The sequence below is a fragment of the Pseudomonas vlassakiae genome (genome assembly GCF_014269035.2).
GTDB lineage: Bacteria > Pseudomonadota > Gammaproteobacteria > Pseudomonadales > Pseudomonadaceae > Aquipseudomonas > Aquipseudomonas vlassakiae.
In genome coordinates this window covers 1-450,713 of record NZ_JABWRP020000002.1, presented here as the reverse complement: position 1 = coordinate 450,713, position 450,713 = coordinate 1, and the positions used below count along the sequence as shown (strand labels likewise).

At 62.2% G+C, this 450,713-nt stretch carries 406 protein-coding genes, 7 tRNA genes, 11 pseudogenes and 2 riboswitches; of the genes and pseudogenes, 203 read left to right on the top strand and 221 right to left on the bottom strand.

Annotated features, from left to right (window positions below; genetic code table 11):
• Both HU738_RS04245 and calA read right to left on the bottom strand, forming a co-directional pair.
• Window positions 1–1,169, bottom strand: a 1,169-nt coding sequence (locus HU738_RS04245) for a sugar transporter (protein WP_217871425.1), incomplete at its 3' end; no start/stop codon positions are given.
• Between the two features lie 212 nt (window positions 1,170–1,381).
• A complete protein-coding gene (gene calA / locus HU738_RS04240) occupies window positions 1,382–2,434 on the bottom strand; it encodes a vanillin reductase (RefSeq protein ID WP_186601090.1) in 1,053 nt (350 codons plus the stop codon).
• Window positions 2,435–2,615: 181 nt separating this feature from the next.
• On the opposite strand from calA, the gene HU738_RS04235 reads away from it, so the two are divergent.
• Entirely contained in the window at window positions 2,616–3,521 is a 906-nt protein-coding gene (locus tag HU738_RS04235; RefSeq protein ID WP_176508943.1) for an AraC family transcriptional regulator, read from the top strand.
• Between the two features lie 12 nt (window positions 3,522–3,533).
• On the opposite strand, the gene HU738_RS04230 is transcribed toward HU738_RS04235, so the two are convergent.
• Complete coding sequence (locus tag HU738_RS04230) at window positions 3,534–4,130, bottom strand: TetR/AcrR family transcriptional regulator (protein WP_176508944.1); 597 nt, start codon at window positions 4,128–4,130, stop codon at window positions 3,534–3,536.
• 93 nt (window positions 4,131–4,223) lie between these two features.
• Between HU738_RS04230 and HU738_RS04225 the strand changes: the two genes are divergently transcribed.
• On the top strand, window positions 4,224–4,823 hold the full coding sequence (locus HU738_RS04225) for an NAD(P)H-dependent oxidoreductase (protein ID WP_176508945.1): 600 nt from the start codon (window positions 4,224–4,226) through the stop codon (window positions 4,821–4,823).
• Between the two features lie 6 nt (window positions 4,824–4,829).
• On the opposite strand, the gene thpR is transcribed toward HU738_RS04225, so the two are convergent.
• The gene (gene thpR, locus HU738_RS04220) at window positions 4,830–5,375 is read right to left on the bottom strand and encodes an RNA 2',3'-cyclic phosphodiesterase (protein ID WP_186601089.1); all 546 of its coding nucleotides are present in this window, start codon (window positions 5,373–5,375) and stop codon (window positions 4,830–4,832) included.
• Window positions 5,376–5,533: 158 nt separating this feature from the next.
• On the opposite strand from thpR, the gene lpxO reads away from it, so the two are divergent.
• The 14 genes from lpxO to HU738_RS04150 all read left to right on the top strand — a co-directional run bounded on the left by lpxO (window position 5,534) and on the right by HU738_RS04150 (window position 21,190).
• Window positions 5,534–6,433 (top strand): lipid A hydroxylase LpxO, encoded by a 900-nt coding sequence (gene lpxO / locus HU738_RS04215; protein WP_085674219.1) that lies wholly within the window; start codon window positions 5,534–5,536, stop codon window positions 6,431–6,433.
• Window positions 6,434–6,566: 133 nt separating this feature from the next.
• Window positions 6,567–6,911 (top strand): carboxymuconolactone decarboxylase family protein, encoded by a 345-nt coding sequence (locus HU738_RS04210; protein ID WP_176508947.1) that lies wholly within the window; start codon window positions 6,567–6,569, stop codon window positions 6,909–6,911.
• Between the two features lie 78 nt (window positions 6,912–6,989).
• A complete protein-coding gene (locus HU738_RS04205; protein ID WP_176508948.1) occupies window positions 6,990–7,559 on the top strand; it encodes a GNAT family N-acetyltransferase in 570 nt (189 codons plus the stop codon).
• A gap of 34 nt (window positions 7,560–7,593) precedes the next feature.
• Window positions 7,594–7,799, top strand: a riboswitch (cobalamin riboswitch).
• 107 nt (window positions 7,800–7,906) lie between these two features.
• The gene (locus tag HU738_RS04200) at window positions 7,907–10,024 is read left to right on the top strand and encodes a TonB-dependent receptor (RefSeq protein ID WP_186601088.1); all 2,118 of its coding nucleotides are present in this window, start codon (window positions 7,907–7,909) and stop codon (window positions 10,022–10,024) included.
• 133 nt (window positions 10,025–10,157) lie between these two features.
• Window positions 10,158–11,324, top strand: a complete 1,167-nt coding sequence (locus tag HU738_RS04195; RefSeq protein ID WP_186601087.1) for an acetyltransferase domain-containing protein — start codon at window positions 10,158–10,160, stop codon at window positions 11,322–11,324.
• Window positions 11,325–11,352: 28 nt separating this feature from the next.
• A riboswitch (cobalamin riboswitch) is annotated at window positions 11,353–11,552 on the top strand.
• A gap of 109 nt (window positions 11,553–11,661) precedes the next feature.
• Window positions 11,662–12,672: an ABC transporter substrate-binding protein gene (locus tag HU738_RS04190; RefSeq protein ID WP_186601086.1), complete on the top strand. Its 1,011-nt coding sequence runs from the start codon at window positions 11,662–11,664 to the stop codon at window positions 12,670–12,672.
• On the top strand, window positions 12,669–13,685 hold the full coding sequence (locus HU738_RS04185) for a FecCD family ABC transporter permease (protein ID WP_186601085.1): 1,017 nt from the start codon (window positions 12,669–12,671) through the stop codon (window positions 13,683–13,685). Before HU738_RS04190 ends, HU738_RS04185 begins: the two co-directional genes overlap by 4 nt.
• Window positions 13,682–14,470: an ABC transporter ATP-binding protein gene (locus HU738_RS04180; RefSeq protein ID WP_186601084.1), complete on the top strand. Its 789-nt coding sequence runs from the start codon at window positions 13,682–13,684 to the stop codon at window positions 14,468–14,470. Before HU738_RS04185 ends, HU738_RS04180 begins: the two co-directional genes overlap by 4 nt.
• A gap of 17 nt (window positions 14,471–14,487) precedes the next feature.
• Window positions 14,488–15,837 (top strand): OprD family porin, encoded by a 1,350-nt coding sequence (locus tag HU738_RS04175; protein WP_186601083.1) that lies wholly within the window; start codon window positions 14,488–14,490, stop codon window positions 15,835–15,837.
• 58 nt (window positions 15,838–15,895) lie between these two features.
• Window positions 15,896–16,375: a hypothetical protein gene (locus tag HU738_RS04170; protein ID WP_186601082.1), complete on the top strand. Its 480-nt coding sequence runs from the start codon at window positions 15,896–15,898 to the stop codon at window positions 16,373–16,375.
• A gap of 183 nt (window positions 16,376–16,558) precedes the next feature.
• Window positions 16,559–17,578 (top strand): UV DNA damage repair endonuclease UvsE, encoded by a 1,020-nt coding sequence (gene uvsE / locus HU738_RS04165; protein WP_186601081.1) that lies wholly within the window; start codon window positions 16,559–16,561, stop codon window positions 17,576–17,578.
• Between the two features lie 141 nt (window positions 17,579–17,719).
• Entirely contained in the window at window positions 17,720–18,496 is a 777-nt protein-coding gene (locus HU738_RS04160; RefSeq protein WP_186601080.1) for a ParA family protein, read from the top strand.
• Window positions 18,497–18,560: 64 nt separating this feature from the next.
• Entirely contained in the window at window positions 18,561–18,971 is a 411-nt protein-coding gene (locus HU738_RS04155) for a DUF2946 family protein (RefSeq protein ID WP_176508958.1), read from the top strand.
• Between the two features lie 68 nt (window positions 18,972–19,039).
• Complete coding sequence (locus HU738_RS04150; protein ID WP_186601079.1) at window positions 19,040–21,190, top strand: TonB-dependent receptor; 2,151 nt, start codon at window positions 19,040–19,042, stop codon at window positions 21,188–21,190.
• 44 nt (window positions 21,191–21,234) lie between these two features.
• Here HU738_RS04150 and HU738_RS04145 read toward each other — a convergent pair whose 3' ends face one another.
• From HU738_RS04145 to HU738_RS04130, 4 genes are read right to left on the bottom strand one after another with little or no spacing between them, the layout of a single operon-like run.
• On the bottom strand, window positions 21,235–21,969 hold the full coding sequence (locus tag HU738_RS04145) for an amino acid ABC transporter ATP-binding protein (RefSeq protein ID WP_054886390.1): 735 nt from the start codon (window positions 21,967–21,969) through the stop codon (window positions 21,235–21,237).
• A complete protein-coding gene (locus HU738_RS04140) occupies window positions 21,956–22,606 on the bottom strand; it encodes an amino acid ABC transporter permease (RefSeq protein WP_176509028.1) in 651 nt (216 codons plus the stop codon). The genes HU738_RS04145 and HU738_RS04140 overlap by 14 nt, the downstream gene beginning before the upstream one ends.
• Window positions 22,603–23,268 carry an amino acid ABC transporter permease gene (locus tag HU738_RS04135; RefSeq protein ID WP_054886392.1) on the bottom strand — a complete coding sequence of 222 codons (666 nt, stop codon included), beginning with the start codon at window positions 23,266–23,268 and terminating at the stop codon, window positions 22,603–22,605. The genes HU738_RS04140 and HU738_RS04135 overlap by 4 nt, the downstream gene beginning before the upstream one ends.
• A 22-nt stretch (window positions 23,269–23,290) precedes the next feature.
• Entirely contained in the window at window positions 23,291–24,076 is a 786-nt protein-coding gene (locus HU738_RS04130; protein ID WP_176508961.1) for a transporter substrate-binding domain-containing protein, read from the bottom strand.
• 277 nt (window positions 24,077–24,353) lie between these two features.
• Here HU738_RS04130 and HU738_RS04125 point away from each other — a divergent pair, with 277 nt between their 5' ends.
• From HU738_RS04125 to HU738_RS04115, 3 genes and pseudogenes are all read left to right on the top strand, one after another.
• Window positions 24,354–25,043 carry a FadR/GntR family transcriptional regulator gene (locus HU738_RS04125; RefSeq protein WP_186601078.1) on the top strand — a complete coding sequence of 230 codons (690 nt, stop codon included), beginning with the start codon at window positions 24,354–24,356 and terminating at the stop codon, window positions 25,041–25,043.
• Window positions 25,044–25,199: 156 nt separating this feature from the next.
• Entirely contained in the window at window positions 25,200–26,534 is a 1,335-nt protein-coding gene (locus tag HU738_RS04120; protein WP_186601077.1) for an MFS transporter, read from the top strand.
• Window positions 26,535–26,775: 241 nt separating this feature from the next.
• Window positions 26,776–27,231: pseudogene (locus tag HU738_RS04115) on the top strand (REP-associated tyrosine transposase).
• Between the two features lie 205 nt (window positions 27,232–27,436).
• On the opposite strand, the gene HU738_RS04110 reads toward HU738_RS04115, so the two are convergent.
• The 3 genes from HU738_RS04110 to HU738_RS04100 are packed head-to-tail and all read right to left on the bottom strand — an operon-like array spanning window position 27,437 to window position 33,048.
• The gene (locus HU738_RS04110) at window positions 27,437–30,574 is read right to left on the bottom strand and encodes a CusA/CzcA family heavy metal efflux RND transporter (protein ID WP_186601076.1); all 3,138 of its coding nucleotides are present in this window, start codon (window positions 30,572–30,574) and stop codon (window positions 27,437–27,439) included.
• 16 nt (window positions 30,575–30,590) lie between these two features.
• Complete coding sequence (locus HU738_RS04105) at window positions 30,591–31,802, bottom strand: efflux RND transporter periplasmic adaptor subunit (RefSeq protein ID WP_186601075.1); 1,212 nt, start codon at window positions 31,800–31,802, stop codon at window positions 30,591–30,593.
• A complete protein-coding gene (locus tag HU738_RS04100; RefSeq protein ID WP_186601074.1) occupies window positions 31,795–33,048 on the bottom strand; it encodes a TolC family protein in 1,254 nt (417 codons plus the stop codon). Before HU738_RS04100 ends, HU738_RS04105 begins: the two co-directional genes overlap by 8 nt.
• Before the next feature lie 216 nt (window positions 33,049–33,264).
• Here HU738_RS04100 and aroQ point away from each other — a divergent pair, with 216 nt between their 5' ends.
• Together aroQ and HU738_RS04090 are read left to right on the top strand one after the other, a co-directional pair.
• Window positions 33,265–33,714: a type II 3-dehydroquinate dehydratase gene (gene aroQ, locus HU738_RS04095; RefSeq protein ID WP_176508967.1), complete on the top strand. Its 450-nt coding sequence runs from the start codon at window positions 33,265–33,267 to the stop codon at window positions 33,712–33,714.
• Window positions 33,711–34,559 (top strand): shikimate dehydrogenase, encoded by an 849-nt coding sequence (locus HU738_RS04090; protein WP_186601073.1) that lies wholly within the window; start codon window positions 33,711–33,713, stop codon window positions 34,557–34,559. Before aroQ ends, HU738_RS04090 begins: the two co-directional genes overlap by 4 nt.
• A 114-nt stretch (window positions 34,560–34,673) precedes the next feature.
• On the opposite strand, the gene HU738_RS04085 is transcribed toward HU738_RS04090, so the two are convergent.
• Window positions 34,674–35,213, bottom strand: coding sequence for a thioredoxin family protein (locus tag HU738_RS04085; protein WP_186601072.1), 540 nt, complete (start codon window positions 35,211–35,213; stop codon window positions 34,674–34,676).
• A complete protein-coding gene (locus HU738_RS04080) occupies window positions 35,203–35,478 on the bottom strand; it encodes a DUF2790 domain-containing protein (protein ID WP_186601071.1) in 276 nt (91 codons plus the stop codon). The genes HU738_RS04085 and HU738_RS04080 overlap by 11 nt, the downstream gene beginning before the upstream one ends.
• A 221-nt stretch (window positions 35,479–35,699) precedes the next feature.
• On the opposite strand from HU738_RS04080, the gene HU738_RS04075 reads away from it, so the two are divergent.
• The 4 genes from HU738_RS04075 (at window position 35,700) to HU738_RS04060 (ending at window position 38,986) form a co-directional block, all read left to right on the top strand.
• Window positions 35,700–36,440, top strand: coding sequence for a response regulator (locus HU738_RS04075; RefSeq protein WP_176508971.1), 741 nt, complete (start codon window positions 35,700–35,702; stop codon window positions 36,438–36,440).
• On the top strand, window positions 36,437–37,720 hold the full coding sequence (locus HU738_RS04070) for a sensor histidine kinase (protein WP_186601070.1): 1,284 nt from the start codon (window positions 36,437–36,439) through the stop codon (window positions 37,718–37,720). Before HU738_RS04075 ends, HU738_RS04070 begins: the two co-directional genes overlap by 4 nt.
• A gap of 141 nt (window positions 37,721–37,861) precedes the next feature.
• Complete coding sequence (locus tag HU738_RS04065; protein WP_186601069.1) at window positions 37,862–38,482, top strand: ferric reductase-like transmembrane domain-containing protein; 621 nt, start codon at window positions 37,862–37,864, stop codon at window positions 38,480–38,482.
• Window positions 38,483–38,497: 15 nt separating this feature from the next.
• The gene (locus tag HU738_RS04060; protein WP_186601068.1) at window positions 38,498–38,986 is read left to right on the top strand and encodes an HvfX family Cu-binding RiPP maturation protein; all 489 of its coding nucleotides are present in this window, start codon (window positions 38,498–38,500) and stop codon (window positions 38,984–38,986) included.
• A 38-nt stretch (window positions 38,987–39,024) separates the two neighbouring features.
• Here the strand turns inward: HU738_RS04060 and HU738_RS26100 are convergent, their stop codons facing one another.
• The 8 genes and pseudogenes from HU738_RS26100 to HU738_RS04020 form a co-directional block, all read right to left on the bottom strand.
• Window positions 39,025–39,723 (bottom strand): HvfC family RiPP maturation protein, encoded by a 699-nt coding sequence (locus HU738_RS26100; RefSeq protein WP_186601067.1) that lies wholly within the window; start codon window positions 39,721–39,723, stop codon window positions 39,025–39,027.
• A complete protein-coding gene (locus HU738_RS04050) occupies window positions 39,704–40,540 on the bottom strand; it encodes an HvfB family MNIO-type RiPP peptide maturase (RefSeq protein ID WP_186601066.1) in 837 nt (278 codons plus the stop codon). The genes HU738_RS26100 and HU738_RS04050 overlap by 20 nt, the downstream gene beginning before the upstream one ends.
• An 86-nt stretch (window positions 40,541–40,626) precedes the next feature.
• Window positions 40,627–40,920, bottom strand: a pseudogene (locus tag HU738_RS04045) (HvfA family oxazolone/thioamide-modified RiPP metallophore); the annotation flags it as partial.
• 121 nt (window positions 40,921–41,041) lie between these two features.
• On the bottom strand, window positions 41,042–41,602 hold the full coding sequence (locus HU738_RS04040) for a DUF4174 domain-containing protein (protein WP_186601065.1): 561 nt from the start codon (window positions 41,600–41,602) through the stop codon (window positions 41,042–41,044).
• Window positions 41,603–41,837: 235 nt separating this feature from the next.
• Window positions 41,838–46,325, bottom strand: a complete 4,488-nt coding sequence (locus HU738_RS04035; RefSeq protein ID WP_186601064.1) for an NEL-type E3 ubiquitin ligase domain-containing protein — start codon at window positions 46,323–46,325, stop codon at window positions 41,838–41,840.
• Between the two features lie 113 nt (window positions 46,326–46,438).
• Window positions 46,439–50,896: an NEL-type E3 ubiquitin ligase domain-containing protein gene (locus HU738_RS04030; protein WP_186601063.1), complete on the bottom strand. Its 4,458-nt coding sequence runs from the start codon at window positions 50,894–50,896 to the stop codon at window positions 46,439–46,441.
• A 76-nt stretch (window positions 50,897–50,972) separates the two neighbouring features.
• On the bottom strand, window positions 50,973–53,333 hold the full coding sequence (locus HU738_RS04025) for a DNA polymerase II (RefSeq protein WP_186601062.1): 2,361 nt from the start codon (window positions 53,331–53,333) through the stop codon (window positions 50,973–50,975).
• A gap of 62 nt (window positions 53,334–53,395) precedes the next feature.
• Window positions 53,396–54,316 (bottom strand): LysR substrate-binding domain-containing protein, encoded by a 921-nt coding sequence (locus tag HU738_RS04020; RefSeq protein WP_186601061.1) that lies wholly within the window; start codon window positions 54,314–54,316, stop codon window positions 53,396–53,398.
• Window positions 54,317–54,477: 161 nt separating this feature from the next.
• Here HU738_RS04020 and HU738_RS04015 point away from each other — a divergent pair, with 161 nt between their 5' ends.
• The 8 genes from HU738_RS04015 (at window position 54,478) to HU738_RS03980 (ending at window position 60,180) form a co-directional block, all read left to right on the top strand.
• On the top strand, window positions 54,478–55,260 hold the full coding sequence (locus tag HU738_RS04015; RefSeq protein WP_186601060.1) for a YqcI/YcgG family protein: 783 nt from the start codon (window positions 54,478–54,480) through the stop codon (window positions 55,258–55,260).
• Between the two features lie 2 nt (window positions 55,261–55,262).
• Window positions 55,263–55,892 carry a LysE family translocator gene (locus tag HU738_RS04010; RefSeq protein WP_186601059.1) on the top strand — a complete coding sequence of 210 codons (630 nt, stop codon included), beginning with the start codon at window positions 55,263–55,265 and terminating at the stop codon, window positions 55,890–55,892.
• A gap of 35 nt (window positions 55,893–55,927) precedes the next feature.
• Window positions 55,928–57,013 carry a hypothetical protein gene (locus HU738_RS04005; RefSeq protein ID WP_186601058.1) on the top strand — a complete coding sequence of 362 codons (1,086 nt, stop codon included), beginning with the start codon at window positions 55,928–55,930 and terminating at the stop codon, window positions 57,011–57,013.
• Window positions 57,014–57,217: 204 nt separating this feature from the next.
• Window positions 57,218–57,859: a sel1 repeat family protein gene (locus HU738_RS04000; protein ID WP_186601162.1), complete on the top strand. Its 642-nt coding sequence runs from the start codon at window positions 57,218–57,220 to the stop codon at window positions 57,857–57,859.
• Window positions 57,860–58,035: 176 nt separating this feature from the next.
• Window positions 58,036–58,737 carry an AzlC family ABC transporter permease gene (locus tag HU738_RS03995; RefSeq protein WP_176508985.1) on the top strand — a complete coding sequence of 234 codons (702 nt, stop codon included), beginning with the start codon at window positions 58,036–58,038 and terminating at the stop codon, window positions 58,735–58,737.
• Entirely contained in the window at window positions 58,734–59,048 is a 315-nt protein-coding gene (locus HU738_RS03990) for an AzlD domain-containing protein (protein WP_176508986.1), read from the top strand. Before HU738_RS03995 ends, HU738_RS03990 begins: the two co-directional genes overlap by 4 nt.
• Window positions 59,045–59,878 (top strand): AraC family transcriptional regulator, encoded by an 834-nt coding sequence (locus HU738_RS03985; RefSeq protein ID WP_186601057.1) that lies wholly within the window; start codon window positions 59,045–59,047, stop codon window positions 59,876–59,878. The genes HU738_RS03990 and HU738_RS03985 overlap by 4 nt, the downstream gene beginning before the upstream one ends.
• 74 nt (window positions 59,879–59,952) lie before the next feature.
• A complete protein-coding gene (locus HU738_RS03980) occupies window positions 59,953–60,180 on the top strand; it encodes a hypothetical protein (RefSeq protein ID WP_027593874.1) in 228 nt (75 codons plus the stop codon).
• A gap of 49 nt (window positions 60,181–60,229) precedes the next feature.
• Here HU738_RS03980 and HU738_RS03975 read toward each other — a convergent pair whose 3' ends face one another.
• From HU738_RS03975 to HU738_RS03955, 5 genes are all read right to left on the bottom strand, one after another.
• Complete coding sequence (locus HU738_RS03975) at window positions 60,230–60,718, bottom strand: copper chaperone PCu(A)C (protein WP_186601056.1); 489 nt, start codon at window positions 60,716–60,718, stop codon at window positions 60,230–60,232.
• On the bottom strand, window positions 60,718–61,326 hold the full coding sequence (locus HU738_RS03970; protein ID WP_152956029.1) for an SCO family protein: 609 nt from the start codon (window positions 61,324–61,326) through the stop codon (window positions 60,718–60,720). Before HU738_RS03970 ends, HU738_RS03975 begins: the two co-directional genes overlap by 1 nt.
• A gap of 210 nt (window positions 61,327–61,536) precedes the next feature.
• The gene (gene nfuA / locus HU738_RS03965; RefSeq protein WP_016393607.1) at window positions 61,537–62,121 is read right to left on the bottom strand and encodes a Fe-S biogenesis protein NfuA; all 585 of its coding nucleotides are present in this window, start codon (window positions 62,119–62,121) and stop codon (window positions 61,537–61,539) included.
• 58 nt (window positions 62,122–62,179) lie between these two features.
• Window positions 62,180–63,214, bottom strand: a complete 1,035-nt coding sequence (locus HU738_RS03960; RefSeq protein WP_186601055.1) for an acyltransferase family protein — start codon at window positions 63,212–63,214, stop codon at window positions 62,180–62,182.
• 232 nt (window positions 63,215–63,446) lie between these two features.
• Window positions 63,447–65,747, bottom strand: a complete 2,301-nt coding sequence (locus HU738_RS03955; protein ID WP_186601054.1) for a fatty acid cis/trans isomerase — start codon at window positions 65,745–65,747, stop codon at window positions 63,447–63,449.
• 169 nt (window positions 65,748–65,916) lie between these two features.
• Between HU738_RS03955 and metH the strand changes: the two genes are divergently transcribed.
• Entirely contained in the window at window positions 65,917–69,624 is a 3,708-nt protein-coding gene (gene metH, locus HU738_RS03950; RefSeq protein ID WP_186601053.1) for a methionine synthase, read from the top strand.
• A 57-nt stretch (window positions 69,625–69,681) separates the two neighbouring features.
• On the opposite strand, the gene HU738_RS03945 is transcribed toward metH, so the two are convergent.
• Entirely contained in the window at window positions 69,682–70,221 is a 540-nt protein-coding gene (locus HU738_RS03945; RefSeq protein WP_176508992.1) for an RrF2 family transcriptional regulator, read from the bottom strand.
• Window positions 70,222–70,488: 267 nt separating this feature from the next.
• Between HU738_RS03945 and HU738_RS03940 the strand changes: the two genes are divergently transcribed.
• Together HU738_RS03940 and HU738_RS03935 are read left to right on the top strand one after the other, a co-directional pair.
• Complete coding sequence (locus HU738_RS03940) at window positions 70,489–71,691, top strand: NAD(P)/FAD-dependent oxidoreductase (protein WP_186601052.1); 1,203 nt, start codon at window positions 70,489–70,491, stop codon at window positions 71,689–71,691.
• Window positions 71,692–71,922: 231 nt separating this feature from the next.
• Entirely contained in the window at window positions 71,923–73,548 is a 1,626-nt protein-coding gene (locus tag HU738_RS03935; protein WP_186601051.1) for a methyl-accepting chemotaxis protein, read from the top strand.
• A gap of 51 nt (window positions 73,549–73,599) precedes the next feature.
• On the opposite strand, the gene HU738_RS03930 is transcribed toward HU738_RS03935, so the two are convergent.
• Entirely contained in the window at window positions 73,600–75,006 is a 1,407-nt protein-coding gene (locus HU738_RS03930) for a purine-cytosine permease family protein (protein ID WP_186601050.1), read from the bottom strand.
• A 316-nt stretch (window positions 75,007–75,322) separates the two neighbouring features.
• On the opposite strand from HU738_RS03930, the gene HU738_RS03925 reads away from it, so the two are divergent.
• The 9 genes from HU738_RS03925 to HU738_RS03885 all read left to right on the top strand — a co-directional run bounded on the left by HU738_RS03925 (window position 75,323) and on the right by HU738_RS03885 (window position 82,561).
• A complete protein-coding gene (locus HU738_RS03925; RefSeq protein ID WP_176508996.1) occupies window positions 75,323–75,808 on the top strand; it encodes a flavin reductase family protein in 486 nt (161 codons plus the stop codon).
• 75 nt (window positions 75,809–75,883) lie between these two features.
• Window positions 75,884–76,924, top strand: a complete 1,041-nt coding sequence (locus HU738_RS03920; RefSeq protein ID WP_054885123.1) for an LLM class flavin-dependent oxidoreductase — start codon at window positions 75,884–75,886, stop codon at window positions 76,922–76,924.
• A gap of 260 nt (window positions 76,925–77,184) precedes the next feature.
• Window positions 77,185–77,781 (top strand): amino acid synthesis family protein, encoded by a 597-nt coding sequence (locus tag HU738_RS03915; RefSeq protein WP_016715710.1) that lies wholly within the window; start codon window positions 77,185–77,187, stop codon window positions 77,779–77,781.
• Between the two features lie 68 nt (window positions 77,782–77,849).
• The gene (locus tag HU738_RS03910) at window positions 77,850–78,683 is read left to right on the top strand and encodes an alpha/beta fold hydrolase (RefSeq protein ID WP_176508997.1); all 834 of its coding nucleotides are present in this window, start codon (window positions 77,850–77,852) and stop codon (window positions 78,681–78,683) included.
• Window positions 78,680–80,161, top strand: coding sequence for an aldehyde dehydrogenase (locus HU738_RS03905; protein ID WP_186601049.1), 1,482 nt, complete (start codon window positions 78,680–78,682; stop codon window positions 80,159–80,161). The genes HU738_RS03910 and HU738_RS03905 overlap by 4 nt, the downstream gene beginning before the upstream one ends.
• 12 nt (window positions 80,162–80,173) lie before the next feature.
• Window positions 80,174–80,659, top strand: coding sequence for a flavin reductase family protein (locus HU738_RS03900; protein ID WP_176508999.1), 486 nt, complete (start codon window positions 80,174–80,176; stop codon window positions 80,657–80,659).
• 90 nt (window positions 80,660–80,749) lie between these two features.
• Complete coding sequence (locus HU738_RS03895; RefSeq protein ID WP_186601048.1) at window positions 80,750–81,139, top strand: carboxymuconolactone decarboxylase family protein; 390 nt, start codon at window positions 80,750–80,752, stop codon at window positions 81,137–81,139.
• 90 nt (window positions 81,140–81,229) lie between these two features.
• Window positions 81,230–81,976: a GntR family transcriptional regulator gene (locus HU738_RS03890; protein WP_054885128.1), complete on the top strand. Its 747-nt coding sequence runs from the start codon at window positions 81,230–81,232 to the stop codon at window positions 81,974–81,976.
• 21 nt (window positions 81,977–81,997) lie between these two features.
• Entirely contained in the window at window positions 81,998–82,561 is a 564-nt protein-coding gene (locus HU738_RS03885; protein WP_186601047.1) for an NUDIX hydrolase, read from the top strand.
• Between the two features lie 31 nt (window positions 82,562–82,592).
• Here the strand turns inward: HU738_RS03885 and HU738_RS03880 are convergent, their stop codons facing one another.
• A complete protein-coding gene (locus HU738_RS03880) occupies window positions 82,593–84,755 on the bottom strand; it encodes a hybrid sensor histidine kinase/response regulator (protein WP_186601046.1) in 2,163 nt (720 codons plus the stop codon).
• A gap of 102 nt (window positions 84,756–84,857) precedes the next feature.
• Window positions 84,858–85,472, bottom strand: coding sequence for a LysE family translocator (locus tag HU738_RS03875; protein ID WP_186601045.1), 615 nt, complete (start codon window positions 85,470–85,472; stop codon window positions 84,858–84,860).
• A gap of 111 nt (window positions 85,473–85,583) precedes the next feature.
• Between HU738_RS03875 and HU738_RS03870 the strand changes: the two genes are divergently transcribed.
• Window positions 85,584–86,036, top strand: a complete 453-nt coding sequence (locus HU738_RS03870; protein WP_015270735.1) for an Lrp/AsnC family transcriptional regulator — start codon at window positions 85,584–85,586, stop codon at window positions 86,034–86,036.
• Window positions 86,037–86,329: 293 nt separating this feature from the next.
• Window positions 86,330–87,742 carry a purine-cytosine permease family protein gene (locus HU738_RS03865; RefSeq protein WP_186601044.1) on the top strand — a complete coding sequence of 471 codons (1,413 nt, stop codon included), beginning with the start codon at window positions 86,330–86,332 and terminating at the stop codon, window positions 87,740–87,742.
• Between the two features lie 236 nt (window positions 87,743–87,978).
• Here HU738_RS03865 and HU738_RS03860 read toward each other — a convergent pair whose 3' ends face one another.
• The 4 genes from HU738_RS03860 to glnT form a co-directional block, all read right to left on the bottom strand.
• On the bottom strand, window positions 87,979–89,304 hold the full coding sequence (locus HU738_RS03860; protein WP_186601043.1) for an FMN-binding glutamate synthase family protein: 1,326 nt from the start codon (window positions 89,302–89,304) through the stop codon (window positions 87,979–87,981).
• A gap of 15 nt (window positions 89,305–89,319) precedes the next feature.
• Complete coding sequence (locus tag HU738_RS03855; protein ID WP_186601042.1) at window positions 89,320–89,994, bottom strand: GltB/FmdC/FwdC-like GXGXG domain-containing protein; 675 nt, start codon at window positions 89,992–89,994, stop codon at window positions 89,320–89,322.
• Between the two features lie 23 nt (window positions 89,995–90,017).
• Window positions 90,018–90,923 carry a class II glutamine amidotransferase gene (locus HU738_RS03850; RefSeq protein WP_186601041.1) on the bottom strand — a complete coding sequence of 302 codons (906 nt, stop codon included), beginning with the start codon at window positions 90,921–90,923 and terminating at the stop codon, window positions 90,018–90,020.
• A 66-nt stretch (window positions 90,924–90,989) separates the two neighbouring features.
• The gene (glnT, locus tag HU738_RS03845) at window positions 90,990–92,324 is read right to left on the bottom strand and encodes a type III glutamate--ammonia ligase (protein WP_176509008.1); all 1,335 of its coding nucleotides are present in this window, start codon (window positions 92,322–92,324) and stop codon (window positions 90,990–90,992) included.
• Between the two features lie 279 nt (window positions 92,325–92,603).
• Between glnT and HU738_RS03840 the strand changes: the two genes are divergently transcribed.
• Window positions 92,604–93,197, top strand: a complete 594-nt coding sequence (locus HU738_RS03840; protein WP_186601040.1) for a helix-turn-helix domain-containing protein — start codon at window positions 92,604–92,606, stop codon at window positions 93,195–93,197.
• Between the two features lie 21 nt (window positions 93,198–93,218).
• On the opposite strand, the gene HU738_RS03835 is transcribed toward HU738_RS03840, so the two are convergent.
• Window positions 93,219–93,923 carry an NUDIX hydrolase gene (locus HU738_RS03835; protein ID WP_186601039.1) on the bottom strand — a complete coding sequence of 235 codons (705 nt, stop codon included), beginning with the start codon at window positions 93,921–93,923 and terminating at the stop codon, window positions 93,219–93,221.
• Window positions 93,924–94,060: 137 nt separating this feature from the next.
• On the opposite strand from HU738_RS03835, the gene HU738_RS03830 reads away from it, so the two are divergent.
• The 3 genes from HU738_RS03830 (at window position 94,061) to HU738_RS03820 (ending at window position 96,966) form a co-directional block, all read left to right on the top strand.
• On the top strand, window positions 94,061–94,711 hold the full coding sequence (locus HU738_RS03830) for a nicotinamidase (protein WP_176509011.1): 651 nt from the start codon (window positions 94,061–94,063) through the stop codon (window positions 94,709–94,711).
• Complete coding sequence (gene pncB / locus HU738_RS03825; protein ID WP_186601038.1) at window positions 94,708–95,910, top strand: nicotinate phosphoribosyltransferase; 1,203 nt, start codon at window positions 94,708–94,710, stop codon at window positions 95,908–95,910. Before HU738_RS03830 ends, pncB begins: the two co-directional genes overlap by 4 nt.
• A 72-nt stretch (window positions 95,911–95,982) precedes the next feature.
• Window positions 95,983–96,966, top strand: coding sequence for a LysR family transcriptional regulator (locus HU738_RS03820; protein ID WP_186601037.1), 984 nt, complete (start codon window positions 95,983–95,985; stop codon window positions 96,964–96,966).
• A gap of 23 nt (window positions 96,967–96,989) precedes the next feature.
• On the opposite strand, the gene HU738_RS03815 is transcribed toward HU738_RS03820, so the two are convergent.
• Entirely contained in the window at window positions 96,990–97,451 is a 462-nt protein-coding gene (locus HU738_RS03815) for a RidA family protein (RefSeq protein ID WP_176509014.1), read from the bottom strand.
• Between the two features lie 205 nt (window positions 97,452–97,656).
• Here HU738_RS03815 and HU738_RS03810 point away from each other — a divergent pair, with 205 nt between their 5' ends.
• Together HU738_RS03810 and HU738_RS03805 are read left to right on the top strand one after the other, a co-directional pair.
• Window positions 97,657–98,343: a hydrolase gene (locus HU738_RS03810; RefSeq protein WP_186601036.1), complete on the top strand. Its 687-nt coding sequence runs from the start codon at window positions 97,657–97,659 to the stop codon at window positions 98,341–98,343.
• Window positions 98,344–98,417: 74 nt separating this feature from the next.
• Window positions 98,418–98,792: pseudogene (locus HU738_RS03805) on the top strand (helix-turn-helix domain-containing protein); the annotation flags it as partial.
• 2 nt (window positions 98,793–98,794) lie between these two features.
• On the opposite strand, the gene HU738_RS03800 reads toward HU738_RS03805, so the two are convergent.
• Complete coding sequence (locus HU738_RS03800; RefSeq protein ID WP_186601035.1) at window positions 98,795–99,688, bottom strand: LysR family transcriptional regulator; 894 nt, start codon at window positions 99,686–99,688, stop codon at window positions 98,795–98,797.
• 109 nt (window positions 99,689–99,797) lie between these two features.
• Between HU738_RS03800 and HU738_RS03795 the strand changes: the two genes are divergently transcribed.
• Together HU738_RS03795 and ppnN are read left to right on the top strand one after the other, a co-directional pair.
• Window positions 99,798–100,859 (top strand): YeiH family protein, encoded by a 1,062-nt coding sequence (locus HU738_RS03795; RefSeq protein ID WP_186601034.1) that lies wholly within the window; start codon window positions 99,798–99,800, stop codon window positions 100,857–100,859.
• A 63-nt stretch (window positions 100,860–100,922) separates the two neighbouring features.
• Window positions 100,923–102,296, top strand: coding sequence for a nucleotide 5'-monophosphate nucleosidase PpnN (gene ppnN / locus HU738_RS03790; protein ID WP_176509018.1), 1,374 nt, complete (start codon window positions 100,923–100,925; stop codon window positions 102,294–102,296).
• A gap of 30 nt (window positions 102,297–102,326) precedes the next feature.
• Here the strand turns inward: ppnN and HU738_RS03785 are convergent, their stop codons facing one another.
• The 3 genes from HU738_RS03785 to pssA form a co-directional block, all read right to left on the bottom strand.
• Window positions 102,327–103,493, bottom strand: a complete 1,167-nt coding sequence (locus HU738_RS03785; protein ID WP_186601033.1) for a GGDEF domain-containing protein — start codon at window positions 103,491–103,493, stop codon at window positions 102,327–102,329.
• A gap of 107 nt (window positions 103,494–103,600) precedes the next feature.
• Window positions 103,601–106,147 carry a bifunctional diguanylate cyclase/phosphodiesterase gene (locus tag HU738_RS03780; protein ID WP_186601032.1) on the bottom strand — a complete coding sequence of 849 codons (2,547 nt, stop codon included), beginning with the start codon at window positions 106,145–106,147 and terminating at the stop codon, window positions 103,601–103,603.
• 79 nt (window positions 106,148–106,226) lie between these two features.
• Window positions 106,227–107,555: a CDP-diacylglycerol--serine O-phosphatidyltransferase gene (gene pssA / locus HU738_RS03775; protein WP_225923391.1), complete on the bottom strand. Its 1,329-nt coding sequence runs from the start codon at window positions 107,553–107,555 to the stop codon at window positions 106,227–106,229.
• Window positions 107,556–107,734: 179 nt separating this feature from the next.
• Here pssA and HU738_RS03770 point away from each other — a divergent pair, with 179 nt between their 5' ends.
• Window positions 107,735–107,953: a DUF2970 domain-containing protein gene (locus HU738_RS03770; protein ID WP_176509021.1), complete on the top strand. Its 219-nt coding sequence runs from the start codon at window positions 107,735–107,737 to the stop codon at window positions 107,951–107,953.
• A gap of 277 nt (window positions 107,954–108,230) precedes the next feature.
• On the opposite strand, the gene HU738_RS03765 is transcribed toward HU738_RS03770, so the two are convergent.
• The gene (locus tag HU738_RS03765) at window positions 108,231–109,307 is read right to left on the bottom strand and encodes an ABC transporter substrate-binding protein (RefSeq protein WP_186601031.1); all 1,077 of its coding nucleotides are present in this window, start codon (window positions 109,305–109,307) and stop codon (window positions 108,231–108,233) included.
• A 214-nt stretch (window positions 109,308–109,521) separates the two neighbouring features.
• On the opposite strand from HU738_RS03765, the gene HU738_RS03760 reads away from it, so the two are divergent.
• The 5 genes from HU738_RS03760 to HU738_RS03740 all read left to right on the top strand — a co-directional run bounded on the left by HU738_RS03760 (window position 109,522) and on the right by HU738_RS03740 (window position 115,571).
• A complete protein-coding gene (locus HU738_RS03760; protein ID WP_054885150.1) occupies window positions 109,522–111,174 on the top strand; it encodes a nitrite/sulfite reductase in 1,653 nt (550 codons plus the stop codon).
• The gene (locus tag HU738_RS03755) at window positions 111,158–111,652 is read left to right on the top strand and encodes a DUF934 domain-containing protein (protein ID WP_176509023.1); all 495 of its coding nucleotides are present in this window, start codon (window positions 111,158–111,160) and stop codon (window positions 111,650–111,652) included. The genes HU738_RS03760 and HU738_RS03755 overlap by 17 nt, the downstream gene beginning before the upstream one ends.
• A gap of 123 nt (window positions 111,653–111,775) precedes the next feature.
• Window positions 111,776–113,350 carry a hypothetical protein gene (locus HU738_RS03750; RefSeq protein WP_186601030.1) on the top strand — a complete coding sequence of 525 codons (1,575 nt, stop codon included), beginning with the start codon at window positions 111,776–111,778 and terminating at the stop codon, window positions 113,348–113,350.
• A 184-nt stretch (window positions 113,351–113,534) separates the two neighbouring features.
• Complete coding sequence (gene dkgB, locus HU738_RS03745; RefSeq protein WP_186601029.1) at window positions 113,535–114,338, top strand: 2,5-didehydrogluconate reductase DkgB; 804 nt, start codon at window positions 113,535–113,537, stop codon at window positions 114,336–114,338.
• 63 nt (window positions 114,339–114,401) lie between these two features.
• On the top strand, window positions 114,402–115,571 hold the full coding sequence (locus HU738_RS03740) for an MFS transporter (RefSeq protein WP_186601028.1): 1,170 nt from the start codon (window positions 114,402–114,404) through the stop codon (window positions 115,569–115,571).
• A gap of 41 nt (window positions 115,572–115,612) precedes the next feature.
• Here the strand turns inward: HU738_RS03740 and HU738_RS03735 are convergent, their stop codons facing one another.
• Entirely contained in the window at window positions 115,613–116,086 is a 474-nt protein-coding gene (locus HU738_RS03735) for a sn-glycerol-3-phosphate transporter (protein WP_186601027.1), read from the bottom strand.
• An 80-nt stretch (window positions 116,087–116,166) separates the two neighbouring features.
• Here HU738_RS03735 and HU738_RS03730 point away from each other — a divergent pair, with 80 nt between their 5' ends.
• On the top strand, window positions 116,167–117,618 hold the full coding sequence (locus HU738_RS03730; RefSeq protein ID WP_186601026.1) for an alpha/beta hydrolase: 1,452 nt from the start codon (window positions 116,167–116,169) through the stop codon (window positions 117,616–117,618).
• Between the two features lie 84 nt (window positions 117,619–117,702).
• Here HU738_RS03730 and HU738_RS03725 read toward each other — a convergent pair whose 3' ends face one another.
• Window positions 117,703–119,058, bottom strand: coding sequence for a sensor histidine kinase (locus tag HU738_RS03725; RefSeq protein WP_186601025.1), 1,356 nt, complete (start codon window positions 119,056–119,058; stop codon window positions 117,703–117,705).
• Window positions 119,055–119,765 (bottom strand): response regulator, encoded by a 711-nt coding sequence (locus HU738_RS03720; RefSeq protein ID WP_186601024.1) that lies wholly within the window; start codon window positions 119,763–119,765, stop codon window positions 119,055–119,057. The genes HU738_RS03725 and HU738_RS03720 overlap by 4 nt, the downstream gene beginning before the upstream one ends.
• Before the next feature lie 167 nt (window positions 119,766–119,932).
• On the opposite strand from HU738_RS03720, the gene HU738_RS03715 reads away from it, so the two are divergent.
• From HU738_RS03715 to HU738_RS03690, 6 genes are all read left to right on the top strand, one after another.
• Window positions 119,933–120,712, top strand: a complete 780-nt coding sequence (locus HU738_RS03715; protein ID WP_186601023.1) for an MlaA family lipoprotein — start codon at window positions 119,933–119,935, stop codon at window positions 120,710–120,712.
• Entirely contained in the window at window positions 120,705–120,929 is a 225-nt protein-coding gene (locus tag HU738_RS03710) for a hypothetical protein (protein ID WP_186601022.1), read from the top strand. Before HU738_RS03715 ends, HU738_RS03710 begins: the two co-directional genes overlap by 8 nt.
• 128 nt (window positions 120,930–121,057) lie before the next feature.
• Entirely contained in the window at window positions 121,058–122,290 is a 1,233-nt protein-coding gene (locus HU738_RS03705) for an MFS transporter (RefSeq protein ID WP_186601021.1), read from the top strand.
• Between the two features lie 31 nt (window positions 122,291–122,321).
• Window positions 122,322–123,095 (top strand): AraC family transcriptional regulator, encoded by a 774-nt coding sequence (locus HU738_RS03700; RefSeq protein WP_176508783.1) that lies wholly within the window; start codon window positions 122,322–122,324, stop codon window positions 123,093–123,095.
• Window positions 123,096–123,429: 334 nt separating this feature from the next.
• Complete coding sequence (locus HU738_RS03695) at window positions 123,430–123,615, top strand: hypothetical protein (protein ID WP_186601020.1); 186 nt, start codon at window positions 123,430–123,432, stop codon at window positions 123,613–123,615.
• A gap of 127 nt (window positions 123,616–123,742) precedes the next feature.
• Complete coding sequence (locus tag HU738_RS03690) at window positions 123,743–124,960, top strand: amidohydrolase family protein (protein WP_176508785.1); 1,218 nt, start codon at window positions 123,743–123,745, stop codon at window positions 124,958–124,960.
• A 22-nt stretch (window positions 124,961–124,982) separates the two neighbouring features.
• Here the strand turns inward: HU738_RS03690 and HU738_RS03685 are convergent, their stop codons facing one another.
• The 6 genes from HU738_RS03685 to HU738_RS03660 all read right to left on the bottom strand — a co-directional run bounded on the left by HU738_RS03685 (window position 124,983) and on the right by HU738_RS03660 (window position 128,905).
• Window positions 124,983–125,492 (bottom strand): hypothetical protein, encoded by a 510-nt coding sequence (locus tag HU738_RS03685; protein WP_186601019.1) that lies wholly within the window; start codon window positions 125,490–125,492, stop codon window positions 124,983–124,985.
• Between the two features lie 76 nt (window positions 125,493–125,568).
• Window positions 125,569–126,294 carry a DUF72 domain-containing protein gene (locus HU738_RS03680; RefSeq protein ID WP_186601018.1) on the bottom strand — a complete coding sequence of 242 codons (726 nt, stop codon included), beginning with the start codon at window positions 126,292–126,294 and terminating at the stop codon, window positions 125,569–125,571.
• A gap of 142 nt (window positions 126,295–126,436) precedes the next feature.
• A complete protein-coding gene (locus HU738_RS03675) occupies window positions 126,437–127,243 on the bottom strand; it encodes a DUF3618 domain-containing protein (RefSeq protein WP_186601017.1) in 807 nt (268 codons plus the stop codon).
• The gene (locus HU738_RS03670) at window positions 127,240–127,665 is read right to left on the bottom strand and encodes a phage holin family protein (RefSeq protein WP_186601016.1); all 426 of its coding nucleotides are present in this window, start codon (window positions 127,663–127,665) and stop codon (window positions 127,240–127,242) included. Before HU738_RS03670 ends, HU738_RS03675 begins: the two co-directional genes overlap by 4 nt.
• Window positions 127,665–128,309 (bottom strand): hypothetical protein, encoded by a 645-nt coding sequence (locus HU738_RS03665; protein WP_225923390.1) that lies wholly within the window; start codon window positions 128,307–128,309, stop codon window positions 127,665–127,667. The genes HU738_RS03670 and HU738_RS03665 overlap by 1 nt, the downstream gene beginning before the upstream one ends.
• Before the next feature lie 134 nt (window positions 128,310–128,443).
• On the bottom strand, window positions 128,444–128,905 hold the full coding sequence (locus HU738_RS03660) for a DUF6196 family protein (protein ID WP_186601015.1): 462 nt from the start codon (window positions 128,903–128,905) through the stop codon (window positions 128,444–128,446).
• A 124-nt stretch (window positions 128,906–129,029) separates the two neighbouring features.
• Between HU738_RS03660 and HU738_RS03655 the strand changes: the two genes are divergently transcribed.
• Window positions 129,030–129,938, top strand: coding sequence for a LysR substrate-binding domain-containing protein (locus HU738_RS03655; protein WP_186601014.1), 909 nt, complete (start codon window positions 129,030–129,032; stop codon window positions 129,936–129,938).
• A gap of 215 nt (window positions 129,939–130,153) precedes the next feature.
• On the opposite strand, the gene HU738_RS03650 is transcribed toward HU738_RS03655, so the two are convergent.
• Window positions 130,154–130,588 (bottom strand): anti-virulence regulator CigR family protein, encoded by a 435-nt coding sequence (locus HU738_RS03650; protein ID WP_186601013.1) that lies wholly within the window; start codon window positions 130,586–130,588, stop codon window positions 130,154–130,156.
• Between the two features lie 159 nt (window positions 130,589–130,747).
• Here HU738_RS03650 and HU738_RS25940 point away from each other — a divergent pair, with 159 nt between their 5' ends.
• Window positions 130,748–131,182, top strand: coding sequence for a hypothetical protein (locus HU738_RS25940; RefSeq protein WP_225923389.1), 435 nt, complete (start codon window positions 130,748–130,750; stop codon window positions 131,180–131,182).
• Window positions 131,183–131,239: 57 nt separating this feature from the next.
• On the opposite strand, the pseudogene HU738_RS25935 reads toward HU738_RS25940, so the two are convergent.
• Window positions 131,240–131,323 (bottom strand): annotated as a pseudogene (locus HU738_RS25935) (integrase); the annotation flags it as partial.
• An 81-nt stretch (window positions 131,324–131,404) separates the two neighbouring features.
• Window positions 131,405–131,653 carry a 3-isopropylmalate dehydratase small subunit gene (locus HU738_RS26470; protein WP_496198492.1) on the bottom strand — a complete coding sequence of 83 codons (249 nt, stop codon included), beginning with the start codon at window positions 131,651–131,653 and terminating at the stop codon, window positions 131,405–131,407.
• 157 nt (window positions 131,654–131,810) lie between these two features.
• Here HU738_RS26470 and HU738_RS03640 point away from each other — a divergent pair, with 157 nt between their 5' ends.
• Window positions 131,811–132,503 (top strand): DUF421 domain-containing protein, encoded by a 693-nt coding sequence (locus HU738_RS03640; RefSeq protein WP_186601011.1) that lies wholly within the window; start codon window positions 131,811–131,813, stop codon window positions 132,501–132,503.
• A gap of 470 nt (window positions 132,504–132,973) precedes the next feature.
• On the opposite strand, the gene HU738_RS03635 is transcribed toward HU738_RS03640, so the two are convergent.
• The 7 genes and pseudogenes from HU738_RS03635 to HU738_RS03605 form a co-directional block, all read right to left on the bottom strand.
• Entirely contained in the window at window positions 132,974–133,198 is a 225-nt protein-coding gene (locus tag HU738_RS03635) for a DUF2188 domain-containing protein (RefSeq protein WP_186601010.1), read from the bottom strand.
• Window positions 133,199–133,320: 122 nt separating this feature from the next.
• Window positions 133,321–133,641 (bottom strand): hypothetical protein, encoded by a 321-nt coding sequence (locus HU738_RS25925; RefSeq protein ID WP_225923388.1) that lies wholly within the window; start codon window positions 133,639–133,641, stop codon window positions 133,321–133,323.
• Between the two features lie 197 nt (window positions 133,642–133,838).
• Complete coding sequence (locus HU738_RS03625; protein ID WP_186601009.1) at window positions 133,839–134,297, bottom strand: DUF3429 domain-containing protein; 459 nt, start codon at window positions 134,295–134,297, stop codon at window positions 133,839–133,841.
• Window positions 134,298–134,332: 35 nt separating this feature from the next.
• Window positions 134,333–134,893, bottom strand: coding sequence for a GTP cyclohydrolase I FolE (gene folE, locus HU738_RS03620; RefSeq protein ID WP_176508797.1), 561 nt, complete (start codon window positions 134,891–134,893; stop codon window positions 134,333–134,335).
• Window positions 134,878–135,291 carry a thiol-disulfide oxidoreductase DCC family protein gene (locus HU738_RS03615; RefSeq protein ID WP_186601008.1) on the bottom strand — a complete coding sequence of 138 codons (414 nt, stop codon included), beginning with the start codon at window positions 135,289–135,291 and terminating at the stop codon, window positions 134,878–134,880. Before HU738_RS03615 ends, folE begins: the two co-directional genes overlap by 16 nt.
• Window positions 135,292–135,551: 260 nt before the next feature.
• Window positions 135,552–135,740 (bottom strand): annotated as a pseudogene (locus tag HU738_RS25920) (DUF2514 family protein); the annotation flags it as partial.
• Complete coding sequence (locus HU738_RS03605; RefSeq protein ID WP_186601007.1) at window positions 135,728–136,195, bottom strand: structural protein P5; 468 nt, start codon at window positions 136,193–136,195, stop codon at window positions 135,728–135,730. The gene HU738_RS03605 and the pseudogene HU738_RS25920, both read right to left, overlap by 13 nt.
• A gap of 154 nt (window positions 136,196–136,349) precedes the next feature.
• On the opposite strand from HU738_RS03605, the gene HU738_RS03600 reads away from it, so the two are divergent.
• Window positions 136,350–137,369 (top strand): acyltransferase family protein, encoded by a 1,020-nt coding sequence (locus HU738_RS03600; RefSeq protein ID WP_186601006.1) that lies wholly within the window; start codon window positions 136,350–136,352, stop codon window positions 137,367–137,369.
• Here HU738_RS03600 and HU738_RS03595 read toward each other — a convergent pair.
• The 3 genes from HU738_RS03595 to HU738_RS03585 all read right to left on the bottom strand — a co-directional run bounded on the left by HU738_RS03595 (window position 137,353) and on the right by HU738_RS03585 (window position 139,616).
• On the bottom strand, window positions 137,353–137,904 hold the full coding sequence (locus HU738_RS03595) for a tail fiber assembly protein (RefSeq protein WP_186601005.1): 552 nt from the start codon (window positions 137,902–137,904) through the stop codon (window positions 137,353–137,355). The genes HU738_RS03600 and HU738_RS03595 overlap by 17 nt on opposite strands.
• Window positions 137,905–139,102: 1,198 nt before the next feature.
• Window positions 139,103–139,279 carry a hypothetical protein gene (locus HU738_RS03590; RefSeq protein WP_176508802.1) on the bottom strand — a complete coding sequence of 59 codons (177 nt, stop codon included), beginning with the start codon at window positions 139,277–139,279 and terminating at the stop codon, window positions 139,103–139,105.
• 115 nt (window positions 139,280–139,394) lie between these two features.
• Window positions 139,395–139,616, bottom strand: a complete 222-nt coding sequence (locus tag HU738_RS03585; RefSeq protein WP_176508803.1) for a hypothetical protein — start codon at window positions 139,614–139,616, stop codon at window positions 139,395–139,397.
• A gap of 113 nt (window positions 139,617–139,729) precedes the next feature.
• Here HU738_RS03585 and HU738_RS03580 point away from each other — a divergent pair, with 113 nt between their 5' ends.
• Window positions 139,730–140,113: a hypothetical protein gene (locus tag HU738_RS03580; RefSeq protein WP_186601004.1), complete on the top strand. Its 384-nt coding sequence runs from the start codon at window positions 139,730–139,732 to the stop codon at window positions 140,111–140,113.
• A 15-nt stretch (window positions 140,114–140,128) separates the two neighbouring features.
• On the opposite strand, the gene HU738_RS03575 is transcribed toward HU738_RS03580, so the two are convergent.
• Window positions 140,129–140,377, bottom strand: a complete 249-nt coding sequence (locus HU738_RS03575) for a hypothetical protein (protein WP_186601003.1) — start codon at window positions 140,375–140,377, stop codon at window positions 140,129–140,131.
• A 128-nt stretch (window positions 140,378–140,505) separates the two neighbouring features.
• A complete protein-coding gene (locus HU738_RS03570; RefSeq protein ID WP_186601166.1) occupies window positions 140,506–140,682 on the bottom strand; it encodes a hypothetical protein in 177 nt (58 codons plus the stop codon).
• A 27-nt stretch (window positions 140,683–140,709) separates the two neighbouring features.
• On the opposite strand from HU738_RS03570, the pseudogene HU738_RS03565 reads away from it, so the two are divergent.
• Window positions 140,710–141,276 (top strand): annotated as a pseudogene (locus tag HU738_RS03565) (tyrosine-type recombinase/integrase); the annotation flags it as partial.
• A gap of 1,486 nt (window positions 141,277–142,762) precedes the next feature.
• On the opposite strand, the gene HU738_RS03560 reads toward HU738_RS03565, so the two are convergent.
• The gene (locus tag HU738_RS03560; RefSeq protein ID WP_217871422.1) at window positions 142,763–143,122 is read right to left on the bottom strand and encodes a hypothetical protein; all 360 of its coding nucleotides are present in this window, start codon (window positions 143,120–143,122) and stop codon (window positions 142,763–142,765) included.
• 108 nt (window positions 143,123–143,230) lie between these two features.
• On the opposite strand from HU738_RS03560, the gene HU738_RS03555 reads away from it, so the two are divergent.
• Entirely contained in the window at window positions 143,231–144,313 is a 1,083-nt protein-coding gene (locus HU738_RS03555; protein ID WP_186601000.1) for a protein kinase domain-containing protein, read from the top strand.
• A 459-nt stretch (window positions 144,314–144,772) separates the two neighbouring features.
• On the opposite strand, the gene HU738_RS03550 is transcribed toward HU738_RS03555, so the two are convergent.
• The 11 genes from HU738_RS03550 to HU738_RS03500 all read right to left on the bottom strand — a co-directional run bounded on the left by HU738_RS03550 (window position 144,773) and on the right by HU738_RS03500 (window position 158,766).
• Complete coding sequence (locus HU738_RS03550; RefSeq protein WP_186600999.1) at window positions 144,773–145,732, bottom strand: hypothetical protein; 960 nt, start codon at window positions 145,730–145,732, stop codon at window positions 144,773–144,775.
• Between the two features lie 117 nt (window positions 145,733–145,849).
• Entirely contained in the window at window positions 145,850–146,047 is a 198-nt protein-coding gene (locus HU738_RS03545) for a hypothetical protein (protein ID WP_186600998.1), read from the bottom strand.
• A 223-nt stretch (window positions 146,048–146,270) separates the two neighbouring features.
• A complete protein-coding gene (locus tag HU738_RS03540) occupies window positions 146,271–146,633 on the bottom strand; it encodes a histone-like nucleoid-structuring protein, MvaT/MvaU family (protein ID WP_186601159.1) in 363 nt (120 codons plus the stop codon).
• A gap of 150 nt (window positions 146,634–146,783) precedes the next feature.
• Window positions 146,784–149,687 carry an AAA family ATPase gene (locus HU738_RS03535; RefSeq protein ID WP_186600997.1) on the bottom strand — a complete coding sequence of 968 codons (2,904 nt, stop codon included), beginning with the start codon at window positions 149,685–149,687 and terminating at the stop codon, window positions 146,784–146,786.
• Between the two features lie 100 nt (window positions 149,688–149,787).
• Window positions 149,788–149,997: a hypothetical protein gene (locus HU738_RS03530; RefSeq protein WP_186601165.1), complete on the bottom strand. Its 210-nt coding sequence runs from the start codon at window positions 149,995–149,997 to the stop codon at window positions 149,788–149,790.
• A 58-nt stretch (window positions 149,998–150,055) separates the two neighbouring features.
• On the bottom strand, window positions 150,056–150,517 hold the full coding sequence (locus HU738_RS03525) for an NUDIX hydrolase (protein ID WP_225923387.1): 462 nt from the start codon (window positions 150,515–150,517) through the stop codon (window positions 150,056–150,058).
• A gap of 15 nt (window positions 150,518–150,532) precedes the next feature.
• Window positions 150,533–151,183: a DUF7002 family protein gene (locus HU738_RS03520; protein WP_186600995.1), complete on the bottom strand. Its 651-nt coding sequence runs from the start codon at window positions 151,181–151,183 to the stop codon at window positions 150,533–150,535.
• A 3-nt stretch (window positions 151,184–151,186) separates the two neighbouring features.
• On the bottom strand, window positions 151,187–152,866 hold the full coding sequence (locus HU738_RS03515) for an adenylosuccinate synthetase (RefSeq protein ID WP_186600994.1): 1,680 nt from the start codon (window positions 152,864–152,866) through the stop codon (window positions 151,187–151,189).
• A gap of 3 nt (window positions 152,867–152,869) precedes the next feature.
• Window positions 152,870–153,409 carry an AAA family ATPase gene (locus tag HU738_RS03510; RefSeq protein ID WP_186600993.1) on the bottom strand — a complete coding sequence of 180 codons (540 nt, stop codon included), beginning with the start codon at window positions 153,407–153,409 and terminating at the stop codon, window positions 152,870–152,872.
• A gap of 305 nt (window positions 153,410–153,714) precedes the next feature.
• Entirely contained in the window at window positions 153,715–155,865 is a 2,151-nt protein-coding gene (locus HU738_RS03505; protein ID WP_186600992.1) for a nuclease-related domain-containing protein, read from the bottom strand.
• Between the two features lie 144 nt (window positions 155,866–156,009).
• Entirely contained in the window at window positions 156,010–158,766 is a 2,757-nt protein-coding gene (locus HU738_RS03500; protein WP_186600991.1) for a UvrD-helicase domain-containing protein, read from the bottom strand.
• A gap of 551 nt (window positions 158,767–159,317) precedes the next feature.
• Here HU738_RS03500 and HU738_RS03495 point away from each other — a divergent pair.
• Window positions 159,318–159,758, top strand: coding sequence for a hypothetical protein (locus HU738_RS03495; RefSeq protein ID WP_186600990.1), 441 nt, complete (start codon window positions 159,318–159,320; stop codon window positions 159,756–159,758).
• A 388-nt stretch (window positions 159,759–160,146) separates the two neighbouring features.
• On the opposite strand, the gene HU738_RS03490 is transcribed toward HU738_RS03495, so the two are convergent.
• Window positions 160,147–160,335, bottom strand: coding sequence for an antitoxin Xre/MbcA/ParS toxin-binding domain-containing protein (locus HU738_RS03490; RefSeq protein WP_186600989.1), 189 nt, complete (start codon window positions 160,333–160,335; stop codon window positions 160,147–160,149).
• A gap of 439 nt (window positions 160,336–160,774) precedes the next feature.
• Between HU738_RS03490 and HU738_RS26280 the strand changes: the two genes are divergently transcribed.
• On the top strand, window positions 160,775–160,873 hold the full coding sequence (locus tag HU738_RS26280) for a DUF7706 family protein (RefSeq protein WP_437182020.1): 99 nt from the start codon (window positions 160,775–160,777) through the stop codon (window positions 160,871–160,873).
• Window positions 160,874–160,972: 99 nt separating this feature from the next.
• Here the strand turns inward: HU738_RS26280 and HU738_RS03485 are convergent, their stop codons facing one another.
• The 3 genes from HU738_RS03485 to HU738_RS25915 form a co-directional block, all read right to left on the bottom strand.
• Window positions 160,973–161,338 (bottom strand): histone-like nucleoid-structuring protein, MvaT/MvaU family, encoded by a 366-nt coding sequence (locus HU738_RS03485; RefSeq protein WP_186600988.1) that lies wholly within the window; start codon window positions 161,336–161,338, stop codon window positions 160,973–160,975.
• 73 nt (window positions 161,339–161,411) lie between these two features.
• A complete protein-coding gene (locus tag HU738_RS03480) occupies window positions 161,412–162,590 on the bottom strand; it encodes a hypothetical protein (protein ID WP_186600987.1) in 1,179 nt (392 codons plus the stop codon).
• Window positions 162,590–162,916 carry a hypothetical protein gene (locus HU738_RS25915; RefSeq protein WP_225923386.1) on the bottom strand — a complete coding sequence of 109 codons (327 nt, stop codon included), beginning with the start codon at window positions 162,914–162,916 and terminating at the stop codon, window positions 162,590–162,592. The genes HU738_RS03480 and HU738_RS25915 overlap by 1 nt, the downstream gene beginning before the upstream one ends.
• Window positions 162,917–163,211: 295 nt before the next feature.
• On the opposite strand from HU738_RS25915, the gene HU738_RS03475 reads away from it, so the two are divergent.
• Complete coding sequence (locus HU738_RS03475) at window positions 163,212–163,544, top strand: DUF7693 family protein (RefSeq protein WP_186600986.1); 333 nt, start codon at window positions 163,212–163,214, stop codon at window positions 163,542–163,544.
• A 213-nt stretch (window positions 163,545–163,757) separates the two neighbouring features.
• Here the strand turns inward: HU738_RS03475 and HU738_RS03470 are convergent, their stop codons facing one another.
• A complete protein-coding gene (locus HU738_RS03470) occupies window positions 163,758–163,967 on the bottom strand; it encodes a hypothetical protein (protein WP_186601158.1) in 210 nt (69 codons plus the stop codon).
• Between the two features lie 172 nt (window positions 163,968–164,139).
• The gene (locus HU738_RS03465; RefSeq protein ID WP_186600985.1) at window positions 164,140–164,349 is read right to left on the bottom strand and encodes a hypothetical protein; all 210 of its coding nucleotides are present in this window, start codon (window positions 164,347–164,349) and stop codon (window positions 164,140–164,142) included.
• Between the two features lie 255 nt (window positions 164,350–164,604).
• Here HU738_RS03465 and HU738_RS03460 point away from each other — a divergent pair, with 255 nt between their 5' ends.
• Together HU738_RS03460 and HU738_RS03455 are read left to right on the top strand one after the other, a co-directional pair.
• The gene (locus HU738_RS03460; RefSeq protein WP_186601157.1) at window positions 164,605–164,994 is read left to right on the top strand and encodes an NUDIX domain-containing protein; all 390 of its coding nucleotides are present in this window, start codon (window positions 164,605–164,607) and stop codon (window positions 164,992–164,994) included.
• 97 nt (window positions 164,995–165,091) lie between these two features.
• On the top strand, window positions 165,092–165,784 hold the full coding sequence (locus tag HU738_RS03455; RefSeq protein ID WP_186600984.1) for a DUF421 domain-containing protein: 693 nt from the start codon (window positions 165,092–165,094) through the stop codon (window positions 165,782–165,784).
• A 59-nt stretch (window positions 165,785–165,843) separates the two neighbouring features.
• Here the strand turns inward: HU738_RS03455 and HU738_RS25910 are convergent, their stop codons facing one another.
• Window positions 165,844–166,203: a hypothetical protein gene (locus tag HU738_RS25910; protein WP_225923385.1), complete on the bottom strand. Its 360-nt coding sequence runs from the start codon at window positions 166,201–166,203 to the stop codon at window positions 165,844–165,846.
• 261 nt (window positions 166,204–166,464) lie between these two features.
• Between HU738_RS25910 and HU738_RS03445 the strand changes: the two genes are divergently transcribed.
• Window positions 166,465–167,259 carry an OBAP family protein gene (locus HU738_RS03445; RefSeq protein WP_186600983.1) on the top strand — a complete coding sequence of 265 codons (795 nt, stop codon included), beginning with the start codon at window positions 166,465–166,467 and terminating at the stop codon, window positions 167,257–167,259.
• A 177-nt stretch (window positions 167,260–167,436) separates the two neighbouring features.
• On the opposite strand, the gene HU738_RS03440 is transcribed toward HU738_RS03445, so the two are convergent.
• Window positions 167,437–167,628, bottom strand: a complete 192-nt coding sequence (locus HU738_RS03440) for a hypothetical protein (RefSeq protein WP_186600982.1) — start codon at window positions 167,626–167,628, stop codon at window positions 167,437–167,439.
• A gap of 98 nt (window positions 167,629–167,726) precedes the next feature.
• On the bottom strand, window positions 167,727–168,635 hold the full coding sequence (locus HU738_RS03435; RefSeq protein WP_186600981.1) for an alpha/beta fold hydrolase: 909 nt from the start codon (window positions 168,633–168,635) through the stop codon (window positions 167,727–167,729).
• A 349-nt stretch (window positions 168,636–168,984) separates the two neighbouring features.
• On the opposite strand from HU738_RS03435, the gene HU738_RS03430 reads away from it, so the two are divergent.
• Window positions 168,985–169,356: an isochorismatase family protein gene (locus tag HU738_RS03430; RefSeq protein ID WP_225923384.1), complete on the top strand. Its 372-nt coding sequence runs from the start codon at window positions 168,985–168,987 to the stop codon at window positions 169,354–169,356.
• Window positions 169,357–169,400: 44 nt separating this feature from the next.
• Here the strand turns inward: HU738_RS03430 and HU738_RS03425 are convergent, their stop codons facing one another.
• A complete protein-coding gene (locus tag HU738_RS03425) occupies window positions 169,401–170,948 on the bottom strand; it encodes a sensor histidine kinase (RefSeq protein ID WP_186600980.1) in 1,548 nt (515 codons plus the stop codon).
• 182 nt (window positions 170,949–171,130) lie between these two features.
• Between HU738_RS03425 and HU738_RS03420 the strand changes: the two genes are divergently transcribed.
• Entirely contained in the window at window positions 171,131–171,469 is a 339-nt protein-coding gene (locus HU738_RS03420) for a response regulator (protein ID WP_186600979.1), read from the top strand.
• A gap of 69 nt (window positions 171,470–171,538) precedes the next feature.
• On the opposite strand, the gene HU738_RS03415 is transcribed toward HU738_RS03420, so the two are convergent.
• The 3 genes and pseudogenes from HU738_RS03415 to HU738_RS03405 all read right to left on the bottom strand — a co-directional run.
• Entirely contained in the window at window positions 171,539–171,949 is a 411-nt protein-coding gene (locus HU738_RS03415; RefSeq protein WP_186600978.1) for a response regulator, read from the bottom strand.
• A gap of 83 nt (window positions 171,950–172,032) precedes the next feature.
• A complete protein-coding gene (locus HU738_RS03410; RefSeq protein ID WP_225923383.1) occupies window positions 172,033–172,383 on the bottom strand; it encodes an HhH-GDP family DNA glycosylase in 351 nt (116 codons plus the stop codon).
• A 473-nt stretch (window positions 172,384–172,856) separates the two neighbouring features.
• Window positions 172,857–173,180: pseudogene (locus HU738_RS03405) on the bottom strand (TIM barrel protein); the annotation flags it as partial.
• Between the two features lie 1,473 nt (window positions 173,181–174,653).
• On the opposite strand from HU738_RS03405, the gene HU738_RS03400 reads away from it, so the two are divergent.
• From HU738_RS03400 to HU738_RS03390, 3 genes are all read left to right on the top strand, one after another.
• On the top strand, window positions 174,654–175,244 hold the full coding sequence (locus tag HU738_RS03400) for a DUF6338 family protein (protein WP_186600977.1): 591 nt from the start codon (window positions 174,654–174,656) through the stop codon (window positions 175,242–175,244).
• Between the two features lie 331 nt (window positions 175,245–175,575).
• Window positions 175,576–175,998, top strand: a complete 423-nt coding sequence (locus HU738_RS03395) for a hypothetical protein (RefSeq protein ID WP_186600976.1) — start codon at window positions 175,576–175,578, stop codon at window positions 175,996–175,998.
• 107 nt (window positions 175,999–176,105) lie between these two features.
• Window positions 176,106–176,462 carry an antitoxin Xre/MbcA/ParS toxin-binding domain-containing protein gene (locus HU738_RS03390; protein WP_186600975.1) on the top strand — a complete coding sequence of 119 codons (357 nt, stop codon included), beginning with the start codon at window positions 176,106–176,108 and terminating at the stop codon, window positions 176,460–176,462.
• A gap of 97 nt (window positions 176,463–176,559) precedes the next feature.
• Here HU738_RS03390 and HU738_RS03385 read toward each other — a convergent pair whose 3' ends face one another.
• Together HU738_RS03385 and HU738_RS03380 are read right to left on the bottom strand one after the other, a co-directional pair.
• A complete protein-coding gene (locus tag HU738_RS03385; protein ID WP_186600974.1) occupies window positions 176,560–177,039 on the bottom strand; it encodes a hypothetical protein in 480 nt (159 codons plus the stop codon).
• Window positions 177,040–177,232: 193 nt separating this feature from the next.
• Window positions 177,233–177,478 carry a hypothetical protein gene (locus HU738_RS03380; protein WP_186600973.1) on the bottom strand — a complete coding sequence of 82 codons (246 nt, stop codon included), beginning with the start codon at window positions 177,476–177,478 and terminating at the stop codon, window positions 177,233–177,235.
• Window positions 177,479–177,648: 170 nt separating this feature from the next.
• Here HU738_RS03380 and HU738_RS03375 point away from each other — a divergent pair, with 170 nt between their 5' ends.
• A complete protein-coding gene (locus HU738_RS03375; protein WP_225923382.1) occupies window positions 177,649–178,368 on the top strand; it encodes a hypothetical protein in 720 nt (239 codons plus the stop codon).
• 15 nt (window positions 178,369–178,383) lie between these two features.
• Here the strand turns inward: HU738_RS03375 and HU738_RS03370 are convergent, their stop codons facing one another.
• The 3 genes from HU738_RS03370 to HU738_RS03360 all read right to left on the bottom strand — a co-directional run bounded on the left by HU738_RS03370 (window position 178,384) and on the right by HU738_RS03360 (window position 182,498).
• The gene (locus HU738_RS03370; RefSeq protein ID WP_186600972.1) at window positions 178,384–180,630 is read right to left on the bottom strand and encodes a DUF2254 domain-containing protein; all 2,247 of its coding nucleotides are present in this window, start codon (window positions 180,628–180,630) and stop codon (window positions 178,384–178,386) included.
• Between the two features lie 221 nt (window positions 180,631–180,851).
• Window positions 180,852–181,349, bottom strand: a complete 498-nt coding sequence (locus HU738_RS03365) for a hypothetical protein (RefSeq protein WP_186600971.1) — start codon at window positions 181,347–181,349, stop codon at window positions 180,852–180,854.
• A gap of 402 nt (window positions 181,350–181,751) precedes the next feature.
• On the bottom strand, window positions 181,752–182,498 hold the full coding sequence (locus tag HU738_RS03360; RefSeq protein ID WP_186601153.1) for a metallophosphoesterase family protein: 747 nt from the start codon (window positions 182,496–182,498) through the stop codon (window positions 181,752–181,754).
• A 216-nt stretch (window positions 182,499–182,714) separates the two neighbouring features.
• On the opposite strand from HU738_RS03360, the gene HU738_RS03355 reads away from it, so the two are divergent.
• Window positions 182,715–183,179: a helix-turn-helix domain-containing protein gene (locus HU738_RS03355; protein ID WP_186600970.1), complete on the top strand. Its 465-nt coding sequence runs from the start codon at window positions 182,715–182,717 to the stop codon at window positions 183,177–183,179.
• A gap of 253 nt (window positions 183,180–183,432) precedes the next feature.
• On the opposite strand, the gene HU738_RS03350 is transcribed toward HU738_RS03355, so the two are convergent.
• From HU738_RS03350 to HU738_RS03325, 6 genes are all read right to left on the bottom strand, one after another.
• Window positions 183,433–185,061 (bottom strand): hypothetical protein, encoded by a 1,629-nt coding sequence (locus tag HU738_RS03350; protein WP_186600969.1) that lies wholly within the window; start codon window positions 185,059–185,061, stop codon window positions 183,433–183,435.
• Window positions 185,030–186,082: a nucleoid-associated protein gene (locus HU738_RS03345; protein WP_186600968.1), complete on the bottom strand. Its 1,053-nt coding sequence runs from the start codon at window positions 186,080–186,082 to the stop codon at window positions 185,030–185,032. The genes HU738_RS03350 and HU738_RS03345 overlap by 32 nt, the downstream gene beginning before the upstream one ends.
• An 845-nt stretch (window positions 186,083–186,927) precedes the next feature.
• Window positions 186,928–187,584 carry a hypothetical protein gene (locus tag HU738_RS03340; RefSeq protein WP_186600967.1) on the bottom strand — a complete coding sequence of 219 codons (657 nt, stop codon included), beginning with the start codon at window positions 187,582–187,584 and terminating at the stop codon, window positions 186,928–186,930.
• Complete coding sequence (locus HU738_RS03335) at window positions 187,553–190,987, bottom strand: hypothetical protein (RefSeq protein WP_186600966.1); 3,435 nt, start codon at window positions 190,985–190,987, stop codon at window positions 187,553–187,555. Before HU738_RS03335 ends, HU738_RS03340 begins: the two co-directional genes overlap by 32 nt.
• A 93-nt stretch (window positions 190,988–191,080) precedes the next feature.
• Window positions 191,081–192,508 (bottom strand): tyrosine-type recombinase/integrase, encoded by a 1,428-nt coding sequence (locus HU738_RS03330; protein ID WP_186600965.1) that lies wholly within the window; start codon window positions 192,506–192,508, stop codon window positions 191,081–191,083.
• A 218-nt stretch (window positions 192,509–192,726) separates the two neighbouring features.
• Window positions 192,727–192,816 (bottom strand) — tRNA-Ser (locus HU738_RS03325).
• Between the two features lie 264 nt (window positions 192,817–193,080).
• On the opposite strand from HU738_RS03325, the gene HU738_RS03320 reads away from it, so the two are divergent.
• The 8 genes from HU738_RS03320 (at window position 193,081) to HU738_RS03285 (ending at window position 198,852) form a co-directional block, all read left to right on the top strand.
• A complete protein-coding gene (locus HU738_RS03320) occupies window positions 193,081–193,752 on the top strand; it encodes a Bax inhibitor-1/YccA family protein (RefSeq protein ID WP_186600964.1) in 672 nt (223 codons plus the stop codon).
• A gap of 197 nt (window positions 193,753–193,949) precedes the next feature.
• Window positions 193,950–195,329, top strand: a complete 1,380-nt coding sequence (locus HU738_RS03315; RefSeq protein ID WP_186600963.1) for a nucleobase:cation symporter-2 family protein — start codon at window positions 193,950–193,952, stop codon at window positions 195,327–195,329.
• Window positions 195,330–195,416: 87 nt separating this feature from the next.
• Complete coding sequence (tusD, locus tag HU738_RS03310; protein ID WP_176508839.1) at window positions 195,417–195,809, top strand: sulfurtransferase complex subunit TusD; 393 nt, start codon at window positions 195,417–195,419, stop codon at window positions 195,807–195,809.
• A 1-nt stretch (window position 195,810) separates the two neighbouring features.
• Window positions 195,811–196,170: a sulfurtransferase complex subunit TusC gene (gene tusC, locus HU738_RS03305; protein WP_054886805.1), complete on the top strand. Its 360-nt coding sequence runs from the start codon at window positions 195,811–195,813 to the stop codon at window positions 196,168–196,170.
• Complete coding sequence (gene tusB / locus HU738_RS03300) at window positions 196,170–196,466, top strand: sulfurtransferase complex subunit TusB (RefSeq protein ID WP_176508840.1); 297 nt, start codon at window positions 196,170–196,172, stop codon at window positions 196,464–196,466. Before tusC ends, tusB begins: the two co-directional genes overlap by 1 nt.
• Window positions 196,463–196,798 carry a TusE/DsrC/DsvC family sulfur relay protein gene (locus tag HU738_RS03295; protein WP_176508841.1) on the top strand — a complete coding sequence of 112 codons (336 nt, stop codon included), beginning with the start codon at window positions 196,463–196,465 and terminating at the stop codon, window positions 196,796–196,798. Before tusB ends, HU738_RS03295 begins: the two co-directional genes overlap by 4 nt.
• Window positions 196,795–197,799, top strand: coding sequence for a glycosyl transferase family protein (locus tag HU738_RS03290; RefSeq protein ID WP_186600962.1), 1,005 nt, complete (start codon window positions 196,795–196,797; stop codon window positions 197,797–197,799). Before HU738_RS03295 ends, HU738_RS03290 begins: the two co-directional genes overlap by 4 nt.
• A gap of 93 nt (window positions 197,800–197,892) precedes the next feature.
• Window positions 197,893–198,852: a glutathione S-transferase family protein gene (locus HU738_RS03285; protein ID WP_176508843.1), complete on the top strand. Its 960-nt coding sequence runs from the start codon at window positions 197,893–197,895 to the stop codon at window positions 198,850–198,852.
• Between the two features lie 34 nt (window positions 198,853–198,886).
• Here HU738_RS03285 and cysG read toward each other — a convergent pair whose 3' ends face one another.
• The 6 genes from cysG to HU738_RS03255 form a co-directional block, all read right to left on the bottom strand.
• Window positions 198,887–200,278 carry a siroheme synthase CysG gene (cysG, locus tag HU738_RS03280; protein ID WP_186600961.1) on the bottom strand — a complete coding sequence of 464 codons (1,392 nt, stop codon included), beginning with the start codon at window positions 200,276–200,278 and terminating at the stop codon, window positions 198,887–198,889.
• On the bottom strand, window positions 200,279–201,559 hold the full coding sequence (serS, locus tag HU738_RS03275) for a serine--tRNA ligase (protein ID WP_176508845.1): 1,281 nt from the start codon (window positions 201,557–201,559) through the stop codon (window positions 200,279–200,281).
• Window positions 201,560–201,589: 30 nt separating this feature from the next.
• Window positions 201,590–201,964, bottom strand: a complete 375-nt coding sequence (crcB, locus tag HU738_RS03270; protein ID WP_176508846.1) for a fluoride efflux transporter CrcB — start codon at window positions 201,962–201,964, stop codon at window positions 201,590–201,592.
• Window positions 201,961–203,286: a replication-associated recombination protein A gene (locus HU738_RS03265; protein WP_186600960.1), complete on the bottom strand. Its 1,326-nt coding sequence runs from the start codon at window positions 203,284–203,286 to the stop codon at window positions 201,961–201,963. Before HU738_RS03265 ends, crcB begins: the two co-directional genes overlap by 4 nt.
• A 12-nt stretch (window positions 203,287–203,298) precedes the next feature.
• The gene (gene lolA / locus HU738_RS03260) at window positions 203,299–203,922 is read right to left on the bottom strand and encodes an outer membrane lipoprotein periplasmic chaperone LolA (RefSeq protein WP_060511141.1); all 624 of its coding nucleotides are present in this window, start codon (window positions 203,920–203,922) and stop codon (window positions 203,299–203,301) included.
• Window positions 203,923–203,984: 62 nt separating this feature from the next.
• The gene (locus HU738_RS03255) at window positions 203,985–206,513 is read right to left on the bottom strand and encodes a DNA translocase FtsK (protein ID WP_186600959.1); all 2,529 of its coding nucleotides are present in this window, start codon (window positions 206,511–206,513) and stop codon (window positions 203,985–203,987) included.
• Window positions 206,514–206,875: 362 nt separating this feature from the next.
• Between HU738_RS03255 and aat the strand changes: the two genes are divergently transcribed.
• The 3 genes from aat to infA all read left to right on the top strand — a co-directional run bounded on the left by aat (window position 206,876) and on the right by infA (window position 208,639).
• Window positions 206,876–207,556 carry a leucyl/phenylalanyl-tRNA--protein transferase gene (aat, locus tag HU738_RS03250; RefSeq protein WP_054886816.1) on the top strand — a complete coding sequence of 227 codons (681 nt, stop codon included), beginning with the start codon at window positions 206,876–206,878 and terminating at the stop codon, window positions 207,554–207,556.
• A 56-nt stretch (window positions 207,557–207,612) separates the two neighbouring features.
• Complete coding sequence (locus HU738_RS03245; RefSeq protein WP_186600958.1) at window positions 207,613–208,320, top strand: arginyltransferase; 708 nt, start codon at window positions 207,613–207,615, stop codon at window positions 208,318–208,320.
• A 100-nt stretch (window positions 208,321–208,420) separates the two neighbouring features.
• Complete coding sequence (gene infA / locus HU738_RS03240) at window positions 208,421–208,639, top strand: translation initiation factor IF-1 (RefSeq protein WP_002553999.1); 219 nt, start codon at window positions 208,421–208,423, stop codon at window positions 208,637–208,639.
• Between the two features lie 148 nt (window positions 208,640–208,787).
• On the opposite strand, the gene clpA is transcribed toward infA, so the two are convergent.
• Window positions 208,788–211,058, bottom strand: a complete 2,271-nt coding sequence (gene clpA / locus HU738_RS03235) for an ATP-dependent Clp protease ATP-binding subunit ClpA (RefSeq protein ID WP_054886818.1) — start codon at window positions 211,056–211,058, stop codon at window positions 208,788–208,790.
• 30 nt (window positions 211,059–211,088) lie between these two features.
• Window positions 211,089–211,451: an ATP-dependent Clp protease adapter ClpS gene (clpS, locus tag HU738_RS03230; RefSeq protein ID WP_016488124.1), complete on the bottom strand. Its 363-nt coding sequence runs from the start codon at window positions 211,449–211,451 to the stop codon at window positions 211,089–211,091.
• Between the two features lie 230 nt (window positions 211,452–211,681).
• Between clpS and cspD the strand changes: the two genes are divergently transcribed.
• Window positions 211,682–211,933, top strand: a complete 252-nt coding sequence (gene cspD, locus HU738_RS03225; protein ID WP_176508849.1) for a cold shock domain-containing protein CspD — start codon at window positions 211,682–211,684, stop codon at window positions 211,931–211,933.
• A 67-nt stretch (window positions 211,934–212,000) separates the two neighbouring features.
• On the opposite strand, the gene icd is transcribed toward cspD, so the two are convergent.
• A complete protein-coding gene (gene icd, locus HU738_RS03220) occupies window positions 212,001–213,257 on the bottom strand; it encodes an NADP-dependent isocitrate dehydrogenase (RefSeq protein ID WP_176508850.1) in 1,257 nt (418 codons plus the stop codon).
• A gap of 427 nt (window positions 213,258–213,684) precedes the next feature.
• Here icd and HU738_RS03215 point away from each other — a divergent pair, with 427 nt between their 5' ends.
• The 8 genes from HU738_RS03215 (at window position 213,685) to HU738_RS03180 (ending at window position 223,600) form a co-directional block, all read left to right on the top strand.
• Window positions 213,685–215,910, top strand: a complete 2,226-nt coding sequence (locus tag HU738_RS03215) for an NADP-dependent isocitrate dehydrogenase (protein WP_176508851.1) — start codon at window positions 213,685–213,687, stop codon at window positions 215,908–215,910.
• Between the two features lie 74 nt (window positions 215,911–215,984).
• A complete protein-coding gene (locus HU738_RS03210) occupies window positions 215,985–216,425 on the top strand; it encodes an NUDIX hydrolase (RefSeq protein WP_186600957.1) in 441 nt (146 codons plus the stop codon).
• Between the two features lie 59 nt (window positions 216,426–216,484).
• Window positions 216,485–217,609, top strand: a complete 1,125-nt coding sequence (gene mnmA, locus HU738_RS03205) for a tRNA 2-thiouridine(34) synthase MnmA (RefSeq protein ID WP_186600956.1) — start codon at window positions 216,485–216,487, stop codon at window positions 217,607–217,609.
• Entirely contained in the window at window positions 217,606–218,232 is a 627-nt protein-coding gene (gene hflD / locus HU738_RS03200) for a high frequency lysogenization protein HflD (protein WP_176508854.1), read from the top strand. The genes mnmA and hflD overlap by 4 nt, the downstream gene beginning before the upstream one ends.
• A 234-nt stretch (window positions 218,233–218,466) precedes the next feature.
• The gene (purB, locus tag HU738_RS03195; RefSeq protein ID WP_103448071.1) at window positions 218,467–219,837 is read left to right on the top strand and encodes an adenylosuccinate lyase; all 1,371 of its coding nucleotides are present in this window, start codon (window positions 218,467–218,469) and stop codon (window positions 219,835–219,837) included.
• 81 nt (window positions 219,838–219,918) lie between these two features.
• The gene (locus HU738_RS03190) at window positions 219,919–221,085 is read left to right on the top strand and encodes a ribosomal protein uL16 3-hydroxylase (RefSeq protein ID WP_186600955.1); all 1,167 of its coding nucleotides are present in this window, start codon (window positions 219,919–219,921) and stop codon (window positions 221,083–221,085) included.
• Window positions 221,078–221,506, top strand: a complete 429-nt coding sequence (locus tag HU738_RS03185) for a GNAT family N-acetyltransferase (RefSeq protein WP_054886827.1) — start codon at window positions 221,078–221,080, stop codon at window positions 221,504–221,506. The genes HU738_RS03190 and HU738_RS03185 overlap by 8 nt, the downstream gene beginning before the upstream one ends.
• Before the next feature lie 141 nt (window positions 221,507–221,647).
• The gene (locus HU738_RS03180; RefSeq protein WP_186600954.1) at window positions 221,648–223,600 is read left to right on the top strand and encodes a DNA topoisomerase III; all 1,953 of its coding nucleotides are present in this window, start codon (window positions 221,648–221,650) and stop codon (window positions 223,598–223,600) included.
• A gap of 45 nt (window positions 223,601–223,645) precedes the next feature.
• Here the strand turns inward: HU738_RS03180 and HU738_RS03175 are convergent, their stop codons facing one another.
• The 3 genes from HU738_RS03175 to HU738_RS03165 form a co-directional block, all read right to left on the bottom strand.
• Window positions 223,646–224,743 carry an extracellular solute-binding protein gene (locus tag HU738_RS03175; protein ID WP_176510086.1) on the bottom strand — a complete coding sequence of 366 codons (1,098 nt, stop codon included), beginning with the start codon at window positions 224,741–224,743 and terminating at the stop codon, window positions 223,646–223,648.
• On the bottom strand, window positions 224,743–225,852 hold the full coding sequence (aguA, locus tag HU738_RS03170) for an agmatine deiminase (protein WP_186600953.1): 1,110 nt from the start codon (window positions 225,850–225,852) through the stop codon (window positions 224,743–224,745). The genes HU738_RS03175 and aguA overlap by 1 nt, the downstream gene beginning before the upstream one ends.
• A gap of 93 nt (window positions 225,853–225,945) precedes the next feature.
• A complete protein-coding gene (locus HU738_RS03165) occupies window positions 225,946–226,833 on the bottom strand; it encodes a LysR substrate-binding domain-containing protein (RefSeq protein WP_176510088.1) in 888 nt (295 codons plus the stop codon).
• Between the two features lie 240 nt (window positions 226,834–227,073).
• Here HU738_RS03165 and HU738_RS03160 point away from each other — a divergent pair, with 240 nt between their 5' ends.
• The 7 genes and pseudogenes from HU738_RS03160 to HU738_RS03135 all read left to right on the top strand — a co-directional run bounded on the left by HU738_RS03160 (window position 227,074) and on the right by HU738_RS03135 (window position 233,027).
• Entirely contained in the window at window positions 227,074–228,363 is a 1,290-nt protein-coding gene (locus tag HU738_RS03160) for an NAD(P)/FAD-dependent oxidoreductase (RefSeq protein ID WP_186600952.1), read from the top strand.
• Complete coding sequence (locus tag HU738_RS03155) at window positions 228,356–228,907, top strand: helix-turn-helix domain-containing protein (protein ID WP_186600951.1); 552 nt, start codon at window positions 228,356–228,358, stop codon at window positions 228,905–228,907. The genes HU738_RS03160 and HU738_RS03155 overlap by 8 nt, the downstream gene beginning before the upstream one ends.
• Window positions 228,908–228,916: 9 nt before the next feature.
• A complete protein-coding gene (locus HU738_RS03150; protein WP_186600950.1) occupies window positions 228,917–230,269 on the top strand; it encodes a glutamine synthetase family protein in 1,353 nt (450 codons plus the stop codon).
• Window positions 230,270–230,399: 130 nt separating this feature from the next.
• On the top strand, window positions 230,400–231,230 hold the full coding sequence (locus HU738_RS03145; RefSeq protein WP_186600949.1) for an alpha/beta fold hydrolase: 831 nt from the start codon (window positions 230,400–230,402) through the stop codon (window positions 231,228–231,230).
• A 242-nt stretch (window positions 231,231–231,472) separates the two neighbouring features.
• A pseudogene (locus HU738_RS25905) lies at window positions 231,473–231,718 on the top strand (RHS repeat-associated core domain-containing protein); the annotation flags it as partial.
• 39 nt (window positions 231,719–231,757) lie between these two features.
• Window positions 231,758–232,129 (top strand): hypothetical protein, encoded by a 372-nt coding sequence (locus HU738_RS25900; RefSeq protein WP_225923400.1) that lies wholly within the window; start codon window positions 231,758–231,760, stop codon window positions 232,127–232,129.
• Between the two features lie 118 nt (window positions 232,130–232,247).
• Window positions 232,248–233,027, top strand: a complete 780-nt coding sequence (locus HU738_RS03135; protein ID WP_176510093.1) for a TSUP family transporter — start codon at window positions 232,248–232,250, stop codon at window positions 233,025–233,027.
• On the opposite strand, the gene nudC is transcribed toward HU738_RS03135, so the two are convergent.
• Entirely contained in the window at window positions 232,995–233,825 is an 831-nt protein-coding gene (gene nudC, locus HU738_RS03130; protein ID WP_186600947.1) for an NAD(+) diphosphatase, read from the bottom strand. The genes HU738_RS03135 and nudC overlap by 33 nt on opposite strands.
• 36 nt (window positions 233,826–233,861) lie before the next feature.
• Window positions 233,862–234,674 (bottom strand): crotonase/enoyl-CoA hydratase family protein, encoded by an 813-nt coding sequence (locus tag HU738_RS03125; RefSeq protein ID WP_176510095.1) that lies wholly within the window; start codon window positions 234,672–234,674, stop codon window positions 233,862–233,864.
• A gap of 162 nt (window positions 234,675–234,836) precedes the next feature.
• Between HU738_RS03125 and HU738_RS03120 the strand changes: the two genes are divergently transcribed.
• From HU738_RS03120 to HU738_RS03110, 3 genes are all read left to right on the top strand, one after another.
• The gene (locus HU738_RS03120) at window positions 234,837–235,472 is read left to right on the top strand and encodes a dihydrofolate reductase family protein (RefSeq protein WP_186600946.1); all 636 of its coding nucleotides are present in this window, start codon (window positions 234,837–234,839) and stop codon (window positions 235,470–235,472) included.
• A gap of 171 nt (window positions 235,473–235,643) precedes the next feature.
• On the top strand, window positions 235,644–236,207 hold the full coding sequence (locus tag HU738_RS03115; protein WP_176507514.1) for a lipocalin family protein: 564 nt from the start codon (window positions 235,644–235,646) through the stop codon (window positions 236,205–236,207).
• 60 nt (window positions 236,208–236,267) lie between these two features.
• A complete protein-coding gene (locus tag HU738_RS03110) occupies window positions 236,268–237,230 on the top strand; it encodes a ribonuclease Z (RefSeq protein WP_186600945.1) in 963 nt (320 codons plus the stop codon).
• Window positions 237,231–237,269: 39 nt separating this feature from the next.
• Here HU738_RS03110 and HU738_RS03105 read toward each other — a convergent pair whose 3' ends face one another.
• Window positions 237,270–238,553: a Zn-dependent hydrolase gene (locus tag HU738_RS03105; protein ID WP_186600944.1), complete on the bottom strand. Its 1,284-nt coding sequence runs from the start codon at window positions 238,551–238,553 to the stop codon at window positions 237,270–237,272.
• Between the two features lie 11 nt (window positions 238,554–238,564).
• Window positions 238,565–240,064 (bottom strand): NCS1 family nucleobase:cation symporter-1, encoded by a 1,500-nt coding sequence (locus HU738_RS03100; protein WP_186600943.1) that lies wholly within the window; start codon window positions 240,062–240,064, stop codon window positions 238,565–238,567.
• Between the two features lie 618 nt (window positions 240,065–240,682).
• On the opposite strand from HU738_RS03100, the gene hydA reads away from it, so the two are divergent.
• The 3 genes from hydA to preA all read left to right on the top strand — a co-directional run bounded on the left by hydA (window position 240,683) and on the right by preA (window position 244,859).
• A complete protein-coding gene (hydA, locus tag HU738_RS03095) occupies window positions 240,683–242,122 on the top strand; it encodes a dihydropyrimidinase (protein WP_176507510.1) in 1,440 nt (479 codons plus the stop codon).
• 94 nt (window positions 242,123–242,216) lie between these two features.
• Window positions 242,217–243,584: an NAD(P)-dependent oxidoreductase gene (locus HU738_RS03090; RefSeq protein ID WP_186600942.1), complete on the top strand. Its 1,368-nt coding sequence runs from the start codon at window positions 242,217–242,219 to the stop codon at window positions 243,582–243,584.
• Window positions 243,585–244,859 carry an NAD-dependent dihydropyrimidine dehydrogenase subunit PreA gene (gene preA, locus HU738_RS03085; RefSeq protein ID WP_186600941.1) on the top strand — a complete coding sequence of 425 codons (1,275 nt, stop codon included), beginning with the start codon at window positions 243,585–243,587 and terminating at the stop codon, window positions 244,857–244,859.
• Between the two features lie 164 nt (window positions 244,860–245,023).
• Here the strand turns inward: preA and HU738_RS03080 are convergent, their stop codons facing one another.
• The 4 genes from HU738_RS03080 to gnd form a co-directional block, all read right to left on the bottom strand.
• A complete protein-coding gene (locus HU738_RS03080) occupies window positions 245,024–245,644 on the bottom strand; it encodes a TetR/AcrR family transcriptional regulator (protein WP_176507507.1) in 621 nt (206 codons plus the stop codon).
• Between the two features lie 94 nt (window positions 245,645–245,738).
• Window positions 245,739–247,535 (bottom strand): glycoside hydrolase family 15 protein, encoded by a 1,797-nt coding sequence (locus HU738_RS03075; protein WP_186600940.1) that lies wholly within the window; start codon window positions 247,533–247,535, stop codon window positions 245,739–245,741.
• A gap of 81 nt (window positions 247,536–247,616) precedes the next feature.
• Entirely contained in the window at window positions 247,617–249,122 is a 1,506-nt protein-coding gene (gene zwf, locus HU738_RS03070; protein ID WP_176507505.1) for a glucose-6-phosphate dehydrogenase, read from the bottom strand.
• Entirely contained in the window at window positions 249,122–250,102 is a 981-nt protein-coding gene (gene gnd, locus HU738_RS03065; RefSeq protein WP_176507504.1) for a phosphogluconate dehydrogenase (NAD(+)-dependent, decarboxylating), read from the bottom strand. Before gnd ends, zwf begins: the two co-directional genes overlap by 1 nt.
• Window positions 250,103–250,305: 203 nt before the next feature.
• Here gnd and HU738_RS03060 point away from each other — a divergent pair, with 203 nt between their 5' ends.
• The 9 genes from HU738_RS03060 to HU738_RS03020 all read left to right on the top strand — a co-directional run bounded on the left by HU738_RS03060 (window position 250,306) and on the right by HU738_RS03020 (window position 263,926).
• Window positions 250,306–250,476 (top strand): DUF6026 family protein, encoded by a 171-nt coding sequence (locus tag HU738_RS03060; RefSeq protein WP_219824750.1) that lies wholly within the window; start codon window positions 250,306–250,308, stop codon window positions 250,474–250,476.
• 520 nt (window positions 250,477–250,996) lie between these two features.
• A complete protein-coding gene (glgA, locus tag HU738_RS03055) occupies window positions 250,997–252,556 on the top strand; it encodes a glycogen synthase GlgA (protein ID WP_176507503.1) in 1,560 nt (519 codons plus the stop codon).
• 13 nt (window positions 252,557–252,569) lie between these two features.
• Complete coding sequence (gene treZ / locus HU738_RS03050; RefSeq protein WP_186600939.1) at window positions 252,570–254,312, top strand: malto-oligosyltrehalose trehalohydrolase; 1,743 nt, start codon at window positions 252,570–252,572, stop codon at window positions 254,310–254,312.
• Window positions 254,309–256,378 carry a 4-alpha-glucanotransferase gene (malQ, locus tag HU738_RS03045; protein WP_186600938.1) on the top strand — a complete coding sequence of 690 codons (2,070 nt, stop codon included), beginning with the start codon at window positions 254,309–254,311 and terminating at the stop codon, window positions 256,376–256,378. The genes treZ and malQ overlap by 4 nt, the downstream gene beginning before the upstream one ends.
• Entirely contained in the window at window positions 256,375–259,149 is a 2,775-nt protein-coding gene (locus HU738_RS03040; RefSeq protein WP_186600937.1) for a malto-oligosyltrehalose synthase, read from the top strand. The genes malQ and HU738_RS03040 overlap by 4 nt, the downstream gene beginning before the upstream one ends.
• Window positions 259,150–259,166: 17 nt before the next feature.
• A complete protein-coding gene (locus HU738_RS03035; RefSeq protein WP_189660435.1) occupies window positions 259,167–259,433 on the top strand; it encodes a DUF2934 domain-containing protein in 267 nt (88 codons plus the stop codon).
• A 92-nt stretch (window positions 259,434–259,525) separates the two neighbouring features.
• Window positions 259,526–261,679 (top strand): glycogen debranching protein GlgX, encoded by a 2,154-nt coding sequence (gene glgX / locus HU738_RS03030; protein ID WP_186600935.1) that lies wholly within the window; start codon window positions 259,526–259,528, stop codon window positions 261,677–261,679.
• A gap of 53 nt (window positions 261,680–261,732) precedes the next feature.
• On the top strand, window positions 261,733–262,527 hold the full coding sequence (locus HU738_RS03025; RefSeq protein ID WP_186600934.1) for an endonuclease/exonuclease/phosphatase family protein: 795 nt from the start codon (window positions 261,733–261,735) through the stop codon (window positions 262,525–262,527).
• Window positions 262,528–262,846: 319 nt separating this feature from the next.
• The gene (locus HU738_RS03020) at window positions 262,847–263,926 is read left to right on the top strand and encodes an autotransporter domain-containing protein (RefSeq protein ID WP_176507497.1); all 1,080 of its coding nucleotides are present in this window, start codon (window positions 262,847–262,849) and stop codon (window positions 263,924–263,926) included.
• A 297-nt stretch (window positions 263,927–264,223) separates the two neighbouring features.
• Here the strand turns inward: HU738_RS03020 and glgB are convergent, their stop codons facing one another.
• From glgB to HU738_RS03005, 3 genes are read right to left on the bottom strand one after another with little or no spacing between them, the layout of a single operon-like run.
• The gene (gene glgB / locus HU738_RS03015) at window positions 264,224–266,434 is read right to left on the bottom strand and encodes a 1,4-alpha-glucan branching protein GlgB (RefSeq protein ID WP_186600933.1); all 2,211 of its coding nucleotides are present in this window, start codon (window positions 266,432–266,434) and stop codon (window positions 264,224–264,226) included.
• Complete coding sequence (gene treS / locus HU738_RS03010; RefSeq protein ID WP_186600932.1) at window positions 266,435–269,752, bottom strand: maltose alpha-D-glucosyltransferase; 3,318 nt, start codon at window positions 269,750–269,752, stop codon at window positions 266,435–266,437. It abuts the gene before it with no gap.
• Window positions 269,753–269,767: 15 nt separating this feature from the next.
• A complete protein-coding gene (locus HU738_RS03005; protein WP_099815380.1) occupies window positions 269,768–271,786 on the bottom strand; it encodes an alpha-1,4-glucan--maltose-1-phosphate maltosyltransferase in 2,019 nt (672 codons plus the stop codon).
• Window positions 271,787–271,937: 151 nt separating this feature from the next.
• On the opposite strand from HU738_RS03005, the gene HU738_RS03000 reads away from it, so the two are divergent.
• Together HU738_RS03000 and HU738_RS02995 are read left to right on the top strand one after the other, a co-directional pair.
• On the top strand, window positions 271,938–272,099 hold the full coding sequence (locus HU738_RS03000) for a hypothetical protein (RefSeq protein WP_176507494.1): 162 nt from the start codon (window positions 271,938–271,940) through the stop codon (window positions 272,097–272,099).
• Between the two features lie 97 nt (window positions 272,100–272,196).
• Window positions 272,197–272,433 carry a hypothetical protein gene (locus tag HU738_RS02995; protein ID WP_236192339.1) on the top strand — a complete coding sequence of 79 codons (237 nt, stop codon included), beginning with the start codon at window positions 272,197–272,199 and terminating at the stop codon, window positions 272,431–272,433.
• Window positions 272,434–272,505: 72 nt separating this feature from the next.
• On the opposite strand, the gene HU738_RS02990 is transcribed toward HU738_RS02995, so the two are convergent.
• Window positions 272,506–274,182 (bottom strand): AMP-binding protein, encoded by a 1,677-nt coding sequence (locus HU738_RS02990; protein ID WP_176507492.1) that lies wholly within the window; start codon window positions 274,180–274,182, stop codon window positions 272,506–272,508.
• A 321-nt stretch (window positions 274,183–274,503) separates the two neighbouring features.
• Between HU738_RS02990 and HU738_RS02985 the strand changes: the two genes are divergently transcribed.
• The 4 genes from HU738_RS02985 to HU738_RS02970 are packed head-to-tail and all read left to right on the top strand — an operon-like array spanning window position 274,504 to window position 280,062.
• On the top strand, window positions 274,504–275,667 hold the full coding sequence (locus HU738_RS02985; protein ID WP_186600931.1) for an isovaleryl-CoA dehydrogenase: 1,164 nt from the start codon (window positions 274,504–274,506) through the stop codon (window positions 275,665–275,667).
• Window positions 275,668–275,686: 19 nt separating this feature from the next.
• Window positions 275,687–277,294 (top strand): carboxyl transferase domain-containing protein, encoded by a 1,608-nt coding sequence (locus HU738_RS02980; RefSeq protein WP_054886279.1) that lies wholly within the window; start codon window positions 275,687–275,689, stop codon window positions 277,292–277,294.
• 3 nt (window positions 277,295–277,297) lie between these two features.
• The gene (locus tag HU738_RS02975; protein ID WP_186600930.1) at window positions 277,298–278,113 is read left to right on the top strand and encodes a gamma-carboxygeranoyl-CoA hydratase; all 816 of its coding nucleotides are present in this window, start codon (window positions 277,298–277,300) and stop codon (window positions 278,111–278,113) included.
• Complete coding sequence (locus tag HU738_RS02970) at window positions 278,110–280,062, top strand: acetyl/propionyl/methylcrotonyl-CoA carboxylase subunit alpha (RefSeq protein WP_186600929.1); 1,953 nt, start codon at window positions 278,110–278,112, stop codon at window positions 280,060–280,062. Before HU738_RS02975 ends, HU738_RS02970 begins: the two co-directional genes overlap by 4 nt.
• Window positions 280,063–280,095: 33 nt before the next feature.
• On the opposite strand, the gene HU738_RS02965 is transcribed toward HU738_RS02970, so the two are convergent.
• The gene (locus tag HU738_RS02965; protein ID WP_186600928.1) at window positions 280,096–280,803 is read right to left on the bottom strand and encodes a LexA family transcriptional regulator; all 708 of its coding nucleotides are present in this window, start codon (window positions 280,801–280,803) and stop codon (window positions 280,096–280,098) included.
• Window positions 280,804–280,890: 87 nt separating this feature from the next.
• On the opposite strand from HU738_RS02965, the gene HU738_RS02960 reads away from it, so the two are divergent.
• Together HU738_RS02960 and HU738_RS02955 are read left to right on the top strand one after the other, a co-directional pair.
• Complete coding sequence (locus tag HU738_RS02960; protein ID WP_186600927.1) at window positions 280,891–281,202, top strand: DUF6124 family protein; 312 nt, start codon at window positions 280,891–280,893, stop codon at window positions 281,200–281,202.
• 430 nt (window positions 281,203–281,632) lie between these two features.
• Window positions 281,633–282,148, top strand: coding sequence for a DUF4880 domain-containing protein (locus tag HU738_RS02955; protein ID WP_186600926.1), 516 nt, complete (start codon window positions 281,633–281,635; stop codon window positions 282,146–282,148).
• A gap of 1 nt (window position 282,149) precedes the next feature.
• Here HU738_RS02955 and HU738_RS02950 read toward each other — a convergent pair whose 3' ends face one another.
• From HU738_RS02950 to HU738_RS02940, 3 genes are read right to left on the bottom strand one after another with little or no spacing between them, the layout of a single operon-like run.
• A complete protein-coding gene (locus HU738_RS02950) occupies window positions 282,150–283,361 on the bottom strand; it encodes an MFS transporter (protein ID WP_186600925.1) in 1,212 nt (403 codons plus the stop codon).
• A complete protein-coding gene (locus tag HU738_RS02945; protein WP_186600924.1) occupies window positions 283,354–284,289 on the bottom strand; it encodes a diiron oxygenase in 936 nt (311 codons plus the stop codon). Before HU738_RS02945 ends, HU738_RS02950 begins: the two co-directional genes overlap by 8 nt.
• 13 nt (window positions 284,290–284,302) lie before the next feature.
• Window positions 284,303–285,349: a SagB family peptide dehydrogenase gene (locus HU738_RS02940; RefSeq protein ID WP_186600923.1), complete on the bottom strand. Its 1,047-nt coding sequence runs from the start codon at window positions 285,347–285,349 to the stop codon at window positions 284,303–284,305.
• 506 nt (window positions 285,350–285,855) lie between these two features.
• On the opposite strand from HU738_RS02940, the gene HU738_RS02935 reads away from it, so the two are divergent.
• The gene (locus HU738_RS02935; protein ID WP_186600922.1) at window positions 285,856–287,004 is read left to right on the top strand and encodes a M14 family metallopeptidase; all 1,149 of its coding nucleotides are present in this window, start codon (window positions 285,856–285,858) and stop codon (window positions 287,002–287,004) included.
• A 57-nt stretch (window positions 287,005–287,061) separates the two neighbouring features.
• Here HU738_RS02935 and HU738_RS02930 read toward each other — a convergent pair whose 3' ends face one another.
• The 7 genes from HU738_RS02930 to HU738_RS02900 form a co-directional block, all read right to left on the bottom strand.
• Window positions 287,062–288,021 (bottom strand): Csu type fimbrial protein, encoded by a 960-nt coding sequence (locus HU738_RS02930; RefSeq protein WP_186600921.1) that lies wholly within the window; start codon window positions 288,019–288,021, stop codon window positions 287,062–287,064.
• Window positions 288,018–290,258 (bottom strand): fimbria/pilus outer membrane usher protein, encoded by a 2,241-nt coding sequence (locus HU738_RS02925; protein ID WP_225923393.1) that lies wholly within the window; start codon window positions 290,256–290,258, stop codon window positions 288,018–288,020. The genes HU738_RS02930 and HU738_RS02925 overlap by 4 nt, the downstream gene beginning before the upstream one ends.
• A gap of 162 nt (window positions 290,259–290,420) precedes the next feature.
• Window positions 290,421–291,197, bottom strand: a complete 777-nt coding sequence (locus HU738_RS02920; protein ID WP_186600919.1) for a fimbrial biogenesis chaperone — start codon at window positions 291,195–291,197, stop codon at window positions 290,421–290,423.
• Window positions 291,198–291,236: 39 nt separating this feature from the next.
• A complete protein-coding gene (locus HU738_RS02915) occupies window positions 291,237–291,740 on the bottom strand; it encodes a Csu type fimbrial protein (RefSeq protein ID WP_186600918.1) in 504 nt (167 codons plus the stop codon).
• A 15-nt stretch (window positions 291,741–291,755) separates the two neighbouring features.
• Window positions 291,756–292,289 (bottom strand): Csu type fimbrial protein, encoded by a 534-nt coding sequence (locus HU738_RS02910; RefSeq protein ID WP_054886267.1) that lies wholly within the window; start codon window positions 292,287–292,289, stop codon window positions 291,756–291,758.
• A 19-nt stretch (window positions 292,290–292,308) separates the two neighbouring features.
• The gene (locus tag HU738_RS02905) at window positions 292,309–292,845 is read right to left on the bottom strand and encodes a Csu type fimbrial protein (protein ID WP_186601152.1); all 537 of its coding nucleotides are present in this window, start codon (window positions 292,843–292,845) and stop codon (window positions 292,309–292,311) included.
• Window positions 292,846–292,862: 17 nt separating this feature from the next.
• A complete protein-coding gene (locus HU738_RS02900; protein ID WP_054886266.1) occupies window positions 292,863–293,390 on the bottom strand; it encodes a Csu type fimbrial protein in 528 nt (175 codons plus the stop codon).
• Window positions 293,391–293,660: 270 nt separating this feature from the next.
• Here HU738_RS02900 and HU738_RS02895 point away from each other — a divergent pair, with 270 nt between their 5' ends.
• From HU738_RS02895 to HU738_RS02885, 3 genes are read left to right on the top strand one after another with little or no spacing between them, the layout of a single operon-like run.
• Window positions 293,661–295,910, top strand: a complete 2,250-nt coding sequence (locus HU738_RS02895) for an ATP-binding protein (protein ID WP_186600917.1) — start codon at window positions 293,661–293,663, stop codon at window positions 295,908–295,910.
• Window positions 295,911–295,925: 15 nt separating this feature from the next.
• Window positions 295,926–296,387 (top strand): response regulator, encoded by a 462-nt coding sequence (locus tag HU738_RS02890; protein ID WP_186600916.1) that lies wholly within the window; start codon window positions 295,926–295,928, stop codon window positions 296,385–296,387.
• A 13-nt stretch (window positions 296,388–296,400) separates the two neighbouring features.
• Window positions 296,401–298,788: a hybrid sensor histidine kinase/response regulator gene (locus tag HU738_RS02885; RefSeq protein ID WP_186600915.1), complete on the top strand. Its 2,388-nt coding sequence runs from the start codon at window positions 296,401–296,403 to the stop codon at window positions 298,786–298,788.
• A gap of 219 nt (window positions 298,789–299,007) precedes the next feature.
• On the opposite strand, the gene HU738_RS02880 is transcribed toward HU738_RS02885, so the two are convergent.
• Window positions 299,008–299,082 (bottom strand) — tRNA-Gln (locus tag HU738_RS02880).
• 270 nt (window positions 299,083–299,352) lie between these two features.
• Between HU738_RS02880 and HU738_RS02875 the strand changes: the two genes are divergently transcribed.
• On the top strand, window positions 299,353–299,595 hold the full coding sequence (locus HU738_RS02875) for a hypothetical protein (protein ID WP_176507476.1): 243 nt from the start codon (window positions 299,353–299,355) through the stop codon (window positions 299,593–299,595).
• A gap of 106 nt (window positions 299,596–299,701) precedes the next feature.
• Window positions 299,702–300,790, top strand: a complete 1,089-nt coding sequence (gene zapE / locus HU738_RS02870) for a cell division protein ZapE (RefSeq protein ID WP_186600914.1) — start codon at window positions 299,702–299,704, stop codon at window positions 300,788–300,790.
• Between the two features lie 50 nt (window positions 300,791–300,840).
• On the opposite strand, the gene HU738_RS02865 is transcribed toward zapE, so the two are convergent.
• Entirely contained in the window at window positions 300,841–302,730 is a 1,890-nt protein-coding gene (locus tag HU738_RS02865) for a propionyl-CoA synthetase (RefSeq protein WP_186601151.1), read from the bottom strand.
• 180 nt (window positions 302,731–302,910) lie between these two features.
• On the opposite strand from HU738_RS02865, the gene HU738_RS02860 reads away from it, so the two are divergent.
• Window positions 302,911–303,777 carry a LysR family transcriptional regulator gene (locus tag HU738_RS02860; protein WP_186600913.1) on the top strand — a complete coding sequence of 289 codons (867 nt, stop codon included), beginning with the start codon at window positions 302,911–302,913 and terminating at the stop codon, window positions 303,775–303,777.
• On the opposite strand, the gene HU738_RS02855 is transcribed toward HU738_RS02860, so the two are convergent.
• From HU738_RS02855 to HU738_RS02835, 5 genes are all read right to left on the bottom strand, one after another.
• Window positions 303,751–304,908: an HPP family protein gene (locus HU738_RS02855; protein WP_186600912.1), complete on the bottom strand. Its 1,158-nt coding sequence runs from the start codon at window positions 304,906–304,908 to the stop codon at window positions 303,751–303,753. The genes HU738_RS02860 and HU738_RS02855 overlap by 27 nt on opposite strands.
• 149 nt (window positions 304,909–305,057) lie before the next feature.
• A complete protein-coding gene (locus tag HU738_RS02850) occupies window positions 305,058–306,377 on the bottom strand; it encodes an ATP-binding protein (RefSeq protein WP_186600911.1) in 1,320 nt (439 codons plus the stop codon).
• A complete protein-coding gene (locus HU738_RS02845; RefSeq protein ID WP_054883650.1) occupies window positions 306,374–307,042 on the bottom strand; it encodes a response regulator transcription factor in 669 nt (222 codons plus the stop codon). Before HU738_RS02845 ends, HU738_RS02850 begins: the two co-directional genes overlap by 4 nt.
• 1 nt (window position 307,043) lies before the next feature.
• Window positions 307,044–307,358 (bottom strand): PepSY domain-containing protein, encoded by a 315-nt coding sequence (locus HU738_RS02840; RefSeq protein WP_186600910.1) that lies wholly within the window; start codon window positions 307,356–307,358, stop codon window positions 307,044–307,046.
• A complete protein-coding gene (locus HU738_RS02835; RefSeq protein WP_176507469.1) occupies window positions 307,358–307,666 on the bottom strand; it encodes a PepSY domain-containing protein in 309 nt (102 codons plus the stop codon). Before HU738_RS02835 ends, HU738_RS02840 begins: the two co-directional genes overlap by 1 nt.
• A gap of 152 nt (window positions 307,667–307,818) precedes the next feature.
• On the opposite strand from HU738_RS02835, the gene HU738_RS02830 reads away from it, so the two are divergent.
• Window positions 307,819–308,898, top strand: a complete 1,080-nt coding sequence (locus HU738_RS02830) for a patatin-like phospholipase domain-containing protein (RefSeq protein ID WP_186600909.1) — start codon at window positions 307,819–307,821, stop codon at window positions 308,896–308,898.
• Window positions 308,899–308,951: 53 nt separating this feature from the next.
• Entirely contained in the window at window positions 308,952–309,308 is a 357-nt protein-coding gene (queD, locus tag HU738_RS02825; protein WP_176507467.1) for a 6-carboxytetrahydropterin synthase QueD, read from the top strand.
• Window positions 309,309–309,359: 51 nt separating this feature from the next.
• Here the strand turns inward: queD and HU738_RS02820 are convergent, their stop codons facing one another.
• Window positions 309,360–310,007: a hypothetical protein gene (locus HU738_RS02820; RefSeq protein ID WP_186600908.1), complete on the bottom strand. Its 648-nt coding sequence runs from the start codon at window positions 310,005–310,007 to the stop codon at window positions 309,360–309,362.
• A 74-nt stretch (window positions 310,008–310,081) separates the two neighbouring features.
• Window positions 310,082–310,549 (bottom strand): DUF1289 domain-containing protein, encoded by a 468-nt coding sequence (locus tag HU738_RS02815; protein WP_186601150.1) that lies wholly within the window; start codon window positions 310,547–310,549, stop codon window positions 310,082–310,084.
• A gap of 403 nt (window positions 310,550–310,952) precedes the next feature.
• Here HU738_RS02815 and acnB point away from each other — a divergent pair, with 403 nt between their 5' ends.
• Window positions 310,953–313,562: a bifunctional aconitate hydratase 2/2-methylisocitrate dehydratase gene (gene acnB / locus HU738_RS02810; protein ID WP_054883583.1), complete on the top strand. Its 2,610-nt coding sequence runs from the start codon at window positions 310,953–310,955 to the stop codon at window positions 313,560–313,562.
• Window positions 313,563–313,633: 71 nt separating this feature from the next.
• On the opposite strand, the gene prpD is transcribed toward acnB, so the two are convergent.
• The 6 genes from prpD to HU738_RS02780 all read right to left on the bottom strand — a co-directional run bounded on the left by prpD (window position 313,634) and on the right by HU738_RS02780 (window position 321,937).
• A complete protein-coding gene (prpD, locus tag HU738_RS02805; protein WP_176507465.1) occupies window positions 313,634–315,118 on the bottom strand; it encodes a 2-methylcitrate dehydratase in 1,485 nt (494 codons plus the stop codon).
• 68 nt (window positions 315,119–315,186) lie between these two features.
• On the bottom strand, window positions 315,187–316,377 hold the full coding sequence (gene prpF, locus HU738_RS02800; protein ID WP_186600907.1) for a 2-methylaconitate cis-trans isomerase PrpF: 1,191 nt from the start codon (window positions 316,375–316,377) through the stop codon (window positions 315,187–315,189).
• A gap of 13 nt (window positions 316,378–316,390) precedes the next feature.
• On the bottom strand, window positions 316,391–318,979 hold the full coding sequence (gene acnD, locus HU738_RS02795; RefSeq protein WP_186600906.1) for a Fe/S-dependent 2-methylisocitrate dehydratase AcnD: 2,589 nt from the start codon (window positions 318,977–318,979) through the stop codon (window positions 316,391–316,393).
• Between the two features lie 165 nt (window positions 318,980–319,144).
• Window positions 319,145–320,272 carry a bifunctional 2-methylcitrate synthase/citrate synthase gene (gene prpC, locus HU738_RS02790; RefSeq protein ID WP_060483892.1) on the bottom strand — a complete coding sequence of 376 codons (1,128 nt, stop codon included), beginning with the start codon at window positions 320,270–320,272 and terminating at the stop codon, window positions 319,145–319,147.
• Between the two features lie 61 nt (window positions 320,273–320,333).
• Window positions 320,334–321,224 carry a methylisocitrate lyase gene (gene prpB, locus HU738_RS02785; protein ID WP_186600905.1) on the bottom strand — a complete coding sequence of 297 codons (891 nt, stop codon included), beginning with the start codon at window positions 321,222–321,224 and terminating at the stop codon, window positions 320,334–320,336.
• Window positions 321,221–321,937, bottom strand: coding sequence for a GntR family transcriptional regulator (locus HU738_RS02780; RefSeq protein WP_054883577.1), 717 nt, complete (start codon window positions 321,935–321,937; stop codon window positions 321,221–321,223). The genes prpB and HU738_RS02780 overlap by 4 nt, the downstream gene beginning before the upstream one ends.
• Window positions 321,938–322,236: 299 nt before the next feature.
• On the opposite strand from HU738_RS02780, the gene rloA reads away from it, so the two are divergent.
• From rloA to HU738_RS02755, 5 genes are all read left to right on the top strand, one after another.
• A complete protein-coding gene (rloA, locus tag HU738_RS02775; RefSeq protein ID WP_054883576.1) occupies window positions 322,237–322,773 on the top strand; it encodes a retropepsin-like aspartic peptidase RloA in 537 nt (178 codons plus the stop codon).
• Between the two features lie 5 nt (window positions 322,774–322,778).
• A complete protein-coding gene (rloB, locus tag HU738_RS02770; RefSeq protein ID WP_186600904.1) occupies window positions 322,779–324,314 on the top strand; it encodes an osmotic stress tolerance membrane protein RloB in 1,536 nt (511 codons plus the stop codon).
• Window positions 324,314–325,294: an alpha-L-glutamate ligase-like protein gene (locus HU738_RS02765; protein ID WP_176507459.1), complete on the top strand. Its 981-nt coding sequence runs from the start codon at window positions 324,314–324,316 to the stop codon at window positions 325,292–325,294. Before rloB ends, HU738_RS02765 begins: the two co-directional genes overlap by 1 nt.
• 222 nt (window positions 325,295–325,516) lie before the next feature.
• Entirely contained in the window at window positions 325,517–326,860 is a 1,344-nt protein-coding gene (gene pabB, locus HU738_RS02760; protein ID WP_186600903.1) for an aminodeoxychorismate synthase component I, read from the top strand.
• Window positions 326,861–326,949: 89 nt separating this feature from the next.
• Entirely contained in the window at window positions 326,950–327,684 is a 735-nt protein-coding gene (locus tag HU738_RS02755) for a phosphoadenylyl-sulfate reductase (protein WP_186600902.1), read from the top strand.
• Window positions 327,685–327,738: 54 nt separating this feature from the next.
• Here HU738_RS02755 and cysB read toward each other — a convergent pair whose 3' ends face one another.
• From cysB to HU738_RS02740, 3 genes are all read right to left on the bottom strand, one after another.
• Window positions 327,739–328,713 carry an HTH-type transcriptional regulator CysB gene (cysB, locus tag HU738_RS02750; protein ID WP_176507456.1) on the bottom strand — a complete coding sequence of 325 codons (975 nt, stop codon included), beginning with the start codon at window positions 328,711–328,713 and terminating at the stop codon, window positions 327,739–327,741.
• 129 nt (window positions 328,714–328,842) lie between these two features.
• Window positions 328,843–329,340 carry a universal stress protein gene (locus tag HU738_RS02745; protein ID WP_054883571.1) on the bottom strand — a complete coding sequence of 166 codons (498 nt, stop codon included), beginning with the start codon at window positions 329,338–329,340 and terminating at the stop codon, window positions 328,843–328,845.
• Window positions 329,341–329,443: 103 nt separating this feature from the next.
• A complete protein-coding gene (locus tag HU738_RS02740; protein ID WP_186600901.1) occupies window positions 329,444–330,391 on the bottom strand; it encodes a putative 2-dehydropantoate 2-reductase in 948 nt (315 codons plus the stop codon).
• 202 nt (window positions 330,392–330,593) lie between these two features.
• Between HU738_RS02740 and HU738_RS02735 the strand changes: the two genes are divergently transcribed.
• The gene (locus HU738_RS02735; protein WP_054883569.1) at window positions 330,594–331,670 is read left to right on the top strand and encodes a 3-deoxy-7-phosphoheptulonate synthase; all 1,077 of its coding nucleotides are present in this window, start codon (window positions 330,594–330,596) and stop codon (window positions 331,668–331,670) included.
• Between the two features lie 64 nt (window positions 331,671–331,734).
• Here HU738_RS02735 and HU738_RS02730 read toward each other — a convergent pair whose 3' ends face one another.
• A complete protein-coding gene (locus tag HU738_RS02730; RefSeq protein WP_008095521.1) occupies window positions 331,735–332,016 on the bottom strand; it encodes a GNAT family N-acetyltransferase in 282 nt (93 codons plus the stop codon).
• 520 nt (window positions 332,017–332,536) lie between these two features.
• Between HU738_RS02730 and oprI the strand changes: the two genes are divergently transcribed.
• Window positions 332,537–332,788 carry an outer membrane lipoprotei OprI gene (gene oprI / locus HU738_RS02725; RefSeq protein ID WP_003259780.1) on the top strand — a complete coding sequence of 84 codons (252 nt, stop codon included), beginning with the start codon at window positions 332,537–332,539 and terminating at the stop codon, window positions 332,786–332,788.
• Between the two features lie 138 nt (window positions 332,789–332,926).
• On the opposite strand, the gene HU738_RS02720 is transcribed toward oprI, so the two are convergent.
• The 3 genes from HU738_RS02720 to HU738_RS02710 form a co-directional block, all read right to left on the bottom strand.
• Window positions 332,927–333,904, bottom strand: a complete 978-nt coding sequence (locus HU738_RS02720; protein ID WP_054883568.1) for a L,D-transpeptidase family protein — start codon at window positions 333,902–333,904, stop codon at window positions 332,927–332,929.
• Between the two features lie 131 nt (window positions 333,905–334,035).
• A complete protein-coding gene (locus tag HU738_RS02715; protein ID WP_054883567.1) occupies window positions 334,036–334,317 on the bottom strand; it encodes a hypothetical protein in 282 nt (93 codons plus the stop codon).
• 58 nt (window positions 334,318–334,375) lie between these two features.
• On the bottom strand, window positions 334,376–334,981 hold the full coding sequence (locus tag HU738_RS02710; protein WP_176507453.1) for an arylesterase: 606 nt from the start codon (window positions 334,979–334,981) through the stop codon (window positions 334,376–334,378).
• Between the two features lie 10 nt (window positions 334,982–334,991).
• Between HU738_RS02710 and HU738_RS02705 the strand changes: the two genes are divergently transcribed.
• Both HU738_RS02705 and HU738_RS02700 read left to right on the top strand, forming a co-directional pair.
• The gene (locus HU738_RS02705; RefSeq protein ID WP_103448154.1) at window positions 334,992–335,675 is read left to right on the top strand and encodes an ABC transporter ATP-binding protein; all 684 of its coding nucleotides are present in this window, start codon (window positions 334,992–334,994) and stop codon (window positions 335,673–335,675) included.
• The gene (locus HU738_RS02700) at window positions 335,675–338,182 is read left to right on the top strand and encodes an ABC transporter permease (RefSeq protein ID WP_186600900.1); all 2,508 of its coding nucleotides are present in this window, start codon (window positions 335,675–335,677) and stop codon (window positions 338,180–338,182) included. The genes HU738_RS02705 and HU738_RS02700 overlap by 1 nt, the downstream gene beginning before the upstream one ends.
• 67 nt (window positions 338,183–338,249) lie before the next feature.
• Here HU738_RS02700 and greB read toward each other — a convergent pair whose 3' ends face one another.
• From greB to HU738_RS02685, 3 genes are all read right to left on the bottom strand, one after another.
• Window positions 338,250–338,723: a transcription elongation factor GreB gene (greB, locus tag HU738_RS02695; RefSeq protein WP_054883563.1), complete on the bottom strand. Its 474-nt coding sequence runs from the start codon at window positions 338,721–338,723 to the stop codon at window positions 338,250–338,252.
• An 11-nt stretch (window positions 338,724–338,734) separates the two neighbouring features.
• Entirely contained in the window at window positions 338,735–339,043 is a 309-nt protein-coding gene (locus HU738_RS02690) for a hypothetical protein (RefSeq protein ID WP_054883562.1), read from the bottom strand.
• Between the two features lie 205 nt (window positions 339,044–339,248).
• Window positions 339,249–340,655: an MltF family protein gene (locus tag HU738_RS02685; protein ID WP_186600899.1), complete on the bottom strand. Its 1,407-nt coding sequence runs from the start codon at window positions 340,653–340,655 to the stop codon at window positions 339,249–339,251.
• A 158-nt stretch (window positions 340,656–340,813) separates the two neighbouring features.
• Between HU738_RS02685 and HU738_RS02680 the strand changes: the two genes are divergently transcribed.
• From HU738_RS02680 to HU738_RS02670, 3 genes are all read left to right on the top strand, one after another.
• Window positions 340,814–341,611 carry a TatD family hydrolase gene (locus HU738_RS02680; RefSeq protein ID WP_186600898.1) on the top strand — a complete coding sequence of 266 codons (798 nt, stop codon included), beginning with the start codon at window positions 340,814–340,816 and terminating at the stop codon, window positions 341,609–341,611.
• An 88-nt stretch (window positions 341,612–341,699) separates the two neighbouring features.
• Window positions 341,700–343,178, top strand: coding sequence for a methyl-accepting chemotaxis protein (locus tag HU738_RS02675; protein WP_186600897.1), 1,479 nt, complete (start codon window positions 341,700–341,702; stop codon window positions 343,176–343,178).
• Window positions 343,179–343,265: 87 nt separating this feature from the next.
• The gene (locus HU738_RS02670) at window positions 343,266–343,634 is read left to right on the top strand and encodes an Mpo1-like protein (protein ID WP_176507445.1); all 369 of its coding nucleotides are present in this window, start codon (window positions 343,266–343,268) and stop codon (window positions 343,632–343,634) included.
• 3 nt (window positions 343,635–343,637) lie between these two features.
• Here HU738_RS02670 and HU738_RS02665 read toward each other — a convergent pair whose 3' ends face one another.
• The 3 genes from HU738_RS02665 to HU738_RS02655 form a co-directional block, all read right to left on the bottom strand.
• Window positions 343,638–344,435, bottom strand: a complete 798-nt coding sequence (locus HU738_RS02665; protein ID WP_186600896.1) for an acyl-CoA thioesterase — start codon at window positions 344,433–344,435, stop codon at window positions 343,638–343,640.
• Between the two features lie 87 nt (window positions 344,436–344,522).
• Window positions 344,523–345,290: a CHAD domain-containing protein gene (locus tag HU738_RS02660; protein WP_186600895.1), complete on the bottom strand. Its 768-nt coding sequence runs from the start codon at window positions 345,288–345,290 to the stop codon at window positions 344,523–344,525.
• A gap of 14 nt (window positions 345,291–345,304) precedes the next feature.
• Window positions 345,305–345,583 carry a hypothetical protein gene (locus HU738_RS02655; protein WP_054883555.1) on the bottom strand — a complete coding sequence of 93 codons (279 nt, stop codon included), beginning with the start codon at window positions 345,581–345,583 and terminating at the stop codon, window positions 345,305–345,307.
• Between the two features lie 167 nt (window positions 345,584–345,750).
• Between HU738_RS02655 and HU738_RS02650 the strand changes: the two genes are divergently transcribed.
• Entirely contained in the window at window positions 345,751–346,791 is a 1,041-nt protein-coding gene (locus HU738_RS02650) for a patatin-like phospholipase family protein (protein ID WP_176507442.1), read from the top strand.
• 74 nt (window positions 346,792–346,865) lie between these two features.
• Here HU738_RS02650 and HU738_RS02645 read toward each other — a convergent pair whose 3' ends face one another.
• The 11 genes from HU738_RS02645 to HU738_RS02595 form a co-directional block, all read right to left on the bottom strand.
• Window positions 346,866–348,737, bottom strand: a complete 1,872-nt coding sequence (locus tag HU738_RS02645; protein WP_176507441.1) for a SurA N-terminal domain-containing protein — start codon at window positions 348,735–348,737, stop codon at window positions 346,866–346,868.
• A gap of 181 nt (window positions 348,738–348,918) precedes the next feature.
• Window positions 348,919–349,191 carry a nucleoid-associated protein HU-beta gene (hupB, locus tag HU738_RS02640; RefSeq protein ID WP_003250246.1) on the bottom strand — a complete coding sequence of 91 codons (273 nt, stop codon included), beginning with the start codon at window positions 349,189–349,191 and terminating at the stop codon, window positions 348,919–348,921.
• A gap of 152 nt (window positions 349,192–349,343) precedes the next feature.
• Entirely contained in the window at window positions 349,344–351,740 is a 2,397-nt protein-coding gene (gene lon / locus HU738_RS02635) for an endopeptidase La (protein WP_176507440.1), read from the bottom strand.
• Between the two features lie 166 nt (window positions 351,741–351,906).
• Entirely contained in the window at window positions 351,907–353,190 is a 1,284-nt protein-coding gene (gene clpX, locus HU738_RS02630) for an ATP-dependent Clp protease ATP-binding subunit ClpX (RefSeq protein ID WP_054883550.1), read from the bottom strand.
• 108 nt (window positions 353,191–353,298) lie between these two features.
• Entirely contained in the window at window positions 353,299–353,940 is a 642-nt protein-coding gene (gene clpP, locus HU738_RS02625; RefSeq protein WP_003259400.1) for an ATP-dependent Clp endopeptidase proteolytic subunit ClpP, read from the bottom strand.
• A gap of 91 nt (window positions 353,941–354,031) precedes the next feature.
• Complete coding sequence (tig, locus tag HU738_RS02620) at window positions 354,032–355,345, bottom strand: trigger factor (protein WP_176507439.1); 1,314 nt, start codon at window positions 355,343–355,345, stop codon at window positions 354,032–354,034.
• A 248-nt stretch (window positions 355,346–355,593) separates the two neighbouring features.
• Window positions 355,594–355,893: a DUF6388 family protein gene (locus HU738_RS02615; protein WP_176507438.1), complete on the bottom strand. Its 300-nt coding sequence runs from the start codon at window positions 355,891–355,893 to the stop codon at window positions 355,594–355,596.
• Between the two features lie 258 nt (window positions 355,894–356,151).
• Window positions 356,152–356,227 (bottom strand) — tRNA-His (locus tag HU738_RS02610).
• Between the two features lie 36 nt (window positions 356,228–356,263).
• Window positions 356,264–356,348, bottom strand: a tRNA-Leu gene (locus HU738_RS02605).
• A 57-nt stretch (window positions 356,349–356,405) separates the two neighbouring features.
• A tRNA-His gene (locus HU738_RS02600) sits at window positions 356,406–356,481 on the bottom strand.
• Window positions 356,482–356,524: 43 nt separating this feature from the next.
• A tRNA-Arg gene (locus tag HU738_RS02595) sits at window positions 356,525–356,601 on the bottom strand.
• Between the two features lie 270 nt (window positions 356,602–356,871).
• On the opposite strand from HU738_RS02595, the gene folD reads away from it, so the two are divergent.
• The 7 genes from folD to HU738_RS02560 all read left to right on the top strand — a co-directional run bounded on the left by folD (window position 356,872) and on the right by HU738_RS02560 (window position 363,980).
• On the top strand, window positions 356,872–357,726 hold the full coding sequence (folD, locus tag HU738_RS02590; RefSeq protein WP_054883547.1) for a bifunctional methylenetetrahydrofolate dehydrogenase/methenyltetrahydrofolate cyclohydrolase FolD: 855 nt from the start codon (window positions 356,872–356,874) through the stop codon (window positions 357,724–357,726).
• A gap of 204 nt (window positions 357,727–357,930) precedes the next feature.
• A complete protein-coding gene (ocd, locus tag HU738_RS02585; RefSeq protein ID WP_186600894.1) occupies window positions 357,931–358,995 on the top strand; it encodes an ornithine cyclodeaminase in 1,065 nt (354 codons plus the stop codon).
• A 75-nt stretch (window positions 358,996–359,070) separates the two neighbouring features.
• Window positions 359,071–359,562 (top strand): Lrp/AsnC family transcriptional regulator, encoded by a 492-nt coding sequence (locus HU738_RS02580; protein ID WP_186600893.1) that lies wholly within the window; start codon window positions 359,071–359,073, stop codon window positions 359,560–359,562.
• Between the two features lie 509 nt (window positions 359,563–360,071).
• The gene (locus tag HU738_RS02575) at window positions 360,072–361,382 is read left to right on the top strand and encodes a C4-dicarboxylate transporter DctA (RefSeq protein WP_099815308.1); all 1,311 of its coding nucleotides are present in this window, start codon (window positions 360,072–360,074) and stop codon (window positions 361,380–361,382) included.
• A gap of 44 nt (window positions 361,383–361,426) precedes the next feature.
• Complete coding sequence (locus HU738_RS02570) at window positions 361,427–362,131, top strand: FadR/GntR family transcriptional regulator (protein WP_176507434.1); 705 nt, start codon at window positions 361,427–361,429, stop codon at window positions 362,129–362,131.
• Window positions 362,132–362,147: 16 nt separating this feature from the next.
• Window positions 362,148–362,828 carry a GntR family transcriptional regulator gene (locus tag HU738_RS02565; protein ID WP_186600892.1) on the top strand — a complete coding sequence of 227 codons (681 nt, stop codon included), beginning with the start codon at window positions 362,148–362,150 and terminating at the stop codon, window positions 362,826–362,828.
• An 87-nt stretch (window positions 362,829–362,915) separates the two neighbouring features.
• Window positions 362,916–363,980, top strand: coding sequence for a hypothetical protein (locus tag HU738_RS02560; protein ID WP_186600891.1), 1,065 nt, complete (start codon window positions 362,916–362,918; stop codon window positions 363,978–363,980).
• Between the two features lie 19 nt (window positions 363,981–363,999).
• Here HU738_RS02560 and HU738_RS02555 read toward each other — a convergent pair whose 3' ends face one another.
• On the bottom strand, window positions 364,000–364,428 hold the full coding sequence (locus HU738_RS02555; RefSeq protein WP_186600890.1) for a PACE efflux transporter: 429 nt from the start codon (window positions 364,426–364,428) through the stop codon (window positions 364,000–364,002).
• Between the two features lie 97 nt (window positions 364,429–364,525).
• On the opposite strand from HU738_RS02555, the gene HU738_RS02550 reads away from it, so the two are divergent.
• The 4 genes and pseudogenes from HU738_RS02550 (at window position 364,526) to HU738_RS02540 (ending at window position 368,437) form a co-directional block, all read left to right on the top strand.
• Window positions 364,526–365,404, top strand: coding sequence for a LysR family transcriptional regulator (locus HU738_RS02550; protein ID WP_186600889.1), 879 nt, complete (start codon window positions 364,526–364,528; stop codon window positions 365,402–365,404).
• 144 nt (window positions 365,405–365,548) lie between these two features.
• Window positions 365,549–366,577, top strand: a pseudogene (mcpA, locus tag HU738_RS26275) (methyl-accepting chemotaxis protein McpA); the annotation flags it as partial.
• Window positions 366,578–366,694: 117 nt separating this feature from the next.
• Complete coding sequence (locus HU738_RS26270; RefSeq protein WP_371263233.1) at window positions 366,695–367,435, top strand: methyl-accepting chemotaxis protein; 741 nt, start codon at window positions 366,695–366,697, stop codon at window positions 367,433–367,435.
• A 216-nt stretch (window positions 367,436–367,651) separates the two neighbouring features.
• A complete protein-coding gene (locus HU738_RS02540) occupies window positions 367,652–368,437 on the top strand; it encodes a sulfite exporter TauE/SafE family protein (protein WP_176506190.1) in 786 nt (261 codons plus the stop codon).
• A 19-nt stretch (window positions 368,438–368,456) separates the two neighbouring features.
• Here HU738_RS02540 and HU738_RS02535 read toward each other — a convergent pair whose 3' ends face one another.
• Window positions 368,457–368,996 carry a histidine phosphatase family protein gene (locus HU738_RS02535; protein ID WP_186601149.1) on the bottom strand — a complete coding sequence of 180 codons (540 nt, stop codon included), beginning with the start codon at window positions 368,994–368,996 and terminating at the stop codon, window positions 368,457–368,459.
• Between the two features lie 140 nt (window positions 368,997–369,136).
• On the opposite strand from HU738_RS02535, the gene HU738_RS02530 reads away from it, so the two are divergent.
• The 3 genes and pseudogenes from HU738_RS02530 to HU738_RS26180 form a co-directional block, all read left to right on the top strand.
• The gene (locus HU738_RS02530) at window positions 369,137–369,712 is read left to right on the top strand and encodes a biliverdin-producing heme oxygenase (protein ID WP_186600888.1); all 576 of its coding nucleotides are present in this window, start codon (window positions 369,137–369,139) and stop codon (window positions 369,710–369,712) included.
• Between the two features lie 152 nt (window positions 369,713–369,864).
• Entirely contained in the window at window positions 369,865–371,148 is a 1,284-nt protein-coding gene (locus HU738_RS02525) for an arsenic transporter (protein ID WP_186600887.1), read from the top strand.
• A 241-nt stretch (window positions 371,149–371,389) separates the two neighbouring features.
• A pseudogene (locus tag HU738_RS26180) lies at window positions 371,390–371,476 on the top strand (helix-turn-helix domain-containing protein); the annotation flags it as partial.
• 174 nt (window positions 371,477–371,650) lie between these two features.
• Here HU738_RS26180 and HU738_RS02520 read toward each other — a convergent pair.
• The gene (locus HU738_RS02520) at window positions 371,651–372,937 is read right to left on the bottom strand and encodes a Y-family DNA polymerase (protein WP_371870287.1); all 1,287 of its coding nucleotides are present in this window, start codon (window positions 372,935–372,937) and stop codon (window positions 371,651–371,653) included.
• A 127-nt stretch (window positions 372,938–373,064) separates the two neighbouring features.
• On the opposite strand from HU738_RS02520, the gene HU738_RS02515 reads away from it, so the two are divergent.
• The gene (locus HU738_RS02515; RefSeq protein WP_186600886.1) at window positions 373,065–374,267 is read left to right on the top strand and encodes an MFS transporter; all 1,203 of its coding nucleotides are present in this window, start codon (window positions 373,065–373,067) and stop codon (window positions 374,265–374,267) included.
• Here the strand turns inward: HU738_RS02515 and HU738_RS02510 are convergent.
• A complete protein-coding gene (locus HU738_RS02510) occupies window positions 374,264–374,692 on the bottom strand; it encodes a LexA family protein (protein WP_186600885.1) in 429 nt (142 codons plus the stop codon). The genes HU738_RS02515 and HU738_RS02510 overlap by 4 nt on opposite strands.
• Before the next feature lie 102 nt (window positions 374,693–374,794).
• Between HU738_RS02510 and HU738_RS02505 the strand changes: the two genes are divergently transcribed.
• Complete coding sequence (locus tag HU738_RS02505; RefSeq protein ID WP_186600884.1) at window positions 374,795–375,499, top strand: SOS response-associated peptidase family protein; 705 nt, start codon at window positions 374,795–374,797, stop codon at window positions 375,497–375,499.
• A 75-nt stretch (window positions 375,500–375,574) separates the two neighbouring features.
• Here the strand turns inward: HU738_RS02505 and HU738_RS02500 are convergent, their stop codons facing one another.
• From HU738_RS02500 to HU738_RS02460, 9 genes are all read right to left on the bottom strand, one after another.
• A complete protein-coding gene (locus tag HU738_RS02500) occupies window positions 375,575–377,380 on the bottom strand; it encodes an ABC transporter ATP-binding protein/permease (RefSeq protein WP_186600883.1) in 1,806 nt (601 codons plus the stop codon).
• Between the two features lie 135 nt (window positions 377,381–377,515).
• Window positions 377,516–377,719, bottom strand: a complete 204-nt coding sequence (locus HU738_RS02495; RefSeq protein WP_186600882.1) for a formate dehydrogenase subunit delta — start codon at window positions 377,717–377,719, stop codon at window positions 377,516–377,518.
• Window positions 377,716–380,586: a formate dehydrogenase subunit alpha gene (gene fdhF, locus HU738_RS02490; protein WP_186600881.1), complete on the bottom strand. Its 2,871-nt coding sequence runs from the start codon at window positions 380,584–380,586 to the stop codon at window positions 377,716–377,718. Before fdhF ends, HU738_RS02495 begins: the two co-directional genes overlap by 4 nt.
• A complete protein-coding gene (locus tag HU738_RS02485) occupies window positions 380,583–382,142 on the bottom strand; it encodes a formate dehydrogenase beta subunit (RefSeq protein WP_186600880.1) in 1,560 nt (519 codons plus the stop codon). Before HU738_RS02485 ends, fdhF begins: the two co-directional genes overlap by 4 nt.
• Window positions 382,136–382,618, bottom strand: coding sequence for a formate dehydrogenase subunit gamma (locus tag HU738_RS02480; protein WP_176506179.1), 483 nt, complete (start codon window positions 382,616–382,618; stop codon window positions 382,136–382,138). Before HU738_RS02480 ends, HU738_RS02485 begins: the two co-directional genes overlap by 7 nt.
• A 256-nt stretch (window positions 382,619–382,874) precedes the next feature.
• The gene (locus tag HU738_RS02475; RefSeq protein WP_186600879.1) at window positions 382,875–384,032 is read right to left on the bottom strand and encodes a glutathionylspermidine synthase family protein; all 1,158 of its coding nucleotides are present in this window, start codon (window positions 384,030–384,032) and stop codon (window positions 382,875–382,877) included.
• A 2-nt stretch (window positions 384,033–384,034) separates the two neighbouring features.
• Window positions 384,035–384,769: a DUF1190 domain-containing protein gene (locus HU738_RS02470; protein ID WP_186600878.1), complete on the bottom strand. Its 735-nt coding sequence runs from the start codon at window positions 384,767–384,769 to the stop codon at window positions 384,035–384,037.
• A gap of 16 nt (window positions 384,770–384,785) precedes the next feature.
• Window positions 384,786–385,211 (bottom strand): DUF350 domain-containing protein, encoded by a 426-nt coding sequence (locus HU738_RS02465; protein ID WP_054883523.1) that lies wholly within the window; start codon window positions 385,209–385,211, stop codon window positions 384,786–384,788.
• Between the two features lie 12 nt (window positions 385,212–385,223).
• Complete coding sequence (locus HU738_RS02460) at window positions 385,224–385,823, bottom strand: DUF2491 family protein (RefSeq protein ID WP_186600877.1); 600 nt, start codon at window positions 385,821–385,823, stop codon at window positions 385,224–385,226.
• Between the two features lie 358 nt (window positions 385,824–386,181).
• On the opposite strand from HU738_RS02460, the gene HU738_RS02455 reads away from it, so the two are divergent.
• The gene (locus tag HU738_RS02455) at window positions 386,182–387,936 is read left to right on the top strand and encodes a phosphoethanolamine transferase CptA (RefSeq protein WP_186600876.1); all 1,755 of its coding nucleotides are present in this window, start codon (window positions 386,182–386,184) and stop codon (window positions 387,934–387,936) included.
• A gap of 68 nt (window positions 387,937–388,004) precedes the next feature.
• On the opposite strand, the gene HU738_RS02450 is transcribed toward HU738_RS02455, so the two are convergent.
• Window positions 388,005–388,664 (bottom strand): hypothetical protein, encoded by a 660-nt coding sequence (locus HU738_RS02450; protein WP_186600875.1) that lies wholly within the window; start codon window positions 388,662–388,664, stop codon window positions 388,005–388,007.
• 169 nt (window positions 388,665–388,833) lie between these two features.
• On the opposite strand from HU738_RS02450, the gene dusA reads away from it, so the two are divergent.
• From dusA to HU738_RS02435, 3 genes are all read left to right on the top strand, one after another.
• Window positions 388,834–389,829, top strand: a complete 996-nt coding sequence (gene dusA, locus HU738_RS02445) for a tRNA dihydrouridine(20/20a) synthase DusA (protein ID WP_186600874.1) — start codon at window positions 388,834–388,836, stop codon at window positions 389,827–389,829.
• 295 nt (window positions 389,830–390,124) lie between these two features.
• Complete coding sequence (tal, locus tag HU738_RS02440; protein ID WP_186600873.1) at window positions 390,125–391,051, top strand: transaldolase; 927 nt, start codon at window positions 390,125–390,127, stop codon at window positions 391,049–391,051.
• A gap of 96 nt (window positions 391,052–391,147) precedes the next feature.
• The gene (locus HU738_RS02435; protein ID WP_186601148.1) at window positions 391,148–392,989 is read left to right on the top strand and encodes an alkaline phosphatase D family protein; all 1,842 of its coding nucleotides are present in this window, start codon (window positions 391,148–391,150) and stop codon (window positions 392,987–392,989) included.
• Window positions 392,990–393,081: 92 nt separating this feature from the next.
• Here the strand turns inward: HU738_RS02435 and rssC are convergent, their stop codons facing one another.
• The gene (rssC, locus tag HU738_RS02430; protein ID WP_027919583.1) at window positions 393,082–393,564 is read right to left on the bottom strand and encodes an anti-sigma factor antagonist RssC; all 483 of its coding nucleotides are present in this window, start codon (window positions 393,562–393,564) and stop codon (window positions 393,082–393,084) included.
• Complete coding sequence (rssB, locus tag HU738_RS02425) at window positions 393,561–394,745, bottom strand: two-component system response regulator RssB (protein ID WP_176506193.1); 1,185 nt, start codon at window positions 394,743–394,745, stop codon at window positions 393,561–393,563. Before rssB ends, rssC begins: the two co-directional genes overlap by 4 nt.
• Before the next feature lie 269 nt (window positions 394,746–395,014).
• On the opposite strand from rssB, the gene HU738_RS02420 reads away from it, so the two are divergent.
• Entirely contained in the window at window positions 395,015–395,314 is a 300-nt protein-coding gene (locus tag HU738_RS02420; protein ID WP_186600872.1) for a PilZ domain-containing protein, read from the top strand.
• A gap of 51 nt (window positions 395,315–395,365) precedes the next feature.
• On the opposite strand, the gene HU738_RS02415 is transcribed toward HU738_RS02420, so the two are convergent.
• A complete protein-coding gene (locus HU738_RS02415) occupies window positions 395,366–396,073 on the bottom strand; it encodes an MlaA family lipoprotein (RefSeq protein ID WP_054883510.1) in 708 nt (235 codons plus the stop codon).
• 189 nt (window positions 396,074–396,262) lie between these two features.
• Here HU738_RS02415 and pcrP point away from each other — a divergent pair, with 189 nt between their 5' ends.
• Together pcrP and HU738_RS02405 are read left to right on the top strand one after the other, a co-directional pair.
• A complete protein-coding gene (gene pcrP, locus HU738_RS02410) occupies window positions 396,263–396,826 on the top strand; it encodes an HAD superfamily inactivated hydrolase PcrP (RefSeq protein WP_176506141.1) in 564 nt (187 codons plus the stop codon).
• Window positions 396,827–396,949: 123 nt separating this feature from the next.
• Window positions 396,950–397,213 (top strand): DUF4404 family protein, encoded by a 264-nt coding sequence (locus HU738_RS02405; RefSeq protein WP_054883508.1) that lies wholly within the window; start codon window positions 396,950–396,952, stop codon window positions 397,211–397,213.
• Window positions 397,214–397,252: 39 nt separating this feature from the next.
• Here the strand turns inward: HU738_RS02405 and queF are convergent, their stop codons facing one another.
• Window positions 397,253–398,083: an NADPH-dependent 7-cyano-7-deazaguanine reductase QueF gene (gene queF / locus HU738_RS02400; protein ID WP_186600871.1), complete on the bottom strand. Its 831-nt coding sequence runs from the start codon at window positions 398,081–398,083 to the stop codon at window positions 397,253–397,255.
• A 68-nt stretch (window positions 398,084–398,151) separates the two neighbouring features.
• Window positions 398,152–398,679, bottom strand: a complete 528-nt coding sequence (locus tag HU738_RS02395) for a cupredoxin domain-containing protein (RefSeq protein ID WP_186600870.1) — start codon at window positions 398,677–398,679, stop codon at window positions 398,152–398,154.
• Window positions 398,680–398,830: 151 nt separating this feature from the next.
• Between HU738_RS02395 and cinR the strand changes: the two genes are divergently transcribed.
• Window positions 398,831–399,511, top strand: coding sequence for a two-component system response regulator CinR (gene cinR, locus HU738_RS02390; protein WP_186600869.1), 681 nt, complete (start codon window positions 398,831–398,833; stop codon window positions 399,509–399,511).
• The gene (locus HU738_RS02385; protein ID WP_186600868.1) at window positions 399,511–400,854 is read left to right on the top strand and encodes a heavy metal sensor histidine kinase; all 1,344 of its coding nucleotides are present in this window, start codon (window positions 399,511–399,513) and stop codon (window positions 400,852–400,854) included. Before cinR ends, HU738_RS02385 begins: the two co-directional genes overlap by 1 nt.
• A gap of 40 nt (window positions 400,855–400,894) precedes the next feature.
• Here HU738_RS02385 and HU738_RS02380 read toward each other — a convergent pair whose 3' ends face one another.
• Genes HU738_RS02380 through HU738_RS02370 form a run of 3 tightly spaced genes read right to left on the bottom strand, consistent with a single transcriptional unit; the run spans window position 400,895 to window position 404,137 of the window.
• Window positions 400,895–402,136, bottom strand: a complete 1,242-nt coding sequence (locus HU738_RS02380) for a lipoprotein-releasing ABC transporter permease subunit (RefSeq protein WP_186600867.1) — start codon at window positions 402,134–402,136, stop codon at window positions 400,895–400,897.
• Between the two features lie 59 nt (window positions 402,137–402,195).
• Entirely contained in the window at window positions 402,196–402,879 is a 684-nt protein-coding gene (gene lolD / locus HU738_RS02375; protein ID WP_176506135.1) for a lipoprotein-releasing ABC transporter ATP-binding protein LolD, read from the bottom strand.
• 7 nt (window positions 402,880–402,886) lie between these two features.
• Window positions 402,887–404,137, bottom strand: coding sequence for a lipoprotein-releasing ABC transporter permease subunit (locus tag HU738_RS02370; RefSeq protein WP_054883502.1), 1,251 nt, complete (start codon window positions 404,135–404,137; stop codon window positions 402,887–402,889).
• Window positions 404,138–404,230: 93 nt separating this feature from the next.
• Here HU738_RS02370 and HU738_RS02365 point away from each other — a divergent pair, with 93 nt between their 5' ends.
• On the top strand, window positions 404,231–404,815 hold the full coding sequence (locus HU738_RS02365) for a PilZ domain-containing protein (protein ID WP_176506134.1): 585 nt from the start codon (window positions 404,231–404,233) through the stop codon (window positions 404,813–404,815).
• A gap of 30 nt (window positions 404,816–404,845) precedes the next feature.
• Window positions 404,846–405,562 (top strand): glycerophosphodiester phosphodiesterase, encoded by a 717-nt coding sequence (locus HU738_RS02360; protein ID WP_176506133.1) that lies wholly within the window; start codon window positions 404,846–404,848, stop codon window positions 405,560–405,562.
• Window positions 405,563–405,610: 48 nt separating this feature from the next.
• Here the strand turns inward: HU738_RS02360 and sthA are convergent, their stop codons facing one another.
• From sthA to HU738_RS02345, 3 genes are all read right to left on the bottom strand, one after another.
• Window positions 405,611–407,005 (bottom strand): Si-specific NAD(P)(+) transhydrogenase, encoded by a 1,395-nt coding sequence (gene sthA / locus HU738_RS02355; RefSeq protein ID WP_054883499.1) that lies wholly within the window; start codon window positions 407,003–407,005, stop codon window positions 405,611–405,613.
• Window positions 407,006–407,207: 202 nt separating this feature from the next.
• Window positions 407,208–408,206, bottom strand: coding sequence for an FAD:protein FMN transferase (locus HU738_RS02350; protein WP_186600866.1), 999 nt, complete (start codon window positions 408,204–408,206; stop codon window positions 407,208–407,210).
• Window positions 408,207–408,383: 177 nt separating this feature from the next.
• On the bottom strand, window positions 408,384–409,847 hold the full coding sequence (locus HU738_RS02345; RefSeq protein WP_099815453.1) for a glyceraldehyde-3-phosphate dehydrogenase: 1,464 nt from the start codon (window positions 409,845–409,847) through the stop codon (window positions 408,384–408,386).
• Between the two features lie 168 nt (window positions 409,848–410,015).
• On the opposite strand from HU738_RS02345, the gene mfd reads away from it, so the two are divergent.
• Genes mfd through HU738_RS02330 form a run of 3 tightly spaced genes read left to right on the top strand, consistent with a single transcriptional unit; the run spans window position 410,016 to window position 417,360 of the window.
• Entirely contained in the window at window positions 410,016–413,465 is a 3,450-nt protein-coding gene (mfd, locus tag HU738_RS02340) for a transcription-repair coupling factor (protein ID WP_176506131.1), read from the top strand.
• A 9-nt stretch (window positions 413,466–413,474) separates the two neighbouring features.
• Window positions 413,475–414,047, top strand: a complete 573-nt coding sequence (locus HU738_RS02335; protein WP_186600865.1) for a CsiV family protein — start codon at window positions 413,475–413,477, stop codon at window positions 414,045–414,047.
• 4 nt (window positions 414,048–414,051) lie between these two features.
• A complete protein-coding gene (locus tag HU738_RS02330; RefSeq protein ID WP_186600864.1) occupies window positions 414,052–417,360 on the top strand; it encodes a DEAD/DEAH box helicase in 3,309 nt (1,102 codons plus the stop codon).
• A 9-nt stretch (window positions 417,361–417,369) separates the two neighbouring features.
• Here the strand turns inward: HU738_RS02330 and nagZ are convergent, their stop codons facing one another.
• From nagZ to HU738_RS02315, 3 genes are read right to left on the bottom strand one after another with little or no spacing between them, the layout of a single operon-like run.
• Complete coding sequence (gene nagZ, locus HU738_RS02325; protein ID WP_186601147.1) at window positions 417,370–418,368, bottom strand: beta-N-acetylhexosaminidase; 999 nt, start codon at window positions 418,366–418,368, stop codon at window positions 417,370–417,372.
• A gap of 25 nt (window positions 418,369–418,393) precedes the next feature.
• Window positions 418,394–418,915, bottom strand: coding sequence for a L,D-transpeptidase (locus HU738_RS02320; RefSeq protein WP_186600863.1), 522 nt, complete (start codon window positions 418,913–418,915; stop codon window positions 418,394–418,396).
• 40 nt (window positions 418,916–418,955) lie between these two features.
• Entirely contained in the window at window positions 418,956–419,663 is a 708-nt protein-coding gene (locus HU738_RS02315) for a TetR/AcrR family transcriptional regulator (RefSeq protein ID WP_176506127.1), read from the bottom strand.
• A 212-nt stretch (window positions 419,664–419,875) separates the two neighbouring features.
• Here HU738_RS02315 and lexA point away from each other — a divergent pair, with 212 nt between their 5' ends.
• Window positions 419,876–420,484, top strand: coding sequence for a transcriptional repressor LexA (lexA, locus tag HU738_RS02310; RefSeq protein WP_176506126.1), 609 nt, complete (start codon window positions 419,876–419,878; stop codon window positions 420,482–420,484).
• Between the two features lie 13 nt (window positions 420,485–420,497).
• On the top strand, window positions 420,498–420,974 hold the full coding sequence (gene sulA / locus HU738_RS02305) for an SOS-induced cell division inhibitor SulA (RefSeq protein WP_186600862.1): 477 nt from the start codon (window positions 420,498–420,500) through the stop codon (window positions 420,972–420,974).
• Window positions 420,975–421,013: 39 nt separating this feature from the next.
• Here the strand turns inward: sulA and HU738_RS02300 are convergent, their stop codons facing one another.
• The 7 genes from HU738_RS02300 to HU738_RS02270 form a co-directional block, all read right to left on the bottom strand.
• Window positions 421,014–421,247 carry a hypothetical protein gene (locus tag HU738_RS02300; protein ID WP_054883489.1) on the bottom strand — a complete coding sequence of 78 codons (234 nt, stop codon included), beginning with the start codon at window positions 421,245–421,247 and terminating at the stop codon, window positions 421,014–421,016.
• 50 nt (window positions 421,248–421,297) lie between these two features.
• Window positions 421,298–421,813 carry a DUF6586 family protein gene (locus tag HU738_RS02295; protein WP_186600861.1) on the bottom strand — a complete coding sequence of 172 codons (516 nt, stop codon included), beginning with the start codon at window positions 421,811–421,813 and terminating at the stop codon, window positions 421,298–421,300.
• 53 nt (window positions 421,814–421,866) lie between these two features.
• Window positions 421,867–424,479: a type I DNA topoisomerase gene (topA, locus tag HU738_RS02290; RefSeq protein ID WP_186600860.1), complete on the bottom strand. Its 2,613-nt coding sequence runs from the start codon at window positions 424,477–424,479 to the stop codon at window positions 421,867–421,869.
• A 100-nt stretch (window positions 424,480–424,579) separates the two neighbouring features.
• Window positions 424,580–424,831, bottom strand: coding sequence for a DUF1653 domain-containing protein (locus tag HU738_RS02285; RefSeq protein WP_054883486.1), 252 nt, complete (start codon window positions 424,829–424,831; stop codon window positions 424,580–424,582).
• A 79-nt stretch (window positions 424,832–424,910) separates the two neighbouring features.
• A complete protein-coding gene (gene fadA, locus HU738_RS02280; RefSeq protein ID WP_186600859.1) occupies window positions 424,911–426,086 on the bottom strand; it encodes an acetyl-CoA C-acyltransferase FadA in 1,176 nt (391 codons plus the stop codon).
• Window positions 426,087–426,117: 31 nt separating this feature from the next.
• Window positions 426,118–428,265, bottom strand: a complete 2,148-nt coding sequence (fadB, locus tag HU738_RS02275) for a fatty acid oxidation complex subunit alpha FadB (RefSeq protein ID WP_186600858.1) — start codon at window positions 428,263–428,265, stop codon at window positions 426,118–426,120.
• A 471-nt stretch (window positions 428,266–428,736) separates the two neighbouring features.
• Window positions 428,737–429,174: a hypothetical protein gene (locus tag HU738_RS02270; protein WP_186600857.1), complete on the bottom strand. Its 438-nt coding sequence runs from the start codon at window positions 429,172–429,174 to the stop codon at window positions 428,737–428,739.
• Window positions 429,175–429,284: 110 nt separating this feature from the next.
• Between HU738_RS02270 and HU738_RS02265 the strand changes: the two genes are divergently transcribed.
• Window positions 429,285–429,725 carry a universal stress protein gene (locus HU738_RS02265; protein WP_110631251.1) on the top strand — a complete coding sequence of 147 codons (441 nt, stop codon included), beginning with the start codon at window positions 429,285–429,287 and terminating at the stop codon, window positions 429,723–429,725.
• A 57-nt stretch (window positions 429,726–429,782) separates the two neighbouring features.
• On the opposite strand, the gene HU738_RS02260 is transcribed toward HU738_RS02265, so the two are convergent.
• Window positions 429,783–431,711 (bottom strand): ATP-binding cassette domain-containing protein, encoded by a 1,929-nt coding sequence (locus tag HU738_RS02260; protein WP_176506121.1) that lies wholly within the window; start codon window positions 431,709–431,711, stop codon window positions 429,783–429,785.
• Between the two features lie 222 nt (window positions 431,712–431,933).
• On the opposite strand from HU738_RS02260, the gene HU738_RS02255 reads away from it, so the two are divergent.
• Entirely contained in the window at window positions 431,934–433,862 is a 1,929-nt protein-coding gene (locus HU738_RS02255) for a transglycosylase SLT domain-containing protein (RefSeq protein WP_186600856.1), read from the top strand.
• Window positions 433,863–433,983: 121 nt separating this feature from the next.
• Here HU738_RS02255 and HU738_RS02250 read toward each other — a convergent pair whose 3' ends face one another.
• Window positions 433,984–434,787, bottom strand: a complete 804-nt coding sequence (locus HU738_RS02250; RefSeq protein ID WP_176506119.1) for an MOSC domain-containing protein — start codon at window positions 434,785–434,787, stop codon at window positions 433,984–433,986.
• Window positions 434,788–434,843: 56 nt separating this feature from the next.
• Window positions 434,844–435,779, bottom strand: a complete 936-nt coding sequence (locus HU738_RS02245; RefSeq protein ID WP_186600855.1) for a chemotaxis protein CheV — start codon at window positions 435,777–435,779, stop codon at window positions 434,844–434,846.
• A gap of 349 nt (window positions 435,780–436,128) precedes the next feature.
• Here HU738_RS02245 and HU738_RS02240 point away from each other — a divergent pair, with 349 nt between their 5' ends.
• The 3 genes from HU738_RS02240 to HU738_RS02230 all read left to right on the top strand — a co-directional run bounded on the left by HU738_RS02240 (window position 436,129) and on the right by HU738_RS02230 (window position 438,552).
• On the top strand, window positions 436,129–436,638 hold the full coding sequence (locus tag HU738_RS02240; RefSeq protein WP_186600854.1) for a histidine kinase: 510 nt from the start codon (window positions 436,129–436,131) through the stop codon (window positions 436,636–436,638).
• A gap of 367 nt (window positions 436,639–437,005) precedes the next feature.
• Window positions 437,006–437,896, top strand: coding sequence for a sensor histidine kinase (locus HU738_RS02235; RefSeq protein WP_186600853.1), 891 nt, complete (start codon window positions 437,006–437,008; stop codon window positions 437,894–437,896).
• Complete coding sequence (locus tag HU738_RS02230) at window positions 437,893–438,552, top strand: response regulator (protein WP_054883475.1); 660 nt, start codon at window positions 437,893–437,895, stop codon at window positions 438,550–438,552. The genes HU738_RS02235 and HU738_RS02230 overlap by 4 nt, the downstream gene beginning before the upstream one ends.
• On the opposite strand, the gene yegS is transcribed toward HU738_RS02230, so the two are convergent.
• Window positions 438,536–439,423, bottom strand: coding sequence for a lipid kinase YegS (gene yegS / locus HU738_RS02225; protein ID WP_186600852.1), 888 nt, complete (start codon window positions 439,421–439,423; stop codon window positions 438,536–438,538). The genes HU738_RS02230 and yegS overlap by 17 nt on opposite strands.
• A gap of 308 nt (window positions 439,424–439,731) precedes the next feature.
• Between yegS and HU738_RS02220 the strand changes: the two genes are divergently transcribed.
• The gene (locus HU738_RS02220) at window positions 439,732–441,186 is read left to right on the top strand and encodes a mannose-1-phosphate guanylyltransferase/mannose-6-phosphate isomerase (protein ID WP_186600851.1); all 1,455 of its coding nucleotides are present in this window, start codon (window positions 439,732–439,734) and stop codon (window positions 441,184–441,186) included.
• 51 nt (window positions 441,187–441,237) lie between these two features.
• Window positions 441,238–442,485: a glycosyltransferase family 4 protein gene (locus HU738_RS02215; RefSeq protein ID WP_186600850.1), complete on the top strand. Its 1,248-nt coding sequence runs from the start codon at window positions 441,238–441,240 to the stop codon at window positions 442,483–442,485.
• Here the strand turns inward: HU738_RS02215 and HU738_RS02210 are convergent.
• Entirely contained in the window at window positions 442,474–443,700 is a 1,227-nt protein-coding gene (locus tag HU738_RS02210) for a molybdopterin molybdotransferase MoeA (RefSeq protein ID WP_176506111.1), read from the bottom strand. The genes HU738_RS02215 and HU738_RS02210 overlap by 12 nt on opposite strands.
• A complete protein-coding gene (gene moaB / locus HU738_RS02205) occupies window positions 443,684–444,223 on the bottom strand; it encodes a molybdenum cofactor biosynthesis protein B (protein ID WP_054883470.1) in 540 nt (179 codons plus the stop codon). The genes HU738_RS02210 and moaB overlap by 17 nt, the downstream gene beginning before the upstream one ends.
• Window positions 444,224–444,391: 168 nt before the next feature.
• Here moaB and HU738_RS02200 point away from each other — a divergent pair, with 168 nt between their 5' ends.
• A complete protein-coding gene (locus tag HU738_RS02200) occupies window positions 444,392–444,613 on the top strand; it encodes a YgdI/YgdR family lipoprotein (protein ID WP_027596642.1) in 222 nt (73 codons plus the stop codon).
• A gap of 81 nt (window positions 444,614–444,694) precedes the next feature.
• Window positions 444,695–444,771, top strand: a tRNA-Pro gene (locus HU738_RS02195).
• Window positions 444,772–444,891: 120 nt separating this feature from the next.
• Here HU738_RS02195 and HU738_RS26265 read toward each other — a convergent pair.
• The 3 genes and pseudogenes from HU738_RS26265 to HU738_RS02185 all read right to left on the bottom strand — a co-directional run bounded on the left by HU738_RS26265 (window position 444,892) and on the right by HU738_RS02185 (window position 448,461).
• A complete protein-coding gene (locus tag HU738_RS26265; RefSeq protein ID WP_371263232.1) occupies window positions 444,892–445,596 on the bottom strand; it encodes a methyl-accepting chemotaxis protein in 705 nt (234 codons plus the stop codon).
• Between the two features lie 228 nt (window positions 445,597–445,824).
• Window positions 445,825–445,935 (bottom strand): annotated as a pseudogene (locus tag HU738_RS26260) (hypothetical protein); the annotation flags it as partial.
• Between the two features lie 762 nt (window positions 445,936–446,697).
• Window positions 446,698–448,461, bottom strand: coding sequence for an ABC transporter transmembrane domain-containing protein (locus HU738_RS02185; RefSeq protein WP_186600848.1), 1,764 nt, complete (start codon window positions 448,459–448,461; stop codon window positions 446,698–446,700).
• Window positions 448,462–448,664: 203 nt separating this feature from the next.
• On the opposite strand from HU738_RS02185, the gene HU738_RS02180 reads away from it, so the two are divergent.
• Window positions 448,665–448,838: a PA1571 family protein gene (locus HU738_RS02180; RefSeq protein WP_176506107.1), complete on the top strand. Its 174-nt coding sequence runs from the start codon at window positions 448,665–448,667 to the stop codon at window positions 448,836–448,838.
• Window positions 448,839–448,894: 56 nt separating this feature from the next.
• Here HU738_RS02180 and pdxB read toward each other — a convergent pair whose 3' ends face one another.
• Both pdxB and tusA read right to left on the bottom strand, forming a co-directional pair.
• Complete coding sequence (gene pdxB, locus HU738_RS02175) at window positions 448,895–450,037, bottom strand: 4-phosphoerythronate dehydrogenase PdxB (protein WP_186600847.1); 1,143 nt, start codon at window positions 450,035–450,037, stop codon at window positions 448,895–448,897.
• Between the two features lie 60 nt (window positions 450,038–450,097).
• Window positions 450,098–450,340 (bottom strand): sulfurtransferase TusA, encoded by a 243-nt coding sequence (tusA, locus tag HU738_RS02170; RefSeq protein WP_054883466.1) that lies wholly within the window; start codon window positions 450,338–450,340, stop codon window positions 450,098–450,100.
• Window positions 450,341–450,713 lie beyond the last annotated feature (373 nt).

Sequence of the window (450,713 nt, the reverse complement as noted above, 5' to 3'; positions counted from 1 at the left end):
GTACTGGCCACCGCCAGCAGCAACCCCACCACCGCCACACTGCCGCCAACCATGCCGATATCAGCCACGCCCATCTGGCTGCTGACGATACTGCCCAGCAACGCTCCGCCACCGATGCCGATGTTGTAGATGCCGGAGAACAGCGCCATGGCCACGTCGGTGGCATCGGACGCCAGCTTCAGGGTCTTGGATTGCAGCGCCAGGCTGAAGCTGAGAATCGCCACGCCCCAGAACATGCTCAACGCCGCGAACACATAGAAGTTGCCCGACAGCGGCAGCAGCAACACCAGGCAAGCCGCCAGCACCCCGATCGAACCCACCAGGAAGCCATGCGGGTAACGGTCGCTGTAGCGGCTGAACAACAGCGAACCGAACACGCCAGCGCCACCGAACAACAGCAGCAACAGCGTGGTGCGCTCGCCACCGATCTGCGCCACGTGCAAGGCAAAGGGCTCGATGTAGCTATAGGCGGTGAACTGCGCGGTGATCACCAGCGTCACCAGCAGGTAGGTAATCACCAGCGCCGGGCGCCTGAACAGGATCGGCAGGCTACGCAGCGAACCGGAGTTCTGGCTCGGCAGCAATGGCAGCGACTTCATCAGGCACAGCATGGTCACCAGCGCTACGCCGGCAATGCTGAGGAAGGTGATGCGCCAGCCCAGCGCCTCGCCCACCACGCGCCCCAACGGGATGCCCAGCACCATGGCCAGGGTCGTGCCTGTCGCCAGCAACCCCAGGGCCTTGGCCTGCTGGCCCGGCGGCGCCACGCGCACGGCCAGCGAGGCGGTGATGGCCCAGAACACGGCGTGGGCCAGGGCGATACCGATGCGGCTGACCAGCAGCATGGCAAAGCTCTGCGACAACCACGACAGCAGGTGGCTGATGATGAACACCAGGAACACCAACAGCAGCAGGCGCCGGCGCTCGATGTTGCGGGTAAGCAGCATCATCGGCAGCGAAGCCAGTGCCACCACCCAGGCATAGATGGTCAGCATCAGGCCGACCTGCGCGGTGGTCATGTCGAAGCTGCGGCCAATGTCGCTGAGCAGCGCTACCGGGACGAACTCGGTGGTATTGAAGATGAAGGCCGCCAGGGCCAGGGCAATCACGCTCAGCCAGCTGCCAGCACCCGCGGTCGGTGGCAGGTTGGTGGGGATGGGTCCGTTCATGGGCTGGAATCTGTTCTCCGCAGGCAAGGCGAAAGGACGCGCGTCAGGGGCCAAGTATCGGCCGCGCTGAGGCACGGGTTTGTTATTGGAAGGAATGCCCGCATGGTACGCGTCACGCCGGGGCCCCACAACCTTGACAGCCGGGGGAGCCCCTGACGGCCGAGGCGCAAGGCCCTGCCTGTACCGGCGCAGGTGGCCGGTACAGGCCACCATCAGCCCTGCAGGGTGGCCATGTCGATGACGAAGCGGTACTTCACATCACCGGCGATCATGCGCTCATAGGCCTGGTTGATGTTGCGAATGTCGAGCATCTCGATATCGCAACGAATGTCGTGGGCGGCACAGAAATCCAGCACTTCCTGGGTTTCGGCGATACCGCCAATCAGCGAACCGGCCAGTACCCTGCGCTTCATCACCAGGTTGGCGGCATGCACGGCCGGGGCGATCGGTTCGATCAGGCCGACCAGGATGTGCACGCCATCGAACTTCAGGGTCTCCAGGTACGGATTGAGGTCGTGCTGCACGGGAATGGTGTCGAGCAGGAAGTCGAAACGGCCCGCCGCCGCGTGCATCTGTTCGGCATCGGTGGAGACGATCACATGGTCGGCACCCTGGCGGCGGGCCTCCTCGGCCTTGGCCTGGGAGCGGGTGAACAGGGTCACTTCGGCGCCGAGGGCCTTGGCCAGCTTGATGCCCATATGGCCCAGGCCACCCATGCCGAGGATGCCGATCTTGTGGCCAGGACCGACGCCATGGTGCTTGAGCGGCGAGTAGGTGGTGATACCTGCGCAGAGGATCGGCGCCGCGCTGGGCAGGTCCATGCCGGCCGGGATGCGCACCACGAAGTGCTCGCTGACCACGATGCTGCTGGAGTAGCCGCCCAGGGTGTTGCTGCCGTCGACCCGGTCCGGGGTGGCGTAGGTCATGGTCGGGCCTTCGAGGCAGTATTGCTCCAGGTCCTTGGCGCAGGCCTCGCAGTGGCGGCAGGAGTCGACCATGCAACCGACGCCGACCAGGTCGCCGACCTTGTGCGAAGTGACCTGATCACCCACCGCGGTGACCCGGCCAATGATCTCGTGGCCAGGCATCAGCGGGTACACGGCGATGCCCCATTCGTTGCGCGCCTGGTGGATGTCGGAATGGCAAACGCCACAGTAGAGGATCTCGATGGCGACGTCGTCCGGGCGCGGGGCGCGGCGCTCGAAGGTCATGGGGGCCAAGGGGCTGGTCGGGGTTTGGGCGGCGTAACCGATGGCGGTGTACATGCGGGACCTCACAGGGAAGTGAAACGATTCAGGCTGCGTATTCTGCTCGCCCTCGCCCTGCCCCGCACACGGCTGATCCTCCGGCATCCATGCCTGATTCTCCGAACCTGCCAGCGACCATCTGGCGCTGGCCTGCCGATCTGCGATGATGCCACTGTCTGATCCTCTGCCCTGGTTACTCATGCAACTGACCCGCCACGTCGACGCCAACGCCCCGCTGTGCTCGCTGATCCGCAGCCTGGCCACCCGCCCGGGGTTCGTGCCCACGCACCTGCCCCAAGTACAGGTGCTGAGCTGGGACCACTATGTGGCCAGCAGCCCGCAGATCTACGAGCCGAGCCTGATGATCCTGGCCCAGGGCAGCAAGCTGGCGCGCCTCGGCCCGCGCACCCTGGAATACGGCGCCGGCCATTACCTGGTGCAGGCGCTGTCGGTGCCGTTCATGTGCGAAACCTTTGCCACCACCGACGAGCCGCTGCTGGGCGTGGCGGTGGACATCGACCGCGCTGTGCTGGGTGAACTGGTGCAGAGCATGGCCCTGGCACCTGACCCTGCAGTGCAGGCGCAAACCCCACAGTCGATGACCTCGGCGGCGCTCGATGCACCGATGCGTGAGTCGGTGGAGCGCCTGCTGCAATGCCTGCAGGACCCCGTGGACGCCAAGGTGCTGGGCCCGGCGAGAGTCCGCGAGGTGTTGTACACCGCGCTACGCGGCCCCCAGGCCGGGGTGCTGCGCGCACTGGTCGAACAGCAGGGGCACTTCGCCCGGATCGGCGCAGCGCTCACCCACCTGCGCGAACATTACACCGAGCCGCTGAGTGTCGAGGCACTGGCCGCCTGCGCCAACATGAGCGTGTCGACCTTCCATGAGCACTTCAAACGCTGCACCGACATGGCGCCGATGCAGTACCTCAAGCGCCTGCGCCTGCTCAAGGCGCAGCAGATGCTGATCGGTGAAGGGCTCGGGGTGGCGCAGACGGCGCACCGCGTGGGGTACCAGAGCACCTCGCAGTTCAGCCGCGAGTACAAGCGCCAGTTTGCCCGCAGCCCTGGGGAGGAAATGCCTTACCAGAGCCTGCCGGTCTGACACCGGCGCGAATCACTGGCGCTCGACCATGGCAACGATGGCCGCCGCCAACTCGGCCTTGGCGTGCACCGCCTCAAGCTCCCCTGCCGCTGCCGCCTGCGACAAGGCCTCGGCCGCTCCCACCAGCAGGCGCATGCCCGCCGCAGCGATCGCACCACTGGGTGCAAACTCGGCCAGTGCCGCGCGGCACTTATCGAGAAACGGCTGTTCATAGGCGCGTTTCAAGGCTTCCAGTTCCGGCGACCCTGCAAGTGCTGCCGACACACCGGGCATTTCGCGCCCCTGGCTGATTACGCAATCCACATACGCAGCCGCAATCACCCCGGCACGCCCGGCCAAGGTCGCCTCGCCTCCTTCCAGCGCCTGCGCAAGCATCATCGACTGGCGCGCATCGTAATCCTGGAACAACGCCGCCAGCAGCCCGGTGCGGGTTTCGAAATGGTCATACACCACCGGCTTGGTGACCCCCGACTGCTCGGCCAGACGGCCAAGGCTGAGGGCTTCAGTGCCTTCCTCGCGTACCAGCTGCCAAGCCACATCGAGCAGTTGGCGCCGACGCTCATCGCGGGAAAGGCGCTTGCGTGGCTGTGCCTTGTCATCGCTTGACATTGCTTACCTACCAAAAGTAACTTACCAATCGTAACTTACCTTGAGTATATAGCGCTCAAGGCAGCCGCGCACTTTCCCACTGGAGACAACACCATGCAAGCGTTGATCGTTATTGGCCATCACGACCCGGACTCACTCACCCACGCCCTCGCCCGGCAAGTTGCCGAAGGCCTGGCCAGCGCCGGTCACAGCAGTGAAATCGCCGACCTGGCCAGCGAGGGCTTCGACCCACGCTTTGGTCCCGCTGACCACGCCGTGCATCGCGGCCTGGCAGAACCGCCGGCCGACGTGCTGCTGGAACAGGCCCGCATCGACCGCGCCGATGCCCTGGTGCTGGTCTACCCGATTTACTGGTGGTCGCTGCCAGCCCTGCTCAAAGGCTGGGTCGAGCGGGTGTTCAGCAATGGCTGGGCATTCGACTACCAGTCTGGAGCGTTGATCAAGAAGCTGCGTGGCATGAAGGTACACCTGATCGGCGTTGCCGGTGGAGATACCGCCCTGTTCGAGCGACATGGTTACGACGAGGCCATGCGCGTGCAGATAGAACACGGCATCTTCGACTATTGCGGCGCCACGGTGCTTGGCTCGAGCTTGCTGGAAAACAGCGAAGGACCGGATGCCGCACTGCACCTGCGTACCGCCCGCGCTCTGGGCGAGCAGCTGTTCATGCCCGCTCGCAGCCAGATCGCCTGACCGGCGCTAACCCGCCAGAGGCCACTGCGCCAGCGGCCAGTAACGGCCCTTGCGCGACTCGTACAAGGTGAAGTGTCGGGCGCTGAGATGAAACTCAGGCGCCACGGCCGCCTCCGGGGCCTGGCCGCGAAAGTCCCGGGACAGGGTCAGGTGCGGGCGGTAATCACGGGCCTGCTCTTCGAAGCCCATCGGCAACAACGCCTGCTGCAGGGCATAGGCCAGCTGGCGCAAGGCGATGGGTGTTTCCTGCGGCTCCAGCACCAGCACGTTGGCGCGCTGCCAGGTTGTCAGCTGGTTCAGCAGCAAGCGCAAGGGCGCGCCCGGCAGCGCCAGGCTGTCCACCGCCGCGCAGATGGCCGGCACCTGGGCCACAGCCACATCGCCAAGAAACAGCAAGGTCAGGTGGAAGTTTTCGCTGGGCACCGGCTTGCCGCTGCGCAGGTTCAGGCCGCGCCGCCACTGGCTGATCGCACGGCGTTGGGCGTCGCTGACGGGCAAGGCGAAGAACAACCGCTTGAAGGGGGTGCCACTCGGGCGAAGGTCCGGGACCATGTGCTCTCCATCACGTGAAACGTTTTTGCGCACTTCAGGCGCCTTACACCAATGTCGGGCCGCATCAACGTAACAATAAGTACAAACTACCCCCATGATTGTTTATGCTGGCGAGCTTATGCCATGGCGCATGGCCATTTTTCGACAAGTAACCGTCCATGAAAATTGCACTCGTACTGATCTTCGTTCTCTCGATCGCCTATGTTCACCTGCGCGGTCGGGTACGCCACAAGCTGACCCGTCAGCTGGGCGACCATTCCAGCTTCCTGGCGCCGGTCAACAGCTTCCTGTACCTGTTCTCCAAGCACCCGGCCAAGCCTTACCTGCCGGTCGAGGCGTTTCCCGAGCTGCAGCCGCTCAAGGACCACTGGCAGGAAATCCGCGCCGAAGCCCAGCAACTGCTGCACGTGGGCGAGATCAAGAAGTCCGATAATTATGACGACGTCGGTTTCAATTCGTTCTTCAAGACCGGCTGGAAGCGCTTCTACCTGAAGTGGTACGGCGAAAGCCACCCTTCGGCGATGACCCTGTGCCCGCGCACCACCGAGCTGCTGCAAGGCATCGGCACGGTCAAGGCGGCGATGTTCGCCACCCTGCCACCGGGTGCCAAGCTGGTCCGTCACCGTGACCCGTATGCCGGCTCGTACCGCTTCCATCTCGGCCTGGACACGCCGAACGATGACGGTTGCTACATCGATGTGGACGGCGAGAAATACTCCTGGCGCGATGGCGAGGGCGTGGTTTTCGACGAAACGTACATCCACTACGCCGCCAATACCACCGAGCACAACCGCATCATCCTGTTCTGCGACATCGAGCGCCCGCTGAAATACCGCTGGGCCACCGCGTTCAACCGCTGGTTCAGCCGCAACGTCATGGCCGCCGCGGCCGCCCCCAACGACGCCGGCGACAAGACCGGTGGCATCAACCGCCTGTTCACCCGCATCTACAAGATCCGCGAGCGTGGCAAGGCGCTGAAGAAGCGCAACCGCATGCGCTACTACCTGGAGAAGTGGCTGGTGGTCGCGGCCCTGGTGCTGGTGTTCGTCTACATCTGACCGGCACGTTGGCCATTGCAGAAGCGGCCTTGCCTGGCCGCTTCAATGCTGGCCAGCACTAAAGTACAAGTCTCGCTTCCCAGGCTTCGACTAGCATGAAAGCTCCACTCGCAACCTTACCAAGGTGAAGACGATGAGCATGATGGACTGGGACGCCTACCGTAAGCAGTTGATGGCCGGCATCGGCGATCTCAAGCAATTGTCCCCCGACACCGTGGCCGGCTACATGACCGCCAGCGGCGCGGGCGCCAAGACCAACCACCTGGACGCCAAGACCCGCGAGCTGATCTCCCTGGCCGTGGCGGTCACCACCCGCTGCGACGGCTGCATCGCCGTGCACTCGCAACAGGCCGTCAAGCACGGCGCCACCCGTGAGGAAATCGCCGAGGCGCTGGGTGTGGCCGTGGCGATGAACGCCGGGGCCGCGCTGGTCTACTCGGCCCGCGCCCTGGATGCGCTGGGCAAGGCCAACGGCTGAAGCCAAACGGCGCCGCCGCCCTTGCGCGACGGCGCCGCGCCACCCAGACTTGGCGGCCTAGCCATTGCAGGAACCGCCATGATCCACATTCGCCCCATGACGCCCGACGATTTCGAGCGTTTCTGGCCGACCTTCCAGGCCATCGTTCAGGCCCGCGAAACCTACGCCTTCGACCCCGAGCTGAACGTCGAGCAGGCCCGCCAGCTGTGGCTGCAACTGCCGCTGCACACGCTGGTGGCCGAAGAGGATGGCGAGCTGCTCGGTTCCTACTACCTCAAGGCCAACGCCGCCGGCCCCGGCGCCCATGTCGGCAACTGCGGCTACATGGTCTGCGACGCTGCCCGTGGCCGTGGTGTGGCGCGGCTGATGTGCGAGCACTCGCAGAAGCTGGCGCGCCAGGAGGGCTTCCTGGCGTTGCAGTTCAATTCGGTGGTGGCGAGCAACGAGGTGGCGGTGGCGCTGTGGACCCGGCTGGGCTTCGAGACAGTGGGCCGCCTGCCCAAGGCCTATCGCCACGCCCGCCTGGGGTTGGTCGACTGCCTGGTGATGTACAAGTGGCTGGCCGATGAGCCAGTGGTGGAGAAGCCTCCCCTGCTCATCGGGCGCAAGAACATCGAGGCACGGGTGTCACGCCGCCGCGGGCGCTGACACGCGCATTTGACGCGCTGGCCATTCGATGGTCAGATGCGCGCCAGTTTCAGGTGTCCTGCGCCGCCGTGCGCAGGGTGAAACGGGAAGCCGGTGCGTCGTGGTTCACGACAAGTCCGGCGCTGCCCCCGCAACGGTAAGCGAGCGATGCCTTCGACACACCACTGTGCGCCAGCATGGGAAGGTGAAGGCCTCACGACCCTCGCAAGCCCGGAGACCGGCCTGAAGCTTCACTTGGCAACCCGCGGTGGGCGGGCGCAGGCCGGTATCCGCGTGCGCCTGCGTGCGGGGTGCGCCTTTGCGTGTTTTCCACCGGGATCCATTCATTCCTGCAGCAGTGGAACGACATGTCCCGACTCATCAAGCTTCATCCCCTGGCGGCCTGCCTGGCCGTTACCCTGCCGGCCCTGGCCGACGAACCTGTGCTGAGCCTCCCCTCCACGGCCATCACCGATACCCGTGACCCAAAGCACGTCGACCTGGCCACGCCGACCGAGGCCGGTTCACGGCTGCACCTCAGTGCCCTGGAAACCCCGGCCAGCACCAGCAGCATCACGGCCGAACAGATCGAACAACGCAACAACCTCACCGTGCAGGACGCCGTGACCCGCTCCCCCGGCATCACCTTCATCGGCAACCCCGGCGATGGCGGCACCGGCCTGTCGGCGCGCGGCTTCACCGGCCATGGTTCGGTGATGACCCTGTTCGACGGTGCGCGCCTGTATACCGGGGCCGGCACCCAGACCTTCCCGGTCGACCCGTGGATGGTCGAGCAGGTCGACGTGATCCGCGGCCCGGCTTCGGTGCTGTATGGCGAAGGCGCGACCGGCGCGGTGATCAACGTGATCCCGAAAAAGCCGTTCACCGGCGACATCCACAACCGCCTGCGCCTGGGCTACGGCTCATGGGACCGCCAGCAGCTTGGCCTGGACAGCGGCGGCAGCCTCAGCGAACGCCTGAGCTACCGCCTGACCCTGAACCAGCAGGCCGGCAACGGTTGGGTCGACCGCACCGATTCGCGCAGCCTGGCCCTCAGTGCCGCGCTGCGCTTCGATGCCAACGACGACCTGAGCTTCACCCTCGCCCACGAGCGTGGCGACGCCCAGCCGGCCAACTACTACGGCACGCCACTGATCGACGGCCATTACCGCAGCAGCCTGCGCAAGAAGAACTACAACGTCCAGAACGATGTGCAGCGCTACCACGACGAGTGGACCCGTTTCACCACCGACTGGGCGATCAACGACCAGCTCAGCGCCAGCAACCAGCTCTACTCCATCAAGAGCCGCCGCCACTGGCGCAATGCCGAGAACTACCGCTGGGACGCCGACCGCGAGCAGCTGGAGCGCCAGAGCTACCTGCAGATCAGGCACAACCAGGAGCAGATCGGCGACCGCCAGACCTTCACCTTCGATCACAGCCTGTTCGGCCTGGCCAGCAAGACCCTGGTCGGTGTCGAGTACAACAAGGTGCGCTTCAACGTCGACAGCAACCGGCCGTACAACGACGTGGGCGGCGACTACATCGACCCGTGGCAGCCGACCCCGGGCGGGTTCCACAGCGACTCGCCAACCCGCCCGCAGACGCTGTCCACCACCCACACCTTCGCCCTGTTCGCCGAGAACCGCCTGCAGCTGACCGAGCGCCTGTCGCTGGTGACCGGCGTGCGCCGCGACCAGAACCACATTGATCGCGACAACCTGGTCGATGGCAGCCGTAGCGACCGCAGCCTGCAAGGCGGCAACTGGCGGGCCGGGCTGGTGTTTGCGCTCACCGACGATCTGTCGTTGTACGGCCAGTTCTCCACCAGCGAGGATGGCGTGGATAACCTGGTCAGCCTCAGCCCGACGCAGATGGATTACGACCTGACCGAAGCGAAGCAGACTGAGTTGGGGCTCAAGCAACGCTTCTGGGAAGGCCGTGGCGAGTGGACGCTCGCCGCGTTCCACATCGTCAAGAAAAAGCTGCTGGTGGACGACCCGATCTCCCACGAGGCGCAGCAGGCCGGGCAACAGACTTCCGATGGCCTTGAGGCATCGCTGGAGCTGGCCCTGGGGCAGCAGTGGCAGGTGTCGGCCAATGCGTCACTGGTTAGGGCGAAATACGATGATTTCGACGAGGTAGTCGATGGCGTGGCCCAGGACCGCGCCGGCAATCGCCCGGCCAATGTGCCGCGGCGTACCGCCAATCTGTGGTTGAGCAAGGGCTTTGGCCAGCGAGTGGAAGCCGGGATTGGCGCGCGATATGTGGATGAGCGTTATGCCGATTCCGCCAATAGCCAGAGTGCGCCGGGGTACACCGTGGTCGATGCCAATATCGGCTGGCAGGTGCTGCCCGATGTGCGCCTGGGGTTGCAGGTGAACAACTTGTTCGACCGGGAATATGTGGCGTCGGTGTTCAGTGGCGAGCAGTGGGTGATGGGGGCGCCGCGATCATATTTCGCTACCGTGGATTACACCTTCTGAGCTGATGGCCTCTTCGCGGGTAAACCCTCGAAGAGGCCGGTACAGGTAATACAAAAACCGCTTTCAGAAGCAAATGAAATAGTTATAAGATAACGTTTCATTTGACATTCATTCCTGACTGCGACCCCTTTCCATGACCAGCGCCTCAGCCACCCCCACCCTGCTCACCCAGCGCCTGCAGAGCATCGATGCCCTGCGCGGCCTGGTGATCCTGTTCATGCTCCTCGACCACGTGCGTGAAACCTTTTTCCTGCACCGCCAGGTCAGCGACCCGATGGCCATCGATGCCACCGACCCGTCGCTGTTCGCCAGCCGCACCCTGGCTCACCTGTGCGCGCCGGTGTTCGTCCTGCTCACCGGCCTGTCGGCCTGGCTGTATGGCGAGAAATACAAGGGTTGTAGCGATGTCTCGGCGTTCCTGTTCAAGCGTGGGCTGTTCCTGGTGGTGCTGGAATTCACCCTGGTCAACTTCGCCTGGACCTTCCAGCTGCCGCCGAACGTGGTCTACATGCAGGTGATCTGGGCCATCGGCGTGAGCATGATCGCCCTGTCGCTGCTGGTGTGGCTGCCGCGTCCGGCCCTGCTCGCCGTGGGCGCGCTGATCATCGCCGGCCACAACCTGCTCGATGGCCTGCACTTCGACGCGCAATCAGCCCTGCATGTACCGTGGGCGATCCTGCATGACCGCGGCTGGCTGGAGGTCTCGGAGAACCTGCGCCTGCGCACCTCCTACCCGGTGCTGCCGTGGATCGGAGTGATCGCGCTGGGCTACGGCCTCGGCCCGTGGTTCGCCCGTGGCAGCGACGCCGACGAGCGCCAGCACCGTCTGCTGATGGCTGGCGCCATCGCCCTGCTCGGCTTCATGGTGCTGCGCCTCTACAACGGCTACGGCGAGGCGCCGTGGAGCGGCTACCCGACCATCACCCAGACGCTGATGAGCTTCTTCAACATCACCAAATACCCGCCCTCGCTGCTGTTCCTGGCCTTGACCCTGGGTTGCGGCCTACTGTTGCTGCGCGCCTTCGAGCGCGCCGGGCTCGCCCGCTGGATCAGCGCCCTGGCGGTGTTCGGCGCAGCGCCGATGTTCTTCTACCTGCTGCACCTGTACGTGCTCAAGCTGCTGTACCTGGCCTGCGTGGCGCTGTTCGGCCTCAACCAGGGCGACTACTTCGGCTTCGACGCCATCGGCGCGGTGTGGCTGGCCTCGCTGCTGCTGGCGGCGGCGCTGTACCTGCCGGTGCGCTGGTTTGCCCGGCTCAAGGCGCGCCGGCGCGACATCCACTGGCTGAAGTACTTCTGATTTGGCGTTTCACCTGGCGGCCGGATGGTCTACCATGCCGCCCGCCGGTTTCCACCACGGAATTAATAGGGAATCCCGGGCCCGCCCAACCCGGCGTGCCAATCGGAACTGCCCCCGCAACTGTAGGTGCCGAGCCTGCTCCATCGATGCCACTGGACCTGATCCGGGAAGGCCGGAGCCAGGCGAGGACGCACCAGTCAGGAGACCTGCCGGCATACATTCACCAACCGGCGGGGTGTCCGGGATGGCCATCCGTGTTGCCCCTGCACGTGCAGGGCTGCGGCGATGCCTGTCCGTGCGTTCCTCACCAGAACTGTCCGACAGGAGATCGCCCAGCATGCTGCCCCGTATCGCCACCTTGCTCGCCGGCCTGAGCCTCACCGGCCTGGCTCAGGCCGCGGCCACCCTTTACCCGCTGACCGTCGACAACTGCGGCGCGCCGCAGACCTTCGCCCAGGCGCCTGAGCGTGCGGTCACCATCGGCCAGGCCGGCACCGAGATGCTTTACGCCCTGGGCCTGGGCGACACGCTGGCCGGCACCTCTTTGTGGTTCAACAACGTGTTGCCCGAATACCAGGCACTGAACGACAAGGTGCCGCGCCTGGCCGACAACGAGCCCAGCTTCGAAGCCGTGGTCGGCAAGCGCCCGCAACTGGTGGCGGTGCAGTTCGAGTGGATGGTCGGCGCCCAGGGCGCGGTCGCCACCCGTGAACAGTTCCGCGAACTGAACATCGCCACCTACCTGCTGCCCTCGGACTGTGAAGGCAAGGACAACCTGGTCGGCGCCGACGGCACCCGCCTGCAGGCATTCCAGGTCGACAGCCTCTACAAGAGCATCAGCCAGCTGGCCGAGATCTTCGACGTACAGGACCGCGGTGCCGCGCTCAATGCCGACCTCAAGGCACGCCTGGAGGGTGCCCGGCAGCAACTGGCCGGCAAGGACCTGTCGCAGACTTCGGCGCTGTTCTGGTTCTCCAGCGCCGACCTCGGCATCGACCCTTATGTTGCGGGCCGCCAGGGCGTAGCCGACTTCATGCTGCGCACCCTGGGCGTGCGCAACGTGGTCGAGTCGACCGAGGAATGGCCGACCGTAGGCTGGGAAACCCTGGCCAAGGCCAACCCGACCTGGCTGATCATCGCGCGCATGGACCGCCGCCGCTACCCCGCCGACGATTACCGGAAAAAGCTCGAATTCCTCCGCCACGACCCGGTGACGAAGCAGATGGATGCGGTAAAGAACAACCGCATCATCATCCTTGACGCCGATGCCATGCAGGCCGGCATCCGCCTGTTCCGAGGCCTGCAGACCTTGTCCGCAGCCTTCGCCAGCGGTAAAGCGGCACCATGATGAAAGCTCTGCCCTACAGCGCCCTGGCCCTGCTGGCCTTGCTCGCGGCCGTGCTGGCCGGCACGGCCATCGGCGAAACCAACCTGCCGCCACAGGTGGTCTACCAGGTGCTGGCCAACCACCTGTGGCAGGCCGGCTATCCGGTCGACCCGATCGACGCCGGCATCGTCTGGAACTACCGCCTGACCCGCGCCCTGGTCGCCGCCGCTTGCGGGGCGGGGCTGGCGACCTGTGGGGTGATCCTCCAGGCGCTGCTGCGCAACCCGCTGGCCGAGCCCTACCTGCTCGGGCTGTCGGCCGGCGCATCGACGGGTGCGGTGCTGGTTGGCCTGCTGGGCCTGGGCAGCGTCGCCCTGAGCATGTCCGGCGGCGCCTTCATCGGTGCCCTGGCGGCCTTTTTGCTGGTGCTGGTGCTGGCCCGTGCGGCCGGGCCGAGCAACAACCACGCGCAAGTCATCCTCGCCGGTATCGCCGGCTCCCAGCTGTTCACCGCCGTCACCGCTTTGCTCATAACCAAGTCGGCCACCGCCGAACAGGCACGCGGCATCCTGTTCTGGCTGCTGGGCAACCTCAGTGGCGTGCGCTGGCCGGCGGTGTGGCAGGCATTGCCCGTGGCGCTGTTCGGCCTGGCGGTGTGCCTGTGGCACCGCCGGGCGCTGGATGCCTTCACCTTCGGCGCCGACTCGGCAGCTTCGCTGGGCATCGCCGTGCGCCGCACGCAATGGCTGCTGATCAGCTGCGCGGCGCTGGTAACGGCGGTGATGGTGTCGATCGTCGGCGCCATCGGTTTCGTCGGCCTGGTCATCCCCCACGCCCTGCGCCTGCTGCTCGGCCCCGGCCATAGCCGCCTGCTGCCGGCCAGCGCGCTGGGCGGCGCCTTGTTCCTGATTGCCGCCGATGTGCTGTCGCGCACGCTGATCGGCGGCCAGGTGATCCCGGTCGGCGTGGTCACCGCATTGATCGGCGCGCCCGTGTTCGCCCTGATCCTGGTCAGCCGCCGGGGGCGCCCATGAACGTCATGAACAGCGCGCACGTCGCGCCACTCGCCTGCCGCGGGCTGGGCCTGCAACTGTCAGGCAACCACGTGCTGAGCAACATCGACCTCAGCGTGGCGGCCGGTGAAACCCTGGGCATCGTCGGCCCCAACGGTTCAGGCAAATCGTCCCTGCTCAAATTGCTGGCCGGGCTGCGCACGCCGAGCAGCGGCACCGTGCAGCTGCTCGGCGAGCCCCTGGCGCGCCTGCCGCGCCGGCGCGTCGCCCAGGCGTTGGCGCTGGTCGAACAACAGGCCGACACCCTCGACGCGATCAGCGTGTTCGACGCCGTCGCCCTGGGGCGCACGCCCTGGCTGTCGGCGCTGGCGCCGTTTTCCCGCGAAGACCGGGCCCTGGTCGAACAGGCCCTGGCCGACCTCGACGCCACTCACCTGCGTGAACGGGCCTGGAGTTCGCTGTCCGGCGGCGAGCGCCAGCGCGTGCACATCGCCCGCGCCCTGGCCCAGCGCCCGCAGGTACTGCTGCTCGACGAGCCGACCAACCACCTCGACATCCAGCACCAGTTGAGCCTGCTGCAACAGGTGCAGGCGTTGCCGGTGACCACCCTGGTGGCCCTGCACGACCTCAACCAGGCGCTGACCTGCGACCGTGTGGCAGTGCTCGACCAAGGCCGCCTGGTGGCCCTTGGCAAGCCGCTGCAGGTGCTGACCCCCGAGCGCCTGCTGAGCACCTTTGGCGTGCACGCCCACTACCTCACCGACCCCTTCGACGGCGCACGCATCCTGCGTTTCCGCGCCCCCTGAACCAGGACGTTCCCGCCATGTTGTTGCGCCCCGCCGCTGTGCTTTTGTCCCTGCCACTGGCAGGCCTGGCGCCATTTGCCTTCGCGGACTCGGCGCAGTCGCACAGCAGCGGTTTCGTCGAAGACAGCAGCTGGAGCATCCTCAACCGGACGGTCTACGACCAGCGTGACTACAAGCACGGCGGGCGTAACAGCGGCGCGCGCAATGCCTACAAGCCACGCAGCGAACGTAACGGCCTGGCCGAGGAATGGGCCTACGGCCTGATGGGCACGTACCAGTCCGGTTTCACCCAGGGCCTGATCGGCGTCGGCGTCGATGCCCACGCCTATCAGGGCGTGCAGCTCGACAGCGGTGGCGGCCGTGCCGGCAAGGCACGCCTGCTGGGCCTGGACAACGACGGCCATCCCAAGAGTGAGTACAGCCGGGGTGGCGCGGCGCTGAAACTGCGGGCATCCAACACCGTGTTGTCCTGGGGCGAACAGCGAGTGAAGACGCCAGTGTTCAGCTCCTCCGACAGCCGCCTGCTGCCCGAAACCGCCACGGGCCTGTTCCTGACCAGCAGCGAGATCGACACCCTCAAGCTGGTCGCCGGCCACTTCAACGAAAGCACCGACCGCAACGCCTCCAGCCACGACCAGGGCTTCGTGGTGAACTACTCCGACGGCCGCCAGGGCAACAGCTTCGACCTCGCCGGCCTGGTGTGGAACCCCGGCGCTGCCTTCAGTGGTAGCCTGTACACCTCACGCTATGCAGACACCTGGAACCAGCACTACCTTGGCAGCACCTTCACCCAGGCCCTGGGCGACCGCCGCAGCCTGAGCCTGGACCTCAACCTGTACCGCACCACCGACGCCGGCAAGGCGCTGTCCGGTCGCATCGACAACACCACCTGGAGCCTGGTCTCACGCTACAACCAGGGCCCGCACAGTTACAGCCTCGGCTGGCAGCAAGTGGATGGCAACACGCCGTTCGACTACGTCACGCGTGGGGCAATCTACATCGCCAATGCCGTGCAGATGTCCGACTTCAACGCACCGAACGAAAAGTCATGGCAGGCGCGCTATGACTTGAACATGGGTGGCTACGGCATGCCGGGGCTGAACCTGACTGCCCTGTATGTACGCGGTTTCGATATCGACGGCAGCCATGTCGACCCCAACGGCGGCTATGCGTACCTGGGTTATGGCAAGGGTGGCAAGCACTGGGAACGTGACCTCGAGGCACGCTATGTGGTGCAGAGCGGCAAGGCCAAGGGCACCACCTTCTCGCTGCGGCACAACGTGCACCGCGGCAACACGGCGCAGGCGGAGCTCGATGGCAATCAGATCCGCCTGGCAGTGGAATGGCCGTTGTCAGGCGGCTTCTGACAGCCACTGCGACACCGCTATAATCCCCCTCTCGGAAACACCCGCCCAAGGCCGCCCCATGCCCCGCATCCAGAAGTTGCTGCTCCCCCTGCTGCTCACTGCCGCCCTCGCCGGCTGCGACCAGAAGCCCACCCGCGAACAGCAGATCCTGGCCAACCTGCCGTTGCAGGAGGCCTACGACCACAATATCGAGCGCATGGCGGCACTGCTCACGCGCACCCACCCGCAGCTGGATGCGGCCACCATCAGCAACGTCCTGCGCAAACACCTCACCGTCGAGGACCAGCGCCAGGACCTGTACAAGCTGTATGGTGAAAAGAACTTCAGCGACGCTGAGTTCGCGACCATCGTCGCCGCCACCCGCGACCCGGCCAAGGCCAAGGCGCTGGAAGAGACCGAGGAAGGCAAGCGTTTGAGCGACAAGCTCACCGGCCTGATGCGCGAAACGGCGCGGGATGCAAAGGTCCAGGCGCTGGCCGAGCAGCGCATGCAGCAGGTCGAGGATGAACTGCAAGCCCTGGAAAAATCGGGCTCCTGAACCTGGATTGATACTTCGCCTGTTCCGGCCTCTTCGCGGGTAAACCCGCTCACACAGGCATCGCAAAAATCTTCAGAGCAACGCTATCCCTGTGGGTTTACCCGCGAAGAGGCCGGACAGGCTTGAAGTGATCGTTCTCGCAGCCACCGGGTCCAACGAACATTCCTCCTCGGGAGACCGACCATGCCCCGCCTGGGCTTCGCCTGCATGTACCGCCACCCGCACCGCAGCCTGTCGGTGAAAGCGCTGGAAGCCATCGAGCGCACCTTCAACCCGCGCACCACCACACTGCGCTGGCTCACCAGTGCCAGCGAAGCAACGGCCCGGGCCAAACTGCTGGAGCTGGTGCAGCACAACCTCGATGCCCAACTGCGCCTGCTGGCCTATGTCAGCGAATTGCCGCCGATGCTGCGCATGGTGCGCCTGAGTAGCGACCTGCTGCCGCTCTACAGCCACCCCAGTGTCGCGCCGCTGTATCGCGATAGCGAGTTCCAGGCCTTGATGGCCGAAGGCTTCGCCGCCATCGGCAAGCTGGCTCGGGACCAGGATTTGCGCCTGTCATTTCACCCCGGCCAGTACTGTGTGCTCGGCTCGGACCGCCCCGAGGTGGTGGAAAACAGCCTGGCCGAATTCGAATACCACGCCGACATGATCCGCCTGATGGGCTTCGGCCAACGCTTCCAGGACTTCAAGTGCAATGTGCATATCGCCGGGCGCCTCGGCGCGGCAGGTGTGCGCCAGGTATGGCCCAGGTTGTCGCAGGTGGCACGCAACGTGATCACCTTCGAGAACGACGAGAAGACCTATGGCGTCGACGACTGCCTGGCACTGGCCGACCTTGCGCCCGTCGTGCTGGACATCCACCACTGCTGGATCCACGAGGGTGACTACATCGACCCGCACGACCCACGCGTGGCACGGATCATCGACAGTTGGCGCGGTGTGCGGCCGACCATGCACTACTCGCAACCGCCCGAGCACCTGCAAGCACTCGGTTTCGCGGCAGACGGCAAGCTGACCATCCCGCAGCTGCTGGAAAAGGTCAACAAACGCGACCTGTATGTGCACAGTGCGCAGATGTGGAACGACTGGACCAACCGCTACGCCCTGCAGTTCCTCGACCGCTTCGACATCATGTTCGAAGCCAAGGACAAGAACCTGGCGACCCTGGATTTCTACCGGCGCCATGTCGAGCGGGCTTGACCACCAGAACAGCGCAGTAGACCGCTTGCGGTTCGACAAAGATGAACTTAACTGATGTTTCAACACTTGTCATAAATCTGTCGTGTTTCAGTCATAGGATTGACCCCAACCTGACATTTTCACTTCATGGATGAGCGTCTCATGCGTCGTGTGGTTTTCAATCAGAAAGGTGGCGTGGGCAAGTCGAGCATCGCCTGCAACCTCGCCGCGGCCAGCGCCGCCGAGGGCTATCGCACATTGCTGGTCGACCTCGACCCGCAGGCCAACGCCACCTATTACCTCACCGGGCTGACCGACGACGCCATCCCTGCCGGTATCGCCGACTTCTTCCGCCAGACCCTCTCGCCGGCCACCGCCGCTGGCAAGAAGCACCGCGTGGCGATCACCGAAACCCGCTACGACAACCTGCACCTGGTGACCGCCAGCCCCGACCTCAGCAACCTGCAGAGCAAGCTGGAAAGCAAGTTCAAGATCAACAAGCTGCGCAAGCTGCTGGCCGAGCTGGGCGAGGACTACGAGCGGATCTACATCGACACCCCACCTGCGCTGAACTTCTACACCTTCAGTGCCCTGGTGGCCGCCGAGCGCCTGCTGATCCCGTTCGACTGCGACAGCTTCTCGCGCCAGGCGCTGCTCAGCGTCATGGCCGAGGTCGAAGAGCTGCGCCAGGACCACAACCCGGCGCTGCAGGTGGAGGGCGTGGTGGTCAACCAGTTCGCCGGGCGCACCGCGCTGCACCAGACCTTGGTCGATCAGTTACGCGCCGAAGGCATGCCGGTGCTGCCGGTGTACCTGAGCAGTTCCATCAAGATGCGCGAGTCGCACCAGGTTTCGGTACCGTTGGTGCACATGGCGCCACGCCACAAGCTCGCGCAGGAATTCGTCGAACTGCTGGACGTGCTCGAACGCGCCGCCTGAGCTGCGACAACCTGTCACGGCCAGGCACTACCCCGCCATTCGTCCGGGTGATAGATTCGCCGCCATGAAAATCACCCGGCACACCCGCACCCTGACTGCCTGGACGCTCTATGCCAGCGTCCTGTTCAGCCTGTTGCTGTGTGGCCTGCACCACGGCCAGATGGGCGGCCTGCGCCTGGCCGGCCTGGAAGGCGGGTTCTGCTCGATCAACAGCGAGCACGGCGTGGCCATCGACCTCGACGGCGCCGGTAGCGACCCACACATGGCCCAGCTCGATTGCCCGGTGTGCTCCTCGTTCGGCCTGGCCGTGCCACTCGCCAGCGGTGGCTGGTCGTTCAGCCCGGCACAGGCCAAAGCCACTTCGCCCATCGTCGTGCGCAGCTGGGCGCAACCGCCGCCCCGTTACCAACGCCCTGCCCTCACACCCCGCGCTCCACCCGTCGTCCTCCCCGCAGCCGTTATTCAATTCGCCTGACTTCAGCCGGGCGCGCTTGCCTGCGCGCTCGCCGTCAGCCATGACCTTTGCGTGGACGACCTAACAACATGCTTCGCAATACCTCCCTGGTGCTCCTCATGGGCACCTGCACCTTCGCCTGGGCGGACGATGCCGCCGTCGAACTCAACGCCACCACCATCGACGGCGAGCGCGATGCGCCCTCCGGCGTGCAACTCGACCAGCCGATCAGCACCGGCTCGCGGCTGGGCCTGACGGCGCGGGAAACACCCGCCTCGGTGAGCGTCTCGGACCGGCGCATCATCGAGGAACGCGGCGCCAAGGACAGCCAGGACGTGATCAACGCCATGACCGGCGTCAACGCGTCGGCCAACCCGGGCTACGGCGGTTTCGTCAGCTACCGCGGCTTTACCCAGAACCAGGTGACCCAGCTGTTCAACGGCATCAACCTTGGCTACAGCAGCGCCACCCGGCCTGTGGACGCCTGGGTGCTGGACCGCGTCGAGCTGCTCGGCGGCCCGTCGTCGTTCCTGCATGGCGCAGGCGCAGTGGGCGGCTCGATCAACTACATCACCAAGACCGCCAGCCGCGACCAACAGATCATCGATGGCCGCGTGCGCTATGGCAGTTACGACGACTCGGAAGTGGCTTTCGGCATCAACCAGGCCCTGGCCAGCAACCCGGCCGATGCCCGCCATTTCATGCGCCTGGACTTCAGCCACACCGGCAGCAATGGCTACATCGACCGTAACCCGCGCAAGACCGACAGCCTGGCGGTTTCCCTGCTCAGCGACCTGACGCCCGACCTGACCCACACCCTGGCGCTGGAATATCAGGAGGACCGCGAAGACAGCCCCTACTGGGGCGCGCCGATCCTGCCGGGGCGCAGCACCCTGAAAATCGACAACAGCCGTCGCTTCGAGAACTACAACGTCGCCGATGGCCGCTACGAGCAGCGCGTGCGCTGGCTGCGTTCGCTGCTCGACTACCAGGTCAACGACAGCACCAGCCTGCACAACACCCTCTACCACTACAGCGCCCAGCGCGATTACCGCAACGTCGAGCGCTACAGTTACACCCGCGACGGCAATGTGCAGCGTGCCAGCCCCTACCTGCAGCGCCATGAACAGAGCGTGCTGGGCGAGCGCATGGAACTTCGCCACGACCACCCGCTGTTCGGCCTGGCCAGCCAGTGGTCGCTGGGGCTGGATTACTCGCACATGCGCCAGACCGTCTACCCGCAATCCGGGAGCTGGACCGATGTGGTCGACCCGGACCACTTCGACCCCGGCAGTTTCTACGACATCCCCGGGGTCAACGCCGGCTTGACCAAGCAGCGCCGGCATGTCACCAGCAACCGCGCCGTGTTCGCCGAGAACCGCCTGCAACTGACCGAGCGCCTCGCTCTGCTCACGGCCCTGCGCTACGACTACCTGGACATGGAAGTGACCAACCATGGCGCAGTGACACCGACCTCGCCGGCGTACTTCGAGCGGCGCTGGGAACCGCTGTCCGGGCGCATCGGCCTGACCTACGAACTGACGCCGGCGGCCAGCCTCTACGCCCAATACAGCACCGCCGCCGACCTGCCAGCCGGTTCGCTGGCGGCAGCCACCTACGCCAACGTCGGCACCTTCGACCTGTCCAAGGGCGAGCAGTGGGAAGTCGGCAGCAAATTCGACTTCCTCGAAGGGCGAGGTGCGGCGACCGTGGCCCTGTACCAGATCGTGCGCAAGGACTTTGCCGTGCGCGATTCGAGCAACCCCAACCTGACGGTCCAGGCCGGGCAGCAGACCTCACGCGGCATCGAGTTGTCCGGGCGGCTGCAAGTCACGCCGAAGCTGCTGGCCGAGGGCAACTACGCCTATGTCGACGCGCAGTACGACGCGTTCAACGAAGCGGTCAACGGCGTATCGGTGTCGCGCAAGGGCAATGCCCCGGTCAACGTGCCGGCCAATGTCGCCAACCTGTGGCTGACCTACAGCTTCACCTCGGCCTGGTCGGCGGGGGTGGATGCCCGCTATGTCGGCTCGGTGTACGCCGACAACGCCAACACCCTCAAGGCGCCGGCCTATACCTTGTTCGGCAGCTTTGCCCGCTACCGGCTGGATGAACACACCACCATTACCGGGCGGGTGCGCAACCTGACCGATGAGGTGTATGCCAAGCAGGCCTATGGACTGCAGTACTACATGGGGGCGCCGCGGACCTTCGAGGTAGTGGTGGACGTGCGCTTCTGACACTGGCTGTGCGCCAAGGCAGTGGGGCTGCATCGCCCCTGCTGCTAAGCCGAGGCCACCGCGCCAATGAAATTGGCCAGTTCGGCCGTCTGCGGAGCGGCGAATACCTCGCGAGGGTTGCCCACCTCATGCACCTTGCCGTGGTGCATGAACACCAGCTTGTCGCCCACTTCCCGGGCGAAACGCATTTCGTGAGTGACCATGATCAGGGTCATGCCCTCGCTGGCCAGTTGACGCACCACGCCCAGCACCTCGTTGACCAGTTCAGGGTCGAGCGCCGAGGTGATCTCGTCGCACAGCAGCACCTTGGGTGACATTGCCAGGGCCCTGGCAATGGCCACGCGCTGCTGCTGGCCGCCAGAAAGCCGGTCGGGGAAGGCATCGAACTTCTCCGCCAGGCCCACCCGTGCCAGCATCTGTTCGGCCAGTTGGCGTGCTTCGCTGCGGCTGGCCTTCTTCACCACCTGCGGCGCAAGCATCACATTCTCGCCGACGCTCAGGTGCGGAAACAGATTGAACTGCTGGAACACCATGCCCACCTTCTGGCGCAAGGCGCGCAGGTCGGCGCGGCTGGCGTCGAGGTATTCGCCATCGACTTCGATGACGCCGTCGCTGATCGACTCCAGGCCATTGAGGGTGCGCAGCAAGGTGCTCTTGCCCGAGCCGCTGCGGCCGATGATGGCCACCACCTCGCCCTCCTCGATGCTCAGGTCGACGCCCTTGAGCACGTGATTGTCGCCATAGTACTTGTGCAATGCAGACACTCTAAGCAGGGGCATGCAGCCTCCTTTCCAGGTAACGGGCGCTCAGCGAGAGCGGATAGCAGAGAACGAAGTAACCCAGCGCGACCAGGCCGTAGACCATGAACGGCTCGAAGGTGGCGTTGGCCAACATGCCGCCGGTCTTGGTCAGCTCGGTAAAGCCGATGATCGAGGTCACCGCCGTGCCCTTGACCACCTGCACCGAGAAGCCCACGGTCGGGGCGACGGCAATGCGCAGTGCCTGGGGCAGGATGACGTGGCGCAGTTGCTCCAGGCGGCTCAGCGCCAGGCTGCCGGAGGCCTCCCACTGGCCACGCGGGATGGCTTCGACGCAACCGCGCCAGATTTCAGCGAGAAAGGCGCTGGTGAACAGGGTCAAGGCAATGGCCGCTGCCATCCAGGCCGACACATCGAGGCCGAACAGGGCAATGCCGAAGAACACCATGAACAGCTGCATCAACAGCGGGGTGCCCTGGAACAGCTCGATGTAGCCCCGCGCCAGGCCGCGCCACAGCGGCTGCTCGGAGAGCCGCCCGACCAGCACCAACAGCCCGGCCAGGCCACCGCAGACGAAGGCCACCAACGACAGCAGCAAGGTCCACTGCAGGCCGACCAGCAGGTTGCGCAGGATGTCCCAGAAGGTGAAGTCCATCAGCGTCTCCCCATCAGCAGGCGCTGCCCCAGCCAGGCCAGCGACTGGCGCAGGAGAATGGCCATCAGCAGGTACAACGCGGTGGTTAGCAAGTACGTTTCGAACGCGCGGAAGTTGCGCGACTGGATGAAGTTGGCAGCGAACGACAGCTCCTCGGTGGCGATCTGCGAACAAACCGCCGAGCCGAGCATGACGATCACGATCTGGCTGGACAGTGCCGGCCAGACCTTGGCCAGCGCTGGCCGCAGCACCACATGGCGGAACGCCTCGAAGCGGTTCATGGCCAAGGCCGCCGCAGCCTCCAGCTGCCCCTTGGGGATGGCCTGGATACCTGCGCGGATGATCTCCGTGGAATAGGCGCCCAGGTTGACCACCATGGCCAGCACCGCCGCCTGCCATTCGCTCAGGCGAATGCCCAGCGCGGGCAGGCCGAAGAAAATGAAGAACAGCTGGACGATGAAGGGCGTGTTGCGGATCAGCTCCACATAGAGGCCGAACAGCGTGTCGAACGGCCGCACGTGCCAGGCGCGCACACCGGCACCCAGTACGCCGATGGCCACGCCCAGCAAGGTGCCGACCGCCGTCAGCTGCAGGGTGAACCAGGCGCCCTTGAGCAGCAGGTCGGCCTGGGCCAACACAGGAGCGAAATCGAATTCATAGGCCATGGTGACAGGCTCCAGGCGCCGCTCAGAGGTCAGCCGGCAGCGGCTGTTTCAACCATTTTTCCGCGTTGCGGTTCAGGCTGCCGTCCGCCTTGGCGGCCTCCAGCGTGGCGTTGACCTTGTCCATCAGCGCTGGCTCGTTCTTGGCCATCCCCACGTAGACCGGCGAATCCTTGAGCTTGACCTTGACCACCGGCACCTTGGCCGGGTTTTTCTCGGCGATCGCCGCCATCACCACGCTGCCACTGGCGATCAGCTCGACCTGCCCGGAGAGGTAGGCGGCGATGGTCGAGTTGTTGTCCTCGAAGCGCTTGATCACCGCGCCCTTGGGCGCCACGGCGCTGAGTTCCATGTCTTCGATCGAGCCGCGGGTGACGCTGATGGTTTTGCCGGCGATCGCGTCGATCCCGGCGATGGCCACGTCGGCCGGGCCGAACACGGCCAGGTAGAACGGTGCGTAGGGGCGGGAGAAATCGATGACGGCGGCACGCTCGGGGTTCTTGCCCAGGCTGGAGATCACCAGGTCGACCTTGCCGGTGGTCAGAAACGGAATGCGGTTGGTGCTATTGACCGGCGTCAGCGCCAGTTTCACCCCGAGCTTGTCGGCCAGCAGCTGGGCGGTGTCGATGTCCAGGCCTCGAGGCTTGAGGTCGGGGCCGACCGAACCGAAAGGCGGGAAGTCTTGCGGCACCGCCACTTTGAGCACGCCACGGGCGCTGATGTCGGCCAGCGCATCGGCCTGCGCGCCTGGCAACGCCAGGGCGCCGCCGCAGAACAGAGTGGCCAGGAACAGGGGGCGGAATATCTTCATCGGATGGCCTCGCAAGCATTCAGGAAGTGGACTGCCGCCAGGGCAGTGCACGGGCCATGCCAGAGTGCGCCCGGGCACATCACGAAGCGGTGGAAAGCGCGCACTGAACGGTCTTACTGGTCTGAACAGTTGCCCGTCGGCCGCCCGCGTTGCCGAGGGCACGCCCCGCTTTCGTGCAGCCGGGCACTACGCTGCGCCAGGGCGGAGCAGCACTTGCCAGCGCAAGGCAATCGCCGTAAAAAGCCAAAGTCATCGCCCTCCGACCGGTCTGAACAGCATGCTCGATACCCTCCCCCGCGCCGTCCCCGAACAGGCCCTGCAAGGCATTCGCAAGCTGATCGACGAAGGCACCTATCAACCCGGCGATGCCCTGCCCTCGCAACGTGACCTTGCCGAGCAACTGGGGGTGAGCCGGGCATCGCTGCGTGAAGCGCTGTCGTCGCTCAGTGCCCTGGGGCTGGTCAGCGTGCAACCGGGCAAGGGTGTGTTCGTGCAAGCGCCGGTGCCTGCAGCCTCGACGTTTGCCTGGCCTTATGCCGAGCAGGTGTCCGCCAGTGACACCTTCCAGTTGCGTTACGCCCTGGAAGGCTTCGCCGCCGGGCAGGCGGCACTGGCCCTGACCGCAGATGACATCGATCGCCTGGAGGAAAATGTCGAGGCGATGCACCGGGAGTTGCGCGCGGGCCGCTTCGAAGCCGCGGCCCGGCTGGACTTCGCGTTCCACCAGCGGTTGCTGCAAGCCTGCGGCAACCAGGCGATGCTGCAGGTGATCACGGCGAGCCAGGAGATCTTCCTCGAGAGCCAGAAGCTGCCCTTCATTCGCCCGGAACGCGCCCTGGAAACCTGGCAGGAGCACCGCAAGATCCTCCGCGCCCTGAGCCGCCGCTCGCAGGCGGCCGCGCAGAAGGCGATGCAGGAGCACATCCGCAACGCGGCCTCGCGCACCGGCGTGGTGTTTACGGTGTAGCGCCGGCCCGTTGCGGTCGTAACAGGCATCCCGATGTCGCCCTGAACGATGCGCCCGCCCCCGCTGACCCGGTCTACTGGCCCTTGATAACAACGATGGCGCGCCTGAGCGCGCCACATTCATCCAGGCTGCCTATGGAAACCGGAGAGCTTCCGTATGTCTGCATCGCATGAGGTATCCCCCGCCACCCTGCGCAGGGTCATCGCCGCTTCGGCCATCGGCAACTTCGTCGAATGGTTCGACTTCGCCGTCTATGGCTTCCTCGCCACGCTGATTGCCGGGCAGTTCTTCGCCAGCGAAGATGCCAGCGTCGCCTTGCTCAAGACCTTCGCCGTGTTTGCCGTGGCCTTCGCCTTGCGCCCGCTGGGCGGTATCGTGTTCGGCGCACTGGGCGACCGCCTGGGGCGCAAGCGCATCCTGTCGCTGACCATCCTGCTGATGGCCGGCTCCACCACCTTGATCGGCCTGCTGCCGACCTATGCCAGCATCGGCCTTGCCGCGCCGGCACTGCTGACCCTGGCGCGCTGCCTGCAAGGCTTCTCGGCCGGCGGCGAATATGCCGGCGCCTGCGCCTACCTGATGGAACATGCGCCACGCAACAGGCGTGCGTTCTACGGCAGCTTCGTGCCTGTGTCGACCTTCTCGGCCTTTGCCTGCGCGGCGGTCATCGCCTATGGTCTGGAGGCCAGCCTGTCGGCCGAAGCCATGACCGCCTGGGGCTGGCGCATCCCGTTCCTGGTGGCCGCGCCGCTGGGCCTGGTGGGCTTGTACCTGCGCTGGCGCATGGAGGAAACCCCGGCGTTTCGCGAGGCCGTCGCCCAAGGCAAGGAACATGAACATTCACCGCTCAAGGAAACCCTGCGCAACCACGGCCGGGCGATCCGGAACCTGGGCATGTTCATTTCGCTGACAGCGCTGTCGTTCTACATGTTCACCACCTACTTCGCCACCTACCTGCAGCTGGTCGGCAACCTGACCCGTGCCCAGTCGCTGCTGGTGACCACCGTGGCGCTGCTGTTCGCTGCGGTCGGTTGCCCGCTGGCCGGGGCCTTCTCGGACCGGGTCGGGCGGCGCAAGACCATCGGCTTTACCTGCCTGTGGGTGATGGTCTGCGTATTCCCCGCTTACTGGCTGGCCAGTTCCGGTTCGATGTCGGGGGCGCTGCTGGGGGTGATCCTTCTGGCGGTGGGAGCGCTGTGCAGTGGTGTGGTGACCGCGGCGCTGCTGTCGGAGAGCTTCCCTACGCGGACCCGCTACACCGCTTCGGCGATTACCTACAACGTGGCCTACACCGTGTTTGGCGGTACTGCGCCGCTGGTGGCGACCTGGTTGATCGGGCAGACCGGCAGCAGCCTGGCGCCGGCGTTCTACCTGGTGGTGATCGCGCTGGTGGCGCTGGTGGGGGGGCTGGCGTTGCCGGAGACATCGCGGATCTCGTTGCATGATGAAGCCGCAAATGATCTGAGCACTCAGGTCCGCACTTCGGCCTGAGTCACTCTGGGCCGCTTTGCGGCCCTTTCCGACAGGTCCGGCAAGGCCGCACAGGGGGTACGCGATCTCTCTGGGAGCAACTGTATTGCTCAGTTTCCAAAAATCGGCGCGATCCCTGTGGGAGCGGGCTTGCCCCGCGAAAGGGCCGGTGATGGCACCAATATTTTGCAAACAGTTCGCCAAATGCCCAACCGGCACATCACCTAGTGTTGCCCTTGAAACTTCTTCAAGGGAACAACACATGGAATGTGCCCACTCCCATCTCCTGCGCCGTGGTCGTTTCTCTCAACCCGGTGGCTTGTATTTACTGACAACAGTCACTCACCAGCGAAAGCGCATCTTCACCCATATGCGTTTCGCCCGCGCAGTGATACTTCAGATGCGCCAGGCAGAAAGAGACGGCTTGTGCCAGTCCCTGGCCTGAGTGGTCATGCCCGACCATATACATTGGCTGATTGAACTGCGGACTGACACCTTGAGTTGCTTGATGCGGCAGTTCAAATCACGCAGCAGCCATGCGCTGTATCAAGCAGGTATGCCGCGCAAAAAGATCTGGCAGCCAGGCTATCAAGACCGGGCGTTGCGCCGGGAAGAGAGTGTGCTGCAAGTAGCGAGGTACATCATTGCCAATCCGATCAGAGCAGGTTTGGTCAGGCATGCTAGGGATTACCCGAATTGGGATGCGATCTGGGTATGACGCACCGGCCTGTTCGCGGGACAAGCCCGCTCCCACAGGTTCATAACCGATCTTCAGACTGTGATCAGCCTGCAGCAGCTCAGCTCCATCACCCAACTTCAGGCTGTGGTCAGCCTGAAAGAGCTCAGATCCATCATTCAACTCAGGCTATGGTAAGCCTGTGGGCCTTGTGTCGCGAAAGGGCCGCAAAGCGGCCCTGGCGATTTCAATCCTCTTCGCGTCTGTATGCCCATTGATACAAGGCCGGCAACACCAGCAAGGTCAACGCCGTCGACGACAGAATCCCGCCTATCACCACCGTCGCCAGCGGGCGCTGGACCTCGGCGCCGGTCCCGGTAGCCAAGGCCATCGGAATGAACCCCAGCGACGCCACCAAGGCGGTCATCAGCACCGGCCGCAAGCGCGTCAACGCCCCCTCCTCGACCGCCGCACGCACACCACGCCCTTGCTCGCGCAGGTTGCGGATGAAGGCAATCATTACCAGGCCATTGAGCACCGCTACACCCGACAAGGCAATGAAACCCACCCCGGCAGAAATCGACAGCGGAATCTCGCGAAGCCACAGCGCCAGCACCCCGCCGGTCAAGGCAAACGGAATCCCGGTGAACACCAGCAGGCCGTCCTTGAGGTTGTTGAACATCATCAGCAGCAAAGCCATCACCAGCAACAGCGCTACCGGCACCACCACCCGCAAGCGCTCGGCCGCCGACTGCAGCTGCTCGAACTGGCCGCCCCAGCGGGTCCAGTAACCCGGCGGGATCTGTACCTGCGCAAGCAATGTCTGTTCGGCCTGTTCGACGAACGAACCCAGGTCGCGCCCACGCACGTTGGCGCTGACCACCACCACGCGCTTGCCATCTTCGCGACTGACCTGATTCGGCCCCAACTGCAGGTTCAACGTGGCCACCTGCGCCAGCGCGATGAAGCCGATCCGCGCCGCGCCGGCCGCCGCGCTGGCGGGCACCGGAATCAGCAGGCTGCCCAGGCCATCGACATCGGTCCGCAGGGTTTCGGGCAGGCGCACCACCATCTCGAAGCGGCGATCGCCCTGGTACACCGTGCCCGCCGTGCGCCCGCCGACGGCAATGGCGATGGCGTCCTGCACGTCGCCCACATTCAGGCCATGGCGGGCAGCCTTGTCGCGATCGATATCAATGGTCAGTACCGGCAGGCCGGTGGTCTGCTCGACCTTCACCTCCGAGGCGCCCGGTACCTGTTGCAGGCTGCTGGCGATCTGCGCGGCGGTACGGTTGAGCACGTCCATGTCATCCCCGAACACCTTCACCGCCACATCGCTGCGCACGCCGGAGATCAGCTCGTTGAAGCGCAACTGGATCGGCTGCGACAGCTCGTAGTTGCTGCCCGGCACGCTGGCAGCAGCGCGCTGCACCTCGGCAATCAGTTCCGCGCGGGGCTTGCCGGGGTCCGCCCACTGCTCGCGCGGGCGCAGCATCACGTAGGCATCGGAGATGTTCGGCGGCATCGGGTCGGAGGCGATCTCGGCAGTGCCGGTGCGGGCAAACACCCGCTGCACTTCCGGCACCTGGGCGATGATGGCCTGCTCCAGGCGCTGCTGCATGTCCACCGACTGCGACAGGCTGGTACCTGGCACACGCAGCGCCTGCAAGGCAAAATCACCTTCGCTGAGGCTGGGGATGAACTCGCTGCCCAGGCGGCTGGCCATGACCCCGGACAGCAGCACCAGCCCGGCGACGGTGGTGAACGCCAGCTTGCGCCGGCCCAGCACCCAGTTGAGCACCGGTGCGTAGCGCAGGCGGGCGGTGCGCATGAGCACGCCCTCTTCCTCCTTGACCTTGCCGGTGACGAACAGCGCGATAGCGGCCGGCACGAAGGTCACCGAAAGGATCATGGCACCCAGCAGCGCCATCACCACGGTGAAGGCCATCGGGTGGAACATCTTGCCCTCGACCCCGGTCAGGGCAAAGATCGGCAGGTACACCACCATGATGATCAACTGCCCGTAGATCAGCGGCCGGCGCGCCTCACGGGCGGCGGCGAACACCTCGTGGAAGCGTTCGGCACGGGTCAGCATGCGGCCATGGCGCTGCTGCGCATGGGCCAGGCGGCGGATGGCGTTTTCAACGATCACCACCGCACCATCGACGATGATGCCGAAGTCCAGGGCGCCGAGGCTCATCAGGTTGGCACTGACCTTGTTGCTGAACATGCCGGTGAAGGTGAACAGCATCGACAGCGGGATGACCATGGCAGTGATCAACGCAGCGCGGATGTTGCCCAGGAACAGGAACAGCACGGCAATCACCAGGATCGCGCCTTCGACCAGGTTCTTCTTCACCGTGGCGATGGCCTTTTCGACCAGGTGGGTGCGGTCATAGACCGGGACCGCGACCACGCCCTTGGGCAGGTTGCGGTTGATCTCGGCAAGCTTGTCCGCCACCGCCTGGGACACCGTGCGGCTGTTCTCGCCGATCAGCATGAACACCGTGCCCAGCACCACTTCGCGGCCGTTTTCGGTGGCCGCGCCGGCGCGCAGCTCCTCGCCCAGGCCGACCTGGGCAACATGGCTGACGCGGATGGGCGTGCCATCGACAGTGGAAATGACGATGTTGGCGATGTCTTCGGCCGAGGCCACTTGCCCCGGCGCACGAATCAGCAGCTGCTCACCGTTGCGCTCGATGTAGCCGGCACCCACGTTGGCGTTGTTTCGCTCCAGCGCCCCGATCAGGTCGTTGAGGGTGAGCGTGTAGGCTGCCAGGCGCTTCGGGTCGGGGGCGATCAGGTACTGCTTGGCGTGGCCGCCGATGCTGTTGACCTCGGCGACGCCGGGCACGTTGCGCAACTGCGGCTTGATGATCCAGTCCTGGATCACCCGCAGGTCAGTCGCCGTGTAAGGCGTGCCATCGTCCTTGAGCGCACCCTGCTCGGCCTCCACCGTCCACAGGAAGATTTCCCCCAGCCCCGTGGAGATCGGCCCCATGCCGGCCTCGATGCCTTCGGGCAACTGCTCGCGAGCGACCTGCAGGCGCTCGTTGACCAGTTGCCGGGCGAAGAACAGATCGGTGCCATCGTCAAAGATCACCGTTACCTGCGACAACCCCGAGCGCGACAGCGAGCGGGTCTGTTTCAGGCCCGGCAGGCCTGCCATGGCGGTCTCGATGGCGAAGGTGATGCGCTGCTCGGTCTCCAGCGGCGAATAGCCCGGCGCGGCAGTGTTGACCTGCACCTGGACGTTGGTGATATCCGGCACCGCATCGATCGGCAGTTTCTGATAGCTGTGGATACCCACGGCAGCCATCAGCACCACGGCGAGCATCACCACCAGGCGCTGCTCGATGGCGAATTGGATCAGGCGTTCGAACATGCAAGCATCCCCGCAATCAATGGCTGTGCTCGGCAGAGGCTTTGCCGAGCTCGGACTTGAGGACGAAGCTGCCGGCAGCAGCCACCTGGGTCCCGGCGGCCAGGCCTGAGGTGATCTCTACCTGGCCGGCGTCGCGGCGGCCGGTGGTCACCGGGCGGGCCTCGAAACCTTCGTCGGTGCGGGCGAACACCACGGTCTGCTGCTCCCAGCTCTGCAATGCGCTTTCGGGCACGACGACGGCCGCCTTGAAGCGCTCGACATTGACCCCGATGTTGACCAACAACCCCGGGCGCCAGGCACCACTGGGGTTGGCCAGGGTGACGCGCACGGTGGCGGCGCGGTTCTGCTCGCCGAGCAGGCTGCCGACATAGTTGACCGTGCCTTCGACTTCGGCACCGAGGTCCGGCGCGCTGACGGTCACGCTGCGCCCAGTGGTGACCCTCGCCAGTTCGCGGGGTGCGACAGCGAAGGTCGCCCACACGCGGCTGAGGTCGGACAGGGTGAAGGCGTTGCTGGTCTCGTCGACCACTTCGCCTACGGTCAGGTGCTTCTCCACCACCACCGCGTCGAACGGGGCACGCAACTCGTAGCGGTTACCGGCTCCGGCCGGGCCGACCGCGGCCACCTTCTGCCGGGCATTGGCCAGGGCAATCTCGGCCTCTTGCAAGGCCTGGCGCGCCTGCAGGTAATCCTGCTCGGCGCTGATGCGCTCCTGCCACAGCTGCTGCTCGCGCTGGAAAGTCAGGCGCGCCAGTTCAAGGCGGCGCTGTGCGGCCTGCTGCTCGCTGCGCAAGTCGGAGATCTGCTGGCTGGCGATCACCGCCAGCACCTGGCCGCGCCTGACCGACTGGCCGAGCTCGGCCTGCACCGCTTCGACCACGCCCGGCACCCGTGGCACCACATGGGCCGTGCGGTCTTCATCAAAACGGATCTCGCCGGGGAAGCTGATGGCGCTACCCAGTTCGCGGGGGCCGGCGGTGGTCAGCTGGATGCCGGCTGACGCGATCTGGGCAGTCGACAGGTGCAGTGCGCCTTCCTTTTCCTGATGCGCTTCACCCGCTTCATCAGCGTGACCGTGGCTGTCTTCGCCATGGTCGTCGTGGCGGGGCTCTGCTGGACTGGTTTGGCCTATGCTGGCCTGGCCAAGGTGGCCGGTCCAGGCCAAGCCAACCATGCCGAGAATGGCAATGGCAGCGGCCAGGAGGGCGAATTTGCGGGGGTTAGTCATTGTTGCTCCTGCTGCTCGAAATGTTGCTCAAACCGTCCAGATCGCCGTAGATCCGTTCGACCTGTGCCCGTGCATCGGTTGCCGCGGCCAAGGCCTCGAGGTACAGCCCGCGCGCGTCGATCAAGGTGCGCTGGGCGTCGAGCACGTCGAGGAAAGCGAACTTGCCCATTTCGAAACCACGGGTAGCGGTGTCCACAGCCTGCTGCGCCGACGGCAGGATGGTGTGGTCGTAGGCCTGCACCTCCTGCATCGCCGTGCGCCACTGATCAACGGCGCTGCGGGTTTCGCTGCGCAGGCGCAGTTCAACCGCGTTGCGCAGATCGCGTGCCTGGTCGGCGCGGCGGGCGGCGGCCAGCACGTTGCCCTGGTTACGGTCGAACAACGGCAAGGGCATCGACAGGCCGACCACGTTGACCCGCTCGCGGTCCTCGCGGCTGTACTGGCTGCCGACGCTGACGGTGAGGTTGGGAATTCGCAGGGCCTTTTCCGAGCCCAACGATGCTTCGCCGCGCTCGACCTGGGCCGCGGCCAGGCGCCATTCGGCGGTCCGCTCGAGCTGGCCGAGCAAGGCATCGGCGGAAGGTGCAGCGCCGGGCGACAGGTTGGCCGTCGACAACGTATCGAAAGTCGCCAGCGGGCTGCCGGTCAACCGCGCCAGGGCCTGATATGCCACCGTGCGCTGGGTTTCGGCGCGACGCACCTCGGCCTCGGCCTGGGCCAGTTGAACCTGGGCACGGGTGACCTCCACCGGTGACGACTGGCCGGCCGTGACCCGGCCCTGGACTACCCGCAGGCCACGCTCGGTCAGCGCTTGCGACTGCCGCGCCAGTTCCACCCCGGTCTGCGCACGCAGGGCAGCGTGATACGCCTGGACCACATCGGCGCGCAGGCTATTGCGCTGGCGTTCGAGGTCAAGCTGGGCAATGGCCTGGCCGGCACCGGCCACAGCGATGCGCGCACCGCGCTTGCCGCCCAGTTCCAGTGGCTGGCTGAGCGTGACGGTGCTGGTGCGGGTATCGCGCCGGGTGTCTTCCATTTCCCAGGCCAGTTCAGGGTTGGGGATCAACCCGGCCTGGCGCCGCTCGCCCTCGGCAATGCCGATTTCGCGACCGGCTGCAGCCAGCTCAGGGTTGTTGGCAAAAGCGGCGCTCAACGCCTCGGGCAGGCTCATGCCTGGCCCGGCCTGGGCGCTGGCGGTGGCCGTCAGCAACAGGCCGAGCAAGGCGATCTTGCGGGGGGTGGGCACTTCGAGAGTCCTCGTCGACAAGCGTTGGCGATGGACTGTAAAGAGGGCTGGTTATCGAGGCGGTGGCGCGAACATTACAATTCTGTCACCCGCTGGCTGTGCAGACGGTTCGATAATCGCCCACTTTGCCCCCCCTGCGACACCTGAGCGGATTGACGGAATTAACCACCCGGTACAAACATAGCGGCATTCAACAACAACAAAGCGATGCCCGTCATGAAGCCCCTTATCCTCGTGCTCAATGGCCCCAACCTGAACATGCTGGGAACCCGCGAACCCGCCCAGTATGGCCATGAAACCCTGGCCGACCTGGCCCAGGGTTGCGCCGACACTGCCCACGCCCACGGCCTGGAAATCGAATTTCGCCAGACCAACCATGAAGGCGAACTGATCGACTGGATCCACGCCGCCCGCGGCCGCTGTGCCGGTATCGTGATCAACCCCGGCGCCTGGACCCACACTTCGGTAGCGATTCGCGATGCCCTGGTCGCCAGCGAACTCCCGGTCATCGAGGTACACCTGTCCAACGTGCACAAGCGCGAGCCGTTCCGCCACCTGTCGTTCGTCTCGTCGATTGCCGTGGGGGTTATCTGCGGCCTGGGCAGCCATGGCTACCGCATGGCCCTGAGCCACTTTGCCGAGATGTTCCAGGAGCGCCACGCATGAGCCAGCCCGCCATCCTCGCCGGCCTGATCGGCCGCGGCATCCAGCTTTCGCGCACCCCTGCGCTGCACGAACACGAAGGCGACGCCCAGCACCTGCGTTACCTCTATCGCCTGATCGACGCCGACCAGCTCCAGCTGGAAGACAGCGCCCTGGCGCAGCTGCTCGATGCCGCCCAGCACACCGGCTTCACCGGGCTCAACATCACCTACCCGTTCAAGCAGGCCATCCTGCCGCTGCTCGATGAGCTGTCGGACGAGGCACGTGGCATTGGTGCGGTGAACACCGTTGTGCTCAAGGACGGCAAGCGGGTCGGCCACAACACCGACTGCCTGGGCTTCGCCGAAGGCCTGCGCCGTGGCCTGCCGGATGTGTCACGCCGGCGCGTGGTGCAGATGGGCGCTGGTGGCGCCGGTTCGGCGGTGGCCCATGCGCTGCTGAGCGAAGGGGTCGAGCAACTGGTGCTGTTCGAAGTGGATGCGGCGCGTGCCCAGGCGTTGGTGGATAACCTCAACGGCCATTTCGGCGCGGGTCGCGCGGTGCTTGGCACGGACACCGCGATCGAGGTGGGCGGAGCCGATGGCCTGGTCAATACCACGCCAGTGGGCATGGCCAAGTTGCCAGGCACCCCACTCCCGGTGGAGCTGTTGCACCCGCGCCTGTGGGTGGCTGAAATCATCTATTTCCCGTTGGAGACCGAACTGCTGAAAGCCGCACGGGCACTGGGTTGCCGCACGCTCGATGGCAGCAACATGGCGGTGTTCCAGGCGGTCAAGGCGTTCGAGCTGTTCAGTGGCAAGCAGGCAGATGCCGAGCGGATGCAGGCGCATTTCGCCAGTTTCTCCTGACACACCGTATCAGCCTCTTCGCGGGTAAACCCGCTCCTACAGGTACAGCACCGCCTGTGAAAGGCAGGTGATCCTGTGGGAGCGGGCGCGCCCGCGAAGGGGGCCGCTACCGCTCTACCCTTTCTCATCCAGCAACGCCTTTATCACCTTCTCCTGCCCGGCATAGTCACCCTCGCCAAAGTGCACATGGCGCACCTGCCCCTGCCGGTCGACAAAGTAATGCGCTGGCCAGAACTGGTTACCCCAGGCATTCCACACCTGGTAGTCATTGTCCACCGCGACCGGATACGCGATACCCAGGCTGGCCACCTTGCTCTTCAGCTGGCCGACATCATGCTCGTAGTCATACTCCGGCGTATGCACGCCCACCACCACCAGGCCCTGGTCGGCATAGCGCCGTGCCCAGTCGTTGACGTGCGGCAGGCTGCGCTGGCAGTTGATGCAGTCCCAGGTCCAGAAGTCCACCAGCACCACCTTGCCCTTGAGCGCCGGGGCGTCCAATGGTGGTGAGTTGAGCCATCGGCTGGCGCCCGCCAGCGATGGCATGGCGCCGTAGTTGTCACGAGCCATCAGCTGCCCTCCAGCGAGGCCCAGGCCAACCAGCGCCAAGGCCACACTCGCCACGTTCAGCAGCCGTCGGCGATCAGTTGTCATGGCAACCGCTCGTGGCGTAGCTGCGGTACTCGACGCTCTGATACTGGCCTTGGGAGTCGAGGTAGTCCATGCGTGTCTTGACCGGGCCGCAGGCATTGCGCTGGTCGTCCTTCAGCGACAGCACTTTCTTTACATCCAGATGATCGCCGTAGCGGTACTGCATGACGCTGGCGTCGTTCATGGCTGTGGAACTGGCATGGGCGGCAACGGCACCGAGGCTGAGGACGGCGAACACGCTGGCGCTGGCGATAGTCTTGAAGTTCATGGCATGGTTCCTTGCAACAGTTTGAGAGATGGGGATCAGTGCTCCCCGGTCGAGAGCCATTTCACCGCTGCCAGGTATCTCGTATGTGTCGCGTCAGCCTGTGATCTGCTTCCGCCTGTATCTGTAGCCAGGACAGATACACTGCAATACAAAACCCCACAGGCAAGCCCGCGCGCGCTCGGTACACTGCGCCCACTCCCTCTTGAACAGGAACGCTGCGAATGGAACATGTCGATCACATCCTGATCGTCGACGATGACCGTGAGATCCGCGAGCTGGTCGGCAATTACTTGAAAAAGAGTGGTTTGCGCACCAGCATCGTCGCCGACGGCCGGCAGATGCGCGCCTTCCTGGAGGCCAACAGCGTCGACCTGATCGTCCTCGACATCATGATGCCCGGTGACGACGGCCTGCTGCTGTGCCGCGAACTGCGTGCCGGCAAGCACCGCAACACGCCGGTGTTGATGCTCACCGCGCGCAACGACGAGACCGACCGCATCATCGGCCTGGAGATGGGCGCCGACGACTACCTGACCAAACCGTTCTCCGCCCGCGAACTGCTGGCGCGCATCAATGCCGTGCTGCGCCGCACGCGCATGCTGCCGCCGAACCTGACCATCAGCGAAAGCAGCCGCCTGCTGGCCTTCGGCCAATGGCGCCTGGACACCACCGCCCGCCACCTGCTCGACAGCGAAGGCACCATGGTGGCGCTGAGCGGCGCCGAATACCGCCTGTTGCGGGTGTTCCTCGACCACCCGCAACGGGTGCTCAGCCGCGAGCAGTTGCTGAACCTGACCCAAGGCCGCGAGGCGGACATTTTCGACCGCTCCATCGACCTGCTGGTCAGCCGCCTGCGCCAGCGCCTGGGCGACGACGCCCGGGAGCCAAGCTGCATCAAGACCGTGCGCAGCGAGGGCTATGTGTTCTCGCTGGCTGTGCAACTGCTCGAGTCACCGGCATGAAATGGCCGCGTACCCTCGCCTCGCGCCTGGCACTGATCTTCTTCACCGGGCTGGTGCTCGCCTACGGGCTGTCATTCAGCCTCCAGGCGTACGAGCGCTATATCAGCAGCCGCTCGATGATGCTCAGCAACCTCGAGCAGGATGTGGTCACCTCGGTGGCCATCCTCGACCGCCTGCCCGCTGCTGAGCGCGCAGCCTGGCTGCCGCGGCTGGAGCGCCGCACCTATCGCTACCGACTGGATGAAGGCTTGCCGGGCTCAGCGATGCCAAGCACCGATCCCCCCATGGCTGCCGAATCGATCGTCAAGGCCATCGGTGCCCAGTACCCGCTGACTTTCCAGGACATTCCCGGCCCCAACGCCCACTTCCAGGCCCACCTGCGCCTGGCCGATGGGGCGCCACTGACCATCGATGTCACGCCGGCACCCGTCCCGGTAGCGCGCTGGTTGCCGCTGGTATTGTTGATCCAGCTGGCGGTGCTGCTGTTTTGTACCTGGCTCGCCGTGCGCCTGGCCATCGGGCCTCTTACCCGCCTGGTCCAGGCATTGGACACCCTCGACCCGGACAAGCCCGGCGTGCTGCTGGATGAAAGCGGCCCACGCGAGGTCAAGTACGCCGCCGTGGCGTTCAATGCCCTGCAGGCGCGCATCGCCGCCTACCTCAAAGAGCGCATGCAATTGCTGGCTGCCATTTCCCACGACCTGCAGACACCGATCACGCGCATGAAACTGCGGGTCGAGGTGATGGACGAGGGCGTCGAGAAAGACAAGCTCTGGCATGATCTGGATGCCATGGAGCACCTGGTCCGCGAAGGTGTGGCCTATGCCCGCAGCATGGACATCAACACCGAGGCGCCCTGCCGGATCAACCTCGACGCCTTCCTCGACAGCGTGGTGTTCGACTACCAGGACAGCGGCGCCCAGGTGGAGCGCAACGGCAATACCGGCAGCCTGCTGGAAACCCGCCCGCATGCGTTGCGCCGCGTACTGGTGAACCTGGTGGACAACGCCCTGAAGTTTGCCGGCAAGGCGCAGCTGGAGGTCAGCTGCAATCACGGCAAGACAGTGATCCGGGTGCTCGATGACGGCCCGGGGATACCGCAGGCAGAGCTGGATGAAGTGCTCAAGCCGTTCTACCGCGTGGAAAGCTCGCGCAACCGCAGCACGGGCGGTACCGGCCTGGGGCTGGCCATCGCCCAGCAACTGACCCAGGCCATGGGCGGCAGGCTGACCTTGAGCAACCGAAAAAGCGGCGGGCTATGCGCCCAGATCGAGCTGTAACGACAAACGCGGCGGCCCGCGCGGGCCGTCCTACAGCTTCGGTAACTACAGTCCGATACACAAAGCCGCTTTCACCGACACACTGCAGATACCCATTCCCTACACACTCCCGGTCACACAACGATACTCCGGGAGTCACCCATGAAGCCGCTCACCCTGCCCTCCGGCTGGAAACTGTTCACCGCCCTTGCTGGCCTGACCGTGTTCATGACCGCCGTGGTACTGCTCAGCTACCCGCCCGGTGCGGATGGCCTGCGCAGTGCCATCCGCGCCACTGCACGCAGCTCTTTCGCACTGTTCCTGCTGGCCTTCCTGGCCTCGTCAATGGTCACCTTGCTGCCTGGCATTGGCAGCCGCTGGTTGCTCCGCGAGCGGCGCTACGTGGGCCTGGCCTTCGCCTTTTCGCATACCGTGCATGGCCTGCTGATCTACCGCTACGCCCAGCAATTCCCTGAGCTGTTCTGGGCCGGGCGCACGGTCACCTCGAGCCTGCCCGGCAGCATCGGTTACCTGTTCCTGCTATTGCTCAGCGTGACCTCGTTCAAGGCACCGATGCGCCTGCTCGGCGGTCGCGCCTGGAAAGCCCTGCACAGCACCGGCATGTGGGTATTGGCCGGGGTGTTCTGCCTGTCCTTCTACAAGCGCATCCCCATGGGCGGCTGGTACCCGCTGGCCTTCGCCCTGATGTTCAGCGCCATCGCTTTCAAACTCACCGCCAAGCTGGCCCGGCAGCAACGCCGCAGCGCCTGCGCCCTTTCCTGAAACGAGATGACTACCATGACCACACTGACCCGCACCCTCACGACCTTCGACCGCTTTGGCAGCTGGAGCGCCGACCTGCCTTTGCGGCTGTTCCTGGCCTGGGAGTTTTTCGAGTCCGGCTGGGAGAAATTCAACGGCAGCAACTGGTTCGGCGATTTGCAGGCGAACTTCCCGTTCCCGTTCAATGTACTGCCGGCAGAATTCAACTGGCAGTTGTCGATGTGGGCGGAGCTGCTGCTACCCCTGCTGTTGTTGCTCGGCCTGGGCACGCGTCTGGCATCGGCCGGGCTGATGGTGGTGACCGTGGTGGCGATCGCTGCAGTGCACTGGCCAGCACACTGGTCGAGCCTGGCAGAACTGGCGCAGGGGTACGCCATCACCGACCAGGGCTTTGGCAACTTCAAGCTGCCACTGATCTATCTGGTCGCGCTGCTACCGCTGCTGCTCAAAGGCGCTGGGCGCCTGAGCCTGGACCATTGGCTCAGCAAACGTGTGTTGGGCTGACGGACAAAGGGGCTGCCAAGGCAGCCCCCTTGCAACCCTCATCGCGTGCCGATGACGATACCTTGATCACGCAGTTTTTCGAGTAGTGCCAGCCCCTCCGGCAGGTCTGCAGCAAGTGCCTGCAAACGCTCTCGTCCCGTGCCACGAACCTCCGCCAGCAAGCGGTAGGCCATGGGTGAAAGGCGGGCGAAGCGCACCTGCAGCGCGGCATCGCGATAGACCAGCAGCAACGTGGGCACTGCCGGTGCCCGAGTCGGCTGGTACGCCGGGCCAATCTGCTCCACAGGCCACTGATAGGCCAGCACCCTTGCCGTGCTCGACAACACCGGCTCGCCTTCGAGCAGGTCACCTTGCCGATCGTGCTCGGGCTCCTCGGCATCGCTCAGGTACAACTGAGATTCGACCAGTTCATAGTGGGCCAGCTCCAGCTGCCAGGGGGTGTCAGGTTCGATGCCCTGAAGGTAATCGACGAAAGCGGCGGCGATCTGACTGAACAGCGGCGTATGGCAGCGATAATCGGCATAGAACTCATGCACTCGCGCATGCCAGGCCTGATCGCCCAACGTCGCGCGCAGCACCGGGAAGCTTCCCGCCAACAGGCCCTCGATGCCACTGTAGAGCAGTTCCCGGTACAGCCTCAGACGCCGCGCTTCGATACCGGCAGGTGGTGCATGGCGAACCGGGTCACGCAGGTGGCGAGCCAGGCAGAACTGCTGTTCACGCAATGCACCGTGCATATGCGACCTCCTGCTGCACGCTGCGAATCCGGGCCACTTCTGCAAGCAGCTCGGCCATGGGCGGGTAGTTGAAATCGCGCTCGAGCACGGTCGGCTGGATGCCAAAACGCTCGCAGGCGCTGGCGAACAGCGTCCAGACCTGCGGCCTGACCGCCGCTCCATGGGTGTCGACCTTGATATCGCCTGGCTGGTCATGATGCCCGGCCAGGTGCATGGCCTTGACCCGCGGCAACGGAAGCCCCTGGAGAAACGCCTGTGCATCGTAGCCGTGGTTACAGGCATTGACATAGACATTGTTGACGTCCAGCAGCAGGTCACAGTCTGCCTCGTCGAGCACTGCCTCGATGAACTCCAGCTCGCTCATCGCCTGGTAGGGTGCCGCGTAATAACTGATGTTCTCGACAGCAATACGCCGCTGTAACGTGTCCTGCACCTGGCGAATACGCGCACTGACCTGGCGTACGGCGGCCTCGGTGAAAGGCAGCGGCAGCAGGTCGTACAGGTAACCGTCGTCCGTGCAATAGCTCAGGTGCTCACTGTAGTGGCGCACCTGGTAGCGGTCGAGAAACTGGCCGACCTGCGCGAGCAGCTCTCGGTCCAGCGGCAAGCTGCCGCCCAGGGAAAGGGAAAGGCCGTGACAAGCCAGCGGGAAGCGTTCGGCCAACTGCGCCAAGCCCTGCCCCAGGGCACCGCCGACACCTATCCAGTTTTCCGGAGCACACTCCAGGAAATCCACCGCGCCAGCGTCGAGCGCCAGCATTTGCGTCATCAGGCTACGGCGCAGACCAAGGCCGGCATACATGGGCATGGTGTTCATCGTTGAGTCTCCACAACAAGCACAACGCCCCGCCTGGGCCGCAGACGGGGCGTTGTCACCGTTCTCAAGGATCCGCTTCAGGCCTGGCTTTTGTCGCGCTTGGCACTGCCGCCACACTTGCCTTCACCACACTTGCCTTCGCTGGTGCCGGCCTTTTCGTGGCCGCCACATTTGCCTTCTCCGCATTTGCCTTCACTCTGGGCAGCCTTGTCACTGCCACCGCATTTGCCTTCGCCGCACTTGCCCTCGCCATGGGTCTTGGCCGAAGCCAATTGGTAACCCCCAGAAAGCGGTTCGACAGCGAACGCCTGGCTACCCAGGGTCATGCTGCCGATAAGCGCCGCACCAAACAGCCCGAGTTTGTTGAATGTTTGCGTCATCATGTAGCTCCACTCTGGTCAGGAAGTGGAGCTATTCAACCGCGCAGAAGGATCAACCGAAATCACCGAATTCGGCTGTGCACGTAGGATACGACCCATCGTCTGGACAGGTTGCCAGCGCTCAGTCGTCGAGAGGCTTGGGGGGCGCGGCGGGCTTGGCGGGTTTCGCCGGCTTGCTGTCCTTGCCCTTGGCCTTGGGCTCAGGTACGGCAGCCGCTACGGGTTCCGGTGCAGTCGCGGCCTTTTCGCTCGCCGGCAGCTCATCGACGGCTTTGAAGATTGCCTGCGGATCTATCTTCTCGCCTGACTCATCGTCCTTGAGAACATGACGCTCGCCATCCAGGCCCACCAGGATCACCTTGGTCCCTTTGCTGGCGCCCAGCTTGAGTTCACGGATAAGGGCCATCGTGGTCTGCTGTTCGAGGTTCTTGTCCTCACGCTTGCCCATCATCTGGGCAACGCTGAACAGCACCAGGTTGCGCTCCTTGAAACCCGCCTGGGTCGCGGGGTCCTTGAGTGCCTCGTTCAACCCGCGCAGGGTGGGGTCGGCACTGCTCGGAGCGATGACGACCAATGGCCTGGCCTTGCCCAGTTCCTTGGCCAGCGGCGCATCACTGTCGGCCGCTAGCAGCGGGCCGGCGACAGCGAGCAAGGTGGCGAGGGTCAGTGACCGGACGAGCATGCAAATCTCCTTATTCTCTCGATAAAACAAAGACTACAGATCATGGAGAAAGATCCGACGTGCGAGCCTAAACCAACTGGCCTGCCAGAGGGTTGACGCAAAAGTAACTTCACGTGTCTCGGCAGGGGCGCCTGGTATCGCGAAAAATGCCGGCACCCGAACCTGAGCATAGTCCATCGAGACGTTCGCGCCCGCCGCCGACCCCTGCAGCAGGCTGCTGACGCCCAGGACTGGATCAGCGAACGTAGATGACCTCCTGTTCACTCTCCGCATCCAGCGCATCGAGCGTCAGGGCATGCATCAGTTCGCGCTCGGCGCGCCGCTGCTCGCTGGCGAGGCGATTGATTTGCGCTTCACGCTGCGGCTCTGGCGCCGTGTTGTCTGCCTGCAACACCTCCAGGCGCTCGTGGAACGGCGCATTGAGGGCATCGAAACGTGCCGGATAGGCATTACGCAAATGGGTTTGCCAGAACGCCCGGTCGATCAGCGAGCTGGCCAGTCGTTCACCGGTCTCATGGCGCAGCACCAGGTTGCGTGCCCGCGCTATCCGCCGCGCATCGACGCCTGCAATGGGCCGGAACGACATGCCCTGGGTCTGCAGGGGCAGCTCCAACGCTTCGCGCAAAGCCACCCGATAGGCCAGGACCACCTCAATCTGGTCCGGGTCGCTGCCACCGAGCTGACGCTCCTGAATGTCGCGCAAGGCAATCCGGTCAACCTCCTCGAGCCGCCACAGCTGCCGCCCCAGGCGCAGCAGCCTGCGCTCCTGGCTACCGGTTGCCGCCTGTCCTTGGGCACGCCACACCAACAGCCGGGTTTCAAGGTCGTCGAAACGCAGGGCGACGCTGTCCTGGCAGGTCAATTGCGCGGCATTGCTGAACAGCTCCTGGCACAGCTCGGTGGAGTGGGCCATGGCACGCATCATTGCCAGTACCCGGCCAGCCAGGAAGCGCGCACCGGTCACATGCTGAAAATCGGCGGTTTCCATGAGGCGCTCGATCAGGGTGAAGAAATCAAGCGCATCGGGCATCGCTTCCAGCGCTCGCCAATACCTGTCCAGCTCGGCGCGCTGCTGCGCGCCGCCGGCATCCATCCAGCGTACCCGGGCGGAGACTGGCGCCGCCTCGTCATCCTCAGGCGGCACAGCCGCTGCCTGCAGAGCATTACGCAGGCGCAAGGACTCCGATTCGGAAAGCGGATTACCGCTCAACTGCACATTGCCTTCGATCCACAAGCGGCTTTGGTAGAAACCTTCCGGCACGCTGGTGAGCAGGTTGTCGCGCAGGTCGACGACCCTCAGCGAGGTGCTTTGCATCAAGCCATAGGGCAATTCGCTGATGCCCGTGGCGGCCAGGTGCAGTTCGCGCAACTGAGGTAGCCCGGTCAGCGAAAATCCCCGCCCCAGCGGGTTGTGCGAAAGGTTCACCTGCCTCAGATACGGGCAACTGGCGAGTATCGTCGCCTGGCCAGGGTCCAGGCTGATACGGTTGGCGCGCAGGTCCAGCGACTGCAGGCTGGACATGCCCAGCAGCGCCTGCGGAACGCGCTCCAGGCGGTTATAGGGCATCTCGACCGCGCGGATATTGGGGAAGGCACGCAGGAAACTCTCGGGCAGGTGCTCGATCTGCATGTTGCGCAGGGTCAGCACACGGACGTGGTCGAAGACGATAGGTTCAGGGAACTCGGGGAGACTGCGAGAGCTGGCAACCTCCCAGCGGTAGACCGTGTTGGTACCTTCAGCCTGCATGCCCTCATCGTAAGCGCGTTGCCAACAGCCGCGCAGCGCCCGTCGCAACCTGCGCCGGTCCTCTCGCTCGCGGCCAGCGGGCGCCTCATGCACCCACCTGCGCAACTGCCTGTTGAGCGCCTCGAACTCACGCTCGAACTGCTGCAGCGTGCGCTCCAGGCCAATAGCGCTACTCCGTGCCTGCTCGATCCAGGCGAATACTTCCTCATCGCTGAAGGCCGGGTACAGGTAGCGGACACGCCGCAGGAATGGCCCGGGTTGGTAGCTGGATGACGCTGAGCCCGGGTTGCGGCCGCTCAAGGGGTAGCCGATGCGGCCGTCGTCCAGCCGTGACGGCAGGCGCAAGCTACCTGGGCGCGCAGGGCTCAATAGCTGCTCGACTTCCGCACGCCTTGCTTGCGCCAGCCGCGTGACGGTCACGCGAAGGTTATGGGCAAAGGGTTCACCCACCTGCAAAGCACGCCGTTGATCGTCGGTATAGCCACCGGCCATGACTTCGAACAATTCGCCCGCCTCGCCAACGGCCTCGCCCTGGGCATCGGTGCGCTGGAAGATGCCGTTGCGGTGAACCAGCCCGCAGGCATGCGTTCCCTCCTCTGATTTGGCCAGGGCCCGCGTCCCGGCATCACCGTCGAACACGCTCCAGCGCACACCCCGCTCCGCGGCTGGCAGATGCTTGAGCATGCCCAGCGTGACCCGGGCCAGGTCGAGGTTCTGGGGGGTGTCCCAGAGCAGGGACTCGAACACCCGCGCCACGCGAACCGGCACAAGCATACGCCTGGCGGCCTCGGCCAGGCCCAGCGGTACCCGGCCGCTGGCAAGCAGCCGGGTACGCTCCGCACTGCTGGCCTGAGCGAGCAGCGCCCGTGCGGCATGCCCATGCAGGCCGGGAAACTGGCGCTGCAGCGCTTGCACAGCGGGGTCGTCCTGAAAAGCCTCGACGGCGTACAGGCGCTGGAACAGCGTCCTTCGCCGCTTCCAGGCCAGCTCGGCCAGCGCCGGATCACTGAGCGTCTGGCCCCCTTCCAGTTGACGTGCCTGTTCGAGCGCGGCACGGTCGTCCGCCGGCAAACCTGAGCGCAAGCGGTTGACCAACCGGCGGATACGCTGATCGAGCAATACCCGCTGGACACTGTCGAGCAGCCCAGGTTCAGGGGCCTGCCCCAGCACGTGAAGGGCTCGCAGGTGCTCATCCTCCAGGCGATGTACGGCCAATACCTCTTCGATCTGCTCATCGTCGAGCGTGGCCATCTGCCCGCCCAGCCGCCTGAACAGATAGCCGGAGCCTTGCCACTGCATCGGTTGTTCACTCCACAAGCGCCATGCACCGGCACCGTTGTGCAGCAACAACGGGCCATGGCCAGCATGCGGCAATAGCTGCCAGTGCCCGTCGATCGATCGCTGCACAACCCGGTAATGATGCCCGCCCATGGCTATCCAGGCCTGCCCGCCGTAGCGCCAGATGCCCTGTTCATCGCTGGTCGCCGCAGGCGGCAGTTCGCTGCGAAATACCGACAGGTCAGCGTTCCACAAGCGTTGCGTCCCGTCTTCCAGGCGTGCCTGCGACAGGCCATCGACCAGCGCCGAACGCGTCCATGCCTGCTGCGCCGCGCTGCCGGCCGCCGCCGTGGCCGCAACCAGAGTGGCCTCGATCACAACCTGGGTCACATGCTCCAACGCTTCGCGTGTCTCGCCCTCACGCCAGGACTCGACGGCCTCGAAGACCTCACCCAGCCAGCGCCAGGCGATCATGGCCAGCAACGTCAGGCCCAGTGCCGGGACGTAAAGGCTGGCTGCACTCAACAGTGTCACGCCCAGTGTGGCCAGGTAGCGCTCATGTGCCGCCTGGACCTCACGGTCGAGCTTTGCCACAGGTGTGGCGATCAATGCCGCATCGTCCTTGATCTGAGCCGTGCGCAAGGCCGCAAAGTCCTTGAACAGATAGCCGCCGACCCGATGCGCGCGCTCGTGCAGATCGATGTTGGCCCAGATCGGCAAGCCTGCATAACCGGTGATGACCTGGGAGAAAAACGCCTGGCTGTCGCGACGGCGCACGAAGCGCGCGAAGAACGCCTGGTAGTCGGCATTGCGCAGCCGTTGCCCCAGAATCCTTCGGGCGAACCGGTGCAGATCTTCATGCGCGCTCCACGGGCCATGCGGGTCGCCCGGAATGTACACCAGCACACGTTGGCTCGAGGTATGGATCGGGGCAAAGGTTTCATCACGCACATCGAGCACGACTATCTGCTGCAACGGGCAGCCCAGGACCTCCAGGCGCTTGCCAATGACACGCTTGTCATCCAGTTGAGGCAACCAGCCCTGGCGCCACAAACCGATCACCAGTTCCAGCTCGGCCTCGCTCAACACGCTGTCGTGACGCGCCCTGAAGGCATCGAGCAGCAAGGCATGGCGCATGTTGTCGGCAAGCAGGGCCTGGGCCTCAGCGCTGCCAAGCCGGGCCTGCACATGCGCCTGATAACGTTCCCCCAGGTCCAGCTCACGCACCAGGGCAGCAAATCGTATTGCATCGAGCTGAGCAAGGCTGGCACCTGCATCGTCGAACAGACCGTTGCCAGGGGCTTGTCCACCTGCCTGGCTTTCGTCCCGAGTGAAGTTCCTCAGTGCTGCTTCGAGCAGCGGTATCTGGTAGTAGACTTTTTCACTCAGGGGCACGCGGATCGGGGCATAGGTACTCAGGGGGCGTTCATAGGCCGTGCGAAACCACAGCTGGCCCAGTTCATGCCCGATGTTGCAACGATCGCGCAGCGCCTTTTGCAGGATCGGCGCCGTGAATTGCTCGATCCCGTCGATGCGCTGCAGCAGCGCAGCGAGGCGGTACCGGCAGTCCAGGCTGCCCTTGAGTGCCTCCCGCAGCACCGCTGCGTGCCCGGCACTGACGGCCCGAATCCAGCCTGGCAGGCGCGCGGCGATGATCCGGTCCTGCTCGGCCTGCTCCAGGCGCTGGTGTGTGTGCAAAGTGGTCCCCATGATGTGATAGCCCCCAGTGATGAAACCTTGAGGCTATCGCTGGACGCAGCCCTGTAGCGCCTATGTGGCTACCACCTCGCCACCGGTCGTGGCACGTCCTTTCAATGCCATGGCAAGACCGGAACCAGCAACACGGCCATCAGGTGCCTGTCCACCGCTTCACGGGTGAGCTGCCTGTACACGTTGATCTCACGCTGGTGCACCCGGTCCTGCAGGCCTTTGATTTGGGCAGGCGACGCGTTGGCTGCGACCAGCGCTTCGAGTTCATCATGCAACGACTGTGGAACCTCGAGCCGTCGCGGATGCCTGCTGGCCAGGTATTCGCGCCAGAAGCGTGTGGTGGACAGGTAATCGACCAGCACATCCCTGGACTGGACTGCCCTGACAGCACGCACGGCCGCATGCAGGTCCACCGCCGACAGGTTGGCCACACCAGGGTTGAGCATCTCGTCATGCTCGATGGGCAGGTCGAGTTCATCGATCAGGCTCAGGCGATACGCCAGTGCGAATTCCAGTGACTCGTCGGGCCGGCCCACGCGTATGGCATGCCAGCCCCCTACATCGTCGAGCATGTCCAGGCGCCAGCACTGCGCCCCCAGATGCAACAGCACCCGCTCCTGATCATCGAAGACGTCGTTGTGCAACGCTTTCCACTGGCTGACTCGCACCTCCAGATCACTGAATCGCAGCGTGGCATTATCCTGGCAGTGCTCGGTCAACGCGTGCGTGTAGAGCTCGGTTTGCAATGCCGGCCGCTCTGCCATGTAATCCAGCATGCGCTGCACACGCAAGGCCAGGTAGCGAGACAGGAACTCACTCTGGAAATCTGCCGAGGTGGTCAGCCTTTCCAGCAAGTGGAAGAAACCTTTCGAGGCGCTGTCGCCGTACAGCCGGCCCCAGGTATTGGCCATGCGGTCACGCTGGTCCGTCGCCACCAGATCAATCCAGCGCTGTTTCACCGGTACCTGGTCATCCACGGCTTCCCCCCAGACATCCTGCGCACCCAGCAACGGATTATCGCTGAGCCTGACCCGCCCGGAGCGCCACAGCCGCGACCGATAGAATGCAAATGGCAGGGTGCGGATATTGTTGTCACCCACATCAAGCGTATGCAGGGCGCTCGATTCCATCACGCCTGCCGGCATTTGCGTGAGCTGCGTGTTGCGCAACATCAAGGCATTGAGGTCGGGCATCCCGGTCATGGAAAACGTACGCTGCAACGGGTTATGCGAGAGGTTCAGATAGACCAGCTGCCTGCAACCGGCGAGCAGGTCGATGTCCGCGGTTTGCAGCTGGATCTGGTTGCCAGACACATCGAGCATTTTCAACTGCGCGGCCAGTGCCGGGGTCAACGGCAGGCTGCGCAAGCGACAATTGGTAATGCTCAATGACCTCAGTCCATCGAATGCGCGCAGAAAGGTCTCCGGCGCACGGCGTATCTGCAATGCGCGCAGCGCGATATCCGTTACATGGGAAAAGCTGACGTCCGCCGGAATGGGTGGCAGCTCATCCAGATCGCTGCCGAAACTGCTGAGCAGATAGCCTCTGGCTTCTTCAGTTTCCAAGGCCTGACGGGGTACCAGGTAGCGCCAACAATCGATCAGCCCCCGGGCAAACTGGCGGCGGGCGGGCCAACACCAGAGTTTGAGGGTCGCGGTCTGCCAGCTGGCCAGCCGTTTGCGCAATGCCTTGAGTTGCCCCTTGAGAAGAAGCAGTTCGACAGCGGGGTCACGCTGAAGTCCACGCAGGTGCGCCAACCATTGCTCGACCTGCTCATCATCGAAGCCGGGATACAGGTCGCGTACCTGCGCATGCAGGTTCCTGCCCCCGCTGCTGCCGCCGGGCGTCCGTTGCCGCCAGCCACTCAGCGGATAGCCGACGCGGCCATTGGCCAAGCGTTGTGGTGCCAGAAAGGCATCACCCGAGCGCACGATACCCAGCAACTCGCCGATCAGTTCCCGCCGCTGAGCGACGCGCCGTGTCATGTATGCTCGCAGCTGCAACGCGAACGGCTGGCCGATACCCAGGGCGCTTTGCTGCGCCGCAGAATATGCGCCAGCCGACTGCTGGAACAACTCGCCCGGTTCGCCAAGGTCATTGCCTTGTTCATCGCTGCACTGGAACCTGCCGGCCTGAAAACGGATGCGCCGTATCGCGCCCATACCGGTACTGCTCGACAACGGCTCGGTGACGTCGCCATCGAACAGTTGCCAACGTGGGCCACTGGCTGCCCCGGGCATTTGTTCAAGCAGCTTCAGCACGACACGGGCCAGGTCGAGATCTTGTGGGGTATCGAACAGTAACGCCTCGTACACCCGAATACAGCGGATGCGCTTGACCATGGACGCTGCGGCGACGTTCAGCCCAGCGCTGTCCACCGTCCGTAGCAGCGCTTCGGCCGCCAGGCGATGAAGGCTGGCGAAGTCTCGCTGCAAGACGTGCGTGGCGGCCGTCGCGGGGTACTGCTCATAGTAGAGCTGCTGGAACAATGAGCGCCGACGACGCCAGACCCGCTCGGCCAACTGCGCGTCCGTCAGCGCCTGCGTACCCGCCCACTGGCGGACCTTGGCGAGCAGTGCCGTATCTTGCGCCGCGTCGCCCGAACGCAACTGCGAGACCAGGCCGAGGATGCGGTTCAGCACCGCGACCCGGCTTACGGTATCGACCAGGCAGGCATCAGGCGCCTGGCCACAGATATGCACGCCACGCAAATGACTGGCATCCAGGCCATGGATGGCAAGCACCTGGTCGATCTGCTCATCCTCGAGATCGCTGAAGCCACTGCCCAGGCGACGGAACAGCACGCGCGCCGTCTCCCACTCGATCGGTTGCTCGCACCAGACTCGCCAGGCGCCGGCACCGTTATGCCTGAGCGCTGGGCCATGCCCTTGCTTCGGCACGAGCTGCCACTGCTCGTCGGGCTGCTGCACCACCTCGTAGAAGTGGCCGTCCATGTTCACCCAGCAGCGCCCCTGCGAACGGTAGATGCCTTCGCCATCGGCCACTGCCTGCACGGGGGGCGCCGCACTACGAAAAGGGCTGAGGTCGAACCGCCAGAGCTTCTCGCTACCGTCTTCCAGGCGCGCGGTCGCCAAGGCATCGACCTGGTGCCATTCACGCGCCACCGCCGCAGCCCCCACTGTGGTGAGACCGACCGTGACCATGGTTTCAGCAACGCTCAGCAGATGCTCCAGCGCCGCATCGATGTCGCCCTGGCGCCACTGCTCCACGGCATGGAAAACCTCCTTGAGCATGTCCCAGACCATCACCCCGCCGAGGATGACAGCGAGGCCCGGTACGAACAGTCCCGCCACGTTGGCGAGGTTCCACGCGGCGGACATCAGGCGATCATGCCTTGCCTGGCGGACCGCGCTGTCGATGTCACTGACCGGCACGGCGATGACGGCCGCATCATCCTTGATCTGGTCGACCCGCGCCTGAGCCAGGTGATCGAACAGCGGCAAGCGGTAGGCCGCCATGTGCTGGTCCATGTCCCGGGAGGCCCACACGGCGACATCGGTCAGTTCGCTGGCCACCCTGGCAAAGAACGCATCGCTGTCACGGCGCCGGATGAAACGGGCGAAGAAGCGCTGATAGGGCTCCTTACCCAGGCGCTTGCCCAACGTTCGTCGAATGAAGGTGTCGAGGTCGGCTGCCGCATTCCAGGCGCTGACCGGGTCACCGGGGATGTACACCAACACGCGCTGGCTGGACAGGAAGCCTAACGTGGAAGTGATCTGGTCAAGCACGATCACCTGTTCGACCTTGCAACCATAAATGTTCAGTTGCTTGGCGATCACCGGGTTGCCCCCAAGCATGCCTGGCCTGGCTTCGCGGCACAGGTCGAGGATCAATACCAGCTCTTGCGCCGTCAGGACCCCTTCCGTCCTGGCCTTGCAGGCGTCGAGCAGCATCGAGGCGACGTACAAGGCCTTGCAGGAGGCCTTGAATCCCGAGGCCGCCGTGACCGGGCTGTCCAGGATCGTGGCCAGATGCTCCTGATAACGCCTGCCCAGGTCCAGCTGCCGGCAACGCTTGGCGAACGCCGAGGCCGACAACGCAGTGAACGTGCTGCCGTCGCTTTGCACGAGCCGATTGTCACGCGGCATACCGCCAACCAGCGACTCCTCCTCGGTGAAATTGGCCAGCGCCGCATCCAGCAATGGGATGTCGTAGCTGTCCTTGTCCTGTTCAGGTGTACGCCCGCTGGTCCACTCAGGCTTTGGCGAAACGGCGAAGTAGAAGTGTCGATAGAACAGCGTGTCGAGGTCTGGCGAGACATTCAGCGCACGCTGCAGAAGGGGCCTGCAATACGAGTGGACAGGTTCGATTCGTGCCAGCTCGTGGCGCAGGCGCTGACGGCTGGCATGGCTTGATCTCAATGCCTCGAACACGCTCTTCAGTTGTTCGGCCGTCAGCGTTCGGTCCACGGGCGTCTCGGACAGCCTCAGCTTGCGCAGCCAGGCGGGCAAGCGGCGGGCGATCATGGCATCCTGAAACGCTTGCTCGACGGCCACTTGGGCATTGTGCGTTGGTACCGGGTTTGCGCGGGGTTGCATGAAGCACCTCCTGGGTCGGGAAGTGCGAAGCTAATATCCGCTATCGCGCAGCACGGGCTAGATAACTACCCCGGGTTCAGAAAAGCAGCAGCTGGCGGTCGGTCAGCGCACTGAAATCATCGCCGACGAAGGGCAGGATGGCATCCGCCACCGGCTGCAGCTGGCGGCTCAGGTAATGCTCATAATCGACAGGCGCCTGCAGGTTCTCCAGCGGCTCGGGGCCGGCGGTGGTGATCAGGTAGCTGATCCAGCCACCACGCTGGTATTGCCGCGGGCGGCCGACCCGAACGTTGAACTCGTCTGCCAGCCGCGCGGCCCGTACGTGCGGTGGCACATTGCGCTGATAGTCGGCCAGCGGCCGGCGCAGGCGCTTGCGATAGACCAGCAGCTCATCCAGTTCACCGGCGAGGGTCTGGCGCACGTACTCGCGCAGGTAGTCGCGATAAGGCTGGCCACGGAAAATCCGCCCGTACAGTTCCTGCTGAAAACGCCGAGCCAGTGGCGACCAGTCGGTGCGTACCGACTCCAGGCCCTTGTAGACCATCTCTTCGCTGCCATCGGCCCGCTGCACCAGGCCGGCATAACGCTTTTTGCTGCCTTCGTCGGTGCCGCGGATGGTGGGCATCAGAAAGCGCCGGTAATGCACCTCGAACTGCAACTCCAGCGCGCTTTCAAGGTTCAGGGTGGTGCGCAGGTACTCGCGCCACCACTGGTTGACCTGGTCGACCAGATCGCGCCCGATGCGCGCAGCAGCATCCTCGGCGTGCGCGCCCTTGAGCCAGACGAAGGTGGAATCGGTATCGCCGTAGATGACTTCGAAGCCCTGAGCTTCGATCAGTGCGCGCGTCTGGCGCATGATCTGGTGACCGCGCATGGTGATCGACGATGCCAGGCGCGGGTCGAAGAAGCGGCAGCCGCTGGAACCCAGCACGCCGTAGAAGGCGTTCATGATGATCTTGAGTGCCTGCGACAACGGCGCGTTGCCCTCGCGCTTGGCCGCCTCCCTCCCTTGCCACACACGCTCGACGATGGCGGGCAGGCAATGCTGTGTGCGCGAGAAACGCCCACCGCGAAAGCCCTCCACCGAGTGCTCGTCATCGGGCAGGCGCAAGCCTTCCACCAGGCCGACCGGGTCGATCAGAAAGGTGCGGATAATCGACGGGTACAAGCTCTTGTAATCCAGCACCAGCACCGAGTCGTACAACCCCGGGCGTGAATCCATGACAAAACCACCGAGGCTGGCCTCGTCCGGACGGCTGCCAAGGCTCGGCGCGACAAACCCCATACGATGCATGTGCGGGATATACAGGTGACAGAATGCGGCAACCGAGCCGCCACTGCGGTCCACCGCCAAGCCGGTGACCGCCGAACGCTCCAGCAGGAAGTCGAGCAGCCGGGTATGGGCAAAAATGCGCGTGACCAGTTCGCAGTCCTTGAGGTTGTAGCGGGCGAGCGCCGGTTTGTCTTCGGCGAAAAGGCGGTTGATCTCGTCCATGCGCTGGTAAGGCGTGTCGATGGCCTTGCCCTCGCCGAGCAGGGTCTGCGCGACACTTTCGAGGCTGAACGAAGGGAAGCTCCAGGTCGCCGAGCGCAGCGCCTCGATGCCATCGATCAGCAGGCGCCCCGGGGCATCGGCAAATACATGGCCGCCGCCGGCATGGCTGCGCAAGGTCATCGGCGCGCCGTTGCGCCCCAGCGCCAGTGGCACTTGCAGCAGCTTGGCGTGCTCATGCAGCAGGCGCAGGTCGAACTGGATCAAGTTCCAACCGATGATTGCATCCGGGTCATGCTCGGCCATCCACTGGTTGAGGCAACTCAGCAGCTCGGCGCGGTCAGCGCAATAGCGCAAGTCAAAATCCACGCCACCAGCATCACCGTTGGCCGGGCCGAGCATGTACACCTGGCGCTGGCCGCAGCCTTCCAGGGCGATGCTGTACAGCTCGCCGCGCTCGCTGGTCTCGATGTCCAGCGAGGCCAGGCGCAAGGTCGGGCGGTAGCCTGGCAGCGGCTTGAGCTGGGCCTTGCAGTACACGCCCTGCTCGTCCCGCTGGCCAGTGAACTGCACGGGCGCGGTGATGAAGCGCTCCATCAGGTAACGCTCCGGCGGGCGGATATCGGCCTCGAAGACGTCGATGCCAGCCGTACGCAGGCGTTGCTCCAGTTGCATCAGCTGGCGGTGCTGACGAGTGTAGAGGCCGAGCATCGGACGCTGGTCGAAATCCTTCAGGCGCAACGGCTTGAGCGCTGCGCCCTGCTCCTTGGCCAGCAACACCCGAGCGTGTTCGGCCTGCGCTTGCGGGATGAACGCCACCGACTCTTGCGGTGCCAGACGCAACAGCCGCGGCCCGGCATCGGTGGCCAGCCAGAATTCCACGCAGGTGCCTTCGGGCGTGTCATGCCAATGCCGGGTCAGGACAAAGCCCTGTTGCAACTCCACCGCGTCGACCTCTGTTCAAAAACACGATTCTACGCGATTGCGGCCGTGCCACGTCGCCACGTTCAGCCGTACAGGTAGTTGATGTCCTTGTAGCCCAGCGGCGGCACCTGGCTGAGCAGGAAGTCGCGCAGCTTGTGCATCTGCCGCGCCTTGGGGCTGCTCTTGAGCCAGGTCATGTAGTAACCGTCACCGGTCGACACCGCATGCTTGAACGGCGTCACTAGGCGCCCGGCCGTGAGGTCGGCACTGGCCAGTACCAGGTCGACCACCGAAATGCCGAGGCCCTGCTGCGCCGCCGAGATGCCCTGGTCGAGGGTATCGAACACCTGGCCCTGGTCGATGCTGATGTCCAGCGCATCCATGCGCGCCAGCCAGCGCCGCCAGTCGCGGCGATCTGGCGATGGGTGGAGGAATTCACACTGGCGCAGGTCGACCAGCTCCGGTTGCGCTTGCGCCATGTAGTCCGGGTGGCACACCGGGATCAGCCATTCATCGAACAGCTTGACGCTTTCGACATCGGCCGGGAAACGACCGTTGGCCAGGAGAATGGCGCAGTCGTAGGGCTCGGAGTAGAAGTCCACCGAGTCAATGTCCATCCACACGCTCGACAGCTGCACGCTGCAGTTGTCTTCGAGCTTCTTGAACCCGTCCAGCGCCCGCAGCAGCCAGCGCACGGTCAGCGTCGAAGGGGCCTTCAAGCGCAACCCATAACGGTCCTGGCGCAGCAGCGCGCAGGCGTTTTCGATGATCTTGAAGCCCACCTTCAGCTCTTGAGCCAGCAGCCGTCCATGCTCGGTGAGGCTCAACTTGGGGCCGCGGCGCTCGAACAGGTCGCAGCCGAACATGGATTCGAGGGTCTTGATGTGATGGCTGACCGCCCCTTGGGTAAGGGCCAGCTCCTCAGCGGCCCGGGTAAACGAGCCGTAGCGCGAGGCCACCTCGAAAGCACGCAGGGCGTGCAAAGCTTGAATCCGTTCCGACATGATGCCCTCGAATCATGAGTGAGACTAATAGTAGGTCATAGTTCCACGCGTTTTACAACGTGAAGAGCGTCTCAGAAAATGCAGGTAAATAACACAGATAAGTCTCCAACCTGCCTGCATGTGTGTGGAACTCTCTCTTACTTAAATCTCCTGGGGAAATCATGTTTACGGGTTATGGAAACTGCTATCGCCTGGACGCGCTAGAGCTGGCCGATGAACATGTACGGAACACTCAGCACTGGACGCATCAAACCCTACACCATTTTCGCAGCGTGCTCGCCAACCCCGACTTCCCGTGCCTGTTCGGGCGCAAGGCGGTAGCCGGCGCATCCTGCCACATCCTCTTCGCCCGCGCCGAACAACTGGCCGATGATATCGCCCAGGGCCTGGCCGAATATGTACGCACCATAACCCCTGTGCCGATCAAGCAACGCATCGGCAGCCCACTGGTGGTGTTTCTGCAAACAGCCGCCGACAGCACCCTGGCCGAGCAACAGGCACTGGCCTGGAAAGTACTGCGCGGAGTCCATGCCCGTGACCCGCACCCGTGGCCGCAAGCGGTTCCCACCGACCCGCACGACAACGCCTGGTCGTTCTGCTACGCCGGTATGCCGCTGTTCATCAACATGAACTTCCCCGGCCACCAGCAGATGAAAAGCCGCAACCTCGGCCCGCACATCACCTTCGTCATCAACCCGCGGGAAAACTTCGACGAAGTGGCCAACGCCAGCACCGAAAGCGGGCAACGCATTCGTGCCCGCATTCGTGATCGCGTGCGCCACTACAACGACGGGGTCATGCCCGAAACCCTCGGCTTCTTTGGCCAGGACGACAACTTCGAATGGAAGCAGTACCAACTGCAGGAAGCCGGCTCGCTCAATCCGTCGCGCTGCCCGTTTCATGCCCACACCCACGCGACAACCGACATTCTGATCGAGAACTGACCGTGAATACCGCACTGACACTGACTTACGCACTCACCGTGCTGCTGCTGATCGCCACCCCCGGCCCGGTGGTGGCGCTGATCGTCAACACCGCCGCAGCCTCTGGCTCGCGCAAGGCCATGTTCACCGCCGTCGGCACCAACTGGGCGTCACTGGTGCTGATCGGCGCCGCTGCCTGGGTCATCCTCACCAGTGCGGCCATCGACAAGGCCTGGCTCAGTGGCATGAGCCTGCTGGGCTGCCTGTTCATTGGCTACATTGCCGTGGGCACCCTGCGCGAGTGCCTGCAGGCGCCTGCCGTCGACGAAGCCGAGCTGCAACCGGCCAAAGCCGGGCGCGGCGGTTTGTGGCAAGGCTTCATGGTCGGTATTTCCAACCCGAAGGACATCATCTTCTTCATCGCCTTCTTTCCCCAGTTCATCCAGATCACCGAATCGTTCGGCAAGAGCATGGTGGTGCTGTCGCTGCTGTGGGTACTGATCGATTTCGCCGTGCTCAGCCTGTACATCTTTGCCATCGGCAAGATCACCTCGCAGCGCAGCAACCGCCTTATATCCCTGGCCTCGGGCGTCGTCCTGCTGCTGATCGCCGCCGGTGGCCTGGCTTACAACCTCAAGGAACTGGCGGGCTGAACGCCCGCCACCACGCCTGCCGAGAAGGAGCGCCCATGACACCCAGCACGCATGTCCAGGGTCTCGCTTCGCCACTGCATCATGATTACCAGCGCTTTCTGCTGCTGGGTAATCGCCGCGCCCCACACACCCTGCATGTGCACGAGAGCGGCTACCGCTCCTGCACCATCAACACCGACGCCCTTGGCCTGCGCTACAGCCATTGCGCCGGCAAGCGCTTCTCGGTTGCCGAGCGCGGTGCCGCCTCGCGCATCAACCTGCTGGTCGGCGGCTCGACCGCCCTGGGCATCGGCGCCAGCTGCGACGAACATACGGTAGCCTCGCACCTGTCGATGCTGACCGGCGAGGTATGGCTGAGCCTGGCCGGCTGCGGGCTCAACGCCAGCCAGGAGCTGTTGCTGTTCCTGACCCACCAGCATCGCTTCGGCGAAGTGGGCCATGTGGTACTGCTCAGCGGCCTGAACACCTTGGCCCATGAAGCCCTCGGCGAGGTCCTGGCCGGCCCGTATGACCCGCAGCAGGCCAAGGCTCACCAGGCTTACCTGAACAGTTTCAACGAGGGCATGCCACCCGCGGGCCCAGCGCGCCATGAGTCGCTGTGGCAGCGCCTGGGCCAGGCATTGGCACCACGGCGCAACGACCCTGCCCCCAACTGGTCGCTGTCCGCCCCGGAAAAGCGCCTGGCACGCGCGGCCGACAGCATCGCCCGCACCTTGCGCCAATGGGAACGGATGCTGGCTGACAGTCACGCCACCCTGACCTTCATCCTCCAGCCCCTGCTGCCCTGGTGCCGAGAAACCCTGCCGGCGGGGGAACTGGCGATGCTGGCCGCCCTCGAGCAACAACCGGGGAATTTCGACCGCCTGCTCGACGGTGCCTTCGACAGCAAGCTGCACATGGCTTTCTTCCGTCGCATCAAAAGCCAGGCAGACCCCGTGCCCTGCTACGACATGAACAGCATGCTCAGCAGCTCGCCGGTATTCGGTGCCGATCTGTTCGTCGACCGCCTGCACTTGAACGATCTGGGCAACAATGCTTTGGCCAAGGTGATTACCGCCAAGTTGGGGCTGGCCCAGGAACGACACGGCCAGCGCAAGGTCACACCGATCAAGCTCGTCTGACTGACGAGTCACGGGGTTTCGGTTTTGACCCTCGCTTCGATAGAATACCCCGTCGTTCCGATTCGCCCGAGGTGTACGCGCAGTTGTGATCACTCATCAAGCCGTTTCCCCCTGCCTGGCAGCCAGCCGGCCTCGTTCATTGAACGGGGCACGCCTGTGAACCCCGTCTTTGTGGCGTCGGCACTGTTCATCGTGCTGACACCGATGGCTGCGCACGCGCTCGAAGTCCGTATCGACCCGCACGCCGACCTGCTTTACCGCCAGGCGCTACCGCTGCTGGAGCAAGCCGACAGCCCGGACGACAACAGCACCCTGCGCACTGCCATCGGCGTCGACCCGGAACTTAACCGCCAGGGCCGGGCGATGGCACAAACCCTGCCGACGGCAGTGGCCCTGCTGAAAAAGTCGGTCGAGCTTGGCCACCCGGTGGCGCAGTATCGCCTGGCGCTGTACTACACCACCTACCTGCCCGCAGCACAGATCGCCGATGCCGCCTGCCCGCTGCTGCAGGCCAGCCTGAAACAAGGCTTTGCACCACCAGCGGTTGCAATTGCAACCTGGTGCCAACCCTACAATGCCAGCCCGGCCTACCGCGAAGCCCTCGAGGCGATCCCGGGCATGGCGACCCTGTATGCACCGTACTTCCCGCAACCCACCGCACGCCTGGCCTGCAGCCGCAGCCGCCCGCAAGGGTTGCAGATGCAGTGGGGGCGCCAGCGCGACTACCAGGCCGAGGTCTACCGATTGCTGAGTGACCTCGATCCACAGCATCGCCAGGCACTGCTGCAAAAGGCTGTGGAGATCAATGGCTGCGTGGCGGCGCAGCAGCGGCTGACCAAGCGGTAATCACCTACCCCCGGCCCTTTGCAGCTAAAATCGCTGCTACAGATTGACGCTGCCCCTGTAGGAGCGGCTTCAGCCGCGAGGGGCCAGCACAGGCGACAAACAAGCAAGATCGTTCAAGCCACCCACCCCACCGCTCTGGCATGCTGCCCTACCTTGCAAAATGTGCCGCAGCCATCATGCCCAGCAGTCCTCCCATTGCCCGCCAAGCTTTCCTGCACGGCGCCATCGCCATCCTGCCGCTGTCCCTGGCCGTCGCCCCCTGGGGCCTGCTCGCCGGCTCCATGGCCATCGAGGCCAACCTCAGTGCCTGGCAAGGCCAAGGGCTGTCGGCGATTGTGTTCGCCGGTGCCGCGCAGCTGGTCGCGATCGGCATGCTCAAGGGCGGCGCCAACCTGCTGTCGATCCTGCTCACCACCCTGCTGCTGACGTCCCAGCATCTGCTTTATGGCTTGTCCATGCGCCCAGTGTTGTCAAACCAGCCGTTGCGCTGGCGGCTGGGCCTGGGCTTCCTGCTCACCGACGAATTCTTCGCCCTTACCAGCCACTACGACCAGCAGCAGTTCAACCGCTGGTATGCGCTCGGTGTAGGCCTGACCTTCTACGTCGCCTGGAACCTGTTTACCCTGGCCGGCATCGTGCTGGGCCAGAACATCCCGCACCTCGACCAGCTCGGCCTGGACTTTTCCATCGTCGCCACCTTCGTCGCGCTGATCGCGCCGCTGGTGCGCAACCTCGCCACCGTGGTGTGCGTGGCGGTGTCGCTGTTCTGCTCGGTGCTGTTCAGTTACTGGCATTGGGAGACCGCACTGGTCGCCGCTGGCCTGCTGGGCATGGCCGCCGGTTTCGTCTGTCAGAAATTTTCCGGAGGCCGCCCATGATCTGGCTGCTGATCTTCGCCATGGGCGCCGTGGTGTTCCTCAACCGCTACGCCTTCCTGGAGCCACGCCTGCCGCTGCGCCTGAGCTCCAACGCCCGGCAGTTCCTGGGCTTTGCCGTGCCCGGCATGCTCACCGCGATCTGCGGGCCGATCATCTTCCTGCCCGGCCACCAGCTCGACCTGAGCCCACTCAACCCCTACCTGCTCGGTGCACTGGTGGCCGTTGCGCTGGTGCTGTTGACCCGCAGCGTGTTGCTGAGCATGCTGGCGAGCATGTTGATCTTCTTCCTGCTACGCGGCTGGCTGGCATGAGCATGCCCCTGCGTGAACAGACCCACCTCTGGCAGGCGCCGGCCCTCGGCGACGTCGAGATGCTGCATGCGCGCTACTTCCAGCAGCGCTTCGCCCCGCATGTGCATGGAGGCTACGTGTTCACCGTGATCGAATCGGGCGCGCAGCGCTTCTGGCACCGTGGCAGCGAACACCTGGCGCCGGTCGGCAGCATGGTGCTGATCAACCCGGACGAACTGCACACCGGCGCCACCGCCCACGAAGCCGGCTGGCGCTACCGGGGCTTCTACCCCGAGCACGAACGGGTGACCGGCGTGCTGGACGAGCTGGAACTGGGCCGGCACGGCATGCCGCGTTTCAAAGACAGCGTGATCCAGGACCCGAGCCTGGCGCGGGCCTTCAGCCAGTTGCACCAGCTGTCGGAAGCCGGTGCCAGCGCCCTGGAACAACAGACCGCCTGGCGCCAGGCGGTGCTGGCGCTGGTGCAACGCCACGGCCATTGCCCGGAGCCCACGGCCCCCGGCAACGAACCGCTGGCGGTGGCCCGTGCGCGGGAACTGCTGGAAACCCAGTTGGCAGACCCGCCATCGCTGGAGGCCCTGGCGGCTGCAGTCAATCTCTCGCCGTTCCATTTCGCCCGGGTGTTCCGCCAGGCCACCGGTTTGCCGCCGCATGCCTGGCTGAAACAACGGCGCCTGGCGCGGGCACGGGAGTTTCTGAAAAGCGGCCTGGCGGCTTCAGAGGTCGCGTTTACCTTGGGCTTTGCCGACCAGAGTCACTTGAGCCGGCAGTTCAAGCAGGCGTTTGGCGTGACGCCAGGCGCCTATCGCAGCGCCTGCCTGCACAGTTAGCGCCCGCGACGCCAGGCCTCAGGCAAGCTGGCCAGCCACTGCTACACTGACAGAGCTGAACGGAGGATCCTGCCATGTCCGAAAGAGAGCTCACCACCCTGATATCGCTGATGAACCAGCGCCAAGCCTGCCTGAGCAGTGCCTGCAAGGAAATTGCCGACTGGATCGACCGCCAGGGCGATGTGCCCGCTGCGGGCAAGATCCGCGCCAGCCTGAAAGCGCTGGAGGCCGACGAAGCACAGGTGCGCAAGACCCTGACCTCGCTCACCCTCGACAGGCCGCTGCCACGCTTCCGTAGCTGAGGCGCGCAGCACAACGAAGAAGGGCCGCTCAAGCGGCCCTTTTTGTCGGTCAGTGGTTCATGTGCATGTGGTCATGCCCACCGCCGGCCTCGGCGTTGAGCGGGCGTACTTCTGCCTGCACTTCCACGGTTTCCTTGGTGCCCTTGGCATCTTCGATGGTCAGGGTCAGCGGTACCTTCTCGCCCTCCTTCACCTGCTGGGTCAGGCCCATCAGCATCACGTGGTAGCCGTTGGGGTCGAGGCTCACCGGCTTGCCCGCAGGCAGCTCCACGGCCTTGACTTCCTTCATGCCCATCACGTCGCCGTTCATGGTCATCTCGTGCACCTGCACGGTCTTGGCCACTGGCGATGCCACGCCGACCAGCTTGCTGTCGGTGCTGGCGGTCAGGGTCATGAAGGCGCCCGTGGACGGCTGATGCGGCACGCTGGCGCGTACCCAGGCGTCGCTCACGGTGGTTTGCGCCAGGGCCGGCAGGGCCAGGCCCAGCAGGGCGATGGCGGCCAGGCCGCGCTTGATCGGTTGCAGGGATACTGCCATTAGCAAATCTCCATCAGGGTTGCCAGGTCTTCAGCGCATTCCTTGGCATTCAGCGAATGGCCCAGGCTCAGGCGCAGGGTGCCACGTGTATCGTAGACGTAGCTGGTGGACGAGTGAGAAATGGTGTAGGTGTCACCGGCCGGGACCTTCTCGTAGAACACCTTGAACTCCTTGGCCACCGCGGCGATTTCTTCCGGGGTGCCGGTCAGGGCGGTGAACGACGGGTCGAAGGCCTTGACGTAGGCATCGAGCACTTCCGGGGTGTCGCGCTCCGGGTCCAGGGTGATGAACACCACCTGGAAGATTTCGCGGTCGCGGCCCCTCAGCAGCTTCTTGATCTGTGCCGCGCGTGCCAGGGTGGTCGGGCAGACAGCCGGGCACTGGGTGAAACCGAAGAAGATCATCGGCATGCTGCCGTAGAAGCTCGACAGGGTACGGACATTGCCCTGGGGGTCCTTGAGGCTGAACTTGCGCCCCAGGATTTCATTGCTCATGTTCTTGCCGTACTTGAACTCGAGCCCCCGGGCCGGGTTGCAGCCTGCCAGCAGGCCGAGCCCGAGAACGCCCATGCCGGCGACAACCGCGCGCCGGGTAAACAGATCAGTCATTAAACTATCCTTTACAGGCTACCTTTACAGGGAAGGTGCCGACCCTCGGGACGGGCCGGCCGAAAAACCGGGGCATTCTGGCATGACACCCAGTGGGCTTCTACCCGACCAAGGCGCTGATGGCCCGCAGCCCTTTAAACACGGGCTGCGGCCTGTTGTCGCAGGGGTTGAAACCGTAACACTTTGTTGCTAAGCCTTGACCTCTGAAGATCAGTAGTAGGCGTTCTCTTTCTGACTGTGGTCAGTCACGTCACGCACGCCCTTGAGCTCTGGAATGCGCTCGAGCAGGGTGCGCTCGATGCCTTCCTTGAGTGTCACGTCGGCCTGGCCGCAGCCCTGGCAACCGCCACCGAACTGCAGCACGGCGATGCCGTCGTCGACCACATCCACCAGGCTCACCTGGCCGCCATGGCTGGCCAGGCCGGGATTGATCTCGGTCTGCAGGTAGTAGTTGATGCGCTCGTTGATCGGGCTGTCTTCGTTGACCATCGGCACCTTGGCGTTCGGCGCCTTGATGGTCAACTGGCCGCCCATGCGATCGGTAGCGTAGTCGACCAGCGCGTCTTCCAGGAACGGCACGCTGACCGCGTCGAGGTAGGCAGTAAAGCTCTTCAGGCCCACCGGCTCGTCGTCGGGTTTCTCTTCGCCCGGCTTGCAGTAGGCGATGCAGGTCTCGGCGTACTGGGTGCCCGGCTGGGTGATGAAAATACGGATGCCAATGCCAGGCGTGTTCTGCTTGGAAAGCAGATCGGCCAGGTAATCATGGGCGGCGTCAGTAATGGTTATAGCGCTCATGGAAGTTCCTCACAGACTTGCGCCCAAGTGTACGCCAACCTGGCCTTTGAACAAAGTCCTAGTATTTGACTCGGGAAAGCACAAATGCCGGGCTTTGCTCCCGTGGCGCGGCCAGCCACGCCTGCATCCGCCGGTACAGGCCGCGCTCCAGCCACAGATAGCTGAACCACGACATTAGTCCAATGGACGGCACGCACAAGGCGAACACCAGGTACGGGTTCAGGCGCAGGCGCTGGCAGGCGAACCAGCCGGCGTACAGCACCAGCACGTGGATCAGGTACACCGAGTAGGAGCAGTCACCCAGCGCCTTGAGCAGGCGGTTGCCCCTGAAGTACGGCTCCAGGGCGATGAACGCCAGCACGATCATCGCGCTTGGCACGCCCCAGTGCAGCAGGCGCTGCGCAGCGTCCAGGTGATAGATCGCATAACCCGCCACGCCCAGCACCGCCAGCGGCAACCACAGCCCTTCGCGGATCAGGCCGCGACGATGGATCACGCCCAGGCCGATGCCCAGCAGGAATTCATAGATGATGTCGTTGTTGTAGAACCGGCTGAGCACGCCCACGCGTCCGAGTACTTCACTGACCAGCAGCAGCGCAGCGGTCACCAGCACCAGGTGATGACGCTGGCGCACCAGGAAGGCCAGGCCGAACAACAGGTAGAAGAACATCTCGAAATTCAGCGTCCAGCCTACGTTCAGGGTCGGGTACAAACCGTAGCCGCCGGGGTTTTCCGCCGGGATGAACAGCAGCGACAGCAGCAGGTGATGCCAGTCGAAGGCCTGGTGCGGCATCCATTGGCTGAAGGCCAGCAACAGTAACGCCATCAGCGCGGTGTAGAACCAGTAGGCCGGGACAATGCGCAAGGCCCGGTTGAGCAGGAACTGGCGAGGTTCGATGGGTTTGTCGCGGGTCGACAGGTAGATCACCAGCCCGCTGATGACGAAGAAAATGTCGACGCCTACCGCGCCACGGTCGGTGAGCAATTGGCCGATGGGGCCGGTGGCATGGAAGTCGAAGAAGATTTGCATGAAGTGGTGGCAGACCACCACCCAGGCGGCGAACGCCCGCAGTGCCTGAAGCGAATACAGCATGGAATACCTGCGATTGCCGGTGCATTGAGGCCCACATCGAGTGCCGAGGCGAGCGCTGCGCACTCGTTCGCGGGTAAACCCACTCCTACAAGGACAGTGCTGACTTCAAGACCAGCGCACTACCTGTAGGAGCGGGTTTACCCGCGAAGGGCTGCAAAGCAGCCCCCTGCAATCGATCAGGACCACCCACCAGTTCCGACCGCAGCGTATTCGGAAAGGTCAGCCCAACCGATCAGAGGTTCTCGTAGCGGTTCATGTCCAGCACGCCGGCCTCCACCGGCTGGGTTTCCTTGATATAGGTATTGAGGTCATGGAAGTAGCGCCAGAACTCCGGATGGCTGCGGCGCACCCCCCAACGCATGACGATGCGCTCGAACCTCGCCGGGTCATCCTTGGCGTACTCCATGTCCTCGACGAACTCCGGCACATCCCTGGCCGGAATGTTGAAGATGAAGTTCGGGTAACTGCTGAGCACGCCCGGGTACAGGGTCAGGGTATCCAGCCCGGGCACGTAGCGGTAAGCCTCACCGAGCAGGAACGCCACGTTGCTGTGCGCGCGGTTGCGCAGCAGGCTGTAGACCTGGCGCTGGCCGCCCTCGCCTTCGATGCGCAGCATGGTCGCTTCAGGCAGTTGGCCGATCACCTTCAGGCCGGCGGCCGGGCGTGACACCAAGCGGCTGAGCGACTGCTCGACGTTGCGGAACTCCTCGCTCATCTGCGGCCGCGAGCAGTACGCGCCGGTGCAGCGGTTGATCGGGTCGGGGGCAGCGTTGAGGCTGGCGGTACGTTGCAGCAGCTTCAGGCCGAAGTCGCGCTTGGGGTCGCGCGGGTCGAGCTTGATGCCGCTCGGCGTGTCGGTGTCGATGTCCTCGTAGTCCAGCCACATCTTCACCTTGCCGCTGTTCTGGTACCAACTGCCAAGGATGTCGCTGCGCTGGTCGGCCGGCATCAGGCGCAGGAAGTTGACCTCGGCGCCGTTGCGGATCAGGTCGAAATACAGGCGTGTCTGCAGCTGGTGCGAGACGTTGCCGAACACATCGAAGTTGACCGCCAGCTGGTAGTAGGTGCGCTCGAACAGCGGGTAGTCGAACAACCAGACGGTCAACGGCACGTCGCCGATCAGGCCCTTGGTCACCGAAGCGCTGTCGAAGTGGCGGAAGATGCTCAACAGCGCATTGTCGTTGCCGGCCCACAGGGTTGCCCAGCCCGGAGCCGGCATTTCGGCATAGGCCTCACGCCGCAATTTCTCGTAATCGTTGCGTTTGTCGCGGTAGGCATGCCACAGGTTCAGCACGCTGCCAACATCGTCGATCTGCCCCGGCATGGCCAGCAGCGGCGTGGCTTCGCCGCGGTACTTGGCATCGGTGATGTAACGGTCGTGGGCCGGCTCCTGGAACAACGCCCAGAAGTTGTCGCGAATCACGTCGGTGGCGATCTGCCCGCGGCACACCGGGCCACGGATGAAGGTGCGCACGAAATATTCGGCGTTATCCAGCATGAACTGGTAACGCGCCACGGCCGGTATCGCCTCGAAGGTTTCGAACGGGTTGGCCCGGTGGCGTGGGCCATAGCCCGGTAGCGCCGTGGCGTGCCAGTCGCCGGCGTAGAACAGCTGCTTGACGCGCTTGAGCTTCTGCGGCCCCATCGGGTAGGTGATGTGGGTCTTGTGTACGATCACGCCCTGTACCGGGATCAGCCGGTAATAGAAGTCGGTGCCCGGCGGGTCATTGGGGCGGCGCGTGGCAATGATGTCGACCGGCTTGCCGCTTGGCGTGCGCGAACGCACCCACTGGAAGAAGTGGCCCTGCTCGCCGCCGACGAAGTAGATATGCGCCAGGAACAGGTGCTCGTACAGCCAGCGGCCGACCAGCGCCTCGGTGGAGCCCGGGCGGTTGAGCAACTCCTCCCAGTCGGCGATCTGCCTGGCCTCGGCTGCGCTTGGCTGGATCGGCTGGTACTCGACCGGCGCGCCGGCCGCCAGCCAGCGCTGCAGGGTCTGGTATTCCTTGTCGGTCAGGCCGGTGACCGCCAGCGGCATGCCCTCCTTGGGGTGGGCGCCGGCATAGCCATCGAACTCTTCCGGCAGCGGGCACATGTTGTTGCGGTTGAGCCCCAGGACGATCTCGTCAGGCAGCTTGGCATTGGGCGTGAGCGGGGTCTTGTGCCCCAGCTCGAGCATGCGTGCCATCAGCGCCGCCTGGCTACCCTGGTTGTCGAGTACCGAATAGAAGCCCTTCTTGCGCCATTCATCTTCACTGTGGGCGTCGTAGAACAACCGCGTGGGGGCCACCGCCTTGCTGCGTTCGCCTTGGTACACCGGCACCTTGGTGGCACCACGCACCGCACCTTCGGGGCTTTCCAGCTTGAGCTGGCAGGCAGCGTCGTTGCAGGCGTGGCAGGCCACGCATTTTTCGGTGAAGATCGGCTGGATGTCCCGGGTGTAGGAAATCACCGGGCTCGACTGGGGAGCTTGCCCTGACGCCACGCCACTGATGAGCAGCGCGAAGACGCTGGCAAGGATACGATGCACCATGTGCGAAAAGTCCTGGGTAGTGAAGCCATCACGATTGTCTGGTCGTCCTTGGGTGCCTTGATGTCACTCAACATGAACAAAATTCATGCAAAAGGGCGATGCGCCTAAAAACCGCGCAGCTTTGTTATGATTCGGCACCTTCTGATATTTGCCCGACCAGGTAGTTCCTATGTCCGACCGCAGCGCTCGTCTCCAAGCACTCCAGCACGCACTCAAAGAGCGCATTCTGATCCTCGACGGCGGCATGGGTACTATGATCCAAAGCTATCGCCTCGAGGAACACGACTATCGTGGCACGCGCTTCGCCGATTGGCCAAGCGACGTGAAAGGCAACAACGACCTGTTGCTGCTCAGCCGCCCGGATGTGATCGCGGCGATCGAGAAAGCCTACCTGGATGCCGGCGCCGATATCCTCGAAACCAACACCTTCAACGCCACGCAGATTTCCCAGGCCGACTACGGCATGGAATCGCTGGTGTACGAGCTGAACGTCGAGGGCGCGCGCATCGCCCGCCAGGTCGCCGATGCCAAGACCCTGGAAACCCCCGACAAACCGCGCTTCGTCGCCGGCGTGCTCGGCCCGACCAGCCGGACCTGCTCGATCTCCCCGGACGTCAACGACCCCGGCTACCGCAACGTCACCTTCGACGAGCTGGTGGAAAACTACATCGAGGCCACCCGTGGCCTGATCGAGGGCGGCGCCGACCTGATCCTGATCGAGACCATCTTCGACACGCTCAATGCCAAGGCGGCGATCTTCGCCGTGCAACAGGTGTTCGAGGACGATGGCATCGAACTGCCGATCATGATCTCCGGCACCATCACCGATGCCTCCGGCCGCACCCTGTCGGGCCAGACCACCGAAGCGTTCTGGAACTCGGTGCGCCATGCCAAGCCGATTTCCGTGGGCCTCAACTGCGCCCTCGGCGCCAAGGACCTGCGCCCGTACCTGGAAGAGCTGGCGACCAAGGCCGACACCCATGTGTCTGCCCACCCCAACGCCGGCCTGCCGAACGCCTTCGGTGAATATGACGAAACCCCGGCAGAGATGGCGGCGGTGGTCGAAGAGTTCGCCGCCAGCGGCTTCCTCAACATCATCGGTGGCTGCTGCGGCACCACCCCGGGCCATATCCAGGCGATCGCCGAGGCCGTGGCCAAGTACAAGCCACGCGAAATCCCGGAAATCGCCAAGGCCTGCCGCCTGTCGGGTCTGGAACCGTTCACCATCGACCGCCAGTCGCTGTTCGTCAACGTCGGCGAGCGCACCAACATCACCGGCTCTGCCAAGTTCGCCCGGCTGATCCGCGAAGAGAACTACACCGAAGCCCTGGAAGTCGCCCTGCAGCAGGTCGAAGCCGGCGCCCAGGTGATCGACATCAACATGGACGAAGGGATGCTCGACTCCCAGGCCGCCATGGTCCGCTTCCTCAACCTGATCGCCGGTGAGCCGGACATCTCCCGCGTGCCGATCATGATCGACTCGTCCAAGTGGGAAGTGATCGAAGCGGGCCTGAAGTGCATCCAGGGCAAGGGCATCGTCAACTCGATCTCCATGAAAGAAGGCGTCGAGCAGTTCAAGCACCATGCCCGCCTGTGCAAGCGCTACGGCGCGGCCGTGGTGGTGATGGCCTTCGACGAGGTCGGCCAGGCCGACACCGCCGCGCGCAAGAAGGAAATCTGCCAGCGCAGCTACGACATCCTGGTCAACGAAGTCGGCTTCCCGCCGGAAGACATCATCTTCGACCCGAACATCTTCGCCGTCGCCACCGGCATCGAAGAGCACAACAACTACGCCGTCGACTTCATCGAGGCCTGCGCCTACATCCGTGATCACCTGCCCCACGCGCTGAGTTCGGGTGGCGTGTCCAACGTGTCGTTCTCGTTCCGCGGCAACAACCCGGTGCGTGAGGCGATCCACTCGGTATTCCTGTACCACGCGATCCAGAACGGCCTGACCATGGGTATCGTCAACGCCGGCCAGCTGGAGATTTACGACGAGATCCCGGCTGCGCTGCGCGAAAAGGTCGAGGACGTGGTGCTCAACCGCACGCCGCACGGCACCGACGCCCTGCTGGCGATTGCCGACGATTACAAGGGCGGCGGCGCGACCAAGGAAGTGGAAAACGAAGAGTGGCGTTCGCTGCCCGTCGAGAAGCGCCTGGAGCACGCGCTGGTCAAAGGCATCACCGCTTTCATCGTCGAAGATACCGAGGAGTGCCGGCAGCAGTGTGCACGCCCGATCGAGGTCATCGAAGGCCCGCTGATGAGTGGCATGAACGTGGTCGGTGACCTGTTCGGCGCCGGCAAGATGTTCCTGCCGCAGGTGGTCAAGTCGGCCCGTGTCATGAAGCAGGCCGTGGCGCACCTGATCCCGTTCATCGAAGCCGAGAAAGGCGACAAGCCGGAAGCCAAGGGCAAGATCCTCATGGCCACCGTCAAGGGCGACGTGCACGACATCGGCAAGAACATTGTCGGCGTGGTGCTGGGCTGCAACGGCTACGACATCGTCGACCTCGGGGTCATGGTGCCGGCCGAGAAGATCCTGCAGACCGCCCGCGAACAGAAGTGCGACATCATCGGCCTGTCCGGCCTGATCACCCCGTCGCTGGACGAGATGGTCCACGTCGCCCGCGAAATGCAGCGCCAGGGCTTCCACCTGCCGCTGATGATCGGCGGCGCCACCACGTCCAAGGCCCACACTGCGGTCAAGATCGAACCCAAGTACAGCAACGACGCCGTGGTCTACGTCACCGACGCCTCGCGTGCGGTGGGTGTGGCCACCCAGCTGCTGTCCAAGGAACTCAAGCCCGGCTTCGTCGAGAAGACCCGCCAGGAATACGTGGAAGTGCGCGAGCGCACCGCCAACCGCAGCGCCCGCACCGAGCGCCTGAGCTACGCCCAGGCCATCGCCGCCAAGCCGCAGTACGACTGGGCCGGCTACCAGCCAGCAGTGCCCTCCTTCACCGGCGTCAAGGTGCTGGAAGACATCGACCTGCGGACCCTGGCCGAGTACATCGACTGGACGCCGTTCTTCATTTCCTGGGACCTGGCCGGCAAGTTCCCGCGCATCCTCACCGACGAAGTGGTCGGCGAAGCCGCCACCGCGCTGTACAAGGATGCCCGCGAGATGCTCGACAAGCTGATCGACGAGAAGCTGATCAGCGCCCGCGCGGTGTTCGGCTTCTGGCCGGCCAACCAGGTTGCCGATGACGACATCGAAGTCTACGGCGCAGACGGCCAGGCCCTGGCCACCCTGCACCACCTGCGCCAGCAGACCATCAAGCCCGATGGCAAGCCGAACCTGTCCCTGGCCGACTTCGTCGCGCCGAAGGCCAGCGGCGTCACCGACTACGTCGGCGGCTTCATCACCACCGCCGGCATCGGCGCCGAGGAAGTGGCCAAGGCGTACCAGGACAAGGGCGACGACTACAGCTCGATCATGGTCAAGGCCCTGGCCGACCGCCTGGCCGAGGCCTGTGCCGAGTGGCTGCACGAGCAGGTACGTAAAGAGCACTGGGGCTATGCCCGCGACGAGCAGCTGGACAACGAGGCGCTGATCAAGGAGCAATACAGCGGTATCCGCCCTGCCCCCGGCTACCCGGCGTGCCCGGACCACACCGAGAAGGCAACCCTGTTCCGCCTGCTCGATGGCACCGCCATCGGCGAAACCGGCCCGAGTGGCGTGTTCCTCACCGAGCACTTCGCGATGTTCCCGGCGGCGGCGGTCAGCGGCTGGTATTTCGCCCACCCGCAGGCGCAGTACTTTGCCGTGGGCAAGGTCGACAAGGACCAGATCGAGCGTTACAGCGCGCGCAAAGGCCAGGAGGTGAGCGTGAGCGAGCGCTGGCTGGCGCCTAACCTCGGCTACGACAGCTGAAATCGCATCGGTTCTTTCGCGGGGAAGCCCGCGAAAGAACCGATGCGGACGCTGGATTCAGACCTCGCTGACCGGGATATCCCCCGCCCGCCTGCCATCACGTCGTTCGCCCATCCACTCATTGACCTTCTGCCCGAATTCGGTCGGCGCCTTGCGTCCAAAGCGCCGCGCCAGGTCGAGGATGGTCTGCTGCGCCAACGCCTCTTCCATGCGCTTCTGCGCCCCCAGCATCACCGCGTGAATCGCGCAGGTGCCCTCGGTCGCCCAACCCGGCGCTGCACCTTCGAACAAGCTGCAACGCTCGCGGATCTCGCGGCAATCAAAGATCTTCTTCGGCCCGTCGATGGCATTGACGATATCCAGCACGGTGATTTCGTCCGACGGCCGCGCCAGGCGAAAACCGCCACGCACACCTTCCGTTGCCACCACCAGCCTGGCCCGGGCGAGCTTGGTGAAGACCTTGGCCAGGTATTCCTGCGGCACGCCCTGTAGTTCCGCCAGGTCGCGCACGCTGCATTCACGGGTATCACCCCGCTCATCCACCAGAAACAGCAGGCAATGGATACCGTATTCGACGCCAGCGCTGTAGAGCGACATATCAATCTCCGACCAATATTGTCGCAAATAGTACGCTGATCATTGGGCCAGCGCAAAGCTTCCCTGCACCAGTCGTCGCCATTCCAAGGCCATGGTTAGCCCTTATAAGCTCGATATAGAGCCATTCGCCCGATTTTTACCACGGGTCGGCTACGAGCCGCTTACAAAAAACACTTGTCGATTTTAACTACGATCAATACAGTCGTAGTTATTCGAGCAGCACAGGCAGTGCGCTCGAAGCCTTTTTCACTCTTGCGGAGCACTTCCATGAAATCGAACATCCTGATCATCGGTGCCGGCTTTGCCGGTGTCTGGAGCGCCCTGAGCGCCGCCCGCCTGCTCGACCAGGCCCAGCGCGACGACCTGAGCATCAGCGTGCTCGCCCCGCAACCTGAACTGCACATCCGCCCGCGCTTTTACGAGGCCGATGTGCACAGCCTCAAGGCACCGGTAGGTGGTCTGTTCGATGCGGTCGGCGTGCGCTTCATTGCTGGTATTGCCGACGCCATCGATACCTTGGACCGCAGCGTCAGCTACATCGACGCCAACGGCGAGCACCGGCAGATCGGCTACGACCGCCTGGTCCTCGCCGCTGGCAGCCAGGTGGCACGGCCGGCGGTCCCAGGCCTGGCCGAACATGCCTTCGATGTCGACCAGATGGCGTCGGCCATGCACCTTGAGCAGCATCTGCTGGGGCTGCCCGCCCTGCCCGCGTCGCCGGCACGCAACACCGTGGTGGTCTGTGGCGGTGGCTTCACCGGTATCGAAACGGCTACCGAAATGCCGGCTCGCCTGCGCACCATTCTCGGTAGCGAGGCCGCGGTGCGGGTGCTGTTGGTCGACCGTGGCGCCAGTGTCGGTGCAGCATTGGGCGCGGGCATCACGCCGTCGATCGTCGCAGCGTCCGAGCAGGCCGGCGTGCAATGGCTGACAGGCACCTCGGTGGTGGCCGTCGATGCTGGTGGCGTGACCCTGGACAATGGCGAGTACATTGCGAGCAAGACCGTGATCTGGACCGTTGGCGTCAACGCCAGCCCTCTGACCGCCCAGATCGCCGGCGAACGCGACAACTTCGGCCGGCTCAAGGTCGACGACCACCTCAAGGTGGTTGGCCAGGCGCATATCTACGCAACCGGCGACACCGCCTGGGCCGCCGTCGACAACCTTGGCAACCATGCCCTGATGACCTGCCAGCACGCGATCCCCATGGGCCGACACTCCGGCAACAACGCCATGGCCGACCTGCTTGGGGTGGCACCCGTGGTCTACCGCCAGCCCAAGTACGTCACCTGCCTGGACCTCGGCGAGTGGGGCGCGGCGTTCAGTGAAGGCTGGGAGCGCGAGCTGAAGCTGCAGGGTCAGGAAGGCAAGGACATGAAGCGCCAGATCAACAGGGTGTGGATCTACCCACCGGCTGCTGATCGCGCCTTGGCGCTGGCCGCGGCCGACCCGAACATCGCGATCGTTTAACGGCAGATTCCTGACAGATCCATCAAAAAATGACGGATCTGTCAGAAGATGTCGTTACATTGAATGACTGGTCAATATTGATGGCCATATGGCATCATTGAAATCAAAAAGCATTGCAAAGGGTGAGGCACACACTTAAATCGCAGCGCATCGAGAGCCTGGCGCCATCCCGGTGAGCCGGCCATCCGACCATGCTCTTGACGCCTGCACGCCAACGTCAAGGAGCATTCCATGCAGTTACGGAATATGAAGATCGGCACTCGCGCTAGCAGCGTTTTCGCCCTGTTGGGCGCATTGGTCCTGGTCATGGGCCTCATTGCAATCCATGAAACCCGGCAGATGGACTCCGCCACGGACGAAATCCGTGTCACCTGGATGCCTGCCGTGGTTGCCCTCGGTGAAATCAGCACCAACCTCGGCCGCGCCCGCGCCGTCACCTTGCGCGCCGCGCTGGACGACAACCCCGGCGAGCGTGCGCGCAACATCGACATGCTCAAGGGCGTCAACGAACAGCTCGGCAGTGGCCTCAAGGACTACCAGGACACCATCATCGCCGCGGATGATCGCGCCCTGTTCAATGCCTTCAATGCGGCCTATACGCAATACCTCGACCTGCAGTCGCGGGTAGTGCAGGACATCGCTGCCGGTCGCATGGACCAGGCCAAGCAGCAGATCAGCGGCCCGCTGACCCAGTACGCCGATACCATGATGAAGGCCATGGCCGCGCTCATTGCCTATAACGGCAAAGGTGCCGAGGATGCCTCGCAGCGCAGCAGCGATGTAGCCGACGAGGCCTTCACCGCAATCATCGCCTCACTGGTGGTCATCATGCTTGCACTGGCCGCCATTGCCACGCTGCTCACGCGCAGCATCGTGGTGCCGCTGGCCGATGCAGTGGCGGTGGCCGAGCGCGTGGCCACCGGCGACCTGACCCAGGACATCCGTGTCATCGGCCGTGACGAACCGGCTCTGCTGCTGCGCGCCTTGAGCCGCATGCAGAACAGCCTGCGCGACACCCTCCGCAAGATCGCCGCCTCCTCCGACCAGCTGGCCTCGGCCTCGGAAGAGCTGCACACCGTCACCGAAGACACCAGCCGCGGCCTGCACCAGCAGAGCGCGGAAATCGACCAGGCCGCCACCGCCGTCAACCAGATGACCGCAGCAGTGGAAGAAGTGGCCAACAACGCGGTGAGCACCGCCGATGCCTCCAAAGGAGCCGACCAGACCACTCGCGATGGTCGTGAGCAGGTCAACCAGGCGCTGGCCTCGATCCAGCACCTGGTCAACGACGTGGCGGGCACCTCCACCGAGATCGAACAACTGGCCAGCAATGCCAACGAGATCAGCCGCGTGCTGGATGTGATCGGCGCGATTGCCGGCCAGACCAACCTGCTGGCACTCAACGCCGCCATCGAAGCCGCACGCGCAGGTGAAGCAGGCCGCGGCTTTGCCGTCGTGGCCGATGAGGTGCGCGCCCTCGCCCATCGGACCCAGCAGTCGACGGCAGAGATCGAGCAGATGATCGCCGGGATCCAGAACGGTACCGAGCGTGCGGTGGCGGCGATGCACAGCAGCCGCGGCCGGGCGAACGGCACGCTGGAGGTGGCGCAAGGTGCCGGTGAGGCGCTGGAAGTGATTGCCGAGGCGATCGCCTCGATCAACCAGCGCAACCTGGTGATTGCCAGCGCTTCCGAGGAGCAGGCACAGGTGGCACGGGAGGTGGACCGCAACCTGGTGAACATTCGGGATCTGGCAATGCAGACGTCGGCGGGGGCCAACCAGACCAGCGCGGCGGCGCAGGACCTGTCGCGCCTTGCGGTGGACTTGAATGGCATGGTCGCGCAGTTCAAGGTCTGATCTGAAACAGCGGGGGCCGCTTTGCGGCCCCTTTACATCAGCAACGGCCTGTCAATCGTTGACGCTGACAACCCGCCCCGCCTGCTCAGCGGCCTTGCCACGGGTTGCCAGGCAGTAGTACAGCGGCACCGTCACCAGCAGGCCGAACAGCCACGACAGGTCGGCCCCTTCGACAATGTTCGAATACGGCCCTACATACAGCGACGTGTTGGCAAACGGCAGCTGCACCAGGATGCCGCAGGCATAGGCAATGATCGCGTGGTGATTGAAGCGGCCATAGATGCCGCCATCAGCACGGAAGATCGAAGCGATGTCGTACCGGCCCTTCTTGATCAGGTAGAAGTCGATCAGGTTGATCGATGCCCACGGCACCAGCACCAGCAGCAGCGCCAGGATCAGGCCGATGAACTGGCCGATGAAACCCGCCGACGCGTTCAGCGCCACCATCGCGCAGCCCACCAGGATCACCGCGGCCAGGATCACTCGCACCTTGATGCTCGGCGTCCATTCGGCAATGAAGGTCTGGATCGCTGTGACGATCGACAGCACTGCGCCGTACAGGTTGAGGGCGTTGTGGCTGATGATGTTGAGCAGGAACAGCACCATCAGGATCGGGCCCAGCCAGCCGGTGGCCTGCTTGACCGCATCCATCGCGTCGGTGCCTTCGGGCACGCACAGCACGGCGATCGTCCCGAAGCTGAAGCACAGGATGGTGCCCAAGGTCGCGCCGAAATAGGTCGCCCAGAACGGCTTGGCGATGCCCACTTCACGCGGCAGGTAGCGCGAGTAGTCGGAGGTGTACGGCGAGAAACTGATCTGCCAGATGATGCCCAGCGACACAGTGGCGATGAAGCCCGACAGGTTGAATGCGCCGCGGCTGAAGAAGTCCGCCGGCAGTTGCTGGACGAACATCATGATGAAACCGGCCAGCAGTGCCGAGCCCATCACCCAGGTACCGATGCGGTTGAGGATATGGATGAAACGATAGCCGATCACGCCGATGGCCGTCGCGCTCAAGGCGCCGATCACGATCGCGCCTGGCATCGGCACGCTTGGGGCGATGCCGTGGATGGTCTTGCCCGCCAGGACGATGTTGGAAATGAAGAAGCCGACATAGATCAGCGCGGTGAAGAACACGATCAGCAGCGCGCCATAACGGCCGAACTGGCCACGGCTCTGGACCATCTGTGGAATGCCCAGCTGCGGTCCCTGCGCAGAGGCCAGGGCGATGAACACGCCCCCGATCAGGTGACCCAGCACGATTGCGATCAGCCCCCACAGCAGGTTCAGGTGAAACACCTGGACCACCATGGCACCGGTGACGATTGGCAGTGGCGCGATGTTGGTACTGAACCAGAGGGTGAACAGGTCGCGCGCCTTCCCGTGGCGCTCGGCAGGTGGAACGTAATCGACCGTGTGATTCTCGACAAACTGGTGCTGCGACGACGGTTGGGACATAGGATTCAGCTCGAAAGGTCGTTTTTATCGTTGTAAGGAAACCGCATCTAGGCGGCCTCTCAGCTGCGGACCATATTATGGTATTCCAAACTTTTGACAACACTGATCCGCAGGAAAAAACGCCCACTGATCTGCTCGCACACCCCCTGCGACAAACCGCCTCACGGCTCAATCCCACGGTTTACGTGGGCTTGAGCCATTCATCGTGAAAAAACAGTGCTGAAAATTCCGCTTGCAAAATAGGTATTACGGTATACCATCAGACACATCAACGATAAAAACCGCGGACCACCGCAGCCGTATAGAGGTACACCCGATGATCGATGCAACCCTCTACAAGAACGTCCTGGGCTCCTTCCCGTCCGGCGTTACCGTCATCACCACCCTGGACGACGACGGCTCGGTCGTCGGCCTGACTGCCAGCGCCTTCTCCTCGCTGTCGATGGACCCACCGCTGGTGCTGTTCTGCCCTAACTATACCTCCGACTCCTACCCTGTCCTGATCAAGAACAAGCGCTTTGCCATTCACCTGCTCTCCGGTGAACAGCAAGCCGAAGCCTACGCGTTCGCCAAGAAGGGCAAGGACAAGGCCGCTGGCATCGAATGGACCCTGAGCGAGCTGGGCAACCCGATCCTGGCCGGCGCCACCGCCGTCATCGAGTGCGAACTGTGGCGCGAATATGAAGGTGGCGACCACGCCATCATGGTCGGCAAGGTGCACAACCTGATCGTCCCCGAGCAAGCCCCTCGGCCGATGGTCTACTGCCGCGGCAAGATGGCCAGCCTGCCGGCCTTTGCCTGAAGCCTGTTCTGAATCGAGACACCTGGCGCCTCCCCTGCCCGGCGCCAGACACTTTCAAGCGTTGAGGAAAGCCCCATGAAATTTTCGTTGTTCGTGCACATGGAACGTTGGGATGAACAGGTCAGCCACCGCCAGTTGTTCGAAGACCTGACCGAACTGACCCTGATGGCCGAGCGCGGCGGTTTCAGCACCGTGTGGATCGGCGAACACCACGCCATGGAATACACCATCTCGCCAAGCCCGATGCCGCTGCTGGCCTACCTGGCCGCGCGTACCGAGAAGATCCGCCTGGGTGCCGGCACCATCATCGCGCCGTTCTGGAACCCGATCCGCGTGGCTGGCGAATGCGCCCTGCTCGACGTGATCAGTAACGGCCGCATGGAAGTGGGCCTTGCCCGTGGTGCCTACCAGTTCGAGTTCGACCGCATGGCAGGTGGCATGCCGGCCACCGACGGCGGCAAGGCCCTGCGCGAAATGGTCCCGGTGGTGCGCAAGCTGTGGGAAGGCGACTACGCCCATGATGGCGAAGTGTACAAGTTCCCCACCTCCACCAGCGTGCCAAAGCCGTTCAACGCCACCCCGCCGATGTGGATCGCCGCCCGCGACCCGGACTCGCACAACTTCGCCGTTGCCAACGGCTGCAACGTCATGGTCACCCCGCTGATGAAGGGCGACGAAGAAGTGCTGGACCTGAAGAACAAGTTCCAGGCCGCCCTCGACAACAACCCGGACGTACCGCGCCCGCAACTGATGGTGTTGCGCCACACCCATGTGCATAGCCCGTCCGAGCCCGAAGGCTGGAAAATCGGCGCCCAGGCCATCTCGCGCTTCTACCGCACCTTCGATGCCTGGTTCGGCAACAAGACCACCCCGGTCAACGGCTTCCTCGAGCCGAGCCCCGAGTCGAAGTTTGCCGAAGTGCCGGCGTTCCAACTGGAGAACATCCGCAAGAACACCATGATCGGCACCCCCGAAGAGATCATCGCCCGCATCAAGTACTACCAGGAGCTCGGTGTCGACGAGTTCAGCTTCTGGTGCGACAACAGCCTGCCCCATGCCGAGAAGAAGAAGTCGCTCGAGCTGTTCATCAAGGAAGTGGTGCCGGCATTCGCCTGAATTCCCATTGCCTGAGCCATTGCGGGACGCGCCCGCTCCCGTGGGCCCCCGAAGCCCGCGCGAGCGGGTTTTTTTTAACGCCTGTACTGGCCTTCTCGCGCGTTCACCCGCGAAGAGGCCAGTACAGACAGCACAGAAATCAAGGCATCAGGCCACCTTTCGTCCCCAGGCAAGAGAAATTTCAAGCCACCTCTTGCGCAACAAATATTATGGTATACCATCAGACAACAAGAGCTGATAACCCTCACCAGGAGCCACCCATGAGTTTCGAAATCCGCAAGATCGTCACCTACTCCGAAGAGACCCGCATCGAAGGCGGCAAGGCCACCGACAAGCCGGTGACCATGGTCGGCCTGGCCGTCGTGATCAAGAACCCATGGGCCGGTCGCGGTTTCGTTGAAGATCTGAAGCCGGAAATCCGCGCCAACTGCTCGGACCTGGGTGCCCTGATGGTCGAGCGCCTGACCGCTGCCATCGGCGGTGCCGACAAGATCGAAGCCTACGGCAAGGCCGCAGTGGTCGGCGCCGATGGTGAGATCGAGCACGCCTCGGCGGTGATCCACACCCTGCGCTTCGGCAACCACTACCGCGAAGCGGTACAGGCCAAGAGCTACCTGAGCTTCACCAACAAGCGCGGCGGCCCAGGCACTTCGATCCAGATCCCGATGATGCAGAAGGACGACGAAGGCCTGCGTTCGCACTACATCACCCTGGAAATGCAGATCGAAGACGCGCCGCGCGCCGATGAAATCGTCGTGGTCCTGGGCGCCGCCGACGGTGGCCGCCTGCACCCGCGCATCGGCAACCGCTACATCGACCTGGAAGAACTGGCTGCCGAAAAAGCCAACGCTCAATAACAACAACCAAGACGGGCCGGGGCGTGGCGTGCTTACCCGCCGCGCCCGACCTTCAAGGAGCGCCCTCCATGATTCAGCCTGTCGCTGAACGTACACCCGCCGGCACCAGCTACCTGTCCGTCGGCCAGGGCCAACCTGTGGTACTGATCCACGGCGTGGGCCTGAACAAGGAAATGTGGGGCGGGCAGATCGTTGGCCTGGCCAATGATTACCGCGTCATCACCTACGACATGCTCGGCCACGGCCAGAGCGCGCTGCCGGCCGCCGACATCGGCCTGGAAGGCTATGCCGCCCAGCTGGCCGAACTGCTCGACCACCTGCAGATTCAACAAGCCACCGTGATCGGCTTCTCCATGGGTGGCCTGGTCGCCCGTGCATTCGCCCTCCACTACCCGCAGCGCCTGGCTGCGCTGGTAGTGCTCAACAGCGTGTTCAACCGCACCCCTGAACAGAGTGCCGGCGTTATCGCCCGCGCCGCCCAGGCTGCGGAGCTCGGCCCCGACGCCAACGTCGACGCCGCGCTCGACCGCTGGTTCAGCCGTGAATACAAGGCTGCCAACCCGGCGCAGGTCGCGGCCATTCGCCAAGTACTGGCGAACAACGACCCGCAGGGTTACCACACCACTTATTCGCTGTTCGCCACCCAGGACATGTACCGCGCCGGCGACCTGGGCAGCATTCAGGTACCGACCCTGATCGCCACCGGCGAACTCGACTCGGGCTCCACTCCGGCCATGACCCGCCAGCTCGCCGCCAGCATTCCTGGCGCACAAAGCGTGGTCCTCGCCGAGCAACGGCATATGATGCCAGTGGAAGCACCCCGGGAAGTCAACAAGATGCTGCTGGACTTCCTCGCCCAAGCCCGCACCCTCACCGAATCCGCCAAGGGGATTGTTGCATGACCCTCGTTCGTTTCCAGATGTGCATCGACGGCCAATGGCTTGATGCCCAGAGCGGCAAGACCTTCGACAGCCTCAACCCTGCCACTGCCCAGGCCTGGGCGCAACTGCCCGACGCCGACGAAGCCGATGTCGAGCTGGCCGTCCAGGCCGCCCAGCGTGCCTTCGACAGCCAACAATGGCGCAGCATCACCGCCACTGCGCGCGGCAAGCTGCTGCGTCGCCTGGGCGACCTGATCGCCAAGAACAAGGAGCACCTGGCCCAGCTGGAAAGCCGTGACAACGGCAAGCTGATCCGCGAAACCCGTGGCCAGGTCGGTTATCTGCCAGAGTTCTTCCATTACACCGCCGGCCTGGCCGACAAGCTCGAAGGCGGCACCCTGCCGCTGGACAAGCCAGACCTGTTCGCCTACACCGTGCATGAGCCGATCGGCGTGGTGGCCGGGATCATCCCGTGGAACAGCCCGCTGTACCTGACCGCGATCAAGCTGGCACCGGCCCTGGCCGCCGGCAACACCATCGTGCTCAAGCCGTCCGAGCACGCCTCGGCGACCATCCTCGAACTGGCTCGTCTGGCCCTCGAAGCCGGCTTCCCGGCCGGCGTGGTCAACGTGGTCACCGGCTACGGTCCAAGCACCGGCGCAGCCCTGACCCGTCACCCGCTGGTGCGCAAGATCGCCTTCACCGGCGGCGCCGCCACTGCTCGCCATGTGGTGCGCAGCAGCGCCGAGAACTTTGCCAAGTTGTCGCTGGAACTGGGCGGCAAGTCGCCCAACATCATCTTCGCCGACGCTGACCTGGACAGCGCCATCAACGGCGCCGTGGCCGGCATCTATGCGGCCTCCGGCCAGAGCTGCGTGGCCGGTTCGCGCCTGCTGGTACAGGACGAGATCTTCGACGAATTCGTCGAGCGCCTGATTGCCCGCGCCAAGCGCATCCGCATCGGCAACCCGCAGGACGACGCCAGCGAAATGGGCCCGATGGCCACCGCACAGCAGCTGGCCGTGGTCGAAGGCCTGGTCGCCGCGGCCAAGGCCGAAGGCGCCAAGCTGCACATGGGCGGCAAACGGGCCGAGGTCGAGGGTGACGGCTGGTTCTACGAGCCGACCCTGTTCGAGTGCGACAGCAACTCGATGACCATCATGCAGGAAGAGGTGTTCGGCCCGGTCGCTGCGGTGATCCGCTTCAAGACCGAAGAAGAGGCGCTGGCCATCGCCAACGATTCGCAGTTCGGCCTCGCTGCCGGCATCTGGACCCGCGACCTGGGGCGTGCCCACCGTCTGGCCCGCGATGTGCGTTCGGGGATCATCTGGGTCAACACCTACCGCGCCGTGTCGGCCATGGCGCCGATCGGCGGGTTCAAGAACAGCGGCTACGGCCGCGAGAGCGGCATCGATTCGGTGCTGGCCTATACCGAGCTGAAGACCGTGTGGATCAACCTGTCCACCGCGCCGATGCCCGACCCGTTCGTGATGCGCTAGGAGAAACACGAGATGATCGAACCAGGCATCTACAAAGACGTGATGGGCTCGTTCCCGTCCGGCGTCACCGTGGTCACCACCCTGGACGCCGACGGCGGCATCGTCGGCATCACCGCCAGCGCGTTCAGCGCGTTGTCGATCGAGCCGGCGCTGGTGCTGTTCTGCCCCAATTACGCTTCGGACACCTACCCGATCCTGCGTGACAGCAAGCAGTTCGCCATTCACCTGCTGTCCGCCGACCAGACCGCCGAGGCCTACGCCTTCGCCGGCAAGGGCAAGGACAAGGCCAAAGGCATCGAGTGGCAGCTGAGCGAACTGGGCAACCCGCTGCTGACCAGGGCCACCGCGATCATCGAGTGCGAACTGTGGCGCGAGTACGACGGCGGCGACCACGCGATCATCGTCGGCGCGGTGAAGAACCTGGTGCTGCCGGCCGAGCCGGTGACGCCGATGGTCTACCACAAAGGCAAGCTGGGCGCCCTGCCGCCGCTGGGCTGATTGACCAGCACCGATGACCCTGTTTTTCAGGGGCCGCGCCAATCGTCTCACCCTCGGTTGCGGCCCCTGTTTTAATCCGGAGTACTGCGCATGAGTAACGAAAAGTACGAGAAAGGCCTGCAGATCCGCACCCAGGTGCTGGGCGAAGAGTACGTCAACCGCTCGATCCAGAATGCCGATGAGTTCACCCAGCCGTTGCAGGAGCTGGTCACCGAGTATTGCTGGGGCCACGTCTGGGGCCGCGAAGGCCTCTCGCTGAAAGAGCGCAGCATGATAAACTTGGCCATGATTTCCGCGCTCAACCGGCCCCACGAGCTCAAGCTGCATATTCGCGGCGCATTGCGTAATGGCCTGAGCCGTGAACAGATTCGCGAGATCCTGCTCCAGGTCGGCATTTATTGCGGCGTGCCCGCGGCGGTGGACAGCTTCCGCCTGGCCCGCGAAGCGTTCGCAGAAGCCGATGCGGAGTCAACCCGTTAACCGCGGGCTGTTCGAACCCACGCAAGGAGCACCGATGGTTCGGGGTGCTATTGCGGTTGCGGACGTGCAGCCTCATTCAGAGCGCACTTGATGAAACGCCAGCCCCTCGACGACAGCTTCAAGGTCAATCGCAACCCCGTTACCCTGCGCGAAATCGTGCTCGACAAGCTGCGCGGCGCGATCATGAACTTCCACCTGCTGCCGGGCGACCGCCTGGTCGAGCGCGACCTCTGCGACCGCCTCGGCGTCAGCCGCACCTCGGTGCGCGAAGCGCTGCGCCACCTGGAGTCCGAAGGCCTGGTGGAATTCGCCGATGCCAAGGGCCCGCGCGTGGCCATCATTACCCTGGAAGACGCCCGCGACATCTACGAGCTGCGCTGCGTGCTCGAAGGCCTGATCGTGCAGCTGTTTACCCTCAACGCCAAGGCCAAGGACATCCGTGCCCTGGAGCGCGCGCTCGAAGTCAACCGCGAAGCCCTGGAAGAAGGCGAGCTGCAGCAGGTGCTGGACTCGGTACAAGGCTTCTACGACGTGCTTCTGGAAGGCTCCGGCAACCAGGTTGCAGCGCAGCAGCTGCGCCAGCTGCAGGCACGCATCAGCTACCTGCGGGCTACCTCGGTGTCGCAGGAGAACCGCCGCGGTGCCAGTAACCGTGAAATGGAGAAGATCGTCGAGGCGATCAAGAGCGGCGACCCGCTGGTGGCCCACCAAGCCTCGGTCGATCACGTGCGCGCCGCCGCCAAAGTGGCCCTGGAATACCTGCGCCAGAAGCAGGACGACAACCCCAAGGTGCGCGACATGGTCGAGCCCCTGGCCCTGAAGGATCCACGTATATAAGCCCCGTACAGGCCGCTGACCATGCCCAACGCCCCGCGCTACTGCCCACACTGCACCACGGAGCTGGCCCGGGGCGTTCCCACCGGCGACAGCCACGAACGCCTGCACTGCAACCGCTGCGGCTATATCCATTACATCAACCCGAAGATCATCGCCGGCTGCATTATCGAGCGTGACGGCAAGTACCTGCTGTGCCAGCGCGCCATCCCGCCGCGCCCGGGCACCTGGACCTTGCCGGCCGGGTTCATGGAAGCCGGCGAGACCACCGAGCAGGCAGCCTTGCGCGAGGTCTGGGAAGAAAGCGGCGTGCGCGCCGATATCGTCTCGCCCTACTCGATCTTCAGCGTGCCTACAATCTCCGAGGTGTACATCATCTTCCGCGCCATCGCCACCGAGGAGACCGGGCAGTATGGGCCGGAGACGCTGGCGTACCAGTTCTTCGCCCCTGACGAGATTCCCTGGGACGACATCTATTACCCGGCGATCCGACAGATTCTCGAGCGCTACATCCTCGAGCGCCAGGCCGGGGTGTACGGCATCTACATGGGCAATGACGACACCGGCAAGGTGCATTTCATGCGCTGAGGCGTGCCGGCCTCAGCGCCGGCACCGCCCGTTAACGCGGGTTGGCCAGCAAACGCGCGACACTCTGCGCCAGTTCCGCCTGCCGGTAAGGCTTGCGCAGCACTTCGAAACCCTTGAGTTCACGCGGCGTGAGGTTGGCATAACCGGTGATGATCAGCACCGGTAGATCCACCCGCCGCTCGCGCATCTGTTGGGCAAAACGCACACCGGTCATGTCGGCCATGACATGGTCGGTGACCAGCACGTCCGGTAGCCAGCCCCGCTCCAGCAGATGCAGTGCCGCCGCCGCATTGCCAGCCTCGGTCACGTCATAACCCAGGTCGCGCAACTGCGCGGCGGTGGCATGGCGCACGATTTCCTCATCATCCACCAGCAGTACACGGTAGGGCCGGTCAGCCTGCGGCGCCTCGGGCATTTCGCTGTCCTTGCAAGGCGCCGCCACATCGCTGAGCGGCAACCACAACGTGGCCGTCGTGCCCTGCCCCACCTGCGAATCGATGGCGAAGCCCCCACCCGACTGCAACGCCAGGCCCTGAACCATCGGCAGCCCCAGGCCGGTGCCCTTACCCACGCCCTTGGTCGAGTAGAACGGCTCGATGCAGCGGCGCAACTGCTCTTCATCCATGCCGCAGCCGTTGTCACGTACCTGCAACCAGAGCAGGCGCGACGCAGCCAGGCCCGATGGCCGGGGCGGGCCGTCGGCATCCAGGCCGGCCCTGATCTGCAGCGCTCCGCCGTCGGGCATGGCGTCCCGGGCATTGACCACCAGGTTGAGCAAAGCCAGTTCCAATTGGTGGGGGTCAGCCACCACCGAGGGCAGTGCCGGGTCTATCTGCACCTGAACGGCGATGGTCGGCCCTAGCGAACGGGCCATCAGCTCGCGCATGTCCACCACCAGGTCCGCCAGCGACACCGGCCGCGGCTTGAGCGTCTGGCGCCGGGCGAAACTGAGCAGGCGCCCCACCAGGTTGCGCGCCCGCTCGGCCGCCTGCAGGCCGCCTTCGATCAGGCGCGGGGCACGTTCGGATTGCGGGTGCCGGCGCAGCAGTTCGAACGAGGCGATGATCGGCGTGAGCATGTTGTTGAGGTCGTGGGCGATGCCACCGGTCAACTGCCCGATCATTTCCAGCTTGTGAGCCTCGTGCAACTGCAACATGGCCGCCTCGCGCTCGGCCAGCACCGCCGCGACGCGGTCCTCCAGGCTTTCGTTGAGCAGGTGCAGCGCCCGCTCGGCACGCGCGTGGGTGATGGCGGCCCAGGTCTGCTTGGCCGCTTCCTCGACCAACTGACAATCGTCTTCAAAACACTGGCGCGGGGTATGGAAGTGCACGCCCAGCATCGCCTCCAGGCGCCCGGCGCGCAGCACGGGGACATGCAGCGTGGCGCACAAGCCGTCGCGGTGTGCCTGGTAGACCTGCTGCACCGCCTGGCCCGCCGCCAACTGCTCTCGCAGCGTCGCGCCAAAGGTGGCGTAGTCATGCTGACCGACCATGGAGGGCAAGCCGTCGGCCCAGTCGTGGGCCACCCGGAAACCACGGCCGTCGCCCTGATCCTCACCGAAGCACACCCGTGCAGCACCCAGCTCCTGTGCCAGGCGCTTGACCGCATAGGCCTCGATGCGCTCGGCCTCGCCCAGCCCTGGCAAGGTCCGGCCCAATTCCAGCAAGAATGCCTGGCGCTGCTGGAAGCGCACCCGCTCGGTGGTGTCGGCGACCAGGCACAATACGCCGCCGACGCTGCCATCGGCTTCGCGCACAGCCGAATAGGACACGTCGAAATAGACGGTTTCGCCAAGGCCCCGGCGTTCTATATAGAAGGGGCGATCCTTGGCCCAGAAGGTCTGACCGGTTTCACGCACGCCGCGCAACAGCGGCTCGAGGTCGTCCCACAGTTCGCTCCAGTACTCGTGCGCTGGCCGCCCGAGCGCATCAGGGTGCTTGGTGCCGATCGTCGGGGCGTAGGCATCGTTGTACAGGGCCACATAGGCCTCGCCCCAGAACAGTACGAACTGTGCTTGTGCCGGTAGCAGCATGGCCATCACCGCCTGCAGGTGCGGCGACCAGGTATGTGGCGGGCCCAGCGGCGAGCTACTCCAGTCCATTGTCTGCAGCAAGTTGCCAATGCTGCCGCCGTTGAGCAAGAAATTCGTCGGCGGTTTCAGGGTGTCCGTGTTGTGTTGCTGAAGCGATCTCATGTCTGGGAGGTCCCGGGCACATTGCCATCCATCTGTGGATAGGAGACCTGCAACCAGCCGTTCGTTCCGCTGAATTTTACCGGGCGATCAGCGGTGCGGCGTTCAGCGCAGCTGGCCGGCAATCAACCCCAGCGCCACCGCCACCATCGCGATGCCGGACACGCGCCCCACCCACCTGGCTGCGCCGGGTCGGCTGCTCAACACCGCCTTGGCGCCGTAACCCACCAGCGAATAGATGACCAGCGAACTGCACAGGTGCACCAGCCCCAGCAGCAGGATCTGCAATGGCACCGGCCAGCTGGAGTGCGGGTCGGTGAACTGCGGCAACAAGGCCAGGAACAACAGAAACACCTTCGGGTTGAGCCCGCTGACGCAAAAGCCCTTGAATGCCCAGCGCGATCCCGACTCGCCCACGCTGGCCTGCGCGGCTTCTGGCGCAGCCGGGCTCAGCAGCAGGTTGCCGCCCAACCACAACAGGTAGGCGCAGCCAGCCAGGGTCAGCAGGGTCATCGCCAGCGGGTGGCCAGCCAGCAGGCTGCCCACCCCTGCCGCCACCACCAGGGTGGCGAGCAAATGCCCTGACAACATGCCCGCCACCGCAGGCATTACCCAGCGCCCGCGCATCCCGGCGGAGATGGCATAGGCCCAGTCGGCACCGGGGGTAATCACGAACAACAACGACACGGCCCAGAACGCGGTCAGCAAGCTGATTGCCACTTGAGTCTTCCTTTTACACAGTTTGCGGGTGAAGAAAGCCTACGGATTCCGCCAGGGGATTTTCTTTCGTATATTTGCCCTCTAGTCATTTTTTCTGGAAGATTCTTCCAAGTGGACAGAACAGACCGAAAGATCCTTGCTGAACTGCAAAAAGACGGTCGCCTCTCGGTGACTGAGCTGGCCGACCGTGTCGGCCTCAGCCTGTCCCCTTGCCATCGGCGATTGAAGGCGCTGGAGGAGTCTGGCGCCATCCTCGGCTACCACGCGCGCCTGGCGCCCAGCGCGTTGGGGCTGAACTTTGCCGCGCTGGTGTTCGTCACCCTGCGCGAGGTCACCCGCCAGCCGGTGGCGGATTTCGAGGCGGCGCTGGCGGAGATTCCGCAGATCGTCGAGGCCCAGCGGCTGTTCGGCGACCCGGACTACCTGCTGCATGTGGTGGCCAAGGACTTGCCGGCTTTCCAGAAGCTGTATGACGAGCAGTTGACCAGCATTCCCAATGTGAAGCGCCTGAGTTCGACCTTGGTGATGAAAGAGGTCATTCAGGATCGGCTGCTGCCGATGTAGCGCCTCAAGCTGCACCGTTAACGCGCACAACGCACCCGTGCAGTTCACGCGCCCTATCCCCTGCAAGCAGCAACCCCCTCTAGCCCAAGTCCTCCAGCCAACTGGCACTCTGCTTGCTAGCGTCCTGCGCTTAACCTTTTGTCAGCCTTAGGTTTTTTAAGGTTTATGGGCACATATTTACTAATTTCTCGTTATCCCCGCGCCCCGCATCATCGCTCCAACAAGAACGCGTCGCCCTTCGCCGGCACGCATCCGGGCAGCACCCGATGCCCCACCTTGCCTTGGAGTCAGTCATGACCAGTGCAGCCAATTCGGCACCCCTCATTGAAAAACACACGATCGGCTATGTACCGCCGCAAGACCGCCATGGAAAGGTAAGGGATCTGTTCACACTGTGGTTCGGCGGCAACATTGCACCGCTGCCCATCGTCACCGGCGCGCTGGGCGTGCAGCTGTTTCACCTGAACCTGGTCTGGGGCATCGTCGCCATCCTGGTCGGCCACCTGGTCGGCGGCGTGCTGATGGCGCTGCACTCGGCCCAGGGCCCGCAGATGGGTATCCCGCAGATGATCCAGAGCCGCGCTCAGTTCGGCACCCTCGGCGCCTTGCTGGTGGTGGTGATCGCCGGGGTGATGTACATCGGCTTCTTCGCCTCCAACATCGTTTTGGCTGGCAAGTCGCTGCATGGGGTGGTCGAGGCCGTACCGGTGCCGGTGGGTATCGTCATCGGTGCGTTGGGGTCGGGCATCATCGGCATCATCGGCTACCGCTTCATCCACGTGCTCAACCGCATCGGCACCTGGGTGCTGGGCATCGGCATCGTGGTCGGCTTCGGCTACATTTTCAGCCATGTGCAAAGTGACGACTTCCTCACCCGTGGCGGCTTCAACCTGGCCGGCTGGCTGGCGACCGTGTCGCTGGCAGCGCTGTGGCAGATCGCCTTCGCCCCTTACGTGTCGGACTACTCGCGCTACCTGCCGGCAAACGTGAAAGTCAGCTCGACCTTCTGGACCACCTACCTGGGTTCGGCGCTGGGTTCGAGCCTGTCGTTCATCTTCGGCGCCGTGGCGGTGCTGGCGATCCCGGCAGGTGTGGACACCATGGATGCAGTCAAGCTCGCCACCGGCACCCTGGGCCCGGTGATGCTGGTGCTGTTCCTGCTCAGCGTGATCAGCCACAACGCCCTCAACCTGTATGGCGCGGTGCTGTCGATCATCACCCTGGTGCAGACCTTCGCCTACCGCTGGATCCCCACCGCCAAGAGCCGTGCGGTGCTGTCGCTGATCGTGCTGGCCGCCTGCTGCGTGGTCGCGGTGTTCGCCTCGGCCGACTTCATTGGCCACTTCGTCGACATGGTGCTGGTGCTGTTGGTGGTGCTGGTGCCGTGGACGGCGATCAACCTGATCGACTTCTATGCGATCCACAAGGGCGAGTACGACATCCAGTCGATCTTCAAAGTCGATGGCGGCATCTACGGCCGTTACAACCCCCAGGCGCTGATTGCCTATGTGGTGGGTATCGTGGTGCAGATTCCGTTCATGAACACGCCGCTGTACGTCGGGCCGATCTCCGAGCACATCAACGGGGCTGACCTGTCGTGGCTGGTGGGCCTGGCAGTGACCTCGCCGCTGTACGGGTGGCTGGCCAGTCGTGACAGTGCCTACCGTCGTCGGCAGGCCAGTGCCAAGCTCGCCATGGGGCACTGATTGAACCTGTGCTGGCCTCTCGCGGATAAATCCGCTCCTACAGGGACAGGCGAAACACAGGTTATAAGCCCGCTCACCGTGCTCAGCCAGGTCCAGCCCCTGCTCTTCCTCTTCAAACGCCGACGCGGCAAACACACCGGTCAGCAACCAGCTGACGATCCCGGCACAGTCCACGCCCACCAGGGTGAAACCGAGGTTGAACACCGCCTGCGCGCAGGCCGGCGGTGTCGGGGGGATCAGTACGGGGCCTGGCCCGGCACCCAGGCGGTGCCGGCCAGCGGCACCCGGGCCATGGCGGCGGCTTCGACGGTGAGCGCCACCAGGTCTTCGGGGTCGAGGTTGTGCAGGTGCGACTTGCCGCAGGCGCGAGCCATGGTCTGCGCTTCCAGCACCAGCACCCTCAGGTAGTTGGCCAGGCGCCGGCCGGCCTCCTCCGGGTCGAGGCGCTTGGCCAGGTCCGGCTCCTGGGTGGTGATGCCGGCCGGGTCGCGGCCGTTCTGCCAGTCATCATAAAACCCGGCGGCCGAGCCGATCTTCTTCAGCTCAGCGTCCAGCCGCGGGTGGTTGTCGCCCAAGGCGATCAGCGCCGCCGTACCGATGGCCACGGCATCGGCACCCAACGCCATCGCCTTGGCCACGTCGGCACCGTTGCGGATGCCACCGGAGACGATCAGCTGCACCTTGCGGTGCATGCCCATCTCCTGCAGCGCCTGCACCGCCTGTGGAATGGCCGGCAGGATCGGGATGCCGACATGCTCGATGAACACTTCCTGGGTCGCCGCAGTGCCGCCCTGCATGCCGTCGAGCACAATCACGTCGGCGCCGGCCTTCACCGCCAGCTTGACGTCGTAGTACGGGCGGCTGGCGCCGATCTTGACGTAGATCGGTTTTTCCCAGTCGGTGATTTCACGGATCTCGGCAATCTTGATCGCCAGGTCGTCCGGACCGGTCCAGTCCGGGTGGCGGCAGGCGCTGCGCTGGTCGACGCCGATCGGCAAGGTGCGCATGCCGGCCACGCGCTCGGTCACCTTCATGCCCAGCAGCATGCCGCCACCGCCCGGTTTGGCGCCCTGGCCGAGGACGATCTCGATGGCATCGGCCTTGCGCAAGTCATCGGGGTTCATGCCATAGCGTGAAGGCAGGTACTGATAGACCAGGTGCTGCGACTGACCACGCTCTTCCGGGGTCATGCCGCCGTCGCCGGTGGTGGTGCTGGTACCGGCGAGGGTCGCGCCACGGCCCAAGGCCTCCTTGGCGTTGGCCGACAGCGCGCCGAAGCTCATGCCGGCGATGGTCACCGGGATCTTCAGGTGGATCGGCTTCTTGGCGAAGCGGTTGCCCAGCACCACGTCGGTGCCGCATTTTTCGCGATAGCCTTCCAGCGGGTAGCGCGACACGCTGGCGCCGAGCAGCAGCAGGTCGTCGAAGTGCGGCACGCGGCGCTTGGTGCCACCGCCGCGAATGTCGTAGATGCCGGTTTCGGCGGCACGCTGGATTTCCTGGATGGTCAGGCGATCGAAAGTGGCCGACTCACGCAGTACCGGGGGGAATTGCTCGCTCATGGGAATGCTCCTGGATCAGTACGCGCTGGCGTTGTCGACTTTGAAGTTGTACAGCTGGCGGGCCGAGCCGTAGCGTTTGAAATCGGCGGCCTTGTACGCAAGGCCCGCCTTGTTCAGCAGTTCCTGCAGCTCCTTCAGGTGCTCGGCGCGCATCTCTTTCTCGATGCAATCCGAGCCCAGCGATTGCACCGAGCCCTTGACGTAGATGCGCACCTCATAGAGCGAATCGCCCAGGGCATCGCCGGCATCGCCACAGACGACCAAACGCCCGGCCTGGCCCATGAAGCAGCTCATGTGGCCGATGCTGCCGCCGACCACGATGTCCACGCCTTTCATGGAAATGCCGCAACGCGCGCCGGCATCGCCCTCGATCACCAGCAACCCACCATGGGCGGTGGCGCCGGCGGCCTGGGAGGCGCTGCCCTTGACCCGCACCGAGCCGGACATCATGTTCTCGGCCACGCCGACGCCAACGTTGCCGTGCACGGTGACGCTGGCCTGCTGGTTCATGCCTGCGCAGTAGTAGCCGGCATGGCCTTCGATATCCACCGACACGGCCGCGTTGATGCCCACCGCCAGGTTGTGCTTGCCGTCGGGGTGGGTCACCCGCCATTCGCGGTCCTGCACCTGGCCATGCAGGGACTGGTTGAGTACGCGCACCGAGGCGCTGGAAAGGTCGATCGTCTTCATGAATGTCTCCAGTAGTTCGAGGGTCAGGCGCTCTCGCGCTCCCAGACGTAGAGGGTGGCGGGCGCGGGCTCCCAGACCTTGGCCTTGTCGATGCCCGGCAGGCTGGCCAGGGCCTGGTACTCGGAGGCCATGGCCACGTAGTCGTCGGTTTCGGCCAGCACGGCCGGCTTGCAGGCGATCGGGTCGCGGATCACGGCAAAGCCATTGCGGGTGCCGATGGCGAAGGTGAAGAAGCCATCCAGGTCTGCCAGCGCGCCATCCAGGGCCTGGGCCAGGGTGTCGCCCTGTTGCAGGCGCCAGGTCAGGTAGCCGGCCGCCACCTCGCTGTCGTTGTCGGTCTCGAAGCTGATGCCTTCGCGCTTGAGTGCCTGGCGCAGGCGGAAGTGGTTGGACAGCGAGCCGTTGTGCACCAGGCACAGGTCGGCGCCGGTGGAGAACGGGTGGCTGCCCTCCAGGGTCACGGCGCTTTCGGTGGCCATGCGGGTATGGCCGATGATGTGGCTGCCCTGCATGCCGGCCAGGCCGAAGCGGCTGGAGATGTCCGCTGGCAGGCCCATGCCCTTGAGGATCTCGATGCTCTGCCCGGCGCTCATGATGCGCACGTCAGGGGCCAATTCGCCCAGGGCCTGGCGGGCGGCGGTTTCGCTGGTGTGTACCTTGAGCACTGCCGCGCTGGCGTTCTGCAGCCAGTCCAGCGAGCACCCCAGGCGCCCTTCCAGCTGGCCCATCAGGGCCGCCCACGGGTAGTGGATGTCCGTCGCCTGCAGGGTCAGCTTGACCCAGCCATCGGCCACTTCGTCACCGTAGATGGCGAAGCCGGCGCTGTCGGGGCCACGGTCGGTCATGGCTTCGAGCATGGGCTCGAAGAGCTTGCCGAGCTGGGCTTCCAGCTCCGGTCGTTTCAGGTACAGACCTACGATTCCACACATGGTGATACTCCTTCTAGGCAGTGGGTAGCCGCTGCTGTTGCCGCTACCCAGGGACAGGGTTGGCGGTCAGAAGAACTCGGTGTAACGCTGGATTTCCCAGTCGGAGACGTGGCGGCTGTACTCCACCCACTCCATGCGCTTGAGCCGGATGAACTCGTCGACGATCTCGGCGCCGAGCACCTCGCGAAACAGCGGGTCGGCCTCCAGCGCATCGGCGGCCTCCTTGAGCGACTGCGGCAACGTCTTGATGCCACGTGCAGCGATCTCTTCCAGGCTCAGGGTGTAGAGGTTCTCGTTGCACATCTCGCCCGGTTCCAGCTGGCGATCGATGCCGTCTAGGCCGGCGGCGATGATCGCCGCGGTGACCAGGTAGGGGTTGCAACCGGCGTCTGGCAGGCGGAACTCCAGGCGGCCATAGGGGATGCGCACCATCGCCGAACGGTTGTTGGCGCCGTAGGCAACGAAGGCCGGGGCCCAGGTGGCACCGGACAGCGAACGGCCGACGACAAGACGCTTGTACGAGTTGACCGTGGGTGCGGCGAAGGCGCACAGCGCCGGGCCGTGGGCCAGCAGGCCGGCGGCGAAGTGGTAGGCCAGTTTCGACAGGCCCATGCCGCTGCTGTCAGACGGGTCGTGGAACAGGTTGTTGTTGCTGCTGCTGGCCAGCGACAGGTGGAAGTGCATGCCATTGCCGGCGCGCTTGGGGTCTGGCTTGGGCATGAACGAGCAGATCATGCCCAGGTCATTGGCGATCTCGCCGGCGGCCATGCGGAAGAAGGTGAAGCGGTCGGCCGACTCCAGGGCGTCGCTGTAGGTGTAGTTGATCTCGAACTGGCCGTTGGCGTCTTCGTGGTCGATCTGGTAGATGTCGAAGCCGACCGGCTGCAGGGCCTCGGTCAGGCGTTCGAGGAACAGCCGCGAACGCGACAGGCCCTTGTAGTCGTAGCAAGGCTTGTCGAGGTTGTCGGAGGCGTCCACCAGTTGCAGCTTGCCGCCTTCGTCACGGCGGAACAGGCTGAACTCGGGTTCAAGGCCGGTGTTCAGGGTCCAGCCCTTGTCGGCCAGGCGCTGTACCTGCTGCTGTAATACGTGGCGGCTGTCGTAGGGCCAGGGCTGGCCGTTGACGTGGCCCACGCACACCACCCGCCCATAGCCCGGCTGCCATGGCACCGGAATCAGCGTGGACAAGTCGCCACGGGCCATGAAATCCGGGCCATGGGGCTCCATGCCCATGCCGCAGATGGCGAACCCGGCAAAGCCGGCACCCTCTTCAGCCACCATCTTGAGGCCCGATACCGGCACCGACTTGGTCTTCGCCGCACCGTGGATATCGACGAACTGCGCCAACACATACTTGATGCCGTACTGGTCGAGGGTGCGCTGGGTTTCTGCTGGCAACATGGGTTGATCACTCCTGGGTGAGGGGCACTAATTCCGCATGAGAAACTTAATTTCTCTACAGGAATGCAATGTGCTTGCCAGCTCTGTTCAGAGTGAGAACCTTGTGTAGCTTCAGCCGCGATGAGGCCGGACCAGACAGCACAAAACCTTGCAGGTTTTTATGCGCTACTTATGGGAAACTTGTTTTCATCCGAGGAAAGATGCCGCCAAAGCGGCTACCCTTCGCACTTTCTCAGTGCGAAATATTTATTCTTGAACTGAAAACGTGCAGGACAGTCGATGTCAACCGAAACCGAACCCCGCCTTCGCCTCGAGCAGTACCTGGGCCTGCAGATCAAGCGCCAGCGCCAGGCCCAGTCACTCAAGCTCGCCGATGTGGCGCGCATCGCCGGCATCAGCCAGGGCATGCTGAGCAAGATCGAGAACGCCCAGGTGTCCACCAGCCTCGATACCCTGAGCCGCCTGTGCGATGTGCTGGGCATGCCGATGGCCAAGCTGTTCAGCCAATATGACCAGCCCGATGGCAATGCCTTGCTGGTCAAGGCCGGTGAAGGGCTGGAGGTGGTGCGCCGCGGCACCGAGAAGGGCCATACCTACCATTTGCTCAATCACGCCAGGGGGCCGAAGAAGCACTTCGAGGCGTACATGGTGACCATGGACGACGCCAGCGAGGAATTCCCCACCTTCGCCCACCCCGGTACCGAGTTCCTGCATTTGCTGGAAGGGGAACTGGTCTACCGCCACGGCAACCAGCTCTACCGCATGCAAGCCGGCGACAGCCTGACCTTCGATGGCGAAACCCCGCATGGCCCGGAGCAACTGGTGCAGGTGCCGATCCGCCTGCTGTCGATCATGAATTACGGCGAAGAATGAGAACAGCGCATCCTGCGCCGCTCAGGCGCCTTCCGGCAACAGGCTGCGATCGAACATGAACACCCCATCGCCCTGCGGCGTGTACTGATACAACTGCTGCGGCCGGCCCAGCCTGGGCTGGTTCTTCTCCCCGGTATCGCGCACCCAACCCAGCTCACGCAGGCGCTCCAGGCGCTTGCGCAGCGAGGTGTTGTTCACCGCCTGCCCGAGGCATGCCTGCACCGCCCCCAGCGCATCGAGCACGGTGAACTTCTGCGCCAGCAGATACAGCGGCAAACTGCTGTACACCGTCTTGGAAGCCAACCGCTCGCGCGCGCGCTCGACCAGCAGGTTGTGGTCGAACGGCAGCAACACCTTGCGGTCAATCACGCTGTCCAGGTCGAAAAACGCCAACTGGTCACCCTCGACCTGCTGATGCGTGTCGAGCAAGGCCAGGTAGTAGGTACTCAACGACCAGCCCCGCGGGTCGCGGAAAGCATTGCCTTCGGTACCCACCTGTTCCAGGTGGCGCGGCAGCACCTGGGCTTTCTCCCGCAAGGCGCGTTCGGCAGCGCCCTCCAGGCTGGTGTCCGGGATGCGACCATTGACGATCACGCCAGGCAACGCCCACTGGCCGACATGGGGCTCGCGCTCACGTCGGTGCAACAACACTTGCAGATGCTGGGCCTCTGGGGCCAGGCGCAGGGCGACGATATCGACACTGGCCAGGACTTCGACTGTACTCACCGGGGGCTCCTCTTTCATCCGCGCAATAATCCACCAGAGATTCTAAGTATGGCAACCCTAAAGCCCGAATGAATTGTCACTTGACACACTTATTACACCAGGTGAATTATATAGCCATTCCAGCGAGGAGACCCGCCATGAAGATCGCCAGTTTCGATGTCGACGCGCAGAACGGCTTCACCGCCAACGCCCCTCAGGAGCTGCCGGTACCGGAAGGCAACGAGATCGCCCCGGACCTCAACGCCATGGCGTTGCGCGCCGACCTGCGCCTGGGCAGCAAGGACGCCCACCCGGCCAACGCCGCCTGGGTGGTGGCCGAACCCGGCCAGATGCTGCAACCGCTTGCCCTGGCCAATGCCGACCTGACCTGGGTCAGCCACTGCGTTCCCGGCACCCCCGGCTTCGAGCTGCTGCCTGGCCTGCCCGCCCCGATCGATTACGACTACTTTGTCTGGAAAGGCGTCGAACCCGACCTGCACCCTTACGGCGCCTGCTACCACGACCTCGCCGAGCGCCGCTCCACCGGGGTCATCGAATACCTCAAGGTGCAGCAGGTCGGCGCGGTGATCGTCGGCGGCCTGGCCCTGGACTACTGCGTCAAGACCACTGCCCGGCAATTGCGCCAGGCTGGCTTCCAGGTGCTGCTGTACCTGCCGGCCTGTCGCGCCTTGACCCAGGAAGGCGCCATCACTGCCTGCGGTGCACTGGCCGCAGAGGGCGTTATCCTCTGCGGCGATGAAGCCGCGCTCGACTACCAGCTCTCACTGATCAAGGAAGACCGCCCATGAGCGAAAGCGTTTTCGGCCCACGGATCATCCAGAACCTGCTGGACACCGACTTCTACAAGATCACCATGATGCAGGCGGTGCTGCACAATTACCCCAACGCCGAGGTGGAATGGGAGTTTCGCTGCCGCAACAACGAAGACCTCTCCCCATACCTGGCAGAAATCCGTTACCAGATAGAGTTGCTGAGCGAAGTCACCGTCACCCACGACCAACTGGCCTATCTGGAAAAGATCCCGTTCCTCAAGCCGGACTTCATCCGCTTCCTCAGCCTGTTCCGCTTCAACCTGCGCTATGTGCAGGTCGGCCTGGATGCAGCCGGGCAATTGGCGATCCGTGTGCGCGGGCCATGGCTGCACGTGATCCTCTACGAAATCCCCTTGCTGGCGATCATCAGCGAAGTACGCAATCGCTACCGCTATCGCGATGTCACGATCGAACAGGTGGGCGAGCGCCTGTACCAGAAAATGGACTGGCTCAAGGCCGAGGCCAGTGCCGATGAGCTGGCCGGCTTCCAGCTCGCCGACTTCGGGACGCGGCGGCGCTTTTCCTACCGGGTGCAGGAAGAGGTGGTATACCTGCTCAAGCACGACTTCCCCGGCCGCTTCGTCGGCACCAGCAACGTGCACCTGGCTCGCGAGCTCGAACTCAAGCCGCTCGGCACCATGGCCCACGAATGGTTCATGGCCCACCAGCAGCTCGGCCCACGGCTGGTCGACAGCCAGGCCGCCGCACTGGAAGCCTGGGTGCGCGAGTACCGGGGCTTGCTCGGCATCGCCTTGACCGACTGCATCACCATGGACGCCTTCCTGGACGATTTCGACCTGTACTTCGCCAAGCTGTTCGACGGCCTGCGCCACGACTCTGGGGACCCGCTGGTGTGGGCGGAGAAAGCCATCGCCCACTATGAGCGGCTGGGGATCGACCCGAAAGGCAAGACGCTGATCTTTTCCGACGGCCTGGATTTCGCCAAGGCGCTGGGCCTGTACCGGGCGTTGCACACGCGGATCAACGTGAGCTTCGGCATTGGTACCCGGCTGACCTGCGATATCCCCGGGGTAGAACCGATGAACATCGTGATCAAGATGACCGACTGCAATGGCGCACCAGTGGCGAAGATCTCCGACAGCCCGGGCAAGACCCAGTGCCGGGATGCGAACTTCGTGGCCTACATGAAGCATGTGTTCAAGGTGAGTGGATAGCGCCTGGACGAGCGGGTGCGTCATCTTGGTTGCCCCCGCCCCTTCTCGTATCATCTGCACACCGTACCTGGAATGAACGCCGTGAAGCCGTCACCTGGAAGTGCCCTGCCGACCCCTGTCAACGCCACCGGGCCCAAATGGGATGCAGGTGAGGCGGTCAACCAGCTGTCCTGGGACGACCTGCGAATCATCAAGACCTTGAGTGATTGCGGCAATCGCTCCGCCACCGCCAAGAAACTTGGCATCAACGTTTCCACGGTATCGCGCCGGGTCTCCCAGGTCGAAAAAGCCCTCGGGGTGGCGCTGTTCGATCACCGTAAAGCCGGGTACTTGCTGACGGCCGAAGGTGCGGAATTGCATGCCCTGGCCGAGCGCGTCGAACTCGACATCGTGAGCGTGACGCGGCGTGTCTCCCGAGCCGGCCAAGGCCCCCTCGGCAAACTGCGGATCACCACAAGCGACTCATTGCTGCTGTACTTCCTCACCCCGATCATCGCGGACTTCAAAGCGCTCAATGAAGGCATAACCATCGAAGTGCTGGTCGGCAACGAGACGCTGAGCCTTGCCCGCGATGAGTCCGATATCGCCGTCCGTGCGACCCGCAAGCCAGCGGAAAGCCTGGTCGGCCGAAAGCTGGCCAACATCGCCTGGGCCCCCTATGCCAGCATCAAGCAGCCTCTACCTGCCAACCCCTTTGCCGAAGGCCACGGATGGGTTTCCTATTCCGCGGCGCTGTGCGGTTTGAAAGCGACAAGCTATGTCGAATCCAGGGTTGCGCCCGAGTCCATTGCCTATCGCACCGACTCAGTGGCCGCAGCCAGTGCAGCCATTGCGGCGGGCCTGGGTTACGGGTTCCTGCCCTGCATGCTGGGCGACATTACGCCAGGCCTGGTTCGCGTCGGCCCGGTAGTGCCGCAACTGCAGGATGAACTGTGGTTGCTGACCCACCAGGACATACGCAAGTCCTGGCGGGTCAAAGCCTTCATGACCTTCTGCGCGGCTGCCGTTGCCGACCTGAAACCACTGGTCGAAGGGCAGCAGGCGGTCCCGGCCTGACAGGCTGATGGCGGGAACGCAGGTCAGCGGGTTCTGGCACCAATCACCGCCCGGCAGGCGATTTCGATCAGTTGAGGGCGTTGGGCGAGCCTCGACACGCCAATGATGTTGCTCGCCGCCTGCGGGCGTTCCGAACCATAGGCCGCCTTGCGTACCTTGCCGACCACGGCGAAGGCTGCGTCCATGTCCAGCACGTAAAGGGTTTCTTCGACGACATCATCAAGGCTGGCGCCATAGAGGGCGAGCAACGATGAGACGTTGTCATAGGCCACACGCATCTGTTCCCCCATCGATGAGAAATCGCTCGGTCTGCCGTCGGCATCCAGAGGCGCCGGAGCAACCAGATTGCCGTCCTGGTCATGATTGAACTGGCCCGATACGAAAATCTCGTTACCTACCCGCCGGGCTTGCGGATAGCCGTAGCTTGCTTCCCAGGGGACGCCCCAGTAGGCGGTGTCGTCGTTGAAAGGTCGTGATGCAGCCACTGCATTCTCCAGGTGAATGACGGATCGTAGTGATCCGGGTAGCGCAGAGGCTAGCACCGTACCCAGCGCAACCGGTGGCGCATTAATGCGCCTTTAGCGACGCAAAAGTGCGCCACCGTATCGCTGATGGTTTGGTTATCGTTTGCTGGCACTCGGCGACAACCGCTGAGCAAACCGTCACCACAAACCAGCACAGGGAATAGCAATGAGCACGCCAAACACTGAAGTCCTGACCCCGTTCAACAGCCAGCTGATCTTCATCGATCACCAACCGCAGATGGCTTTCGGCGTCCAGAGCATCGATCGACAAACGCTGAAGAACAACACCGTTGGCCTGGCCAAGGCGGCCAGGATCTTCAACGTGCCGACCCTCTTCACCACGGTCGAGACCGAGAGCTTCTCCGGGCATACCTACCCCGAGCTGCTAGCGGTATTCCCTGAGGCGCCGCTGCTGGAACGGACTTCGATGAACTCCTGGGACGATCAGAAGGTTCGTGATGCCCTGAAGAAAAACAGCCGCAACAAGATCATCGTTTCCGGCCTGTGGACCGAGGTCTGCAACACCACATTCGCGCTGTCCGCCATGCACGATGCCGGCTACGAGATCTACATGGTTGCCGATGCCTCCGGCGGCACGACCAAGGAGGCCCACGACTACGCCATGCAGCGCATGATCCAGGCAGGCGTCGTGCCGGTGACCTGGCAACAGGTGCTCCTGGAGTGGCAGCGCGACTGGAACAACCGCGCAACCTACGACGCCGTGATGGAGCTGGTCAAAGAGCACTCCGGCGCGTACGGCATGGGCGTGGACTACGCCTACACCATGGTCCACAAGGCGCCTGAGCGCGTTAAGCATGGCCCCACCTTGGCGCCGGTTGCCGCGCCTCTCTGATCCCGCATCAGCCTCCCTCAGCGGGCACAGCTGCCCGCTGAGCGTTCTTCCCTCGCGAACAGGAATGGACCTTCATGAACAGTGGCGATTGCACTGTGCTGGCGACGCTCGCCTTGAAATCGACCAGGCAGCTCAAACCTTGGCAATTGCGAACCGCCAAGCAGATGATGCTGGCGCATCTGGACGTGGGCATATCGGTGACCGAGCTCGCCGAGGCATGCGCCCTGTCGCGCAGCCACTTCAGCAGAATGTTCAAGGAAAGCACCCGGGTGCCGCCACAGCAATGGATGCGCGAGCAACGGATCAGGAAAAGCAAGCAACTGCTGCTCGACGCGACGATGCTGCTGGCAGACATTGCGCTCGACTGTGGGTTCTACGATCAAGCGCACTTTTGCCGAGCCTTCATGAAGGCTGAAGGCCTGACACCTTTGGCCTGGCAAAGGCTGGCCCATCATCGCGCGGCATCATCGAGCCGCCCCACGCACAATTCCATGAACCGCGCCGCCGCCCGCGAAGGCGTGGCAGCATGGGGCAACAGAATGGAAAAGCGCCTGACCAGTGGCGCTGGCGCAATCCGCACCTGCCGCAGTGCTCCGTCCTCATGGCGGATCGACATGGCAGAGACGAACCCAACGCCCATCCCGGCCCGCACCGCCTCCTTCACGCCCTCCACCCCGGCAATTTCCAATGCCACGCGCATCGCTACGCCATAGCGGGCAAACGCCCGCTCGACAATCTGCCTGACCCCCGAGCCGCTTTCGCGCAGTACCAGTGGGTAGGCGCCGAGTGACGCCAAGGTATGCTCCTCGGCCTCGGCAAGCGGATGATCACTCGGCACGATGGCCACGATCTCGTCCTCGCGCCACGCCGTCACCTGCGTGCCCAAGGGCAGATCCTGCCCGGGCGGCCCCTCGATCAAGGCGATATCGACACTGTCCAACGCCGCGACGATCTCCGCGGTATTGCCGTGGGAGGTGCTGACCAGCACGTCGGGGTAGCGCTTGTGAAAATCGGCAATCAGGTACGGCAGCAGGTAGCTGGCCGGCGTGGTGCTGGCGCCGACGCGCAAGGTGCCGCGCTCCAGCCCGCGCATGGCCTCACACAAGGCCTGGGCCTGGCGGAAGGTGTCACGCAGGCGCTGGGCATGGGCCAGCAGTTGCTCGCCGGCAGCGGTCAGGCGCACGCCACGGCCGGCGCGCTGGTACAGGGGTTCGCCAAAGTCTTCCTGCAGCAACTTGAGCTGACCGGACACCGCCGGTTGCGACAGATGCAGGGCCAGGGCCGCATGGCTGATGTTGCCGTGCTCGGCTACGGTGGCGAAGGTTATCAGCTGTTCTGGGGTCATCTTGCAAAAATATCAGCTAAGCGGATATTTTCCATCCTAAATTACGATTTTTTATAAGCTTATAACCAGATTAACGTAGGCCATGTCGAAACACTTCCGGAGGACTCACATGGCCACGGCAACTTCCAACCCCGCGTTGGCGCCTACCCTCACCACCCGGGGGCGGCTCAACGGCATCCTGTTCGTCGCGCTGTTCGCGCTCGCCGTCACCCAGTTGGCAGCCCTGCCGGCCATCGCCAGCCTGGGCATCAGCCCGCTGATCGTCGGCATCGTCGCCGGCGCCCTCTATGGCAATGCCCTGCGCGATGGCGTGCCGGCCAGCTGGGCAGCCGGTATCAACTTCTCGGCCCGTGGGTTGCTGCGCATCGCCGTGGCCTTCTTCGGCCTGCGCGTGAGCCTGCAGGAGATCGCCGAAGTCGGCTGGTCCGGCTTGACGGTATCGTTGCTGGTCGTGACCAGCACCTTGCTGATCGGCCTGTGGTGCGGCACCCGACTGTTCAAGCTGGACCGCGATACCGCCCTGCTCACCGCAGCGGGCAGTGCGATCTGTGGTGCTGCCGCCGTGCTGGCGTTCGAATCGGCGCTGCGCAGCGCCCCGCACAAGAGCGCCATGGCGGTTGGCAGCGTGGTGCTGTTCGGTACCCTGTCGATGTTCCTCTATCCACTGGCGATCAACGCCGGCTGGCTGCACCTGGACACCCTGGGCGCCGGCCTGTTCCTCGGCGGGACCCTTCACGAAGTGGCGCAGGTGGTGGGCGCGGCCAGCAACATCAGCCCCGAAGCCACGCACATCGCCACCATCGTCAAGATGACCCGGGTGATGCTGCTGGTGCCGGTGCTGCTGGTGGTCGGCCTGTGGATCAGCCGTTCGCGCCAGCCCGGCCAGGCACAAGGCAACGGCCGCATCGCCATGCCCTGGTTCGCCTTCGGCTTCCTCGCCCTGGTGCTGGTGAACTCGCTGAACCTGCTGCCGGGCAGCCTCACCCAGGTGGTCAACAGCCTGGACACCTTCGCCCTGACCATGGCCATGACCGCGCTGGGCATGGAAACCCGCTGGAGCCAGATCCGCCAGGCCGGGCCCAAGGCACTGATCACCGGGGCAGTCCTCAACCTGTGGCTGGTGGCGGGCGGCCTGGCAATCACCCTCGGTGTGCAACGCCTTTTAGGTTGACGTGCCTTGATCGGTATGGTGTTGTCTTGCAAGGATGTTTTTACCTGCACAGGAACGACTTAGATGCCTCAACGCCATGTCATCAATGCATCCGTCAGCCCCAAAGGCAGCCTGGAGACGCTGTCGCAACGTGAAGTCCAGCAACTCAGTGAAGTCGGTACCGGCAGCCTCTACACTTTGTTCCGCCAGTGCGCCCTGGCCATTCTCAACACCGGCGCCCATGTCGACAACGCCAAGACCATTCTCGAGGCGTACAAGGACTTCGAAGTCCGCATCCACCAGCAAGACCGCGGCGTGCGCCTGGAGCTGCTGAACGCTCCAGCCGACGCCTTCGTCGATGGCGAAATGATTGCCAGCACCCGCGAAATGCTGTTCAGCGCCCTGCGCGACATCGTCTACACCGAAAGCGAGCTGGCCAGTCAGCGCATCGACCTGGAAAGCTCCCAGGGCATCACCGACTATGTCTTCCACCTGCTGCGCAACGCCCGCACCCTGCGCCCTGGCGTGGAGCCGAAGATGGTGGTGTGCTGGGGTGGCCACTCGATCAGCAGCGAGGAGTACCAGTACACCAAGAAGGTCGGCCACGAACTGGGCCTGCGCAAACTGGACATCTGCACCGGCTGCGGCCCGGGCGTGATGAAGGGCCCGATGAAGGGCGCGACCATTGCCCATGCCAAGCAACGCATGCACGGCAGCCGTTACCTGGGCCTGACCGAGCCGGGGATCATTGCCGCCGAGGCGCCGAACCCGATCGTCAACGAGCTGGTGATCCTGCCGGACATCGAGAAGCGCCTGGAAGCCTTCGTCCGCGTCGGCCACGGCATCATCATCTTCCCCGGCGGCGCCGGCACTGCCGAGGAGTTCCTCTACCTGCTCGGCATCCTCATGCACCCCGACAACCAGGCCCTGCCCTTCCCGGTGGTGCTCACCGGGCCGCGCAGTGCCGAACCCTTCCTGCAGCAGCTGCATGCCTTCGTCGGTGCCACCCTCGGCGAGGCCGCGCAACGCCACTACCAGATCATCATCGATGACCCGGCCGAAGTGGCCCGGCGCATGGTCGAGGGGCTCAAGGAGGTCAAGCAGTTCCGCCGCGAGCGCAATGACGCCTTCCACTTCAACTGGCTGCTGAGGATCGACGGTGGCTTCCAGCACCCGTTCGACCCGACCCACGCCAACATGGCCGAACTGGCCCTGCGCCGTGACCTGCCAGCCCACGAGCTGGCGGCCAATCTGCGCCGGGCGTTTTCCGGGATCGTCGCGGGCAACGTGAAAGACAAAGGGATCCGGCTGATCGAGGAGCACGGGCCGTATCAGATCCGCGGTGATGCGGCGGTGCTGGAACCGTTGGGGCGCCTGTTGCAGGCGTTTGTCGACCAGCACCGGATGAAGCTGCCCGGTGGCGCCGCCTATGTGCCGTGCTACCAGGTAGTGACCTGAGGTCGCCGGGGGCCGCTGCGCTGTCCCCGGCTACTTGATGGAACTGACCAAGGTCCGGTCAACCAGGCGGATGCTGTCACGCCCGCCCCGCTTGGACTGGTACAACGCCACATCCCCCTGCTCGATCAACGCCGCCAGGCTGGCCGGCGGCTGATCGAACAGGTTGGCGCCGATACTCAAGGTCACCGCCTGCGGGGTCGGCATCGCCTCCCTGGCAAACTGCTGGAACTGGTCGCGCAGCTGGCTGCCCAGTGCCACTACCTGCTCGCTGCTGGCATCATTGAGCAGGATGACGAACTCATCGCCGCCCAATCGTGCGGCCAACGAACGCTCCGGCAACATCGCACGAATCATCTCGCTCAAGGCAATCAGCAGGCGGTCACCCGCCGCATGGCCATGCAGGTCATTGACCAGCTTGAAGTTGTCGATGTCGATCAGCAGCAACGCCCCCGGCTGAGCCGGGCTGACCGCCTTGAACAGGTGCGTCGCCCGCACTTCCAGGGCCCGACGGTTGTACAAAGCCGTCAGCGGATCGCGGGCAGCCAGCCGGGCGATGCGTTCTTCACGGCGATAGCGCTCGGTGCCGGTCATCGACAGCGCGATCAGCATGATCGCCATCGCCCCTTCGACCAGCGAAACCTGGATGATCAGGCCGCCAAAGGTCGCCAGGTCGATCAACGTGCCCGGTATCACCGCCACGACCGCCTTGGCTACGTAGAACAGGCCATGGATCAACAGCACGTAACGCAGCTGCACCGCCCCCACGCTCAGCGACTTGCCATGCGGGCGCAGCAGGTAGCTGGCCTTGAGCGTGAGCAACGCCACCAGCAGCGAATTGACCATCAGCATCAGTTTCGACCACTGCGGCCCCACGGGCAGGAGCAACAAGCCGAACCAGATCAACACGATCAGCAGCCATGCCCGCGACAGCCGGGCCTGGGTGAAACGCACCACGCCCAGCAGAAAGCACGCGTGGGCAACCACCAACAAGCCATTGGCGAACCAGATACCGATCAGCAGCAGGCCGATCCCGCGTAACAATGCCAGGGTCGAACCGACGGTGATCGTGGCGAAACCGGCGCTCCAGAACAGCAACGACGATTCGCGGACACTGCGCCACTCGATCGCCAGGTACAGCGCAGCCGCAGCGGCCAGGGCGATGGTGATCGTCAGCATCGTGGGTGGATCAAGCGCCATATACGGTTTGGCCTGTCTGGTTAATGTGGAAAAGGCCGATTGTATGCGCTTGGCATGACTTTTCAGAGGGGCGAACGGTCACGCTCCATGCAAATGAGTGTAGCCGTTCAAGGTACGACACGTCCGGTGGCGATCCCAGCCTCCATCAAACGCACCAACGCCTGGTTTTCCACCGGTTTGCTGAGCAAGAAACCCTGCACCTCGTGGCATTGGTCATCGCTGAGCAGCGCCAGTTGTTGTGGGGTCTCGACCCCCTCGGCAGTGACGGTCATGCCCATGGCATTGCCCAGGTTGATGATGGCCTGAACCACGCTGCGGTCACTGTCGCTCTTGCCCAGCGACTGCACGAAACGCTTGTCGATCTTGATGCTGTCGAACGGGTAGGTACGCAGGTAGCCGAGCGACGAATAGCCAGTGCCGAAATCGTCCATGTTCAGGCGCACGCCCAGTTCCTTGAGCGCATTCATGGTATGTAGCGCGCCCTCGACATCGTTGAGCATCACGTTCTCGGTGATTTCCAGCTCCAGGCGATGCGCCGGCAGGCCGGTGTGCCTGAGCGCCTCAGCCACGTCACGCACCACATCGCTGCGGCGAAACTGCGCCGGCGACATGTTCACCGAGACCAGCACGTCAAGCGGCCAGTTGCGCGCACGGCTGCAGGCTTCGTGCAGTACCCAACTGCCCAGTTGCACGATCAGGTCCGACTCTTCGGCCAACGGGATGAAACGGTCCGGGTGCAGCAGCCCCAGGCGCGGGTGATGCCAGCGCACCAGCGCCTCGACGGAAGCCACCGTGTTGCCATCGACCTTGAAGCGTGGCTGATAATGCAACAGCAACTCGCCACGCGGGATGCCCGCGCGCAGCTCGCCTTCGAGCGTGCGTTTTTCCAGCAGCGCCGCGTTCATCTGCGTCGAAAAATAGCGCCAGGTGTTTTTGCCGGACTGCTTGGCGCTATAGAGGGCGACGTCGGCATAGCGGATCAGGTCGCCGGGGGCGCCGGGGTACTCGGCCGAAAGCACCACGCCCAGGCTCGCGCCGACCTGCACGGCATGGCCACCCAGCGTGATCGGCTGACGCAAGGTGTCGATCAGCCGCGCACAGAAGCGGTCCATTTCCTCTCGCTGACCAGGCCGCACCAGCACGACGATGAATTCATCCCCACCCAGGCGCGCCACCAGGTCACTGTCGCGGGTCACCTCGCCGAGGCGCCGGGCCACCTCGATCAGCACCGTATCGCCAGCCGGGTGGCCGAGACTGTCGTTGATCGGCTTGAAATTGTCCAGGTCGAGCATCAGCACCGCCACGGGCACGGGCTGGTCTTGTTCGAGAAAACGGAACAGTTTGTTTCGATTGGGCAGGCCGGTAAGGGCATCGTGCAAGGAAAGGTGCTGGATCTGGGCGTGGGCGGCCACTTCGTCGGTAATATCACTGCAGGTACCACGAAAGCCTTTGCAGATGCCCTGCTCGATGATCGCCCGCGCCGCGATGCGGCACTCGCGCTGCTGGCCCAGGCGGTCGCGGTACTGGCAGCGCAGGCTGGCGGTCGATTCGGTGGCTGCCAGGTTGTGCAGCCAGGTCTCGACAGGGCTGGTGTCGCAGGCCAGCAGTTGCGTGAGGGGGCGCTGCAGCCATTGCTCGACAGGGTGGCCGGTCAGCTCGGCGAACCGTGCGGACAGGTAGGTCAGGTGCTGCTGGGCATCGGTTTCCCAGATCCAGTCCGAGGCCGCCTCGGCGACGGCCTTGAAACGCGCCTCACTGGTTTGCAGGGCGTTCTTGGATGCCGCCAACTGGCGGTGGCTGCGGTCGATACGGGCGCTGGCGCGGATGGCATAGCGGGTGAGCAATGCCGTCAGCAGGCCAAACACCAACAGCACCAGGCTCAAGGGGGCGACCACCGTCCGCAACAAAGTGGTGCCGGGGCGCTCGATTTCCCAGGTCAGGGCCTGCCCGCTGCCTTCCAGCGGCAAGTAACCGAAGCCCGCTTGCCGGACTTCGCTCGCGGTGGTGGCGAAGCCACTCAAACCGACCGCCTTGGCCAGTTCTGCAAGCATGACCGCGTCCAGCGCACGCACGAACACCAGCACCGCGCTCGGCGCTGCCACATGGTGCGGTGTCGAGGGGGAGCGAATGACGGCAGCAGTAAACAATGCCGGTTGCCCGGCGAACATGACAAACCCGGACGCGGCCTGATCCTGCTTGGCCGCGGCACGCGCCAATTGCACGACCCGGCTGCCACTGGCACTGAAATCGGCAAACGTGCGGGTGCTGAGTTCGCCTTTGATCACCGCATAGTGGGTACCGTCATCGTCCAGGACAAACACGCCCTCGTAGCCATTGTCGCTATAAAGGGTCTGGCCGACATTATCCTCGTCATACGCCCAGTGGCTGTCCACCGGCCCTGCCAGGTGATCGTAAGCGGCCTGCCAGAAGGCGTAGCTGAGCAGGTAGGCACGCTCGTTTTTCTGTAGCTGCTCAAGGGATGACTGCGTGTGGAAACTGCTTTGGCTACGTTCGCGCTCATCGAGCGACTGGGCGATCCGGTACAGCGAGACCATGCCCAGCACCAACGCCACCAGCAACAGCGCCGAGAAGGCCAGGACCAGCTGCCGGACCACGAGGCTGCGCGGCGAGCCGTTGCCAACAAGTGATTCCATTCGCAGAGCCTTTTACCAGGGTTCGTCAAAGTGGACCCCGACCGATTGGCAAGGATCGATCCAGCTGACGACTGGCGGCCTACAGCACCCTTTTGATCAACGGCTCCAGCCGGCTGTAGCGCAGGCGGCGCAGGAACTTGCGCACTTCCTTGGGATGCTCGGCTTTCTCGCCCAGCTCATCCACCGTGCCGATCTGCGGCGCATGCCGGCGGATGCCTTCCAGCTCAACCGCCCGCGGCACCAGCCACTGCCCCTGCGGGTCGTCGATCAGCAACCCGTTCTCAAGGTCCAGGTTGAACCCGCGTGGGTTGAGGTTGTTGCCAGTCAGCAGCGAATAGCGCTGGTCGACCCACACCCCCTTGGCATGGAAGGTGTGGCCCGGGTCGTTCCATATCCGTATCAGCAACTGGCCGCTGGCAATCGCGGCCTGACGGCGCCGGGCAAAGGCCCGCAGGTTGTCCTCGTACAGGTACGGCAAGGCACCACTGGCACTGAACGGCTCGCCCGGGGCAATGTAGAAGTCGTTGGCGGTGCGGTGGCCGACGATCAGTTCGATGCGCACGCCCCTGCCCAGAGCATGGTCGATCTCGCGCATCACCACCCGTGGCGGGTTGAAATACGGTGTGCTGATGATGATCTGCGCACGTGCCGCCGCCAGCAGTGCGCACAGCGTGCGGTTGAGCGGGTTGCCACGGCCCACGCCCAGCAGCGGGATGACCCGCAGCCCCTGCCCCGCCGTGGCGGGCGGTGCGTCATAGGCCATACGCCGCAGGCGCGCCCGCAGGCGCCGGATATCGCCGCGCAGGCTGCGGGTTGCAGGGGCAGCAGGCAGGTCCAGACGCGGCGTCGCGGTGTGGTGCAACAAGCGTCGAACCAAGCCGACCATGGCATCGGCCAGGGCCGGCGACTGGAACAGGTGGTAACGGTCGAGCCGGTAGCGGTCGAACCGGTGGAGATAGACATTATTGAGGCTGGCGCCGGTGTAGATCACGCAATCGTCGATCACGCTGCCTTTCAGGTGCAGCACGCCGAACAGCTCGCGGGTCTGCACCGGCACACCATGAATCACCACATCCAGCCCACGCAACTGGCGCTGGGCCTGATACCAGGCGGCATTGCCCGGCTGGCGCCCGGCCCCCAGCAGGCCACGGCGGGCACGGAACCAGTCGACCACGATGACGATCTCCAGGCCCGGCCGCTGGGCCTTGGCCTGGTACAGGGCATCGAGCACCTCCTGGCCGGCCTCGTCCTCTTGCAAGTACAAGGCAACGATCACGATTCGCCGGCTCGCCGTGGCGATGCGTTCCAGCAGGCAGGTGCGGTAGGCTGCGGCATCCGGCAACACCTGGATCGCTTCGGGGGCGATGGCGAAGCCTGGCAACGCCGCCAGCATGGAGTCAGGGTTCAAATGGAGTCACCTTTCGTGTGCAATCAGGTCCGTGCTGCCGGACACGTTTATTGTTCGGCGCGCCACCGCGTCAAGCCGAAAACCTTAACGTGAGGAACCGCCCGTGGCAATGCAGCCAGCCAAGCTCATGCGCATTGCCTACACTGTTGCTGATTGCCGCTGATTCTTCAGGAGCCACCATGGACGATTCCAGCCAGGGCAAGCCCCCGACCTTCTGGCAGATGCTGCACAGCATTCTCGCCGCCGCCTTTGGTGTGCAGAGCGGCAAGAACCGCGCCCGCGACTTCACCCACGGCAAGGCCAGCCACTTCATCGTGCTGGGCACGCTGTTCACCCTGGTGTTCATTGCCGTGCTGATCGGCCTGGTGCAACTGGCGCTGCACCTCGCTGCCCGCTGAGCACGCTGGAAACAACGCAAACGCCTGCGGGATTCCCTCCCGCAGGCGTTATGCCTGGATCACGGTCTTGAGTTCAGGTCACTGGTGGCTGACCCAATACACGGCGGTGACCACCACCAGGACGATCAGGCAGAGGATCGCCCAGGCATCGACACTGCTGTCAGCTTTGCGGACCTTGGTAGAGTTTCCCATTGCATTGCCTCTTGTAGTGGTTATGGGAATGCACTTCACCACCAGCAGTTAAGACGAGCTATGCCCTTCACTCAAGCAAGGTCTTTCAATAGTCGACGGGTGACGCGAGAAACGGGTACTGGTAGCTGGGCGGCTGCCCTTGGGCGCTGTAATGCAGGAAATCGACACCGTAGTCGTCGCGTTCCAACAGTTTCAGCCAACGCCGTGCCTTGGCCTGGTCGATCGACTGCAGCACGGGCAGCACGTGCTCTTGCTTACCGTCGCGGTTGACCTGCAGGCCTTGGGCATCGTCGTGCAGCAATACCATGGCCCAGCCCCCCAGCGTGGTGTGCCCGCCCATCAGCACACCCAGGCGCCCATCGATACGGGCGCGCAAGGCTTGCGGCGAGCTGTTGACGGCGGCAAACACCACGTCGCGCCCAGGCTTGCGCCCGGCTTCCTCGAACGCCTGCATGGCACCGAAGGCCATCTCGTCGTTGGCTGCCCACACCAGCCGGGTCTGCGGATAGCGCTGCAATAACTGTTTGGCTTGCTCGTAGGCGCGCTCGCGGCTCCAGCCGCCATACACCACCTGGCGCAGCCGCACCTGCGGAAAGTCGGCCAACGCCTGGCGCATGCCTTCTTCGCGCAACTGCGAAGCCGGGGTGGTCTTGACCCCGGCAAAGGCCACCAGGTCGATCGGCTCGTTGTCCCGGGGCACCAACGCGACCATCTCGTGCAGCATGCGAAAGCCTGCCTGCTGATCGTTGCCGGTCAAGGTGCCCAGCACCTGTCCATATCTGTCGGGCTGGGCCTGGATGCTCCGGGCCTGGTTGGCGGTGAGGCCGTTGTTGACCAGGAACAGCTTGACCCCGGTCCCACGGGACAAGCGGATGATTTCTGGCGCCAGGTACTGTTCGTTGACCAGCACCAGGTAGTCCGGCCGCTGCGGGCCATCGAGCGTCGCCCGGGCCTGGCTCATCGCCCGCGCGGCATCACGCTCGCTGTATTCGACCCGCAGGGTCATGCCCAGCTCATCGGCGGCAGCCTGCATGAAACGCGAGTAATTGACCCAGAACGTCTCGTTGGAGTGGCCAGGATTCAGGAAGACCACCGAAGCGGCCTGAGCGCAAGCTGCCAAAGGCAGGCTCAGGCACAAGCTTTGGCAAAGCGCCTTGAGCATGCGGATACACCCTTTGAAACAAACCATTGAGTATAAACCCCTCGCCTGATGGGGTAACAAATGCCAGTCAGTCTCACTTAGTTCGTTTGGTTCTTTTCATATGCAAAAACATCACTTTAGCGCATAAACCCAACCTGCTATCGTTCCCCGGCTCCGAACCGGAGTGCGCGGCCGTGCGCGCGAATAGCTGCATGCAGCCTGAGACAGGACTTTTATGTACGTATACGACGAGTACGATCAGCGGATCATCGAGGACCGCGTCAAGCAGTTCCGTGATCAGACCCGCCGCTACCTGGCCGGTGAGCTGAGCGAAGAAGAATTCCGCCCTCTGCGCCTGCAGAACGGCCTCTACATCCAACGTTTCGCGCCGATGCTGCGCGTCGCCGTGCCGTACGGCCAGCTGAACGCCAAGCAGGTTCGCACCCTGGCCAAGATCGCCCGCGACTACGACAAGGGCTACGCCCACATTTCCACCCGCCAGAACGTGCAGTTCAACTGGCCAGCGCTGGAAGACATCCCGGATATTCTCGCCGAACTGGCCACCGTGCAGATGCACGCGATCCAGACCAGCGGCAACTGCCTGCGCAACACCACCACCGACCAGTTCGCCGGTGTGGCGGCGGATGAAATCGTCGACCCGCGCCCCTGGTGCGAAATCGTCCGCCAGTGGACCACCTTCCACCCGGAATTCGCCTACCTGCCGCGCAAGTTCAAGATTGCCATCAACGGCTCGAAAGAAGACCGCGCCGCCATCGAAGTGCACGACATCGGCCTGGAGCCGGTGCGCAACGCCGCTGGCGAGCTGGGCTTCCGCGTGCTGGTCGGTGGTGGCCTGGGCCGTACCCCGGTGGTCGGTTCGTTCATCAACGAGTTCCTGCCGTGGCAGGACCTGATCAGCTACCTCGACGCCATCCTGCGCGTGTACAACCGTTACGGTCGTCGTGACAACAAGTACAAGGCGCGGATCAAGATCCTGGTCAAGGCTCTGACCCCGGAAGTGTTCGCCGAGAAGGTCGAGGCCGAAATGGCCTACCTGCGTGGCGGCAGCACCACCCTGACCGAGGAAGAAGTCCAGCGCGTCTCGCGCCACTTCGTCGATCCGGATTACCTGGCCCTCGACAACGTCGACTACAGCGCCCAGGATGCCGAGTTCCCGGGCTTCGCCCGCTGGCGCTCGCGTAACACCCGCGCCCACAAGCGCCCTGGCTACGTGGCAGTGACCCTGTCGCTCAAGCCGACCGGCGTTGCCCCCGGCGACCTGACCGACAAGCAGCTGGACGCCGTGGCCGACCTCGCCGAGCGCTATAGCTTCGGCTTCCTGCGTACCTCCCACGAGCAGAACATCATCCTCGCCGACGTCGAGCAGCGCCAGCTGCACGCGCTGTGGATGGAACTGCGCGAAAACGGCTTCGCCACGCCGAACATCGGCCTGCTGACCGACATCATCTGCTGCCCCGGCGGCGACTACTGCTCGCTGGCCAACGCCAAGTCGATCCCGATCGCCGAATCGATCCAGCGCCGTTTCGACGACCTGGACTACCTGTTCGACATCGGCGAGATCGACCTGAACATCTCTGGCTGCATGAACGCCTGCGGCCACCACCACGTCGGCCACATCGGCATCCTCGGGGTGGACAAGAAGGGCGAGGAGTTCTACCAGGTATCGCTGGGCGGCAACGCCGCGCGCGACGCCAGCCTGGGCAAGATCCTCGGCCCGTCCTTCGCCCAGGATGACATGGCCGATGTGATCGAGAAGCTGATCGCCGTGTACGTCGAACAACGTACCGAGGAAGAGCGTTTCATCGACACCTACCAGCGTATCGGCATCGACCCCTTCAAGGAACGCGTCTATGCAGCGAATCATTAAGAACAACCAGATCGTCGACGAAACCTGGCACCTGTTGCCCAAGGACTTCTCGTTCGACGAGCTGACCAACTGCGACGACTACATCGTCCCGCTGCAGATGTGGCGCGACCATGCCCACGTGCTCAAGGCCCGCGACGGCGGCCTGGGCGTTTGGCTGGACAGCGACCAGGAAGCGGAAGAAATCGGCGAAGACGTGCAGCACTTCCAGGTCATCGCCCTGAACTTCCCGGCATTCACCGACGGGCGCAGCTATTCCAACGCGCGCCTGCTGCGTGACCGCTACGGCTACAAGGGCGAGCTGCGCGCCATCGGCGACGTACTGCGCGACCAGCTGTTCTTCATGGCCCGCTGCGGCTTCGACGCGTTCGCTATCCGTGCCGACAAGGACCCGGAGGACGCGCTGCAGGGCCTGAAGGACTTCTCGGTGACCTACCAGGGCGCCACCGACGAGCCGCTGCCGCTGTTCCGCCGCCGCTGATCGTCACCTGCAATGCCCTACGGCCCGCCTTTTGGCGGGCCGTTTCGTTTGTGCGCAATACACTCAGGTTTTCTGATGGCACGCCGATAGCATGCATACCCACAGCATTCGCAAGGAAAGCCGATGATGAACCTGATTGCTGCCGTTCGCACGCTCCCCTTACAGATAGCGCCTGCAGCGACGCCCCAGATCAACACAGCCAGCCAAGCCCCCGGCACGGTGACTCGCGCCAGTACGCACGTGGTCCTCGGCCAGCCATCGGTCGGCACGGACAGCGACATCTACTCCGCCAATGGCAACTTGGGCAACACCTCGAACCGCTATATCTGGGAAACCCCGGGTGTCGACAAGCTCAGCCGCTACATGGCCAGCGTCGTGCAATCGGGTTCAACCAGCACACGCTTCCAGGGCCTGGGGGCGGCGCTGCTGGCGCAGCTGGCCGCCAATGGCGGTGAGACCATCGCCCAATCCGGCTTACTGGTGAACGATACATCTACGCCCAACGAGCTGATCCTGGGCCTGCAGCAGTCACGCCTGCGCGAATACGCCAGCAACAGCATCACGTTCAACCTCACCACCGCCTCCGGCGCCACCGTGACCTTGGGCCTGTACAGCAGCGAGCAAGGCCTGGCCGTGGATGCGCAGGTACAGGGCGGCACGCTCAGCGCCAAGGAGCTCGATGGCCTGGCAGCGCTCGCCAACGGCTTCCAGTCGGCCATCAACGGCCTGATCCAGGAGCCGCCGAGCCTCCAGCTGGGCGCACTGGTCAAGCTCGACCCAGACCTGTTCACCGGCCTGCAACTGGACGCGCGACTGGTCACCAGCAGCGGTGAACAGCAAACCTTCGAACTGCGCCTGAACGACCAGACCCGTAGCCTGAAACTGCTGGGGCCCGGTGGCGAAGTGAAGATGAACTTCGACACCCAGGGCGGCGCTTTGCTGGGTAACCAGGCCATGCGTCAGGCTGCGGTGGCCAACTACCTGACGCAATTTGACGCCGCGCAACAACGCGGCCATGGCGACGAACACCTGATGGGCCTGTTCAAGGATGCCTTCAGCCAGCTCAACAGCGTCGATGACGACAGCCCGCGCCTGGCCGGCGCGGCAGCGGCCCCGAACCGCAACAGCCGCCTGCTGCTCAGCGGCCTGGCCGACTTCAACGCATCTGTCAGTCAGCCCACGCAGCAGCCCAATCCGGTAAAGCCGGAAGAGGCAGACTACTTCAGCTTCCAGGTTTCACAGGCAACCCAGATCAAGGGCGGCACCAACCTGTCCGTGGAGCAGCAGCAACAGGCCACGCTTAAGGCCGCCTGGCACCAAGGGCTCAATCCACTGGTGGCCCTGCAGCTGACCCGTGACAGTGAATCGCAGAACTACCGCTATCACCAGGTCGACGACCAGTCGAGCAGCACGACCCGCCTCGGCTTCAGCAACGGCGTTCTGACTGAAGCTCGCGTGTCGCAACAGGCTAGCCAGACGGAGCGGGTCCGCTCCTACCAGAATGGCATCGAGATCTCGGATGTCGACAAGCACTTCTCCAACAGCAAGGATCGCGACCTGCTGGGCGTCCTCGACACTCTGCTGCGCCAGGACCGTGAAGCACAGCGCATCGGCGCGCAGTCAACCTTGCAACAACAACTGCTGGGACTGAGCCAACTGTGGTTGCTGCAATCCAATCCGGCGCTGATCAAAAGCTGATTGCAACACCTTGCCTGAGCGGCATGAGCCATGGGTCATTCGTGACTTCAAGTCAAATGACCTTGGCCCTGCCCTGCCTTAATCAATCGCCCGCAAACCCGCACACTGCTCCCCATTCGAGATCGACCGTACCCGAGCGCCCAGGCTCGGTCCGGCCCACCTTTCTCTCACCAGGAGCAAATCCATGAGCATTCCATCCTTCGGCCTCGGCACCTTCCGCCTTACCGGCCAAGCCGTCATCGACTCGGTCAAGTCAGCCCTGGAACTGGGCTACCGAGTCATCGACACTGCGCAGATCTACAAGAACGAAGCCGACGTCGGCCAGGCGATCGCTGAAAGTGCAGTGCCGCGCAGCGAGCTGTTCATCACCACCAAGATCTGGGTTGAAAACTACGCCGCCGACAAGCTGATCCCCAGCCTGCGCGACAGCCTGCAGAAACTGCGCACCGACTATGTCGACCTGCTGCTGATCCACTGGCCGGCCCCGGGCAACGGCGTTGAACTGGCCGAATACATGGGAGCCTTGGCCGAAGCCAAGAAGCTGGGCCTGACCCGCCAGATCGGCGTCTCCAACTTCAACATCGAGCTGACCCGCCACGCCATTGCCGTGGTCGGCAAAGGTGAAATCGCCACCAACCAGATCGAGCTCAGCCCGTACCTGCAGAACAGCAAGCTGACGGCGTTCCTCAAGGAACAAGGCATCACCGTCACGTCGTACATGACCCTGGCCTACGGCAAGGTGCTGAAAGACCCGGTACTGGCCGAGATCGCCAACAAGCACAAGGCCACCGTCGCCCAGGTTGCGCTGGCCTGGGCCCTGCAGCTTGGTTACGCGGTAATCCCGTCTTCGACCAAGCGCGAGAACCTGGCCAGCAACCTGCTCGCCCGCGGCCTGCACCTGGATGACGAGGACATGGCCCGCATCGCCAAGCTCGAGCGCAATGGCCGCGAAGTCAGCCCTGAAGGCCTGGCGCCTATCTGGGACTGATGCCATGACTCTCGCCGAATACCGATTGCAGCACGTTCATCAAACCGCGCAGGAGCCTGCACCATGAAAGCCGGACGTGTCCTGTTCGCCCTGGCCATCGGTGCCTTTGGCATCGGCACCACCGAATTCACGCCAATGGGCCTGCTGCCGGTGATCGCCCAGGGCGTGGACGTCAGCATCCCCAGCGCTGGCATGCTGATTACCGCCTATGCCATTGGCGTCATGGTCGGTGCGCCGATCATGACGTTGCTGTTCAGCCGCTTCGGCAAACGCGCGGCGCTGATGGCATTGATGGCGATTTTCACCCTGGGCAACCTGCTCTCGGCGCTGTCGCCAGACTATTACACCCTGCTCGCCTCACGCCTGGTCACCAGCCTCAACCACGGCGCTTTCTTCGGCCTGGGCGCCGTGGTGGCCGCCAGTGTCGTGCCCAAGGAAAAACAGGCCAGCGCCGTGGCGACCATGTTCATGGGCCTGACCATCGCCAACATCGGCGGTGTGCCGGCGGCCACCTGGGTAGGCCAGCAGGTCGGCTGGCGCATGGCCTTCGCGGGCACCGCGCTGCTCGGCCTTTTGGCCATGGCGGCCCTGTGGTATGCCCTGCCCAAGGGTGAGCGCGGCAGCGTGCCGCATGTACGCAAGGAACTGGCAGTGATCGCCCGCCCCAGCGTGCTGCTGGCGATGGCCACCACGGTGCTGGGGGCTGGCGCCATGTTCACCTTGTATACTTACGTGGCACCGGTGCTGGCGGAGCTGACCGGCGCCTCGGACAGCTTCGTCACCCTTGGCCTGGTGCTGATCGGCGTTGGCTTCACCTTGGGCAACAGCCTGGGTGGGCGCCTGGCCGACTGGTCGCTGGACGGCTCGGCGCGGATCTTTCTCGGCGTGCTGGCGGTGATCATGCTGTTGATGCCGCTGGTGCTGGCCAGCCATATCGGTGCCGCCATCGCCTTGCTGGTGTGGGGCATGTTCACCTTCGCCGTGGTGCCGCCACTGCAGATGCGGGTGATGATCGCCGCTATCGAGGCACCTGGGCTGGCGTCGTCGATCAACGTCGGTGCGTTCAATCTGGGTAACGCGCTTGGCGCAGCCTTGGGCGGCGCGGTAATCAGCCTGAACCTTGGTTATGCCGCAGTGCCGATGGCGGGTGGCGTGCTGGCTGCTGCCGGGTTGCTGCTGGTATGGCTCGGTGGGCGCAGCAAGGCTGCGGATAAAACCCTGGGCACCGCCTGACCTGAAGGATAGCGCCGAACCTGAGGGAGCGGCGCTATCTGTCAGAATCTCAACCCCACGTTGATCATCCCCGCAGCCCCTCCCAGCACCACGAACTCGGCCCCCACCGGCCCCCAGTGCACGCCGAACGACGGAATGATCACCGGCGCAACGCCAAAGTGGTTCAACGGGATCTTGTCGTCATATTCGCCCTTGTAGCCCTCGATCAGGCCGGCGCTCAGCTTGGCGTACACGGGATAGCGCTCGTGCTCCCAGACCTTGCCCAGGTAGGCGTAGTAAGAGCGCTGGGAGAACGAGTTCTTGAAGGTCGCCGCGCCCCACAGCAGGCCGTCAGTGTAGATGCGCTCGATACCGATCAGTTCCTGGTGGTTGTTGTGCTCCGGGTCGTGGGTCCAGTGCCTGGTGTAAGCGCTGGTCTGCACATACCAGTAATCCCCTTCGCGCTCGCCATCTTCGGCAATTGCGGCCAGACTCACTGCCAGCAGCCCGATCGCTGCCATGGACGTCCTGTTCATGCTCGATGCCTCGCTGGAGATTCCAGTGACACTAGCCGGGCCCGCCCGATCGCGCCATGTGAAAGGTCCATGGAGGAACCATGCCGATACGCCGTTTGCTGGTGGCTGTAGTACTGGTGGTACTGGCTCTGCTGGTCACTGCGCTGTTCGCCTTGCGTATCACCGCAATTGCGGATTTTCAGCTGGAGCCGTGGCACACCTATGTGCCGGACGAGATGCCAGCCAGCGACATCGACCACGCCAGCTGGGGCGACTACCTCGCTGCCGAGCAACGCGTGCTCAACCAGGTCAACCGGGCAATGCGCGAGCAGCTGGCCAGCGAGCCAGCCTCCGCCTACAACCGCTTCGTGGCCAGCAGCCGCGTGTTCCCAGGCAATCTCAGCCATGACTGGAACCGCTCCTATATCGCCGAGCCCAGGCAGACAGCCAAGGGCGCGGTGGTGCTGCTGCACGGCCTGACCGACTCGCCGTACAGCCTGCGCCACTTCGCTCGGCATTTTCAGGACCTGGGCTATGTGGTGGTCGCCCCGCGCTTGCCCGGGCATGGCACAGTTCCGGCAGGCCTCACTGCAGCCCACTGGGAAGACTGGATGGCCACTACCCGCCTGGCCGTACGCGAAGCTACCCGCCTCGCGCCCGCAGGCACCCCGCTGTACATCGTCGGGTTCTCCAATGGCGGCGCACTCGCCGTCAAATACAGCCTCGACACCCTGCAGGACCCGCACCTGGCCAGGCCTGCCCACCTGGTGCTGATCTCACCCATGATTGGCGTCAGCCGCTTTGCCCGCTTTGCCGGCATCGCAGGCCTGCCAGCACTGTTCCCGGCGTTCGCCAAGGCCGCCTGGCTGAGCGTGCTGCCCGAATTCAACCCGTTCAAGTACAACTCGTTTCCGGTCAATGCCGCGCGCCAGTCCTACGAGCTGACCGAAGCCGTGCGCCAGCAGCTGGCCGCTGAAGCCCTCGAACCGCAGCGCCTGGCCACGCTGCCAGCGGTTCTCACCTATCAATCACTGGTCGATGGCACGGTCAGCACCGAAGCCATCCAGACCGACCTGTACGACCGCCTGCCCGCCAATGGCAGTGAGCTGGTGGTGTTCGATACCAATGCTTCGCTGGGTATCGACGAGATGCTCAGGCCGTCGGTGGCGGCCCTGCGTGACAGGATGTTCGCCCCTCGGGCCCGCCCCTACGCACGAACCTTGATAGCAACCCGAGGGCCGGGCGATGCGCAGCTCAAGTCGACACGCTTCGCGGCCCAGGCGACCACGGCCAGCGAGCAGATGCTGGATGCGCTGTATCCGTCCAGCCTGATCTCGCTGTCCCATGTGGCACTGCCCTTTCCCATGGATGATCCGCTGTATGGGCAGCAGCCGGGTGGCCAGGAACATTACGGGGTGAACCTGGGCAATTTGAACATGCGCGGGGAACGCGGGGCGTTGATCGTGGATGCCGGAAGCTTTTCGCGGGCCACTTCCAATCCGTTTTTCAAGGTGATGATGGAGGGGGTGGATGAGGGATTGCGGTTGCGCTGAGGTGCCTGACTTGAGGCTTTTTGCGCCTGTGAGATCGAGCGCCGCCCGGACGATCACCCAGGCCTGAGCGACCTGGGGCTCTGATCAGCCCACTGGCAAGCTGACCTTCACCTCCAGCCCGCCACCCGGGCGGTTGGCCAGAGTCACGCTGCCGCCTTGCTCCAGCACGATCGCGCGTACCGCCGGCAAGCCGAGCCCGACACCCCCGGTGTCACGATTGCGTGAGCCTTCGATGCGGAAAAACGGCGCGAACACGCGCTCCTGCAACTCTGGCGCGATGCCCGGCCCGCGATCCAGCACAGTGATTTCCAGTTGCTCGGCAGTGACCGCCAGCCGCATCTCAGGCGCCAGGCCATATTTGACCGCGTTGTCCACCAGGTTCACCAGCACCCGCTTGATACCCACCGGCCGCCCGACGTAGACGCAGCGCCGCGGCGCATCGAGGGCAACCTTGATACCCGCGTCCTTGAAGTCATCCACCACCGTCTGCAGCATCTCGGCCAGGTCGAACGCCGTGGTCTGCTCAAGCCGCGCATCGTCGCGGAAGAATTCCAGGGCAGCATCGACCATGGCCTGCATTTCGTCGACATCCTTGAACAGCTTGGCCTGCACTTCATCGTCCTCGATGAATTCGCCGCGCAGGCGCATGCGCGTCAAGGGCGCGCGCAGATCGTGGGAAATCGCAGCCAGCATCTGCGTGCGATCATTCACGAAATGCTTGAGCTGCGCCTGGGTGGCATTGAAGGCGAGAATGGCCTGGCGCAGGTCATGCGGGCCAACCACCGGAATGGGCGGAGCATTCAGATCCTTGCCGAAACGCCGCGCGCCTTCAGCGAAGCGTTCCAGAGGATGGGCCAGATAACGCGTGGCGAACAGCGCCACCACCAGGCTGGCAACCAGCATCAAGGCAAGGATGATCAAGTTGCGCGGCAGCTCGTCCAGGCCCCAGCTGCGCTGCGTGGCGCGGTACAGCACCCAGCTCTTGTCACTCAGCTCGATCATCAGGGCGTAGCCGCGCGCGGGTTCAAACTCCCACAGTTCGGACGCTTCAAAGGCCTGAATCCGAGCATCAGGCCGTTTCAACAAGGCCCGCAGGGTTGGCGCGCCCTGGCGAAACTCGGCATCGACCAGATCCGGTATACCGGCCTGGTCACGGCTGCGCAGCCATTGCACGGAGTAAGAACCATCGCCTGCTGCGCTGGCGATGCCGGGGCGCTGTGCGACGGGCGCTGAATCGAGGATGCGAGTGACCGCGGCGACCTTCTCGATCACGCCGCTCTCCAGCAGCGGCGGCTGCGCCCACACGCTCAGCAGCAGGCTGAACAGCCCCTTGAGCAACAGCAGGATGAACATCGCCGTCAGGGTGGTCAGGGCAATCCAGCGGGCGATGGTGATGCGTGGCCGCGGCATGGCCTTGCGCAGCCTGCTCAACAGCGTCATCGCCTGACCACGCTGGCAGTGAACAGGTAACCGACATTGCGCAATGTGCGGATCAACGGTTCGGCACCCGCGTCGCTCTCCAGCTTGCGCCGCAACCGGCTGACTTGCACGTCGATGCTGCGGTCATAGGCCTCATACGACTCACCCCGGGCCAGGTCGAGCAACTGCTGGCGGCTGAGCACACGCCGGGGGTGCTCGGCAAACACCAGCAGCAACTCGAATTCACCGTTGGAAAGCGGGATCATCACCTGCTCTGGCGAGCGCAGCTCACGGCGCACCACATCCAGTTGCCAGCCGGAAAACTCCAGCAGCGTGCGCGGGTTGTCCAGCGCGCCGTCAGCCGCTTCGCCGGCCCGGCGCAACACCGCCCGCACCCGCGCCAGCAACTCGCGGGCGGCAAAAGGCTTGGTCAGGTAATCGTCGGCGCCCAGTTCCAGGCCGACCACGCGATCGCTCAGCTCGGCCATGGCGGTGAGCATGATCACCGCCACCTTGTGCTCGGCACGCAAGCGCTGGCACAGCACCAGGCCACTGTCGCCGGGCAGCATCACATCGAGGATGACCAGGTCCGGCACCCGTCGCTCCAGGGCCTGCCAAAGCCCTTTGCCATCACGGGCCACGTCGACTTCGTAGCCATGCTGGCGGAGAAACTTCTGCAGCAGATCGAGTACTTCGACATCATCGTCGACTATCAGCAAATGACTCAAAACAGGCACCGAAAACAAAGGCAATGAGCGCGTACTCTAAGGCCATCCGCAGGCTGCCGTCATATATTTCAACCCGGAAACAAAGTGTCAGATTCGAGACAATCCGGACATTCCCAGGCAATCAATCTGCTGCAGCATCGGCGCCCCTTCTGCTCAGGAATGTGCCTATGCCTACCCCTTCTGCTGCTTGGTGCTCTGCCCGCAACACGGTCCTGGCCTTGTCCCTGGTCGTCGCCAGTGGCTGCAGTCAGCGCCCGCCGGCCACGGCTTGCGGACCGATGGCCTATCAGCTCAGCGACCCGGCCGAACCTGCCAACCGCGCCGTGTTCGCCTTCAACCGCAGCATCGACGATTACCTGCTGGCGCCGGTTGCCCGTGGCTATACCGCCTTGCCGAACGTTGCCCAGCAAGGCGTACACAACTTTGCGGCCAACTTCGGCGAGCCCAAGGTGTTCGCCAACGACCTGCTGCAAGGCAACAGCGAACGGGCGATGACCAGCCTGAGCCGCTTCATCTTCAACACCACCCTCGGCGTGGCCGGCCTGTTCGATGTCTCCGGCAAGATGGGGCTGGCCCGCCATGAATCGGACTTCGGCCAGACTTTCGGCGTGTGGAACATCGCCGATGGCCCGGTCGTCGAATTGCCGCTGCTGGGCTCACACAACCTGCGCGATGCAACTGGCCGGGTACTGAGCCTGGCGGTGGACCCGTTCGGCGACAACAGCGATACGGTCGAGACCCTGGGCACCGTGGCCATGGCCGGTGGCATGGTGGATGGCCGGGCGCAGGCGTTACCGCTGACCGACCAACTGCGTACTCAGCCGGATGACTACCAGGCCCTGCGCGATTTCACCGCACAACAGCGCGCCAACCGGGTGGCCGAGGGCAGGCTCGGCGCGCCAGGCAAGCGCCCCGACCACTGCCAGGGAGGGCCTGCCGGTGAATGATGCCGTGTCACTGTTCCGCCGCGTGGAGTGCGGGGCCGAGCAGCCGGTGCTGTTGCACGAACTCGAAGCCCGCGTCTCGGAGGATGGGCGCGAACTGATCGTCAGCCGTTATCGGGAACGTTACGCCGACGGTGGCGATACCCAGCGCCACGAAGTGCATCGCCGCATACCGATCGCCATGCTGTTGAAGTGGATGGCCAAGGCAGGCACGTCATAACGCGACACTCGCCGACTGAATGTCCGAATCGCGACAGTGAGTGCCTGTTCGGCGTGAGACAGGCATTGCCCGGCTGGATAACCTTCGTCGGGCAATGCCTTGCCATCATTCGAAAAAGAGCCTCGCCCATGACGACTCCTGCCGCCACCTTGGCCCCACCCACCACCGCCGACCAACCCCAGGGCTTTCTGGTCCGCATCGTCGGTGCCGCCGCCTTCGCCCACCTGCTCAACGACCTGATCCAGGCCGTGCTGCCGTCGATCTACCCAATGCTCAAGAGCGACTTCTCGCTGAGCTTCGCCCAGATCGGCTGGATCGCCCTGATCTACCAGGTCACCGCCTCGCTGCTGCAGCCGTGGGTCGGCATGTACACCGACAAGCGCCCCATGCCTTACCTGCTGCCCACCGGCATGCTGTTCACCCTGGTGGGTATCGCCCTGCTCGCCTTCGCCAACAGCTACCCGATGTTGCTGTTCGCCGCTGCCGTGGTGGGTATCGGCTCGGCGACCTTCCATCCCGAAGCCTCACGGGTGGCGCGCATGGCCTCCGGCGGGCGCTTCGGCACCGCGCAGTCAACCTTCCAGGTCGGCGGCAACACCGGTTCCGCCATCGGCCCGCTGCTGACCGCCGCCATCGTCATCCCCCACGGTCAGCCTGCCATCGCCTGGTTCATGCTGGCGGCCGCCCTGGCGATCGTCGTGCTGCTGCGCGTCACTGGCTGGACCATCCGCCACGGCCAGACCCAGCTCAAGGGCCTGGCCGGGCAACAGGCGCCGGGGCTGTCCACAGCTGCCATGTGGCGCGCAGTGGGCGTGATTGCCGTACTGATGTTCGCCAAGTTCGTCTACATCGCGTCGTTCACCAACTACTTCACCTTCTACCTGATCGAACACTTCGGCCTGAGCGTGCAGCAAAGCCAGCTGTATCTGTTCGTGTTCCTTGCTGCCGTGGCCCTGGGCACCTTTGCCGGCGGGCCGGTGGGTGACCGCATCGGGCGCAAGGCGGTGATCTGGATTTCGTTCCTCGGTGTGGCCCCGTTCGCCCTCGCCCTGCCCTACGCCAACCTGGCCTGGACTGCGGTGCTGGCGGTGGCCATCGGCCTGGTGATGTCGTCGGCCTTCGCCGCGCTGGTGGTGTACGCCCAGGAGGCAGTGCCTGGCCGCGTCGGCATGGTCTCGGGGGTGATGTTCGGCCTGATGTTCGGCATCAGTGGCATCGGCGCTGCAGGCCTCGGCGAACTGGCCGATCTGCATGGCATCGAGTGGGTCTACCAGGTGATCTCGTTCCTGCCGCTGCTGGGCCTGGCCACCGCGCTGCTGCCGGCCACCCGCTCGAAAGCACGGCCTGCCCGCTGCTGCTAAGATGGCCGCGCCTGTTGGACTGGACACGATCATGGTCAAACCCCAGCACGAACTGCTGATGGAGGTCGATGAATGGACCTGGGAGGTGGGCAGCCGGGCAACCGACTACCCGCCAGACTGGTACATCGCCCCTCACTCGCACGCCAAGCACCAACTGATCTACGCCATCAAGGGGCTGATGCTGGTCGAGTCCGAGGCCGAGCGCTGGACTGTGCCACCCAGCCGCGGCATCTGGATGCCCAGCGGGCAGGTGCACGCCATCCGCTGCGTGGGTGACGTGAAGATGCGCAGCGTGTTCGTGCGCCCTGATACGGCGCTCGAACTGCCGCTGCAAAGCAAGGCCATCAGCATCTCGCCGCTGCTCAGCGAGCTGATCAAGGCGTCGGTCGACTTCGCTGGCCCTTTTGCCGAGGACTCTCGCGAGGCGCGGATCATGCGCCTGATCCTCGACGAAATCTGCGTGCTGCCGACCTTGCCGCTGAAACTGTTGCAACCCAGCGACAAACGCCTGCGCACGCTCTGCTCAGCCTTGCAGGCACGCCCCCACGACACGTCGACCCTTGCCGACTGGGGCGTGCACCTGGGCGTTGACGAGAAGACCATCCAGCGCCTGTTCCGCAAGGAAACCGGCATGACATTCGGCCAGTGGCGCCAACAGGCGCGCCTGATGCAGGCGCTGGAGCGCATCGCGTTGGGCGAACGTATCGTCGATGTCGCCGCCACGCTGGGCTATGACAGCCCCAGTGCATTCGCCAGCATGTTCAAGCGCCAGTTCGGTATCACGCCCAGTCAGTTCTTCAAGTAACCGCCGCCAACTGCAGTCACCTAGGCGATGGTGCCGCCCGGCAATTGCTACATAAAGTTGCAGCCAGGGTGAAAATGCCTTGCCTGCGCTCGCCACGCTCATGGCGACGGCGGCCTGCCGCGAAGCTCAGCAAATACGGGCATTTGGCTGACATTCAATGCACATGAATTGAAACAGCTAGCAGGCGGATTTGTAGGACGTTTCCTCCGAGCACGGTAGGCAGAATCGCCGCAGCACCCGTTTCCTGTATGAAACCCCAGTTTCTGCAAGATTTTGTCACTGATACGGTCCATTTTTCCTACAACGGCACGGACGCCAATGCCGCGAGAACAACATGGATCAATACGACAAATCTGGCCTGGCCTTGCAGAAAAACCTGCTCAATCTGCGTCGTGAACGGGATCGCTTGAGAACCGAAGGCAAGCACCAGGACGCTGAACGACTGGCGCAGGAAATTTCGCGCATCGAAGCGGTGGTGGCTGCATTGCCCGCAGAGGCCAAACCACCCACGTTGCAGTAGATAAGCCAACGGCCCTTGCCTGTATCAAGAAATGCACTGTGGTCGATCCTGATAATTAATTTGTGAGGGGGCCGGATCATCCCTACCGTATGACGCTAATCAAGCGTGGGAAGCAAAGGCCCCTTTCATGAACGACCGTGAGTTCATCAATGCCATCGACGCCGATGGGCTACCCCTGAACATCGCCGTGCGCGGAGGCTGCATCAGCCACCTTGGCCCGCACCGCGCCCGCACATCCGCCATCGAGACCATCGACCTGGAAGGCCTGCTGGTGCTGCCCGGCTTCGTTGACGGCCACATCCATCTGGACAAGAGCTTCGTCGGTGACCGCTGGCGCCCGCACCAGCCGGTCGCCAGCCTGCGCGAGCGCCTGGCCGTGGAAAAACGCGAACTTGCCAGCGCCCCACCGATCGTCGAGCGCGCCGACGCGCTGATCCGCCAGGCCGCCTCGTTCGGCACCCTGGCCATGCGCTGCCATGTCGATGTCGATGCCACCACTGGCCTGGCCAACTTGCGCGCCATCCTGGAAGCCCGCGACAAGTGGAAAGACCTGATCGATATCGAACTGGTGGCGTTCCCGCAGGCCGGTGTAGTGACCTGCCCTGGCACCGCACAGGTGATGGAAACCGCCGTGCGTGAAGGTGTGCAGGTGGTTGGCGGCATCGACCCGACCACCCTGGACGGCGATGCCGACGCCCAGCTTGATATCGTTTTCGGTATTGCCGACCGCCATGGCGTGAAGGTGGACATCCACCTGCACGAACCCGGCGACAGCTGCATCGCCCAGCTCGAGCGTATCGCCGCCCGTACCCAGGCACTGGGCATGCAAGGCCTGGTGGCGGTCAGCCATGCCTATGGCCTGGGTGATGTCAGCGACGCCGTGGTTGACCGCACCGCCGAAGTGCTGGCCCTTGCCGGCGTTTCGATCATGACCAATGCCCCCGGTGACCACGCCTTCCCGCCTGTGCTGCGCCTGCGTGCCGGTGGCGTGCGGGTGTTCACGGGCAACGACAATATCCAGGACGCCTGGTGGCCCTATGGCAACGGCGACATGCTGCAGCGGGCGATGCTGGTCAGTTACCGCTCTGGTTTCAACACCGACGAGGAGCTGCGCGTAGCGCTGGAAATGGCGACCGTGGCCAGCGCCGGGGTGATCGGCAAGCAGGATTACGGGTTGAAGGTGGGCAATGAAGCCAGCTTCATTCTGTTCAAGGCACCGAATGCAGCAGCGGCGGTGGCAGCAGCCATTCATGAACGGGTGATCGTGCGCCACGGCGCGTTCTGGGGTGGGCCTGCGCAGCTACAGCTGAAGGCTGCGCAGTTCGCCACCGAACTGCGTCGCTAGCGAGACCCATGGCAAAGCGCGCTTACTGAATGTGCTTGAGCTTTTCGAGCATGGCGGCGCTGCCCTTGAGGTAACCGGTGACCTCGCCATCTTCCCGTTTGAATTTGATACCCATCACCTTGTTGTCCAGCTTGACCAGCTCGACCGATGCCCGGATGACTTCGTGGGGATGAGTGACCTCTGCTGGCGCCTTGCCTTTCTGCACGGAAACTTCGCTGACGGTCTGCTCGAACCTGTTGCGTTCAGCATCATACGACCAGGACGACTGCTGCACGATCTTCTGCATTGAGTTGTTCTCGCTGAGGATCAGGAAGTCGGTGGCCGAACCGTCTGCCCTGAGCAGCAACAACGCCAGCGCCTGGGACGTGCCATCGTCGGCGTTGGAGTACCAGACGCCATACAGGTCGCTTTTCAGGTATCTGGGCGTTGTGCCTGGCGTTTCGCTGGGTGGGATTGCCGTGCCGGGTGTGGAGCAAGCGCAGAGCACCAGCGGGGCCAGCAGTGCGATTGCTACGGTGAGGTACTTTCTCATTACATTCCTGGGGCTTTTCAGTATCCGATGCGCAGCGTCCCTCTTTTGACTGGCTGCGGGTTTGCGTTGAACAGGCTCAACCTGCTTGCATCGACAAACAGCGCTGCAATTGCAGCGCATTGGCGGTCGCTGCGCCTGAGGCAGTATTGTCAAAAATACACCAGGTGCGGTGTCCGGCTGCGCAACTGCGTTGCAACTGTTCAGCCAAACCATTGAGGTAGTCAAGCGAATACTCGCTGTGGTAGATCCGCGGTTCGCCGTGCAAGCGCCAATAGACCAGGCCCGGCCATCCAGCCGGCGATGCATCGGTGCCGAATCGCGCAGGGTTGGCCGCAACCTGAGCTACCTGCTGATCCATCAACAACGCCTGTGCGTCATGCCAACTGCTGTGCCTCGGCTCCAAAGCTAGCGGGCCCTCATAGCGCTCACGCACCCTTTCGAAAAAACGCCGCGCAACGGCGTACTCATAGATCAGCGACGGTGGTAGCTGTATCAACAGGCATCCCAGGCGGCTACCCAGTTGCCCACATTGGGCCAGGAATTCGGCAAGCGGGCTCTCGCAGCCCTGCAAGCGCAGCTCGTGGGTGATCCTTTTGGGTACTTTCACTGCGAAGAGAAAATCCTCAGGCACAGACGAAGCCCAGCGAGCGTAGGTTTCTGGCCGATGGGGCCGGTAGAACGAACTGTTGATCTCCACTGCGTTCAACTGGCCAGCGTAGCGTTGCAGGTGGGACCCTGACTGTGGAAAGTGATTGGCAGAGTGACTTGGCAGGCTCCAACCCGCACACCCCAGATGAATCATGCTGGTCCTCCTGCTGGATAATGACCCCGACACGCCCGGCGGTGGACGCATTGGCCTGAACGGTAATCCACAAAACCCTTCGGTCAGGATGAACACCAGCCCTTTGCGTACTGAAAGGGCTGGCGAGGCATGGGCTTGCCATTCATGGAGTGAAACCCAGCCCGGCAGAAAGGTCAGAGCCTTCAGGTTGGCGGCCCGCCTTTGATGACCCGGCATCACCCGTCTGATGGACGGACTGCTCGACCGACGTCTTCACCTCGCTGCCCTTGGCCTTGAGGGTATCGGTCAACCGGTCGCTGCGGGCGCCCATCAGTTGATCTTCTTTATGCGTGCTCGGCAGCGCCGCCCCCAATGCCGCCCCCAGCGCGATGCCCAAGGCTGCCAGCACCATCGGCTGTTCCTGCAGCAGATGATCGAATTGCCCCTTCAATGCCGTGGTCTGGTCCGCGACCCTGTGTGCGGTACTGCGCACGGTATCAGCTGAAGCACCTACGGAATCGCGCGCACCGCTGCCCAGCTCACTGGCCCGATCGCGTACATCATGGGCCTTCATGCGTGCTTTCTGGCTTGCATCGTGCATCGCTGCTCCAGCATGGGCGAAGGCATCTTTCACCGTGTCTACGGCATCGCCGATTTTCTCGCCCAATCCGGGACCGTCATGCGCCGGCCCAGGGTTGAACGGGCGGTTCTGGTTCAGGCCCAGCCAAGCCAGGCCCAGCACCGTCAAGGTCGCGGGTACCGGATTATTTTTAAGCGTGGTGCCGAGGTTGTGGAAAAACTCGCCGCCATGGCCTTTGGAATAGGCCAACACCCGGTCAAGCATCTGGCCTGGGCTCAGGCGCTGTTCGAGGGCATCCACCAAGTCGCTGATATGCTCGCGCTTGGCGTTGATTTCCTGTTCCAGCAGCTGCGGGTCTTTTTGCGCATCAGTCTCGAAAGGAGTGGTCATGGCAATTTCCTCTTCAGCGTGTCCTTGTCCTGTTGCATGGCATGCAAGGTGCGATCAGGTGCCAAGTGGCCGGGCTCGAATTGCTTCTTGCCAGACTGCAGCATGATGAAGCCAATCACTACCGTGACTGCGCCGACGATCAACGCTGCCAACCACGGCGCGACCACCAGCGCCAACGCGTAGACCGCCGCCATCAGGAGGATGACAAAGCCCGCCAGCACCACGATCGCCCCGGCTGCCACCGCCGCCGTACCCGCCTTCAGGGTGGCCAGGTTGTGCTGCAATTCAGCCTTGGCCAGCGCCAGTTCCTTGGTGAACAGCTCGGGCACTTCGCGCATCAATTGGCGCAGCAGCCCACCCACGCCGACCGCATCGTTTTCCGAGGTGTGTACGCCTGTGTCATGCAAAGGATCGTTGTTCATCATTCACCTCCTTTGAGCGGGTCGCGCTCGAACGGGCTGCCACTGACCGGCGTACCGGCACCTGTACCAACGGGATCGTTCGGGGTGTAAAGAGTGCTGGTGGATATGTCGCTGCCTCTGTCAGGCGTTTCTGGCTGCGCAGGATGCGGCGGGCTGAAAGCCTCAGCCGCAGGACGGCTTGGTTCCTGGGTGGCACTGGCTCGGAGGAAACGTGACACGGCAAAGCCGACTGCAACGCTGCCGGCCAGAAACAGTGCCGGGTTGCTGCGGGCAAGCTGTGCACCGCGTTGCAGCAGGCTCTCGGCGCTTTCATGACGGACCTGTTCGGCGAACTCGCCGACACATTCAGCCGCCTGGCTCAGATAGTGCGAGAGCCCCAGGCTGTCATTGCCCTCCAGCGCCGACGCCGCTGATCGCGCGCCCTCCTTCAGCGAATCGAGCTGGTCGGCTGCAGTATCGCGATAATGCTCAAATTGCTCGCTGCCCTGGTGCTTGGCTTCACCCAGTACCGCTGCGGCCTCTTGGTGGATGGCATGCACGTGGTCCTGGAGGTTGCCGGGTGGAGATGTCGAGCTTTGGTCGGTCTTTTCCATCGTTGTACCCTCGAAGCTGATTGGAAGTGAATGCCCTTTTTTGGCGGGCATTCTTGCGAGGGACGTCTTCCAATCGACGGGAGTTCAGCGCGTATGACCTGTGACATTTGCTTAAGAATCCAAAGGTAATCGTGCCATCAACCAGCCTCCTGATAACCGCCGCGCAGGCTTTGACGGCGTATGCGCTAGTGTGAAACGCCCCCCTCGCCGTCCGCTTGGCCATCTACCAAAGTCTGGATCTCTGCAAAGACTTCTGAAGCCAGGCTGGCCGGGACGCCCCAGTAATCAAAGATCCCACCCTCATCTCGATTCTGGCCACAGGTCACGAATACGCCGGTGCCGAACTTCTGCTTGAGGAGCATTGCCAACCAGCCAACGAAACCGCTGTTGTCGGCGCCTTGCGGAAAATGGAAGCGGAACACACCGAACAGCTCTTGCTCGACATCTGCACAAGGGACCAGTTGACTCCAAACCTGGTCATCCCGTACGAGCGCCAGCGCATCGGGGCGGACGGCAGCAGGAAACGATGGCAACGGAAACTCCAGAAAGGCGTAAGTGCCCGGGAGGAACCGCACATGGGCTTGGGTAATGACGCGCAACAAGCGACGCGCCGTAGCGTCGACCGTTTCAAGGGAAATGTTCACCATTTCAGACTCTCCGTTCAGTAAGGCGCGCAGCGCTTCTTTTGATTGACCGAGCGGATGCTAAGCAGGAAGATCTTCAAGATAAATGCTCAAATTCAAATAACATTAACAACTAACGTTTGAAGATATGGATAAGCTGAAAAGCATGGCGGCGTTCGTAGCAGCCGCTGAATCAGATTCCTTCTCTGCAGCCGCTGCCGTGTTAGGCGTGACGCCACAGCTGATAGCCAAGCAGGTCAGCAATCTGGAATCTCAGCTAGGCCTTAAACTGATCACCCGCACCACTCGCCGACAAAGCCTGACTGCCGTGGGCAGGGAGTATTATGTGCGCTGCAAGGCTATCCTGAGCGACGTTGCAGATGCCGATGAGCTGGCGCTGTCGGCAAACTCGACGCCGCGCGGAAAAATCCGCATCAGTGCGCCCTATAACTATGGCTCTCATCGACTCATTCCCTTCCTGACCCAGTACCTGACGCGTTACCCAGAAACGGAAATCGAGTTGGAGTTGACGGACAGGTTCGTGAATATCGTAGAAGAGGGATTCGAAGTCGTGTTTCGGCTGGGCAAACCCCAGTTGGCCGACAGCGCGGCATTGGTCCAGCGCGGCTTGAGACCTTTCAGGATGTTTGCTTGCGCATCTCCCGCTTATCTATCACGCAAAGGGACCCCGCTCCATCCCGAACAACTGGTGGGCCATGATTGCCTGGGCTATCTGTTTTCCGATCGAATGACGGACAAACTCTGGCGCTTCAGCAAAAACGGGCAGACGTTCACGATTCCCATTGCGAGTCGATTGAACGTCAATAACACCCTGGCCAAAGTGAACGCTGCATTAGCGGATTTCGGCATCACGCTGTGCGTCGAGGATGTACTGAGGCCTTACGTGCAACGGGGTGAACTGGTCGTACTCTTCGAGGATTTCGAAGGGCCCACGTATCCCGTCAACCTGATCTACCCCTTGGACCGCCGCCCCTCCGCGAAGCTCAGGCACTTCATAGACGAAGTAGTTACTGCATTAGGTTCGCCGACGGCATGACTGAATCGCTCATGGTTTCGTAGACACCTCGAACGGCTGCACTGGGTCGGAAGCGGTCACCTATGACCGGCAGCTAACGACCCATAGTTGACGTTCACGGGGCCTGTCTCAGCCATGCCCCACAGAATCACCTGATACTTCTTGAACATTTTCTCGGCACCAGGTGTGCTCAAGCTTTTCCTGGTCACAAGATCCAGTTCATGGGTCCACGGGACTTAGTCAAGCACATCGTGTAGTACTTCATAGATGACACCTGAAGTAATAGCCACAAGCAGCAGGTCAGTTCCAGCTTGCTGCCACTCATAACCATTGTAATGAGGAAGTCGCCCGATCAGTCGGCTATCCAGCTTCTTCGCAATCCCGGGCGGGAGAGGCTTGCCACGCGCCAGATTCTTCTGGATACCCGGCGGTAAGGGAGAGCCTGGATTCCAGTAATTGCGGTTGTCATTGAGGATGACTCGCACCCCTCCTAAATCGACGGAAGGCCCTTCGTGCCAGTCATTGCTGTTGCCCTGATGACCTTGGCTTGCGTGTTGTCCTCCCTTGTCGTGGCTTTTCCCTTTCCCGGGATCTGCCAGCAAGATCGGGCTTACAACCAGAGCCAGGGAGAAAGCTACGGCGATACTGAATTTCCTTCTCACGGTTAGCATTCCTTGGGACCTTATCCAACCACAGAGTAGCTAATCTACTGGTAGAGGCAATGCCAGTCAGGGTGCGAGCATTCCGTCGGGATTCAAGAACTTAAGCCGCTAATGTCGGTCTGATTGGCACCTTCAGCTCTACCACACGCCTCTGGAGGCGAATAAAAAATGAGAAAACCCGTGCTTGCTGTCTTTGCTTGTGCATTGGCACTCGGGATGATTCCATTCGTACCCGCAGATATCTCACCTATTGGTTCCGCCTATGCCAAAGGTGGAGGTGGTGGTCATGGCGGTGGAGGCGGTAATGGCGGCGGACATGGAGGTGGGCATTCAGGCGGTATGGGAGGGAACAGCGGAAATGGCAAAAGCGCTGGAAGCGATCACGCTGGCAAGGCCACACGCGATCACGGTGTAAGCGGCAACCATTACGGGAGCTCCCGCAACACTGATAATGGTCACGGAACCACTACCTCGGGTATCGCTCACTCCAAAGACACTCGCGGTTTGGCCAAATCCACTGCCATCTCACAAACGACTCCAGGTGACCACAATTCAAGAGGTCTATCCAACGCCGTCAGATCTTCTTCAAAGAATGATCGATGATTTGGCAACTCCGATGCGGATAGACCTAGCGTTTTCAAAAGCCCAGCGTGTGCTGGGCTTTTGGCTTCGGGCATAGTGCCGGGTGGAAAGATGCGCTGAGGCGTGTAGCCGGCTTGGAAAAAGACAATCCTCGCGGTGGAGAAGCAGCCGTTCGACGTGTCTACGGAACCACCGGCGATTCAGAAAGCCATAAGCTGTTTGCGGTTGGGGCGCAGTTCAAAGCTAAAACCGCTCGTAAAGCCATGGTTCCAAGTCTATTCGCGTTTTCTCGAATTGCCGAATAGCATCCGCCTTGCGTAACGTCATACCGACTTCGTCCAATCCATTCAGCAAGCAGTGTTTTCGGAACGGATCGACATCAAACGGAACGCGGCTGCCTTGGTCGTCTAGGATCTCTTGTTTTTCAAGGCCAATGCTAAGTTGATAACCTGGTAGGTGTTCCACTGCGACGAATAAATTTTCGACGGTCAAACCGCCGCCTCTAGAGCTGCTCAGGCGCGAATGCTTCGTTGCCGATCGCGACCGGAATTGAATTCTTCGTTGGTTTCAAGACTCTCTATAACGATCAGCAAGCGCTAGAGGAGCGGCCTGCCCGCTGCTTGAACAACATTGAAAAACGGGATAGAGAATGGTCACATTCGATCTGCAACGGATGCTGATTGGCGAGCTTCCGCTAACCTTCCTTCTCGAGGTTGCCCTGCGGGTTTCTGTAGCATTCCTGGCCGTATTCTTCTTCTTGAAGTTCAGTGGCCGACGTGGGATCAGACAGCTCTCCCGATTCGAACTCGTCGTCATTCTTACCCTTGGTTCTGCAGCAGGCGATGTGACCTTTTACGAAGATGTGCCCCTGCTTCCGGTCGCGCTCGTCTTCCTCACGCTATTGCTGCTCTATCGCGGCACCCTTTACCTCATGAGGCGAAGCAAAACCTGTGAGGCGTGGATCGATGGCTTACCCATCACGGTGGTGAAGGATGGGATGTATGAAATCCATTCTCTACAAAACCTGAACATATCCTCCAATGAACTGTTCATGGAGCTTCGTCAACAAGGTGTGGAACACTTGGGCCAGGTACGTCTTGGCCTGTTGGAAACCGATGGGGATCTCAGCCTTTATTTTTACGCTGCTGAAGACACTCGCCCTGGCCTATCGGTGCTCCCTGAAGAACACCGGTCAGAGTTTGCATCACCCCCGACTGCAGGCCTCTACTGCTGCGTGAACTGCGGATTCCCGACTTACCACGAGGCGCAGGACTCAGTCTCTTGCACCCGATGTGGCCATACCATCTGGTCTCCTGCTCTAGATACCCTACGCAACCGCTAATGAGCCATATGGCACCCGATCCGATCAACGCATCGGGGATTGCGGTGATCCCTGGTGCAGAAGTGGCCCAGCTTCGCACAGGAAAATCTCCAAGGTTTTCGGCCCGATTCCGTCGAAGCTCAAAAGCCATACTTTTAATTTATCGACATCCATCGGCTGACCAGGCGTGTGGAACTGATGCAACTCAGACTCAAGGCGCACACCCAGCGTCTTGAGCCGCCTCGCCGTGGATTCGTCATACCGTGCATAGCCAGCCTGCCCCAGCAATCGCACCAAGTCTCGGTGAGCGCACCGGGCTAGCCTTCCGGGGCAGTTCAGGCCATGTCGATCCACTAGATTGCGGTATGCCTCGAGCGCCACTGTCGAGCGAATCCTCTTCCCAACGAGGAAGCTGGCGAGCAACCACTTGTAGAGTCCCCGGCTCTGAGCTTCCTGCAAGTCAATGCCCAGGCCCGTAGGCGTGACGGGAGTCACCCCTGGGTTCGCCTCGGATCAGCGGAGCGAGGATATGTGCGTTCTTCTTCAATGCTGCCATCTGCCTTATGGATTTTCACCGAGGCCGTCTTGCCTTCGAAGAACTCGGAAAGGGAACCTACCAGCTCCTGCTTCGTGCTGCTGCGTTTCGACGCCCGCTCAGCACCGGCCTTTTTTAGCTCCCAGCCGTCTGCAGTGGGGCTGACGTGGTAGTTGTCCATCGCTCTACTCCTTCTGTTTCATGCCGATTCGCTGTCTCGATCAGCTGCCCAGTGCTCGTCATGTCTGCGTGGGGATCATCACCGGTAAGCTCATCCAGGCGTTCCTGGGTATTGGTGATGGTTCACCGGGCTGCGGACTTGAGCTCAATGATCTCCTGCCGGCAAATTGATACCGATACGGTTAGATCCTCCCGGGCGCTGGCTGCATAAACATTGACCGCCGCAGCGCCTTTAGCGTTCGTAAATGTCGATGAAGATCTTGCCGATATGCCCTGCATGAGCTGACAGGTCACCCTGGATCTGGCGTATTGACGGGCCAGCGTATTGCGGACGTGCTGAATCAGGCGATCGCTCAGTCGCGGCCGCCCCCGAACATGGGTTTCGATGAAGAGATCGGAGGCCACACCCCAGGCCTCGTCCGAGAGTCCGTAACGCTTTGCCATCACCGAATCCCTTTACGTTGATGGCGAGGGACTCTACAAATCTCAGCAATCTTGTGGCCGCGATTGGGTTTCTCGGAATTGCGTACAGAGCCTGGAGAGCCAGCTTCCCGAGCCAGCACTTCCGAACGATAGGGCTGGTATGGCCTGGATGGTGACACTTCAATTATTACTTTGGTGCTGACATCGGAACAGTAGTTTCAATTCTTGAAAAACACTACCAGCGCACCAACAATCAAACACAAGCTCGCCACAATCGTTAAACTCATTCGCATAGGAAAATACCACTCAGGCAAAATATTCATCAATTTACGATCTTGCCAAAGGTGTCCAATAAAGCCAAAGCATAAAAGCAAGCAGCCCCATGGCACAGGTAACAACATGCCAACCCAACCGATAAGGGCTGGAATCACACTCCACACGAGCCTCTCTTGTCGCTCAGCCGCAGGCAAGCCCTGTAGCATCATAGCGAACCCCCAATGCAGAGCGCCCACAAAACTCAGTATCACAGCCCCATAGCCAACCAACGCAATAGATAGAAACTCTCGAGACTCAGCCGCCAAACAAATCAGCAGTGTCAAACCAACGAATGGCAGCAATCCACTGTAACCCAAGACGGTAAAGCGACGTGGAGATAACGAATCGAAAACAGTACGCATTGGTACGTCACTCCTCTAAGGCTCAGGATGAATTTTCAGGTGTGTCGCCCAATGAGCTTCAGGAATTCGTGCCGGGTAGTCGGGGACTCTCGAAACTCACCAAGCATTACCGATGAAATCATCACCGAGTTCTGCTTTTCTACACCTCGCATCATCATGCACATGTGCTTCGCCTCGATCACTACCCCAACCCCTGCAGCGTCAGTCACTTCTTGTATGGCACATGCAATCTGTCTAGTTAAATTCTCTTGAATCTGCAAACGGCGGGCGAACATATCAACTAAGCGCGCCACTTTGGAAAGACCTAATACACGCCCTGTTGGCAGGTAAGCAACATGCGCCTTTCCAATAAACGGCAACATGTGATGCTCACATAATGAGTACAGTTCAATATCACGAACCACGACCATCTCATCGTTTTGACTTTCGAACAAGGCACCATTAACTATCTCATCCAGGCTCCGGGTGTAGCCATTGCAGAGGTATTGCATCGCTTTAGCAGCACGTTGGGGCGTATCCAAGAGGCCTTCTCGCTGCGGGTTTTCACCCACGCCGACAAGGATTTCACGATAATTCTCGGCTAGCGAACGTGACATTTGGATTCCTCACCTTTGCAACGTTGCCCACCCTTGGGATGAGGTAGCCAGGCCAGACTAGGCCTCAAAAGACAGAACAATCTGTAAAAAACCGAAAGCACAGGACGTAGCGGACGCCAGGCCAGTGGAGCTGCCCAGATTCCCACACCGGCAGCACGCCAACTCCACAGGGTTGCGTCCAAGCCTGTGACCCACTGATCGTTCGCGAACCTTGCGTGCAAGCACGATCTCAATTGTTCGATCGTCAGGCCCAAAGGGCCGGGATCGAAGTTATCGCCATCGATATCGATCAGGATGAGCTTTGCTGCGGTGGAGCGCCTGCGCAGGAAGGCCACCTCCCTGGAGCACAATGGGCACGCGCCATCGAAGTACAGGGTCAAAGGCCACTGGCAATACATGTACAATACCTCGTATTTGTACAGGTCTTGTATAAGTTAGCGGAACCCAAGAAATTAGCAATGGCCGTGATGACAAATCACCTCGCAAAGCGCCCATTAGCCTGAGGCTGGCGGTATCAGGCGCCGTGCAGATAGCGGTAGGCGACTGGAGTCAGCAGGTGACAGTCGAGATCGGAAGGGGTCTGCGCCGTGCGATAGATGCATCGATTTTGAAACTGCAAGTCTTGCTCGGAGCATCTGGACGCTGCTGTGCTCGGGATCTCCTCCTGCGCCTGGGCGCGTCGTTGTTCTTCTTGGCGGGCGCCGCGCTCACCGATCACCTCGGCCAGGCGGTCGCCACTGTCACGTTCGGCTGAAGCCTGGACGGCTTCGGCGCGCTCCACTGCCCTGCCGTGCTGGTACACGCCCCAATAGGACGCGAGCAGCGCCAGCAGGATCAACGATCTGATTGCCCACGACTTCTTGCCAAGGCCCTCCGCACGCCCTCGTCAATGACCGCCGGCGGGTATGGGTTGCCACCGTTCTCGTGGATGATGATGCTGATCACCATTCCCTTCAGCGTGGCCGGGTTTCGGATGTCGATCGGGGCGGTGGTGCGCACGCCAATGCGCTTTGCCACGGCGGCTGCATATGCCTGGGTGTCGTTCTCGTTGCTCGGTGCCCAGCGGTTGATGGTTTCGAGCACCGTGTCGATACCCTTCCCGCCCACGCCGGGCATGCTGTCCTTGCCCCGGTAGTTGATGAGCAACTTGCCCAGGGCGCGAATGCCATTCTCGGGCGTATCGAAGATTGCGAAGCGGCCACCAGGCTCCTTGCCGATCTGGCCCTGCCAGTCGTTGCGCGGGTTGAAATCGATGTTGCCGGGGTTCCGATTACGGACGCCTCGGGGCTGGGATTGGGTCATGGCTTTTTTCTCCAGGCAAAAAAATGCCCGCTACTGCGCGGGCTTTGAGAATGATTTACATCAGTCCTATTCATGCGATTTTTTCGTATAGCCCCTTGTGGATTGGTTAATCCAAAAAACGGCTGTAGAATGCGTTTCTTTTGAACTCAGAAAAATGCTTAACTCCATTCAAATACTGAGAGCTCTGGCTGCGTGGCTAGTAGTTGGGCATCATATAATTCAGCTTTACTATAAGTCCTCCACACCGGGAATCGCGTCGGAAATTCTCCACAAATATGGCGCTATTGGAGTTGATCTTTTCTTTATAATAAGTGGCTTCGTGATCTACGCTTCAGCCTCTAAAAAACCCACCTCGCCAGCCGACTTCGCAAAAAACCGACTTATTAGGATAGTCCCGGCATACTGGGTATTCACCCTGATCACGACAGCCATCTTGATCTATGCGCCCAACTCAATACCGCTTACATCTCTTGAGCCAATTTTCCTGATAAAAAGCCTTTTCTTCATTCCAGCACAAAACCCGTCAGGCATAGGTCTTTATCCTTTAATGACTGTTGGATGGACACTAAATTATGAAATGTCCTTCTACGCAGTATTTTTCATTTCTCTATTTCTTCCCCAAAAGATGCGAATAGCCTCTCTATTCGTAGGCGTATCACTCATCCAATTCGCTGCAAGCAAAGCCGGCGAACCGTTCTCCTTCTATAAGAACGCTATTGTTTGGGAATTCTTGCTAGGAGTTGCAATTCAGATCGCCTATCAACGAGGACTAATATCCCGCATAACTCCAGCTCTAGCCGTTTCGGCCGTTCTCTTGGCAGTTTGCACCATCGCGTACGCAGGACCAGTTTCACATGACCTATATAAAAGCGGGCTGCCCAGCGCGATCATTCTGTGTGCAGCCGTTTCCCAAGAGCGGCTTTTCCCTAAACATAACTTCCTTGTAAAACTTGGTGATTGGTCGTACTCCACATACCTTTCTCACATACTTGTGATCTGCTTAGCAATTTATATATCAGAACAATTCCAGGTGAATGACTTCGCCGTCATGCTCTGCGTATGCGCTTTGACGCTAGGAATTTCAATGGTCAGCTTCTCGATTATCGAGAGGCCACTATGTGACGCTTTCAAAAGATATCAAACATCTCGCACAACCATCAAAGAGGCTGTGTAGGCCACGTTATGATGTCGGGATACTCAGACTGTTCGGGTAACCGGTTGAGGGCAACGCGGTACCGCTTCCATGCCTCCAGAAGGGCCGCCTCTTGGTCAGTCGCTATGTCGAGGTCGACGGCATCCTGCAACGGCGCAATTGCAGCATCGGCAACAGCGCGGCGCTGTGCAATCTCGGCATGAGCCAGGACTAGGGCGTCGGCAGGATCGGGCTCCTGAACAGGAGGCAGGGCGGGCGGCGCCAGCTCATCGACGGACACATGCAAGGTGATGCTGTGCAGCAAGTCGGCTGGCTCGCCCTCCTTGGCCACGCTCACCAGCAGCACACCATCGGCATACGAGGTGGCCACGGATGCGCCAGCGTCCATCTGATTGATCACATAACCCCAGCCCTCTGGCGGAGGGCACATGCCGAGAGTGCCAAATACCAAGTATTGCCCCGGGCCAGGGTGTTCGACAGTCAGGTCAGCCCGCCCAAGCGAAGTGACGTCGATGATCGAGCCATTGCCTAAGATATTGATTGCTGCTCGGGCCATAGTCAGATCGCCTTCAGGGTCCCGTCGGCGGCACGGGTTGTATTGCCATCGTGGTAAATCTTGCGCCAAGCGCTGAAGCTGGACGGCCCCATGAGTGAACGGAACCCCCTCTCGCTGGTGGCATAGTCAACAGCTATTTGCCCACCGTAGTTTGCTCTGGAACTCAATGCCGATAATTCAATCAACGAACCATAACCAGATCCGAACGTAGGCCGGTTCGCGGTGTTTGCGTCGTAACGGTAGAAACCAGTCGAAAAGATCTCGGATCCGCTGGCATCTGAGATCCTCGTTAAACCTGGTGAGAACTGCTGTCCGAGCCCGAATGCACCGCACGGCATTAGCTCACCGTCGCCCGTGCCTACCGATCTCGTGGCAGTAGTGCCTAGGCCAAGATTGGTTCGAGCTGCTGCTGGTGTCGTGGCACCTGATTCGGAACCCCGTCCAATTGCCGGGAGAGCCGGTGACAAAGAAATTCCCAATCATCATGTAGTCGTCGGCATTCAAGAAGATCAAAGGGCGCTCATAGGTGGTCACCGGCTGAGGAAATGTCACAGTGCCGTACCGGATCTGGTTCGCGCTGCCCGGCCCTTGAAAACCTATATTCATACGCCCGTTATTCCTCAGCGCTATCGGCGAGGAAGAGGTTCTACGTTGGCTCAACAACGAGTAGGCACCACGTCAGCCTGAAGTTAACTGCCCGGTGCCCTGCTCCCCATCGCAGGGCGCATCGGAGTGTGATCTGAATCCTTCCACCAAGCAGCACAGCTTCTTTCCGGCGAGATCGGGAGGAACGAACACTGATCGATGCAGGGATTGGCTCCTGCCAGATCGCACCCCGATGCATCTTCAAAGCAGTCAAAAAAATTGAATCAGCTAATTGCCTGCTCGGTCAGGAATTATGAACGCAGTAAATCTGACGAGGTAACAGCAATGACTATCCAGGCAGAGACACTCGCTCAACTGACCAAAGCACTCCAAGAGCGCGGCATGGAACTCGTAACAGACGTTGCATTTACCAGAGCGCCATACCGGCGAAATCATCGCTGGATCTGCATCGTCGAGTAGCAATTCTATGGGCGGCGCGCTGCCGTTGCTGACACCTCCGCGTCACGAAATCACGGTGTCACCGGCTGTGGCGCGGCAGCTTGAGAATTTTCGTGCGCGAGAGGCCTTACGGCTCACCTCAGATAGCTGATGCTCACTTTGCTAACGCGACAAACAGGCCGATTACAAATAGGACCAGAATGATTGGCGAAATCCACTTCATCGCCTCCTTGTCTGCTTCGTCCTGTGCCGCTTTACGGCGCTCATATGCGATTTTCCCAGCCATTACCCGGCGCGGATTCTTAACCCCGGTTAAATTGCGCTTACCCACTGCTCACTCCCTGTTCCGGCCCCATGTCGGTCACCCGTAATACCCCATCCCAAACCAAATTGCCATCACGCCGAATCCTGCCACGGAGGGCGGCGCGTACCATTTGACATGGGCGTCAGTCCGAACCGGGGAGATACAGCACTTCATTGAACGCTTCATCGATTTCCCTAATCGACATTGCTACATGGGGACGCCCCGCAAGCAGCACCACGCTCTCTCCTCTGAGTAACCCGGCTGCTCGATCTACGAGCTTCCTACCATTGCAGTTCTGTTCCATCGCCGCTGCAATTACAGCAATGAGAGCTTGCTCCAGCGCAACCTCACGGTCACTTGCCATATATACCTCTTTAGTGCACGACACGTACCGGAAAGCCGTAATACCCAATCCAACTCCCAATAGCCACCATGCCGCATCCGGCCACGGAGGGCGGCGCATGTTTGGAGAAAGCCATGAGCAACTACAACTGCGACTACGTTCGCCGCCACTACGACGTGCCGGCCGAGATCGGGCGGCGCGTGATCGCCAACGGTGAACCAGGCGTGATCATGGCCGACCGTGGCCACTACATCGGCGTAATCCTCGACAGCGACCCGAAGAAGCGCATCCGCAACTACCACCCCACCTGGGAAATGCAGTACGGCGAGATGGCCGAGAAGCTTCCCCTGAAGCGCTACCAGGTGCTGGTCACTGGCTGGGACTGGTGGGACATCACCAACCGCACCATCGTCGATGTTTTCGCTAGCACCCCGTCGCAGGCCAAGTACAAGGCCTATGAGCGCTGTGAGTACCACGACATCGAGTGCATGTTCGGCTTCAAGGTTCGCCGGGCCTGACCCTCCGGTCATGGATCAGCTCTTGGGCTTGTTCTTCTTGCAATGGTACTCGTGGCAGTACCAGTCATGGCACTCCCCTGGGCAGGTCAGGTAGCTGTCAAAGGTTCTGCTGATGAAAAACATCCCGAGCGTTGCGCCTAGGACTGGGGGAATCCACCACCCATGCGGTAGAAATTCGGCACCATATCCGCTGCCAGCAATCACCGCTGCGCCGATTAGCCGCCAGTATTTAGGCCATAACCAGCTCTTCTGTTCTTCGCTCAAGTCCGTTCTCCCTGAATGGTTTGCAGCGAAGCATACCACCCCTCTCAAACGATGAACGCCTCGCCGGCGAGGACCACCCATGTCTACATTTCAGAAAAAGAATCTGCTCGACTTCAAAACCCAGTACCTCACCTTTGAAAAATCTGGCGTCCAAGCAGGTACGGGTGGGGCGGCGGTGCCAGCGGCACCACCTCGAGGGTCACGCCCAATTTCATGCGGGCGTATTGGCGTCCCACCACCGGGCGGCCCAGGCCCATTTCCAACCCGGTACCGGCACCGCCGCCACCGCAGAAGAAGTCGACCACGATCTCGTCATCTTGAGGATCGAAGCCAAGGCCGTGCCCAGAGACTTCTACGCGAACCATGCGATCTGGAAAGCGGTTTATGCAAAGGCGGTGGGTGAGCTGAAGGACGCCATGGACTTGGCGTATTTGACGGGCCAGCGTCCGGCGGACGTGCTAGTGATGAGAAGGGATGACATCGAGGACAAAGCCCTCGGCGTGAAGCAGAAGAAGACCCACAAGAAGCTGAGGATCATGCTTGAGGTGGATGGAGTCGAAAGCGGCCCTGGGCGCCTTGATCCGGAAGATGCTGGAGCGGAACGCGTCGCACGGCTCGCCGTATCTCCTGCTGACCGAGTCGGGAAAACGCGTCACGGCCGCCATGCTTCGCCATCGCTGGGACGATGCGAGGGAAGAGGCAGTTAAGGCAGCAGTTGCCGCCGGTGACCAGGTCCTGCCTGGCCGTATTAGCCAATTCCAGTTCCGTGATATCCGCCCGAAAGCAGCATCGAAATCGTCGATGTCGACCATGCCAGCCTGCTGCTGGGTCACACCAAGGGCGACATTACCGAGCGGGTTTATCGCCGAGTTGGAGCGCTGGCGAAACCGACCAAGTAGGAAAGTATCGGAAGCGCGTCCGAAATAAACCCTTCCAAGGATGTTGCCACGGGTCGTTTTTCTATGCCCCAAAAACGCAAAAAGCCCTGAATAATCAGGGCTTTGAATATGGCGGAAGCGTAGAGATTCGAACCCTTCTCTAAGGAGAACCCCCTTATAACGATGGTGCGATCTCGTCACTGCTCATCTTGAAACCTAGTTTAACCCAGTAAAATCGGGCCCTTCAAGCTTTATCATCTTTTCACCCATAAAGATGCAATTAGTTGCACCTTATGCTGATGCATCTTATCGGAGGGCCAAGGGCTTGACAGCGCACCCCGGTCTTATCGTAGCGCGAGGTGATGGTAAGGGCATTTGCCCTTCCCATCACCTCGTTACCTGCCCCCTGCAAACCTCTATAAGGATCTGTGCCCAATCCAGAATCAGTGGCGCTCCATCGCGATGATGCGTCTGGATTTCGGCTGCTACACCTAATTGGCCGAGGCCGCAATCCGTTGGGGCAAATTCCAACCAGGCAAGCCACCACCCTGAAACGCTCATTACCCATCCCTACTCCCGCCAGCAAATGAGAGGGCCTGTCACGGCTTTCTCCTAGATCCTCTCTTATAGGGCTCATCAAGCTCGGCAAACTCTCTAGAAAGCTGCGCCAGGACACTTGCCGCGTGATCAAGCTTCGACCGATACGCAGCGCTTAGCCGCTTGGTGTCATTTAGGCTCGCCTCTATTGACGTTGAGTATGAGTCGTAACTTGATCCTCGTGCCTGTCTAGAGCCATAGGAGAAACTAGAGGAAACACCCGGTATGAGTTCTACAACCACCTCATTCAAGTGCCCGAAGTTCCTGACTATGCTTTCAAGCCCTATGCGTTCGAACACTTTTATCTCGTCATACGATATATCGGCTGACGGAAATGAGAATAAATCGTCTACGGAGGTGAGCTCCCGATAAATCTTGAAGCCCAGCCCGGACTGCTCCACCGCTATGAGTCATTCCGCTCTTGATTGTGCGCGCGCCCTCAGGCCCGAGCAGCAGTAGTGCCTTACTGCTCTTCGCTCAGACGTCGATCGCTGTCTTCCTTCCAGTAGATCCAGGTGAAGTATGGTTTCTTGATAGCGTGCAAGCGAACCACATACTCCAGCAGCCCTAGTACCATAAATGGTATAGCCGAAGGCATTACTTACTAGTATTACCGCTAGTACGCAATGAGTGATCACACTGAGTTACCTTTGCCCGCTGTGTACAACAATCTCTGACGTCAGCCACCTTGGCCCTGTCTGCGAGCACCATAGCCAACCGCTCGATACTTTGGTTGAAGACGGCCTTCACCTGATCATTCTGCCGAGCAGCGTCAGCACCTGAAATGGCAAACGCAGAGGCTTGACCTAGTGCACCGAGACTCTATTATGACAAATATCTTCCCCTTGGAGCGCACACGAAAAAGCCTAAACCACCGAAACGCCGACCAACTTATTGAAAGCTATGAATCTCATGATCTTGAAATCGCTCGATAGTTTTTACAAAAGACCATAACCTCGCCCCAGAAATCCTTAGGTATTTCAGAGGCTTCATAAACCAGATTGAAGCATTTACTTTCCAACCAAGCCCTCATACTTTCTTCAGTCAATACATCCAAGTCGCTCTCATGCTCTAAAAAGTCCTTCAGAGATGCGCTATAAATCATCGGCGACGAGGGCTCTGGCATTATTTGGTAGGTAATTCCGTAAGAATTCGCCTGAGAGAAATCTGTGGTACAGATCAATGAACTACTTCTAGCGTAGATTCCAAATTTTTCAAAAAACCATCGATCAGCAGCCTCATGCATTTCTATGCTGGTGTCCTTCGGCACTCGAGACTTGTGATAGAATATGTTAACCTGCTCTGGCGCGGTTAGTCTTGTCGAAAAGCCTCGATACAAACTTGACATCTCACCCCTACTGGTAAATTAATAATTTTAATGAACATTGAAAAAAGTGTCAACAAGGAAGATTTTTTTGACGTTACGGGCATCCGCTACATAGAGAACCGTTTTCGGTTACTGGAAGAGGTATCAGGAGGGAAAAGCTCAACTAGCTTTTTTGGTATCGACGAGCTAACCGGAAATAGTGTTTTTGTCAAACTCTCAATTTTTCCCCGCTCCGAACTTGAGGCAGCAAGATTTCGGAATGAAGCTAGATTTCTAAAAGAGCAAGAGTGGGCTAATCGCATAATAAAAAAGACACCAAGCTATATCAGTCACGGCGAGCTCTTCCAAGGTAAAATTTTATATTTGGTAACTGAGAAAATCGAAGGGCAATTGCTATCAGACTGGCTGGCCAAAAATTTTCACAAGGCTAATTTAGCGGAGCGATTACTACTAGCTTATCGCGTATTTGGTGCTGCCGAGCATTTTGGCCAGTTCACCACCCATCACGACCTTCACCCGGGAAACATTATGCTTCTGGATGAAGATATTGATTTACACACAGAAGTTCCAGACTATAAGGTCATTATTCTTGACTGGGGGCAGTCACATTCAAAACTTGAGGCAGCGTATGCTGGAGAAAATGACGACATTGCAATTATCCATAATGGCATGGGACGAGAAATAACCGCCTCGTTCTACAACCTACCACCAGAAACCTTTATGGATCGCAACAGGGACGGATCAGAATATAATAAGTATGACTCCTGGGCCATGGGTCTACTTTTATACAAACTCATAACTGGAGACAACCTTTTTAACTTTGATAACATCGGTCAATTTGCAGAAGCAATGAGACACATTGAAATGGATATTGAACACAAGGTTAAGACTATTGAGAAATACACTGGAAAGAAAACCTTAATTCTTCAGGGATTGCTCTACCATCTCCTCGTAAAGGAGCCTCGCGAAAGGATGTTCATTCAAATTGCTCGGAATGTTTTGTGGCATATCATAGTTGAAGAATTCGAACCTGATAACGTTGCCATGGTCGCACGCTATCTTCGCGACCCTTTAGGCTTTAAAGAAGTCAAGTGGAAACACTTCGAAAGCGACCCGCTCGCCCGATTCTATTGATATCACAATAATGAGGCGTGAACGCCAGAGGAAGCACGGATGCGGTCGTTCGCGGCTCATCGAGCGCTTGAAGCTCATCAATTGCATCAAGTGTAGGACTGGGAGATTGTTCCAGCATTTGAGGAATCCCGGCGTACCTAATTTTTTATCCAGCATCGTCAGGGCTTCCAACCCCATTAAACGTGGCGAAACGTGGGGCGCATGCCCTCACGCATGAAGTAGAAGACTCAAGTATTCACTACTTGTACCCTAGGCCCAACCACCAAGCCATACTTCTCTTTCCCACAGATCCTTGACCGTTTGCACATCCATCCGCAGCATGCGCTGAGGACATCAAGAAATTAGGCAGCATAAATGTCGCGCATACATTTAGCCTATCTAGAGAAAATGGATGAGACGTACTAATACCCCTATCCAATATGCCTACCCTGGCCATCAAGGAGTTTCAAAAAAAACATGCTAATCTACGGGAGTTGATTGTATGTCCTTAGCCGACCGTTTTGCGGACGGATTTATTATTTCGCCATAATTATGCAGAGAGGCAGATGCCTCATGGCGCCGCCCTCGAAGTGCAGTAAGAAAAATCGCCTGCAACGATTGACGCTGGTTTGGCTCAAAGTCTTCCCTGATTGGATACCCCTTGGGGTTCCTGATCCGTTTGAACCAGAGGGAAGCGAAGTAGTATGCTGCTAGCGAATGCGTCACTGCGCCGACGCCAAATAGTGCCATCAGCGTTCTTGGTAGCTGCTCAGGATGGTAAAAAATGTCTGATATTGAATAGGCTTTATAGGCCCACCATAACGACCCCGCAAGCGCAAATGGGCTACCCGCAATAAGCGCGAAGACTGTCAACGCGACTAGACGTTCTAACATCCCTATTCTTGAATCATCGGTAGTAATATCGAAATCCAAGTGCTGTCCAAATACTCGCCCCGAGCCTTTAATTATTGCCCTGGGGTCTCCCGTGATGTAAAAGCCTAGCTGCACCCACTCATCTTGGTTGAGACAGTCGAAAGAAATTCTGAATCTATTTGGATCTGGTGATTCTATTGAGAATCGCATCGCGTCATGAGGTTTAAGAATTTGAGGATCGGCTAAGACCCTAGCTTCTTCACCAACTTCAATCGTAAGTGGTGCATCGGGTGATATTTCATCACCTCTTACAGCCTCGCGCCCTCTGTTCCAAACCCGCACCACAAAAAAATAGACGTTGTCGATCTGCGCACCATTTTGATCACTGATTCGAAATGGACAATGCACTGATCGCTCTACTACAATCTGTCTTCCGAGCACTTCCAGAACCAAGTCTTTTTTCTTTTCAGTTTGCCTCGCTACGATTAAGCTTATTATGTAACCCAACGCTGCGCCCAAAATGAGCAGGATAAAATCTTTCGTTTCAAGTAAGTCGAATGCAGTCATGAACTGGTGATTGATCCGCTGTGAAGGTTAGTGAGACTACTGGCTAAACTGCGCATGTTTCTTTGAGCTAATCATTTCATGCCAATACCATCAGGCGCTTCGATGCTCAATGTCGGGTCAGTGGCTGATACACATGGCGGCAAGTTGATATTCATTTATTTTCTCAAAGTGCTGCTCAGCGATCAATTTCAGCTTCTCGATCTCCGCCAGCGGTCTGCCTTGGGCTTGCGCCGTGTGATAGCGCTTCAGGCACTCAATAGCTTCGAGCATGACTGGATCGTCCGGCATTAGCATCTTGCTAAGGTCACGCGCCATATTACCGCTCCAAAATAGGTAGCCTTGCTAGTAAAGCTTAGCGCTTCCTGCCGCTGGCCTCTATGCGATACGCTGCAGTAGGCTATATCAGCCCAAACGCCAGAGGCCACCTGCCCCGAAACCAGCTATGTGAGCGCTCTGCCAATGTCCGCCCGATTGACATTACCCTACCCACGGGTAGAAAAAAACGGCCACCGAAGGCCGTTCTTGAGCGGCTAAAAGATCACGAGAGCCAGCCTTCTACTTCATCAGCCCCGTACTGCGCTTTCCACTCCTTCAGCAGCTTGTGGTTGCCGCCCTTCGTTTCAATGATTTCGCCATTGTGCGGGTTTTTGTACTGTTTCACCTGACGCGCACGGCGAGCTGGCTTTTCAGCGACAGGTGCTACCAAACGACGCCCAGACTGAGGATCCAGCAGATTGATAATGTCGCGCAGGCTGAAACCATACTCGCCCAAAAGCGTACGCAATTTGGTCTCAAACTCGATTTCTTTCTGCAGCTCAGAGGAGCCTTTCAGGGCCTCCAGCTCAGCCAGCTGGGCGGCCAATTTCTGCTCAAGTTGACGAAACTCTGCTAACCGGGACATTAAAAATTCTCCAACAGACTCAAGAATTAAAACATTGTATATCATACCCAAACGCAAGCGCATTTTTATTTCAACGCACTCGCTTAGGTATAGAACACTTCATCGTTGGTCATACGGGACATGGTTCACCACCCAGCTAAGAGCGAAGAGTTAGCTGCCATCACCCAAAGCGCCCTCCTCTTCAGTTACAGGCGATTGCTCAGCAGGACGACCCTCAATCTGGTCTTGTTCCGCGATGCTTTCAAGGCACCGCTCAATGAACTTTAGCTCCTCCTCCAATTCAGCGGCACGCTTTTCCATTACACCCAAGGCGGCCTGCCGCTCTTGTTGCACCGCTGCGGGGGCCCGCGCAAGTCCCGGCATTTTCTTGCGGTTCCACTCTATTTTGGCAGAAAGGTCAGCGAGAAACTTTTCCCCGGAAGCCTTCTTTCTCAGGGTGAACAACTGACACTCAAGCAAACGGATGGCATCGTAGATTTTGACGATTTCCTTGCTTGTCTTGGAATGGACAAAATTGAGGCTTCCCTCGTCGAAGGCATGGTGTTCCTGATTCTGGCCCCGCCAGTTCACAAGGTCGTTCTTGATGGTATCAAAGTGGGTCAGGTCATACTTGATGTACGGCTCAATCAGCGCAAACGTCTTTTCAAGGCTGAGCTGAAGAAACATGTTGTTCTTCACGCTCTGCTTGGCAAACTGGGCCGTGATTGATAGCCCCTTCTCGATACAAAATTCCAAAACCATGGACTCAAACCAGATACGACAATATACGAGCGCCTGGCGTATATCGTAGACCGACAGCGCCATGTGAACTTTCTTCTGAAAACCACCGGCGTAATTAATCGCAACGATCCCTTTATTCGTGTACGTCAAGACATTGCTGGTAAATTGATCTGCTTGCGAATGACGATCGACAATGATGCAAAAACGCTCCCAAAAGAGGCGATCATGAGTCGTTACCACCATCTGAATTTGGCTCAGATACTCATCATCAAAGAACAAATCGATGATATTGGAGCGGTGGTCACTGTCGATGGCATTAACAACGTCATCGAACACGATCAAAGGGTATTTGTTTTTTTGAGCCATCGCGAGCAGCAACGACAACCCCAAAGCCCTCAGGTGACCCTCGCTCAAGGTTGTGAAGGCATCCAGGGAGGATCCATTGACGTTGGTTATCTTGATCCTATAGCCGCTACCATCGTTCTCGAAGCTCAGCGACTGAATCTGCTCGTGCTCATCATCATGGTTGTTGATGGCCCTGTAATACTCAGCGGCCTTGGCCTCGATGCCCGTAATACGCGCCTTCTCCAGGCTAAGCTTGTAGTCTTGGAGATCACGATGGAGATTGCCGTACTCGGCCTCCAGGTTACGCAGCAGTTGATTGAAATGACTGTTATCACTGGCGTCGTTGAGCAGCGTTTCCCTTCTTTTCGAGAGATCCGCCATCTTCGTGTTCGTGACCTGGATGCTGCTTTCGAGCGCTTTTTTCTCATCAAAGCGCTGTCTAAGTGTTTCGCAGAGCTGTTTCAAATCTCCAGCTTCGCGCTCAAGTCGTTCTGCGTGGGCTTCGGCCATCCCCACCTCGCCATGTTTGACATGACAAGCTTGAAGGTAGGACTCGATAGCTGGGTACTGACTCGCATACAGCGTGACAAAAAGTTCGATGACTCCAGAGGCGACCTCCGTTCGATCGGTAGCGGAATGAAAATCGCCAAGCTCGCTGAGTAACTCCTCCATATGCACTTCACACGGGACGCCGGCTTGCTCATTCGATCGGATGGTGGCCACCGCAGTGGCGATTATCGAGGCCAAGCGAGCCATGCGATGCTCGTTTTGGCGCTTCGACTGCTTGAGTTGCTCCAAGACACTCAGCTCTTGAAGCTCACGCCTGGCGTGCTCAAAGGGGTTTTCGACGACTCGATCCAGCGGAGTGTTGCAAGCCGGACAGGTGTCTCCTGCACAGTCATGCTCTACAGCTTGCAGTGCTAGGTAGATAGCTTGGTAATTGACTTCACTGGCGCGCTTGAGAAGCTCGGCCTCGATTGAAATCTTCCGCGCGAGCAAGCGCTTGCCAACTCCACAGGTTCTAGCGATCTGCTTGAGGGTGAACACCACAGGCGCTTGAGCAGAACGTAGACGCTCGGCTTTACGGATCATGGTCTCAATTCGCTTCGGGAGCCGACGCGATCTGAAAGGTACGTAGTAGTCCTGGTCTACCCGCAACCCCAACAACTGACACACGTTGGCGACGAGTGACTGGAGCTGCGCAAGGTGCGCTCGGCGCTGCCCACCAAGATCTGATCGGTCGCGAGCCAGCGCTGCAAGCTCATCAGCCCTGTCAGGCCTCATGTAGTCTTTGAGCACGAAGCTCTCAGGGCGAACGAAGCGAGAAATGACCTCCTGCAGTTCCTCCAGGCCGAACAACGTTGCGATCACATCGCCCTCAGCACTCCCGGTGTCCTTGGAACCCAGCAACGAGAATTCTTGAAGGCGGTTGCGGTCAATGAAGCAGCTCGACCAGGTGAGGCTTTGTATGACTTTCGCTTTGTTCGTATCGCGGAGCTCAAGCATGGGCCGGCTTGAACCACGAGCAATGTATTGCTTGACCTTAGTTTTACGCCTGAGCGCCTCTTTGATCGCTCCGGTGGTGCCAATCTCAAGCGCTTCGCACAGGGAGGATTTTCCTCCGCCATTAGGGGCGTAGAAGATATTCTTGAGCTTGCTGAATCGAAGCGTCGTGCCTTGGTCATCAGCTCCGAACTCACCAAATCCCCGGAAGTTCTTGACCCTAAGAGAATCCAGAGGACTAAGGCCCGAGGGCGCGATCCAGTCGAGTTCCGGCCTGTTATCGAGCACCCTTTTGAAACGTACCGCTGCTCGCTGGTAATCACGACCAAGCAGCGCATGTGAGGCTGTCGATATGTGAGACTTGATATGGTCGGAGTAGCGCCCCTTACCCTGATGCGCCTGGTACATACACCACAGCAACACCAGGTAAGCGTCTGAACGCCCTTCAAGATTCTGCCTCGCAAAACTCAAAAGGTACTGGCTCATTGCACCTCCTCCTTGGTGCGTACCAGCGTATCCGGACTGAAATCAGAAAGCCATCACTCCTGGCGTGGATACTCGGGGGAGCCAGTGCGAAGGAAGGAGCTTATTGAAGTGTTGCTGAAGGGCATCCCATGACGCGCAGCTGATACTCGGACATCGCTTTCCACAGCGACTCGGCCTCAAGCCTCAAGCGTTCAATCTCCTCATCGGGAAGCTTCGCCGTCATCGCTTCATGGTAGAGCTTGAGGGCTTCTACAGCGCTGGTCATAAGTGGGTTGCCGGGTTTCAGAATTGAGAACACATCTTTGTTCACGTGCCCATCCTCCAGATGCTGGTGCCTTTCACCTAAGTCACCGCAGGTGATCGGGATATCACTTGACCGAAAGCTTATGCGCCAGGTCAAACAGGGTCGGTAAATCGTGCGGGTAGATCTGCTCCCGAGAGACTGCCAATTCGCTCGCTGTCCACCACTTCACATCACGTACAACCTCGCGCTCCTGATCACTCCATAGCGCTCTCGAACACAGCTCATCCTTCACGCGAACCACGTAGTAGTGCTCAACGGCGAGCACCTGCTCACCATCTGGCATCTGCCAGGGGAATTTCCTCTGTGCCATACAGCGCCCAACAGACGGTGTCACGACGCCAGTCTCTTCATGAAGCTCACGAATGGCTGCGTCCTCAAAAGACTCGCCGTCTCGCAGCTTTCCACCGGGAGTAGCCCAATAGCTCATGCCCGCCAAGAAACCACTGTGATAACGTATGTTGAAGAGCAGCAACCGTTGCCTCTCACTGATCAGCAAAATGCGGGCAGATAACCGACGTCGCTGCATTTCCCCTTCCATCTTCTATGCGATCACATCCAGCACTTCACTACCCCGCATCCGCCGGACTTCAAGCACAAAATCAGCAATGTCCGGGACGGCATAATCGACCACGAGCTCCACGACGTTTTTCACCGGTCTCCCAGACTGCTTCACCGGGTAATCAGGCACTCGACGAAAGACATCAGTACCACGCCGATGTGGCATGGGCCATGTATTGCCAGAGTTCATGTGGCACAGCCAGATGCTATCCGCATAGGCTGGGATGAATTTCGCTGAGTCCAGCGTCAGAACATCGTGTTCGAGCCTACGGTAATCGCGAGCGCCGAGCAGGCGATGCAATCTTGCTTCTTCAGCCCAGAAGAAGACCTTATTGTTGATCAGCTCATACCATTGGCGGGGCGTCGTTCCATCCGTGAGGGCCTGCAGCAAACGCCCTTCAGGCATAGGTTTTTGATCTCGGAGAACAATATCGGCAGGATCACCCAACCTCACATTCATCTTCTCATTTCGGTGCTCACTCTCGAACGAAGCACGGTCGTCACCCTCAACTGAGAGATGGTCGAGGACTGCGGTCGTGCTCATTAACCCACGCGTGCGAATGCTATCCCAGGCTCCGCGCTCTGCCATGTGGTAGACCCGAGGATAAAGCTCAATCAACATGTCGACATCCATGCCTCATCTCCTTCCTGAACGCGCAGTCCAATTCCGTCGATCGATCAAGGAACGTAAATCGCTGGGATCTGGGTCTCGTGTGAACCTTGTGTTTATCAGGGACACGGGAGCTTGCGATACCCGCTCAAGCTCCTCCACAAATTTAATCGTTTCAGGATCTAGCTGCTCGAATCGCCTGGCATTACGGTTAGTCGCCTTAAGGTAGTCCGCAAAGGTCAGAACAATGTCGGTAGGCGCATTGAGCGCGCACGCTTTTCTGAATTGATCCCACTCAAACCAACCCACTCGCCGATTGCGGCGAGTTGTCGAAGTCTTCTCGGCGGTGTTCAACGCTTGAGCATCCAGCCCCGCCTTGCCTGCAATTTCATCGAAAGTCGTTGCATGCTTGAGTTTGCCTGACGTGTGCCCCTGGTCTCCATCTGGATCACCAACACGGATGGGCATCGGTCGTATAACCATTAGAATTTTCCGGATCCGGCTGGGTGAGATGCCGGCCTCCGCAATGCAGCCTGCGACGTTCGTATCTCTGGACGTGACGTGCGGATAATCACCATGGAAAATGCTCAATCCACTACCTTGGGTACCTTCCAACAAAATGGAGTGACCGCTGCGATAGGCCTCCTCCAAGCGATCGGAGGTGCATCCATGATAGTTACCCGAGACACCCACATAAGGACGGAGCTCTTCAACATCCCGTGCGAGCCTGACCCCTTTGCCCCTGTTCAAGATACGCCTAGCAGCCGCAGCCCCGCTTCCACTGCCTGTCGAGGCAATGGTTGATACCAAATGCCCCTTCCTCTCAGTAGCAATGTCCTCCTCCTCAATGACGAGGGCTTGAGGATCGATGAAGAGCCGGTCTTCGCGGATGCCGCAATCCTTTATTTCCTGTAGGAGCCCCGGCAAGTGGATAGTCATGCCTGGGCCCAAGAGCAACCGGGCAGTTACGTCACGCGATCCGGAAGGCAAGTGATGGTAGGTATAGGTGCCGGCAGAGTTGACCACTGTATGCCCAGCGTTGGGGCCGCCTACACGAATCATAACGTCGTACTCACGGGCCAAGTATGAAACAATATTGCCCTTACCCTCACTCCCATACTGACCACCAATCAGCACATCCACGCACCTGATATCTGGCGGCGTATACAGATGCAGACGTGCAGCCACCCGCACTAACGTGTCGTTCGAGTCCGAACGCTCGGTGTAGATTCGGACATCCGCATCTTTCTTCAGCGCATCGATCTCATCCGCATCATTGAGCTGGTTGACCTGGTCATAGGTGGCTGACGACTTTCCAGACTCAGATCGCTCTGCGTAACGTGCCCTGAGTGTGGGCTCACTCGCATAAAGGTGGACATGCACCAGATTTGCGCCAAAGGTCAGTCGAAACTGCTGTACCTCGGAGAGCGAGTTCAAATGATCGACGACCAAGGGAGGGCGATCCCCTTCTTCCGAGCAGATTGCCTGGGTGGCATCCAGCATCCATGGCGCACCTTCGGCATCTGTCAGCTCTCGCCGCCGATCGATGAGTGCCGTCTGAGGCATGTTGAGATTCCACTGAGCATCCTGAGACACTCGACGGTCGCGAACCACTCTGAAGCCGTATTCTTTTTCGAGTTGGTGAGCTAGCCCACTTTTGCCGCTACAAGCCTTACCAGTGATCACGACGATCTGCCGACTTTCCATGCGCTACCTCTCCCAGGCCTTCAAGAACTGATTTGCGATTTCAACCAATGTGAGCTCGTCGGTATCCACAACCTTGTCAGCACAGATCGCGAGCGAACGCGCACTTTGCTCGTTTGGGTGCGAAACACTGGCGTGGTACTGCGCAAGTAGTCCTACGCCGCGTTCAGCGTATCGACGTTGAAGCACTGACTCTGGTGCGACAACGTGAACATGCCTAATCGATTCACCGTAATTTAGCCTGAACAGCTCTATCTGACGGGGCTTGCGTACGGCATCCAAGATCCAGCTTTCAATGTGAGGCTGGGCATCGATACTTGGCCGTGCGACCGACTCTATGATCCAAGAAAAATCTGTAGCTGCATCCAAGGCATCACCAAGTTCTTGAAGGTGATGGCGGTCAATGGGCTTGCCTCGGACAAGCAACTGCTCGCGAAGAAACGTTCCGCTGCTGATAGCCGCGAACCCGTGATTCTCTTGCAGAAATTGAGAGATCGAGGACTTGCCACTGGCCATGGGGCCACTCAAAAGGAGGATGCGCTTCACCGTGAGGACAGTCCCAGTCTATGAGATGCAATATCACGTTAAAGCGTAGCTGGTTTGCCAGCAAAGGATGGCTTTTTGACATGCGCCTTGTGACGCCACCAATAGAGACTGGCCAGCCGTACCCGGGAGCCTAAGGCCGGGCAGTCTACACAGACTGCAGGTTCTATCAGTTCGCTTACGCGCCCCGCCCCCAACCCGGCCAGAGCAATACGTCATGGAGCCCCAGCCGCTCCGTGCACTGCAGTAGGGCTGCGCCCCGAAGACATTGCCCTACTGATGCATAGCGCTAAGCGGGCGCAATCAACTCACGAGCGACAGCACTTCTTATATTTTTTTCCACTACCGCAAGGGCATGCTTCATTGCGACCCGGCTCCACGTGCCTCATACCTCTCTCCAGGATTTTCATCGCCGCGTTCATGGCTACAGGCTTTTGCATTCCCTTAGTCAGCTCGTCCATGACGTCGGATTGAACCCAGGGTAGGTTGTACATCATGCCGAACTGAATTTTTCCCTGCGTATTGACGGAAACACCGAACCATGCGGCAGCTCGCTCCACGTACTTGCGTTTTTCACAATGCAGCTTCAGGTGTTCAATCGCGTAAGGATCTGGAGCTGGGTAGCAATGGAACGTAATCCCCGCCTCCCCTCCATCAATGGCAAAGGTGAAATCGTGAGGGCGTCCATCTCTGATGGCCATGAGCGTGATACCGGCTATGCCCTGGTGGATGTGCTGACACGCCCTGCTATCCAGCGACAGCAGCACAAAACCGAGTTCAAGCATTGCAGGATCTGGTGCTCGCTCAATCTGGGTAATCAACTGCTCATACTGAGTATCTAGCATGTGCGTCAGAATACCTGGCGGTGTCCTTTTCCCTGGGAACCCCTCCCTACGCACCGTCATCGCAACATCCACGTCACCCGCGAACGAGTCGTCCACCGATGCCATGCTGTAGGTTGGATCAAGCCAGAGATTTTGATTCAGGTGATAGCCCAGCGCTGTCAGCTCATGACTAACTCTGAGCCTGTCGCGTGCGATCGCCCGCAAGCGTATGTAGCTGAGAAGGCGAAGCGGGGAGTCCAACATTTCCGCCAGGACGTCCAGTAGAAAAACGTCCATCACCAAGGGGGCTCGAACGATCTCCGTGGTTTCGAACTCAAGGTAATGGCTCGCCTGAAGCGCTAGCGCAGGATAGTGGTCAGATACCACGCAAAAAGGGAAGATCTCTTTGATCGAATCGGGAGTGGCAATCTCGCGGCCTGCGTTGTCGATCATCCGGCACCTACCCGAGAGAATCGCCTCAGCGCAGTCCCACGCTTGATCAGAGGCCTTCTGAATAGCTGCAGCGAAGTCAGCCTTGAGCTGACCATCATTCCCCTTCCGTGCGGCCAGTGTTAGCTTCTTCGCTTTAGCTTGAACGATGATCATGCGGTCACCGAAAATCACCAGCACGTCAGCCTCTCCAGCCCTGTTCTTCCCGTCAAGAATGTTGACGTTTGTGAAAACGTTGGCTCTTCCAAATACCGCAGCTAATCGTTTGTGAGCAAAACGCTCAACGAAAGCGCCACGGTTGTCAGAGGCCTGTCGGCGATAGACAGGGTCGTCCTTCATCCAAAAGAACGGTGACTCGTAGAGTGCTTCGTAGATTGCGTAGTGCATGAAGAGAAGCACCGACCCGCGATTAGTCGGCAACAGCGGCGACCCGACCACGCGGTTGTAATCTCCCAGCTCCCGGAACTCCGCGTTCTGACCGGTGAACGTCAATGCCTCAAACACTGCCTGTACGACGCCAATGTCCAGCCCAGTTTTCCGAGCGACTTCCTCCGTGGTGAACTCGAAGTGAGTCAGCGGTGAACCGACGGCATACAGACCTTTCTTGCCATTTTGATGCAGCTGGGTTGCACGTAAGTCCATGAGCGAACACATCGCACGGGCAACTGTTCGTGCCTGACGACTCGTGAAGCCCTTATTCTGCTGAAGCCAAGCGTCATCGTCCTCGTGCTTGTCGACGAAAAAGTCTCGGTATTGGAAACTGTAAGCGGACTCCGGGCCGTAAAAGATTGGCTCCCTCAGCGCCGCCCCTTCCCAAATAGACATGCGATCTATGGCGCTCGATTTGCGTTTCAGCGCTTCAAAGATGACGCTGTTCATTGAGCCATGGAGTTCAGCCATGAGCTCATCGGTTTGCTCTACATAAGCTTGGATTTGAACAGGCTCCGGAAGCGTCAGATCCAAAGGCTGGCGCACCATCAGCCCTAGCAGGGTGTTGATTTCCGTTCTGAGAAGTCGATTGGGATCGTAGAGCTCACTCAGATCAGAAGTTGTGTACTCTTCTCGAAACGCGACCATGTTATCGCGATGGCATATGTACGCGATCGCATGAACATAACCCGGTTTAGCCGTAAGCACGCCAAGGTCAGCGAACACCTCGGACTCACTACGTCCTGTAATACGCATGAGTCACTCCCTCAGGGTTAAGTTAGCCCCAGACGACGCCAAGCAGCAGTGTGCCGCACGGTGGTGCAACTAATCGCTGGGCTAGGGTTTTCGATCATAGCCTGCGCGATGCGATCGCACCCTAGATCAAGGCCGACAACGGAATCAATACGGACGATGGGTCAGTTTTGGCTGCCGGGCTCCCTGGCGTTTCGGCTTACTGGGTTTGTATTTGCAGCGGGGAAAACCTGAGCAGGATTTGAAATCACCGAATTTACCCGTGCGGTGAAGCACGACACCATGCTGGCAGACAGGGCATCGCTCCTCCTGGATCGGTTCTCCCTTCATATCCGTAACCATGACCACACCGTCCTTTGCCAGCTCGGCCAAGAACGGCGAATTTCTGGCTGTCACGGTGAACATGGCGACCGACCTGCGCGCCCGAGTCAACGCAACGTAGAAAAGCCGGCGCTCTTCCCCATGCAGATAGGTGTCACCTTCTGGCATCACCAGACCGAAGACAGGATCATCCCCTTTCAGGCTAGGGAACCCTCCAACCATCATCCCTGGCAACAGCACGTAGTCGGCCTGGTCGCCTTTTGAGGTATGGATGGTTTTGAATCGGATTTCAAGCTTATCGCCGTAGCGCTGCTCCCATCCCTGGGGAATGAACTGGGCATCGGATTTGTAGCGCCCAAGGATGAAGACTGATATCAACCTACCATTGGCTCCTGGGGTGACTCCGGTCGACAACTGCTGGTAAAGGTCATCCAAATACTGTCTCAAGCCATCCCGAACGTGATCCCTACTGGACAGTTGAAACGCCTGGAATGCGGGGCCGATGGGCTCAGTCACAGAGATCACGGTCTTCTCCAATTGAGCCGGGTTTTTAGCTACAAACTGGCTGGAGGCATCACAGATGGCCTGTGGGCACCGGTAAGTTTTCTCAAGTCGGAATACCTCACCGTGGCCATACCATTTCACGAAGCCTGTCATGATACTCACATCGGCGCCGGCGAATCTATTGATCGACTGCCAATCATCGCCTACAGCGAACAGGTGACTGTGGGGCTCTTGAACCAACGCCCGACATAGCCTTGCACGTGCGCGCGAGGCATCTTGGTACTCGTCAGCCATGACCAAGCGATAAGGCGACTGGTAGCCCCGCTCAAGGCAATCTGCGGCCAGGTTGATCATGTCCTCAAAATCGATCCCACGGTCTTCTTTCAGGGCGGCATCCCAGCCTTCGATCACTGGAATCGCGAGCTCCAGGAACATTTTGTACCGGAACTTGAAGACGCTGATCGGAAGAGCGTCGTACCGTTCGTACAGCATCGCCGCCGACAGGCTATTACTTTTGTAGTGAGAGATGAACGATCGGAGCACCTTCACCAAGTCAATATGTTCCAGTGGTACTAGGCCGGAGTCCGGGATCGGACGGTCGGGGTTTGGATCAAGCTCCATGCCCCGCGACGTCAGCTCTTGGGAAAGATGAGCGAAGATTTCACCTGTCCGCAATTGGTGCGAAGTCGACTCGATCAGCTGCGTGCCATAGCTGGCATGAGTCTTCCGCTTCCAATCGGCCCCTTCCGCATAATTCACGAAATGCGCGGGTGCTTGGCCCTCTGCATCAAAGGCAAAGTGCTCGTGATAGAGCTTCAGCTGTGGGTAATAAAAGTCGGGCACATATTGGCGGTGATCGGCGGTTGCAGTGTCGTGTTCGTAGGGCCGCTCATAGGCGTACTCGACACCGTTGTAGAAAAGCCAATTGGCAATCAAGCGCTCTTCCTGACTCGCGACATGCTCGCCATTGAGTGTGATTAGCCGAGCCTCCCCTTCCCTGTCGAAAGCTTCCGCCACATCTCTCAACGGCGCAGTGGAGTGATCCCGCCCGAATACAAGGCGGAAAAGATCCCACTTGGTGCGGAACTCATCTGAACTGTCCTTGAGCGTGTCGACGATCACCCCAAGTTTCTCCAGCCCGAGATCCGCCTTGGTAGCCCACTTGGGAACGCTTGGCTTTTTGCCCGTAGCGCCGCCAATGATTTTCAGGCCCAGGGAGTGGAAAGTCAGTGCGTTGATCGTAACGCCGGCCATGCCAAGCCTCGCGAGCGACTGAGCCCCCCTTTCCTGCAGCTCCTGTGCAGCATCTTTGTTAAAGGCCAGCATGATGATCTCGGATGGGGCCACGAAACCGCGATGAACTGCGTAAATCGCTTTGGCAACCATCGTAGAAGTCTTGCCGGAGCCGGCGGAGGCAATAAGCTGAACCCGATTGTCGAAGCAAACCACGGCTTTTGCTTGCTCATCATTGAGCTCACGGGACTCGACGTTATTCAGAAGATCTGAGCAAGCATCAAGCTCCCGGATCATGTGTACATGGTTACGGGCTTTCCAATGCTCAGTCCAGTCCTGAGACCATTGACGCAACCGTCCCTGCACGCGCGGCTTGTTATCTCCCATCGCTGCCTGGATGACTGGAGAATCAAACAACGCCTTGAGCTTTGCAGCGTCGATCCCCAGGGCATCCTTTTTGGAGAGAAGCTCCTGCTGCATGTCGTGAGTGAGCCAGCGATGCTCTGCATCTGCTGTAGCCGCGACCTGGTCGACCTCTTTCAGCCAGCCCGTGATCTTGGCGTAATAAGCCCGGAAATGCTGCTTGCTCGTTACTGCTCGAAGCTGGTGATCTAAGGTACTGCGCGCTGCGTGAGCCAAGCCAACGAGCTGAACCTCGTGGCCGATCCAGACCGTGACGTTCGTCCAGAATAACCGGTGATGAAAGCGCAGTGAGGAGAACGCTTCGAGAGGTATCGAATACGTTTGGTCGTCCAGCGTGACGCTCAGCTCATCATTCTCGATCGCAAGACGCCAAGAAGCCGCCCTTCTGAACAAACGCGATAGGAAAGAAGGTTGCCACTCCATTGTCATCCGCCAACCACACCGAAAAACCGGGAGTTTACCAGAGGGCGAGTGCCATCAGGCTACGCCAGACCGCTCTAGACTCTGTACGAAATGCATCCGAACTCTCCCATGCTGCGTTGAAAACGGGCGTGGAAGCTTGCCCGACTGTTTTGCCTAGCTTGGCCTTCGCTCGAATACATTTCGTACAGCGCTAAGCCCGCACTCACGACGTGGTTGTGCGTATGGAGACGACCGACAGGAACACGCTGTGTTCCACTGGACAGCGATAATGGGACTGGGCTAGGTTGCAGGGCGAGACAGCTGCCAGGGCTCCAAACCTGTTTCGAGGGAACGAAAGAATAGGTTTTTTGTGCGAGTAAGAACTTTCATTTCTGCGTATCACAACATAAAAATTTCAAACAAAGACCCCCTGACCAATGCCAAAAGTAAATCGTAGTTTTACAATCTGGATGAGACGACACTTGATAGCTTGCATCATAGATCTGATAGACCGTGGAGTAGGGTTAACGCAACATCATCACTCGCGACTTAATAGCGAAGCAAATCGCATAATGGGTTGCGAAGTTTTGTTTGACTGCGACTCGCCGCTGGAAATGAAAGCATCGCACCACGAACAAAAAATTGCAGCAAATTGGAGGTTTCACCGTAACAAATCAATCGAACTTGCCTTCAAGCTCAAAATAATAAAAAACGCCCAATACCCGGTAAATCTTTACGGACGTAATTCTTACTACAGCTGCTATAAAGTAACAAAATTCGGAAGAATATTTCGAAAGATACCAAATAGCTTACAATCAAGCCTCATCGCTAGTTTTATGGTTATCGGTCGTGTATCTGAAGTCGCAACACGTTTTAAGTGGGTCGCAGGGATTGCCAGCTTCGGCATGCTGGCAGCCAAAGTTTGGCACTCAGGTCTGATCAGTAGCTGGTGGATTGCGGCAAGTGCTGCTACCGGACTAGTGGTTGGATTTCTAGCTACGCTTTGGCGTTGACTGAGAAAAAATGAGTTCGGCGCTAGGCATCTGACCCTTGCTCAAACTGCTATCACCCCGATGCATATCCGAAAACAGATTCGCGACACTCTTGCATTGCCGGATTTTGTTCATAAATGGCAGAGGCATTTGCCCCCCGAGGCTCAGTTAGACGCATTCCTACATTACCGACCTCTACACCATTTTCCGTTAAGCCTATCCGGCCATACCTTGACTCTACCTACAGCCGCAAGCATCACCATCGCGGTGTGAATCCGATGGAAAGGCAATCGCCGCGAGGTGTTACTTTCAACATTGTCAGAAAAACCAAACAATACTTTAGGTTTTTCAGATCATGAGCGAGGGAAGACGAATATCTAAGCTATAGCTTAGTTTTTCGGACGCGTTTTCAAGCATATCCATGCTCGATTTGGGTCAGCACCTCCATCACCCGCTCCAAGCTTTTCTGGTCTTTCACAAAATCAATTGCTGTCATGCCGTTGAATGAGTGCTTTGGCGTCGACAACCACACAGCTGCCTTGGCTTTGTCGCCAAACACCTGCTCCGCCTTTTGCCACAACAGATCAAAACCTTGCACATCCCACCCCCGTTGATGCCAGGCCTTCGAAGACTAGTTTAGGCACACGTTCAGGTGCGGCATACCGAAAAGCGTCGGCTCAGCGCCCCAGCCAGGTAGATGCACCATCATCGGACGCCGAAGCGGCCAATAGCGGAAATCAGACTGGGTGCTCAAACACCCTGCGATGAGCCGATAAATTGATGTCTGCAGTCGGTCGAACACCATCACCACCCCCATGTGGCAAAGCGAGTCTACCCCCCTACTAAGACTTTTGGTCTACGCGCTTCGGAAGCGGCCACCATACTACCGATAGCCCAGAATGGAGCCACCCCATGACTAGGCCGACTCAGCCGTCACCGTGACTTTTGAAATAGATGGCCGCCAGGCGGATGCCGAGTTGAACCATGGGGAAACCTTGGCACTTGCTCAATGCTTTAAACGGCTAGATTGAAGTGAGGTGCGCGGGTGCGCAGTAAATGATGAAGCCTATGTAATCCGAACCGCCGTTGGAAAGAGGCAGGATGTCCTAGCACGTGGTGGGTATGCACCCCGCTAAATCCTTTCGGGATCGCACAAAACTAGGGCTGCTGCAGTGGGGGTCACACGCAAAAAACGGCCTATCAGGCCGTTTTTTCATTCAAACTTCGATCGAATCTTAGGAAACCCACGACTCGACAACATCAGAACCGTACTGCGCTTTCCACTCCTTCAGCAGCTTGTGGTTGCCGCCCTTGGTTTCGATGATTTGGCCATCATGCGGGTTCTTATACTGCTTTACCTGCCGTTCACGGCGCGGTGCTTTTTCTGTAGCAGCAGGAGCGGCTGCGCGGCGGCCCGCTTGGGGATCCAAGATGTTAATGATGTCCCGGAGGCTGTAGCCATACTTGGCCAACAGGTCGCGCAGTTTGGTCTCAAACTCAATTTCTTTTTGCAGCTCGCTGGAGCCTTTCAGGGCTTCCAGTTCAGCCAACTGGGCTGCCAACTTTTGCTCAAGCTGACGGAACTCTGCCAAGCGCGACATGCGAATACTCCTAAATGGGGTGAATGACCTGTAGAGAATCCTAACGCAGTTTTAGTTCACACCCTAATGAAAATCAGGGCCACCAGTCCTCGACTTGCTTGCTACTGCTCCAGTAACCGTATTCTGAGCTCGGTAAGTCCACAGATAGGTCAATAACTTTCGGGATATCAACTTTTAATGGATCAAGCAGCTCAACTTGTTGGGCAGCCCAGCTAACCCACATCGCCAATGAAATTTGAGTTGCTTCATCCTTATGCGAAGCTTCGACTGTCGCCTGGATGAACGCTCGCAGCCGCTGAGCGCGCTCCCAGCTTTCCAGATTTTTCATCAGATTCTGACGCAGCTTGTCCAACCGACGCTGCTGGTCAATGCCCTCTTTACGCACCCGCTCCTCTTCTGCCCTTCGGCGGCGACTAGCTTCATCGCATAATCGTTGGGCTTTCACGGAAGCGGCAATACGAACGAAACCTGTCACGATCTGACCAAGCTTCGACTCAAGCTTTCCTGTCTTGCTGTCAGTCCAAGTTTTTTGAATGAGTACCTCGGATCGCGCATCGACCATAAGGGAAAACACACCAGTGGGTTCCCATCCAAAGCGAGCGGCCCTCATCGCGGCAAAATCAGGCTCCCATCGCTGGCCAGGCTTGATAGGTTTAGGAGCAGGCGGTGGAATATCGAAGCGCTTTATGCGCTCTTGGATCGTGATCAGTAGCTCTTCCCCGTCAACTCGTACGAAACTACCTTTACTACCTACACCCCAGCTGTACCCCAACGACTCACTGGCTTTGATCAAGCTGTCGTAGAGAAGCGCGCAGCGATCCACCTCATTCCGGGATATGTGCGAGCTCAATACCTTGGTTTTGTCAAATACCAGTGCACTGTTGAGCTCTTTGGCCTTGCTCGCTGCACTAAGCCATTTTTTTACCAACGGATGGGGATCAGATAACTCCGTTGGCACGATCAACATCTTTGGGTCTTTGACCAAATTTTCTGGTCTCAGCTTGGCAGCCTTCTCGACATTGAGAACGTGAAACGTGACAGGCGTGGTAGAGGCTGGAGGCTTCGGACGACGCGGGCGCTCCGAGACCGGCTTGGCCCAGTGACCCCGGGTAGGCAGCGTAATGCCCGCTTTGCGGCAGGCCTTCGACAAGCCCACATCCGAGACACCTATTTCCTTTGCGATGATGAGAACAGGTCGCTCCCACACCATTTCAAATAGCTGTTGAGGTGTGAAGGTCTTTTCGACGTACATTACTCACCCTTTGTGGCATCCAAAGCGTTGTACCAATCAGCGTATGGCGAATGGTCTATCCGACAGCGATTGTAGTCCGGGCTGCCGTCGTCCCACCAAACGGGCCCCCGCTCGCCCAGTTCTACCTTGGCAGCATTCACTCGCGCACGCGCAGAACTGAGCATCCTCAAATCGTCAGCGCGCTTGGCCTCTTTGACATCTCGTCGAGCATCCATCAGGTCATGCACAAGGCGTTGCCGCTCTTGCTCAGTCAGCGAAGGGTTCGTGCAGCGCCAGAGCTGACCTTTGACAACAAAATAGCGTCCGTCTGGTGTCGTTGGATGCATAGCGCAGATCTCGTGGGCGATACATGAAGGACACCGGATATGACTTAAAGGCTTCATACCGGAAGAAGACGGATCGCCACATTGCCTGAACTGTCGTTCGTGGGAGGCAGCGCAACCTGCCGGCTGCATGCACGAGACGGAGCAAGCCAGCTTTCACTAGCGCCATGGAGCACATTTGTACTCCTGCCTCTTCCTGTCGCTACATCCACCAAACTCCCCTACCCTGCGTGTTTTCCGGAGCCTCTTTGACACAGGGTATTATCGATGGCTGATCACTGAGAGTCACAGGCAGCGTATGACTGAACATAACCAGCACGACGTACCGTCAGGCGCTTTGACGGCGCGGGACGTCAGCCAGGTGTTGCGAGAGGCGGTGTTCGGGCGCCGGACAATGACCAAGATTGGCAGCCAGTCCTGGGAGCAGGTTAACGCCTGCCACTTCGAAGTGGATATAGAGGGATGGCGGATCACGATCTACAACGACTGTGATGAGCTGGACTATTGCGAGCGGTGCGTTAGCCCGGATGGGCAGCGCTGGGATTTCGATCCTGGTGACCGGACAGATCCGGTTGCTCTGTTATCGACTTGGGAGCATCAGACACTGGAGCGTATGTTGAAAGCCCTGTAGAGCAATGAGGGGGTGCCCTCCCTGGCCCGGCTGTCGTGAACCGAGCCAGCGCCTAGCGACGTCTCGGCCCTTCGGGCTTCCATCCGTCACGCCGCCGCGCTACGCCCACGATTTCTCACTTTTTCTCCTCTCAAATTACCCCATGCCGCTAGAACGACTTGGCCTTCCAAGCGGCACCCCTTGACCAAGTGTTACGGCGTTAGGTGGCTTTTACTAGTGACTAGTCTCGGATGGGCCGCCAAGTGCGCGCAGCTGATAGTCAGTAACGGCCTGAAACCTATGCTCAGCCAACAGCCGCAGGCGCTCAAGCTCCGCCCCGCTGACACCGTTGGCTTGCGCCTGGTGATAACGTTTCATAGCCTCCACGGCATCGGTGTACATCGGATGATCAGGAGGCAGAACGTTGTTGGGTTCCTTCGCCATCATGATAGTCCTCTGGGTCAATGGGATTAGCTGAACCATAGCCTCTAGGTTAGCTTCTGCTGTACCGTTTTCGGACGCTATGCCGGAGGGCAGATTTGTTTAGCGCAGCCTTGCTATCAGAATTGCTATCAGAATTGCTATGTTTAGTGGTCTGATGACGGCACATGTCGGATTAGTGCACTGGCTCGCCGAGAGCACCGACTTTGTGCAGTTGGTAGTCAATCACGGTCTGGTACAGGTGATCCGCCTGGACGCGAAGGCGCTCGAGATCAGCTTCTGGTCGTCCCTGTGCTATTGCCTCGTTGTGGGCTCGGATAGCCTCCAGCGCTTGCTTCAGAAGAGGCTCACCTGCTTCCGCCATTCCCAGCAGTGTTCGCTTCATTTGGTTACCTCTGCGTAGTTAATCATTCAATGTCGCGTTCTATGGTATGGCTCTTAGCCCCTTCCGGGGATATGCAATGTGACGCAGCCGCATGGCCAGGTTCCATCGACCTGGGCATTTGCTAGTCCTAGGCATACTGAAGGCCCAAGGCAGTACAGATATTGGCACTGCCGAGGTCACCAGTGAAACCGTTCAACGCCTCGCATGAACTTTGGCGTGCTCGCAAGGCCTTCCCTGCATAGCGGAGGAGCCATGATGAACCAAGCACGAGAAATGCACGCCACTGTCATCTGCCTGCAGGAGAGCAAAATTCTCCTTGTACGAAAAGAGGCACCTGAGTGGTCGTTACCAGGCGGGAAGATTGATCCAGGGGAAACCCAGTTCGAGGCTGCGAGCCGCGAATTGCAAGAAGAGACATGCCTGCAACTGACCGGCGCTCAGTTTCTGGGTCACCATATCCTCACCAACGAAGAGCACTGGCTCTACCGAATGACTGTCAGCCAGTCAGCGGCGCCCACTCCTTCGCATGAGATCGTCGAGTGTCGTTGGTTCGAAGTTGATGATCTGACGCACCTATCCCTTAAACCGACCAATCTAGAGCTACTCAGACGCGAAGGCTTCGTGGTCGAACGCGACCGGAATTGATCTTCTTTTGATCTCAAGGCTCTCTACAACGAACGAGTAAGCGCTAGGGAAGCGGCCTACCCGATGCTCGATCAATAACTAAAAAAAGGAACAGAGAATGGTCACATTCGATCTGCAACGGATGCTGATAGGCGAATTTCCAATGACCTTCCTCCTAGAGGTTGCCTTGCGGGTTTCTGCAGCATTCCTAGCCGTGTTCTTCTTCTTGAAGTTCAGTGGTCGACGCGGAATCAGGCAGCTCTCCCGATTCGAGCTCGTGGTGATCCTCACCTTGGGCTCAGCCGCAGGCGATGTGACTTTCTACGAAGATGTACCCCTCCTTCCGGTTGCATTGGTTTTCCTCACGCTTTTGCTGCTCTATCGCGGAACCGTCTATATGATGAGACGCAGCAGAACATGCGAGGCCTGGATCGATGGATTACCCATCACGGTCGTAAAGGACGGCATGTACGAGATCCATTCCCTGCGAAATTTGAACATTTCGTCGAACGAGCTCTTCATGGAGCTGCGCCAACAAGGCGTGGAGCATCTCGGCCAGGTTCGACTGGGCCTATTGGAAACTGATGGCGATCTTAGTTTGTATTTCTATGGGCCAGATGACACCCGGCCAGGGTTATCAGTGCTGCCAGTCGAACATCGTCCAGAGTACCTAGCGCCGCCGAACGCTGGCCTACATTGCTGCGTCAGCTGCGGCTTCCCAGTCTTCCATGAGCCTCAGGATTCAGTCGTCTGTGAACGCTGCGGACATAACGTCTGGTCACCTGCACTGGATACCTTACGCAACCGCTAGACCACATTTTCGCCCTTGCTCTCCCACACGACGCCATCCCACCCGGGCGGGTTTTTAGCCTACCAATGCTGATCAGCTTGGACGGAGTGGGCGTACATCAGTGCTTCGTCCGCGAGCTCCAACATATCGGCCAGGGTTCCTGAGTCCACGGCATGCGTATCACGTAATGCATATGCTTGATGCAGAAGCTCTCCGTGATGTTTCTTAGGTGCAAGGAGCAGGGCCTCGGTGTCGTTGAGCAGCTGCCGCCACTCTTGGATCGACATTACCGGCAGATTGGTGCCTGTCATGGCGGTATTCTCTATTGCTGTATAGGCATACAGTATTCGGAAAATGCCTGGCTGCATAGGCAGTGCGGACGAAATGCGCCTGCGATGGGAGTCAAGGTTGGCCGAAATTGAGCAGGGCTTGCCCAGCATCCCACAAAGCCTGGTTTCGGCTTACACAGCTTGGGTTCACGCAAGCGGTTTGCGATAGCCCGTTCCCGATACTATTCACGTCCTTTTCACATAACGTGTGGGAACGTTAGCTATCCCTACGTGTGTTAGAGCTCCCTTGCCCGCCTAGCAGCGGGCTTTCTTTTGCTCGCAATTCTTCATCGACTCGGGCCATTCGTCCGTTGGGCTGTCAGCTTCATCTGCCAAGACTGTCCTCTAAGGACACCAGCCAGAGCCTTTCTCATGCGACAGCTATTCCAAACGATAACCCTTCCCCTCGCCTGCACTCTGCTGTGGGCCTGTTCCGCTCCCGAAACGAAGTCTCCTGTGGAAACACCAGGCAGGCCCGAGTCTGCTAAAACCCAGTTGCTGGAGGCCGGCGCTGCAACCCTGCAATCCAAGCCGCCCATTGAGGCCATCAACGCCTACCTGGATGGCTTTCACTTTTACAACGGCCATCCGGACGTGCAAATGGAAGCGCACCACTACTGCTCGATCCTCAATGAGGATGTCATTCAGTGTGTGATATTCGACGGCAATACCAAGGGTGCGAAGATAATGGGCGTCGAGTACATCATCGACGAGAAGCTTTTTGCCGGATTACCACCCAAGGAGAAGGCGATGTGGCACAGCCATGGTTACGAGGTCTCCTCTGGGCAATTGGTCGCCCCTGGCATTCCTGCACCTGCTGAGCATGCTCTGATGGAGCGCTTGGCGCATACCTATGGGAAGACATGGCATACCTGGCACACCGATCAGGACAAGGCGCTACCTGTGGGTGTGCCGCAGTTGATGATGGGCTTTACCGCAGATGGGCAGGCTGACCCGGCGATGGTCGAACAGCGCAACCGGCGCCTGGGTGTGGATGCTGCGAAAACCAAAGCCGAGCGGGCTGACATTCGTATTCCTGATGCAGATTCACAGGCGGATGGCTGGCAGCACGGTAATGTCATTCAAATCACCGATCCAACCGGTGCCCATGTACATCGCTCTTCAACTGCTACCCCAGCCCCTACAAATAGCCGATCCAGCCAATAGCGCCTGCATCAGCTTTAAGTGAATGGGGCCTTGGGCGAGTCCCCCTTCGGGAGAGCGGCTGTCGTGTACCGCACCCCTGGCGCTGCCAGGGTCACGGCCCTACCGGGCTTCCATCCTCTCGCCTCCGCCCCTCCATGGGCTGCGCGCTCCGCTTGCGGTGGTAAGTCGGAACGATTGTCATCGCGCAATATCCTGCTTGTAGCGTTCCGCGTATTCCTGCATGACCATGAAAACGACGTTCGGGATCATCATGATGGTGATCATCCCCCAAAATCCGACTATCCCCCAGCCATGTAAGGCAGCGCCCAAAGCGATACCCAGCATTGAGAGCAGTACCTGCGACCACACGACCTTCCTTTGTCCCTTCATTCGAGTTCCTTGAGTTGACTCGTACAGCATTTTTTTCGGTTACAGCCTACATATCGACCCAAGCGCAACAGCTAATCGCGGGTTAGGCCAAATGGGATTCACTTGCTGAGAAATGTCAGAACGGTGCGGGCAAAGTTCTCCGGCTGGTCAAGCATTACGAAGTGAAAACTGCCGTCAATGCGCTTTAACCGGATGTCCCGTGCTGAGGTATACGCCTGATGGAACATCGCATCCACGCTGGATGAAGGCACGCCATACATTGGGTCATATGCGTACACGACCTCCACCGGCACGGTGATGCGGCTGAGTTCAGGTCGCAAATCGGTGATCATCAATTCATAGAAAGCATCTGCCACCGTTCTGCGATCCGAGCGGATACTCTCAGCGACCAAACCTGGCCTAAACGCTTCATTTTTAACAAGCCGAGCGATGGATGCAGTTTGCATGGCTTCGTTTTGATCAGCAGATGCAGCCATCAGCGAATCACGGATCACAGCAGCAGGCGCTGTAGCAGTTTCGGTGGTGGCCGAAGGGTCGACTAACAAGCTGTAAAAGGGAAGCGCATCAACGATCAGCAATCGGCCCACCTGATCGGGATGGCGAGCTCCAAGCATCAAAGCTGCCTCTCCTCCCAGAGAGTGACCGATGATCACCGGTGCCTTGATCCGCTGAGAGTGGATGTAGTCAGCGATCTCTTCGACCGCTGGAGCAATGACTTTCCCCTTGGTTTCGGATACGGCAGGAGACCCGGCGAAACCTGCCAGCTCAACTAGGTGAAGGCGATAGCTTTGCCTTAATTTGGGGACTAGGTCATCCCATACCTTTCGAGACGATGCCAGGCCTGGGATCAATATGACGTCCTTGCCGGAACCTTCGATCTGCACAGAAATTCGCTGCAGGGTGGAATGCTCTGCTGGCTGGGACGATAGGCCTGCTGATGCCATTACCGGCCCTGTCATCAACGAAAGCGTGGTTCCAATCAGCGCCATGATTCTTCCAACGCCCATCAGACCCGCCCTTCTACGCAAAGCACTGCAAATTTTGCAGAATATTCACCTGTGAAAATAGTCGGCGTCATAGTCTCTCCTTGACCGCTGGCAAACGGACAGTATAAGGGCTTCAAAGCGCGGTGAAACCGATAATCCGAGGTTCAGCTTGAGCCAAGGGGTTAGCTGTGACAGAAAAGTAGGCGTCCACCCAACGCACCTTGCGTGAGCTGGTCGGAGTCCACTGACTGGTAGCACCCCGTCCTTAGTGGCCTCTTTGTCAGCACCGGCACCCTAGCGCGACTGCGCTACTTGTTGATGGGAATACGTTGCAGCACACTAAGCCTCCATCGTAAGGAGACGACCCCGCATGAAGGACACGCCTAGCATCCCCCTCATTATCCTCGATGTTCAGGATGCTATCGATCAGCCTGTATGGAATGGTAAAAGCCACCCTGGCTATTTATCCGTTATCCAACGCCTTCTTCGGCACTGGCGATCAAATGGCTGGCCTATCCTTCATGTGAAGCATGATGAAGAAAATCCCACCTCCAGCTATTACGTTCATGGCCCTTGGAATGGGATCAAGAAAGAAGTGGCTCCGGTAGAGGGCGAGATTGTCATCATCAAGCATGAGAACTGCGCATTCATAGGAACCCAATTGGATGCCATTCTCAAAAGCATGCAAGTAAAACGCATTGTTTTGACGGGCGTTGTGGTTCACAACAAACGGTCTCGTTAATCTGTCTGGGCTAGGCCATTGGGACGCATTCAATCGCCTGGTTTCTAAAGTTTGAAGCGGACGTGGATACAGCTTTTACGATCTGACCGATCCACCTCAACCGCCCCGCTGCCGTAGCCGGAATAGCTTTTGACCAAGCGCATGCCGAGGCCAGTGCCCGTCGGCTTAGGGTAATTATCAGGGAATCCATCGCCCTCATCCCTGACGGTGAGCAGGGCATGGTCGCCGGCATGCTTGACGCTCACCTCGATGTCGCCCTTGCCATACTTAAGGGCATTCGTTATCAGTTCAGAAATCACCAGCCCCAAGGGCGCCATTCTTTCTGGGGGGAGTACGAAGTCGTCAGCCTCTAGCGCAATTTTCCGGTCGGCTAAGGCTCTACCCAGATCCCCCAGCAGAGCAGTGAGGTAATCACGAGCAGGAAGTTCTTGTTCTTCGGCAGCTTGGTACAGCCGCTCGTGAACCGTTGCAATGGTCACCACTCGGCCTGCGGCGGTTTCAAGTTGCAATTTGACCGCTGCATCAGGCGTGAGATTGGCCTGCAGCAACAGCAGTGTGTTTACCAGGTGAAGGCTGTTCTTGACGCGATGGTGGATCTCTTCGAGATAGAGGTCGCTTCGGTTTTGCTTGCTATTCTGGGCCTCGATGAGCGACAGCAATTGAGCTTCATATTGATGACGCTCGGTGATATCTCGCGATACGGCAATCATTCGCTCGACCTTGCCGTCCGCTCCGAGGATCGGCGCCACCGTCACGTCCCACCATTTTGGATCATCTGCAGATACGGGGTGATATGCCTCGAATCGAGCGGTTTCCCCGCCGCTTACTTTTCCCATAGCGTCGCAGACAAGTGAGCGAGATTCCTCGGGCCACAAGTCTTGCCACCGCTGGCCTTTCACGTCCGCCAGCTGGGTAGCCAGGAAGAGTAGCCCCGTTTCGTTCATGAACTCTAACTCGCCACTTGAAGTCAGGATCTCGACCCAGTCAGGACTCGCGTTCAGAAGGGTTTCCGAATACGGATCGGGAAGAGGGATATCTGCTCCCGCAGATATTCGCTCAAGGGCCATGGAAATGACGTTCGAGATACCCTCCAAAAATACGAGATCGCTCTCTACAAAATCGTCCCCGTCACTGCTATCGGCTTCGAGAACGCCAAAGGGGCTAAGTACGCCCCGGATCGGGACGTTGATAGCCCTTTCGATTCCGTATTTCTTCAGCAGCTCTGGTGTTCGGAACCGGTGCTCCATGCCCAGATGGTTAGAGAGCACTGGCCTGTAGGTTGCCAATGCATAGCCTGCCGGGCTTGCTTCATCGGCACCCACGGTAGCCTGACCGATGTCAGAAGCGTCCCAGCCCACACCGTGTGACAAGATGAAGCCTTCCCCCTCCTCAGCCGGCTGCAGCACCTTGGCGAAGCGAGTGCTCATCCCTTCAGCGACGACTTCACAGGCATGGGTCAACAACACATCCAGGTCAGTCACTTTCAAGGACATCACGCCGAACTCCACCACCAGTTCATGTTGGCGGTGCAGGCGAATGTGGGTCTTCTTCAAGGCCGCTCGTATGGTTTCGTCAGCTGGCAGCTGCTGCATAGTCTTCCCTTCAGATTGACGGTATACGCCCCGGAACCGTACATACCGCGAAGGCGGCTCGCTTGTCGCCTTTCTACGATAGCCGCTAATCCCAAGCGACGCTTGGCGCACCACTCATCGCTTCGGAGCAACGTCGTATGGCCGGGAGGCCCTAACGCATACCAGAAGCGAGCTAACGACGCATGACCAAAACCATTTTGATCGTAGAAGACGACGAGCTACTCAGAGATCTCACCGCAGAGAGTCTCTCGTCACTTTACGCGGTAACCATTACGTCCACGGCAAATGCTGACGAGGCGCTTCACCACCTTTCGCATGAAGAAACCCCTGCATTGGTAATGAGCGATATCCACATGCCTGGCAGCATGGACGGATTAGGTCTGGCGCACGTTATTTGGCGTAGGTGGCCTACCCTACCCGTGATTTTGACGTCAGGACACGCAATCATCGATACCCATTTACTTCCGGTGAGGGCGGCATTCCTGCCCAAACCGTGGGGATTACCGATCTGGCCTCGCTGATTAACAAGCTGGTAACCCTGCCGGCCAGCGAGGCTTAAGCAAACCATGGGGGGCGCAGATGACTAACAATCACTCGCCTGTATCTAGGGTATCAGCGCTGAGTGCCTTACCTATTGCGTCTGCTAGCTGATCAATCGACCATGGCTTGAACAGGTAGATCACAGGAGGGGTCACCTGCGACGCGTCCAGCTGATAGCCCGAGGTCAGGATCGCGGGCAGCCCAGGCCACCTCTCATGGGCCAAGGAGATGAATTCCATTCCCTGAATGCTTCCAGGTACACCGTGATCCACAACGATCAGCGAGCATTCATTTTTGAGGCCCAACATGTTGATCAATGCATCTTCTGCGTTATAGAACGCAGCGCAGGCGGCGCCCAATTCGCTAAGAATTTCCACCAGCAGGGCTCGAAGCGTCGGATCGTCTTCTATGACGATCACTGTCTTCCCTAACAGCGACAAACCCTTGATGTCGAGCCTCATCACCCACTCCAGTCCATAGTCCAATCACTGAGTGTTTCACTCATATGTCCGCACGTCGATGGGGGCTATGGGCCACCCGCTGCTCAGCGGCCTACCAACGTCGTCAATTGGGCCCGGCCTTCGCGCAGGAATATCTCCACCGTCTTAGGGCCTATACCCTCAAACTCCATTAGCCAGCGTTTAAAACCCTCAATGCCTGTGGCTCCTTGCAGTGCCTCAAGTTGGGCAGCCAGTTCCACCTCAAACTTGTTGGCAAGGGCATGTAACCGTCGGGCGGTGGATTCGTCGTATCGTGTATACCCGGCCTGACCGAGTAATCTGACAAGTACCGAATGAGAGATTTGGACAAGCTTCAGCGGCGTATCCAGGCCTTGCTCATGGACGAGGGCTTGGTATGCCTTCACGGCCACGGTTGAGCGGATGGGCTTGCCCATGAGAAAACTGGCCAGCAACCATTTGAACAGGCCAAGGTCACGGATGCGACATCCAGGAGCATTAATTTTGAGCTCGCGCAGATCCAGCCCTGCAACACCAATCCCACAAGCAAGAACTAGATGATGTAGCCAAGCTCGATATTCAGATTCGGCTCTCCCTCACTGGGGACACGCAGTTTTTCAACGAGATCTATGAGTAATCAGGCTTGGTCAGCATTGAAGACGCCTATGGAAACGCCCAAGTGAATCAGTCACTCCTAATCATCTTTCGGGGGGTGTGGCCGGATCGAACCCTGGCATTAGGCTCACTTTATGCAACGAGTACACTCTTCTGATAACAGAGACACTGCGGCAGAACTAGCGGCTGCGCCGCTCAGCCGCTAGCGCTTAAAATCATAACCCTCAGGATGCGGGCACGGTTTCTATATGTGCCTCAAGCGCTTTGGTTGCTCGATCCCCCATCGGAGTGTCTGGTCAGCCACACTCACACCAGACATGAGGTGCACGTTGGCGCAACCGAGTGCTTTGGCATACTGCACGGCTACCTTCAATCCATGACGAAACTCTTCTTCTTTCCCCGGAACGGCTGCAAGGCCCTTGGTCTCACCAGCAGGGGCGGCGAACTGAACAAGCGTCAATTGGTACTCTTGAAGCAGATCTGCCAACACCGAAGCGTCGTGGTCATAAGGCGAAGGAAACTCTACGGCTTTGAAGCCTACCCGAGAGGCTGCAGCGAAGCGCTGGAGAAATGGAACCTCAGTGAACTGGAAACCTAGGTGCGCGTTGAAGTTGAGCATTGGGTCGTTCCGTCATTTGAAAAGATTTGTCCGTTTGGTTGCACCAAGGATGCGTGAGCCATCGTAAGGGGCCGCCATGCTCCTGAGAATTGTCGAGTGGCGAACAGATCTTTCTCCTGACACGAAGCCTGCAAGACTCCAAACGTACGAGGCTATTACCCGCCTCGGCTGCACCCGATCAACCGGTAAGCCCTTCACAACCCCAAGTCTCCTGCGAATAGAACATCGCGAAGAACGGTCGCGCCCTGCTGCTCAAGCACGATCCTGCGAAGCAGGTACTCACAGAGGTATGAGCGAAGGCGAGAGCGCAGTTCAACGCAGGCATCCGATTGTCCAAAGTTGTTCCTGGGCCAGCGCAGGCTCAGCTCTCGCTTCAACGTCAGTAGTGCTCCCCTACCCGTTGTACTCTCGTAGACCCTGGTGAGGTCATCGAAGCCGGCTGCGCGCTTATAGGTAGCCAGCGCCTCTCTCAAGATTGCGCTCAGCGAATCACCGTATAGCTCCCACGCATGCGTCCAGATCTGCTTTTCTGCATCACTATCCAACGGTAACCTCTCTGCCAACCGCATCGTGATCATCAACGGCAAACGGCATGATCACATCCACACACCTCACGAACGAACAGACACATGCTCATCCAACTTGACTTAAACCAGAACGATCTGGAGGCCCTGTTGCGCCACTGCCAGACTCACCAGCCAGGCACCGGTGACGCGCGTGAAGACCAACGCTTGGCGGACGCGCTAGAAACCTTGGAAGAGGCGTTGGAAGTGGCTAACACTGCTCGATAGTCTCCGATCGCCAATACGGGCATCAATATATCGGTTAGCCGAGGAAAGGCTATCTCTGCAGCCGATGGCCTTGCCAACCGACTCCACAGGTGTTGTCTGACACGGGTACGCTTGAAGACGCAGTTGTCCCCCTCAAAATTTTGGAGACCGTGCAGTAGGTTTGAAGCCAAAGCGAAAGCAGCGGCCTGAAGGCCGAAGAGACGATCTCCCTGGGAACCCAGCCTTGCCTTCCGGCAAGGCCATCCAGGCTAAAATCTTTCGAAGATCAAAAGCGGCAAGCTGGGCCAACAACAAGGCTTTGCTCGGACATTTGCAGTGAAGCTTCAACTGCAGCTTTTCCTTTTGCTCTCAAATATAAGAACTCCGTCTCGCTTTAAAATTTTCAAGAGGGGGGGGTGTCAAATCCGTCGCGACTCAACAAATATTGTCGCGTTTAGACATCTTTTGGGTTTGCCCTACGATCTAGAGTCTCACCGTTACTCAGGCCTCATCACGTGTGGCTGACTGGCAACCCTACATCCCGATCGACCTCACTATGGGCTTCCTGGGTTAATGGTCAACACGACGTTTGAGCTTAACCTGGGTGCAGCCCAAGACAAGGTGGGAGATCCGAAACCTCGCCCCTCGGTGGGCAGTTTGATGGCACACTGTCCCACTATCAACAGCGGTTACTGGGGAAGTTATGGATATTTGGGCAGCCGATAAGCTGATCCTGTTTATCGCCTTTGTCATTCCGGGTTTTATCAGCATCAAGTGCTATCAGCTCTTCCACCCTGGGGTGATACGCAATGCAGCAGACCAGGTAGTCGATGCCATCGCATACAGCTGCATCAACTACGCGTTGTTCCTGTGGTTGATTTTCGCGGTAGAGGACAGCGCGCTGCGTACTGCACACCCGATCCTATACGGGCTGTTCTACGTAGTGGTTCTGCTGATAGGCCCCGTCATCTGGGCGGTCATGTGGCGATGGATGCGATCCTGGGAGGTGTTTCAGAGGAATGCCCCCCACCCTACTGCCAAGCCTTGGGATTTTGTGTTCCAACAGCGCAAACCCTACTGGGTGATAGTGCATCTCAAGGGCGGAGGTATGATCGGCGGGCTTTACGGTGGACGGTCGTTTGCATCCAGCGCCCCGGCTACAGAGCAGATTTACCTTGAGCAAGAATGGATAGTTGAGGATGGTGGCCTGACCCGTGCTGTAGAGTCCAGCGCAGGTGTACTGGTCAGTGGTTCAGAGATAGCTCACATCGAGTTTCGCCAATTCCGAGGGTAATTGCATGAGCGATAAGGGACAGATCATTGGTAATGGGTATCAGCCTGAACTCCTGAAAAAGGGGTACCAGCCTATAGAGCATGTGCCGCTCAACCGCCCAGAGCCAGGCGCGGGGTACCAGCCGACCAGCCAAGGCGATAGCCCTTCGAATCCTCCCACTCCGCCCAAAGGGCGGTGAGAGCTAAATCTGTTGAGTGAAGCTGTCGCTTTCGATTCAAGGCCCATGGATGGGCATACGCTTGCTGGAAACTAAGCTAAAGCTTAGATTTCCCCGCGCCTCGCCTCATCAATCGCCAAAACTAAGCTCTAGTTTAGATTTCACAGGTGAATCATGGAAAAGACTGGACTACCGAAGATCGATTGCGATGGGCGTCATCAATCGTCTGAGTCCCTCCCACGAGCAGCTCAACATGATTTGCCGTTGTGTCCCAATCGAATGATCATTGCAGTCGAAGCTGTCCGGGGTATTGGCTTCGCCTTAGAGTTACTGCGTGAGCATCTGCATCTTCGTGCCTCTGCTGGGCTCGTCTACTCTCAGGACGCGAATTGCTATTTCCTGCAGCTAGACGACCTGGATCGTTTTGAGAACAAAAGAGTTGGAATGATCGATGCGGTGTCGACGATGCCAATTCGCTCTGGTGAGATTTTTCGGCAAGAGATCTCGACCTGGACGTCATTGGAAATCTCTCGCGTAATAGAGCCAGACCAAGTGAAAGCACTGACTGAGCTCGGGCTTGTTTCGACATCAGCATGAGTGTCCCCATGTCTGGGTCGAGACGGGGAAGCAGACAGCCCCGACCAGGGTCGGCCTGTCACTGGACTGGCTGGTTTGAGCGTTGATTTTTGCTTGAAGGAATTGACATGCTGATTGTGCTCGATCTGAACGTAAACGACGCAGAGGCTCTCTTGCGCCACTGTAAAGAGCACCAACCAAACAGTGACGATTTTCGAGAGGACGCCCGTGTCAGAGAAGCGTTGGAGACGCTCGAAACCGCGCTGGACAATGCGATGCGCTCGTCGCCGGGAAACGGCGAGTCAAAAGAGGCGATCGCCCCCCGGCTGCTTGAGGCAGCAGCTGAATTATTTGGTGATGAGGCCCTCGCGATAAATTGGCTATCGCTACCTTTGCGAATCCTAGGCCAGAAACGCCCAGTTGATCTGCCCGTCCAGGATGCCATCGCGCTGATCAGGCGCTTGGAAAATGGTTATGGCGCCTGAGAAACCTTCGCTCTCAGTTGATGCAGCAGAGAGAGACACCGATGGCCGATCAACCAGCTGAGCCGAATCCAGCTTTACGCCCTCCCCAAGGCTCTAGTCATACATAGTTGGCCTGGCCCCCCCTTGATCGCTTGAGATCGATCAGGGCATCAAAAGCCTCTCTGCTCGACAGGCCATCTTTCAGCCGCGTTGCTATAAATTCTGCATCCAGCGCAGCGGGGTCAAATTTTTCACGGGCGTACCTTACAAGGTCAAGCCAAAGTCTCTGCGGTAGAGCTGTTCGCTGACTGTCACGGCACCCATAAGCAGGGAGATTGATCAGACGAGGCTCTAGGTTAATTATCTGGTCACAGGCGCGACTTAAGACGCAGAAGAGTACATCGCTCATCTCGACCGGGGGATGATGCGGGCAGCGCATGATGATTTGCATGGGCGCATCAATATCGACCTTTTGAAGAGCGGTCAGGCGCTTCACTTCAACCTCAAAAGCCTCAGCCCCAATGGTTGCTACCAGCCGTTCAACAACTTCCAACTGGGACTGCTCACGATGCTCAAAGCCACTGATGTGCTGTTCCATCAATGTTAGCTCCTGCCTTTACGATGCATATTGACCTACTCACTGCTAATGGAAGACAGCCGTCATCAGGGTAGGCTTACGTCTCACGCGGCTTGAATCGCAGCCCTTCGCTTTCAGATCAAGAACAGGCGATTGAATCAGCCATACCTGCTGACGTTCAAGCGCCTGGCCCGTCAGTGACCTGGAAGCACTTTCAGTCATCACGGTAGCCATCATGTGCTTGGATATCATCATTGCAGACACCTATGGCAGTGCTAACTTCTGTTGCTGATGGATGTGCAAGCGACTCCACCAGAGGGAGCGGCGAAACGGTCGTACTTGCGTTTGCACGCCTCAGCTTCAACTGCTCAAGCATCCACTGACCAGCCACATCGAATTCCAGCATCATGGTCGTGAATTCTTCTTCAGTCAGGGCACCTAATGATTTGCCACCCTTCATAAAGCCTCCTTTGGTGAGTCGGCCTATCACCACCGGTTCGCTGGCCTGCCTCAGTTCGACACACGATTCCTCACCTCCTTCTGTAGCATTCAAAGTCAGCATCAGCAATGCTAGCGAGATAGCGAAAAATCTTTGCCCTTGCATATCCTGCCGGGCAAAACGGACGCTGGATGGGTGAGCGCCAAGCAACACTCCAGGCGCTGATCCATCCAATTCACAAACCCTATATGGACATTTCCTCAGGCATGGCTAATCAACGTAACTCACTCCCTCCAGGGCGAGAAACCTTCGCCCAAGACCCTTTCGCACACAGCGCACTAGGTGCGATGAAGTGGGAAACCGCGAGCTTGTGTGCTGGCTATCCTATCGATCCATCCATCACACCCTTGAGCGAGCAATTGAAGAACCCTGTGCTTTGGATGACCCAAGCGCATGCTATGTCTGAGGCGGCATCAGCAGTGCTTCTCAAGGAACAGAAATTCTCAGAGATGCCCCTTTCTGTCCGAGAGGTCTGTGAGAGCCAGTACTGCGCGATCGCCATGATGCTCATTGGCTACAGTCTTGAAGTCAGTCTCAAGGCGATGATCATCGTCGAGAAGGGGATCGAGGGTTACACCCAGATGGGCAAGAAAACTTTGCATCATCGGCTTGATGACCTTGCCTCGTTCCTGCCCGACCTCTCAAAGAAAGACAGAGCCATTCTGCGAGGGCTCAGCCACTTCATCAGCTGGGCTGGTCGATATCCAGATCCAGGTACTGGGAAGGAGCACAAGCTTGAGGAAATTTTCGACTTGGGCGAAAAGCACCAAGTGACAGCTTTCGACCTCTTCAACGTGTGCAGTCGAGTGATGAGGCACGCGCAGACAGTTGTGAATCAAGCCCAGGACTAAGACTTGTGGGAGTCATCACATGGCTCCCGGCTGCGGCTCACCGACTAGAATCTGTGCCATCTCAAGCAACGCTTCACGCACGCGGTTTGGCGCTTGCTGGCCAAGAACGTGGTCGATGGAACGGAATACGCGATTGCCAAAGGGGTTATGGGCACGTTCGGTTAATCGATCAGCCGCTCGTTGACGGATTTCCTGAGAAGGAGCTCCGTCGCTGGCGAGCATCACCCGCAGGTCGGCCTTGAGGTTCATCAAGCTGTCCTCGTCTCCTTTGGCGAGCGCCAAAGCTGTCAGCCCTTGCACAGCGCTATTTAGAATGTCCCAACCAGTTTCCTGACTCCCACCTTTCTTCCCCCACTCTATCAACATCTTTCGGGATTGAATGTAGAGCCCCTCACCACCACGCCTAAAGCTGCGCCACGCGGACTCAAACAAACATTCGGTAAGCGCAAAGTTTTCAACGAAGGTCACCGTCTCCCTGTCATCTGGGATCCATGAAAGCGTGGCCAGTAGCCAATCAGCGTGACGGATTAGTCTGTCTTGCAGATGTTCCGGGCAGGCAGGGGCTTCGGACAGAGCACTCAAGAGTGCCGAAATGTCGAGAGCCCAGCCGATAGCATCAAAGGTAAACTGAGATCGCCTCTGCACAGCTAACAGCAGGAGCTCCTTCTGCGTAATGAAGATTTGGTGGGCCCAGGTCTCGACATTGCTAATGATCCTCGCCGCCTGATCGTGTTCCTGAGGCGCTGCTAATAACTCGTTTACAAGAGCAGTAAGCCGACCTCTAAACGAGTCGACGCTGGTGCCCGAAAAATATGGCCCGAGCGTCATGCTGTGAATGGATGCAAGCCCCACATCCACAGTGCCTAGATAGTTCTTCGAGACTGTCGCCACTGCAGAACGCAGCTTACTGACAAGCGCGCTCACATCACGGTCGCCCTTGACTAGAAGCTCAAGGGTTATGGTAGCGAGCTGCTCGACGCCGGTCAGCGTGACAGGTTGGTGGCTCGCCTTCACCACCCCCACCAGCGAGAAGGTGCCGATTTTCTCCACTAAAGTACCGATGTCGCTGGAGGGCATGTGTTCGAGAGCCACGACTGATGCCTTACCCATTATTCGAATGCCTTGCATCATCAGATCAGGCATGTCGTGAGCTGCGACAGATTCAACCGCCGAAGCCAAATAGGTTGAGGCAAGCAGGGCGTGATGCTTTCTGCGCTCGCGCCCGGAATAGTCGATCCCCAGATACACCCCATAAAGCCCACCAAACGCGCGGATCGTGCTCTCTGCAAGTCGCTCATCACCCCTGGATAGCGCGTCTTGCATTGTCTGCCTCAATTGCTCAAGCGTAGTGTTGATGGTGTGGTCGCTCTCTCCTGGAACGGCAAAAAAACCTTTGCCGCCAACAAATGTGCCATTTTTGGCAGCACAGTAAGCGGCATTGATCAGCACTAGGTGATGGAAAGCAGAGTCGGTGACTTCGTAATCGCCTTGGCCGGCGAAGCGCTTCGCATATGAAATTCCATAGTGGATCGCTTGGTGCGCGGCGGTGACCCATTGAGGATTGGCTTGGTAAAAGGCTGCTTTCGTTTCGTTGAACTGGAACCGCTCACCTTCCCCATTGGCCTCAGGAGCCGCCCCCTTTCTCATGAGGATGGCAGCGTTGTCCGCTAGCCGGCTCCATCTCCGCAAATCGCGACTCAACATGTTCGACATGATGTTGAGCTGCTCCATTGGATTGATAAGCTGGAGCGCTCGACGGTAGGCGTAAAGAAAAAAGAGCACGATCGCAGCGATACCCCAGATAGCGGTGAGCATCGCTGGGATCGCCCAACTCGCATCCGGGATCAACGATGTGCCTGAAATTGCGATGGCGGTGAGGAACGATCCGACGAACGAGCAGAGCAACCGCCGATCAGAACTGAACTGCTTGAAAAGCCCATGGGGCATCCGCTCAACGTTCGTCTGCATCGCGAAGACGATGATGGAGAATGCTATCGCTGCAGCTCCAATCAATGCCGACCCCATCCCTCCGAGAAGACTTCTGAGCGCACCCAGGTTCTCTTGCCTACTGAAGACGTCGCCTACCAAAGACTGTAAAAAGGGAATCATCAGGATGCTTACAGCCACTCCACCGAGAACGGGGATGGCAATCAATCTCATGCCGTGACGCGACCGCCAGAACCCGAATTTTGTCTTAGCTTGAAAGATCCGCATGACAGTGAGCGCATAGGTTCTATGCAGGCGTGCCTTGATGGCTGACATGTCCAATCGGTAAAACGCTCCAATCACGCGGGCTGCCTCGCGACCACCAAGGTGCAAAGCCACAGGGGCCAAACCTGATTATCTTAACGTTTGGGCCCATGAGATTCATCACCCGAGTTGGGGCTGATCCGCATCCATTGTGACCGAGTGGGCCAGAAGCCCATGCAGTGATGATTACGCATGAGCAGACTGGGTAGCGCCCAGTCACTTTGACACTTCCTCTATTTAACAGTGACCCCGTAAGCCGCAAACTCGCCCACCAATTTCTTCCGACTCAACAGGCCTGGCAGCTTGAAAATGTTTCTGTAGCTGTACCAAAACGCCATAGGAATCAAAATTAGCCCGAGACCAAACGTGGCTGTCGCAGCAATCACTCCCATTGGAATTGCCGCCACAGACATCAAAATGCCTTTCAACAAAGTCGACCGAGCGATAATTCGAAGATCGTCAAAATCATACTCGACCTTGCCATCAGATTTCTCGACGGCCACGATAATGATCGACTTTTTGGAGGAATGTTTATAATACCAAGTGCGTGGTGAGTCCGTAACGAGCGCACCATGTCGCCGCAGATACGTTGGAACAACTACTTGTTTATAGTAGAACGCCTTGCCCTGCTCATCCTCTACCCTGACTCGCGTGTAAAGCGCATCAATTTCAGAACTATCCTGAGCATCGTAATTTTTTACTATGATTTTGGCCTTCTTCAATTCAGACATGCACTTCCCTTACCTATGTCCATCTTAGTAACTTTTTATGACGCCGGGATCAACTGAGCAACCATCATCTACACCCATTTAACTGGCGCGCAGTATGACCGTCTGCGAAATACCGCCGAAGCTTTCCTCTACGAAGAGCAGATGAGTGACAGCTACATAGCACGACCCTGAGACAGTCAAAAACAGTGTGTAGCCATGCTCCTGACGTGTCTCCTGGATAGCACTCGTCGTGATGCTATCGCCATCCTGGTATCTATTGAGAGAGTCACTGAATATCGCACCTCTGACACCACTCTCTTTGAGCCGCGCGTCCAGCAAGTAGCCGGTTACAGCGCGACTGAATTTTTGATGGGCTGCCGCCGCCAACTTCTCTACATAATTTGGCATTACAATCCAACTATCTCAAATAATTTCAAGGACAAACCCTTGATCGAACCCGCACTTTTCATTGGGATAGCCTCTAGGGTTACTAATTAAGCGACACCCGGCAACCATCGCATCTACTCGATGGTGAGTGTGCCCAAAAACCCAGTAATCAGCTTGGCCTACTAGCTCTGGCCATTCATTGGAATACGCAGGCATCAACTCCGAATCTTTCTCAGCCCCTGAGAATTCAACAAGAGGACAATGGTGAGTAACTACCAACGTCTTGCCGTCAAAATCCTTGGCTAGTTCTTGACTTAGATAGTCATAGGTCTGGTGATTTCGCCGAATGATATCGTCGACTCTTAATTTCCGGTATTCATTACCTGCCCTGATCAAGCGGAAGTCGTTCATGACACTGCGAGCTTCCTGGGAAGACTGGTAGACGCTTCCCTTCGAAGAAAAATCTGTCCAAGCGCAGGCACCCATAATGCGAAGATCGCCAATGGTCATCGACTCATTTTCGAGCACGTGGACATTAGTGCCAGCAGCGGACTTCTTCATCGACTGAAGCGTGCGATCAATATGGCCCTTATAAAATTCGTGGTTGCCGCAGACGTACACAGTCGGGACTGGAAAGGCGTTCTGTGCCCAGGTAACGCCGCGCCCCTTGGTATGAATGTCACCCGCCAAGATCACCAGGTCGTCATCAACGGCGCCCTCGAAATCGAGCTTCGGTTGGGCGGCGAACTCGACGTGAAGGTCAGAGTAGATTCGGACGCGCAAGAAGTTCTCCAGCATTTGGCCAGCCGCTAGGGGCCTGGTGGTAAAAGTCGAATTAGTCTTATATTGAAACTGCCTTCTCTTTGAGGCGGCGGGGCTCAGGTAAGGCAAATGGTGAGGCAGCGACATGCGCACGACCTGATCCATACGATTCAACTATATAGATTTGTTTGGATCATCGCAAACACGGCATACCGTTCCTTTTTTGGAAGCCGTGAAATGTCGATTCCCAAGGGCTTCGCGTCCGCGCTGCGCCTAGTCCGCGTCAGCCGCCAATTGAACCAAAAAGACCTTGGCGACCAGATTGCTTCGTCACACATCAGCCAGTTGGAGGCCGGGAAAACGAGCCCGACGCTGAAGCTCAGTGTGGAGCTTGCAGGGGCTCTGGGCGTGGAGCCGGTCGCTCTTCTCGCTATTGCGCTCGCAGCCGAGCGAGGCGTCACTCCAAGTCAACTGCTGGCTCTAGCAACTGCCGATCTGGAGAAGCTGCAACTGCTCGACGCTGTCCCTCCCGCTGAGCCTGGTGCCATTGACGCCCCTCACCCCACCACTGCGCGTGCCATGAAGGCAAATGCCGAAGTGCAAAGGCTGAAGGCTCAGGGGCTAAGTCGGATGGAGGTTGCGCAGACGTTGGGGCTTTCTAAGACAACGGTGCAGCGGTACTGGATGACCACTAGTGATTAACGCAGTTGGGCGCCCTATGAGCTAACAGTCATGAAAAGTCTGCTGAAATTATAGCTGACACAAATACTGTATGCATATACAGTTAAATCATCGACCCCCGGTTCCCTCTTCAACTAGCGAGCAACACAGCTTTGCAATGTGCCTGGGTAGGATCACGCTACAAACAGGATGTTTGTAGCGTATTGAGAAAGCCCCTTTCGCGGCGCTTTTTTTCGTTTTTGTGCCAAGCCAATGGCCTGGAGCTGTGCGGCTTTCACGCTGTCATTTTTGGGCTGTAGCTCACCGAACGCGCAGCAAATATCCGCTGCTCAAAGCTGACAGGGCTCTCCTTTTTTTCTGAAGGTTTCGACGGGACGTTTTCTTTCGGATCCGGGTATGGCTGTGGCCTAATCTTAGGCAGAGCCGCCGGGTCGCTGACAGACGGCTGCGGGGCTGCTGGGGCTGCTGGAGCTGCTGGAGCTGCTGGAGTTGCTGGAGTTGCTGGAGTTGCTGGAGTTGCTGGAGCTGGAGCTTGGGGTGTGGGAACGACAGCCGTCGACGATGACGGTGCACGGGCGCTGTAGGTAAAGGCGTAAATAGAGATACCTAGGGCCGCGACTCCAAGCATTGCAACACCCCGGCAACTTACTTTGTAGAAGAGCCCTTCGGCTTGCTCAATGGGATCCCCCACCATTTGCTTAAATTCGGCTTCAGAAAGAAAGCGATAGAGCTTTGGCTGCCAGTCCTTGCGGAGCTTTCGCTGGATGTTGATGAACTTACGGCCCGACATCACGTTCAGCACCGTGTAGCCAAATGCGACCGCCATTACGATCGAGATCAGGTACGGGTTGATCTGCAACGTGAGCCTCGCGGCGATGAGGCCCAGGCCAACAGTCAGCGCGGTGGAGATCGCTGCGATCGCTTGGCGGGTCGCGTCTGTGGCCTTCGACGTTTCCTCCGTCACCGCCTTGCGAAGATCTGTCAGGGATTTCAGGGTGTCCTTGGTGATTTCCGAGACCGCCATCTGATAAGCGATTCTCGCGCAATCCAAGGCAGCGGCCAGGTTCTCCCTGTAGTAATCCTGTACCTCCCCGTCCGCCCGACCGGAACGCGCGATTTCGGCGGACAACAGGATGTGCTTCACCTCTGCTTCCCGCGCGTTATCAAACACCCATGACGCTGCTTCCTGAACAACCTCGAAGTCCTTCAGTGAGATGGGAGCATGGCCCTCTACCGCCTCTGGGATCGTCAGGTTGAGCTTGGGCGGCCCTTTGAAGGTAAGCTTGCTACCACTGGTGTCGATTTCATTCGCAAAGCAACGGCTCAGCGCACCGAATGCCTGCCCTGCCCAGAGCATGTGTAAAGGATCAGCCTCATCGAGACGTTGTCCTTCTGCGAGCAACCAATGCCGCACATCCTCCGGGACTTTTCGGAGGGTCGCTGATTCTTTCACTAGGAGCCGGGGTGATTTAGTCGCCTGTGATTCGATGTAGTCGTTCCCTTCACCCCAACCACAATATGTCCTCGCTCTGGTATTGAAAGGCTGAGTGAGGCCAAGCAGGTGCCAACGTGCAGCAGCGTGCCCATTGACCAGAAACGCCTTGAAGCCTACTTCCGTTGCCACATAGAGGGTCTGTTCCTGGACATGGTCTTCCGGAAGTGGCTTCTCCAGCTCAACGCGGAAAGGCCCGAAATCTTCATCCTCGTCGTCGACGTCAGTTTCGCTGTTCGCGCAGTCGTAGATCGTGAATGACCAGGCAGCAGCGACAGCGGCTTTCTTGATCGACCGAGCAGTCTCCGCAGATAGGTCGGAAACGATGAGGGTCAGGTTGCCCTCTGTGATTAGCGCCTGACGCTTGCGCGATAGCTCGTTAAGCAGGCTGGCCAGGCTTTGGTGTGACAACGCTGTCCTCCTTGACTCGGTCTGTGTCGACGATGATTTGTTTCTTATCTCCGTCGAGCGGTATCACATGGACGTTGGGGTTTTCCTTCCGGTCGGGGAAGAGAATCGTGACGCCCTCAGCCGTGACGATCTTGCGCATATAGGGCTGACGGAGGATCCGGCGATCGGGCTTGAAGCTCAGCTCATGCAGCTTGCTCTTCCTGACACGACTCCGGGTTTCACGCTCAAGGCGGTTGGCGATTTTCTCATCCTCAGGATGACCCGCTGCCAGCATCACTGCTTCAACGATTGCCTCCTCATCAATGCGCCGGCGAGTGCCAAGGTTGGCCTGGGCTCTTTGCAGTGCTTTGGCTATATCTTGGCCGGGGAGGTGCTCAATGCAGGTCTGCAGTGCCGCCTTGAGGACTTTGCGGGTTATCTCGCTCAACTCGGTGTCCGAGACCGCCCTGCTCACGGCCAAGAAGTCGGCGAAATAATCAGCAAGATCCACCCCTTGCTTGGTGCGATCGGTGGCCGAAATGTTCTGGTCGGCAACCCCGCTGATCACCCGAATCAGCGCCGTTTTTTGAATCGCCTTCTTCTCGTCCACCAAGGCATTCACGATACGCCGCAGCTTCGTACCTGGAGCACCATCATTCTGCTCCAACGCAAGCTTGTAGTCGTACTTGATCAGGCTATAGATCTTCACATCCGGGTCTGCGACCGACAGCTCGAACATCAACAGAACGCCATCAGCACTGCCACCCACGTGCGCACGGTTGAAACTGGCGGCTAGGGCCTGAGCGCCGTCCACGAAGGACGTGTCCTCACTTGCGATCGCCTCGACCTCGTTACGGGTCACCGATACCGCTTTGAACATGAACACCGGCGCGGTGGCCATGTCCACGATCTTGCCGATGAAGAACGCTTCCTCCTCCAGAGCCCGCTCTGGCATGGCCGCGAAGTCTTTAGTACCCACGACATGCAAGATCATCCGTGTGATCTTGAGTGAATCAATCTCTTCGTCCGAAAAAAAGCTCATGCCATCTCCATGGAATCTGCCCCCCTCCTGAGCAGGAAGAGGAAGCACCTGCCTCGGCATGCGCCCAGGCGACAATTACGCATCAATTGCAGCCTGCCGGGCCGGTGGCCACTTTCGCGGAGGGCTGGATGTAATGCAGTGGCCGGAGCATATCCGGAAAGGATGGCCAGCGGCCAGTACGACAGCGCTGCTTGATGCGTTAGTCAACTTAGTAGCCCAAGGCCATCCCACAGTGGCAACGCCGATCAACTTTTGCTGCCAGGAAACCCCACGACCGCCTGGCTACACCCAAAGAGTACATTTGTACTCAAACGCTATGACCTTATGCGTTGGCTTGTTTCTCAAGGATGAATCTCTGCTCGTACACCTGATCCGGCATGGATGATCGAGTGAGCGATGAGGGAATGTTGCGTCTCAACGGAAAATAGTTGGAGAGGGCATTGATAAATATCATGGGTACCGATGATATATCGCCAACTAGCCAAGACCAGACAAATAAACGGATAGCGTGAAGAATTAGATAGTGAGTGAAGCGACCACATTTTAACAAAGGTCGAACCTAAAACGCCTAATTCGTCCTGACAATACGCTATTTATGAATAGCGATGTAGCTCAGTCGAACAACCGGCAAGGCGACTATACCAGCGGAGCGATTTTATAAAGTCAAAGACTCTACCTCCGTAGTCGAGTTTACCCACGCCATCTACTCTCGGAAAACCGCTTGATATCTGGCAGCACAAAACTTAAAGCAAAAAACTTACTTTGACTTCATTGATTTATAGCGGGCACACTAAAACCCGGAAAATTCCGAGCCAAATTCAAAAAGGGAAAATATCGAATGCTTTCTACCCAAATCGTTTTCTAATTCTATCTAGCTCTCTAAGCTCATCCAATGTCGATATTTTAGCCCACGGCCCATAAAATCCTGGCTCTGGGAAATTGTCGGACTCCTCGCCCTCTAGAACCGTTTTGTATATATCTGCAGCTTGCTCTACCATGCCATCAATCATCTTCAAGAATGTAACCAAAGCATGCCTTAACGTCTCAAACTCATCCTCCACAACTTGATCTATTTTTCCCTGCGCTGGCAAAGCCACTAAATCAATACCTCTAATCTTTTCTTTAAGCAATAAATTCTGCGACTCAAGACTCGCATTGCGTATCCTTAAAGCTTCTATATCGGTTATTATACTACCTGAAATTGCCTCTACTGCAGCCTCCGCCCCCAGGAAGTCTTCAAGTAGCTTACGGTAACTTGTATTCCTGAGCAGCGTAACGTGGCTCACAGGCTTACAAAGCTCCTCACGCTCTGACTCGGCCTGAGCGAAGAACGCTTTCAACTCAAACTCTGTTACCAGCTTAGCCACATCCTTGGCTAACCTGGTAACATTACTATACTTAGCATTAGAAAGAACAATCAGTGCCTTTCTAATAAACTCTATACGCTGTTGCCTATGATTTTCCCTATACTCATCGAACGTGTCCTTTTTCGGGTTCAGCATCGTGTTTCTCCACTTGGCTGTGCCCGATCCTCTTGGTTATCAGCAAATCGGGTTTCACGGGCACTGGCGGGTTGGCTGCCGCCTGACTGATCTTGAAGACGTCCATAACGTCTAGTGCCTGTGAATTTACCATACTGCCAATTTGCGAAGCTAACGCTACGCCTGGTGGATGCTCACTGATATTGAGGACGCTATCTAGATCCCCCTGCTTCATCAGCAACATTGCTCGAAGATAGGCGAATTTAGTATCCAGATCGGCGCTAGATGCGTCCGGAAAATTCTGGACGTCGATGAGCCGCTTGACCAAATGCTCCCCCCCGGTGAGCTCCACCCGCTTGAAGTGAATCACCAGATCATCCTTTCTGGGCACGAACAGCTTATTCGCCTGTCCATTGAGTGCCATTTGGTACAGCTGCTGCTCAATAGCCTCGTACGCAAAGACTTCACGAGCATACCTATCGTGATCCTCACTCAGCGTCTCGATCACCTGCCGATCAGCTGCGGTGCGTTTGAGATTCCGATAATGTTTCAGCTTGCGGAGCACCTCTACCATTAACTCCTTGCTTTTGTCCTTTTCGGCACTGATCGCCGGCAGGTGACAAACTCCGCGAATGGCGTAATAACACATATCACAGGGCCTGCCAGCCCCCAGCAGTTCCAGGATCTCTTTGGGACACCTATTGTTGAATGGACAGATGTGAGTCGGGTTGTAGGCAAATGCCGTACCTTTACGAGCCCTTAGAATTTCAATTCCGCTTTGATCTTCCTTCACTCCCACCAAGCTGATCAGCCCATGCGTTTTAATAGCTTGAGCAGGATCAGTTTTGATATCAGCAGCTAATCGTGCATTGAGCTTGATGACCGCAGCCGCCAGCTCCGGAGCCTCTGCATCATTGAGTTTTTCTGTATTTTTCAGCAAATAATTCGCAAGTAGTTTCTGATGACTCGGAAGGTCATCCTCTTCAAACACAGAGTAATACCATACATGTGGCTCGGACTGACCTGTCATATATTGACCGACAACCCATGCAGGGAGGAACCTCACTGCTTCCGATACGAAGCCAGCGCGTAGCCCGTGAGGCGTATAATCACTGACCATAGAGTCAACAGTGATCCCCGCAAAAAACTCTTCAGTGTACTCAATAGGAATTTCACCCCCACCTTTCCTCCCTCTTACGAAGACCAGGTCAGGGACTTTCAGATCTTTGAGTTGATTATGGATAAAGCACTGCAAAATCGACAGCATCACAGGATAATATCGATAGTTCGCCCAACTATTTTGCCCTTCCAGCGGCATCCTGAACAATGGCATGAATTTCCCAAATTTAGAGCCCTCCTTATTGCCATACCACAAAGGCACGCTATAACTTTGCGCACTGCACTGTCCGTACCATTTCCTTTGCCTATCAAGGATGGCCATCACCGGACGAGCAACAATCGCAGTCCACTCGCCATGAGACTTATCACTACTAACAAACAGCGGTGACAGCTGGCTACTACTACTGCGATCCAGCATGCAATCGTATCGATCCTTATCAAGCCAGATGAGATGCTTCTGACGAAGTCCGGTCTCACACATAAGCTGCGTCAGGCGAACGTGATTAGGCACGATCCTCGGCACAACTTGCCCTCCAATCTCATAATCGATCGTACGATAAAAACGGGGAAGAAAATCAAACTTATGGATTTTTCCATCGCAGTAGAAAATAGGACAATAGTTCAATTTGCTCTGATCAATGACCGTGACCCGAGCCTCCCCCCTACCCCAAATCGACTCCCACTCAGAAGATTCTTGCAGCTCAGCCAGGCTAGGCTGATAGAGGGAACCCCGAACGACTCCTGGCATTTGACCCTCAGCCATCATATTCAGATGCATAACCAAGTATTCCATGGAATAAAGCATACTCACAAAGGCACCAAAGTACGCTCGGGGAATTGGTCGTTTGACGGTACCGCTCCGCCGCCTCACCGGTGGATAGCAGGCTGACGAAAAATTGTTCGTAAAACGATCAGCATTTGGGATGGTGAACCGGTGCTCTTGCACCCAATCACAATACTCGTCCGCACAAAGCACGCGCGAATACCACGACTCATTCCCCCAATTATTAAACTTGGCGTAGCACTCAAGAAACTTCAGAAATGTCATGGGAGGTTCTTTCTCATATACAAGAACCCCATCTACAAAATTAGCCTCACGAGTAAAATACAACACACAGTCGTAATCATTGAAAGTAGCCGGGTAATCTCGCAAATCCCCATCGCGAGCCAGGAAGAAATTAGGTAGATAGGTCGACAAGTATGCCAACTGCAAATTCAGCAAAAAAATCTGAGTTTTTTCGCTTTGCAAACGCTTCGATTTCACAAATGATCGGAAGGTGGCATCCACTCCGGCACAGAAGACCCTAACCTTCTCAGGCAACTTGGCATAAAACTTCGCACCACCCTCTTGCATATCAAACACAGGCTTAAGCATATACGACTTGACGCAATGAGTGAAAAGAGCGTTAAGATCCACCGGCTTAACGCCGTTCCCATACTCGACGCCCTCGTCAAACGCGATGTCTGCAGCCGTCTTTTTTGCAGGTTTCTTTCTATTCTCCCGAGCAATCTTATTGACGTCGTCGATTTCTCTCCTGACTTCTGCGACTACCTCTTCCACCATTTCCCGAGTTGCAACATTATCCCCAGCCAAAATATACAGGAACTGCAACACACGATATTGACCAAGAGGCTTTTTTCGCCCAATACTATCTTTATAAACCGCAACACAATATTCCCGAGTCAAATCACCCGAACAGTAAACCTGACCACTTAGCAACAGCTTAGTCCAGCGAGTGTAAGCGCTCTTATCAAAATGACTATCGTTCTTGCTGGCGTACAACTTATCATGATTCATTTTTTTTCGAATCTGTTGGAGTGCAGGCGCCCCACCCAATTCGATTACTTTTCCAAGGACGCTATCCAGATGGGTTACGGCCCTCATCGAAAGAGGCAGGATGACCTGCCTCCTCGACCACATGAGAATAAACACTAGCCTGAAAAAATTTGCGAGCGCCTGTTCTTGCCTTGGCGTGCACGAACTCAGTTGGGGATGAACATCCCCGAAGCTCGCATCAGGATCATCAGTGCAGCAATTCACCAGCGCACGATAATGACTTTTCTCCCACAAGGAGAAGTTAATCATCGCCCCCTGAAAATAACTCTCAACTTGAAAGGTTGCATCGGGAGTCACCCCTAATGAGTACTCCTGATAGAAAGCTCTCACCTCTTTGCAAGCTCCTTGAATCGCAGAGGCGATCTCCGACCCAGGAATCAACCACATCATGGAGTTTTTGTATAAAATCTTCATACCATTACTTTTTAAGTAGAACGAAATAGCGAATTTTGGACGAAAGAAGGCCACAGGAGCGCACTTTCTAATTGAGCGCACCCGGATACTCCGCGCGTTTTTTGACTAGAAGTTATTTACAGGGGCCAAATAGCACAAAAAAGTAGATCAGGCTTCGCTGTTTACAAACTGTTCAAGATGAGCAATTTGCTGCCTCAGATGCTCAATCTGTACCTTAGCTACATTGAAGGTACCATCTCGCATTCTCATAAGGTTCATCGCAGCCATGGACGCTCGAAGCATGTGGCTATCTTTGCGCGCATACCGCTGGACTGCCGTAGCGGAGGAGTGCCCAAGCAATTTCTGGACAACTCCAAGCTCGAAGCCAAACGCACCAGGTCTGAAAGGGTTTGGGCAGTGGTTGTGCAAGTAGTATGCGTACATATGGCGAAGAGAGTGAAACCCATAGCTCTCACCCGTCAACGCTTTAGCAGCGGCGTTGAAGCGCTCCCATACGGCTTGATAGGAGGATGGTATGCCCTCTCCGTTGATGAGGTTTCTAAACAGAAACCGGTGCGATACAGGCCTGTGGCGCTTCTTTTCCAGGGCACGCTGCTCGGCAATGTAAAGATCCAGATTCACCCAAAAATGAGAAGCAAACGGCTCTATCATGAAGGTTTCGGGATGCACACGCCCTTTGTGGCTCAGCTTGCTGATAGCCACATCGGTCATGAAGCGCGACAGCTCTTTGATTCGACTGTTCGGATCGATGATCTGAACGTAGTTGTCGACTGGCTTCTCAGGATGAATACAAACATCAGACGTAAACATCGTGAGCGCTTCTGAGATACGGCAACCGCATGCCGCTAGCAATGACCATAGCGTCTTGTCCCTGAGGCACGTCGCGCTCTCGATAAGCCTCACACATAGGTCTATCGGAAAGACTTTTTCGTCGCCACCATAGCTATCAGTATGTGCCATGGTTGACGGCTTGGAGGTGGCGACGAGCCCCACCTGCCGGATCCGCTTTGCCCCACCCGCTATGCATCCTGCCAACCAGCTGCTATTGCCGATTGCGATGCTGATCTTCGTAGGCGCAGCTACGTACTGAGAGGTGATTGCCGGCAGCGCTGAAACGAGGTCTTTTCCTACGTATCCGCTCTCCTGAAGCTGAAGGATTGCCTTTCTGAAAGTTTCACTCGCATCAATGAAATTGTTGACGGCAGTAAGTTGCTTCCGGATCGAGCTCCCCCCCATTTTCCGGTCACCCAAAATCCTCGCGACGGATCGGCTCAGCTCCACACTGCTACCCGAGCCATAAGCCAGGAAATTCTCGTACCCCTCGATCGCTTCAGTCAGAAGCAAAGGCGTTAGGCCTCCATTCAGATCGGCGACCACCTGGATGTATTGGATGAACAGCAGCACTGCTGGCCCATAGGCTTTCACTGTGTTCCAGGCCTTCCGCTTCGAGAGCTCGAAGACCCAGGTGTCAAAGAACTCGCTGGTCACTACGTCAGCACAAAGCATGCGGTACGTTGGCCTACCGGCGCGAAACGTTTCCATGATGCTGATCGACACATCTACCACTGCAGCCATTAAGCCCCCGTCTTGGATGTAGGTTTGCTGGAATGGGCAAACCCCTAAGGTGCAACTGCCAGTTGCAACGGAGGGCGATACTGCAACAAGATGCAACAACACGCAACTAAAAGGTTGCACGTTTTCGCTCTTTGGGGGGCTTGGTCAGGTTGGGGTTAAGAAAATCGGGACGAAAAAAAAGGGCCTAGATCGCTCTAGGCCCTTAATTCATTGATGTTTGGCGGGAAACCAGGGATTCGAACCCTGGGAACGCTCTCACGTTCGCCGGTTTTCAAGACCGGTGCATTCAACCACTCTGCCAATTTCCCGGGGTGTTCGTAGCGCCAGTGGACACCAGCACTATAAGATGCAACTAGAAGGGGCTTTAGATAAGAACTCTAGGATAGTTGCCCATCGACGGTTTTCAAGACCGTTGCCTTAAACCACTCGGCCACGCTTCCAGCTCGTTTTGCGGCCGCCATAATACCGTAATGAAACAAGCTGTCAAACTCTCTGTGTCGCGGGTTGCGGTGCGTCTGTTAGACTGCCTGCATCTGAACGTCCAAAACCATGGATTCATAAGGAGTGTCGCCATGCGCGAACAGGATTATGCCGTACACCACGGCCAGCAAGCCGAGCAGCAGGAGGTCAGCAAGGTCCTGCGCAACACGTACAGCCTGCTGGCACTCACCCTCGCCTTCAGCGGTGTCATGGCCTTCGTTGCCCAGCAGATGCGTGTCGGCTACCCGAACGTGTTCGTCGTGCTGATCGGCTTCTACGGCCTCTTCTTCCTCACCAAAAAACTGCGTGATTCGGCCTGGGGCCTGGTGTCTACCTTCGCCCTTACCGGTTTCATGGGCTTCATCCTCGGCCCGATCCTCAACCGCTACCTGGGCATGGCCGGTGGCGCTGAAGTGGTCAGCTCGGCGTTTGCCATGACGGCGCTGGTGTTTGGTGGCCTGTCGGCCTACGTGCTGATCACCCGCAAGGACATGAGCTTCCTCAGCGGTTTCATCACCGCTGGTTTCTTTGTGCTGCTGGGTGCCGTGGTCGCGAGCTTCTTCTTCCAGATCAGCGGTCTGCAACTTGCGATCAGTGCCGGCTTCGTGCTGTTCTCGTCGGTCTGCATTCTGTTCCAGACCAGCGCGATCATTCATGGCGGTGAGCGGAACTACATCATGGCCACCATCAGCCTGTATGTGTCGATCTACAACCTGTTTATCAGCTTGCTGCAGCTGTTTGGCATCATGGGTCGTGATGACTGATTGATTGCTGATTGGGAAAGCCCGCTTCGGCGGGCTTTTCTTTGTGCGTTGGAAATGTTGTGGGCCTGCACGCTGACTTAAAAGTCAGGAAATAGGACAAATGGTCGCCGATCATGCCGCCATCGTGCATTGCCCTACCGCAATCGCACTTCAGCCCGTAGAATGCGCTCCTTTTTTCTTCCGGGGCAGCTTCACTGATGAGCTCACACGAACACAGCCCAGGCGCGGCGGCGCCTGCCAACGAACTGGTACTTGGCCTTGAGGACAAGCCACGGCTGTTGATCGGCCTGCTGGCAGCCCTGCAGCATCTGCTGGCGATCATCGTACCGATCGTTACCCCCGGCCTGCTGATCTGCCAGGCGCTGGGCGTTTCGGCTCGCGATACCAACCTCATCGTCTCCATGTCGCTGGTGATCTCCGGTATCGCCACCTTCGTGCAGTGCAAGCGCTTCGGCCCGTTCGGTGCCGGGCTGCTGATCGTGCAGGGCACCAGCTTCAACTTCGTTGGGCCACTGATTGCCGGCGGCGCGTTGATGGTCAAGCAAGGTACGCCGGTGGAAAGCGTAATGGCGGCGATCTTCGGTGTGGTGATTGCCGGCTCGTTCGTCGAAATGGGCGTGTCGCGCATCCTGCCGTTCGTCAAACGCCTGATCACCCCACTGGTGACCGGCATCGTGGTGCTGATGATCGGCCTGACCCTGATCAAGGTCGGCCTGATCAGCATGGGTGGCGGCTTCGGCGCCATGGCCAATGGCACCTTCGCCAACGGCGAAAACCTGATGCTGTCGGGTGCCGTGCTGGCGGTGATCGTGATCCTCAACCGCATCCCGGTGGTCTGGATGCGCAGCTGCGCGATCGTCATTGCCCTGGCAGTCGGCTATGCCCTGGCCGGTTACCTCGGCCGCCTGGACTTCACCGGCATGCACGAAGCCGCGCTGTTCCAGGTGCCGATGCCGCTGCATTTCGGCCTGGGCTTCTCCTGGGCGCTGTTCATTCCGATGCTGGTGATCTACCTGGTGACTTCGCTGGAAGCCATCGGTGATGTCACCGCGACCAGCAAGGTTTCGCGCCAACCGGTCGAAGGCCCGCTGTGGATGTCGCGCATCAAGGGCGGGGTGCTGGTCAACGGCGCCAACTCGCTGTTGGCTGGCCTGTTCAACACCTTCCCCAGCTCGATCTTTGCCCAGAACAACGGCGTGATTCAGCTGACCGGCATTGCCAGCCGCCATATCGGCATCTGGATTGCCGTGATGCTGGTGCTGCTGGGGCTGTTCCCGAGCGTGGCCGGCGTGATCCAGGCGGTACCTGAGCCGGTGCTGGGTGGTGCGGCCATGGTCATGTTCGGCGCGGTGGCCGCGTCGGGCATCAATATTCTGGCCAGTACTCGCCTGGACCGTCGCGCCCTGCTGATCATCGCCGTGTCGCTGGCGCTGGGCCTGGGCGTGGCGCAGGTGCCGGAGTTCCTCGCACACATGCCTGCTGCGATCCGCAATGTGCTGGAGTCGGGTGTGGCCACCGGGGGTATCTGCGCCCTGGTGCTCAACTGGTTCCTGCCGGAAAGCAAGGAAAACACCTGACCCGCGCCTGCCGCGCCGACAAAGCCCGCGCCCACTTGCGCGGGCTTTTTGCTTTATCATGGCGCCATTCCTTTGCACGAGTTGTCCATGAAATTCGCTATCGCGGTTTTTTCCCCGGCCCATGCGCCCTCTTCGCGCCGCGCCTTGCGCTTCGCCGAGGCAGCGCTGGCTGGCGGGCATGAGATTGCCCGGCTGTTCTTCTACCAGGACGGGGTGCACAGCGCCTCGGCCAACGTGGTCGCGCCCCAGGATGAACAGGACATCGCCGCCCAATGGCGGACCTTCATCGAAATGAACCGCCTCGACGCAGTGGTGTGTATCGCCGCCGCGCTGCGCCGCGGCGTGCTCGATGACGCCGAAGCCAACCGCTACCAGCGCCCGGCGGTCAACCTGCCCAAGCCGTGGGAGCTGTCTGGCCTCGGCCAACTGCACGAAGCCGCACAAACTGCCGACCGCCTGGTCTGCTTCGGAGGCGACTGAAATGGCCAAATCCATGTTGATCATCAGCCGCCAGGCCCCCTGGAACGGCCCGGCTGCCCGCGAAGCGCTGGACATCGCCCTGGCCGGCGGCGCCTTCGATCTGCCGCTGGCCATGCTGTTCCTCGATGACGGCGTGTTCCAGTTGGCACCCGGTCAGCAACCTGCCGCCGTGGAGCAGAAGAACCTCGCAGCCAATCTGCAGGCGCTGCCGATGTTTGGCGTCGAGGAGCTGTTTGCCTGCCAGCACAGCCTGGCGCGCCGCGGCCTGGCCGCCGATGGCCTGGAGCTGCCGGTGGAGGTGCTGGACAACGCAGCCCTGCAAGCCCTGATTGCCCGTTTCGACCAAGTGGTGACGCTCTGATGCCAACCCTGCACGTGTTATCCCACTCGCCGTTCGGCGACGAACGCCTGGACAGCTGCCTGCGCCTGTTGGGCGCTGACGATGGCGTGCTGCTGTGTGGCGATGCGGTCTATGCGCTGCGCGACGGCAGTGACAGCCAGCGCCAACTGCAGGCTGCCAACCTGGCACAGCGCCTGTTCGCCCTCGACGAAGACCTGCTCGCCCGTGGCATCAGCAGCGCGCTGGCCGAGGCCGTGAACTACCAGGCCTTCGTCGAGCTGTCACTGCACTACGACAAGGTCAACAGCTGGCTATGAGTACGCTGAACATTGGCGATCGCGCCATTGCGCTGGACAAGGACGGCTTCCTGGTCGACTTGCAAGACTGGTCGCGCCCCGTCGCCGAAGCCCTGGCCGAGCGCGAAAGCATCGCCCTGACCGCCGACCACTGGGAAATCCTCGAACTGCTGCGCCAGTTCTACAACGAATATCAGCTGTCGCCGGCCACTCGCCCACTGATCAAGTACGCCGCGCTCAAGCTGGGCACGGAAAAAGGCAACAGCCCGCACCTTAACCGCCTGTTCAATGGCACCCCTGCCAAACTCGCCGCCAAGCTGGCGGGCCTGCCCAAGCCGACCAATTGCATATGACCGACGCCCGCCCGCTGACCCTGGAAACACCGGCCGAACACCCGTTCGCCGAATTCGTGCGCATCCTTGGCAAAGGCAAACGCGGCGCCCGCGGCCTGACCCGCGAGGAAGCCCGCGCCGCTATGACCCTGCTGCTCGAAGGCAAGGTCGAAGACACTCAGCTCGGTGCCTTCCTGATGCTGCTGCGGCACAAGGAAGAGAGCGCAGAAGAACTCGCCGGCTTCACCGAAGCCCTGCGCGCGCACCTGCAAGCGCCGAGTATCGCCGTGGATATCGACTGGCCGACCTACGCCGGCAAGAAGCGCCACCTGCCCTGGTACCTGCTGAGCGCCAAGTGCCTGGCCGCCAACGGTGTGCGCATCCTCATGCACGGCGGCGGCGCACATACCGCCGGGCGCCTGTACACCGAACAGCTGCTGGTGCTGCTGGAGATCCCGCTGTGCCGCGACTGGGCGGCGGTCAGCCAGGCCCTCGATCAGCAGCGCCTGGCCTTCGCCCCGCTGCATGACTGGGCGCCACAGCTGCAGCGGATGATCGACCTGCGCAACACGCTGGGCCTGCGCTCGCCCATCCATTCCCTGGCCCGAGTGCTGAATCCACTGGCTGCGCGCTGCGGCCTGCAGAGCATCTTCCACCCTGGTTACCAGGCGGTGCACCGTGAAGCCAGCCGCCTGCTCGGCGACCATGCCGTGGTGATAAAGGGTGATGGCGGCGAAATCGAGATCAACCCCGATGTCATCAGCCACCTTTACGGCACCCGCGCAGGCGAAGCCTGGGACGAGGAATGGCCGGCGCTGAGCGAACGCCGCCATGTGAAACCACCAAGCTTGCAACCCGAGCATTTACTCGCGGTCTGGCGCGGCGAGGCCGAGGACAGCTACGGCGAAATGGCCGTCGTGGCAACCATGGCCCTGGCGCTACGGGGCCTGGGCCAGGGCCGCGAACAGGCCTTCGCATCCGCACAGGGCTACTGGGCTGCACGCAACCAATCGAATAACTAGATAATCAAGGGGCGTTCTTTGCGCTAGTTATTCGAACGTTTTCCCCTAGACTGGGCTCCAACGCTTAACAACTTTGTTTCCGAGGAGCTCAACATGGGCCTTTTGATCGACGGCCGCTGGCACGACCAGTGGTATGAAAACGGCAAGGACGGCACCTTCAAACGCGAAAACGCCCAGCGTCGCAATCAGCTGCCCGCCGCGGAAGCCGGCCGCTACCACTTGTACGTTTCGCTGGCCTGCCCATGGGCCCACCGCACCCTGATCGTGCGCGCACTAAAGGGCCTGGAGCCATTGATCGACGTATCGGTGGTGAGTTGGCTGATGCAGGATCACGGCTGGACCTTCGACCAGCAGCAAGGCTCCACTGGCGACCACCTCGACGCCCTGCAATACCTGCACCAGCGCTACACCCAGGACGACCCGCACTACACCGGCCGCGTAACCGTGCCCGTGCTGTGGGACAAGAAAGAAAAGCGCATCGTCAACAACGAATCGTCGGAGATCATCCGGATCTTCAACAGCGCGTTCAACGAACTGACCGGTAACACCCTGGACCTGTACCCCGAGCCGCTGCGCCCGACCATCGAAGCGCTGAACGAGCGCATTTACCCGGCCGTCAACAACGGCGTGTACCGGGCAGGCTTCGCCACTACCCAGGACGCCTACGAGGCTGCCTTCGATGACGTATTCAACGAACTGGACCATCTGGAACAGCTGCTGGGCCGCAATCGCTACCTGGCCGGCGAATACCTGACCGAGGCCGATGTGCGCCTGTTCACCACCTTGGTACGCTTCGATGCGGTGTACCACGGGCACTTCAAGTGCAACCTGCGCCGCCTGAGCGACTACCACAACCTGTCCAACTGGCTACGCGAGTTGTACCAGTGGCCGGGCATCGCAGGCACTGTGGATATGGAGCATATCCAGAAGCATTACTACATGAGCCACAAGACCATCAACCCGAACGGCATCGTGCCCAAGGGCCCGCTTCAGGACTTCAATCAGCCCCATGATCGGGAGCGGTTGGCGGGCAAAGGGATTTATCAGGCTTGAGATAGCCGGGGCCGCTTTTGCGGCCCCAACGATTTCAGCTGTTTTGCGCGCCTTCGAACCAGGCCAGCTTTTCGCGCAGTTGCACCACTTCCCCAACGATCACCAAGGTCGGCGCATGTACTTCGTGCCGTGCCACCAGCTCCGGCAAATCTGCCAAGGTGCCGGTAAACACCCGCTGATTGCGCGTAGTCCCCTGCTGCACCAGGGCCGCTGGCGTGCTGGCCGCCCGCCCATGGCGGATCAGCTCGGCACAGATGGTCGGCAACCCCACCAGCCCCATGTAGAACACCAAGGTCTGAGCCGGCGCCACCAGGTCATGCCAAGGCAGGTTGCTGGTGCCATCCTTGAGGTGACCGGTGACGAAGCGCACCGATTGCGCATAGTCACGGTGTGTCAGCGGAATGCCGCCGTAGGCCGAACATCCGCTCGCTGCAGTAATCCCCGGTACCACCTGGAACGGGATACCGTGCTCGGCCAGCTCCTCGATCTCTTCGCCACCCCGGCCGAAGATGAACGGGTCGCCGCCTTTGAGGCGCAACACACGCTTGCCCTGCTGGGCGAGGTCGACCAACAGGCGGTTGATCTGGTCCTGGGGCACGGAGTGGTCGGCGCGGCGCTTGCCAACATAGATACGTTCGGCATCACGCCGGCACATCTCGATGATGGCCGGTGCCACCAGGCGGTCGTACAGCACCACGTCGGCCTGCTGCATCAGGCGCAAGGCACGGAAGGTCAGCAAGTCCGGATCACCCGGCCCCGCCCCCACCAGATACACCTCACCGCCCTGCTGCACCGGGGCACCTTCGACCATCGCCTGCAACAGGCGCTCGGCCTCGGCGCCCTGCCCGGCAAGCTGGCGCTCGGCAATCGGACCCTGGAACACGGTTTCCCAGAAGCCTCGGCGCTGATTGACATCCGGGTACAGGGATTTGACCTTGTGCCGGAACCGCGCTGCCAGCCCGGCCAGCTCACCGTAAGCCGACGGAATCCAGGCCTCCAGCTTGGCGCGGATCAAGCGCGCCAACACCGGGGCGTCACCGCCACTGGACACCGCGATCACCAACGGGGAACGGTCGACGATGGCCGGGAAGATCACCGTGCACAAGGCCGGCGCATCCACCACGTTGACCGGCAGGCTCAGCGCCTGTGCGTCAGCCGACACCTGGGCGTTGAGCCCAGGGTCGTCGGTGGCTGCGATCACCAAACGGCAACCGACCAGGTCGGCCGCCTGATAGCCACGCACCAGCACCTCACCGCCACCTTCCCGGGCCAACGCGGCCAGCTGACCGTCGATGTCCGGCGCCACCACGCGCAGCGCAGCGCCGGCATCCGCCAGCAGGCGCGCCTTGCGCAAGGCGATCTCACCGCCGCCGACGACCAGCACCCGGCCGCCCTGCAGCTTGTGGAACAGCGGCAGGTAATCCATTTAGCGGATGACCTCGACGCCGCCCATGTACGGCTTCAGCACGTCCGGTACGCGAATCGAACCGTCGGCCTGCTGGTAGTTCTCGAGCACGGCCACCAAGGTACGGCCTACGGCCAGGCCGGAACCGTTGAGGGTGTGCACCAGCTCTGGCTTGCCGGTTTCCGGGTTGCGCCAGCGAGCCTGCATGCGGCGTGCCTGGAAGTCACCGCAGTTGGAGCAGGAGCTGATCTCGCGGTACTTGTCCTGGCTCGGCACCCACACTTCGAGGTCGTAGGTCTTCACAGCGCCGAAGCCCATGTCGCCGGTGCACAGGGCCAGCACGCGGTAGGGCAGCTGCAGCAGCTGCAGGACGCGCTCGGCGTTGGCGGTCAGGCTTTCCAGGGCTTCCATCGACTTGGACGGTTCGACGACCTGAACCATCTCGACCTTGTCGAACTGGTGTTGGCGGATCATGCCACGGGTGTCACGGCCCGACGCACCGGCTTCACTGCGGAAGCAAGGGGTGTGGGCAACCAGTTTCAACGGCAGCTGCCTGGCGTCGAGGATCTGGCCGGCAACCAGGTTGGTCAGCGACACTTCGGCGGTCGGGATCAGGTAGAAGTCAGCTTCGCCTTCGCGGGTGATCTTGAACAGGTCTTCCTCGAACTTCGGCAACTGGCCAGTGCCCTGCAGGGCCGGGGCCTGCACCAGGTACGGGGTGTAGTGTTCCTCGTAGCCGTGCTCGCCGGTATGCAGGTTGATCATGAACTGCGCCAGGGCGCGGTGCAGGCGGGCAATCGGCCCGCGCAGCACGGCAAAGCGCGCTCCAGACAGCTTGGCCGCGGCTTCGAAGTCCAGGCCACCGCTGACTTCACCCAAGGCGACGTGGTCCTTGATCTCGAAATCGAAGGCGGTCGGCGTGCCCCAGCGGCGCACTTCGACGTTGTCGTCTTCGCTGGCACCGACCGGTACGCTGGCGTCCGGCAGGTTGGGGATGGTCAGCAGGATGCTGTCCAGTTCGGCCTGGATAGCATCCAGCTCTACCTTGCCAGCGGCCAGTTCATTGGCCATGCGCTCGACGTCCGCCATCAGCGGGGCAATGTCCTCGCCCTTGGCCTTGGCCTGGCCGATCGACTTGGAACGGGCGTTACGCTCGGCTTGCAGCTGCTCGGTGCGGGTCTGCACCGCCTTGCGGCGCTCTTCCAGTGATTCGATGCGCGCGACATCCAGGCTGAAGCCACGGGAGGCCAGGCGATCCGCCACTTCCTGAAGTTGGCCGCGTAACAGTTTGGAATCGAGCATATCGTTCTCTCGTTATGGATAAGTGTTGGTTCAGAATCGGGTCAGGGACAGGCCGGCCCAGGTGGCCAGGAGCCCGCCCACCACGCTGATACTGGTATAGCCCAAGGCGAGGGGCACTTGCCCACTTTCGATCAGGCGCACGGTATCGAGCGAGAAGGAGGAAAAGGTCGTCAGGCCACCGAGGAAGCCGACGATCAGGCCGGCGCGCAGTTCGACCGGCGCCAGCGGCTTGTGCAGGAACAGGCCGTAAAGCAGGCCGATCAGCAGGCAACCCACCAGGTTGACCGCCAGCGTACCGAGATAGAAGTGCCGTGGCCAGTTGGCCGCGACCCAATTGGCGGTGGCGAAGCGTAGCAAGGTCCCGGCAATACCACCGGCGCTGACTGCAGCGATCAGGGCAATCATGGTTTTCTCCGCTGCCGCGGGCTGTTGCGGTCAAGCTCGGCCAGGTGGCGCAGTTTCTCGCCGATCTTCAGCTCCAGGCCTCGCGGCACGGGCTGGTAGTACTGGCGTGGCTCAAGCGCCTCGGGGAAGTAATCCTCACCAGCGGCATAGGCATCGGGCTCGTCGTGGGCGTAGCGGTATTCTTCGCCATAGCCCAGTTGCTTCATCAGCTTGGTCGGCGCGTTGCGCAGGTGCAGCGGCACTTCCAGCGAGCCATGTTCGGCCGCCTCGCGCAAGGCGGTCTTGAAGCCCACGTAGACGGCATTGCTCTTCGGTGCGCAGGCGATGTAGGTGATGGCCTGGGCCACTGCCAGCTCGCCTTCCGGGCTGCCCAGGCGTTCCTGCACGTCCCAGGCGGCCAGGCACAGGCTCAGGGCCCGCGGGTCGGCGTTGCCGATGTCCTCGCTGGCCATGCGCACGACGCGACGGGCGATGTACAGCGGGTCGCAGCCGCCGTCGAGCATGCGCGCGAACCAGTACAGGGCGCCATCGGGGTTGGAGCCGCGCACCGACTTGTGCAGCGCGGAAATCTGGTCGTAGAACGCCTCGCCGCCCTTGTCGAAACGCCGCCGGCTGTCACCGAGCAGGCTTTGCAGCATCTCGACGTCGATCTCGCTGCCATCTTCGGCAAGATCGGCGGCGTTCTCCAGGAAGTTGAGCATGCGCCGGCCATCGCCATCGGCGGCAGCCATGAGCATCTTGAAGGCGTCGTCACCGACGCGCAGGTTGCGTTTGCCCAGCCCGCGCTCTTCCGTCAGCGCACGGTTGACCAGCTTGCGCAGCGCCGCTTCGTCCAGGCTCTTGAGCACATAGACCCGCGCCCGCGACAGCAAGGCGTTGTTCAGTTCGAACGACGGGTTCTCGGTGGTGGCTCCGATGAACAGCAGCGTGCCGTCTTCCACGTAGGGCAGAAAGGCATCCTGCTGGGACTTGTTGAAGCGGTGCACTTCGTCGACGAACAGGATGGTGCGCCGGCCATACTGGCCGGCCTGCTGCTTGGCCACTTCGACGGCCTGGCGGATTTCCTTGACCCCCGCCAACACCGCCGAGACCGTCTCGAAGTGCGCATCGCAGAAGTGCGCCAGCAGCCGCGCCAGGGTGGTCTTGCCCACCCCCGGCGGCCCCCAGAAGATCATCGAGTGCAGCGCCCCCTGCTCCAGCGCCTCGCGCAGCGGTTTACCGCGCGCCAGCAGGTGCTCCTGGCCGACGTATTCGTCCAGGTTGGCCGGGCGCAGGCGGGCCGCCAGAGGCTGGGCGACGGGTTCGCTTCGAAACAGGTCCATGGCGAGCTCTGCTTACTCCTTGATGACGTCGGCGCCTTTGGGGATGTCGAACTTGAACTGGCTGTCCGGCACCGCCTGGTTGGCCTTGACGCCATTGAACAGGATGTTGGTGCGCTGGCCGACGCTGTCGATCAGCTGCATGTCATTGATCAGGCCCTTGCGGAACGACACGCGCAGCGAGTCGAACAAGGTGTCCTTGGTCTTCGGCTTGAGGGTGAAGTCCATCACGTCGCCCTGCTCCTTGGAGGTGATGTCGAAGCTCTGGCTGATCTTCGACACGTCACCAGACAGCAGCAGTGCCGGGGTCTGGTTCAGGCGCTGGTCGAGCTTCTTGATGGTCGCCTGCTCCAGGTCCGGGTCCCACAAGGTGACGTTCTTGCCGTCGGAAACCACTACCTGCTCCTGCGGCGCATTGGTGTGCCAGTAGAACAGGCCCGGGCGCTTCACCGTCATCTTGCCGGACGTTTCCTGCAGGCTGGTACCGCCTGCGTCCAGGGTCAGCTGGGAGAAGTTGGCCTCGATGGTCTGGGATTTTTCCAGCAACTGGGTCAGGCGTTGTACGTCTTGCTCACCGGCATAAGCAGTAACCGAGCCCAGGGTCAGGGCAGAAACCAACAGCATGCGAATCGCGCGCATGGGAATCCTCATTGAGCATTGAAAAGGCCGGGCGCCACCGTTGGCGCCCGACAGGGTGTTCATCAGTCGCGCGGGCCACCCGGGGCAATCACTTCCCGCGAGCCGTTGCTGTTCATCGGGGTGACCACGCCGGCCATCTCCATCGACTCGATCATCCGCGCGGCGCGGTTGTAGCCGATCTTGAGCTTGCGCTGTACGGCCGAGATGGAAGCGCGGCGGCTTTCCAGCACGAACTGCACGGCCTCATCATACAGGGCATCGGTTTCGGCATCGTCACCATCGCCACCGCCGCCGCCGCCATCGAAGCCGCTGCCGGCCTCTTCGACGCCATTGAGGATGTCGTCGTTGTAGTCCGGCGCGCCACGCAGCTTCCACGCCTCGACCGTGCGGTGCACTTCATCGTCGGAGACGAACGCACCGTGCACACGGATTGGCAGGCTGGTGCCCGGCGGCATGTACAGCATGTCACCGTGGCCGAGCAACTGTTCCGCGCCACCCTGGTCGATGATGGTCCGCGAGTCGATCTTGCTCGACACCTGGAACGCCATGCGGGTCGGGATGTTGGCCTTGATCAGGCCGGTGATCACGTCCACCGACGGGCGCTGGGTGGCGAGGATCAGGTGGATACCGGCCGCCCGCGCCTTCTGGGCGATACGGGCGATCAGCTCTTCGACCTTCTTGCCGACGATCATCATCATGTCGGCAAATTCGTCGACCACCACGACGATGGTCGGCAAGGTCTTCAGCGCCGGCGGCTCGTCGTCCATGCTCTCGCGGCGGTACAGCGGGTCGTGGATGATCTCGCCGGCTTCCTGGGCGTCCTTGATCTTGCGGTTGAAGCCGGCCAGGTTACGCACGCCCATGGCCGCCATCAGCTTGTAGCGCCGCTCCATCTCGGCCACGCTCCAGCGCAGGGCGTTGGCGGCGTCCTTCATGTCGGTGACCACCGGGCACAGCAGGTGCGGAATGCCCTCGTAGATCGACAGCTCGAGCATTTTCGGGTCGATCATGATCAGCCGCGCGTCTTCCGGGCTGGACTTGAACAGGATCGACAGGATCATCGCGTTGACACCCACCGACTTACCGGAACCGGTAGTACCGGCCACCAGCAGGTGCGGCATCTTGGCCAGGTCGGTGATCACCGGCTTGCCGCCGATGTCGTGGCCCAGGGCCAGGGTGACCGGCGATTTCTGCTCGTCGTACTCCGGCGTTGCGAGCACTTCCGAGAAGCGCACCATCTGCCGGTTTTCGTTGGGGATCTCGATACCCACGGTGGTCTTGCCGGGAATGACCTCGACCACCCGCACGCTGGTCACCGCCAGGGAACGCGCCAGGTCCTTGGCCAGGTTGGCAATGCGGCTGACTTTCACGCCAGCGGCCGGCTGGATTTCGTAACGGGTAATCACCGGGCCCGGGTGGATGGAGTCCACCGAGACTTCGACGCCGAACTCCTTGAGCTTGATTTCCAGCAACTGGCCGACACCGGCCAGGGACTCTGGCGAGTACTCGATCTTCTTCTGTTCGGCCGGGTCGAGGATGGAAATCGACGGCAAGGTCCCCTCCACGGCGCTGTCGACGAACAGCGGCGCCTGTTTTTCCTTCATGACCCGCTTGCTCGGCTCCGGCGCCTTGGCCGCGGCCGGGGGCACGATGGTCGGGGCCGCTGCTGGCTGCTCGCGGGGGACCACGGGCTCACGCGGCACGACAGGCTCGCGGGCGAGGGTTGGTTCGCGAGGCACTACAGGCTCGCGGGCGAGCGTCGGCTCACGGGACAGGGTCGGTTCACGCGGTTCGACGGGCTGGGCCGGGGCTTCCTCACCCTTGAAGATGCGCTCGCGCAGCGCCGGTTTGGCTGGCTCACGCTTGTCGCTGGCCTTTGCCCCCAGATCGAACACCGGGTCGTCCACTTCACGCAGTTGCGCCTCCAGGCGCTTGCGCTCGTTGCGTGCCTCCCACCAGCGGCTGGCCGCGCCCTGTACCAGTTCGAACAGGTCGAGGGTGATCTTGCCGGTCATGTCCATCACCTTGAACCATGACAGGTCGGTGAACACGGTCAGGCCGAACAGGAACAGGGCAATGAACATCAGGGTGCTGCCCTGCACGTTCAGCAGGTTGCGCGCCAGGTCACCGAGGCTTTCGCCCAGCGCACCGCCCGCGGAAAACGGCAGGCTCGCCGGCGGATGGAAATGGATATGCGCCAGCGCCGCGCCCGACAGCACCAGGAACACCAGGCCGATCAGCCGCCAGGAGAACAGCCAGCCGCTCCATTGCCACGGCTGGTGCCGCTCGCGGAAGATCTGCCAGGTCTTGATCGCCAGCAGCAGCGGGAAGATGTAGGCGAAGTAGCCGAGCACCATGAACAGGATGTCGGCAAAGTACGCGCCGGCACGCCCGGCGGCATTCTGCACCTGGTCGACGTTGCTGGTGTGGCTGAAGCCCGGGTCCGACGTGTCGTAGGTCAGCAGTGCCATCCACAGGTACAGGCACAGGGCGCCGACAGCGATCAACGCACCTTCCTTGAGGCGGTAATGCAGCTGCTGCCGCCACAGGGGCACGGGCAAGGGAGCTGGAGTTGCGGTGGATTTCTTCAAAACGCGTCTATTCCTGCGCGTGCTGCGCGTCCAGTAGTGATCAGCCGGTGTCTGGCCAATTAACCACTACTTTTAACATTACTGCCCGCCAGCCGCCATGACGGCACGCCGTATGGAGCTCGAGTGGGGGCGACTTTCGTATAGGTGCAATTTGAGCATGCATTGCCTTCTGTGACAAAGGCTTATGCTGTGTTTTTGCACAGGTGTGACAGCAAATGTAGCGGATGGTGCCTATGCCTTCATGAATGTGTAAGAAATTGCCTATTCTGCTGCCAGCCAATCACTGTTGAGCCTGCCAGCATTGACCCCGCAAGCCCTGCAAGCCATGCTGCCCTCTCCCCTCCCCCACCGCACGATAGACCATGCTCACCTGGCTGACCCGCGACTCGCTGACCTTCCCGCCCCTGGAAAAGGCCCTGCACGACCCCAACGGTTTGCTCGCCGCTGGCGGCGACCTGAGCCCCGAGCGCCTGGAGCAGGCCTACCGGCATGGCTGCTTTCCCTGGTATCAGGACGGCCAGCCGATTCTCTGGTGGTCACCTGACCCGCGCACCGTGCTGTTCCCTGACGAGCTGCACGTCTCGCGCTCGCTGGCCAAACTGATGCGCCAGGGCCGCTACCAGGTCAGCTTCGACACCGACTTCCCTGCGGTGATCGCCGCCTGCGCTGCCCCGCGCGACTACGCCGACGGCACCTGGATCACCGACACCATGCGCAATGCCTACTGCGAACTGCACCGGCGCGGTATTGCCCATTCGGTAGAAGTACGCGCAGACGGCGTGCTGGTCGGCGGCCTGTATGGCCTGGCCATCGGTCAGCTGTTCTTCGGCGAGTCGATGTTCAGCCGCGCCGACAATGCCTCCAAGGTCGGCTTCGTGACGCTGGTCGAACACCTGCGCCAGGCCGGCTTCGTGCTGATCGACTGCCAGATGCCCACCAACCACCTGCATAGCCTGGGCGCCCGGGCCATCAGCCGTAGCCGCTTCGCCGACTACCTGGCGCGCCACCTCGACCAGCCCAACAGTGCTACCTGGGTTTGCTAGGCGAGTTTTGCCAGCTGGCTTACACTTAAAGCAAAGTCTCACCGAGGGGGTTGATCATGACAGAGTTGGCGCGGTTGAAGTTCTATGCCACTCAACCCCACTCCTGCAGCTACCTGCCGGACGAACAGGCCACCACGCTGTTCCTCGACCCCAGCCAGCCGATGGACGTGCATGTGTATGCCGATCTCTCGGAAATGGGCTTTCGCCGCAGCGGTGACCACCTGTACCGCCCGCATTGCCAGAACTGCAATGCCTGCGTGCCAGCGCGCATCCCCGCCGCGCGCTTCATCCCCAACCGCCAGCAGCGGCGCATCCTCAAGCGTAATGCCGACCTGACCGTGACGGCGGCGCGCCCGGCGTTCAAGGAAGAATATTTCGACCTGTACCGGCGCTACATCGAGACCCGTCACGCCGATGGTGACATGTACCCGCCGAGCCGCGACCAGTTTTCCACCTTCCTGGTCCGCGACCTGCCGTTCTGCTGGTTCTACGAGTTCCGCCTCGAAGGCCGCCTGCTGGCAGTGGCCGTCTGCGACCTGCTGCCCAATGGCCTGTCGGCGGTATACACCTTCTACGAGCCGGCAGAAGAACGCCGCAGCCTCGGTCGCTTTGCCATCCTCTGGCAGATCACCGAAGCCTTGCGCCAGGATCTGGAAGCGGTGTACCTGGGTTACTGGATCAAGAACTGCAAGAAAATGAACTACAAGACGCAGTATCGGCCTATCGAGTTGTTGATAAACCAGCGCTGGGTCACCCTCAACTGAAAGCATTGGCTTGACACACAGTTTTCGGGCATAATCCACGCCACTTTTTTGCCCGGTGCGGTATGCGTCGGGCCAACACTGGATCCGAGGGCTCTACTGCATGTCGAAAGAAGACAGCTTCGAAATGGAAGGTACTGTCGTCGACACCCTGCCCAACACCATGTTCCGCGTGGAGTTGGAAAACGGGCACGTCGTAACCGCGCACATCTCCGGAAAGATGCGCAAGAACTACATCCGCATTCTCACTGGCGACAAGGTCCGCGTCGAACTGACGCCCTACGACCTGAGCAAGGGCCGCATCACTTACCGTGCGCGCTAAGCTCCAGCCATGAAAAAGCCCGGCCATGTGCCGGGCTTTTTTGTGTCTGCTTAAACCGCCTCGCGGCTCAAGCCGCTCCTGCAGGATATCGCAATCCCCTGTAGGAGCGGCTTGGGCCGCGATGGGCCGCATAGCGGCCCCATACGATTTACGCAACCTCAGCCGTAGTCTCGAAGTCGAACACCAGTTCGCCATCGCGCAGGTCGACGTGCACCACGCCGCCATGCTCGGCCAGCTCACCAAACAGGATCTCCTCAGCCAGCGGCCGCTTGATCTTGTCCTGGATAAGCCGCGCCATCGGCCGTGCACCCATCTGCACGTCGTAGCCGGAAGCAGCCAGCCAGCCGCGGGCGGCATCACTGACTTCCAGCAGCACCCGCTTGTCTTCCAGCTGCGCCTGCAACTCGATGAGGAACTTGTCGACGATGCTCTTGATCGTCTCGGTGCTGAGGCGGCCAAACTGGATGATGGTGTCCAGGCGGTTGCGGAACTCCGGCGTGAAGCTCTTGCGGATGACTTCCATGGCATCGGACGCGTGGTCCTGATGGGTGAAGCCGATCGAGGCCCGCGCGGCAGTTTCGGCGCCGGCGTTGGTGGTCATGATCAGGATCACATTGCGGAAGTCGGCCTTGCGCCCGTTGTTGTCGGTCAGGGTACCGTGGTCCATCACCTGCAGCAGCAGGTTGAAGACTTCCGGGTGAGCCTTCTCGATTTCGTCGAGCAGCAGCACGCAGTGCGGTTGCTTGGTGATCGCTTCGGTCAGCAGGCCGCCCTGGTCGAAACCAACGTAGCCAGGCGGAGCACCGATCAGCCGCGACACGGTGTGACGCTCCATGTACTCGGACATGTCGAAGCGCACCAGCTCGACGCCCAGCGCCTTGGCCAGCTGCCGCGCCGCTTCGGTCTTGCCCACACCGGTCGGGCCGGCGAACAGGAACGAACCGACCGGCTTGTCCGGCGACTTGAGGCCGGCCCGGGACAGCTTGATGGCGGTGGCCAGCGAGTCGATGGCCTGGTCCTGACCGAACACGGTCAGCTTCAGGTCGCGCTCGAGGTTACGCAGCAATTCCTTGTCGGAACTGGTGACGTGCTTCGGCGGAATCCGCGCGATCTTGGCGACAATGTCCTCGACCTGCGGCACATCGATACGCTTGACCCGGCTGGCTTCAGGCTGCAGGCGCTGATAGGCGCCCGCTTCATCAATCACGTCGATGGCCTTGTCCGGCATGTGGCGATCATTGATATAGCGCGAGGCAAGTTCGGCGGCGGCGCGCAGGGCTTCGTCGCTGTACTCGATGTTGTGGTGGCTCTCGAACCGGCCTTTCAGGCCACGCAGGATACCGACGGTGTCTTCCACCGACGGCTCGCTGACATCGACCTTCTGGAAGCGCCGCGCCAGGGCACGGTCCTTCTCGAAGATGCCGCGGAATTCCTGGAAGGTGGTCGAACCGATGCAACGAATCTCACCAGACGACAGCAGCGGCTTGAGCAGGTTGGAGGCATCCATCACCCCGCCTGACGCCGCACCGGCACCGATGATGGTGTGGATTTCATCGATGAACAGAATCGCTTGCGGGCGCTTTTTCAACTCACCGAGCAGGGCCTTGAAGCGTTTTTCGAAGTCACCGCGGTATTTGGTACCCGCCAGCAGCGCACCGAGGTCCAGCGAATAGACCACGCTCTGCGCCAGCAGGTCCGGCACCTGGCCGTCGACGATGCGTTTGGCCAGGCCTTCGGCGATGGCAGTCTTGCCGACACCGGCCTCACCGACCAGCAGCGGGTTGTTCTTGCGCCGCCGGGCCAGAATCTGCGCCACACGCTCGACTTCCTGCTCGCGCCCCACCAGCGGGTCGATTCGGCCGGCACGGGCCAGTTCGTTCAGGTTGCTGGCGTAGGCGTCCAGCGGGTTGCTCGAAGAGGAGGTTTCGCCGCCCTCTTCGTCCTGCATGTCCTGGTCGCTTTCGGAGTGCGAGCCATGGCCCGGCACTTTGGAAATGCCGTGGGCGATGTAGTTGACCACATCGATACGGGCCACGCTCTGCTGCTTCAGCAGGAACACGGCCTGGCTTTCCTGTTCGCTGAAGATCGCCACCAGCACATTGGCGCCGGTCACTTCGCGCTTGCCGGAACTCTGCACGTGGAACACGGCACGCTGCAGCACCCGCTGGAAGCCCAGGGTCGGCTGGGTTTCGCGGTCTTCATCGTTGACGGGGATCAGCGGGGTAGTGGAATCGATGAACTCTTGCAGGTCGTGCTTGAGTTTGTCGAGATTCGCGCCACAGGCGCGCAGAACGGTCGCGGCAGCCTCATTGTCAAGGAGTGCCAGCAGCAGATGTTCGACGGTCATGAACTCATGACGCTTCGAACGAGCCTCCTTGAAGGCAAGATTGAGGGTGACTTCGAGCTCGCGGTTTAACATAGCTTCACCTCATACCCAAGTGGTCGGCGATTAACCGTCCTTCTCGATTTCACAGAGTAGCGGATGCTGGCTTTCCCTGGCGTATTGGTTGACCTGCATGGCCTTCGTTTCGGCGATGTCACGGGTAAACAATCCGCACACTGCCCGCCCTTCGGTGTGGACGGTCAGCATGATCTTGGTCGCCAGCTCGCGGTTCAGACTGAAGAACGTTTCGAGCACTTCGACGACGAAATCCATCGGCGTGTAGTCATCATTGAATAAAACCACCTTGTACATCGGTGGCGCCTGCAGGATCGGCTTGGCTTCCTGTACCGCAAGCCCTGAGCCGTCGTCCTCATTCGTTTGCGGGCGATCCTGATTGAATGTTAGTCGAATCTCACTGGGTGCATGCATGGAAAGAATTTCATCATGAGCGTCAGGTTAAGGTTGTGGGTTGACTGCATTGGCGGCCGCTGGCGCACGCGCCACCTGACCTTGACTAACGGCAAAACGGTGTTACAACCAATAAGAACCCACCGTGGTCGATAAAGATCCGCGCAGTCAACCAGATTTTTCGCATGGTTCGTATGCGGATGAAGTGGATGATACTCCAGTGATGGAGTCCTTTGCAGAGGGACATAGGGATGGCAAGCGGTAAAGTCAAGTGGTTCAACAATGCCAAGGGCTACGGATTCATCAATGCTGACGGCGATAGCGAAGACCTCTTCGCCCATTACTCCGCCATCCAGATGGACGGCTACAAGACGCTGAAGGCCGGACAGGTGGTGGTGTTCGACATCGTGCAGGGCCCCAAGGGCAAGCACGCGGTGAACATTTCCGGTAACGCCAGCGTCAGGCCGGAGCCCGTTCCGGAGGTCGTCGTCGCCAACGCCTGAGCCATCCCGCTCTGCCGGCAAACGAACGCACCGGCCGCCCCTTGTGGAGCGGCCGGTTTTTATTGCATTACATGTGCTTGATCATTTCATCGCCAAAACCTGAGCTACTTACCAGCGTGGCACCCTCCATCAAGCGCTCGAAGTCGTAGGTCACGGTCTTGGCGGCAATCGCACCATTGGTGCCCTTGATGATCAGGTCGGCCGCTTCAGTCCAGCCCATGTGCCGCAGCATCATCTCCGCCGACAGGATGACCGAGCCAGGATTGACCTTGTCCTGCCCGGCATATTTCGGGGCGGTACCATGGGTAGCCTCGAACATGGCCACGGTGTCGGACAGGTTGGCGCCCGGCGCGATGCCGATGCCACCCACTTCTGCCGCCAGGGCATCGGACAGGTAGTCACCGTTCAGGTTGAGCGTGGCAATCACGTCGTACTCGGCAGGGCGCAGCAGGATCTGCTGGAGCATGGCGTCGGCGATGGCGTCCTTGACGATCACTTCACGGCCGCTCTTGGGGTTCTTGAACTTCATCCATGGGCCGCCGTCGAGCAGTTCGGCCCCAAACTCGTCGCGGGCCACTTCGTAGCCCCAATCCTTGAAGGCACCCTCGGTGAACTTCATGATGTTGCCCTTGTGCACCAGGGTCAGCGATTCGCGATCATTGTCCACCACATATTGCAGGGCCTTGCGCACCAGGCGCTTGGTGCCCTCGCGCGAGACCGGCTTGACGCCGATGCCGCAGTCCTGGTCGAAACGGATCTTGGTGACACCCATTTCCTCCTTGAGGAACTTGATCACCTTGTTCGCTTCAGGCGAGCCGGCCTTCCACTCGATGCCGGCATAGATGTCTTCGGAGTTCTCACGGAAGATCACCATGTCGACATCGCCGGGCTTTTTCACCGGACTGGGCACGCCCTGGAACCACAGCACCGGGCGCAGGCACACGTAAAGGTCGAGCTGCTGGCGCAAAGCCACGTTGAGCGACCGGATACCCCCGCCGACCGGCGTGGTCAGCGGCCCCTTGATCGAGACAACGTAGTCCTTCACCGCATCCAGGGTCTCCTGGGGCAGCCAGGTGTCCTGGTCGTACACCTGGGTGGCCTTCTCGCCGGCATACACCTCCATCCAGGCGATCTTGCGCTTGCCGCCATAGGCTTTCTGCACGGCGGCATCGACCACCTTGATCATCACTGGCGAGACGTCGACGCCAATCCCGTCACCTTCAATATAAGGAATGATCGGGTTGTCGGGCACGTTGAGCGAATGGTCGGCATTGACGGTGATCTTGGTGCCGTCGGTCGGAACCTTGATTTTCTGGTATCCCATGCTTGCACTACTCCGCTGTCGGGTGTGATTGGACATCATGCGATCCAATGAGCCTAAACCACATCCGTCGACCTGCAAGCGGTGCGTCATTACGCCACATTGCCCCTACGTCTTTGGTCTTATAAATGGCACCGATGTCACTTCGCCTTGCTGATTAGCCCGAATGGTTTGGTATACTCCGCCGCGACCGAAGGGTCATCGGGGCGAATCCCAGGAAAATGCGGACCGCCCTTGGCCAGGAATGGCCACCAAGCCTGGCCAGAAAAGTCTGGACTGTTACCGCAGCTCAGCATTGACGCTCGACTGATGCATCCACCATCACCGCTCGCAGCCTCTCGACTTTCCGCTCATGGCGTTGCCAGGGCGATGCGCCTACCCTGCGCACCACGAGACTCGAGCACGCTCAGCACACAGAGAGTTAACCCGCATGCCCACCCGTTCCAAGATCATCTATACCTTCACCGACGAAGCCCCCGCCCTCGCCACCTACTCGCTGCTGCCGATCGTCGAAGCCTTCACCGCTTCCGCTGACATCGCCGTCGAAACTCGCGACATCTCCCTGGCTGGCCGTATCCTTGCCGCCTTCCCGGAGCAACTGGGCGCAGAGAAGCAAGTAGGCGATCACCTGGCGGAACTGGGCCAGCTGGCCACCACTCCTGAAGCCAACATCATCAAGCTGCCGAACATCAGCGCCTCGGTACCGCAGCTCAAGGCCGCGATCAAGGAACTGCAGGGCAAGGGCTTCAACATCCCTGACTACGCCGACGAGCCATCCACCGAGGCCGAGAAAGAATCCCGCGCCCGCTACGACCGCATCAAGGGTTCGGCCGTGAACCCGGTGCTGCGCGAAGGCAACTCCGACCGCCGCGCCCCGCTTTCGGTCAAGAACTACGCCCGCAAGCACCCGCACAAGATGGGCGCCTGGGCCGCCGACTCGAAGTCGCACGTTGCCCACATGAACAATGGCGACTTCTACGGCAGCGAAAAAGCCGCACTCATCGAGGCTGACGACAACCTGCGCATCGAGCTGGTCGGCAAAGATGGCAGCACCACCGTGCTGAAAGCCAAGACTGCCGTCAAAGCCGCCGAAATCGTCGACTGCGCCACCATGAGCCGCAAGGCCCTGAAAGCCTTCATCACCGAACAGATCGCCGATGCCAAGGCCTCCGGCGTACTGCTGTCGGTGCACCTGAAAGCCACCATGATGAAGGTTTCCGACCCGATCATGTTCGGCGTCATCGTCGAAGCGTTCTACGACGAGGTACTGGCCAAGCACGCAGCAGCCCTGGCTGAAGTAGGCTTCAACGCCAACAACGGCATCGGCGACCTGTACGCGCGCATCAAGGACCTGCCAGCCGACAAGCAGGCCGAGATCGAAGCCGACATCCAGGCCCTGTACGCCGAGCGTCCAGCCCTGGCCATGGTCAACTCCGACAAGGGCATCACCAACCTGCACGTGCCGAGCGACGTCATCGTCGACGCCTCGATGCCAGCGATGATCCGCGACTCGGGCAAGATGTGGAACAGCGCCGGTGAACTGCAGGATGCCAAGGCGATCATCCCGGATCGTTGCTACGCCGGCATCTACCAGGCCACCATCGAAGACTGCAAGGCCAACGGCGCCTTCGACCCGACCACCATGGGCAGCGTGCCGAACGTCGGCCTGATGGCGCAGAAGGCCGAAGAGTACGGTTCCCACGACAAGACCTTCCAGATCCAGGCCGACGGCGTAGTACGCGTGGTCGATGGCAAAGGCAACGTCGTTCTGGAGCAGAACGTCGAAGCCGGTGACATCTTCCGCATGTGCCAGACCAAAGACGCGCCGATCCAGGACTGGGTCAAGCTGGCCGTCAACCGTGCCCGCCTGAGCAACACCCCGGCGGTGTTCTGGCTGGACCCGGCCCGCGCCCACGACGGCGTGATGATCGAGAAGGTACAGAAGTACCTGAAGGACCACGACACCACTGGCCTGGACATCCGTGTCCTGGCGCCGGTCGACGCGATCAAGTTCTCCCTGGCCCGCATCCGCGAAGGCAAGGACACCATCTCGGTGACCGGCAACGTGCTGCGCGACTACCTGACCGACCTGTTCCCGATCATGGAACTGGGCACCAGCGCCAAGATGCTGTCGATCGTGCCGCTGATGAACGGCGGTGGCCTGTTCGAAACCGGCGCCGGCGGTTCGGCTCCGAAGCACGTGCAGCAGCTGGTGGAAGAGAACTTCCTGCGCTGGGACTCGCTGGGTGAATTCCTGGCCCTGGCCGCTTCCCTGGAGCACCTGGGCAACACCTACGACAACCCGCGCGCCAAGGTCCTGGCCAACACCCTGGACCAGGCAACCGGCAAGTTCCTCGACACCAACAAGTCGCCTTCGCGCAAAGTCGGTGGTATCGACAACCGCGGCAGCCACTTCTACCTGACCCTGTACTGGGCCCAGGCGCTGGCTGCACAGAGCGATGACGCCGCCCTGCAGGCGCGCTTCGCCCCACTGGCCAAGACCCTGACCGAGAACGAGGAGACCATCGTCGCCGAGCTCAACGCCGTTCAGGGCAAGCCGGCCGACATCGGTGGCTACTACGCCCCGGATGCCGAGCTGACCGCCAAGGTGATGCGCCCAAGCCAGACCCTGAACAGCGCCATTGCCGCCCTGTAAGGTTCGCTTGAAGTAACCGCACAAACCCCGGCCACGCACCGGGGTTTGTGCTTTCTGGACAAAGGACCGCGCAAATGACCTGGCAACCGCACATCACCGTCGCCACCATCGTCGAAGACCAAGGCAAGTTCCTTTTCGTCGAAGAATTCAAGGCTGGCCAGCACGTCTTCAACCAACCCGCCGGCCACCTCGAACCCAACGAGACCCTGCCCCAGGCCGCCCTGCGCGAAACCCTGGAAGAAACCGCCTGGGAAGTCGAGCTCACCGGCGTGGTCGGCATCTACCTCTACACCGCCCCGAGCAATGGCGTGACCTACCAGCGCATCTGCTTCGCCGCCCGCCCGCTGCGCCAGCATGCCGACCTGGCCCTGGACAGCGACATCGTCCGCGCTGTGTGGCTGACCCGTGACGAACTGCTGGCCGACCCCACCCGCTGGCGCAGCGAACTCGTGCCGCGCTGCCTGGACGATTACCTCGCCGGCCCGCTGCACAGCCTTGACTTGCTGCGTGACTGACGCGCCGCGCCGGTTTTGCTAGAATCGGCGTTTTTCCCCCTTGATACACACCGGTACCCATGACCAGCCCAGCACTCAAAGACCCCGCCAAGACCCGCGTCATCGTCGGCATGTCCGGCGGCGTGGACTCTTCCGTCTCCGCCCTTCTGCTTCTGGAGCAGGGCTACCAGGTGGAAGGGCTGTTCATGAAGAACTGGGAAGAAGACGACGGCACCGAATACTGCACCGCCCGTGAAGACCTGGCCGACGCCCAGGCCGTGTGCGACCGCATTGGCATCAAGCTGCACACTGCCAACTTCGCCGCCGAGTACTGGGACAACGTGTTCGAGCACTTCCTCGAGGAATACAAGGCTGGCCGCACGCCGAACCCGGACATCCTCTGCAACCGTGAAATCAAGTTCAAGGCGTTCCTCGATTATGCCCTGTCGCTGGGTGCCGACCTGATCGCCACTGGCCACTACGTGCGCCGCCGCGACTCCGGCGCGCTCACCGAACTGCTCAAAGGCCTAGACCCGAACAAGGACCAGAGTTACTTCCTGCATGCAGTTGGCGGCAAGGAAATCGCCCGTACCCTGTTCCCGGTCGGCGAGCTGGAAAAGCCCGAGGTGCGCGCCATCGCCGAAAAACACGGCCTGGCCACCGCCAAGAAAAAGGACTCCACCGGCATCTGCTTCATCGGCGAGCGCCGCTTCAGCGATTTCCTCAAGCAGTACCTGCCGGCCCAGCCCGGTAACATCGAGACCACTGATGGCGAAGTGATCGGCCGCCACCACGGCCTGATGTACCACACCATCGGCCAGCGCCAGGGGCTGGGTATCGGCGGCCTGAAGGACGCCGGCGACGAGCCGTGGTACGTGCTGCACAAGGACCTGACCCGCAATGTGCTGGTGGTCGGCCAGGGCAATGAACACCCGTGGCTGTTCTCCCGTGCCCTGCTCGCCTCGGAAATCTTCTGGGTCAACCCGGTCGACCTGAGCAGCCCACGCCGGCTGACCGCCAAGGTGCGCTACCGCCAGAGCGACCAGCAATGCACGCTGGAGCTGACCGCAACCGGCTACCGCGCCGTGTTCGACGAACCGCAGCGCGCCGTGACCCCGGGCCAGTCGGTGGTGTTCTATGACGGCGAGGTGTGCCTGGGCGGCGGCGTGATCGAAACCGCCGAGCCGTGGAGCCCGCGCGCATGAGCAACCTGCAGGAGCAGCTGATTGCCTTGGGCGGCGTGTTCCAGGCCGCCGTGCTGGTCGACCGCATCGCCCGCACCGGCCAGGCCAGCGAAGCCAACATCGGCTGCATGCTGGGCAGCCTGCTGGTGCGCGACCCCAAGGACACCCTGGAGGTGTTCGGCGGCGACGACCTCAACCTGCGCGACGGTTACCGCGCCCTGGTCGGCGCCCTCGAGCGCGACCCCAGCAGCCTGCAACGCGAACCGCTGCGCTACGCACTGTCGATGCTGGGTCTTGAGCGTCAGCTGAACAAGCGCGGCGACCTGCTCGAGACCATCGGCAACCGCCTGCCGCAAATCCAGTCCCAGGCCGACCATTTCGGCCTGGTTCACGAAAACGTCATCGCTTCCAGTGGAGCCTTGTACCAGGACACCCTGAGCACCCTGCGCCAGCGCATCCAGGTGCATGGCGACATGCGCTTCCTGCAGCAGGCCAGCAACGCCTCGAAAATCCGCGCCCTGCTGCTGGCCGGTATCCGTGCCGCACGCCTGTGGCGTCAGCTGGGCGGGCATCGCTGGCAGCTGGTGTTCAGCCGGCGCAAGCTGCTCAACGAACTGTACGACATGATGCGTTCGCCGTCCTGACCCTGTGGGAGCGGCCTTGTGTCGCGAACGGGCCGCAGCGCGGCCCCTGGGTCTCGAGCCTGACTCACAGATTGCTGGGGCTGCTACGCAGCCCTTTCGCGACGCAAGGCCGCTCCCACAAAGGCACGACCGCATTGATTTATTGAGCCGACCTTTGGTCAGCCACCCGACTCGGGCGCGAAATTCATGTATGATATGCGCCCTTCCAAAAGCCTGACTGTCCGAGAACACCCCATGCAGCTTTCTTCGCTCACTGCGGTTTCCCCTGTAGACGGCCGTTACGCCGGCAAAACCCAGGCCTTGCGCCCCATTTTCAGCGAATTCGGCCTGATCCGTTTCCGCGCCCTGGTCGAAGTGCGCTGGCTGCAGCGCCTGGCCGCGCACCCGCAGATCGGCGAAGTGCCGGCGTTCTCCGCCGAAGCCAATGCCCTGCTGGACAGCCTGGCCACCGATTTCAAGCTCGAGCACGCCGAACGCGTCAAGGAGATCGAGCGCACCACCAACCACGACGTCAAGGCGATCGAATACCTCCTCAAGGAGCAGGCCGCCAAGCTGCCTGAGCTGGCCAAGGTCAGCGAGTTCATCCACTTCGCCTGCACCAGCGAGGACATCAACAACCTGTCCCACGCCCTGATGCTGCGCGCCGGCCGTGACGATGTGCTGCTGCCGCTGATGCGTCAGATCGCCGACGCCATCCGCGCCCTGGCCCATGCCCATGCCGACGTGCCGATGCTCTCGCGCACCCACGGCCAGCCGGCTTCGCCGACCACCCTGGGCAAAGAGCTGGCCAACGTCGTGTACCGCCTGGAGCGCCAGATCGCCCAGGTTGCCGCCGTGCCGCTGCTGGGCAAGATCAACGGCGCCGTGGGCAACTACAACGCCCACCTGTCGGCTTACTCGCAGATCGACTGGGAACAGAACGCCCGCGCCTTCATCGAAGACGAGCTGGGCCTGCAGTTCAACCCGTACACCACCCAGATCGAGCCGCACGACTACATCGCCGAACTGTTCGACGCGATCGCTCGCTTCAATACCATCCTCATCGACTTCGACCGCGACGTCTGGGGCTACATCTCGCTGGGCTACTTCAAGCAGAAGACCGTGGCCGGCGAAATCGGCTCGTCGACCATGCCGCACAAGGTCAACCCGATCGACTTCGAAAACTCCGAAGGCAACCTGGGCATCGCCAACGCGCTGTTCCAGCACCTGGCGAGCAAGCTGCCGATCTCGCGCTGGCAGCGTGACCTGACCGACTCCACTGTGCTGCGCAACCTGGGCGTGGGCTTCGCCCACAGCGTCATCGCCTACGAAGCCAGCCTGAAAGGCATCGGCAAGCTGGAAGTCAACGAAGCCCGCATCGCCGCCGACCTGGATGCCTGCTGGGAAGTCCTCGCCGAGCCGATCCAGACCGTGATGCGTCGCTTCAACATCGAGAACCCCTACGAGAAGCTCAAGGAGCTGACCCGTGGCAAGGGCATCACGCCAGAAGCGCTGCTGACCTTCATCGACGGCCTCGACATGCCGGCCGACGCCAAGGCCGAGCTGAAGCTGCTGACCCCGGCTACCTACATCGGTAACGCGGCAGCCCAGGCCAAACGCATCTAAGCGGACCGTCGCGTTCAACGCCCGGCCTGGCCGGGCGTTTTTATTCGCGGACGAAAATTACGTTTTTTCAATAGGTTGAACATGAATCCTGATACTCCACTGCAGCTGCTCGGCGGCATCTCGGCCCGCGAATTCATGCGCGACTACTGGCAGAAGAGGCCGCTGCTGGTGCGCCAGGCCTTCCCGGACTTCGAAAGCCCGATCGACCCCGACGAGCTGGCCGGCCTGGCCCTGGAAGAGGAAGTCGAGTCGCGCATCGTCCTCGAACACGGCGCCCACCCGTGGGAGCTGCGCCGCGGCCCGTTCAGCGAAGACACCTTTGCCGAACTGCCAGAGAAGGACTGGACCCTGCTGGTGCAGGCCGTCGACCAGTTCGTACCGGAAGTCGCCGAGCTGCTCGAGCACTTCCGCTTCCTGCCGAGCTGGCGTATCGATGACGTGATGATCAGCTTCGCCACCCCAGGTGGCAGTGTCGGCCCGCACTTCGACAATTACGACGTGTTCCTGCTGCAGGGCCACGGCGAGCGCAACTGGAAAATCGGCCAGATGTGCAACAGCGACAGCCCGCTGCTGGAGCACGCCGACCTGCGCATCCTGGCCGAATTCGAACAGAGCGGCGAATGGACCCTGGAGCCGGGCGACATGCTCTACCTGCCGCCGCGCCTGGCCCACTACGGCGTCGCCGTGGACAACTGCCTGACCTACTCGGTCGGCTTCCGCGCCCCAAGCGCCGCCGAAGTGCTGACCCACTTCACCGATTTCCTCGGCCAGTTCCTGCCGGACGAAGAGCGCTACAGCGACGCCGACGCGCAACCAGCCAGCGACCCGCACCAGATCCAGCACGACGCCCTCGACCGCCTCAAGGCGCTGATCGACAAGCACACCAACGACAAGGACCTGCTGCTGACCTGGTTCGGCCAGTTCATGACCGAGCCGCGCTACCCGGAGCAGGTGGTCGGTGAAGAAATGGACGAAGACGAGCTGATCGAAGCGCTGGAAGACGGCGCCATCCTGATCCGCAACCCGAGCGCGCGGCTGGCCTGGTCCGAACTCGGCGACGACCTGATGCTGTTCGCCAGCGGCCGTAGCTGCCCACTGCCGGCCAAGCTGCGCGAGCTGCTGAAGCTGGTGTGCTCGGCCGATGCGTTACACATCGACAACCTCGAGCAGTGGTTGCAGGATGAAGATGGCCTTATGCTGGTCCAGCAGCTGATCAAACAAGGAAGCCTGGGATTCGCCAATGAATAAGATTCGTGTGCGCCTTGCCGACTGGCACAAGGATAACGCTGATATCCGCCGTATCCGCGAAGCCGTGTTCATTGCCGAGCAGCATGTACCGCCAGAGCTGGAGTGGGATTCGGACGATCCGGGCGCCGCACACTTCCTGGCGCTGGAAGGCGACTATCCGATCGGCACGGCTCGCCTGCTGCCTGACGGCACCATTGGCCGGGTCTCGGTGCTCAAGGACTGGCGTGGGTTGAAGGTCGGCGATGCACTGATGAATGCAGTGATCGTCGAAGCGCAGAACCGTGACCTGAAGCAGCAGATGCTCAGTGCACAGGTGCATGCCACGCCGTTCTACGAGCGCCTGGGCTTTCGCGTAGTCAGCGAGGAGTTCCTCGAAGCCGGTATTCCGCACGTGGACATGGTGCGCGACTCGCGCGCCTGATCCAGCAATTCGCCGCTCCCACAGGGATCGCGCTAACTTCCAGCAAAAATTAACCTGTACATCCATCCAGATAAAACTTGCCTCCGGGCCCCCGCTTGCGCATCCTAGTGCCCATCATTCCCCGATGAAGCGTTCCCGGCCATGCGCCTGTTCCTCTGCGAAAAACCCTCCCAGGCCAAAGACATCGCCAAGGTGCTCGGTGCCAACCGCAAGGCCGACGGCTGCTGGCAGGGCACCGACGTCTGCGTGACCTGGTGCATCGGCCACCTGCTGGAAACCGCCCCGCCCGACAGCTACGACGACCGCTACAAGCGCTGGAACCTGGCCGACCTGCCGATCATCCCGGCAACGTGGAAGATGCTGGTCAAGCCCAAGACCGCCAGCCAGTTCAAGGCGGTCAAGCGCCTGCTCGGCGAGGCCCGCGAACTGGTGATCGCCACCGACGCCGACCGCGAAGGTGAAATGATTGCCCGCGAGCTGGTCGAGCACTGCCGCTACCGCGGCCCGATCCAGCGCCTGTGGCTGTCGGCCCTGGACGACGCTTCGATCCGCAAGGCCCTGGCGCGCCTGCTGCCCGGCCAGGAAACCTTCAACCTCTACCATTCGGCCCTGGGCCGCTCCCGCGCCGACTGGCTGATCGGCATGAACATGAGCCGGCTGTTCACCCTGCTCGGCCGCCAGTCCGGCTACCAGGGCGTGCTGCCAGTGGGGCGGGTGCAAACCCCTACCCTGCGCCTGGTGGTCGACCGCGACCGCAGTATCGCTGATTTCGTGCCCGTGCCGTTCTGGGCCATCGATGTCCAGCTGGAAAGTGCCGGCCAGGCTTTCAACGCCCAGTGGCGCGCACCGCAAGACACCTGCGACGACCAAGGCCGCTGCCTGAACCAGGCGCTGGCCCGGCAGGCTGCTGGCGACATGCACGATGCCGGTACGGCGCGGGTATCGAAAGTCGCCACCGAGCGCGTGCGCGAGGCCGCACCGCTGCCCTTCGACCTCGGTACCCTGCAGGAGTTGTGCTCGAAAAAGTTCGGCCTCGGCGCCCAGGAAACCCTCGACATCGCCCAGGCGCTGTACGAGACCCACAAGCTGATCACCTACCCGCGCAGCGACTGCGGCTACCTGCCCGTCAGCCAGCACAGCGAGGCGCCCGCCATCCTCGCGGCGCTGCAGCGGGCGGACGCCAGCCTGGCGCCGCTGCAGGCTCACCTGGAGCCGCAGCGCCGCTTCCGCGCCTGGAACGACGCCAAGGTCAGCGCCCACCACGGCATCATCCCCACGGCAGCCGCCAGCGACCCGGCACGCCTGCCGGCCAAGCACAAGGCGGTCTATACCCTGATCCGTGCCCGCTACCTGGCGCAGTTCCTGCCCAACCACGAGTACGATCGCACCCAGGCCGAGTTCGCTTGCGCCGGCCATGCCCTGCGCGCCGTCGGCAAGCAGATCGTCGAACCCGGCTGGCGCCGCGCCCTCCCCGAAGCACTGACCCCGGCCAAGGGCCGCGAGGCCCAGCCAGCCCAGGTGCTGCCGGCCCTGCGCGAAGGCCAGGACTGCAACGTGCATGATGTGCAACTGAAGGACCTGTGGACCCAGCCACCGAAACCGTTTACCGAAGGCGACCTGATCAAGGCGATGAAGAACGTCGCCAAGCTGGTGGACGACCCACGGCTGAAACAGAAGCTCAAGGAAACCACCGGCATCGGCACCGAAGCGACCCGTGCCAGCATCATCCAGGGCTTGCTCGACCGCGGTTATCTGGTGAAGAACGGCAAGGCCCTGTCTGCCACCCCGGCCGCGCTCAGCCTGATTGACGCCGTGCCCCGCGCCATTGCCGACCCTGGTACCACGGCCATCTGGGAACAAGCACTGGACATGGTGCAGAGCGGCGAGATGAGCCTGGAAGAATTCGTCACCCGGCAGTCGGCGTGGATGGGCAAGCTGGTGGAACGTTGCCGCGGGATGCGCATGACCATTACTGGCCCGGCGGTAGGCAAGGCGGCGCCGTGGAAGAAGAAGCGGCGCAGCGGTGCCACAAAAGGCAAGGCGGCCGAAGGCAAAAACACTGCCCGCAAACCAAGGCGCAAAGCTCCGAGCTGATGGGTTGCCCGCAATGAGGCCAGCACGGGCAACACAACATGCCTGTCAGGTACCACTTTTCAACCGGCTGAACGCCCGGGTCAGCTCGCGGTTGAACGCCTTGCCATTGTCATTCTTGCCATACAACCGCGCCCGCACCTCAGCCGGCGGGTAGGTCCCCGGCGCATTGCGGATCTGCGCAGCCACCAGCTGATCCGCCGCCGTGATCGCATTGGCGTAGTGGATGGTGTCGGTAATCGGCGCGATCACATCCGGTCGCATCAGGTAATCCACCAGCTTCCACGCAGCGTCCGGGTGTGGCGCATCCTTGGGCACCACCAGTGCATCCAGCCAGATCAACGTGCCCTCCTTCGGGATGCTGTAGTCCAGCTCAAACGCCTTGCCCGCCTGCTGCGCCTGCCCCTGGGCGATGGCCACGTTGCCGTTCCACGACATTGCCACGCAGGTCTCGCCATTGGCCAAGTCGTTGATGTTGCGGTCGTTGTCGAAGTAGCGAATGTACGGGCGCACCTTGCGCAGTTGCACCTCCGCCGCCTTCAGGTCTTCAAGACGCTGCTGGTTGATGTCCAGGCCCATATAGCGCATCACGGCGGCGAACACTTCATTGGGGTCGTTGAGCAGGCTCACCCCGCAATCGGCAAATTTCGCCACCACCTGCGGGTCGAACAGCATCGCCCAGCTGTCCAGCGGCGCATCGCCCATGCGCGCAGTCACCGCCTGCTGCTGGTAACCCACCCCTGTGGTGCCCCAGGCATAGGTCCCGGCATAGCGGTTGCCCGGGTCGAACACGGCCATGTGCTGGCGGAACTCTTCACCCACCCCGGCCAGGTGCGGCAGTTGCGCCTTATCCAGCGGCTGCAGGGCGCCACTGGCAATGGCCCGGCTCAGGTGCTGGCCGGCGGTGAGCACCACGTCGTAGCCACTGCCACCGGTCAGCAGCTTGGTCTCGGCGGTTTCCAGCGAGTCGAAGTGGTCGGCCACCACACGAATGCCGGTTTCCTTTTCGAACCGGGTCAAGGTATCGGGGGCAAGGTACTCGCCCCAGATGTACAGGTTGACGGTCGGCTGTTGTGCGTCGGCAGCCTGGGCCGCAGTAGCGGCGCAGCCCAGGGCGAGCGCAAGGGTCAGTGCGCTCGGCTTCATCAGCGGCGGCCTCCAGCGTATTGCGGCATGGTGATGCACGCGACATTACCGCCACCCAGCAGGATTTCGCGGGAATTCTCGATGCCGATGATGCGGTGATCGGGGAACAGCTCGGCCAGGGTCGCCTGGGCAATGGCATCATTGCGGTCGCCGAACAGCGGTACGACGATGGCCGAATTGCCCGCGTAATAGTTGATGTACGAGGCACAGATCCGGGTACCGGCCTCACGCAGGTGAGTACCTTCGACCTGGTCCAGCCCCGCGGCCTCTTCGGCCGTCCATTGCAGCACGTCAGGTTGCGGCAGCTTGTGCACCTTCAGTTCACGGCCACGGGCATCGCGGGTGCTGCGCAGGATGTCGTAGGCCTCCTGGTAGATTTCCCACTGCGGGTCGTCACGGTTGTCGGTCCATTGCAGCACCACTTCACCGGGGCGCACGAAGCAGGCCAGGTCGTCGACGTGGCCATCGGTCTCGTCGAACTTGCAGCCACGCGGCAGCCAGATCACCTGCTCGGCTCCCAGGTAGTCTTCAAGGCGACGGGTCACCTCGGCCTTGCCCAGGTGGGCGTTGCGGTTGCGGTTCAGCAGGCATTGCTCGGTGGTCAGCAGGCTGCCCTGGCCGTCGCTCTGGATGCCGCCAAGCTCGGCGATCAGCGGCGCGCGATAGCGGTCCAGGCCCTCGATCTCGAGGATTTTCTGGGCGATCTGGTCGTCCTTGTCCCACGGGTAGTAGAGCCCGCCATCGAGGCCGCCATAGGCGTTGAATTCAAAGTCGACGCCACGCACTTCACCCCTGTTGTCATTGATCACGAAGCATGGACCGCTGTCACGGAACCAGGTGTCGTTGCAGGTCATCTCCACCACCCGCACCTGCGGTGGCAGCAGGCGCCGGGCATTGGCGTACTGGCCAGCGGAGGCGCAGACCGTGACCGGCTCGCTGGAGGCGATTGCCGTGACGATCTCGACCCAGACCTTCTGCGCAGGCTTGGCGCCATTGCGCCAGACATCCGGGCGCTCTGGCCAGCCGAGCCAGCAACCCGCCTTGCGCTCGAATTCGCCGGGCAGGCGGAAGCCATCGGCCTTGGGGGTGGTGGTGAGCGAACGTGCCATGGGTCAACCTCGTATCGGTGGGTGATAGCTGCACGCTACGCCGCCTCGCTTGCGGCATCCAACGATGAAAACTCAGCGATAGCTGAATTCAATTCAGCTATCGCCCAGCTGTTCGATGAACCATTCGATGAAGTCAGCCACCGGTGCCCGCTCAAGGCGCAGCCGTTCGCACACCAGCGCGTACTGCCCCTGGGCCGTCACGCTGGCACTGAACGGGCGTACCAACCGGCCGCTCTGCAGGTCGGCCTGGCAGGTCAGGTTGTCGCCCATCGCCACGCCCTGCCCCAGCAGCGCAGCCTCCAGCGCCAGCGCGGCATGGGGAAAATACAGCTGCCGGGTAGGCAAGGCGTCCTCGGCGTGAGTGGCCAGCCAGGTGGTCCAGGTGCGGCCGTCCTGGTCATCGTGCAACAGGCAATGGCGCACCAGGTCGCGTGGGCGCTTGAGCCCGCCCTGGTTGAACAGGCCGGGGCTGCACACCGGGAAGAACTGCAGCAGCGGCAGGGGCCGGACGAAATGGGTGCTGGCGTCCAGCGCACCGGTGCCGTAGGTGATGGCCAGGTCGACGTCCAGCGCCGGGGCGCCGGCATCGATCGGTTGATCGTGCAGGTGCAGGGTGATGTGAGGGTAACGGCTACTGAAGTCGGCCAGGCGCGCGACCAGCCATTTCTGCGCGAGCTCAGCTGTGACCGCCACCCTCAGTACCGCTTGCGATGCCGGGTCGCGCAGTTCGTCACAGGCCTTGCCGATCAGTTCGAAGGCCTGCTGCAGGTGATGCAGCAAGCGTTCGGCTTCGGCGCTGGGGCGCACCTGGCGGCCGACGCGCTCGAACAGGGCGACGCCAAGCTGCTCCTCGAGCTGACGAATCTGATGGCTGACGGCACTGTCGGTCACGCACAGCTCGGCAGCGGCGCGGCCGAAATGGCCATGGCGGGCGGCGCATTCGAAAGTGCGCAGGGCGGTCAAGGAAGGCAGGCGGCGCATTGTTTTTCCTGTCAGGGCCAAGGGGGCCGCTTTGCGGCCCTATCGCGACGCAAGGCCGCTCCCACATTGATCGGCGTTCACAGGTCCTTGTGGGAGCGGCCTTGTGTCGCGAAAGGGCTGCGCAGCAGCCCCCGGATCATATAGCCAACCCCACAGAAAAGACGAACGGCTCTGGCGCCATGAAAATTCACTGCTAGATTTTCATGAAAATAATCACAATAAATTTCACGAGGCCAAGGCATGTTCAAGCAATCCGCCCAACACGTCGCCAGTTACTACGCCCGGACCTACCCCGCCAGCATCCCCCTGCGCCCTACCCTGCAAGGCTCGCACGACACCGATGTGCTGATCATCGGCGCCGGTTTCAGCGGCCTGCACACCGCGCTGCGCCTGACCCTGGCCGGCAAGCGCGTGACCCTGCTGGAAGCCAGCCGGGTGGCCTGGGCCGCTTCCGGGCGCAACGGTGGCCAGGCGCTGCTGGGCTGGTCGTGCGATATGCCGCCCCTGGAGAAAGCGCTGGGCGTGGAACGCACCCGACGCCTGTGGGACAGCATGTGCTGGGCCGCCGACGAAATGCGCGAGCTGCCCCTGCGCCATGGCTTCGACATCGATTACCGGCTCGGCAGCCTGTGGACCGCCGTGCTGCCCCGGCGCGTAAAGATGCTCGAAGAAGCCCTGCACGATGCCGAGCACAAATGGGGCTACGACGCCCTGCGCCTGATCGGCCGCGACGAGCTGGCGCAATGGATCGACAGCCCGCGCTACCAGGCCGCGCTGTATGACGCCAAGGGTGCGCACCTCAACCCGCTGAAACTTGCCCAGGGCCTGGCCGCCACGATCGAAGCCCATGGCGGGCGCATCTTCGAGCAGAGCCAGGTGCTCGGCTATCAGCCCAGCGCCAACGGCTACGTGGCCCGCACCGAGCATGGCGAGGTGCGCTGCGGGGTGCTGGTACTGGCTTGCAATGCCTACATCGACCGCCTCGACCGCAGCCTGTCGCGCCGGCTGTTGCCAGTCGGGTCGTACCAGGTAGCTACCGCACCGCTGGATGCCGAGTTCGCCCGCTCGCTGCTGCCGCGCAACAGCTGCGTGATCGACAACCAGTTCGTGCCCGACTACTTCCGCCTCACCCCCGATCACCGCCTGCTGTTCGGCGGTGGCTGCACCTACCTGGGCGGCATCCCCAAGGACGTCGCCAGCGCCACGCGCCCCTACCTGGAACGGGTGTTCCCGCAACTGGCCGGGGTGGCCATCGACTATGCCTGGGGCGGCCACATCGACTGCAGCATCCAGCGCACCCCGGACGTCGGCCGCGAGGGCCAGCGCTATTGGCTGCAAGGCTTCTCTGGCCATGGCGTGCTGCCGACCCTGGCCGCCGCGCGGGCGGTCAGCGATGCCATTCTCGGCGACGACGACCTGCTGGCGTTGTACCAGGGCATCGACAACGGCCGCTTCCCGGGCGGTGACCTGCTGGCCGCACCGCTGGAGGCAGCGGCCAAGGCCTGGTACAGGATGCGCGATCATGTCTGAAGACGCCCAGCGCCTGGCCCTGCTGATTCGCGACTTGCGCAAGCACCGCGGGCTGACCCTCGATGAGCTGGCGGGCAAGGTCAAACGCTCGCTGGGTTTCCTGTCCCAGGTCGAACGCGGCCTGTCGCAGCCGACCGTGGCCGACCTTACAGCCATCAGCGAAGCCTTGCAGGTGCCGACCACCTACTTCTACCAGGCCAGCCAGCCACCCGCGCTGGACTGGGTCACCCGCCCCGGCGAGCGGCGCACCCTCTACTACGCCGAAGGCATCAGCGACGTGCTGGTCTCACCGACCCTCAACGGCCGTTTCGCCATGCTCGAAAGCCACCTGGCGCCCGGCGCCAGCAGTGGCGAGGGGCACCTGGACGACAGCTCCGAGCAAGGTGGTTTCGTCCTCGAAGGTGAACTGACCCTCTGGCTTGCCGATGACGAACAGGCCGTGACCCTGGCGCCTAACGACAGCTTCCAGCTGCCGCCCAACCGCCACTTTCGCTACGCCAACCTGACCGACCAGACGACCCGCGTCCTCTGGGTCTTCCGATGAGAGCACAGCATGACCCTAACAACAGGCTTTCCCGATCTGCTCAGTGAAGTCCGCGCGTTCCGTGCCCGCCACCCCGACGTCAGCCATGTCGACCTGCTCAGCCTGGACATCCCTGGGCACTTCTACGGCAAGCGCTACCCGATCGACATGCTGGAAAAGGTTGCCGCCGGCAGCCCGCTGAAACTGCCGCAGAATTGCGTACTGCTGGGTGTCCAAGGTGGGCTGTTCCCGATCGGCGACTATTGCTTCAACGACGGCGACCCGGATGCCATCCGCCGCCTGATCCCTGGCACGCTCAAGCCGGTGACCTGGGAGCGCGAGCCACTGGGGCAGATGCTGATCAGCTCCGACGGTACTGCCGCGCCCATCGAATTCGAACCCCGCGAGGTCCTCGCCCGTGTGCTGCAGCGCCTCGAGCGACGTGGCATTCGCCCGGTGGTGGCGTTCGAACTGGAGTTCTACCTGTTCGACCGCGCGCTCAAGCAAGGCTTGCCTCAGTTCCCCCGCGACCCGCTCAGCGATGACCCGGACGACCAGCCCAACATGCACATCGAACGGCTGTCGCGCTTCAGCGACGTGCTGCATGACATGGTCGACACTGCCAAGGCGCAAGGCGTGGACGCCAACGTGATCACGGCCGAACTCGGCCCCGGCCAGTTCGAGATCAACTTCGGCCATTGCGACGACGGCCTGCAGGCGGCTGACTGGGCCGCCCTGTTCTGCCGCAGCACCCGGGGTGTCGCGCTCAAGCACGGGCTGCGCGCCTCGTTCATGAGCAAGCCCTACCTGCAGGCGCCGGGCAGTGGCATGCATGTACATTTGAGCCTTTACGACCCCGCTGGCAACAACCTGCTGGCCGCCAACCAGCAACGCCCGCTGCGCCACGCGGTGGCCGGCTGCCTGGCGCTGCTGCCGCACTGCATGCCGATCTTCGCTGCCAACCACAATGCATTCCGCCGCTATGGCGCCATGGTCAATGCTGCCAGTCGTGCGAGCTGGGGGTTCGAGGACCGCGATGCGTGCATTCGCATCCCCGAGTCGGATGCGCGCAACCTGCGTATCGAGCACCGGCTGGCGGGGGCGGATGCCAACCCGTACCTGGTGCTGGCGGCGATCCTGTGTGGCATGGAGCATGGGCTGGATGCCGCGCAGGAACCGATTGCGCCGCTGAACGAAGATCGCAGCAGCGGCATCGATTTCCCCAAGGACATGCTCGGCGCGGTCGCGGCCATGCGCAGCCACCCGGCAGTGAACGAAGGGCTGGGGGAAGAGTTCGTGATGGTGTACTGCGAGAACAAGCGCCAGGACCATCTGGCATTCATGCAGGAAGTCAGTGCGCGGGAGTACCGCTGGTTCCTGTGACAGGGGTTTTGGCTTCTTCGCGGGTCTACCCGCGAAGAAGCCGGTACTGCCACTACAAATTCCGATGCCGTGCGAAATCCCTCCTATTCTCAATAGCTCACTTCGGTTCGTGCACTGAGGAGACACGACCATGAGCTACGTAACCACGAAGGATGGCGTTCAGATTTTCTACAAGGACTGGGGGCCGCGCGATGCGCAGGTCATCCACTTCCACCACGGCTGGCCACTCAGCGCTGACGACTGGGACGCGCAGATGCTGTTCTTCCTCGCCAAGGGCTTTCGCGTGGTCGCCCATGACCGCCGCGGCCACGGGCGCTCCAGCCAGGTGTGGGACGGCCACGACATGGACCACTATGCCGACGATGTCGCAGCCGTGGTCGCCCACCTCGGCATCCAGGGCGCAGTGCATGTCGGCCACTCCACTGGTGGCGGCGAAGTGGTGCGCTACATGGCCCGGTATCCTGATGACCCGGTGGCCAAGGCCGTGCTGATCGCAGCCGTGCCACCGTTGATGGTGCAGACGCCGGCCAATCCTGGCGGCCTGCCCAAGTCAGTGTTCGACAACTTCCAGGCCCAGGTCGCCAGCAACCGCGCACAGTTCTACCGGGATGTTCCGACGGGTCCGTTCTATGGCTACAACCGGCCGGGTGTGCAAGCGTCGGAAGGCATCATCGGCAACTGGTGGCGCCAGGGCATGATCGGTAGCGCCAAGGCGCATTACGACGGCATCGTGGCGTTCTCGCAGACCGATTTCACCGAGGATCTGAAGGGCATCAAACAGCCGGTGCTGGTCATGCATGGCGATGATGACCAGATCGTGCCTTATGAAAACGCCGGCCCGCTGTCGGCCAAGTTGCTGCCCAACGGCACCTTGAAGACCTACAAGGGCTACCCGCATGGCATGCCGACTACCCATGCCGATGTGATCAACGCGGATCTGCTCGCTTTCATCCAGATTTGATTTAAACGCCTGCGCGGGTCTTTTTGCAGTCAACTGAGTCCTGTGAAGAGGCCCGCTTACCCACGAGCCGCTTGACTGTTTGTGATGCACAGACAGGCTTAAAACTAGCATTTCTACCAGTTGTTCATCCGGGCAAAACGCGATGAGATCATTCGATCATCCTGAAAGTGTTGAAAGCCATGGCCACCTGCAAACAGACACCTGATTTAGGCGTACTCCTGACCCATACCCCTTGTCACTTCGCTTACTCATGCTACGGCTATAGATCACATGCCCAATTCGGGCCCGCAACAGGCTTCAACGGCCAGTTCATTGACCTTTTCTCAGGTCACTACCAGCTTGGAAGTTATCGCAGCTACAATACCAGGCTCATGAGATTCCACTCGCCTGATAGATCCAGTCCTTTCGGCCGGGGTGGGTTCAATGCTTATGCATACTGCTCAGGAGACCCCATTAACTACCAGGACCCTTCAGGTCACGGCCCGATTTCTTTCGTAAAATCAATCTTCAAAACAAAGAAAACAATCATGCAGCGACGCGACAACGCACTGAGTGCAATCGAAAAAAACCCAGCACTCGAAGCCTACCGGCCCATTGCGGAGAATAGCGTTATAAAAAAGGAACTGAAAACACTGTCTGACACTGGCAAAGCCTTGAATACATTCAGCAAATTGATGGAGGACAACCTTATCAGCACTGATAGTCTGGGAAGATTAAAATACAACATGACGGATGACTTTCAGATCTTATCTATGCAGATCCTGGAGACCAAGGTAATGCAAAATGAAAAGACGCTGAACAGTCTTCTGCCAGCGTACGCTCAACCTGGAAAACCTGAACCTGGTACATCAGCAGCGTCTTTGTCCCTTTCTGCAAAAAACACACTCACCAGAACGTAAAAGTAAAACCGAAGCACTCGGTCGGGCACGTTAGTCACTGACAGTTGCTGCTTGGAGGCATTACCATAGCCGTAGAACTGTAGCGTTTTCACTGCCTGCCAACTGCTTGAAGCCTCTCATGCCCTTCGAACTCACCGTAGAACCGCTCACCCTGTTGATCCTCGCCCTGGTCGCCTTCGTCGCGGGCTTCATCGATGCCATCGCTGGCGGCGGCGGCCTGCTGACCACCCCGGCACTGCTCACCGCCGGCATGCCACCGCACCTGGTACTGGGCACCAACAAGCTCAGCTCGACCTTCGGCTCGGCCACCGCCGGCTTTACCTACTACAGACGCAAGCTGTTCCACCCGGCGCAATGGCGCCCGGCCTTGTTCGCAACGCTGGTCGGCGCCTCGATCGGCGCAGTGATCGCCCACTACATGCCGGCCGAATGGCTGAACAAGATGCTGCCGGTGATCGTCTTCGCCTGCGGTGTCTACCTGCTGTTCGGCGGCACGCCCAAGGCACCGCTGGATGTCGATGCGCCAATCAAGAAAAAATGGCAGTTTCCCCAAGGCTTCACCCTGGGCTTCTACGATGGCGTGGCCGGCCCCGGTACCGGTGCGTTCTGGACCGTGAGCACCCTGCTGCTCTACCCCATCGACCTGGTCCGCGCCAGCGGCGTGGCGCGCAGCATGAACTTCGTCAGCAACATCGCGGCGCTGACGGTGTTCGTCATTTCCGGGCAGGTGGATTACATCGTCGGCCTGTGCATGGGCCTGTCGGTGATGGTCGGCGCCTTCTTCGGCGCACGCACGGCGATCAGCGGCGGCAGCAAGTTCATCCGCCCCGTGTTCATCACCGTGGTGCTGGCGTTGACCGTGCGCCTAGCGTGGCAGCACTGGTTCGGGCAGGCCTAGCCGCCGCGCCACATACAGGTCGATCAGATAGCGGGCGATGGACCGCCCGGCCGGCAATGGCGGCAGGTCATGGACGCTGAACCACTTGGCATCCTCGATCTCGTCCGGCTGCATGACGATCTCGCCCCCGGCGTATTCGGCATGGAAGCCCAGCATCATCGAGTGCGGGAAGGGCCAGCACTGGCTGCCGACGTACTGGATGTTCCGCACCTCCACCGCCACCTCTTCGCGCACCTCGCGCACCAGGCAGTCTTCGGCGGATTCACCCGGCTCGGCAAAGCCTGCCAGGGTGCTGTACACCCCCGTGACGAAGCGCGGCGAACGGGCCAACAGGATCTCGTCGCCACGGGTCACCAGCACGATCATGCTCGGCGAAATGCGCGGGTAACTGCGCAGGTCGCAGGGCTGGCAGTACATCGCCCGCTCCCAGCGGATCTGCGTCATCGCCTGGCCGCAGCTGCCGCAGAAGCGGTGTTCGCGCGCCCAGGTGCCGATCTGCGCGGCATAGCCGAGCACCTTGTAGGTGTCGAAATCGCCTTCCAACATGAACGCACGCAAGCCACGCCAGCTGCAGCCCGGCACTTCGGTGGCGCTGCGCAGTTCCAGCAGGAAGACCGGCTCGCCGTCGAAGTGGCCGATGCCGTGCTCGCACAGTACGTCCAGGTCCTGGCGCTTGAGCCAGTCGCGGGGGAACAGCGCGCCGTTGGCGTCCACCAGGAACCCTTCCGGGCTGCGGGCCACGGCCAGCCCCCCGGTGAGCTGTGGGTCGAGTACTGCGGTAGTCCAGCGAGCTGACATGTCGGGGGTTCCTTTACTGCGCGTCCCCCGGCCCGGTCAGTCGGCGAACGTCGGTTTCTGTTTGCTCATGTGCGCCGCCACGGCCACGCGCAGGTCTTCGGACTGCAGCATCGCGGCGTTCCAGGTGGCGATGTAATCCAGGCCATCGTCGATGCGATGGTCACGCATGTAGCTGAGCATTTCCTTGGTGCCGGCCACGGCGATCGGCGATTTTGCAGCAATCTCGCGGGCTATGGCAAAAACCCCGTCGAGCAACGCGGCCTGATCATCATAGACCCGGTTGACCAGGCCGATGCGCAGCGCCTCCTCGGCCTCCACATTGCGGCCGGTGAAGGCCAGCTCACGCATGATGCCGTCGCCGATGATACGTGGCAAACGTTGCAAGGTGCCGACATCGGCGGCCATGCCCATGTCGATTTCCTTGATCGAGAATTGCGCATCGCGGCTGCAATAGCGCATGTCGCAGGCCGAGATCAGGTCGATGGCGCCGCCAATGCAGTAACCCTGCACCGCCGCCAACACTGGCTTGCGGCAGTTGTCCACGGCATTGAACGACCCTTGCAGGCGCTGGATGGTCTTGCGCAGGAAGCGGGCATTGCGGCCAACATCCTTGCCCATCTGCCCGGCCAGCGACGCCAGCATCATCAGGTCGATACCCGCGGAAAAATGCTTGCCGGCACCGCTGATCACCACTGCGCGCACGGCCTCGGTGTCGTCGATCCATTGGAAGACATCGACGATTTCCGTCCAGAAGGCCGCGTTCATGGCGTTGATCTTTTCCGGGCGGTTGATCTGCACATGGGCGATGTTGTCGGTCAGTTCGACCTTGAGCGCGGTGTATTCGGTCACGGGCGGCACTCCTGTGGGAAAAGGATTCACGGCATGGATGGTAACCCAGGCAAGTGACCGTGCTTGTGCCAAAAACGGGACTGCATGGCCTGTCGAAATCGCCGCGCGCCGTTCGACCATAGGGTGAATCATCACATCGACAAGCCCTTTCAGGAGAACCCCATGCGCAAACTCATCGTAGCCGCCTTCGTCAGCCTCGACGGCGTCATGCAGGCCCCCGGTGGCCCACAGGAAGACACCAGCGGTGGTTTCACCTTTGGCGGTTGGCTGGTGCCCCATGCCGAGGAAGTGTTCGGCCAGGCGATGCAGGCGTTGTTCAGCCAACCGTTCGAATTGCTGCTGGGGCGGCGCACCTATGACATCTTTGCCGGCTACTGGCCGAAGGTGAAAGACGATACCGAGGACTTCTCCATCGCCAGGCTGTTCAACAGCGTGGCCAAGCATGTCGCCACCCATGATCCCGACAGTCTCGAATGGCACAACAGTCATGGGCTGGGCGTGGATATCGTCGCGACGGTGCGTGCCCTCAAGCAGCAAGACGGCGCCGACCTGTTGACCCAGGGCAGTGCCGATGTGGTGCAACAACTGCTCGCTGCTGGGCTGGTTGATGAGCTTCAGTTGCTTGTTCACCCTGTGTTGCTGGGGCATGGCAAGCGCCTGTTCGGCGACGATGCCGCGCCTGTGGCGTTTACCCTGAAGCATTCGCAGGTGACGCCGAAGGGCGTGATCATCGCCCGTTATGTGCGTAAGGGCGAAGTCGAAACGGGATCGTTTGATTTGCCGCCGGAGAATGGGTGAGGGCTGACAGGTGCCTGCCGACAGATTTGCAGCGCCTATGAGATCGAGCGCCGCGCGGGCGGCGCTCGATCTGACAGGTGCTAAAAATGCCAAGGCGAACCGATACAACTTTTACCCCCTACCCGCATCGAACAAGAGGTAAGCTCCACACTCGCTGACAGGAGATTTGCCATGGCGATGCGCACGGCCCTGATGCTTTCCTGCATGACCGTGGCCCTGATGGGCTGCGTCGGTTCCAACGACGATCACCACACCCCGCCGGCCACCGAACAGGTCGACCTGCAACGCTACCAGGGCACCTGGTACGAGCTTGCACGCCTGCCGATGTTCTTCCAGCGCAACTGCGTGCAGTCCGAAGCCCACTACGGCTTGCGCGAAGATGGCCGTATCGACGTGACCAACCGCTGCAAGGAAAAGGACGGCACCTTGAACGAAGCCCGTGGTATTGCCGAAGCCCAGGTGCCGGGCCGGACCGACAAGCTCTGGGTGCGCTTCGATAACTGGTTCAGCCGCCTCGCGCCGGGGCTGACCAAGGGTGAATACTGGGTGCTGTACCACGACAAGGACTATCGCGTGGCACTGGTTGGCCACCCCAACCGCGAATACCTGTGGCTGCTGTCGCGCACACCGGCAATTACCGACCAGACGCGTGACCAACTGGTAACGATTGCCCAGAAGCAGGGTTACGACACCAGCAAGCTGATCTGGCGGCAGGATACCCCCGCCGAGCCTTGAGCATCGACGCCCTGCAGCAATCGGTCTAAGGTGTGGCTCCCCCACGCATGGAGCAAAGCATTGGACCTGCAGTTTCTGGGCACCTCCTCCGGGGTGCCCACCAAAGCCCGCAACGTCAGCGCCACCGCCGTCATCGAAGCCAGCGGCAGACACTGGTACCTGGTCGATTGCGGCGAAGGCACGCAGCACCAGCTGCTGCACAGTTCGCTCTCCGTACGCGACCTGCGCGGCATCTTCATCACCCATGTGCATGGCGACCATTGTTTCGGCCTGCCGGGGCTGCTGGCCAGTGCCGGCATGGGCGGGCGCAGCGAACCCCTGGACCTGATCCTGCCCGCCGCCTTGCAGGACTGGGTGCGCCTGAGCCTGGCGGCCAGCGAAACCCACCTGCCGTTCGAACTGCGGCTGTTGCCTGTCGAGCACCTGGGGCAGTGGCAAAGCGAGCACATCCAGGTCAGTACCGTGCCGTTGTCGCACCGGGTGCCGAGCGTTGGCTTCGTGTTCACCGAACTGAACCCTGAACCACGCCTGGACACCCAACGGCTGGAAGCCGAAGGCATTCCACGTGGGCCGTTATGGGGTACCTTGGCCAAGGGGCTGGCGGCCGAGCATGACGGGCGGCAGCTTGCGCCGCGCGACTACCTGAAAGCCTCGCGACCGCCGCGGCGGGTGATCGTCTGTGGCGATAACGATAACCCGCCACTGCTCGCCGAGGTTGCCAGAGGCGCGGATGTGCTGGTCCATGAAGCGACCTATACCCAACCCATTGTCGAGCGTAGCGGCAATACGTTTGGCCATAGCACGGCGGCGGCAGTGGCGCAGTTCGCGGAAGCTGCGGGCGTGCGCAACCTGGTGCTCACGCATTTCAGTGCGCGGTACCAGGGGGACCCTGAGCGCAGCCCGTGCATTGATGATGTGCAGGATGAGGCGTTGGCCCACTACACCGGGCACCTGACGTTGGCGCGGGATCTGCAGCGCTACCATATCGGGCGTGATGGGCGCCTGGTGGCCGTTTCGTCTTGAGATTGCCGGGGCTGCCTTGCAGCCCCGTTCAGCGCATTGCTATGCCGCCAGCCGCCCGCTGGCGATCGCCTCCGAGGCCGCCAGCATGGCCCGCAGCAGCACGGCACAGCCTGCCGCCAGGTCCTCTGGCGTGGCGTTCTCGATCTCGTTGTGGCTGATGCCATTCTCGCAAGGCACGAAAATCATCCCCGCCGGCCCCAGCTCGGCCAGGAAGATCGCGTCATGCCCTGCTCCGCTGACGATGTCCATGTGCGGCAAGCCCAGGGCCTGCGCCGACTGGCGTACGGCATCGACGCAACCGCGGTCGAAGTACAGCGCCGGGAAGTCCGCCGTGGGGACCAGTTCATGGCTCAAGCCATGCTTGGCACAGGTCGCCTCGATCACCGTGCGCACATCGGCGATCATCGCTTCCAGCTGGTCGCCCTCCAGGTGACGGAAGTCCAGGGTCATGCGCACCTCGCCAGGGATCACGTTGCGCGAACCGGGATAGGCCTGCAGGCACCCGACTGTGCCGCAGGCGTGGGGCTGATGCGCGTGGGCGGTGCGGTTGACCGCTTCGACCACGGCTGCGGCGCCCACCAGGGCGTCCTTGCGCAGGTGCATCGGCGTCGGCCCGGCATGGGCTTCGACGCCGCGCAGGGTCAGGTCGAACCACTTCTGGCCCAGGGCGCCGAGCACCACACCAATGGTCTTGGCCTGGTCTTCGAGGATCGGCCCCTGTTCGATATGGGCTTCGAAGTAGGCACCCACCGGGTGGCCAAGTACTGCACGCGGGCCGGCATAGCCGATGGCGTCCAGCGCCTCGCCGACCGAAACGCCCTGGGCGTCGCGCTTGGCCAGGGTTTCTTCCAGGGTGAACTTGCCGGCGAACACACCCGAGCCCATCATGCAGGGCGCGAAGCGCGAGCCTTCTTCGTTGGTCCACACCACCACTTCCAGCGGTGCCTCGGTCTCGATGCCCAGGTCATTGAGGGTACGCAGCACCTCCAGCCCGGCCATCACGCCAAAACAGCCATCGAACTTGCCGCCGGTTGGCTGGGTGTCGATATGGCTGCCGGTCATCACCGGTGGCAGCTTGGGGTTGCGCCCTGGGCGACGGGCGAAGATGTTGCCCACCGCATCGACACTGACGGTGCAACCGGCGGCCTCCGTCCACTGAACGAACAGGTCGCGCGCCTGGCGGTCGAGGTCGGTCAGTGCCAGCCGGCACACCCCGCCCTTGGCCGTGGCGCCGAGGCGGGCAAGGTCCATCAGCGACTGCCACAGGCGGGCGCTGTCGACGTGGCGCTCGGTGGATTTCAAAACATGCTGGGATTGGCTCATGGTGTTTCTCCTCAGGCATTTTTATTGGTGTGTACTGGCGCAATCGCCGGCCCGCGCACCGCCACGCCACCCAGGGCGTAGTACAGCACCCCGCCCAGCAGCGACCCGGTGAACCAGCCATAGTCGTAGAACCAGCTGAAACGGCTGTTGCCGATGGCCAGCACGGTCAGCGCCACCGGCACGGCGAAGGCGGCGAAGCCCGCCCAGTTCCATGCCGGGTACACGTCGTCGCGGTACAGCCCGGCCAGGTCCAGGTGCTGGCGGCGGATCAGGAAGTAGTCCACCACCATGATCCCGGCGATCGGCCCGAGCAGGCTGGAATACCCCAGCAACCAGTTGGAATACACGCTCTCCAGGCTCAGGTCGGAAACGATCCAGCCGAGCTTCTTCAGCAACTCGTGGCTCATCAGTGCCAGGCCGATGAAGCCTGTCAGCCACACCGCGCGGCTACGCCCGATCAGGCGCGGGGCGATGTTCTGGAAGTCGTTGGTCGGCGAGACAATGTTGGCGGCAGTGTTGGTCGACAGCGTGGCGATCACGATCAGCGCCATGGCCAGCGCGACCCAGCCGGGGCTATGGATCTTGCCGATCAGGCTGACCGGGTCGGACACCGTCTCGCCCACCAGCGAGGCGGACGCTGCCGTCATGACCACCCCCAGCGAGGCGAACAGGAACATGGTCAGCGGCAGGCCGAAGATCTGCCCGAGGATCTGGTCTTTCTGGCTCTTGGCGTAGCGGCTGAAGTCGGGAATGTTCAGTGACAGCGTGGCCCAGAAGCCGACCATGGCGGTAAGCCCGGCGCAGAAGTAGCCGACCACACTGGCCCCTTCCGGGCGCTTGGGAGGCTGCGCCAGCAATTCAGTCATCGACATGTGCGGCAAGGCCCAGAACAGCAGGCCGAAACCGACCGCGACCAACAGCGGTGCCGACAGCGTTTCCAGCCACTTGATCGACTCGGCACCGCGCAGCACCACCCACAGGTTCAGCGCCCAGAAGATCATGAAGCCAACCACCTCGCCGGTACCGCCCAGCGCTTTCCAGCCGTCGAAGATCGAGCCGAGGAACAGGTGGATGGCCAAACCGCCGAACATCGTCTGGATGCCGAACCAGCCACAGGCGACCACCGCGCGGATCAGGCACGGCACATTGGAGCCGAGGATGCCGAACGACGAGCGCAGCAGCACCGGGAACGGGATGCCGTACTGGGTGCCAGGGAAGGCATTGAGGGTCAGCGGGATCAGCACGATCAGGTTGGCCAGCAGAATCGCCAGCAGCGCCTCACCCACGCTCAGGCCGAAATAGGCCGTGAGCACGCCGCCGAGGGTGTAGGTCGGCACGCAGATGGACATGCCCACCCACAGCGCGGTGATGTGCCATTTGTTCCAGGTGCGCTGGTGCACCTTGGTCGGCGCGATATCGTGGTTATAACGCGGGCTGTCGAGGACGTCACTGCCTGCGGACAGCTCGAACAGGCCTGCCTGCTCGATCACTTCCGATCTGCTCTGTTGCATGGGGCCTTCTCCAGATTTCTTCTAGTTGTTTGCTCATCGGGCTAACGCGATGGCCGGAGTACACACACCACCAGTAATGCTCCTCCGGTCCGGCCTGGCGGTTGTGGCCGTACTCAAATTGCGTGCCGGGTTGGCCTGCGCCAACCCGGCCGGCCGCCGCCGACCGGAGGTAATTAACTGATCTGCAAAGCATTGTTGCGCGGCAGGCGGGGGCACGGTTGTTCCCTCGCCTGCCGCTTGCGCCACCCTGGGCCGGCCCTGGCCCCTGCATCAGGTTTCAAACTGGTGCAGCCTGTTTTTTCAACGGCACGGCGTGCGCCTCGAAGCCAGGAATCAAGCAGCTGATTTTGCATGGAAAATCTTGACCAATTTGGCTTCTTGTCAAGTGCGTCAAAATGGTGAAAGGCCTCACCATTTTGGGGATCTTGATAAATTATCCTTATTTATCAATAATTTATAAAAGATATAAGCCTATAATATTTTTTCTTGAACAATCCTGAAAACGCATCTAGATTCCAATCTTGTCAGGCCTGACAGGATTAAAACCCCTCCTTCAGCCACTGGCGCATAACAATTCCAAAAGCCGGCTCAGACCGGTCAGCCTGCGAGGAAGACGGCATGTCCCTGTTGATCCGTGGCGCCACCGTAGTTACCCATGAAGAGCGCTATCTCGCCGATGTCCTGTGTGTCGACGGCCAGATCCGTGCCATCGGCAAAGGCCTCGAAGCCCCTACCGACTGCGAGATCCTCGACGGCAGCGGCCAGTACCTGATGCCTGGCGGCATCGACCCGCACACCCACATGCAGTTGCCCTTCATGGGCACGGTCGCCAGCGAGGACTTCTTCAGCGGCACCGCCGCAGGGCTGGCCGGTGGCACCACCTCGATCATCGATTTCGTCATCCCCAACCCGCAGCAGTCTCTGCTGGAGGCCTTCCACACTTGGCGCGGCTGGGCGCAGAAGAGTGCCTGCGACTACGGTTTCCACGTTGCCATCACCTGGTGGAGCGAGCAGGTCGCCGAAGAAATGGGCGAGCTGGTCAGCCAGCACGGGGTCAACAGTTTCAAGCACTTCATGGCCTACAAGAACGCCATCATGGCGGCCGACGACACGTTGGTGGCCAGTTTCGAGCGCTGCCTGCAACTGGGCGCCGTGCCCACGGTGCACGCCGAGAACGGCGAGCTGGTCTACCACCTGCAACAAAAACTGCTGGCCCAGGGCCTGACCGGGCCGGAAGCGCACCCGCTGTCGCGCCCTTCACAAGTCGAAGGCGAAGCCGCCAGCCGTGCCATCCGCATTGCCGAAACCATTGGTACGCCGTTGTACGTGGTGCACATCTCCAGCCGTGAGGCGCTGGACGAAATCACCTACGCGCGGGCCAAGGGCCAGCCGGTGTACGGTGAGGTGTTGCCGGGCCACCTGCTGATCGATGACAGCGTCTACCGCAACCCGGACTGGGCAACCGCCGCCGGTTATGTGATGAGCCCGCCGTTCCGCCCACGCGAGCATCAGGAGGCCCTGTGGCGTGGACTGCAATCGGGCAACCTGCACACCACCGCCACCGACCACTGCTGCTTCTGCGCCGAGCAGAAGGCCATGGGCCGCAACGACTTCAGCCGCATCCCCAACGGCACGGCCGGCATCGAGGACCGCATGGCAGTGTTGTGGGATGCCGGGGTCAACAGCGGGCGCCTGTCGATGCACGAGTTCGTCGCCCTGACTTCGACCAACACCGCGAAGATTTTCAACCTGTTCCCGCGCAAGGGCGCCATCCGCGTCGGCGCCGACGCCGACCTGGTGCTGTGGGACCCGCAGGGCACGCGCACCATTTCCGCCCAGACCCACCACCAGCGGGTCGACTTCAACATCTTCGAAGGCCGCACCGTGCGCGGCATCCCCAGCCACACCATCAGCCAGGGCAAGGTGCTCTGGGCCGATGGCGACCTGCGCGCCGAGCCTGGCGCCGGTCGTTACGTGGAGCGCCCGGCCTATCCCTCGGTGTACGAGGTGCTGGGCCGACGCGCCGAGCAACAGCGCCCGACCCCCGTTCAGCGCTGACCTGAGCCGCATTGCCGTACCGGCCCTCAGAGGCCGGGCGGCGCCGTATTGCCGTTGACTGCCACAACCAAAAAAGAAAAGAGAGGCTACAACCGTGATCGATGCCCTGAACCACTTGCCGCGCCCGCGTGCCGGCAGCGACCAACTGGCCGAGCGCTTCACCGACCTGGCCCCGCCGCTCACCGCCCGCCAGGCTGCCGTCGAGAGCGCCCGCTGCCTGTACTGCTACGACGCCCCCTGCGTGAACGCCTGCCCGAGCGAAATCGACATCCCGTCGTTCATCCACCGCATCAGCGACGAGAACCTGCAAGGCGCCGCCGAGCGCATCCTGTCGGCCAATATCCTCGGCGGCAGCTGCGCCCGCGTGTGCCCCACCGAGATCCTCTGCCAGCAAGCCTGCGTGCGCAACAATGCCCAGGAATGCGCCCCGGTGCTGATCGGCCAGTTGCAGCGCTACGCCCTGGACAATGCCCATTTCACCGAGCACCCGTTCAAACGTTCGCCGGCGACCGGCAAGCGCATTGCCGTGGTCGGCGCCGGCCCTGCCGGGCTGTCGTGCGCCCACCGCCTGGCCATGCACGGCCATGACGTGGTGGTGTTCGAAGCCAGCGAAAAGGCCGGTGGCCTCAATGAATACGGCATCGCCCGCTACAAACTGGTGGACGACTATGCCCAGCGCGAAGTGGAATTCCTGCTCGGCATCGGTGGTATCGAGATCCGCCACGGCCAGCGCCTGGGCGCCAACCTTGGCCTGGGCGAGTTGCGCGAGCAGTTCGACGCGGTGTTCCTCGGCCTGGGCCTGAACGCCGTGCGCGAGCTTGGCCTGGATGACGAACAAGCCCCCGGCCTGCTCGCCGCCACGGCCTACATCTGCGAACTGCGCCAGGCCGACGACCTGGCGCAACTGCCGCTGGCCGACCGCTGCCTGGTGATCGGCGCCGGCAACACCGCCATCGACATGGCCGTGCAAATGAGCCGGCTGGGCGCCCGCGACGTCAACCTGGTGTACCGTCGCGGTTACCCCGACATGGGCGCTACCGACCATGAGCAGGACATCGCCAAGGCCAACCAGGTGCGCCTGCACACCTGGGCCCGCCCCGACGGCGTACTGCTCGATGACCATGGCCGCGTGCGTGGCATGCGCTTCATGCGCACCGAACTGGCCGACGGCCGCCTGCGCGACACGGGCGAGACCTATGAACTGGCTGCTGATGCCATCTTCAAAGCCATCGGCCAGCGCTTCGACGACGCCAGCCTCGGCGACCCGGTTGCCGCGCAACTGGCGCGAGACGGCGAACGCATCCGCGTCGACGACAACCTGCGCACCAGCCTCCCGGGCGTGTACGCCGGTGGCGACTGCACCGCCCTGGGCCAGGACCTCACCGTCCAGGCCGTGCAACACGGCAAGCTGGCCGCCGAAGCCATCCATGCCCAACTCATGCTCAACGTGGAGGCAGCGTAAATGGCCGACCTGTCCATCGAATTCGCCGGCATCAAGGCGCCCAACCCCTTCTGGCTGGCTTCCGCGCCACCGACCGACAAGGCCTACAACGTGGTCCGCGCCTTCGAGGCCGGCTGGGGCGGTGTGGTCTGGAAGACCCTGGGCGAGGACCCGGCGGCGGTCAACGTGTCGTCACGTTATTCCGCGCACTACGGCCCCAATCGCCAGGTGCAGGGCATCAACAACATCGAACTGATCACCGACCGCTCGCTGGAGATCAACCTGCGGGAAATCACCCAGGTGAAGAAGGACTGGCCCGACCGCGCACTGATCGTGTCGCTGATGGTGCCGTGCGTGGAGGCGTCGTGGAAATTCATCCTGCCGCTGGTGGAAGCCACCGGCGCCGACGGCATCGAGCTGAACTTCGGCTGCCCGCACGGCATGCCTGAGCGCGGCATGGGCGCGGCGGTCGGCCAGGTGCCGGAATACGTCGAGATGGTCACCCGCTGGTGCAAGATGCACTGCTCGCTGCCGGTGATCGTCAAGCTCACGCCGAACATCACCGACATTCGCCAGTCGGCCCGAGCCGCCCACCGCGGTGGCGCCGATGCGGTGTCGCTGATCAACACCATCAATTCGATCACCAGCGTCGACCTGGACCGCATGGTCGCCCACCCCATCGTCGGCGACCAGAGTACCCACGGCGGCTACTGCGGCTCGGCGGTGAAGCCGATTGCCCTGAACATGGTCGCCGAGATCGCCCGCGACCCGGAAACCCGCGGCTTGCCGATCTGCGGCATCGGCGGGATCGGCAACTGGCGCGACGCCGCCGAGTTCATCGCCCTGGGCAGCGGTGCGGTGCAAGTGTGCACGGCAGCGATGCTGCATGGCTTCCGCATTGTCGAAGACATGAAAGATGGCCTTGCGCGCTGGATGGACCAGCACGGCCACCGCAACCTGCAAGCCTTCCGCGGGCAGGCCGTGGGGCATACCACCGACTGGAAGTACCTGGACATCAACTACAAGTCGGTGGCGCATATCGACCAGGACGCCTGCATTGGCTGTGGCCGCTGCCACATCGCTTGCGAGGACACATCGCACCAGGCGATTGCCAGCACCCTGAAAGCTGACGGGACCCATGCCTACAGCGTGATCGAGGACGAATGCGTGGGCTGCAACCTGTGCCAGATCACCTGCCCGGTGGAGAACTGCATCGAGATGGTCGCGCAGGACACCGGCAAGCCTTACCTGAACTGGACCCAGGATCCGCGCAATCCCTACCGCGAGGCCAGTTGAAGCTGATTGCTACCTGACCTTGTGGGAGCGGCCTTGTGTCGCGAAAGGGCTGCGCAGCGGCCCCAGTTTTCAGCTTCGCCGCATAAATTACCGGGGCCGCTGCGCGGCCCTTTCGCGACACAAGGCCGCTCCCACAAAGGGCCGCGGTAGCCTGCAACGCCGCTTCAAGGTTCCAGCCCGATCCCGCGCAAGATCACACAGGTCACCGTCTGCACCGCCCTTTCGAACGCCCTGTCGGACAATGGCTCACCTTCGTTCAGCAAGGCCACCTGATAGCCGAAGTCGGCATAGTGCTGCGTCGACGCCCAGATCATGTAGAGCAATGCCGAAGGCTCCACCGGCAGGATGCGCCCCTCCGCCACCCAGCGGCGGATCTTGTCCTCCTTGAGCTTTGCCCACGGCACCAGGCTCTCACTGAGATTCACCCCTAGCACCGGCGCCCCGTGCAGCATCTCTTCGGCCCAGATCTTCGAGCCCAGCGGCCGTGACCGCGAATGGCCCATCTTGGCGCGGATGTAGCTGGTCAGCACCACCCGCGGGTCTTCGAAGTTCTCGAAGCACAGCGCATCCTGCTTCCACACATCCAGCAGGTCCTGCAGCACTGCGCGGAACAACTCATCCTTGGTGCTGAAGTAGTAATGCAGGTTGGAACGCGGCAGCTCGGCCTGTTCGGCGATGTCACCCATCGAGGTGGCGCCATAACCTTTTTCGGCGAACACCTTTTCTGCTGCGACCAGAATCTTCTCGATATTGCGACGGCGGATTTCGATCTTGTGGTTGGCCATCAGGCTTGGGTCTCTCGATCATGGCCACTGACGTTCATGCCTACTCCTTGCCGAATGGGTTTGCCCTAGTCTACTCCGGGACTTGACGACGCCCCTAGTCACATCGTGCCCGATCACGCACCGGGCTCCGTGCCCGGTGCAGGTTCAGCGCCGTGTTGATGATGCCGATGTGGCTGAACGCCTGGGGGAAGTTGCCGAGCATCCGCTTGCCGGCAGGGTCGTACTGCTCGGCCAGCAGGCCGACGTCGTTGCACAGCGCGGTGAGCGTTTCGTACAGCGCCTGGGCCTCGGCCTCGCGCCCCAGCAGCACGTACACGTCGGCCAGCCAGAACGAGCACACCAGGAACGTGCCCTCCCCTGGCGTCAGCCCGTCGCTGCAGCTGTCGCTGTCGTAGCGCAACAGCAGACCGTTCTTCAGCAGGCGTTGCTCGATCTGCACCAGGGTGCGCTGAAAGCGCGGGTCCTCGGCCGGCAGGAAGCCGGTCAGGGCGATCTGCAACAGGCTGGCGTCCATCTCGGTCGAGCCATAGGCCTGGACGAAATGCTGGCCACTGGCATCGAGCCCGCGGGCGCAGACTTCCTGATGAATCTGGTCGGCCACCTGCCGATAGTGACGGCCCTGCTCGCGGCCTTCTTCGGTGGTGTCGGCCAGCCCCGCGGCACGGTCGAAGGCGACCCAGGCCATGACCTTGGAATGGACGAAATGCTGACGGCCTCCGCGCACTTCCCAGATGCCTTCGTCCGGGTCACGCCAGATCCGCTCGACATAGGGCAGGATCAGCCGGGAGATCGCTGCGCTGCGCGGGTGACGCGGCAAACCGCCCTTGATCGCCTGGGCCATGGCATCGGCCAGTTCGCCATAGATGTCCAGCTGCCTCTGCTCAGCAGCCGCGTTGCCCACCCTTACCGGCTGCGAGCGCTCGTAGCCGGCCAGCCAGGGCAAGGTGTATTCCTGCAGGTCACGCTCGCCAGCCAGACCGTACATGATCTGCATCTGTTCAGGGTTGCCAGCCACCGAGCGCAACAACCATTCACGCCAGGCCTGGGCTTCATCGAAGTAGCCGAGGTTCATGAACGCCAGCAACGTCATGGTGGCGTCGCGCAGCCAGCAGAAGCGGTAGTCCCAGTTGCGTTCGTGGCCGATGCGTTCGGGCAGCGAGGTGGTGACCGCTGCGACGATACCGCCGGTGGGCGCATAGGTCATGGCCTTTAGGGTGAGCAGCGAACGGCGCACCAGGCCGGTGTAGGGGCCGACCTCAGGGCAACGGTCGGCGAATGCCTGCCAATGCGTGAGGGCGTATTGCAGCGCCTGGTCGATGTCGCAGTCGGGCTGCACCGGCAGATGCGAAGACTGGTGACGCAGGCTGAAGACCTGCCGCTCGCCGGCACCCACGCGAAAACGGGCGGCGGTGTGATGATCCAGGCCATGGGGCTCCACGCTGCTGCTCAAGATCAGGCGGTCAGGGCCGGCCACCGCACTGAGGGTCAGCGGGTCGAGTTTTTCTACCCAGGGCACACTGCGGCCGTAGTCGAAGCGCAGCACCAGGTCCATTTCGAAGTGGGTTTCACCGGTGACGCCCTCGACGATGCGCACCACCGAATTGACTTCGCCCAGCGGCATGAAGTCGAGCACCCGGGCGCGGCCGCTGGCAGTGACCCAGGTGGTTTCCAGCACCAGCGTGTCGCCCAGGTACTGGCGACTGCTGTGTTCGATGGGGTCGCTGGGGGCCAGGCGCCAGCGGCCATTCTCTTCGTTGCCCAGCAATGCAGCGAACACGGCCGGGGCGTCGAAACGCGGCAGGCAGAGCCAGTCGATCGAACCGTCGCGGCTGACCAGGGCGGCGCTGCGGCAGTTGCCGAGCAGGGCGTAGTCTTCGATAGGGGCAGGCATTGCACCTCCTTGATGGGTTGCCTGTGCCGGCCTCTTCGCCGGTAAACCCGCGAAGAGGCCGGCACAGGCAACAAGGATCTTTCAACCCAGCTTGTGCCACTCACGCTTGTCGCGCGTCAGCAATTCAGTGCCTGCTTCGGGGCCATCCTCCCCCGCACGGTACTCATGCACCTCGCCGCCCTGGGCCCAGGCATCGAGAAATGGCTGTACCGCGCGCCAGCCGTTCTCGATGTTGTCGGCCCGCTGGAACAAGGTCTGATCGCCAGTCAGGCAGTCGTAGATCAGCGTTTCATAGCCGGTGGCCGGGGTCATCTTGAAGAAGTCCTTGTAGGCAAAGCCCAGCTCGATGTTCTCCATCACCAGTTCCGGCCCCGGCCGCTTGGCCTGCAGGTCGAACCACATGCCTTCGTTGGGCTGGATCTGGATCTTCAGGTAGTTGGGCTTGGGCCGCTCCAGCTCCGACTCGCGAAACTGCGCGTAGGGCGCGGGCTTGAAGCAGATGGCGATCTCGGTGTCGCGCACGCTCATGCGCTTGCCGGTGCGCAGGTAGAACGGCACCCCGGCCCAGCGCCAGTTGTCGATCATCACCTTGAGCGCCACGTAGGTTTCGGTCTGGCTGTCGGCAGCGACGTTGTTTTCCTGCCGATAGCCCGGCAGCTGCTTGCGGCCCTGCTTGCCCGCCGTGTACTGGCCACGCACCGAGTTCTTCAGGGCCATTTTTGCCGACCAGGGGCGGATGGCACCGATCACCTTGGCCTTCTCGCCTCGCACGGCATCGGCGGCAAACGCCGCCGGTGGTTCCATGGCCACCATCGCCAGCAGCTGGAACAGGTGGTTGGGCACCATGTCGCGCAGCGCGCCGGTGTTGTCATAGAACGCACCGCGGGTTTCCACTCCGACTGTCTCGGCGGCAGTGATCTGCACATGGTCGATGTAGTGGTTGTTCCAGAACGACTCGAACAGGCCATTGGAGAAGCGGCTGACCAGAATGTTCTGCACCGTTTCCTTGCCCAGGTAATGGTCGATACGGTAGATCTGCCGCTCGCTCATCACGTTCAACAGGCAGGCATTGAGCGCCTCGGCACTGGCCAGGTCGGTGCCGAAAGGCTTCTCCACCACCACGCGCCGGAAGCCACCGGCAGACTCGTCGAGCAACCCGGCGTCGCCCAGGCGCTGAGCCACCTCCGGGAAGAAACGTGGCGAAGTGGCCAGATAGAAAATGGCATTGCCATGGCTGGTTTTCTCGATGCGCCTGGCCAACGCCGCATAGGTCGCCGGGTCAAGGAAGTCGCCGGTCTGGTAGTCCAGGCGCTTGGCCAGCCGCGCCCAGAGCTTTTCGTCGAGGCACTTGGCAGCGCCCTCGCCGCCTTTGTCGCGCGCCTGCATGAAGCCATGCAGGCGCTCGGCGAATTCAGCGGCCGTGGCCGGGTTGTGGTCGACGCCGACGATGCGCAGGTTGCGGTCGAGCAAACCGTCACGGCTGAGGTTGTAAAGCGCCGGCATCAGCAGGCGCTTGACCAGGTCACCGTTGGCGCCAAACAGGAATAGCGTGCAGGGCGGAGCAGCAGGAATGGTCTGTTGGGTCATCAGTCTTTTTTCTCGACGTGGCCACCGAAGCCCAGGCGCATGGCCGACAGAATCTTGTCGCCATAGGTGCCCTGCTGCTGGCGGGAGCGGAAGCGGGCGAACAGCGCACTGGACAGCACCGGTACCGGCACCGCCTGTTCGACGGCGGCGTCGATGGTCCAGCGGCCTTCGCCACTGTCGGACACCGAGCCACTGAACTGCGCCAGCTGCGGGTCGGCCACCAGCGCATCGGCAGTGAGGTCAAGCAACCAGGAGGTGACCACGCTGCCACGGCGCCAGACTTCGGCGATCTCGGCCACGTTCAGGTCGAAGCGCTGGTCTTCCGGCAGCTCGGTGCCGCCTTTGCTGCGCAGCAGGTCGAAGCCTTCGGCATAGGCCTGCATCAGGCCGTACTCGATACCGTTGTGCACCATCTTCACATAGTGCCCTGCGCCAGGCGGGCCGGCATGGATATAGCCGTGCTCGGCACGTTCGTGCTCACCGCTGCGGCCGTGGGTACGCGGAATGTCGCCGACGCCCGGTGCCAGTGCCTTGAACAGCGGTTCGAGGCGCTCGAACACCGCCTTCTCGCCACCGATCATCATGCAGTAGCCGCGGTCCAGGCCCCACACACCGCCGGAGGTGCCGACATCCAGGTAATGCAGCCCGCGCTTGCCCAGTTCGGCCGCTCGGCGCATGTCATCCTTGTAGAACGTGTTGCCCCCGTCGATGATGGCATCGCCGGGTTCCAGCAGCTCGGCCAGCTGAGCGATGGTCTGCTCGGTAGGCTCGCCGGCTGGCAGCATCACCCACACCGCCCGGGGCGCCTTGAGCTTCTGCACCAGTGCGCCAAGGTCGTGGGCACCCTGGGCGCCTTCGCCTTCCAGCCCGACCACGGCTTCACGGTTACGGTCATGGACCACGGTGCGGTGGCCGGCGCGCATCAGCCGCCTTGCGATATTGCCGCCCATGCGGCCCAGCCCGACGATTCCCAATTGCATGAGCCGATGCTCCCCTTACCCAATAAATGACAACCACAGTTCAGCTTTTCAGATTAGTCCAGCACGGCGCCTGAGGGTTCAGCGACGAACGGCGTGACAACGTTAAACAAAAAAGTTCCCTTAGGCAGAGAAAGAATTCAGAATGCGCGCCGCGTGAAGCGACTACGCTTTAACTGTCACCAGCCAAAACTGCGAGGTGTGCCATGGGTACCTTGATGCCTGCTACTCCAACCCAGACCCTCTATGTCTCCGTGCGCCGCGACGAGCTGCGCCAGTTGAAGGACGAACGTGACCAGCTGCGCCAGCAGGTCGCTCAATTGCACATGCTGCTGGAACAGGCACGTAGCGACGACGGCAAGACCGTCGGCTTCTGATTCATCCCCTCTCCTGGTGGGAGCTTCGCGCTCCCACAGCGCTGTAACCCCGCCCCATTCTGGTGCGCGACACGTTGCTCGGTTACCTGATGGCGCACGCGTGAGCCAGCCCTGCCCCACCCTCGAACACCCCTGTTCATATCCGGTCACACACGCCAACGTTTGCGTCTATCTCGGTCATAACCGAAGTGACCAGTGGGTCACCTTTTTATCTCCCTCTCTCCTACACTCAGGTTTCGGCCCGCCATTTGCTCAGAGGAAGAGCGACGTAAAAAAGTCGAACTTTTGGAAATGGTGGCGGGTCAGCAACTAAGTAGGCCAATCGCAAAGGACTTCCTTCGCACGGCCCGCCTACCCCAACCAGTCCAAGCGCCTTCGGCCGGAATGCTGATCGCGTTGTGCCTGCACGCACGACTTCGGGGCATGGATAGCATCACGCAATTGCCGAATCAGAGAGAACCCGCACGAGATAACACCAAGGGTGCCAGCACCCTGCCAACACTTAGGGACGGAGAGAAGTATGATCAGTGCCGCTGTCGAGCCTCACGTAGAGTCATTCAAACCGGACAACCGCGAGCCGCTTACCCCGGATTTCGCCAAGACAGGCACGGCACCCGGCGCCCAGCGCCAGCACAACCCCAACAAGCGCAAGATCCTGTTCGTCACCTCGGAAATCGCCGACCTGGTCAAGACCGGCGGCCTCGGCGACGTTTCCGCGGCCCTGCCACGCGCCCTGGCGCACTTGCATGATGTCCGGGTGTTGATCCCGGGTTACCCGCAGGTGGTGGAAAGCGACAATCCCATCCACATCGTCGGCGAGCTCGGCGGCCACGCTGCCCTGCCGCCTTGCAAGATCGGCCGCATGGACATGGCCGACGGCTTGGTGATCTATGTGCTGATCTGCCCCGAGCTTTACCAGCGCGACGGCACCCCTTACGGCGCCAACAACGGTCGCGACTGGCCGGACAACCACATCCGTTTCGCCCGCCTGGGCCTGGCCGCGGCGGAGATCGCCGCCGGCGAAGGCATGATCCACTGGAAGCCCGAAGTGGTGCATGCCCACGACTGGCCCGCCGGCCTGGCGCCGGCCTACATGCATTGGCGCGGGCTGAACACACCGACCCTGTTCACCATCCACAACCTGGCCTATCAGGGCGTCTACAGCCGCGGCTGCAGCCCGGAGCTGGCGATACCCGACCATGCCATGCAGCAAGAAGGCATGGAGTTCTACGGCAAGCTGTCGTTCCTCAAGGCCGGCCTTGCCTACTCCAGCCACATCACCACGGTCAGCGCCACCTACGCCCAGGAGATCACCACCCCGGAATTCGGCTGTGGGCTCGATGGCTTCCTGGCCAGCAAGGCCCAGCAAGGCCTGCTCGGCGGCATTCCCAATGGCATCGACGAAAGCTGGGACTCGGCCACCGACAAGCACCTGGAGCACAACTTCAGCATCAATGACTGGGAAGGCAAGGCACGCAACACTGACGCCGTGCGCAAGCTGTTCGGCCTGCAACCTTCCGAAGGGCCACTGTTTGCCGTGGTTTCGCGGCTGGTCTACCAGAAAGGCCTGGACCTGACCTTGGGCGTTGCCGACTACATCGTCGAGCAAGGCGGCCAGATCGCGATCATCGGCCGCGGTGAGCCGGAAGAGGAACAGGCCATGCGCGAGCTGGCCCTGCGCTACCCTGGCCGCATCGGGGTACGCATCGGTTTCAACGAAACCGACGCCCGGCGCATGTTCGCGGGCAGCGACTTCCTGCTGATGCCTTCGCGCTACGAGCCTTGCGGCCTGAGCCAGATGTACGCGCAGCGCTTCGGTTCGCTGCCGGTGGCACGCAACACCGGCGGCCTGGCCGACACCATCGAGAACGGCGTTACCGGCTTCCTGTTCGATGAATCGACCGTCGACAGCTACCGCGAAGCATTGAGCCGAGCCTTCTATACCTACGGCAAGAAGGACCTGCTCAATGCCATGCGCTGCCTGTCGATGACCCAGCCGTTCAACTGGTGCCAGGCAGTGGAACCCTACGCGCGCCTCTACGAGGACCTGGTCAAGCAGGCCCACCTGAGCCACTACTGAGCGGGGTTAGAAGATGCACAGGCATGGCGCACACCTGATGGACGCCACGTCGGCGCGCTTCGCCCTGTGGGCGCCCGATGCGCGCAGCGTGAGCTTGGAACTGGACCAGCAGCCGGCGATCGAGCTGCTGCCCGAAGACGGCGGCTGGTACACCGGGGTCGCCCCGTGCCGGGCCGGTGACCGTTATCACTATCGTATCGACGGCGAGCTGCAAGTGCCTGACCCGGCGTCGCGCTATCAACCCGAAGGGGTGCACGGGCCGAGCCAGGTCGTGGATGTCGGCGCCTTCGACTGGCAGCACCCTTGGCAGGGGCGGCCCTGGCACGAAGCGGTGATCCAGGAACTGCACGTCGGCGTGCTCGAGGGCTACCAGGGGGTCGCCCGGCGGCTGCCGAGGCTGGCCGAGCTGGGCATCAGCGCCATCGAGCTGATGCCCCTGGGGCAGTTCCCCGGTGAGCGTAACTGGGGCTACGACGGTGTACTGCCCTTTGCGCCACAACACAGCTACGGCAGCCCGGAGCAGCTGTGCGCGCTGGTAGATCAGGCCCATGGCCACGGGCTGATGGTGATGATCGATGTGGTCTACAACCACTTCGGCCCGGACGGCAACTACCTGCACCAGTACGCCAGCCCGTTCTTCAGGGAAGACCGCCAGACACCCTGGGGCGACGCCATCGATTTCCGCCGCCCAGAGGTGCGCGAGTACTTCATCCAGAACGCCCTGATGTGGCTGTGCGACTACCGCTGCGATGGCCTGCGCCTGGACGCGGTGCACGCCATCGACCAACCGGACTTCCTGATGGAACTGGCGCAACGGGTGCGTGCGGCGGTGGAACCGGGCCGGCACGTGTGGCTGGTGCTGGAGAACGAGCACAACCAGGCCTCGCTGCTGCAGCAGGGCTTCGATGCCCAGTGGAACGACGATGGCCACAATGCCTTGCACGTCCTGTTGACCGGGGAAACCGAAGGCTACTACGCCGATTACCAGGAAAAACCCATCGAAAAACTGGCCCGCTGCCTGTCCGAAGGCTTCGTCTTCCAAGGTCAGGCCAACCGCCACGGTACGCCCCGCGGCGAACCCAGCGGGCACCTGGAACCCTCTTCGTTCGTGTTGTTCCTGCAAAACCATGACCAGATCGGCAATCGCGCCCTGGGCGAACGCCTGACTCGCCTGTGCGCGCCAGCTGCCTTGCGTGCGGCCACCGGCCTGCTGCTGCTGGCGCCGATGATCCCGCTGCTGTTCATGGGCGATGAAGATGGCAGTTGCCAGCCGTTCCTGTTCTTTACCGACTTCCACGACGAACTGGCCGATGCCGTGCGCGAGGGCCGACGCGGCGAGTTCGCCCACTTCAAGGCGTTTGCCGACCCCGAGCAACGCGAACACATCCCCGACCCCAACGCCGAGCAGACCTTCGAGGCATCGCGGCCGCAGGGCAAGCAGGTCATCGCGGGCTGGCACGGCCTGTATCAGCAGCTGCTCGACGTGCGCCAGCGCCATGTCATCCCACACCTGCCCGGCAGCCGTGCATTGGGCGCCGTGGTGCTGGGCGAGCAGGCCCTGACCGCACGCTGGCGCCTGGGCGACGGCCGTATCCTGCGCATCGACCTTAACCTGGCCGCGACGCCGCAGGTCGTTGAACTGCCCGCCGCACAATGGCGCCTGTTCGACAGCAGCGACACCCGCCACCCCGATACCGCGCTATCCGCCTACAGCTGCGTGGTCAGCCTGCTTCCACCTGGCCAGGAGCTTCCATGAGCGAAACCGCCCTGCACCGACTGGCCGCCCGCGTAGGGCTGGCCCGCGACTGGATCGATGCCAACAACCGGCCGCAGCAGGTCAGCGACGAGGTCCTGCGCAAGGTCCTCGACGGCCTGGGCCACCCCGCTGGCGACGAGCCTGCCATCCAGGCCAGCCTGCGCGCCGTGGACGCCGCCGAAGACGCCGAGCACCTGCCGCCGCTGATCACTGCCGAGCTTGATCAACCGCTGCCCCTCGGGCGCTACTTCCCGCCAGGCAGCGCCGTGCGCTGTACCCTGGAAAGCAACCGCCTGCAGTACCTGACCCTCGATGCCCAGGGCAACCTGCCCGGCGGCTTGCCGGTGGGTTATCACCTGCTGCAGGTCAACGACCGCAGCTTCACCGTCGCCGTGGCACCGCCGCGTTGCTGGAGCCTGGCTGACGCCGTCAGCGAACCACCGCCGCGCTGCTGGGGCCTGGCCGTGCAGCTTTACAGCCTGCGCCGCCCAGGCGACGGCGGGTATGGCGATTGCCTGGCCCTGGAGCAGCTGGCACGCAGCGCCGCCGAGCGCGGCGCCGACGCCCTGGCGATCAGCCCCATCCATGCCCTGTCAGCCATCGACCAGCAACACTACAGCCCTTACTCGCCGTCCAGCCGCCTGCTGCTCAATACCTTGTATGCCAGCCCCGCCGCGCTGCTGGGCGAGCGCGCCGTGCGCATGGCGATCGAGGCCTGCGGCCTGGAACAGGTACTCGAAGACCTGGAACAACGCCCCCTGGTCGACTGGCCACGCGCCGCCGACGCCCGCCTGCGGCTACTCGAAGCGCTTTACCTGGACTTCAGCCAGGCCGACCACCCGCTGCGCAAAGACTTCGACAGCTTCCGTCAGGCCCGTGGCCAGGCTCTGGAGCACCACTGCCGCTTCGAAGTGCTGCAGGCGCATGCCGTCGAGCATGGCCTGGGCGCCGACTGGCGCAACTGGCCCAGCGCCTGGCACGACCCGTACCACCCGGAAGTCGAAGCCTTTGCCAGCGCGTATCCGGCCAGGATCGAGTTCCACGCGTTCTGCCAGTGGTTGACCGAACGCAGCCTGCAACGTGCCCAGCACGCCGCACGCAGCAATGGCATGGCCATCGGCCTGATCGCCGACCTGGCCGTGGGTGCCGATGGCGCCGGTAGCCAGGCCTGGAGCCGCCAGGACGAGCTGCTGGCCAACCTCAAGGTCGGCGCACCACCCGACATCCTCAACCGCTCGGGCCAGGACTGGGGCATTTGCGCCTTCTCTCCCGAAGGCCTCAAGCGCAACGGCTACCGCGCCTTCATCGAGATGCTGCGAGCCAACCTGGCCCATGCCGGCGGCCTGCGCATCGACCATGTGATGGGGCTGCGCCGGCTGTGGCTGATCCCGCGTGGCTGCAAGCCCGACCAGGGCGCCTACCTCGACTACCCGGTGCAAGACCTGCTGCGCCTGCTGGCCCTGGAGTCGGTGCGCCACCAGGCGATCATTCTGGGTGAAGACCTCGGCACCGTGCCCGAGGGGCTGCGCGAGCAGTTGGCGGCCAAGGCCATACTGGGCATGCGCGTATTGCCGTTCGAGCAGACCCAGCCCGGCCACTTCAAACCGATCCTCGACTGGCCGGACGATGCCCTGGCCACCACCGGCACCCATGACCTGGCGCCACTGGCCGGCTGGCTGCAAAGCCGCGACATCGACTGGAGCCAGCGCCTGAACCTGATCGACGCCGCCACCGAGCTGCACTGGCGCCACGATCGGCAAAAGGAACGCGAAGGCCTGCGCCGCACGCTGGAGGCCAACTATGGCCCGCAAGCGGACAATGACGCGCTGATCGATGCCGCCATCCGCTACGTCGGCCACACCCGCGCCCCGTTGGTGCTCATCCCACTGGAAGACCTGCTGGGCAGCGACGAGCAACCCAACCTGCCCGGCACCACCAGCGGCCACCCCAACTGGCGCCGGCGCTTCGCCGCTCCGGTGCACGAACTACTCGACGACGAAGACGCCGCACGGCGCCTTGAACTGCTGGCCCAGGCCCGCGAACAAGCCTGGGAGCGTGACCGATGAAACCACTGACCGCGACGCTACGCCTGCAATTTCACAGCGACTTCAGCCTCGATGACGCGGTGCCACTGGTACCGTACTTCGCCCGGCTGGGTATCAGCCACCTGTACGCCTCGCCGATCCTCAAGGCCCGCGCCGGCTCGCGCCACGGTTACGACGTGGTCGACCCGACCTGCGTCAACCCCGAGCTGGGTGGCGAGGCTGCGTTGCAACGGCTGGTGGCTGCGCTGCGCCAGCATGGCATGGGGCTGATCCTCGATACCGTGTCCAACCACATGGCCGTGGGCGGCGCCGACAACCCGTGGTGGCAGAGCCTGCTGGCCTGGGGCCGGCGCAGCCCCTACGCGGAGTTCTTCGACATCCAGTGGCACTCCAGCGACCCGCTGCTGGCCGGGCAGTTGCTGCTGCCGTTTCTCGGCAGCGACTACGGCGTGGCGCTGAAGAACGGCGACATCCCGCTGCAATTCGACGCGCAATCGGGCGTGCTGCAGATCGCCCACTATCAGCATCGCTTCCCGATCTGCCCGCTGGACTACGGCTGGATCCTCGCACAGAGCCCCGAGCCTGCACTCAAGGCGCTGGCGGAGCATTTCACTGCCTTGCGCGAATCCCCCGAACCCGTGGCGAACGCCTTGCCACTGCACGCCGAACTGGCGCGCCTGGTGGGAGAAGGCGCGGACCTGGCGTCGGCCCTGATCGCCTTCGACAGCCGCAGCGAAAGCGGCTTCAAGCGCCTGCACCTGTTGCTCGAACGCCAGACCTACCGCCTCGCCAGCTGGCGCACTGCCGCCGATGACATCAACTGGCGGCGCTTCTTCGACATCAACGAACTGGGCGGCCTGCGAGTGGAGCGTAGCGCAGTGTTCGAAGCCACCCACGCCAAGCTGTTCGAACTGATCGAGCGCGGCCTGGTGGACGGCCTGCGCATCGACCATATCGACGGCCTGGCCGACCCGCGCGGCTATTGCCGCAAGCTGCGCCGCCGGGTCGACGGCCTGCTCGCCAGGCGCCCGTTGCAGGCTGCGCTGGAACACTTCCCGATCTACGTGGAAAAGATCCTCGGCACCGACGAACACCTGCACCGCGACTGGCTGACCGACGGCACCACCGGCTACGAGTTCATGAACCAGGTCTCGCTGCTGCAACACGACCCGGCCGGTGAAGCGCCGCTGACCGAGTTGTGGGCGGCGGTCAGCGAGCGCCCCGCTTTCCCCGAGGAAGTGCGGCTGGCGCGCCACCTGGTGCTCAATGCCAGCCTTGCCGGCGATTGCGAATCCGTCGCCCAGGCGTTGTTGCAGGTCGCCCGTGACGACCTGATGACCCGCGACCTGACCCTTGGCGCGATTCGCCGCGCACTGCAAGCGCTGGTTGCGCATTACCCGGTGTATCGCACCTACTTCAATGCCTGCGGGCGCCCGGCCGAGGACGAGCGCTTCTTCCAGCAGGCCCTGGCCAACGCCCGCCAGGACCTTGGCGAAGCCGACTGGCCGTTGCTCGATCAGCTCGAACAATGGCTCGGTGGCCAGCCCTGGCGCCAGCTGCCACCGGGCCGGCCACGCAAGCACCTGCGCCATGCCTGCGTGCGCTTCCAGCAGCTCACCGCACCCAGTGCCGCCAAGGCTGTGGAAGACACCGCCTTCTACCGCTCGGCACGGCTGCTGTCGCGCAACGATGTCGGCTTCGAGGCCGAGCGCTTCAGCGCAGGCGCCGAGCATTTCCACAACGAGGCTCAACGCCGCCTGCGCGACTTCCCCGACAACCTGCTGGCCACCGCCACCCACGACCACAAGCGCGGCGAGGACAGCCGTGCTCGCCTGGCCGTGCTGAGCGAGCGTGGGCCGTGGTTCGCCAGCCGCGTGGAACACTGGCGCGAGCTGGCCGCGCCGCTGCGCGAGCAACTGGATGACGGCGTGGCCCCCAGCCCCGGCGACGAGCTGCTGCTGTGGCAGACGCTGCTGGGCAGCTGGCCTCTCGCGCTCGACCTGCAGGATGACAACGCACTGCGCCAGTACGCCGAACGTATCCGCCAATGGCAGCAGAAGGCCCTGCGCGAAGCCAAGCTGCGCAGCAGCTGGAGCGCGCCCAACGAAGCCTATGAAGCGGCCTGCGCCGCCTATGTCGACGGGCTGCTGCTGGACCGGGAAAACCAGCAGTTGCGCCAGTCAATGGCCGATGCCGCACAGCTGATCGCCTGCCCCGGCGCGCTCAACGGTCTGGTCCAGAGCCTGCTGCGCATGACCGTGCCGGGCGTGCCCGACTTGTACCAGGGCAACGAATACTGGGATTTCAGCCTGGTCGACCCGGATAACCGCCGCGCCGTGGACTACGCTTGCAGGCGTCGCACCCTGGACGATGCCAGCACGCCCGGCGAGCTGCTGGCGCACTGGCGTGACGGCCGCATCAAGCAGGCCCTGATCGCACGCGTGCTGGACTGCCGCCAGGCCCACGCCGAGCTGTTCCGGCGCGGGGCCTACCTGCCGCTGCAGATGCAGGGCCGGCATGCCGATCAGGTCATTGCCTTCGCCCGCCTGGGTGAAGGCCAACGCGCCATTGTCGTCGCCCCGCGGCTGGCCTGCGGCCTGCTCGGCGGCGCCACTACACCGTTGATCCCGGCACAGAACTGGGACGATACCCGGGTGATCCTGCCGTTTGCCTTGTCGCCTGCCACTTGGACTGGACTTTTCGGCGGCGCCGCTGTCAGCCCTACAAGGGAGCTGATGTTGAGCGCGGTCTTGGCGGAATTCCCAGTCAATTTGTTGATTGAACATGCATAGCATTCAGGAGTGTCGTGATGAGTGTCGAAGAAAAACGAGTACGCGAATTCGCTTACCAGATCTGGGAGTCGGAGGGTAAGCCGGAGGGTCAGGAGGAACGCCACTGGGACATGGCACGCAAGCTTGCCGAGGCCGAAGCGCTGGCCCCCAAGGCGGCACCGCGCAAGCGGGCGCCGGCCAAGCCCAAGGTAGCGGCTGAGCCGAAGGCTGCGGCGTTGCCTGGGGCTATCAAACCCACGGCCGCCAAGAAGCCAAGAGCAGCGAAAAAACCTACTGCCGGCTAAGCCTGCACCGGCCTCTTCGCGGGCAAGCCCGCGACGAGGCCGGCACAGGTCTGCACAACCCCCCGCCCCACCACGGCCAATCGAGGATTGCCATGAGCCCGCGCACCCCAAAGAAAACCCGCTCCGTCGCCCCAACGCGCATCCGCGAAGGCCTGCCCTTCCCCCTCGGCGCGACCTGGGACGGCTTGGGGGTCAATTTCGCCCTGTTCTCGGCCAATGCCACCAAGGTCGAGTTGTGCCTGTTCGACTCCACCGGCGAGCAGGAGCTCGAGCGCATCGAGCTGCCCGAGTACACCGACGAGATCTACCATGGCTACTTGCCTGATGCGCATCCCGGACTGGTCTACGGCTACCGCGTATACGGCCCCTACGAGCCGGAAAACGGCCACCGCTTCAACCCGAACAAATTGCTGATCGACCCCTATGCCAAGCAATTGGTCGGCAGCCTGAAATGGTCCGAGGCGCTGTTCGGCTACACCATTGGCCACCCCGATGGCGACCTGTCGTTCGACGAACGCGACAGTGCGCCATTCGTACCCAAGTGCAAGGTCATCGACCCGGCCTTCACCTGGGGCCGCGACCAGCGCGTGCAGGTCCCTTGGGAGCGCACGATCATCTATGAAGCCCACACTCGCGGCATCAGCATGCGCCACCCTGCCGTGCCAGAAGAGCTGCGTGGCACCTTCGCCGGCCTTGCCAACGACGAACTGCTCAAGCACATCAAGGACCTGGGCGTGTCGAGCATCGAGCTGCTGCCGATCCATGCCTTCGTCAACGACCAGCATTTGCTGGACAAGGGCCTGAACAACTACTGGGGCTACAACAGCATCGCCTTCTTCGCACCGCACCCGCGCTACCTGGCCAGCGGCAAGATTGCCGAGTTCAAGGAGATGGTCGCCCACCTGCATGACGCAGGCCTGGAAGTGATCCTCGACGTGGTCTACAACCACACCGCCGAAGGCAACGAACGCGGCCCGACCCTGTCGATGCGTGGCATCGACAACGCCTCTTACTACCGCCTGATGCCCGACGACAAGCGCTACTACATCAACGATTCCGGCACCGGCAACACCCTCGACCTCAGCCACCCGTGCGTACTGCAGCTGGTCACCGACTCGCTGCGCTACTGGGCGGGCGAAATGCATGTCGACGGTTTCCGCTTCGACCTGGCGACCATCCTTGGCCGCTATCACGACGGCTACAGCGAGCGCCACGGCTTCCTGGTCGCCTGCCGCCAGGACCCGATGCTCAGCCAGGTCAAGCTGATCGCCGAACCCTGGGACTGCGGCCCAGGTGGCTATCAGGTCGGCAATTTCGCACCGGGCTGGGCCGAGTGGAACGACCGCTTCCGTGACACGGCACGGGCCTTCTGGAAGGGCGACGAAGGCCAGCTGGCCGATTTCGCCGCACGTATCACCGCTTCGGGCGACCTGTTCAACAACCGCGGGCGGCGGCCATATTCCTCGGTCAACTTCATCACCGCCCACGATGGCTTCACCCTGCGCGACCTGGTGTCGTACAACGGCAAGCACAACGAAGACAACGACGAGAACAACCAGGACGGCACCGACAACAACCTGTCGTGGAACTGTGGTGCCGAAGGCCCGACCGACGACCCTGAAATCAACGCCCTGCGCATGCGCCAGATGCGCAACTTCTTCGCCACGCTGCTGCTGGCCCAGGGTACGCCGATGATCGTCGCCGGCGATGAATTCAGCCGCACCCAGCATGGCAACAACAACGCCTATTGCCAGGACAGCGAGATCGGCTGGGTCAACTGGGACCTGGATGACGAAGGCAAGCAGCTGCTGGCCTTCGTCAAGCGCCTGACCCGCCTGCGCCTGGCCTACCCGGTGCTGCGCCGCTCGCGCTTTTTGGTCGGCGATTACAACGAAGCGATCGGGGTCAAGGACGTGACCTGGCTGGCGCCCGATGGCAACGAGATGAGCGTGGAGCAGTGGGAAGACCCGCACGGCCGTTGCCTGGGCATGCTGATCGATGGCCGCGCCCAGGTCAGTGGTATTGCCCGGCCTGGGTCTGAGGCGACCATGCTGTTGATCGTCAATGCGCACCACGATGTGGTGCCGTTCTTGCTGCCGGCGGTTCCGGAAGGTGACTACTGGAGCTGCCTGATCGACACCGACCGGCCGGAGCTGCGCAAGCCGCAGCATCTGCAGTTCGACAGTACCTTCGAGGTCAAGGGGCGGTCGTTGCTGCTGTTGGCCTTGCAGCGCGAGGAAGAGTGAGCCGGAACCGGCTCACCCTGTTTTATCTGTATCGGTAGCCTTGAGGAGCCACTGTGAACCTCGAAGCCGGCAGCCCAGGTTTCGCCAGCACCCGTCAGGCCCCGCCCGTCGACCGCCTGCGGGTGCTCACGGTGAACACCCACAAGGGCTTCACCGCTTTCAACCGGCGCTTCATCCTGCCTGAGCTGCGCGAGGCGGTGCGCAGCACCCAGGCAGACGTCGTGTTCCTCCAGGAAGTGCTCGGCAGCCACGACCGCCATGCCGCGCGCTACCCCGGCTGGCCGCAGACCTCGCAGTACGAATTCCTTGCCGACAGCATGTGGAGCGACTTCGCTTATGGCCGCAACGCGGTCTACCCCGACGGCCACCACGGCAATGCGCTGCTGTCCAAGTACCCGATCATCGAGCACCGCAACCTCGACGTGTCGATCACCGGCCCCGAGCGCCGCGGCCTGCTGCACTGCATCCTCGACGTCCCCGGCCAGCACAACGTGCATGCCATCTGCGTGCACCTGTCATTGCTGGAAAACCATCGACAGAAGCAGCTCAAGCTGCTGCGTCAGTTGCTGGATTCCTTGCCTGCCGAGGCGCCGGTGATCATTGCCGGCGATTTCAACGACTGGAAGTCCCACGGCAACCGCACCCTTGGCCTGCAGCGCGACCTGCACGAGGCCTTCGAACGCCACCATGGCCACCTCGCCCGCACCTACCCGGCGCGCCTGCCCCTTCTGCGCCTGGACCGTATCTACCTGCGCAACGCCGATAGCCATGCGCCGCAGATACTGGGGCACAAACCTTGGACGCACCTTTCCGACCACTTGCCACTGACCGTGGAGGTCAGGTTGTAACAATGATTCGGCATAGCCAGCGCCGCAGAAATAGCGATCATCGCTATATACGGAAAATTTATTCGGCTAATCAAAGCATTACCGCCGCCCACAGGGTTTGAACAGACCTTTCACGTTTTCTTGACGCAAGCGCCTGACTCTCCTTAGCTGAACACTATCACTAGATGTAAGAACTCGCGCCGGGCCTCTAGCTCGCGCCTTTGTGCGCGCTCGCGAACGCCGGCGTGCTGGTTTGGGTCGCCCTCTGTTTTTGTCGTACAGCTCGTGACAACAGGCCAGGTCCTTGGGCTTTACACCAAAAAAACAGAGGAGATCCGCCATGAAAAGAACCTCGAATCCCCTGCGCTTCGAACCTATTTTCTATGCGGTTTCCACGTCGATGCTTCTGGCAACCCCAGTGGAAACCTTCGCGTTCGAACTGCAGGAAGATCCGATCTCGCCCAGCTACCTGCAGCAAGCGACGGTGCCGACGATATCGCTAGACCCGGTTACTGCCAGCGGCCTGAACATGGGGACGCTGAACGCCTTCAGCGAGAAAATGGGCGAGCGCCACAACCTGCCGGCCCCCGAACGGGTAGGCGGCCAGTGGGCACAGTTCTTCCCTGGCACCACGCCTAGGCCTGGAGCGCGAGCACCAGAGCAACTGGAAGCGCCCAGCCAGCAGTTGATGATCGGCCCGGACCTGTTCGTGCGGGAAACTGCCGAGGGCAATGTCCACCGTGCGGGAATTTTCGTTGGCCACAACAACCTGCAAAGCAGCTTCAATGGCGTACGGCCGCTGCTGGGCGACAAGCAGCGCAACGCAGTCAACCTCAGTGGCGAAAGCCTGGGGGTGTTCTGGAGCATGACCCATGAGCGAGGCTGGCACCTGGATGCCGTGGCCATGGGCTCACGCATCGAGGTGATGGGCCGCGGCGACAGTGGCCAACGCCTGAATGACAGCGGCCATGCGATGACGTTTTCGGTAGAAGGCGGTTACCCGATAGGCCTGGGTGGCGGCTGGGTGATCGAGCCCCAGGCGCAATTGATCAACCAGCAGTTCTTCCCGGGTAACCAGGTGCAGGCAGAGACCTTGCAGGCCTTCGATAGCCAGCCGAGCTGGAGCGGCCGGGTCGGTGCCAAGCTGTCCGGGCGCTACGAAGTGAAAGGCATGCCGATCGAGCCCTATGTGCGAACCAACGTCTGGTATGACTTCAACGACGCCAGCGATGTCAAGCTGGACCAGGTCGACAAGATCTCCAGCTCGCGATACTCGACCACGGTAGAACTGGGATTGGGCTTGGTGGCACGGGTCACACCCAAGGTGGCGCTGTTCGTCAGTGCCGACTACAGCAGCGATGTGGATGGCAACGACCTGAATGGGCTGATAGGCAGCCTTGGGGTGCGGATGCGGTGGTAGGCAGGCCTGGCCCTATCGCGGATAAATCCGCTCCTACACGGACCATGCGATCCCCGTTCATCCGCGATCAGGCCAGCACAGGTACCAATCAAGCCGGCTTCATCGCGATCCCTGTAGGAGCGGATTCATCCGCGATGAGGCCAGCAAAGGCAACCAACCAGGCCGCCTTCATCACGATTCCCTGTAGGAGCGGATTCATCCGCGATGAGGCCAGCAAAGGCAACCAACCAGGCCGCCTTCATCACGATTCCCTGTAGGAGCGGACTCATCCGCGATGAGGCCAGCACAGGCAACCGATCAGGCCGGCTTCATCACCAGAACGCCAAGCGGCGGCAAGTTCAGCGCCAGTGACAATGGCTGCCCATGGCTGGCCACCTGATCGCTCTCCACCGCCCCCAGGTTGCCCACGTTCGACCCGGCATACAGCTCGGCATCGCTGTTCAGCAACTCCTGCCAACGCTCGCCAAACGGCACACCGATCCGGTAGCCCTCGCGCGGCACCGGGGTGAAGTTGGCCACCACCAGCAATGGCTCACCCTGGCTGCTCCAGCGCAGCCAGGCGTACACGCTGTTGTGCGCGTCATCGCCGATCAGCCACTGGAAACCCTGGGGCTGGCAATCCTGCTCATGCAGCGCCGGCAGCTCGCGGTACAGGCGGTTGAGGTCGCCTACCAGGCGCTGTACGCCTTGGTGCTCGGGATACTGCAGCAGGTACCAGTCCAGCTGGTGGTCATGGTTCCACTCCCGCCACTGGCCGAACTCGCAGCCCATGAACAGCAGCTTCTTGCCCGGGTGGGTCCACATGAAGGTCAGGTAGGCGCGCAGGTTGGCGAACTTCTGCCAGCGGTCACCGGGCATCTTGTCGATCAGCGAGTGCTTGCCGTGCACCACCTCGTCGTGAGAGATCGGCAGGATGAAGTGCTCGGAATAGGCATAGATCAGGCCGAAGCTCATCTCATTGTGGTGATAGGTGCGGTGCACCGGATCGTTCTGGATGTAGTGCAGCGTGTCGTGCATCCAGCCCATGTTCCACTTGTAGGCGAAGCCCAGGCCGCCCTGCTCGGTCGGCTGGCTCACGCCCGGCCAGGCCGTGGATTCCTCGGCGATGATCAGTGCGCCCGGTGCCTCGTGGGCAGCGATACCGTTGAGGTGGCGGATGAAATCGATGGCCTCGAGGTTTTCGCGCCCACCGTGGCGGTTGGGCACCCATTCGCCCGGCTTGCGCGAGTAGTCGCGGTACAGCATCGAGGCCACCGCATCGACGCGCAAACCGTCGATGTGGAAGTGTTTGAGCCAGTGCAGAGCCGACGCCATCATGAAACCACGCACCTCGTTGCGGCCGAGGTTGTAGATCAGCGTGTTCCAGTCCTGATGGTAGCCTTCGAGCGGGTTGTCGTACTCGTACAGTGCCGTGCCGTCGAAGCGTGCCAGGCCGTGTTCGTCGGTGGGGAAATGCGCCGGTACCCAGTCGAGGATCACGCCAATGCCACCCTGATGGCAGGCATCGATGAAGGCCGCGAAGTCCTCAGGGCTGCCGTAGCGCGAAGTCGGCGCGAACATCGACAGCGGCTGGTAACCCCAAGACCCTCCGAACGGGTGCTCCATGATCGGCAGCAGCTCGATATGGGTGAACCCCAGTTGCTGCACGTAAGGCACCAGCCGTTCGGCCAGCTCACGCCAGTTGTAGTAGCGCGACACTTCACCCGGCTCGTCAAGCTCGCATTGCCAGGAACCGGGGTGCAGTTCGTAGATCGACAACGGGGCGCTGTAGGCGTGGCGCTGGGCGCGGTGCGCCATCCAGTCGTGGTCCTGCCAGGCATGGCTCAGCTCGGCGGCCACCTTGGACGCGGTGCTCGGCGGCAGCTCGGTGGCGCGGGCCAGCGGGTCAGCCTTCAGCGGCAGTATGCCGTCCTTGCCGAGCACTTCGAACTTGTAGGTTTCGCCCACACCCAGGCGCGGCACGAACAGCTCCCACACGCCAGCGCTGTGGCGCAGGCGCATGGGGTGGCGGCGGCCGTCCCAGTTGTTGAAGTCGCCGACCACCGACACCCGCCGCGCATTCGGTGCCCACACCGAGAAGCACACGCCATCGACACCCTCGACCTGGGTCGGTTGAGCGCCGAAGCGCCCGGACAGGTCGCGGTGGTTGCCTTCGGCAAACAGGTAGAGGTCCATGTCGCCGAGTTGCGGGCCGAAGCTGTAAGGGTCTTCGGTCACCTGCTCGCCACCGGCCCAGCCGATTTGCAACAAGTACGGGTGTGCCTCATCGAGGTGCGCAGTGAACAGCCCGGGCAGGCTGCCCTGCACCATGTCGGCAAGGATGCGCCCGTCATGGCGCGCCAGCACCCGCACGCTCAGGGCATTGGGCAGGAAGGCGCGGACGAACAAGCCGCCCTGCCCGTCGCCGTGGGGGCCCAGCACTGCAAATGGATCGGCGTGCTCGGCGCGGGCCAGGGCATCCAGGTCCCGTTGCCGAAGGCCGCCGTTTTCACGCGTGGTTGCGTTCATCTATGACTCTCCCCAGGTACTGATCAGTCCATGCAGGCCATGCAAAGGCACGGCCAGCCAACTTGGACGGTTTTCGGCTTCGTATGTGATTTCGTAGGCGGCTTTTTCCAGGCAGAACAACTCCAGTGCGGCGCGCTCGCCCTCGGCCTGTTGCCAGGCGTGGGGCATGGCGGCGGTGGCCAGGCCGTAGGCTTCGACGAAGGCATGCCGCGACTGGTGCAGGTACTGCCGGGCAACCCGTTGCCGGGCTTGCCGGGCCGGGTCGGAAAGGTCTACGGCAGACGCGCTGCGCAAGATCATCGCAGCAGCATAGTCGAAAGATCGCAACACGCCGCTGACATCCTTGTACGGGCTGTGTCTGGCCCGGCGTTCGTCCAGCGGACGGGCAGGTTCGCCCTCGAAATCGATCAGGTAGGCATCGCCCTGCACCACCAGCACCTGGCCCAGGTGCAGGTCGCCGTGCACGCGCATCAGCAGGCCACCCTGGGCCTGTTCGGCGAGCCTGGCGACGTGCTGGGCGAGGCCGTCACGCTGCTGTTGCAGGTCGTCGACCAGGGCCTGGCTGTCGCTGTCGAGGTGTTCGCGGTGCTGCGCCAGCAGGTCGAGGGCATGGTCCAGTTCGGCGCTGATCTGCGCACTCCAGCGTTGGCTGTCGTCGGCGTCGCTGGGGCGCGGCTGGAAAGCGTCGTCGTTGCTCGGCGCTGCGAGCAACTGGTGCATCTCGCCCAGGCGCTGGCCGAGCAAGGCGGCGAAGCCGGTGAGTTCGGCCAGCGCGTCGGTATGCACTTCCGGGTCGGCAGTGCCGGGCTCCATCTCGTCGCGGATGGCCCGCTCCAGGGTATTCTGGGTCCAGGCCCAGGCATCGCCCTGGTTGCTGAGGTAGCCTTGGGCGATCATCAACAGGTGCGGCGCGCCCTGCTCATCGACGCGGCTGACCCAGGCCAGCAGCGGCGAGATGTTGGCGAAGCCGGCGGCGGTGAGATAGGCGCTCATTTCCAGCTCGGGGTGAATGCCTGGGTTGACCCGGCGAATCAGCTTGAGCACCACGCGGTCGCCAACCACCACCGAGCTGTTGGATTGCTCGGCGCTGAGGTAGCGCACCTGGCTTTCCTCGTTCAGTTCAAGCCCGGCCAGCTGAGCGGTGCAGGCGAAGCGCAACTCGCCTTGGCCATTGCCGCAGGGCAGCTGCGTGCCGTCCTGGCAGGCCCGCAGTACCGCACGGATGAACGGTTCGAGGACGAACGCATCGGTAATCAGGCCGACCTGACGGCCACGGCGCACCCGCGACAGCGCCAACTGCTGTGGCAGCGCCGAGTTGATCTGCTCTTCCGGAAGCAGGCCGAACGGCAACTGGTAGCGGGTGGCTACGCCATCGCTGAGCACTTCGATCTCGCTGAGCAGCACCGGGGTGGTAGCGGTGCCGAAACGCACGCCGTAGCGCAGGCGCACCTGGTCGATCGGGCCTTCCTTGCCGGCGAACCAGCGGCGCTTGGGCAGGTATTGCGGCAGGATGGTGTCGTTGAGGGTGTCGCTGGAAGGCGCTTCCAGCAGTTCTTCCATGCGTTTGCGCAGCACTAAAGTGGTCAATTCCGGCAACCCCTCGGTGGCTTGGATGTGCCAGCTGGGCATGCGGTCATGGGCAGCCAGCAGGAACCAGTAGAAGGCGTACGGCGGCAACGTCAGCAGGAACGGCAGCTGGCCGATCGGCGGGAAGGCGCTGCCACCGAGCATCTCCACCGGCACTTTGCCCGCGTATTGCGACAGTTCGAGCTCCGCCGCCTGGGCGGCGCGGGAAACGTTGGCGACGCAGAGGATGACTTCGGTATTGCCGTCGGCGTCGGTGTACTCGCGGATATAGGCCAGGATGCGCCGGTTGCTCGGCGTAAGCGTACGCAGGCTGCCGCGGCCAAAGGCCTTCTGCTGCTTGCGCACTGCCAGCAGCCGGCGGTTCCAGTTCAACAGCGAGTGCGGGTCGTGGGCCTGGGCCTCGACGTTGACGGTCTGGTAGCCGTACAACGGGTCCATGATCGGCGGCAGTACCAGGCGTTGCGGGTCGGCTCTGGAAAAACCGCCGTTGCGGTCCGGTGACCATTGCATCGGCGTGCGCACACCATCGCGGTCGCCGAGGTAGATGTTGTCGCCCATGCCCAGTTCATCGCCGTAGTACAGCGTCGGCGTGCCTGGCATCGACAGCAACAGGCTGGTAAGCAGCTCGATGCGCCGCCGGTCACGTTGCAGCAACGGCGCCAGACGCCGGCGGATACCGAGGTTGATGCGGGCGCGACGGTCCTCGGCGTAGTAGTTCCACAGGTAATCGCGCTCGCGGTCGGTGACCATTTCCAGGGTCAGCTCATCGTGGTTGCGCAGAAAGATCGCCCACTGGCAGTTCGCCGGGATGTCCGGGGTCTGGCGCAGGATGTCGGTGATCGGGAAGCGGTCTTCCATGGCCAGCGCCATGTACATGCGCGGCATCAGCGGGAAGTGGAAGGCCATGTGGCATTCGTCGCCATCCCCCTCGCCGAAATACGGGCGGGTGTCTTCAGGCCACTGGTTGGCCTCGGCCAGCAGCATGCGGTCAGGGTAGTTGGCGTCGATCTCGGCGCGGATCGCCTTGAGCACCGTGTGGGTCTCGGCGAGGTTCTCGTTGTTGGTGCCGTCGCGCTCGATCAGGTACGGAATGGCGTCCAGGCGCAGGCCATCGACGCCCAGGTCGAGCCAGAAGCGCATCACCCCGATCACCGCCTTGAGCACCTGCGGATTGTCGAAGTTGAGGTCCGGCTGGTGCGAATAGAAGCGGTGCCAGAAGTACTGGCCGGCGACCGGGTCCCAGGTCCAGTTGGACTTTTCGGTGTCGAGGAAGATGATCCGCGTGCCGTCGTACTTCTGGTCGTCGTCCGACCACACGTAGAAGTCCCGCGCCTTGCTGCCGCGCTTGGCGTGGCGGGCGCGCTGGAACCACGGGTGCTGGTCGCTGGTGTGGTTGATGACCAGTTCGGTGATCACCCGCAGGCCGCGCTTGTGCGCCTCGGCGATGAAGCGGCGGGCGTCGGCCATGCTGCCGTAGTCCGGATGCACGGCTTTGTACTCGGCGATGTCGTAGCCATCGTCACGCCGTGGCGAGGGGTAGAACGGCAGCAGCCAGAGGGTGTTGACGCCCAGCTCGGCAATGTAGTCGAGCTTGCTGATCAGGCCAGCGAAATCGCCGATGCCGTCGTTGTTCGAATCGAAGAACGACTTGATATGCAGCTGGTAGATCACGGCATCCTTGTACCACAGCGGGTCATCGATGAAGGCTGCCGGGCGGGACCGCTTGGCCATGTGCGACTCCTTGCCCTATCGGGCCTTGCTGATGCGCCAGATTCCGAACGGCAGGTTCCAGGGTTCGATGCGCATCCACTGGGTCTTGCCGTACCAGGACCAGCGATGGCCGGTCATCAGGTCTTCGCCATGGGTTTCGGCATTGTCATCCAGGCCCAGTTCCCACAGCGGCAATTCGAAATGCGCCTCCTGGGCGTTGTGCGGATCGAGGCTCACCGCAACCAGGATGAAGTTGTCGCGCGCTGGCGTGCGTTTGGCGAAGTACAGGATGTTGTCGTTCCAGCAGTTGAAGAACGCCACCCCAAGATGGGTCTGCAGCGCGGGGTTCTGGCGACGGATGCGATTGAGCTGGGCGATCTCGGCGATGATGTTGCCAGGTTGGGTGAAATCCCGGGGGCGGATTTCGTACTTCTCCGAGTCCAGGTATTCCTCCTTGCCCGGCAGCGCTGCGCTTTCGCACAGCTCGAAGCCGCTGTACATGCCCCACAGCCCCGAGCCCATGGTCGCCAGCGCCGCCCGGATGAGGAAACCGGCGCGGCCATTATGCTGCAGGAAGTATGGGTTTATGTCTGGCGTGTTGACGAAGAAATTCGGCCGGTAGCATTGGCTCCACGGCGGCTGGTTGAGTTGCTCGAAATACTCGCGCAACTCTTGCTTGGTGTTGCGCCAGGTGAAGTAGGTATAGCTCTGGGCGTACCCGACCTTGCCCAGGCGCGCCATCATCGCGGGCTTGGTGAAGGCTTCGGCGAGGAAGATCACGTCGGGATATTGGGCACGCACATTGGCGATCAGCCATTGCCAGAAGGGCAACGGTTTGGTGTGCGGGTTATCGACACGAAAGGTCTTCACCCCCTCCTCGACCCAGCCGATGATCACGTCACGCAGGGCCAGCCACAGGCTGGGTACCGCGTCGGGCGCATAGAAATCGACGTTGACGATGTCCTGATATTTCTTTGGCGGGTTTTCCGCGTAGCGAATGGTGCCGTCCGGCCGCCAGCTGAACCAGCCTGGGTGCTCGGTGAGCCACGGGTGGTCCTGGGAGCACTGGATGGCGAAGTCCAGGGCGATCTCCAGGCCATGCTGGGCGGCGGCAGACACCAGGCGGCGGAAGTCGTCACGGCTGCCCAGCTGCGGATGGATCGCGTCGTGACCACCGTCCGGGCTGCCGATGGCATAGGGGCTGCCCGGGTCACCGGGCTCGGCCTGCAGTGCATTGTTGCGGCCTTTGCGGTGCTTGCTGCCGATGGGGTGGATCGGCGGAAAATACAGCACATCAAAACCCATGTCGCGAATCATCGGCAGGCGCTGGTGCACGTCGTTGAAGGTGCCGTGGCGCTCCGGGCTGTCGGTGATCGAACGCGGGAACAGTTCGTACCAACTGGCGAACTGCGCCGCCGGCCGGTCGACGTCCAGCGGGAATTCGATGCTGCGGGTCAGGTAGCTGCGGTGCTCGGCTTCGGCCATCAGCCGCGACGCTTCGGCGCCCAGCAACAGGGCTACCTGATCATCGGTGTGCAGCTCGCCCAATTGCTGTTGCAAGCGTTGCAGTTCGTCGCGAAGCACGCCTTCACTGAGTTCGATGCCTTTGCCGAGCATCAGCCGGCCTTCTTCGAGCTCCAGCTTGACGTCGACGCCGGCGTGGTACTTCTTCTCCAGGTCATGGCAATAGGTGGCGAACGGGTCGATCCAGGCCTCGATGCTGAACACGTGCGGGCCGATCTCGGTGGGCGTGAACTCGGCCAGCCACAGGTCATTGCCCGGCGACTGCATGGGCACGCAGTGCACCCGGCGGCTTTGCGACTGGCGCCAGGTCAGCACCACGGCCATGCGGTCATGGCCATCGGTGTAGACCTTGCTGCTGACCGCCACAGGCTGGCCGCTGATGGCCTTGGCCGCGAAGCTGCCGGCGTCGAGCACAGGCTGGGTGTCTTCGATGACGATGCGTGGCGCCAGTAGCGCCTGGGACAGGCTGATGGCCTGGTCCGGGTGATCATTCGCCGTGGGCGCATGCTCAAAGGGCTCGTTGCGTGACATCGACCTTGCTCCCTCAGCTGATGGCGGTAAGGGTTCAGAGCCGGGCGCACGTCAAGGGGTTCAAAAAAATTGGAGCGAATGGCTACTGCCAGCGGTCAGAGCCTGCAGGACCTCTTCAATTCCACCCACGCGCATCTACACGAGCCCGGCCATGAACATTCCCATTCCACCGGAAACACCCGACCCCAACGTCGACGACCCGAGCCTGCCACCGCCCGTGCCGGAGGACGACCCGGACGAGCTGCCGATCAAGCCGACCATGCCGCCGACGGTGGGTGACCCGCCGAGCGATGAACCACCGGTGAAGGCTTAAGGGTAGACGACGGCGGACTGACATTTTTGCCAGTAGCGCAATTGCCGGCGGTGTTGAAAATTGGGGGCTCCCTATTCATGCCAAGGAGCCCCCCATCGTGCCTATCGCGACCCGTTGGCTGCGCATGGAATTCGAGCGGCAAGTGATCGACTACTTGCAGGATGCCGGGGTAGTCGATCCGTGGCCGGGGACCTGGCTCGCGCATCAGGACAGGGATAAATGCGAGTTCGCCCTGATGGGGCTGGAGGCACGTTACGGCGTGCAGCTTCGCCGTGATTACCAGACCGTTGCCGAGCTTGCCGCCGGGCTTTGCAAGGCCATGGAGCTGCTCTGAGCACACTGGCCTCTTCGCGGAGTCATTGCTTGACAGGAAACAGGCCGGAACACCGACCTGTTTCCATCGTCATTATTCCCGCAAGGAGAGGCTCTCGATACTGATCTCCCGCATGCGAAACTTCTGCACCTTCCCGGTCACCGTCATTGGAAATTCGTCAACGAAGCGGAAATACCGTGGCACCTTGAAGTGCGCAATACGTGCCTTGCACCAGTCCTGCAGCTCCTCAGCCGTGGCGCTGTGCCCCGGGTGCAGCTTGATCCAGGCCACGATCTCTTCGCCATAACGGTTGCACGGAATGCCCACCACCTGTGCGTCGGCCACTGCCGGGTGGGTGTAGAAGAACTCCTCCAGCTCGCGTGGGTAGATGTTCTCGCCACCGCGAATGATCATGTCCTTGTTGCGCCCGACAATGCGCACATACCCGTGCTCATCCATCACCGCCAGGTCGCCCGAATGCATCCAGCCAGCCGGGTCGATGGCATCCGCCGTGGCCTCGGGGTTGCCCCAGTAGCCAAGCATCACGCTGTAGCCGCGAGTGCAAAGCTCTCCGATCTCACCCCTGGCGACGATGCAGCCATCGGCGTCCACCAGCTTGGTTTCCAGCTGCGGCTGAGTGCGGCCAACAGTGGTCACGCGCAGCTCCAGTTCATCGTCCGGGCCGGTTTGCAAGGATACCGGGCTGGTTTCGGTCATGCCGTAGGCGATCTGCACTTCGGCCATGTGCATGTGGTCGATGACCCGGCGCATCACCTCGATCGGGCAGGTGGCGCCGGCCATGATGCCGCTGCGCAGGGTCGACAGGTCCAGTTGCGTGCGCGATGGGTGGTCGAGCATGGCAATGAACATGGTCGGCACGCCATACAGGATGCTGGCACGTTCTTCGGCGACGGCGCGCAAGGTGAGTTCGGCGTCGAAGGCGTCATTGGGGTAGACCATGGTACTGCCGTGGGTGATGCAGCCGAGGTTGGCCATGACCATGCCGAAGCAATGGTAAAGCGGCACCGGGATCACCATGCGGTCGCGGTCGCTCAGGCCGAGGCTTTCACCGACCATGAAGCCGTTGTTGAGGATGTTGTAGTGGCTGAGCGTGGCACCTTTGGGCGCACCGGTAGTGCCGGAGGTGTACTGGATATTCACCGGTTGGTCGAACTGCAGGCTGTGCTGGCGAGCCACGTAGGCTTCCACCGGCGTTTGCCCTGCCCGCTCGGCCAGCGCTTGCCAGGGCAGGAAGCCGCTGGGGGGGTTGGCCGCCAGGCTGATCACCCCGCGCAGTTCGGGCAGGCGCTCACTGGCCAGCTCGCCAAGGTTGGCGGTCGCCAGCTCCGGCACCAGCGCTTGGACCATGGCATGGTAATCAGAGGTCTTGAACGCATCGGCACACACCAGCCAGCGGCAGCCAGACTGGCGTAGCACGTACTCCAGTTCACCCACGCGATAGGCCGGATTGATGTTGACCAGGATCGCACCGACCTTGGCGCTGGCCAATTGCAAGATGCACCACTGGGCGCAGTTGGGCGACCAGATGCCGACCCGGTCGCCAGTGTTCACGCCCAGGGCCATCAGGGCGCGGGCATGGGTGTCGACCTGTTCGGCCAGCTGCCGCCAGCTGTAGCGCAGGCCCTGGTGGCGCGCCACCAGCGCTTCGCCGTCGGCGCAACGGGCCACGGTGGCATCGAAGGCCTGGCCGATGGTCAGGGTCAGCAACGGTTGGTCCTGGCGACCGCGGGTGTAGCTAGGTTGACTCATGGGTGTCCCTTCTTGTGGTTGTTCTGGGCACGGCTGAAGTGAGCTGTGACTACTTTGGCGCAGATTTACGTTTACGTAAAGGTGACGAGCGGATTGACAGTGACCGAATGCAGGTTTACGTTAACGTAAAGGTGATGAACGACACCTGCCCCGGCTTGGCACCGAACCCTGTGGGAGCGGGCTTCCCCGCAAATGCGATCACTCAGGCAATGACGGTGGTCCTGCTGACGCATTTCGCGGGCAAGCCCGCTCCCACAGAGTCCGGCGCAAGATCCTCGGCTACGGTGTAACCCAATTTCAAGAACAACAAGGTGCCCCAGCATGCATTACCCCACCCTGAACTTCGCCCTGGGCGAAACCATCGACATGCTCCGCGACCAGGTGCGCACCTTCGTTGCCGCCGAACTGGCCCCGCGCGCTGCACAGATCGATCACGACAACCTGTTCCCTGCCGACATGTGGCGCAAGTTCGGCGACATGGGCCTGCTGGGCATTACCGTTGCCGAGGAATACGGCGGCGCCGGCCTGGGTTACCTGGCCCATGTGGTGTCGATGGAAGAGATCAGCCGCGGTTCGGCTTCGGTCGCCCTCTCCTACGGTGCCCACTCCAACCTCTGCGTCAACCAGATCAACCGCAACGGCACTCACGAGCAGAAGCTCAAGTACCTGCCCAGGCTGATCAGCGGCGAGCACATCGGCGCCCTGGCCATGAGCGAACCCAACGCCGGTTCCGACGTGGTATCGATGAAACTGCGCGCCGAAAAGCGCGGCGACCACTACGTGCTCAATGGCAGCAAGACCTGGATCACCAACGGCCCTGACGCCAACACCTATGTGATCTATGCCAAGACCGACCTGGACAAGGGGCCGCATGGCATCACCGCGTTCATCGTCGAACGTGACTGGAAAGGCTTCAGCCGCAGCAACAAGTTCGACAAGCTGGGCATGCGCGGCTCCAACACCTGCGAGCTGTTCTTCGACGGCGTCGAAGTGCCGGAAGAGAACATCCTCGGCCAGCTCAACGGCGGCGTGCGCGTGCTGATGAGCGGCCTGGACTACGAGCGCGTGGTGTTGTCCGGCGGCCCGACCGGCATCATGCAAAGCTGCATGGACCTGGTGGTGCCGTACATCCACGACCGCAAGCAGTTCGGCCAGAGCATCGGCGAGTTCCAGCTGATCCAGGGCAAGATCGCCGACATGTACACCCAGCTCAACGCCAGCCGCGCCTACCTGTATGCCGTGGCCCAGGCCTGCGACCGTGGCGAGACCACCCGCAAGGACGCCGCCGGGGTGATCCTCTACACCGCCGAACGTGCCACGCAGATGGCCCTGGAAGCGATCCAGATTCTCGGTGGCAATGGCTACATCAACGAATTCCCGGCTGGCCGCCTGCTGCGCGACGCCAAGCTGTACGAGATCGGTGCCGGCACCAGCGAAATCCGCAGGATGCTGATCGGCCGCGAACTGTTCAACGAAACCCGCTGAGCACAAGGGACGGGCGCACATGGCTACCTTGCACACCCAGATCAACCCGCGTTCGGCGGAGTTCGCCGGCAACCGCGCGGCCATGCTCGAACAGGTCCAGGCCCTGCGCGGGCTGCTCGCCCAGGTGGCCCAGGGCGGCGGGCCCAAGGCCCAGGAGCGGCATACCTCGCGTGGCAAGCTGCTGCCGCGCGAGCGCATCGACCGCCTGCTCGACCCGGGCTCGCCGTTCCTCGAGATCGGCCAGCTGGCCGCCCATGAGGTATACGGCGAAGACGTGCCAGCCGCCGGGGTGATCGCCGGCATCGGCCGCGTCGAAGGCGTGGAATGCATGATCGTCGCCAACGACGCCACGGTCAAAGGTGGTTCCTACTACCCGCTGACAGTGAAGAAGCATTTGCGCGCGCAGACCATTGCCCTGCAGAACCGCCTGCCGTGCATCTACCTGGTCGATTCCGGTGGCGCCAACCTGCCGCGCCAGGACGAAGTGTTCCCCGACCGTGAACATTTCGGACGGATCTTCTTCAACCAGGCCAACATGAGCGCGCTGGGCATCCCGCAGATCGCCGTGGTGATGGGCTCGTGCACGGCGGGCGGCGCCTATGTGCCGGCCATGGCCGACGAGGCGATCATGGTGCGCCAGCAGGCGACCATTTTCCTCGCCGGGCCGCCATTGGTGAAAGCCGCCACCGGTGAAGTGGTCAGCGCCGAAGACCTCGGCGGCGCCGATGTGCATTGCCGCACCAGCGGCGTTGCCGACCACTACGCCGACAACGATGAACACGCCTTGGCCATCGCCCGGCGCAGCGTGGCCAACCTCAACTGGCACAAGCTCGGCAAGCTGCAATGCCAGGCACCGGTGGCCCCCCTGTATGCCGCCGACGAGCTGTATGGTGTGGTCCCGGCCGATGCCAAGCAGCCGTTCGACGTGCGCGAAGTGATCGCGCGGCTGGTCGACGGTTCGGTGTTCGATGAATTCAAGGCCCTGTTCGGCACCACCCTGGTGTGCGGCTTCGCCCACCTGCATGGCTACCCGGTGGCGATCCTGGCCAACAACGGCATCCTTTTCGCCGAAGCCGCGCAAAAAGGCGCGCACTTCATCGAACTGGCCTGCCAGCGCGGCATCCCGCTATTGTTCCTGCAGAACATCACCGGCTTCATGGTCGGCAAGAAGTACGAGGAAGGCGGCATCGCCAAGCACGGCGCCAAGCTGGTCACCGCCGTGGCCTGTGCCCAGGTGCCGAAGTTCACGGTGATCATCGGCGGCAGCTTCGGCGCGGGCAACTACGGCATGTGCGGCCGCGCCTACGACCCGCGCTTCCTGTGGATGTGGCCCAATGCGCGGATTGGCGTGATGGGCGCCGAGCAGGCCGCCGGGGTGCTGGCCCAGGTCAAGCGCGAGCAGAGCGAGCGCAGCGGCCAGGCCTTCAGCGCCGAAGACGAGGCCAGGCTCAAGCAGCCGATCCTCGACCAGTACGAGCACCAGGGCCACCCCTACTACTCCAGCGCCCGCCTGTGGGACGACGGTGTCATCGACCCGGCGCAAACCCGCGACGTGCTCGGCCTGGCGTTGTCAGCCGCACTGAACGCCCCGATCGAACAGAGCCGCTTCGGCATTTTCCGGATGTGATCCATGAGCGATTTCAGCACCCTCGAAGTGATCCGCGACCCTCGCGGCTTCGCCACCCTGTGGCTGAGCCGCGAGGACAAGAACAACGCCTTCAACGCGCTGATGATCCGCGAACTGATCGTTGCCCTCGACCAACTGGCCGAAGATGCCAGCGTGCGCTTCCTGCTGCTGCGCGGCCGCGGCCGGCACTTCAGCGCCGGCGCCGACCTGGCCTGGATGCAGCAATCGGCGCAGCTGGACTTCAACACCAACCTCGATGACGCCCGCGAGCTCGGTGAACTGATGTACGCCCTGCACCGCCTCAAGGCGCCGACCCTGGCCGTGGTGCAAGGCGCGGCCTTCGGCGGCGCGCTGGGCCTGATCAGCTGCTGCGACATGGCCATTGGCGCCGAAGACGCGCAACTCTGCCTGTCGGAAGTGCGCATCGGCCTGGCCCCGGCGGTAATCAGCCCGTTCGTGGTCAAGGCCATCGGCGAACGCGCCGCACGCCGTTATGCCCTTACCGCCGAGCGTTTCAGCGGCGTGCGGGCCCGCGAGCTGGGCCTGCTGGCCGAGGTGTACCCAGCCAGTGAACTGGACGCGCAGGTCGAAGCCTGGGTGAACAACCTGCTGCAGAACAGCCCGCAAGCGCTGCGCGCCACCAAGGACCTGCTGCGCGAAGTGGACGACGGCGAACTCAGCCCGGCCCTGCGCCGCTACTGCGAAAACACCATCGCCCGCATCCGCGTCAGCGCCGAAGGCCAGGAGGGCCTGCGCGCCTTCCTGGAAAAACGCCGCCCCGCCTGGCAAACCGACGACAAGAAGGAGCCGCGCCCATGAGCCGCCCCGCTTTGACCACCCTGCTGGTCGCCAACCGTGGCGAGATCGCCTGCCGGGTCATGCGCACCGCCAAGGCCATGGGCCTGACCACCGTTGCCGTGCACAGCGCCACCGACCGTGACGCCCGCCACAGCCGCGAAGCGGATATTCGCGTCGACCTGGGCGGCAGCAAGGCCGCCGACAGTTACCTGATGGTCGACAAGATTCTCGCTGCGGCCAAGGCCAGCGGCGCCCAGGCCATCCACCCGGGCTATGGCTTCCTGTCCGAGAACGCCGGCTTTGCCCGCGCCGTCGAACAGGCCGGGCTGATCTTCCTCGGCCCACCGGCCAGCGCCATCGATGCCATGGGCAGCAAGTCGGCGGCCAAGGCCTTGATGGAAGCGGCCGGGGTGCCACTGGTGCCCGGCTACCACGGCGAAGCCCAGGACCTGGACACCTTCCGCGCCGCCGCCGAGCGCATCGGCTACCCGGTGCTGCTCAAGGCCAGCGCCGGCGGTGGCGGCAAGGGCATGAAAGTGGTCGAGGACGAAAGCCAGCTGGCCGACGCCCTGGCCTCGGCCCAGCGTGAGGCGCAATCGTCGTTCGGCGATGCGCGCATGCTGGTAGAAAAGTACGTGCTCAAGCCACGCCATGTGGAAATCCAGGTGTTCGCCGACCAGCACGGCAACTGCCTGTACCTCAACGAGCGGGATTGCTCGATCCAGCGTCGCCATCAGAAGGTCGTTGAGGAAGCCCCAGCGCCGGGCCTGTCCGCCGCGTTGCGTCGGGCCATGGGCGAAGCGGCGGTGCGCGCGGCCCAAGCCATTGGCTATGTCGGCGCGGGCACCGTCGAATTTCTGCTGGACGCCCGTGGCGAGTTCTTCTTCATGGAGATGAACACCCGCCTGCAGGTCGAGCACCCGGTCACCGAAGCCATCACCGGCCTCGACCTGGTGGCCTGGCAGATCCGCGTGGCCTGCGGCGAGCCGCTGCCGATCACCCAGGCACAGGTGCCGCTGATCGGCCATGCCATCGAGGTGCGGCTGTATGCCGAGGACCCGGCCAATGAATTCCTGCCGGCCACCGGTACGTTGACGCTGTACCGCGAGTCGGCACCGGGCGAAGGTCGCCGGGTGGACAGCGGGGTCAGCGAAGGCGACGTGGTGTCGCCGTTCTACGACCCGATGCTGGGCAAGCTGATCGCCTGGGGCCAGGACCGCGAGCAGGCGCGCCTGCGCTTGCTGGCCATGCTCGACGAGTTCGCCATCGGCGGGCTGAAGACCAACATCACCTTCCTGCGCCGCATCCTGGCCCACCCGTCCTTTGCCGCAGCCGAGCTGGATACCGGCTTCATTCCCCGGCATCAGGACGTGCTGCTGCCAGCACCCCAGGCACTGCCTGCGGGCTTCTGGGAGGCCGCGGCACAAGCCTGGCTGCAAGGCCAGCCGCCGCACCAGCGCGCCGACGATGCGCGTTCCCCGTGGGCCGAACGCAATGGCCTGCGCCTGGGACTGCCAGCGCGCAGCAGCCTGCACCTGGTCAGTGGTGGTGAAAGCCAGGCGGTTGCCCTGGAGTGCAGTGCCGCGTCGACCTGGCAGCTGGAGGGCGAACAGCTGGGCCATGACGCAGACGGTATCCGTCGTCGTTATCTGGCGGTACTTCGCGGCGGCACACTGTTCCTGCGCTGGGAGGGCGAGGTGCATGCCGTCGAAGCCTTCGACCCGGTCGCCGAGGCCGAGGCCAGCCACAGCCATCAGGGTGGGTTAGGTGCGCCGATGAACGGCAGCATCGTGCGGGTGTTGGTGGAACCTGGCCAGGTGGTGGAGGCCGGAACGGCGCTGGTGGTGCTGGAAGCCATGAAGATGGAACACAGCATTCGTGCGCCCCATGGCGGGACGGTGAAGGCGCTCTTCTGCCAGGAAGGGGATATGGTCAGCGAAGGGACGGTGTTGGTCGAACTGGCCGAGTAAGGCATACAGGGGCCGCTGCGCGGCCCCAGCAATCTAGAAGACCCCATGCACCCGCACGACCACCCCGAGAAACTCGCACCCCTCTTCACACACCAGGGTCGGATAACTGCGGTTCAGTGCCTTCAGGTACTGCTGCCCACCCTCCTCGGCCAGCTCACGCAGAATCGCCGTCTTCCCCGGCTGCCGGGCAATCACCAAGCGCCCCGGCTCCACCTCCAGCCCCGGATCCACCAGTATCCGCATGCCCTGCGGCACACTGCGGCCACTGGCTGAACTCATCGTGTCGTTTTCCACGGTCAGCCAGAACGCCTTGCCCTGGGCCAGGTAGTCCGTCTGTTCGAATACGCCAGGCTCGACAACCTCTGCGGCACCTAGCTCATCCCACGCCAACACTGGGTAGCGAAAACACACGATGTATTGCATGAGGTCAAGTTCGTCATCGTCGTCATCCACCTCGTAGCTGCCACGCTCCTCACCCACTTGCCCCTGAATGCGCAACTGCAGGCTGACGCTGTAATGAGGCATGCCAATCTCGACGAACGTGCGGTTCATCGACTCGATCTTCGGCTGGCGCCGCTTGTTCACCCAATGCCCCACGCTGCCTTGAGACACGCCAACGCGCTCGGCAAGCTGCTCTTGAGTGAGCTTCAACTCCTCCATCCGGTCACGGACGAGGGCAATCCATTTATCCATATTCATCGCTGGCACGATACGGACTGCCTTCTGGCGCTCAATAAACATTCAGTATTATTTCTAGAAAAGCACATGAATACCCAAGGTATTAAACTCAGACAGAACCCTTTCCCATTGGCCTGCGCAGGTATCAGGATGAAACCACCGAAAGACGACGTAACAGATCTCGACAGCGAAGCGGCCCGCCGCGCGCTCGATTACTACCTTAATCCGAACCCCACGCGCCCCAGCGCGCACAACCGGATCTGGACCCTGCACGAGGGCGTTTCCGCCGAGCAGGCCCAGGACCACGCCATCGAGTTGCTGCGCTGCGCCGCCGCCACCGCCCACGAAACCGCCACCCACCAGGAAGGCAGCACCCGCGAGCTGACGTTCGCATTGATGCACATGATCGACATGGCCAGGGCCCTGCTGGAGCACAGACGCGCCCTGCAGAACGGCTTATAGGCAAAAAAAGGGAGAAACGTGATGGCCGGATACCGGCGAAAGGCCCCGTCTACCGGAATGAGGAAGCGCACCGGTAAAAATTTTTTACCGGATAACTGAAAATTCATTTGACTGGCAAATGATAACGATTATTATTGCACTCAGCTGATCGCAAGATCTGCTGGATAACCCGGAGCTTAGGTCGCTCCAGATTATCTCCTCATCAGGCTAATCACGGTTTTTGACCCGGCTTTTTGCCGGGTCATTTTTTTTGGCTCTTCAGGCTAATGAAGATCGTTGATGGCGCGCATGATAGCAAAAGTGTTTCAGAGCGTGAACGCTCATTACAAATCTTTGCGGAATCAGCACTTGAGAATCAATCTCGTTTTGACTACGCTGTTTCTGCATCAAGGACGATGCCCCCACCCCTACCCCGAGCAAGGAGCTGTCCATGAGCCGTCTGCTGCTGCCCCTTGAGCACTCCACGCCCTCCAGTGAGCATGCTGCCGAGCATGAACTGCTGTTCGCACTCAAGCGCCTGCCCCGACGCGTGCAGCAAGTGTTCCTGCTCAACCGCCTCGATCAGCTGGACTTTGCCAGCATCGCCAAACGCCTCGACCTCCCGCTGCTCAGCATCGAACGCAACATGAACCAGGCACTGCAGGTGGCGCAACCACGCGGGGATGCGCTGGCCAGTGTGGCCGGGCAATGGTATGTGCGGTTGCAGAGCCCTGACGTGACCTCGTGCGAGCGCATCGATTTTCGCCGCTGGCTGGATGCGGCGCCTGCGCACTTGCAGGCGTTTCATGATACCGAGCTGCGCTGGCGCAGCCTGCTCCCCCCGGCGCGGGAGCTGGGGCAGGATGGCTGGTATCGGCAAGGGCGGGCGGCGATTTCGGTGGGTGGGTGTTCGGTGGCGGTTGGTTTGGGTGTTGCGGCGCTGTTGTTGTTTGGCTACTGGGCGTGAGTTACATACCCGCTGGGGCCGCAGCCATCTGCGCTTTACGCTCCAAACCTTGCAGATAGACGAGCAAATACCAGCCTGCAAAGCTGGAAGCAATAAAGCCCAGCGCCAGACTCATCGGCAAGCTGCTGCTGATCGAAGCCACCAGCATGCTGACGCCGCCACCGAATGCAAACAGCATCGTATTGTTGAGTGAGGCTGCTGCACCTGCCCGCTCTGGGTGCCGGCCCAATGCATGGGTTGTTGCAGCTGGCCGAACGATGGTTGTACCGATGGTACAGAGCACCAATGGAAACAGAAGGCTGAAAACTCCAAGCTCATGCATGGTAACAACCAGACATAGAGCAACCCCAGCCAGACCGATGAGTGCAAATCCCCAACCAACCTGCGCCTGCATCCCCATGCGGCAATTCAGCCAGCTGGCAATGAATCCGCCGATCATGTACGCCAGCCCATATCCGAGAAAGACCATGGAGAAGGCGAACTCCGTCAGGCCCAGCTGTTCGATGAGCAGCAATGGGGAGACGACTACAAATGAAAAATGGCAGGCGAATGCCAAGCATGAAAATAGCGAGCTGACGAGAAAAGCGCGGTCCTTGAACAAAACCGGATAGCTATTTAATACGCCTGCACTGCTATTTGCTGTCGGTTTCTCTTGCAGCAATTTCAAGCAAAGCAGCAGCACAACAACGGCTAGCACCACAAAGGCCTGAAAGCTGCCTGCCCACCCGAAATACTGCTGGAGCACGCTGCCTGCAAGCGGCGACAAAGAAATAAACAAGCCACTTGCACTGGTCATCAGGATACGCATCGCATTGCGCTGATGGCCGCTGAACTTATCCTGCACCAGGGCCTGGCTAAGCACGAAGCACCCGCATCCCACCGCCTGTAGAAGACGGAACAACATGAAACCTCCGTAACTTGTTGCGAGGATGCACCCGAGCGCACCCGCTACGGAAACCACTAGACCAGCTATCAGCAGACGCTTTCGCCCCATTCGGTCAGAAAGAGGACCAATGATGGTTTGCGAAATGGCGACACCGACAGCGAACAGGCTGATCGAGTATGCAATGTACTGCGCATCGACACCAAAATCCCGGGCCAACAAAGGCACAGAGGGCAAAATCACATCGAGCGGAAACACGCCCAGAAGACTGATGAGGAGGAGCAATAAAATATAACAGTGAGTGGACTGCGAAGCGTTTCGTCTATTCATCGAGCCACCCCTCATTTTTCAATTGGCGAAAGTAGGATGCATTCGAGAGCAGATCGGTACGCCTTACAGCTTTCAGAGTCAATTGCAAAGTAGAGGCAACCCTACGACGCCAGTTTTGCCTAAGATGATTCACTACACGCTCACGACAAAGCGTTGTATCTTTTGCCTGAAAACTTATAAATGAAATATCTGGACGGCAAAAAATGCGCACCACCACTAACAATGCATTTACAACAAAGTCCCTTTCGGCGGCCGACGCCTGCCCCCACAATTTGACAAAGCAGTCGGCAAAAAAAACTGAATGCTTGGCCTCATCATGCAAATGGTCTCTCAGCATGCTGAAAACAGGCACGTTCAAGTCATCCTGCCCTAAGAGCGATAGCTCACGTGTTATAACAGTCTCAGAAATGAACGCCATCACAAATAAGGCAAGTTCTTCCCACTTACCGGAACAGCGAGCCAAAAACCTGCTCAAATGTTTTAAGCGAACAGAGCGAAATCTTTCCAGCCTATGGTAACCAGCAATTTGCTCAGCCAAATCCTTGGAAAACAGGGCATGATAGCCTTCATCAGCATATAGCTTTAAGACCGCACAACGCTCACCCACCGAAAAATGTATAGATAACTCGCCATGCACCATGCAGTTGACCGCCTTGTTGACGATAGTCATCTCAAGTTCTGTCGTATAGTCCAGAAAATACAGCAAATGACTGACATGCAGCTTGCGAACCTTCTGAAGAGGTAAACTTTCTATTCCCGGACACCCCATAAGCGGCATTAAAGCCGCGGGAAACCATAAGCTCGGATCTGCCCGTAGAAAATCCTGTCCGGAGAGTTCATATGCATAAGGACGAGCACGAACGGAACTGGTGCTATCCCACGTATCGAATACCATGACGGCACGACTTACTTCTTTCTGTTGGCTCATCCAAGCGACGCCCCTAGCGTGTCAGCATCCTCAAGCTTTGAGGTGTGGCCTCACCACTGGTGTACCCACAACCCACAAAGAAAAGCACCTGCTCGTGGGCATTTTTCAACTTTAGGAAAGGCTCTATATCCTGTTCGCACAGTGCCCCTGTGAGCCAGGTCCCCAAGCCAAGGGAAGTACAGATAATCTGAAACGTCTGAGCGATGTGCCCCACTTCCAGTAGTGCATTTCGATAAGCGCGCGAATGCTCATACTTCCACCATAACTTATCGAATCTGGACGTGAAAAATACGCCTGCAGACAGATTATTCGCAAAATGCTGCCCCGATAGCATCTGCCCCACTGACGGCACGCCAGTAGATTTGAGAAGCAATCGATGACTGGAGGCATCATAGTAATAGATACCTTCGTCAAGCCCTTCGACATTTCTCACCAGCACATAGCCTTCAGTTGAATTCAGCCCCCCGCCGGATGGGCTGCACCGGCGCTTTCGGAGGGAATCAGGCAACCCACTAGCCTCCGAAACTTCGCGATCATCTACAAACCCCAATGTAAACTGCAAAATTTTCGCTAGTATCTCTAGCCGAAGTGGTACATCAATAAATTCTCTGGTAGTCGAGCGACGACACAGAATTTGCTCGAGTTTCCCTTCACACGTCTTCCAAGGTAGCAAGACACCCGCTTCACCTCCATCTTGCGCGTAATCTATAGGCAGCAGTTTCGCCCATGCACCGTCACAATGTTCCAAATACAGCTTCGCCCACTCCTCCTCATCTTGAGGTATATCGTCCAGGGGAATATTCTTCGTGCCGAAGTGAAAAATTCTGGACAGTACGTCCCACCCCCAATAGTCCGATTGCTCTTGAGTAGTTTTCACGAGCCCTGCGCGAATCAACTCCTGATCAACTTTGCAGCTCTGATCAATGCAATCCTGATTGTAAATTAAAAAAATCAAGCGCCGAGCATGAGCAGCTGACAACTCATACTGCTTATGCGCCTTGAAATCCCAGCAAATGAGGGATGAGCCGAGCACTATAAAAAAACAATCTTCACTGATCATCAATTCCTCCACTGGCTGACTAAGCGCAGGCCGGCTCTGCGCCTAGTTATCAGCCTAAAAGCCTAATCAGGCCTTTTTGACCAGGTGAGCCAGATTGGCCAGCTTACGAGACTCCATTTTAACTTCTTTCATTTCAATTTCTCCATTGAGTGCCGCGTCATTGCGACGCACTAATAATTAGCCATCAATGCAAGATGCACAAGCTGAATCATTGAAGGAAAATCCCCAAAGATTTGTAGGAATTTTCCAGCACTGGCGTTTCTCGAGCTTGATTCCCGCCATAAACTCCAAACCTCGCAATTCACTGATCAGCAAAGAAATCGCGGCATTCAGCAGCTGAGCAGCATGAAATCTCTGGTGTTCCTCAGCCAATTCAGACTTGGTTACTCAAGTTACAAAGCAACTACTGATCGCGATCAAGAGAAGCGATCCAGCCCTTCTCCTCACACGCCCCACCCTCAAGCGGTGTACAGTACCCCCCACAACAAATCCCAAGGAGCCCGCCCATGACCGTGACGCTGTCCCCCCTGCAAATCGACTGCGATTTCGACTCCGGCAACATCCAGGTCCTGGATGCCAGCAACCCGGCCCAGGTGCACCTGGCCATCCGCCCGGACACGAACAGCGGCCACTTCCAGTGGTTTCACTTCAAGGTCAGCGGCCTCACCGTGGGCCAGGTCCACCGCTTCAGCCTGGACAACGCCAGCGAGTCTTCCTACAAGAACGCCTGGAGCGGCTACAACGCCGTGGCCTCCTACGACCAGCAGCGCTGGTTCCGCGTGCCAAGCCAGTTCGATGGCAAGGCGTTGTCGTTCGAACTCAAGGCCGAACATGCGCAGGTCTGGTTCGCCTACTTCGAACCTTACCCGCGTGCCCGCCACAACCAGCTGATCGAACGGGCGCAGCAGATCCCTGGCGTCGAACTGCTGGCGCACGGCCGCAGCGTGCAAGGCCGGGATATCCCACTGCTGCGCGCCAGCAATGGCGCGGCAGGCAAGCGCAAGCTGTGGCTGATTGCCCAGCAACACCCGGGCGAGCACATGGCCGAGTGGTTCATGGAAGGGGTGATCGACCGGCTGCAAGCCAATGACCCGACCGTTCAGCAATTGCTGGCAAAGGCCGACCTGTACCTGATCCCGAACATGAACCCGGACGGTGCTTTCCTCGGCCACTTGCGGACCAACTTCAAAGGCAAGGACCTGAACCGCGCCTGGCAGGATGCCAGTGTCGAGCTCAGCCCGGAGGTGTTCTTTGCCCAGGCACAGATGAAGCAGTATGGGGTGGATGCGTTCATCGATGTGCATGGGGATGAGGAAATCCCCCACGTGTTCACGGCGGCCTGCGAGGGTAACCCGGGGTACACGCCGCGGTTGGCCAAGCTGGAAGAGCAGTTCCGTACGACCTTGTGCAGCGTGACCAGGGACTTCCAGACGGTGCATGGCTACACGCGGGACGAGCCGGGGCAGGCGAATACCACGCTGGCGTGCAATGCCGTGGGGATGGCGTATGACTGCCTGTCGCTGACCCTCGAGATGCCATTCAAGGACCATGATGATGCGCCGGAGCCGGTGGCCGAGTGGTCGGGGGCGCGGTCCAAGGCGTTGGCCGGGGCGGTGCTGGAGACGTTGCTGACGATGATCGACGATTTACGCTGAGCAGGATCAGCTTCTTCGCGGGTAAACCCGCGAAGAAGCCAGACCAGGCTTATCCCGTCAGAACTGCACATCCAGGATCACATTGTCGACGTAGCTCGCCGCTGGCGGTGTGGCCTGGTCGGTGTAGACCTTGGCGTTGTAGTTGAATACCTGGCTTCCGGTCCCGGTACCGTTACCGGGGTTCACATCGGCATCGCTGCTCGCTCGCCGGGCGGTGGTCAGCGAGCCCCAGCGCACGGTGCCTGCGCTCTTGAAGATGTCATAGGCCAGGTAGTTGCCCGCCGAGGACTTCATCCGCCGCCGCCCGCCGGACACATTCTCCCCATCATTCAAGCCCACCGTATAGGCACTGCCCTTGGTGCACGACAGGCTCACGCTCTGGCTCACGGTGCCAAACCCGGCCACCACCGGGGCGCTGCCGAAGCTGATAGTGGGGGTGGTGATCTGGCAGTCGTTGCTCACCGTCAGGTTGACGGTCATCGTCTGGGTGCCGGAGCCGATATCCCGCCCCAGGCAGAGGCTGCCGGCACCGATCCCGGAGCAGTAGTTCCAGCTCCAGGCAATGGTCAGGGTTTCCTGGTACAACCCCGCCGCGACATTGCTGCCGACCAGGGTCTTCATGTAAAGCGGCACCGCCTTGGGCGTGGTGCCATTCAACAAGCCCAGTAGATCGAGGATGCCATTTCGGGCGAAATCGAAAGCGACACCGCGGGTAATCGGATAGCTGGTGCTGTTGTCTGCATACAGGGTGTACGCAATGACGTCCCCCGTTGGGCCAACCAGCCCACTGGTGGACGAGGTGATGGTCGCATAGAAATGGTCGCTGGCACTGAGCAGGCTCAGCAGCGAACCGGTGCATTGCAGCCCGGAATTGGTGCTCGATGCGCTCTGTATCGTGGTACGTACCAGGGTCGAGTTGATCGTGCCGAACGCCGCCGGCGTGGTGGCCACCGACGAGCACAGCGCCCAGGCCGAACCTGCCGGCAACAGCATCAAGGCACACAACAGCCGCTTCATCGGCACACCAGTGGGCCGATCAGCGGAACACTGCCTGGCGAATCGGGCAAATCGAATTCCACCTGGCACTGCCCTCCTCCTTCCACCGTCACCTGCAGGCGGTTGTGCGGCGACAGGTTCTCCAGGTACACCAGCCCGTCCCAGCCCACCACAGCCTGGCTGCCGCTTTCCTGATGGCTGACCTTGCTGCCGAGCTTCAGCGGTTGCTGATTGACGTCGAGCAGCTCGATGCTCGCCGCCAGCACGCGCTTGAGCGGGAACTCCAGCAGGTAGCCGCTGCCACGGCGCACCGCCACCCGCTGCTCGACCTCGGCGGCCAGCACGTCGGGCGGCAGGTTCATCGGGTCGATTTCGTACTTGCCGCGGTAGTAGCCGCTGCTGTACGGCACCAGCAGGTGGCCGCTACGGTCGGTGCGGCCGATTTCCTGGTTCTCGTAACGCACCGGCACATCGGCGTAGCCATTGGTGCTGACCACCACGAAGGCATCATCGATGCGGTTGGCGGCGTATGCGCCGGAATCCATCCACACCAGCGAACCACTGGCGTCCGCCCAGCGGGTCATCTCACCGCTGCTGCCGTAAACGCCGGCCTGCAATTGCACCGATTGCAGGCGCCAGGTGACGTCAGCCTGGCGATAGGCATCGCGGTCGCTGCCGCTGGCATAGCCGAGGTTGTAGCCGACGCCGCCGCCCACCGGCACGGCGCGGCTGTAATTGACCCGTTGCAGGCGCTCGCCATCCTTGCTGCGTTCAGTACCCACCGCCAGGGTGCCGCCGAAATCAAACGGCACCACCACCTGCGCCTGCACCGCCCAGTTGCTGTCGCCGACCTCGCGGTTGGCCGACAGGTACAGGCTGCTGTTGCCCCACAGCGGCTTGCTCCAGCTCAGGTTGATCAGCCGGGTGCGCGTGTCGTCGCCGGCACGGACATCGAAATAGCCGGCGCCGAGGCTGCCGTACTGGTCGAGGTTGACGCTCAGGGTCACCTGCTCGCTGCGCTGGCTCAGTTGCATGTCAGGGGTGTCGACCCGGGTCAGGTCCGAATACTCGCCATGGCGCTGCAGGCGCTGGTAATTGAAGCCCAAGCGCTGGCTGTTGTACTGGTAGCCGAGGGCGACCTGGTGGCCCTTCTCGCCCTCGAACTGGCTCTGTGCCAAGGCGGCATTGAGCACGCCGAAGTTACCCAGGCGCATGTTGCCGCCCAGGCCGCCGAGCAGCAGTGATTGCGCGGTTTCAACATGGGTTTCCAGGGTGAAGCTGTCGCTGAGGCCATGGCGCAGGCTGGCCGAGGCAACGCCGGTACCGTAGCTGAAATCTTCCACGGCGTAGTCGCGGCGCAGGCTGCCGGCGGCCACGGAGAAGTCCGACAGGCCTTTCTGCAGCAGGCTGCTGGTGACATAGAACGGCAAGGTTGTGGACACCTGCCGGCCCAGGGCATCGGTGGTCACCACCACGGCCTCGCCGGCACCGTTGATGAACGGCACGTTGGTCAGGGTGTAGGGGCCTGGCTGCAATTCGGTGGTGCTGGACTTGTAGCCATTGATGAACAGGTCCAGCGAGGTCGGCACCGCGGCTTCACCAGCAAAGGCCGGCAACGGGTAAGTCACCAGATCCGGGCGGGCGCCAAAGTCACGCGACAGCTGCACGCCCCCCACCCGCACCGAACTGGTCCAGGGCAAGGCGCCGCTCACGAAGTCACCGGCTTCGTACGTGAGCAGGCGCTGTTCATCGGTGAACCGCCAGGTGGTGTCATAGCGCAGAAAGCCCTGGCGATTGGCATCGCTCTGCGCACCATTGAACGACTGGCGCCACTGGCCGGTGGTCGAGAACGTGCCCCAGCTGTCGAACACGCGCAGCTCGTTCCAGGCAGCCAGGTAGGAACCGCCATCGTCGGTGTCATTGAGGTACAGGTCGTAGTTGAACAAGGCGCCGAAGCTGCTGCGCGCCTCGGTGGCCGGGTACAGCCCGCGATCACCGACCTGCTGGTCCGGCAGCCAGGCCGGCGGCACCTGCAGCAGCAGGCGCTGGTTCTGGCTGTCGTAATCGCTGTGCAGGCCCGGCACATCGTCCAGCGAAATTTCACCCTGCGGATCGCCCGGCAGCTGAATGCCCAGGTTGCGCAGCACATCGCTGTCCAGGTAAAGGCGCCCGGCACGTTGCTGCACGGCCACCAGCTCAGCCCTGGGCATCTGGTTCACCAGCAAGTCGAGGTACAGCGTAGCGTCGGCAACGGCCATGGTTTCGCTGGGCGGGGGTGGCAGGTCGTCTGCCAGCGCCAGCCAGGGGCCGAACAAGGTCAGCCCCAGGCACCAGCGGCGCGAAGCCCGCGACAGCCATTTCACACACGGATTCCGACCATTGCCACGTCCTCCATGGCGCTTGCCGCTCATTCAGCGGGCTCATTGCCCTTGCCGGATCGCTTCGGCCACCTCCTGGCCGTTCACCCTCCCCTTGATCACGCTGCCCGCGTTCGGCACCACTGGCGCCGGCCAGCGCATGCTGGCACCGGGCAGCACATAGCCAAGCAGGCCCTCGGCCAAGGGTTTGCCCTGACCACCCTGCTGCACCACCACATCGGTCAGGCGCGCATGCACCGGGCCGGTATTGCGCATTTCCACATAGGGTTTGCCCTGCACCGTCACCGCGCGCCAGCTGAGCTGCGGCTTGCCGACGCTGTCGGCGTTGCGCTTGCCTTGCGGGTCGGGCTTGCCCCACAAGCCTTCGCCATAGACGAACAACGGCACCGAATAGCGCATCTGCAGGCGGATCGCTGCGGTGGTGCCCTGGCTGGCAGTGTCGGTGGGCATCGGCGAGGGGATCTCATCGATGATGATGCGGTAGGCCTGCTCCTGGCCGGCCGGCGAACTGCCCGTGCGGGTCAGGCGGATCAGCTGCTTTTGCCCGGGGGCGATAGTGGCCACCGGCGGGCTGCCGATGATCTCGCGCTGGGCCTGGAACTGCTCCTGATAGTCACCCTGGCGCCAGGCGAACACCCGTACCTGCAGGCTGGCCGGCGCCGTGCCGCGATTCTCCAGCCACAGGGCGCCGGCCTTCTGGTCAGCCTCCAGCACCGGGTCGATCGGCCAGATCAGCACCGAGGTGGCCGCCCCTGCCGGCAGGCTCGCCAACAGCAACAGACCGACCGCACCTTGCGCCCACTTCGCGCCTCCCCCCATGCCACTCTCCTTGGTCTTTTTTCTTGGGTGCTGGTGTGCTCACCAGGTCACCGACACTTGCACCACATCGGTGTAGGTCCCGGCCGGCAAAGTGCCGGGCAACTGGGTACGGCCATACACCGGCAACTTGATGGCCGTGGCGTCGGTGTAACTCACCGTCACGCTCTGGCCGATGCCCAGGACCTGGCTGTAGGCCGCGTCCCGGTACAACTGGTAGGCCAGCACCTGGGTGCCGCCCGAACGCTTGAGGTTGCGCGTACCACTGGTGCTGTTCTGGCCGCCGTCCAGGCTCATGCTCATGGTCACCCCCGGGGTGCACTGGAAGGTCACCGTGGCACCGCCCAGCGAAGTACTGAGAAGGCCGGTGGACAGTGCCGACTGGGTGCCGTAATCGAGCGCGCCGTAGCTGGTCACCCCGCCCACCACCAGGCAGCCGGCAACGACCTGCGCGCTGACCTGGAAGGTACTGCTGGTTGCGGCATCCAGGGGCACGGGCAGCCACATGCCGAGCCCCGTCAGGCAACCCGTGAGCCAGTAACGCATGGCGCTGAGCATGGTTCAGAACGACAACTCGACTGCCACGGTGTCGGTGTACGTCCCGGCAGGAAGGCCCGCCTTGCCCCGCGCCTGGCCATACAGGTTGACGGTCTGCGCCACGCCAGTGCTGGTCGGCAAGGTGATGGTGCCGTCGATGGCCAGCAGCGTGGTGCGCCCGGCATCGGTGTAGAAGTCGTAGGGCACGAAATTGCCAGCGCCGTCAGCCAGCGCACGCGTGCCGCCGGTCGACTGGCCATCATGTGACCCGGCACGCACACGGATCGCCGGCACTGTGCCGGCCGAGCAGAGGATGCTCATGGCGCCACCGCCACCGCCCAGCACCTGGGCATTGGCGGTGGTGAACAGGGCTTCCTGGGTGCCAAAGTTCAGGGTACCGAAGTTCAGCCCCGAGGTACCGCCAGCGCCGTTGACCTGGCACGCCGAGGTCAGGGTCAGGGTCGAGGAGATGGTCCCGGTCACCGTAGCGGCCTGGGTGTGAGCTGCCATGGCCAGGCCGAGGCCGGCGAGCATGCAACGGGAAAAAGTCGTGCGCATCGGAGTCTCCTTGCGTCGTTTACCAGTCCAGGGTCACTCTCAGGGTGTCGCGGTACAGCCCAGCCGGCAGTGCGCGCGGCTGCGCCACTACCACACCGTAGATGGGAATAGGGATCTGCTCGGAACTGCTGACGGTAAAGGCACGGGCCTGGCCGATGCCGTAGCGGCTGTTGCCACCCGGGTCGACTGCCAGTTGATAGGGGATCATTTCTCGGCCATTGCTGAGACGACGGACGCCATCGTCGCCATTGAGGCCACCGTTGATGCGCACATTGAACGCCCGCACCTCTGGCGTGCAACTGATCCGCAAACTGCCCTCGCCACCCGCCTCGTCGACCCGACTGCGCAGCGGCGTGTCCCAGTTCGGGCCGCGCTCGCCGAAATCCATCAGGCCTGGATTGCCCAGCGTGGCTGGCGGCTGGTCACCGCTGTTGATCTGGCAGGCAGCGCTGATCACCAGCCGCGCCTGGATGAACCCTGTGGTGGTGCCATGTGCCCCGCCACTGGGCAACAGCAATGGGCCAAGGCTGAGCAGCAGGATCGAAGTACGGTTCAACATGTGCCGGTGCCTCGCTACCAGGTGACCGTGACTTTGAGCCGGTCGGCGTACTGGCCGGCGCGGGGCACCCAGGCCAGCTTGTCGATGCGGGCGTAGAGCGGCAGCTCGACCGACCCGGTATCCGGCACACGCGCGGCATGCGCTTCACCGACAACCACCGGCTCGCGCCAGGCGGCATCACGGAACAGCCGATAGGGGATCGGTCTGGCCTTGGTGTCGTCGCTGGCGAGAAAGCGCAGCTCGCCGACGCCGCCATGCTGGCCACCGTCGACGCGCACTTGGTAAGCTGTGTCAGGGTTGCACTCGAGCCGTGGCGGGCGCTGGCTGAGCAATACGCCACTCAATGGCGCATCCGGGCCGTCCAGGCGTGCGGCAGCACCCAGGTCGATCCGACCCAGGGCCTGGGCGCCCGCGTCACGCTGCTGGGTAATCAGCATGCAGCCGCGCTGCACCAGTACCCGCACCTCGACCAGGAAGTCCGCCGCTACGGCACTGCCGCTCAACAACAGGCCAAACAGCGCGGCCAGAAAGCGTTCCGTCACTGGATGTTCCTTGTTTCTATCGTGTGATTCTGAGCGTAGCAGCAGGTGGCAGAACCGTGATGGCTGGGTGCCATTCTTTTGTGCTAACGCCAAAGCGGTAGGGGGCCAGCAAGAAATTTCCCAACCCCGGCGAACCCCGGGCCATCCCATGCCTCCAATGGCCATGGGCCGACAAAGCGATCGGCATTCTGCTAGGGTGGCCGGTAGCCAACCGCCAGCGTCCGTTGCCGGCGGCATGCATGGAAGAACTTCACAGGAGCGTTTCCACCAATGACTGCAGACAAAGCGCTCGACGCCGCCGTGGAGCGCTGCGCCGAAGAGCCGATCCAGGTGCCCGGCAGTATCCAGCCGCACGGCTTTCTGCTGGTGCTGGATGAACACGACCTGCGTATCCTCCAGGCCAGCGAGAACATCGAGCGCTGGTTGGGTGTACCGGCCAGGGAGCTGATCGGCTGTACCTTCGCTGACTTGGTCAGCGAGCGCTTCGACCTCCGCGCCCAGCTCGAACGCCTGCCGGACGACGAAGCGTTCCCGTTCCACATCGGCGATGTGCGCTTGCGCGAGGGCGCGCCGTGCAGCGACACACTGCGCCTGCTGACCCACCGTCACGACCAGGTGCTGATCGCCGAGTTCGAACCCTTCCGCCTGCCTGCGGACGTGACCGACCAGGGCGACTACTACCCACTGGTGCGCGGGTTCGTCAGCAGCCTGCACAACGCCGACAGCCTCGAAGAGCTGCTCCAGCAATGCGTGATGCAAGTCAAGCGCATCACCGGCTTCGGTCGGGTCCTGGCCTACCGCTTCGACGCCGAGGGCAATGGCCACGTGCTCGCCGAACTGGCCGACGCCGGTTACCCGAGTTACCTTGGCCTGCGCTTCCCCGCGACGGACATCCCGCGCCAGGCCCGCGACCTGTACCGGGTCAATCGCATCCGCGTGATCGAAGATGCCAACTACCGCGCCTCCCCCCTCCTGCCGGCGAACAACCCGCGCACTGGCAAGCCCCTGGACATGAGCTTCGCCGCCCTGCGCAGCGTGTCGCCGGTGCACCTGCAGTACATGCGCAACATGGGCACCCTGGCTTCGATGTCATTGTCGATCGTGGTCGATGGCCAGCTCTGGGGCCTGATCTCCTGCCACCACGCCCAGCCGCGCGCGGTCGAGTTTCGCACCCGCACGGCCTGCGAACTGCTGGCCAGCGTGCTGTCGCTGCAGATCGAAAGCCGCGAATCGCACGCCAAGACCCGCCACTTGCTGGAGCTGCGCCAGCACATCGTGCGCATGATCTCGTCGATGGCCGACCACGACAGCGTCAGCGATGGCCTGTGCGACTTGCCCGAGGTGCTGCTGGCATTCGCTGGCGCCAGCGGCGCGGCGATCATCTCCGCCGAGCGCTGCGAGCTGATCGGCCAGACCCCGCCTGCGGCGCAGGTCACGGCCCTGGTGCACTGGCTGGAACAGCGCGGCGAAGAAACGGTATTCCACAGCGACAACCTGCGCCGTGACATCGATGAACTGCCAGAACTGGCCGCCTATGCCGGCGGCGTGCTGGCCGTGGCCATCTCGCAGATCCACTCGCACTACCTGCTATGGTTCCGCCCCGAGCAGGTGCGTACCGTTGACTGGGCCGGGCGCCCCGACAAGCAGATCGATGCCCAGGGTACGCTCAACCCGCGGCACAGTTTCGAGCGCTGGCGAGAACAGATCAGCGGCTACAGCGCCCCCTGGGAATCGCTGGTCATCGAAGGCGTGCTCGAATTGCGCACGGCAGTGCTGGGTATCGTGCTGCGCAAAGCCGAGGAGCTGGCGCAACTGGCCAACGAGCTGCGCCGCTCGAACAAGGAACTCGAAGCCTTCTCCTACAGTGTGTCCCATGACCTGCGCGCCCCGTTGCGCCACATCGCCGGCTACACCGAGCTGCTCGGCGAGATCGAGGGCCAGGGCCTGAGCGAGCGCGGTAAACGCTTCCTGCAGCACATCGAGGAAGCCGCGCGCTTTGCCGGCAGCCTGGTCGACAACCTGCTCAATTTCTCGCAGATGGGCCGCTCGGCCCTGCGCCTGTCGGATGTCGACCTCAATGCGCTGGTCGACGCCATCCGCCAGGACCTGGCCCCGGACTATGCAGGCCGCGAAATCGTCTGGGATATCGCGCCGCTGCCCAAGGTCATCGCCGACCCGGCGTTCATCAACCTGGCCTTGCACAACCTGATCGCCAACGCCATCAAGTACACCCGTGGCCGTGAACCCGCCCACATCACCATCGGATCCGAGCAAAACCACGACGAGACGCAGATCTACATCCGCGACAATGGTGTAGGCTTCGATATGGCCTACGCCAACAAGCTGTTCGGGGTGTTCCAGCGCCTGCACCGCATGGAAGACTTCGAAGGCACCGGGATCGGCCTGGCCAGCGTGCGGCGGATCATCGAGCGTCATGACGGGCGAGTCTGGGCCGAAGGCCATGTCGACCAGGGTGCCTGCTTCTACTTCACCCTGCCCCGTCACCCGGCAACCACCTGAGGTACCCGTATCACCATGCTCAAACCAATCTTGCTGGTCGAAGACAACCCCCGGGACCTGGAGCTGACGCTCCTGGCCCTGGAACGCAGCCAGCTGGCCAACGAAGTGATCGTCCTGCGCGACGGCGCCGATGCCCTCGACTACCTGTTGCGCCGCAACACTTACCACGAGCGTGCCGACGGCAACCCGGCCGTCCTGCTGCTGGACCTCAAGCTGCCGAAAGTCGACGGCCTGGAAGTGCTCAAGGTGGTGCGTAGCACGCCCGAGCTGCGCAGCATCCCCACGGTGATGCTGACCTCCTCGCGGGAAGAGCCCGACCTGCTGCGCGCCTACGAGCTTGGGGTCAACGCCTATGTGGTCAAGCCCGTGGAGTTCAAGGAGTTCGTCGCGGCGATTTCCGACCTTGGCGTGTTCTGGGCGGTGCTCAACGAACCGCCTCCCGGTTCGCTGCGCCTGAACCGCCGTGGCAGCCACTGAGGCCCCCGCAGAGATGTTGCCCACACCACTCAAGTTGCTGATGGTCGAAGACAGCTCGATGGACGCCGAGCTGACCCTGATGCGCCTGGAGCGCAGCGGATTGCAGGTGCAATCGCAGCTGGTTTTCGACCATGTCGGGGTCGAGCACGCCCTGCTTGAAGGCAGTTTCGACCTGATCCTGTGCGACTGCGTACTGCCCGGGTCGTCCGGTACCGAAGTGCTGGCCATCGCCCAGCGCCTGGCGCCAGACACGCCGTTCATCTTCCTCTCGGGCATCTATGGCGAAGAGCATGCGGTCGAGATGATTCGCCTGGGCGCCACCGATTATGTGCTGAAGAAGAACCTGCCGCTGTTGCCCAAGGCCGTGCGCAGGGCCTTGTCCGAAGTGCAGGAACGCCAGCGCCGGCGCCGTGCCGAGGAAGCCCTGGCTGATGTCGAGGCACGCGCGCGCATTGCCATCGATGCCGCCGGCATGGGCACCTGGGACTTCCGGCCCCAACAAGGCCACCTGGTGTGGGACGTGCGCTGCAAGACCCTCTTCGGCCTGCCGGCCGAGACCGAGATGAGCCTTGAGGTGTTCTACGCCGGCATCTACCCCGACGACCGCGCCAAGGTGCGCGAGGCCGTCGAGCAGGCCATGCGCCCGGACAGCGACGGCCTGTACCGGGTCGAGTTCCGCATTGCCCAACCTCATGGCCTGGAACCGCGCTGGCTGCTCAGCAGCGGCCAGTGCCAGTTCGTCGATGGCCAGTGCACGCGGTTTACCGGTGTATTGCAGGACATCCATACCCAACGCCAGGCGACCCTGGCACTCAAGCAGCTCAACGAGATGCTCGGCGAACGGGTCGAGCGCCGTACCCGTGAGCGCGACCGCGCCTGGGAGCTGTCGCAGGACTTGCTCGCCGTGCTCAACAAGGACCTGACCCCGGTGGCCCTCAACCCGGCCTGGGAGGCCAGCCTGGGCTTTTCCCGCGAGCGTCTGAGCCAGGCTTCGCTGCTGCACCTGCTGCCTGAGGCGGATCAGGAAGCGCTGCTGACCGAACTGGCCGCCCTCGCCCATGGCCGCACCAGTGCGCGCTTCGTCGGCCGCATCCAGCACGCGGGCGGCCAGTTGCGCTGGCTGTCCTGGGTCGTGGTACCGGAAGATACCCTGCTCTACGTGGTCGCGCGGGACATCACCAGCGAACGGGAAACCGCCCTGGGCCTGGCCGAAGCCAACAACCGCCTGCGCGAACAGATCGCCGAGCGCGAACGCATCGAGGCGGCACTGCAGCAAATGCAGCGGCTGGAGGCCGTCGGCCAGCTCACTGCCGGGGTCGCCCACGATTTCAACAACCTGCTCACGGTCATCCTCACCGGCGCCAGCTTCCTGGAGCGCGACCTGGCCAAGGGGGACCTGGCCAAGGCCCGCAGCCGCCTCACGCATATCCGCGAAGCCGGTGACCGCGGCGCCAAGCTGACCTCGCAACTGCTCGCGTTCTCCCGTCGCCAGCGCCTGGAGCCGGTGCCGCTGAACCTGAACCGCACCCTTACCGGCCTGGAAGAACTGCTGCGCCGCACCCTCGGCGGCAATATCCGCGTGCGCCTGGACCTGGACCATAGCCTGTGGCAGGCGCTGACCGACCCGACCCAGACCGAGATGATCATCCTCAACCTGGCGATCAACGCCCGCGACGCCATGCCTGAAGGTGGCCAGTTGACCCTGTCGACCCGCAACACACGCATCAGCGCCAGCCCGCAGCGCCCGGAAGACCCGGAGCCCGGCGAGTACGTGATGCTGAGCATTCGCGACACCGGCTGTGGCATGAACGAAGAGGTGCTGGCCAAGGTGTTCGAGCCGTTCTTCACCACCAAGGACATCGGCAAGGGCTCTGGCCTGGGCCTGGCCCAGGTGTTCGGCTTCGCCAAGCAGTCCGGTGGCGGTGTGCGCATCGATACCGAGCCTGGGCATGGCACTCTGGTGGCGGTGTACTTGCCGGCAGTGAAGCAGGAGGTGGCCATCGATCCCGTCGCGCCGATCGCCGCACTGACCATCGACGACAGTGGCAGGGACCGCACGGTGCTGCTGGTGGATGACGATCACCTGGTGCGCGACCTGCTCGGTGACGTGCTGCGCCAGTACGGCTACCAGGTGCGCCAAGCGCACAGCGGGGAGCAGGCGCTGGCCTTGCTGGACGACGATATCGACCTGCTACTGACCGACTTTGCCATGCCCGAATTCAATGGCGGGCAACTGGCCATGGCGGCACGCGACCGCTATCCGCAATTGCCGGTGGTGTTCCTGACCGGGTATGCGGAACTGCAAGGGCTGGAATTACCGGGGAGCCTGGTGATGCAGAAGCCGGTGCAGGCCGATGAACTGGCCAGGATGTTGAATGAACTGCTGCGCGCACCCGGTTAGAGTCGTTTTCCTGCACCGGCCTCTTCGCGGCGGTTCGACGCCTCGATAACCTCCCCCACAGTGATATCCCCGCCCTTGAACGCAGCGCGGTACCTGTGGCAGCGGGTTTATCGAGGCGTCGAACCGCCGCGAAGGGGCCGGTGCAGGGAACAGAAACGACAAAACCAGCGCTGACGGTCGTCTGCACTGATTGAGAAATTTTCCAACTGAAGAGAAAAATGGCAGGGGCGGCTGGATTCGAACCAACGCATGGCAGGATCAAAACCTGCTGCCTTACCGCTTGGCGACGCCCCTGTATCGGATGCAGCTGACGCTGACCTGACAATTCCAGCTAAGTGACAACCGGGTTGTTGTCTTGGAATGCGCGGCACTTTACCACATAGATTGAGCCTGTAAACCCCCTTTGTGAAAAAAAATGCCTTAAAACAGCAAGTTAGTGTTCACGAGCCGATTCTGCGGGTCGCTCTGGCAACCATTCGTCGTATTTATACCGCTGCGCTTCAACGCAATCGCATTCCTCCCTTCCAATCAGTTAAGTGAATTGAACCGACCAAGGAGGACCCCATGCCCGTTTCCCACGACCTTTACCAGGACCTGCACTACCCCCGCGAAATCGTCCAGCAGCGGCGCCAGCAGGACAAGACCCTGGACCGGCTGCTCGACGAGTATGTGGATATCGACAACCAGGTGCTGGCCGCCGAATCGATCTCGGCCGGCAACTTCGTCGACGAAGACCTGCGACACCTGAAGGAGCGCCGGTTGGCCGTGAAGTACATGATCGAGCGCCAGCTGGAGCGCAAGGCCTGAACACATCGTGCCAGGCGATAGATGCCTGGCACTTTTTGTATTGGTCAAAACCGCTCGCCTCGGGCAAGCTGCGCGCAGCCCCGCATTTGCCCAAGGAGGCTTCACCTTGCCCGCCTGGATCCCTGCACCCTTGCGCCAGCTCAGCCAGCGCCTGCGCACTGCCGCGCCTCAACAGAGCGAATTGCTCAGCTGGTTCGAAGACAAGGCCGCCAGCCGCGGCTATCAGCTCAGCGATGGCCAGCGCCGGGTCATCGACAGCATGGCCGCGCAGATTGCGCGTCTGCTGGAGGGAGGCCAGCCTCGCAGCCTGTATCTGTACGGCCCGGTCGGCCGTGGCAAGAGCTGGCTGCTCGATGGCTTTTTCCAGGCGGTACCGGTAGCGGCCAAGCGGCGCCTGCACTTCCACGACTTTTTTGCCCGCCTGCACCAAGGCATGCACCAGCACCGCCTGCTGGACGATGCGTTGGGCGCCACCCTGGATGAGCTGCTGGGCGGCTGCCAAGTGCTGTGCTTCGATGAGTTTCACGTGCATGACATCGGCGATGCCATGCTGCTCACCCGACTGTTCAACGCCTTGTTCGCCCGCGGTATCTTCCTGTTGGTGACCTCCAACTACGCGCCTGAAGGGCTGTTGCCCAACCCGCTGTACCACGAACGCTTCCTGCCGGTGATCCGCCTGATCAACGGTTCGATGGAGGTGCTCGAAGTGGGCGGCGACACGGACTTCCGCAGCCTGCCAGCCAACCGCGAGCAGCAGCGCTTTACCCAAGGGCACTATGTGTGGCCGGGTGATGCGGCGCAACGCCGGGCGCTTGACCTACCCGCTGAGCAACCCGTGGTGCTGCAAGTGAACACGCGCCCGCTGCGCGCCTTGGCCATCGATGGCCGACGCGTGATGCTGGCCTTCGAGGACCTGTGCGAGAAGGCCACAGCGGTGATCGACTACCTGGTGCTGGCCGCACAGTACGACGAGTGGATCATCGATGGGCTGGATGATCTGTCGGCGTGTTCGCTGGCGGCGCAGCAGCGCTTCGTCAACCTGGTGGACGTGCTTTATGACCAGGATCGGCAGGTGACCGTGATCGGGCGCCGGCCACTGGAACAAAGCCTCGGCGGGCCGCTGGCCGACCTGATGCGTACCCGCAGCCGGTTGGGGCAGTTGCACCCGATCGGGCCCGAAAGCGGTATGGCCTGATCTGGCCTCTTCGCGGCTTTAGCCGCGAGAGGGCCTGAGGTGTCACCGCATCAGCCAGCCCTGGGCAAATCCGCCAGCACCGCCTCGATCTCCCCCAGCACCGCCGGGTCATCCAGGGTCGAAGGCGGTACATAAGCCTGCCCATCGGCAATCTTGCGCAGTACCGCCCGCAGGATTTTCCCCGAACGGGTCTTGGGCAAGCGCTTCACCAGGCGCACCCGGTTGAAACACGCCAGCGCGCCGATTTCCTCACGCACCCTGCCGACCAATTCCACCAGCAACTGCGCTTCGGCTATGCCCTCGCCATCCTTGAGCACCACCAGCGCCAGCGGCACCTGGCCCTTGATCTCGTCATGCACACCGATCACCGCACACTCGGCCACCGCCGGGTGACGGGCGACCAGGTCTTCCATCTCCCCCGTGGACAGCCGATGCCCGGAGACGTTTATCACGTCGTCGGTGCGGCCCATGATGTAGACGAAGCCCTCCTCATCGAGGTAACCGCCGTCACCCGTGTGGTAATAGCCAGGGTAGGTCTGCAGGTAGGCTTGCAGGTAACGTTCATGGTCGCCCCACAAGGTCTGGCTGCACCCGGGCGGCAGTGGCAGGGCAATGACGATGGAGCCCTGTTGGTCGGGCCCCAGCAGATGCCCGTCGTCATCCAGCACGCGCACGTGATAACCCGGCACCGCACGGTTGCTCGAACCCGGCCGCGCCGCACTGCCTTCCAGCCCCACGCAAGGCGCGGTGACCGGCCAGCCAGTCTCGGTCTGCCACCAGTGGTCGTGCACCGGTTTGCCGGTGACTTGCTCCAGCCACTGGTGCGTACTGGAATCGAGTTTTTCCCCGGCCAGGAACAGCTGGCGCAACGAGCTCAGGTCATGCTTGCGGATCAGCTCGCCTTCCGGGTCTTCCTTGCGGATCGCCCGCATGGCCGTCGGCGCGCAGAACAAGGCATTGACCTGGTACTGCTCGACCACCCGCCAGTACGCCGAGGCGTCCGGCGTGCGGATCGGCTTGCCCTCGTAGAACACCGTGGTGCAACCGCTCATCAGTGGCCCGTAGACGATCAGCGAATGGCCAACCACCCAGCCGACATCGGAAATGCCCCACCATACATCCCCGGCCTGCATGCCATAGATATGACGCATCGCATAGCAAAGCGCGACCGCGTTGCCACCATTTTCGCGGACGATGCCCTTGGGTTTGCCGGTGGTACCGGAGGTGTACATGATGTACAGCGGGGCGCCGGCCTCCAGCTCGACGGGCGCCACCGGCTCGGCACCGGCCAAGGCCTGCTGCCAGTCCAGGTCACGGCCTGCCAGCAACTGCGCACGGGCCTGGGGCCGTTGCAGCACCAGCACATTACGGGGCTGATGGCGGGCCAGCTGCAGGGCGCGGTCGACCAGCGGCTTGTATTCGATTACCCGGTCGAACTCCAGGCCACAGGACGCGGTGAGCACCAGCGTGGGCCGGGCATCATCGATGCGCAGCGCCAGCTCGTTGGCGGCAAAGCCACCGAACACCACCGAATGCACCGCGCCGATTCGCGCACAGGCGAGCATGGCCATGGCGGCCTGCGGCACCATCGGCATGTAGATGATCACCCCGTCGCCCTGGCCCACGCCCAACTGCCGCAGCAGGCCGGCCAGGCGCGCCACTTCGTCGCGCAGCTGGTGGTAGGTGAAGGTCTGTTGCACACCGGTCACGGGGGAGTCGTAGATCAGCGCCAGCTGCTCACCCCGGCCCAGTTCGATCTGCCGGTCCAGGGCCAGGTAACAGCTGTTCAGGCGACCGTCGGCGAACCAGCGGTGGGTACCGTCAGGGTTGTTCTGCAAGGTCTGCGAGGGTTGCCGATACCAGGCCAGGGCTTTGGCCTGTTCGGCCCAGAAAGCCGCAGGGTCGGCAATGGATTGGGCGTAGCTGTGCTGGTAGGTCATGTCGATGAAAACCCGGTACTTGTTGTTATTGAAGGGCGGATAGTGAGTATGGCCTGCCACACCGGGGCCGCCATGGGACTAAAGTCACAACGGACCTGCAAATTTGCAGACCTGACAGAAATGCCCCACAACGGTGCCAAGCCTTTAGAATAGGCCGCCACTCCCGCCACAGAGCAGCTCATGGACATCGATCAGGCCCGAACCTTCCTGGAAATCGTACGTTGCGGCAGCCTGGTCGCCGCTGCCGAACGCCTCTTCGTTTCGCAGACCGCGATCACCGCCCGTGTGCAGCGCCTGGAGCAGCAACTGGGCTGCCAGCTCTTTGTGCGCAGCCGCAACGGCGCCAGCCTGACCAGTGACGGCGAAGCCTTCGTCAGCTATGCCAACCAGCTGGTACAGACCTGGGAAGCGGCACGCCGCGACCTGCCGCTGCCCGCAGGCTGCCGGCAGGTGCTGCATGTGGGCGCGGAGGTGAGCCTGGGCAACCCGATGCTGCTCGACTGGGTCGGCGCCTTGTACCGCGAGCTGCCCAGCCATGCCATCCGCAGCGAGGTGAGCGATGGCGAGTCGTTGCTGCACAAGGTGGAGATGGGCCTGCTCGACGCCGCACTGGTCTACCAGCCGACCTACGGCCCGGGGCTGCAGGTGGAGCAACTGATGGAGGAAAAGCTGATCCGCGTGCGCCGGGTCGCGCAACCCGAGCCCTATATCTACATTGACTGGGGCGAAGCCTTCCGCCGCCAACATGACGCCGCCCTGCCCGACTGCGCACGCCCGGCGCTGAGTTTCAACCTCGGGCCGTTGGCCCTGCAGTTCATCCTCGAACAAGGTGGCAGCGGCTACTTCCGCACCCGCGTGGTCCAGGCCTACCTGGAGAGTGGTGTGTTCGAGCGGGTGCCACAGGCGCCGGAATTTACCTACCCGACCTACCTGGTCTACTCGCGCAAACGCGACAGCGAAGCCCTGCAGCAGGCCTTCACGGTGCTGCGCCGGCAGTTGGCAGCCGGCGCCAGCGACTGGTCACAACGCTGGGACCCGGCTATCTGAGGTATTGCCGGCCGCACTGAGCAACTGGCGCTTGAGGCCGGCGATCAGGTCGGTCTGGGTGACCACGCCAACCAATTGCTCGCCGTCGAGCACCGGCAGGCAGTGCAAACCCTGCTCGCACAGCAGCGGCAACAGGCGCTCCAGCGGGTGCTGGCTGCTGACGCTGACCACCCGCCGGCTCATCACCTGCTCCATGCGCACGGCCTTGCGACCGAACAGGCCACGCCAGCTGAATTGGCCACGCTGCATGGCCGCGCCCGCCAGGTCACTGAGGCTGACAATGCCCACCAGCTTGCCCTGCTGCAGCACCGGCAAGGTTTTCAGGTGATGGTCAGCGAGCATTGTCCAGGCCTGCTCCAAGGGTGTGTCCGGCGTAGCGAACTGCACGTCGCGGGACATGACCGCGCCGGCAGTGATGCCGCCCAGGCTACGCTGCAGCGCGTGCTGTTCCGTGGCAAGAATGATGCGCTCCAGTTCGTCGCGGGTGACATCGACAAACTCACCCAACTCTTCCAGGGCCTGGTCCAGGTCAGCGCCACTGATGCCCACGCGCTCGCTGGGCAGCGGGTCGTGGGTGTGGTGCATGTCCTTGCGCGGCGCCCCGGCTTTCGGGTACTGCACACCGGTGAGCCGGTTGTAGATCACGGCCACGGCCACCAGGATCAGCACGTTGAGCAGTACCGGTTCGAGCAGGTGATCGCCCATGGCCGTCAGGCCCGGGTCGGCCAGGACCGCGCTCACCGCCACCCCACCTCCCGGCGGATGCAGGCAACGCAGCAGGCACATCACCAGGATCGAAAGCCCCAAGGCAACGGCCGCTACCCAGAGCTCTGGGCCAAACCCCTGGCGCAGGGCCAGACCGACTGCACCGGCCAAGGCATAGCTGCCGAGCACTGGCCACGGCTGTGCCAAGGGCCCGGAATGCACGGCGAACACCAGCACTGCCGAGGCCGCCAACGGGCCGAGCAGGTGCAGGGCAATGCCCGGCCCATAGGCCAGGCTGGTCAGCCAGCCGGCGAGGAACAGGCCGAGCAACGCACCGATAGAGGCACGCAAGCCTTGTTTGGGAGGGATGTTCAGGGGGGCTGGCAACAGCCGCTGAAGACGACTTTCAGAACGCATGGCAGACATTCAAGTAATCGGGATCTAGTTTTTCTGATTAAAAACAACGGCATTGTGCCGGCAGGAGGAAGACAGGGCTAATTCAAAAAAATGCGCCTGTACTGCAATTTTTTTGCAGTACTGAACGGGGCACCGGGGGCACCCGATGTGCCCTGGCACTACCGAACCTTGCGCGGCAACTCGATGCTCACCCGCAGCCCGCCCAAGGGGCTATCCAGCAACGCCAGGCGCCCGCCCCAAGCTTCGACGATGTCGCGCACGATGCCGAGCCCCAGCCCGTGCCCGTCGACCTGTTCATCCAGCCGCGAGCCGCGCTCCAGCACCTGCAGGCGCTGGTTTTGCGGAATCCCGGGGCCATCGTCATCGACCCATAACCGATAGCCCCCGGCTGTCGGCGCGATCTCCAGCCGCACTTCGCTGTCGGCCCATTTGCAGGCGTTGTCCAGCAGGTTGCCGAGGAGCTCCAGCACGTCTTCGCGATCCCAGGGCAGCAGCAGGCCCGGTGGGGCATCGTGCTCGAGCAGCAAGCCCTCGCCATGGATCATGGCCAAGGTCGAGAGCAAGCCAGGCAGTTCGGCATCACAGTCGAACTGCGCCCCAGGCAAGGCATCACCGGCCAGGCGGGCGCGGTTCAGCTCACGGGCCAGGCGCTGCTGGATCTGCTCCAGCTGTTCACGCAACTGCGCCTGCACCTCAGGCAGGCCCTGCAAGCGCTCACTGGATGCCAGGCTGAGCAGCACCGCCAGCGGCGTCTTCAGTGCATGGCCGAGGTTGCCCAGGGCATTGCGCGAACGGCGCAGGCTGTCTTCGGTATGGCTGAGCAAGTGATTGATCTGGTCCACTAGCGGCGCCAGCTCGCTGGGCACCTCGGCATCGAGTTGCGAGCGTTGGCCTTGCTGCAGCTGGGCGATCTGCTGGCGCGCGCGCTCCAGCGGGCGCAACGAGCGGGTGACGGTGATGCGCTGCAGCACCAGCACGATCAGCAATGCCACCAGCCCCATCCCCAGGCCGATCTGCTGCAAGCGGCGGAAACCGTCGCGAACCGGCGAGTAGTCCTGTGCCACGCTGATCGAGATGTCTTGGCCCAGGCGCCGATAATCGGCGCGCAAGGCCAACAGTTGCTGGCCTTCCGGGCCCAGCTCGTGACTATCGGACAACCCCGGCGTGGCCGGCTTGGGCATGTCCAGGTCCCACAGTGAGCGCGAACGCCAGGTGCCCTGGTCTAGATCGATGCGGAAGTAGTACCCCGAAAAAGGCCGCTGATAGGCAGCGGAAATGCGCCGCTCATCCAGCTGCAGGCCATTCGGCCCGCGCACCAATGCCACCAGCAGGTTCTCGCTTTCCTTGCGCAGGCCGTTTTCCAGGTAGCGCTGCAAGCCTGCCTCGAACAGCCACAGGGTCAATTGCGCCAGTACCAGCCCGACCAGCACCAGCACGGCGACCAGGCCCAGGCTCAGGCGCGCCTGGATGGACTTCACCCGGTGCTCCCGGCATAGATGTAGCCTTGCCCGCGACGGGTCTCGATGACGCTGCGACCCAGCTTGCGCCGCAGGTGGTTGACGTGCACTTCCAGCACATTGGAATCGCGCTCGGTCTCGCCGTCGTAAAGGTGCTCGGCCAGGTGGCTCTTGGACAGGATCTGCTGGGGGTGCAGCATGAAGTAGCGCAACAGGCGGAACTCCGCAGCGGTGAGCTGGATGTCGACGCCATCGCGGCTCACGCACTGGCGGCTTTCATCCAGTTGCAGGCCTGCAGCTTCCAGTGTCGGCTGGTTGGCCAGGCCGCGGGCACGGCGCAGCAGGGCCTGGATGCGCAGCTGCAGTTCCTCGGGGTGGAAAGGCTTGCTCAGGTAGTCGTCCGCCCCGGTCTTCAAGCCCTCGATACGTTCCGCCCACGACCCGCGCGCAGTGAGGATCAGCACCGGCGTGGCGAGACCGCCGGCACGCCATTGCGCCAGCACCTCCAGGCCCGGCAAGCCCGGCAAGCCGAGGTCGAGGATGATCAGGTCATAGGGTTCGCTCTGGCCCTGGTACACCGCGTCGCGGCCATCGGCCAGCCAGTCCACGGCATAACCCTGGCGCTGCAGGCTGGTGGTCAGTTCGTCGGCCAAGGGCACGTTGTCTTCGACAAGCAGCAAGCGCATGTCAGTCGTCTTCCTCGTCTTTGAGCAGGGCGCCGCTGCTGGCATCGAGCTTGACCTCGCGCACCACGCCGTCCTGGGTCAGCAGCTCGACTTCATATTCGTAGCGGCCGTCGTCTTCTTCCAGCTCGGCCTCCAGCAGGCGCGCCCCGGGGTAACGCCCCAGGGCGGTATCCAGCAATTGCTCGAGCGGCAGGATGATGCCCTTCTGCCGTAGCTTCAGGGCTTCGTCCTGGTCCAGGTCGCGGGCAACGGCCAAGGAGCACACGGCCAGCAACGACAGCGCCAGGTATCGCGCCGGCCGGGGTAAGTGGGTCATCAGCGGTCCTGCTCGTCCTTCAGCACTTCACCGGTCTTGGCATCCAGGTCGACGTCCCACTCGACGTTCTGCGTGTCGCGCAGTTCGACCTTGTAGATGTAGCGACCGTATTCGTTTTCCAGCTCCGAGTCGGTGACGGTGGCGCCTGGGTGCTTGGCCACGGCAGCGGCCTTGAGTTCATCCAGCGACTTGATGGTCTTGGCATTGACCAGCTTGACCACTTCGTCAGGCTGGACGTCCTTGGCGAAGGCGGCATTGGCGCCCAGGGCAAGGGCGGCGGCGGTGAACAGGGCAGTCAAAGTTTTCATGGGGGCTCTCCTGAGCGAGGTTCAAGTTGTCTACGGGGCTAAGACTAACCAGCGGTCCTTAATTCAACCTGAAAACAGCTGGCGCCATGATAGCGCAGCTGTAACGGTCTCAAGCCCCTATAATGACCGCCTTGTTACCTGCGAGATCCGTCATGAGCGCCATTCACATCAAATACCCTGCACTCACCTTCAAGGCTGGCCAGCGCGCTATACGCCAGATTCGCGAAAAGGGACTGCAGGCAAGCGATGTCGGTGTGCTGCCAGGCGCGGCAGGTGGCCCAAAGCCGCTGGGCATCCAGGGCCTGGACCTGGCACTGTTCGGTGAATGGCTGCCCTCGGCACCTCGACAACGCGCGCTGATCGGCGCCTCGATCGGCTCCTGGCGTTTCGCCAGTGCCTGCCTCGACGACCCGGTCGCCGGCATCCGCCGCCTGGGTGAGCTTTATACCGAGCAGGACTTCGCCAAAGGCGTCACCCCCGCCGAGATCAGCCGCAGTTGCCAGCGCATGCTCGACGACCTGCTGCAGGGCCGCGACGGGCAGATCCTCGCCAACCCGCACTACCGCCTGAACATCCTGGTGGTGAAGAGCCACGGCCAGCTCGCGCACGACCATCGCGGCCGCCTGGGCATGGGCCTGGGCTCGGTGATCGCCAGCAACCTGCTGGGGCGCTCGCGCCTGGCGCGGCATTTTGAAAGGATCATCCTGCATGATGAGCGCAGCGCGCCGCCGCTCGATGCGCTGACCGACTTCCCCTCGCGCTGCCTGCCACTGGACCTGGCCAACCTGCGCCAGGCCCTGCTCGCCTCGGGCTCGATCCCGATGGTGATGGAAGGTGTGCGCGACCTTCCCGGCGCAGGCACTGGCACCTACCGCGACGGCGGCCTGCTCGACTACCATCTCGACCTGCCCTACCGTGGTGACGACCTGGTGCTGTACCCGCACTTTACCGACAAGGTGGTGCCCGGCTGGTTCGACAAGGCGCTGCCCTGGCGCCGGGGCGACGCCAGGCGGCTGCAGAACGTGCTGCTGATGGCGCCTTCGCCGCAGTACCTGGCCGCCCTGCCCTTCGGCAAGTTACCTGACCGTAACGATTTCAAGCGTTTCATGGGTGATGCGCCGAGCCGCAAGCGTTACTGGTACAAAGCGATCGCCGAAAGCCAGCGCCTGGGCGACGAGTTGCTCGGACTGATCGCCACCGGGCGGTTGCACGAACGCCTGCAAGCCTTGTAGCGGGCATGCTGGTAGACTGCGCGCATTATTGATTCATACAGAGTTACGAAAGCGTGGAAATCTTCAAGGAATTTACCTTCGAATCGGCTCACCGCCTGCCTAACGTCCCTGCCGGGCACAAGTGCGGCCGCCTGCATGGCCACTCGTTCAAGGTCGGCCTGCACCTGACCGGTCCGCTCGACCCGCACACTGGCTGGATCCGTGACTTCGCCGAGGTCAAGGCGATCTTCAAGCCGATCTACGATCAGCTGGACCACAACTACCTGAACGACATCCCTGGCCTGGAGAACCCGACCAGCGAAGTGATCGCCAAGTGGATCTGGGACCAGGTCAAGCCGCTGATGCCGGAGCTGTCCAAAGTCCGCATCCACGAGACCTGCACCAGCGGCTGCGAATACAGCGGCGACTGATCCGCCCTTGACCAGCCTTCGGCCCTGGCGGGCCGAGGGCTGGCCATGCACTCAGTGCTCTTCGAAATGGTGAGGCATGCTGAGGATCTGCATCGACACCAGGCCGGCCTCGCCTTTTCGGCTATTGAAGAAGCGGTCACTGTAGCGGGTGTAACGCAGGATCTTCTCACCGCCTGGGGTGAGCAGCTGAAGATTGAAGAGCTGGTCGCCCTCGCCGATCTTCTCCTGATCGAAACCCTCGATCCGCCACAGCCGCGCGTCACCTGCCTTGGACTGCACGCCCTGGGCTTCGCTGGCTTCCCAGATGCCGACATAACCTGAGAACACGCTGGCGTTGTAATCCAGCACCCAGTCGGAAACCTTGTGGGCGCGGTCAGCCGGCCGTATCTCGTAGAAGAGTGGCTTGTCGGCGGCATAGCTGCCCTTGGCGTAGGCGCCAAACCAGAACAGCTCGTAATAGCGCTGGCCAGGGTTGGCATAATCAGAACGGTCCAGGGGCTTCTCCAACACGCCGTCCGGTTCGGCCTGCAGATACCGGTCATAGTGCCCGTTGGCGCCCCGGCTGCCTGTCTGCACCCAGATCGCTCCCAGCTGGCGCTCGCGTGCTGGCGTCGCCGCTGTCACGCTGCGCACACCGGAGCCCTGCCACCAGCAGCGGGCCAGAAAGGTAAAGCGGGGATTGAATACATAATGGCTCATGCTGACTCTCCTGGTCAGACTGAAAGAGCCTCTACGCTAGTGAAGTTGCGCTCACCCGAGCAGCAGGAAGCCGCTCACTGCATGCCCTGCTTGAGGAAGGCTGGCGCGATGTAGCGCTGGTAGTGCGCCTCGGACAACAGGAAGAACTCGCGGTCGATGGCATCGCGCAGTTGCGGCAGCTCCCAGTCACGAAACTCCGGCAGCAGCACCATGCCGTAGGCTTCCAGATCGCGGATCATGCGGGCGCCACGGGCGATCAGCTGGTACGCCCAGCAGTATTCCGACTGCTGCTCGACGAAGCGGATCGAACGCTGCTGCAACTGCTGGCGCAGGAGGTTTTTATCGAAAACTTCGAGCTTGGCCATCATCACCTGCACCAACAGTTGTTCCAGGCGCAGCCAGACGGCGCGCTTCTGGTCGTCGTCGTAGCCGTTCCAGTTGATCACCTCGTGGTGGAAGCGCTTGCAGCCACGGCAAACGGTGTCCCCATAGACGGTGGAACAGAGGCCGACACACGGGGTCTTGATGGACTGGTTGGACATTGAAAACAACGGCTTGGCGGTGGAACACGGGGTCATGTTAGCCCTTTGTCTAACCAGGGTCACCCGTTAAAGTCATGATCGCTGCCTTACCTTCGGGCTTTTTTTGCCGTAGAATCATCCCGCCTTTTCAAGGCAACAATGTCCGTTGGAAGCTGTTTTCAAAGCGTCACGAGCACAGTTCATCCGGTAGAACGGCGTTGGCCCGGGCCATGCACCCTCGCATGCCCGTGCCAGCCCTCATCAGCTCCCGTTCTGCAGGCGTAAAACTTTGAAAGCAGCTTCTGTAAGGATTCTTTGCGACTCTGGCTGGGCGGCCCACAAAGCCGTGGCAGCGCATGGGTGCATCGAATGCTGGATGAGCGTCCCGGACCCCCTTTAGGGACCACTGATGAGGGTAATAACTGTGCTTGAAGCCTACCGCAAACACATCGAAGAGCGTGCCGCCCTGGGTATCGTGCCCCAGCCGCTGAACGCCGAACAAACTGCAGGCCTGGTCGAGCTGCTGAAAAACCCGCCGGCCGGCGAAGAAGCCTTCCTCGTAGACCTGATCACCAACCGCGTTCCGCCAGGGGTCGACGAAGCTGCCTACGTCAAGGCCGCTTTCCTCTCCGCCGTGGCCAAGGGCGAAGCCAAATCGCCACTGATCGACCGCAAGCACGCTGCTGAACTGCTGGGCACCATGCAGGGCGGCTACAACATCGAGACGCTGGTTGCGCTGCTCGACGACGCCGAACTGGGCGCCGTCGCGGCCGAACAGCTCAAGCACACCCTGCTGATGTTCGATGCCTTCCACGATGTGGCCGAAAAAGCCAAGGCCGGCAACGTTCACGCCAAGGCCGTGCTGGAATCCTGGGCTGCCGGCGAGTGGTTCACCTCGCGTCCGGCCATCGCCGACAAGTACACCCTGACCGTGTTCAAGGTGCCTGGCGAAACCAACACCGACGACCTGTCCCCTGCCCCGGACGCCTGGTCGCGCCCTGACATCCCGCTGCACGCCCTGGCCATGCTGAAAATGGCCCGTGATGGCATCGAACCGCAGCAGCCTGGTTCGGTCGGCCCGCTGGCACAGATCGAAGCGGTCAAGGCCAAGGGCTTCCCGGTTGCCTACGTCGGTGACGTGGTCGGTACTGGTTCTTCGCGTAAATCCGCCACCAACTCGGTGCTGTGGTTCTTCGGCGACGACATCCCGTACGTGCCGAACAAGCGCGCCGGTGGCTTCTGCTTCGGCACCAAGATCGCCCCGATCTTCTACAACACCATGGAAGACGCCGGCGCCCTGCCGATCGAATTCGACTGCACCAACCTGGCCATGGGCGACGTCATCGACGTCTACCCGTTCAAAGGTGAAGTGCGCCGTCACGGCAGCGACGAGCTGGTCACCGAGTTCGCGCTGAAAACCGAAGTACTGCTGGATGAAGTCCGCGCCGGCGGCCGTATCCCGCTGATCGTTGGCCGTGGCCTGACCGAAAAGGCCCGTGCCGAACTGGGCCTGGGCCCTTCCGACCTGTTCAAGAAGCCAGAGCAGCCTGCCGACACCGGCAAAGGCTTCACCCTGGCGCAGAAGATGGTTGGCCGCGCCTGTGGCCTGCCAGAAGGCCAGGGCGTGCGCCCGGGTGCCTACTGCGAGCCGAAGATGACCACCGTCGGTTCCCAGGACACCACTGGCCCGATGACTCGCGACGAACTGAAAGACCTGGCGTGCCTGGGCTTCTCCGCTGACCTGGTGATGCAGTCGTTCTGCCACACCGCAGCCTATCCGAAGCCGATCGACGTCAACACCCACCACACCCTGCCAGACTTCATCCGCACCCGTGGCGGCGTGTCGCTGCGTCCAGGCGATGGCATCATCCACAGCTGGCTGAACCGCATGCTGATGCCTGACACCGTAGGTACCGGTGGTGACTCGCACACCCGCTTCCCGATCGGCATCTCGTTCCCGGCCGGTTCCGGCCTGGTGGCCTTCGCCGCCGCCACCGGCGTCATGCCGCTGGACATGCCAGAATCGATCCTGGTGCGCTTCAAGGGCAAACTGCAACCTGGCATCACCCTGCGTGACCTGGTTCATGCCATCCCTTACTACGCGATCCAGAAGGGCCTGCTGACCGTCGAGAAGAAAGGCAAGAAGAACGCCTTCTCCGGCCGCATCCTGGAAATCGAAGGCCTGGACGACCTGACCGTCGAGCAAGCCTTCGAGCTGTCCGACGCCTCGGCCGAGCGTTCCGCCGCGGGCTGCACCATCAAGCTGCCGGAAAAGGCCATCGCCGAGTACCTGCAGTCCAACATCACCCTGCTGCGCTGGATGATCGGCGAAGGCTACGGCGATGCCCGCACCCTGGAGCGTCGTGCCCAGGCCATGGAAGCCTGGCTGGCCAAGCCTGAGCTGCTGTCGGCCGACGCCGATGCCGAATACGCCGAAATCATCGAAATCGACCTGGCCGACGTCAAGGAGCCTGTGCTCTGCGCGCCGAACGACCCGGACGATGCCCGCCTGCTGTCCTCGGTACAGGGCGAGAAGATCGACGAAGTGTTCATCGGTTCGTGCATGACCAACATCGGTCACTTCCGCGCTGCCGGCAAGCTGCTGGACAAGGTCAAGGGCGGTATCCCGACCCGTCTGTGGCTGGCCCCGCCGACCAAGATGGACGCCCACCAGCTGACCGAAGAAGGCTACTACGGCATCTACGGCAAGGCCGGTGCACGCATGGAAATGCCAGGCTGCTCGCTGTGCATGGGTAACCAGGCACGTGTGCAGACCGGTTCGACCGTGGTTTCCACCTCGACCCGCAACTTCCCGAACCGTCTGGGCGACGCCACCAACGTGTACCTGGCCTCGGCCGAGCTGGCTGCGGTCGCATCGATCCTCGGCAAGCTGCCGACCGTCGAAGAGTACATGCAGTACGCCAAAGACATCGACAGCATGGCTGCCGACGTCTACCGCTACCTGAGCTTCGACCAGATCGCCGAGTTCCGTGAAGCGGCTGCCAACGCCAAGATCCCGGTGGTTCAGGCGTAAGCTGAGTTGTAAGCAGTAGAAGAAAGCCCCGGCAGCGCTGCCGGGGCTTTTTTGTGTCTCCTGTGCAGGCCTCAGATCACGAACAGATCCACAAACCTGTGCACCGCCATCTGCTCCAGCTTCTGCTGGTCCTTGCACAGCTCGAAAATCTGCTGACACCGCTGCCGCACAAAGCGCGTCGCCAGGTTGCTCCTGAACTTGGCCTCCAGCAGCGGTATCCCCTCCTCACGCCGCCGCCGATGCCCGATCGGGTACTCCACCAGCACCTGCTCGGTACAGCTGCCATCCTTGAAGAACACCTGCACGGCATTGGCGATCGAGCGCTTGTCGGCTTCCAGGTACTCGCGACTGAAGCGCGGGTCTTCAACCACCTCCATTTTCTCGCGCAGGCGATCGATGCTCGGGTGATTGGCATGGAAGGCATCTTCATAATGCTCGGCCACCAGGTGACCGAAGATCAGCGGCACCGCCACCATGTATTGCAGGCAATGGTCACGGTCAGCGGCATTGGCCAACGGGCCGCTCTTGGAAATGATACGGATCGCCGATTCCTGGGTGGTGATGACGATGCGGTCGATTTCATGCAGGCGGTTACGCACCAGAGGGTGCAGGGTGACCGCCGCCTCACAGGCGGTCTGGGCGTGGAATTCGGCCGGGAAGCTGACCTTGAACAGCACATTCTCCATCACGTAACTGCCCAGGGGTTGCGGCAGACGCAGCTCATACTGGCCGGAGGGCTTCACCGCCAGGTCCTTGTTGGTGTGGCTGAACGAGACGTCATGAAACCCCCACTGCGGCGCAGTCAGCACGCCCGGCACGCCCATCTCGCCACGCAGCGCGATATCGGCCAGGCGCACGCCGCGGCTGGAAGCGTCCCCGGCCGCCCAGGACTTGCGCGAGCCGGCATTGGGGGCATGGCGATAGGTGCGCAGCGCCTGGCCATCGACGAAGGCATGGGACAAGGCCGATAGCATCTGCTCGCGGTTGGCACCCATCAGCCGGGCGCACACGGCGGTGGAGGCTACCTTGACCAGAATCACGTGATCCAGGCCGACGCGGTTGAATGAGTTTTCCAGCGCCAGCACGCCTTGGATCTCGTGGGCCATGACCATCGCTTGCAGCACCTCACGCATCAGCAGCGGCGCCTCACCCGCAGCCACGCGTTTCTGTGACAGGTGATCGGCAACGGCGAGGATGCCGCCAAGATTGTCCGAAGGGTGCGCCCACTCGGCAGCCAGCCAGGTGTCGTTATAGTCCAGCCAGCGCACGGTGCAGCCGATGTCCCAGGCGGCCTTCACCGGGTCGAGGCGATAGGCGGTACCCGGTACGCGCGCACCATTGGGCACCACGGTGCCTTCCACCAGCGGGCCAAGGAGCTTGGTGCACTCGGGGAAGCGCAAGGCCAGCAGGCCGCAGCCGAGGGTGTCCATCAGGCAGTTGCGTGCGGTGTCCAGGGCTTCAGGGGATTCGACGCGGTAGCCGAGGGCGTAATCGGCGAGGGTTTGCAGCACCCGGTCGTAGTCCGGGCGGTCGTTCAGGTCCACGTTGGCGCTCATAGCCAGCTCCTGTGAAGTTGGGGCCGCTTTGCGGCCCTACTCATCCCAAGCCGAGCGCCAGTGGTGCGTTAGAAGCTGTCGCCAGGCACGCGAACCCAGCCCTCCATCAGCACGCGAGCACTGCGGCTCATGATTGCCTTGGTCACCGTCCATTCGCCATCCACCTGGCGCGCCTCGGCACCAACCCGCAGCGTGCCGGACGGATGGCCAAACCGCACGGCACTGCGCTCGCCCCCGCCCGCGGCGAGGTTGACCAGCGTGCCCGGAATGGCAGCAGCGGTGCCGATGGCCACGGCTGCGGTCCCCATCATCGCGTGGTGCAGCTTGCCCATCGACAGCGCACGCACCAGCAGGTCGATGTCACCGGCCGCAACCGCCTTGCCACTGGACGCAGTGTAGGTGCTCGGCGGCGCAACGAAAGCCACCTTCGGCGTGTGCTGACGCCCGGCAGCCTGGTCGACATGCTCGATCAGGCCCATGCGCACGGCTCCATAGGCACGAATGGTCTCGAAGCGCTGCAGCGCCTGGGGGTCGCCATTGATCGCACCCTGCAACTCGGTACCGGTGTAACCGATGTCGGCGGCATTGACGAACACGGTCGGGATGCCAGCGTTGATCAAGGTCGCCTTGAAGGTGCCCACCCCCGGCACTTCCAGGTCGTCCACCAGGTTGCCGGTGGGGAACATTGCCCCACCGTCGCCATCCTCGTCGGCGGCCGGATCGAGGAACTCCAATTGCACTTCGGCGGCAGGGAAGGTCACGCCGTCGAGTTCGAAGTCGCCGGTTTCCTGCACTTCACCTTCGGTGATCGGCACATGGGCGATGATGGTCTTGCCGATGTTGGCCTGCCAGATGCGCACAGTGGCGATGCCATTGCGCGGAATGCGCGCCGGGTCGACCAGGCCGTTGCTGATGGCGAACGAGCCGACCGCCGCAGACAGGTTGCCGCAGTTGCCGCTCCAGTCGACGAAAGCCTTGTCGATGGCGACCTGGCCGAACAGGTAGTCGACATCGTGCCCGGGCTTGATGCTCTTCGACAGGATGACCGTCTTGCTGGTGCTCGAAGTGGCGCCGCCCATGCCGTCGATCTGTTTGGCATAAGGGTCGGGGCTGCCGATTACCCGCAACAGCAAGGCATCGCGCGCCGGGCCTGGGACCTGAGCCGGCTCCGGCAGGTCCTGCAGGCGGAAGAACACGCCCTTGCTGGTGCCGCCACGGATGTAGGTGGCGGGGATTTTCACTTGTGGTACATGTGCCATGTTCAAGTCCTGTTCAAGCGGTCGCTTCGAGGAAGTCCTGGGCAAAGCGCTGCAGCACCCCGCCCGCCTCATAGATCGACACTTCCTCGGCAGTGTCCAGGCGGCAGGTCACTGGCACTTCGACACGCTCGCCATTGCGTCGCGTCACCACCAGGGTCAACGTCGCCCGTGGCTTGCGCTCGCCGAGCACGTCATAGGTCTCGCTGCCGTCCAGGCCGAGGGTCTTGCGGTCGGTGCCCGGCTTGAATTCCAGTGGCAAAACGCCCATGCCCACCAGGTTGGTGCGGTGAATGCGCTCGAAGCCCTCGGCGACGATCGCCTCGACACCCGCCAGGCGCACGCCCTTGGCCGCCCAGTCGCGGGACGAGCCCTGGCCATAGTCGCCACCGGCCACGATGATCAGCGGCTGCTTGCGCGCCATGTAGGTCTCGATGGCTTCCCACATGCGGGTCACCTTGCCTTCCGGCTCGATGCGCGCCAGCGAGCCTTGCTTCACGCTGCCGTCTTCGTTGCGCACCATTTCGTTGAACAGCTTGGGGTTGGCGAAGGTGGCGCGCTGGGCGGTCAGGTGGTCGCCGCGGTGGGTGGCATAGGAATTGAAGTCCTCTTCCGGCAGGCCCATCTTCGCCAGGTACTCACCGGCGGCACTGTCGAGGAGGATGGCGTTGGATGGCGACAGGTGGTCGGTGGTGATGTTGTCCGGCAGTACCGCCAGCGGGCGCATACCGCGCAGGGTACGCTCGCCAGCCAGGGCGCCTTCCCAGTACGGCGGGCGGCGGATATAGGTGCTCATCGGGCGCCAGTCGTAGAGTGGCGCGACTTTCGGCCCGCGCTCTTCCTCGATGGCGAACATCGGGATATAGACCTTGCGGAACTGCTCCGGCTTGACCGCCGCACGCACTACCGCGTCGATTTCCTCGTCGCTCGGCCAGATGTCCTTGAGGCGGATTTCCTTGCCGTCGACCACGCCCAGCACGTCCTTTTCGATGTCGAAACGGATGGTGCCGGCAATCGCATAGGCCACCACCAGCGGCGGCGAAGCAAGGAACGCCTGCTTGGCATACGGGTGGATACGCCCATCGAAGTTGCGGTTGCCCGACAGCACGGCGGTGGCGTACAGGTCCCGGTCGATGATTTCCTGCTGGATCACCGGGTCCAGTGCGCCGGACATGCCGTTGCAGGTGGTGCAGGCGAAGGCGACGATGCCAAAGCCCAGTTGCTCCAGTTCCTTTTCCAGCCCCGCTTCTTCCAGGTACAGCTGCACGGCCTTGGAGCCGGGCGCCAGCGACGACTTGACCCACGGCTTGCGGTTGAGGCCGAGCTTGTTGGCGTTGCGCGCCAGCAGGCCTGCGGCAATCACGTTGCGCGGGTTGCTGGTGTTGGTGCAGCTGGTGATGGCGGCGATGATCACCGCACCGTCAGGCATCTGCCCCGGCACTTCTTCCCAGGCGCCAGCGATGCCCTTGGCCGCCAGGTCGCTGGTAGCGACGCGGGCATGCGGGTTGGACGGGCCGGCCATGTTGCGCACCACGCTCGACAGGTCGAAGCTCAGGCTGCGTTCGTATTCGGCCTTGGCCAGGCTGTCGGCCCACAGCCCGGCGACCTTGGCATAGGTTTCCACCAGCTGCACCTGCTGGTCATCACGGCCGGTCAGCTTGAGGTAGTCGATGGTCTGCTGGTCGATGGCGAACATCGCAGCGGTGGCGCCGTACTCCGGGGCCATGTTGGAAATGGTCGCACGGTCGCCCAGGGTCAGGGCGCGTGCGCCTTCGCCATGGAACTCGAGGTAGGCGCCAACCACTTTCTGCTTGCGCAGGAACTCGGTAAGGGCCAATACCAGGTCGGTGGCGGTGATGTTCGGCGCCAGCTTGCCGGTCAGCTCGACGCCGATGATTTCCGGCAGGCGCATCCACGAGGCACGGCCAAGCATGACGTTTTCGGCTTCAAGGCCACCGACCCCGATGGCGATAACGCCCAGGGCATCGACATGCGGGGTATGGCTGTCGGTGCCGACGCAGGTGTCCGGGTAGGCCACGCCACGGTCGTTATGGATCACCGGCGACATCTTCTCCAGGTTGATCTGGTGCATGATGCCGTTGCCGGGCTGGATCACGTCGACGTTCTTGAACGCCTTCTTGGTCCAGTTGATGAAATGGAAACGGTCTTCGTTACGGCGGTCTTCGATGGCGCGGTTCTTCTCGAACGCCTGCGGGTCGAAGCCACCGCACTCCACGGCCAGGGAGTGATCGACGATCAACTGCACCGGCACCACCGGGTTGACCTGGGCCGGGTCGCCGCCTTTGTCGGCGATGGCATCACGCAGGCCGGCGAGGTCGACCAGAGCGGTCTGGCCAAGGATGTCGTGGCACACCACGCGCGCCGGGAACCAGGGGAAGTCGAGGTCGCGCTTGCGTTCGATCAGCTGGCCCAGCGAGGCGTCGAGGCTGGCCGGGTCGCAGCGGCGCACCAGGTTTTCGGCCAGCACGCGGGAGGTATACGGCAGGCTGTCGTAGGCACCGGGCTTGATGGCCTCGACGGCGGCGCGGGCATCGAAGTAGTCCAGGGCGGTGCCTGGCAGGTTCTTGCGAAATGCAGTGTTCATACGTTATCAGGCTCGGTCACGGTATTCGGGTGTGCAGGTCTGGCCCTTGGGGGCGCTGCGCGCCCCTTTCGCGACGCAAGGCCGCTCCCACAGGGACTGCGCCGCACCTGTGGGAGCGGCCTTGCGTCGCGAAAGGGCTGTGCAGCAGCCCCGGCACTCTAGGGTTCAGCGCTGCTCGATCGGTACGAACTGGCGCTGTTCGACGCCGACATACTCGGCGCTCGGGCGGATGATGCGGTTGTTGGCGCGCTGTTCGAACACGTGCGCGGCCCAGCCGGTCAGACGCGAGCAGACGAAGATCGGGGTGAACAGCTTGGTCGGGATGCCCATGAAGTGGTACGCCGAGGCATGGTAGAAGTCGGCGTTGGGGAACAGGCGCTTCTGCTCCCACATGGTCTTGTCGATGGCTTCGGAGACCGGGTACAGGACCGTGTCACCGACCTGGTCGGCAAGCTGCTTCGACCAGCCCTTGATCACCTCGTTGCGCGGGTCGGACTCTTTGTAGATCGCGTGGCCGAAGCCCATGATCTTGTCCTTGCGCTCGAGCATGCGCAGCAGTTCGGCGGTGGCCTCCTGCGGGCTCTGGAAGCGCTCGATCAACTCCATCGCCGCTTCGTTGGCACCACCGTGCAGCGGGCCGCGCAGCGAGCCGATGGCGGCGGTGACGCAGGAGTACAGGTCGGACAGGGTCGACGCGCAAACCCGCGCAGTGAAGGTCGAGGCATTGAACTCATGCTCGGCGTAGAGGATCAGCGACACGTTCATCACCTTGACGTGCAGCTCGCTTGGCTTCTTGCCATGCAGCAGGTGCAGGAAGTGGCCGCCGAGGGTGTCTTCGTCGCTGGTGCAGTCGATGCGCACGCCATGGTGGGTGAAGCGGTACCAGTAGCACATCACCGCAGGGAACAGCGCCAGCAGGCGGTCGGTCTTCTCGCGCTGGGCGTCGAAGGTCAGCTCCGGCTCCAGGGTGCCGAGCACCGAGCAACCGGTGCGCATCACATCCATCGGATGGGCGTCGCGGGGGATGCGTTCGAGCACCTCTTTCAGCGCCTGTGGCAGGTCACGCAGGCCCTTGAGCTTGCGTTTGTAGTCGGCCAGCTCCGCCTTGCTCGGCAGCTCGCCGTACAGCAGCAGGTAGGCGACTTCCTCGAACTCGGCACCGGCGGCCAGGTCACGGACGTCGTAGCCACGGTAGGTCAGGCCGGCGCCGGCCTGGCCCACGGTCGACAGCGCAGTCTGGCCGGCCACCTGGCCGCGCAGGCCAGCGCCACTGAGTACTTTTGCTTCGGCCATGGTGTTTCTCCTTTCTTGAACTTGTTATGGAAGCGATCTGGCTGATTCGGGAGCGGTGCGCTCAACCTTTCTTCTGGGCAAACAGCGCGTCGAGGCTCTGCTCGAAAGCGTAGTAGCCAATGGCGTCGTAAAGCTCCATGCGGGTCTGCATGGTGTCGATCACGTTCTTCTGGGTACCGTCGCGGCGCAGTGCGGTATAGACGTTTTCAGCCGCCTTGTTCATGGCCCGGAACGCCGACAGCGGGTACAGCACCAGCGACACGTCGACCGAGGCCAGTTCTTCGGTGGTGTACAGCGGTGTGGCGCCAAACTCGGTGATGTTGGCCAGGATCGGTGCCTGCACGCGGTCGGCGAAGGTCTTGTACATCGACAGTTCGGTGATGGCTTCCGGGAAGATCATGTCGGCGCCGGCCTCGATGCAGGCAGCAGCCCGGTCCAGGGCGGCGTTCAGACCTTCCACCGCCAGGGCGTCGGTGCGCGCCATGATCACGAAGCAGTGATCGGTGCGGGCATCCACTGCCGCCTTGATGCGGTCGACCATCTCCTGCTGGCTGACGATTTCTTTGTTCGGGCGGTGGCCGCAGCGTTTGGCGCCAACCTGGTCCTCGATGTGGATGGCCGCAGCGCCGAACTTGCACATCGAACGCACGGTGCGGGCGACGTTGAAGGCCGAAGCGCCGAAACCGGTGTCGACATCCACCAGCAAGGGCACGTCGCAGACATCGGTGATGCGGCGCACATCGGTCAGCACATCATCCAGGCCGCTGATGCCCAGGTCAGGCAGGCCCAGGGAGCCGGCAGCAACACCGCCACCCGACAGGTAGATGGCTTTGAAACCGGCACGCTTGGCCAGCAGTGCATGGTTGGCGTTGATCGCGCCAACCACTTGCAGCGGGTGTTCGGCGGCAACGGCGTCGCGGAAACGCTGACCGGGGGTGCTGTTCACAGTCATTTCTCACCTCGTGGGCTGTTGTTGTTGGCGTCCAGATAGTGACGCTCGATGTTGCGCTTGGACGCGCCGATATGGCGGCGCATCAGGAGTTCGGCCAGTTCGCCGTCACGGTCGGCAATGGCATCGAGAATGCGGTGGTGTTCGGCAAAGGCCTGGCGCGGCCGATTGGGCGTGGCGGAAAACTGAATGCGGTACATGCGTACCAGTTGATACAGCTCGCCGCAGAGCATCTTGACCAGGGTCTGGTTGCCGCTGCCCTGGATGATGCGGTAATGGAAGTCGTAGTCGCCTTCCTGCTGGTAGTAGCCAAGCCCGGCCTGGAACGCGGCATCGCGCTCATGGGTATCGAGCACCCGGCGCAGCTCGTCGATGTCGGCCTGGCTCATGCGCTCGGCTGCCAGGCGGCAGGCCATGCCTTCCAGCGACTCGCGGATTTCGTACAGCTCGATCAGTTCGGCGTGGTTGAGCGAAACCACCCGCGCGCCGACATGCGGTACCCGCACCAGCAGGCGCTGCCCCTCCAGCCGATGGATGGCCTCGCGCAGCGGGCCGCGGCTGATGCCATAGGTGCGTGCCAGCTCGGGCTCGGAGATCTTGCTGCCGGGGGCAATGTCGCCCTTGACGATCGCCGCCTGGATACGCCGGAAGACATTCTCGGACAAGGTTTCCGTTTCGTCTGCTTCAGCAGGGCTTGGGGTGGTGATGTCCAGCATATTGTCGACACCTTGCTAATCACTTGAGCAGAAACTAGCGAATCAGCGGCCCGCAGTCAAAGACAAAATCAACATTGTCGACAATCGTCTAAGAACGAACTTACCCAGTGATGGCGTTGTCAGATCGCTTCACGCTGGCGTCAAGACGTCGGCGTGATAGAATGCCGCGCCTCCAAGGGGGTATCGATAGTGTATTTGTCATCAATTCATGTTGTTGACAGATGAACGAGGAAGCTTGTGCTGCCGTTGCCAGTCACCTTTGCCCCGCACCCTGCACAGCTCAGCATCGCGCCAGGACTATGAGACTTACACCCGTATTATTGCTGTTATGCCTCACCCTGCTGCCGGCCCTTGGCCAGGCGGCGGGCAAGACCGTGTACGGTCTGAACGAATACGCCCGGCTTGGCGACCTCGACCTGGAAGTGGCCGCCAAGCTCGACACCGGGGCCAAGACTGCGTCGCTCAGTGCCCGTGACATCAAACGCTTCAAGCGCAACGGCGAAAGCTGGGTGCGCTTCTACCTGGCCATCGACGCCGCCCATTCGCACCCCATCGAGCGCCCCCTGGCCCGCGTGAGCAAGATCAAACGCCGCGCCGGCGACTATGATGCGGAATCCGGCAAGGCCTACACCGCCCGCCCGGTCATCGAACTGGAAATCTGCATGGGCCAGGCCCGGCGCACCATCGAAGTCAACCTCACCGACCGCAGCGCCTTCCAGTTCCCGTTGCTGATCGGCTCCGAGGCGCTCAAGCACTTCGACGCGCTGGTCGACCCAAGCCTTAAATACGCGGCCGGCAAACCTGCCTGTGCCACCGACGCTACCAAAGCAGAGTAATCCCGATGCGCTCTCTTACCCTCCATCTGAAAGTCCTGATCACCGTGCTGGTGTTGCTCGGCGTGGCGGTCACGGCCTATCAGATCTTCGTGCTCGGCATCCCGGTGACCGAAGACGAGACCGATGACCTGTGGAACATCGACGCCAAGGTCGAGTTCGTCGCCAGCTCCAAGGACCCGGTCAAGATCCAGATGTTCGTGCCGCCGCTGAACCGCGACTACGTCAGCCTCAACGAGAGCTTCATCTCCAACAACTATGGGGTGAGCGTCAACCGCGCCGACGGCAACCGCAAGGTGACCTGGTCAGCGCGCCGTGTCAGCGGTAATCAGACCCTGTACTACCGGCTGGTGCTGACCAAGCGCTACAGCAACGAAAAGTCCGCCATCAAAGGCCCGACCTTCCGTGACAGCCTGGCCATCGAAGGCCCGGAAAAAATCGCCGCCGAAGCCCTGATGGCCCCTATCCGCCAGCACTCGGCCGACGTCGAGACCTTTGTCAGCGAGACCATCAAGCGGGTCAACAACCTCAACGACGACAACGTCAAGCTGCTGCTGGCCGGTGACACCTCGCCGATGAAGAAGGCCCAGGTCATCGACCTGCTGCTGTCGATCGCCCATGTGCCGATGGAAAAGGTCCACACCATCCGGCTGGTTGCCGATACGCCCCAGACCCCGGAGCTGTGGCTGCGCAGCTTCAACGGCAACGACTGGCTGTACTTCAACCCGGACACCGGCGAACAGGGCCTGCCGGCCGACCGCCTGCTGTGGTGGACCGGGGATGACAACCTGATCACCGTCGATGGCGGCAAGAAAGCCAACGTCACCTTCAGCATGAACAACAGCGAGATGAACGCCATCCGCCTGGCCAAGCTGACTGACGAGAACACCGACGCCGACTTCCTCGAATACTCGCTGTACGGCTTGCCGCTGCAGACCCAGCAGACCTTCATGATCATGGTCATGATCCCGATCGGCGTGCTGGTGATCCTGATCCTGCGCAACCTGATCGGCATCCAGACCCTGGGTACCTTTACCCCGGTGCTGATCGCCCTGGCCTTCCGTGAGACCCAGCTGGGCTTCGGCATCATGCTGTTTACGGTGATCACCGCCCTGGGCCTGTCGCTACGTTCGTACCTGGAACACCTGAAGCTGCAGATGCTGCCGCGCCTGTCGGTGGTGCTGACCTTTGTCGTGGTGTTGATCGCCGCCATCAGCCTGTTCAGCCACAAGCTGGGCCTGGAGCGCGGCCTGTCGGTGGCGCTGTTCCCGATGGTGATCCTGACCATGACCATCGAGCGCCTGTCGATCACCTGGGAAGAGCGCGGCGGTGGCCATGCCATGAAAGTGGCGATCGGCACCCTGTTCGCCGCCTCCCTGGCGCACTTGCTGATGATGGTGCCGGAGCTGGTGTACTTCGTCTTCACCTTCCCGGCCGTGTTGTTGATCCTGGTGGGCTTCATGCTGGCGATGGGTCGCTACCGCGGCTACCGCCTGACCGAGCTGGTGCGTTTCAAGGCATTCCTGAAGAAGGCTGACGCCTGATGTTTGGCCTGATCAAGACATGGAAAGCCCTGGAGGCCCGGGGCATCATGGGGATCAACCGGCGCAACGCGGACTACGTGCTGAAGTACAACAAGCGGCACTTGTACCCGATCGTCGACGACAAGATCATCACCAAGGAGCGCGCGCTCGCAGCCGGCATCCATGTGCCGGAAATGTACGGCATCATCGAGACCGAAAAGCAGATCGAAAAGCTTCACGAGATCATCGGCGGGCGCAACGACTTCGTCATCAAGCCAGCGCAAGGCGCTGGCGGTGACGGCATCCTGGTGATCGCCGACCGCTTCGAGGACCGCTACCGCACGGTGTCGGGCAAGATCATCAGCCACGAGGAAATCGAGCACCAGGTGTCGAGCATCCTCACCGGGCTGTACTCGCTTGGCGGCCACCGAGACCGGGCGCTGATCGAGTATCGGGTGACCCCCGACCAGATCTTCAAGAGCATCAGCTACGAGGGTGTGCCGGACATCCGCATCATCGTGCTGATGGGCTACCCGGTGATGGCCATGCTGCGCCTGCCGACCCGCCAGTCCGGCGGCAAGGCCAACCTGCACCAGGGCGCCATCGGTGTGGGTGTCGACCTGGCCACCGGCGTGACCCTGCGCGGCACCTGGCTGAACAACATCATCAGCAAGCACCCCGACACCACCAACGCGGTGGACGGCGTACAGCTGCCGAACTGGGACGGCTTCATGAAACTGGCCGCCGGCTGCTATGAGCTGTGCGGGCTGGGCTATATCGGCGTGGACATGGTGCTGGACCAGGACAAGGGGCCGCTGATTCTCGAACTCAACGCCCGCCCTGGCCTGAACATCCAGATCGCCAACGACACCGGGCTGACCCAGCGTACCCATGCCATCGAAGCGCACATCGAAGCGCTGGCCAAGGACGGCATTACCGAAGACGCCGAGCAGCGTGTGCGGGTGGCCCAGAACCTGTTCGGGCACGTGCATCCGCGCTGACCCTCAAGGGCCTCCCCGCCGGCAAGCCGGCTCCCACAGGTACCGCACTGCCCTCAGGGCCTGCGCTCCCTGTGGGAGCGGGTTTACCCGAGAAGCAGCCACCGCAGTGGATGGCACCGGCTTCGCCGATTATCGCGGGCAAGCCCGCTCCTACAGGGCTAGGCGCTTTTCCTGCACAGGTCTACAATCGCCCTCCTTGCTTTTTCATCGCCGTCCACACTGATGCCGACCTGTACGCTCCACCCCCTGCCCTACCAGCCTGACCCCGCTGCCTATTTCGCCCGCCTGCGCCAGGCCCCCGGCGCGATCCTGCTCGACAGCGCCCGCCCCGGCGCCGAACGCGGCCGCTTCGACCTGCTCAGCGCCTGGCCCGTGCAGCACCTGCAGGCCCAGCCCGACGAGGATGGCCGCGCCTTCCTTGAACGCCTGCGCGCCAGCCTGGCACAACTGGGTGAAGCACAGCTGCCCGCCGGCATCGAACTGCCCTTCGTCGGCGGCCTGATCGGCTACCTGAGCTACGACTTCGGCCGCCGCCTGGAACAGCTGCCGCAGCTGTCGACTGACGACCTGGGCCTGGCCGATTCGCAGCTGGGCCTGTACGCCTGGGCACTGCTGACCGACCACCAGCTTGGCACCAGCCAGCTGGTGTTCCACCCGAGCCTGGCGCCAGAAGAGCGGGCTCGCCTGGCGGCGCTGTTCGAGACTGTCGACACTTCGACGTGCGGTGATTTCCAGCTGCTCGCGCCCATGCAGGGTGACCTGCAGCCGGAACAGTACAAGGCCGCCTTCGACCAGGTGCAGCGCTACATCCAGGCAGGCGACTGCTACCAGATCAACCTCACCCAGCGCTTCCGCGCCCCTTGCCAGGGTGACCCGTGGCAAGCCTACCAGGCGTTGCGCAAAGCCTGCCCGACGCCATTTTCCGGTTACCAGCAACTGGCTGATGGCAGTGCGCTGCTGAGCTTCTCCCCGGAACGCTTCATCCGTGTCGGCCGGGGCCAGGTGGAAACCCGCCCGATCAAGGGCACCCGCCCGCGTTCGGCCGACCCCGCCGAGGACGCCCGCAATGCCGAGGAGCTGCGCCACAGCGCCAAGGATCGTTCGGAAAACCTGATGATCGTCGACTTGCTGCGCAACGACCTGGGCCGCACGTGCGAAATCGGCTCGGTGAAGGTGCCGGAGCTGTTCAGCCTGGAAAGCTACCCCAACGTCCATCACCTGGTCAGTAGCGTCACCGGCCGGCTGGCCCGCGACAAGGACGCCCTTGACCTGATCGGCGACAGCTTCCCGGGTGGTTCGATCACCGGCGCACCGAAAATCCGCGCCATGCAGATCATCGACGAGCTGGAACCGACACGTCGCGCGCTGTACTGCGGCTCGCTGCTGTACGTGGACGTGCGCGGCGAGATGGACAGCTCCATCGCCATTCGCAGCCTGCTGGTCAAGGATGGCCAGGTCAGTTGCTGGGGCGGCGGCGCAGTGGTAGCCGACTCGAACTGGCAGGCCGAATACGAAGAATCGATTGCCAAGGTGCGGGTACTGATGGAAACGCTGCAGAGCCTTTGAGGCTCTCGCCAGGCGTCTGCCCGGCCATTTTTTGTTACCATCACTCCATTACGAGCGCACAGCGCCACAGCCAAGATGGAAACCGCCTGATGAGCCAACCCTTCGACGTCGCCGCCCTGGCCGCGACCTATGCCAACAAGTCCCCGCAGGACATCCTCAAGCTCGCCTTCGAGCACTTTGGCGATGACCTGTGGATCTCCTTCAGCGGCGCCGAGGATGTGGTGCTGGTCGACATGGCCTGGAAGCTGAACAAGCAGGTCAAGGTGTTCAGCCTCGACACCGGCCGCCTGCATCCGGAGACCTACCGCTTCATCGACCAGGTGCGCGAGCATTACAACCTGCCGATCGAAATCCTCAGCCCGGATCGCGCCAGGCTCGACCCGTTCGTCAAGGAAAAAGGCCTGTTCAGCTTCTACAAGGATGGCCACGGCGAATGCTGTGGCATCCGCAAGATCGAACCGCTGCGGCGCAAGCTTGCCACCGTCAGCGCCTGGGCCACCGGTCAGCGCCGTGACCAGAGCCCGGGCACCCGCAGCCAGGTGGCAGCACTGGAGATCGACGCTGCCTTCTCCACCCCTGAACGCACCCTCTACAAGTTCAACCCGCTGGCGCAGATGACCAGCGAGGAAGTGTGGGGTTACATCCGCATGCTCGAATTGCCGTACAACAGCCTGCATGAGCGCGGCTTCATCAGCATCGGTTGCGAGCCTTGCACGCGCCCGGTGCTGCCAAACCAGCACGAGCGCGAAGGCCGCTGGTGGTGGGAAGAGTCGACCCAGAAGGAATGCGGGCTGCATGCCGGCAACCTGATCAGCAAGGCCTGATTCGCAGGTAAAGAAAAACCGGCCATCGGGCCGGTTTTTTCATGCCTGGTGCACTCAGTGCACCGGCAGCTCGACGCCCTCGAACAGCTCTTCGAGTTCCTGCTTGTTGTGGCACTGGATGGCCTTGGCCATCACTTCACGGGTCAGGTGCGGTGCGAACTTCTCGATGAAGTCGCACATGAAGCCGCGCAGGAAGGTGCCACGACGGAAGCCGATCTTGGTGATGCTGGCTTCGAACAGCTCGCTGGCATCCAATGCCACCAGGTCGCTGTCGAGCTTGGTGTCGACCGCCATTTTGGCCACGATGCCCACGCCCAGCCCAAGGCGCACATAAGTCTTGATCACGTCGGCGTCAGCCGCGGTGAACACCACCTTCGGCGTCAGGCCGCGGTGATTGAAGGCTTCGTCCAGCTTCGAACGGCCGGTGAAGCCGAACACATAGGTGACGATCGGGTATTCGGCAACCGCTTCCAGGGTCAGCTTCGGCAGCTTGGCCAGCGGGTGACCTTGCGGTACGACCACGCAACGGTTCCACTTGTAGCACGGCATCATGATCAGGTCGCCGAACAACTCCAGCGCCTCGGTGGCAATGGCGAAATCGACGGTGCCGTCGGCGGCCATTTCCGCGATCTGCATCGGTGAGCCCTGGTGCATGTGCAGGGCGACTTCCGGGTACTGCTTGATGAAGCTGCTGATCACCGGCGGCAGCGCATAGCGGGCCTGGGTGTGGGTGGTCGCGATGGACAGCGTGCCCTTCTTCTCGTTGGAGAATTCCTGGGCGATCTGCTTGATGCTCTCGACCTTGCGCAAGATCTCACCAGCGGTGTTGATGATGCGCTCACCGGCCGGGGTCACCCGGGTCAGGTGCTTGCCGCTGCGGGCAAAGACTTCAACACCCAGTTCGTCCTCGAGCAGGCGGATCTGCTTGCTGATGCCCGGCTGTGAGGTATACAGACTCTGCGCCGTCGCGGAGACGTTGAGGTCATGGTGCGCCACTTCCCAGATGTAGCGCAGTTGTTGAAGCTTCATAGGTTTCCCTCGAATCGGCGGTAAGTCAGCGGCAGCAGGCAGCGACGAGATATAACTATATTAGTGGTTCTCGAAATAAAACTAGAACTATTTTGTTACACGCGCCTCCGAAACAGACTACAGCCAGCTTCACGATTTCCTACGCCCTAAGTGCTGCGAGAGCGGCACCATGTACACCGGCACCGGCGACAGTTGCAGCAGACGCACCGCCGTCCTCCCAATCGGCACATCCACCCCGGCACCGGCACTGTGGCTGCCGAAGATCAACAGGTCGACGCTCAGCCGCTGCGCCTGGTCAAGGATGACCTGTGCCGGGTCACCCTGACGCACCCGCACCGCCCTGATCAGCGCCAAGTCAGCATCCTCGCCCAATTCGTCACGAAAGTTCTCCAGCACCCGCTGTTCGATATTGGCCATCACCGTGTTGACGCCTTCACTGTGCAATGCATCCAGTGTCTGCTCATCGAGGTAACTCTGCAGCAGCGACTCAGCGAACTGGCCCATGGGCTCCACCGCGTGAATCACATAGAGTTCTGCGTTGAAGGCCCGAGCCAGGGTCAGGGCGTGCTGCATGACAAAAGGTGCGTAGACACCGAGGTCGGTGGCGTACAGCATGGAGCGGATCATTCGACCTCCTCGACTGCCGTGGCGGCAGAGCAAGCTTCAGCTTAGCAGTGCACCGGACCCGCGCTCTGCCGTCCGGCGTACTGCCGATGCGGCCTGCAGAGCATCAGCCAGCTCGGTTGGCGCGATCGATGAAGGCCAGGGCCTGATACAACATTTGCATCCGCGGCAGACTGCAGCCGGCCGCCCCTGCACGAGCAATCGGCTCGGCATAGATCGCCTGCAGTTCCAGCGGGCGTTGCTGGGCATGGTCGTGGTACATGCTCGGCCAGTAATCAGGCATCTGCTCGGTCATGCGGAACAGTTGCTCAGCATAGCCCGCTGGCAGCTCATACCCGCATGCGGCAGCGCCTTGCACCACTTCAGCCATCAGCGCCTGGATCAGGTCGCGACTCTCGTCAGCGGCCATCAGCGGCGCGGTGCTGGCCCCCAACAATACCGAAAGGCCGTTGTACGGCACGTTCCATACCAGTTTCTGCCAGCGCGCCTGAGCCAGGTTGGCCATCGGCTGGGATTCGACGCTCGCCGCACGGAACAGCCCGGCGCCCGCCGCCACGATCGCCGCACCGCCATCTTCGGCCGGCCCACTGTGGTAACCGAGGTTGACCGCACCCAGCGCCTGGTGGCGGATCACCCCCGGGGCCTGGCGGTTGACGCAGATGAAACACAAGCCGCCGAGCAGGTGCAGGTTACCCGGCAAGGCCACCCTCAACTGCTCCTCCACGCCCAGGCCATTCTGCAACAGCACCACCTTGGCATCGGCTGTGGCGGCCTGGACGATCAGCGGTGCGAGCTCGACGTTGCTGGTTGACTTGGCACCCACCAGCAGCCAGTCGCAGGGCGGCATGTCGGCAGCGCTGGCGTAGGCATTGACCTGCATCTGCAACATGCCATGCACGGCATGCTCCAGCTTCAGGCCCCGTTCGCGCACCACGTCATATTCGCTGCGCAGCAGAAAATGCACATCGAAACCAGCGCGCGCCAGCATCAGCCCATAGAAGCCACCGATAGCACCGCTGCCAATGATGCCGATGCGTGGTTTGCGAATAGCCATGGAAATCTCCTGAGTAGGTTGGTTCGCTTTTTTACACCCTTCAGGGCCTTGCAGGCGCACACAAGTGTGTCAGCGCGTGCCAAATCCCATTGTCGCGCCCCCTGTAACGCGCTAAGGTTCGGCTCCCCGCTGCGAACATTATTGCTGCTGGGCCGCACGGGGATTGCTGGCGGCCGGCACCCGTGACCTGACGAGTAACACGATGGCTGATTTACCGATCGACGACCTTAACGTTGCCTCCAACGAGACCTTGATCACCCCCGATCAGCTCAAGAAGGAGATCCCCCTCAGCGCCAAGGCCCTGCAGACTGTGACTGCCGGCCGCGAAGTGGTGCGCAATATCCTCGACGGCAAGGACCATCGCCTGTTCGTGGTAGTCGGCCCCTGCTCCATCCATGACATCAAGGCCGCTCACGAATATGCCGAGCGCCTGAAGGTGCTGGCCGAGGAAGTGTCCGACACGCTGTACCTGGTCATGCGCGTGTACTTTGAAAAACCACGCACCACCGTTGGCTGGAAAGGCCTGATCAACGATCCCTACCTGGATGACTCGTTCAAGATCCAGGACGGCCTGCACATTGGCCGCCAGTTGCTGCTGGACCTGGCCGAAATGGGCCTGCCGACCGCTACCGAAGCACTCGACCCGATCTCCCCGCAGTACCTGCAGGACCTGATCAGCTGGTCGGCCATCGGCGCCCGCACCACCGAATCGCAAACCCACCGCGAGATGGCCTCGGGCCTGTCATCGGCGGTCGGCTTCAAGAACGGCACCGATGGCGGTTTGACCGTGGCCATCAACGCCCTGCAGTCGGTGTCCAAACCGCACCGCTTCCTCGGTATCAACCAGGAAGGTGGCGTATCGATCGTGACCACCAAGGGCAACCCGTATGGCCACGTGGTGCTGCGTGGCGGCAATGGCAAGCCGAACTACGATTCGGTCAGTGTCGCCCTGTGCGAACAGGACCTGGCCAAGGCCAGGATCAAGGCCAACATCATGGTCGACTGCAGCCACGCCAACTCCAACAAGGACCCGGCCCTGCAGCCGCTGGTCATGGAGAACGTCGCCAACCAGATCCTCGAAGGCAACCAGTCGATCATCGGCCTGATGGTCGAGAGCCACCTGAACTGGGGCTGCCAGTCGATCCCGAAAAACCTCGACGAACTGCAGTACGGGGTGTCGATCACCGATGCCTGCATCGACTGGTCGACTACTGAAAAGACCCTGCGCAGCATGCACGCCAAGCTCAAGGACGTGCTGCCACAGCGCAAGCGCGGTTGAGTCAAGCGCGATGAAAAACGCCGGGCATTGCCCGGCGCTTTTGTTACAGGTGTCGCTGGCCCGTTCAGGCCTTGCTCGAATGGCGCTGCTGGCGCTCCATGTAGCGCTCCACATAGGAGCAGGAAGGAATCACCGTATAGCCCATCTGGTCTGCATACTCGAGGGCTTTCTCGGTCAACGCTGCTGCAATCCCGCGGCCACGCAGAGCGTTGGGCACAAAAGTGCGATAGATGTCCAGTGTCTGCTTGCCCAGGTCCATGTAGGTCAGGTAGGCACGATGACCGTCCACGTTGGTTTCGAACTGATGACCGGCCTGGTCATGGTGGATGGTCAGCGCTTCACTCATCACTACTCCTCACAGGCCTTTCTGGCAGACCCTTACCTTAACCGTGTGGTTTATCCGGCGGAGGAACCTCAACGCCACCTCATGCCCCTTGGACCATCCGCCGACGGCAGTTGTTCGACCGGGTCGGGCACTCACAAATAGTAGGCGCCGCAAGCGGGATTGCTCAAGGTGATCAGCGTTAAAAAGTAGCAGCAGGCCACGCCTGGAGCTTGCACACCCTGCAACAGCAATCACGCCCTGAACAGCAACCGGATGTTGTTGTGCTTAAGACGCCAGGAGACAGTTAAAGTCACCGCTAGTTCAGCAAAAAAGTTCCTGTAGCACAATCGGTTGCACCGGCTGTACGGTTTTTTCACAAAACCCCGGCAAATCTTGTCGGCGTGACCCATAGCAACATTTTTTTTGCAGTTCTTGCGCTCTGTCAGTTTACTTACTACAAGTAATGGGTACTATGTACGCCGGCCAGTTTCTCTTTTCCGAGAGATGGCTATTTAATAGAAAGTCCTTGAAGGGGAACACGATGAACAACGTTCTGAAATTCTCTGCTCTGGCTCTGGCCGCAGTTCTGGCTACCGGTTGCAGCAGCGTATCCAAAGAAACCGAAGCTCGTCTGACTGCGACTGAAGACGCAGCAGCTCGCGCTCAAGCTCGTGCTGACGAAGCCTACCGTAAGGCTGACGACGCACTGGCAGCCGCTCAGAAGGCTCAGCAGACCGCTGACGAAGCCAACGAGCGCGCTCTGCGTATGCTGGACAAAGCCAGCCGCAAGTAATAATCCTCACGGATTGTTATGGAGCCGACCCACTTGTGGGTCGGCTTTTTTATTGCCTGAAGGAAAGGTCTCCAGCGGAAAGCAAAAGGCCCGCATCAGGCTGTTAACCCGAGCGGGCCCGAAGGTGTTACAAAAGCGTTACTGCAGTTCGGGTGGGATGCTCGACACCATCGGTGCGGCGCCCTGGTTATTGACCGGTACGGCAATTTCCACCGGCATGCCGTCTTCTGCAGCCACCACGTCACGTACCATGTCCCAGTTCATGCGCAGGTTGTTGGCCAGGTCTTCACGCTTGAGCAAGGCATTGATGACTGCCGTGTGCTTGTCGACCACGGACGGGTTGCCATGATCGTCCAGCGGCGTATGGGCCTCGAGATAAACCTTGCCGCCACTGATGCCGAACTTGTAAGGCTCGTTGATGATGCGCACCGGCGTGCCCACCGGGACCATCTTCGACAGTTCCAGCACGTTGTTGTTGAGCATGCGGAAGCAGCCATGGCTGGTGCGCATGCCGATACCGAACTTCTTGTTCGAACCATGGATGAGGTAGCCCGGCACCCCCAGGGTGAACTTGAACGGCCCCAGCGGGTTGTCAGGGCCAGCCGGCACCACGGTCGGCAGGATGTCACCGTCTGCGGCGTGCTCGGCACGGATCGAGGCGGGAGGCGTCCAGGTCGGGTTCGGCGTCTTCGCGGTGATCTTGGTCATGGCCACCGGGGAACCCCAGCCTTCGCGCCCGATGCCCAGCGGGAAGGTATGCACCACGTTCTGCCCTTTCGGGTAGTAGTACATACGGTACTCGGCCAGGTTGATGACGATGCCTTCACGCGGGCCCGGCGGCAGGATATAGCGGGTCGGCAGGATGATTTCGGTGCCAGCGCCCGGCAGCCACGGGTCGACACCCGGGTTGGCAGCGATCATTTCCAGGTAGCCGAGGTCGTTGGCAGTGCCGATGTCGGCAAAGGTGTCTTCGTACTTGGCCTTGATCGTCTGGACCTGGCCAACGACGTCTTCACCGGGCGGTGGCAGTGGCAGTTCCAGCGCAGCAGCGGGGCCCGCTACCAGCAGGGCGGCCAGGGACAGGCAACGGGTGACGGCGGGAAAGCGCGGCAACATCCGGTAAATCCTTCGAAAGGTAGTCAAGAAGCACGATTGTACACCCGCCTCGCTGCAAGCGGGAGGCATTGGCGTCTTACATGCGTTTCAGATGATGAAAGGTGCGCGCAGTTTAGTACCTGCCCTTCACCTCAGAGCTCGGGCCAGACCGGCCGCATGCCGCGGCGCTGGGCATCGAGGATTGCCCGGCACAGGTCGCACAGGCGTCCGTCACGGTAAATGCTGCGCGATACACCGGACCAGCGCGGTTGCGCCGGCAGCAGGCCACCGCACAAGGTACGGTCGACCGGCACGCCGAGTTCGAGCTGACGGGCCACGAGGTGGACGCGGATTTCCTGGCAAGCGAACAGGTCGAGCTGCTCATCAGGCTCGATCAGTTGATAGGCAAACAAGGACCAGGCAGGGCGCGGCATCGGGGGCTCTCGAAACGGGGGGCGCAACATTAGCCGAAAGCCGGCCCCGTTTAAAGCGTCACAGCAAGGGTTTTATCTTGGGCCAGGCATTTTCCAGCAACCGCTGCTGCGCAGCCTGTGCCGGATGGATGCCATCGGCCTGCATCATTCCCGGCACACCACCGACCCCTTCGAGGAAGAACGGCACCAGCGCCACCTGCTTTTCCGTCGCCAGCTGTTCATAGACGTTGGCGAAGGCCGTGGTATAGCGCACGCCATAGTTCGGTGGCAGGCGCATGCCCAGCAGCAGCACCTTGGCCCCTGCCTGATGGGCATTCTCGATCATCGAGGCAAGATTTTGTTGCAATTGCTGCGGAGGCTGACCGCGCAGGCCATCGTTCCCCCCCAACTCCAGCACCACCAGGCTCGGCTTGTGCGCTGCAAGCAGCGCCGGCAGCCGGGCCTGGCCGCCTGCACTGGTGTCGCCACTGATCGACGCGTTGACCACCTGATCGTCGAAACCTTCGTCCTTGAGCCGGGTCTGCAACAGAGAGACCCACCCCTGGCGGGTATCCAGGCCAAAACCGGCGCTGATACTATCGCCGACGACCAGCAATGTCCCCGCCGCCGCGCTCTGGGCCAGGCAATACAGGGCCAGACCGGCACTCAACCACCACATTCGCATCGGATTCTCCATGGGCCCCAGCATTCTCGTTGCGCAGAACCTTAGCAAAGTGGTCCCCAGCGCGGAAGGTGACCTGACCATCCTCCACGCCCTTTCCCTCGACCTTGCCCAGGGCGACAGCCTGGCCATCGTCGGCGCCTCCGGCTCGGGCAAGTCGACCCTGCTCGGGCTGCTCGCCGGCCTCGATCGCCCCAGCGCCGGCCAGGTCATTCTGGCCGGGCACGACCTCGGCCCGCTGGACGAGGACCAACGCGCCAGGGTACGCGCCGAGCATGTCGGTTTCGTCTTTCAGTCGTTCCAGCTGCTCGACAGCCTCAACGCCCTGGAGAACGTGATGTTGCCGCTGGAGCTGGACGGCCGGCGCGACGCCCGCGAGCATGCCCGCACCCTGCTGGAGCGGGTCGGCCTGGGCAAGCGCCTGGCCCACACCCCACGCCAGCTTTCCGGTGGCGAGCAGCAGCGTGTCGCCATCGCTCGCGCCTTCGCCGCACAACCGGCAGTGCTGTTCGCCGACGAACCCACCGGCAACCTCGACAGCCACACCGGCGAGCGCATCAGCGACCTGCTGTTCGAGCTGAACAAGGAGCGCGGCACCACCCTGGTGCTGGTCACCCATGACGAGCGCCTGGCCCGGCGCTGCCGCCGCCAGATCCGCCTGGACGCAGGCCGCCTGGTGGCGCCGGTGGAGGCCTGATGAAGCACATGCCACTGTCTCGCCTGTGCGGCCTGGCCCTGCGCCAGCTGCTGCGCGACATCCGCGCCAGCGAAGTGCGGGTGCTGTTCTTTGCCCTGCTGGTGGCCGTCGCCGCCAGTACCGCCATCGGTTATTTCGGCGCCCGCCTGAATGGCGCGATGCAACTGCGCGCCAGCGAATTCCTCGGTGCCGACCTGGTACTGCAAGGCAGCACGGCGGCCCGTGAAGACCAGCTCAGCGCGGGCCAGGCGCTGGGCCTGCGGCATGCCCAGGTCGTCGAATTCACCAGCGTGGTGGGCGGCGATGCCGGCATCCAGCTTTCCAGCATCAAGGCGGTCGATGGCGCCTACCCGTTGCGCGGGCAGGTACGCAGTGCCGCAGCCCCGTATGCCGAGGAAACCCCGGGAGGCGGCCCCGCCCCTGGAGAAGCCTGGGTCGAACCTCGCCTGCTCGCGGCGCTGGGGCTGAAAGTCGGCGACCACATCGACGTCGGCATGAAGACCTTGCGCATGAGCCGCGTGCTGACTTACGAGCCGGACCGCGCCAACAACTTCTATAGCCTGACGCCCCGGCTGATGATGAACCTGGCCGACCTGCAAGCGACCGGGGTCATTCAGCCCGGCAGCCGGGTTACCTACCGCGACCTCTGGCGCGGCGATGCCGAAGCCCTCGTGCAGTACCACAACCACGTGGCGAAGCACCTTGCTGCCAACCAGCGCCTGCTCGACACCCGCGATGGCAACCGCCAGATCGGCGGTGCCCTGGGCAAAGCCGAGCGCTACCTGAACATGGCTAGCCTGGTGGCCGTGCTGCTGGCAGGTGTCGCCGTGGCGCTGTCCGCCAGCCGCTACGCTGCGCGGCGCCTGGACGCCAGCGCCTTGCTGCGCTGCCTGGGGCTGTCGCGGCACCAGGCATTGGGGCTGTATTGCCTGCAACTGGCGATGCTCGGGCTGGTCGCTGCACTGGCTGGCGCCCTGCTCGGCTGGCTGGCGCAACTGGGCCTGTTCCGCCTGCTGCATGGCCTGTTGCCCAGCGAAGTGCCGGCCGGGGGCATGCTTCCGGCACTGGCCGGCATCGCCACCGGCCTGGTCGCCCTGGCCGGTTTTGCCTTGCCGCCGCTGGCCGCGCTCGGCCAGGTGCCACCGCTGCGCGTGCTGCGCCGTGATCTGCTGCCCGTGCCACCGAGCAGCTGGCTGGTGTATGGCGCCGCCCTGCTCGCCCTGGGCCTGATCATGTGGCGCCTGAGCCTCGACCTGCTATTGACCTTCGCCCTGCTCGGCGGTGGCCTGGTCGCCGCGCTGCTGCTGGGCGGGCTGCTGTTGCTCGGTTTGCAGAGCCTGCGCAAGGCACTCGCCGGCGCGCCACTGGCCTGGCGCCTGGGCCTTGGCCAGTTGCTGCGCCACCCCATGGCCGCTGCCGGGCAAGCCCTGGCATTTGGCCTGATCCTCCTGGCAATGGCAGTGGTGGCGCTGTTGCGGGCAGAACTGCTCGACAACTGGCAGGCACAACTGCCCAAGGACGCACCCAACCACTTTGCCCTGAACATCCTGCCTACCGATCGCGAACCGTTCGCCCAGCGCCTGCGCGAGGTGAACGCCAGCTCGGCACCGCTGTATCCGGTGACACCGGGCCGGCTGATTCAGATCAACGATCAACCGGTGCAGCAGGTCGTCAGCAAGGATTCCGCCGGCGAGCGGGCGGTACAACGGGACCTCAGCCTGACCTGGGCTGCCGACCTGCCCGAGGGCAATGCGCTGAGTGCAGGCAGCTGGTGGCAGGCGTTGCCTGCTGGCGACGAAACCCCAGGCGTGTCGGTCGAGGCCGAACTGGCTGCCAGCCTGAAGCTGCAACTGGGCGACCTGCTGACCTTCGACATTGGTGGCGAGCAGCGCCAGGCGCGCGTCAGCAGCCTGCGCAGTGTGCACTGGGACAGCTTTCAGCCGAACTTCTACATGATCTTCCAGCCGGGCACCCTGCAGGGGCTGCCAACCACGTACCTGACCAGCTTCTACCTCGCCCCCGGCCATGATCTGGACGTGGTGGCACTGTCGCGGGCGTTCCCGGCAGTGACCATCCTGCAGGTCGATGCCTTGCTCGAGCAACTGCGCAGCATCCTCGCCCAGGTCACCCTGGCGGTCGAGTATGTGTTGCTGTTCGTGCTGGCGGCAGGGCTTGCCGTATTGTTCGCCGGGTTGCAGGCGACGCTGGACGAGCGGATTCGCCAAGGCGCCTTGCTGCGGGCACTGGGCGCCGCGCGCCCCTTGCTGGTCAAGGCGCGGCGCATCGAGTTCGGTTTGCTGGGGGCGGCCAGTGGTGCCTTGGCGGCGCTGGGGTGCGAGCTGATTACCTTGGTGCTTTATCGTTATGCGTTCGACTTGCAGTGGAGCCCGCATCCGTGGCTGCTGCTGTTGCCGCTGATCGGGGCGATGCTGGTGGGCGGGGCCGGGGTACTCGGGACTCAGCGAGCCCTGAATGCCAGCCCATTGGCGGTTTTACGGGAAAGTTGATGTCGACAGTGCCGGTCTCTTCGCGGCGGTTCGACGCCTCGAAGAGGCCGGCACAGGCAATACTGATTCATTGCCCGTAATGGATGCTGTTCACGTACCAGGTCGCTTGACCGGTGGGGGTGTTCACCAGCACTTCGTCGCCCTCCTCCTTCTTGAGCAGGGCCCGGGCCATTGGCGAGTCGATGGAGATATAGTCGTTGCGCCCATAGATCTCGTCATACCCGACAATACGAAACTTCTTGGTCTCGCCGTCATCGTTTTCGATTTCGACCCAGGCACCGAAGAAGACCTTGCCTTCCTGCTGCGGCGAGTAGGCGACCACCTTTACATCCTCGAGGCGCTTGCGCAGATAGCGGACCCTGCGGTCGATTTCGCGCAGCAGCTTCTTGTTGTACTGGTAGTCGGCGTTCTCGCTGCGATCGCCGAGCGAAGCGGCCCAGGCCACTTTCTGGGTGATTTCCGGGCGGTACACCCGCCACAGATGATCCAGCTCCTTCTTGAGGGCCTCGTGACCTTCCGTGGTGATGATGTTGGTGCTCAACGGCGCGCTCCTCAGCGTCGGGTAATCAGGCCCTGGCGCGCGATGCGGGTCAGCTGGCCAATCACTTCGGCCGCGTCCTCGCGGGTTGGCGCCTGGATCACCGCCAGGTCGAAGCGATCGTTGCCGAACTGCTCCAGGCGGCATGCGTCTTCGGCGAACTGGATGAGAAAAGCGCGGGCCTGCCCCTTGCGGCGCGACAAGCCTTCAAGTTGGCGCAAGAGCGTGGGTTGATGCTGGCCACCGAGCAGAATGCGCGGTGTGCGGGAAGCCTGGCCGGCAGGCAACGGGCTCAAACAGACACTGGTACGTGGACAACTCATGGAGTTTCTCTCCGCCTCGCGACTCCCGCTGGGCAGCGGTGGGAGGCGTCACCGAACCAGCGCTTTAGCGGTATTTCGGACGACCCGGTGAGCGTGCCAGTCCCGCGCCCCGCAAGTAGCTGTTTAAATCGGCGCAGGCGGTATGCTAGAGCGACCAGCCGCAAGCTGCAAGCCCCAAGCTGAAATGCGTTCGGCTGGCGGTTGGTCAGCGACTGACCACACGCTCCAGCGCCGTGCGCTCGCGGCTGAACGCCAGGAAGTACTTGTTGACGCTGTTGACGAAATTGACCGGCCCCATGCCGACCTGCTCCATGGCGATGCGCTCGGTCTGGAAGAACCATTGGTTACCGTTGAGGCCGCGCTTGCGGGCCTCGGCGCGCATGGCCTGGACCCGCTCCGGGCCGAGGTTGTAGGCCGCCAGCACAAACGCCATGCGCTCGCGCTCGTTGATCTGCGGGCTGGCGAAGAACTTGCGGCGGAGCAGCGCCAGGTAGCGCGCACTGGCCTGGACATTGCCATCGACCGAGCCAGTGTCGCTGACCCCCACCCGTTGCGCAGCCGACGGGGTGATCTGCATCAGCCCGTGCGCCCCGCCGCTGCCGCGCGCCGCAGGGTTCAGGGTGGATTCCTTGAAGGCCAGGGCCGCCAGGTTCAGCCAGTCGATCTGCTGCGCCTCGGCATGCTTCTGCAACACCGGGCGCAATGAGTTCAGGCGCTGGCGGTCTTTGCCGGCCAACGGGTTGTGTACCCGGTACTGGCGTCGGTAGATGCGTTCGAAGGCCGCATCCTGGTTTTCCGGCGCATGGTACCCCTGGAGAAAGCGATCAACCGCGGCCAACAGCATCGTCGCATCACGCCGCACATACCAGCGCATGGCCTGCGCCTGCCCCAGTTGCACGCGGGTGTCCAGGCGCAGGTTCGGCATGACCCTGGCCCAGCGCTGGGCGATCGGGCGCTCCACCATGGTCAACGGATAGATGCCGGCCTGGACCATCTCCAGCACGTCTTCCACCGCCAACGTCGCATCGACCCATTCGATCTTGATCGGCGCCCGTTTACGCAGCGCCAGCTGCTGGTTGAGCTGCTGTATCACCGCCCCGGCCGCGCTGGCGCTGGTCAAGGCCACCGTACGGCCGGAGAGCTGTTCGGCGCGGGTATAGCTGCGCTCCCCCTTGCGCCCGACCAGCAGCAGCGGCACTTGGTCGAGCACCGGCGCACTGCTGTTGACACCGCCGGTCAGGGCCGGGTCGAGCAACTCGCCTGGTGCGGCCAGGTCACCTTCACCGCGCTGCAGGGCACCCAGCAGCTGCTCCTTGGCCCGTGGAATGATCTTCAGGCTGATCTGCTGGCCATCACCGGCCCGGGCATTGAGGTAGTGCTCGAGGCCACGCAGGCGGTAATACTCGATACCCACCGGTTCACCCTTGATCTCACCGGAGCTGTTGCGGCTCTGGTTGACCAGCACCCGCAGCACCTTGGTACTGCGGATCTGCTGCAAGTCTCGGGCACCGTTCACCGGCACGTGCTGCTGTGGCCCTGGCAGCCGTGCGTAGGCCGGACCGACCGCGGTCAGCCCGAGCATCAGCATCAGGGTCAGCAGGTATCGCAGCATGCGAAATCGTGTCCGTGGTCGGTGGGCAGCAGCCATGGCGGAACGTGCGGTCGTGAGAAATGACGCTAGAAGACCACGACAACTGCCTGAAGTTCTTGGTTTTTTCCGAATATCACGCTTTTTGCTATGCTGGCCGCCCCGCGGCACGAGGTAGCACCATGCAACTGATCGATATCGGCGTCAACCTGACCAACAGCAGTTTCCACGACCAGCAGGCCGCCATCGTCGAGCGCGCCATCGAAGCCGGCGTGCTACAGATGGTCCTGACCGGCACCAGCCTGGAGGTCAGCGAGCAGGCGCTGGAGCTGTGTCAGCAGCTCGATGGCGACGGCCAGCACCTGTTCGCCACGGCTGGCGTGCACCCACACGACGCCAAGTCATGGGATGGCGACAGCGAGCGGAAGCTGCGCCAGCTGCTGGCTGAATCCCGGGTGCGGGCCGTGGGTGAATGCGGGCTGGATTTCAACCGTGACTTCTCCCCTCGCCCCCTCCAGGAAAAGGCCCTGGAAGCCCAGCTGGCCCTGGCAGCGGAACTGCGCTTGCCGGTGTTTCTGCATGAGCGCGATGCCAGCGAGCGCCTGCTGGCCATCCTCAAGGATTACCGCGACCACCTGCCGGCTGCCGTGGTGCATTGCTTTACCGGCGCGCGCGAAGCCTTGTTCGCCTACCTGGACATGGACCTGCACATCGGCATCACCGGCTGGATCTGCGACGAGCGTCGCGGCACCCACCTGCATCCGCTGGTGGGCAACATCGCCGAAGGCCGGCTGATGCTGGAGAGCGACGCGCCCTACCTGCTACCACGCAGCCTGCGGCCAAAGCCTAAAAACGGCCGCAATGAGCCGGCATTCCTGACCGAGGTGTTGCGTGAAGTGGCGCTGCATCGCAACGAGCGCATCGAGCACTGCGCCCAACACACCACTGCCGCGGCCAAAGCCTTCTTCCAGCTTCCTTGACGCATGTCATGAACGTTTCTCGAGTGCGCGGGCACAATGATGGCACCTTGCCAATAATGTTTCCGCTCAATTCAGAGAAGACCTACCCATGGGTGCCTGGCTTAGCAATATTTCCCTGAAGTACAAATTCTGGGCCGTCAACGCGGTGGCCTTTGTCACGACATTGCTGCTGGTGCTCTATGCGGTGCACCTTGAGCAACGCGCCCGTGCCGAGGCCGCGCAGGCCCAGGCGCAAGCCCAGGCCGAACTGCTGGCGGCCTGGCCTACCGGTCAGGCCCTGCCGCGCCAGGCCAACCTGATTACCTGGCAGCCCGGCCAGACCCCGTCTTATGCGGGTGAAAGCCTCGAAGCCTTGACCACTGCACAAGGCTGGGTAGCCTTGCCGACGGCCTGGATCCTCGGCGACAACCCGCTGCGCGGCGCTCAGGTGCTGCGCCATGGTTCGCAGCAACTGGCCGTAATGGCCATAGCGCCAAGCCTGCGCCAGGTGTTTTTCGACCGCTTCAGCAACTACGCCTTCTGCGTGCTGATCCTGATGCTGGCGATGCTCGGCGCATCGCAGCTGCTGATCCGCTTCCTGCTCAGCCAGCTCAACACCCTCAAGGACGTGATGCTGCACGTGGAAAAGACCGGCGACCTGTCGGCCCGCGTCCCGCTGGCCTGTGGCGACGAAGTCGGCCAGATGGCCGGTGCCTTCAATGCCATGCAGGCCACCTACCACCGTGTGGTCAGCACCGTCGCCCAGACTGCGGCGCAGCTGGACTCCGGTGCCGCACGCCTGGCCGCAAGCATGAGCGAAGTGCGCCATGGCATGCTCGGCCAACAGAGCGAGACCGACCAGGCGGCCACGGCAATCAATGAAATGTCGGCCACCGTGCACCACATTGCCCAGCATGCTGGCGCCACCCGTGACCTGTCGCAGACCGCCGACACCCTCGCCGGCAGTGGCAAGGACGTGGTCAGCCGGGTGCAGGACGCGATCTCCGGGCTTTCCAGTGGCGTTCAGCAAACCGCCGAGATGATTCGTCAGCTCGCCGACGACAGCCAGAAGATCAACAGCGTGGTCGGGGTCATTCACAGTATCGCCGAGCAGACCAACCTGCTGGCACTCAACGCCGCCATCGAGGCCGCCCGCGCAGGTGACCTGGGCCGTGGATTTGCCGTGGTTGCCGACGAGGTGCGCAACCTGGCCAAGCGCGTGCAGACCTCCACTGACGAAATCACCCGCATGGTCGCCGACCTGCAGGCTGGCACCCGTGACGCCGTGGAGTTCATGCAGGAGAGTTCGTACAAGGCCGACGACTGCGTCCGCCAGGCCCAGGAGGCTGGCGCGGCGTTGGCCGAGATTACCGGCGCGGTTGCCCAGATGCGCGAGAGCAATACACAGATTGCCGTCGCCGCGGAGCAGCAAAGCCAAGTGGCCGAAGAGATGAACCGCGCGGTGGTGAGCATCCGCGATGTCACCGAAGAGACCGTCCAGCAGACCATCGACTCGGCCACCACCAGCAGCCACCTGGCGACCCTGGCCGGTGAGCTGAACAAGGCGATTGGCCAGCTCAAGCTATAGTCGCCATAGCCAGCCTCGATTGGCCCCGTAACCGGGGCCACACTAAGCTTTGGGCATGCCTGCAAGAAAAAGCGCGAGGAGCTGCCCATGAGCAAACGACTGCCCAACCTGCACGCCTGGCAATGGCGTGGCTACCACCACAATCACCGGCACCCGACCAATCTGGTGTTGCACCTGATTGCCGTGCCGCTGTTCATCCTTGGTGCGCTGCTGGTGTTGTCAGGCCTGTTCGGCCTGGACCTGGGCCAGATCGCCGTCGGCGTCATTGCCGTGATTGCCGGCCTGGGCCTGCAGCGCCAAGGGCATCGCCTGGAAGCCGAGCAGCCTGAACCGTTCGCCAATCGCAAGGACGCGGTGCAGCGGCTGCTGACCGAGCAGTTCGTCACCTTTCCACGCTTCGTGCTCAGCGGCGCCTGGTGGAGAGCCTGGCGCGAGCGGCACAAGCACCGGCGCTGATGATCAGGCGAACACCGTGACCGTCTGCCGGCTCAGCGCCAGCAACTCCCCTTCGGCACTCCACAATGCTGCCGCCGCATGGCCGTAGCCATCGCGCGCATGTTCGGTCTCGACACGGTAATAGCACCAATCCAGCGTTGATAGTTTCGCCGTCGGCTGGATGAATTCGATGGTCCAGGTCAAGGTACTGCCCGCGGCAGGCTGCTTGAGAAACGGCATCAGGCTCGGTGGCCAGGCGTCCACCAGCGCCAACAGGTGCGCCTCGTTGACCTGCTCTTCAGCAACATCGCGCAGGCGCACCCAGCCGCCCATGTGGCGCGACGGGTTGCCACTGAACGGCAGGCCTCCGACCGTCCAGCGCAACGCAACATGGCGCATGAACTCCGGGGTGACGCCCTTGATGTAGGGTAACTCCGGAGCCGCTTGCTCAAGCGGTGTCATCGCCACGGCGGGCGCAGCGGCAACATTGATCACCGATGGTCGGCCCGCACCAAAATTACCCTGCACCAGCGTCACCACCTGGCCATTCTGAATGGCACGGCCCAGCAAGGTGCTGACTGCCTTGCCCTCACGCAGCACTTCTACCTCGAAACGGATGGGCACATCCGCTGCCGCCGGGCTGACGAAGCTGATGGCCAACGAGCGCACCGGGCGATCATCGGCGAGCTTCAAACGCATACGCTCATAAACCATGGCCGCCATCAGGCCGCCGAACACGGCGCGCCCCTGGGCCCAGCTGGGCGGAATGCTGAGCGTCTCGGGGTTTTCCCGCACCGCGTCGAGCAATTGGTTGAAATTCATCGGCCGGCTCCTGCCTACAGCGAAAGGTTTGCCAATACTAGCCAGCAAACGCCGACCGATCAGCCCGCATATCGGTCATTTGCCGGGCTAACGTCGCTTGAGCGAAGCCTGCAGCGCATCGAGGGTGAGGTCGGCGTTGCGCTCTGCGTCGCGCAGTTGCCGCTCCCAGCCTTCCTTGCAAGGCGCCAGGTCCCGGTGATCCTTGGCCTGCAGCAACCACTGCAGGTGGTCATGCCAATCACCCAGATCGCCCTGGGCCTTCTTCAACAGACGCTGCAGCTTCTTGCCGGCATGGTCGAGCTGCGGATAAGCCTCGTCGCCGTACCGCACCCGCTTGATCAGCAGGCGCAAACGATGGCGATCATGGCCTGGGTCCTGCAGGGCTTCGTGCAGCTTGTGCCATTGCTTGACCAGGCGCTTGTCGACCCGCTTGACCAGCGACCTGGCCAGCCCCTCGCGCTCCGCTGCCCGCAGAAACAGCGGGAACACATCGACTATCGCCAGCACCCGGGTCAGCTGCGGGCTGGCGGCAACACTGGCGAATGCACTGTCCCACCTTGCCACGCGCCGTTGCCCGGCTTCGGCATAGCCGCGCCTGATGAGCTCGGCAGCCAGCACCTCTCGATCCCGCAGGGGCGTGGTCAGCGCCCCCAACGACCGCGCCGCCTCCTCCAGCTGCTCCACTCCTGGCAGCCCCCGCAGCGGCCGCAACAGGCTGCGCAGGCGCCGCAAGCTGGTCCGCAAGTCGTGCAGCGCCTCGCTGTCAGTATTGGCAGCCAGGCGCTCACGGCAGGCCAGCAGACGCACCTGCAAGGTCAGCAACTGGGCAACGATATGATCGAGCATGGCTGACATGTGACACTCCTTGATCAACGCCCGGCGCGCGACTCACGAATGTAGAAGCGGGCCTTCTCGGACTTGTGGGTGCACCCTTCGTACCCCTCGAACTGCTGCTGCGTCTTGGCACCCGTCAGCAACGACAGCGCCTTGGAATAGCTGACAGTGCCGGCGAAGCCCTCGGCCTTGGCCAGGTCCAGCTCCTTCCAGGCGGCATCGAGCTGAGTCGCGCAGCTTTCACGGTAGGCCGTCTTGCCCGCGCAGCCTGCAAGGGCCAGGGCAATCAGTGGAAGGCAGATCCAGGCTTTCATCGGTAGTACCTCAAAGGTCAAAAAACAGTGGCTGTTCGACGCCAGTGCAACTGAAAAGTGCCCGGCTCGATATGCTTTGCTTAGCGTAGTTCAGCGCCGTCTGGATTGAAGCACAGGCAGCGATGAGTGCATTGTAGAACCATGGTGGCACAAGCCGGGGATCGCTCATGAGCAAACGCGTGGCATTGGTGTTGGGATCGGGAGGCGCTCGTGGGTATGCCCATATCGGCGTGATCGAGGAAATCGAACGGCGCGGCTACGACATCGCCTGCATTGCTGGCTGCTCCATGGGCGCAGTGATTGGCGGTATCTACGCGGCAGGCAAACTGGAGGAATACCGCAACTGGATCGAAAGCCTGGACTACCTGGACGTACTGCGCCTGGTCGATGTCAGTTTCCGCCTTGGCGCCATCCGCGGTGACAAGGTGTTCGGCCAGATCCGCAAGATCGTCGGCGACATGAACATCGAGCAGCTGCGCATCCCTTACACGGCAGTGGCGGCCGACCTGACCAACCAGCAGGAAATCTGGTTCCAGGAAGGCTGCCTGCATCAGGCCATGCGTGCCTCGGCGGCGATACCGAGCCTTTTCACGCCGGTGATGCAGGGCAATCGCATGCTGGTCGACGGGGGCATTCTCAACCCTCTGCCGATCGTACCGGTGGTGTCCAGCCACTGTGACCTGATCATCGCGGTCAACCTTAACGCGACCAACCAGAAACAGTACCAGCTGCCGGTAATCGAGCGGCCCGCCGCTTTCAAAATGCGCTTCGATGCCCTGCTCAGCTCCCTGGGCTCGCGCCTGCCGTTTCGGCGCAAGCCTGCCGAAGAGCTGATTCGCATCGAGCAGGAGATCGTCGCCGAGGGGCTGGCACCGCCCAACCCGTGGCTGGCCGACACCGCCGACCCCGAGGCCCAGCAACCCGCCGCAGCGCCCGAGGGTGAAGGCGCACCCAAGTCAGCGACTGGCTCGTTCATCATCGACAACGTCGGGCCGGCCTCGCTGCTCGACCTGATCAACCAGAGCTTCGAGGTGATGCAGACGTCACTGGCGCAGTACAAGATCGCCGGGTATCCACCGGATGTGCTGATCAACGTGCCAAAGCGGGTCTGCCGCTTCTTCGAGTTCTACAAAGCGCCGGAGCTCATTGCGCTGGGGCGGGAGATTGCGCGGGATACGCTGGATAACTACGAAGGGATCAAGCGCTAGGTATTGGCCCCTTCGCGAAGGGTAGAAATGAAACAGGCCGCATCGCGCGGCCTGTTTCGTCATGCTTCCATCACTCAGTAACGGGTGATGTCGGCAGTGCCTTCCAGTTGCTTGCGGTAGGCCGCAAAGTCCTGCTGGCCAGCACGCGATGCGAGGTAGCGGCGGATCTGCTGCTTCTCGTCGTCGCTGGCGGCGGCACCTTCGTTGACGCCCTTGAGCTGCAGCACGACCAGGCTGCCGTCGGCCAGGACCACGCTGCCGTACACCGGCTTGTCCTTGGCTTGCGGCTTGGCCAGGCGGAACAGCGCCTGCAGCTCGGCCGGATCGATACCGTCCTGACCACGGGTCACGGCTTCGTGAGCCTTCCACTGCTGACCATCGTGCGCACCAGCGGCAGCGATGGAACCGTCACGCAGGCCGGCAATCAGCTTGTCCGCCTTGGCCTTGAGTTCAGCAGTCGCCTTCTCCTTGGCCAGGTGCTCGCTGATGTTCTTGGCCACGGCCTCCAGAGGCAGTTGCTCCGGCTTGCGGTGTTCCCTCACGCGCAGCACGACGGTGGTTTCCGGGTCGAGTTCGATGGCGGTGCTGTTGGCACCTTCATCCATCACCTCTTCGGAGAACGCCGCCTGAATCACGCCACGGTTGGCCGTGATGCCCTCGCCGCCTTCGCGGCCGAACGGTGCGGACGTCTGCACCTTGAGGTTCAGGTCCTGAGCCGGCTGGGCCAGGTCGGAAGCCTCGTAGGCAGCATCCTGCAGCTGCTTGCTGGCGTCGACATAACGCTGCTCGACCAGAGGGGTCTTCAGGTCGCGGGTCAGCTTGTCCTTCAGGCTGGCGAAACTCGGTACTTCCGGCGCTTGCTTGCCCAGCAGCTTGATCAGGTGGTAGCCGAACTCGGTACGTACCGGGGCCGACACCTGGCCGTCGTTGAGCTTGTACAGCGCGTCTTCGAAGGCCGGGTCATACACGCCTGGGCCTGCGAAGCCCAGATCACCGCCATTGCTGGCAGAACCTGGGTCCTGGGAGAACTCCTTGGCCAGCTTGGCGAAGTCTTCACCCTTGGCCAGGCGCTGCTCGATCTCTTCGGCCTTGGCCTTGGCCTGGGCGTCGGTGACTTTGTCGTTGACCTCGATGAGGATATGCGCGGCATGGCGCTGCTCGGCGAGGTTGGCGACTTCCTTCTCGTACTGGGCCTTGAGTTCGTCGTCGGTGACCTTGACCTGATCGAAGAATGCCGACTTCTTCAGCTCGATGTAGTCGATGACCACCTGGTCCGGCGTCATGAACTCTTTGGCGTGCTGGTCGTAATGCGCCTTGACCTCGTCATCGCTGACCTTGACTGCGGCCGGGTCGGCCTTGAAGGTCAGAGAAGCGAAATCGCGCGTCTGGTTTTCCAGGCGGGCGAAGGCGTCGACCTGCTGGTCGGTGACGAAGCTGCTGCCGGCGATACCGGTACGCAGCTGGCCGATCAGCATCTCTTCCGCGAGCATGTCGCGGAACTGCATGCGGCCATAGCCCAGCTGGCGGATGACCTGATCGAAACGATCGGCATTGAACTTGCCATCGACCTGGAATTCCGGCGTCTGCAGGATCACCTGGTCCAGCGCGGCTTCGGAGAAGGCGAACTTGGCGTCTCTGGCACCCTGCAGCAGCAGTTTGCGATCGATCAGACCTTTGAGCGCGGCGTCGCGCAGGCGCTTTTCATCCAGCACCGCTGGGTCAAAATCCTTGCCCAACTGTTGCATCAGCTGGCGGCGCTGCATGTCGGCGGCCTGGCTCAGCTCATTCTGGCTAATGGTGTCGCCGTTTACCTTGGCCGCGTCCTGGCTGTGGGTGGCGGCCTTGAAAATGGCTTCGAAACCGGTCAACGCCATCAACACGACGATGAGGCCGATGATGGTCTTGGCAATCCAACCTTGTGAATTGTCCCTGATATTTTGCAGCATGCGTCCCCCAGAAACGGCTGTACCACTGCGTCGACAACCGCGGAGCGTGGGTAGAATCCTGATAAAAGAAAGGCGCATCCGAGGATGCGCCTTTTCTTAGCAAACGTGTCAGGCGGGAACGTTTGCGACCCGCCATCAGCGTGCTCGGACCCGGCCAGGCCTGGTCCGATTGAAAGACGACTTAGTTGACGGCGTCTTTCAGGCCTTTGCCAGCCTTGAAGCCTGGAACCTTGGCGGCTTCGATCTTGATCGCCTTGCCAGTCTGAGGGTTACGGCCGGTGCGCTCGGCGCGCTCCTTGACCGAGAAGGTACCGAAGCCAACCAGTACCACATCGTCACCTTGCTTCAGGGCGCCGGTGACGGATTCGATGACTGCGTCCAGCGCACGGCCGGCTACAGCTTTCGGGATGTCTGCAGATGCGGCGATAGCGTCAATCAGTTCCGACTTGTTCACTCTAAGTCCCCTTATTTCTCTATTGAGTTTGTTTCTAAGTATGTAATGAAAAGCTGATGAAACCTGTACCAGGAGGCCGTTTGACAATAGCGTGCCGCTTTATAGCAAGGCCCCGAAAAAACTGTCAAGGAAAGCCCCCCAGCCAAAAACTACTAATGCGTGCTGATTCTTTCCTTAGCATCGCCGTCGCGTTTGTCATCTTTCGCGACAATCTCCGGAGCCACATCTGGCAAGGGCTCCGGGGCGTATTGCAGCGCAATTTGCAGGACTTCGTCAATCCATTTGACCGGTTTGATCTGCAGATCCTGTTTGATATTTTCCGGAATTTCCTTCAAATCGCGAACATTCTCCTCGGGAATGATCACCGTCTTGATCCCGCCCCGGTGTGCTGCCAGCAGTTTTTCCTTCAACCCGCCAATCGCCAGGACCTGGCCGCGCAGGGTGATTTCGCCGGTCATGGCCACGTCAGCGCGCACCGGAATCTGCGTCAGCGCCGATACCAGCGCGGTACACATGCCGATACCCGCGCTCGGGCCGTCCTTCGGCGTGGCGCCCTCGGGCATGTGGATATGCACGTCGTGCTTCTCGTGGAAATCGGCGGCAATACCCAGGCTGCGGGCACGGCTGCGGACCACGGTTTGCGCGGCAGTGATCGACTCGACCATGACATCGCCCAGCGAGCCGGTCTTGATCAGCTGGCCCTTGCCAGGGATCACCACCGACTCGATGGTCAGCAATTCGCCGCCCACCTGGGTCCAGGCAAGGCCGGTGACCTGGCCGATCTGGTCCTGCTGCTCGGCCAGGCCGTAGCGGAACTTGCGAACGCCGAGCAGGTGCTCGAGCTGTTCACCGGTAACCTTGACCTTGACCTGCTTCTGCCCGGTATGTTCCTTGACCACCTTGCGGCAGACCTTGGCGATCTGGCGTTCCAGGCCACGCACACCCGCTTCGCGGGTGTAGTAACGGATGATGTCGCGAATCGCCGAGACGTCGATCTCCAGCTCTTCGACCTTCAGGCCGTTGGCCTTGACCTGCTTGGGCGTCAGGTACTTGACCGCGATGTTGATCTTCTCGTCTTCGGTGTAACCGGGCAGGCGGATGACTTCCATCCGGTCCAGCAGCGCCGGTGGGATGTTCATCGAGTTCGAGGTGCACAGGAACATCACGTCCGAGAGGTCGTAGTCGACTTCCAGGTAGTGGTCGTTGAAATTGTGGTTCTGCTCGGGGTCGAGCACTTCCAGCAGCGCCGAGGCCGGGTCGCCACGCATGTCGCTGCCCATCTTGTCGATCTCGTCGAGCAGGAACAGCGGGTTGCGTACACCCACCTTGGTCATCTTCTGGATCAGGCGGCCAGGCATCGAACCGATGTAGGTACGACGGTGCCCCCGAATCTCGGCCTCGTCACGCACGCCACCCAGGGCCATGCGCACGAACTTGCGGTTGGTCGCGGCAGCGATCGACTCGGCCAGCGAGGTCTTGCCCACGCCAGGCGGGCCGACCAGGCACAGCACCGGGCCGCGGATCTTCTTCACCCGCTTCTGCACGGCGAGGTACTCGAGAATCCGCTCCTTGACCTCTTCAAGGCCATAGTGGTCGGCATCGAGGATCTCTTCGGCCTTGGCCAGGTCCAGGCGTACCTTGCTCTGGGCCTTCCACGGCACCTGCACGAGCCAGTCGAGGTACGAGCGCACCACGGTGGCCTCGGCGGACATCGGCGACATCTGCTTGAGCTTGTTCAGCTCGGCCTGGGCCTTGGTCAGGGCGTCTTTCGGCAGGCCAGCGCCTTCGATGCGCTTTTTCAGCTCTTCGACTTCGTTGTGGCCTTCGTCACCGTCGCCAAGTTCCTTCTGAATGGCCTTCATCTGCTCATTCAGGTAGTACTCGCGCTGGCTGCGCTCCATCTGTTTCTTGACCCGGCCACGGATACGCTTCTCGACCTGCAGCAGGTCGATTTCGGCATCCAGCAGGGCCAGCACGTGCTCGACCCGGGCCGCCAGGTCGACGATCTCGAGGATTTCCTGCTTCTGCTCGATCTTCAGCGCCATGTGCGCGGCCATGGTATCGACCAGGCGACCAGGCTCTTCAATGCTGTTCAGCGACGACAGCACTTCGGCGGGGACTTTCTTGCCCAATTGCACGTACTGCTCGAATTGAGAGAGCAGCGTGCGCACGAAGACTTCCGACTCGCGCTCGGCGGCGTCGGTTTCATCGATCAGGGAAACTTCGGCACGGATGTGCCCTTCTACTTCGGTGAAACGCTCGACCGCACCGCGCTGCTCGCCCTCGACCAACACCTTGACAGTGCCATCGGGCAGCTTCAGCAGTTGCAATACGGTAGCGACGGTACCGACGCGATACAGGGCGTCTTCGCCTGGATCGTCATCGGCAGGGTTTTTCTGGGCCAGCAGCAGGATCTGCTTCTCGCCCGTCATCGCCGCCTCAAGGGCTTCGATAGACTTCTCACGCCCCACGAACAGTGGGATGACCATGTGCGGATAGACGACGACATCGCGCAATGGCAAAAGAGGCAAGTCGAGGGTGGTCTTCATGATTTCGCCTCTACAGCGGCCTTATGGCCGGAAACCGGTGGAAATGATGCTTGGACCTAATGTGGGGGCACGCTTGGGAAATTACAAGCGCTTGCATAGGAAAAGCAGAAAGGGGCCCGTAGGCCCCCTCCTTGCTTTGCGGCTATCACCCGGTATTCACCTGCCATCAGGCGTCGGGTGCGGCCTTGGCTTGCGGCTCGCTGTTCTCGTAGATCATCAGCGGCTGCGAGGTGCCTTCGATGACGCTCTCGTCGATCACCACCTTGCTGACATCCTTCTGCGAAGGAATCTCGTACATGGTGTCGAGCAGCACGCCTTCGAGGATCGAACGCAGGCCACGAGCGCCTGTCTTGCGCTCCAGGGCCTTGCGTGCGACGGCCTTGAGGGCGTCGGTGCGGAACTCGAGGTCCACGCTTTCCATCTCGAACAGCTTGGCGTACTGCTTGGTCAGGGCATTCTTCGGCTCGGTGAGGATCTGCATCAGTGCAGCCTCGTCAAGCTCGTCGAGGGTCGCCAGAACCGGCAGGCGACCCACGAACTCGGGGATCAGGCCAAACTTGACCAGATCGTCCGGCTCGACTTCGCGCAGCGACTCGCCGACCTTCTTGCCCTCTTCCTTGCTGCGTACTTCGGCGCCAAAACCGATGCCACCCTTGGTGGAGCGGTTCTGGATGACCTTTTCCAGGCCGGAGAAGGCGCCACCGCAGATGAACAGGATGTTGCGGGTATCAACCTGCAGGAATTCCTGTTGCGGGTGCTTGCGGCCGCCCTGCGGCGGTACCGAAGCAACGGTGCCCTCGATCAGCTTCAGCAGTGCCTGCTGCACGCCTTCACCCGAAACGTCGCGGGTGATGGACGGGTTGTCCGACTTGCGCGAGATCTTGTCGATCTCGTCGATGTAGACAATGCCCATCTGGGCCTTTTCCACATCGTAGTCGCACTTCTGCAGCAGTTTCTGAATGATGTTCTCGACGTCCTCACCCACATAACCGGCTTCGGTCAGGGTGGTGGCGTCTGCGATGGTGAACGGTACGTTCAACAGTCGCGCAAGGGTTTCGGCGAGCAGGGTCTTGCCCGAGCCGGTAGGCCCGATGAGCAGGATGTTGCTTTTGCCGAGTTCGACTTCGTCGCCCTTCTTGTCACGCTGGTTCAGGCGCTTGTAGTGGTTGTACACCGCTACCGAGAGCACCTTCTTCGCGCGCTCCTGACCGATGACGTACTGGTCCAGGATGCCGCTGATTTCTTTCGGCGAAGGCAATTTGTGCGCGCTGCTTTCGGCCTGGGCTTCCTGCACCTCCTCACGGATGATGTCGTTGCACAGGTCGACGCACTCGTCGCAGATAAATACCGAGGGCCCGGCAATCAGTTTGCGCACTTCGTGCTGGCTTTTGCCGCAGAAGGAGCAATAAAGCAATTTGCCGCTGTCCTCGCCGTTACGGGTGTCAGTCATTCGATCGATCCAATCCGGTAGGCTTGCAACACAAGATGAAGGCAATTGCGGGCTTTTTCAAGTCCGCAGGTAGGCGCTTTGCGCACCTACCTGCTCTGGCACCTGGGTTCAGGAGGCCAGTTGCCGCTTGTCGTATACCGAGTCGATCAGGCCGTACTCGGCCGCGCGCGAGGCGCTCATGAAATTGTCACGCTCGGTGTCACGCTTGATGGTCTCGAGGTCCTGGCCGGTGTGGTAGGCCAGCAGCTCGTTCAGGCGCGCCTTGATATTGAGGATTTCCTGGGCGTGAATCTCGATATCGGTGGCCTGCCCCTGGAAACCGCCCAGTGGCTGGTGGATCATCACGCGCGAGTTCGGCAGGCAGTGACGCTTGCCCTTGGCACCTGCGGCCAGCAGGAACGCACCCATGCTGCAGGCCTGGCCGATGCAGATGGTCGATACGTCCGGCTTGATGAACTGCATGGTGTCGTAGATCGACATGCCAGCAGTCACCGAACCGCCTGGGGAGTTGATGTACAGATGGATATCCTTGTCCGGGTTTTCCGCTTCAAGGAACAGCAGCTGCGCCACAACCAGGTTGGCCATGTAATCCTCTACCGGGCCAACCAGGAAGATCACTCGCTCCTTCAACAGGCGCGAGTAGATGTCGTAGGCACGTTCGCCACGGGCGGACTGCTCGATAACCATCGGGACCAGGCCGCCTGCGGCCTGGATGTCAGAGCTCTGCTGAATATAAGAATTGCGGGACATGTCCTGCGCTCACTCCCAAATAGTCATGGCTTGATAACGCACAAGCCAGCTCGAAGGCTGGCTTGTGGGGGTTTCCTACGAGAGAAGCCTGTTACTCAGCGGCGGCAGGGGCCTGTGCTGGCTTTACGGCGTCTTCGTACGAGACCGACTTGTCGGTCACAGTCGCTTTCTGCAGAACAGTATCTACAACTTGTTCTTCCAGCACAACCGAACGAACTTCGTTCAGTTGCTGGTCGTTCTTGTAGTACCAGGAAATGACCTGCTCAGGCTCCTGGTAAGCCGAGGCCATTTCTTCGATCATTTCGCGAACCTTGCCTTCGTCCGGCTTCAGCTCGAACTGCTTGACCACTTCGGCGACGATCAGGCCCAGCACCACGCGGCGCTTGGCTTGCTCTTCGAACAGCTCGGCCGGCAGTTGCTCAGGCTTGATGTTGCCACCGAACTGCTGAACAGCCTGCACGCGCAGACGGTTGACTTCGTTTTCCAGCAGGGCCTTTGGCACTTCGATCGGGTTGGCGGCCAGCAGACCGTCCATGACCTGGTTCTTGACCTTGGTCTTGATCGCCTGACGCAGCTCACGCTCCATGTTCTTGCGAACTTCGCTGCGGAAGCCTTCCAGGGTCGACTCCTTGATGCCGAACTGGGCGAAGAACTCTTCGTTCAGCTCTGGCAGCACAGGGGCCGAGACGCTGTTGACGGTGATGGTGAACTCGGCGGCCTTGCCGGCCAGGTCCAGGTTCTGGTAGTCCTCAGGGAAGGTCACGTTGACAACGCGCTCTTCACCCGCCTTGGCGCCAACCAGGCCGTCTTCGAAGCCAGGGATCATGCGGCCGGAACCCAGTACCAGCTGAGTGCCTTTGGCGGAACCGCCGGCGAACACTTCACCGTCGACCTTGCCGACGAAATCGATGTTGACCTGGTCGTCGTTCTGCGCAGCGCGCTCGACAGCCTCGAAACGGGTGTTCTGCTTGCGCAGCACTTCCAGCATGTTGTCCAGGTCGGCGTCAGCCACTTCGGCGCTCAGGCGCTCGACGTTGATCGACTCGAAGCCGGCAACGGTGAACTCCGGGAATACTTCGAAGACCGCAACGAATTCCAGGTCCTTGCCCTTCTCGAAGGACTTCGGCTCGACGGCCGGAGCGCCAGCAGGGTTCAGCTTCTGCTCGACGATGGCTTCGTAGAAGGAAGCCTGGACCAGGTCACCGAAGGCCTCTTGACGGGCATCGGCTTCGAAACGCTGACGGATCACGCTCATCGGCACCTTGCCTGGGCGGAAGCCCGCGACCTTGGCGCGCTTGGCAGTCTGTTGCAGACGCTTGTTGACTTCGTTCTCGACGCGCTCGGCCGGAACGGCGATGGTCATGCGGCGCTCGAGAGCGGAAGTGTTTTCAACAGAAACTTGCATGGATATTCCTCGTTGCACAGACGTTAGCCGGCGATAGCCCGACTCCAGAATCAAGGGCGAACATTCTAGTGAGTCACGCACCAGAAGTCACCCCACCCGGGACGACGGGAAACCACGCCGGTCGATTAACTTGCATGGCCCGCACGGTGAAGTGCCGAGCCTCTTTATATAGAAGGCCGCGTACCAGCCAACGCCGGCACACAACCGAAATACCTTGTCAAACATCCGCCAGCTTGAGAGCGACCCGTTTATTCAGGATCGATCTCGTTGAACTGGCAGTACTCCTCCCACTCCATGCCCAACGCCTCGGCCACTTCGCGATGGGTCTCCAGGCGCATGGCCCGCAGCTGCTCGGGGCTTTCGGCAATCAGCTGCAACGCCAGCTCCCAAGGCTGAAGCCCCTGCTCATCGGCAGCATCCTCGAATGCCCACTCGATCTGCTGGGCCTGCTCACGGGCATCCAGCTCACGAATTTCTTCGAGCAGTTGCGGATTGGCTTCGGCAAAGCGCTGCAACGCCAGGGCCTGGCGGGCTTCTTTTGCAATCATCAGGGGTATTCCTCTGCCGGCCAAATGGACCGGTGTTTCAACCGGCTGAAATCTAACAGCTTTTATTGGGGTGTCACCAGAGGATTGCAAGGGGGGATTGAGTAATGGCTGCGAAGTCCTGACTTGAGAGTTGTGGCGCCTGCAATATCGAGCGCCGCGCGGGCGGCGCTCTATCTCACAGGCGCCATATCCCTCAATGCTGGCACCCCGAAAACAACAAAGGCGCCCGATCTCACGATCAAGGCGCCTTCGAAAATATGGGGTGGACGATGGGAATCGAACCCACGACAACTGGAATCACAATCCAGCGCTCTACCAACTGAGCTACGCCCACCATATTGCGGTGTTGCGATACAACCTTACAGAAGCATGGTGCGGACGAAGAGACTCGAACTCTTACAGCTTGCGCCGCTGGAACCTAAATCCAGTGTGTCTACCAATTTCACCACGTCCGCGTAACGCTTAAAAACAAAGGCGCCAGATCATTCAATCAACGGCGCCTTCGTCGAATATGGGGTGGACGATGGGAATCGAACCCACGACAACCGGAATCACAATCCGGCGCTCTACCAACTGAGCTACGCCCACCATATTGCATTACAGCCTTACTTGCTTGCCCAAGCTGCCTAAATGGCGCACCCGGCAGGACTCGAACCTGCGACCATCCGCTTAGAAGGCGGATGCTCTATCCAGCTGAGCTACGGGCGCTTAAGCTTGAAGCCTAACCGAACAAGCCGTTAACAGATAACTGCCAAACCACTCATTCTGCCCGACCTCGCCAACCAGTGCTAGGCTGTGCCCGACAAGTGCGGCGAATCTTATAGGCGAGCCTACAGGTCGTCAACACCTTTCTAGAAAAAATTTAAATTATTTAAGGGGTTAGAGGATTTGCCCGACCACCCGCCTTTGCCCTAGGGCGATGTCGTGCGAGAATGCGCCCTCTTTATTGTTACTTTCTCGATGGTTAATCACGCGTCTATGACTGCACACCTAATCGATGGCAAGGCGATCGCCGCCAACCTGCGCAAGCAGATCGCTCAACGTGTCGAGGAGCGTCGCCAGCAAGGCCTGCGCACGCCGGGCCTGGCGGTGATCCTGGTCGGCACCGACCCCGCCTCCCAAGTCTATGTCTCGCACAAGCGCAAGGACTGCGAAGAGGTCGGCTTCATCTCCCAGGCATTCGACCTGCCCAGCGAGACTACGCAGCAAGCGCTGACCGAGCTGATCGACCGCCTCAATGACGACCCGGCCGTCGACGGCATCCTGCTGCAGCTGCCGCTGCCGGCGCACCTGGACGCCTCGCTGCTGCTCGAACGCATCCGCCCCGACAAAGACGTCGACGGCTTCCACCCTTACAACATCGGCCGCCTGGCCCAGCGTATCCCGCTGCTGCGCCCGTGCACGCCAAAAGGCATCATGACCCTGCTGGAAAGCACCGGTCAGGACCTGTACGGCATGAACGCGGTCATCGTCGGCGCTTCCAACATCGTTGGCCGCCCGATGGCCATGGAGCTGCTGCTGGGCGGTTGCACCGTGACGGTCTGCCACCGCTTCACCAAGGATTTGGCCGGCCACGTCGGCCGCGCCGACCTGGTGGTCGTGGCCGCCGGCAAGCCGGGCCTGGTCAAGGGTGAGTGGATCAAGGAAGGCGCCATCGTCATCGACGTCGGCATCAACCGCCAGGAAGATGGCAAGCTGGTCGGCGACGTGGTCTACGAGACCGCCCTGCCGCGCGCCGGCTGGATCACGCCGGTGCCAGGCGGCGTCGGGCCGATGACCCGCGCCTGCCTGCTGGAGAATACGCTGTATGCGGCTGAAGAGCTGCACAAGTAACAGCGCGTGACTTGAAGACGGCACCTCTGGCAGGTGCCGTTTTTTTTGCTTGCGCCACAGCGCAGCCGATTCGGCTGCCGGTTGCGCAAAATCAGCCGCTCCCGCTGCCAGCACCCCCTGCTTCAGCCAGCATCGCCACGCTCCGCGCCCGACAATATTTCCAGAGACCACCTCACTGGAAGCGTCGCCGCAAGGAGACCCGTCATGACCCGCTATATCGATGTGCAAGACCTCGCCCGCCTGGTCAACCGCAAAGGCCTGGCCACTTGCCTGGTAGAGATGGCCGAGTACATTCGCCAGGACTACCTGCGCTGGCCGGCCTTCGAGAAGTGCGCCCGGGTGGCCAACCATTCGCCCGGCGGGGTCATCGAGCTGATGCCGGTGTCCGATGCCAGCCTTTACGCCTTCAAGTACGTCAACGGCCATCCGAAGAACACGCAACACGGCCTGCCCACGGTGATGGCCTTCGGTACCCTGGCCGATGTCGACACCGGCACCCCCCTGCTGCTCAGCGAGATGACCCTGACCACGGCGATCCGTACCGCTGCCACCTCGGCACTGGCAGCTCGCTACCTCGCACGGGAGGACAGCCGCTGCATGGCACTGATCGGCAACGGCTCGCAAAGCGAGTTCCAGGCCATCGCCTTCAATACCCTGGTGGGCATCGACGAGATCCGCCTGTACGACATCGACCCGGCGGCCTCGGCCAAGCTGGTCGCCAACCTGGCCTGCCGTCCCGGCCTGAAGCTGAGCATCGCCAACTCCGTCGCCGAAGCGGTACGTGGTGCCGATATTGTCACCACCGTCACGGCTGACAAGGCCTACGCGACCATCCTTACCCCAGAGATGATCGAGCCGGGCATGCACCTGAACGCCGTGGGTGGCGACTGCCCGGGCAAGACCGAGCTGCACCGTGACATCGTCGAGCAGGCGCGAGTGATCGTCGAGTACGAGCCGCAGAGCCGGGTCGAAGGCGAGATTCAGCAGATGCCTGAAAATTCGCCGGTAGTCGAGTTCTGGCAGGTGCTCGCCGGGCTTGTTCACGGCCGCGAGCATGCCGAACAGGTCACGCTGTTCGACTCGGTCGGCTTTGCCCTGGAGGACTACTCGGCCCTGCGCTATGTGCTGGACACCGCGCGCATGCTGGGCATTGGCCAGGACATCGCGCTGGTGCCGAAGCTGGAGAACCCGAAAGACCTCTACTCACTGCTGCAACCACGCGTGGTTGGCGTACGCTCGACGCGCCAGGCAGACACGGCCTGCGCCTGATGCACCCTGGGGCTGCGCAGCGGCCCCGGTTTACGCCTACCCTGTCCATGCCCCCTACCGAAAGAAACCCTGCGCATGGACACCAAGGACGCCAACACCCCACCGCTGGACCGTATCGACGAAGCCATCATCGAGGTGCTGCGCCACGACGGCCGCATCACCTTCGAAAAGCTCTCGAACCTCGTCCACCTCACCCCGCGCCCCTGCCTGGAACGCGTGCGCAAGCTTGAACGACGCGGCGTGATCCGCGGCTACGGCGCCATCATCGACCTGCAAAAGCTCGCCCCGGGCCTGTCGCTGCTGGTGCTGGTGGCCCTGTCCAACCAGAGCGGGCGCGCTGCACAAAAAGCCTTCGAAGCCACCATGCTGGCTTGCCCGGAGGTCTACGAATGCCAACTGATCAGCGGCCACTTCGACTACAGCCTGCGCCTGCGCTGCCGGGACATGGAGCACTATCGGGTGCTGAGCGAAAGCTGGATGAATGACGACGCGTTGCACATCGACAAGCTGGTGGCCCATCCTGAGCTGGCGTCAATCAAGTGCATGGCGCCACAGATCGGGCAGTAACCCGGTAACTACAGTGCTTCGCTGCATTCAATAGGCTGGCCGTTTCCTTGCAATGGAGCACGGCCCATGCCTCAAGCAATTACTGAAAGTCGACAAGCAGCTCGTGAAACATTGTGCACGACGTTGACCTAGGCCATCAGCGAAGCTAACCCTCAAACCTTCGTGCCCGATACTTGAGGCACCCGCCCCATGCAGGCCACCTGCACGGCCCCCCCTCCCAAGGACTTGGCAAGCGGCTTGCACCGACCAAGCGGACGCTGGCCAGGTCCCGAGCCGATTTCGCCGTTGCGCCTGGGCAACCACACAGCGCGTGCACCGGACTAGAGCCCGGCCAGCGTGAATGCCCCATAACTGGTCAGACCGGTAAGGCCAAAATTCCTTGCAAAGTCGGATTTTTCGCGCTTTCATGACTCCGCGCTGAACAAACCGGTAAGACCACAATAATTAAGTCCTGCGCTCTTTCGCCCCGTGCGGCACCGAAGCAAGGACACCGATCTGAGATCTCTCCCATGCTCAAATGGTGCTCGCGTTCGATCTTCCTGCAAGTTGTGCTCGGCCTCGCCCTCGGCATCGCCTGCGGCCTCAGCTTCCCCGACCTGTCCCTGCAGCTCAAACCCCTCGGCGACGGCTTCATCAAGCTGATCAAGATGCTCATCGGCCTGATCGTGTTCTGCGTGGTGGTCAGCGGCATTTCTGGCGCCGGCGACCTGAAGAAGGTCGGGCGCATCGGCCTGAAATCGGTGATCTACTTCGAAGTGCTGACCACCATTGCCCTGGTCATCGGCCTGGTGTTCGCCTTCAGCAGCGGCATCGGTAGCGGCGCCAACATCCACCTCGACCAGCTGTCCAGCGCCGATGCCAGCAGCCTGGCCGAGCGCGGCCAGCACATCCATGGGGCCACGGCGTTCTTCATGGACCTGATCCCGACGTCAGTGGTGGGTGCCTTCGCCGACAACAATATCCTTCAGGTGCTGCTGTTCTCGGTACTGTTCGGCAGTGCCTTGAACCTGGTGGGCGACTCGGCCGCCGGCATCTCGCGGCTGATCAACGAACTGAGCCACGTCATCTTCCGCATCATGGGCATGATCGTGCGCCTGGCACCGATCGGCGTGTTCGGCGCCATCGCCTTCACCACCAGCAAGTACGGCCTGGAATCGCTGCAGCACCTGGGCGGCCTGGTGGCATTGTTCTACCTGACCTGCGCCGGTTTCGTGCTGATTGTGCTGGGTACCGTGATGCGCGTGTCCGGCCTGAAGCTGTTGCCGTTCATCAAGTACCTGCGTGAAGAGCTGACCATCGTCCTCGGCACCGCTTCGTCCGACGCCGTGCTGCCGCAGATCATGCGCAAGCTGGAACACCTGGGCATCGGCAGCTCCACCGTCGGCCTGGTCATTCCCACCGGCTACTCGTTCAACCTCGACGGTTTTTCCATCTACCTGACCCTGGCCATCGTGTTCATTGCCAACGCCACCGGCACACCGCTGGAGATGACCGACCTGCTGACCATTCTGCTGGTGTCGCTGGTGACCTCCAAGGGGGCTCACGGCATCCCAGGCTCGGCGCTGGTAATCCTTGCCGCCACCCTGACCGCCGTGCCGGCGATCCCGGTGGTGGGCCTGGTGCTGGTACTGGCGGTGGACTGGTTCATGGGCATTGGCCGGGCGCTGACCAACCTGATCGGCAACTGCGTGGCCACCGTCGCCATAGCCCGCTGGGAAAAGGACATCGACCTGGAACGTGCGCATAACGTGCTCGATGGCAAACCCGGCTTCGCCCCTGCGCCACGCAAGCAAGCCAACCCCCATCAACAGCAATTCTGAGCGAACGTGGCCGGCGCTGACGCCGGCCCTTGCAGGAGCGAACCGTGATCAGCTCATCGACCGTCGTCAACTCAGTGGTGGAAAAACTGCGCCAGGCCCTGGCCCGCGGCCAGTGGCGCTCCGGCGACATGCTGCCCGGGCAGCGCGAACTGGCTGAGCAACTGGGCATCAGCCGCCCCAGCCTGCGCGAAGCGGTGACTGTGCTGGAAACCCTGGGCCTGGTGCGTGCGTTGCCAGGCAAGGGTGTGCTGGTACTGGATGCCGATGCCGTGCCCCAGGACCCAGCCAGCGAAAGTGCCGCAGCGGCCAGCCTGGCCGATGTGCTGGAGCTGCGCTACACCCTCGAACCGTTCATCGTCGGGCTGGTCGCGCAATCGGCGAACAGCCAGGACATCGGCCAGCTGCGCCTGACCCTGATGGACATGCGCGAAGCCCTGGAAGCCGATGACAGCGAAGCCGGGGCCAAGGCTTACATCGCGTTCCACGAGGCGCTATTCGCCCTGACCACCAACCCGATCTTCCAGAGCGTGGTGCAGCAGACCGGCAACGCCCTCAAGCAGAGCGCCAGCATGCTGCGCAACTCGCCCGAGCACCTGGCCGCACGGCTCAAGGAGAATGAAGCGGTGGTGCGCGCCATCCGCGAACGCAACAGTGCCCTGGCCAGCGCCCAGATGCGCCAGCACATTCTCGCCGAAGGCCAGCGCATGGGCATTCAACTCAATATCCCGGACGACCAGCCCGGCCAATGACCCTTGGAGAGCGACCATGACCGCCTGCGCCCACGCCGCCCCCCGCCTGCCTGCCCTGCTCGCCGCTGGCGAGACCCGCCTGTCGGCCGAGCAGATCTACCCGCGCCTGTTCGACGCGATCCTCGAACAGCGCCTGCCACCTGGCAGCCTGCTGCCCGAACAGGCCCTGGGGAATGCCTTTGGCGTCAGCCGCACGGTGATCCGCCGGGTGCTCGGGCGCCTGTCGGACCAGCAAGTGGTGGTGCAGCGCCCCAGCCACACTGCCCACCTGGCTGCGCCCGACCCGCAGCAGGCGCGCCAGGTACTCAGCGCCCGGCGCCTGGCCGAAACCACCCTGATCAGCCTGGCCGCGCAACGCGCACGGCCGGTGCAGGTTCGCCAGCTGCGCCAACTGGTCGAGCGCGAGCGCCAGCACCACGAACGCGGTGAGCGCTGCGCCGCAATCCGCCTGGGTGGCGAGTTTCACCTCAAGCTCGCCCAGGTGGCGGCCAATGCGCCGCTGGCGCGCTTCCTCAACGGCCTGGTACCCATGACTTCGCTGATCATCGCCCGCTATGAATCGCCTTGCTGCGACCACTGCGCCTGGGAGGAACACGCCGCGATCATCGATGCCGTGGAAGCCGGTGATGCGGAGGCGGCCCTGGCGTTGATGCATGATCATCTCGACCGACTGGAAGACAAGCTCGAGCTGGACTGACCACGGCCGATAGGCTGCACGGCAGCCCCCTGAGCTGCGCCCTATACTCGGGTGACCACCCCGCCTCTACCCCCGGGAGGCAGCCGAGTGAGCCGACGATTGCTGGTCCTGCTGTGCCTCTTGCTGGCTATCGCCGGCTGCGCAGGCAAACGCCCGCCGGCCCCGCCCCCGCCAGCGGTGCTCGACCCCGCCAGCTGGCAGCGCATCGACCAGGAGCTGATCGAGGCCTCGGTCGGCGCGGCCGGCTCGGCCAACGACTATGCACGGCGCTCGATGCGGGTATGGAAGGAACAGGTGCAGCAACGCACCGAAAACGACTTCATCCCGTGGTTCACCGGTTACTGGACCCAACAATGGCTGACCATGAAGGTGGCCTGGTACAAGCTCGACAGCGGCGAAGGCCGCGAGCCTGCAGAGAAGCGCCTGGCGTTGTACCTGCAGGAGCAGTACCACGAGCGGGTGATCGAACCCGTGGCCGAACAGATCAACCCCGAAGGCATCCGCGATCGTGCCTGCGAGCTGTACGTGCAACTGTTCGGCCAGCAACTGCCAGCGATCATCCAGCGCTACCATGCGCCGCCCGAGCAGTTCAGCCAGCGCCTGAATCGCATCCCGGCGATCAACCTGGGGCCGCCACCCGCCCGCAATGCCTCGCTCTATCAATTGCTGCGGGCCAAGCCGCTAGAGCAGCAACCAGCCTGGCTGGCGTTGCGCGAGCACTTGCACAAGCAGGCCGCCAAAGGCCCGGGGAAAACCGATGTAAGCTTGTCGTCCGTGGCCACCAATGCCAGTGAGAAGCTCGGCGCCACCCTGGCGCCTCGCGGCATCGCCAGTGCCGTCGCCAGTGCCGTGGGCAAGGTGGCCGGCGCGATGATTTCGATCGCGGCGACCGGCTACGGCATCATGTCCCACAACCGTGACCAGCCGCAGATGGTCGAGCAACTGCGGGTCATCCTCAATGTCGCGCTCAACCAGGAATGGCAGGAGCTGATGGAGAACCGTCAGAGCGGCGCCCTGGCGGGGGTGTACTACTTGTCGGGGCAGGTCGAGGACAGCCTGCTGGCCACCGCGCCCCAGCCATCCATGGAGCAGCAGACACCGCAGCGGCCAGCACCAGCCGCCCAGGAATCATTGCTGATTCGCCTACCCTAGCTACTCATGCCAACCAGCATCAGGCTGCGGCCATGGCCGAAGCCGGCAAACCAAAGATCCGGTCGAACGCCCAGTTGTAGGCGAAGGTGTAGCAAGGGATCAGAATGATGAACGCCAGGTCCACCAGCAACGCCTCCACCAGGCTCATGTCCAGCCACCAGGCAATCAGCGGAATCAGGTACACCACCAAGGTCAGCTGAAAACCGATGGCATGCGCCACCCGCCGCGCCACACTGCGCCCACGGGTGGCCTGGCGGCTCTCCCAGTACTCGAAGAGGCTGTTGTAGATCAGGTTCCAGAGCATGGCGATGGTGGTGATCATCACCGCCAGCGGCCCGGTGTGCGAAGCCTGGGTATCGGACAGGTAGGCCAGCCCCAGCGTCGACATGCACAGGCCGATCAGTTCATAGGCGGTCACGTAGATCAGTTTGCGTTTGACGCCCTGCACGGGTTACCTCATGGGTCGATTTCAACAGCGCAAGGATGATTCACCTGGCTTGACAGGAAAAGTCAGCAGCCTTCAGATTGACTGACAGGAGGCGCACATGAACTTTTCCAGCGACAACATCCAGCTGTTTCTCGCCGTGCTTGACCGCGGCTCGTTTTCCGCCGCTGCCCGCGCCTTGCACCGGGTGCCCTCGGCGGTGAGCATGGCCATCGGCAACCTCGAAGCCGAGCTGGGCTACACGCTGTTCGAGCGCGGCTCGCGCGAAGTCCGCGCCACCGCCCAGGCGTTGGCACTCGAGCCCCATGCACGGCTGATCGCCGAGCAACTGGGCTTGCTGCAGGTGCACGCGCTGGAACTGTCCCAGGGCCTGGAAAGCAGCCTTACCCTCGCTGTGGTCCCGGATATCGACCATCGGCCGTTGCTCGCCGCCATCGCCAACCTCGGCGCCCGCTACCCGTTGCTCGACATCCAGTTGCTCAGCGCTCCCCAGGAAGAAGCCCTGCAGTTGCTCGACAGCGGGCGCGTCGACCTGTGCCTGGCCTTTGCCGGCCTGCAGGTCGATGCCCGGCGCAGTTTCCAGCACATCGGCATGGAAACGCTGGTGGCCACCTTGTCACCCACCCACCCGGCCCTGCTCGAAGGCCGTATCCACTACCTCGAGGACCTGGTCAATGTGCGCCAGATCCTGGTCCGCAGCCGCGACCTGCCACTGCTCGACCCACGCCCACTGATCGGCGCCACGCACTGGTCCACCGACAGTTTCGACCTGGCCCTGCAGATGGTCGAAGCCGGCCTTGGCTGGGGCGACCTGCCACTGGCCCGGGTCGCGCCGCTGGTCGCGGCCGAGCGCCTGGTGCGCCTGCAATTTGGCAATACCCGCAACGAACTGCAGCTGCCAATCCATGTTTTCTGGCGCAAGCAGCACCCGCTGCACCAGGGCGCTCGCCTGCTGATCGAGCTGCTGGCCGCGGGCTAGCCCACCGTCCGTCGTCGGTGTGCCAGGCAAATAGCTAATTGTTTCAACCTTTTACCAAGCGCGCCGATAACACGTAGGACAGGACTCGCCTTTTCGCCACAAGCACGCGGCGCCCTTCCCATCCTTGGCTCAAGGTCTCGAAACATGAACCTGAAATTTCGCCACAAGATCCTTCTCAGCGCCTGCGGTGTCGTGGTGCTGGCCTTTGCACTGTTCACGCTCTACAACGATTACCTGCAACGCAACACCCTTCGCCAGAATATCGAATCGTCCGTGCAACAGTCTGGCGCGCTGACTGCCAGCAGCGTGCAGAACTGGATGAGCGGGCGCATCCTGGTGCTGGAAAACCTGGCGCAGGACATTGCCGAACAAGGGGCAGGAGAGACCCTGGGCGGGCTGATCGAGCAGCCTTCCTATACGCGAAATTTCCTTTTCACCTATCTGGGCCAGGCCAACGGCGCCTTCACCCAGCGCCCTGACACACAGATGCCGGCCGGCTACGACCCTCGCCAGCGGCCGTGGTACAGCAGCGCGGCCAGCGCCGGCCAGACTGTGCTCACCGCCCCCTACCAGGGCGCAGTCGGTGGCCTCATGGTCACCATCGCGGTACCGGTGAAAAGCAAGCGTAACGGCGAGCTGATCGGCGTGGTCGGCGGTGACCTGACCCTCGACACCCTGGTCGAGATCATCAACTCGGTCGACTTCGGTGGCATCGGCCACGCCTTCCTCGCCGACAGCAGTGGCCAGGTGATCGTCAGCCCGGACAAAGACCAGCTGATGAAGAACCTCAAGGACATCTACCCCGGCAGCGGCCTGCGGGTGGCCGCTGGCATGCAGGACGTCACCCTCAACGGTCAGGAACGGCTGATCTCGTTCGCCCCGGTGGCCGGCCTGCCGTCGGCGCAGTGGTACATCGGCCTGTCGATCGACAAGGACAAAGCCTACGCTGCACTCAGCCAGTTCCGAACTTCAGCGATCATCGCCATGCTCATCGCCGTGGTCGCCATCGCCGTGCTGCTGGGCCTGCTGATCCCGGTGCTGATGCGCCCGCTGACCACCATGGGCCGCGCCATGCGTGACATTGCCGAAGGTGAAGGCGACCTGACCCGCCGGCTCGAGGTGCAGCACAAGGACGAATTCGGCGAACTGGCCAGCTCGTTCAACCGCTTCGTCGAGCGTATCCACACCTCGATCAGCGAAGTCTCTTCGGCCACCCGCCTGGTGCACGACCTGTCGGAAAAAGTCGTCGACGCCTCCAACGCCTCGATCATCGGCTCCGAAGAACAGAGCATGCGCACCAACAGCGTGGCCGCGGCCATCAACCAGCTGGGCGCGGCGACCCAGGAAATCGCCCGCAATGCGGCCGACGCCTCGCAACACGCCAGCGGTGCCAGTGAACAGGCCCACGGCGGCCGTGAAGTGGTCGAGCAGGCGATCAGCGCCATGACTGCACTTTCCCAGCGCATCAGCGAATCGTGCCAGCAGATCGAAACCCTCAATGCCAGCACCGATGAGATCGGCAAGATTCTCGACGTGATCAAGGGCATTTCCCAGCAGACCAACCTGCTGGCGCTCAACGCCGCCATCGAAGCCGCCCGCGCCGGTGAGGCCGGACGCGGCTTTGCCGTGGTCGCCGACGAGGTACGCAACCTGGCACACCGCACCCAGGAATCGGCCGAGGAAATCCACCGCATGATCACCAGCCTGCAGGTGGGCTCGCGTGAGGCGGTGCACACCATGAATACCAGCCAGGTATCGAGCGAACAGACCGTGCAGGTGGCCAACCAGGCCGGTGAACGCCTGGCCAGTGTCACCGAGCGCATCGGTGAAATCGACGGCATGAACCAATCGGTGGCCACCGCTACCGAGGAGCAGACCGCAGTGGTCGAGAGCCTGAACCTGGACATCACCCAGATCAACGCGCTGAACCAGCAAGGGGTGCAAAACCTCAACCAGACCCTGCAGCATTGCGACGCGCTCGCTCAACAGGCCGGGCGGCTGAAGCAGCTGGTGGGCAGCTTCCGCATCTGAGGGGCGCCTTTGCGTAGGGTTTGAGGCTTTTGTTGGGGCCGAAATCGAGCGCCGCCCGCGCGGCGCTCGATCTCCCAGGCGCCGGCAATCACCAGCCAGGCCCCCACCAGCTATCACGGTTATAACCTAATAACGAACAAGTCTATTTGGCTATAAAAACTCCCTATATGCTGGCACCCATCCGATAACGGGCAAAGCTGGGCAGTCGAGTAGCGTATGGATGTAGGTTCTTTCGGTTTCACCATTGCCGGACTGGTTGTGGGTTTCATCGTCGGCATGACCGGCGTCGGCGGTGGCTCACTGATGACCCCGATCCTGCTGTGGTTCGGCATCAACCCGGCGACTGCCGTGGGCACCGACTTGTTGTATGCGGCGATCACCAAGGGCAGTGGCGTCTGGGTGCATGCCCGGCAGAAGAACATCGACTGGAAGATCACCGGCCTGCTCAGCCTCGGTAGCGTACCGGCGGCAGCCCTGACCCTGTGGTTCCTCAGCACCCTGCACACCGACACCACGGCGCTGAACGCCATTATCAAGCAGGGCCTGGCGGTGGTGCTGATCCTCACCGCCCTGGCAATCCTGTTCAAGTCGCGCCTGCAAGCGTTCGCCAGCCGTCATGCAGGTGACCACTATCACCTCAGCGACCGCAGCCTGAATGTTCTCACTGTGCTGACCGGCGTACTGCTGGGCGTCATGGTCACCCTGACCTCGATCGGCGCCGGCGCCCTGGGCACCGTGGCGCTGTTCCTGCTCTACCCGTTCCTGGCCACCCGTCGCCTGGTTGGCACCGAAATCGCCCATGCCGTCCCCCTGACCCTGGTTGCCGGTATCGGCCACGCCGGCATGGGCAACATGGACTGGTCGCTGCTGGGTTACCTACTGCTGGGCTCGCTGCCGGGCATCTACCTTGGCAGCCACCTCACCGGGCGGATCTCGGATCGCGTCCTGCGCCCTTGCCTGGCGACCATGTTGCTGCTGATCGGCTACAAGCTGGTGTTCTGATTTGGCAACCGGCGCTTGCTCAACCCAGACGCAAGCGCCACTGCCCGGCAAAGCTCAACTCGACCCGCGACAACGGCAGCACATCGATACGCTGTGCGGCAGCCAGCGGGCATTCCAGCACCGCCACCAGTGCAGCGCGGATCACCCAGGGGTGAGTCACCGCCAGCCACTCACCCGGCCTGTCGAAGGCCATCAACCATGCCTTTACACGCTCGCACACCTGGGCAAACGACTCACCGCCAGGGGGCGCACTGAGCGGGTCGTCGAGCCACAGCGCCAACGCCTCAGGCTGCTCGGCCTGCAACTGTTTGAGTGGCAAACCCTGCCAATCGCCAAGCGCGCAATCGGCCAATGCCGGTACGCTCTGCACCTGCGATGAGAGGCGCAGCGCCGTTTCCTGAGCGCGCCGCTCAGGCGCAGCCAGCAGCTGCATGCCGGGAGTAGACGCCAAGGACTCGAGGGCCAAAGGCAAAATGCCGTCGTCGGGCTGCGCCAGGCGCGCGCTTTTCTGGGCCGGGGTCAGGGCATGGCAGAGCAAGGTCAGGCGTACGGCTTTCACCAAGGCGTTCTTCATTAAAAGTCAGGCCGACTGGTTTAACATGCCAGCCACTTTTTTACCGCAACAAAGTCACGCCAGGGCGGAACGTCGAGTTAGCATCGCCACTCCTACCTAGGCGAAATGCCACCAGAGCCAGATCGATGCCCACCACTACGCCCAGCCCTTTGCTGCTCGCCCTGCGCGAAGGCACCCGTGACTGCCACAAGTCGCTGGAGGCGCGCCTGCCGTTCTTCAGCCCAGGCTTCGATAGCGCTGACTATCGGCGCCTGCTGCAGGCCTACTACGGTTTTCACCTTCCCCTGGAACATCGCTTGAGCGATTACCAGGGACGAGAGCGCCACAAGGCCCCAACCTTGGCCCGCGACCTGCTGGCCCTGGGCCTGAGTGAAGCCGACATCGGCGCCCTGCCGCTGTGCCAGGCACTGCCGGCCATCCGCGACGAGGCCAGCGCACTGGGCGTGATGTACGTGCTGGAGGGCTCGACCCTGGGTGGCCAGGTGCTCAAGCGGGCAATGGCCGAGCGGCTGGGCATCGGCCACGACAGCGGTGCAGCCTTTCTCGACGTGTATGGCGAACGAACGGGCAGCTACTGGCGAAGCTTCCTGGAGCGGCTTGGCCGGGCACCGGCTGCAGAACAGGCCACAACAATGCAGGCCGCCATCGACACCTTTACCCGCTTCGAAGCGTGGCTGGACCATCGCGGTGTCCTGCACTAGCGACTGCCGTTTGCCCTGATCGGCGTTTTCAGCTGCTCGCGAGCGACCCTGACCATCCATTGGCCAGTCATCCTTGTAGTTGAAAGGTACGATTTCAGGTACAACCCACAGACGCTTCACGTCGACCCACTCCCTCAACGAATCCCTTGCCCATGCTCCCAGCCGCACTGATCTTCCTGTTCACCCTGACCCTGGTCATCTGGCAACCCAAGGGCCTCGGCGTCGGCTGGAGCGCCAGCCTTGGCGCCGTGCTGGCGCTGTTGTTCGGGGTGGTCTCGGTGCAGGACATCCCCACCGTGTGGGCGATCATCTGGAACGCCACCGGCACCTTCATCGCCCTGATCGTCATCAGCCTGTTGCTGGATGAGGCCGGTTTCTTCGAATGGACAGCGCTGCACGTGGCACGCTGGGCGCGCGGCGACGGGCGCAGGCTGTTCGCTTTCATGGTACTGCTGGGGGCTGCAGTGTCGGCATTGTTCGCCAATGACGGGGCAGCGCTGATCCTCACCCCGATCGTCATGTCGATGCTGCTGGCCCTGCGTTTCTCACCCGCAGCAACCCTCGCCTTCGTCATGGGTGCCGGTTTCATTGCCGACACCGCCAGCCTGCCGTTGGTCGTGTCGAACCTGGTGAACATTGTTTCAGCGGACTACTTCGGCCTCGGTTTCAATGCCTACGCTTCGGTGATGGTGCCGGTGAACCTGGTGGCGGTGGCGGCCACGCTGCTGGTGCTGGGGTTGTATTTTCGCCGTGACATCCCGGCCCGATACACTGCCGAGGACCTCAAGCTACCGGCCCTGGCCATCCGCGATCGCGCTACCTTCCGCGTCGGCTGGGTAGTGCTTGTGGGCCTGCTGGCCGGGTTGTTCGTGCTGGAGCCGCTTGGCATCCCGGTCAGCGCCGTGTCCGCTGCGGGGGCGCTGGTGCTGTTCGCGGTGGCTGCGCGCGGCCACGTCATCATGACCCGCCGCGTGCTGCGCGAGGCGCCGTGGCACATCGTGGTGTTCTCGCTGGGCATGTACCTGGTGGTCTACGGGCTGCGCAATGCCGGCCTGACCGACTCGCTGACCCAGGTGCTGAACGGCCTGGCTGGGCATGGCCTGTGGGCTGCATCGCTGGGCACCGGGCTGATTGCCGCGCTGCTGTCTTCGGTGATGAACAACCTGCCCAGCGTGCTGATCGGCGCACTGTCGATCCACGCCAGCGAGGCGCACGGCGTGGTCCGCGAGGCGATGATCTACGCCAACGTGATCGGCTGCGACCTGGGGCCGAAGATTACGCCGATCGGCAGCCTGGCGACCTTGCTCTGGCTGCATGTGCTGGCGCGCAAGGGGGTGACGATTGGCTGGGGGTATTACTTCAAGGTTGGCGTGCTGCTGACAGTGCCGGTGCTGCTGGTGACCTTGGCGGCGCTGGCAGTGCGGCTGAGCATTTAAGATCGCCGGGGCTGCTGTGCAGCCCCCGGCGATCTCGAACCCAACCACCCTCTCAGCAACCCCTCGATACAACCTCCCGCTTCTTGATCTCAGGTAGGCAAAGCAAAATATCTACGTCAAAGACGTAGGGTTGCAGTAGGCTGACGATCATTGAAGCGCCACTATTCTCCAGGCAATGGCCCAACTACTGGAGCGAGGAAGAGCACGGGGCATTCATGTCCTATCTGGCCAACGACCCTGACGTATGCCGTCGGGGGCAGCGCGGTCTCTTCTGCACATTGCGGCTTCTCGCCCGGATGTGTTTCGTGAGGTTCTTCAGGCGCGCTGATTGGCTTGCGCCCCTCGCCTCACCAACCCCTACAAAACCAGAACGGGCCGGATCTGCGGCCCTATCAACAATCACCTATCCCTTTTCCGGACCTTGGAGCACAGCCCCAGCCACGTGTGGCTTAGATAGGACTAGCAAAGCCAGCGTTTTGCCATCGCGCTGTCCAGTTTTGAGTCACCGTGCCGGAATGGTCCAAAGCTGCTCAAATATCGTGGTAAACCCCGCACTCATCAATTCCCGCCGCATCGCCCACTGCGCCGCCGCCGGCACCGCTGCACTGCGCAGCGTCCCCCTCCCCCAGCGCCCGTTGACGCCGTCGATCACCTGCATCACCCGCTCGGCCTTCACGCTCTGCGTCGGGGTAAACAGATCAGCGGTCACCTCCCCACGCTGGCACAATTCCATCAGCAACACCTCGGCCTTGCTGTAGCGAAACCCCTCGCGATACACCCGCTCCACCGCTTCCAGCGCCATGCGTGTCAGCAACCGCTCGTCATCGGTCGGGTACGGCAGCTGCACCACCACGCCGTTGGCGTAGCGCGGTTCATCGGGGTTGAACATGCCGGTGCGGATACTCACCCGCATCCGCTGCGCCAATGAGCGCTGCTTGCGCAATTTTTCCGCCGCCCGCATCACGTAGGTGGCCACGGCTTCCTTGAGCGGCGCAAGGTCGGTCAGGCGCTGGCCGAACATGCGGCTGCAGCAGATTTCCTGGCGTGGCGGGTCGACCTCCTCCAGTTGCAGGCACGGCGTGCCGGCCAGTTCGCGGGCGGTCTTTTCCACCACCACGCTGAAGGTCTTGCGCAGCAGGCCAGGGTTCGCGCGGGACAGGTCCCAGGCAGTGCGGATGCCCATCGCTTGCAGGTGTGCCGTAAGCCGTTTGCCGATGCCCCAGACTTCCGACACATCACAGCGTTTCAGCACCCGCTCGTAACGCAGCGGGTCGCGCAGATCGACCACCCAGCCGCTGTGCACCGACCAGCGCTTGGCCGCGTGGTTGGCCAGCTTGGCCAGGGTCTTGGTGCCAGCGATACCGACCCCCACCGGGATGCCGGTGTGCTTGAACACCCTGGCGCGGATGTCACGGCCGAGGCGGTCCAGATCGCCGGGCATACCGGACAGGTCAGCGAAGGCTTCGTCGATGGAATACACCTCCAGCGCCGGGACCATGCCCTCGATGACCGTCATTACCCGCTGGCTCATGTCACCGTACAGCGCATAGTTGGAGGAAAACGCCACCACACCATGCCGACGCAACAGGTCTTTGACCTGGAAGTACGGTTGCCCCATCTTCACCAAAGGCTTGGCCTCGGCGCTGCGAGCGACGACGCAGCCGTCATTGTTGCTGAGCACGACGATGGGCGTACGTTGCAGGTCCGGGCGAAACACCCGCTCGCAGCTGGCGTAGAAACTGTTGCAATCGATCAGGGCAAAAACTGGGGTAGGCTTCATTGCAAACATCATCAATACTGTATTTATATACAGTTAATCACAACGCCTTGCCCATGCCTCTCGCCACTCATCCGATTTGCATCCTGCGCACGCAGTCCTACAGTTTCGAACTGTGACAACCCCATCGAGGCTTCCGATGCACAGTGGCGAAAAGTCCGAACAAGGCAGCACCGCCAAGGCCCTGCCGAAGATTCCTCGCAGCGTCTGGGCGCTGGGCTTCGTGTCGATGTTCATGGACATCTCCTCGGAAATGATCCACGCCCTGCTGCCGCTGTACATGGTCACCGTGCTCGGTACGTCGGTGGTCGCCGTTGGCTTCATCGAGGGTATCGCCGAGGCCACCGCGTCGATCACCAAGGTGTTCTCCGGCGCACTCAGCGACCGCCTCGGCAAGCGCAAGCTGCTGACGGTGCTGGGCTACGGCCTGGGCGCGCTGACCAAACCGGTGTTCCCGCTGGCCTCCGGCCTGGAGTGGCTGACCGCGGCGCGCTTCGTCGACCGCATCGGCAAGGGCATCCGCGGTGCCCCGCGCGATGCGCTGGTCGCCGATGTGACGCCGGCCGAACTGCGTGGCGCGGCATTCGGCCTGCGCCAGACGCTGGACACCGTGGGGGCTTTCCTCGGCCCGTTGCTGGCGATCGGGCTGATGTGGCTGACGGCGAGCCATTTCCAGACGGTGTTCTGGGTGGCGGTGATCCCGGCGTTCGTCGCTGTGTACATTCTCGTTGCCTTCGTCCGTGAGCCCGAGACAGCGCCCAGCGCGCGGCCGGTGCGCTCGCCGCTGGCATGGCACGAACTGGCGCGCCTGGGCCCGGCCTACTGGCGCCTGACCGGCCTGGCCATGCTGTTCACCCTGGCCCGGTTCAGCGAGGCGTTCCTGCTGCTGCGCGCCCAGGATATGGGCCTGGCGCCGTTGTGGGCGCCTGCGGTGCTGGTGCTCATGGCCCTGGCCTATTCGCTGTCGGCCTACCCGGCCGGCGCGCTGTCAGACCGCGTCGGCCGCCGTGGCGTGCTGATGACAGGGCTGGGCCTGCTGATCGCCGCCGACCTGTTGCTGGCCCTGATGCCAGGCTGGGCCGGGCTGGCGCTCGGGGTTGCCGCCTGGGGCCTGCACCTGGGGTTCACCCAGGGCATCTTCGCCGCGCTGATCGCCGACCGTGCACCGGCCAGCCTGCGTGGCACCGCGTTCGGCCTGTTCAACTTGCTGACTGGGGTGGCACTGCTGGGCGCCAGTGTGGTGGCCGGGCTGCTGTGGGATGGCGCCGGGTTCCAGGCGACCTTCCTGGTCGGGGCGGGTTTTGCCGGCGCCACCCTGGTCGGAGTGATGCTGCTGCGCTAAGCCGGTTCATGGCTGCGCACACTGAACGTCACCACGCCCCAGATCATGAAGTCGTCACCCTCCATGAGGTAGCGTGGCGCATAGCGCGGGTTTTCCGAGCGCAGCAGCACTTGCCCGGCGACGTACTGCAGCCGCTTGCACAGCGGCTCGCCATTGACTGCGGCAATCACGATATGACCATGGCGCGCCTCGATCGAACGGTCGACGAGCACCAGGTCGCTATCAAAGATGCCGGCACCTTGCATGCTGTCGCCGTCTATCCTGACCAGATAGATATGGGGTGCCCGAAGGTTGAGCAGCTCGTCCAGCGAGATGGGCTGCTCCATGTGGTCGGCAGCAGGTGACGGAAAGCCCGCCGGGACACGGAACAGATAGCGCGGCACGGCAACACTGCCGCCCGTGATGGGACCCAGGATGAAAGTCATGCGACGGCCTTGATGTTTAGCTGTATGCATATACAGTAAACGCCGTAGTAGGCATCCGGTCAATTTCGCCGCAGGATATTTCGACAAGTGGGGGTAGATGCCATGTGTGGACGCTTCGCCCAGTACCAGGGCCTGGCCGACTACCTGCGTGAACTGGACGCCGAACAGGACGTGATCAGCGGGTACGACAACGTGCCGATCGGCCGCTACAACGTCGCCCCCGGCAGCCGCGTGCTGATCCTGCATCATGCCACCGATGGCCTGCGCATCGATCCCTGCCATTGGGGTTGGGCGCCGTTCTGGGCCACGGGCAAGCGGCCGGCACCAATCAACGCGCGGGTCGAGACGGTGACCTCCGGCAAGTTCTTCAAGGCCCTTTGGCCGCAAGGGCGGGCTTTGGTGATGGCTGACGGCTGGTACGAGTGGGTGGCTGACCCGCATGACCCCAAGCGTAAACAACCCTATTTCATTCGCCTGAAAAACCAGGCCCCGATGTTCATGGCGGCGCTGGCCGAGGTGCGTGCCGGGCGCGAGCCTAACGAAGGCGATGGCTTCGTGATCATCACCGCCGCCAGCGATGCGGGGATGGTCGATATCCACGACCGCCGGCCCCTGGTGCTGAGCCCGGAGCATGCCCGGGCGTGGATCGACCCAGAGGTACCTGCCGACGAGGCCGAACGCCTGGCGCGGGAACAGTGCCTGCCGGTGGAGGCGTTCGAGTGGTTTGCGGTGGGCAAGGAAGTGGGGAATGTGCGCAATGAAGGGGCTGAGCTGATCGTGATGCTGGATACCGAGGATCAGCCCTGAGCTTCGGTTGCCAGTGCCGGCCTCTTCGCGGGTAACCCGCGAAGAGGCCGGCACTGGCAACCCATCTGCTGCACGCTAAGCCAGAACCTCCTGCTGGCGCAGCGACCAGCCGCCCTGCCCATCCACTTCCAGCCGGTGGGTATGGAAGTCGGCCAAGGTGCTGCGATGCCCCACGCTCACCAGCAAGGTCTCGGGCATCTCCCTACGCAGCAACGCATACATCGCATGCTCCAGCCCTTCGTCCATCGCCGAGGTGGATTCGTCGAGGAACACCACCTGCGGCCGGTTGAACAGCACCCGGGCAAACGCCAGGCGTTGCTGCTCACCGACCGAGAGAATGTTCGACCAGTCGCAACTCACCGCCAGCCGCTCGGCCAGGTGCGCCAGGTTGACCTCGCGCAGGGCCTGCTGCATGCGTGCTTCATCCTCCGGCCGGCTGTCGGCCGGGTAGGCAATGGCGGTGCGCAAGTCGCCCAGCGGCAGGTAAGGCCGCTGCGACAGGAACAACGCCTGGGTCCCCGATGGCCGCCGGACTTCGCCCTCGGCATACGGCCACAGGCCTGCCAGGGCGCGCAGCAAGGTGGTCTTGCCGCTGCCCGACGGCCCTTTGATCAGCAGCGCCTGGCCGCCCTGCAGGCGCAGGTCGAGGTCGGCAATCAGTGCATGCCCGTCCGGGCGCAGCACCTGCAGGCCAATGATATCCAGGGCGCGTGGCTGGTCTTTGGTCAGCACCCGTGGCAGCGCACTGGCCTGGTCGTTGGCATTGAGGAAGCCGGTCAAACGGTCGAGGGTGGCGCGGTACTGGGCAAAGGTGTCGTAGGACTCACGGAAGAATGACAGCGAATCCTGCACCTGGCCGAACGCCTGGGAGGTCTGCATCACGTCACCGAGCTTGATCGCCCCGCTGAAGAAGCGTGGCGCCTGCAGGATGAACGGGAACACCACCGCCACCTGGCTGACGCCGAGGTTGAAACCGCTGAACTTGAGGTTCCGGAACACCAGCGCCCAGACGTTGGCGATCAGCGCCCCGAAGCGTCCGAGCAAGGTTGCCCGTTCGACCGGCGCGCCTTGGTAGAAGGCGATGTTCTCGGCGTTCTCGCGCAGGCGCATCAGCGCATAACGGAAGTTCGCCGTGAGTTTTTCGTTGAGGAAGTTCAGGCGGATCAACGGCTGGCCGAGGCGGAAGGCAATCCAGGTGGCGATCAGCACATAAACGTACACCGCAAACACCATCGCCCGGGGTATCTCATACCCTGCGACCGTCAGCGGTGCCGACAGGCCCCAGAGGATGCCGGTAAAGGCCACCAGCGAAACCAGCGCGCTGACCGCGCCCAGGGCCAGCGACACCGAATGAGTGACGAACGCGCTGACGTCCAGTTCGATACGCTGGTCGGGGTTGTCCACCGGCTCGGCGAGGAAACGGCCGCGGTAATAGGCATCGCCTTTCATCCAGTCGCCGGTCAGGCGCTCGGTCAGCCACACCCGCCATTGAATGCTGAACGCCTGGGTCACGTAGAAGGTGAACAGCGAACGCAGCACATGGATGGTGGCCAGCACTGCGAACACCCCCAGCAGGTACCAGAAGGCCGTCTGGTCGAGAGCCTGCAGGGCGCTGTAGAAACCGTTGTACCAGAACGAAAACAGCACGTTCAGGCGCACCGAGAACAGCGTCAGCACCAGCAGCAGGCCGAACACCAGCAGCGGGCGCCAGCTGCGGCGGAAGGTGAAGTAAGGGCCCGCCAGCTGCCAGAACTGGCTGCCCCAGCGCGTGTAGCGCACGGCCAGGAAAGCTGCAGCGGTGAAGCCGATGAGGGTGATGAACGAGGCGATTGCAAGCCAGCTCAGGCTCTCTTGCAGGGCCTGGTGCCAGTTCATGTCCATAGAAGATATCCGTGACGAGGGTTTCCGCGAGCGTAGCATTGCGCTGGGATTCGTCTTGCATAAATGACGGACATTTCATTTTCCTGTACTTCCCCTTTCACGGCTTACCCGCGAAAGGGGAAGTACAGGCAAGCGCTAGGCCAGGGCCTCCACCACCTTGGCATCCAGCCCGTCATGACCATGCTCGGCAATCCATTCCGCCAGCTGCCGGCGCATCGCCGGCGTCCAGAAGCTGTACAGATGCTGCCTCACGCCCTGCACCGCCTGCGCCCGGTTTGGCTCGCTGTCGAAGTAGTGGGCAATCTGGTTGGCCATCTTGACCAGATTTTCACTGCTCATCGGCGCACCTCGGCTTTTTCCGCAGTGCGGCGCTCCTTGAGCAGACGCCGCTGTTCGTCACTGAAGTCCTGATAGCGCTTCTGCCATTCCGACGGCTGGAACACCTTCACCACTTCCACCGCCGTGACCTTGTATTCCGGGCAGTTGGTGGCCCAGTCGGAGTTGTCGGTGGTGATCACGTTGGCACCGGACTCGGGGAAATGGAAGGTGGTGTACACCACCCCTGGGGCTACCCGCGTGCTCACCTTGGCACGCAGCACAGTCTGCCCTGCACGGCTGCCGATACCAACCCAATCGCCGTCATGGATGCCGCGGCTTTCAGCGTCGTCGGGGTGGATCTCCAGCCGGTCGGCATCGTGCCACGCGGTGTTGCTGGTGCGTCGGGTCTGGGCGCCGACGTTGTACTGGCTGAGGATGCGCCCGGTGGTCAGCAGCAACGGGTAACGGCTGTTGACCCTCTCGTCGGTGGGCACATAACCGGTAAGCATGAAGCGCCCCTTGCCGCGCACGAACTGCTCGATGTGCATGGTCGGGGTGCCGTCCGGGGCGGCGTCGTTGCACGGCCATTGCAGGCTGCCGTGGCGGTCGATCTCGGCATAACTGACGCGATGGAAGCTCGGGGTCAGGCGGGCGATCTCGTCCATGATCTCGGACGGGTGGCGGTAGTCCATCGGGTAGCCAAGGGCATTGGCCAAGGCCACGGTAGCCTCCCAGTCGGCCTTGCCGGCGAGCGGTTCCATGACCTTGCGCACCCGCGAGATGCGCCGCTCGGCGTTGGTGAAGGTGCCGTCCTTCTCGAGGAACGAGCTGCCCGGCAGGAACACATGGGCGAACTTGGCCGTCTCGTTGAGGAAGATGTCCTGCACCACCACACATTCCATGGCGCGCAGGGCGGCGGTGACATGCTGGGTGTTGGGGTCGCTCTGGGCGATGTCCTCGCCCTGGCAGTACAGCGCCTTGAAACTGCCATCGAGCGCGGCTTCGAACATGTTGGGGATACGCAGGCCCGGATCGGGCTGCAAGGTCACGCCCCACGCCTGCTCGAACTCGGCCCGCACCCCCTCGTTGGAGATATGCCGGTAGCCCGGCAGCTCATGGGGGAACGACCCCATGTCGCAAGAGCCCTGCACGTTGTTCTGCCCACGCAGCGGGTTCACTCCTACCCCTTCGCGGCCAATGTTACCAGTGGCCATGGCCAGGTTGGCGATGCCCATGACTGCGGTGCTGCCCTGGCTGTGTTCGGTCACCCCCAGGCCGTAGTAGATCGCCGCGTTGCCACCGGTGGCGTACAACCGGGCGGCGCGGCGGATCTGCTCGGCGGGCACGCCACATACGGGGCCCAGGGCTTCCGGGGCGTTTTCCGGCAGGCTGACGAAGTCACGCCAGCGGGCAAAGTCCTCGGTTTCGCAGCGGGCGTCGATGAACGGCTGGGCCAGCAGCCCCTCGCTGACGATCACGTGGGCCAGGGCATTGAGCATGGCCACGTTGGTACCGGGGCGCAGCTGCAGGTGCAGTTCGGCACGGGCGTGGGGCGAGTCGACCAGGTCGATGCGCCGTGGGTCGATGACGATCAGCCGTGCGCCCTGGCGCAGGCGGCGCTTGAGCTGCGAGCCAAATACCGGGTGGGCGTCGGTTGGGTTGGCGCCGATCACCAGGATCACATCGGCCTGCATCACCGAATCGAAGCTCTGGGTGCCAGCCGACTCACCCAGGGTCTGCTTCAGGCCATAGCCGGTCGGCGAATGGCAAACCCGGGCGCAGGTGTCGACGTTGTTGTTGCCGAACGCCGTGCGCACCAGCTTTTGCACCAGGTAGGCTTCTTCGTTGGTGCAGCGGCTGGAGGTGATGCCGCCGATGGAATCGCGCCCGTACTTGAGCTGGATGCGGCGGAACTCGCTGGCGGCGTAGGTCACCGCCTCGTCCCAGCTGACTTCCTGCCACGGGTCTTCCAGGCGCTTGCGGATCATCGGCTTGGTGATGCGGTCGGGGTGGGTGGCATAGCCCCAGGCGAAGCGGCCCTTGACGCACGCGTGGCCGTGGTTGGCGCCGCCATTCTTGTCCGGGACCATACGCACCAGCTGGTCGCCCTTCATCTCGGCGCGGAACGAGCAGCCCACGCCGCAATAGGCGCAGGTGGTGATCACCGCACGCTCGGGCTGGCCAAGCTGGACCAGGCTCTTCTCGGTGAGGGTCGCCGTCGGGCAGGCCTGCACGCAGGCGCCACACGACACGCATTCGGAGGCCAGGAAGTTGTCGCCACCGGCTGCCGCTACCCGCGACTCGAAACCGCGCCCGGTGATGGTCAGGGCGAAGGTGCCCTGGATGTCTTCGCAGGCACGCACGCAGCGGCTGCAGACGATGCATTTGCTGGGTTCGTAGTCGAAATACGGGTTGGAGGTGTCCTTCTTCTCCGCCAGGTGGTTGGCGCCGTCATAGCCGTAGCGCACCTCGCGCAGGCCGACCTGGCCGGCAACGGTCTGCAGTTCGCAGTTGCCGTTGGCCGAGCAGGTCAGGCAATCCAGCGGGTGGTCGGAGATGTACAGCTCCATCACGTTGCGGCGCAGGTCGGCCAGGCGCGGGGTTTGCGTGCGCACGACCATGCCCTCGCTGACCGGCGTGGTGCACGAGGCCGGGTAGCCACGCATGCCGTCGATTTCCACCATGCACATGCGGCACGAGCCGAAGGCTTCGAGGCTGTCGGTGGCGCACAGCTTGGGGATGCTGGTGCCAAGCAGGGCGGCGGCGCGCATCACCGAGGTGCCGGCCGGCACGCTGATGCTGCGGCCATCGATATGCAGGCTGACCTGCACGTCGCTGTCACGGGCCGGCGTGCCCAGGTCGGTCTCTGGATCGAAATAGTTGATCACTGTGCGGCCTCCGTGGTGGTCAGCCCGAAATCGGCGGGGAAGTACTTGAGGGCGCTGGCCACCGGGTAGGCGGTCATGCCGCCCATGGCGCACAGCGAGCCGTACTGCAGGGTGTCGCAGAGGTCGCGCAGCAGCAGCGCCTGGTCATGGCGCTCGGTGAAGTCGCTGCTCGCAATCAGCCGGTCGACCACCTCCATGCCACGGGTCGAGCCGATCCGGCACGGGGTGCATTTGCCGCAGGATTCCTCGGCGCAGAACTGCAGGGCGAAGCGCGCCATGCTGGCCATGTTCAGGGTATCGTCGGCCACCACCACGCCACCATGGCCGAGCATCGCGCCCATGGCGGCGAAGGCCTCGTAGTCCAGCGGCGTATCGAAGTGGCTGGGCGGTACCCAGGCGCCGAGCGGGCCGCCGACCTGGGCGGCCTTGAGCGGCCGACCGCTGGCGGTGCCGCCGCCGTAGCCTTCCACCAGTTCGCGCAGGGTCAGGCCGAAAGCGCGCTCCACCAGGCCACCGTGGCGGATGTTGCCGGCCAGCTGGAACGGCATGGTGCCCAGCGAGCGGCCCATGCCGAAATCACGGTAGAACGCCGCGCCCTCGGCGAGGATGGTCGATACCGAGGCCAGGGTAAGCACGTTGTGCACCAGGGTCGGCAGGCCGAACAGGCCTTCGAGCGCGGGCAGCGGCGGCTTGGCGCGGACGATGCCGCGTTTGCCTTCGATGGATTCGAGCAGCGCGGTTTCCTCGCCGCAGATATAGGCACCGGCCCCCACCCGTACTTCCAGGTCGAAGGCCTGGCCGCTGCCGGCCACGTCGCTGCCCAGGTAGCCGGCGTCGCGGGCGATGGCGAAGGCCTGGTTGAGCACGCGGATGGCGTCGGGGTATTCCGAGCGCACATAGATGTAGCCTTTGTCGGCCCCGACAGCGAGACCGGCGATGATCATGCCTTCAATCAGCAGGAAGGGGTCGCCCTCCATCAGCATGCGGTCAGCGAAGGTGCCAGAATCGCCTTCATCGGCGTTACACACCACGTACTTTTGCGCTGCACTGGCGTCACGCACGGTGCGCCACTTGATGCCGGCCGGAAACGCCGCGCCGCCACGGCCGCGCAGGCCGGAGTCGAGCACCGTAGCGACCACGGCGGCGCCGTCCATCGCCACTGCCTTTTCCAGGCCCTTGAAACCGCCATGGGCGCGGTAGTCATCCAGCGACAACGGGCGGGTGATGCCAGCGCGGGCGAACAGCAGGCGTTGCTGGGTTTTCAGGTAGGGGATTGCTTCGACCGGGCCCAGCGCCAGCGAATGCCCCGCGGGTTCACCCGTCAGGGCGTCAAGCAGCGACGGCACGTCTGCCGGGCTGACCGGGCCGAAGCCCTGGCGCCCTTCGCTGCTTTCGCACTCCAGCAGCGGCTCCAGCCAATACAGGCCACGCGAACTGGTGCGTTGAACATCGACGGGCAGTTGGCGACGCGCGGCCTCGGCCTGGATTGCATCGGCGAGCTGATCGGCACCGACTGCGCGGGCGACCGAGTCACAGGGAATGAACAACTTCAGCATGTTTCACCCTCCAGGCAACCGTTCACCAACGCCCGCAGGCGCTCAGGGGTAAGCCGCGCATGCACCTGGCCATCCAGCTCCAGCGCCGGCGAACAGGCACAAGCGCCCAGGCAGTACACCGGGCGCAGGCTGATGGCACCGTCGGCGCTGGTGCCATGGTCATCCAGCGCCAGGTGTTCACGCAGTTGCGCAGCCAGGGCTTCGCTGCCTCGGCTCTGGCACGATTCGGCGCGGCACAGGCGCAAGGTGTGACGGGCAGGCGGTGAGGTGCGGAAGTCGTGATAGAAACTGATCACCCCGCGCACCTCGGCGAGGCTGAGGTTAAGGGCATGGGCGATTTCAGGAACAGCAGCTTCGGGGATGAAACCGACAGCGTCCTGGAGAGCGTGAAGGATCGGCAACAGCGCGCCGGGAGCGTCCTTCTCGCGGGTCAGGATGTTCTGGATTACCGGCAGGTGAAGCAGTTCATCAGGCATACAGCGGACCTCGGCATCACGGACCCTGCCTGAATTATTGTGGAGGGCAGGTATCCGGCGTGTTCTGCTGCGGCACACCGGCCACGTCACGGTGGCGTGGGCGCGGAGGCCTCCTTGCCGATGGCCGTGCGTCTGCGCGCACTGGGCTCATGGGCATCCCACAAGCATGGCAGTTGTGACGCCGTTAGGTTGCGTGCGAGCGACCAGGCGCATCCTGAAACCGACCTCAGGATTCTTGCAGGTGTTTGCTGGCCTCTCAGCCAAGCACCACATGAGGCAAGAACCGTGAACTGTCCTTGGTAATCAACGAATCATCCTCGCGGATGCCGATCCCCGAAGCCCTGCCCCCAACCACCCAGGACCCGATCAGGGTATAGCTGTCGCCAAACTTCGGCAGCGGCGCAAAACCCTGCAGGATGTAAGGCGCATCGTCGTATGGCCCGTCCTCGAAAACCCGCTCCCCCTCGGCAGTGCGGATATCCACGTTGGCCCCTTCCCGCGAGAAATACGGCTTGCGGACCCAGCCCTTGGGCACCGGCAAGTGCGGACTGTGGTCGACAAACGCCGGGAGCAGGTTCGGATGGCCTTCATGCCATTGCCAAAGCAACGGCAGAATGCCTTTGTTGGAAATCAACGCCTTCCAGGGCGGCTCGACGAACTGCGTGTCGCACCCGGCAATCGCCTGGCCGAAGCCCTCGTGGAACATGTGCTCCCAGGCATGCAGCTTGAACAGCCGTGCAATCGCCCGCCCCTGCAGGTCGACGAAACGGCCCTCGCCGTCCAGGCCGATGTCTTCAAGGTCGATATGCCGGGTACGGATGCCGGCATGCTCGGCCATCTTGCGCAGGAAGTCGGTGGTACCACGGTCCTCCAGCGAACCGGAGATGGTCGAAAAATAAAAATCTCCGTGCCCAGGCATCGCTGCAAATGCCTGGACCAGGTCTTCGGCCAGGGTATTGAACTGGCTCGCCTCGGCGGGCAGAACACCCCGCTGAATCTGCTCCTCCAGCCAGATCAACTGGAACGCTGCGGCTTCGTACAGCGAGGTGGGCGTGTCGTAATTGGCCTCGATCAACTTCGCCGGGCCTTTGCCGTCGTAGCTGAAGTCGAAGCGCCCGTAGAGGTGCGCCTGCCCCTCCAGCCATGAGCGGCGTACCAGGTCGAAGAAGGCTGGCGGGATCGCCAGGCGCGCCATCAGCGCTTCGCTTTCGACGATGCGCCCTACCGCGTCCAGGCACATCGCGTGCAGTTCTGCGGTCGGGGCGTGCAGGTCATGCATCACCTGGGCTTCACTGAACTGGTAGTACCCACGTTCATCCCAGTAGCGCTCACCGTCGATCGTGTGAAAGGCAAAGCCCTCGCGCAGGGCTGTCGTGCGCCAGTCGGGACGCTCCGCCAGTTCGACCTTGCGCATGCCTAGCCCCCGAAGAAACTGCCGGATCTGCCGCCCCAACCACTGCGCGCAGTGGCCTGGCTGCCAAAGCCACCACGCGTGACCGAGGCGGAAGTCGCCGAACGCGACTCGTTGCGGCTTGAGCCGCCGTAGCCGCCTCCACCCCCTCCGCCACTCGATGAGCTGTTGCTCTCTTCGTCCTGCTTCACCCGCTGAATACCGCCACCCGTGGCACCGTAACGCTGGCCAAGCAAGCCGTGCCGCTGGCCTGTACCGTCGCGGTAGGCATACAACGGTTGCGCGTTGTAGTGACGGCCGGCGCTGTTGCCCATCTGCGCAAGCAGCATGCCAGCCACTGCGGCGGTGGCCACATGGCCATAGCCACCGCCCTGGGCATAGCCCGCATCGAGCTGAGACTGCGTCACCTCAGCGCTGGTCTGCAGTTCGAAGCCACTCATGCGCGGCATGTAGCGCCCACCAACGGTGATCTGGCAACCGTCCGGGGTGAACTGCGCCTCGCACTCCGCTTTGGTGAAAAATGTCGGTGCATTGCGCTGGTAATCCGCCAGCGCCCGCTTGAAGGCATCGTTGCAAGCGGGTTCCGGCACCTGGTCGGCGACGCAGGCGGCAACGCTGTCGTAATTGCTTTGCTGGGTGACCGTGTACAGCTCTTCCTGCGGGCCGCAAGCGGTCAGCGCCAGTGGCAGCGAACCGGCCAGCACCAGCTTGACGGAGCTGCGTCGAACAGGGGGCTTCATGGGGGCTCCTTGCATGTCAGGCCGCCGGCGTCATGCAGGCCGAGTTGAGGAAGCCGACGCTGATTGCCACGCTGGCCGCGTATATGGCCGCAGCCAGTTCACCCTTGGCGATGCGCCTGGACAGGTCGCGCAGTACCAGGCTGGTGAGGCCGAAGGCGAGCAACTGCACCACGGCTGCGATCACCACCCAGGCGACGAAATCCAGAATGCTCACGCTGTAGGCGATGATGTTGCTGGCTGGCAGCGAGAAGCCGATCAGCGAGCCCCCGAGGGCGATGGCCGCCGCCGGATTGTTTTCGCGGATCAGCGAGAACTCGCGGTGGGGCGTAATGCGCGTGTAGATGAACTGGAACAGCCAGAACAGCAGCAGTGCCACGCTGATATAGAGGATGAAACCGGTCACCGCCGAAGCATTGAGTGACAGGCGAAGCGCGTCGAGCATGGTGAATCCTTGTCAGGTTACGTTGAAGTCCGTGGGGAACAGGGTGACACCCAGCGAGGTGGTGAAGGTGAGCGCACCGTGCTCATCTTCTTCGAGGGAAAACAGCAGAAATTCGCGACGGTCGAGCAGGCCTGTGTCGCGGGCATAAAGCATCGACAGGTGCTGGACGCCATAGCGCGCTTGCGGGCTGACCACCTGCTCATGGAACGGGACCAGTTCAGCCTGCCCTTGAGCCTGGCCCCATTGGCGGGAGTAGAGGCAGCCTTCGTGCGTGTAGATCGGCAGGCCGACCTTGGACAGGCAGCCAACCAGCGCCTGCCGGTGCGCATCGTCGCGCACGGCAATGGCGCTGTGGTAGCCGAACAGCACGGTATCGCCCGGCTGGCTGCCGCGCATCAGCACTTGCAGCCAGTAATCTTCGTCGTCCAGGTAATAACGCAAAAGGCGTACGGACTGGCCAAGGTCGACCTCGCCGCAGGCCCACACCGTTTCCGGGCCGGGGAGCTGAAGTTCAGAGTAACCGTCGAGCAACGGCTCGAGCGTTGGAGCAGGCGTGAAAGTACTGCCAAAACGCAGGTCGAAAGGCGGGCTGGCCCGATTGAAAAGCGACATCAATTACTCCCTGGGGTCGCGGCGTTCCTTGCTGGGGGCGACACCTTAACGGGTTTCAACACCTGGGCCAATACTGACGGTGTGAGCATTCTTTTCGCTGGAAATGTGATGTTACTGCTGGCCTCAGCGCCGGCTTGCCGGCAATGCCCCAGCGTGCTGCGCAGCCCAAGCGACAACACCCTGAGCTTTGTTCAGCGATTCGGACCATTCACGATCCCGGTGGGCGTGGGTCTTGAAGCAATGATTCGTTTAGACTTTTTCCATACTCCGTTAACGTAATTTTCACGATCGGCCCTCTAGCGTCTCTGCCTTCCCGGCAGCCCCCTTTTCTGGCTGCCGCCATGGTTACGAGGCACACGTGGCAAACACCGCATCCCCATCCACGCCCAAGCGCGTGGACTGGGCCGGCCTGGGCTGGCTCCTGCTGTTCTTCTGGTATTTCTCCGGCGTCACCCAGGCGTTGCTGCTGTTCAGCGGTACCACCGGTTTCGCTGGCTTCCGCGATGCCCTGTTCCTCAGCACCCTGTGGTTCGTCCCGGTGCTGCTGCTGCCACGCCTCACGCGCCCCCTCGCCGCCGTGATCGGCGTGGTGTTGTGGGCCGCCTCGCTGGTGGGTTTGAGCTACTTCGGCATCTACCACCAGGAATTCTCGCAAAGCGTCATCTTCGTGATGTTCGAGTCGAACACCGCCGAAGCAGGCGAATACTTCAGCCAGTACTTCAGCATTGGCCTGATGCTCGGCCTGCTGGCCTACACCGTGGGCGCCGTGCTGCTGTGGACCCGCGTGCGCCCGGTCACCCTGCGCCTGCGCAGCCGCATCCCGGTGGTGGTGCTGTTGCTGGTCGCCAATCTGGTGCTGCCGTTCTACAAGCAGATGGTCACCCAGGAACGCAATTTCGCCGACGCCGTGGAGAAAGTGCAGCAACGCATGGAGCCTGCCGTGCCCTGGCAGCTGGTGGTCGGTTACCGCCAGTACCTGCAGCAGCTGAACAACATGCAGAAACTGCTGGCGCAGAACGCCGCCCTGCCGCCCCTGCAGAACCTGCAGGACAGCAGCGGCGACGCCCCGCGCACCCTGGTGCTGGTACTTGGCGAGTCGACCACCCGCGAGCACATGCACCTGTACGGCTACAACCGCGATACCACCCCCAACCTGGATGCCCTGGCCGCCGACAAGAGCCTGACCGTATTCCGCAACGTGGTGACCCCGCGCCCCTACACCATCGAGGTGATGCAGCAAATCCTCACCTTTGGTGACGAGGAACACCCCGACCGCTTCCTCACCGACCCGTCGCTGATCAACCTGATGAAACAGGCAGGCTACAAGACCTTCTGGATCACCAACCAGCAGACCATGACCAAGCGCAACACCATGCTCACCACGTTCTCGCAACAGACGGACGAGCAGGTGTACCTGAACAACCAGCGCAACCAGAACGCCAGCCAGTACGACGAAGTGGTGCTGCCACCGTTCGATAAGGCCCTGAAAGACCCGGCGCCGAAGAAGTTCATCATCGTCCACCTGCTGGGCACGCACATGGATTACCGCTACCGGTACCCGGATGCCTACCAGCACTTCACCGATCGCAAAGGTGCGCCGGCTGCACTGACCGATGACCAGGTGGAAACCTACAACTTCTATGACAATGCCGTGCGCTACAACGATTTCGTAGTGTCGAGCCTGATCAGGCAGTATTCGGCAACCACGCCCAACGGCTTCTTGCTGTACCTGTCCGACCACGGCGAAGACGTCTACAGCTCCGGCAACCACGACCGCCTGGGGCGCAACGAAGGCGCGCCGACCCGGCCGATGTACACCGTGCCGTTCCTGCTGTGGACCTCACCGAGCTGGCAGGCCGAGCACCCGCGAGACCTGGAGTCGATGGCCAACCGCGCCTACAGCAGCTCGCACCTGATTCATACGCTGTCGGACCTGGCAGGGTTGAGCTACGACCGGTACGAGCCGGCCAAGAGCCTGGTGAGCACGCAGTTCACGCCAATGCCGCGCTGGATCGGCGACCCGTACCGCAAGGATGGGTTGCATGAGTTCGACCAACTGCCGCAGGACACGGCGGAAAAGGCTCAACAGACTGCGGCCAATTCCCCGCAGTAACGAGCGGACGGGTATCTACCGTTCTGAAGGCCGATGGCGAGGTCCCAGATCACGCCATCGGCCTTTCCTCAAAACGACTCAACGGGCTTGTTGGCCTCAGCCAGAACCTTATTCGCCTCTAACCGAGGAAACGTAAATCGAATAACCATCCCCGCCTCCGCACCTTGCCCCGCCATCACCAACTCGGCGGACCGAATATTTTCCGGCGCGGCAGCCAACGCACTCACCGCACTGGTTTGCCCTTCAGGGCTCAGCCCTTCGAGAAAGGTGTATGTCAGACTCCCAGATGCCAGAGCGACCTGCTCAAAATTGGAGATCTTCGTCGTCAGTTCTTGTTTGCTTCTCGACTTTCTCGCCGTATCAAACACATCCAGGATCGACTTTTCATCGTTCATGGAAACCAGCGTGAATGAGTTGGAAAGCCCTGCGATAGCTTTGACATACGCGTTCTGATCAAACGGGCTGATCAATGAAACCATCATCAGCTTGTCACCGGAGAAGATCAGCGCGACGGTGAATTTCTCTTCCAGGAAATCGACATCGTCGATACACCTTGCGGTCCCACCGACGTCTTCGGAGCAGTCGTAGTAACCGGCAGCTTCTGTGAATTTTGCGAGCGGGGTTTGGTAGACGTAGTTCTTGAACAGCTTTTCTTCGGCGCAAGCCCCTTGGGCGGAGGCAAGCACGGCGCCGGCAACAAGAATGGATGACGCGACTTTCTTCAGCATGGGGTTCCTTCCTTACTCTGACTGATAGCCCGATGCTATCAGCCCGTTTCATGGCTGTCTTGCGTAATCCCACCCTGGATTGGCTTGTCCCGGCGGATATCACTGAGCCCAAACGGTCATTCCTGATAAACTCCCTCCACCTCCCAGCCACACCGACTCTCTAGCCCCAATGTCCCCAATCTCCACCATACCCGCCCCACTTTCCCGGCGTTTTTCCGTTGCGCCGATGATGGACTGGACTGACAGGCACTGCCGGTTCTTCCTGCGCCTGCTCTCGAAGCACACCCTGCTCTACACCGAAATGGTCACCACCGGCGCCCTGCTGCACAACGACGCCCACCGCTTCCTGCGCCACGACGTCTCCGAGCACCCGCTGGCCCTGCAGTTGGGCGGCAGCGTGCCGGCCGACCTGGCCGCTTGTGCCAAGTTGGCCGAAGAAGCCGGCTACGACGAGGTCAACCTCAACGTCGGCTGCCCGAGCGACCGGGTGCAGAACAACATGATCGGCGCCTGCCTGATGGCCCACCCAGCGCTGGTCGCCGATTGCGTGAAGGCCATGCAGGATGCGGTATCCACACCCGTGACGGTGAAGCATCGCATCGGCATCAATGGCCGTGACAGCTATGCCGAGCTGTGCGATTTCGTGGGTCAGGTGCGTGAGGCCGGTTGCCGGAGCTTTACCGTGCATGCGCGGATCGCGATTCTCGAGGGGCTGTCGCCGAAGGAAAACCGCGAGATCCCGCCGCTGCGCTACGACGTGGCCGCGCAGCTCAAGGCTGACTTCCCGGACCTGGAGATCGTGCTCAATGGCGGGATCAAGACGCTTGCGGAGTGCCAGGCTCACCTTGAAACCTTCGACGGCGTGATGCTGGGGCGCGAGGCGTACCACAACCCTTACCTGCTGGCCGAGGTGGATCAGCAGCTGTTTGCCAGCGAAGCGCCGGTGGTGAGCCGCAGCGAGGCACTGGAGCAGCTGCGGCCTTATATCGTGGCGCATATGGAGAGTGGCGGCGCGATGCATCACATCACCCGGCATATTCTGGGGCTTGGCCAGGGGTTCCCTGGGGCGCGGCGGTTCCGGCAGCTGTTGTCGGCGGATATTCACAAGGCGGCGGAGCCGCTGAAGGTGTTTGATCAGGCGGCGGAGTTGATGCAGGGGCGTTGATCCTCAGGCCTGACACCGACCTGTGGGAGCGGCCTTGTGTCGCGAAAGGGCTGCAAGGCAGCCCCAGCAATCTATGCATTGTCACTAAAATCGAGGGGCCGCTTTGCGGCCCTTTCGCGACACAAGGCCGCTCCCACAGAGGCCAATCGCGTCGCATACATGGGGGTCAGGGAACCTCGCGCCAGCTGCCGACTCGAATCATCACCTTAGGCAATTCCGCCCGGCCCCACTGGCCTCTTGAGCGCCCGTCGGGCCTCGGGTAATGTCGAGTAAATGCACAGGACAGAGCACGCCCATGACCTCCAAGCTGGAACAACTCAAGCAGTTCACCACCGTGGTTGCCGACACCGGGGACCTGGATGCCATCACCCGCCTCAAGCCGGTCGATGCCACCACCAACCCCTCCTTGCTGCTCAAGGCCGCGGCCATCCCGGGCTACGCCGAGCTGCTCAAGCAGGTGAAGGCCGATGCCAAGGGCGATGTCGACCTGGCCTGCGACAAGTTTGCAGTGGCTGTGGGCGCGGGCATTCTCAAGGTCATTCCCGGGCGCATTTCCACCGAAGTGGACGCACGCCTGTCGTTCGATGAGACGGCGCTACTGAACAAGGCACGCAAGCTGACCGCCCTGTACGAAGCCGCAGGGGTGTCGAAAGACCGCGTACTGATCAAGCTCGCTTCCACCTGGGAAGGCATCCGCGCCGCCGAGAAACTGGAAAAGGAAGGCATCCAGACCAACCTGACCCTGCTGTTTTCCTTCGCCCAGGCCCAGGCCTGCGCCGACGCTGGCGTGTTCCTGATTTCGCCATTCGTAGGCCGCATCTACGACTGGTACAAGAAAAATACCGGCCAGGACTACGTCGGCGCCGAAGACCCGGGCGTACAGTCGGTCACTCGCATTTACAACTACTACAAGGCCAATAGTTACGACACCGTGGTCATGGGCGCCAGCTTCCGCAATCTCGGCCAGATCGAACAGTTGGCCGGCTGTGATCGCCTGACCATCAGCCCGGACCTGCTGGACAAGCTGAGCAGCGACCAGGGCGAACTGCCGCGGGTTCTCAAGCCGGGCAATGCTGGTGAAACCAAGCAGGTGCTGGACGAAAGCCAGTTCCGCTGGGCGATGAACGAAGATGCCATGGGCACCGAGAAGCTGGCAGAAGGTATTCGCCAGTTTGCCCGGGACCAGGAAAAACTGGAGAAGTTGATGGCTGAAAAAGCCTGATACATCTAAGGTTTGCCAGGCGGGCGGGAAATGTTCAGCATTTTCCGCCCGTTTCGTTTCAACGGGCTGCAAACGCGTTCCGAACCCAAAGGCAAAATGACCTCATCCCCCTTGCCCCTCGTACTCGCCGGCCCGGTACTGCGCCGCCTTGAACCGCAAAGGCTGGCCATCTGGCTGGTCGGCAGCCAACCCCTGCAACCTGAATTCGTCTTCGACGGCACCGCCAAGGTCGATTGCCAGGTCGTTGCCGTCGGCCAGCACGCCTTCGTTCACCTGTTGGACGTTCACTTCGCCGAGCCCCTGCCGCGCAACGTCGCCATCGCCTATGACCTGCTGATCGACGGCCAGGGCGTTGCCGGCTGGGCCCCGCACCTGCTCTACCCCGGCCGCCAACGCCCCAGCCTGGTGCTGCGTGACCGCCTCGATCAGCTGCTGCACGGGTCCTGTCGCAAACCGCATTACCCGGCCGCCGACGGCCTGCTCTGCGCAGACCGCCTGCTGCAGGCCTGCCAACGCCCGGAGGACCGCCCCGCCGTGCTCTTGATGACCGGCGATCAGGTATATGCCGACGACGTCGCCGGCCCGATGCTGCGGGCCATTCACTCGCTGATCGAACGCCTGGGGTTGTTCGACGAAGTGCTGGATGGCGCAGTCGTGACCGACAGCCAGGCGCTCTACCGGCATGCTGCCAGTTACTACCATCGTGCCGACCTGCTGCCGGCCCAGGCACGCAACGAAACCCTGCGCGAACGCTTCTTCGGCGGCAAGCGCAAACCGATATTCTCTTCCAGCAACGCCGACAACCACCTGGTGACCTTCGCCGAAGTCATGGCCATGTACTTGCTGGTATGGGCGCCCGCGCCCTGGCACCTGGTGGACCTGGGCATGCCTGCCGGCCTGAGCCAGCAAGACCAGGCACGCTACCGTACGGAACTGCCGCTGATCGAAGCTTTCGCCGCCAACCTGGGCGACGTGGCACGGGTGATGGCGCACCTGCCCTGCCTGATGATCTTCGATGATCACGACATCACCGACGACTGGAACCTCTCCGCGCAATGGGAGGAAACCGCCTATGGCCACCCCTTCTCGCGGCGAATCATCGGCAACGCGTTATTGGGCTACCTGCTGTGCCAGGCCTGGGGCAACGACCCGGATGGCTGCAACACGCTGATCGGGCAGTGCCAGGCGCTGAGCCAGCAGCAGGATGAGCTGATCGGTGAGCTCCTGCGCTTCCAGGGCTGGCAATACAGCCTGCCCAGCGAGCCTCCGCTGCTGGTACTGGACACCCGCACCCGCCGCTGGCGCAGCGAGCGCGACCTGGGCAAGCCGTCCGGCCTGCTCGACTGGGAAGCGCTGTGCGAGCTGCAACAGGCGTTGCTGGACCACCCTTCGGCGATCATCGTGTCACCGGCACCGATCTTCGGCGTCAAGCTGATCGAAACCGTGCAGCGGATATTCAGCTGGCTGGGCTACCCGTTGTTGGTGGATGCCGAGAACTGGATGGCCCATCGAGGCGCAGCGCAGGTGATCCTGAACATCTTCCGCCATTCGCGCACGCCAGGGCACTACGTGGTCCTCTCGGGCGATGTGCACTATTCGTTCGTCTACGAGGTGCTGATCCGCCATCGCCAGCGCAGCCCGCATCTCTGGCAGGTGACCAGCAGCGGGATCAAGAACGAGTTCCCACGGCGCTTGCTGGACGTGCTGGACAGGCTCAACCGCTGGCTTTACTCGCCACGCTCACCGCTGAACTGGTTTACCAAGCGCCGGCAGATGGAGGTCGTGCCACGCACGCCCAGCCGCAGCAAGGCCGGGGAGCGGTTATGGAATGGCGCGGGGTTGGGGCAGGTGTTCTTCGATGAGCAGGGGCGGCCGGCGCGAGTGTTCCAGCTGAGTGCGAATGGCAGTGAGGCGACCGAGTTTGCGCAGCGAGAGTGACCAGGCCTGGAGGCCTTGCTGGCCTCCTTCGCGGCTGAAGCCGCTCCTGCAGGGATGTCACCCGTTTTGAAGGCTGGTGTAGCCGCAGCAGGTCAGGTCCGCTCCAGTGCATTCACCAGGTCATGGAAGGCTTCGCGGTTGGAGTCATTGAGCCCCATGAGGATCTTGTGCGCCTCCAGCACCTTGGAGCGCACCACGTCCTCGTTCTGATCCTGCGACGGCAGGTCGGTCAGGCACTCGGGGCGTGGCACCGGGCGATCGACGATGTTGAACACCTGGTCGAAGCCCATCGATTGCAGCAGCCGCGAAATATCCGGGTTGGTGGTAACCACGGTCGGCAACAGGCCCACCTTCTGCCGCGACAGGATCGACAGCTTGGCCAGCAGGCCCAGGGTGGTGCTGTCGATGCTTTCGGTTTCGGTCAGGTCGATGACGATGGTCGAGAAGTTCAGCGCGGTGAAAATCTTCTCGATCGTCGCATCCAGCGCCGAACACAGGGTCAGGCGCACTTCACCGACGAATTTCAGCACAAAGGTACCGCTCTGCTCGGCGAACTGGATTCTACCGGTACTCATTGAAGGTTCCTGCTCAACACCAATAGGGCGATATCATCCGGCATCTCCCCAAGCGTAGCCAATCCGAATCGTTGGCGCAGCCCATCCAGGCTACCCCCCGCCGCCCTGACGATATCCGGCAAGGCAGCTTCTTTATCTTTGAGCGTATGCCCCGGCAAAAGGTCCAGAATGCCGTCGGACATCAGGCTCAGGCTGAACTGCGGTGGCAGCTCGATCACCAGGTCCTGGTAGCTCGCTTCGTCGAACAACCCTACCGGCAGGCCTCGGCCTTCCAGATAGCGGGCTTGGCCGGGGGTAAACAGCACCGGCAGCGGCAGGTGGCCGCCCACGGCATAGGTCAGCAGGCCGGTTTCTTCGTCGATCACGCCACCGACCATGGTCACGTGCTTGCCCAGCTTGCAGTTGATCAAACCACGGTTGATGTGGCTGAGCACTTCCGAGGGCTTGAACTCGCGCAGCTTGCTGTTGCGCTTGAATTCGAACAACAGCCGTGTGGTCATGAACTTCAGCAACACCGTGACGAACGCCGACGACGCGCCGTGCCCGGAGACATCGGCCAGGTAGAAGGCAATGCGCCGCTCATCCACGCGGAAGTAGTCGGCAAAGTCGCCTGACAGGTACAGCGATGGAATGATCTGGTGTTCGAAAGTGAATTCGCCGAGCTTCCAGGGGCTCTCCGGCAGCATGTTCATCTGCACTTGGCGACCAGCGGTCTGGTCCTCCTGCAACAGGTGCAGGCTGGCCTCCAGCTCGCGGTTGGCCGCTTCCAGCTTGTCGCGGTAGCGCTGGTTTTCCAGCACCAGGCGCGAACGGTCAAGCGCCCGGCGTACCGAGTGCTCGAGCACGGCCAAGTCTTCCAGCGGCTTGATCAGGTAGTCGGCGGCCCCCAGGCGCAAGGCCTCGACCGCGTCGCTCATCACGCCGGCACCCGAGACCACGATCACCGGCAACTGCGGCGCACGCTCGCTGATCTGGCGGATCAGTTCGAGGCCGCCCATCTGCGGCATGCGCAGATCGCAGATCACGAGGTCGGGCTGGTGTTCTTCAAAGACCTGGAGCCCCTGCTGGCCATTACCGGCCTGGAGGACGCTGAAGCCACTGTCTTCCAGATAGGCGGCGAGGCTCGCACGGACCACGTCGTCATCATCGATGATCAGCAGCGTTGCACTGATTTTCTGCATGTGGGCGAACGGCGCCGATTTGGGGTGGTGCAGGGGCGTCTGCAAGGCTGACATCCAACTGCTGGAATACTCTGTGGTAACGCTCTCTTGAGTTGTAGGCCAAGAACGCGGCCCAGGCAACCAGTCGAGCTACCTCGTAAGGCGCAGACGGTACTCCCATCCGCCAGGCGTTTCAAGCATACGTCGGTCGAGTTCGCTGCTCTTTACAGGGTAAATCACCGAGAGTTATAAAAACGCCAACCAGTACTACCTATTGGGAAGGATGCAGCATGCCTCATACGCCCTCCAGCCACAGCGAAAAACGCGATTTCATCCGCATGCGCATCGACACCGAGATCAGCCTGCTGCATGAGGGGCAGGTCATCGCGGCGGTCTGCCTGGACCTTTCCAGCGGCGGCATGCAGGTGCAGGCGCCGCAGCAATTCAAGGTGGGTGACCCCTTGGAAGTGCGCATCGAATCCGATCACCCCGCACTCAAGGGCTTGCATGCCAGCACCGAAGTGGTGTGGATCGCCAATCAACCCGGCGGGCAGCAGAAATTTGGCCTGCGCATCCTGGCCATGCATTGAGCTGAAATGAAAACGGCGACCCGAAAGTCGCCGTTTTCATGCCTGCCAGGATCAGAAGTCGTCTTCGACTTCGCCATCCTTGACCTTGAACTCGCGGTTCTGCAGGTAGGCATTGCGGATGAAGATGTACTTGTCTCCCTGGATCAGCTTCTCGGCCGACAGCAGGCTGGCGCGCGTGTCGACCACGTTGAGGGCGAAGATCGAATTGCGCACCGGCACATCGTTGATGTAGCGGTAGGGTTCGGTATAGGAGTCCGGGTACTTGGCCAGGCCGTCACGCACGGTGCTCGGGCCGAGTAGCGGGATCACGACGTATGGACCGCTGGGCACGCCCCAGTGACCGAGGGTCTGGCCGAAGTCTTCGTCGTTGCGCTGCAAGCCCATCTTGCTGCCGACATCGAAGAAGCCACCGATGCCGAACACGGTATTGACGATCAGCCGCGCCGTGTCGACGCCTGCTGCATGGGGCTTGAATTGCAGCACGTCGTTGGCCAGGTTGGTGACATCACCAACGTTGTTGAACATGTTGTGGATGCCATCCTGCAAGAACTGCGGGGTGACCCACTGGTAGCCCTTGGCCAACGGCTTGAGGCCATAGGTATCGATCGCATCGTTGAAACGGAAGATCGGGCGGTTCACCGCTTCCCAGGGATCTTCCTCGGTGGCGGCATGGGTGGCTGCCACGGGCGCCAGCAACAAGCTGGCGCAGACACAGGCCTGGGTGACTCGTTCGATCACACCGGCACCGATCCTACGCATAGATGTTTCTCCATCGAAATTCTCGGCCGCAAACGCCACGTGAGCGCTGCTGTACGGCGGCAGTATAGAGCCTTGTACGCTGATAAACAGCTTTACACATTTTTGCTCAATAATTTGTGAACAACTGTTGCCCGTCACGGCACGGTAACAATCGTCCAATAGGCTGCGGATTATTTCAGGGACGTTACCATGCTCGCTGCACCCGCCATTACCGCTGTGCTGTTCGGCCTGCGCGGTTGCCTGGTCCAGGCTACCGACGGCAACCCCCTGCCCGCCCCCGGCGCTCTCGAAACCCTGGCCGGCCTGCGCCACGCCCAGGTGCCGTGCATCTGGCTGGATGATCTCGGCAGCCTGCAAAGCAGGCGCCTTGCCAGCGTTCTCCCCGCCTGGCTGCCGGGCCACTCGGTCAATGGTGTGCACTGGCCGGCGCCAAACGCCTGCTGGCAGGCCTTGATGAGCCTGGCCAGCGAACGCCTGGAAGGTTGCGTGCTGGTCAGCAGTGAGCCAAAGCTGCTGCAATCTGGCCTCAACGCCGGCTTGTGGACGGTGGGCCTGGCGGCCTGCAGCCCCTCGTGCGACGCCTCCTCCCGGCAATGGCAGGCCATGACCCAGCAAGAGCAGGACCTGGCGCGTGGCAAGGCCACCCTGGCGTTGTTCAGCCTGGGGGTACATTCGGTGATCGACCACCTCGATGAGCTGGACGCCTGCCTTGCCGACATCGCCCTGCGTTGCAGCAAGGGCGAAAAACCCTGACACAGCGCCATTGATGCCGATCATGCAAAGCGCCAGCGAGTGGATTACGCTAGGAGACAGGCGAGAACCTTTGCCGCTTCGCTGAGGTCCATGCCTTGCCAAGCCATTGATGGAGAACAGCCAATGCCTGCCCGCGAATTGCAAGAGCGCTTGAACAGCCTGCGCGAGCAACTGGACCGCAACATACCGCTTACGGATGAAGAACTGGCCGCCTTGCACGAAGAGGCCAGGCAGATCGAAGCGCAGTTGAAGCTCGAGGAAGCCACGCCGGACAACAACGTGGTTGACGGGGTGAACCTGGCGATCGAACGTTTCGAGGCCGATCACCCGGACTTGACTGCCACGCTGCGCAGCATCGCCAACTCGCTGCACAGCATGGGGATCTGAAACATCAGGGGCCGCTTTGCGGCCCCGACTACCTGGAAATTACTGCCGAACCAGTCGCCGGTTCACCGGGCTGATCGCTCCGGTGCTGCGGTACGGGTTGATATCCAGCCCACCGCGGCGCACATACCGCGCATACACGGTCAGGTGCTCAGGCTGCAGCAGGTTCTTCAAGTCCAGGTAAATCCGCTCCACGCACTGCTCATGGAAGTCGGCATGCTGGCGAAAGCTGATCAGGTAGGTCAGCAGGCTGGCATGGTCCAGCGCCCTGCCCTTGTACTCGACCACCACGCTACCCCAGTCCGGCTGGCCGGTCACCGGGCAATTGGATTTGAGCAGGTGGCTGTGCACGGTCTCTTCGACGATGCGCTCCGGGTGGCAGCTCAGCAGCTCCGGTTGCGGCTGCTCGTAGTTGTCGATCGCCACATCCAGCGCATCGATGCACTGCCCAGGCAACGCGACCACGCCTTGGGCCTCCACTTCTGCCAAGGTCCGCACCTGCACAGCGACGGGTTTGCCAGCGGCCGCCGACAGGTCTTTGACCAGGCACGCCTGGAGCTCGCCGACCGAGGCAAACACGGTCTGATTCAACGAGTTGAGGTAGAGCTTGAACGACTTCGACTCGATGATGTTCGGCGAATCGGCCGGAATGGCGAACTCGCCGATGGCCACCACCGGTTTGCCCGAGGGCAGCAGCCACGACAGCTCGAAGCAGTTCCAGTAGTCCACGCCCTGCCACGGCAAAGTCTGGGCAGTCACACCCAGCTCAGCCCACTTGGCCGTGCGCGGGATCGGGAACAGCAGCGAGGGCGTGTAGGTGGCGATGTATTCGCTGGACTTGCCCAGCGGAGAGTGTTCGGCGGCGGGATGCATGGAAACTGACCTGGAGGTTCGAAATTGCCCCTAGTCTACCGGTTTTGCACCCCGCCTTGGAGTGCCAGTCACTCGATGGTCAGCTCACCGACCATACCGGCCTGGTAATGCCCCGGCACGTTGCAGGCGAATTCGATCGGCGCCGACTTGCGGAACGTCCAGGTCAGCTCGGCGCGCTGGCCAGGCTGTAACAGCACGGTATTGCCGCCGTCGTGGCCATGGGCACCGTGGTCCATCGGCTTGGCGGGTGCATGGCCCATCTGCGAATGGTCCATGCCCTCATGCTGCATGGCAGCGTTGTACATCTTGCCCTGCATGGCGATCATTTCCTTCTGGTGTTCGGCATGCATGGCCTTGTCACCGAGGTTGAACTCATGGGGCAGCTTGCCTTCGTTGATCAGCACGAAGCGCACGGTCTCACCGGCTTTGACGTGCAGGTTCCTGGGCTCGAAGGCGATGTCCTTGAGCACCACTTCGACAGTGCGGGTGGCCTTGGCTGCCGGGGCCGGCTCGCCGAACGCGAAGGTTTGCGCCTCGCCGGCCAGGGTGGGCAGGCTGACCAGGGTCAACGCGGCGGCGACGAACAGGTGTTTCATGGTGACTCCAAAAGATCACGGCGGGATGAAACCACTCTAGAAAGGCACGGCTGGCGCTTGGCTGACAGGGAGATTACAACTTTGTCAGCTTGGCCGAGCAGGCGCATCGTCACGTATCATTTCAGCCAACACCCGACCTTTTGGGAGCACCATGAAACTGCTGATCGTCGAAGACCAGTCCCGCACCGGCCAGTACCTGAGCCAGGGCTTGAGCGAAGCCGGGTTTGCCACCGAACTGGCCACCGACGGCGAAACCGGCCAGCACCTGGCCCTGACCGGCGACCACGACCTGCTGATCCTCGACGTGATGCTGCCCGGGCGTGACGGCTGGCAGATTCTGCACGCGGTGCGCTCTGCCGGGCTGGATACCCCGGTGCTGTTCCTTACCGCCCGCGACGCCGTCGAAGACCGCGTGCACGGCCTTGAATTGGGCGCCGATGACTATCTGATCAAGCCCTTCGCCTTCTCCGAGCTGCTGGCCCGGGTCCGCAGCCTGCTGCGCCGCGGCGCCATCCCCAGCCAGGACACCACCCTGAGCCTGGCCGACCTGCGCCTGGACCTGATCCGCCGCCGTGCCGAACGGGCGGGCACACGCATCGACCTGACCGCCAAGGAGTTCGCCTTGCTCGAACTGCTGCTGCGCCGCCAGGGTGAGGTGCTGCCCAAATCGCTGATTGCCTCGCAAGTGTGGGACATGAATTTCGACAGCGACACCAACGTGATCGAAGTGGCGGTCCGCCGCCTGCGCCTGAAGATCGACGACCCGCACCCGAACAAGCTGATCCATACCGTGCGCGGCATGGGCTACGTGCTCGAAGAGCGTCACGACTGATGCGCAGGCTTTCCCTCGGCACGCGCCTGGCGCTGCTGTTTGCCGCCTGTACCGCCGCCGTGTCGCTGGGCGCGGGGCTGCTGTTCAACCGCGCCAGCGAGCAGCATTTCGTCGAACTGGACCAGCAACTGCTGGAGTCGCGCCTTTCTCTGTTTCGCAGCCAGCTCGCTGGCCTGCAGGGGCCGGGCGAACTGCAAGGCCGCCTGCCTGCCCTGCGCAACGAGCTGAGCCATCAGGCAGACCTGGCGCTGCGCATCGCTGGCCGCGACGGTGCGACCTGGTTCGCCAGCCGTGACGGCCTGCCTGGCACGCCGTCAACGCCGGGGCTTTCGACCCTTCACGCCGACGGCATCGATTATCGAAGCCTGTCTGCGCCGCCGGACGCTCAGACGCCTGCGCAACTGACGCTGTTTCTCGACATCACCCATCACCAGCACTTCTTGCAAGGCATGCAGCGCCTGATCTGGCTCACCGTCGGGCTGTCAGCGCTGGCCACCGCCCTGCTCGGTGCCTGGGCCGCACGCAGTGGCCTGCGCCCCTTGCGCCAGATGGGCCGGGTGGCTGCCAGCGTGTCGGCGCGCTCATTGACCACGCGCCTGCCGGTGGCGCAGATGCCCGAGGAGCTGGCAGAGCTGGCCACGACCGTCAACGCCATGCTGCAGCGCCTGGACGACGCCTTCCAGCGCCTGTCGGCGTTCTCCGCCGACATCGCCCACGAGTTGCGCACGCCGCTGTCGAACCTGCTGACCCACACCCAAGTCACCCTCACCCGCCCGCGCAGCCTGGAGGAGTACCGCGAGGCACTGCATGGCAACCTCGAGGAACTGCAGTGGATGGCGCAGATGATCAACGACATGCTGTTCCTCGCCAAGGCCGACCACGGCCTGTTGGTGCCAGGGCAAACAGCCCTGGCCCTGCACGATGACGTGGACGCACTGCTGGAGTACTACGCACCGCTGGCCGAGGACACTGACGTGCAATTGCTGCGCGAGGGCGAGGCGATCGTGCAGGGCGACCGGCCTATGCTGCGACGGGCGCTATCCAACCTGCTCGACAATGCCCTGCGCTTCACCCCGCCAGGCGGGCAGATACGGGTGACGCTGGAGCCGGGGTTGCGGATTTGCGTGGCCAATACCGGGGCAGCAATTGAACCGTCAGCGTTACCGCGCCTGTTTGATCGTTTTTACCGGGTGGACCCGGCGCGGCGGGAAGGCAGCAGCGAACATGCGGGGTTAGGGTTGGCGATTACCCGTTCGATCGTGCAGGCCCATGGCGGCAGCATTGCGGTGCACAGCCAGGGGGGCTGGACACGCTTTGTGATCGAATTACCTGAAACCCGTTGAAAGCGGGGCTGCTTTGCAGCCCCCGCGCCTCAGGCAAACATCAAACTGCCAGGCCGATGGCCGGCTGCACCTGCGACGCCCGGTAAGCCGGGTAGATCGTTGCCAGGAAGCTCATCACCAGCCCCGCCGTGCAGATCATCAGCACATCCCCACCCTGCAGCTCGGACGGCAGGCTGCTGACGAAATAAACGTCGGAAGTGAAGATGTGCTGCCCGCTAACCCGCTCCAGCCAGCCAACGATCTGGCTGACATTGAGCGCTGCAAGCACCCCGAGCACACCGCCGATCAGGGTGCCGACAATGCCGATCAAGCTGCCCTGGACCATGAACGTGCCCATGATCTGTGCCGGCGTGGCACCCAGGGTGCGCAGAATGGCGATGTCCGGGCCCTTGTCGTTCACCACCATCACCAAGGTGGCGATGATGTTGAATGCCGCCACCGCAATGATCATCAGCAGCAACAGGCCGATCATGGTCTTTTCCATCTTCATCGCGCTGAACAGGCTGCCTTGGGTGTGCGACCAGTCGTCGGCACGGTAGCGATCGCCCAAGCTGGCAGCGATCGCCCTGGACACCTGTGGCGCGGCATACAGGTCATGCAGCTTCAGGCGCACACCCTGGACCTGGCCCGGCGCCCAGCGCTGCATTTCACCGGCATCGGCCACGTGAATGTAAGCCTGCGAGCCGTCCAGTTCGGCACCGACCTTGAAGATGCCGACCACGGTCAGGCGCTGCATGCGCGGGGTGATCCCACCTGGCTCCTTGCTGATTTCCGGCACGATCAGGGTCAGCTTGTCGCCCGTGTTGAGGCGGAAGCGCCGTGCGGTCAGTTCACCGATGACCACACCGTATTCACCCGGCTGCAGGTCCTGCAGGCGACCCTGGACGATGTGCTGGCCGACGATCGAAACCTTGCCTTCCTCGGCCGGATCGATGCCGCTGACCTGGATCGGCTGCATCGCGCCCTTGTAGGAGAGCATGCCTTCCATCTCGGTGATCGGCGCTGCGGCCATCACTGCCGGGTTCTGCAGCGCAGCGTCGGCCGCCTGGTGCCAGTCGTCCAACGGTTGCACGCCAAGGATCGAGGCATGCGGCACCAGGCCGAGAATGCGCGAGCTCATTTCACGCTGGAAGCCGTTCATCACCGACAGCACCACGATCATCGCCAGCACGCCCAGCGACAGGCCGATCATCGAGGTCATCGAGATGAACGAGATGAAGTGGTTGCGGCGCTTGGCCCGGGTGTAGCGCGCGCCGATGAAGATGGGCAAGGGTCTGAACATGTAGGAAACACCCAATTAAAACGGGAAAACGGGGCAGCGCTGCCACCCCGTGCGCTCGGTCAGATCGCCACCAGGTGGCCGTCGTCGAGCTTCAGCACGCGGTCCATCTGGCGCGCCAGGTTGAGGTCGTGAGTCACCACCAGGAAGGCGGTACGCGACGCACTGGACAGCTCCTGCATCAGTTCCTGGATGCCCTGGGCGGTGTGATGGTCGAGGTTGCCGGTCGGCTCGTCGAGCATCACCAGGCCCGGGCGGTTGACCAGGGCGCGGGCGATCGCCACGCGCTGGCGCTCGCCACCGGACAGCTCGGCCGGCTTGTGGTGCAGGCGATGGCCCAGGCCAACCCGCTTGAGCAGCGCCTCGGCACGCTCACGGGCTTCCGGGATGGCGGTGCGGCCGATCAGCAGCGGCATGCACACGTTCTCCATGGCGGTGAACTCTGGCAACAGGTGGTGGAACTGGTAGACGAAACCCAGCTCGCGGTTGCGCAGCAGGCCGCGGGCGCGCTCGCCAAGGGCCGACAACTCTTCGCCAGCCAGCCATACGCTGCCCTGGGTCGGCCGGTCGAGGCCACCTAGCAGGTTGAGCAAGGTGCTCTTGCCCGAGCCCGAGCTGCCGACGATGGCCACGCGCTCACCAGCGTGCAGTTCCAGATTGAGCCCGGACAGCACCTGCACCGACTCCGGGCCCTCGTCGTAGGACTTGCCCAGGTTGCGGCAACTCAGAACGGCTTTATCACTCATGCGCGACTCACTCATAACGTAGCGCCTCTGCAGGCTGGGTGCGGGCCGCACGCCAGGCCGGGTACAGGGTGGCGAAGAAACTCAGGACCAGCGCCGCACCACAGACCATGTAAACGTCCTGGGCCTGGATCTGCGACGGCAGGTAATCGATGAAGTAGACGTCGGCGTTGAGGAACTTGTGCCCGATCAGTTTCTCGATGCCGGCGATCACTGCGCTGACATTCAGCGCAGCGACGATCCCGACCACGGCGCCGATCAGGGTGCCGATCACCCCGATCACCGTGCCCTGGACCATGAAGATCAGCATGATTTGCCCGGGCGTGGCACCCAGGGTACGCAAGATGGCGATATCGCCGCGCTTGTCGTTGACCACCATCACCAGGGTGGAAATGATGTTGAACGCCGCCACCGCGACAATCAGCAGCAACAGCAGGCCGATCATGGCCTTTTCCATGCGGATCGCCTGGTACAGGTTGCCGTGGGTGCGGGTCCAGTCGCGGCTGTAGTATTCCTGGTCGCCCAGCTGCTGGGCGATGCTCCAGGCTTCTCGCGGCGCCTGGAACAGGTCGTCGAACTTCAGGCGCAGGCCCTGCACCTGGTCCGGCTTCCAGCGGTGCAGGCGAGACAGGTCGGTGATGTGGGTCAGGCCCAGGTAGCCGTCGATCTCGCCAGCGCCGACGTGGAAGGTGCCGACCACGGTGAAGCGCTTCATGCGCGGGAACATCCCGGCCGGGGTCACGCTGACCTCGGGGGCGACGAAGGTCAGCTTGTCGCCGATGGCGACGCCCAGCTTGGCTGCGGCCTTGTCGCCGATCATGATGCCCCACTCCCCCGCCGCCAGCTTGTCGAGGCTGCCTTGCTGGATGAAGTTGTCGATGATCGACACCTCGCGCTCGCGCGCCGGGTCGATGCCATTGAGCAACACCTTCTGCACCTTGCCATCATGGGTCAGCAAGCCCTGCATCTGCGTGTACGGAGCAACCGCCAGCACGTGCGGATTCTGCTTTACTTGTTGGGCAAGGGCAGACCAGTCGTTGATCGGCTGGCCACTCTCCAGCGTGGCGTGGGGGATCATCCCCAGCACGCGGGTACGCATCTCGTGGTCGAAACCGTTCATGACCGAGAGCACCACGATCATCACCACCACGCCCAGGGCGAGGCCGATCATCGAGGTCAGGGAAATGAACGAGACGAAGTGATTACGGCGCTTGGCACGGGTGTAACGCGTACCGATGAATGCGAAAAGAGGTCTGAACATGTCGGGGCTTGTTCGGATGAAAGGGAACGTCCTTGTGGCGAGGCGCCTACGGCGGCTTTACACTCGGACCACCGCCGCAACCATGGGTTCGCCATGACGACATTAGACGAAGAAGATCGCCGCGAATACTACCGCATCGAAGATCGGATCGCACTGGAAATCAGCCCCCTCAGCGCGGCCGAAGCCCTTGAAGCAGAACTGTTGCAGGATGATTCGCCGCTGTTCAACCTGCTCAGCGAATTACACCTGTCAGACTTCGAGTCGCAGCACCTGCTGCGCCAGCTGAGCGAGAAGGACCGCACCCTGGCAGCTTTCCTGCGGGCGCAGAACAAGCGCCTCGACCTGCTCAGCGCCGTGGTCGCGCAAACCCTGCTCGGCGAAATCGGCCAACCACAACGGGTGATCATCTCCGAAGGGGGCATCGAATTCGCGCAACCGCAGCAGATCGCCCCCGGCACCCGGGTGAAAGTGAAGATGGTGCTGATGCCACGCGCCCACGGCCTGCTGCTGCGCGGCAAGGTCACCCACTGCGACCGGCGCCCGGACGGCGATTTCGAGGTTGGCACGGAATTCACCGACATGACCGATGCCCAACGGCAACTGCTGGCCCGCTACATCCTGCAACGCCAACAGCAGCAACGGCGCCAGCAACTGGAACAAGACGGCCCCGCCTCCTGAGCCCTATCCCCCTGATTTGAAGGAACGAACGTGACCCTGATCTATGGCCACCGCGGCGCCAAGGGCGAAGCCCCCGAAAATACCCTGAAGAGTTTTCAGCAGTGCCTGTCCCACGGCGTGACCCGCTGCGAACTGGACCTGCACCTGTCGGCCGACAACGAGCTGATGGTCATTCATGACCCTACGCTCAAACGCACCACCGGCCGGCGTGGCAAGGTGGTCGAGCACCCGGCTGCCGAACTGGTCCGGATCGATGCACGCAAAGGCGGCCCGGGCCATGTGCAGCCCTGCCCGATCCCGAGGCTCGAAGAACTGTTCGAGAAATGCCCGTTCGAGCACTGGCAGCTGGAGGTCAAGAGCGCCTCGCGCACCCGTGCCGCCACCACCGTGCTGGCAATTCGTGAACTGGCGCAGCAGTACGGCTTGCTGGACAAGGTGACCATCACCTCCAGTTCACGCGAAGTGCTGGGCGCGGCCCAGGAGCTGGTGCCGGATGTGAAGCGCGGGCTGGTAGCCGAATACGCCTGGCTCGACCCGTTGAAGGTCGCGCACAACTACCAATGCGAGCTGCTGGCATTGAACTGGACACTGTGCACGCCCGAGCGCCTGCTCAAAGCCCAGGGCCAGGGCTTGCACGTGTCGGTGTGGACGGTCAACGAACCGGCACTGATGCGCCGGCTCGCTGATTTTGGCGTGGACAGCCTGATTACAGACTTTCCCGGTTTGGCCAAGACCACCCTCGGGTAGGGCTGAAATCGGTCTCCCCGACCGGCTCAGGCCACCGGCCGGAGCCGCTTAAAAAAGCCGGTTCAAGCCGTCATAGGCAGCTACCCGATAGGCTTCGGCCATGGTCGGGTAGTTGAACGTGGTGTTGACGAAGTACTTCAGATTGTTCTGCTCGCCTGGCTGGTTCATGATCGCCTGGCCGATGTGAACGATTTCCGAAGCCTGGTAGCCGAAGCAGTGCACGCCGAGGATTTCCAGGGTTTCGCGGTGGAACAGGATCTTCAGCATGCCTTGCGGCTCGCCGGCGATCTGCGCGCGCGCCATGCTCTTGAAGAACGCCTTGCCCACTTCGTACGGCACCTTGGCCTGGGTCAGCTCCTGCTCGTTCTTGCCGATCGAGCTGATCTCCGGGATGGTGTAGATGCCGGTCGGCACGTCGTTGACGAAGCGCCAGCTGCCGTTGTCGACGATGCTGCCAGAAGCCGAACGGCCCTGGTCGTGGGCAGCACTGGCCAGGCTTGGCCAGCCGATCACGTCACCGGCACCGTAGACATTCGGCACGCTGGTGCGGTAGGCCTCGTCGACCTCGATCTGGCCACGGCTGTTGACCTTGATGCCGATGTTTTCCAGGCCCAGCTTGTCGGTATTGCCGGTACGGCCGTTGCACCACAGCAAGGCGTCGGCCTTGATCTTCTTGCCCGACTTCAGGTGCAGGATCACACCGTTGTCCAGGCCCTCGACCCGCTCGTATTCCTCGTTGTGGCGCACGGTGATGTTGTTGTTGCTGAAGTGGTAGCTCAGCGCCTGGGAAATTTCCGAATCGAGGAAGCTCAGCAGCTGGCCGCGGTTGTCGACCAGCTCGACCAGCACGCCCAGGCCACTGAAGATAGAGGCGTACTCGCAACCGATCACGCCGGCGCCGTAGACGATCAGCTTGCGCGGGGTGTGGCTCAGGCTGAGGATGGTGTCGCTGTCATAGACGCGCGGGTGGTGGAAGTCGATGTCGGCCGGGCGGTACGGGCGCGAGCCGGTGGCAATGATGATGTGCTTGGCGTTGAGCTTCTCGACCACGCCATTCGGGCACACAACTTCGACGGTCTGCTCGTCGGCGAAGCTGCCAGTACCGAAGAACAGGTCGACGCGGTTACGGGCATAGTAGCCGGTACGCGACGCAACCTGCTTGGCAATGACCTTCTCGGCGCTCTTGAGTACGTCCGGGAACGAGAACCAGCGCGGTTCACCGATGGCACGGAACATCGGGTTGGTGTTGAACTGCATGATCTGCCGCACCGAGTGACGCAGCGCCTTGGACGGGATGGTGCCCAGGTGGGTGCAGTTGCCGCCGACCTGACGGCGGCTGTCGACCATTGCCACCTTGCGCCCCGCTTTGGCGGCGTTCATTGCCGCGCCTTCACCGGCCGGGCCGGAACCCAGCACCACTACGTCGTAGTTGTAGACAGCCATGCGTACTCCTTCAGAACTGGCCCGGGGTTACGGTTAACCGCGGGGCTCGATCATGCCGCCGGGGCGTCATGAGAAAATTCGGGTGCAGTCTAATCAAGCGTGAACGCCGCGCACATTAACCCTTGGTCGCGTCGTAGGCCAATTTTGCCTGCACTACATGTCATTCACCGATCCCTGGCGGCGATCATCCCTGGCAACGCTTTCAATCGCCTTTCACCGCCTGCTCGAATGCAGGGGTCGCTCGGGAGACGAAGCCACCGTCTGCCCGAGTCACCAAAACCGCAGCCAGATCATGGGCCAGGGCGAAATCCCAGCCGCGCTCTGGCCCCAGGATCAGCAACAGGGTCGAATAGCCATCGGCCTGCAGCGCCGAGGCATCGAGCACGGTGACCGCAGCCAGGTCGTGGTCGACCGGGCGCCCCAGACGTGCGTCGAACGTGTGTGAATAGCGCCGGCCATTCTCCTCGAAATAGTGGCGATAGTCACCCGAGGTCGACACCCCCAGGCCATTGACCGGGATGATCTGGCGGGCGATCTGCCGGTCTTCGCGCGGCAATTCAAGGGCGATGCGCCAGGGGCTGCCGTCGGGCTTGCGGCCCACGGCCTTGAGCTCACCGGTGGCTTCGGCGACGAAACTGGCCACGCCCATGGCGCGCAGGCGCTCGGCGATCAGGTCGACGGCGTGGCCAGCGGCGATGCTGTTGAAATCCAGTTGCACCGCAGCGTCCTTGCACAGTGCCTGGCCGTCGATGCGCAGGTGGCGGTAACCGACGCGCTGGCGGGCCTGGGCCAGGGCCAGCGGGTCGGGCACCTGCTCCTGGCGGGCTTGCGGGCCGAACCCCCAAAGGTCGAGCAATGGCTCGACGGTGAGGTCGAAAGCACCATCACTCTGTTCGGCCAGGTGCTGGCCGAATGCGGCCAGCTCAAGCATGTCGGGCGGCAAGGCCATGCACTGGTTGGCGGGCAGCCGGTTGAACTGGCTGACGGTGGAGTCGCCGCGGTAGGTCGAGTAATGCTGGTCGATGTCGTTGAGGATGGCCTCGACCGCCGCCTGGACCTGGGCCGGCGCCGGGCCGCCAGGCTCGCGGACGTACTGGATGCTGTAGCTGCTGCCCATGGTCGGGCCACCCAGGCGTTCCAGGGTGGGGCCCTGGTTGCAGGCGGTGAGGAGCATCAGGATGAACAGGAGGGCTTTGCGCAAAAGGTCGGGCTCTCGGTTGCCGTTGCGGCCTCATCGCGGATAAATCCGCGCCTACAGAACATTCACCGCTTGTATAGGAGCGGATTTATCCGCGATGAGGCCCGCACAGACCACACAAAATCTGGAAAAAAAACGGGAACCCGAAGGTTCCCGTTTTTTCATGCGCTTACAAGCGAATCAGCGTGGAAACGCTGGCGGGTTCACACCCGACATCTCTTCCATCACGCGAACGACCTGGCAGCTGTAACCGAATTCGTTGTCGTACCAGACGTACAGGACAACGCGGTTATCGTTGGCGATGGTGGCCTCGGCATCCACCACGCCGGCGTGGCGCGATCCGACGAAGTCGGTCGAAACCACTTCTTGCGAGCTGACGTAGTCGATCTGCTTGTGCAGTTCCGAGTGCATGGCGGTCTGGCGCAGGTACTCGTTGATTTCGTCGCGGGTGGTCGGCTTCTCAAGGTTCAGGTTGAGAATGGCCATCGAAACGTTCGGCGTCGGAACGCGAATGGCGTTGCCGGTCAGCTTGCCTTTCAGCACTGGCAGTGCCTTGGCGGCAGCGGTAGCAGCGCCGGTTTCGGTGATGACCATGTTCAGCGGCGCGGCACGGCCACGGCGGCTGCCCTTGTGGAAGTTGTCGATCAGGTTCTGGTCGTTGGTGAACGAGTGAACGGTTTCGACGTGGCCGTTGACGATGCCGTACTGGTCATTGATGGCCTTGAGCACCGGCACGATGGCGTTGGTGGTGCACGAAGCTGCCGAGATGATCTTGTCATCGGCAGTGATGTCACCGTGGTTGATGCCGTGCACGATGTTCTTCAGCGCGCCCTTGCCCGGCGCAGTGAGGATCACGCGGGCAGCGCCCGGGCAGGCCAGGTGCTGGCCCAGGCCATCGGCGTCACGCCATACACCGGTGTTGTCGACGATCAGCGCATTGTTGATGCCGTACTGGGTGTAGTCGACTTCGCTCGGGCTCTTGGCGTAGATGATCTGGATCAGGTTGCCGTTGGCAGTGATGGTGTTGTTGGCTTCATCGATGGTGATGGTGCCATCGAACGGGCCATGCACCGAGTCACGGCGCAGCAGGCTGGCACGCTTGACCAGGTCGTTCTCGGCGCCTTTGCGCACGACAATGGCACGCAGACGCAGGCCGTCGCCGCCACCGGTCTTCTCGATCAGGATGCGCGCCAGCAGGCGGCCGATGCGGCCGAAGCCGTACAGGACGACGTCGGTCCCCTTGCGGGCCGAAGCGTTCTGTTGGCCAACCACGTCGGCCAGCTCTTCACGGACGAACTGCTCGGCAGTGCGGCCGTTGCCCTCCTGCTTGAACTTGTTGGCCAGCTTGCCCAGGTCGACCGAAGCGGCGCCCAGTTTCAGCTCGCTCATGGCCTTGAGCAGGGGGAATGTCTCGTGTACGGACAGTTCGGTCTCGTCGGTCTGACGGTGACGCGCAAAGCGGTGGGCTTTGAGGATCGAGATAACCGAACGGTTGATCAGGCTACGGCCATAAATCGAGCTCACCACGTTGTTGTTGCGGTAGAGCTGACCGATAAGCGGGATCATCGCTTCAGCCAGCGCTTCACGATCGATCCACTCACCAAGACACTGGTCGGGCTTCTGAGTCACGGGAACCTTCCACATGTAGGGACAGAAAAAAGGGGCTACATTATGACGCCCCAGCGCGTAACCGGCAATGAGCGCCTGTCGCCGATGGCAAAGCCCGCTGTTCATGGCCTGTGAAGCCTGACAGCAGGCACCGTCACCGGTACAATCGATCTCTTTGCCGCAACGCTTGGAGTGCAATCTCCCGTGTCAGTTCTGCGCCTTCCGCAAATGTCGGCCACGGCCGGCAAACAAACCTGGGGCAACCTGCCCGGGGCCGCCCTCAGCCTGGCCATCGCCGAGGCCGCCAGCAGCGCAGGTCGCTTCACCCTGCTGCTGACCGCCGACAGCCAGGCAGCCGATCGTCTGGAACAGGAACTTCGCTTCTTCGCCCCGGACCTGCCGGTGCTGCCGTTCCCCGATTGGGAAACCCTGCCCTACGACCTGTTCTCGCCGCACCAGGACATCATTTCCCAGCGAATCGCCAGCCTTTACCGGTTGCCGGAACTGAGCCACGGCATTCTGGTCGTGCCGATCACCACCGCCCTGCACCGCCTGGCCCCCACGCGCTTCCTGCTGGGCAGCAGCCTGGTGCTCGACGTGGGCCAGACCATTGACGTCGAGCAGATGCGCACGCGCCTGGAGGCCACCGGCTACCGCTGCGTCGACACGGTCTACGAGCATGGTGAGTTCGCCGTGCGTGGCGCGCTGATCGACTTGTTCCCGATGGGCAGCAAGCTGCCTTATCGCATCGACCTGTTCGATGACGAGATCGAGACCCTGCGCACCTTCGACCCGGAGACCCAGCGCTCGATCGACAAGGTCGACTCGATCCGCCTGCTGCCGGCGCGCGAGTTCCCCATGCAGAAGGAAGAGGTGACCCGCTTCAAGGCGCGTTTCCGTGAGCGTTTCGATGTCGACTTCCGCCGCAGCGCGATCTTCCAGGACCTGGCCAGCGGCATCATCCCCGCCGGCATCGAGTACTACCTGCCGCTGTTCTTCGAAGAAACCTCGACCCTGTTCGATTACCTGCCCGCCGACACCCAGGTGTTCTCGCTGCCAGGCGTCGAGCAGGCTGCCGAGCATTTCTGGAGCGACGTGCGCGGGCGCTATGAAGAGCGCCGCGGCGACCTGACCCGCCCGCTGCTGCCGCCAGCCGAACTGTTCCTGCCGGTGGAAGACTGCTTCGCCCAACTCAAGCAGTGGCCACGGGTGGTGGTCAGCCCCGACGACATCGAAACCGGTGTCGGCCGCGAGCGCTTCCCTGCGCGCAGCCTGCCCAACCTGGCCATCGAAGCCAAGGCCAACCAGCCGCTGGCGGCGCTGGCCGAGTTCCTCGATCAGTTCAGCGGCCGCGTGCTGTTCACCGCCGAATCGGCGGGCCGCCGCGAGGTACTGCTGGAACTGCTTGAACGCCTCAAGCTGCGCCCACAGACGGTCGACAGCTGGGTCGACTTCATTACCGGCGGCGAACGCCTGGCGATCACCATCGCCCCGCTCGACGACGGCTTGCTGCTGGAAGACCCAGCCGTCGCCCTGGTTGCCGAGAGCCCGCTGTTCGGCCAGCGCGTGATGCAGCGTCGGCGCCGTGAAAAACGCGGCGAGGCCGCCAACGACGCGGTGATCAAGAACCTTACCGAACTGCGCGAAGGCGCGCCGGTGGTGCATATCGACCATGGCGTGGGCCGCTACCTGGGCCTGGCCACCCTGGAGATCGACGGCCAGGCCGCCGAATTCCTCACCCTGGAATACGCCGAGGGCGCCAAGCTGTATGTGCCGGTGGCCAACCTGCACCTGATCGCCCGCTACACCGGCAGCGATGACGCCCTGGCGCCGCTGCACCGGCTGGGTTCCGAAGCCTGGCAGAAAGCCAAGCGCAAGGCCGCCGAACAGGTCCGCGACGTGGCGGCCGAGCTGCTCGACATCTACGCCCGCCGCGCAGCGCGCAAGGGCTATGCCTTCGCTGACCCCGCCGCTGACTACGCCACTTTCAGCGCAGGCTTCCCGTTCGAGGAAACACCTGACCAGCAAGCCGCGATCGAGGCGGTGCGGCTCGACATGCTGGCGCCAAAGCCGATGGACCGCCTGGTGTGCGGCGACGTCGGCTTCGGCAAGACCGAAGTGGCCATGCGCGCCGCCTTCATTGCCGTACACAGTGGCCGCCAGGTGGCGGTGCTGGTGCCCACCACCCTGCTCGCCCAGCAGCACTACAACAGCTTCCGCGACCGCTTTGCCGAATGGCCGGTGAAGGTCGAAGTGATGAGCCGCTTCAAGTCGGCCAAGGAAGTGGCCGCAGCGGCCGCCGACCTCGCCGAAGGCAAGATCGACATCCTCATCGGCACCCACAAGCTGCTGCAGGATGACGTGCGCTTCAAGGACCTGGGCCTGGCCATCATCGACGAGGAACACCGCTTCGGCGTGCGCCAGAAAGAGCAGCTCAAGGCCCTGCGCAGCGAAGTGGACATCCTCACCCTGACCGCTACACCGATCCCGCGCACGCTGAACATGGCGGTGGCGGGCATGCGTGACCTGTCGATCATCGCCACCCCGCCGGCGCGGCGCCTGTCGGTGCGCACCTTCGTCATGGAGCAGAACAAGAGCACGGTCAAGGAGGCGCTGCTGCGCGAACTGCTGCGCGGCGGCCAGGTGTACTACCTGCACAACGATGTGAAAACCATCGAAAAGTGCGCCGCCGAACTGGCCGAGCTGGTCCCGGAAGCGCGTATCGGCATCGGCCACGGGCAGATGCGCGAGCGCGAACTGGAACAGGTGATGAGCGACTTCTACCACAAGCGCTTCAACGTGCTGATCGCCTCGACCATCATCGAGACCGGTATCGACGTGCCCAGCGCCAACACCATCGTCATCGAGCGCGCCGACAAGTTCGGCCTGGCCCAGCTGCACCAGCTGCGTGGCCGGGTTGGCCGTAGCCACCACCAGGCCTACGCCTACCTGCTGACGCCGCAGCGCCAGAAGATCAGCGCCGACGCCGAAAAGCGCCTGGAAGCGATCGCCAACACCCAGGACCTCGGTGCCGGCTTCGTGCTGGCCACCAACGACCTGGAAATCCGCGGTGCCGGCGAGTTGCTGGGCGAAGGCCAGAGCGGGCAGATCCAGGCCGTGGGCTTCACCCTGTACATGGAAATGCTCGAACGTGCGGTCAAGGCCATCCGCAAAGGCACCCAGCCAAACCTCGAGCAGCCGCTGGGCGGCGGCCCGGAGATCAACCTGCGCCTGCCGGCGCTGATCCCCGAGGACTATCTGCCCGACGTGCACGCCCGCCTGATCCTCTACAAGCGCATTGCCTCGGCGGCCGACGAAGAAGGCCTCAAGGACCTGCAAGTAGAGATGATCGACCGCTTCGGCCTGCTCCCCGAGCCGACCAAGAACCTGATGCGCCTGACCCTGCTCAAGCTGCAGGCGGAGAAGCTCGGCATCAAGAAAGTCGACGCCGGACCCAATGGCGGCAAGCTCGAGTTCGAAGCCGAGACCCCGGTCGACCCACTGACCCTGATCAAGCTGATCCAGGGCCAGCCCAAACGCTACAAGTTCGAAGGCGCGACGCAGTTCCGTTTCCTGGTACCGATGGAACGCCCCGAAGAACGCTTCAACACCCTGGAGGCGCTGTTCGAGCGCCTGACCCCACAGCCTGCCTAAGGAAGATCCATGCGTGCCATCCGTTGCCTGACCCTGCTGCTTGCGCTGTTCGCGTCGGCCGCCTTTGCCGAAGGGATGTATCAGGTGGAAATGATTCTGGTGCGGCAGAACAGCGTGCCCGCCTTCACCAGCCCGTTCGCCCCGGAAGACTGGAGCGCTGGCGCCCCGCGCCTGGACAAGGGCGCCGAACGCCCACTGGCGCTGCAGGATGAGGCCACCCGCCTGCAAGCCACTGCCGACTACACCGTGTTGCTGCACAAGGCCTGGCAACAGCCGGTCAGCAGTGACACCAGCCGCATCGCCCTGAGCGCCGGCGCCGAACAGTTCGGCCACTTCCCCATCGAGGGCAACCTGGGCATCACCGCCGGCCGCTTCATCGGTGTGGAGGCCAATTTCTGGGTCAACCAGCTGGACAGCAACGGCAACGTGCTGCAAAGCGAGCAGTTCAAGCAGAGCAACAGCAACATGAAAGGCGGCCAGCTGACCTTCCTCGACGGCGGCCACCTGGCCCTGCTGCTGAAGGTCACGCCACCGGGCACGCCGAAGATGCCGGTGATGGACCCGGAGATGATGGAGCAGTGATGCAATGAGCCGCGACGCTCTCCAGCTGCTGCGCGAATACCCGAACTGGACCCAGTCGTTCACCGGCCCGGTCCTGCAGCGCGGCGAGCGTTACGCCCGGGAAGACCGGGTAGAAGTCGAACACTGCAGCGGCCCGCTGATCGAAGCCACCTGCCGTGGCAGCGAAGGCAGCCGCTATCGTCAGAAGATCACCCTCACCGCCCTGGCTGGCCGCTGCCACGTACGCGGCCAGTGCAGCTGCCCAGTGGGGCAGAACTGCAAGCACTGCGCCGCCGTATTGCTCGCCTTGAGCGAGCCGCAGGCAGCGGCAAAACACGCTGGCGACGCACTGCCAGCCAACCTGCAGCGCTGGCTGAAAGGCCTTGAGCAACCCGCCCCGGAAACCGCCGAAGCGCAAGATAAACGTGGGCGCATGGTTTGCTACCAGCTCAGGCTGACCGAAGAACCCGGCTGCGCCCTGCGGGTACGCAAAGGCATGCGCGAAGAGGAGGGCTTGCGCTACAGCCGCGTGCAGTCACTGTACGAATTCCTCTACGAACCACCGCGTTTCGTCAAAGAGGAAGACATGCGCATCCTGCGCCTGCTCTCGGCACTGAACCAGGCCGGTAGCCAGGATCGCGGCTACCAGCTCACAGGCCGCGAAGGCGGCGAACTGTTCCAGCGTGCGCTGGATACCGGGCGCATGCTCTGTGACGAGAACAAACCGCTGCTGCGCGAGGGCCCGGCGCTTGCCGCCGAGTTCCGCTGGGTGCGACTGGATAACGGCCACTATCGCGGCATCTGGTATCACGGCGAAACACCGCTGAACTGCGTGATTGCACTACTGCCGCTTTACTACTTCGATGTTTCGAGCAGTGAAGCAGGCAAGCTCGAGCACGGCCTCGATCCTCACATTGCCCTGCAACTGACCATTGCTCCTGACGTTCCGGAACACCTCGTCGTGCCTCTCAGCCACAAGCTCAATGCCTTGAACCACCAGCTTCCTACGCCGACCACGCTGGACGAACAACTCATCGACGACCTGCAGCCCAGGCCCCACCTGACCCTCGGCAGCCTCGAATTCAGCGCCTACACGCCCAAGACCGGGCGCATGCAACGGCAGATGCAGCACCGCGCCGCACTGGCGTTCGACTACGACGGCCTGCGCGCCAGTGGCAATGACGACAAGCCGTTGACCCGCCTGGTCGACGCCACCTGTCAGCGTATCCGCCGCCAGCCCCAGGCCGAACAGGCGCTGCGCAAGATGCTGCGCGACTTCGGCTTCAAGCCCGCCACCCGGCAGAGCAAGGCCCTGCCCGACAGTGCTGGCGAGATGCTCCAGCTGCCCGACGACGAGGCCTGGCTGCGCTTTGCCCGCGATGGCCTGCCACGCTTGCGCGAGGCTGGCTGGGACATCGAAATCCACCGTGACTTCGCCTTCAACCTGCAGGACGTGGACGACTGGTACGCCACTGTCGAGGAAGCGCCGGGGCATGAATGGTTCGACCTGGAGCTGGGCATCGTGGTCGAAGGCCAGCGCCACAGCCTGCTGCCGATCGTGCTGCAACTGTTGCGCAGCAACCCCGAGCTGCTGCGCCCCAGCGAACTGGCGCGGCGCAGCGACGATGAGCATTTGTTGATCGACCTCAATCGCGGCCGCCTGGATAGCCCGGCGCTGCGCGTTGCCCTTCCCTATGGCCGCATCAAGGCGGTGATGGGCACGCTCGGCGAACTGTACCTGCACGAGGACGCGGTCGGCCCTACCCTGCGCATGGACCGTGCCGACGCCGCGCGGCTGAATGACATCGAGCACCTGCCACTGCACTGGGAAGGCGGCGCCCATGTGCGCGACCTTGGCCGGCGACTGCGCGACGCCCGCGACCTGCAGGTCGAAGTGCCGGGCGGGCTCAACGCCACCCTGCGGCCTTACCAGCAGCAAGGCCTGAACTGGTTGCAGGCCCTGCGCGAAATGGGCACCGGCGGCATCCTTGGCGACGACATGGGCCTGGGCAAGACCCTGCAGGCCCTGGCTCATCTGCTGCTGGAAAAACAGTCCGGGCGCCTGACCGCCCCGGCCCTGGCGGTAATGCCAACCAGCCTGGTGCCCAATTGGCTCGATGAAGCGCGACGCTTCGCTCCCGACCTGCGCGTGCTGGCCCTGCATGGCCCCGGCCGCAGCAAGCATTTTGCCAAGCTGCACGAATACGACCTGGTGCTCAGCACTTACGCCCTGCTGCCTCGCGACCTGGAACACCTGCGCGCGCAAGCCTGGCATGTGCTGGTGCTGGACGAAGCACAGAACATCAAGAGCAGCACCAGCAAGGCCGCCCTGGCCGTCGGCGAACTGCAGGCCAACCAGCGCCTGTGCCTGACCGGCACACCCATGGAGAACAACCTGGGCGAGCTGTGGTCGATCTTCCACTTCCTCATGCCCGGCTGGCTGGGAGACGTGAAACGCTTCAACCAGGATTACCGCACCCCCATCGAACGCCACGGCGACGCCGAACGCCTGGCCCACCTGGTCAGCCGGGTGCGCCCGTTCCTGCTGCGCCGCACCAAGGAGCAGGTGGCCACCGAGCTGCCGGCGAAAACCGAAATGGTCCACTGGGTCGAACTCAGTGACGCCCAGCGCGACACCTACGAGGCGGTGCGCGTGGCCATGGACAAGAAGGTCCGCGACGAAATCGCCCGCAATGGCGCGGCGCGCAGCCAGATCGTGATCCTCGACGCCCTGCTCAAGCTGCGCCAGGTGTGCTGCGACCTGCGCCTGGTCAAGGGGGTCGAGACCAAGGGCAACCAGGCCGACAAGGGCAAGCTCGGCGCGCTGTTGGAGATGCTCGAAGAGCTGCTCAGCGAGGGGCGCCGGGTGCTGCTGTTCTCGCAATTCACCTCGATGCTGGCGCTGATCGAGCAGGAGCTGGAAAAGCGCAAGATCCGCTACAGCCTGCTCACCGGCGACACCCGCGACCGACGCACCCCGGTGCAGCAGTTCCAGCAGGGCGACAGCGAAGTGTTCCTGATCAGCCTCAAGGCCGGAGGGGTGGGGCTGAACCTCACCGCTGCGGACACCGTGATCCACTTCGACCCGTGGTGGAACCCGGCCAGCGAGAACCAGGCGACCGACCGTGCCTACCGGATCGGCCAGGACAAACCGGTGTTCGTGTTCAAGCTGATTACCCGGGGGACGGTGGAAGAAAAGATCCAGGCGCTGCAGCAGGAGAAGGCAGCGCTGGCGGCGAGCCTGCTCGATGGTGGGCAGGCGGGGCAGTGGCGGCTCGGCGATGACGAGATCGACGCGCTGTTTGCCCCGCTACCTGGCAAACGAAGCCGTTAGCCAGTCAGGTCAATCGACCAGCTGGGCGTCCTTCAAGGCCCCCAGGGCCTCCAGCCACCGTGGCTGCTGGCGATAATCGGTACGGGCAAAGCCACGCCCGCGCATCTGTGCAATACGCGGCGACGGCTTGACCTTCAAGCGCTGCGCTGCGGTCAACGCCAGCTCCGCCGCCGCCCGGTCGTTGCACACCAGGCCCATGTCGCAACCGGCGCTCAGCGCCGCCTCGATGCGATTGGCGGCATCACCCACCACATGCGCACCGGCCATCGACAGGTCGTCACTGAAGATCACCCCGTCGAAGCCCAGCTCGCCGCGCAAGATGTCCTGCAGCCAGCGGCGCGAGAACCCGGCTGGCTGGTTGTCGACCTGCGGGTAGATGACATGCGCCGGCATCACCGCCGCCAGTTGCCCGCTGAGGCGGGAGAACGGCACCAGGTCCGCCTGGCGCAGCTGCTCGAGGCTGCGCTCGTCGGTAGGAATCGCTACATGCGAATCCGCCTCGGCCCAGCCATGCCCCGGGAAATGCTTGCCGCAAGCCGCCATGCCCGCCGCATTCATGCCGCGAATGAATGCGCCAGCCAGCTGTGTGGCACGCTCAGGGTTGCCTTCGAAGGCACGGCTGCCAACCACCGCGCTGCGCTGGTGGTCGAGGTCGAGCACCGGAGCGAAGCTGAGGTCGAGGCCGACCGCAAGCACCTCGGTGGCCATCAGCCAGCCGCACTGCTCGGCCAGGTACTCGGCATTGGCATTGTCGGCGATGGCGCGCATCGCTGGCAGGCGTACGAAGCCCTGGCGCAGGCGCTGCACGCGGCCGCCTTCCTGGTCGACCGCAAGGATCAGGTCGGGACGGATGGCGCGAATCGATGCGCACAGCTCACGCACCTGGCGTGGGCTGTCGATATTGCGGGCGAAGATGATCAGGCCGGCCACTTCCGGCTGGCGCAGAAGCTGGCGATCTTCGGCAGTCAGCCATTTACCGGCGATATCCACCATCAGGGAGCCTTGCAGGCTGGCGGTCATAGGCAATCCTTCATTACAGATTCAGTGAAGCCCACTCAGGGCAGGCAGCCTCATCGATGCGCACCGGGCAATGTGCCGGGACGCGCTCGAAAAGGCCAAGCAGGTCGATGTTGCGCAAGCGTATGCAGCCATGGGACAGCGGCACGCCCAAGGGTTCCGTGTCTGGTGTGCCATGCAGATAGATGTGGCGGCGAAAGGTGTCAACGCTACCCAGGCGGTTGACGCCCGGCTCGCAGCCACTGAGCCAGAGGATGCGGGTCAGGATCCAGTCCCGCCCGGGATGCTGCGCGTGCAGTGCCGGCGACCAGACCTCGCCCGTCCAGCGCCGGCCTTGCAGCACGGCATTGACTGGCAAGCCTGCGCCGATACGCGCACGCACCTGGTGCAGCCCGCGCGGTGTGCAGCCCGAGCCGTTGCGCTCACCTGCGCCATTGCGTGCGGTGGATACCGCGATGCGCACGCGCAAACGGCCCTGGGCAAAGCCGTAGAGGCGCTGGTCGGCGAGGGAGATGTGCAGGAAATCGAGGTCAGGCATGGGCGCTAGCTTAGCCGAAGCGCCCTGCTCCGCCCAGCCTTCAAGCCTTGACGGTGGCGCTACCGGACTTGCTGCGCGGACGCAACTGGGCGCTGGCCATGGCGCTGTCGGTGACACCGCTGTCGGCACGCATGCCAGCGGCCAGGAATGGCACCATCAGGCGCATGACTTGCTCGATCGACGTGTTGATACCGAAATCGGTCTCGGCAATCGCACGCAACGCCTTGATACCGGACATGCTGAACGCCGCGGCGCCGAGCATGAAGTGTACGCGCCAGAACAATTCCAGCGGTGGAATGCGCGGTGCAGCTTCGTTGACCAACAACATGTAACGGCGGAACACCTTGCCGTACATGTCCTCGAGATAGCGCCGCAAATGGCCCTGGCTCTGACTGAAGGCCAGGCCCAGCAGGCGCATGAAGATCGACAGGTCGTTGTTGCTGCGTGGCTGCACGACCAATGCCTGCTCTACCAGCATTTCCAGCAGCTCTTCAAGGCTGGGCTTTTGCTCGGGCTTGGCCTGTCGCCGCTCCAGCTCACGTTCGAGGCTGGCGCAGAACGGCCCGAGGAAACGCGAAAAGACGGCCTGGATCAGGGCCTTCTTCGAGCCGAAATGATAATTGACCGCTGCGAGGTTGACCCCGGCCTTGCTGGTAATCAGCCGCAATGAGGTTTCCGCGAAGCCTCGTTCCGCGAACAGCTGCTCGGCAGCATCGAGGATGCGTTCAACGGTTTCAGATTGGGCCATCACTACTCCGCCAGACAGAGACAAACAGGTGTTTGAAACATACGTTTCAGCCCTGCTGATGTCAAGGCTCGGTGACCGGGCGGTCGCCATTTAAAAGCGCCAGACTGCAGGCTGCAAGCGTCATCCTGCGTATTTCCTGTCGCTTTGTGCTTGCAGCGAACCCAGCACTGTATATAATCCCAGTCACTGTATAAAAAGACAGAGCGCCCGCCATGTTGAAACTGACGCCACGCCAAGCCGAGATTCTGGCCTTCATCAAACGCTGCCTCGAAGACAACGGCTTCCCACCCACGCGTGCGGAAATCGCTCAGGAGCTGGGCTTCAAGTCGCCGAATGCCGCCGAGGAGCACCTCAAGGCCCTCGCCCGCAAAGGCGCGATCGAAATGACCCCGGGCGCTTCCCGTGGCATCCGTATCCCGGGCTTTGAAGCCAAGGCCGAAGAAAACGGCTTGCCGATCATTGGCCGAGTCGCTGCTGGCGCTCCTATCCTCGCCGAGCAGCACATCGAGCAATCCTGCAACATCAACCCGACCTTCTTCCACCCCCCTGCCGACTATTTGTTGCGTGTGCACGGCATGAGCATGAAGGACATCGGCATCCTCGACGGCGATCTGCTGGCGGTGCACACCTGCCGCGAGGCCCGTAATGGCCAGATCGTCGTCGCCCGCATCGGCGACGAAGTGACCGTCAAGCGCTTCAAGCGCGAAGGCAGCAAGGTCTGGCTCATCGCCGAAAACCCCGAGTTCGCCCCTATCGAAGTCGACCTGAAAGAGCAGGAACTGGTGATCGAGGGTTTGAGTGTCGGCGTCATTCGCCGCTGATTCAGGAGGCGTCATGCAGCAGTCCATCCAAGCACATCAGCAGGTCCAGCTTCCGCTGTTCGAAGCGTTCCTCGCCCAGCCGGTACTGCCAGGCCTGAAGGCCAGCGAGCAGGCACGCAAGAGCAGCCATCCGGAGCTGTTCAGCGAACTGTCCCTGCGTGGCGCCCCCGAACACTGCCAGAGCCTGTTGGCGCCGGTATTGCGTGAGCTGAGCGAAGAGGAGGAAGCGCGCTGGCTGACGCTGATCGCCCCACCGGCCAGCCTCACCCAAGCCTGGCTGCGCGATGCCGGGCTTAACCGCGAACGGATCCTGCTGCTGCATGCCCGTGGCAATCAGAGCGCACTGCAGCTGGCCTGCGAAGCGTTGCGCCTGGGCCACAGCCACACCGTGGTCAGCTGGCTTGGCAGCGTCAACGCTACCGCTCGCCAACAACTGCTACGCGCTGCCAGTGTCGGAAACGCACAAAGCCTGAACATCCGCCTCGGCTGATGTTCAGGCTTTGCCTATGAAGCAGTGCAAGCGGGCGATTCAGTGCAACACACGCGGCCCTTCGTCGCGCTCCAGCTCACCTTCTACCAGGCGGCCTGCCATTTGCACGCCAACACTCAGCATTGCCTTGGCGACCTCGACATGCTGGCCCTGCAGGAACGCCTTGGCGTCTTCCGAGAAATCCAGGGTTACCAGGGAGCCTTCATCCTCGGCGCGACGCAGCTCGATACGGCCATCAGGCAACTCGACAATTTCCAGAAACGACGTAGACATATAGGGCAGTTCTCCACGAAAGGCCGTTAGTGTACCAGCCGTTGCAGCTGTCAGCACTCACTCAGCGCGTCGCGGAAACGTCTCACCAGGCTTTTAAGGTCATTGCGCCATTCTTCCAGCGCTTCCCTGGGCAATGCAGGACGCTCGGGCTCATCGAGATTGACGGCCTGAATCAGCGGCTGGGTGACGTCGGTCTTGGCTGTTTTTTTCGCGACCGGTGGTCGGAACAAATCGGCATAAGCACTGAGCAGTTGCGCCAACCAGGTTTCGCGCTGGCGAACCAGTTCGAGCATCTCCGCCACTTCAGGGATGGCGATGTTGTTCAGCGCATCGTCGGCCAGCGCTTGCTCGACCGAAGCCACCACGGGCAGGCGGTAGAAACCACCGATTTCATGACACAGCCCCAGCAACGCGCCGTACAGGTGGAACAGCGCCGACTCACGCTCGGCCTGGACTAGGCCCTGAGCGTTCATGGCCTGGCTCTGCTCAGCCTTGGCCATGGATTCGAGGGCGAGGCCTGCGAAGAACAATTTCTGGTTGGTGCGGGTGTAAAGTTCCTGGGCCATTTTCAATACCCTCAGTATGGCTGCGAGGCGGCCCCAATTACAGCACTGACAGATCAGCGCTTGTCTTCAACCTTCCACGCACCACCCTCGTAGAACGCCTTCCAGCCAGTCGGCTTGCCATCGACCTCGGACTGCACGTACTGCTCCTTGGTCTTGCGGCTGTAACGAATTACCGCCGGGCGCCCTTCCGGGTCTTTCTGCGGCGCATCGCACAAGAAGTGATACTTCGGATCGATCTCGTGCTTGTGCGGAACGATCTCCAGCACCAACGGTGCACGGGTTTCGCGGTTTTTCGGGAACTGGCTGGCCGCCAGGAACAGGCCCGAAGCGCCGTCACGCAGCACGTAGGTGTCGTCGACCTTCTCGCACTTGAGCTCCGGCATTTCCACCTTGTCCATCTTCGGTGGTGCCGCCTCACCGCTCTTGAGCAGCTTGCGGGTGTTCTTGCACGCCGGGTTGGTGCAACCGAAGAACTTACCGAATCGGCCCGTCTTGAGTTGCATCTCGCTGCCGCACTTGTCGCACTCCAGGCTCGGCCCTTCGTAGCCCTTGATGCGGTAGCTGCCCTCTTCGATCTCGTAGCCGGCGCAGTCCGGGTTATTACCGCAGATGTGCAGCTTGTGCTTCTCATCCAGCAGGTAGGCATCCATCGCCGTGGCACAGATCGGGCAGCGGTGCTTGCCCAGCAGCACGCGCGATTCCGATTCACCCTCATCGTCCGCAGCAATCTCATCGCCCGGCACCAGGTTCACGGTGGCCTTGCAGCGCTCTTTCGGCGGCAGGCTGTAACCCGAGCAACCGAGAAACACACCGGTGGAAGCGGTGCGGATCATCATTGGCCGGCCACATTCCTTGCACGGAATATGGGTCATGGTCGGCTGGTTGGCACGCATGCCGCTTTCGGCAGACTCGGCGGTCAGCAGTTTCTTGCTGAAGTCACCGTAGAACTCGTCGAGCACGTTCTTCCAGTCACGTTCGCCCTGGGCCACGTCGTCGAGGTTCTCTTCCATGTCGGCAGTGAAGCCATAGTCCATCAGGTTGGAGAAGCTCTCCGACAGGCGCTCGGTGACGATATCGCCCATCTTCTCGGAGTAGAAACGACGATTGTGCAGCGTGACGTAGCCGCGGTCCTGGATGGTAGAAATGATCGCCGCATAGGTCGACGGGCGACCAATACCGCGTTTTTCCATTTCCTTGACCAGGCTCGCTTCGGTGAAGCGCGCCGGTGGCTTGGTGAAGTGCTGGCTCGGGTCGAGCTGGATCAGCTTGAGCGCTTCGCCCTGGGCCATTTCCGGCAGCACATCGTCTTCGCCCGGCTTGCTCTGCTGTGGCAGCACACGGGTGTAACCGTCGAACTTGAGGATGCGGCCCTTGGCACGCAGCTCGAAATCACCAGCAGCCACAGTGACACTGGTGGACAGGTATTGCGCCGGAGGCATCTGGCAGGCCAGGAACTGGCGCCAGATCAGCTCGTACAGACGCTCTGCATCCCGCTCCATGCCGCTGAGCTTGGTGGGGTGGGTATTGACGTCAGAGGGGCGAATCGCCTCGTGCGCCTCCTGGGCACCTTCCTTGCTGCCATACACCAGCGGGGCTTCCGGCAGGTACTGCTTGCCGAACTCGCGCTCGATGTAGCTGCGCGCCATGTCCAGGGCGTCTGCCGACAGGTTGGTCGAGTCGGTACGCATGTAGGTGATGTAACCCGCTTCGTACAGACGCTGGGCCATCATCATGGTCTTCTTCACCCCGAAGCCCAGGCGGTTGCTCGCGGCCTGCTGCAGGGTGGAGGTGATGAACGGGGCCGACGGCTTGCTGCTGGTCGGGCGGTCTTCGCGCTTGATCACGCTGTAGCTGGAGGCCTTGAGCTTGTCCAGCGCGGCCATGGCCTGAGCTTCGTTCAGCGGCTTGAAGGCCTCGCCCTTCTCGCGCGCCACTTCAAAACGCACTTTGGCGTTCTTGGCGGTGCCAAGCTCGGCGTGCACTTCCCAGTACTCTTCAGGGACGAAGGCACGGATCTCGCGCTCACGCTCGACCACCAGCTTCACCGCTACCGACTGTACGCGGCCGGCAGACAGGCCGCGGGCGATCTTGGCCCACAGCAGCGGCGAGACCATATAGCCCACCACGCGGTCGAGGAAGCGCCGCGCCTGCTGGGCGTTGACCCGGTCGATGTCCAGCTCGCCAGGCTGCGAGAACGCTTCCTGGATCGCCTTCTTGGTAATTTCGTTGAACACCACGCGCTTGTAGCGGGTGTCGTCACCACCGATGGCTTCGCGCAGGTGCCAGGCAATGGCTTCCCCTTCGCGGTCCAAGTCGGTTGCGAGATAGATGGTGTCGGCATCCTTGGCCAGGCGGCGGAGCTCTTCGATCACCTTCTCCTTGCCGGGAAGGATCTCGTACTTGGCTTTCCAGCCGTGCTCAGGGTCGACGCCCATGCGCGCCACCAGCTGGCGACGGGCCTTCTCTTTTGGCGACAGCGCCGGAGCCTCACCCGCAGCAGCCTTGCCACGCTTGGCGGCCGGCTCTTTGCTTGCGCTGGCCGAACCGCTGGTGGGGAGGTCTCGGATATGGCCGATACTCGACTTCACCACGTACTGGTTGCCCAGGTACTTGTTGATGGTCTTGGCCTTGGCCGGGGATTCCACAATGACCAGCGATTTGCCCATGGATCGGAGTATTCCTGAATCTGAAGATGAAAAACGCGTCAGGTGCCGGACGCGGCACCGCTATATATAGTGGCAAAAGAGTGAGGTCAAGCGTGGTCGATCACGCTTGCGACTTGCCAACCAGCTCCGGCAGCCCTTCTTCGACCTTGACCAAAGCAAAGCGCGGCACCTGCTCGCCGTCAACCTCGACGGACTCCTGGAACATCGCAAGGGGCCTCACCCAGAAGCTGTAATCACCATACAGGCATTGGTAGAAGACCATCCACTCTTCATTCTCCGAGTGCCGTGCAACACTGAAGACACGGTACTCAGGCCCTTTGTAATGCCGGTATACGCCTGGTTGTATCTGCATGCCGCCCTTCCTCTTGAAACAAATTCTGTAAAAAACAAAAACCGGGGCACAAGGCCCCGGCTGCTGTCCCGCTACGCGATCAGACGCGTTCGAAGACAGTGGTGATACCTTGACCGAGGCCGACGCACATGGTCGCCACCCCCAAGGTACCGCCGTTCTGCTTCATGACGTTGAGCAGGGTGCCGGAAATCCGTGCACCGGAGCAACCGAACGGGTGGCCCAAAGCGATGGCGCCGCCGTGCAGGTTAACCTTCTCATCCATCTTGTCGAGCACTTTCAAGTCTTTGAGCACTGGCAGGGCCTGTGCAGCGAAGGCTTCGTTGAGCTCGATGAAGTCGATATCGGCCATGGTCAGACCGGCGCGCTTGAGGGCTTTCTGGGTCGATGGCACCGGGCCGTAGCCCATGATTGCCGGGTCGACGCCGGCCACCGCCATCGAGCGGATCACCGCCAGTGGCTGGATGCCCAGGTCCATGGCGCGCTGGCCGGACATGACGATCATGCACGATGCACCGTCGGTGATCTGCGACGAAGTACCGGCAGTCACGGTACCACCTTTCGGGTTGAACGCCGGTTTCAGCGACGCCAGGCCCTCAAGAGTGGTTTCCGGGCGAATGGTCTCGTCGTAGTCGAAGACCTTCAGGAAACCATTTTCGTCATAGCCCTGCATCGGGATGATCTCGTCCTTGAACTTGCCTTCGACCGTCGCCTTGTGGGCGAGCTGGTGCGAACGCAGGCCGAACAGGTCCTGCTGCTCGCGGCTGATGCCATGCATCTTGCCGAGCATTTCGGCGGTCAGGCCCATCATCCCCGACGCCTTGGCCGCGTGCAGCGACAGGTGCGGGTTGGGGTCGACACCATGCATCATGCTGACGTGGCCCATGTGCTCGACGCCGCCGACCACGAACACATCGCCGTTGCCGGTCATGATCGCCTGGGCGGCGGTGTGCAGCGCGCTCATCGACGAGCCGCACAGGCGGCTGACGGTCTGCGCGGCCGAGGTGTGCGGGATCTGGGTCATCAACGACGCCATGCGGGCGATGTTCCAGCCCTGCTCCAGGGTCTGGTTCACGCAGCCCCAGATCACGTCTTCGACTTCTTTCGGGTCGACCTTGCCGTTGCGTTCCAGCAGCTTGCTGATCAGGTGCGCGGACATGTCTTCGGCGCGGGTGTTGCGGTGCATGCCACCCTTGGAGCGGCCCATGGGGGTGCGACCGAAGTCGACAATCACCACGTCTCTTGGATTCAGGCTCATATCAAATCTCTCGCTCTAGCTCGTTGACCACTCAGTTGAAGAAGCGCTGGCCGTTCTTGGCCATTTCACGCAGCTTCGCGGTCGGGTGGTACAGCGGCCCAAGGTCGGCGTACTGGTCGGCCAGGGCAACGAATTCGGCCACACCGATCGAGTCGATGTAGCGCAGCGCACCACCCCGGAAGGGAGGGAAACCGATGCCATAGACCAGGCCCATGTCGGCTTCGGCGGCGGTTTCGACGATGCCGTCTTCCAGGCAACGCACGGTCTCCAGGCACAGCGGCACCATCATCCAGTTGATGATGTCTTCGTCGCTCACTTCACGCTGCTCGAAGACGATCGGCTTGAGCACATCCAGCACGGTGGCATCGAAGACTTTCTTCGGTTTGCCGCGCTTGTCAGTCTCGTAGGCATAGAAGCCCTTGCCGTTCTTCTGGCCCAGGCGGTTGGCCTCGTACAGGGCGTCGACGGCCGAGCGGCGCTCGTCCTTCATGCGGTCCGGGAAGCCTTCGGCCATCACGTCGCGGCCATGGTGGCCGGTGTCGATGCCGACCACGTCCATCAGGTAGGCCGGGCCCATCGGCCAGCCAAACTTCTCCATGACCTTGTCGATGCGCACGAAATCGACGCCAGCGCTGACCAGCTTGGCGAAACCGCCAAAGTACGGGAACAGCACACGGTTGACCAGGAAGCCCGGGCAGTCGTTGACCACGATCGGGTTCTTGCCCATCTTCTTGGCGTAGGCCACGGTGGTCGCGACCGCTACGTCACTGGACTTCTCGCCACGGATCACTTCCACCAGCGGCATCATGTGCACCGGGTTGAAGAAGTGCATGCCGACGAAGTTTTCCGGGCGCTTGAGCGCCTTGGCCAGCAGGTTGATGGAAATGGTCGAAGTGTTGGAGGCGAGGATCGCGTCCTCTTTTACCTGGCCTTCCACTTCGGCCAGCACGGCCTGCTTGACCTTCGGGTTCTCGACCACGGCTTCGACGACGATGTCGACGTTGGCGAAGTCGCCATACGACAGGGTCGGGCGAATGGCGTTGAGCGCCTCGGCCATTTTCGCCGGAGTCAGGCGGCCTTTCTCGACGCGGTTGCCAAGCAGCTTGGAGGCCTCGTTCAGGCCCAACTGGATGGCTTCCTCGCGGATGTCCTTCATCAGGATCGGGGTGCCCTTGACCGCCGACTGGTAGGCAATGCCGCCACCCATGATGCCGGCGCCGAGCACGGCAGCCTGCTTCACGTCGTGGGCGATTTCGTCATGGGCCTTGGCCTTGCGCTTGAGCTCCTGGTCATTCAGGAACAGGCCGATCAGGCTTTCGGCAACCGAGGTCTTGGCCAGCTTGGCGAAGCCTGCAGCCTCGACTTCCAGGGCCTTGTCGCGGCCGAAGTTGGCGGCCTTCTGGATGGTCTTGATGGCCTCGACCGGCGCCGGGTAGTTCGGGCCAGCCTGGCCAGCGACGAAGCCCTTGGCGGTCTCGAAGGCCATCATCTGCTCGATGGCGTTGAGCTTGAGCTTTTCCAGCTTGGGCTGGCGCTTGGCCTTGTAGTCCAGTTCACCACTGATGGCGCGCTTGATCAGGTCCAGCGCACCGCGCAGCAGCAGCTCAGGGGCGACCACGGCATCGACGGCGCCGACTTTCAGGGCGTCTTCGGCACGGTTTTCCTTGCCGGCAGCGATCCACTCGATGGCGTTGTCCGAACCGATCAGGCGCGGCAGGCGCACGGTACCGCCGAAGCCTGGGTAGATGCCCAGCTTGACTTCGGGCAGGCCGATCTTCGCGCTGCTGGACATGACCCGATAGTCGGCTGCCAGGCACATTTCCAGGCCGCCGCCCAGGGCGATGCCATTGATGGCCGCCACGGTCGGCACTTCGAGGTCTTCGAAGGCGTTGAAGATGCGGTTGGCTTCCAGGTTGCCGGCAACCAGTTCGGCTTCGGGCAGCTTGAAGTTGTCGACGAACTCGGTGATGTCGGCGCCGACGATGAACACGTCCTTGCCACTGCTGACGATCACGCCTTTCACCGAGGCGTCGGCCTTGATGGCGTCGACGGCCTGGCGCAGCTCGTCCAGGGTCAGGCGATTGAACTTGTTGACGGACTCACCCTTGAGGTCGAACTTCAGTTCGACGATGCCGCTTTCAAGAGCCTTAACCGTGATGGCTTTACCTTCGTAAATCATCAACTGATCTCCACGATATGGAAGCTGAACTGTACACGCCGATCGCTGGTGGAAGAGTAGGTCTTGCCGCCCTTGCCCCAGGCACACCCGTCAGCGCGCTAGTCGGGGTTCTGTATGAGCGGTATGACATACAAACGCTCAATTCATACGCCCGTTTGATTTGGGTATGCACACATTCACCGAAAAGGTCGGCGTTGTCAAATGCTCCGGAACAGGGTGAAAACGCGACTTTGCGGTCATTTTGTATCGTCGATGGGTAAAACATGATGACAGTGATTACTGATCATTCATGTGAGCGATTGACCACACGCAAACGACGGGGGCTGCATTTATTTCATGCACGCGGCCTGGGAATGGCTACACTGCGACTGGATTCAGGAATTTCCCGGCCTGCCTGGCCTTTTCTGCGCAGCAGAAACGACAAAGCGGCAACCTGGTAGCTACCGGGTTGCCGCTTTGTCGTTATGGCTATCAAGCCAGGGTGTCGAAGGCGTGGGCAATATCCTGCAATACAGATTTATCCCCGCGCTCGCTCCAGTAAAGGGCAAGCATGCGCTTGTCAGCCTCGACCTTGTAGACGGTTGCCGGCAGGCGCATGAACACTTCGTTCAGGCGCGGCTCTTCGCAGGCTTCCTTCCACTGGTTCCACCAGACACCAGGGCTGACCTGCCAATAGCACCAGCTGTCTTCATGCCCGCTCCTGCGCCCACGGTGGTATTGCGGGCACGGGCTCGGCGGCGCCTGCTCGAACCAGTGTGGCCACTGCTGGGGGGCCAGCTGCATGGCCAGGCCCATGCGCCGCGCCTCCAGGCGCAGGCTCATCTGCTGCCCCTGTTTGCGCGACAGGCGCAGCCAGGACAGCGGACTGAGAATCAGCGCAAGGATTGACACCACTAGCCATACCGTCATATCAGTAAGTTCCATAAAGCGTTGCAAAAGAGCGGGTTACTCAGTATTCACGGATGACCTGCCGGAAAGCGACCATACTTCTACTATCGCGATTGTCAGGAGTACAGCTCATGTCCTACGAACATCTTCTGGTCGCCGTCGACCTCACCGAGGAATGCGACCCGGTGATCAAGCGTGCCATGAAGCTCGCCGAGCCCACAGGCGCCAAGGTCTCGCTGGTGCATATCGTCGAACCGATGGCGATGGCCTTTGGCGGCGATGTGCCGATGGACCTGTCGCAGCTGCAACAGCAGCAGTTCGACCAGGCCAAGGAGCGCATGGACCGCCTGTTCAACAAGTACCCCGACATCAATCGTGGCGACTCGCACCTGACCTACGGCCAGCCGCGCCAGGAAATCCACCAGCTGGCCAAGGACCAGAAGTGCGACCTGATCGTGGTCGGCAGCCATGGTCGGCATGGCCTGGCCTTGCTGCTGGGATCCACCGCCAATGATGTGCTGCATGGGGCGCCATGCGATGTGCTGGCGGTGCGTTTGCAGAAAAAAGAATGATCTAGCCTGCACCAGCCTCTTCGCGGGTTTGCCCGCGAAGAGGCCAATGAAGGCTGATCAGCCTTCCAGCTCAGCCCAGCGCTCCACCAGCGCATCCAGCTCGGCTTGCAGCTTCTCGATCTTGGCCAGCACTGCCGAAGTCTCGGCAATCGGCCGCTGATAGAAGCCAGCAGCGTTCACCTCTTCCTGCGCCTCGGCCATGCGTTTTTCGACCTCGTCGATCTGCCCCGGCAGCATTTCGAGCTCGCGTTGCAGCTTGTAGCTGAGCTTTTTCTTCGACGTATCGGCAACCGGCGCAGCTGGCGCAGGCGCAGCCACTTCCACCGGCTTTTCGACCACGGCACTGTTGAGCTCGGACTTGCCGCCCTTGCTCTCGGTCACGCCGAGCAGCTTCGGCGAGCCGCCCTGGCGGATCCAGTCTTCATAGCCACCGACATACTCGCGCACCTTGCCCTCACCTTCGAATACCAAGGTGCTGGTGACGACGTTGTCGAGGAAGGCCCGGTCGTGGCTGACCATCAGCACGGTGCCCTTGTAGTTGGACAGCACCTCTTCCAGCAACTCGAGGGTTTCCACATCCAGGTCGTTGGTCGGTTCGTCGAGCACCAGCAGGTTGGCCGGCTTGCTGAACAGCTTGGCCAGCAGCAGGCGCGCCCGCTCGCCTCCGGACAGCGCCTTGACCGGCGTACGGGCACGCTGCGGGCTGAACAGGAAATCGCCCAGGTAGCTCAGCACATGGCGGTTCTGACCATCGATCTCGATGAAGTCACGGCCTTCGGCGAGGTTGTCGATCACGGTCTTTTCCAGGTCGAGCTGGTGGCGCATCTGATCGAAGTACGCCACTTCCAGCTTGGTGCCGCGCTCGACCTTGCCTGCGGTGGGCTCCAGGTCACCGAGCATCATCTTCAGCAGGGTGGTCTTGCCGGTACCGTTGGCACCCAGCAGGCCGATACGATCCTGGCGCTGCAGGACCATGGAGAAGTCCTTGACCAGCAGCGGGCCATCGGCGTGATGGAAGCTGACGTTTTCCAGCACCATCACCTGCTTGCCGGATTTGTCCGCCGCTTCGATCTGGATGTTCGCCTTGCCCTGGCGTTCGCGGCGCTCGCTGCGCTCGACGCGCAGGGCCTTGAGTGCACGCACACGGCCTTCGTTGCGGGTACGACGGGCCTTGATGCCCTGGCGAATCCACACTTCTTCCTGGGCCAGGCGCTTGTCGAACAGCGCATTGGCGGTTTCTTCGGCGGCCAGCGCGGCTTCCTTGTGCACCAGGAAGCTGGCGTAGTCGCCGTTCCAGTCGATCAGGCCGCCGCGGTCCAGTTCGAGGATGCGCGTGGCGAGGTTCTGCAGGAAGGAACGGTCGTGGGTGATGAACAGCACAGCACCGTTGAAACCACGCAGGGCTTCTTCGAGCCAGGCGATGGCCCCGATGTCCAGGTGGTTGGTCGGCTCGTCGAGCAGCAACAGATCAGGCTCGGACACCAGCGCCTGGGCCAGCAGCACGCGGCGGCGCCAGCCACCGGAGAGCTCGGCCAGGGTTTTGTCGGCGGGCAACTGCAGGCGGCTCAAGGTGCTTTCCACCACTTGCTGCAGGCGCCAGCCGTCGCGGGCTTCCAGCTCGTGCTGAACGTGCATGAGCTTTTCCAGATCTGCATCGCTGTGGATGTTCTGGCTCAGGTGATGAAACTCGGCGAGCAACTCGCCGACGCCATCCAGGCCTGCCGCGACCACATCGAACACCGTACGCTCGTCGGCAACCGGCAGCTCCTGTGGCAGCTCGCCGATCTTCAAGCCAGGGGCGCGCCAGATCTCGCCATCGTCGCCCTTCTGCTCGCCCTTGACCAGGCGCAGCATGCTCGATTTGCCGGTGCCGTTACGGCCGATGATGCACACCCGCTCGCCACGGGCGATCTGCCAGGACACTTTGTCCAGCAGCGGCATCGCGCCGAATGCGAGGGACACATCGCTGAATTTGAGCAGGGTCATGTTCGTCTCCAGAAAGCGGGCGCGCATTCTACCTGACTTGGCCCTTGCCGGCATTAAGTACACTTCCGTGCCGGGGCTTGGCGACGCCCGGTCAGTGTTAATGCCCGGTTACAAGCACAGCGCTATCACCCGCCGCCGGCAAACGGCTAAGCTAAGGCAATCAGATTCCAACAGTGCTGGCTTCGCCGTCACTTCCCCATGGTTCAACTGCCCGGACGTATCATGCGCAGCCGCCTGTTACAGATTGCTTCCTGCCTGCTGCTCACTGCCGCCACCGCCAGTGCGGCACAGGCCATCGACCTTTCTCTGCAACGCCAGTATTACGACGAGGCCAAGCGTGCGCTGGCCAAGGGTGACAAGGGCCCTTACCTGCGTTATGCCCCACAGCTGCGCGACTACCCGCTCACGCCTTACCTGGCGTATGACGAACTGACTGCGCGCCTGAAGACGGCCAGCAACGAGGAAATCGAAGGTTTCCTGGCCAAGCACGGCGACCTGCCCCAGGCCAACTGGATGAAACTGCGCTGGCTGCGCTGGCTGGCCGAACGCGGCGAGTGGAACACCTTCGTCAAATACTACGACCCCAAGCTCAATTTCACCGAGCTGGACTGCCTCAACGGCCAGTATCAGTTGAGCCACGGCCAGCGCGCCGAAGGCTTCGCCAGTGCGGAAAAACTGTGGAACGTCGGCAAGACGCAACCGGCTGCCTGCGACACCCTGTTCGGCATGTGGGCCGCAGAGGGCCAGCTGACCGAGGCCAAGCGCTGGAACCGCGCCAAGCTTGCAGCCCAGGCGCGCAACTACGCACTGGCCAACAACCTGGTGCAAGGCCTGACCACGCTCGGGCCTCAGGGCCGGCTGCTGATCGACGTGGCACAGAAGCCGGAACTGCTCAACCAGCCGTCGCGCTTCATGCCGGCCACCGAGGCGATGTCCGACGTGGTCAGCCTCGGCCTGCGCCGCCTGGCCCGGCAAGACCCTGATCGGGCCATGGCGCTGCTCGACGACTACGCCCAACGCATGCATTTCTCGCGTGACGAAAAGGTGGCCATCGCCCGCGAGATCGGCCTGACCCTGGCACGCCGCTACGACCCGCGCGCGCTGGACCTGATGACCCGCTACGACCCCGAATTGCGCGACAACACGGTCAGTGAATGGCGCCTGCGCCTGCTGCTGCGCCTCGGCCGTTGGGAAGACGCCTACGAGCTGACCCGGCGCCTGCCACAGGACCTGGCCAGCAGCAACCGCTGGAAATACTGGCAGGCGCGCACCCTGGAGCTGGCCCAGCCGAACAACCCGCAAGTGCCATTGCTGTACAAGAACGTGGCACGCGAGCGTGACTTCTACGGGTTCCTCGCGGCTGACCGGGCCAAAACGCCTTACCAGTTGAACAACAGGCCACTGCTGTTGAGCCCGCAACTGGTCAACAAGGTGCGCAATACCCCCGGCATCCAGCGTGCCCTGGAGTTCCACGCGCGTGGCCAGGTGGTCGAAGGCCGCCGCGAGTGGTACCACGTCAGCCGTCACTTCAACCGCGATGAGATGGTCGCCCAGGCTCGCCTGGCCTACGACATGCATTGGTACTTCCCGGCCATCCGCACCATCAGCCAGGCGCAGTACTGGGACGACCTGGATGTCCGCTTCCCCATGGCCTACCGCGACACCCTGGTGCGTGAAGCCAAGGTGCGTGGGCTGCATTCGAGCTGGGTATTCGCCATCACCCGCCAGGAAAGCGCCTTCATGGAGGATGCCCGCTCCAGCGTCGGTGCCAGCGGCCTGATGCAGGTGATGCCGGCCACCGCCAAGGAAACCGCACGCAAGTTCAGCATCCCGCTGGCCTCGCCGCAGCAGATGTTCAATCCGGAAAAGAACATTCAGGTCGGTGCGGCCTACCTGAGCCAGGTGCATGGCCAGTTCAATGGCAACCGGGTGCTGGCGTCGGCGGCCTACAATGCCGGCCCGGGGCGTGTGCGACAGTGGCTCAAGGGCGCCAAGCACCTGAGCTTCGACGTGTGGGTGGAGTCGATCCCGTTCGACGAAACGCGCCAATATGTGCAGAACGTGCTGTCGTACTCGGTGATCTACGGGCAGAAGCTCAACGTGCCACAGCCGCTGGTGGACTGGCATGAGCGGTATTTCGATGACATGTGATTTTTGCTGAGCCCGTTCCTGCCCTTTCGCGGGTAAACCCGCTCCCACCGGTATGGCGCTGCCCTCAGGCTTGGCGCTATCCCGGTGGGAGCGGGTTTAACCGCGAAGAGGTCGGTAACGGCTACTCCAGGACTTCAACCTCCATCCCCACTTCAAGCCAGCCACTGCCATCCACGGCCAGGTTCTGCCCGAACAGGATGTCGCCTTCCTTCTCGCGGAAAGTCTTCAGGGTGGTCAATGGCTCACGGTCAGCACTGCGCTCCCCGGTCGCCGGGTCGAGGGTGGTGAAGATGCACCGGACGCTCGGTTTGAGCACTCGAAACTCCAGCTCGCCAATGCGGATCCGCTTCCAACCATCCTCGGCAAACGGCTCAGCCCCCTGCACCACCAGGTTTGGCCGGAAACGCAGCATTTCCATGGGCCGGCCAATTCGCCGGCTCAAGTCATCCAGCGAGCCTTGCCCGATCAGCAACAACGGAAAGCCATCAGGGAACGCCGCACGGTCGCTGTTCAGGCCGTAACCATTGGGCAGGTAGCGTGCCCGCTGCTCCGGGCAATGCACCAGGCGCACCGCCTTGCCAAGCCACTGTGACAGCCAGGCAGCCGCCTCGTCGCCGGCGTCCGGCACACGCAAGGTATCGCGCCAGATGGTCACACCGCGCAGCGCATCGTCAGCGGCGGGTACCGCCACTGGCAACGGCGCCTGCCCAGGCAGCTCGAGCAGCAATTCGCCAGTCTCGCCCGCGCTGGCCTTCAGCTGGCCCAGTTGGGGCCAGGCACGCTGAGTGAGGAAGCGTCCGTTGTCTTCCTCGACCACCATCCAGCGTCGGTCGCCCTGCAACCCTAGAAGCCCCACCGGTGAACCTTGCAAGCCTTGCGCCTGCCCCGACTTCACCGGGTATCGATACAACTCACTGAGAAACATCCCTGCCCGCCTCATGCCTTGTCAAAAGCCAAGCTTATACCTGGCTGACCGTGGGATCACGCGTTGCCGGCATCCAGCAGCAGGCGCTGCTTGACCACATCGACCAGGCGATCGGGCTGGAACTTGGAGAGGAAATTGTCACAACCGACCTTTTTCACCATCGACTCGTTGAAACTGCCCGACAAGGAAGTGTGCAGCACCACGTAGAGCTTGCGCAGGCGCGCATCGCTACGAATTTCGGTGGTCAGCCGATAGCCGTCCATCTCGGGCATTTCCGCATCGGTGAAGACCATCAACAGCTTCTCGCAGACGTCCTCCCCCGCCTCGGCCCAACCCTTGAGCAGGCGCAAGGCTTTCAGGCCATCACTGGCAACGTGCAGCTTCACCCCGAGTTGCGAAAGGGTATCGCGCAGTTGCGCCAGTGCCACGCTGGAGTCGTCCACCAGCAGCACTTCACGGCCACGTGCGCGCGCCAGCACCGGGTCGGCCAGTTTGTCGCCGGAGACCCGGGCGTTGTAAGGCACGATCTCGGCGAGCACCTTCTCCACATCGATCACTTCGACCAGCTTGTCATCCACTTTGGTGATGGCGGTCAGGTAGTGCTGGCGCCCGGCACTCGAAGGCGGCGGCATGATGGATTCCCAATTCATGTTGACGATGCGATCGACGCCACCCACCAGGAACGCCTGCACCGAGCGGTTGTACTCGGTGACGATGATGGTGCTGTCCGGCCCCGGCTGCAGCGGGCGCATGCCGATCGCCTGGGACAGGTCGATCACCGGCAGGGTCTGCCCACGCAGGTTGACCACCCCACAGACGAAGGCATGGCGCTGCGGCATCAGGGTCAGCTTTGGCAGTTGCAGTACTTCCTGCACCTTGAACACGTTGATTGCGAACAACTGGCGACCGGCAAGGCGGAACATCAGGATTTCCAGACGGTTCTCACCCACCAGCTGCGTGCGTTGGTCTACCGTGTCGAGAATGCCAGCCATTGGAAAACCCCCAGGGTTATGTCGAAAAATAGAAATGATCCGTCCTGTATCGGCGCTATTCTGCGTATCTTGACCCCGGCGAAAAAATGCCCTGCCGGGCGATTGATATCATATTAGCATCATGCTTTACTGCGGCATGACCCGCCTGGATCCATTTCAGCGCAACCTGTCGCACCCTAGACGCCCTCAGGGAATCCCCTAGGAGCAATCAGGTGCAACCTGATGTTCGCGATATCCTTTAGCCATTAATGTGACGCCATTCTCACTGCATGAATGGAGTCAGGCTTTTGCTAGCGATCGATATGGCGTGGCCATCCCCTGCTCCAGCCCAACGCGCCGGAGTGACTTGATGGACAGCAGCGTCTCCAACTTCGACACCCTGCAGGACTTCCTGCTGGATGCCCAGGTCTTGCTGACCCAGTCCCAGGAATGCCTGCAACATCTGGAACTGATCAGCAACGACCCGGACGCCTGCCAATGCCTGAACAGCACGCTCCAGACCCTGGCCCGACGCGCCAGCGCCCTGGGCCTGCTTGAAGTCGCCCACTATGCCAGCGTCCTGCACCGCCTGCTCGCCCCGGCCTGCAAGCAGCGGTGCCTGGACCAGACCGTTTTGCCAGCGCTGAATGCCTGCCTGACCTTGCTGGCCTGGCAACTGGAACTGATCGATGTGCGCACCGGCCGACTCGCTCTCGATTCCTGCGAGCAGGTAACGCTGCTGAGCGAACTGGCAGTTGCCCTGAATCAGCCGTTGCCGCAAACGTGTGCGTCCTGCAACGAAAACGCCAGCAACTGCATGCATCCGCGCTCCACCGTGCCGGGCAGGTCATCAGTCAATGCCCCCGTGCAGCGCCACTAGCCGGCTGGTTCCATTCACCCGATGACGCAGGACGTGCGGTTTTTTTCGCGCGTTCAGCCGGGTGCACTTGCGCGGTCTGTTGCTAGTTGATCGTGAAGCGGTCATCACAGGATCGGGAGGTGGCATTTTGACACTTATTTTGCCTGCCCAGCACCCCTCCCGAGCCCGGAAATGCTTAGGTTTCAAAGCATTGCCCAGCGCGACCAAATTCAACCGAAGTGTTAAGATGCGCGCACACAAATGCTGGCCGGCTCCCCATGTTTCACATCGGGCCGGGCTCGCCATTTGTTGCAAGCACAGCGCCAAAGCCTCTGCCAAGAGGTGTGCACAGCCCCCATCAGCAAGACTTCAGTGGCTTCCCAATTCTATGTTCCCACGCTTGAAGATAACTCTGCGCTGCCGTTCACGCGCCACCTTGCTGCGCTGGGTGACGGCAATGCTGTGCGGGGTGTCCCTGCTTGCCAACCTGGTTCTGTATGCGGGCGGGCAAGGCATGCCGGCCAGCCTGTTGTTGCTGCAACTGGTGGCCACGCTTGGCGTCTGCTGGCACCTGGGCCACGGTGCCAAGTCGATCAGCCTGCGCCCGGCGGAGCTGGCCGGGCGCATGCTCCAGGTCCAGGAGACAGAGCGCCAGCACCTGAGCCGCGAACTCCACGACGACATCGGGCAACTGCTGACCGCTGCCAAGATGCAGCTGGACTGGTTGCAACGCCGTGTACCGGGCGACTTGCAGGCACACTGTGGCAGCTTGCGCAGCACACTCGAAGACACCTTGAGCAAAGTGCGCGACGTTTCCGCCCTGCTCAACCCACGGCAACTGGCCAGCCTTGGTCTCGAGGCCAGCCTGCGGGCACACCTGGTACGCACCTTGGCAAACACCGACGTGCACTGGAGCCTGGAATGCCATCAACGCCTGGGCGGTATTTCCGAAGAAGTCGCCATGGCGGCGTTTCGCATCACCCAGGAGGCGGTCACCAACATGCTGCGCCATGCCCGGGCGCGCAACTTGACCATCCGCCTGCAGCGCAGCGCAGCAGGGCTTGCCCTGTCGATCCAGGATGACGGCCAGGGCTTCATCCCGGCTGCCAATCCGGCCGAGGCCGGCCAGCGCGGCATGGCCGGCATGCAGGAACGCGCCACCGCCCTCAACGGCAGCCTGGCGATCACCAGCCAGCTCGGCCTGGGCACGACGATCGATGTGCTGTTCCCGTGGCCACCCCGTATTCATGAACGCGCCAGGACTACCGCTTCAACATGACCTGTAGATTGCTGCTGGTGGATGACCACTCGCTGATCCGAGCCGGGGTTCGTGCCCTGGTGTCCGACATCCCTGGCTACACCGTGGCCGGCGAAGCCGATGACGGCGACCAGTTGCTCGAGCAGGTTCGGCACCTGGCACCCGACATCGTCCTGCTGGACATCTCCATGCGCTCGACCAGCGGCCTCGATGCCCTCACCCAACTGCGCGCCACGGGTAACCCCTGCAAGGTACTGATCCTGTCCATGCACACCGATCCGGACCTGATCATGCGGGCGCTGGAAAGTGGCGCCCACGGTTACCTGCTCAAGGATGCCACGGCGACCGAACTGGAGCAGGCCCTGGCCGCGCTGCGCAATGGCGAGCGCTACCTCAGCCCGGCCATCGCCCATACGGTGATCAACCAGGCACTGATGCGCGCGCAACACGGCAAGCAACCCGGTCTCGACCGCCACAACCTCACCGCACGGCAACTGGAGATCCTGCGCCTGATCGTGCGTGGCAAGTCTACCCGCGAAATCGCCGCCGGCCTGGGCCTGTCGATCAAGACCGTGGAAACCCACCGTTCGCAGATCATGAAGCGCCTGCAGATCTACGACGTGGCCGGCCTGGTACTGTTCGCCGTGCGCGAGAAAATCATCAGCCTGGACGACTGATCAGCGGTGAATTCAACGGCAAGTGCACGCGCAGTGCCCCTGGCAACGCCGCAAAGCGCAGGCTGTCGGCCTGCAGCGGCTCGCCATCTAGGTTGATGTCCAGCCCCTGCGAACAGGTGATCTCGACCCAGGGCAAACGCGCCCGCACGAACAAGCCTTCACCCGCCAGCAAATCACGAAGGGCGCCTACCATTTCCTGGGGCGCTGGCAGGATGGCGATATCGAGCAGGCCATCATCGACTTGCGCGTCCGGGCACAACACTTGTCCGCCACCGGCCTGGCGACCATTGCCGATCCCCAGCGCCAGCAGGTCGCCCTGCCAGTCGAAGCCCGGCCCTGACAGCTCGACCGAGGCGGCCTGCAGCTCGCTGAAGCGCGACAGCCCGGTGAACAGGTAGGCCGCAGCGCCGAGCATTTTTTTAAGGTCTTCAGAGGTATTGGCGGTAACCTGACTGCCGAAACCGCCTGTGGCCATGTTCAGGAACAACTGGTCGCCCACCTGGCCCAGGTCGATTGGCCGTGGCGGCAGCTCCAGCAGCGCCAGGGCCTCGGTGGGCTCAAGGGAAATGCCGGCAGCCTTGGCGAAGTCATTGGCCGTTCCCAGCGGCAGCAGCGCCAGGCTGGCTTCGCTGCGTGCCCGGCCCATGGCTTCGGCGACGTCACGCAAGGTGCCGTCCCCTCCGCCAGCGATCACTTGGCTGTACCCGGCCGCCAGCGCTTCGCCTACCAGCCGCTGGGCATCGCCACCTTCCCAGGTCACCCGCACATCCAGTGTCCAGCCACGTTCGCGCATGGCGCTCACGGCGTGGCGCACCGCTTCGTTCATGGCCTGCTTGCCATGCAGGATCAAGATTGCCTTGCGCTGTGGCATCACGCGTCTCCATGGGGTGGGTTCTGTCCAGATCTCGACCGCAAAGTCTGCCCAAATACTGCATGCCACCGGTAAAACAGCTCTACATCGGGGATTGACTTGGCGCAGGGTCGAACAAAAAAACCACCCGATTCACATAAATATCATTGAAAGCTTTTTTCATCCGGCGCATGATCGACAAATATTTGGCCTTCATGGACGAAGCTGTAGTGAAAGGTCGGTTTTTTGACTTTTCCGCCAAAACCGTGACAGGTCGCAACGTTTCCCTTCACTGCGCTGTAAGCAGCGCCCAGAGTCGAGGCCGTGAAATGAGCGTTCTGATCCCCTGTATCATCGCCGGCGGTGCCGGTACCCGCCTGTGGCCGGTTTCGCGCGAAGCCATGCCCAAACCCTTCATGCGTCTGCCCGATGGCCAGAGCCTGCTGCAGAAGACCTTTTCCCGCGCTGCGGCGTTACCGGGCGTCGAAAGAATACTGACGGTGACCAACCGCGAAGTGTTCTTCCGCACTCAGGACGAATACCGCCAGGTCAACACCGACAACCTCGCCCTCGATTACCTGCTGGAAACCAACGGCCGCAACACTGCTCCCGCCATCGCTGCAGCCGCGCTGCATTGTGCCAGGCACTATGGCCAGGACAGCGTGCTGCTGGTGTTGCCCGCCGACCACCTGATCCAGGATGCCGAGGCCTTCGCCAACGCCGTCGAACACGCCCGGTTATTGGCTGACGATGGCTGGCTGGCCACCTTCGGCCTGCTGCCGAGCCGCGCCGAAACCGGCTTTGGTTACATCGAACAAGGCGAGGCGATCGGCAAGCATGCGCACCAGGTCACCTGCTTCGTGGAGAAGCCCGATGCCCTCACCGCCCGCGAATACCTCGAAGGCGGCCGCCACTTGTGGAATGCCGGCATGTTCTGCCTGCGAGCGGGCACCGTGCTCGCCGAACTGCAGGCGCATGCCCCGGAACTGCTGGCCTGCGTGACCTGCTGCCTGGAGCAGAGCGCGACCAAGGAGGGCGACAAGGCACTGCAGGTGGAACTGGACCCGAACAGCTTCGCCCTGGCCGAAGACATTTCCATCGACTACGCCTTGATGGAGCGCTCCGACAAGGTTGCCGTGGTGCCTTGCGAACTGGGCTGGAGCGATATCGGCAGCTGGGAGGCGGTGCGCGAACTGCGCCACACCGACGACGACGGCAACCACTGCAATGGTGAAGCCGTGCTGCACGATGTGACCAACTGCTACATCGACTCGCCAAAGCGCCTGGTCGGCGCGGTCGGCCTGGATAACCTCATCGTCATCGACACCCCCGACGCCCTGCTGATCGCCGACGCAGCACGCAGCCAGGAGGTCAAGGTGATTGCCCAGCAACTCAAGCACCAAGGCCATGAGGCCTACCGCCTGCACCGCACCGTCATTCGCCCCTGGGGCATGTACACCGTGCTCGAGGAAGGCCCGCGCTTCAAGATCAAGCGGATCATGGTGCGCCCTGGCGAATCGCTGTCGCTGCAGATGCACCATCATCGCAGCGAGCACTGGATCATCGTCAGCGGCATGGCCTGCGTGACCAACGGCGAAGAAGAGTTTCTGCTCGACACCAACGAGTCGACCTTCATCAAGCCAGGCCGCACCCACCGCCTGACCAACCCCGGCGTCATCGACCTGGTGATGATCGAAGTCCAGAGCGGCGAGTACCTGGGCGAAGACGATATCGTGCGCTTTACTGATATTTACGGACGCGTCCCGGCGGCAGCCATCGGCTGAGGGCTGGCGGGCGCGTTTTTTGTCCGCAGCCTTCAGCGAGGTTTCCGCTTCATGCGCATTCTCTGGACTCTGCCTTACCTGCCCTGGCCCACCACCAGTGGCAGCAAGACCCGGCAATATCACCTGCTGCGCGCGCTGGCGCAGCAGGGCCACCGGATCACCTTGCTGGTGCAGTCGAAAATCCCTTTGTGCGATGCCGCCCGCGAAGCCCTGGAACCCCTGCTCGAACGCCTGATCGTGCTGCCCCGGCGCCCCTTGCACAGCCCGCTCAATCTGCTCGCCTCGCCGATCATCGACTACCCGATGCGGGCCATCATCAATGGCCTGTCGCCAGGCTTGCGGCGCCAGTTCGAGCAGCTGCTGGACGAACCCTGGGACGTTATCCAGATCGAGCACAGCTACAGTTTCCAGCCTTTCGAAAAAGCACTGCAGGCCCGCGAGCTGCCCTACATGCTCTGCGAGCACAATCTGGAATCAGTCACCGGCGCCGCCTGCCACGACCGTCTGCCGCTGTGGCTGCGCCCGCTCAACGCCTTCGACCGTTGGCGCTACCGGCGCTGGGAGCAGCGCGTGCTGCGCCAACCCACCGAGGTGGTGGCGGTAAGCCCGCACGATGCCGAGTTGATCAGCCAGGTCAGCGGCCGCCCGGTAAAGGTGGTGGTCAACGGCGTCGATTGCGACTATTACCAGAACGTCCATCCGGCCCTGCATAGCCAGCGCCTGCTGTTCGTTGGCAATTTCGAGTACGCCGCCAACGTGGAGGCGGTCGAATGGGCCCTGGAAGAAATCCTGCCCCAAGTGTGGATGAGCAATCCGGCGGTACGCCTGGCCATCGCCGGGCATGCCCTGCCAGCAAGCTGGAAACTGCGCTGGAACGATCCACGTATCGAATGGGTCGGCTATCGCCCCGACCTGCGCGAATTGCAACGCCGCTCCGCGCTGTTCTTCGCGCCCTTGCGCTATGCCGGGGGCTCCAAGGTGAAGATCCTCGAAGCCATGGCCGCCGGGCTGCCGGTGATCAGCACCGGCAAAGGCGTCTCAGGGCTGGCCGCCAACAACGGCGAACATTACCTGGGCAGTGACGACGGCGACCAGTTGGCGCTGCTGGTCACGCAATTGCTCAACCAGCCGTGGCGCATGTGCCAATTGAGCGAGGCCGGCCGACAGTTCGCCCGCAATCGCCACGACTGGAGCGTGGCCGCCCAGCAACTGGAAACGGTGCACATGCGCCTTACCCAGGCAGCAACGGCCGATGCCCCCCAAGGCGCTGGCGCCTGGCTGGGTCGCTCAACCGAGTAGTTCGCTCAGCGGGATGAACGGCACGCTATCGCCAGGTTTCGGCGTGCTGCCTTCACGCACCTCCACCAACCCCTCTGCCCAGGCCGCACTACGCAGCACACCGGAGCTCTGGTTCTTGTAGATGCGCACCTGGCCTTGGTCGATGCGCGCACGCAAGTATTCGCGGCGCGTGCCGGCCTTGGTCCATTCGAACCCGGCCGGTACATCGAAGCGCAGCGGTGTGACATCAGCCACACCCTGGCGGCGCAGCAGGTAGGGCCGCGTCAACAGGCCGAAGGTGACCAGGGTCGACGCCGGGTTACCGGGCAGACCGAGTACCGGCACACCGCGGTAATGGCCGAATGTCAGCGGCTTGCCAGGCTTGATCGCCAGCTTCCACAAGGCCAGTTCCCCCGCTTCGCGCAGTGCAGCACCGAGGTAGTCGGCCTCGCCCACAGAGACACCGCCCGTGGAGAGGATCAGGTCGACATCGCCCAGGGCACCCAGGCACTCGCGGGTACGCTCCAGGTTATCGGGAACAATGCCCATGTCGCGCACTTCGCAGCCCAGCCGCTGCAGCCAACTGACCAGCAGGCGCCGGTTGCTGTTGTAGATCTGCCCCGGGCCCAGCGGCAGGCCAGGCTCGACCAGTTCATCGCCAGTGGACAGAACCGCCACCCGCACCCGTCGAACCACCTGCAGCTCGGCATGACCCAGGGTCGCCGCCAGGCCCAGTTCTATCGGCCCGAGCCGTGTGCCGGCGGCCATCACCTGCTCGCCCTTGCGGGTTTCCTGGCCCTGCGGGCGAACGTTCTGGTCAAGCGTCAGCGCTTCGAGGAAGCGCACCCGGCCATCCTCCAGCACCTCGGTGTTTTCCTGCATTTCGACGCAGTCGGCCCCCGCCGGCATCGGTGCACCGGTGAAGATCCGTGCACAGGTACCGGGCTGCAGAGGTTCAGGCGCGTGCCCGGCGAAGATCCGCTGGCTTACCGGCAAAGGCTCGCCCTGCAGGTCGGCCAGGCGCAAGGCGTAGCCGTCCATGGCGCTGTTCGGCCACGGCGGCAGGTCGAGCGTGGCCACCAGCTCGGTGGCCAGCACGCGGCCTTCGGCTTCGGCCAGCGAGACGCGTTCGGTTTGCGTGATTGGCGCAGCCTCGGCCAGCGCCAGCAGGCGCTCCAAGGCTTGCTCCACCGGCATCAGTGGCCGGGCAGCGGGGGCCTCAGCCACGGCTGTCACAGGCCGCTGCCTGTTTCAGGTGGGCGACGAAATTGCACGGACGATGGCGGGCATCCAGCTGTTCGGCGAGGATGCCGTCCCAACCGGTGCGTACGGCATTGGTCGAACCCGGCAGGCAGCACACCAGGGTGCCATTGGCCAGGCCAGCCAGGGCGCGCGACTGAATGGTGGAGGTGCCGATATCGGCCACGGAAATCTGCCGGAACAGCTCGCCAAAACCTTCAACCTGCTTGTCCAGCAGGCAGGTGACAGCTTCCGGTGTACTGTCACGGCCGGTAAAGCCGGTACCCCCGGTAATCAGCACCACCTGTACGCTGTCGTCGGCGATCCAGGTGGCGACCTGGGCGCGGATCTTGTACAGGTCATCCTTGAGCAGCACGCGCGCGGCCAGGTTGTGGCCCGCGGCGGTAAGGCGCTCGACAAAGGTTTGCCCGGAGGTGTCGGTTTCGAAAGTGCGGGTGTCGCTGACCGTCAGCACGGCAATGTTCAGCGCCACGAAGGGGGTATCTGCCTTGGCTTTCATGAGTGTCCGTCGCAGGTGAAGATGATGCGCGCAGTTATATCACAGGCGGCCGTGGAAGCAGGCACAGGTCAATAACCCTGGCTTGTCGCTATGCTGGAATGTAAAAGGAACTTGCGTGGACGCCCTGCGTCTTAAAGTCATCTTGCACCATCGCACTGGAGAAACACGATGATTCAACGGACCCTTCCCGCCTTCTTGCTCGCCCTGGGCCTTGGCGCCCTCGCCGGCTGTGCATCGCCGACCGTGATCACCCTGAACGACGGCCGTGAAATCCAGGCAGTGGATACCCCTTCCTTTGACGAGGACTCCGGTTTCTACGAATTCGAACAGCTCGACGGCAAGCGCACGCGCCTGAACAAGGACCAGATCCGTACCGTCAAGGAACTCTGATCCACGCGCTGTTTTGGGCATAAGCCCTTTAAACTACAAGGGCTTGCACCCGAAAATGCTATGCAGTAGGATTTTGCTCATCGGAGTGTAGCGCAGCCAGGTAGCGCGTCTCGTTCGGGACGAGAAGGCCGCAGGTTCGAATCCTGTCTCTCCGACCAGATCCTCAACAAACAGCCCGCCTCGCGCGGGCTTTTTGTTGCGCGTTGAAAGCGCCTGTTCCGCCAGCACCGGCACAGGGTGGGTTGCCGCTGGGGGGCGCTTCGTCCCCCCGGCAACCATCAGGCGGTCAGACGCGAAGTGACCTCGCCCAGCTGCCCCGACAAGCCATGCAGGCGTTGCCCCGCCTGCTCGGTATGTTGCACGGCCTCTTGGTTGGCGGTGGCAATCCGGGTGATTTCGATCAGGTTGCGCGAAATATCCTCGGCCACGCTGGTCTGCTCCTCGGCCGCCGTGGCGATCTGCCGGTTCATGTCGCGGATCGCCTCTACCGCCAAGGTGATGCGCTGCAGCATCTGCCCGGCCTGCTGCACCTGCTCGGCACCCTCCTCGCTGCGTTGCTGGCCGCTTTCGATGGCCTTCACCGCCTCCACCGCACCCGACTGCACGGCTTCGATGATCTGGTGAATTTCGGCGATCGACGCCGCAGTACGCTGGGCCAGGCTGCGCACCTCGTCGGCGACCACGGCAAAGCCACGCCCGGCCTCACCCGCGCGGGCCGCCTCGATGGCGGCATTGAGCGCCAGCAAGTTGGTCTGCTCGGCGATGCCACGGATCACCTCAAGCACTTTGCCGATGCGTGAGCTGTCGTTCTCCAGATTGCGGATCACTGCGGCGGTACCGGCGATCTCGCGATTGACCACGCCAATGGTGTCGATGGTCTGCTGCATCACCTGTTCGCCGGCCTGGGCGCTGTGGTCGGCCTCGTCGGCGGCCCGTGCAGCATCCGCTGCGTGGCGCGCCACTTCCTGGGCGGTGGCAGACATCTCGTGCATGGCCGTGGCCACCTGGTCGGTGCGTTGGAACTGGTCGTGGGTGCCACGGGCCATGTCACCGGCAATGGTGCGCAGCTGGCCACTGGCGCCCTCCAGCTCCTGGGCATTGTCCTTGAGGCGGCCAACGGTGTCGGCGAGGAAGTCGCGCAGGGTATTGGCTGCACGCGCCAGGCGGCCCAGTTCGTCCTCGCGACGGCTGTCAACGCGGGCGGCGAAGTGGCCCTGGCTGAGTTGCGCCACGTATTCGATCAGTTGGCGGATCGGCTCGATCAGGCTACGGTTGAGCAGCCACAGGCTGAGCAGGCCGACCAGTAACGCCGACCCCAGCATGACCAACACGCCCAGCCACACGGTGCGTTCGGCACTGGCATTGATCTGGGCGGCGCGATCACGAGCCTCGGCGCGCAACTGCTCGACCAGCGCGCTCATCTGCTCACTGGCCGCCCGGTCGACCCCCTTCACCGCCTGGTCACCGGCTACCGGGTCCCCCCCGGCCGCCAGAAAGGCCTGACGCCCTTTTGCGTAGGCCTGGCCGAGCTGGCGATGGCTATCACGCAGCTGCTGCAGCGGTGCCTTCAGCTTTTCATCGCTGCTGTCGATCAGTTTCCCGAGCAGTTGCTGAACCTGCTGCTCACGGGCCTGGAACTGCTGCCAGTACTTGTCCAGCTCGGCAGGTTGGCGGCCGCGCAGCAGCACGTTTTTCCACTCCTGCACCTGGATCTTGAACTGCAGGTTGGCTTCATCGATCAATTGCGAAGCCCGCAGCGGCCCGTCCACCAGTTCACCATAGCCACGCACGCTGGAGGACAGGAACTGGAAGCACACCAGGGCGATCAGCAGCATCGCCGCCAGGCTGCTGCCCAGCAGGGTAAGAATTTGCACTCGAAGTGATTTACGCAACATCGCGGATCTCGGGAACAAGGAATAAGGGAACGGCGCGCCGTTGCAGCGCCGCGACAGACATCCTTGTCCTCGTCCGCAGGCCAAAAAAAAGCTGCCATCAATCGATAGCAGCCAGGTCGAGCACTTACGCAACAGTTGCGATGCATACTCTCAGGCAATTGCTACAGAAATGTTACAGCTACACGACGCCTAGCCCGTGGTGAACTGCAACTCGGCCAGGCGAGCGTACAACGGGCTTTCCTCGATCAGCTGCCGATGGGTGCCGACCGCGACCACACGCCCCTTGTCGATCACCGCGATGCGGTCGGCGTGCTGCACCGTGGCCAGGCGATGGGCGATGACCAGCGTGGTCCGCCCGGCCATCAGGCGCGGCAAGGCCTGCTGGATCAAGTGTTCGCTCTGCGCATCGAGGGCGCTGGTGGCTTCGTCGAGCAGCAGGATCGGCGCATCCACCAGCAGCGCCCGGGCGATTGCCAGGCGTTGCTTCTGGCCACCGGAAAGTCCAATGCCGCCCTCGCCCAGCGGCGTCTGGTAACCCTGCGGCAGTTGCCGGATGAACTCGTCGGCATGGGCGCCATGGGCCGCCGCCTCGACCTCGGCCAGTGTCGCTTCGGGCCGGCCGTAGCGGATGTTGGCCTCGACCGTACCGCGGAACAGCGACGGGTTCTGCGCCACCAGGGCGAACTGGCGGCGCAGGTCGTCCAGGGCCAGCGCCGTGATGGGTTGCCCATCGAGCACGATGCGCCCCTGTTGCGGGTCGTAGAAGCGCAAAAGCAGGTCGAACAATGTCGACTTACCCGCCCCCGACGGCCCCACCAGCGCCACGGTCTGGCCGGGTTCGATGGCCAGGTTGAGCTGGTCGATGGCAGCCACCGAGGGCCGCGAGGGATAGGCAAAGGTCACGTGCTGCAGTTCGATGCGTCCAGTGGCGCGCTGCGGTGCCAGCATCACGGGGGCCTCTGGGGCCAGGATCGTGCTATTCGCCGCCAGCAGCTCGGCGATGCGCTCGGCGGCCCCTGCGGCGCGCTGCAGCTCGCCGATCACTTCACTGAGCGTGCCAACGGCACTGCCGACGATCAGGCTGTAGAACACGAACGCCGCCAACTCGCCTGCAGAAATGCGCCCGGCGATCACATCCATGCCGCCCACCCAGAGCATCACGCCCACTGCCCCCAACACCAGCACGATCACCAGCGTGATCAGCCAGGCACGTTGGGCAATGCGTTGCCGGGCCACGGCAAACGCAGCCTCCACCGTACCGGCGAACAGTTCACGGTCGCGTGCCTGGTGGTTGTATGCCTGCACGGTCTTGATCTGCCCAAGGGTCTCCGACACATAGCTGCCTACATCGGCCACCCGGTCCTGGCTCTGCCGCGACAGGCTGCGCACCCGTCGGCCAAACAACAGGATCGGTGCCAGCACCAGTGGCAATGCCACCACCACGATGCTGGTGAGCTTGGGGTTGGTGATGAACAGCAGCAGCACGCCACCGATCACCATCAGCGCATTGCGCAGGAACATTGACAGCGACGAGCCGATCACCGACTGCAACAAGGTCGTGTCGGCAGTCAGCCGCGACTGGATCTCAGCGCTGCGGTTGTCTTCGAAAAAGCCTGGATGCAAACCCACCAGGTGGTCGAACACCGCGCGGCGGATGTCGGCAACGCAGCGCTCGCCAATCCACGACACCAGATAGAAGCGGCTGAACGTGCCTGTCGCCAGGGCCAGCACCAGCACCATGAACAGGCCGATGGTCTGGTTCAACTGGTGTGCCGAACGGGTCATGAAACCCTGGTCGACCAGCAGGCGGATACCCTGGCCCATGGACAGGGTGATGCCGGCGGTGACGATGAGCGCCAGCAGGGCCAACAGCGCCTGGCGACGGTAAGGATGCATGAACTGCCAGGCCAGGCGCAGGGCACGGCGTTGGCGAAAGGAAGCCGAATCGGGCATGACATGAACCAGGAAAGCAGGAATATGAAGACTACCACTCATCCACCGAGGCAGTGCCTATAGCCCATCGTTCTAACGGGCCTCTGGAGCTTTGCTGCGCTTTCTGCTGGACTGTGCAGGCCTTGGTGCACACGATAACTTTTGTAACAGGCCAGTCACGGCGCAGGTTTAACCTGAGCCTGAACCTGATGAGGAGATATTCAATGAGCTTGCAACATGGCAGCGACACTGTGAAACCGCAGAACAAGCCACAACCCAAGGCCTGTGGTTCGATCATCGACGCCCAGGGCCGCGAGATCGAGATCACCGAGCAGATGATCCAGCAGGCCTGCAAGGACCTGGAAGACAGCCGCGTGAAAAAACTTCACCACGGCTGAAATGCGGACTTTTAGAAACCCGGCTTTAGGCCGGGTTTTTTATGTGTTGGCCGTGCTCAGGCCAGCACGCCACCCAGGGCATTGACCAGCTGCGCCAGCTGCGGCGCTTCGCCCCGCACGCGCACCGCCAGCCCTTCGATCTCCCGGCGCGGTGGATACTGCTTGCGCAGCTGGTCGAACGCCGCCCGCTGCTCGGCCACGTCGTCACTCAAGCTGCGACGGAAATCGGCATCGTCACGGCGCGGGTCATAGACCGCCCGGCACAGGGTCGCCAAGGCCCAGGCAGGCTCTGCAGTGCCGTCCAGCTCGATCTGCGCCAACGGCGCAGGCGGCAGCAGGTCGGCCAGCTGAACCTTTTCGGCCTCGCCCAGGTGGCGGCACAAGGCCTGATAGATCTGTGCCGTGCCACGCTGGCGGCCATCCAGGCTATAACCGGCAATATGTGGCGTGGCCAGGGTGCACAGGTCTGCCAGTTGCAGGTCGACCTGCGGCTCGCCTTCCCAGACATCGAGCACTGCGTGCACGTCTTCGCGATCCAGCAGCAGCTCGCGCAGCGCTGCGTTGTCCACCACCGGCCCGCGGCTGGCGTTGATCAGCCAGGCACCGGGGCGCAGCTGCGCCAGCTGGGCTGCACCGAGCAGGTGCCAGGTTGGATACTCACCGCCGCGCAGCAACGGGGTGTGCAGGCTGATCACGTCGCACTGCTCAAGGATGGTCGCGAGGCTGACGAAGTCGCCGCCCTCGGTGGCCTGGCGCAGCGGGTCGCAGACCAGCACCTTCCAGCCCAGGCCGTGCAGCACGCGCACCAGGCGGCCACCGACTTCGCCGGCGCCGACCACCCCATAGGTGCGTTGCGCCAGTACCGCGCCGTCCAGGTCGGCCAGGGTCAGCAGGCTACCCAGTACGTAATCGACCACGCCACGGGCATTGCAGCCCGGCGCGCTGCTCCAGTGAATACCGGCTTCGGCGAAGTAGTCGAGGTCCAGGTGGTCGGTGCCAATGGTGCAGGTGCCGACGAAGCGCACCTTGCTGCCTTCGAGCAGTTGCCGGTCGACCTTGGTCACCGAGCGCACCAGCAGCACATCGGCGTCCCTGACGCTGGCGGCGTCGAGGCTGCGGCCGGGATAACGGCGGATCTCGCCGAAGCCTGCGAAAAAGGCATCGAGCAGCGGGATATTCTCGTCGGCAACTATCAGCATGGCGCTCTCCTGTCTGGGGAGCGCAGTGTAGGCGCTACGCGAGGTGTGTTCCAGCGCGGTTCAGTCGGCTTTCTTGCGGATCCAGTACAGGTAGGTGCCGGCTTCCTCCTGCTGCCCGAGCAATTCGTGGCCGAGGAAGTTGCAGAACTTGGGGATGTCGCGGCGGGTCGACGGGTCGGTGGCGATGACCTTGAGCAGGCCGCCGGCGGCCAGGTTGCGTACGTGCTGGTGCAGCATCATCACCGGCTCCGGGCAGTTCAGGCCGGTGGCGTCGAGAATGGCATCGGGGGTGAAATCGGTCATGGGGGGCTCCGCAAATGATCGCTATTGTGGCGCATCGCGCCACAAGGACCAATAGCCATTCATGAGGGCCACCGCTGAGTGCTCCTGCTCTGCCTTTGCTTTCGCTCTGCCTTTGCTTTCGCTCTGCCTTTGCTTTCGCTCTGCTTTTGCTTCTAAGCGCGCGGTAGTTCAGCAAACGCCGAATGCGACTTCAGGAGGCCGAGCGCAGGTCTTGCGGAGGGAGGTGACGGGCATGGATGCCCGTCAAGCGCTGCGGCCTTTGGCTTTTGGCTTTTGGCTTTCAGATCCGGTGCGCATTCATTTGCGATGGTGGCGCACAATCACCTTTCCGCCCTTACGGCGGGTCACTTTTTGACGGGGCAAAAAGTAACCA

What these genes read in the sequence shown, in the direction of transcription:
- HU738_RS25915 (WP_225923386.1), bottom strand. Translation starts at nt 162,916, where the DNA reads ATGCATCCAACGACACCAGACGGACGCTATTTTGTTGTCAAAGGTCAG.
- HU738_RS04030 (WP_186601063.1), bottom strand. Translation starts at nt 50,896, where the DNA reads ATGCAACCCCGCGCAAACCCGGTACCAACGCACAATGCCCAAGTGGCC.
- HU738_RS03580 (WP_186601004.1), top strand. Translation starts at nt 139,730, where the DNA reads ATGAGCAACTACAACTGCGACTACGTTCGCCGCCACTACGACGTGCCG.
- HU738_RS03945 (WP_176508992.1), bottom strand. Translation starts at nt 70,221, where the DNA reads ATGTCGCTCTACAGCGCTGGCGTCGAATACGGTATCCATTGCCTGCTG.
- HU738_RS02700 (WP_186600900.1), top strand. Translation starts at nt 335,675, where the DNA reads ATGAAGCACATGCCACTGTCTCGCCTGTGCGGCCTGGCCCTGCGCCAG.
- HU738_RS04065 (WP_186601069.1), top strand. Translation starts at nt 37,862, where the DNA reads ATGAAGCCGCTCACCCTGCCCTCCGGCTGGAAACTGTTCACCGCCCTT.
- tusA (WP_054883466.1), bottom strand. Translation starts at nt 450,340, where the DNA reads ATGACCGATTTCACCCCCGATGCCATTCTCGACGCCACCGGCCTGAAC.
- HU738_RS04110 (WP_186601076.1), bottom strand. Translation starts at nt 30,574, where the DNA reads ATGTTCGAACGCCTGATCCAATTCGCCATCGAGCAGCGCCTGGTGGTG.
- purB (WP_103448071.1), top strand. Translation starts at nt 218,467, where the DNA reads ATGCAGCTTTCTTCGCTCACTGCGGTTTCCCCTGTAGACGGCCGTTAC.
- HU738_RS03315 (WP_186600963.1), top strand. Translation starts at nt 193,950, where the DNA reads ATGAGCTCACACGAACACAGCCCAGGCGCGGCGGCGCCTGCCAACGAA.
- HU738_RS03730 (WP_186601026.1), top strand. Translation starts at nt 116,167, where the DNA reads ATGCCGATACGCCGTTTGCTGGTGGCTGTAGTACTGGTGGTACTGGCT.
- pabB (WP_186600903.1), top strand. Translation starts at nt 325,517, where the DNA reads ATGCCGACCTGTACGCTCCACCCCCTGCCCTACCAGCCTGACCCCGCT.
- hydA (WP_176507510.1), top strand. Translation starts at nt 240,683, where the DNA reads ATGTCCCTGTTGATCCGTGGCGCCACCGTAGTTACCCATGAAGAGCGC.
- topA (WP_186600860.1), bottom strand. Translation starts at nt 424,479, where the DNA reads ATGGGCAAATCGCTGGTCATTGTGGAATCCCCGGCCAAGGCCAAGACC.
- HU738_RS03540 (WP_186601159.1), bottom strand. Translation starts at nt 146,633, where the DNA reads ATGTCCCGGTTAGCAGAGTTTCGTCAACTTGAGCAGAAATTGGCCGCC.
- HU738_RS03150 (WP_186600950.1), top strand. Translation starts at nt 228,917, where the DNA reads ATGACCCTAACAACAGGCTTTCCCGATCTGCTCAGTGAAGTCCGCGCG.
- HU738_RS03920 (WP_054885123.1), top strand. Translation starts at nt 75,884, where the DNA reads ATGAAATTTTCGTTGTTCGTGCACATGGAACGTTGGGATGAACAGGTC.
- HU738_RS02505 (WP_186600884.1), top strand. Translation starts at nt 374,795, where the DNA reads ATGTGTGGACGCTTCGCCCAGTACCAGGGCCTGGCCGACTACCTGCGT.
- HU738_RS02530 (WP_186600888.1), top strand. Translation starts at nt 369,137, where the DNA reads ATGCCCACCACTACGCCCAGCCCTTTGCTGCTCGCCCTGCGCGAAGGC.
- rloA (WP_054883576.1), top strand. Translation starts at nt 322,237, where the DNA reads ATGAGACTTACACCCGTATTATTGCTGTTATGCCTCACCCTGCTGCCG.
- oprI (WP_003259780.1), top strand. Translation starts at nt 332,537, where the DNA reads ATGAACAACGTTCTGAAATTCTCTGCTCTGGCTCTGGCCGCAGTTCTG.
- HU738_RS03295 (WP_176508841.1), top strand. Translation starts at nt 196,463, where the DNA reads ATGAGTACGCTGAACATTGGCGATCGCGCCATTGCGCTGGACAAGGAC.
- HU738_RS03370 (WP_186600972.1), bottom strand. Translation starts at nt 180,630, where the DNA reads ATGTCAGCCATCAAGGCACGCCTGCATAGAACCTATGCGCTCACTGTC.
- glnT (WP_176509008.1), bottom strand. Translation starts at nt 92,324, where the DNA reads ATGTTGCCAGCAGAAACCCAGCGCACCCTCGACCAGTACGGCATCAAG.
- HU738_RS03970 (WP_152956029.1), bottom strand. Translation starts at nt 61,326, where the DNA reads ATGACTGATCTGTTTACCCGGCGCGCGGTTGTCGCCGGCATGGGCGTT.
- HU738_RS04135 (WP_054886392.1), bottom strand. Translation starts at nt 23,268, where the DNA reads ATGGCCTATGAATTCGATTTCGCTCCTGTGTTGGCCCAGGCCGACCTG.
- HU738_RS02940 (WP_186600923.1), bottom strand. Translation starts at nt 285,349, where the DNA reads ATGATCAGTGAAGATTGTTTTTTTATAGTGCTCGGCTCATCCCTCATT.
- HU738_RS03175 (WP_176510086.1), bottom strand. Translation starts at nt 224,743, where the DNA reads ATGAAGCCGAGCGCACTGACCCTTGCGCTCGCCCTGGGCTGCGCCGCT.
- HU738_RS03005 (WP_099815380.1), bottom strand. Translation starts at nt 271,786, where the DNA reads ATGTCACGCAACGAGCCCTTTGAGCATGCGCCCACGGCGAATGATCAC.
- HU738_RS02720 (WP_054883568.1), bottom strand. Translation starts at nt 333,904, where the DNA reads ATGTTGCCGCGCTTTCCCGCCGTCACCCGTTGCCTGTCCCTGGCCGCC.
- HU738_RS03155 (WP_186600951.1), top strand. Translation starts at nt 228,356, where the DNA reads ATGTCTGAAGACGCCCAGCGCCTGGCCCTGCTGATTCGCGACTTGCGC.
- HU738_RS02990 (WP_176507492.1), bottom strand. Translation starts at nt 274,182, where the DNA reads ATGAGTCAACCTAGCTACACCCGCGGTCGCCAGGACCAACCGTTGCTG.
- nudC (WP_186600947.1), bottom strand. Translation starts at nt 233,825, where the DNA reads ATGTCAGCTCGCTGGACTACCGCAGTACTCGACCCACAGCTCACCGGG.
- HU738_RS25940 (WP_225923389.1), top strand. Translation starts at nt 130,748, where the DNA reads ATGAGAAAACCCGTGCTTGCTGTCTTTGCTTGTGCATTGGCACTCGGG.
- HU738_RS03855 (WP_186601042.1), bottom strand. Translation starts at nt 89,994, where the DNA reads ATGAAGACGATCGACCTTTCCAGCGCCTCGGTGCGCGTACTCAACCAG.
- preA (WP_186600941.1), top strand. Translation starts at nt 243,585, where the DNA reads ATGGCCGACCTGTCCATCGAATTCGCCGGCATCAAGGCGCCCAACCCC.
- HU738_RS03500 (WP_186600991.1), bottom strand. Translation starts at nt 158,766, where the DNA reads ATGGAGTGGCAACCTTCTTTCCTATCGCGTTTGTTCAGAAGGGCGGCT.
- acnD (WP_186600906.1), bottom strand. Translation starts at nt 318,979, where the DNA reads ATGAACACTGCATTTCGCAAGAACCTGCCAGGCACCGCCCTGGACTAC.
- HU738_RS04015 (WP_186601060.1), top strand. Translation starts at nt 54,478, where the DNA reads ATGTTTACGGGTTATGGAAACTGCTATCGCCTGGACGCGCTAGAGCTG.
- HU738_RS02780 (WP_054883577.1), bottom strand. Translation starts at nt 321,937, where the DNA reads ATGCTGGACATCACCACCCCAAGCCCTGCTGAAGCAGACGAAACGGAA.
- HU738_RS03345 (WP_186600968.1), bottom strand. Translation starts at nt 186,082, where the DNA reads ATGAGCTTTTTTTCGGACGAAGAGATTGATTCACTCAAGATCACACGG.
- glgA (WP_176507503.1), top strand. Translation starts at nt 250,997, where the DNA reads ATGATCAGTGCCGCTGTCGAGCCTCACGTAGAGTCATTCAAACCGGAC.
- HU738_RS04230 (WP_176508944.1), bottom strand. Translation starts at nt 4,130, where the DNA reads ATGTCAAGCGATGACAAGGCACAGCCACGCAAGCGCCTTTCCCGCGAT.
- HU738_RS02550 (WP_186600889.1), top strand. Translation starts at nt 364,526, where the DNA reads ATGAACTTTTCCAGCGACAACATCCAGCTGTTTCTCGCCGTGCTTGAC.
- moaB (WP_054883470.1), bottom strand. Translation starts at nt 444,223, where the DNA reads ATGAAAGCCAAGGCAGATACCCCCTTCGTGGCGCTGAACATTGCCGTG.
- HU738_RS03180 (WP_186600954.1), top strand. Translation starts at nt 221,648, where the DNA reads ATGCGCCTGTTCCTCTGCGAAAAACCCTCCCAGGCCAAAGACATCGCC.
- HU738_RS02855 (WP_186600912.1), bottom strand. Translation starts at nt 304,908, where the DNA reads ATGTCTGCCATGCGTTCTGAAAGTCGTCTTCAGCGGCTGTTGCCAGCC.
- HU738_RS04130 (WP_176508961.1), bottom strand. Translation starts at nt 24,076, where the DNA reads ATGAAGATATTCCGCCCCCTGTTCCTGGCCACTCTGTTCTGCGGCGGC.
- HU738_RS03695 (WP_186601020.1), top strand. Translation starts at nt 123,430, where the DNA reads ATGGATCAATACGACAAATCTGGCCTGGCCTTGCAGAAAAACCTGCTC.
- HU738_RS02345 (WP_099815453.1), bottom strand. Translation starts at nt 409,847, where the DNA reads ATGTGGAAGGTTCCCGTGACTCAGAAGCCCGACCAGTGTCTTGGTGAG.
- dusA (WP_186600874.1), top strand. Translation starts at nt 388,834, where the DNA reads ATGTCCCCAATCTCCACCATACCCGCCCCACTTTCCCGGCGTTTTTCC.
- HU738_RS02655 (WP_054883555.1), bottom strand. Translation starts at nt 345,583, where the DNA reads ATGAAAGCCTGGATCTGCCTTCCACTGATTGCCCTGGCCCTTGCAGGC.
- tig (WP_176507439.1), bottom strand. Translation starts at nt 355,345, where the DNA reads ATGCAAGTTTCTGTTGAAAACACTTCCGCTCTCGAGCGCCGCATGACC.
- HU738_RS02405 (WP_054883508.1), top strand. Translation starts at nt 396,950, where the DNA reads ATGCCTGCCCGCGAATTGCAAGAGCGCTTGAACAGCCTGCGCGAGCAA.
- HU738_RS04210 (WP_176508947.1), top strand. Translation starts at nt 6,567, where the DNA reads ATGAGCATGATGGACTGGGACGCCTACCGTAAGCAGTTGATGGCCGGC.
- HU738_RS03120 (WP_186600946.1), top strand. Translation starts at nt 234,837, where the DNA reads ATGCGCAAACTCATCGTAGCCGCCTTCGTCAGCCTCGACGGCGTCATG.
- HU738_RS03670 (WP_186601016.1), bottom strand. Translation starts at nt 127,665, where the DNA reads ATGAACAACGATCCTTTGCATGACACAGGCGTACACACCTCGGAAAAC.
- lpxO (WP_085674219.1), top strand. Translation starts at nt 5,534, where the DNA reads ATGAAAATTGCACTCGTACTGATCTTCGTTCTCTCGATCGCCTATGTT.
- metH (WP_186601053.1), top strand. Translation starts at nt 65,917, where the DNA reads ATGTCCGACCGCAGCGCTCGTCTCCAAGCACTCCAGCACGCACTCAAA.
- HU738_RS03265 (WP_186600960.1), bottom strand. Translation starts at nt 203,286, where the DNA reads ATGGACCTGTTTCGAAGCGAACCCGTCGCCCAGCCTCTGGCGGCCCGC.
- HU738_RS03640 (WP_186601011.1), top strand. Translation starts at nt 131,811, where the DNA reads ATGGTCACATTCGATCTGCAACGGATGCTGATTGGCGAGCTTCCGCTA.
- HU738_RS02955 (WP_186600926.1), top strand. Translation starts at nt 281,633, where the DNA reads ATGAGCCGTCTGCTGCTGCCCCTTGAGCACTCCACGCCCTCCAGTGAG.
- aguA (WP_186600953.1), bottom strand. Translation starts at nt 225,852, where the DNA reads ATGGCACGTTCGCTCACCACCACCCCCAAGGCCGATGGCTTCCGCCTG.
- treS (WP_186600932.1), bottom strand. Translation starts at nt 269,752, where the DNA reads ATGGCCAAGCGGTCCCGCCCGGCAGCCTTCATCGATGACCCGCTGTGG.
- HU738_RS02200 (WP_027596642.1), top strand. Translation starts at nt 444,392, where the DNA reads ATGATTCAACGGACCCTTCCCGCCTTCTTGCTCGCCCTGGGCCTTGGC.
- HU738_RS03735 (WP_186601027.1), bottom strand. Translation starts at nt 116,086, where the DNA reads ATGAACAGGACGTCCATGGCAGCGATCGGGCTGCTGGCAGTGAGTCTG.
- HU738_RS04155 (WP_176508958.1), top strand. Translation starts at nt 18,561, where the DNA reads ATGAAAATCACCCGGCACACCCGCACCCTGACTGCCTGGACGCTCTAT.
- HU738_RS03975 (WP_186601056.1), bottom strand. Translation starts at nt 60,718, where the DNA reads ATGGCAGTATCCCTGCAACCGATCAAGCGCGGCCTGGCCGCCATCGCC.
- HU738_RS03925 (WP_176508996.1), top strand. Translation starts at nt 75,323, where the DNA reads ATGATCGATGCAACCCTCTACAAGAACGTCCTGGGCTCCTTCCCGTCC.
- HU738_RS03880 (WP_186601046.1), bottom strand. Translation starts at nt 84,755, where the DNA reads ATGAGATCGCTTCAGCAACACAACACGGACACCCTGAAACCGCCGACG.
- HU738_RS02510 (WP_186600885.1), bottom strand. Translation starts at nt 374,692, where the DNA reads ATGACTTTCATCCTGGGTCCCATCACGGGCGGCAGTGTTGCCGTGCCG.
- HU738_RS02705 (WP_103448154.1), top strand. Translation starts at nt 334,992, where the DNA reads ATGGGCCCCAGCATTCTCGTTGCGCAGAACCTTAGCAAAGTGGTCCCC.
- hflD (WP_176508854.1), top strand. Translation starts at nt 217,606, where the DNA reads ATGAGCAACCTGCAGGAGCAGCTGATTGCCTTGGGCGGCGTGTTCCAG.
- HU738_RS03985 (WP_186601057.1), top strand. Translation starts at nt 59,045, where the DNA reads ATGAGCATGCCCCTGCGTGAACAGACCCACCTCTGGCAGGCGCCGGCC.
- HU738_RS03865 (WP_186601044.1), top strand. Translation starts at nt 86,330, where the DNA reads ATGACCAGTGCAGCCAATTCGGCACCCCTCATTGAAAAACACACGATC.
- HU738_RS02865 (WP_186601151.1), bottom strand. Translation starts at nt 302,730, where the DNA reads ATGACCTACCAGCACAGCTACGCCCAATCCATTGCCGACCCTGCGGCT.
- icd (WP_176508850.1), bottom strand. Translation starts at nt 213,257, where the DNA reads ATGGGATACCAGAAAATCAAGGTTCCGACCGACGGCACCAAGATCACC.
- HU738_RS02740 (WP_186600901.1), bottom strand. Translation starts at nt 330,391, where the DNA reads ATGGCTATTCGCAAACCACGCATCGGCATCATTGGCAGCGGTGCTATC.
- HU738_RS04205 (WP_176508948.1), top strand. Translation starts at nt 6,990, where the DNA reads ATGATCCACATTCGCCCCATGACGCCCGACGATTTCGAGCGTTTCTGG.
- rloB (WP_186600904.1), top strand. Translation starts at nt 322,779, where the DNA reads ATGCGCTCTCTTACCCTCCATCTGAAAGTCCTGATCACCGTGCTGGTG.
- HU738_RS02515 (WP_186600886.1), top strand. Translation starts at nt 373,065, where the DNA reads ATGCACAGTGGCGAAAAGTCCGAACAAGGCAGCACCGCCAAGGCCCTG.
- HU738_RS03915 (WP_016715710.1), top strand. Translation starts at nt 77,185, where the DNA reads ATGAGTTTCGAAATCCGCAAGATCGTCACCTACTCCGAAGAGACCCGC.
- HU738_RS03785 (WP_186601033.1), bottom strand. Translation starts at nt 103,493, where the DNA reads ATGGCGCTTGATCCACCCACGATGCTGACGATCACCATCGCCCTGGCC.
- rssC (WP_027919583.1), bottom strand. Translation starts at nt 393,564, where the DNA reads ATGAGTACCGGTAGAATCCAGTTCGCCGAGCAGAGCGGTACCTTTGTG.
- HU738_RS02675 (WP_186600897.1), top strand. Translation starts at nt 341,700, where the DNA reads ATGGGTGCCTGGCTTAGCAATATTTCCCTGAAGTACAAATTCTGGGCC.
- HU738_RS03115 (WP_176507514.1), top strand. Translation starts at nt 235,644, where the DNA reads ATGGCGATGCGCACGGCCCTGATGCTTTCCTGCATGACCGTGGCCCTG.
- HU738_RS03505 (WP_186600992.1), bottom strand. Translation starts at nt 155,865, where the DNA reads ATGCGTATTACAGGACGTAGTGAGTCCGAGGTGTTCGCTGACCTTGGC.
- dkgB (WP_186601029.1), top strand. Translation starts at nt 113,535, where the DNA reads ATGAGCATTCCATCCTTCGGCCTCGGCACCTTCCGCCTTACCGGCCAA.
- HU738_RS04080 (WP_186601071.1), bottom strand. Translation starts at nt 35,478, where the DNA reads ATGAACTTCAAGACTATCGCCAGCGCCAGCGTGTTCGCCGTCCTCAGC.
- HU738_RS02930 (WP_186600921.1), bottom strand. Translation starts at nt 288,021, where the DNA reads ATGAAGCGGCTGTTGTGTGCCTTGATGCTGTTGCCGGCAGGTTCGGCC.
- HU738_RS04150 (WP_186601079.1), top strand. Translation starts at nt 19,040, where the DNA reads ATGCTTCGCAATACCTCCCTGGTGCTCCTCATGGGCACCTGCACCTTC.
- HU738_RS03545 (WP_186600998.1), bottom strand. Translation starts at nt 146,047, where the DNA reads ATGGCGCGTGACCTTAGCAAGATGCTAATGCCGGACGATCCAGTCATG.
- HU738_RS02765 (WP_176507459.1), top strand. Translation starts at nt 324,314, where the DNA reads ATGTTTGGCCTGATCAAGACATGGAAAGCCCTGGAGGCCCGGGGCATC.
- cysG (WP_186600961.1), bottom strand. Translation starts at nt 200,278, where the DNA reads ATGGATTACCTGCCGCTGTTCCACAAGCTGCAGGGCGGCCGGGTGCTG.
- HU738_RS02220 (WP_186600851.1), top strand. Translation starts at nt 439,732, where the DNA reads ATGAGCGTTCTGATCCCCTGTATCATCGCCGGCGGTGCCGGTACCCGC.
- HU738_RS03475 (WP_186600986.1), top strand. Translation starts at nt 163,212, where the DNA reads ATGACTGAACATAACCAGCACGACGTACCGTCAGGCGCTTTGACGGCG.
- HU738_RS03035 (WP_189660435.1), top strand. Translation starts at nt 259,167, where the DNA reads ATGAGTGTCGAAGAAAAACGAGTACGCGAATTCGCTTACCAGATCTGG.
- sthA (WP_054883499.1), bottom strand. Translation starts at nt 407,005, where the DNA reads ATGGCTGTCTACAACTACGACGTAGTGGTGCTGGGTTCCGGCCCGGCC.
- HU738_RS03365 (WP_186600971.1), bottom strand. Translation starts at nt 181,349, where the DNA reads ATGTCTGAATTGAAGAAGGCCAAAATCATAGTAAAAAATTACGATGCT.
- HU738_RS02875 (WP_176507476.1), top strand. Translation starts at nt 299,353, where the DNA reads ATGCCCGTTTCCCACGACCTTTACCAGGACCTGCACTACCCCCGCGAA.
- HU738_RS03900 (WP_176508999.1), top strand. Translation starts at nt 80,174, where the DNA reads ATGATCGAACCAGGCATCTACAAAGACGTGATGGGCTCGTTCCCGTCC.
- HU738_RS02980 (WP_054886279.1), top strand. Translation starts at nt 275,687, where the DNA reads ATGGCTACCTTGCACACCCAGATCAACCCGCGTTCGGCGGAGTTCGCC.
- HU738_RS03245 (WP_186600958.1), top strand. Translation starts at nt 207,613, where the DNA reads ATGACAGAGTTGGCGCGGTTGAAGTTCTATGCCACTCAACCCCACTCC.
- HU738_RS03585 (WP_176508803.1), bottom strand. Translation starts at nt 139,616, where the DNA reads ATGGCAAGTGACCGTGAGGTTGCGCTGGAGCAAGCTCTCATTGCTGTA.
- mnmA (WP_186600956.1), top strand. Translation starts at nt 216,485, where the DNA reads ATGACCAGCCCAGCACTCAAAGACCCCGCCAAGACCCGCGTCATCGTC.
- HU738_RS02820 (WP_186600908.1), bottom strand. Translation starts at nt 310,007, where the DNA reads ATGAGCCATTATGTATTCAATCCCCGCTTTACCTTTCTGGCCCGCTGC.
- HU738_RS02385 (WP_186600868.1), top strand. Translation starts at nt 399,511, where the DNA reads ATGCGCAGGCTTTCCCTCGGCACGCGCCTGGCGCTGCTGTTTGCCGCC.
- HU738_RS02180 (WP_176506107.1), top strand. Translation starts at nt 448,665, where the DNA reads ATGAGCTTGCAACATGGCAGCGACACTGTGAAACCGCAGAACAAGCCA.
- prpD (WP_176507465.1), bottom strand. Translation starts at nt 315,118, where the DNA reads ATGAGCGCCAACGTGGACCTGAACGACCGCCCGGACTACGACCGGGTG.
- folD (WP_054883547.1), top strand. Translation starts at nt 356,872, where the DNA reads ATGACTGCACACCTAATCGATGGCAAGGCGATCGCCGCCAACCTGCGC.
- HU738_RS03495 (WP_186600990.1), top strand. Translation starts at nt 159,318, where the DNA reads ATGGGTTGCGAAGTTTTGTTTGACTGCGACTCGCCGCTGGAAATGAAA.
- HU738_RS04005 (WP_186601058.1), top strand. Translation starts at nt 55,928, where the DNA reads ATGACACCCAGCACGCATGTCCAGGGTCTCGCTTCGCCACTGCATCAT.
- HU738_RS03105 (WP_186600944.1), bottom strand. Translation starts at nt 238,553, where the DNA reads ATGAGCCAATCCCAGCATGTTTTGAAATCCACCGAGCGCCACGTCGAC.
- HU738_RS03600 (WP_186601006.1), top strand. Translation starts at nt 136,350, where the DNA reads ATGCTTAACTCCATTCAAATACTGAGAGCTCTGGCTGCGTGGCTAGTA.
- uvsE (WP_186601081.1), top strand. Translation starts at nt 16,559, where the DNA reads ATGCCCCGCCTGGGCTTCGCCTGCATGTACCGCCACCCGCACCGCAGC.
- HU738_RS03550 (WP_186600999.1), bottom strand. Translation starts at nt 145,732, where the DNA reads ATGACTGCATTCGACTTACTTGAAACGAAAGATTTTATCCTGCTCATT.
- HU738_RS02915 (WP_186600918.1), bottom strand. Translation starts at nt 291,740, where the DNA reads ATGCGTTACTGGCTCACGGGTTGCCTGACGGGGCTCGGCATGTGGCTG.
- clpX (WP_054883550.1), bottom strand. Translation starts at nt 353,190, where the DNA reads ATGACTGACACCCGTAACGGCGAGGACAGCGGCAAATTGCTTTATTGC.
- HU738_RS03690 (WP_176508785.1), top strand. Translation starts at nt 123,743, where the DNA reads ATGAACGACCGTGAGTTCATCAATGCCATCGACGCCGATGGGCTACCC.
- HU738_RS02265 (WP_110631251.1), top strand. Translation starts at nt 429,285, where the DNA reads ATGTCCTACGAACATCTTCTGGTCGCCGTCGACCTCACCGAGGAATGC.
- HU738_RS04190 (WP_186601086.1), top strand. Translation starts at nt 11,662, where the DNA reads ATGCTGCCCCGTATCGCCACCTTGCTCGCCGGCCTGAGCCTCACCGGC.
- HU738_RS03960 (WP_186601055.1), bottom strand. Translation starts at nt 63,214, where the DNA reads ATGCTGTATTCGCTTCAGGCACTGCGGGCGTTCGCCGCCTGGGTGGTG.
- HU738_RS04075 (WP_176508971.1), top strand. Translation starts at nt 35,700, where the DNA reads ATGGAACATGTCGATCACATCCTGATCGTCGACGATGACCGTGAGATC.
- HU738_RS02755 (WP_186600902.1), top strand. Translation starts at nt 326,950, where the DNA reads ATGAGCCAACCCTTCGACGTCGCCGCCCTGGCCGCGACCTATGCCAAC.
- HU738_RS02935 (WP_186600922.1), top strand. Translation starts at nt 285,856, where the DNA reads ATGACCGTGACGCTGTCCCCCCTGCAAATCGACTGCGATTTCGACTCC.
- HU738_RS02680 (WP_186600898.1), top strand. Translation starts at nt 340,814, where the DNA reads ATGCAACTGATCGATATCGGCGTCAACCTGACCAACAGCAGTTTCCAC.
- HU738_RS03955 (WP_186601054.1), bottom strand. Translation starts at nt 65,747, where the DNA reads ATGGTGCATCGTATCCTTGCCAGCGTCTTCGCGCTGCTCATCAGTGGC.
- HU738_RS03465 (WP_186600985.1), bottom strand. Translation starts at nt 164,349, where the DNA reads ATGAAGCGAACACTGCTGGGAATGGCGGAAGCAGGTGAGCCTCTTCTG.
- HU738_RS02735 (WP_054883569.1), top strand. Translation starts at nt 330,594, where the DNA reads ATGGCTGATTTACCGATCGACGACCTTAACGTTGCCTCCAACGAGACC.
- HU738_RS02520 (WP_371870287.1), bottom strand. Translation starts at nt 372,937, where the DNA reads ATGTTTGCAATGAAGCCTACCCCAGTTTTTGCCCTGATCGATTGCAAC.
- clpP (WP_003259400.1), bottom strand. Translation starts at nt 353,940, where the DNA reads ATGTCCCGCAATTCTTATATTCAGCAGAGCTCTGACATCCAGGCCGCA.
- HU738_RS02970 (WP_186600929.1), top strand. Translation starts at nt 278,110, where the DNA reads ATGAGCCGCCCCGCTTTGACCACCCTGCTGGTCGCCAACCGTGGCGAG.
- tal (WP_186600873.1), top strand. Translation starts at nt 390,125, where the DNA reads ATGACCTCCAAGCTGGAACAACTCAAGCAGTTCACCACCGTGGTTGCC.
- HU738_RS02460 (WP_186600877.1), bottom strand. Translation starts at nt 385,823, where the DNA reads ATGTCGCTTTTCAATCGGGCCAGCCCGCCTTTCGACCTGCGTTTTGGC.
- HU738_RS03840 (WP_186601040.1), top strand. Translation starts at nt 92,604, where the DNA reads ATGTCAACCGAAACCGAACCCCGCCTTCGCCTCGAGCAGTACCTGGGC.
- crcB (WP_176508846.1), bottom strand. Translation starts at nt 201,964, where the DNA reads ATGATTGCCCTGATCGCTGCAGTCAGCGCCGGTGGTATTGCCGGGACC.
- HU738_RS03795 (WP_186601034.1), top strand. Translation starts at nt 99,798, where the DNA reads ATGGCCACGGCAACTTCCAACCCCGCGTTGGCGCCTACCCTCACCACC.
- HU738_RS04195 (WP_186601087.1), top strand. Translation starts at nt 10,158, where the DNA reads ATGACCAGCGCCTCAGCCACCCCCACCCTGCTCACCCAGCGCCTGCAG.
- fadA (WP_186600859.1), bottom strand. Translation starts at nt 426,086, where the DNA reads ATGAGCCTGAATCCAAGAGACGTGGTGATTGTCGACTTCGGTCGCACC.
- HU738_RS03770 (WP_176509021.1), top strand. Translation starts at nt 107,735, where the DNA reads ATGGACGATTCCAGCCAGGGCAAGCCCCCGACCTTCTGGCAGATGCTG.
- HU738_RS03740 (WP_186601028.1), top strand. Translation starts at nt 114,402, where the DNA reads ATGAAAGCCGGACGTGTCCTGTTCGCCCTGGCCATCGGTGCCTTTGGC.
- HU738_RS02285 (WP_054883486.1), bottom strand. Translation starts at nt 424,831, where the DNA reads ATGCAGATACAACCAGGCGTATACCGGCATTACAAAGGGCCTGAGTAC.
- HU738_RS02885 (WP_186600915.1), top strand. Translation starts at nt 296,401, where the DNA reads ATGTTGCCCACACCACTCAAGTTGCTGATGGTCGAAGACAGCTCGATG.
- HU738_RS26270 (WP_371263233.1), top strand. Translation starts at nt 366,695, where the DNA reads ATGCGCACCAACAGCGTGGCCGCGGCCATCAACCAGCTGGGCGCGGCG.
- glgX (WP_186600935.1), top strand. Translation starts at nt 259,526, where the DNA reads ATGAGCCCGCGCACCCCAAAGAAAACCCGCTCCGTCGCCCCAACGCGC.
- HU738_RS03765 (WP_186601031.1), bottom strand. Translation starts at nt 109,307, where the DNA reads ATGCTCAAGGCGCTTTGCCAAAGCTTGTGCCTGAGCCTGCCTTTGGCA.
- HU738_RS03555 (WP_186601000.1), top strand. Translation starts at nt 143,231, where the DNA reads ATGAACATTGAAAAAAGTGTCAACAAGGAAGATTTTTTTGACGTTACG.
- HU738_RS04125 (WP_186601078.1), top strand. Translation starts at nt 24,354, where the DNA reads ATGCTCGATACCCTCCCCCGCGCCGTCCCCGAACAGGCCCTGCAAGGC.
- HU738_RS03700 (WP_176508783.1), top strand. Translation starts at nt 122,322, where the DNA reads ATGGTCAAACCCCAGCACGAACTGCTGATGGAGGTCGATGAATGGACC.
- HU738_RS03800 (WP_186601035.1), bottom strand. Translation starts at nt 99,688, where the DNA reads ATGACCCCAGAACAGCTGATAACCTTCGCCACCGTAGCCGAGCACGGC.
- treZ (WP_186600939.1), top strand. Translation starts at nt 252,570, where the DNA reads ATGCACAGGCATGGCGCACACCTGATGGACGCCACGTCGGCGCGCTTC.
- HU738_RS02830 (WP_186600909.1), top strand. Translation starts at nt 307,819, where the DNA reads ATGAGCGCCATTCACATCAAATACCCTGCACTCACCTTCAAGGCTGGC.
- HU738_RS03135 (WP_176510093.1), top strand. Translation starts at nt 232,248, where the DNA reads ATGCCCTTCGAACTCACCGTAGAACCGCTCACCCTGTTGATCCTCGCC.
- prpC (WP_060483892.1), bottom strand. Translation starts at nt 320,272, where the DNA reads ATGGCCGAAGCAAAAGTACTCAGTGGCGCTGGCCTGCGCGGCCAGGTG.
- HU738_RS03440 (WP_186600982.1), bottom strand. Translation starts at nt 167,628, where the DNA reads ATGAAGGGACAAAGGAAGGTCGTGTGGTCGCAGGTACTGCTCTCAATG.
- HU738_RS03885 (WP_186601047.1), top strand. Translation starts at nt 81,998, where the DNA reads ATGCCCAACGCCCCGCGCTACTGCCCACACTGCACCACGGAGCTGGCC.
- HU738_RS04160 (WP_186601080.1), top strand. Translation starts at nt 17,720, where the DNA reads ATGCGTCGTGTGGTTTTCAATCAGAAAGGTGGCGTGGGCAAGTCGAGC.
- infA (WP_002553999.1), top strand. Translation starts at nt 208,421, where the DNA reads ATGTCGAAAGAAGACAGCTTCGAAATGGAAGGTACTGTCGTCGACACC.
- nfuA (WP_016393607.1), bottom strand. Translation starts at nt 62,121, where the DNA reads ATGAGCGCTATAACCATTACTGACGCCGCCCATGATTACCTGGCCGAT.
- HU738_RS03080 (WP_176507507.1), bottom strand. Translation starts at nt 245,644, where the DNA reads ATGGCCAACCACAAGATCGAAATCCGCCGTCGCAATATCGAGAAGATT.
- HU738_RS03470 (WP_186601158.1), bottom strand. Translation starts at nt 163,967, where the DNA reads ATGGCGAAGGAACCCAACAACGTTCTGCCTCCTGATCATCCGATGTAC.
- HU738_RS02300 (WP_054883489.1), bottom strand. Translation starts at nt 421,247, where the DNA reads ATGTCTACGTCGTTTCTGGAAATTGTCGAGTTGCCTGATGGCCGTATC.
- HU738_RS03725 (WP_186601025.1), bottom strand. Translation starts at nt 119,058, where the DNA reads ATGACGCTGTTGAGCAGGCTGCGCAAGGCCATGCCGCGGCCACGCATC.
- HU738_RS02315 (WP_176506127.1), bottom strand. Translation starts at nt 419,663, where the DNA reads ATGGCCCAATCTGAAACCGTTGAACGCATCCTCGATGCTGCCGAGCAG.
- HU738_RS02665 (WP_186600896.1), bottom strand. Translation starts at nt 344,435, where the DNA reads ATGAATTTCAACCAATTGCTCGACGCGGTGCGGGAAAACCCCGAGACG.
- HU738_RS02895 (WP_186600917.1), top strand. Translation starts at nt 293,661, where the DNA reads ATGACTGCAGACAAAGCGCTCGACGCCGCCGTGGAGCGCTGCGCCGAA.
- HU738_RS26265 (WP_371263232.1), bottom strand. Translation starts at nt 445,596, where the DNA reads ATGTCTGCCACCGCCCAGGAAGTGGCGCGCCACGCAGCGGATGCTGCA.
- HU738_RS02500 (WP_186600883.1), bottom strand. Translation starts at nt 377,380, where the DNA reads ATGGACATGAACTGGCACCAGGCCCTGCAAGAGAGCCTGAGCTGGCTT.
- HU738_RS02965 (WP_186600928.1), bottom strand. Translation starts at nt 280,803, where the DNA reads ATGTTTATTGAGCGCCAGAAGGCAGTCCGTATCGTGCCAGCGATGAAT.
- HU738_RS02480 (WP_176506179.1), bottom strand. Translation starts at nt 382,618, where the DNA reads ATGCCTGATGAACTGCTTCACCTGCCGGTAATCCAGAACATCCTGACC.
- HU738_RS03995 (WP_176508985.1), top strand. Translation starts at nt 58,036, where the DNA reads ATGCCCAGCAGTCCTCCCATTGCCCGCCAAGCTTTCCTGCACGGCGCC.
- HU738_RS03930 (WP_186601050.1), bottom strand. Translation starts at nt 75,006, where the DNA reads ATGTCCCAACCGTCGTCGCAGCACCAGTTTGTCGAGAATCACACGGTC.
- HU738_RS03340 (WP_186600967.1), bottom strand. Translation starts at nt 187,584, where the DNA reads ATGCTGAACCCGAAAAAGGACACGTTCGATGAGTATAGGGAAAATCAT.
- rssB (WP_176506193.1), bottom strand. Translation starts at nt 394,745, where the DNA reads ATGCAGAAAATCAGTGCAACGCTGCTGATCATCGATGATGACGACGTG.
- HU738_RS02320 (WP_186600863.1), bottom strand. Translation starts at nt 418,915, where the DNA reads ATGCCTGACCTCGATTTCCTGCACATCTCCCTCGCCGACCAGCGCCTC.
- prpF (WP_186600907.1), bottom strand. Translation starts at nt 316,377, where the DNA reads ATGGCACATGTACCACAAGTGAAAATCCCCGCCACCTACATCCGTGGC.
- HU738_RS04070 (WP_186601070.1), top strand. Translation starts at nt 36,437, where the DNA reads ATGAAATGGCCGCGTACCCTCGCCTCGCGCCTGGCACTGATCTTCTTC.
- HU738_RS02185 (WP_186600848.1), bottom strand. Translation starts at nt 448,461, where the DNA reads ATGCCCGATTCGGCTTCCTTTCGCCAACGCCGTGCCCTGCGCCTGGCC.
- HU738_RS02485 (WP_186600880.1), bottom strand. Translation starts at nt 382,142, where the DNA reads ATGCTGAAGTTGTTCATTCCCTGTGACTCGGTCGCCCGCGCAGTCGGT.
- HU738_RS02235 (WP_186600853.1), top strand. Translation starts at nt 437,006, where the DNA reads ATGTTCCCACGCTTGAAGATAACTCTGCGCTGCCGTTCACGCGCCACC.
- HU738_RS04105 (WP_186601075.1), bottom strand. Translation starts at nt 31,802, where the DNA reads ATGACTAACCCCCGCAAATTCGCCCTCCTGGCCGCTGCCATTGCCATT.
- HU738_RS02685 (WP_186600899.1), bottom strand. Translation starts at nt 340,655, where the DNA reads ATGCTGCGATACCTGCTGACCCTGATGCTGATGCTCGGGCTGACCGCG.
- HU738_RS03060 (WP_219824750.1), top strand. Translation starts at nt 250,306, where the DNA reads ATGGGTACCTTGATGCCTGCTACTCCAACCCAGACCCTCTATGTCTCC.
- HU738_RS03685 (WP_186601019.1), bottom strand. Translation starts at nt 125,492, where the DNA reads ATGAGAAAGTACCTCACCGTAGCAATCGCACTGCTGGCCCCGCTGGTG.
- HU738_RS03395 (WP_186600976.1), top strand. Translation starts at nt 175,576, where the DNA reads ATGGAAAAGACTGGACTACCGAAGATCGATTGCGATGGGCGTCATCAA.
- HU738_RS03100 (WP_186600943.1), bottom strand. Translation starts at nt 240,064, where the DNA reads ATGCAACAGAGCAGATCGGAAGTGATCGAGCAGGCAGGCCTGTTCGAG.
- HU738_RS02215 (WP_186600850.1), top strand. Translation starts at nt 441,238, where the DNA reads ATGCGCATTCTCTGGACTCTGCCTTACCTGCCCTGGCCCACCACCAGT.
- HU738_RS03980 (WP_027593874.1), top strand. Translation starts at nt 59,953, where the DNA reads ATGTCCGAAAGAGAGCTCACCACCCTGATATCGCTGATGAACCAGCGC.
- HU738_RS02975 (WP_186600930.1), top strand. Translation starts at nt 277,298, where the DNA reads ATGAGCGATTTCAGCACCCTCGAAGTGATCCGCGACCCTCGCGGCTTC.
- pncB (WP_186601038.1), top strand. Translation starts at nt 94,708, where the DNA reads ATGAGCGAAAGCGTTTTCGGCCCACGGATCATCCAGAACCTGCTGGAC.
- HU738_RS02365 (WP_176506134.1), top strand. Translation starts at nt 404,231, where the DNA reads ATGACGACATTAGACGAAGAAGATCGCCGCGAATACTACCGCATCGAA.
- HU738_RS02295 (WP_186600861.1), bottom strand. Translation starts at nt 421,813, where the DNA reads ATGGCCCAGGAACTTTACACCCGCACCAACCAGAAATTGTTCTTCGCA.
- HU738_RS04050 (WP_186601066.1), bottom strand. Translation starts at nt 40,540, where the DNA reads ATGAACACCATGCCCATGTATGCCGGCCTTGGTCTGCGCCGTAGCCTG.
- prpB (WP_186600905.1), bottom strand. Translation starts at nt 321,224, where the DNA reads ATGACTGTGAACAGCACCCCCGGTCAGCGTTTCCGCGACGCCGTTGCC.
- HU738_RS02920 (WP_186600919.1), bottom strand. Translation starts at nt 291,197, where the DNA reads ATGGGGGGAGGCGCGAAGTGGGCGCAAGGTGCGGTCGGTCTGTTGCTG.
- HU738_RS03455 (WP_186600984.1), top strand. Translation starts at nt 165,092, where the DNA reads ATGGTCACATTCGATCTGCAACGGATGCTGATAGGCGAATTTCCAATG.
- HU738_RS02475 (WP_186600879.1), bottom strand. Translation starts at nt 384,032, where the DNA reads ATGCGCAAGGTCGAACTGGCGGAGCGTCCCGACTGGCGCACGACAGCC.
- gnd (WP_176507504.1), bottom strand. Translation starts at nt 250,102, where the DNA reads ATGCAATTGGGAATCGTCGGGCTGGGCCGCATGGGCGGCAATATCGCA.
- HU738_RS03290 (WP_186600962.1), top strand. Translation starts at nt 196,795, where the DNA reads ATGACCGACGCCCGCCCGCTGACCCTGGAAACACCGGCCGAACACCCG.
- HU738_RS03355 (WP_186600970.1), top strand. Translation starts at nt 182,715, where the DNA reads ATGTCGATTCCCAAGGGCTTCGCGTCCGCGCTGCGCCTAGTCCGCGTC.
- HU738_RS03380 (WP_186600973.1), bottom strand. Translation starts at nt 177,478, where the DNA reads ATGAAGGGTGGCAAATCATTAGGTGCCCTGACTGAAGAAGAATTCACG.
- HU738_RS02575 (WP_099815308.1), top strand. Translation starts at nt 360,072, where the DNA reads ATGCTCAAATGGTGCTCGCGTTCGATCTTCCTGCAAGTTGTGCTCGGC.
- HU738_RS02835 (WP_176507469.1), bottom strand. Translation starts at nt 307,666, where the DNA reads ATGAAAACTTTGACTGCCCTGTTCACCGCCGCCGCCCTTGCCCTGGGC.
- HU738_RS03075 (WP_186600940.1), bottom strand. Translation starts at nt 247,535, where the DNA reads ATGCCTGCCCCTATCGAAGACTACGCCCTGCTCGGCAACTGCCGCAGC.
- HU738_RS03535 (WP_186600997.1), bottom strand. Translation starts at nt 149,687, where the DNA reads ATGAGCCAGTACCTTTTGAGTTTTGCGAGGCAGAATCTTGAAGGGCGT.
- HU738_RS03850 (WP_186601041.1), bottom strand. Translation starts at nt 90,923, where the DNA reads ATGTGTGGAATCGTAGGTCTGTACCTGAAACGACCGGAGCTGGAAGCC.
- fadB (WP_186600858.1), bottom strand. Translation starts at nt 428,265, where the DNA reads ATGATTTACGAAGGTAAAGCCATCACGGTTAAGGCTCTTGAAAGCGGC.
- HU738_RS03480 (WP_186600987.1), bottom strand. Translation starts at nt 162,590, where the DNA reads ATGTACGTCGAAAAGACCTTCACACCTCAACAGCTATTTGAAATGGTG.
- HU738_RS04000 (WP_186601162.1), top strand. Translation starts at nt 57,218, where the DNA reads ATGGCTGCGCACGCGCTCGAAGTCCGTATCGACCCGCACGCCGACCTG.
- pcrP (WP_176506141.1), top strand. Translation starts at nt 396,263, where the DNA reads ATGCTCGCTGCACCCGCCATTACCGCTGTGCTGTTCGGCCTGCGCGGT.
- HU738_RS02495 (WP_186600882.1), bottom strand. Translation starts at nt 377,719, where the DNA reads ATGAGCAGTGAAAATCTGGTCAAGATGGCCAACCAGATTGCCCACTAC.
- HU738_RS02815 (WP_186601150.1), bottom strand. Translation starts at nt 310,549, where the DNA reads ATGTCCAACCAGTCCATCAAGACCCCGTGTGTCGGCCTCTGTTCCACC.
- HU738_RS02540 (WP_176506190.1), top strand. Translation starts at nt 367,652, where the DNA reads ATGGATGTAGGTTCTTTCGGTTTCACCATTGCCGGACTGGTTGTGGGT.
- HU738_RS03525 (WP_225923387.1), bottom strand. Translation starts at nt 150,517, where the DNA reads ATGCAGCGACGTCGGTTATCTGCCCGCATTTTGCTGATCAGTGAGAGG.
- HU738_RS03810 (WP_186601036.1), top strand. Translation starts at nt 97,657, where the DNA reads ATGAGCACGCCAAACACTGAAGTCCTGACCCCGTTCAACAGCCAGCTG.
- HU738_RS03215 (WP_176508851.1), top strand. Translation starts at nt 213,685, where the DNA reads ATGCCCACCCGTTCCAAGATCATCTATACCTTCACCGACGAAGCCCCC.
- HU738_RS02245 (WP_186600855.1), bottom strand. Translation starts at nt 435,779, where the DNA reads ATGGCTGGCATTCTCGACACGGTAGACCAACGCACGCAGCTGGTGGGT.
- HU738_RS02715 (WP_054883567.1), bottom strand. Translation starts at nt 334,317, where the DNA reads ATGCCGCGCCCTGCCTGGTCCTTGTTTGCCTATCAACTGATCGAGCCT.
- queF (WP_186600871.1), bottom strand. Translation starts at nt 398,083, where the DNA reads ATGCATCCCGCCGCCGAACACTCTCCGCTGGGCAAGTCCAGCGAATAC.
- glgB (WP_186600933.1), bottom strand. Translation starts at nt 266,434, where the DNA reads ATGAACGCAACCACGCGTGAAAACGGCGGCCTTCGGCAACGGGACCTG.
- HU738_RS04235 (WP_176508943.1), top strand. Translation starts at nt 2,616, where the DNA reads ATGCAACTGACCCGCCACGTCGACGCCAACGCCCCGCTGTGCTCGCTG.
- HU738_RS03675 (WP_186601017.1), bottom strand. Translation starts at nt 127,243, where the DNA reads ATGACCACTCCTTTCGAGACTGATGCGCAAAAAGACCCGCAGCTGCTG.
- HU738_RS03320 (WP_186600964.1), top strand. Translation starts at nt 193,081, where the DNA reads ATGCGCGAACAGGATTATGCCGTACACCACGGCCAGCAAGCCGAGCAG.
- HU738_RS02370 (WP_054883502.1), bottom strand. Translation starts at nt 404,137, where the DNA reads ATGTTCAGACCTCTTTTCGCATTCATCGGTACGCGTTACACCCGTGCC.
- tusD (WP_176508839.1), top strand. Translation starts at nt 195,417, where the DNA reads ATGAAATTCGCTATCGCGGTTTTTTCCCCGGCCCATGCGCCCTCTTCG.
- HU738_RS02960 (WP_186600927.1), top strand. Translation starts at nt 280,891, where the DNA reads ATGAAACCACCGAAAGACGACGTAACAGATCTCGACAGCGAAGCGGCC.
- cysB (WP_176507456.1), bottom strand. Translation starts at nt 328,713, where the DNA reads ATGAAGCTTCAACAACTGCGCTACATCTGGGAAGTGGCGCACCATGAC.
- HU738_RS04090 (WP_186601073.1), top strand. Translation starts at nt 33,711, where the DNA reads ATGAGCCAGCCCGCCATCCTCGCCGGCCTGATCGGCCGCGGCATCCAG.
- clpS (WP_016488124.1), bottom strand. Translation starts at nt 211,451, where the DNA reads ATGCATGCACCCAGTGAGATTCGACTAACATTCAATCAGGATCGCCCG.
- HU738_RS03485 (WP_186600988.1), bottom strand. Translation starts at nt 161,338, where the DNA reads ATGTCGCGCTTGGCAGAGTTCCGTCAGCTTGAGCAAAAGTTGGCAGCC.
- ppnN (WP_176509018.1), top strand. Translation starts at nt 100,923, where the DNA reads ATGCCTCAACGCCATGTCATCAATGCATCCGTCAGCCCCAAAGGCAGC.
- HU738_RS03435 (WP_186600981.1), bottom strand. Translation starts at nt 168,635, where the DNA reads ATGGGCGTTGGAAGAATCATGGCGCTGATTGGAACCACGCTTTCGTTG.
- HU738_RS02645 (WP_176507441.1), bottom strand. Translation starts at nt 348,737, where the DNA reads ATGCTGCAAAATATCAGGGACAATTCACAAGGTTGGATTGCCAAGACC.
- HU738_RS25900 (WP_225923400.1), top strand. Translation starts at nt 231,758, where the DNA reads ATGCAGCGACGCGACAACGCACTGAGTGCAATCGAAAAAAACCCAGCA.
- HU738_RS03185 (WP_054886827.1), top strand. Translation starts at nt 221,078, where the DNA reads ATGAATAAGATTCGTGTGCGCCTTGCCGACTGGCACAAGGATAACGCT.
- HU738_RS04085 (WP_186601072.1), bottom strand. Translation starts at nt 35,213, where the DNA reads ATGACAACTGATCGCCGACGGCTGCTGAACGTGGCGAGTGTGGCCTTG.
- tusB (WP_176508840.1), top strand. Translation starts at nt 196,170, where the DNA reads ATGCCAACCCTGCACGTGTTATCCCACTCGCCGTTCGGCGACGAACGC.
- folE (WP_176508797.1), bottom strand. Translation starts at nt 134,893, where the DNA reads ATGTCACGTTCGCTAGCCGAGAATTATCGTGAAATCCTTGTCGGCGTG.
- HU738_RS02230 (WP_054883475.1), top strand. Translation starts at nt 437,893, where the DNA reads ATGACCTGTAGATTGCTGCTGGTGGATGACCACTCGCTGATCCGAGCC.
- HU738_RS03330 (WP_186600965.1), bottom strand. Translation starts at nt 192,508, where the DNA reads ATGGCTGCAGTGGTAGATGTGTCGATCAGCATCATGGAAACGTTTCGC.
- malQ (WP_186600938.1), top strand. Translation starts at nt 254,309, where the DNA reads ATGAGCGAAACCGCCCTGCACCGACTGGCCGCCCGCGTAGGGCTGGCC.
- pdxB (WP_186600847.1), bottom strand. Translation starts at nt 450,037, where the DNA reads ATGCTGATAGTTGCCGACGAGAATATCCCGCTGCTCGATGCCTTTTTC.
- HU738_RS03890 (WP_054885128.1), top strand. Translation starts at nt 81,230, where the DNA reads ATGAAACGCCAGCCCCTCGACGACAGCTTCAAGGTCAATCGCAACCCC.
- HU738_RS03375 (WP_225923382.1), top strand. Translation starts at nt 177,649, where the DNA reads ATGGGTGAGCGCCAAGCAACACTCCAGGCGCTGATCCATCCAATTCAC.
- HU738_RS02380 (WP_186600867.1), bottom strand. Translation starts at nt 402,136, where the DNA reads ATGTTCAGACCCTTGCCCATCTTCATCGGCGCGCGCTACACCCGGGCC.
- HU738_RS03415 (WP_186600978.1), bottom strand. Translation starts at nt 171,949, where the DNA reads ATGAGGCTCGACATCAAGGGTTTGTCGCTGTTAGGGAAGACAGTGATC.
- cinR (WP_186600869.1), top strand. Translation starts at nt 398,831, where the DNA reads ATGAAACTGCTGATCGTCGAAGACCAGTCCCGCACCGGCCAGTACCTG.
- HU738_RS02465 (WP_054883523.1), bottom strand. Translation starts at nt 385,211, where the DNA reads ATGCTCGACGCGCTTCGCCTGTCACTCAATGCTTCGGCGGTGACCGGT.
- HU738_RS03895 (WP_186601048.1), top strand. Translation starts at nt 80,750, where the DNA reads ATGAGTAACGAAAAGTACGAGAAAGGCCTGCAGATCCGCACCCAGGTG.
- HU738_RS02615 (WP_176507438.1), bottom strand. Translation starts at nt 355,893, where the DNA reads ATGATTGCAAAAGAAGCCCGCCAGGCCCTGGCGTTGCAGCGCTTTGCC.
- HU738_RS04060 (WP_186601068.1), top strand. Translation starts at nt 38,498, where the DNA reads ATGACCACACTGACCCGCACCCTCACGACCTTCGACCGCTTTGGCAGC.
- HU738_RS03820 (WP_186601037.1), top strand. Translation starts at nt 95,983, where the DNA reads ATGAACGCCGTGAAGCCGTCACCTGGAAGTGCCCTGCCGACCCCTGTC.
- HU738_RS02710 (WP_176507453.1), bottom strand. Translation starts at nt 334,981, where the DNA reads ATGCGAATGTGGTGGTTGAGTGCCGGTCTGGCCCTGTATTGCCTGGCC.
- HU738_RS02730 (WP_008095521.1), bottom strand. Translation starts at nt 332,016, where the DNA reads ATGAGTGAAGCGCTGACCATCCACCATGACCAGGCCGGTCATCAGTTC.
- HU738_RS03430 (WP_225923384.1), top strand. Translation starts at nt 168,985, where the DNA reads ATGAAGGACACGCCTAGCATCCCCCTCATTATCCTCGATGTTCAGGAT.
- HU738_RS02950 (WP_186600925.1), bottom strand. Translation starts at nt 283,361, where the DNA reads ATGAATAGACGAAACGCTTCGCAGTCCACTCACTGTTATATTTTATTG.
- cspD (WP_176508849.1), top strand. Translation starts at nt 211,682, where the DNA reads ATGGCAAGCGGTAAAGTCAAGTGGTTCAACAATGCCAAGGGCTACGGA.
- HU738_RS03990 (WP_176508986.1), top strand. Translation starts at nt 58,734, where the DNA reads ATGATCTGGCTGCTGATCTTCGCCATGGGCGCCGTGGTGTTCCTCAAC.
- HU738_RS03750 (WP_186601030.1), top strand. Translation starts at nt 111,776, where the DNA reads ATGATGAACCTGATTGCTGCCGTTCGCACGCTCCCCTTACAGATAGCG.
- HU738_RS26100 (WP_186601067.1), bottom strand. Translation starts at nt 39,723, where the DNA reads ATGCACGGTGCATTGCGTGAACAGCAGTTCTGCCTGGCTCGCCACCTG.
- HU738_RS02450 (WP_186600875.1), bottom strand. Translation starts at nt 388,664, where the DNA reads ATGCTGAAGAAAGTCGCGTCATCCATTCTTGTTGCCGGCGCCGTGCTT.
- HU738_RS02565 (WP_186600892.1), top strand. Translation starts at nt 362,148, where the DNA reads ATGACCGCCTGCGCCCACGCCGCCCCCCGCCTGCCTGCCCTGCTCGCC.
- tusC (WP_054886805.1), top strand. Translation starts at nt 195,811, where the DNA reads ATGGCCAAATCCATGTTGATCATCAGCCGCCAGGCCCCCTGGAACGGC.
- HU738_RS03145 (WP_186600949.1), top strand. Translation starts at nt 230,400, where the DNA reads ATGAGCTACGTAACCACGAAGGATGGCGTTCAGATTTTCTACAAGGAC.
- HU738_RS03905 (WP_186601049.1), top strand. Translation starts at nt 78,680, where the DNA reads ATGACCCTCGTTCGTTTCCAGATGTGCATCGACGGCCAATGGCTTGAT.
- aat (WP_054886816.1), top strand. Translation starts at nt 206,876, where the DNA reads ATGCTCACCTGGCTGACCCGCGACTCGCTGACCTTCCCGCCCCTGGAA.
- HU738_RS03605 (WP_186601007.1), bottom strand. Translation starts at nt 136,195, where the DNA reads ATGACCCAATCCCAGCCCCGAGGCGTCCGTAATCGGAACCCCGGCAAC.
- HU738_RS02435 (WP_186601148.1), top strand. Translation starts at nt 391,148, where the DNA reads ATGACCTCATCCCCCTTGCCCCTCGTACTCGCCGGCCCGGTACTGCGC.
- HU738_RS03680 (WP_186601018.1), bottom strand. Translation starts at nt 126,294, where the DNA reads ATGATTCATCTGGGGTGTGCGGGTTGGAGCCTGCCAAGTCACTCTGCC.
- lolD (WP_176506135.1), bottom strand. Translation starts at nt 402,879, where the DNA reads ATGAGTGATAAAGCCGTTCTGAGTTGCCGCAACCTGGGCAAGTCCTAC.
- HU738_RS03165 (WP_176510088.1), bottom strand. Translation starts at nt 226,833, where the DNA reads ATGCGCCGCCTGCCTTCCTTGACCGCCCTGCGCACTTTCGAATGCGCC.
- HU738_RS03460 (WP_186601157.1), top strand. Translation starts at nt 164,605, where the DNA reads ATGAACCAAGCACGAGAAATGCACGCCACTGTCATCTGCCTGCAGGAG.
- HU738_RS03410 (WP_225923383.1), bottom strand. Translation starts at nt 172,383, where the DNA reads ATGGGCAAGCCCATCCGCTCAACCGTGGCCGTGAAGGCATACCAAGCC.
- HU738_RS02395 (WP_186600870.1), bottom strand. Translation starts at nt 398,679, where the DNA reads ATGAAACACCTGTTCGTCGCCGCCGCGTTGACCCTGGTCAGCCTGCCC.
- HU738_RS02330 (WP_186600864.1), top strand. Translation starts at nt 414,052, where the DNA reads ATGAGCCGCGACGCTCTCCAGCTGCTGCGCGAATACCCGAACTGGACC.
- HU738_RS03760 (WP_054885150.1), top strand. Translation starts at nt 109,522, where the DNA reads ATGTACGTATACGACGAGTACGATCAGCGGATCATCGAGGACCGCGTC.
- HU738_RS03520 (WP_186600995.1), bottom strand. Translation starts at nt 151,183, where the DNA reads ATGGATGTCGACATGTTGATTGAGCTTTATCCTCGGGTCTACCACATG.
- HU738_RS02525 (WP_186600887.1), top strand. Translation starts at nt 369,865, where the DNA reads ATGCTCCCAGCCGCACTGATCTTCCTGTTCACCCTGACCCTGGTCATC.
- HU738_RS25910 (WP_225923385.1), bottom strand. Translation starts at nt 166,203, where the DNA reads ATGCTGGGCAAGCCCTGCTCAATTTCGGCCAACCTTGACTCCCATCGC.
- HU738_RS04020 (WP_186601061.1), bottom strand. Translation starts at nt 54,316, where the DNA reads ATGTCGGAACGGATTCAAGCTTTGCACGCCCTGCGTGCTTTCGAGGTG.
- HU738_RS03830 (WP_176509011.1), top strand. Translation starts at nt 94,061, where the DNA reads ATGAAGATCGCCAGTTTCGATGTCGACGCGCAGAACGGCTTCACCGCC.
- HU738_RS02255 (WP_186600856.1), top strand. Translation starts at nt 431,934, where the DNA reads ATGCGCAGCCGCCTGTTACAGATTGCTTCCTGCCTGCTGCTCACTGCC.
- calA (WP_186601090.1), bottom strand. Translation starts at nt 2,434, where the DNA reads ATGTACACCGCCATCGGTTACGCCGCCCAAACCCCGACCAGCCCCTTG.
- sulA (WP_186600862.1), top strand. Translation starts at nt 420,498, where the DNA reads ATGCAGCAGTCCATCCAAGCACATCAGCAGGTCCAGCTTCCGCTGTTC.
- HU738_RS02860 (WP_186600913.1), top strand. Translation starts at nt 302,911, where the DNA reads ATGGACATCGATCAGGCCCGAACCTTCCTGGAAATCGTACGTTGCGGC.
- clpA (WP_054886818.1), bottom strand. Translation starts at nt 211,058, where the DNA reads ATGTTAAACCGCGAGCTCGAAGTCACCCTCAATCTTGCCTTCAAGGAG.
- HU738_RS02745 (WP_054883571.1), bottom strand. Translation starts at nt 329,340, where the DNA reads ATGATCCGCTCCATGCTGTACGCCACCGACCTCGGTGTCTACGCACCT.
- HU738_RS03190 (WP_186600955.1), top strand. Translation starts at nt 219,919, where the DNA reads ATGAATCCTGATACTCCACTGCAGCTGCTCGGCGGCATCTCGGCCCGC.
- HU738_RS03910 (WP_176508997.1), top strand. Translation starts at nt 77,850, where the DNA reads ATGATTCAGCCTGTCGCTGAACGTACACCCGCCGGCACCAGCTACCTG.
- HU738_RS03000 (WP_176507494.1), top strand. Translation starts at nt 271,938, where the DNA reads ATGAACATTCCCATTCCACCGGAAACACCCGACCCCAACGTCGACGAC.
- HU738_RS04225 (WP_176508945.1), top strand. Translation starts at nt 4,224, where the DNA reads ATGCAAGCGTTGATCGTTATTGGCCATCACGACCCGGACTCACTCACC.
- HU738_RS03210 (WP_186600957.1), top strand. Translation starts at nt 215,985, where the DNA reads ATGACCTGGCAACCGCACATCACCGTCGCCACCATCGTCGAAGACCAA.
- HU738_RS02650 (WP_176507442.1), top strand. Translation starts at nt 345,751, where the DNA reads ATGAGCAAACGCGTGGCATTGGTGTTGGGATCGGGAGGCGCTCGTGGG.
- HU738_RS03625 (WP_186601009.1), bottom strand. Translation starts at nt 134,297, where the DNA reads ATGCGTACTGTTTTCGATTCGTTATCTCCACGTCGCTTTACCGTCTTG.
- HU738_RS04120 (WP_186601077.1), top strand. Translation starts at nt 25,200, where the DNA reads ATGTCTGCATCGCATGAGGTATCCCCCGCCACCCTGCGCAGGGTCATC.
- HU738_RS03860 (WP_186601043.1), bottom strand. Translation starts at nt 89,304, where the DNA reads ATGAGCGAGCAATTCCCCCCGGTACTGCGTGAGTCGGCCACTTTCGAT.
- ocd (WP_186600894.1), top strand. Translation starts at nt 357,931, where the DNA reads ATGACCCGCTATATCGATGTGCAAGACCTCGCCCGCCTGGTCAACCGC.
- HU738_RS03420 (WP_186600979.1), top strand. Translation starts at nt 171,131, where the DNA reads ATGACCAAAACCATTTTGATCGTAGAAGACGACGAGCTACTCAGAGAT.
- HU738_RS03705 (WP_186601021.1), top strand. Translation starts at nt 121,058, where the DNA reads ATGACGACTCCTGCCGCCACCTTGGCCCCACCCACCACCGCCGACCAA.
- aroQ (WP_176508967.1), top strand. Translation starts at nt 33,265, where the DNA reads ATGAAGCCCCTTATCCTCGTGCTCAATGGCCCCAACCTGAACATGCTG.
- serS (WP_176508845.1), bottom strand. Translation starts at nt 201,559, where the DNA reads ATGCTCGATTCCAAACTGTTACGCGGCCAACTTCAGGAAGTGGCGGAT.
- HU738_RS03615 (WP_186601008.1), bottom strand. Translation starts at nt 135,291, where the DNA reads ATGTATTGCCAGTGGCCTTTGACCCTGTACTTCGATGGCGCGTGCCCA.
- HU738_RS03160 (WP_186600952.1), top strand. Translation starts at nt 227,074, where the DNA reads ATGTTCAAGCAATCCGCCCAACACGTCGCCAGTTACTACGCCCGGACC.
- HU738_RS03780 (WP_186601032.1), bottom strand. Translation starts at nt 106,147, where the DNA reads ATGGAATCACTTGTTGGCAACGGCTCGCCGCGCAGCCTCGTGGTCCGG.
- HU738_RS02845 (WP_054883650.1), bottom strand. Translation starts at nt 307,042, where the DNA reads ATGCGCTTGCTGCTTGTCGAAGACAACGTGCCCTTGGCCGACGAACTG.
- HU738_RS02250 (WP_176506119.1), bottom strand. Translation starts at nt 434,787, where the DNA reads ATGTTTCTCAGTGAGTTGTATCGATACCCGGTGAAGTCGGGGCAGGCG.
- HU738_RS03635 (WP_186601010.1), bottom strand. Translation starts at nt 133,198, where the DNA reads ATGGACAACTACCACGTCAGCCCCACTGCAGACGGCTGGGAGCTAAAA.
- HU738_RS04200 (WP_186601088.1), top strand. Translation starts at nt 7,907, where the DNA reads ATGTCCCGACTCATCAAGCTTCATCCCCTGGCGGCCTGCCTGGCCGTT.
- HU738_RS02670 (WP_176507445.1), top strand. Translation starts at nt 343,266, where the DNA reads ATGAGCAAACGACTGCCCAACCTGCACGCCTGGCAATGGCGTGGCTAC.
- HU738_RS02985 (WP_186600931.1), top strand. Translation starts at nt 274,504, where the DNA reads ATGCATTACCCCACCCTGAACTTCGCCCTGGGCGAAACCATCGACATG.
- HU738_RS02260 (WP_176506121.1), bottom strand. Translation starts at nt 431,711, where the DNA reads ATGACCCTGCTCAAATTCAGCGATGTGTCCCTCGCATTCGGCGCGATG.
- HU738_RS02415 (WP_054883510.1), bottom strand. Translation starts at nt 396,073, where the DNA reads ATGCGTAGGATCGGTGCCGGTGTGATCGAACGAGTCACCCAGGCCTGT.
- HU738_RS02270 (WP_186600857.1), bottom strand. Translation starts at nt 429,174, where the DNA reads ATGACGGTATGGCTAGTGGTGTCAATCCTTGCGCTGATTCTCAGTCCG.
- HU738_RS03715 (WP_186601023.1), top strand. Translation starts at nt 119,933, where the DNA reads ATGCCTACCCCTTCTGCTGCTTGGTGCTCTGCCCGCAACACGGTCCTG.
- HU738_RS02925 (WP_225923393.1), bottom strand. Translation starts at nt 290,258, where the DNA reads ATGGCCGTTGCCGACGCTACGCTGTACCTCGACTTGCTGGTGAACCAG.
- HU738_RS03940 (WP_186601052.1), top strand. Translation starts at nt 70,489, where the DNA reads ATGAAATCGAACATCCTGATCATCGGTGCCGGCTTTGCCGGTGTCTGG.
- HU738_RS02890 (WP_186600916.1), top strand. Translation starts at nt 295,926, where the DNA reads ATGCTCAAACCAATCTTGCTGGTCGAAGACAACCCCCGGGACCTGGAG.
- HU738_RS03655 (WP_186601014.1), top strand. Translation starts at nt 129,030, where the DNA reads ATGGATAAGCTGAAAAGCATGGCGGCGTTCGTAGCAGCCGCTGAATCA.
- HU738_RS25925 (WP_225923388.1), bottom strand. Translation starts at nt 133,641, where the DNA reads ATGGCAAAGCGTTACGGACTCTCGGACGAGGCCTGGGGTGTGGCCTCC.
- HU738_RS04145 (WP_054886390.1), bottom strand. Translation starts at nt 21,969, where the DNA reads ATGCCCCTGCTTAGAGTGTCTGCATTGCACAAGTACTATGGCGACAAT.
- HU738_RS04175 (WP_186601083.1), top strand. Translation starts at nt 14,488, where the DNA reads ATGTTGTTGCGCCCCGCCGCTGTGCTTTTGTCCCTGCCACTGGCAGGC.
- HU738_RS03665 (WP_225923390.1), bottom strand. Translation starts at nt 128,309, where the DNA reads ATGCCCGCCAAAAAAGGGCATTCACTTCCAATCAGCTTCGAGGGTACA.
- HU738_RS03755 (WP_176509023.1), top strand. Translation starts at nt 111,158, where the DNA reads ATGCAGCGAATCATTAAGAACAACCAGATCGTCGACGAAACCTGGCAC.
- HU738_RS02910 (WP_054886267.1), bottom strand. Translation starts at nt 292,289, where the DNA reads ATGCGCACGACTTTTTCCCGTTGCATGCTCGCCGGCCTCGGCCTGGCC.
- HU738_RS04170 (WP_186601082.1), top strand. Translation starts at nt 15,896, where the DNA reads ATGCCCCGCATCCAGAAGTTGCTGCTCCCCCTGCTGCTCACTGCCGCC.
- HU738_RS04040 (WP_186601065.1), bottom strand. Translation starts at nt 41,602, where the DNA reads ATGCTCGTCCGGTCACTGACCCTCGCCACCTTGCTCGCTGTCGCCGGC.
- zwf (WP_176507505.1), bottom strand. Translation starts at nt 249,122, where the DNA reads ATGACCCAACAGACCATTCCTGCTGCTCCGCCCTGCACGCTATTCCTG.
- HU738_RS02470 (WP_186600878.1), bottom strand. Translation starts at nt 384,769, where the DNA reads ATGAAGCCCCCTGTTCGACGCAGCTCCGTCAAGCTGGTGCTGGCCGGT.
- HU738_RS03385 (WP_186600974.1), bottom strand. Translation starts at nt 177,039, where the DNA reads ATGGAACAGCACATCAGTGGCTTTGAGCATCGTGAGCAGTCCCAGTTG.
- HU738_RS03020 (WP_176507497.1), top strand. Translation starts at nt 262,847, where the DNA reads ATGAAAAGAACCTCGAATCCCCTGCGCTTCGAACCTATTTTCTATGCG.
- HU738_RS03650 (WP_186601013.1), bottom strand. Translation starts at nt 130,588, where the DNA reads ATGCTAACCGTGAGAAGGAAATTCAGTATCGCCGTAGCTTTCTCCCTG.
- lolA (WP_060511141.1), bottom strand. Translation starts at nt 203,922, where the DNA reads ATGCGCGCGATTCGCATGCTGTTGGTTTCTGCCCTGACCCTGGGCTCG.
- HU738_RS02945 (WP_186600924.1), bottom strand. Translation starts at nt 284,289, where the DNA reads ATGAGCCAACAGAAAGAAGTAAGTCGTGCCGTCATGGTATTCGATACG.
- HU738_RS03400 (WP_186600977.1), top strand. Translation starts at nt 174,654, where the DNA reads ATGGATATTTGGGCAGCCGATAAGCTGATCCTGTTTATCGCCTTTGTC.
- HU738_RS02690 (WP_054883562.1), bottom strand. Translation starts at nt 339,043, where the DNA reads ATGAGTTGTCCACGTACCAGTGTCTGTTTGAGCCCGTTGCCTGCCGGC.
- thpR (WP_186601089.1), bottom strand. Translation starts at nt 5,375, where the DNA reads ATGGTCCCGGACCTTCGCCCGAGTGGCACCCCCTTCAAGCGGTTGTTC.
- HU738_RS02240 (WP_186600854.1), top strand. Translation starts at nt 436,129, where the DNA reads ATGGACAGCAGCGTCTCCAACTTCGACACCCTGCAGGACTTCCTGCTG.
- HU738_RS02335 (WP_186600865.1), top strand. Translation starts at nt 413,475, where the DNA reads ATGCGTGCCATCCGTTGCCTGACCCTGCTGCTTGCGCTGTTCGCGTCG.
- HU738_RS03425 (WP_186600980.1), bottom strand. Translation starts at nt 170,948, where the DNA reads ATGCAGCAGCTGCCAGCTGACGAAACCATACGAGCGGCCTTGAAGAAG.
- HU738_RS03390 (WP_186600975.1), top strand. Translation starts at nt 176,106, where the DNA reads ATGCTGATTGTGCTCGATCTGAACGTAAACGACGCAGAGGCTCTCTTG.
- HU738_RS04180 (WP_186601084.1), top strand. Translation starts at nt 13,682, where the DNA reads ATGAACGTCATGAACAGCGCGCACGTCGCGCCACTCGCCTGCCGCGGG.
- lexA (WP_176506126.1), top strand. Translation starts at nt 419,876, where the DNA reads ATGTTGAAACTGACGCCACGCCAAGCCGAGATTCTGGCCTTCATCAAA.
- HU738_RS03935 (WP_186601051.1), top strand. Translation starts at nt 71,923, where the DNA reads ATGCAGTTACGGAATATGAAGATCGGCACTCGCGCTAGCAGCGTTTTC.
- HU738_RS03285 (WP_176508843.1), top strand. Translation starts at nt 197,893, where the DNA reads ATGGGCCTTTTGATCGACGGCCGCTGGCACGACCAGTGGTATGAAAAC.
- HU738_RS03515 (WP_186600994.1), bottom strand. Translation starts at nt 152,866, where the DNA reads ATGGAAAGTCGGCAGATCGTCGTGATCACTGGTAAGGCTTGTAGCGGC.
- HU738_RS03660 (WP_186601015.1), bottom strand. Translation starts at nt 128,905, where the DNA reads ATGGTGAACATTTCCCTTGAAACGGTCGACGCTACGGCGCGTCGCTTG.
- HU738_RS02660 (WP_186600895.1), bottom strand. Translation starts at nt 345,290, where the DNA reads ATGTCAGCCATGCTCGATCATATCGTTGCCCAGTTGCTGACCTTGCAG.
- HU738_RS02420 (WP_186600872.1), top strand. Translation starts at nt 395,015, where the DNA reads ATGCCTCATACGCCCTCCAGCCACAGCGAAAAACGCGATTTCATCCGC.
- HU738_RS04185 (WP_186601085.1), top strand. Translation starts at nt 12,669, where the DNA reads ATGATGAAAGCTCTGCCCTACAGCGCCCTGGCCCTGCTGGCCTTGCTC.
- HU738_RS02580 (WP_186600893.1), top strand. Translation starts at nt 359,071, where the DNA reads ATGGACACCAAGGACGCCAACACCCCACCGCTGGACCGTATCGACGAA.
- lon (WP_176507440.1), bottom strand. Translation starts at nt 351,740, where the DNA reads ATGAAGACCACCCTCGACTTGCCTCTTTTGCCATTGCGCGATGTCGTC.
- HU738_RS02840 (WP_186600910.1), bottom strand. Translation starts at nt 307,358, where the DNA reads ATGACCCACTTACCCCGGCCGGCGCGATACCTGGCGCTGTCGTTGCTG.
- HU738_RS03595 (WP_186601005.1), bottom strand. Translation starts at nt 137,904, where the DNA reads ATGGCCCGAGCAGCAATCAATATCTTAGGCAATGGCTCGATCATCGAC.
- yegS (WP_186600852.1), bottom strand. Translation starts at nt 439,423, where the DNA reads ATGCCACAGCGCAAGGCAATCTTGATCCTGCATGGCAAGCAGGCCATG.
- HU738_RS03040 (WP_186600937.1), top strand. Translation starts at nt 256,375, where the DNA reads ATGAAACCACTGACCGCGACGCTACGCCTGCAATTTCACAGCGACTTC.
- HU738_RS03445 (WP_186600983.1), top strand. Translation starts at nt 166,465, where the DNA reads ATGCGACAGCTATTCCAAACGATAACCCTTCCCCTCGCCTGCACTCTG.